The sequence below is a fragment of the Cobetia sp. MM1IDA2H-1 genome (genome assembly GCF_002916775.2).
Classification (GTDB): domain Bacteria; phylum Pseudomonadota; class Gammaproteobacteria; order Pseudomonadales; family Halomonadaceae; genus Cobetia; species Cobetia marina.
In genome coordinates, this window is record NZ_CM133225.1 from 745,151 (window position 1) to 1,206,523 (window position 461,373).

The window sequence follows — 461,373 nt, forward strand, 5'->3', positions numbered from 1 at the left end:
GCGACCCAGGCGCCCTTGGCGAAGTCGCCTTCGCTCATGCGCTCGCCGCCGACCAGCAGACGTGCGCCGTCCTGCTTGGCGATCTCCAGGTAGGAGACGACCTTTTCCAGGTGCTCGAAGCTGACCAGCGGACCGAAGGTGGTGGCGTGATCCTGCGGGTCACCGGCCTTGATACGTGCGACGCGCTCGACGATCTTGGCCTCGAAGGCGTCCTTGACGCTGGCTTCGACGAAGACGCGGGTGCCGTTGGTGCACACCTGACCGGAGCTGTAGAAGTTGGCCATCATGGCGCCGTCGGCAGCACGGTCGAGGTCGGAATCCGCGAACACCAGCAGCGGGGACTTGCCGCCCAGCTCCATGGTGACTTCCTTGAGGCTGGAAGAGGCGGACGCGGACATGACCTTCTTGCCGGTGCCGGCTTCGCCGGTGAAGGAGATCTTGGCGATATCCGGGTGCTCGGTGAGCATCACGCCGACGCGGGCATCGCCCTGCACGACGTTGAACACGCCGTCCGGCAGGCCGGCTTCGGTGAAGATCTCGGCAAGCTTCAGTGCGCTCAGCGGCGTGACTTCGCTGGGCTTGAAGACCATGGCGTTGCCGGCGGCGAGTGCCGGGGCAGACTTCCAGCAGGCGATCTGGATCGGGTAGTTCCAGGCACCGATGGCACCGATGACACCCAGCGGTTCCTTGCGGGTGTAGACGAAGGCTTCCTGGCGCAGCGGCACCTGGGTGCCTTCGATGGCCGGCGCGAGGCCTGCATAGTATTCCAGTGCATCGGCACCGGTGACGATGTCGACCACTTCGGTCTCGGACAGCGGCTTGCCGGTGTCCAATGTCTCGAGCAGTGCCAGCTCGTCATTGCGCTCGCGCAGCAGGTCGACGGCGCGACGCAGGATGCGCGAACGCTCCATGCCGCTCATCGCGGCCCACACCTTCTGGCCCTGCAGGGCGCTTTCGACGGCGGCATCCACGTCCGCGCCACTGGCCTGCTGTACCTGGGCGATGACGTCGCCGGTGGCCGGGTTGACGGTCTCGAAGGTTTCGCCAGAGGTCGCGTCAACGCGACGACCATTGATGTACAGGGTCTGGGTCGGGAAGCTTGCGTTGCTGTTGGCCATGCTTGCGCTCCTGTTCAGGGATCAGAAAAGGTGGAGAGTCGTAGAGTACCGGTGGGTTCAAGCGTCCGAGCGGGGGAGGCTGTTGCGCTCAGGCATGCTCGGCAGGCACCGGGTGCGTCATGTCAGACGCTTGTGCATCTGCTGCTGGCGTGGAGACGTCAGCGGCGTGTTGCGCCAGCTGGTATTCCACATATTCATAGGCCAGACGCCGGGCTCGCTCGACGTCCAGTCCCTCGGGGTCCAGCGCGCCACGCAACCACAGGCCGTCGATCAAGGCGGCGAGCCCTGCCGCCGCATCGCGTGCCTCCACCAGCGGCATCACGCGACGGAAGATGGCCGACAGATTGGAGACCAGACGACGGTCATTGACCTTCTGCAGGCGCTCCAGCGGTGTGCGGTGCATGCTGGAGGCCCAGAAGGCCAACCAGGTCTTGGAGACGCTCTGACTGACCTGGCTGCGATCGAAGTTGCCATCGATCACGGCGTGCAGGTGACTGCGGACGTCGTTCGAGGCGATCTCGGCGCGTCGCTCACTGACGGCTCTGCGCAGGTCGGTGAGGATCTGGCGCATCGTGGCCTCCATCAGGCCATCCTTGCCGCCGAAGTAGTGACTGATGATGCCGGCGGAGACGCCCGCATGCCGTGCGATCCGTGCAACGGTGGCGTCGGCCAGTCCTGCCTCATCGATGGCTTGCATGGTGGCCAGAATCAATTGGCGGCGACGAATGGGCTCCATTCCCACTTTCGGCATCAGCTTGCTCTCCCGTCAGGTGGCGTATCGGTGAAACTCGCGTAATCTTGGTACTGGTAGACGCCAAGGATACGCGGTTGTCACCGCATTGCTGAATCCGGCGTTCAATCGGGATTCGGCTCGATCTTGTCGTGACTCGAGTTTTATTGAACGTTCAATTAATAAAAAGTGTAGAGACAGAAAGGTGATGCGTCAAGTTGCATAATTCGTGGTTATTGAAAGCCAGGCTTGGTAGAACTATAGAGAACGCCAGAGGGCACAAGGCGTCCTAGCAAGGGCTGTGAAGGTGCTCACGAGGTGCCTCGTACGTCTGGCCCGGCAGCTCGTCAGAGACAGGCAGCTTCTCAACGACAGCATGGGAGCTTGTCGTGATGAGAGCGTGTCATGAGTGGCGCCTCCCGCGGGCTGTCACTTGTCGCCGGGCCGGGTGGGGATCAATGACACGTGTGATTGACGGACATGTACTGCTCATATAACAAAGAGAAGGGACAAGCATGAAATCATCATCAGGTTTTGCCGCATTGCCGCTGGGACTGGCCATGGGGATGCTGCTGGCACCCCAGGCGCACGCCGAGGTATCAGAGGAGTGCAGTACGGTGCGCTTCGCTGAGGTGGGGTGGACGGACATCACTGCCACCACGGCGCTGACGCGCAGTGTCCTGGAAGGTTTGGGGTACGAGACGACCTCCGACACGATCTCCGTGCCGATCGCCTATGCCGGCATGAAGAACGATGACTTCGATGTCTTCCTGGGGAACTGGATGCCGTCGATGGCTTCCATCAGTGACCCCTATATCGACAAGGGGCAGGTAGAGCGACCGCGTGCGAATCTGCAAGGGGCCAAGTACACCCTGGCGGTGCCCCAGTACGTGCTGGATGCCGGCGTGACCTCGGTGGCGGATCTTGCCGACAACCTCGAGAAGTTCGATGGGCGCATCTACGGCATCGAGGCAGGCAATGATGGCAACATGATCATCGCCGACATGATCGATGACGATGCCTTCGGTCTGGGCGCCTTCGAGATGATCGATTCTTCCGAAGCCGGCATGCTGGCGGAAGTGAAGTCGAAGATCGCGGCCAAGGAGTGGGTCGTCTTCCTCGGCTGGGAGCCGCACCCCATGAACACTCGCTTCGAGATGGGATATCTGGAAGGCGCGGATGACTACTTCGGGCCGAACCTGGGCGGAGCGACGGTCTACACCAATACCCGCGCGGGATATAGTGAGGCGTGTTCCAATGTCGGTGCGCTGCTGGCCAATCTCGAGTTCAGCCTGGAGATGGAAAATCAGATCATGGGCGAGATCATGGATGAGGGTGCCGATCCGGATGAGGCAGCAGCAGACTGGCTCAAGCAGAACCCCAGCGTGCTGAAGGCATGGCTTGAAGGTGTCGAGACCACCCAGGGAGAACCTGGCCTGCCTGCCGTCAAGGCCTCGCTGGGCATCTGAGCATCCCGTTGACTCACTTTGATGGGCAATTGCAAAAAAGTGCTTGCAATTCAGCAGCCTGACCTGCAATATACGCCTCGTCGTGTGGCTACATAGCTCAGCTGGTTAGAGCACATCACTCATAATGATGGGGTCCCCTGTTCAAATCAGGGTGTAGCCACCAGTGATTCCAAGGCCTGCATCCGTGCGGGCCTTGTCACATCTGGATGTCGCCATGTGCGCTTTCGGAGGTGGATTCGGCAGAAGGAATCGAGCGAGTTCTGCGGTAGGTTGAATGCCCGAAGGTGGTTGACGCCATTGAGTATTTCCGTATAATTCGTCGCGTGTTCAAGGTTGTTCCTCGATAGCTCAGTTGGTAGAGCAAATGACTGTTAATCATTGGGTCACAGGTTCGAGTCCTGTTCGAGGAGCCAATAGCACACGCAGCATGCTTGAAATGTCAGTCTGACAGCATCCATGATGATGTCGCTGACAGATGGATTTCCGGTCGTTCCTCGATAGCTCAGTTGGTAGAGCAAATGACTGTTAATCATTGGGTCACAGGTTCGAGTCCTGTTCGAGGAGCCAATCCCAGGCTTCCTGCCAATGCCGGAAATGACGCTGGTAGATGAGAATCTCATCGTCAGCTTCGATATCGCCCTGATATCGATCGATATTTCGTTGTTCCTCGATAGCTCAGTTGGTAGAGCAAATGACTGTTAATCATTGGGTCACAGGTTCGAGTCCTGTTCGAGGAGCCAATATCACATCCCGTATCTCCCCCTCTTGCCAGCCGATCGTTCGAGATCCCGCCTGCCTCTCGTCAGAATGACGTGATTCTGCGCTGATGATGTCTCACTCCTGCAGTCTTCGCTGCCGCCTTTCTGTGTCTGCCTGCTTTCCTGTGTCTGCCCGCTTCCTTGCTGGTTGCTCTCTCTGCTATTCGTTTCAGCTTGCCCTCGCGTGCCGAGCGCCGGTGCGTCGACTCGCCGGTGCTGTCGATTCGCCGGTGCGTCGACTCGCCTGTTCGTTGCTCGTCTGTCTTTGCTGGCGCCTGTTTCTCCCGAGGGCCGTCTCGCCCGGGGCGTGGCGCATGGCGTTGAATATCGCCCGTGCGTGTCGGTGACGCCTGCACCAGGCATGAAAAAGCCCCTGCACTCGGATCTGACATGAGGGCAGGGGCCTTGCAACCGCGATGTGCCGGCGCGTCAGCGACGACGAGAGAGTTCAGCGATCGCCATTGAGATGGGCGTAATCGAGCAGGATCTCGGCGCTTTCCTGGAGCTGAGCCTGATCGATGGGATCCTCGGCTGGCTCGTCGGTGCTGTCCTGCGTCTCGATCTCCTGCTGCAGGTCACTTTCTGCCGATGCGATGTGATCGCTGGCGGCATCAAGTTCGGCGAAGCTCGATAGTGGCTCCATGCCCAGTGCTCGGCGGCGCTTGTTTTCCAGTGCCAGTTGCTCGGCTTCCTGGGCATCCATCTCGCGCTTGCGCTGCTCACGATTGAGGCTGATGCTGGTCTGCTGGGCACGCAGTGCCTTTGACAGCGCGACTTCGCTCTGCAGGTAGACGAAGTTGGGCTCCTGTTCGACACGGCTCTCGTGGCGGGCACGCAGGGCCGCCAGGTAGCGGGCCGGTTCCCCATAGCGACGATACTTCACCGGGCGAACCTGGTCCCATGGCAGGGCGTAGTCGAGGCTCGATTCGCCGATTTCCTTCGGGTCGATGATGCTGGGGAAGGCGATGTCCGGCTTGACGCCCTTGTTCTGGGTGGAGTCACCGGAGATGCGATAGAACTTGGCGCGGGTCAGCTTGATTTCACCTTGTGTCAGCGAGGAGATCGTCTGCACGGTGCCCTTGCCGAAGGTCTGGCTGCCGATGACCGGGCCGCGGCCATAATCCTGGATGGCGCCGGCAAAGATCTCGGAGGCCGAGGCCGAAAGGCGGTTGACCAGGACGGCCAGCGGACCATCGTAGTGGGTGCCGGCATCGGTATCGCCATACAGGCTGATGCGTCCGCGGGCATCACGTACCTGCACGGTGGGGCCGCGGTCGATGAACAGGCCGATCATCGAATTGGCCTCCTGCAGGGCGCCGCCGCCATTGTTGCGCAGATCCAGGATGATGCCTTCCACCTGCTTGGCCTTCAGCTCATCGATGAGGCGCGCCACGTCACGTGTGGTGCTGCGATAGTCATCTTCGCCGGCCTGCCAGGCATCGAAGTCGACATAGAAGGCAGGGACGTGAATCACGCCGATCCTGTGCACGCCATCATTGCGCTTGACGTCGACGACCTTGGCGTTGGCAGCCTGGTCTTCCAGCTTGACGGTGTCGCGGGTGATGTCCACTTCCCGTGTCTTGGTGACATCCAGGGACTGGGCCGGGATGACTTCAAGGCGCACGACGGAGCCCTTGGGGCCACGGATCAGGTCCACGACATCGTCAAGGCGCATGCCGACCACGTTGGTCCATTCGCCATCCCCCTGACCAACGGCCACGATGCGGTCCGCCGGCTTGAGCTCCCCGTCCTTCTCGGCCGGGCCGCCCGGTACCAGGCTTGAGACCTTGACGTACTCGCCTTCGGATTGAAGCAGGGCGCCGATGCCATCGAGTGACAGCTTCATCTGGATATCGAAGGATTCGCCCTGGCGTGGGGAGAAGTATTCGCTGTGCGGATCGATGCTGCCGGTGACGGCGTGCATGATCAGGGTCAGGATGTCTTCGTCGTTGGTCTGCTCGATGCGCTTGAGCTGGTTGGCATAGCGCTCGCTGAGCGTCTTGGCGATGTCCTCGTCGCTCTTGTCGGACAGCGACATCGACAGCCAGGCGTTCTTGAGTCGCTTGCGCCACAGCTCATCAAGCTCCTGCTCGCTGTCGGCCCAGGGGCTTTCCGCACGATCGAGTGCGAGTCGATCATCGCGGGTGAAATCGAAGCTCGGCTTGCCGTCCAGCGTCTTCACCAGCCATTCGAGGCGTGAGGTGAGGCGCTGCTGGTAGCGGGCATGCAGGGCGTAGAGGCGCTCGAGATCACCGTCGAGCATGGCGTCATCGAAGTCGTGGCGAAGATCACTGAACTCGGTGATATCCGAGTCCAGCAGATAGGCTTTCTGGGGGTCGAGTGTCTTGAGATATTGCGTGAATGCCTGGGTAGCCCATTGGTCATCCAGCGTGACATCTTCGTAATGCCCGTAACGCAATGATTCGGCAACTTCGCGAGCAGCCTGTGCATCGGCGTCAGTAGGGGTGACCGCGGCGCTGGCGGGGCCGGCCATGGCGAGACACAAGGCAAGGCATGCCGTGCGCCGGACGTTTGCAAACAGGCTCATCAATGAAGCACTCCCGATTCATGTACACTCTGCTCCCTGAGCGACCTCTCCGCGGAGAGGTCGAGCGGGCATTGTAGCAGCCTCCCGCGTCCGCGACAGTTGCCTGTCGTTGATCGGCGGGGCTTGCGGTATGGCGTGTCAGCGCTGCCTGGCGTGATCGGTCCTGCGGGACCTGCGCGGCTGACGAGAGCTGGCGGGTCGATCACCACCGCAAGGGAGGAGTCGTTTCGCTCTATCCATCATGTTTCTTCTTATACAGTGCCTTGCATTCATCTTCGAGGACTTGACGCTATCATGACTTACGCGATTGCGGATTCCCGCGTTCCAGCACTGCTTGAATTCCTGAATGTCTCTCCGACTCCCTGGCATGCCACGGCGACCATGGCGGCTCGCCTGGAGCGCGAAGGCTATCGCCGACTCGAGGAAACCGAAAGCTGGAAGTTGTCGCCCGGTGAACGGGCTTTCGTGACGCGCAATGATTCCTCGCTGATCGCCTTTCAGCTTCCTCGGGGTAATACGCAGCTCGAGGCAATACGGATGATCGGCGCGCACACGGATTCTCCTTGCCTGCGCCTGAAGCCCAATCCAGCCCAGCTCAGTCAGGGCTGGTTGACCCTGGGGATCGAAACCTACGGTGGCGTGCTGCTGAATACCTGGTTCGATCGCGATCTCGGGCTTGCAGGCCGTGTTCAGGTGCGTCACCAGGATGGCCGTCGCGAGAGTCTGCTGCTGACGGTGATGCGGCCGGTGGCCTGTGTTCCGAGCCTGGCGATTCACCTGGATCGTGACGTCAACAATGGGCGCGCCATCAATGCCCAGACGCAGATGTCCGCCGTGGTCATGCAGCTGGGCGAGGAGGCTGGCACCCCGGCTGAGGCCTTCCATGCGCTGTTGATCGAGCTGCTGGAAGAGCAGCACGGCGTGCGTGTCGCGGAGGTCATCGACTTCGAACTCGGGCTGCATGATCTGCAGCCGGCGGCCCAGGCCGGGCTCAAGGGCGAGCTGGTCGCCAGTGCACGCCTGGACAATCTGCTGTCCTGCTTCGTCGGCCTGGAAGCGTTGCTGGGGGCCGATGGCAGCCAGGGCGCGCTGTTCGTCGCCACGGATCACGAGGAAGTCGGCAGTGCCAGCGCCTGCGGTGCCCAGGGGCCTTTCCTGGCGGATGTGCTCAAGCGCATCAATCACTATGTGGGCTTGGACAACGAAGAAGGTTATCAGTGCCTCGTGCAGCGCTCCTTGATGATCTCCTGTGACAATGCGCATGCCGTCCACCCCAACTTCCCGGACAAGCATGATGCGGGTCATGGCCCGAAACTGAATGCGGGGCCGGTGATCAAGGTCAACGCCAATCAGCGTTATGCCACCAACAGCACCACGGCGGGTCTGTTCCGTGAGCTGTGCCGGGAGCAGGAGGTGCCGGTTCAGACGTTCGTCAGCCGTGCCGACATGGGTTGCGGCAGCACCATCGGGCCGATCACTGCCAGTGAAGTGGGGGTGCCGACCTTGGATGTCGGGCTGCCGCAGTGGGGCATGCACTCGATTCGTGAGACGTCCGGCAGTGCCGATGTGGCGATGCTGATCAAGGTGCTGGTGGCATTCTGCAATCGCGAGCGTCTGGACTGAGCAGAGCTGGACTGGCGAGCACAGTGAAACATTGAAAAATTGAAACATTGAAAGAGGCGGCCTGCGGGCTGCCTCTTTCGGTTCCGGTTCCGGTTTCGGCTCCGGTTTCGGTTCCGGTTCCGGTTCCGGTTCCGGTTCCGGTGTCGATTGTCGGCGGGAGTCACGAGCATGAGCGCAGGCGATGCGAGGGAATGTGAATCCGACGCAACGAAAAAGGCCTGACTGCAAGCAGTCAGGCCTTTCGAATCTTGGTTGGTGGCTACACCCTGATTTGAACAGGGGACCCCATCATTATGAGTGATGTGCTCTAACCAGCTGAGCTATGTAGCCGTCCAACGGAGGCGAATATTACGGATTATCCGTGATGTTGTCAACGCATCAGCCTGAAAAAGTGGCAGGGAATTCATCAGGCTAGCAGCCGAGCTGCTCTGCGAGGTGGTCGGGGAGGGTATCGAGGAGCGTGCCGGGACGGGTCTCGTGCGAGATGGCGCGTGCGATGAGGTCGCCACTGGCGCAGGCCAGCGTGAAGCCCAGGCTGCCATGTCCGACGTTCAGCCACAGGTTGTCCGGTCTGCCCGCTTGCTGGGGGCGGCCCAGGATCGGAGGGCCCTTCGGCGTGCTGGGGCGCAGCCCGGCCCACGGAGTGGCTTGCGAGAAATCGCCGGCGTCGGGGAAGGTCTCACTAGCCAGCTGACGCAGGGCGGCAATGCGCTTCTCGTCCAGCGCAGGATGGAAGCTGTCAGATTCGCGGTGGCCGATATCCACCATGGCCGCGACGCGCAGCTGGCGGGACTTGCGTGTATCCAGATCGGCGTAGACCACCTTGCGCGCGGCATCCGTCACGCTGATGCGCGGGGCCGCTGTCTTTGGGGTGTCAGCTGGCAGTGGCAGCGTGAGGCTGTAGCCCTTGAGCGGTTGCAGAGATAGGCGGATGCCCAGCGGGCGGACCAGTTCGGTGGCGTGATTGCCGGCCGCGATGATCAGCGTATCGACGGCGTGGCGTTCGCGGCGGCCATCGGCGCGGGTGAGTTCGAGGTGCGCGATGCGCCCGTCGTGCGCGCTCAATGGAGCGACGCGGGTGCTGGCGAGGCGTGTATAGCGACCAGAGGCCTGCAGCTTGCGCTCCAGCGCCTGACAGAAGGCATGGCAATCCGCCGTCTCGTCCGAGGCGCTGAAGATTCCGCCCGACAGATGAGCCTGCTGGTGGATAAGCGAGGGCTCCAGTGCGATGCATTGACGTGCATCGAGCACCTGTTGGTCCTGAGGTGCGACGCGTGCGGCGGCGGCCTTGTCGAGCGCTGCGGAGTCGCGATGGATCACCAGCTTGCCGCGTTGCTGCCAGGCGAACTCCTCGAGTGCATCCTGAACTCGCCACTGCGTCATGATCTGTTGGCTGTGCAGTGCCAGGGCGAGCATCTGCGCTGCGCTTGCTCGATGCGTGCGCTGATTGCAGGCGGCCAGAAACTGCGTCATCCAGCGCCATTGCGAGGGGGCAAGCCGCGGGCGCAGCCGCAGCGGTGCCTCATTGCCTGCCAGCAACCACTTGATGGCCTGGAGGGGCACGCCGCTATCGGCCAGTGGCGCCACATAGCGGTAGCTCAACTGGCCGCCATTGGCGTGGCTGGTCTCGCGGGCGACCTCGGCATGGGCATCGATCAGGGTCACGCAGTGTCCCGCTCGGACCAGTGCATGAGCGCTGCTCAGGCCGATCACGCCGCCTCCGATGATGGTCACATGACGTTGCATGGCAGGCTCCTGACGGTATGGGGGAGGCAGATGAGCATGCCTGTCCCGGGGCCGAGCGGCGAATGAAAGATCCTCGCCACGTCATAACCCTCGGTTATGGGGTAGGCTGTCGGCTGGACGTTGAGACAACACGACAGAATGTGGAGATCTTGCATGCGGCTCAGGGATCTGGAGGTCTTTCATGCGGTGTTGCAGGCCGGCAGCGTGACCGGCGCCGCTCGGCTGTTGCATGTTTCCCAGCCGGCCGCGAGCAAGGCGTTGCAGCAGGTGGAGCGGCAGTGGGGGATCGCGCTGTTCACCCGTAGCGCCGGACAGCTGGTGCCCACGGAGGAGGCGCGCAAGCTGGAGGCGGCAAGCCAGGGGATGCTGGGGCAGCTGGATGACGTCAAGCGGCTGGTAGAAGGCTTGCGTTCAGGTGAGGCGCAGTCTCTCAAGGTGGTGGCGACGCCGGCGATCGCCCAGCAGCTGTTGCCGCAGGCGCTGGGGCAATGGCGCCGGCGACATGCTCGAGTCAATTGCGAGCTGGCCACCCAGCACACCCGCGAGATCATCGATGCCCTGCTGCTGCATGAAGTCGATATCGCCTTCACCTTGAGTGCGCCGACGCATCCGGCACTGATGACTCGCGCACTGGCCCGCATGCCCCTGAAGGTATTGGCGCCAGCAGGGTACTGGGCACAGGAGTGTCAGCAGGCACCGATGACGGTGGCGGAGCTTGCCGGTCAGCGTCTGATCGCGCTGGGGGCGCATGATCCGCTGGCGCGACGTCTCGATGGCCTGCTGGCGAGCGAGATGCCGTCACCGTCTGAATCAGGTAACTCGAAAGCACCGTCATCTCCTCGCATCGTGACGCGCGTACAGACCTATCCGCTGGCAGCGGCACTGGTGCAGGCAGGGGAGGGGCTGGCCGTGGTCGATGCCTTGACGGCGCATACCGCCTGTCGGGAGCGTGGCCTGGACGCGCGGACATTGCCTCAGGCCGGCGAGCTGATGCTGAGTGCCGTGTGGCGTCGAGAGGCGGGGAGGGGGCGTCTGGCGCAGTCACTGGCGGACCAGTTGGCGACGCTGGCGGCACAATGGCTGCAGGGCTGTGCTCTTGATGATGGGGCATGACCCATGATGCAGAACGCCCCTGACCTCGTGGGAGATCAGGGGCGTTCCCTGCAGCATCAGGCGCTTTCAGGCTGGCTCACCAGGTACTGACTGCGCCCGAGGCCTCAGACATTGAAGCGGTAGTGCACCACGTCGCCATCCTTGAGGATGTAGTCCTTGCCTTCCAGGCGCCACTTGCCGGCATCCTTGGCGCCTTGCTCGCCCTTGTAGGCGATGAAGTCGTCATAGGAGATGACTTCGGCGCGGATGAAGCCTTTCTGGAAGTCGGTGTGGATGACGCCAGCGCCTTCCGGAGCGGTAGCGCCGATCTTGACGGTCCAGGCACGCACTTCCTTCACGCCAGCGGTGAAGTAGGTCTGCAGGCCCAGCAGTTCATAACCGGCGCGGATCACGCGATCCAGGCCTGGCTCTTCCATGCCCAGCTCGTCGAGGAACATCTCGCGTTCCTCTTCCTCCAGCTCGGCGATCTCGGCTTCGATCTTGTTGCACACCGGCACCACGCTGGCACCTTCATTGGCGGCGATGCCACGCACGATGTCGAGGTAGGGGTTGTTCTCGAAGCCTTCCTCGCTGACGTTGGCGATGTACATGGTCGGCTTGAGGGTCAGGAAGCCGAAGCCACGCAGGATCTTGAGGTCGTCATCGCTGAGACCGAAGCTGCGCAGCGGCTGGCCTTCGGCCAGGTGCGGCTGGATACGCTCCAGCACCGCCTTGGTGGCGATGGCTTCCTTGTCGCCGCCCTTGGCGACACGGGCCAGGCGCTGGATGCTGCGCTCGACGCTGTCGAGGTCGGCCAGGGCCAGCTCGATGTTGATGGTCTCGATATCGGCGGCCGGGTCAACGTGGTTGGCGACGTGGATGACGTTGTCATCCTCGAAGCAGCGCACCACGTGGGCAATGGCATCGGTCTCGCGGATGTTGGCCAGGAACTTGTTGCCCAGACCTTCGCCCTTGGAGGCGCCGGCGACCAGACCTGCGATGTCGACGAATTCCATGGTGGTCGGAATCACCTTCTCCGGCTTGACGATCTCGGCCAGCGCATTCAGGCGAGGGTCAGGCATCGGCACGATACCGGTGTTCGGCTCGATGGTGCAGAAGGGGAAGTTCTCGGCGTCAATGCCCGACTTGGTCAGTGCATTGAAGAGAGTGGACTTGCCGACGTTCGGCAGGCCGACGATGCCGCAATTGAAACCCATGGCGCTAGATCCTGGTGTGACGTGTCGAATGGGGCGTGGCACTGATGACCGTCTCGACCGGCAGGCCCGGAGTGCGAGGGCACGGGCCATGCGAGGAGACGAGGGGACAGGCACGGTGTGAAGTCAGGCGGGAAGTGTAAGGCCTCATGCCGCCGAGGTCATCCATTGGGCGCATGTCGCGCGACAAATGATGCCTTTTGCTGCTGATCGCGTGGCGAGACGCGCACACGCAAGCGAGGTGATGCGCTGAGCGAATCACCGAAATTCGGAGAGGAGTGATGCCGGGTGATGCAGAGGTTCAGTGCTTGAAGGAGTGCAGGCGATTCATGGCCCGTGCCCATTCGCCGCTGAGGGCATCCGGGAGGGTCATGACCACTTCGTCGATGGCGTCATCGATGGCCTGGCGTTCAGCCTTGCCGGGACGCCCGAGCACGAAGTTGGTCACCAGCTTGGCATTGCCGGGGTGGCCGATGCCGATGCGGGCACGATGGAACGACTTGTCGTTGCCCAGTGCGCTGATGATGTCGCGAAGCCCGTTGTGCCCCCCGTGGCCGCCACCCTGCTTGTAGCGGGCGGTGCCGGGGTCGATGTCCAGTTCGTCGTGGGCGACGAGCAGTTCATCCGGGGCGAGCTTGTAGAAGTTGCACAATGCGGCCACGGCCTGACCGCTGCGATTCATGAACGTCGATGGGAACAGCAGATGCAGATCCTGACCGGCGAAGATGATCTTCGCGTACTGGCCATGGAACTTGCGTTCCGGACGCAACGTGGTGTGACCGTGGCGCGCAAGAGCGTCAAGGAGCCAGACGCCGGCGTTGTGACGGGTGTCTTCGTATTCGCTCCCCGGATTACCGAGGCCGATGATCGCTTTCACTCGTGACATGCGTGTCTGGCTCCCTGATCAGAAGGCTGCGTTATTCTGCAGCGGCTTCTTCGCCTTCAGCAGTATCTTCTGCGTCAGCAGAGATGTTCGGACGAGTGACGTTGACCACAGCGGTGTCGTGATCGGCACCGTGAGACAGGGCAACGGACTCGGCGCCTTCCGGCAGAGCGATGTCGGACAGGTGCAGGGTGTGGCCAACTTCCAGCTTGGACACGTCCAGCTCCAGGTATTCCGGCAGGGCTTCCGGCAGGCAGCTGATTTCGACGTCAGTTGCCAGGATGTGCAGGACGCCGTCCTGATCCTTGACGCCGACACAGGCTTCCTGACCAGTGATGTGCAGCGGCACGTTCATGGTCAGTTTGTGGGTCGGGTCGATGCGCAGGAAGTCGATGTGAGTCAGCAGCGGCTTGAACGGGTGACGCTGCAGGTCACGGATGACGACTTTCTCGGCCTTGCCAGCAACATTCAGGGTGATGATGGAGGAGTAGAACGCCTCATCGTCAACCGCCTTGTACAGGCTCGGCTTGTCGACCATGACCGGAGTCGGGGCCTTGTCGGCGCCGTAGACGATTCCCGGCACGAAGTCGTTCGTACGACGCAGGCGGCGGCTCGCACCTTTCCCCAGGTCTTCACGAACTTCAGCATTCAGTTTGAACAGTTTCATTTTGCAGATACCTCAAGGGTCTAATGAGAATCCGGCAGCCCCCGCGACCAGAGCGCTACCGGATCCATGAGGCCGGCCCGGAGATTTCCGGGCCGGCCGCTTGTCGGCAGATGACGGATCATCTGCCGGTGTCAGTGCCTCTTCCCCGAGCAGCGGCGAGCAGGGCCCGCCGACAGGACTCAGTGGAACATGGCGCTGACGGATTCTTCATTGCTGACGCGACGGATCGCCTCGGCGATCAGGCCAGCGACTGTCAGCTGGCGGATCTTGCCGGAACGACGTGCGGTGTCGGACAGCGGGATGGTGTCGGCCACCACCACTTCGTCGAGGACGGAGTTGGTGATGTTGTCGACCGCCGGGCCGGACAGGATCGCGTGGGACGCATAGGCCACGACGCGGTTGGCGCCATGATCCTTGAGTGCCTCGCCCGCCTTGCACAGGGTGCCGGCGGTGTCGATCATGTCATCGACCAGCACGCAGGTGCGGTCCTTGATATCACCGATGATGTTCATCACCTGGGCCTGGTTGGCCTGGGGACGACGCTTGTCGATGATGGCCAGCTCGCAGTTGAGCTGCTTGGCGATGGCACGGGCACGCACCACGCCGCCCACATCCGGGGAGACGACGATCAGGTTGTCATAGTTCTGACGTTCGATGTCGTCGAGCAGGATCGGGGAGCCGTAGACGTTGTCCACCGGCACATCGAAGAAGCCCTGGATCTGGTCGGCATGCAGGTCCATGGTCATGACGCGATTCACGCCAGCCTTGACCATCATGTCCGCGACCACCTTTGCCGAGATCGGCACGCGAGCGGAGCGCACGCGGCGATCCTGACGGGCATAGCCGAAGTACGGCACGACCGCCGTGATGCGCGCCGCTGACGCACGACGCAACGCATCCACCATCAGGATCAGCTCCATCAGGTTGTCGTTGGTCGGTGCGCAGGTGGACTGCATGATGAAGACGTCCTTGCCGCGGACGTTTTCGTTGATTTCTACCGCAATCTCGCCATCGCTGAACTGACCGACGGTTGCGTGGCCCAGGCGGGTATCGAGGGCTTCAGCTACCTTGCGGGCGAGAGCGGGATTGGCATTCCCCGCGAATACCATCAGTTTTGACACGCGCAGCCACCTTTGGAGTCTTGTGGGATCTCGGGAGTGGAGAATTCCGGGTTGACCGGGAACGGCCAGGATTGGCTGGGGTACCAGGATTCGAACCTGGGAATGTCGGTACCAGAAACCGGTGCCTTACCACTTGGCGATACCCCAGCAACGTTCACTTCAACCAGTTGCTGTGCTCAGGCCGAAGCCAGAGCGGCATGAAGAGGGGAGAGATTGCAACCACGTGCCATGAAGGCGTGCCACGTCGGGCGCTCGGAGTCGAGTCGGCCCAGCACCTTGCTGGCCTGTCGTGCGTCATCGAACGCACAGAACACACAGGCGCCGGTGCCCGTCAGTCTGGCGGTGCCGAACTGGTCCAGCCAGTCCAGGGCGTCGGCGACTGCCGGGTACAAAGTGCGCACCACGACTTCGCAGTCGTTGCGGCCCCCCTGCAGTGCGCGCGCCATACTAATCGCGGGACTGGAACGTGTCAATTGCGGGTGGCCAAACACGGCGGGGGTCGCGACCTCGATGCCCGGGTGGATCACCACGAACCACGGGGTGTCCAGCGGGGCAGGTTCCAGTCGCTCACCGATGCCTTCGGCCCAGGCCGAAAAGCCGCGAACGAAGACCGGTACATCGGCCCCCAGAGCCAGTCCGAGCTCGGCCAGGGTGTCCAGGTCGAGCTCAAGTTTCCAGAGGTGGTCCAGCGCCAGCAGCGTGGTGGCCGCATCACTGCTGCCACCGCCCAGGCCACCGCCCATCGGCAGCACCTTCTTCAGCCGGATATCGACACCGGGCAAGTCATTCGAGCTCGCGACCTGGCCGCGTGCGACGGCCGCTTCTCTCAGCAGGCGAGCGGCACGCATGATCAGGTTGGACTCCGCGGGCACGCCTTCGATGGCCGGGGCGAGGTGAATGGCAGCGTCATCACGCAGCGTGAAGTCCAGTCGGTCACCGTGATCCAGAAACTGGAACAGTGTCTGCAGTTCATGATAGCCATCGGCGCGCTGACCGGTGATATGCAGCATGCGGTTGAGCTTGGCCGGTGCCGGCAGAGAAAGTGTCGCGGTCATCGTGTCCGTCATGGATGAGCTGGCCGGAATGCTGGCCGTGGAGAAAGAAGAGAGCGTCGGGGGCACGCTTAGAGTGCCTGCCACTGGTTGACGATCAGGGTGGCGGTCAGATCGCCGTAGTAGAGTTTCATCTTGCGCGGCAGCCACAGTCCTTCGGCGCGGGTCCAATCCTGATAGTCCACCTCCCAGCCATCCTGATAAAGGGTATCGGGGAAGCCGAGGGCGTCACTCTTCAGGTCGTGCTCGCCCTTGGCTGCCACTCCGCGGACCCAGTCATCCAGAGCCCCCAGCGGCAAGGACCAGCCCAGCTGCGAGAGCATCAGGCTTTCGGCGTCCGGTGCCTGGAAGTCGCCGTCGGACGAGGAGAGGCGCACGCCCTCGGCATCACGCACCAGGGTCGTGCGGCCAGCACCCAGTGGGCCGGTGATCAGCATGTGGTAGTCATCGCCCTCCTGCTGCCAGTCAAGATTGGCGCTGTGACCTTCCTCCGGCGTGCGAATGCCGACCTTGCCTGCCAGTTGCCAGTGCGTGAGCGAATCGATCCTGTCGCTCTGCTGCTGCCAGTCACCTTCATTGCGGGTCAGGTCACCGGCGTTGTCGCTGGCCATCTGACTGGCACAGCCGCTCAGGCCCAATGTCATGGCCAGCAGGACTGGCCCCACCAGACGGCGCAACATGGCGAGGGAAAGGTGGCGTGTCCGGGGAGAGGAGAATGATGATAGGGGGAAAGAAGAGGAGGTCATGACGCGAAAGCCTTCCGGATGGCGGAATGAGAGTCGATGGGCAACCGATGGCGCCATCGGCGAGTCAGGATAATGGACTCGCCGATGGACAGAAAGTGCCGGGCTGTCCTGTCAGGGCGCATCCACGACCGGTCGCAGAGCCGGGATGCGCTGGAACAGGGCTTCCAGCTCGCTGGCCTCCTCGAAACGCTCACTGAGCTCGATGGCCAGGCTGCGTGCTTCATCCTGCTGCTCGAGTGACCACAGCACCTCGATGAGGTGTGCGCCTATCTCGGCATCCTGTTGCTGTGCCCAGGCCGCTTCCAGCGGGGGCAATGCCTGGGCGGCATCCCCGGTGAGGAAATACCCCCAGCCGAGGCTGTCGAGGATGGCAGGGTCATTCGGCTTCAGCGCATGGGCGCGCTGAACCAGTTCGAGCGCTTCGGCGCGGCGGTCCGCATCCTCTACCAGCAGGGTGTAGCCCAGAGCGTTGTAGGCGCTGGCATTCTCGGGCTCCAGTGCAATGACCTGACGCAGGTCCTGCTCCATCTCCTCGAGACGCCCGTCATCGAGACGACGAATGCCGCGCAGGAACAGCAGGCTGGCCAGTTCGTTCTCCGTCACGGCAGCGCTTTCGCCGTCACCTTCGCTGCGTGCCCTGGTGAGTGTCTTCTGGCGAGCCTTGATGCTGCCGTCGAGCAGCTCGTCGGCGGCGGCGTAGTGTTCCTGGGCATCCAGCAGGTCGATCTCGAAGCTGAGCAATGTCATGGCGTGACGCGGATGACGCAGGCGCTCGACGGCAAGGAACTGGCGTGCCTCCTCGCTGCGATCATGCTCCACCAGCAGCTGCGCGGCGCGCGCGCGACTTGAGACGTAGCGCTCCCCATCCGGTACCTGTCGGTAATAGAGGATGGCGTTGTCGATCTCACCGCTGGCCTCTGCCGCCAGCCCGAGCAGGGCATAGGCGGCATCCGGGACCGGCGTGTCATCAAGCAACGGCAGCAGCAGACGACGAGCGTCCTCGGGAGAGTCGGCGTCCAGATAGAGGCTGGCCAGTGCCAGACGCAGGCGCGGTGCGTTGGCATGGCGGCTGACAAGGTCATCAATGCGCAGGCGCGCGGCCTCGATGTCACCACCGGCAAGTTCGGTCTGGGCGGCGCTCAGGATCAAGCGACTGTCATTCGGGGCGATGGCCAGGCCACGCTCGGCCGCCTGACGTGAGGCGCTCAGGCGGCCTGCGTCGCGCTCTATCTCGCTGCGAGCCAGCCACACTTCGGCCAGTTCGGGGAACTCGCCTTCCATCGCCATCAGGCGCCTGCGAGCGTCGGACTCATTTCCAAGCGCCGCTTCATAGAGCGCGGCGGCAATTCGCGGGCCCGGTTGCGCGGGATATTGCGCGACATGCTCCAGCAGCCGTGACAGCAGTGATTCCAGATCCGCGCCGGCATCGATGGACTGCTCCGCCAAGGTGGTCACGTTGCCGGTACCGCCGGCGGTCTCTACCGCGAGACGCTGCTCGAGCGCCGTCATCCAGTCGCCGCGCTCCACGGCCAGGCGGGCGCGGATGATGCCCGGCTCGGTCGCGGAATCGTCCAGTTGTTGCCAGCGCTGGGCGGCACGCTCCAGCAGGGCAGGATTGTCGGCGTAGCGAGCGGCCAGCACGGCGCGCCGGGCCAGTTCCGGGTCATCGAAGCGGCGGCTGGCGGCCAGATACCCATCGGCGGCGCTGGGGTAGTCGCCACGCTGGCCGGCAAGCTCCGCGCCCAGCAGCTGATTGAGACTGTTGGCATCCAGGCCGCTGGTGATGGGTGGGGCGGTATCCAGCGGGTCCGGCTGAGAGGCGAAGGGAGCCTGCGTGGCCGGCGACTGGCAGCCGGCCAGACCCAGCAGCACACTGGCCAGCAGGCAGCGTGTCCAGCGGCTGTCGGCCAGCCGTGCCGTGCCCGTCAGGCGCTCGGAAGGGCTCGCGTGGGCCGCCCCGCGAGGGGAGTGTTCAGCGGCAGTCGATACGTGCATGCAACCTCGCAGTCAGCGGTGGAAGGATCTCGGCCAGTCGGCACGTTCCGGCCGGAGTCGCGCCCACGCCGTCATGAAACCCGTAAAAGGTGGCCTGGCAGCGTGTGCCTGCTGGAAATTCCGGCCCGACCTGCGCTCGGCCTCAGCAGCACACCCTGGGGATATTGATCGCTCCAGCATAACGGCTGAAGGCGGACGGGGATAGCATCGGCGGTGCCTGTCATGGAGGCAAGGGCAGCGCCTGTCCGCTCGGCGTTTTCCTGAATCAACATGGCGGACGGGAGGTGATAGCATCAGACTGCCAAACCCATGGAAATTCCTCATCGCTGGCCGCGCCCTGCAGGCTCGCGTGATGTAGGCGCTGTGGTAGAATGAGCACGCTAATTTTACGATTTCAGCCGCTTTGACAAACGAGATCTGCAAGCAGGTGGCCAGGTGCCGGCCCCTTCATTGCGGAGGTTTTCCAAGCGACAGCCGCCTGTCCTCGATGCGAGCCCTGCCGGCCAGACCCTGACGACTGACTGACTCCATGACCCTTCTTGCCCTTGGCATCAATCATCGCACCGCCGCCGTCGATGTCCGCGAGCGCGTTGCCTTCACGCCGACACAGCTCGAGGCTGCGCTGGCCGAGCTGAAGCGTCTGCCGGAAGTTTCCGAGGCGGCGGTGCTCTCGACCTGCAATCGCACGGAACTCTACTGTGTGACAGAGGACGGTGCGCGCTCGGTTCTCGCATGGTTGAGCCGATACCATGGCCTGCCCGCAGAAGAGCTTGAGCGCTGCAGCTATCAACATCTCGGTGAGGAGGCGGTCCGCCACCTGATTCGCGTGGCGGTCGGCCTGGACTCCATGGTGCTGGGCGAGCCGCAGATTCTCGGTCAGCTCAAGGATGCCTATCAGTTCGCCCGCGGTACCGTCGGTCTCGGGGGGGAACTGGAGCAGCTCTTCCAGCATATCTTCCAGGTCGCCAAGCAGGTGCGTACCGAGACGGGAATCGGTGAGAACCCCGTCTCGGTGGCCTATGCCGCGGTCAGCATGGCGAGCCATATCTTCGATGACTTCTCGCGAGCCAATGCACTGCTCATCGGGGCGGGAGACACCATCGAGCTGGTGGCGCGCCACCTCAAGGAAGCGGGCATCGCCAACCTGTGCATCGCCAATCGTACCGTGTCGCGCGCCCAGTCGCTGGCCGATGAGCTGGGTGGCAGTGCCATCGGCTTGGAAGGCATTCCGCATGCCCTCGAGAATGCCGATATCGTGATAGCCTCCACCGCCGCTCAGCTGCCGATCCTCGGCAAGGGCATGGTGGAGCGTGCGCTCAAGAAACGCCGTTACAAGCCGGTCTTCATGGTCGATATCGCCGTGCCGCGCGATATCGAGCCGCAGGTCGGGGATCTCGATGATGTCTTCCTTTATACCGTGGATGATCTGCAGGAAGTCATCGAGGAAAACCGTCGTCATCGCCAGCTGGCGGCTGCCCAGGCCGAAGAGCTGATCCGGCAGGGTGTCAGTGCCTGGCAGCACCGCAAGCGTGTGCGCAGTGGCGGAGAAGTCATCAAGCGTTATCGTAGCCACGGCGAGCAACTGCGTGCAGAGTGCGAGGCACAGGCGCTGGCCGAGCTTGATCAGGGCCGTGACCCGCAGGAAGTCGTGGCGCAACTGGCCCGTCAGTTGGCCAACCGCTTCATGCATCACCCGACCCTGGCGCTGCGTCAGGCGTCAGGCGACGATCGACAGGATATTCTTCAGACGGCGCAGGAGCTGCTGCTCGCGCCGGTTGATTCATCACAGGACCCTTCATGAAAGACAGCCTCATCACCAAGCTCGACACCTTCCATGACCGCTTCGAGGAGATCTCCGCCTTGCTGTCGGAGCCTGAAGTGATCGGGGATCAGGCCCGCTTCCGTGACCTGTCGCGGGAGTATGCCGAGCTTGAGCCATTGATCGAGGCATGGCAGCGCCATCGCGCCTTGAAGGAAGATCGCGAGGCCGCCCTCGGCATGTGCGATGACAGCGACGCCGAGATGCGCGAGATGGCACGTGAGGAAGTCCGCGAGAGCGATGCGGCGCTTGACGTGCTGGAGGCAGAGATTACCCAGCTGTTGATCCCGCGGGACCCGGATGATGGGGCCAACGTCTTCCTCGAAGTGCGTGCCGGCACCGGCGGTGATGAGGCGGCGCTGTTCGCGGGGGACCTGTTCAAGATGTATTCCCGCTACGCCGAGCTCAAGGGCTGGAAGGTCGAGACCGTCAGCGCAAGCCACGGTGAGCATGGTGGCTTCAAGGAAGTCATCGCCCGCGTCAAGGGCGAGGGGGTCTACTCGCGCCTCAAGTTCGAATCCGGTGCGCACCGCGTGCAGCGCGTGCCTGCCACGGAATCCCAGGGCCGCATCCATACGTCCGCCTGTACCGTGGCGGTGATGCCTGAGGCCGATGAGGTCGGGGACATCGACATCAATCCGGCCGACCTGCGAGTGGATACCTACCGCAGTTCCGGGGCCGGGGGGCAGCACGTCAACACCACCGATTCGGCGATTCGCATCACCCACCTGCCCACCGGTGTGGTCGTGGAGTGCCAGGACGAGCGCAGTCAGCACAAGAACCGTGCGCGCGCCATGTCGTTGCTGGCAGCGCGACTCAAGCAGGCCGCGGTGGACAGCCAGGCACAGGCGACTTCCGATGCCCGTCGCAAGCTGGTGGGCTCCGGTGATCGCTCCGAGCGCATCCGCACCTACAACTTCCCCCAAGGACGTCTGACCGATCACCGTATCAATCTGACGCTCTACAAGCTCAATGAAGTGATCGCCGGTCAGCTGGACGAGGTGATCGAGCCGCTGGTCGTCGAATATCAGGCAGACCAGCTGACGGCACTGCAGGAGCAATGAGGTGAGAATCGATGTCACGTTGGCAGCCGCGGCTGCCCGTCTGAGTGAGTCGGGCAGCGAGTCTCCGCGTCTGGATGCCGAGCTGCTGCTGGGAGAGGTGATGGGGCGCGATCGCACCTGGTTCTATACCTGGGGGGATCGCGATCTCGAGTCGGAAGCGGGCGCCGAGGGCGTGGCTCGCTTCGAGGCGCTGCTGGCACGCCGAGCCGAAGGACACCCCGTCGCCCACCTGCTTGGCCGCCGTGAGTTCTATGGCCTGATGCTGCGCTGCTCTCCTGCCACCTTGATTCCGCGCCCGGATACCGAAGTGATGGTGGAGTGCGCGCTGGAGCTGGCCGAGGCGCCCGAAGGCACGCTGCTGGATCTCGGCACCGGCACCGGCGCCATCGCGCTGGCCTTCGCTCGTCATCGTCCGCAGTGGCAGGTGCTGGGGGTCGATCTCATCGAGGAGGCCGTGCAGCTTGCGCGTGACAATGCCGAGCATCTCGCGATTCCCAACGTCGAATTCCGGCGCAGTGACTGGTTCTCCGCCGTTCCCGAGACCGGCTTTGCGCTGGTGACCGCCAATCCGCCTTACCTGGCCGATGATGACCCGCACCTGGCACTGGGTGACGTGCGTTTTGAGCCGCGCTCGGCACTGGTGGCGCGCCAGCAGGGGCTGGCAGACTTCCTGCATCTGATCGAGGCCGCGCCCCGCCATCTGGCCGCGGGCGGTCATCTGATGCTCGAGCATGGCCTGGCCCAGGGCAAGGAAGTGCGCGAGGCGCTGCGCGCCGGTGGTTTTCTGGAAGTGGAAACGCTGGAAGACCTCGGTGGGCGAGAGCGCATCACGCTGGGGCGCATTGGCTGACGCCTCCCCGGCGGGCGGGAATGCAGGCCGGCCCGGACTTGCCAGAGGAAACCCCTGCTTTCAGTGGAGCCTGCGTGGAATCCTCGTCGCAGGCCTGCCTGTGCGGGCGTATCTCCTGTCGGGCGGGTATGGTAGTAATAAGCGATGCATGACTGGAAAGGTCGCCTGATTACCCCCGCGTTCTCGGGTTGCCTGACTGCACGAAAGACAGGAGTAAGGATGATCCTGCTGCAAGTCACCCTGCTGGGAAAACTATTATAATGAAAGCGAAATCACGTTCTCTGGACCGCATTGACCTCAAGATCCTGCGCTGCCTGCAAGAAAATGCGCGCATTTCCTATGTCGACCTCGCCTCCGAGGTGGGACTCTCCACCACTCCCTGTCTGGAGCGAGTCAAACGCCTCGAGCGTGCCGGCATCATCCGTGGCTACAAGGCCGTGCTGGACCCCAAGGCGCTCAAGGCCAATCTGCTGGTCTTCGTCGAGATCAGCCTCGAGACCCAGTCACCCTCCGTCTTCGATGAATTCCGCCGTGCCGTCTCCAAGCTGCCGCAGATCCAGGAGTGTCATCTGGTCTCGGGGCAGTTCGATTACATCCTCAAGTGCCGGATTCCGGAAATGTCCGCCTATCGGCAGTTGCTCGGGGATGTGGTGCTGACGCTGCCCGGGGTCAAGGAATCCAAGAGCTATGTGGTGATGGAAGAGGTCAAGGAGCAGTTCTCGCTGCATGTGCCGGACATCGAGGATCTCGACGCCAAGTGACGAGCCCCTGATGCCAGCGGCAGGGCTCAGGGTTTAGAGCTCAGGCCCAGGCCCGGCGGCCGGCCAAAGCATTCACTTCATTCACAGACAGACGGCTCACCTTCCATGCAAGATTCGCAACTGCTGCGCTATTCGCGTCAGATATTGCTCCCTCAGGTCGATATCGCGGGTCAGCAACGATTGCTGGCCGCGCGGGTGCTGGTGATCGGGGCTGGCGGTCTGGGGTGCCCGGCGGCGCTCTATCTGGCGGCAGCCGGTGTCGGCACGCTGGTGCTGGCCGATGATGACCATGTCGAGCTCTCCAATCTGCAACGTCAGATCGCCCACGGAGAGGCGGACATCGACCAGCCCAAGGCGCGCTCGCTCGCCAGCTCGGTGTCGGCGATCAATCCCGACACCGAGGTGATCGCCCTGTCCGAACGTCTTCAGGGCGAGGCGCTGGCCGAGCAGGTCGCCGCCGCGGACGTGGTGCTCGATTGTACTGACCGTTTCAGTTCGCGCTTCCCGATCAACGCCGCCTGCGTGGCGGCAGGCACGCCGCTGGTGTCGGGTGCCGCGATTCGTTTCTCCGGTCAGTTGGCGGTATTTGATCGCCGTGAGGCAGATGCGTCGTGTTACGGCTGCCTGTATTCGCCGGAAGAGCAGGGCGATGAAGAGCTGACCTGTGCCGAGAGCGGGGTCATCGCGCCGTTGGTCGGCATCATCGGGGCCTTCCAGGCGCTGGAAGCGCTCAAGCTGATCAGTGGTGCCGGGCGTGTGCATCGAGGGCTCGCCACCTTCGATGGCCTGACCGGTGAGTGGCGACGCATGGGGCTCAAGCGTGACCCCGCCTGTCCGGTATGTCGTCGCTCGACATGACATGAGTGGAGCACTCCCCGAGCCCCCTTCACGCCAATGCGTGGAGGGTCTGTCACCAAGCCCCGCAGCCTCTCAGGCTGCGGGGCTTTTGCTTTTCTGGTCTCAAAAGTCTGACGTTGATGACCTCAGGGGGGGGCGCCATTGTGGGGCGTCAAAAGGGGTGTAAAACAGTGCGTGTTGAAAATTTATACCTCGCGGGGCAATCAATATGCAGTATTTGCCGATGACGTGTGGTAAATAACGCAAATATTCCCCGGGTCGGTGAATAAACTCAACAGTGGCGGGTAAGGAGGGGCATGGTCGGCTGCAGATCAGGCGCGACAGACGAGCCGCGGCGAGACCGCCAGGAAGCGCAGCGTGGGCGTGATGACATCCGCTCCTACTACCAGGCCAGTCAGCGTGTGACGCTTGCGCCCTGTCCACCGTTGGCCGGTGAACGACGCGCTGATGTCTGCGTGATCGGCGGCGGTATCACCGGCTGCTCAGCGGCTCTGCATCTCGCTGAGCGTGGCTATTCGGTCATCCTGCTGGAGGCGCGCGGCATCGGCTTCGGGGCTTCGGGACGCAGTGGCGGCCAGATCCTGCCGGGACTTGGCACCGACATCGCCACGGTCGAGAAGGCTCTCGGCCGTGAGCAGGCGCATGCCATCTGGGAGATGAGTCGCGAGTCGGTTCGTCTCACCACCGCACTGATCGAGAAGCACCGGATCCCCTGTGATTATACCCGCGGCTATCTGCATGCTGCCGTCAAGCCGCGACATGTGCGCGAATTGCAGGAATTTCAGGCGCGCATGGCACGCGATCATGACTACCATGCATTGCAGTGGTTGCAGGGGGATGCCCTGCGAGCGCGAGTCGTTACCGATGCCTATCCCGGGGCGCTGCATGATGGAGAGGGTGGCCATCTGCATCCGCTGAATTACACCCTCGGGCTTGCGCGTGCTGCCCAGCGGGCAGGCGTTACGATCTGTGAACAGAGTCCTGTGCTCAAGCTCGAGCATGGCCGAAGTGGCAGTGGCATCGTCGCCAATGGCTCCGGTGGGCAGGCAGGGCGTGCGCGTGTGCATACCGCGCAGGGCAGCGTGAGTGCCGAGTTCGTGGTGGTGGCGACCAACGCCTATCTCGATGGCCTGGTCCCGCGGCTGGATGAGCGCATCATGCGCGTCGCCAATTATATCGTGGCCACCGAACCGCTCAGCGAAGCACAGGTCGCGCAGGTGTTGCCGGGCAATGATGCCCTTTCCGATGCCAACTTCGTGCTCGACTACTACCGTCTCTCTGCTGACAGGCGCCTGCTCTACGGGGGGGAGGTGAGCTATACCGGACGAGAGCCGCGCCACCTCAAGACGCGCATGGACGGCAAGATTCGCCGTCTGTTTCCGGCGCTTGACGGGGTGGGGATCGATTACCGCTGGGGGGGTGACGTGGCCATCACCATGAATCGGGCACCGGACTTCGGGCGTCTTGCCCCGAATGTCTATTACGCCCAGGGGTACTCGGGACATGGCATGTCGCTTGCAGGGCTGGCGGGCAAATTGATCGCCGAGACGATTGCCGGCCAGGCGGAACGTTTCGATGTCTTTGCCGCCATGCCCCACCGCGCCTTCCCGGGTGGACACTGGTTGCGAACTCCTCTGCTGGTCCTGGCGACCAGCTTCTACACGCTGCGTGATCGGCTCTAGGCCGAAGCCATGATGAAGGTGCTGCACATTTGACATCGTTGATCATCCCGACAGCCCATGAGCGGGACACGACTGGTGAGTAATCGCAAGGGAGGCGCGATGAGCGCAGTGGACAGCAACGAGGGTATGGCGCCTGAGCGAGACACGAGAGAGTCGTCGGAGGCTGGCCAGCCCCGGTTCCATTGCCGTGCCGCGTCATCCATTCAGCTCAAGGGGCTGCACAAGCGCTTCGGCAACGAGGTGGCGGCGCTTGATGGTGTGGATCTCGCCATTCAGCCCGGCGAGTTCTTCACGCTATTGGGGCCTTCCGGGTGTGGCAAGACGACGCTTCTGCGCATTCTGGCGGGGCTGGAGGCATTGGATGAGGGGCAGGTGGTGATCGGCGGGCGCGATGTCACCGATGTGCCGCCGCATCAGCGCAGCGTCAATACGGTCTTCCAGTCCTATGCGTTGTTCCCGCATCTCAGCGTGCGTGACAACCTCGCCTTCGGTCTGCGCATGCAGGGCATGCCGAGTGGCGAGCGCGAGGCAAAGGTCGCCGAGATGGCCGAGTTCATCAAGCTGGGGAGTCTGATCGATCGCCGGGTCGACCAGCTCTCAGGTGGTCAGCGCCAACGTATCGCGCTGGCGCGGGCGCTGGTCTGCGAGCCGGATGTGCTGCTGCTGGATGAACCGCTGTCGGCGCTGGATGCCGGGCTGCGCAGTCAGATCCAGATCGAGCTGCTGCGTCTGCAGAAGCGCCTTGGCATGACCTTCGTGTTCGTCACCCATGATCAGCAGGAAGCGATGGTGATGTCGGACCGCATCGCGGTGCTCGACAGCGGCAGCATCCAGCAGGTGGGGACGCCGCGCGAGATCTATGAATGCCCGGTCAATGCCTTCGTGGCGCGTTTCATGGGGCATGCCAATCTGTTCGAGATCACGGCTCGCGATGACAGCCGCGATGACGCCGTCCGGCTGACCACGCCGCTGGGCATGCTGACGGCGCAGGCACCGGGCAGCGGCGGGTTGCTGCTGCTGCGCCCCGAGACGCTGGAACTGCGCCGGCGTCCCGCCAGCGAATTCGAACGCTACGACGTGCTGGAAAATCATCTGCCGGGCCGAGTACAGGAGCGACTGTACCGCGGTAGCCATGCCGAATATCGCGTGGAGGTGGCGGGTGTCACCTTGCAGGTGGTGGTCAACAATCGGGGCGGCCAGTTGCCGGACGTGGGAGACCACGTCGATGTGGTGGTGGCCGCGCAAGACCTGATCACGCTGGAGGCATGACGATGGCCTATCACGGGAGCTTGCCCACGGCACGCAGTCGCGCGGTGGTGGCCGAGTCACGCCACCTGCTGTTGACGGTCGCCCCCGGCGCGCTGTGGATCATCATCTTCCTGGTGCTGCCCAGTCTCTATCTGATGAGCGTGGCCTTCATGAGCAATGGCCCCTATGGCTTGCCGGAGATGCCCTTGTCGCTGACCTCGTTTACGCAGCTGGCGGGTCAGGGCTTTCTCGGCTGGAGCCCGGGCAATCTCATGACGCTGGGGCGTTCGCTGTGGCAGACCGTGCTTTCCACCGTGCTGGTGGTGCTGGTGGCGTATCCGATCGCCTATCACATCTCGCAGGCAGACCAGCGCTGGCGGCCGATCATGCTGCTGGCGGTAGTCGTGCCGTCCTGGACCAATCAGGTCATCCGCACCTTTGGCTGGATGAACCTGCTGGCGCCGGGCACGCCGTTGGCGGAGCTGGCCGAGGCCATGGGCATGATCGCGCCCAACATGGGGCTCTATCCGTCCAATTTCGCGGTCACGCTGGGGCTGGTCTACAACTTCCTGCCCTTCATGGTACTGCCGCTGTATGCCGCTTTCGAGAAGCTCAATCTCTCGCTGGTGGAAGCGGCGCAGGATCTCTACGCCTCGCCGCTCAAGGCCTTCTGGCATGCGGTATTCCCCCAGACGTTGCCGGGGCTGCTGGCGGGGGTGGTGCTGGTGGCGATCCCGGCGTTCGGCATGTACGTGATTCCGGAACTGCTCGGCGGTGGCAAGGGCATGATGCTGGGCAATCTGGTCGCCAATCAGTTCTCCGGCAGTGCCAACTGGCCGCTGGGGGCGGCGGGGGCGATCCTGATGTTGATCGCGACCTTCATCGGACTCTATGCCATGCGTCGCATCGGCAGGCGCCTGGGTGGCGGTGAAGAGGTGGTGATATGACGCGCGGCGGACTTCACAAGGGATTGCGGGGCTTCTGGTGGCTGACGCTCGGTTTTCTGTATCTGCCGCTGATCGTGGTGATGCTTTTCTCCTTCAATGCCTCCAACAGTGCCGCAAGCTTCACCGGCGTGTCGCTGCGCTGGTATCGGCGTCTGCTGGGCAATGACGCGATTCTGTCGGCGCTGGGCAATTCGCTGCTGCTGGCAGTGGTGTCGTCATTGCTGGCGCTGATGATCGGCACGCTGATCGGGTATGGCATGTATCGCCACCGTCATCGCAAGCTGGGCTGGCTGATCGTGCTGATCTATCTGCCCATCGTGCTGCCGGACATCGTGTTCGGGATCTCGGAAATGACCTTCTTCGTCAAGATCAATGAGTTGACCGGTCTGCTGTCGCCGGGGCTGGGCACCATGATCATCGCGCATGTCACCTTCCAGATTCCCTTCGTGGCGCTGATCGTCTATTCACGCTTCGTCGGTCTGGATCCGACATTGTTCGAGGCGGCCAAGGACCTCTATGCCACGCCGCGCCAGCGCGTGCAGTTCTTCATGTTGCCGACCCTGAAGCCGGCGTTGATCTCGGGCTTCCTGCTGTCCTTCACGCTGTCGCTGGATGACTTCGTGATCAGCTTCTTTACCGCCGGACCGGAGAGCGCCACCTTGCCCATCTACATCTGGAGCGCGATACGCAAGGGCGTGACACCGGAGATCAATGCCATCGCCACCCTGATGATGGCGGTGGTCGCCCTGGCGGCGATCGTGAGTCTTGCGCTGTCACGCCGGCGCAGCGCTTCATGATTTCGCTGGAGGATCACTCGTCGTACCCCGCCCCTGACCAGGCAGGCATGCCGGTATCGGGGGCGGGCATTCACCACCTCTCTCATCGACTGAACGGAGCATCACAATGACAACTCACACGCTGCGTCTCGCGGTCGCCATCGGCAGTCTGCTGCTGGCAGGCGCCGCCCAGGCTGAAGACAGGAAGCTGTATCTCTTCAACTGGACCCAGTACATGGACCCGGAGATCATCACCGCCTTTGAAGAGGCCTTCGATGTCGAGGTGGTCGAGAATTATTACAACTCCCTGCCGGAAATGCTGGCCAAGCTGAATGCCGGCGGGGTGTCCCAATACGATATCATCGTGCCGTCCAATTACTACGTGCCGCGCCTGATCAACACCGGCCTGGTCCAGAAGATCGACAAGGCGAAAGTGCCCAACCTGGCCAATGTCGATGCGCAGTTCAAGGACCCGAGCTTTGACCCGGGAGCCAACTACACCGTCCCGTATCAGTGGGGAGTCACCGGGCTGGTCTACAACGCCAGCACGTTCAAGGATGCCCCCAAGAGCTGGTCACTGCTGTTTGATCCCGCCGTCAATGCCTCATATCCGTTCAGCCTGATGGGCGATGGCCAGGTCAGCATGGGGGCGGCCTGTGCCTATCTCGGTCATGGCTATGACTGTACCGGCATGGATGCCTGGCGTGAGGCGGCCAGATTGCTGATCGAGACCAAGCATCGCGACAACTTCAGCGGCTTCTCCGATGGCACGCCGGCCCTGCAACAGCTGGCACGCAAGGTCACGCATGGTGCGCTGTCCTACAACGGCGACTATCTGTTCTATCTGGACGAGAATCCGGAGTCCTTCGCCGATATCAAGTACATGATTCCGGATGAAGGTGCCGAGAAGTGGGTCGATTCGATGATGATTCCCGCCAAGGCGCCGCATCCTGAGCTGGCACACGCCTTCATCAACTTCCTTCTGGACGCCAAGGTCGGCGCGCAGTTGTCCAACTACAACTACTACGCCAGCCCCAATGCCGCCGCCAGGCCGTATCTGGATGAGGTGCTGACCCAGCCACCGATCCAGCCCTCCGAGGATGACATGGCGCGTCTGCATTTCTCGCCGAGTCTCTCCGGTGAGCAGTTGCAGATCTTCCAGCAGTTATGGTCGGAAGTGCAGGCCCGTTGAGTCGGCGTCTCGTCGATCGCGGGCATCTCGTCATTGACCGCAGGCGCTGCCTGCGGTGTTCAAGGAAGGTGTTATGAGTGTCAATCACGTGGGTCACGAGCAGCCGGGTCATGAAGATGATGACGCGATCCTGCAGGAATGGTTCGCCGCTCACGGTATCACCGAGGTGGAATGTCTGGTCACGGATCTGACCGGCATTCTCAAGGGCAAGATCATGCCTGCGCGCAAGTACCTCAATGGCGGGCGGCCACGCCTGCCGGATTCGCTGTTCATCCAGACCGTCACGGGAGGCTATCCGGATGATGAAGACAGCCGCTTCTGGAACCCGGCCGAACAGGACATGCAGCTGATTCCGGACGTGAATGCGCTCTATCTGGTGCCGTGGGCGGAAGACCCCACCGCACAGGTCATCCACGATTGCTATTACCTGAATGGTGAGCCGGTCGAGCTGTCGCCACGCTATGTGCTCAAACGGATACTGGCATTGTATGCCGAACAGGGCTGGCAGCCGGTGGTGGCGCCGGAGGCCGAGTTCTATCTGGTCAAGACCAATACCGACTCCGATTATCCGCTGGAACCGCCCATCGGCCGCAGCGGTCGGCAGGAGAGCAGCCGTCAGTCCTTCTCCATCGATGCGGTCAATGAATTCGATCCACTGTTCGAGGAGATGTATGACTACTGCGAGGCGATGGGGCTGGATCTCGACACCCTGATCCATGAAGAGGGAGCGGGGCAGATGGAGGTCAATTTCGAGCATGGGGATGCTCTTTCTCTCGCCGACCAGGTGGTGATGTTCAAGCGCACCCTGCGGGAGACGGCGCTGCGACATGGCATGTACGGGACCTTCATGGCCAAGCCGATGGCCTATCAGCCGGGCAGTTCGATGCATATTCACCAGAGCCTGGTGGATGTCGAGTCAGGCAATAACCTGTTTGCCGATGCGTCGGGTCAGCCGAGCACGCTGTTCCGTCACTTCATCGGGGGCCTGCAGACCTATCTGCCCGCCGCGATGCCGTTCTTCGCCCCCAACGTCAATTCCTATCGGCGTCTGATGCGCAATGACACCAGTGGCTCCGCACCCATCAATGTCGAGTGGGGCCTGGACAACCGCACCGTGGGCCTGCGGGTGCCGGTGTCGGACGCGGCAGGTACGCGGGTCGAGAATCGTCTGGCGGGTGCCGATGCCAATCCCTATCTGGTGATGGCGGCTTCGCTGGCGTGTGGTTATCTGGGAATGATGGAGCGGATCGAGCCGCGCCCTCCGGTGGTCGGCTCGGCCTGGGAGGGCGGCAATACCCTGCCGGACGATATCGGCCCGGCACTCGATGCTCTGCATGCCTGTACGCCGTTGGCCAACATCCTCGGCGAGCGCTTCGTGAAGAGTTATCTGGCCGTCAAGCGTGCCGAGCATGGGGAATACTTCCAGGTCATCAGCTCCTGGGAGCGTGAGCACCTGCTGCTGCGTGTCTAGACCCCTGCGGTACGCCAACGGATACCGGGAGGCCACGACATCCGTCGTGGCCTCCCGAGGTTCAGGGGAAGAGGCGGGCGGAAGAAGGGTTGTCGTCAGTGAGAGGCATGACGCGTCAGTCCGGCGCTCATGGTGTGTATCTGCAAGATGTCTTGTTCGCAGGTTGATCTGGTCTACCACAAGGATGCTGTCATGAGTGCCACTACCCCCCTGGAGTCTGCCGCCTCCTGGTATGCCGCTTCCGCCAATGTCGCCCCCGAGCGCCCGCCGTTGTCCGGTGAGGTCAGCTGCGATGTCTGCGTGGTCGGCGCTGGCTTCACGGGAATCTCGGCGGCACTGCACCTGGCCGAGCAGGGGCTCAAGGTGATGGTGCTGGAGGCCGCCTGCGTGGGATATGGGGCCTCGGGTCGCAATGGCGGGCAGATCGTCAACAGTTACAGTCGCGACATGGACGTGATCGAGGCGCGCTTCGGCGCACGGACGGCGCAGGCATTGGGCGACATGGCCTTTGAGGGCAATCGCATCATTCGGGATCGCATCGCTGACTATGCCATCGACTGTGATCTGCGCGACGGCAATCTCTTTGCCGCCTGCAACGCGCGTCAGTTCAAGGGGCTCAAGGAGCACAAGGCCCTCTGGGAGCGCTATGGCAATACCAGTCTCGAATTGCTGGAAGGGGATGCCTACCAGCGTGAAGTGAGCGCCGAAGGGTATACGGGCGCCCTGGTCGACCACTCCGGCGGCCATCTCCATCCGCTCAATCTGGTGCTGGGCGAGGCCGCGGCCTTCGAGTCCCTCGGCGGGGTGATCTTCGAACATAGCCCGTTGGTGAGTCTCGAGCATGGCAGTCCGGTCGTGCTCAGGACGGCCGCTGGCGCCATCCGGGCCGAGCGTGTGGTGATGGCGGGCAATGCCTATCTTCACGGTGTGCTGCCGGAGCTCGAGGGCAAGTCGATGCCCTGCGGCACGCAGATCATCGCCACCGAGCCGTTGGCGGATGACGTGGCGCGCGGGCTGCTGCCCAATGGCATGGCGGTGGAGGACTGCAACTATCTGCTGGATTACTACCGCCTGACTCGCGACAACCGTCTTCTCTTCGGGGGCGGTGTCAACTACGGCGGTGAAGACCCCGCCGATATCGAGTCCCTGATTCGGCCCAAGCTGCTCAAGGTCTTCCCGCAGCTGGCCAGCGTCAGGATCGACTATGCCTGGAGCGGAACCTTCCTGATGACGCTCAATCGACTGCCGCAGTTCGGCGTGCTCAATGACAATGTCTATTACGCCCAGGGGTATTCCGGGCATGGCGTGACCTGCAGTCACCTCGCTGGGCGACTGATCAGCGAGGTGATGAGGGGGCGTGAGGGTCGCTTCGATGCCTTCGCGAACCTGCCGCATCTGCCGTTCCCCGGGGGACGACTGTTGCGAGTGCCGCTGTCTGCCGTGGGAGCCTGGTACTACCAGACACGCGACAGGCTCGGCCTCTGACGCACTCGAAGCGGGAGGTCAGGGCCAGTGGGCGCGCTCCGGCCGGAATGCCCACTGGGCAAGCGTGTCCGGGGTGAGGCGCCTCAGATGCTGCGCAGGTACCAGTCGTATTCCAGACGGCTGATGATCTGCATCGCGGCCTCGCGCTCCGCCCGGCGACCGGCAATGAAGACATTCAGGAAGCGCTCGCTGAAAGCGGCCGTGAGGGGAGCGCTTTCCTCCAGCAGCGTCAGGGCCTCGGGCCAGCTGTTGGTCAGGCTGGGCTCGAACTGATCATAGGCATTGCCGGTCACCGGCTCACCCGGGGAGATCCGATGGGTGATGCCATGGATGATGGAGGCCAGCAGCGTCGCCAGCAGCAGGTAGGGATTGACGTCAGCCCCGGCGACCCGATGCTCCAGCCGACGCGCCTCATTGGGGCCGGAGGGAATGCGGATGGCGACCGAGCGGTTGTCGAATCCCCAGGTGGGCGCCATCGGTACGTACAGGCCCTGCTGGAAACGGCGATAGGAATTCAGGTTGGGGGCAAACAGCGCCATGGAGGCGGGCATGAGTTCCAGCAGGCCGCCGATGGCGTGACGCAGGGTCTCGGTGCCCAGAGGATTCTCGCCGGGGTCTGCGAAGACATTGTGTCCATCGCGGTCCACCAGGCTCAGGTGCGCATGCATGCCATTGCCGGCTTCATCACCGTACGGCTTGGCCATGAAGGTCGCGTCGAAGCCATGACGCAGGGCGACACCCTTGATCAGGCGTTTGAGCAGGACGGCGCTGTCACAGGCCTTCATGACGTCGTCGAGATGAATCAGGTTGATCTCGAACTGACCCGGGGCGCACTCCTTGAGCGCGGTATCCAGCGGCAGCTGTTGGATGCGTGCGGCATCCTGGATCTCTTCCAGAAAGTCGGCATATTCATCCAGCTCTCCGATGGAGTAGAGCTGGCTTTCCGTGGCGCGCTCACCCGTGAGCGGAGAGCAGGGTGGCTGCACCATGCCCAGGTCATCGCGCTCACGATCCACGAGATAGAACTCCAGTTCCAGCGCGACGACGGCGGTCAGCCCCATCCCGGCCAGAATATCGACCTGTTTCTGCAGCTGATTGCGGGGGTCCGCGAAGAAGGGGCCGTCCCTGTCATCGCGCATGTTCATCAACAGCTGGCCTTGCTTGCCGCCGCGCAGCCAGGGGGCTGGCATCAAGGTGCCGGGGATCGGGCGGCAGACCTGATCCCCATCCCCGGTCTCCAGGCCCAGACCGGTCTCTTCGATGGTGTTGCCGGCGATATCGATCGCGAAGACGGAGCCTGGCAGGTTGATGCCCTGCTCGTAGGCCTTTTCCAGATTCTCGCGCGGGATACGCTTGCCGCGCTGGATGCCGCTGATATCACTGATCAGCAGGTCGATGCTCTCGATTTCCGGATGGCGGTCCAGAAACTCTCTGGCCTCATCGACGTGAAGGCTGTTCATTGGGGGGCCTGTGAGTGGGTGGTGGCACATCATATATCGCCACGCCATCCCGTGTTGTCAAATAATTCACAGCGCTTACCCGTTGCACCCTTGAGGCAGTATCATCGGCTGAGGCGCTTTCTTTCGATCTCTGTCCCGTGGTTTCCCCTTGCTTGAGATTGCCTTCGTGCCTGATTGGCAGGATGTCAGTTCAATCGATGTTGAATAAAACATACCAAATGACCGGGGTGCATGAGTGGCCCCTGAAGGAGAACCCATGACGTCTCGCCCTCTGGTGGGTGTGATCGCCTGCCGTCGCACGATTGAAGGCCATCCGGCGCACATGGTGACTGACAAGTACGTCAGTGCCCTGCGCGAATTCGGACTGGAGCCACTGGTGATCCCGGTATGGGAAGACGTCATGGCTGACTCGGCCAGAGCGCTGCTGGCGCGACTGGATGGGTTGCTGCTGACGGGCAGCTATTCCAACGTGCATCCGGCGCGGTATGGCGAGGCCATCGCGCCGGAGAATACCTATGAAGACACGGCACGAGATGCGTCAGCCATGGCCTGGGTACCGCTGGCGCTCGAGTTGCAACTGCCGTTGCTGGGTATCTGTCGCGGCTTTCAGGAGCTGAACGTCGCCTTCGGTGGCAGCTTGCATCAGGCGGTGCAGAACGTGCCCGGCTTGAGGGATCATCGTGAGCCCGAGGGCGATCTCGACGTGCAGTTCGCCCCCTCCCACGGCATCAGCATCCTGCCGGGCGGACGGCTGGCCGAGTTGTACGCCGCGCCTGAGGCGCGGGTCAATTCCGTGCATCAGCAGGGGATCGCGCGGCTGGGCGAAGGGCTGCGTGTCGAAGCGGTCGCTCCGGATGGTCTGGTGGAGGCGATCTCGATCATCGCAGCGGGAGCCTTCACGCTGGCGGTGCAATGGCATCCCGAATGGAAACCACGTCAGCATCCGCTGTATCAGGCGATTCTGGAAGGATTTGCCGCGGCCTGTCGGGACAGGTCCAGGCAAGCATCATCCGCTGAGGAGACACCTCGTCAGCCGTCGTGAAGATGACGACGAAGCCGTGTCCCGCGCGCCTGCAGACGCTGCAGGATGACACGGCGCTGGCTGCCTCTCCCGCGTTCTCGTGTGACCTGCCCCCTCTTACCTGACTTCGGAATCCTGATCATGAGTCGTCCCCGGACATTGACCGATTGGCAGGCGCTCGCCGCCCGTCTGACGCCGCAACTGCAAGGCAATGCCTTCATCAACGATGACTTCGTGCCGGCGGTCAGCGGCGAGACCTTCGAGTGCCTCAATCCGGCCACTGGGAAACGATTGGCGAAGGTGGCCAGCTGTGACGGCGCCGATGCCGAGATCGCCGTCCGGCATGCGCGCGCCGCCTTCAAGAGGGGGGGCTGGTCGCGCATGGCGCCTGTCGAGCGCAAGGGGGTGCTGCTCAGGCTGGCGGACCTGATGGAGAGACACCAGTATGAGCTGGCGCTGCTGGATACCCTCGACATGGGCAAGCCGATCACCAGCGCGCTGGATGATGTGGCGGGAGCGATCGGCTCGATCCGCCATCAGGCCGAGTCCATCGACAAGCTGTACGGCGAGGTCGCGCCGACCGGCGAGCAGGTGCTGGGGCTGGTGCTGCGCGAGCCGCTGGGGGTGGTGGCCTCCATCGTGCCGTGGAACTTCCCGCTGATGATGACGGCCTGGAAGGTCGCGCCGGCGCTGGCCGCGGGCAACAGTGTCATCCTCAAGCCGTCGGAGAAGTCACCACTGTCAGCGCTGCGTCTGGCGGCACTCGCACGTGAGGCAGGTCTCCCGAGTGGCGTCTTCCAGGTGTTGCCGGGCTTCGGGCATACCGTCGGGCGTGCGCTGGCCCTGTCGATGGACGTCGAGTGTCTGGCCTTCACCGGTTCCACCACCGTCGGCAAGCAGCTGATGCAGTATGCCGGACAGTCGAACCTGAAGCGTGTCTTCCTGGAGTGCGGTGGCAAGAGCCCCAACATCGTGTTCGCCGATTGCGCGGATCTGGATCGCGTGGCGGAGAGTGCCGCTGCCGCCATCTTCTACAACCAGGGGGAGGTCTGCATCGCCGGTTCTCGCCTGCTGGTGGAAAACTCGATCCGCGACGCCTTCGTCGCCAAGGTGGTGGCGGCTGCCGAGCGCATGCAGCCGGGCGACCCGCTGGACCCGACAAGCTTCATGGGGGCGATGGTCGACAGCACCCAGCATGAGCGCGTGATGGGCTACATCCGCAAGGGGATCGAGGAGGGGGCGGTGCTGCGTGCCGGCGGCGAAGACGTTGCCGGGCCGGGGCTGTTCATCCGTCCGGTGGTCTTCGATGGCGTCACGCCCGAGATGGTGATCGGCCGTGAGGAAATCTTCGGGCCGGTGCTGTCGGTCTTCGGTTTCGAGACCGAAGAGGAGGCGCTGGCGCTGGCCAATGACAGTGATTTCGGACTGGCGGCGGGGCTCTGGAGCCAGGACATCGGCCGCATCATGCGCATGACCCATCGTCTCGAATCCGGCCAGGTCTTCGTCAACAACTGGGCGGGGGGCGATCAGAGCATGCCCTTCGGCGGCGTGAAACAGTCCGGCAACGGCCGCGACAAGTCCCATCACTCGCTGGCGGAATATACCCAGCTCAAGAGTGTCTGGATCGCGCTGAGCTGAACTGAAACCGGGCCGAACCGGGCTGTCACGCGTTGGCGGAAACACCGTGCAGCACGAAAAGAGGCCACGCGATCGCGTGGCCTCTTTTCTGTTGTCATCTGCCGCAAGTGTTTGCCGCAAGGTCTAGAACATGCGTGCCGGCGTCGCACAGCTGACCAGACGGCACTCGACTTCGCCGATGTTGCGAAAGCGATGCGGCACATTGGTATCGAAGTAGTAGGCTTCACCGGCTTTCAATACCCGGGTGTCGCTGCCGATGGTGATCTCGATCTCGCCTTCGATGACCACCCCGGCTTCCTCTCCCTGATGGGTGATCATTTCGCGGCCGGTGTCACTGACAGGCGGGTAGGTCTCGATCATGAACGACAGATTGCGATCCTGACGCTTGGCCCCGACCAGTTTGAAGGCCACCTCTCCGCTGCCCACGTTCGTCAGCTCCTCTTCGCCATAGAACACCTTGGCGGTGTTCTCGAGTTCCATGGTGAAGAAATCACCGATGCTCATGGGAATGGCGGCGAGAATCTTGGACAGTGAGCTGACCGAGGGGCTGACCTTGCCCTGTTCGATCAGTGACAGGCTCGAATGGGTCACCCCACAGCGCTTGGCCAGCTCGCGTTGCGAGATGCCCCGCAGCGTACGCAGCGCCCGCAGGCGCGCACCGACATCATCTGCCATCAGAACTTCCTTCGCGAAGCGACGATTGACTGGAAATGCCTTGAGTCCTTGAGCGACAACGGCCAGCCTCGGGATGTCCGTGACTGGCCGTTGCATGCAGCGACAGGATGACTCAGAGGCGCAGGATCAGCTGAGGCTGTCCAGCTTTTCCTTGAGCACCTTGTTGACCTGTTGCGGGTTGGCGGTGCCGCGTGAGGCCTTCATCACCTGACCGACGAAGAAGCCGATCATCTTGCCACGCTTGTCCGGTTCGGCTTCCTGATACTGGGTCACCTGAGCCGGATTGTCGGCGATCACCTGGTCGACCACTGCCTCGATGGCACCGGTGTCCGTGACCTGCTTGAGGCCACGTGACTCGATGATCTCGTCGGCGCTCTCGCCTTCGCCATCCCACAGCGCGGCGAACACCTGCTTGGCGGCCTTGCCGTTGATGGTCTCATCGACGATACGCTTGATCAGGCCCCCCAGCTGGGCTGCCGAGACCGGGCTCACGGTGATGTCGAGATTTTCCTTGTTGAGACGCCCGGCCAGTTCGCCCTGCACCCAGTTGGCGGCTTGCTTGGCGTCGCCGCAGACATCCTTCACTTCCTCGAAGAAGTCGGCCATCTCACGGCTGGCGGACAGCACGCTGGCATCATAGGCGGACAGCCCCAGTTCGCCCTCGAAGCGTGCGCGCTTCTCGGCCGGCAGCTCCGGCAGAGTCTGGCGCAGGTGTTCGATGTAGGCGTCGTCGACTTCCACCGGCAGCAGGTCCGGGCACGGGAAGTAGCGGTAGTCGTTGGCTTCTTCCTTGGTGCGCATGCTGCGCGTCTCGTCGGCATCCGGATCATACAGGCGGGTTTCCTGCACGACCTTGCCGCCGTCCTCGATCAGCTCGATCTGACGCTCCACCTCGAAGTGGATGGCGCGCTCGATGAAGCGGAAGGAGTTGACGTTCTTGATCTCCGCGCGAGTGCCGAAGGCTTCCTGCCCCTTGGGGCGCACCGAGACGTTGACGTCGCAACGCAGGGAACCTTCGGCCATGTTGCCGTCGGAGATGCCGAGGTACGTCACGATGGCGTGGATCGCCTTCACGTAGGCCACCGCTTCCTTGGCGGAGCGCATGTCCGGCTCGGAGACGATTTCCAGCAGCGGTGTGCCGGCACGGTTCAGGTCGATGCCGGTCATGCCCTGGAAGTCTTCGTGCAGCGACTTGCCGGCGTCTTCCTCGAGGTGGGCATGGTGGATGCGGATCGACTTGCGCGTGCCATCCTCGAGCAGGATCTCGAGTTCACCCGGCCCGACGATGGGCTGATCCATCTGGCTGGTCTGGTAGCCTTTGGGCAGATCCGGGTAGAAGTAGTTCTTGCGCTCGAACACCGAACGGCCGGCCACGGCGGCATTGACGGCGAGGCCGAAGCGCACGGCCATGGCCACGGCCTGCTCGTTGAGCACCGGCAGGGTGCCCGGCAGGCCGAGATCGACGGCGCTGGCCTGGGTGTTGGGCTCGGCACCGTAGGTGGTGGACGAGCCGGAGAATATCTTTGACTGGGTGGCGAGCTGAGCGTGAACCTCAAGCCCGATTACGACTTCCCATTGCATCAGGCTTGCTCCTGTCCGAATTCCGGGCGCTGGCGGTGCCAGTCGGTGATTTGCTGGAACTGGTGCGCGACGCCCAGCAGGGTCTGCTCACCGAAGTGCGGGCCGAGAATCTGCAGACCCACCGGGCGCTTGCCAGCCAGACCGGCCGGCACGCTGATGCCCGGAATGCCCGCCAGGTTGATGGCGATGGTGTAGAGATCCTGCAGGTACATGGACAGCGGGTCCTTGTGCGCGCCGAGATCGAACGCCGGGGTCGGTGCCGCCGGCCCCATCAGCACATCGACCTGGTCGAAGGCATCGAGGAAGTCCTGACGGATCAGGCGACGCACCTTCTGGGCCTTGATGTAGTAGGCATCGAAGAAGCCTTCGGACAGGGTGTGCGTGCCGATCAGGATGCGGCGCTTCACCTCGTCGCCGAAGCCTTCTTCACGGGTGCGCTTGTAGAGGTCTTCCAGGTCCTGCGGGTCTGCGCAGCGGTGGCCGAAACGCACGCCGTCGTAACGCGACAGGTTGGAGGAGGCCTCGGCCGGTGCGATCACGTAGTAGGTCGGGATGGCCAGGTGGGTATGCGGCAGGGAGATTTCCTGCACGCTGGCACCGGCATCCTCGAAGACCTTGATCGCGGCACGCACGGAGGCTTCGACCTCCGCTGACAGGCCGTCGCCGAAGTATTCCTTCGGCAGGCCGATCTTCAGGCCCTTGAGGTCATAGTCCAGGCCTTCGACGTAGTCTGGCACGCCACGTACCACGCTGGTGGAGTCACGCGGGTCGGCGCCGGCGATCACGTTCATCAGGCGCGCGCAGTCCTCGGCGGAGCGTGCCATCGGGCCACCCTGATCGAGACTGGAGGCGTAGGCGATCATGCCGTAGCGGGAGACGCGGCCGTAGGTCGGCTTGAGGCCGGTGATGCCACAGAAGGCGGCCGGCTGGCGGATGGAGCCACCGGTATCGGTGCCCAGTGCCGCCGGGGCGAGGCCTGCGGCGACGGCAGCGGCGCTGCCGCCGGAGCTGCCACCCGGGACGGCGGACAGGTCCCACGGGTTCTTGACCGGACCGTAGTAACTGTTCTCGTTCGAGGAGCCCATCGCGAACTCATCGAGGTTGGTCTTGCCCAGCATCACCACGCCTTCCGCCTTGAGCTTCTCGATCACGGTGGCGTCGTAGGGGGAGATGAAGTTGTCGAGCATCTTCGAGCCGCAGCTGGTGCGCACACCCTCGGTGCAGAAGATGTCCTTGATGGCCATCGGCACGCCGGTCAGCGGTGCGGCATTGCCGGCGGCGCGCCTGGCGTCCGCGGCATCGGCCTCGCGCAGCGCCTCTTCACGGCACAGGGTGATGTAGCTGTTGAGCTCGCCGTCGAGGCGTTCGATACGGGCCAGGAAGGCTTCCGTCAGCTCGCGACTGGTGTACTCGCCGGCCTCGAGGCCTTGCGCCAGCTCACTGAGCGTCTTGTCATGTAGTGCAATGGACGATGACATGTTCGATTCCATCTGTGCACACGATGCAAAGGGCATCGCACGCGGAAATTCCGGGGGCGGACGGGGCGTGCCGCGTGGCGTGGTATCAGGTCTGGCGGTCTCTCACCTCACGTGAGGGATCGGCCAGGCGTGATCACTCGACGACGCGCGGTACCAGATACAGCCCCTGTTCTGTGGCCGGAGCCACCTGCTGAAAACGCTCGCGCTGATTTGACTCGGTGACTTCGTCGGCACGCAGGCGTTGCGTGGCTTCCAGCGGGTGCGCCAGGGGAGCGACGCCGTCGGTGTCGACCTGTTGCAGCTGGTCGACCATGGCGAGAATCCGATCAAGATCCGCGACATAGGCTTCGGCATCCTGCGAGGCAAGACCCAGGCGTGCGAGGTGAGCGGCACGCAGCACATCTGAATGTTCAAGGGCCATGGAAGTTTCCCTGTCTTGGCTTCGTGAGGCTTGAGGTAACGGCGAGTGCAGTCTGCTCGGTGACCTGGCGTTGGCCAGCGGTGAGGCAACTGCTCGCCCGTTGCGCTGTCACAGTGTGATTCGGCGTGAAATGTACCACATCTGCGGCGCGCTGGCAGGCGTGTCAGCTTGCCGCCATGGGGTGGCAATGGTACCGTTCGCGTCTGCACAGGGTTCCGGTCTGGACTAGGTGATCAACTTCCATGTTTAAACGTTTACGTGGGCTGTTCTCGAGCGATCTGTCGATCGATCTGGGTACCGCCAACACGCTCATTTATGTGCGCGGTCGCGGTATCGTGCTCGACGAGCCCTCCGTCGTTGCCATTCGCCAATCCGGGAATGCCCGCAGCGTCGCGGCTGTCGGTGCCGATGCCAAGCGCATGCTGGGGCGTACCCCCGGCAATATCACGGCCATCCGCCCGATGAAGGACGGCGTCATCGCCGACTTCACCGTCACCGAACAGATGCTCCAGCATTTCATCCGCAAGGTGCATCAGAGCACCTTCCTGACGCCCAGCCCTCGCGTTCTGGTGTGCGTGCCGTGCATGTCGACCCAGGTCGAACGCCGCGCCATCAAGGAATCGGCCGAAGGGGCCGGTGCGCGTGAGGTCTACCTGATCGAGGAGCCCATGGCGGCCGCGATCGGTGCTGGTCTTCCCGTCGAGGAAGCCATGGGCTCCATGGTGGTCGACATCGGTGGTGGTACCACCGAGATCGCCATCATCTCGCTCAACGGCGTGGTCTACTCCGAGTCGGTACGCATCGGCGGCGACCGCTTCGACGAAGCCATCACCTCCTACGTGCGTCGCCATTACGGCAGCCTGATCGGTGAAGCGACGGCCGAGCGCATCAAGGAAGAGATCGGCTGTGCCTACCCGGGCGGCGAGCTGCGCGAGATCGACGTGCGCGGTCGCAATCTGGCCGAAGGCATTCCACGCTCCTTCACGCTCAACTCCCACGAGATTCTCGATGCGCTGCAGGAGCCGCTGGCGGCCATCGTCTCGGTGGTCAAGAGCGCGCTCGAGCAGTCTCCACCGGAGCTGGCATCCGACATCGCCGAGCGCGGTCTGGTGTTGACCGGCGGTGGTGCGCTGCTGCGTGACATCGACAAGTTGATCGCGGAAGAGACGGGCCTGCCGGTGATCATCGCCGAAGACCCGCTGACCTGCGTGGCGCGTGGCGGTGGCAAGGCGCTGGAAATGATCGATCAGCACACCTTCGAGCTGCTGTCGAGCGATTGACCTCGTCCGGGGCCGGGTGTGCTGTACGGCTGGTCCCGGCCTGTCGGAGGAAGTGCTATCAAACCCCTGTTCACGCGTGGCCCCGTGCCCGGCTATCGCATGCTGTTGTGTGCGGTGCTGTCCTTCGCGCTGATGTTTGCCGAAGATCGCTTCAGCTGGATGGTCGACGTGCGTGCCAGCATGGCGACACTGGTTTCCCCTGTGCAATGGGTGGTCAGTCTGCCTACAGAGGGCCTCAGCTGGGGCGCACTGGTGTTTGCCGACCAGCAGAAGCTCGCCGATGAAAACCGGGCACTGCGTGAGCAGCTGCTCAATCTGTCCAGCCGTGTGCAACGCATGGCGAGCCTGTCTGCCGAGAATTCCCGTCTGCGCGAATTGCTCAATGCCGGTCAGCGCAGCGATATCCCCTACATCACGTCCCAGTTGCTGACGCTTGATGCTGATCCGTTCTCCCATCGCATGGTGGTGGATCGCGGTGAGCAGGATGGCGTGCGCATCGGCCTGCCGGTTCTGGATGCCTACGGGCTGGTCGGTCAGGTCATCTCCACGTCGGCCTACAACAGTCGCGTGCTGATGATCAGTGATGCCAGTCATGCCGTGCCGGTGGAGGTCAATCGCAATGGCCTGCGCTTCATTGCCCAGGGCAGCGGCAAGATCGATCAGGTGGATGTGCTGCACGTGCCGGACACCGCGGATATCCGTGTCGGGGACCTGCTGGTGACCTCGGGGCTCGCGCTGCGCTTTCCGCGTGGCCTGCCGGTGGCACGTGTCACCGAGGTCTATCATGACCCCGGCAAGCCCTTCGCTCGCGTCAGTGCCGAACCCATTGCCCAGCTTGAGCGTTCGCGCAACTTCCTGATCCAGATGCCACCCGCCGTCGACGTGGAGAGCCTCTACGTGGATGACAGTCTTGACGAGCTGCCCAAGGACAACCTCGCCGCGCCCGCTTCGGACGCGGGTGACGAGGACGCGGCGGATGCCGAGGCGCAGCAGAGCGCCAATGCGCCAGGGGAGAACAACTGATGGCCTTTCGTCCCCAGACCACCTTGCTGTGCTGGTTCTCGTTGCTGCTGGCCCTGTGTCTTCAGGTCATGCCCTTGCCGGATGTGTGGTTGATCTGGCGTCCACAGTGGCTCGGTCTGATGCTGGTCTACTGGTGCATCGTCTCGCCGCAGAGTGTCGGTGTCTTCCATGGCTTCCTGTTCGGCCTGGCGCTGGATGTCCTGCAGGGGGCACCGCTGGGGCACAATGCACTGGTGCTCTCGCTGACCGCCTTCATGGGCGTGTTGCTCTACCAGCGCATCCGCGCCTACTCACTGCTGCAGCAGGCCTTGCTGGTGATCGTGGTGCTGGGCATCGCGCAGCTGGTGGACCAGTGGTTGCGCAGCATCTTCGGTGCCGGGCCAGTGAGTCTGTCCTTCCTGCTGTCGGCGGTGATCGGGGGTGCGCTGTGGCCCTGGCTCTACACCCTGCTGCAGATGCTGCGTCGTCGACTGACGGCGTGAGCCTGCGGCATGTCGTACGCATGAGAGCCGCCCCTTCGGGCGGCTTTCTGCTGTCTCATGATCAAGAAACCTGCCCAGGAGGGAGACATGTCAGCGTCGTCGTCCAGTGTCGCAACCCCCGCAGCGCCCGAGATTCCCGGACGTTCGCCACGTCTTGTCCTGGCGTCCGGCTCGCCGCGTCGGCGTGAGCTGCTGGCCAGTATCGGTGTCAAGTGTGAGGTGGCCCCGGTCGACATCGATGAAACACCTCGTCCCGATGAGTCGCCGGAGCACTACGTCATGCGCATGGCGCGTGAGAAGGCACAGGCCGGATTCAGGCGATTGGACAAGGGGGAGGCTGAGACGGTGGTGCTCGGAGCCGATACCGCCCTGGCGCTGGATGGCCGGATTCTGGGCAAGCCTCGCGATGAAGCGGATGCCCGCGAGATGCTGATGGCGCTTTCCGGTCGTCGTCATCAGGTCCTGAGCGCGGTGACGCTCTGCCATCGTCAGCAGTCGTCCGCCTCGAACGAGCCGTCACCATCCCTGTGCTGCGAGAGCGAGCTGGTCGAGAGCCGCGTGACATTTCGCGCCATCCATCGTGAGGAGGCCGCGCGGTACTGGGCCACGGGAGAACCCGCGGACAAGGCCGGCGGCTACGCGATCCAGGGGCTGGGCGCCATCTTCGTCAGCCATCTTGAAGGCAGTTACAGCGCGGTGGTCGGGCTGCCATTGCACGAGACGTCCCGCTTGCTCATGGCCAGGGGCATTGCCTGCTGGCAGTCGTGACGGTGGGCGGGCGGGCAGGGGGCCGCCGAGGGGATTGTGGAAAATCAGCCGCCGGTGACATCGTTAGTCGATAGACCACAGCCGGGGGCTGCCTTGCTATGTCATAATCGCAAGCAACGACTTTACAAGGACTTGCGCTATGAGTGGCGAGGTATTGATCAACCTGACACCGATGGAGACCCGCGTTGCGGTCGTCGAGAACGGTGTTCTGCAGGAAGCGTTCATCGAACGCAGCGGTCGGCGCGGTATCGTCGGCAATATCTATCGCGGCAAGGTGGTGCGCGTGTTGCCCGGCATGCAGGCGGCATTCGTGGACATCGGTCTCGAACGTGCCGCCTTCATCCATGCGCAGGAGGTGATGCCCGCGCATACCCCGCATGATGAGCAGCTGTCGATCCGCGAGCTGCTCAGCGAAGGTCAGCCGCTGGTGGTGCAGGTCACCAAGGACCCCATCGGCACCAAGGGCGCGCGTCTGACCACGCATCTGTCGGTACCATCCCGCTATCTGGTCTACATGCCCGACTCTCCCCACACCGGGGTGTCGCAGCGTATCGAGAGCGATGTCGAGCGTGAGCGGCTCAAGGAGATGACCGAGCGCTGCCTGACCGAGCTTGACCCGGACGCTCCGGGGGGCTTCATCCTGCGCACGGCCGCCGAGGGCATCAGCGAGGCGGAGCTCAAGCAGGACATGCATTTCCTGCTGCGGCTGTGGCGCAAGGTCAGCGAGCGGCGTCTGACTGCCGCCGTGCCCAGCGTGATCTATGACGATCTGCCACTGTTCATGCGTACCCTGCGTGACGTGATGCGAGACGAGATCGAGCGTGTGCGCATCGATTCCCGCGAGAACTATCTGCGCTTGAAGGAGTTCTCCAGCGAATTCATGCCGGACATGGAAGGGCGCATCGAATATTACCCCGGCGAGCGGCCGATCTTCGATCTGTTCAGCGTCGAGGATGAGCTTCACAAGGCGATGGGGCGCAAGGTCCAGCTCAAGAGCGGCGGCTATCTGGTGATCGACCAGACCGAGGCGATGACCACCATCGACGTCAATACCGGTGGCTTCGTCGGGCATCGCAATCTTGAAGAGACCATCTTCAAGACCAATCTCGAGGCGGCCACGGCGATAGCCCGCCAGCTGCGTCTGCGCAATCTGGGTGGCATCATCATCATCGACTTCATCGACATGGAAGAGGCCGAGCATCAGCGTCAGGTGCTCAGAGTGCTCGAGAAGTCGCTGGAGCGGGACCACGCCAAGAACAAGATGACCGGCGTGACCGAACTGGGGCTGGTGCAGCTGACCCGCAAGCGCACCCGCGAGAGTCTGGAGCAGGTGCTGTGCGAAGCCTGTCCGACCTGCCAGGGGCGCGGCACTCTCAAGACGCCGGAGACAGTCTGCTACGAGATCTTCCGTGAGATCATGCGCGAAGAGCGTGCCTACAGTCCGGATACCTACATGGTGCTGGCCTCCCAGAATGTGGTGGACCGTCTGCTGGATGAAGAGTCGGCCTCGGTGGCGGACCTCGAGAGTTTCATCGGCAAGACCATCCGTTTCCAGGTCGAGGCGCATTATACTCAGGAGCAATATGACATCGTTCTCATGTAAGGTGCCCGCCATCTGTGTTCCCGCCGGTGGAGTCTCGCCATCGGTGCATTGATACACTCGTTCCCCCTGCTGGCACAGCAGGGCGATGCATGGCCCTCGAGGTCGGGTGCCTCCCTCCTGCGTAGGCGTGAGGTAGCGTGTCATCATGTTTGCTCGGAGATCCGCGTGTGACCTCTTCCTCGGATGAGCCGCAAGTGCCACCCGCTGAGTCAGACAGGCTGACAGCGGGGGATGGACCGACGGAGTCGGCCGCCACGGCCGGTGATGCTCCGTCATCTCATCAAGCCTCGTCTCCCGTCCCTTCGCCTTCACGGCGGCGGCGCTGGGGGCGAAGGCTCTTGATGGCGCTGGCGGTGCTGCTGGCGGTGCTGGCGATCGTGATCGGTGGCCTGCGCTGGTGGCTGACGACGCTGGAATCTCGCCGTGACGCGATCAGCGACTTCATCGCTACCCAGACCCATTCCAATGTCGGGATGTCATCGCTTGACGGGCGAATGGACTATCTCGACCCGGCCATCAAGCTCTCCGGCCTGAACCTCTTTCGGCCCGACGAGATGGAGGCGGCCCCGCTGTTGAGCGTGGAGCGTCTCGAGTCGCGGCTTGATGTGCTGTCCTCCCTGCGCCATCTGGCGCCCGTGTTTGACCGTGCGACCGCCACTGGCGTCATCGTTCACCTCTATCAGCATGACGATGGCAGCTGGGGCTGGCCGGGGCCGCCGCGCCCGCCTGAAGCCCTCGAGCCCAAGGGGCAGATGAGCCTGGAACAGCTCGAGCAGGGCCTGGCACTGCTGGCGCGTCAGCGCGTGAGGCTCGAGGATGTACGTCTCGTGCTGCATGGACGCAACGATACGCTCAATCTGAACGCGGCCGAGTTGTTGCTGGCCGGTGATGGTGAACGTGCTCATCTGGAGGGGCAGCTGCGCGTAGGGGAGTCGCCCCAGGCCGGCGTGAGTGCCGTGCTGGAGGTGCTGCCCGGCGATGCGGGGCTCGCCGATTATTCCGCGCAGCTGCAGGTGGAGCTGGATGCCGGTGCACTGGCCAGTGTCGGGCGCCTGATCGGTGAGCGCGACAGCCTGATGCTGCGTGACGCTGATGGCAACGCCACGCTGTGGGCGCGCTGGCGAGAGGCACGGCTGGAAGACGCTCGCCTGCGTCTCGATCTCAATCGTCTGACGCTGGATCACGATGGCGCCATGCTGGCCCTCAAGGACATCCATGCGCGGGGGCAGTGGCTGCGGGATCTGTCGGGCGGGGATCGCTGGCAGGCGTGGCTCAATCAGCTCTCGGTGGGGGCTTCGCAGCTCGATGACGCCGTCGTGAGTGACGGTGAGGCACAGGCGGCCCAGCGCTCGGATGCTCCATCGGATTCAGATTCCGCTTCACAGGAGCAGCCTGCTCGATTGCAGGCCGCGCTTGCCAGCCTCCCTGAGCGTATCTCCCTGTCGGGGGATCTCGCCGATGGCAGTGTCTCGCTTGTGACCGGTCGCTTCGATCTGGCGCGGGTGGCGCGCTGGCGCAATGTGCTGGAGCTGGGCGAGCTGGGCGAGATACTTGAGTCACTCGATCCGCGTGGCACCGCCACCGGACTGTCCCTGTCACTGGCCAATATCGGCCTTGAAGCCCCGCTGAGCATGACGCTGGCGCTTGGCCTGACGGATACCGAGGTGGAACCCTGGGAGGGCGCTCCGGGGCTCGGGCCGCTGGCGGCGTGGGTCACGGCGCGGAGTCGTGATGAAGGGGGCATGCAGGGCAGTGTCACCTTCCAGGGAGCCCCCGGCATGCGATTCCATTTCCCGGAAGTCTTCGGTGACAGCTGGTCACTGGAGTCCGCGCAGGGGGTGGTGGACTGGCAGGTGGATGATGCCGGCAGCCAGATCAGCGGGCGTGATCTGGATATCTCGCGTCATGGCGCCAGGGTGACGGGACGCTTCGGGTTGCAGATTCCCACGGATGATGCGGACCGCTTCCAGCTGGATCTGGACATGCAGGATGTGGATGCTCGCAGCATCCCGCTGGCGGACTGGTTGCCGCTCAAGGTACTGGACCCCTCCCTGCGTGAATGGCTGACGCGTGATGTGGCAGGTGTCGTGCCAGAGGGTTCTCTGCATCTGGAGCAGGTCTGGGATGAGGACAATGGCGAGAATGGCTACGGCCCCGGGGACGCGATGGATCTCGAGCTTGCCATCGAGAACGGGCGGCTCGGCTATGTCGAGGGCTGGCCCGCGCTTGACGGCGTGAAGGGCAATCTCGAACTGCATGACAATGATCTCACGGCCAGTGTCGAGTCGGCGTACTCACGGCCGGTCGCGCTGGGTAGCGCGCAGCGTCTGTCGGTGGATCAGGCCAAGGTCGACATGCACGATGACACCCTGGATATCCAGGGGGATGTCACGGGCAGTGTCGAGGCGCTGTTCGATCTGCTCTCGCATGCACCGCTCGAGGACACCGCGGAGCTTTTGGCCGAGTGGCAGGGCAAGGGCTCCGTGGCGGCGGCCATGAAGATTCGCGTACCGCTTGAAGATGCCGAGCAGGCGCGGGTGGAGGTGACGGGCAAGGTCGGTGAGAGGCAGGCGGCAAGCCTGGCCTTCCCCGGGCCGGGCATCGAGATCGCCGGCATTCGCGGCCCGCTGGCATTCGTGCATGACCCCACGCGTCCTGAAGGACAGCGCGAGCAATTGACCGGCGACCTGTCAGGGCAGCTGTTCGGTGGCGCGGTCAAGGCGGCACTCAATATCGGTCAGGCGGATTCGGCCAGCAAGGGGGCGGTGACCTTCAGTGGCCAGGCGCCGCTGGCACCGGTGCTGAGCTGGCTGGGGGCTCCCGAGACACTGCTCGGTGATGCGGCGCAGGATAGCCGTGCCGCACTGAATCAGGGAGATAGCCCGCGTGCGCTGGGCGGCACGTTCGATTATCAGGCGCGTCTGATGCTGCCCGAGGAGGGAGCCAGCCTGCAGCTGTCGAGTGATCTCAAGGGCGCGGCCATCAATCTGCCGGCTCCCTTCGGCAAGGCGCGTGACGAAGCCGCGGCATTGTCGGTGGAGGTCGGGCTCGCCGAGGGCGGTGGCGATGTCGTGCTCGCCAATCGTGCCCGCGCTCGCTGGCAAGGCGGCAATACGCGTGATGATGGCAGCAAGGTGCCGATGACCGGCCAGCTGTGGCTGGAACGTTGGCCGAGCGACCCGCAATGGCCGTCCCGTACGGGGTGGGATATCGCCTGGCGGACGCCGACGCTGGCACCTGAGCTCTGGTCATCATGGGGCGGGGCGCTATCCGGCGCGAGTGGCGATGATGGAGCCAGTGGCAGCGGTGGCGATGCACTCAGCGAGCTGTCACGGCTGCGCGTTGCCACCGATTGTCTGATGATCCAGGATCGGTGTACCGGCCCGATGACGCTTGAGGCAGCGCCTCGTCAGAGCTCTCAACAGCAAGCGCTGGGGCTGGCGGCCACTCTGGAGGGCAGGCTCGCCAGTGGGGAGCTCGTCTGGCAGTCCGGGGCCGCGCGGCCGTTGATTCTGGATCTCGATCATCTTGATCTCGACGCGCTGTGGCCGCCACAGACCCGGGAAACCCCCGAGCCTGCGCCAAGCAACTTCACCGAGGCCGTGGCCACCGGGGTCGAGCCGACTCCCTACCCAGCGGCGCTGGCCGAGCTGCCGGCAGGCAGCCTGCGCCTGGCACGTCTCATCTGGCGCGAGCAGCAGCTGGGACCCATCAGTGCAGAGTGGCAGTCGGATCAACAGCGGCTGGTGGTGTCCCCCCTCGCCATTACCGTGGGCGACATGACGGCCCAGGGCAACATCACCTGGGAGGATGCCGGTGCCAACAGTCTGACGCGCGCTCGCCTTTCCGCGGATGGCAGCGATCTGGGCGGGCTGCTGGAGCGGTTGTCCCAGCCACGCGGCATCGAGGCCGAGCGCGCACGCGCCGAGGCCAAGCTGGCCTGGCCAGGGGCGCCGCAGGACTTTGCGCTGTCGCGCTCCAACGGGCGGCTCGAGGTCAAGCTGGACGACGGACGTTTCCTGAATCTCGGCTCGGCGTCCGCGCGGCTATTGGGATTGGTCAACGTCGACAATCTGCTGCGTCGTCTGTCGCTGGATTTCTCGGATGTGACCGACAAGGGCACGGCCTTCGACAAGGTGCGGGGCGCCGCGACTCTCTTTGCGGGGCGTCTGGAAAGCGATGGCCCCTTGCGTATCGAGGCGCCGTCCACCACCGTGACGCTCAACGGGCAGGTTGACCTGCTTCGCGGTACCCTTGATCAACACATGGCCATCACGGTGCCGGTCAGTCAGAACCTGCCGTTGGCCGCCGTGCTGGCAGGCGCCCCCGCCGTGGGCGGTGCGCTGTTCGTGGCCGACAAGATCTTCGGTCGCTTCATCGACAAGGTGACGCAAATTCACTATCGGGTATCAGGCCCCTGGGGCGACCCGAACATTACTCTGGAAAGTGCCGAATGACGCAAAATGCGAGTTCCGGTCGCGTGCTCGACGATGCCGCGGCCCTGTTGCTGACCCCGGGCGGATTCAGCCTGGATGATCTGGATGCCGGCCTGGCACATGCCATGGGTCCGGGTACCGACTATGCCGACCTCTACTTCCAGCGTATCTGGCAGGAGAGCTGGGTGCTGGAAGATGGTGTCGTCAAGGACGCCAGCTACAACATCGATGGTGGCGTCGGCGTGCGCTCACTGGCGGGAGAGAAGACAGGCTTCGCCTATTCCAATCAGATCGATGCCGCCGCGCTTGCCGACACCGGTCGCACTGCCGCCGGCATCTCACGCAGTGGCAGCAATGGCACGGTCGCCCGTTCGATCATCACCGAGGCACCGTCCTTCTATTCCGGCATCGACCCGCTCAATGGCCTGAGTGCCGAGGACAAGGTCGCGTTGCTCAAGGAAGCGGACCGCATCGCCCGCAGCCTTGACCCGTCCATCAGTCAGGTCTCGGCCTCGCTGTCGGCGCTTTACGAGGTGGTGATGGTGCGTGCCAGTGATGGCACCCTGGCCGCGGACCTGCGTCCGCTGGTGCGCTTCAACATCAGCGTGATCGCGGTGCGCAATGGCCGTCGTGAGCGTGGCAGTGCCGGTGGCGGCGGACGCTTCCCGCTGACCCGTCTGCGTGACGACAACGTCGCCGAGCGCTACGCGCGGGAAGCCGTGCGTCAGGCACTGGTCAATCTCGAGGCCGTCGATGCGCCCGCCGGGCAGATGCCGGTGGTGCTGGGCAATGGCTGGCCGGGCGTGCTGCTGCACGAAGCGGTCGGTCATGGTCTGGAAGGGGATTTCAACCGCAAGGGCAGCTCCGCCTTCGCGGGGCGCATGGGCGAACAGGTCGCGGCGCGCGGCGTCACCGTGGTCGACGATGCGACGCTGGCGGACCGCCGTGGCTCGCTGTCGGTGGACGATGAAGGCACGCCGGGTCAGTACACGCCGCTGATCGAGGATGGCATCCTCACCGGTTACATGCAGGACAAGCTGAATGCCCGCCTGATGGGCATGGCGCCGACGGGCAATGCGCGTCGCGAGTCCTTTGCGCACCTGCCGATGCCCCGCATGACCAACACCTACATGCTGGGTGGCGATCGTGACCCGCAGGAGATCATCAAGAGCGTCAAGCGCGGCCTCTATGCGGTCAGCTTCGGCGGTGGCCAGGTGGACATCACCTCCGGGCGCTTCGTGTTCTCCGCAAGCGAAGCCTATCTGATCGAGGACGGCAAGGTGACCACACCGGTCAAGGGCGCGACCCTGATCGGCAACGGCCCGGAAGCCATGGGTCGCGTCTCGATGATCGGCAATGATCTCGAGCTGGATACCGGGGTCGGGGTCTGTGGCAAGGACGGTCAGTTGGTGCCGGTCGGGGTCGGCCAGCCGACGCTGAAGCTCGATGAGCTGACGGTCGGTGGCACCCAGTCATGAACCGGTGCGCTTGATCAGCAGAGAAGCGATATGACGACGCCGCCGTGGCAGGGCCGCGGCGGCGTCGATGAAGCGTGAGGTGTCAGAATTACAGATCGAGCTCGGCACGCAGCAGCCTGAAGAGCTTCTTGGCGCTGTTGGGCTGCTTGCCGGCATCACGCTCGGCGCGTGAATTGCGGATCAGCTGACGCAGTGCCTGGCGGTCCACCTCCGGGTAGTCCTCGACGAAGATCACGAAGGCTTCGTCGTCCTCGATCAGGCGATCGCGCCAGCGCTCCAGGCGCTGGAAGGAGGCATCCCGACGGATGCTCTGCTGCTCCATGCTCTGGAAGACGGCGTTGATGGCCTCGAGGTCTTCCTTGCGCATCAGCTTGCCGACGTACTGCATGTGACGGCGCAGGCCTTCATGACTGCGAATGCGTCCGCACTCATCGATGGCGGCCAGCATGTCATCGGAGAGCGGGAACTTGGCGCGCTGACCGGCCGGCATGTCGATGATCTTCTTGCCGAGGGCCTGAAGCTCGATCATTTCACGCTTCATCTGGGATTTGCTGGGACGCTCGACGAGCTCCTCAGGTCTTTCTTTACGCATGCCAATTCCAACGAGTCGGGGAAATTTGCGGCAGTATAGCACTGCCAGCGCCCCGTCTCCTCAGAAGGAGAACAACATGAGCCAGGCCTTTGATGCCGTTGCTCAGCAACAACTGCTGGAGCGCCGCGTCAGCGAAGCGCTCGAGCTGGCCCGCAGTCTGGGAGCCGATGCCTGTGAGGTGGGCGCCAGCGTCGATCAGGGCGTCAGCATCTCGGTGCGTGACGGAGAAGTCGAAACCGTCGAGCTGTCGCGTGATCAGGGGATCGGCGTGACCGTGTATCTGGGCAATCGCAAGGGCAGCGCGACCTCTTCCGACGCCGGTAGCGACTCGATTCGTGCCGCGGTCGAGAAAGCGGTCTCCATCGCTCATTACACCGGCGAGGACAGCTTTGCCGGATTGGCGCCGGCCGAACTGATGGCCACCGATTTCCCGGACCTTCAGGCGCATCACCCCTGGGCGATCAGCGTCGATGACGCGACGGATCTGGCGCTGGCGTGTGAGCGTGCCGGACTGGAAGTGGAAGGCATCGCGCAATCCGAAGGTGCCAGCTTCTCCAGTGGGGAAGGTGTGCAGGTCTACGGCAACAGCCACGGTTTCCTGGCCAGTCAGTGCGGCAGCCGACACTCGATGTCCTGCATGTTGATCGCCAGGGATGAACAGGGCATGCAGCGTGACTATGACTACACCAGCGTGCGCAACCCGGCCGACCTGCGCTCCCCGGAGGATGTGGGGCGTGAGGCTGCACGCCGCACGCTGGCACGCCTCAACGCGCGCAAGGTGGCGACGGGGCGTATGCCGGTCATGTTCGACCCGCAGATGTCGGCAGGCCTGGTAGGGCACTATCTGTCCGCCATCGCGGGTGGTTCGCTGTATCGTGAGTCCAGCTTCCTGTGCGACAGCCTGGGTCAGCCGCTGTTCCCTGACTGGTTCACCCTCGGCGAGAAGCCGCGTGAGGTGGGTGGCATGTCGAGTGCCGCCTTCGACAACGACGGTGTCGCCACGCGTGACAATGTCTACTTTGCCGACGGCAAGGTGCAGAGTTACATGCTGAGCGCCTACAGTGCTCGTCGTCTGGGCATGCAGACCACCGGCAACGCGGGCGGTGCGCGCAACGTGCGCATCACCGCGCCGCTGACCTCACGTGACGAGATGCTCAAGCAGATGGGCACCGGCGTGCTGGTGACCGAGTTGATGGGGCAGGGCGTCAACGGCGTGACCGGTGACTACTCGCGTGGCGCTTCGGGCTTCTGGGTCGAGAATGGCGAGATCCAGCACGCGGTCGAGGAGTTCACGATCGCCGGCAATCTGCGTGACATGGCCGCCAATCTGCTGGCGGTCGGTGATGATGTCGATACCCGGGGCAGCATCCACTCTGGCAGCTGGCTGATCGGTGGCATGACCGTCGCGGGCATGTCGGAAGGTGAGGAAGACGCGCTGGAAGATTGAGCTAGAGATCATCCTTCGTGAAAAGACAGACGGCCGCTCCTGGGGGAGCGGCCGTCTTCGTTTCTGCAGGCTGCCGGATGATGCGTGACTCTCCTGGCGTGATTACAGGTAGAGCCAGGTCGCCAGGCCCAGGAAGGCCATGAAGCCGATCACGTCGGTCACGGTGGTCAGGATCACGCTGCCGGAGAGGGCCGGGTCGATATTGAGCTTCTTGAGCAGTATCGGCAGCAATGTCCCGGTCACGGCCGCGATCAACAGATTGATCATGATGGCGGCACCGATGATGGCCCCCAGCTGGACATCACCGAACCAGACGATGGCGATCCCGGCGACCACCACCGCCCACAGCAGGCCATTGAGCCCCGCGACGATGATTTCGCGCTTGAGAAGCCAGCGCACGTTGCCACTCTTGACGTGTCCCAGTGCGATGCCGCGAATCAGTACCGTCAGTGCCTGTGAGCCGGCAATGCCGCCCATGCTGGCGACGATGGGCATCAGTACCGCCAGCGCGGTGATCTTCTGGATGGTGCCCTCGAACATCCCGATCACGGCGGACGCCATGAAGGCGGTCAGCAGGTTGATGCCAAGCCAGATGGCGCGACGCCAGGAGGTGCGCATCACCGGGGAGAAGGTATCTTCATCCTCGTCCATCCCCGCCATCGACATGACCTGGTGCTCGGCATCGCCGCGGATGACGTCGACCACGTCATCGATGGTGATGCGCCCGAGCAGATTGCCATCACCGCCGACGACAGGCGCCGAGATCAGGTCATGCTTCTCGAACAGCGAGGCGACCTCGCTCTCCGGCATCAATGCCGGAATCACCACGCTGTCGGTATCCATCACCTCGCGCACCGTGACACCGGGGTCAGAGACCAGCAGGCGGTTGATGGGCAGGGCGCCGATGAATTCATCGCGGCGCGAGACGACCAGCAGGGTGTCGGTGGAATCGGGAAGTCGCTCGTGACGGCGGATGTAACGCAACACGACATCCAAGGTGATGTCCGGACGGATGGTGATGGTGTCCGTGTTCATCAAGCCGCCGGCAGTGTCCTCGGGGTAGGACAGCACCGTCTCGACCCGCTGGCGTTCCTGCGCCTCCATGGAGTCGAGGACTTCGAGAATCACGGCATTCGGAAGCCGCTGGAGGATGTCGGCGACATCATCCGGTTCCAGATTCTCGGTGGCGGCCAGGACGTCCTCGGCATCCATGTCCTTGAGGAAGTCGCTCTGGATATCCTCGCCAAGGTATTGGAGCACATCGCCCTGAAGTTCGGCGTCGACCAGCTCCCAGAGCAGGTTGCGCTCCTTGGGGGGGGAGGATTCCAGCAAGTGGGCCACGTCCACCGGTGCCAGGCCGCGATTCAGCATGCGCCTTGCCTGATCCAGCTCGCCACTTTCCAGTGCCTGTGACAGGCGATCAAGTCTTGGCTTGAGTTTGCGTGACGTCTTGCTCATCTGTCGGCTTCCCCTGTCGACATGAAGGACAGCGTTGATTCTACCATTGGCGCAGGGGGGCGCGTCGACAAAAGAAAACACTGTTTCTTATCGGTAGGGCAATCATCGCGGAAAAAGTGGCAGAAAGCCGGCGGGCGGGGGATGTCAGACGGCGTGCGGCGGCGTCATTCTTCCTCTTCGAAGCGCGCCTCGAACAGGGACTCGATCGCAGACAGGGCCTCATCTGCCTGTTCGCCCTCGACATCGATGATCAGCGCCGTGCCACACGGGGCTGCCAGCATCAGCAGCGCCATGACGTTGGCCGCGTTGGCGCGTCGCTCACCGTGACTGACCATGACCGTGGCCTCGAAGGGCGCACAGCAGTTGACCAGCTTGGTGGCAGCGCGAGCATGCAGCCCGCGCTTGTTGGTCAGAACCAGTTCACGACTGGGCATCGTGTGACTCCTGACGGGTATCGCTGATCGCCAGGGCCGTATGGATCCCCAGTTCCCGGTGGCGTAGACGCACCTCAGGAAGCTGCTTGGCGAAATGTTCGGCCAGCTGCTCGCAGAGATAGACGCTGCGATGCTGGCCGCCGGTACAGCCCACCGAAACGGTCAGGTAACTGCGATTGCTGGCCTGATAGGCGGGCAGCCAGCGTTCCAGCCAGCCGGCGATGTCATCCTGCATCGCCTTGACGTCCGGGTAGCGCTGCAGGAATTCCGCCACGCTGTCATCACGACCGGTATCGCTGCGCAGATTGATGTCCCAGTAGGGGTTGGGCAGGCAGCGGGCATCGAACACCATGTCGGCATCGGTCGGCACGCCATGCTTGAAGCCGAAGGACTCGAAGGTGAGTGTCAGATGACGAGAGCTGTGCTGCGCGACCTGTTCGGTGATGCGCGAGCGCAGGTCATGCACGCTGAGGTTGGTCGAGTCGATGACCAGGTCCGCCTTCTGACGAATCGGGGCCAGTGTCTGCTGCTCGATCTCGATGGCCTCGGCCAGCGTGCGGTCATTGTCGCGGGTCAGCGGATGACGGCGGCGGGTCGCGGAATAGCGTTCGAGCAGGACACGGGAGTCCGTGGTCAGGTAGACGACCTGCACATCCATGCCGCTCTGACGAACGCTGTCGAGCAGTTCAGGGAAGCGACTCAGGGCATCGGGGAGGTTGCGCGCGTCAATGGAGACCGCGATGCGCCGGCGGGTGGGGCTGTCCTTTTCCAGCTGCTCGACCAATGGTGCCAGCAGCATGCCGGGCAGATTGTCGATGGCATAGTAGCCAATGTCTTCCAGCGCCTGGAGGGCAATCGATTTGCCGGAACCGGAGCGACCACTGATGATCACGATCTTCATGGAGTGCTCTCCCAGGGCGAGGTCAGCATGAGGTGAAAGCGGAGGGTGCCTGAGGCCAGTCAGCGACAAGCCCGGAGCGAGTCCGGGCTTGCAGGTTCAGCGCGCCGGCAATTCGGCGATGGCCGAGGTCAGGGCTTCGAACAATGCTCGCTGACTGTCTGCCTGGCGCAATGCTGCCCGGTTGGTGGGCGAGTTGAGCAGTTCCGCCACCTGGCCGAGCAGAGTGAGATGGGTGTCATCTGCCTCCTCGGGGACCAGCAGCACGAACAGCAGATCGATGGGTTCGCCATCGATGGCGTCAAAGTCGATGGGGTCACCGAGCTTCATGAACGCCGCGATGGGGGTCTTGCAGTGTGGACTGCGTGCATGTGGCACGGCCACGCCGTGGCCGATGCCCGTCGAACCCAGTCTCTCGCGCCCGATCAGGCGCGAGAAGACTTCCTGGCTGTCCAGGCTGGGAATGTTCTGAGCAATGAAGGTGCTGAAGAATTCCAGCACCCGCTTCTTGCTCCCCCCGGGGACGCCGTAGAGCGTGCGCTCGGGGGGAAGGATCTGATCAAGTGTCATGGCAGAAGGTCAACGGGTCCCGGTGCCCTGAGAGCGAGCCTGGGACTTTTCCTTGTGTTTGACCAGCTGGCGGTCCAGCTTGTCGGCGAGCGCGTCGATGGCAGCGTACATGTTGGGGTCTTCTGCCAGGGCATGGAGGTCGGCGCCAGCGGCGTGCAGGGTGCAGGCAGCCTGTTGGCGTTCCTTCTCGATCGACAGTGTCACCTGAACATTGGTGATGTTGTCGTAATGCCGTTCGAGGCGAGCGAGCTTCTCGTTGACATAATCGCGGAGAGGATCGGTGAGTTCCACATGATGCCCGGTGATATTCACTTGCATGGACACGCTCCTTTATCCAGCGGGTTGCCTTTGAATTGTAACCCTTTTTGACTGCGAGCAAACCCTGATTGAACGCGCGGCCACTTTCTGACTCCGGCCATGGTCTCGTGGCGATCATCTGCTGGCGAGAGCGGCGGTGCCGGTGTACCGAGCGTCTACCCCGACAATGCCCAAGCTTTGAACAAAGATCAACGCTGCGCTGCATCGTGGGGCAAGGCTTGTCTTCAACCCAGCGAGGGATATCAGCAGGTTCTTCATGAGCATCGCCTCGCATCACGGACGGAATGGGGCTCGAGAAACCGGCCGTTTGTGGCCAATGTCAGCATTTACGTCGACGTTCGTGTGGCAGGAGTCGGTGGCGACCCCTGGCTATCTGTCCGTGGGATGTGAGGGAAAAAGAAAGCACTCTGGAGAAAAGTGGCTGGAAAAATAGGCAATTGGGGGCGTGAAGTCACTCACGCAGTCGCAAGGACAGGCATTGCCAACCGGTATTCAGACGACCGATTGGCAGATGATGTCAGGATGGCAGGTGCAAGGGGGCGAGCTTCAGCGCTCCGACGTGTGGAGCCCGCTGGCTTGCGGGTATCCGTTGTCGAGACTCACGCCAAGCGCTTGCGCTCGCTGGAGGAGGGGATGCCCATGGCCTCGCGATACTTGGCGACCGTCCGGCGCGCTACCTCGATGCCATCACTGGCCAGCAGATCCACCAGGCGTGAGTCGGACAATGGCTTGCGCGCCGGTTCTTCCGAGATCAGCTTGCGAATGCGCGCACGGATCGCGGTGCTGGAGTGCGCGTCACCGTTGCCGCTGCCACCCACCTGACTCGAGAAGAAGAACTTGAGTTCGAACACGCCTCTCGGGGTGTGGATATATTTCTGGGTGGTCACCCGCGAGATGGTGGATTCGTGCATCTCGACCACTTCCGCGATGTTGGCGAGGATCAGCGGCTTCATGCCTTCTTCCCCCTGCTCGAGGAAGTCGATCTGGCGCGCCATGATCTCGCGGCCCACCTTGAGCAGGGTGTCATTGCGTGAGGACAGGCTCTTCATCAGCCAGCGGGCTTCCTGAAGATTGTCCTTGAGGAAGGTGTTGTCCGCGGACTTGTCGGCCCGCTTGATGAGGGCGGCATATTCCGGCTGGATACGCAGCTTGGGCAGCGCTTCCGGGTTGAGCTCGACCTGCCAGCCGTGACGCGTATGACGGACCAGCAGGTCCGGGATGACGTAATCACTGGCAGGCTCGCCCCAGGCGGACGCCGGGCGCGGGTCGAGCGCCCGTACCAGACGAATGACGTGATCCAGCTCATCATCATCCAGGCTCAGGCGACGCTTGAGCAGCTTGCGATCGTCATTGCCCAGTGCCTCGAGGAATTGCCGCACCAGACGGCGGGCCTGGGCCAGCAGCGGCAGATCGTCCGGCAGCAGGGCCAGCTGAAGCAGCAGGCATTCGCGCAGGTCTCGAGCGAACACACCGGTGGGATCGAACTGCTGAAGGCGCAGCAGGACCTGCTCGAGTTCCGACGCCTTGAGGCCGGGCAGTCCCTGACCTCGCAGGCCATCGACCAGTTCGTCCAGGCTCATGCTCAGGTAGCCGGCCCCATCCACCGCATCGATCAGACTCTCCGCCATCTGGCGTTCACGCGCATCGAGGTCCGTCATCGCCAGCTGCCAGCGCAGATGGTCCTGCAGGCTTTCGACACTGGTGTTGCGATCGAAGTCCGGCCCGTCCTCGCTCGAGCTTCCGCTGCCGGAACTGGTCAGGCTGCCTGCGTGGTCCTGGTAGAGGTCCGACCAGTCACTGTCGAGAGGGTATTCTTCAGGAATCTCGCTGTTGGTCTCGGAGGTGGAGATCTCGCTCTTGTCCTGTGTCTCCGCGACATCCAGCGACTCGTATTCCTCGTCAAGCTCCAGCATGGGGTTTGACTCGAGCGCCTGCTGTATCTCCTGACGCAGGTCCAGCGTCGACAACTGCAGCAGCTGGATCGCTTGCTGAAGTTGCGGGGTCATGGTCAGGGAAGTGCCGAGTCGAAGCTGCAAGGTGGGTTTCATGGGGTCTGTCATTCACGGCAAAGGAACGTGCATCTACGCTATACCGTGGGTCGGGGCACTGACAAGGGGCAGTCGAGAATATTCAAGCAACTTGCATGCCATGTTGCCACCAAGGTGGTATGGACGTCATGCATTCGAGTGAGGTGTGGCAGAGCAGGAGGGTTCACGGGGAGATCACGCAAGCGCATGTCGAGGCGCTTGCGTGAGGGGGCGGGGAACGAGGCCCCGACAATGAAGCAGGAAGTGGCGGGTGCTGGTGGGTGCTGGTGAGAGCAGAAGAGGTCGGACGGCTCTCGTCAGGCTGACGGCTCTCACCAGGCTGACGGCTCTCACCAGGCTGACGGCACTCTCGGGCTAGAGCTTGAACTCATGACCCAGGTAGACATCACGCACCTGCTGGTTGGCGAGGATGGTGTCGGCGTCGCCATGCGCGATGATCTGGCCATCGCCCACGATGTAGGCGGTATCGCAGATGTCGAGTGTCTCGCGCACGTTGTGATCGGTGATCAGCACCCCGATGCCGCGGTCACGCAGCTGGCGCACGATGCTCTTGATCTCGCCCACCGAGATGGGGTCCACGCCGGCAAACGGCTCATCGAGCAGCACGAAGTCCGGCTCGGTGGCCAGTGCGCGAGCGATCTCCACGCGGCGGCGCTCCCCGCCGGAAAGGCTCATGCCGGCACTGTCACGAATATGCGTGATGCTGAACTCGTTGAGCAGCTCCTCCAGGCGTGCCTTGCGTCCGTTGCGATCCAGGTCCTTGCGCGTCTCGAGGATCGCCATGATGTTGTCGGATACCGAGAGCTTGCGGAAGATCGAGGCTTCCTGGGGCAGATAGCCGATGCCGGCGCGAGCCCGCTGATGCATGGCGGCGCCGGACAGGTCGTGGTCATCGATGGTCACGCTACCGGCATCCGAGCGCACGAGGCCGACGATCATGTAGAACGAGGTCGTCTTGCCGGCCCCGTTGGGGCCCAGCAGGCCTACGATGTCACCCTGGCGGATTTCCAGCGAGATGTCCTTGACGACCTTGCGACCCTTGTAGGCCTTGGCCAGATGACGAGCGCTGAGGGTACGTGGGCTGGCAGCAGTCATGCTCATTGGTCCTTGCTGGCATTGGCGCCACGTGGCGTCAGGGTCATGTGGACGCGTGACCCCTCGGAGGATGAGGCATCGGTGCCATTGCTGGCATTGACCTGGCGCTTGTCCAGGAAGTATTCCACGTAGCCGCCTTCGAAGGTGTCGTCGCCTTTCTCCAGACGGGCATCGCCGACCAGTTCCACCCGGCGCTCCAGCGCGTGGTAGCGAATGGTATTCGCCCAGCCCTTGACCAGTCGCTCGTCGGTATCGGGTTTCTGCTCCATGTAGGCGCGCTGGCCGGTGGCCTTGACTAGGGAGATCTCGCCGCTGTCGGCGCGACTGATGTCAACGCGCGCGGCATCCAGCTTCATGCTGCCCTGGCGCATTTCCACGCGACCGGTATAGGTGGCCGTGCCGGCCTTGTCATCCAGTGACAGTGAGTCGGCGGCAATGTTGATCGGCTGGTTGGCATCGCTGTCCAGCGCCAGTGCGGTCGGGGAAAGCGTCGTCATGCCAAGTGCCAGGCCAAGGGCCATGACACCGGGTCTGAGTGTCTGGCGCCAGACCGTCAAGGGCGTGAGAGTCGTTGAAGTCATGGAGTGCTCCTTGGCAGAACTGGTAAGGCTTCACGATCACTCAGGCCATCGTGAAGCGGAAATCGGAGAGAGAGGATTCGGCGCATGCAGGGGTGCGCTCACTGATCCTTGGCCGGCGCGGCATCGAAGGTGCTGGAGACGCGGCCATCATCGTCACGGGTGGTGTCATTGCCGGTGTCGAGAGTCTCGGCTTCCCGGGCGGCATCGCTCTTGCCCTTGCCGGGTTGCAGGGTACTGCGGACGCGGCCTTCCAGCTGGGCGGAATCCTGAGAGAGGTCAGCGCTGAAGCGGTCACTCTCGACGCGTTGACCATTCTGGGTGATCACCACCGGCACGTCACTCCAGGCACGGTTCTGCTCACGACTGTAATGCAGCACGTCGGTGTCCAGTGTCCAGGCATCCGAAGGCTGGCGTAGTCTGGCATTGCCCTCGAGGGTGAAGGTGTCGCCGCCGGCGCTCAACACGCCACTGTCACCCGTGGCGTACCAGCGACGGTCTTCGCTGTCGTTGGTCCGGATCTTCGGTGCCTGCGCACGTGTCACGTCATCGCCTGGCGTGTGTTCGATGTGCGGGGAGGTCATCGACTGGATCGACACTCCCCGCGCATCGAAGCGCGTCATGTCAGCCCCGTCGAGATAGTAATCCGGCTCATCACTGCTGGCGTCGACATCCACTGTCGATTCCAGACTGTTGCGCTGCTCGATCAGGGCCATGACGCCGCCGACCAGCAGGAGCAGCAGCATCAGCCACAGGCGCGGAGAGGGACGGGGAAGACGTGGCATCAGGCGCGCGACTCCTGCAGATAGGTATCCAGCACCGAGGCCCAGTGGCCCTGTGCCTTGAGCAGCAGATCACAGATCTCGCGCACGGCACCATCACCGCCCTGACGAGTGGTCACCCAGTTGGCTTCACTCATCACATAGGGCATGGCGTTGGGAACGCTGACCCCCAGACCGACGCGACGGATGGCTTCGCGATCCGGCAGGTCATCTCCGCAGTAGGCCACGTCATCCAGCGCGATATCGTGCTCGCGACACAGGTTGGTCAGCGCGACCAGCTTGTCCTCGCGGCCCTGAATGACGTCCTGGATACCCAGCTCCTTGGCGCGACGTTCCACCATCGGCGAGCTGCGACCCGTGATCAAGGCGACCCGGATACCGCTGCGCAGGATCAGCTTGAGGCCGTGGCCATCCTGGACGTGGAAGCTCTTGGTTTCCACGCCATTGGCATCGTAGTGCAGCCGGTTGTCCGTCAGCACGCCGTCCACATCCAGCGCCAGCAGGCGCACGCGACGTGAGCGGTCGATGATGTCCTGGGGATAGTCCTCCGCCAGGGAAGTGATGTCATTCATGGTCTTTCTCCTCGCATTCCGTGCATGCGTGACGCATTCCTGTAGGCGACGACCGCCAACGGTTGCGTGCTGCCCTCGCCAGACTCACGGGACTGTCGTGCAGAGACAGCAATCCCGCGGGGGAGTTCAGATCACGCCGCTGGCCAGCAGGCCGTGCATGTGGATGGCGCCGATCGGGTGCTCATCCTCGTCACAGACTACCAGAACGCTGATGCGGTTTTCTTCCATGATGCGCACCGCCTCGGCGGCCAGCATGCTTGAGCGGATGGTCTTGCCACCGCGCGTCATGACGTCATCGACCTTGAGCGCACGCAGATCGCCGTGCTGGTCCAGGGTGCGGCGCAGATCCCCATCGGTATAGACGCCGACCAGATGCTCGTCCTCGTCGATCACGCAGGTGAAACCCATGCCCTGGCGGGTGATCTCGAGCAGCGCATCGCGCAGCGGGCTGCCCAGCGCCACGCGTGGCAGGGCATCGCCTTGATGCATGACGTCCTGGACGCGCAGCAGCAGTCGCCGCCCCAGACTGCCACCGGGATGAGAGAGTGCGAACTCCTCGGCGGTGAAGCCGCGGGCTTCCAGCAGTGCCACGGCCAGCGCATCCCCCATCACTAGTGCGGCGGTCGTGGAGGCCGTCGGTGCCAGGTTCAGCGGACAGGCCTCCTGGGCGACGCTGGTGTCCAGGTGTGCGTCTGCATCACGCGCGAGCGTCGAGCCGGGCTTGCCGGTCATCGAGACCAGCGGCGTCCCCATGCGCTTGAGCAGTGGCAGCAGTGCGGTGACTTCGGCGGTTTCACCGGAATTGGACAGTGCCAGCACCGTGTCCGACGAGGTGATCATGCCGAGATCCCCATGGCTGGCTTCGCCGGGATGCACGAAGAACGCCGGCGTGCCGGTGCTGGCCAGAGTCGCCGCGATCTTGCTGGCGATATGGCCGGATTTCCCCATGCCGGTGACGATCACCCGGCCCTTGGTCGCCATCATCAGCTGGCAGGCATGATCGAACTCTGCATCCAGTTGGTGCTCCAGTGCCGCGATGGCGGCGCCCTCGATCGCGAAGGTGCGTCGGGCGCTGGCGCGGAAATCCGCCTGCATGGCGGCGTGATCGCGGCCGCTGGAGGGCGAATCATCGGCAGTGGAAGACATGTCGGAGGTGGCGGGCTGGATTCTGGAGGACTTGGTCATGTTCAGATTGTTGCCTGTGTGTGGCCAGGACTCAAGGTGCGTGAGAGAGGCGTCACTCACGCGCTGCAACGCCTCGGGCGTGATGCTGACATGGGGCGGATGGCCTGATCGTTCCGGCCTGTCCGCCTACAGGCGTCAGCGAGTCAGGCTGATGGCAAGCCAGGCCGTGTAGCCGAGGTAGCAGGCCAGCAGCACCAGCCCCGGACCACGGCCGATGCGGCCGCGACGCTGCCAGATGAGCAGGGCGGCCAGCATCAGGGTCAGACCGAGCATCACCGGGTAGTCGCGACTGATGGCGCTGCCATCCACCGGTCCCGGTGCCAGCAGGCCCGGTACCGGCAGGACGGCCAGGATGTTGAAGAGGTTGGAGCCGATGACGTTGCCGATGGCGATGTCGTGATGGCGCTTGAGTGCGCTGGCCACGCTGGCCGCGAGCTCCGGCAGGCTGGTGCCGATGGCGATGACGGTCAGGCCGATGATCAGTTCGGGGACGCCGAGTGCCTGGGCGATATCGGTGGCGCCCCAGACCAGCGCGCGTGAGCTGGCGATCAACACCGCCAGTCCGAAGAGCAGCCAGAAGATGGCGCGTCCGGCGCTCATCTCGGGGACGTCATCCTGACTCCCGGCGTCACTCGGCGAGTCGACCTTGAACAGCCAGACAAGCGTGAACACCAGCAGTGCCAGCAGCAGGATGCCATCCAGACGCTCGAGCCCGCTGTTGGAGAGGGCATAGCCCCCCAGTGCCGTCGCGGCCAGCAGCAGCGGCAGTTCACGGCGCACCAGGCCGAAATGCACCGGGATGGGAGCGATGAGCGCCGTGACGCCCAGCACCAGACCGATGTTGGCGATGTTGGACCCCAGAGCATTGCCGGTGGCGATGTCGGGGGTGCCGTCAAGTGAGGCCATGATCGAGACCACGATCTCCGGCGCTGAAGTGCCGATGGAGACGATGGTCATCCCGATGAGCAGCTTGCTCATGCCAGCTCGCCATGCGGTAGCGGCGGCGCCTTCGACGAAGCGATCGGCGCTCCAGACAAGACCTATCAGGCCAAGGATGACAGCGAGGATGGGATATAGCATCGGAACTCTCGGGGCAGGAGGCAGGGCAGCGGCTTGTCGCCAGTGACCGCGCCATTAAACGCATCCCCCCAAGGCATTGCAAGGCAAGGGATCGCATCTGCGGGATGCGATGGACCCTGCAACGGACTGGTAGTGAGGGGGCGGGTTCGGATACGATGTTCGCTAACTAACTTGATTCCCGAATGACGTGATCCATGAACTCCAAGATTCGGACTCGCGGCACAGTGCCAGGCGACGGATTGCCCATGGCCAGTGTCGTGACTCCCTCACAGCGGATGCTTCTATGACTGAATTACCCGGTCAGGCTGCTACAGCGACCGCTGCGGCCGGCGCTGATGCATCGCCATCCTCTCGCCGTGGCTCCGCTGACATCGACCTCGACGACGCATTGATTCGTGTCGAAGGCCTGCGCTTCACCCGTGGAGAGCGCGAGATCTTCTCCGGGATAGACCTGAAGATTCCGCGTGGCAAGATCACCGCCATCATGGGGCCCTCCGGTACCGGCAAGACGACGCTGCTCAAGCTGATCGGGGGGCAGTTGACCCCGTCCGCCGGGCGTGTGGATATCGCCGGTCACCATGTGCATGCCCTGTCGCGGCGCGAGCTGTTCCGCATGCGGCGTCGCATGGGCATGCTGTTCCAGAGTGGTGCGCTGTTCTCGGATCTCAGCGTGTTCGAGAACGTGGCTTTCCCGTTGCGGGTCCATACCAATCTCCCCGAGGCGATGATCCGCGACATCGTGCTGATCAAGCTCGAGTCCGTCGGGCTGCGTGGGGCGCGTGAACTGATGCCCGCCGAGCTCTCCGGTGGCATGACGCGGCGTGTCGCGCTGGCACGCGCCATCGCACTGGATCCGGACCTGATCATGTACGACGAGCCCTTCGCCGGTCAGGACCCCATCTCGATGGGCGTGCTGGTCAATCTGATCCGCCGCCTCAACGATGCGCTGGGCATGACGGCGGTGGTGGTCTCTCACGATATCAAGGAGACGCTGACCATCGCCGATTACGTCTATGTGATCGCCGATGGCAAGGTCATGGCGCAGGGCACGCCACAAGCCCTGAACGCCGAGGCGGACCCGCGCGTGGCCCAGTTCATCCACGGCAAGCCGGATGGACCGGTGCCGTTCCACTATCCCGCGCCGGATTTCGCCGGCGACATTCTCGATGGCAGAGAAGCGGCCAGTGGCACTTCACAGAGAGGGCAATCAGCATGAGCGGTCTGAATCGTGGCCCGCTGGGGGCCATCACCTCGCTGGGGCGCAGCACCATCGAGGTGATCTCTGCCATCGGACGCGCCGGCATGCTGCTGGCGCAGGCGGGCGTCGGCCTGCCATCCCGTGAGGGGTTCTCCCTCTGGGTGCGTCAGATGCACTTCGTCGGCGTGCTGTCACTGGCGATCGTGCTGGTGTCGGGGTTGTTCATCGGCATGGTGCTGGCCCTGCAGGGCTATACCATTCTGGTCGGGTTCGGTGCTGAGGAGGCGCTTGGCCAGATGGTGTCGCTGTCGCTGCTGCGCGAGCTGGCCCCGGTCGTGGCGGCGCTGCTGTTCGCCGGGCGCGCCGGCTCTGCCCTGACGGCCGAGATCGGCCTGATGAAGGCGACCGAGCAGCTCACCAGCATGGAAATGATCGGCGTGGATCCCCTCAAGCGGATCGTCGCTCCGCGGCTGTGGGCCGGTTTCGTGTCCCTGCCGCTGTTGACCATCGGCTTCAGCGTCGTGGGGATTCTGGGTGGCAAGCTCGTGGGTGTCGATTGGCTCGGCATCTACGAAGGGGCCTACTGGAGCAGCATGCAATCGAATGTCGACTTCGTCGGGGATGTCATGAACGGCGTCGTCAAGTCACTGGTCTTCGGGCTGGTGGTGAGCTGGATCGCTGTCTTCCAGGGGTATGACCTGATCCCGACCTCGGAAGGCATTTCACGCGCGACCACACGTACTGTGGTTTATTCATCGCTGGCGGTGCTGGGACTCGATTTCGTCCTCACAGCCGTCATGTTTGGAGATATTGGATGAAACGTACCCGCATGGTCGAGTTCGGCGTGGGCCTGTTCGTACTTGCCGGTTTTCTGGGCATGGTGTTTCTCGGGCTGCGCGTCAGTGGCGTCACCTTCCAGCAGGCGGATGACACCTTCGTGCTCAATGCCAACTTTTCAGGGATAGGAAGCCTCAAGCCGCGGTCCAAGGTGACCATGGCGGGCGTGGCGATCGGCAGTGTCGAGAAGATCGAGCTGGATCCCAAGTGGTTTGACGCCCGTGTCACGATGAAGCTGGACAGCAGCCTCAAGGGCAAGTTGAGCAAGGACACCACGGCTGCCATCCTGACCTCCGGTCTGCTGGGCGAGCAATATGTCGGCCTGACCACCGGGGGGGATCCGGAAACGCTGGAGGATGGCGACACCATCCGGGATACCCAGTCGGCACTGGTACTGGAAGAGTTGATTCAGCAGTTCGTCTCCAATTTCTCGAAGAGCTGACGCAGGCCTGACTCGCCGTTGGCGCGATGCACATTTTCAAGGAGCAAATCCGATGACCCATATCCTCAAGCAGCTGATTCATCCACTGAGCGTATTGAGCCTGTCTGCCATGATGGCGATGAGCCCGCTGGCCTCTGCCGCTTCCCAGGAGCCGGACGTGCTGCTGCGTGATACCGTCGAAGGCCTGACCACCAAGATCGACAGCCGCGAAAGCTATTACAAGGATCACGTCGACGAGCTGGAAGCGCTGGTCGACAACTCCCTCGAGCCGGTCGTGGATTACCGCTACATCGCGGCAAGCGTGATGGGCAAGTACTTCAAGGGTGCCTCTCCGGAACAGCGTACCGAATTCTCCAAGGTCTTCCATGACACCTTGATCGGTACCTACGCGAAGGGCCTGGTGAGCTTTGACTACGCCAAGCTCGAAGTGAAGGACAGTGAAGGCGAGCGTCGTTATGAAGATCAGGACACCGTCTACATGGACGTGATCGACACCAAGGGCAAGGTGTACCCGGTGGCCTATTCCATGCGTCTGCGCAATGACGAGTGGAAAGTTGTCAACGTGATCGTCAATGGCGTTAATCTGGGCCTGACCTTCCGCAATCAGTTCGACCAGGCCATGCGTGACAATGGCCGTGATATCGATGCCGTCATCAAGGGCTGGCAGCCGGATGTCGACCTGGAAAAGGACAGCGGGGAGAGCGCGGGCGACAGCGACAGCTGAGCCTGACCACTGGCGATATGACCATGAAAACACTCTTCGATGATGATGACGTGACCCTGAGCGCCGGCGATGGCTGCCTGACGCTGAGCGGTCAGCCGGATTTCGATCACGCCTCCGAGCTCGCCGAAGTGGGCTGCAAGTGGCTCGGGCAGCATGCAGAGGGCATCGAGATCGATCTCTGTGGCGTCGGTGGCGCAAGCACCGCCACGTTGAGTGTCCTGCTGGAGTGGCAGCGTCATCTGGCGCGCCATTCGGGGCATGTCACGCATCTGCGTCTATCGCCTGCGCTCAAGCGTCTGGCCTCCGTCTCTGGCCTCGATGTCCTGTTGCCGGGACTGGAGGTCACGGATCAGGCGTCGGATTCGGCGCCTCGCCCTGAGGTCGATGCTGTCTGATCGTGCTCCGGCCGGGCTGCCCAGCCGCTCGATCACCACCACTGCGCGCGGGAACGTGGGAGGCAGGAGGCTGCCGCCAATCGCGTTCCCGCGCGCTTTTGATTACCATGTGCGGTCATATCTCCCAGGTCGAAGCGCAGCGTAATGTGCCTGGCCCGGACATGTACCGCGAAGGAGTCATCGCCCGTCATGCAACCGAATGATGTCAAGGCCCTGCTCGAGGCTCGAATCGAGAACGTCGATTTTCATATCCAGGGTGAAGGATGCAACTTCCAGGTCGTCGCCGTGGGCGAGGTCTTCGCTGACCTCAGTCGCGTCAAGGCCCAGCAGTTGGTCTACGCCGCACTCAATGACGAGATTCGCTCTGGCGCGCTTCACGCCATCAGCATTCGTACCTATACCCCGGCGCAGTACGATGCTGCCGTCGGCAACGCCCAGAGCTGATCGGAACATTTCATGGACAAGCTGATTATCACCGGCAACGGGCCGGTCAACGGGGAAGTCTGGGCCAGTGGTGCCAAGAATTCGGCCCTGCCCATCCTGGCAGCGACACTGCTGTCCGAAGGTCCCGTGACCATCAGCAATCTGCCGCACCTGCAAGACATCACCACCAGCCTGGAATTGCTCGGGCGCATGGGAGTCGAGCCGGTGATGGGCGACAACATGACCGTGCAGCTGGACGGCTCCAAGGTCGAGCACTGTCATGCGCCCTACGAGCTGGTCAAGAAGATGCGCGCCTCGATCCTGGTGCTGGGCCCGCTGCTGGCTCACTTCGGCAGTGCCGAAGTCTCGTTGCCGGGCGGTTGCGCCATCGGCTCGCGCCCGGTGGATCTGCACATCCGTGGCCTGGAAGCCATGGGCGCGGAGATCTCGGTCGAGAACGGTTACATCCGTGCCAAGGCGCCGGGTGGCCGCCTCAAGGGCGCTCGCATCGTCTTTGACGTGGTAACCGTCACGGGTACCGAGAATCTGCTGATGGCCGCGACCCTGGCCGATGGGCGTACCGTGCTGGAGAACGCGGCACGCGAGCCGGAAGTCGTCGATCTGGCCGAATGCCTGATCGCCATGGGCGCCAGGATCACCGGCCACGGCACCGATACCATCGTCATCGAAGGGGTCGAGAGACTGCACGGTTGCGAATACTCCGTGATGCCTGATCGCATCGAGACCGGCACCTTCCTGGTCGCGGCAGCGGCCTCGCGTGGCAAGGTGCGCGTCACCCGCACGCGCGCCGATACCCTCGATGCGGTGCTTGCCAAGCTGGAAGAAGCCGGTGCCACCATCACCACGGGGGATGACTGGATCGAGCTGGACATGCAGGGCAAGCGTCCGAAGGCGGTCAATATCCGTACGGCGCCTTATCCGGCATTCCCCACGGACATGCAGGCCCAGTTCGTGGCGCTGAATGCCGTGGCCGAAGGCACCGGTACCGTGATCGAGACCATCTTCGAGAACCGCTTCATGCACGTGCAGGAGCTCAACCGCATGGGCGCGCACATCGCCCTGGAAGGCAACACGGCGGTGGTGACCGGTACCGAGCGCCTGTCGGGCGCTCCGGTGATGGCCACGGACCTGCGTGCCTCGGCCTCGCTGGTGATCGCGGCCATCGTCGCCGATGGCGAAACCATGGTGGATCGCATCTACCACATCGATCGTGGTTATGAATGCATCGAGGAGAAGCTCTCCGGGCTGGGCGTGATCATCCGCCGCTCCGCCGGTTGAGCCGAGTCCTGCCTCCATGCGCTGCCGGCCATCGCAGGTCGGCAGCGTCTGCTGAATTCTTACGCACAAGCACGGGCGAATACCCCATGAGCAAGCAACTGGTCGTCGCCCTTTCCAAGGGGCGTATCCTCAAGGAAACCCTGCCGCTGCTGGCGGATGCCGGGATCGAACCGCTGGAAGATCTGGACAAGAGCCGCAAGCTGCTCTTCGATACCAATCTGCCTGACGTCAAGCTGGTCATCATTCGCGCCACCGATGTGCCGACCTATGTGCAGCTGGGAGCGGCTGATCTGGGCATCGCCGGCAAGGACGTGCTGCTCGAGCATGGCGCCGAAGGTCTCTATGAGCCTCTGGATCTGGAGATCGCGGCCTGTCGTCTGATGACGGCCGGGGTCGTCGGTCAGCAGCAGCAGGGCGCGCGACGTCGCGTCGCCACCAAGTTCGTCGATGTCGCGCGTCGCTACTACGCGGAACAGGGCATCCAAGCCGAAGTCATCAAGCTGTATGGCGCGATGGAGCTGGCCCCGTTGATGAATCTGGCCGATGAGATCGTCGATATCGTCGATACCGGCAATACCCTGCGTGCCAATGGCATGGAGCCGCGTGAGCTGATCACCGACATCAGCACGCGTCTGGTGGTCAACAAGGCTGCCATGACCATGAAGCATGATCGCCTCAAGCCGTTGATCGACCGCCTGCGTCAGGCGGTGGAAGCACGTCGCGACGCATGAATGACCAGGTCCCGGCCTCGTGTCACGCGGCGGGACTCGTCAGCAACGACATCACTCAAGATCGCAGAGACGATCTGGCAGCAGCGCCCGTCCGGCTCAGCCCTCACTGCCAATGACATGACAAGAGGTTCGCATGGATACCCTGATCAACCGGCTCGATAGCCGCGATACCGATTTCACTGCCCGCCTGGATGCATTGCTGGCCTGGGAGGGGGTGTCCGATGCCGAGGTACAGCATCGTGTCACCGACATCCTTTCGCGCGTCAAGCAGGAAGGCGATGCCGCGCTGGTGGAGTTTTCCAATCGCTTCGACCGTCTGAGTGTCTCCAGCATGTCGGAGCTGGTGATCGACGCCGAACGTCTGGCAAAAGCCTACGCCGATCTGCCGGCGGATCAGCGCGAGGCGCTGGCGGTCGCGGCGGAGCGTGTGCGCGTCTATCACGAGCATCAGAAGCCGGAAAGCTGGTCCTTCAAGGATGAGCATGGCAGCTTGCTGGGGCAGAAGGTCACGCCGCTGGATCGCGCTGGCATCTATGTCCCGGGAGGCAAGGCCGCCTATCCCTCTTCCGTGCTGATGAACGCGATCCCCGCGCATGTCGCCGGTGTGCGCGAGATCATCATGGTCGTGCCGACCCCCGATGGCGTGGTCAATGAACTGGTGCTGGCCGCGGCTCACCTGGCGGGTATCGATCGGGTCTTCACCATCGGCGGCGCCCAGGCCGTCGCGGCACTGGCCTATGGCACCGAGACGGTGCCGCGCGTCGACAAGATCGTCGGTCCCGGCAACATCTATGTGGCCACTGCCAAGCGGGCGGTGTTCGGTCAGGTCGGCATCGACATGATCGCCGGACCGTCCGAGATTCTGGTGGTCAGCGATGGCGTGACCGATCCGGACTGGCTGGCGATGGACCTGTTCTCGCAGGCCGAGCATGACGAGGATGCCCAGGCGATCCTGATCAGCTGGGATGATGAGCACCTCGCTGCGGTCGAGGCGTCAATCGAACGTCTCGCGCCGACCATGGAGCGTGCCGAGATCATCAAGACCTCGCTGCGCGAGCGTGGCGCCCTGATTCGCGTCAGCGGGCCCGAGCAGGCGCTGGAACTGACCAACCGTATCGCGCCGGAGCACCTGGAGCTGTCGGTGGCGGATCCGGAAGCATGGGTCGAAGGTGTCCGCCATGCGGGCGCCATCTTCATGGGCTCCCACACCTCCGAGGCACTGGGCGATTACTGTGCCGGCCCGAATCACGTGCTGCCGACGTCCGGTACCGCGCGCTTCTCCTCGCCGCTGGGGGTCTATGACTTCCAGAAGCGCTCCTCGCTGATCCAGTGCTCGGCCGAAGGTGCCTCCATACTCGGGCGTACCGCATCGGTGCTGGCGCGGGGTGAGTCGCTGACCGCTCACGCCCGTAGTGCCGAGAATCGCATCATCGAGTGAGCATGGTGTAGTTCATGAGCATGGTGTAGTTCATGAGCATGAAAAAGCCCGCCACGGTTTCCGTGGCGGGCTTTTCTGGCTCTGGTTCTGGTTCTGGTTCTGGCTCTGGTTCTTGCGTGAAAGCCGTTTGCCAGTCCGGCGGCCATTGTCAGCCGGGGGATGAGACGCCCGGAGCTGCGGCGGCAGGAGAGGGCGTGCTATCGGGAATCGGCCGTTCACCGACCTTGACGCTGACCTCCATGGGCTTGCCATCCCGCAACAGATTGAGTTGCAGGGTGTCGCCCGGCTTGACCGCAGCGATGTCGGCCATGGCAAGGCGCGCATCGATCAGGCGCTTGCCGGCGACTGCCGTCAGGATGTCACCGGGACGCAGGCCGGCCTGTGCCGCGGGGCCATCCCGCAGCACGGCGGCGACCACCACGCCTTGCGGAGCGCTCAAGCCGAAGGAGTGCGCCAGCGACGGCGTCAGCTCCTGGACTTCCAGGCCCAGCCAGCCGCGAATCACCCGGCCGTGATCGACCAGTGATTCGAGGATGTCACGTGCCAGGTTGGCGGGGATGGCGAAACCGATGCCCTGCGAGCCACCGGAGCGGGAGTAGATGGCAGTATTGATGCCGACCAGTGAGCCATCGGTATTGATCAACGCTCCACCGGAGTTGCCGGGATTGATCGCGGCATCGGTCTGGATGAAGTCCTCGTAGGCATTCAGGCCAAGATGGTTGCGTCCGGTGGCCGAGATGATGCCCATGGTGACGGTCTGACCGACTCCGAAGGGGTTGCCGATGGCCAGCGAGACATCCCCGACGTGGACCTGGGTCGAGTCGGCGATCGCCACCGTCGGCAGATCTTCAATATCGATCTTCAGCGCCGCGAGATCGGACTCGGGGTCGACCCCGACCACCTTGGCCAGTGTCTCGCGGCCATCACGCAGGGCGACCTGTATCTGATCCGCACCCTGAATGACATGGTTGTTGGTCAGGATATAGCCGTCGCTCGAGAGAATGACGCCGGAGCCCAGGCTCGACAGCATGCGCTGGCTGCGCAAGGCATTTTCCCCGTAGAACTGGTTGAAGAAGGGGTCGGACATCAGCGGGTGCTTGCTGTCGTCCTCGATCTTGCGCGAGGAGTAGATGTTGACGACGGCGGGGGCGGCGGCGTCCACGGCGGTCTGGTAGCTGGCCGGCCCGCTGTTGCGCTGCAGTGGCGGCGCTTCGCGCAGTACCGGATTGGCGGATTCCTCGCGCTGTTCGGCGGAGAGGGTCAAGGCGGGAGATGGCAGCACCTGCTGATCTCGAGAGACGATCGCGCCGCCCTGTTGGCCGCCCTGTTGGCCAACCTCGGGCGCCGGCTCGGAATGTCCAAGTTCAGGGAAGCGATCCAGCACCACGATGGCAAGCAATACCCCGGTGACCACTGGCCAGAGAAGGGGGAGCAATGAACTGCGAAGGGGGCGTCGCGTCTGAGGCATCAGGAGTCCTGGTGAATGATCCGTGGTCCTGCCGGGCCGTCAGCTTTCCTGAGGGCAACCGCCGTGGGGCGGTCGCCATCCGCAGGGTTGCTGCTGGCAGGCGGAGGGTGAAGAGGAAGATTGATGACGTGCTCAAGACGTGTCACCCATGTCTCGGTACCCGGCGAAGCTGCCATGCGCTTACATGGTGAGGCTGCGCCGTTACAATGGCAGCCAGTGTAACACTCGATGAATCTGACTGCTGGAGGCTCAATGGCTGATCGTGACGTGCTGGTCGAGGCGCTGGATGGCTGTCTGGAGGCGCAGGCCTTCAAGGATTACACCGTCAATGGACTTCAGGTCGAGGGGCGGCGCGAGGTCCGCAGAGTGTTGACGGGCGTTACCGCCAATCAGGCGCTGCTGGATGAAGCCGTGGCATGGCAGGCGGATATGGTGCTGGTGCATCACGGCTATTTCTGGAAGAACGAACCCGCTCGGATCACGGGCATGAAGCGCCGTCGCCTCAAGACACTGCTGGCGAACGACATCAATCTGGCGGCGTATCACCTGCCGCTGGATGCCCATCCGACGCTGGGCAACAATGCCCAGCTGGCCGAGCGCCTGGGGTTGGTCAGTGAAGGATGCCTGGATGGCGTCCCCGGGCGTGGACTGGTGCATGTCGGGCGTCTCGCAGATGAGCTTGCGGCAGGCGGTGAGCTGGACAGTGCCGCGTTGGGGGCCGAGTTCAGTCGTCGTCTGGGGCGAGAGGTGCTCGTGATCGCCGGGCATGATCGGCCGATCAAGCGCATTGCCTGGTGCACGGGAGGGGCGCAGGACTATATCGGTCTGGCCATCGAGGCGGGAGTCGATGCCTTCCTGTCCGGTGAGATCTCGGAGCGGACCACGCACAGTGCGCGCGAAGAGGGGGTGACCTACCTGGCGGCAGGGCATCATGCGACCGAGCGCGATGGGGTTCGGGCGCTGGGCGAGTGGCTGGCGGCCGAGCATGGCGTCGAGCATCGCTTCGTGGATATCGACAACCCTGCTTGAGTCAGCTCATGGTCGCCCTGTGACGGCCTGAGTGATCCTTGCCAACGACAACGGCCACCCCTGGAAGGTGGCCGTTGTCGTGTCCAATGGCCGTGAGGGAACTCACGGCAGAAGGAGGTTGCTCAGATGCGCGGCGGGTTGGCGCTCTGCGCTTCGCCTTCCGCGGGTTGTGGCTTGAGACCGAAATCCTCTGACAGCGTGCCGCGATTGTCGGCATAGTCACGTGGCAGGTCGACCTTCTCGCCCATGTCTTCTTCAAGCGTGGTGTCAGTATCCAGCAGGCGGCGCTTGAGCTGGCTGTCATCGCACAGTGAAGAGGCACCGCTGGCCAGGTGCTGGCGCAGCTCGTTGCCGGCACGTTGGATCTGATCCGTCAGATCACTGGCCTTGGAGAAATGATCATTCAGGGCGTCACGGAACTGGGTCAGTTCCAGCTCACGCTCCGCCAGCTTCTGGCGGGTCTTCTGATTGCGGGCCACGTTGGCATTCAGGAGGTGGTAGCACAAGGCGCCGATACCGATGCCAGCCAGAAAACAGGCGATGGCCAGGATCCAGTCAATATTGCTCTCGTTCACGTCGCTCTCCTTGTGTCACGACTGCGGTGATCTTCACCGCCGGGGCAGGCCATCACGATGATGTGCTGCCAATGTCCAGACTCTTGCAGTGTGTCCAGCGACGCTGGCCATGAGGCAAAGAGTGCCTGTATTTCAAAAGCGTACGCACTCCATTATATCGATGGGTTGGCGCGTCACGTCAATTCGTCATGAGAGAGACCTTGGTCGCCCCGAAGCAAGGGCGCCATTCGCCATCGAGGCGCGTCATGGCACTGTAGGGCCTGGGAAGCAGGACTTCCCGTCGGGTGTGGTGGGTAAAGTTGCACTCAGGGCGTATAATGCCGCGCAATTTCGTTCTTGCCTGATTGTCAGCCATGCTGGCGCAGGCGTGACCTCGTTTCACTTCGCGCCAGATGCAGCCCAGTGCTGAATCTGGCCTGCACCGGGTTTCTCCATGCCAGCACCTACGCCCCTCGAGAAGTACCAGGCAGACCTCAAGCGTGATGACTTTGCCTACGATGCCGCCCAGGAAGATGCCGTTCGTCACCTTCAGCGCCTTTATGACGATCTGGTGCGTACTCCGCGCCAGACGCCTGACAAGGTCGAAGATGTCACGGGCAATGGCGGGCTTGGCTCCAAGGTGCGTCGATTGTTCGGCAAGCCGTCGCGGCCGGCCGCCGTCGACAGGACCCCGGACATCATGGGGCTGTATTTCTGGGGTGGCGTGGGGCGCGGCAAGACCTATCTCGTCGATACCTTCTACGAGAGTCTGCCCTTCGCGGACAAGATGCGGACGCACTTCCACCGCTTCATGCAGCGCGTCCACAACGAGCTTGGCCATTACAAGGGCGAGAAGAACCCGCTGACGCTGGTGGCGGCCAAGTTTGCCGTGGAAGCGCGCGTGATCTGCTTTGACGAATTCTTCGTCAAGGACATCACCGATGCCATGATTCTCGCCACCCTGTTCGAGGAGCTGTTCAAGCAGGGCGTGGTACTGGTCGCGACCTCGAACATCGTGCCGGATGATCTCTACAAGGATGGCCTGCAGCGTGCGCGCTTCCTGCCGGCTATCGACCTGGTCAAGCGCCATTGCACCGTGGTCAATGTGGATTCGGGTATCGATTATCGCCTGCGCGCTCTGGAGCATGCCGAGCTGTTCCACAGTCCGCTGGGTGACGAGAGCGGTGCCAGACTGGCGCGTGAGTTCCGCTCCATTGCCGGAGCCGAAGGTCATGCCGATGAAGGCTTGAGCATCAATCACCGCGTGCTGCATGCCTTGCGTCGCCACGAGGATGTGGTGTGGTTCCATTTCGATGAGCTGTGCGATGGCCCGCGCAGCCAGAATGACTACATCGAGCTTGCGCGCGAGTTCCACACCGTGCTGGTGTCGGAGGTGCCGCAGATGGGGCGTGACAGCGATGATCAGGTGCGCCGCTTCATCAATATGGTCGATGAGTTCTATGACCGTGGCGTCAAGCTGCTGATGAGTGCCGAGACACCGGTCGAGCAGCTCTACACCGGCGGCAACCTCGACTTCGAATTCGAGCGCACCCTGTCACGCCTGCAGGAAATGCAGTCGCGTGAATACCTTGCGCTGCCTCACAAGCCATGAGGCGATGTCGGAAGACGAAATAGCCTTTGTGGTGCGGGCGTCTGGCATGTACAATGCGCGCTCGCTCGAATTGTTGTCCGGTCCACGAGTCGTCCTGGGTCAATCACCCTTGATGGGCGTGGGCAGTCTGGAGTCGAGTCGGCGGTGACCGCGCAAGCGGCCTGCCACTGACTGCCAGGCGTCGGACAACCAAGAAAAATAGGGATTGGTCGCGCACTCAAGTGCAAGACCCGACTATAGGTGATTCATCCATGAAGACGTTTACTGCCAAGCCGCAGTCCGTCCAGCGTGACTGGTTCGTCGTCGACGCAGCCGGCAAGACGCTGGGCCGTATGGCTACCGAAATTGCTCGTCGCCTGCGCGGCAAGCATAAAGCCGAGTACACTCCGCACGTTGACACTGGCGACTACATCGTCGTCATCAACGCCGAGAAAGTCGCTGTGACTGGTCGCAAGGCAGAAGCCAAGACCTACTACCGTCACACCGGTTACCCGGGCGGCCTGCGCTCCATGAACTTCAACCAGATGATCGAGCACAAGCCTGAGCGCGTGATCGAGCTGGCGGTGAAGGGCATGCTGCCGAAGGGCCCGCTGGGTCGTGCCATGCAGTCCAAGCTGAAAGTCTATGCTGGCGCCGAGCATCCGCACGCTGCGCAGCAGCCGCAAGAACTGAACATCTGAGGGAAGCATCGCCATGACACAGCAGCACTACGGTACCGGGCGCCGCAAGACTTCTACCGCGCGCGTCTTCCTGAAGCCGGGCACCGGCAAAATCACCGTCAACCAGCGTGACCTGAACGACTACTTCGGTCGTGTGACAGGTCGCATGGTTGTTCGCCAGCCGCTCGAGCTGACCGAAACTACCGAACAGTTCGACGTCTACGTCACTGTCGCCGGTGGTGGTGGTTCCGCTCAAGCTGGCGCCATCCGTCACGGCATCACTCGTGCCCTGATGGCTTACAACGAGGACTTCCGTCCGGCACTGCGTGCCGCCGGCTACGTCACTCGTGATGCTCGTGAAGTCGAGCGTAAGAAAGTCGGCCTGCGCAAGGCCCGTCGTCGTCCGCAGTTCTCCAAGCGTTAAGAGAACAGGCGTCGACCACAAGAACGTCCAGTACCCGAAAGGGTGCTGGGCGTTTTTTTTGCGATCTTGATAGGGGCGTCAAGCGCATGGTGCGAGCGCAATTGAAGAAAGCCGCTTCTGGTAAAGTGATTTTCTTGAGTTGTGAGCGGTGGGTTCTTGCCCTTTAATACAGTCAAGCGTCAAGTGCCCGGCAAGGGAATGGTCTGGCAGCATGCGGTGGTGTTCGGGAGACAATAACAATATGGCTAATCGAGGTGTGAATCGAGGGCGGCGCCGCTTCCTCGTCAGTGCGACCAGTGTCGTGGGGGCGATAGGCGCCGTTGGCATCGCGACGCCCTTTCTGGCTTCCTGGCAGCCGAGCGCACGGGCAAGAGCGGCAGGTGCACCTGTCACGGCGGATATCTCGCGCCTGGCACCGGGTCAGCAGATGACCATCGAGTGGCGCGGCAAGCCGGTATGGGTGGTGCGTCGCACCCCCGAGATGATTGATGACATCCGGGCCATCCCGCACGCCGAGTTGCAGGACCCCGAATCACGCCGTCCCCAGCAGCCAGCCTATGTGGATGCTGTCCTGCGCTCCATCAAGCCTGAGTACGTGGTACTGGTGGGAATCTGCACCCATCTGGGCTGCTCGCCGGGTTATCGACCCGAGATGGGGGCCGCGGATCTTGGCGCTGACTGGCCGGGTGGCTATCTGTGTGCCTGTCATGGCTCGAAATTCGATCTCGCGGGTCGCGTGTTCACCGGAGTGCCGGCGCCCTCGAATCTCGAGGTGCCGCCACATCATTATGAAAGCGAGCAGGTGCTGGTGATCGGCGTCGATGAGGAGGCTGTGTGATGGGGAATCCAGAACGTGCCAAGGCGTCGCGAGGCATCATGCGCTGGATCGATGATCGCTTTCCGGCCACCCAGATGCTGCAGGACCATCTGACAGGCTACTACGCGCCCAGAAACTTCAATTTCTTCTATTTCTTCGGCTCGCTGGCGCTGCTGGTGCTGGTCAATCAGATCATTACCGGTATCTGGTTGACCATGAGCTATACCCCGACCGCCGAAGGGGCCTTTGCCTCGATCGAATACATCATGCGCGATGTGGAATATGGCTGGCTGATCCGTTACATGCATTCCACGGGGGCGTCCGCATTCTTCGTCGTCATCTATCTGCACATGTTCCGGGGGCTTATCTACGGCTCCTACCGAGCGCCGCGTGAGCTGGTGTGGATCTTCGGCATGTGCATCTATCTGGCGTTGATGGCCGAGGCCTTCATGGGGTATCTGCTGCCCTGGGGGCAGATGTCCTACTGGGGGGCGCAGGTGATCATCTCGCTGTTCACGGCGATCCCGGTCATCGGAGCGGATCTGGCGCAGATGATCCGTGGCGACTACCTGGTGTCCGGCATTACCTTGAATCGCTTCTTTGCCCTGCATGTCATCGCCTTGCCACTGGTCATCGTCGGGCTGGTGGTGCTGCATCTGGTGGCGCTGCATGAGGTGGGGTCGAACAATCCGGATGGCATCGAGATCAAGGACAGGAAGGATGAGGCGGGTCAGCCGTTGGATGGCATTCCGTTCCATCCCTACTACACGGTGAAGGATCTGGTGGGTGTCGGTGTGTTCCTGTTCGTGTTCTGTGCCGTGATCTTCTACTTCCCGGAAGGGGGCGGCTACTTCCTCGAAACGCCCAATTTCGAACCGGCCAACTCGTTGAAGACACCTGAGCATATTGCCCCTGTCTGGTACTTTACGCCGTTCTACGCGATGTTGCGGGCCGTGAACTATCCCTTGTTCGGGGTCGATGCCAAGTTCTGGGGCGTGGTGGTGATGGGGTTGGCGATCGCCATCCTGTTCGTGTTGCCATGGCTTGATCGTTCTCCTGTGCGCTCCATCCGTTACAAGGGCTGGCTATCGCGTATCGCGATACTCGTGTTCGTGGTCAGCTTCGTGACCTTGGGGGTGCTTGGCGTGATGCCGCCGACGTTCGAGCGCACGATCATCGCGCAGATCGCGACGGTGGCGTACTTCGCCTTCTTCATACTGATGCCGCTGTATACGCGATTCGAGAAGACGCGAGCGGTGCCGGACAGGGTGACGGGCCGATGAGCGGGCAAAAGGGTGGGTCAAGGGACTGGCTGAAGCATGTACTGGCTGCAGGCGTGGTGGTGGCCGGCCTGCTGGGGGCGGGAGCTGTCAGCGCGGCAGGGGGCGAGGCAGTGCGTGAGTCTATGCAGCCGGATCTGCATGACAAGCCCTCGTTGCAGCGCGGCATGCAGCTCTACACCAATTATTGCCTCGGCTGTCACAGCCTGCAGTATCAGCGCTATTCGCGTGCCGCAGAGGACCTGGAGATGCCCGAGGATCTGGTCGAGCGATATCTGATTTTCTCGCCAGAACTCAAGATCAATGACACCATGCGCATCGGGATGAAGGCTGAGGACGCCGCGAGCTGGTTCGGTACGCCGCCACCGGATCTGTCTCTCGAGGCGCGTCTGCGCGGGACGGACTGGATCTACTCCTACCTGAAGAGCTTCTATCGCGATCCCGAGCGCCCCTGGGGTGTCAACAATACTGTCTATCCGCTGGTGGCGATGCCCAATGTGCTGGAGACATTGCAGGGCGTTCAGGAAAAGGTCTGTGCCCAGAGTGACCTGGTGCCTCCGGGAGCGGAGTTGAACCCGGCAACGGGGCACTATGACTCCTGCGACGTGCTGGAGATCACCTCGCCGGGCAGCATGACAGCAGAGGAATTCGACCAGGCCGTGTGGGATCTGACCAACTTTCTGGCCTATGTGGGCGAACCATCGCGACTCAAGGCTGAGAGCATGGCCCCCAAGGTGTTAATATTCATCCTGATCTTTACTCTGCTGGCATATCTTCTCAAGAAGGAATACTGGCGCGACATTCATTGATGGCTCCCGGAGTGGCGCTCATTGATAATGGCGTGCAGGCAGTGACGGGCGCACGGCTGATCGGTCGTGCGCCCGCTTGCGTCGCTTGCGGGTGACGCAAGGTTGACCCTCTGGGCGCGTCACACAGTTGATGAGGCGCCCAGAGGAAACTTATTCCCGTTCGTCAGGCCAAAAGCTGACGCGGGCATGGCTCGAACAGATGCGAGGACAGTTTCATGGGTGTTGTGGCCAAGCGTTCATCGATGACCTTCTACTCCGGTGGTGACGACCACTTCAGCCACCGTGTACGGATCGTGCTGGCCGAGAAGGGTGTAGCAGTCGATGTCATTGATGTAGATGATGACAACCGTCCGGCCGAGCTGGCTGATCTGAACCCGTACAACAGTGTGCCGACGTTGCTGGACCGTGACCTGGTCCTCTACGAGTCCAAGGTGATGATGGAGTACCTGGACGAGCGCTTCCCGCATCCGCCGCTGTTGCCGGTGTATCCGGTGGCGCGCGCCCAGAGCCGTCTGTGGATGCACCGCATCGAGCGCGAGTGGGTGCCGATGATGGAAACCATCCAGAATGGCACCAAGAAGGAAGCCGACAAGGCACGCAAGGAATTGCGCGAGAGCCTGATCGGAATCGCGCCGATCTTCGATGACATGCCGTTCTTCATGAGCGACGAGTTCTCTCTGGTCGACACGTGCATCGCCCCGATTCTGTGGCGTCTGCCGACATTGAACATCGAGCTGCCGGAGAAGCAGGTCAAACCGCTGCTGAACTACATGGAGCGTCTGTTCGATCGTGATGCCTTCAAGGCGTCTCTCTCCGAGGCAGAGCGCGAGATGCGTATCTGATTCGCTTGAGCAATCCCGAAAGGGGTGCTTGAGTCACTGGAACCCACCCCGGGGTGGGTTCCGGGCTCGGATCATGAGGCGGGGAGGGGCCGAGGTCAGGTGTCTCGACCGTCACGTGGTGTCAGTGCCCGCAAGCTGTAGCTCGGCGTCGCAGGACGTCGGTCATCGTGACATCCATTGCAGTTCAAGAGGTTCTCTCATGCTTTCCAGTCGCCCTTATCTGGCACGTGCGCTCTACGAGTGGCTGCTGGATAACGACAATACGCCGTACATCGTGGTGGATGCCGAGCAGGATGGCGTTCAGGTGCCGCGTCAACACGTGCAAAATGGCCAGATCGTGCTGAACATCGCGCCGGGTGCCGTGCGTGATCTGCTCATCGCCAATGAGGGTGTCAGCTTCAATGCTCGTTTCGGTGGTCAGCCGATGCACGTCAGCGTGCCGACACCGGCGCTGGTGGCGCTGTACTCTCGCGAGAATGGCGTTGGCATGGTGTTCGGGCATGAGCCTGTCATGCCGGGTGCGGATGACCTGGCCTTCGGTGAGGCAGCCTCGGATGAGGCGACCTCCGGTGAGGAGGCTCAGGCGCCTTCACGTCCGACTCTGGCCAGTGTCGGTGGTGCCAGCAGCGCTGCTGATGATGAGCAGGGTGAGGAGGCGTCACGGGGTGATGCGGCGGCCGATGAGGTCGCGAGTGCCGAGGAGCAGGAGGGCGGCAGCATCTCCTCTTCCGATGAGGATGGCGGCGATGATCAGCCGAAGCCTCCCCGCAAGGGGCGTCCGTCGCTGCGAGTCATCAAGTAAGTGGACACTCCTCTTCAGTCCTCTTGGGCTGGTAACGACGACGCCCCACAGGCCAGGCCTGTGGGGCGTCGTCGTTTTCACCCATACGTCATGGAGTGCGGACGACGTCAATCAAGATACTCGAAGACCTTGGCGATACGCTGGATGCCACCGACTTCCGAGACCTTGCTGACGATCTGGTCGGCCTCCGAGCGGGTCACGATGCCCATCAGGTAGACGCTGGCATTCTCGGTCAGCACCATGATGCGCCCGGAATCGATGTTGGCATCGGCTGCGAGAGTCGCCTTGACGCGGGTGGTCAGCCAGGTGTCCTGGACGCGCTGGCTGGTAGGCGCATTGGCACTGACTTCCAGGGCGTTGTGTACCTGGCGTACGCGACGGACATCCTTGGCGACTTCCGCGGCGCGTTGCTTGAGCTCATCGCTGGGCACTTGCCCGGTCAGCAGGACCATGCCGTTGTAGGCATTCACGTTGACATGGGCGTCATTGAAGCGCGCATCGATCTTGCCGAGATTGACTTCGATCTTGGTCTCGATGCTCTCGTCTTCCACTTGAGCGCCCAGAGTGCGATCACCGTAGTCCTCGTCAATGGGACCACTGTGAGTCAGGTCGGCCACGGTGGTACAGCCCGCAAGGGATAGAAAGCCGGCGGTGGCCATGAGGGAAAGCAGGTACTTTGGCGTCATGCCGTAATCTCCTGGTGAGCGCCGTGTGTCGCAAGGCGTTATTCGTTGCTGCCGAACAGCTGGTGATCGATCAGATCACACAGGCAATGAATGGCCAGCAGATGGACTTCTTGAATGCGCGCGGTGGAGGTCGCCGGTACGCGGATCTCGCAATCTTCGCTGCCCAGCAGGGAAGCCATGTCGCCACCGTCACGACCGGTCAGTGCCACCACGCGCATGTCGCGGTCATGGGCCGCCTGGATGGCCTGTACCACGTTGGCGGAGTTGCCGCTGGTGGAAATGGCCAGCAGGATGTCGCCGGGCTGGCCCAGGGCGCGAATCTGCTTGGAGAACACCTCGTTGTAGCTGTAATCGTTGGCGATGGACGTCAACGTCGAGGTATCGGTGGTCAGGGCGATGGCCGGCAGGCTCGGGCGTTCACGCTCGAAGCGATTGAGCAGCTCTGACGAGAAGTGCTGGCTGTCACCGGCGCTGCCGCCGTTGCCGCAGGCCAGAATCTTGCCGTCATTGACCAGGCTCTGGACCATCATCTGACTCGCCGCTTCGATGAAGGGCGGCAGCACTTCACTGGCGTATGTCTTGGTGTCGATGCTGGCGTTGAAGTGGCCGAGAATACGAGATTGGAAATCCATGATGGCTCTTGGTCGTTGGCTTCAGAACGCTTCGAATGCGTGGCGTATCCAGTGAATGGCGAGAGGGGGAGGACCCTCCACGCCGACCACGTCGAAGCGGCAGGAACATGATAGCCCGTGATGGGCCAGATAAAAACGCGCGGCCTTGATCAGCCGGCGTTGCTTGGTGGCGGTCACGCTTTCCAGTGCGCTGCCGAACCGGGAGCTGGCGCGGTAACGCACTTCGATGAACACCAGGGTGTCACCATCACGCATGATCAAGTCGATCTCGCCGCCCTTGGCATGCGAATTGCGCGTGACAGGCACGAGACCTCTGGCTGACAGCCATTTCTCGACCTCGGCTTCGATCACGGCGCCGCGCGCTCTCGCGCGACGCTGTGGTGGCTCCTGCCCGGTCGTTCCAGGGCGCGCCATGTCAGGGCGTGTAGGCTTCGACGGTGCGGCTGCTGGCGCCTTTCAGCGGCGGGCGTGGTACGCCGCCTCTGAACTCCGCCCACGGCAGCGTGCGTTCGATGCGTCCATCATGACGCGGGAATAGACTGCCGGTCGCTCCGAAGAGTTCCCCGCCGGCACCGGCCAGCATCAGCGGAACGCGCTGTGCCAGGCGATAGGCATCGACGCCCATGGCATTGAGCTTGAGCATGCGCGGAGAGGCATCCGACAGGGCGCGATAGGTATCGGCTTCCGGCAGAGTGGCCTTGCCGCCGGAGGAGGCCTGCGGCACTTCCCAGGGGATGTCGACGAAATTGACGCCATTGAGGTCGCCATCCTGAGCGGGCTGGGGGGAGCCTTCATAAAGGTGTGAGGTGCCGTAGATCGGCAGGTTGCCCGCGTAGTAGAAGTCCAGCATCGGCGGCACCTGACGAGCGTAGCTTGGCAGCGCCAGCAGGAAGATCATGTCGATGTTGCCGGAGTGGGCGCGGCCATACTTGCTGCCGGATTTCTTGGCGGATTTCATGCGCGCCTGATCCTGGCTGGAGACGGAAAGCAGATCCTTGACCGCTTCACTGACCGGGCCCTTGGGGTTGTAGCGCTCGATGGAAACGATGTCGCCACCTTCCTGCTCGAAGCGATCACGGAAGGCGCTGTAGACGCGCTGACCCCAGGCATTGTCGGGAATCATGGCCGCGGCACCACGATGACCGTCAAGTGAAGCGCGCAGTGCGACCTGGCGCGCTTCGTCTTCGGCGGACAGGCCGTACTGGAAGAGGTTGTCGGCCTGATTGCGCTCATGGGTGCCGTAATTGAGGGCCAGGGTCGGCAGCGGCAGGCTGCTCTGGGTCTCGAGCTGGCTGACCAGCTGCTTGTCCAGCGGGCCGAGCACGACCTGAGCTCCCTCCATGGTCGCGCGGGCATACAATGTCTTGAGATCGGCGCTTGAGGTATCGAAGAAGCTCAGCTGCGGCGTGGCTTCGGCATTGTCGATGGCGCTGCGATGGCGTGCCTCGATGCCCTCACGAATTGCCTGCGCGATACGCTTGAGTGGGCCGGACTGCGGAAGGAAGACCGCGATCTTGCGGACTTCCTGGCCGGAGAGCTCGCGCAGATCGAGGATGCCCTGCGGCATCTGGCGTGCGGCCGGATGCTGCGGATTGGCATCCGCCCAGTCGTTGATGGCGGAAAACATCTGGTCGATGTTGCCGCCGAAGCGCCGCTGCAGACGCAGCAGGTCCGTCCAGCCGCTGGCAATGGCGTTGGCGCTGGCCAGCTCGCCGAGCTGGCTGGGAGACAGGCGCGTGAGCTGTTCCCACAGGGTGTCATTGATGCTGAGGTCATCAGTGTCCGCCTGCAGGGCAATCAGCGTCTGGGCACTGGCCAGAGGTTCGCCGACCATGCCGAGCGCCAGGCCGCGACGCTTGCGCAGCGTGCGCTGATCGTCGCTGGACATCGTGATGTCGTCTTCCAGCACGGACGTGGCGAGTATCGTGTTCCAGCCATCCTGCTGCTCGAGGGCGATGCGCGACAGCAACAGGGCCCATTGCACGCGTTGCTGGGGTTCCAGACTCGCGGGGTCGATGTCCGAGGTGATGGTGATCGCCTGCGCGTTGTCGCCACTGCGTGCTAGGATATCGGCGGCCTGCAGTCGGGTGCCGGCGGCCTGTTGGCCCTGTTGTTGCTCCGCTTGAGCCAGCAGCGCGTCCGCCCCCGGTCCGCTGGGACGGGAGGACTGCCCGGCACACCCGGCCAGCAGCAGTGCCGCGATGGCCATGCCGGCCAGTCCGCGCAGGCTGGTGCGTGGGAGGCGCAAGCTCTTGTGCCGAATGGTTGACGCAGTGCGCAGCACGTTGTCAGGCGCACGATTCCATGTCTGGCCCATGTACGACGGTCCCTTGGCTGATGGGCGATGAGGCCGTGGCCCGCGTCGCCGCTGCTGTAATGACGGATGAATACTGCAATGACGAATGAGACGGGTCTCGGAGTGGCTGCTCGTGCGGGCATGTCTGCCGCAGGTGGTCAGGCCACTCGGCTGTCTCTGACGTCCATATCTACCACTGAGTTCAACGAGTCGAAGCATTGAATGTCTGAGTCTTCTGAAGGCGTATTGTACGTGGTCGCCACGCCGATTGGTAACCTCGATGACCTCAGCCCACGTGCCGCGCGGGTGCTAGGCGAAGTGGATCTGATCGCGGCTGAGGACACCCGCCACAGTGCCCGTCTGCTGCGCCATCTGGGGCTGGAAGTCCCCATGATGTCACTGCATGACCACAATGAGCGCGGGCGGGTCGATCAGCTGTGCCAGGCCCTGGAGGCGGGACGGCGTGTCGCGCTGGTCTCCGACGCCGGGACGCCGCTGATCTCCGATCCCGGCTTCATCGTGGTGCGGGCGCTGCGGGAGCGCGGCTTCAAGGTAGTCCCGCTTCCCGGCCCCTGCGCGTTGATTACCGCGCTCAGCGCTGCTGGCCTGCCGACGGATCGCTTCACCTTCGAGGGGTTTCTCGCTCACAAGGGTGGACCACGTCAGGCGCGTCTCACGGCACTGCGTGAGGATGGCGCGACGCATGTGCTTTATGAGTCGCCTCACCGTATCCAGGCGTTGTTGAAGGATATCCACGACGTTCTCGGGGCGCGCCGAGTCGTGTTGGCACGTGAGCTGACCAAGACCTTCGAGACCTTCCTGGACGGGACGGCTGCTGAGCTACTGGCGATGATGGAGGCGGATGGCGATCAGACGCGCGGTGAATTCGTGGTCATGATCGAAGGGGCTCCGGCACGTGAGGGCGACGAGGCTGCCAGCGTTGAGGGTGATGCGCTTCTCAAGGTGCTGTGGGAAGAGGGGGTCGGCGTCAAACAGATGGCGGCGATCGCCACTCGTCTGGTCGGCGGGCGCAAGAAGGCCTGGTATGCCAAGGCACAAGCCCTGAAGGATGCGGCGGAACCACGAGAAGCGTAAGCGAGAGGTGTTTTCCAAGTGCTTGGCATATCTGGCTTTTCGGCGTTCTTCCGGGCCAGGTGCACTGCAGCGCCAGCTTGTGGAAACGATGTGACACTGATAGTCTTGCGCGCTTGGGAGATGGCCAGACAGTCGCCGCCAGCGTGAGCTGGGGGAGGAAAGTCCGGGCTCCATAGGGCAAGGTGCCAGATAACGTCTGGGCGGCGTGAGCCGACGGCAAGTGCAGCAGAGAGAAGACCGCCTACGTCAGCTTCGGCTGACCGGTAAGGGTGAAAGGGTGCGGTAAGAGCGCACCGCGCGTCTGGTAACAGTTCGCGGCGAGGTAAACCCCACCTGGAGCAAGACCAAATAGGCCCCCTATGCTGCTGCCCGCAGTGGGGGCGGGTTGGTTGCTTGAGCCCTGAAGTGATTCAGGGCCTAGATGAATGACTGTCCACGACAAGACCCGGCTTATCGGCCGTCTCCCGCCTAATATTGAAGATGTCAGCCCTGTGATGCGAAACGCGCAGTTCAGAGCTGACATGTGACACCGCATGACCGGCGCCGTCCGCTCCGTGCTCCGTGGCTGGCCATTTGCAATGGCGGCGGACATGAAGTCGTGACCGGCGCCGGTTGTCGATTGTGCCATCGATAATCATGCGAATGTCTCTGCTTTCCTGCGGTCTACCGCCAGACGACTGGCGTCCGCCTTTACTGCCCGCAACGCGTGCCAAGGTCCCGAATTTCGTCATGTCCAAGCCCAGCGCTCCCTCCGTTCCCGAATCAGCCGCTGCCATGTCAGCCGCCGAATCCGAAGCTGCGGATCGCTTCGCGCATGTCAGTGTCATGCTCGATGGCGCGGTGGATGGGCTGATTCAGGACGTCTCCGGTGTCTATTTCGACGGTACTTTCGGGCGCGGCGGTCACTCACGCCTGATCCTGTCGCGTCTCGATGACGGTGGACGTCTGATCGCCTGTGATCGCGACCCCCAGGCATTGGCGGAAGCCGCCACCATCGAGGATTCCCGTTTTTCCATTCACGCCGGTGAATTTGCCCGCCTGGGCGAATATGCCGAGCGGGAAGGCGTGCATGGTCAGCTCGATGGCATTCTGCTGGATATCGGCGTGTCCTCGCCGCAGCTGGATGATGCCGAGCGTGGCTTCAGCTTCATGAATGATGGTCCGCTGGACATGCGCATGGACCCCACCAGTGGCGAGAGTGCCGCTGAGTGGTTGTCACGTGCCAGTGCCGAGGACATGGCGTGGGTCTTCAAGACCTACGGTGAGGAGCGCTATGCCAAGCGTCTCGCACGTGCGGTGGTCGAGCGCCGCGCCGAGCGTCCCATCACGCGGACCGGTGACTTCGCCAGCCTGATCAAGGACGCGCATCCCAACTGGGAGAAGCACAAGCACCCGGCGACGCGTGTCTTCCAGGCGATCCGCATCCATGTCAACGGCGAGCTGGATGAGCTGACCCGCGCGCTGGATGCGGGCCTGGAAGCCCTGAAGCCGGGGGGGAGGCTGGTGGTGATCAGCTTCCATTCGCTGGAAGACCGCATCGTCAAACGCTTCATGCGCGACAAGGCGCGTGGCGATCAGGCGCCGCGTGGCATGCCCATTCGCGAAGATCAGCTCAACAAGCGCCTCAAGCTGGTCGGCAAGGCTCAGAAGGCCTCCGAAAGCGAGGTGCAGGCGAACGTACGCTCACGCAGTGCCGTGATGCGCATCGCCGAGAAGCTGAAATAACGCCCGGTTCGTGGCGTGTATCGTGGTCATCCCAGCGCCTGCCTTTTGGCAGGCGCGCTCGCAAGGGGACGCAGCGTTGTGCGACATGTGTGTCGGTGCCTCGCAACGCTTAACGACCAACGCCACAAGCTGACATAATGCGCCGGTCGTCGCCTGATGGTACCGCTGGTCATCACGAGTGATGTGTGGCCGGCATGTTGCGGCGATGAACAGGACAAGCCGTCAGCCATCGGGTGTTGCATGCCTGACATGCATGGATTGACGGGTCGTCCCGCAGGGATAAATCGTGGTGCAGATCACCGCGTTCAGAGTGATAAGGGAGTCAGCATGGCGGGACGCAAGCAGCAGGGCAGCTGGAGAGGGAACTGGCCGATCAGGTTCCAGATGCGTTGGCGTCATCTGTGCTTCGTGGTGCTGATGATCTGCCTGCTGGGATCCGCCGCTGCTGTCGTCGTAAGCTCCCATCTCTCGCGCGGCCAATACGCGCAACTCCAGAAGCTCGAGGCGGCGCGTGATGATGCGCGTGCTCGCTGGGGGCGTCTGCTGCTTGAGGAAAGTGCCTGGTCCGCCCCTGCGCGTATCGAGAGCATCAGTACCGAGCGTCTCGAGATGCGCGTACCGGATGTCCACGATGTCGAGGTCATTCGCTGATGGCCACACGTCGACCTCCTTCCTCGGACCCCAAGGCCCCTCGCTCCCGCGGCGCACGCACTGCGCCACCCGGCGCGGCCAGTCGCGGCAAGACGGCTGGTTCTGCCGCCGCCGGGGCGCGCAAGAGTGCGCGTGGGCCCATGGGGTCCGCCCGCTATCGCATCATGCTGGGTATCGTGTTCGCAGGGCTCCTGGCCCTGGTGGGGCGTATCGGCTATCTGCAGCTCTTCGATCAGCAGTTCCTTCAGGATCAAGGGGATGCGCGCACTCTGCGCGTCGACAGCATCAACGCGCACCGTGGCATGATCACCGATCGCAGTGGCGAGCCGCTGGCCATCTCGACGCCGGTCATCACGCTGTGGGCGGACCCGCGTCTGGTGCCGGATGATCCAGTGCGCCTGTCACTGCTGGCACGCGCGCTCGGCCAGCAGCCTGACGACCTGATCCGCCGTGTGCGCCAATATCGTGATGCCGGCAAGGGCTTCATGTACATCAAGCGTCAGATGACCCCTCCTCAGGCACAACCCGCCATCGACCTGGATGTTCCGGGTGTCCACCACAAGCAGGAATACAAGCGTTACTACCCCTCGGGCGAGGTCTCCGCGCAGCTGGTCGGCGTGACCAATGTCGATGACAAGGGTCAGGAGGGGCTTGAGCTTGCCTACAATTCCTACCTCTCCGGTACGCCGGGCAAGCGTCGCGTGCTCAAGGACCGCAAGGGGCGCCTGGTGCGTGACCTGCACCTGATCAGCGAAGCCAAGCCTGGTGGTGATTTGACCCTCTCCATCGATCTGCGTCTTCAGTACATGGCCTACCGTGAGCTGAAGGCCGCCGTGGCCGAGCACCGTGCCGACGGTGGCACCCTGGTGATGATGGACGCTCGCACGGGAGAAGTGCTGGCGATGGTCAATCAGAAGTCCTACAACCCCAACAATCGTGCGGGGCTTGACCCTGCCGGTCTGCGCAACCGTGCGATCACCGATGCCTTCGAGCCGGGCTCGGTCATGAAGCCTCTGGCGATGAGTGCAGGTCTGGCCTCCGGCAAGTATCAGCCGGACTCGGTGATCGACACCACGCCGGGTTACATGCGGGTCGACCGCTTCACGATTCGCGATTTCCGCAATTACGGCAAGCTCGACATGGCCGGCATTCTCTATCACTCCTCCAACATCGGCATGAGCCGCATGGCGCTGAGCCTCGAGGATGACGCGGTATGGAATCGCTATTACGAGCTGGGTCTGGGGCAGGCGCCGGGTACCGGCTTCCCGGGCGAGACGACGGGCGTTCTGCCGGCCCCGACCAACTGGTCGCGCAGCAAGCGGGCCTCCATGTCCTACGGGTATGGGATCAGTGTCTCGGCCTTGCAGCTGGCCAGCGCCTATACCGCGCTGGCCAATGATGGTCGCCGGCTGGCACCGTCGCTGCTCAAGGTGAATACCCCGCCGGTGGGGGATCAGATCATCTCGCCCGAGAATTCCCATGCCCTGCTCGGGATGATGGAGAAGATCGTCCAGCCCAATGGTCCCGCCAAGCGTGCCGTGGTCGAGGGCTACCGTATCGCGGGCAAGACGGGTACGGTGCGTAAGGTGACCTCCGGTGGCTATCAGAAGACGGCCTATCGCTCCTTGTTCGCCGGCATTGCGCCGGTGTCCGACCCGCGCATCGTGACCGTGGTGATGATCGAGAATCCCAAGGGCGAGGAATACTACGGGGGCCTAGTCGCGGCGCCGGTGTTCGGTCGCGTGGTCGGCAAGGCGCTGCGTCTTCTGGATGTGCCACCTGACAGCGCCGTCGGTGAGTGAGCGGTGACATCTGCCGCCATGCATGCCGGAGACGGCGCGTGACATCCATTTCTTTCGTGTAGCGAATACGTCCCAGCTTCAGCAACAAGGAAGGTCTTCCAGCATGACTTCATCGCAAGATCTGGCCGAGCAGGCCTCGGCAGAGCCGCTGGGCGAATTTCTGGCACGGCCACTGGCGACAGCCAGCGAGCTGCTTGGCGCGCTCATGGCGCTGTGGCCCGGCGTGTTCAGCGATAGTCGCCTGACCGCACTCGTGATGGCGCAAGACGACTGGCATCTGACGATCGACAGTCGCCACGTGACGACGGGGTCGCTGTTCATCGCGGTACCCGGTATCGGCAGCGATGGTCGCGATTACATTGCCTCCGCCCTCGAGAAGGGCGCGGCGCTGGTAGTGGCACAGCAGTCTTCCGAGGGGGAAGCCCCGCCTGAGTCTCACGCAGACGAGCGTGTCGTCTGGCTCGAGGGGCTCGGCGCGCAGCTCGGCGAGCTGGGACGACAGGCCTTTGGTGTGCCGGAGTCACTGACGCTGGTCGGCGTGACCGGCACCAACGGCAAGTCCTCCGTGACCCATTACATTGCCGAGTTTGCCGAGGCGCTCGGCATCCCCTCCGGCATGATCGGCACGCTGGGGATCGGCCGCCCTGGCGCGCTGGTCGCCGGCGAGCGCACCACGCCGGATGCACTCGCCGTCCAGGCGGCGCTCAAGGGCCTGAGCATGGCCGGTGCGGAACTGGTCGCGATGGAAGTCTCTTCCCATGCGCTGGACCAGGACCGTGTCAACGGCTGCCGCTTCACGGTGGCGGGCTATACCAATCTGTCGCGTGATCACCTGGATTACCACGGCAGCATGGCGGCATATGCCGCGGCCAAGGCCAAGCTCTTCAAGCGACCGGAACTCAAGCTTGCGGTGCTCAATGCCGATGATGCGCTGGCGCGTCTGATGCTGGCCGGCATGCAGCGCGGTGTGCGCGTGTTGGCGATGGGGCGTGACGAGGTGGCCACCCTGCGCGTGCTGGACGTCTTCCCTGAGCCGCTGGGGCAGGTGGCCGTGATCGCGACGCCTGACGGTGAGCGTGAGCTCGGCCTCAATCTGATGGGGCGCTTCAACCTCGACAATGCCTTGCTGGCGATGCTGATCCTGCATGGTCTCGGCCATTCGCTGGCGGACCTGTTCGCGGCGGCACCGCGTCTGACGCCGGTGCCGGGACGCATGCAGCGCCTGACCCGCGAGGGCGCGCCCGTGGTGGTGGTGGACTATGCCCACACCCCGGAGGCGGTCGAGACCGCGCTGACGGCACTGCGTGCCCATCTGCCGGCGCGTGATGATGCGCGCCTGTGGTGCGTGCTCGGCTGTGGCGGTGATCGCGATACCGGCAAGCGCCCGCTGATGGCGACGGCCGCCGAGCAGGGCGCCGATCGCGTCGTCATTACCGATGACAACCCGCGCAGTGAAGAGGCCGCTGTCATTCGTCAGCAGATGATGGATGGCATCCAGGCCCGGGAGCGCGCCCGGGAAATCGCCGGGCGCGCCGAGGCCATTGCCCAGGTCATCCGTGATGCAGGCGAACATGACGTGATTCTCATCGCCGGCAAGGGCCACGAGGATTACCAGGAAGTGGCGGGCGAGCGTCTGCTGTTCTCGGATGTCGCACATGCGGTGGCGGCGCTCGAGCGTCGTGCGCTCTCCACTCAGGAAGGTCTGGAGAGCGACGCATGAGTGCGTCAGTGCAGTCTCCTGGGCTGGAGTGCTTCGATGAGGTGGCTCAGCTGCTCTCGGCTCGGCTGCCTTCGGCGCTGGTCGGCCGGTCATTGGGGGCCATCGAGACGGATACCCGCAAGCTGTCCAGCCAGCGGTCGCCGCTTTTCGTGGCGCTGAAGGGCGAGCGTTTCGATGCCCATGACTTCCTGGCTCAGGCTCGTGACAATGGCGCGATCGCGGCGCTGGTCGAGCATCCGGTGGATGACCCGTTGCCGCAGATCGTGGTGCCTGACACGCGGCTCGCCTTCGGTCTGCTGGCGGCGGCACGTCGGCGAGCCTGGGGGCGGCCGTTGATCGCCGTGACCGGCAACAGCGGCAAGACCAGCGTCAAGGGACTGGTGCATGCCATCCTGGTGCGTGATGCCGCGCGCTTCGACGCCGAGAGCCTTGCCACACAGGGCAACCTCAACAATGACTATGGTCTGCCGATGACGCTGCTGCGCCTGAACGATGCGCATCAGCATGGCGTCGTCGAGCTGGGCGCCAATCATCTCGGTGAGATCGCCTGGACCACCGCGCTGGCACGGCCACAGGTGGCGGTCATCACCAATGTCACCGGTGCTCACGTCGGGGAATTCGGTGGCATGGGGCAGATCGCCCAGGCCAAGGGCGAGATTCTTGCCGGACTCAGTCCGCTGGGGGGGCGCCGTCCGGTGGCGGTACTCAATCGTGATGATGTCTATTTCACGCTCTGGCAGGCGCTGGCAGCGACGGGGCAGGCGGTGGATATCATCGACTTCAGCGTCGCGGACCTGGCGGAGAGTTCGGCACGCCTGCAGGCACGCAAGCTAGGCGCGGATGAGCTCGGGCGTTATGCTTTCGAACTGACGTTTGACGGCCACTCGCTGGGGCGGGTCCAGCTTGCCCTGCTGGGACGGCACAATGTCGCCAATGCGTTGGCGGCAGCCGCTGCCTGTCTGGCGCTGGGCGTGGACAGCCAGCTGGTCATCGAGGGGCTCGAGAGCGCCGAGAGCGTTCCGGGTCGCCTGGGGGTCGTGGAAGGACAAAATGGGGCTCGTCTGCTCGATGACAGCTACAACGCCAACCCTGGGGCCATGCTGGCCGCGCTGGAGCTGTTGGCGAGCCTTCCTGCTCCGCGCTGGTGCCTGATGGGCGCCATGGGCGAGCTGGGCGAGGACGCCGAGCGGCTGCACGCCGAGGTGGGCGCCTACGCCCGCAAGCTCGGTATCGATTTCGTTGCCACCTGTGGTGAAAAGGCCAGAGCGACTGCCGAGGCCTTCGGCGCAGGTGGCATGCATTTCAAGGAGCGGGCGGAGCTTGAAGCTTACGCCCGTACCCATCTACCCACCGGGGCCAGTGTTCTGGTCAAGGGGTCTCGTAGCGCAGGCATGGAACATGTCGTTGCCGCGCTCAAGGTCGACGCATCAAGGTGAATGTGAGTCATGCTGCTGCTGCTTGCTGAGTTTCTGGCCCAATTCAATGGCGCCTTTACGGTTTTCAATTATCTGACCCTGCGTGTGGTGCTGGCCACGCTGACGGCCTTGTTGCTGTGCCTGTGGCTCGGCCCCTGGGTCATCCGCAAGCTGGTGGATGGCCAGATCGGCCAGGCCGTGCGTGATGATGGCCCTCAATCCCACCTGTCCAAGGCCGGTACGCCGACCATGGGCGGCGTGATGATCCTGCTGTCGATGGCCGTCTCGACCCTGCTGTGGGGCGACCTGACCAATCTGTATGTCTGGGTGGTGCTGGCGGTCACATTGGGCTTCGGTGCGGTCGGCTGGGTGGATGACTACCGCAAGGTGGTGGAGAAGAATCCCCGTGGCCTGCCGGCGCGCTGGAAGTATTTCTGGCAGTCGGTGGTGGGCATCGGGGCGGCCGTGGTGCTGTACCTGACGGCTTCCACGCCTGCCGAGACAGCACTGCTGGTGCCGTTCTTCAAGGATGTCGTCATCCCGCTGGGCATCTTCTACATGGTGCTGACCTATTTCGTGATCGTCGGCAGCTCCAATGCCGTCAATCTGACCGATGGCCTCGATGGGCTGGCGATCATGCCGACCGTGCTGGTGGCCATGGGGCTTGCGATCTTCGCCTACGCCTCGGGCAACCTGAAGTTCGCGGAGTATCTGCACATTCCGTTCATTGCCGGTTCCGGCGAGCTGGCGGTGTTCTGTGCCACCATCGCGGGCGCCGGCCTGGGCTTTCTGTGGTTCAACACCTATCCCGCCCAGGTCTTCATGGGCGATGTGGGCGCCTTGGCTCTCGGTGCGGCACTGGGCGTGGTCGCGGTCATCGTGCGTCAGGAAATCGTGCTGTTCATCATGGGGGGCGTCTTCGTGATGGAGACCGTCTCGGTCATCCTGCAGGTCGGCTCCTACAAGCTGACCGGACGACGCATCTTCCGCATGGCGCCGCTGCATCACCACTTCGAACTCAAGGGCTGGCCGGAGCCGCGCGTCATCGTGCGCTTCTGGATCATCACCGTCGTGCTGGTGCTGCTTGGCCTGGCCACACTCAAGGTTCGCTGAGGACGCTTTCGCGATGACCCTCTCTGTCACCTCCCACGCACCGGCCTCGCCGGTGCCTGCCGAAGGACCGACCCTGGTGGTCGGTCTTGGTGTCTCCGGACAGGCGATCGCTCGCCATCTGAGTGATCGTGGCATCGATTTTGCCGTCGCCGATACCCGCAGTGCACCGCCGGGGCTCGAGAATCTGCGCGAGCATGCACCGCAGGCCGAGGTTCATCTCGGGCCGCTGGAAGCGCTGGATCTGTCACGCTTTGGTGAGGTGGTGCTCAGTCCGGGCATCGACCCGCGTCAGGCCGTGTTTGACCCGGTACGCGAGCGCCTGGTCGGCGAGATCGCGCTGTTCGTGCGGGCACTCGATGAACGCCAGGCCCGGGATGCGCAGGGCAGGCGGCCGACGCTGGTCGCCATCACCGGTTCGAACGCCAAGTCCACCGTCACCACGCTGGTGGCGAGGATGGCCGAGCGGGCAGGCCGTGACGTGGCGGTCGGTGGCAATCTGGGCACCGCCGCGCTGACGCTGCTGCGTGAGCAGCCCGATGCCGAACTGTATGTGTTGGAACTGTCATCCTTTCAGCTCGAGACCACGCCCGAACTCAAGGCAGATGTCGCCTGCTTCCTGAACCTCTCCGAAGACCATCTCGATCGCCATGACGGCATGCGCGGCTATCAGGCCGCCAAGCGTGCCATCTTCCGCGGGGCGGGCCTGGCGGTCATCAATGCCGACGATGCCTGGAGCTGGCCGGCCGAGGAGGATGCAGTGGCGCGCGCAAGCTTCAGCGTACGCCTGAATGAGGGCGACTCTGGTGATGACGGCGAGGAGTTGAGTGAAGGGGCTGAATGGCGTCTGGCGGAGCAGGACGGCACGCTCATGCTGTGTCACGTGGCATCCGAAGGCCTGCATGGCGTGATGCCTGCCGCGCAGGTGCGTCTGGCCGGGCGTCACAATCAGGCCAACGCGCTGGCGGCGCTGGCGATGGGCACGGCGATCGGTCTCGCGCAGGAGGCCATGGTGGCCGAGCTCGAGCACTTCGCGGGGCTGCCGCATCGCGGCGAGCTGATCGCTGACGTGGCAGGCGTGCGCTGGATCAACGATTCCAAGGGCACCAACGTCGGCGCGACGCTGGCGGCGATCGCCGGTCTCGGTCCGACACTCGATGGCAAGCTGATTCTGCTGGCCGGTGGCCAGGGCAAGGGCGCGGACTTCACGCCGTTGGCCGCGCCGCTGGCGCGCTTCGCGCGTGAGGCGGTGCTTTTCGGACAGGATGCAGAACGCCTGTCGCTGGCGCTGGAGGATAGCCTTCGCGTCAGCCGGGTCGCGACGCTGGCGGAAGGCATGGCGCATGCTCAGCGAGTCGCTCGGCCGGGAGATTGCGTGCTGCTGTCACCTGCCTGCGCCAGTCTCGATCAGTTCCCCAATTACATGGTGCGCGGCGATGCGTTTCGAGACTGGGTGTCGGAGCATGTGATGGACGCGGGCAACGAGGGCGAAGCGGATGGGTGACAAGGCCAGTCGAGTGCGTCAGGCGATGAGTACCGAGCAGCAGCCAGTGGATGGCTGGCTGGTCTTCGCGGCATTGGCGATTCTGTGTATCGGCTGGGTGATGGTCACCTCGGCTTCCAGCGAGATCTCCAGCGAGCGCTTTGACGGCAACGCCTTCTACTACAGCATGCGTCACGGCATCTTCATTCTGATCGGGCTGGTGGCGGCCTATTGCACGCTGCGCATACCGATGTCGGCCTGGCAGCAACGCAGTTTCGCGATGCTGATGCTGGGGTTCGTGTTGCTGGTGGTCGTGCTGGTGGTCGGGCGTGAGATCAACGGCGCCAAGCGCTGGATTCCCTTGCCGGTGATCGGCGGGGTGCAGGCCTCCGAGGTCGCCAAGTTGTGCCTGATGATGTGGCTGGCGGGGTATCTGGATCGGCGTCTCGACAAGGTGCGCGCCAGTGTCGTCAATGGTCTCGTGCTGCCCTGCATGCCCTTGATGCTGATGATTCTCTTGCTGGCACTGGAGCCTGACTTCGGGTCCATCGTGGTGATGGGCGGTGCGGTGATGGGCATGCTGCTGCTGGCGGGGGTCGCCTGGTGGGGCTTCATCGTCCTGCTGGCAGCGGCCATCGGCGGCGGTTGGTCGCTGGCGATCGCCGAACCCTATCGCTGGGAGCGCCTGACCACCTATACCGACCCGTGGGCGAACATGTACGACAGCGGCTATCAGCTGACCCAGGCCCTGATCGCCTTCGGGCGAGGACACCTGAGCGGCATGGGACTGGGCAACAGCGTGCAGAAACTCTTCTATCTGCCCGAAGCGCATACCGATTTCGTGTTCGCGGTATTGGCCGAGGAACTGGGATTGATCGGTGCCACGGCGGTCGTCGGGCTGTTCGCGCTCCTGATCTATCGGGCCTTCAAGATCGCCCGACGTGCCGAGCTTGCCGGCTTGCCGTTCAGCGCCTACCTCGGCTACGGTATCGCCCTCGTGCTGGGGGCCCAGGCCTTCATCAACATCGGGGTCGCCAGTGGATTGCTGCCGACGAAGGGGCTGACGCTGCCGCTGATGAGCTATGGGGGCTCCAGCTTGATCGTCAGCTGCATACAGATCGCCATTCTGATGCGAATCGATACGGAAGTTCGTCTGCTGACGCGCGGCAAGAGTCCCGCGCGGCGCAAGACCGGCAAGTCGCCCGAGACCACGCAAGGAGCCAAGGCATGACGTCATCTTCTTCTGCAGTGCCTGCGGCTGATGCCTCGCGCCCCGAGACCTCTGACGCCCCTGCTGACACGCCCTCTGCCGGCATCGTGCTGATGATGGCAGGAGGGACGGGGGGGCATGTGATACCGGCGTTGTCGCTGGCGCGTGCTCTCGCCAGCCAGGGTCATGAAATCCACTGGCTGGGCAGTCCGCGTGGCATCGAGAACCGACTGGTTCCGGAGGCGGGGTATCCGCTGCATCGAGTGGAAGTGGCTGGGCTGCGTGGCAAGGGGCTTGCCGGCTATGCGGCGATCCCGTTTCGCCTGACCCGCGCCGTTCTGCAGGCGCGACGCATCATCCGTGAACTCAAGCCGGTGCTGGTCGTCGGGCTGGGAGGCTTTGCCAGCGGTCCTGGCGGACTGGCGGCACGCCTGGAGGGCATTCCGCTGGTGATCCATGAGCAGAATGCCATCGCCGGACTGACCAACAAGGTGTTGGCCCGGATGGCAACGCGGGTCTACGCCGCCTTTCCCGGCGCCTTCCCTGCCGCCATCGCTGCGCAGGTGGTGGGCAATCCGGTGCGCGACGAGATCGCCGCCGTCGGTCAGACGGCAGACACCGAGAGCGCTTCCCGGGAGCAGGCCATGCGCGCGCGACCGCTTCACCTGCTGGTGATGGGGGGCTCACTGGGTGCCCAGGCACTCAACGAGCAGCTGGCGCCGGCGCTGGCACTGTTGCCGGAGTCCTCGCGCCCCCTGGTGCGCCATCAGGCCGGGCGTGACAAAGAGGAGGCGACCGTTGCCGCCTATCAGGCCGCCAGTGTCACGGCCGAGGTCAGCGAGTTCATCACCGATATGGCCGAGGCCTATGCTTGGGCGGATCTGGTGGTGTGTCGCTCGGGTGCCTTGACGGTCGCTGAGCTTGCCGCCGCCGGACGACCCGCCATCTTCGTGCCGTTCCCGCATGCCGTGGATGATCACCAAACCGTCAATGCGGCGGTGATGGTCACGGCCGACGCGGCGCGTCTGATTCCCCAGAATACGCTGAATGCCCAGCGTCTCGCCGAGACGCTGGGGGAATTGCTGGATCCCAAGATACTCACTGGCATGGCCGCTCGCGCCCGCGAAAGTGCGGAACTCGACGCGGTAGCGACCATGCTGGCAGGCTGCATGGAGACTCGCCTTGAACGCTAGGAATTCTGATCGTGGTGTCGGCATGCGCCGCATCCGTCGCATCCACTTCGTCGGCATCGGCGGCGTGGGTATGTGTGGTATCGCTGAAGTACTGAGCAACATGGGGTATGAGGTCAGCGGCAGTGACCTCAAGGAGTCCACCGTGACGGCGCACCTGCGGGATTGTGGTGTGCGCGTGGCGATCGGTCATGCGGCTGTCAACGCGGAAGGCAGCGATGTGGTGGTGGTCTCGACGGCAGTGGATACCAGCAACCCGGAAGTGGCCTGGGCGCGTGACCATCGGGTGCCGGTGGTACGTCGTGCCGAGATGCTGGCGGAGCTGATGCGATTCCGTCAGGGGATCGCGATTGCCGGCACGCATGGCAAGACCACCACGACCAGCCTGACGGCCACGCTGCTCGCGGAGGGCGGCATGGACCCGACCTTCGTCATCGGTGGCAAGTTGACCAGCGCCGGCACGAATGCACGCCTGGGGGAAGGGGAATACCTCGTGGCCGAGGCGGATGAGTCCGACGCCTCCTTCCTGCACCTGCAGCCGCTGATCTCGGTGGTCACCAACATCGATGCCGACCACATGGCGACCTATGAGGGTGACTTCAATCGCCTCAAGGACACCTTCATCGAGTTCCTGCACAACCTGCCGTTCTACGGCCTGGCGGTGCTGTGTCTCGATGACGCCAATGTCCGCGAGCTGCTGCCGCGCGTGCAGCGCCAGTTCGTGACCTATGGCTTCAGCGAGGATGCCGATTATCGCATCAGCGACTTCCGCCAGGGCGGCGGTCAGCTGAGCTTCACTGCGCTGCGTCCGGAGGGGCATGCGCCACTGGAGATCACGCTGGCCATGCCGGGTGAGCACAACGCGCTCAACGCTCTGGCGGCCATCGCGATCGCCACCGATGTCGGCGTGAGCGATGACGCGATAGCGCGTGCGCTGGCCAGCTTCGCCGGTGTGGGTCGTCGCTTCCAGGTGCATGGTGAATTCGCGGCACCCAATGGCGAGCAGAGCGTGATGCTGGTCGATGACTATGGCCATCACCCGCGAGAAGTGGAAATGGTGATCCGTGCCGTGCGTGCCGGCTGGCCGGAGCGTCGGTTGGTGATGGCCTACCAGCCTCACCGTTACTCGCGCACCCATGATCTCTACGAGGATTTCGTACGAGTGCTGTCCCAGGTCGATACCCTGCTGCTGCTGGATGTCTACAGCGCAGGAGAGGCGATGATTCCGGGGGCTGACGGCCGCTCTCTGGCCGGCTCGATCCGTCAGCGTGGGCAGGTGGATCCGTTGTTCGTCGAGCACAAGCGTGCGTTGCCGAGTCTGCTCAACAATGTGCTGCGCCCGGGCGATATTCTGATCACCCAGGGGGCGGGTGATGTCGGTGGCATCGCCCTGTCACTGGCCGGTGCGGATCTCAAGCTTTCCGAGGTGGCGCTATGACCGCGGTGAAGCCGGAAATGGCGACACGCTATGGTCGCGTCGTGGTGCTGTTCGGTGGAGTGAGTGCCGAGCGTGAGGTATCGCTGAAGAGTGGTGCGGCGGTGCTCGCGGCCCTGGAAGGGGCCGGCCTCGATGTGCAGGGGTACGACATGGCCCATGGCCTGGCCGGTCTGGAGGCGCTGCGCGCAGACCGCGTCTTCATCGCCATGCATGGACGTGGTGGCGAGGATGGCACTCTGCAGGGGGCGCTTGAGCTTCTAGGCATTCCCTATACGGGGAGTGGCGTGCTGGCCTCCGCGCTGGGGATGGACAAGCTGCGCACCAAGAAGCTCTGGGATGTCGAAGGCTTGCCGACGCCACGCTCCTGTCGCCTGGCGGCGGACACTGACTGGCAGAATGTGCTCGAGACGCTCGGTACGCCGGTAGTGGTCAAGCCGGTGCACGAAGGCTCGACGCTGGGCATCCATATCGTCGAGGAGGCTGGCGCTCTCAAGGCCGCCTGGCAGGATGCCTGTCGTTTCGATGGTGTCGTCATGGCCGAGCAGTTCATCAAGGGGCCGGAATATACGGTCTCGGTGCTGGACGGCGAGGTGTTGCCGGCCATTCGCATCGAAGCGGACAGCGGTTTCTACGATTACGATGCCAAGTACCTGACCGATACCACTCGCTACCTGCTGCCCTGCGGTCTGGAGGCTGCGCGCGAAGCCGAACTGGCGACTCTCTCGCTCAAGGCATTCAACGTGCTGGGCTGCGAGGGCTGGGGTCGTGTCGATGTGATGGAAGATGCGGACGGCGCCTTCTGGCTGCTGGAAGTCAACACCTCGCCGGGCATGACCGATCACAGCCTCGTGCCACAGGCAGCCGCGCATGTGGGGCTGGATTTCACGGTGCTGGTACTGCGGATTCTCGACACGACGCTGACCGAGCGTCATGACGTCGCCGCGTCCGCCTGCCCACAGAGCGAACACTGACCCATGGCGGCGCGTAGCTCTGCAGGTGCACTGTTCGGCCTGGTGCTGGGAGCGGCACTGATGGTGGCGGGTGGCCAGGCATTGTGGACCTGGCTGGACCGCCCCATCGAGCGAGTCACCATCAAGGGTGACTTCGAACACGTGAGCGCCGCCTATCTCCAGCGCCATATCGCGCCGTTGATTCGCGGACAAAGCTGGCTCTCTGTCCCGCTGGGGGAAGTTCGGCGTCGCGCTCTGGCGATCGACTGGCTGAGTGAGGTGAGCATTTCGCGTCGCTGGCCGGATACACTCGAATTCGAGCTGTTCGAGCAGCAGCCGGTGGCCTACTGGAATGACGGTGAGTTGATCAACGTGAGAGGCGAGGCCTTCAAGGCAGCCCCTGTCACCCAGCTGGGAAATCTGCCGAATCTGGCAGGCCCCAAGGGTAGCGGTTCCGAGGTGCTGGCCGAGCTGGACGCGCTGCAAAGCCAGTTGGGCGGTCTGGGGCTCAATGTCTCCCAGTTGCGTCTCGAGCCACGTGGCGCCTGGCGTTTTCAGGTCAATGACAGCGTCTGGGTCATGCTGGGTCGCAATGACAGGGAGGCCCGTCTGGCTCGCTTCATGGCAGCCTGGCAGCGTCAATTGGGTGGTCAGGCGTCGCAGATTCGCTACATTGACCTCCGCTATCCCAACGGCGTAGCCGTGGCGTGGCATGGCGAGACGACAGCACTGGAAGAAAGCAACGGTTGAGGGAGAATCGGCGACACTTCAGAACGAAGGTCTTGAGGCGCTGATATTAGTGAAATGGAGTTATCTCCAGTTTCATTTCGGGACAATCCCGCCTATTCTAGCGGGGATTTGCGCCTCCTGGTATTTTCAGGCTGGTGTGCCGTTAGTGGTGACTTCTATACTATGAAGGCAAATTCATCTTCGGGTTAAACGGAGCGTTAACCTGACTGGGTGGTTTCTGGCATTCTCGCCGCCGCCGATCGCGCTATTTTTTTCATGACGAACCAGAATCAAGGAGCTGGCCCGACCTATGGCAGGACATTCCAAATCACAGGATATGGTGGTCGGGCTGGACATCGGAACCTCCAAGGTGGTCGCGATCGTGGGGCAACCGACCGACGATGGTGGCATCGAAATTGCGGGTATCGGCTCACATCCTTCACGCGGCATGAAGAAGGGTGTCGTCATCAATATCGAGTCGACCGTGCAATCGATCCAGCGCGCGGTGGAGGAAGCTGAATTGATGGCGGGCTGCGATATCCACTCGGTATACGTGGGGATTGCCGGCAGTCATATCAGCTCGATGAACTCCGATGGTGTGGTCGCGATCAAGGATCGTGAAGTGACACCGTCCGATATCGAACGAGTCATCGATTCGGCGCGTGCACGGGCAATCTCCGAGGGGCAGCGGATTCTTCATGTGCTGCCGCAGGAATATGCCATTGATCGTCAGGAAGGTATTCGTGAACCGCTCGGGATGTCCGGTGTGCGCCTTGAAGCGCGGGTGCATCTGGTCACGGCGGCGTTGAATGCCGTACAGAATATCGAGAAATGCGTTCGTCGTTGTGGTCTTGAAGTCGACGATATCATTCTCGAACAGCTCGCCTCGAGTCATGCGGTATTGACCGAGGATGAGCGCGAGCTGGGAGTCTGCATGGTGGATATCGGTGGCGGGACGACCGACATCGCGGTGTTCACCGAAGGTGCCATTCGTCATACGGCCGTGATTCCCATCGCGGGAGATCAGGTAACGAATGATATCGCGATGGCACTCCGTACGCCGACCCAGTACGCTGAAGAAATAAAGGTCAAGTATGCCTGTGCTCTGACACAGCTGGCGTCCAGCGACGAGACGATCAAGGTGCCCAGTGTCGGTGATCGACCGGCCCGTGATCTGTCCCGCCAGGCGTTGGCGGAAGTGGTCGAGCCCAGGTATGAGGAACTCTTCACCCTGGTCCGCGATGAGCTGCGTCGCAGTGGTTATGAAGATCTCGTGGCAGCGGGTGTGGTACTGACGGGCGGTACATCACGCATGGAAGGTGTGGTGGAACTGGCGGAGGAGATCTTCCACATGCCGGTTCGCATTGCCTGCCCGCAGAATGTGCGTGGACTGGCAGATGTGGTCCGTAATCCGATTTATTCCACGGGTGTGGGTTTGCTACATTACGGGATGAAACAGGAGCGGCATACGCCATCCTCGACTGCGGTCGCGGTGCGCAGGGAGGAATCTGCCGCACGACGCGTTCACGGCCATGAGCACGACACCTCCACGCTGGAGCGGATCAAGGGCTGGTTCAAGGGAAATTTCTGACAGGGATTACAGAAAGACTGTGATCCAGGAGACAGGGCATATGTTCGAACTGGTAGATAACGCACCCTCCAGCAGCGCGGTCATCAAGGTGATCGGTGTTGGTGGCGGCGGTGGTAACGCCGTCAATCACATGGTCGAGAGCAATATCGAAGGCGTCGAATTCATCTGCGCCAATACCGATGCTCAAGCGCTCAAGCGCGTGGCCGCCAAGACAGTCCTTCAGCTCGGCAGCGAGATCACCAAGGGTCTCGGCGCTGGCGCCAACCCGGAAGTGGGTCGTCAGGCGGCGATGGAAGATCGCGAGCGTATCGTCGAGCTGCTGCAAGGCGCCGACATGGTCTTCATCACCGCAGGCATGGGGGGTGGTACCGGTACCGGGGGCGCTCCTGTCGTGGCACAGGTAGCCAAGGAACTGGGCATCCTGACGGTCGCGGTCGTGACGCGTCCCTTCCCGTTCGAGGGGCCGCGTCGTCAGAAGGCGGCCGAGCAGGGCATGAAGGAGCTGTCCGAGCATGTCGATTCCCTGATCACCATCCCCAACGAGAAGCTGCTCTCGGTCCTCGGCAAGAGCGCCAGCCTGCTGAGTGCCTTCAGTGCGGCCAACGATGTACTGCTGGGCGCTGTCCAGGGCATCGCTGAGCTGATCACCAGCCCGGGCATCATCAACGTCGACTTTGCCGACGTGCGCACCGTCATGTCCGAGATGGGCATGGCCATGATGGGAACCGGTGATGCCGTCGGTGAGAACCGCGCTCGCGAGGCGGCCGAGAAGGCCATTCGCAGCCCGCTGCTTGAGGATATCGATCTTCACGGCGCGCGCGGCATCCTGGTCAACATCACGGCAGGCCCGGACCTCTCCATCGGTGAGTTCAACGATGTCGGTGCCACCGTGCAGGAGTTCGCTTCTCCGGACGCGACCATCGTGGTGGGTACCTCCATCGACATGGACATGAGCGACGAGCTGCGTGTCACCGTCGTGGCGGCGGGTCTCGATGGCCGTGTCGAGAAGCCGGCTGCGCGTGAAACCGCACCGGCCAAGCGCACGGTGGAGAAGCCGGCTGATTATCGCAGCCTCCAGACGCCGACGGTCACCCGTCAGGCCAAGGAAGAGCAGCAGCAGGCCGCAGCCAAGAAGCCAGAACCGCGCAAGAATCGTGACATGGATGACTATCTCGACATTCCTGCCTTCCTGCGCCGTCAGGCGGATTGAAAGGTAAGCGCACGTCGACAGGGTGTCCATGACATCTTCTGGTGACAGCGCGGTCAGATAGAGGCGCTTTGCCTTTCTTCACCCACCCGGGGCGACCCGGGTGGGTGAAGTCGTTCTGGGAGGCGCGAAAAGGCATTGCAGGCGATTCAGATGGATGGCATGACAGGCAGGCTGAAGAGGAAAGGCATGCATCCGCCACGGCGGTTGCCTGCGTAAGAGAGTGAGGAACCTGGCAGTTCTTGCACATTGATTATCGATTGATGTCGCTGAGAGTGAGAACTGTTTTGGGTTTGCGCGTTCATAGTCAACATGGCTCCAGTCAGCGTCTTGAAGGGTTGAATGGTGCCCCCGTGGCAATGTTGAATTTCCCTATCAGCGGTAGGTGACAATTTGTTGAATACCTGCTTTGCTGTTATCATGAACACTGTTTCCAAATTCAGGCTGACTGGCTATCTCCTATGATTCGACAAAAAACGCTTCAGAATACGATCCGCGCAACAGGCGTTGGTCTGCACTCCGGTGACAAGGTCTATCTGACCCTGCGCCCGGCTCCGGTCAACACGGGAATCGTCTTCGTGCGTACCGACCTCGAGCCGCATGCACACATCCGTGCCGATGCCACGGGGGTGCGTGACACCACCATGTGTACTGCCGTTTCCAACGGTCAGGACAAGGTGATGACTGTCGAGCACCTGATGTCCGCCTTCGCCGGTCTCGGGATCGACAACTGCTTCGTCGAGCTCTCCGCGCAGGAAGTGCCGATCATGGACGGCAGCGCCGGTCCGTTCGTCTTCCTTATCCAGTCCGCTGGTATCCAGGAGCAGTCCGCGCTCAAGAAGTTCATCCGCATCAAGCGCGAGATCGAAGTGCGTGATGGCGACAAGGTCGCGACCTTCCTGCCGCACAACGGCTTCAAGGTGTCCTTCACCATCGACTTCGATCACCCGGTGTTCGAGCAGCAGAAGCAGACCACCACGGTCGACTTTTCCACGACCTCCTTCGTCAAGGAAGTGTCTCGCGCTCGTACTTTCGGTTTCATGCGTGATCTTGAATTCCTGCGCTCCCAGAACCTCGCGCTGGGCGGCAGCCTCGACAACGCCATCGTGGTGGATGATTACCGCATCCTCAACGACGAAGGTCTGCGTTATGACGATGAGTTCGTCAAGCACAAGGTGCTGGATGCCATCGGCGACCTGTATCAGCTGGGCCACAGCCTGATCGGGGAATTCCGTGGCTACAAGTCAGGCCACGGCCTGAACAACCTGCTGTGCCGTGCCCTGCTCGAGAATGCAGACAGCTACGAGATCGTGACCTTCGACAATGCCGAAGCGATGCCGATTTCCTACGCCTCCCCGGCACTTGCCGTCTGATCACGAGATGGTGACAAGCACGACCTGAAGAAAGTTGACTGTGACCTAGCCCGTCCAGCCTGATGTCAGACTTCGGTCCTTGCCAGCCGAAGCATGGAAACGATCACAAGCGCGCCGCCCTCATGGGCGGCGCGCTTGTTTGTCTTCAGGAAATAGCGCCGGCGCGACGGTCGCCCGCAAGAGAGAGGGATGTCGCACCACCATCAATCGTCGCCAGACGGGGTGTCCTGCAGATCGTCAGCATGTGCTGCCAGACGCTCAAGCGAGCGGCGCAGGTGTTCATCCCGGGTGTGGGAGGCACAGTCCAACAGATGCTCCGCTGCCGCAGCAGGGAGATGCCTGGGCTGTTGAGCCGGTACGAAGACAGGACGAACGGGGCGGACCTTGAAGTTGAGGCGCGTGAGTGCGGCAAGCTCGGGGATCTCGCGCAGGACGCTGATCAGCCTGCGCTGCTCATAACGTAGCCAGGTCAGCCAGGAGGCACGATTGGTGATCAGTGTCAGGGTTCCTTCGTGATAGCCCCCGACGAAGACCTGCTCCTGCATGTCCGTGGGCAGGGCCTCACGCAGATGCCACTGGGCCTGCTCCAGCATTCGCGCCTGGCGCATGACGTTGCCAAGCTGGCCCTTGCCGTTCAAGAGGCGCGCCGCGGGCTGGGCGCGGAAACGCTTAGCCTTTATACTCATGGGCTTGCATGCCGGTTCAGTGGTTTCCGGCAATCTATCATGAGCAGGAGTCCGGCAACAGCATGAGCCATGACGTCGCCATAGCACGCTCGAGACCGTTGCCGGCTTCCGGTAGCGGCAGCGCGCGTCGCTGGTCGGTGCGCACGGCACCGCGCTGGCTGCTGGCCGGCCTGCTGATCAGCTGTCTGTTCCCCGCTGGCTTGAGCGCCGCGCAGGTCGAGCGCGTCAATCTGACCCTGGCCAGCATCCAATTGCTGGCGCCGGGCGTGATTCGCGCCGAGAGCCGCCGTCAGAGCCTGCGTTCACTGCGCCGACTCATCCGTCCCGGTGCTCAGAGAAGTCCCAATCTTTCGCGTCAACGACGCTTTGTCTCCTGTGCTCGCGTACTGCTGCGCGGATTGGCGAATGCCATGTCCCCGCGCGCACCACCTCTGGTGTCCTGAGAGAATCTGTCCGTCACCTGGCCCTCGGCGCCGGTGATGGTGATGTCGTTTCCTTTTCGCGTGTGCCGTTTGCCAGTTGCCATCTGCGGGATGCTTCTGGCGCGTGAAGCGCACGCGTATATCTCAAGATTCTAGAAGGCGTGCCCACCGGGCACGGACAGGGATAGATGATGCTGGGTAAATTTCTGACCAAGGTAGTGGGCTCCAAGAACGACCGTGAGGTGAAGCGACTGCGCAAGCGGGTCAATGCCGTCAATGCCCTCGAGGAAAGTCTCGAATCACTGTCGGATGAGGCGCTGACGGGCAAGACGGCTGAATTCCGTGAGCGCCTTGCGCAAGGCGAGAACCTCGACAAGCTGTTGCCGGAGGCCTTCGCCACCGTGCGTGAGGCCAGCAAGCGCATCATGGGCATGCGTCACTTCGATACCCAGATGGTAGGCGGCATCGCGCTGCATGAAGGGCGCATCGCCGAGATGAAGACAGGCGAAGGCAAGACGCTGGTGGGGACACTCGCCGTTTACCTGAATGCCCTGGCTGGTGAAGGCGTTCACGTGGTGACGGTCAATGATTACCTGGCCACGCGTGATGCCAACTGGATGCGTCCGCTGTATGAATTCCTCGGGCTGAGCGTGGGCGTCATCTTCTCCGGCCAGAACAACGAGGACAAGCGTGCCGCCTACCAGGCCGACATCACCTACGGCACCAACAATGAATACGGTTTCGATTACCTGCGCGACAACATGGCATTCGCGCTGGAAGACAAGGTCCAGCGCAAGCTGCACTACGCCATCATCGATGAGGTCGACTCCATCCTGATCGATGAGGCGCGCACGCCGCTGATCATTTCCGGTCCGGTGGAGGAGAATACCGACCTCTACAAGATCATCGATCGCATGGCGCGTGAGCTCGTGCAATGCACCGACGAAGAAGACCCGGAGAGTGGCGATTTCACTCTCGATGAGAAGCAGAAGCAGGTCGAGCTGACCGAGCAGGGCCATCAGAAGGTCGAGTCACTGCTGCGTGCCCAGGAATTGCTCGGCGAGGAAGACTCTCTTTACGCCGCCCAGAACCTGAGTCTGCTGCATCATGTGCACTCCGCGCTGCGTGCCCAGAATCTGTTCGTGCGGGACGTCGACTACATCGTCCACAACGGCGAGGTGGTGATCGTCGACGAGCATACCGGCCGCACCATGGTAGGTCGTCGTTGGTCCGAGGGTCTGCATCAGGCCGTCGAGGCCAAGGAAGGAGTGGCGATCCAGAAGGAAAGCCAGACGCTGGCCTCGACCACCTTCCAGAACTACTTCCGTCTCTACGAGAAGCTGGCCGGCATGACCGGTACCGCCGATACCGAGGCCTTCGAATTCCGTCAGATCTACAACCTCGACGTGATGGTGATCCCCACCAACAAGCCCATCGCGCGCAAGGACATGAATGATCTGGTCTATCTGACCGCGGAAGAGAAGTTCAACGCCATCATCGAGGATGCCCGCGAGAAGGTCGCCGAAGGCCGTCCGGTGCTGGTCGGTACGGCGTCAGTCGAGACCTCCGAACTGCTGTCCCAGATGATGCACAAGGCTGGCGTGAAGCATCACGTCCTGAATGCCAAGCAACACGTCAGTGAGGCTGCCATCATCGCCCAGGCGGGTCGTCCGGGCGCGGTGACCATCGCGACCAACATGGCCGGTCGTGGTACCGACATCATGCTGGGCGGCAACTGGGAAGCCGAGCTTGCCGAGCTGGAAGCGCCGACCGAAGAGCAGATCAACGAGATCAAGCATGGCTGGCAGGAGCGTCACGAAGCCGTGCTGGCGGCGGGCGGTCTGCACGTGATCGGCTCCGAGCGTCACGAATCCCGTCGTATCGACAACCAGCTGCGCGGTCGTGCCGGTCGCCAGGGTGACCCGGGCTCCACGCGCTTCTTCCTGTCGCTGGAAGACAGCCTGATGCGCCTGTTCGGCTCCGATCGCGTTCAGCGCCTCATGGGCGCGCTGGGGCTCGAGAAGGGCGAAGCGATCGAGCACAAGATGGTCTCCAATGCCGTCGAGCGCGCGCAGAAGAAGGTTGAGGGTCGAAACTTCGACGTGCGCAAGCAGCTGCTTGAGTACGATGATGTCGCCAACGATCAGCGCAGCGTGATCTACGAGCAGCGCAACGACATTCTGGAAGCCGACGAGATCGCCGAGAACATCGCCGGCATCCGCCGTGAAATGCTGGACGATGCCATCTCCATGCGCGTGCCGCCGCAGAGCCTGCCGGAGCAGTGGGATCTTCCGGGGCTCGAGAATGACCTCAAGACGGACTTCAACCTCGACCTGCCGCTCGTGCAATGGGCGGAAGAGGATGAGCACTTCCATGAAGAGACTCTGCGCGAACGACTGCAGACGGCACACGAGGAACTCTATGCCGGCAAGGTAGAGGCTGTCGGTCCCGAGCTGATGCGCCGCTTCGAGAAGCAGGTCATGCTGCAGGTGCTCGATACGCGTTGGAAAGAGCATCTGCAGGCGATGGACAACCTGCGGCGCGGTATCCACCTGCGTGGCTACGCTCAGAAGAATCCCAAGCAGGAATACAAGCGCGAGGCGTTCGAACAGTTCCAGTCATTGCTGGTCAACATCAAGGCTGACGTGGTGCGCATTCTGAGTCACGTCCAGGTACGTCGTCAGGAAGAGATCGACACGCTGGAAGAGGAGCGGCGTGCCAATCTCGAGCGCGAGCAGGCCAGTGCCGAGACGCGTCGCGTGGAAGATGACACCGTCAGCGATGAGAGCGTTCAGGCTGCCGAGGAGATCGTCGAGGCACAGTACGGTGCGGCACCGCAGGCGCAGGGCGACAATGAGCCGATGCGCCGTGATGTCCCCAAGGTTGGCCGCAATGATCCGTGCCCCTGCGGTTCCGGCAAGAAGTACAAGCAGTGCCATGGCAAGCTGAGCTGAGATTTTCAGCGTTGAGCATAGCTTTTCAGTACTGAGTATCGAATGCATCGCGGAGCAGCACCGTCTGTCCCGCGATGCCGTGTAGTGACAGGACAACGCGACTGGAGACGTGAACGATGGCGGTAGGGCCTTCCACTTTCCCCGCAGACATGCCGGAAATTTCCGGCCTGCAGATCGGGGTTGCTGAAGCCGGTATCAAGAAGCCGGGGCGACGTGATCTGGTGATCATGGCGCTCGATGCAGGATCGCGTCTCGCGGGAACCTTCACGCGCAATGCCTTCTGTGCGGCACCGGTGCATGTCGCGCGTCGACATCTCAAGGCCGAGATCGATGGGCCGCGCTATCTGGTGATCAACACCGGCAACGCCAACGCGGGGACAGGTGAGCAGGGCATGACAGACGCGCTTGCTACCTGTGAGTTCCTGGCCGATGTCGCGGGTTGTGATGCACAGGCCGTTCTGCCGTTCTCCACCGGCGTGATCGGTGAGCCCTTGCCGATGGATCGTCTGACCGGCGCACTGCCGACGGCCTTTGCGGCATTGGGCAAGGGAGATTGGTCCGACGCGGCACACGGCATCATGACCACCGATACCCGGCCCAAGGGCAGCTGGCGTAGCGTGACGCTGGCCAATGGCGAGTGTGTCACCATTGCCGGGGTTTCCAAGGGCTCTGGCATGATCTGCCCCAACATGGCGACCATGCTGGGCTTCGTGGCCACTGACGCGGATCTCGCCATCGATCAGTCTGCGCTGGATGAGATGCTGCGCCGGGTCGTGGTCAGAAGCTTCAACAGCATCACGGTGGATTCCGATACCTCGACCAATGATGCATGCATGCTGGCTGTCACGGCCAGGGCGGCTCGGGTCGAGGGTGAGGATCTGGTCGCCTTCGAGGCTGCGCTGGCCGACGTCATGCTGGAGCTGGCGCAGGCCATCATCCGTGATGGTGAAGGAGCGACCAAGTTCGTCACCCTCGAGGTGGAGGAAGCGCGCTCCGTGGAAGAGGCGCGTGCGGTCGGCTTCACCGTGGCTCACTCGCCACTGGTCAAGACGGCTCTCTACGCCAGTGATGCCAACTGGGGACGAATTCTGGCGGCCGTCGGACGGGCGCCGTTGGAGAATCTTGAGGTTGACGGCGTTGCGATCACGCTCAACGGCGTGAGCATCGTCGAGCAGGGCGGACGAGCCGCCAGCTATACCGAGGCTGCCGGCAGTGCTGCCATGGCCGAGGAAGAGCTGGTGATCGGTATCCGCCTGGGGCGTGGCCAACAGAAGGCGCGTATCTGGACATCGGATCTGTCCCACGATTACGTCTCGATCAATGCCGATTATCGTAGCTGATGCCTGAGGGCAGAGGCTTACGCTGAAACGGTAATGCAACATCTCCCGCAGGCTTCGCCTCATCAGGGTGGAGTCGGATGTACAACGCGAGTCAAAGGTACAGGCATCATGCCGAAGCGAAGGGTTCACGTGGCGGCTGCCGCCATCTTAAACGAACAGGGCCAGGTCCTGATTGCACGCCGTCCCTCGACGGTGGATCAGGGCGGCTTATGGGAGTTTCCGGGTGGCAAGCTGGCGCCCTACGAAACCGGTCTGGAAGCACTCAAGCGTGAGCTGTGCGAAGAGCTGGGTGTCGAGATCACGCGTGCTCAGCCGCTGATCCGCATTCATCACGAATACCCGGACAAGCATATCCTGCTGGATGTGTGGGAAACGCGTCAGTTCAATGGCGAGCCCTTTGGCCGCGAAGGGCAGGCAGTGCGTTGGGTCGAGATCGAGGACCTTTACAAATATGCCTTCCCGGCTGCGAATCTGCCGATTCTGCGCGCGGTCTCGCTGCCACGCGAGTATCTGATCACGCCGGAAGAGGCTGATGAGGGAATCTTCGAGACACGCTTGATCCGTGCATTGGATGAAGATGGCGTGCGCCTGGTACAGCTGCGTGCCAAGGAACTCGATGAGGCGGCGTACATTGCCCGGGCCGAGAAGGCGCTGGCGATCTGTCATGCACGTGGTGCGCGTCTGTTGCTCAATGCCGAGCCTTCCATGCTCGACAAGGTCGATGCGGACGGTATCCACCTGACCAGCGTGCGTCTGGCGGAGCTGGCAGAGAAGGGCGAGCGTCCGATCGCGGCCAACAAGTGGTTGTCCGCCTCGACGCATGACCAGGCACAGCTGGATCAGGCGGGACGGGTGACCTGTGATTTCGTCAGCCTTTCACCGCTGCGTGTCACGCCTTCCCATCCTGAGCGTGCACCACTGGGGTGGCATGACTTCCAGGAGCTGGTCGAGCAGGCCTGCATGCCGGTCTATGCCCTTGGGGGCATGTCGCGCTACGACAGTGACCATGCGCGCGCCGTCGGCGCACAGGGGATTGCGTCGATTCGTGACTTCTGGAAGTGATGATCGCGCGTTGATGGCAGTTGCCTGAACGAAAAAGACCCTCGAGGCCAGCCCCGAGGGTCTTTTTTTGGCGAGCATCTTGAGCGTCGAGCTTGAGCCAGTCTGAACCAGCAGAGCTCTTTCGAGCGCTACTGCTGATTCATGTCGCGCTCCATGCGTGCCACCATCTCATCGATGCTGGTCTCATCCATGGCGGGCTCGCCGGCGATGCTGTGGGACTCATCAGCCCAGGCGCCGAGGTCCAGTAGCTGGCAGCGCTTGCTGCAGAAGGGGCGGAATTCGCTGGCGGCGCTCCATGCCACGGGGGTTCGACATTGCGGGCAGGTAACGGACAAGGGCGCCTTGTGGGGCTGTGAGGACGCGGAGTCAGACATCGGGAAGCTCCTGAAATGATGCATTGGAGGCGGCCAGCGAACGATAGCGGACATCCATGGCCGCGACCTGCTCACGCAAGCTCGCCTGATTGCCGTTATTGTCGATGACATCGTCGGCCTTGGCCAGTCGTGTCTCGCGTGACAGCTGTGCCGCGAGGATGGCGCGTACCTGCGCTTCGCTGACGCCATCGCGGCTCAGCGTGCGCGCCAGCTGAACATCCTGGCTGACATCCACCACCAGGGTGCGTGAGACGAGGCTGTCCTGGCCGGACTCGAACAGCAGGGGAGAGACCAGCAGGCGGTAGGGGCTGGTCATGGCCGCCAGGTGTTGCACGATGCGCTCCCGGATACGCGGATGGGTGCAGCGCTCCAGCCATTGACGCTCCTCGGGGGCAGCAAAGATCCGCTCGCGCAGCGCGGCGCGATCAAGCTCGCCCTGCGCCGTGACGATCGACTCGCCGAAGTGGGCGATGATCTCGGCCAGTGCGGTTTCGCCGGGACGCACGATCTCGCGCGCGACATCATCGGCATCCACCCACTGGATGCCGAGCTCTCCGAACATCCGTGCCACACTGGATTTTCCGCTTCCGATACCGCCCGTCACCCCGATGATGGGGCCATGATTGAGCGAAGTCGTCATCAGGCACCTATCACGCTGAGGTAGAGGCTCATCAGCGGGGTGCCGAACAGCAGTGCGATCCAGCCTGCCACGGCCAGATAAGGGCCGAATGGCATGGGGGCTCCCCGCAGGCGCGGTACCAGCAGTTGCAACAGGATGCCGAGTACTGCGCCGAGTCCCGCAGAGAGGATCAACAGCAGTGGCAACCACTGCCAGCCAAGCCAGGCGCCCAGTGCCGCCAACAGCTTGAAATCGCCATAGCCCATGCCTTCCTTGCCAGTCACCAGCTTGAATAGCCAGTAGAAGCTCCACAGCACCAGATAGCCGGCCATGGCACCAATCACGGCACTGGGCAGCATCAATGGCTGGAAAAGCAGTTGGTAGGCGAGACCGGCCCACAGCAACGGTAGCGTGATGGCATCAGGCAACAGCTGGGTGCGAAAATCGATCACTGACAACACCAGCAGTGTCAGACAGGCGCCGAAGATCCACAGGCTCTGTGCTTCCAGGCCGTAGATCAACGCGATGGAAGCGCCGAGCGCGCCACCGGCGAGCTCCACCAGTGGATACTGTGCACTGATACGGGTATTGCAGCTCGCGCAGCGGCCGCGGCGTTTCAGCCAGCCGATGACAGGGAGATTGTCATGCCATTTGATTGGGGTGTCGCAGCCAGGGCAGCGTGAGGCAGGCACCAACAGATTGAAGCGTGGCGACGCTTCCGGCTCCAGTTCCAGCGCTTCACGTGCTTCTGCACGCCACTGACGCATCATCATCACCGGCAGGCGTGTGATCACTACATTCAGAAAACTGCCGATCAACAGGCCGAAAATCCCCGAGAGGCAGGCCTGAAGAGCGGGGGAGAGGGAGGCGAGAGAATCCACGGAACATCCTTGTCAGAAGAGCTGGACTGGAAATGAGGCGGCCGCGCCCCTTCGGGTGTCGCGGCCGCCTGTCATGATGAAGCAACTGGCCGTGCAGTATCAGATAGCGTTGCCCATCTCAAATATTGGCAGATACATAGAAATTACTAGTCCGCCGACCAAGGTGCCCAGCACCACGATGATCAAGGGTTCTAGCAATGAAGTAAGGGCATCGACCTTGTTGTCGACGTCCTCTTCATAGAAGTCGGCCACCTTGTTGAGCATGGCATCCAAGGCACCTGACTCTTCCCCGATAGCCACCATCTGCACCGCCAGTGTGGGAAACAGTTGCGTGTTACGCATGGCGAAGTTGAGCTGCTGACCCGTGGAGACATCCTCCTTGATCTGAGCGATGGCGCGCTCATAGACCTTGCTGCCCGTCGCGCCGGCAGCAGTATCAAGAGATTCTATCAAGGGTACGCCAGCCTGAAAGGTGGTGGCGAGAGTGCGTGAGTAGCGTGCCACCGCCGACTTATCAAGGATGTCGCCTAGCACCGGTACTTTCAGCATGAAGCGATGCATACCGTAAGCAAACCTATCTGAGCGCTTCATGCCTTGTGATATGAATATGGCGATTGCAATAAATGCACCCAAAATCACATACCAATAAGATTGCACAAATTCTGAAAGTGTGAGGGTTAATTGTGTGAATGCTGGTAGTTCTGCTCCAAACCCTTTGAAAAGTGTCTCGAACTGGGGCACGACCTTGATCAACAATATAGCTGTGACGCCAAAGCCGACACAAATAACAGCTGCAGGATAATAGAGTGCTTTTTTTACTCGAGCTATCAGTGAATCGATCTTCTCTTTATAGGTCGCGACGCGATCAAGCATCTTGTCGAGGGCACCGGCCTGCTCACCTGCGGCGACCAGGTTGGTAAATAGATTATCGAAATGTTGTGGGTGCTTGCGCAGCGCTTCCGAGAAGCTGGCGCCCGCGCCGACCTGATTCATCAGATCTTCCACCAGGTGTCGCATGCCCGGGCTTTTCATGCTCTCGGCGACAATACCGAAGGCTTGCAGGACGGGGACGCCGGCGCGAATCATCGTCGCCATCTGTCGAGCAAACATGGTGACGTCCTTGCTGCTGACTCTCTTGCTGCCACCGAACAGGGCGGATTTCTTGCGCAAACGCTTGACGACGATGCCCTGGCTAGCCAGCGTATTCTTCACCTGATCGACATTGGCGGACATCAATTCGCCCTTGACCTTTTCACCACGCGAATTCTTGCCTGTCCATTGCCAGGTTTCTATGCCTGCCTTTTTCTTGTCTTTCTTGGCAGTTTTGATCGTCGCCATGTCGGTTGTCATTCCCTGATGAATGAGAGTCCCCGTCTTGACTCGCGAGACTCATGTTGCTTGTGAGCATGCCAGTGGCTGCTCCTTCCCTTTGCCGCGATTTACACTGTTGTCAGCAGTGCATGAGTGACCTGCTCATCGCGGTGGGAGGTAATCCATATTCAATGTGCCTGATGACTGAGCAAAAGTCAGCGCTGGTGAAGATTGTTCACATCGGTGCTGTCAACGCTCCAGCGTATTGTCATCAATCCTTGGTGATACGGTTGACTTCTTCCAGCGAGGTCATGCCCGCCATGACCTTGCGCAGGCCGCTGCGGCGCAGATCCGACAACCCTTCCTTGCGCGCCTGGTCTGCCAGTTCTATTGCGGTGCCTTCCCGCATGATCAAGCGGCTCATCTCATCAGAGATGGGCATCACTTCATAGATGCCGACGCGTCCCTTGTACCCTAACGTGCATTGGCTGCAACCCGTCGGACGATAGATGGTGGCATTTTCCAGATCTTCCTCACTGAAGCCATTTTCTGCGCTGAAGCCCATCGAGGCCATGGCTTCCTGGGGGATCTCGGCAGGTTGACGACAGTGGGGACACAGACGCCGCGCCAGACGTTGCGCGATGATCAAGGAAACCGAGCTTGCGATGTTGAAGGGCGCGATCCCCATGTTGCTGAGGCGCGTCAACGTTTCAGGGGCAGAATTGGTATGTAGGGTCGAGAGCACCAGGTGGCCTGTCTGCGCGGCCTTGACGGCAATTTCCGCGGTTTCCTTGTCCCGAATCTCCCCGACCATTACCACGTCGGGATCCTGGCGCAGGAAGGCACGCAATGCCGAAGCGAAGTCGAGTCCAATCTTGGGCAATACGTTGACCTGATTGACACCCTCCACCTTGAGCTCGACCGGGTCTTCCGCGGTCGAGATATTGCGCTCAGGCGTGTTGAGGATGTTCAAGCCGGTATACAGGGTAACGGTCTTGCCGCTACCGGTAGGGCCGGTGACCAGAATCATGCCTTGAGGCTCGCCAAGTGTCTTCTCGAACATGGCACGCTGTTCGGGCTCGAACCCCAGCGCCTCGATGCCCATCTTGGCGGAGCTGGGGTCCAAGATACGCAGTACCAACTTCTCCCCGTAAACGGTTGGCAAGGTGTTGACACGAAAATCGATGGAGCGTGACTTGGACAGGCGCAGTTTGATGGCGCCATCCTGAGGCAGACGCCGCTCGGAGATATCCATGCGTGACATCACCTTCAAACGCGCTGAGATACGGTTGCGCATGTTGAAGGGCGGGCGAGTATTCTCGATCAGCATGCCATCGATACGAAAACGAATGCGATAGGTGGATTCGTAGGGTTCGAAGTGGATATCCGAGGCGCCACGCTTGATGGCATCCAGCAGTACCTTGTGAACGAAGCGCACCACTGGCGCATCGTCACTGCTGGCTGTGATAGCCAGATCGTTGTTGTTATCCTCCTCTCCCTCGAACTCCAAGCCATCGAGGGCTTCACCTTCGCCCCCAAGCATATCCATGGCGCTCTCTTCGCCGGCTTCCAGATATTGCTCCAATGCTGGCGTCAGCTGGTCGGCAGCGACCAGGACACTCTCGATCGACAAGCCCGTGGCAAATTGCAGTTCATCAAGATGCGTGAGCGTCGAGGGGGAGGGTACGCCGACGGTCAGGCGATGCTCACGGCGATAGAGTGGCAATACCCCTAGCTTACGAAGGACCTTCTCAGGCAGTTCATCAATGGCGGGCAGTGAGTCGATACGAAGGGCATCGAGATCCACATACGGCAGGCCATATTCCCAGGCCGCTGCCAATGTCGCGTCACGTGCCGGTACCAGGCCGTGTGCGATGATATGCAGCAACAGGCTTTCCCCGGCCTCATTGGCTTCCTGCTCAGCCAGCTGCGCTGCCTGTGGTTCGAGCAGGCCAGAGTCGACCAGTCGTGCAGCAAATCCTTTTAGCGTGTGTTCTGACTGGGGCATGACACTCTTCCTGTTGCAGTTGCCTATAGGCCTACTTTCGCTGCTTCACACGTGAAACAGGTGCTGATGCGCTATGCGTGAACTGTGGTGCGGCAAGCCATCGTATTACAAACATCGTCTAGCAGAAGAGTGTAGCTGGATTGCCCTGTGCTAGGAATGGCGCATCGTGACATGAGAAGGGGATAGAGTTTGTGGAGGGAGGTAGCCAAATGCTGATGGGGCGGGAGAAACGTTGAAGAGCGCCTGAATCTCGATCGTGAAGTTTTTGTGTTCGTTGCTTGCAATGTCACTGAGTGTAATCTATTGTAACAACCAAGCAGCCGTCAGCGCCGCCAAGAAAGCATCTTGCGACATGGCAATGGCACCTGAACTGTGGCTGTGGTATCACTCGTCCCGTCCGGTCGACACCCCGTGATATCAAGATGTTATGCTGATGAAGATGTTGTTGGGAATATTGGAATCAAGCGCCCATACTAACATTCTTCTGTAACATCCTGCTGGTCAGGGAAGGTAACCGGGGTTTCAGGACGTACGACCTGATCTCACTACGCAAATGCAAGGGAGTCATACCATGACACGTAAGCAACAAGCAGGTTTTACACTGATCGAGCTGATGATCGTTGTGGCGATTATCGGTATTCTGGCGGCCATCGCGATTCCGCGCTACCAAGACTACGTAGCTCGCTCTGAGGCAGCATCTGGTCTGGCGACTCTTCGTGGAGCACAAACAGCGGCAGAAGATGTGATTCTTCGGGGGGGAACTATCACTACTGCTGCTACTGATGCTAATGATGACGCGAATGCAGGTTATATTGGTATAAATGCAGACTCTGCTGGTGATCTCGGCGAAGTTACTGTGAGCCAACAGGGTTCAGGTGCTGCTTACTTGCAGTTCGAGTTTGACAATGCTAATCCTAAAATTCAAGGCAAGAAAATTCAGTTGCAACGTAGTGCAGAGGGTGGTTGGGAGTGCGCTACTGATGTTGAAGCAGCCTATGCTCCGAAGGGTTGCCCTAACGGCGGCACATTGCAATAAATAAATTATAAAAAAACCGCCTTTTGGGGCGGTTTTTTTATTGTGATCAATAAAGAGCTTCTTCTTCCTCAACGACATCTTTCAGCAGCTCTAGGAACAACTTGTCCGCATCGGAGTGCTCTGCCGGATCTTCCGGGATATGAATGCTGGTAGTGTCAGAAATCTCGTTGGCGATGATGGCCAGCACCGCTTGCTCGCTTTTTCCTTGTTCTGCCCCTTCCTTGAGGCGCGCTCGCGCCACCACCAGTGACTGCTCGAGAATCTTCGGGTCTTGCAGCAGCTTGCGAATGAAACCTTTCAGCTCATTGATGATACGTGTCTTGTGCATTTCGCCGGATGCGTTGCTCATGGCGTGCTCCTTGGGTGTTTGTGTGATCACTGAAGATGGGCAAGGTGACGAACATCATCGTCACCAGTGGATTCGTTGAGGCACTGTACCGCCGAGCAGACTGCTGTGTATCGCAAAGTGTAACTCACGTTTCGGCGTCTTGGGCACGCGAAATGATGCTGAGTCTTACCGTTCCCAGCCAGCGGATGTCTTTTGCCAGGCGTTGCAGTTCATCGACTGTCGTGTTGCGTGAGGCAGGTGCCAGGTTACATTCGCTGAACGAAGTGAATGCCTGTTCGGCAACCTCCAATTGGACATCGACATGCGGAGCACCCGAGGGAGCAGAGGGGGGTGTGGTGACATGATTGACATAGTGAAGCATCAGCCCGCTGCGTTCTTGCCATACAGGATGTGACTGCCAGCAGACATCAAGTGCAGTGATGATCTCGCTGCGCAGCGGCAGTGGCTGCATGAGCGTGGGATGTGTCGTGCCCGCCTGGCCGAGATGCGAGTCATCTTCGGGGTCAATGTGGTAGAGCACATCGCTGAGCTGGGGGAATTCTGACTTTAGGCGTGCCACGGCGTGGTGGCCGATGGCATGACCTTCGGAGACGCTGATGCGTGGCGCGACCAGCAGGTGGACTTCCAGCACGATACGGCCGGCGAGCGTTCGACTGCGAAGATCATGTGCGCCACGCACTTCCGACAATGACAGCAGGCATTCACTCATGGCGCGCTGTTGTTCGCGTGGCAGAGCGGTGTCGATCAATTCCCGTGAGGCTTCCCACGCCAGCGATACGCCGATCTTGCCGACCATCACCGCGACGATGATGGCAGCTATTCCATCCATCCAGCCTGCCCCGAGCTGAGTGCCGATCAAGCCCACCAGCACGGCGACGGTCGAGAGCGCATCGCTGCGTGAGTGCCAGGCATTGGCTTCCAGCAGTCTGGACTTCTGTTTGCGAGCCACCTTGAGCGTTGCACGAAAGATGGCTTCCTTGGCGATCAAGGAAATCACTGCGACGCCGATGCCCAGAGCCCCTGGCAGCGGAATGCTCAGGGTGCCGAATATCAGTTCCCAGCTGCGCAGCACGCCTTCCCAGCCGATTGCACCCGCCACGGCGATGAGCAAGCTGCCAAGCACCAGCGTGCCCAGCGTCTCGATGCGTTCATGCCCCCAGGGGTGCGAGCGATCCGGTGCCTGACGGCCGAAGTGAGTGGCCACCAATACGAAGGCATCCGTCACCAGGTCTGACAGTGAATGGATGCCATCGGCGATCAAGGCTTGAGAGCCGACCAGCTTGCCGACGATCAGCTTGGCGATGCCCACCACCCCATCCAGCGCCGCGCCGATCAGGGTGATGCGCTGCGCCTCACGTCTGGCCTGTGCGGCAGAATCTGTCTTCATCTGAGCGGATGTCGTCATGGGAAGCTCGCGGCAGGCCGGGTGTGAGGGAAGTGACTGCTTGCACATGAATCGAATGCAGGTCAGCAAGGAGTGAGGTCAGCGAACGCAGCTGTCTTCGGCGATTTCATGCGTCGGACGCAGACGGCGCGCGACGCTGTCCACGACGATATTGAGTATTGCGGTCAGCAGCAGCAATGCAAAGGCCTGGTCGAACATCAGATACTCGAAGCTCGAATCGATATGGAAGCCCAGCGTTGCCACGCCGAGCATGCCGAGAATCGCCGTCTCGCGAATGATGGTCTCGGCGCGATAGAAGAGTAGTGCGAACATGCCGGGCGCGACTCTCGGGTTGATCTCATACAGCCAGCTTTCCAGTCGTCCGCGGGGCTTGCCGGGCGGCAGCTGGATCTGGTTGGCATGTCGTGCACACAGAAAGGCGATGATGGCGCCATTGTGCAGGGACAGTGCCAGCCAGGCAGGCAGGAGCGAGGGGCCCAGCAGCAGCAGCAGAATGAAGGCCAGCATCAGCTCAGGGGTGGTGCGCAGGAAGATCATCAGCCCCTGAGTGGTCTGTCGGGAGACACGATTGCCCACATGTCGGCTGGCCAATGGCCACAGCAGCATGGCGATCAACAGGCTGCCTGCGGTGCCCAGCAGACCGAGCAGCAGGGTGTTGCCCAGCGCGGACAGCAGGTGGGGCAGATAGCTCGCCCAATCCAGTAGATCAGCAAGTAGCTGGCCGGAGATCAGTGAATCGACGCTGGCATTGACCAGCGGCGCTGGCCATATGTCGTGGCTGAGGAAGCGCCACAGCAGTGTCGGATTCACGTCCGGCCATGGCCCCAGCCACCAGAGACTGGCGACTCCCAGAAGGGGCAGCAGGCGACGATGCCCCCACCATGGCAGCGTGGCGATCAGCAGGTAGAAGATCCACAGCAGAGCGCCGGCTTCATGGTAGCGCCCTTCGCGAAAAGCACTTTCCAGATAGAAGCCCAACGTCGGCAAGCCGACGAAGCCCAGCAGGACGCTGGCGCGTAGCGCGCACTCGAAACGGTAACGGGTGTAGCTCGCCAATCGCGACCATGCCAGTGGGAGTTCTGCATACACGAAGCACATCAGGCGTGATGTGGCGGCAGGCAGAGCGCGGCGCGGTGCCTGGGGAACCTGTTCCAGTATCTCGGCGTAGACCTTGGCGAAGGTTGCCGCGTAGGGGATGGTGATCGCGGCCAGCGCCGTGATGGCGGACAGGCCGAATACCTGCAGAAGCAGCAGTGCCCAGAACAGCTCATGCACGGCCCGCAGGCCGGCGCAGACAGCGCGCAATGCTCGTGAGCGGGAGTAGAGCAGCGCAAGGGGCAGTCCCAGCAGCGCCCCCAGCAGCGTCCCCCACAGGGCGAACGCCACCGTCAGGATCAAGGCATGCACTGGTGATTCCAGTGCACTGGGGGCCGGCATCACCAGGCCATTCAGCATGCGGCCAAGCTCCTGCCATGGCTCCCGTGAGGTAATGGAGAGATCACCGAAGGGTGCCAGTATCAGCATGGCAGCCAGCAGGCCGATACCGAGCCGAAGCAAGTGTGAGCCTTCACTGCGCGCCTGCCACCAGCGTGGCGGCTTGCGCAGTCTGGAGAGCGCGAGGCCGGGATCAGTCGACATCAAGTGGCTCACTGCTGGCGGCAGGGTAGAGGCAGTCGAGGTCCTGCGGCTTCAGGTCGTCGGTATTGGCGTCGAGCAGCACCTTGCCGTTGCCGTTCTCATCCTTGCCCAGACCGATGACACGAGTGAAGTGAGTGAGTGCCAACTCCTTCTGGTGAAGCGCTACCACGCTGGTGGCATGGCGAGAGTGAATCCAGTGGATCAATTGACTGGCCTGATGCGGGTCCACGCTCGCCACAGGCTCGTCCCCGAGAAACAGATCATGTCCCTGATAAAGTGCCCTGGCGATGGCCACCCGCTGACGCTGTCCACCGGATAACGCCTCGACCGAGCGCTCCATCAGGCCGGCGATGCCCAGAGGTTCACATACGGCGGCGACTGCCTGCCAATGAGCGGGCCTGGGGCGCAGCAGATTGAGCAGGTTGGTCAGTGACGATTGCTGATCCAGCCTGCCCATGAAGATGTTGTGATACACGGAGAGCTGAGGCACCAGTCCTTGACGCTGAGGGCACCAGGCTGCAGGCGTACCCTGCTCGTGCAGGGCGCTGCGCAAGGCTTCCAGCAGCGTGGACTTGCCCGCACCGCTGGCGCCAAGCAGAGCGACGCGCTCGCCATGCTCGAGTTGAACGTCCAGATCGCGCAACACCACCTCGGCGCCATGGCCGAGGTGGTGTCGTGACAGGTGCAGCAGAGGAGAGGGTGTTGCCTGGGTCATGACTCAGCGCAGCAGACCGAGTTGCTCGCCAACCGTCTTGATCGGGGCGTAGTCATCATTGCTGGCCGGGATGAAGCCGGAGCGCGGGAAGCTTTCCAGCAGGTCCGGATCCTTCATGTCCAGCAGCGCCTGAGTGAGGTACTGCGTGAAGTCCGCACCGTAGTGGCTGTCGGCATCGCCGCGCACTGTCCACTGATAGTCGGGGTAGGCCGGAGTTTCCCACAGTACCTGGACCTTGGCGGGATCGACCTTGCCATCCTTGACGGCGGCTTCCCACACGGCGTAGTTCACGGCGCCCACGTCGTAGGTGCCGGCGGCAACCAGCGCGATGGTGCGTGAGTGATCACCGGAGAAGCCGACGCGCGAGAAGACCTTCTCGGGGGCGTCATCGAACTGTTCGCGCAGATAGTATTCCGGCATCAGGCGGCCGGAAGTGGAGGTCTTGGCACCGAAGGTGAAGGAGTGGCCTTCCACGGATTCGGGCAGCGTCTCCAGCGGCGTCTGTGCATCGCCGGCCAGCTTGAGATCACGTCGTGCGATGAAATAGCTGCGGAAGGCGGCATCTTCCACACCCTGGGCGATCGCCTGGGAGCCCGGCACCAGCTGGCGGGCCTGGACACCGGTGAGGCCGCCGAACCATGCCATCTGGATCTGATCATTGCGGAAGGCACTGACCGCGGCGCTGTAGGACTTGACCGGCACGTACTCGACATCCACCCCGAGCTTCTCTTCCAGGTAGTCGGCGACCTTGTCGAAGCGCTCCACCAGACGCGACTCATCTTCATCGGGAATGGCAGTGAACTTGAAGGTCTCGGCTTGCGCCAGGCTGATGCTGAAAGGCAGGGCAGAGAACAGGGTCAGAGCAGCAGTGGCCAACCAGCGCATGGGGGCTTCCTCAGCATTCACGACATGGGAGATCATGCAGCCAGCGGCCGCATGCAGGTTCATGGCGCGTATTGTTGTGCCTTGGCGGCATCGGTGCAAGTCCACCGCTGCTTGAACCGTCAGGATTCCGGCGGAAAACGGGTGTCCTTGAGGCTATCCTTGATCTTCTTGAGGTGATGCTGGAAGTCCACGCCACGCCTGAGCGTCACGCCGGTCGCCAGCACATCGATCAGAGCCAGATGGATCATGCGCGAAGTCATCGGCATGTAGATGTCGGTGTCCTCCGGTGCCATGACTTCCAGCACCTCGGTACACTCGCGCGCCAGCGGAGAGTCCGGCGCGGTGATGCCGAGCACGGCGGCACCGTTGCCGCGCGCCAGCCTGGCGATATCGACCAGTTCCCGCGTGCGGCCGGTATAGGAGATGATCACGATCACGTCACCGGTATGGCAGGCGGCCGCGACCATGCGCTGCATCAGCACGTCTTCATAGGCCATCACGGGCAGATTGAAACGGAAGAACTTGTGCTGGGCATCTGCCGCCACCGGCCCGGAAGCCCCCAGACCGAAGAAGCAGATCTGCTTGGCCTGGCTCAGATAATCCACCGCACGTTCGATGCGCTTGGCATCAAGGGCGCGGCGCGCATCATCGAGAGCGGCAACCGTGGCGCCAAGTATCTTGTCGCCATAGGATTCGGCGTCATCATTCTGCTCGACGCTGCGCGAGACATAGGGCGTGCCGCCGGCCAGACTCTGGGCCAGCTTGATCTTGAAATCCGGGAAGCCCTTGGCGTCGAAATTGCGACAGAAACGGTTGACGGTCGGCTCGCTGACCAGCGAGGCCTGAGCGAGTGCCGCGATGCTCATTCCCGTGGCGGCCGACGGATCTGTCAGAATGACGTCAGCGACCTTGCGCTCTGAACGATTGAGGTCGTCGAGACGTTCGCGGATGCGGTTGATGAGGTCGTGTACTGCCATTCGCCGATTACCTTGCCATTGTGTAGTGAAATAACTACGTAATCTGGGCATCCTAGCCTCACTCGTCTGGCAGGCCAAGCATCCCTTTGCCTCGGACGATGCTCCAAGCTCAGTGAAACGTCCGCCGGCTACCACTTTTAGGTAAGTTTACCTACTTGTTGGGCGATTTGTCTTGAGAGAGCGCGACGTTATCGCTACATTTGTTGTTAATATAACCAGCCATGTATCGCCACAGCCGTCCCGGTGTCCCACATGCCTCTTGAAATCCTGCGTGCTGCGCCCCTCGCGTCGCGCCATCGGAGATTCAGGGAGGGCACCACCGTATCGGCCAGCCAGGCATGCAGGGCAGTTTCGACGGGAGAAATCGGCTGCATGAGTTCCGACACCATTCCGGGCGTGGATATTGCCCTGTTCGGCGCCTTGGGCGACCTCGCCAAGCGCAAGCTGTATCCAGCCCTCTATCACCTTGATCGCGATGGTCTGCTCGACAAGGCAACTCGCCTGATCGGCCTGGCGCGTCAGGACGTCAGCCTCGAATCCTTCAAGGAAACCGTGCAGGCCTCGCTCAAGGAGCGCGTCAAGCCGGAGCATTTCGAGAAGGCTGCCATCGAGCGCTTCCTCGCCCGTATCAGCTACGCCGCGCTGGATTTCAGCACGGTGGAAGGTTACTCGGCCATCGCCGACTGGCGGGTTGACGCCAAGGGCAAGCCTTCGCCGCGCCCGCTGATGATCTACCTCTCCGTGCCGTCACGCATCTATGGTGACATCAGCAACAACCTGCAGGCCGCCGGTTGTCTGGATGAGAACTCGCGTGTCGTGGTCGAGAAGCCGATCGGCTCCGACCTGGAAAGCTCCGGTGTCATCAACGATGCTATCGGCGCGGTATTCCACGAGTCGCAGATCTATCGCATCGATCACTATCTGGGCAAGGAAACCGTTCAGAACCTGATCGCACTGCGCTTCGCCAACCCGATGTTCGGCAATCAGTGGAACCAGAACCACATCTCCCACGTCGAGATCACCGTGGCCGAGAAGGTCGGTATCGAGGGACGCTGGGGCTACTTCGATCAGGCGGGTCAGCTGCGTGACATGGTGCAGAATCACCTGCTGCAGCTACTGTGCCTGATCGCGATGGACCCGCCGTCCAATCTGGACGCCGATGCCATTCGCGATGAAAAGGTCAAGGTGCTCAAGGCCTTGCGCCCGATCACCGGTGAGCGTCTGAACACTGATCTGGTACGTGGTCAGTACATCGCGGGTGCCGTCGATGGTCAGCACGTGCCGGGGTATCTGGAAGAAGAGGGCGCCAATACCGAGTCTTCCACCGAGACCTTCGTGGCTTTCAAGACCGAAGTGTCCAACTGGCGCTGGGCAGGCGTGCCGTTCTACCTGCGTACCGGCAAGCGCATGCCCGAGAAGCTGTCACAGATCGTGATCCACTTCCGTCAGCAGCCGCACTACATCTTCGATCCGGACCAGCGCTCGCTGGCGGCCAACAAGCTGATCATTCGTCTCCAGCCCTCCGAAGGCATCTCGCTGCAGGTGCTGACCAAGGACTCCGGTCTCGACAAGGGCATGCGCCTGCGTCCGGGTCCGCTGGATCTCGACTTCAACAGCGCCTTCCCCAAGCGCCGGATTCCGGAAGCTTACGAACGTCTGCTGCTCGAGGTCATCAAGGGCCAACAGTATCTGTTCGTGCGTCGTGACGAGATCGAACACGCCTGGCGCTGGGTCGATACCCTCATCGATGGCTGGGAATCGCGCGCTGCCACGCCGCGTCGTTACCCGGCGGGCTCCTGGGGCCCGGTCTCCTCCATCGCGATGATCACGCGTGATGGTCGCAGCTGGTATGAGGAGTATTGAGATGGCTGTCGACATGACACAGAACGCCACCCAGGACCCGCGCCAGCAGACTGCCGAGTCGCTGGCCGAGTATCTCGCGGCAGCACTGACCGCTGACCTGGCAGCGTCGCCTGAGGCTCGCGCACTGCTGGTGGTCTCCGGGGGCTCGACGCCCAAGCCGTTGTTCGCCGCATTGCGTGACAAGCCGCTGGACTGGTCGCGCGTTGACATCACCCTCGCGGATGAGCGTTGGGTAAGTGAAGACGCCGACGACAGCAATGCCCGCTTCGTGCGTGAGCATCTGTTGAAGGGCGCAGCCGCTGCCGCGACCTTCCATCCGCTGACCAACGCCGAAGCAGAGCCAGAGGCGGGTTGCGGCGAAGTGAGTGCTCGCGTCGCGGCACTCTCCTGGCCGGCCTCCGCGGTGATTCTCGGCATGGGGGGCGATGGTCACACGGCTTCGCTGTTCCCGGATGGGGATCGCCTGCAGGAAGCGCTGACCAGCCGTGATTGCTGTGTGCCGATGCGTGCCCCCAGCGTCCCGCAGGCGCGCATCACCCTGAGCCTCGAGCGTTTGCGCCAGACGCGCCGTACCGTGCTGCATCTGACGGGCACCGACAAGCAGGCCGTGCTGTCACGTGCACTGGGCGATGTCGAGGCCGTCAGCGAGTTGCCGATCCGCGCCTTCCTGTCCGCGCCCTTGGCGCTGTACTGGGCCCCCTGATCCTATCGGCCACGGCGCTATCAACCACATCAGCGCCGTGGCGTACTAGACAACATCAGCGCTGCGGCGCAAGGAGAACGCCATGAGCTTCGAAAAACAACTTCCCTCGACGCGCACGACCGAGATCGACAGCATCTGCCAGAAGGCCTCCGTGCTGCCGGTGATCGCCGTCGAGCGCATCGAGGACGCCGTGCCGCTGGGCAAGGCGCTCTATGAAGGCGGCTTGACCGTTCTCGAGGTCACCCTGCGGACTGACTGCGCTCTCGAGGCGATTCGCCGCATGCGTGAAGCGCTGCCCAATGCCAGCATCGGTGCCGGCACCGTGCTCACGCCGGAACAGTATCGCAAGGTGGAAGAGCTGGGCGTCGATTTCGTCGTCACGCCGGGTACCACCGAAGCGCTCTATCAGTATGGCGTGACCAGTAGCGTGCCGATGCTGCCGGGCGTCGCGACCGTGTCCGAATTGATGACCGGCTGGCAGTACGGCTACCGCCGCTTCAAGTTCTTCCCGGCCGAGGCCGCGGGTGGCGTGAATGCCATCAAGTCCTTCGGTGGCCCGATCAGCGAAGCACGCTTCTGCCCGACCGGCGGCATCACGCTCAACAATGCCGGTGACTATCTGGCACTCAAGAACGTGATGTGTGTCGGTGGTAGCTGGGTGGCGCCGCAGAAATTGATCGATGCAGGCGACTGGGATGGCATTCGTGAGCTGGCGCGCGAAGCGTCCGAGCGTTTCCACCACTGATTTTCGCCAGGTCAGCGGGTTGCCATACGGCAATCGGTGGCCTGACGCGCAAGACCGAACATTGCTGCTCTCTCTCGACAGCTTGGCTGTTGCTTGTGACCCGTCTCTCGCGAGGCGGGTCTTTTTTTGGCCGAATGCCAGAGAATGACGTCGAGGCGGGCCAGCAGTCACAGGTCTGAGGCTATGGCTAAGGAGGGGGCGGGGATCCAGCGCTAAGCGCTCAGGGCTGTTGACTGCTCAGGTGAGTGTGGAGTTGCTCGAGCAAAGGCAGGTCATCGGTCAGTGACAGCCCGTGACGGAGGGCAGCGTGTCGCAACGGGCCAAGGATGGCCTCCACTTCCGTGGTGCGACCTGCCAGCACATCCTGAAGCATCGAGGCACGGTTGTTCGCCGTGGCACGGATGACCTGGTCGACCAGGGCCTGCCAGCCATTCGTTGGCGGGGCGATACCCTCGGCTTCCAGCACCCGAGTGATCTCGTCGACGGCCTGGCGCACCATCAGGGAAAAGGGACGATCACGCAGCTGTCCATTGCGAATCCGAAAGCGTGCCACGAGTGGATTGATGGCGGCATTGACCGCCAGCTTGTGCCATAGGCGAGTGCCGATGTCGGCACTGAGGTCACACTCACGGCCAGCCGCCTGCAGCCAGGCAACCTGCCTTTCTGCGGCCGCCATGGCAGAGGAGGAGGATGTCGGGTCGGCCTGCGATGACCAGGTGCCCAGCCAGGTCTGGCCATGGCCGGCGTGTTGCACGGTCAGGCGTTCGGGGAGGGTGTGCGTGGCAGGTGTGGTCGATTCCGGAATCCAGGCACCCTCGGTCGTACTGGCGCACAGCAGTTGGGGATGTTGCTCCGCCAGCCAGGGTTGTGCGCTCAGTCCGTTTTGCCAACAGGTAACTGGTGTCCGTGAGTCTATCAGCGGCGCGACGTGTGCCCAGGCGGACTCGATGGCATGTGACTTGGTGGCCAGCCAGATCGCGGCAGGTGGCGGATATGGCAAGGTTGTCAGCTGGTCAATCGAGATGTAAGTTATCTCTGAGCTAACGGATTGGCCTTCTGGTGAGGTCATCTCGATCGTCACCATCTCGCTGACGGATGCCCGGCGACCCACCAACAGAAGGTTTGGCAATGTGCTCCTTCCCTGCGTTGCCATTTCGCGCTGGCGGGCGTGAGCGAGCGTGGCCGCCAGCAATCGACCGATGGCCCCGGGGCCGACGATCCACAGCCAATCGCCTGCAACGGCAGGACGCTGGGAAAGTGAATCGAAAGCCGTCGAGAGTGTGTGATTGTCGTCAGCCGGCGTGGAAGTCGTCATGAGTGATTTCTCATCATGGGTGAGCGGGCACAGAGGCGAAGTGGCTCATTGGCTGGGGGATTTGCGGCGGGAGCCGGCCGGCTTGCGAGTGCCGCTCGAGCGTCGGGTGCTGCCGGAGCCGGCTTCCTTGCTTGTGCCGGTCTTGCTCGTACTGGTCTTGCTCGTGCCGGTCTTGCTGCGTCGAGAGGTTCCGCTCTTGCGCCGCGCACCATTGCCCTTGCGCGCCCCGGAATTCTTGCGCGGTGTCGCGCCACCCACACTGGCCAGCGCAGCGCTTAGGCGGCTGGCCGAGCTGTCAGCCAGCAGGGCACGCAGGTCATCGACCAGCTCGCTCAGAAAAGGCGCTGCCGGATCGCCCTGCTCGTGAATCATGCTCAGGCGCTGCTCCCACAGGGCGGTACGTTCGGGGCGGGAGACGGCGTCCGGCAGCGCATGGATCAGGGCGCGACCGATACGCGTGGAGCGCATGGCCTGGCCATCGCGCACCAGGTAGCCGCGATTGATTAGTGTCTCCAGCATGCCCGCACGTGTCGCCTCGGTGCCCAGGCCATCCACATCACGTAACGTCCGGCGTACCGCGTCATCTTCCACGTAGCGGGCGATGTTCATCATCGCCTGTATGAGACTGGCATCATTGAAGGGCTCCGGCGGGCGGGTCTCCTTCTCCTCGATACCGCAGTCGAGCACGCAGGCCGGCTCGCCTTCCTGCAAGGCGGGCAGAGGAAGCGGGGTCTTGTCGTCTGCCGGGGCCTTGTCGTCGGATGCCTGTGCCGCGCGCTGGAACAGCACCTTCCAGCCTTCGTCGATGACGCTGCGGCCACTGGCACGGAAGGGCTCCTTGGCGAAACGCAGCTCGACCTTGACCTCACGATAGCGGTAGGCCGGATAGAACTGGGCCAGCACGTTGCGGGTGATCATGCGGTAGAGGTTGGCTTCGTCACGCGACAGGCGTGCGTAGTCCGGCTCGCGCCCTGTCGGTGCCAGGGCATGGTGGGCGCTGACCTTGGCGTCATTGAAGGCCCGTGAGCGCAGGCTGAAATCCGCGCCGCCACTGAAACGCTCAAGCTCATCATCGCCACTGCAGGCACTGATCATCAGATTGGCCATGCCGGCATGATGCTCGCGCGGCAGGTAGCGGCAATCGGAGCGCGGGTAGGTGATCAGCTGATGTCGCTCGTAGAGGGCCTGACAGGTGTCGAGCACCTTCTGGGCCGGCAGGCGATAGCGGCGAGCGGCATCGACCTGAAGCGCCGAGAGCGAGTAGGGCAGCGGCGCGGGCTGGGACTTGTCGCTGGCCTCGACGCTCTCGACGTGACCATCGCCCGGGGTCTTCAGTGTTGCCAGATGGCGGGCGAGGCGCTCGGCGGGGCGGCTGTCCAGCAGGCGGCCCTTGTCATCCAGTGGCAGTTGAGTGCCCTTGGCCGCGAGTCGTTGCAGCCACGGGGAGCTGGGGGCATGCCACCAGGCCTTGAAGCTGCCGGTCGCCACGCCGGCCTCGATCCACAACGGGAAGAAGGCACGCGGCTCGAAGGCCTCGATCTCCTCGTCGCGACGCACCACCAGCCCCAGCAGCGGTGTCTGCACGCGCCCCACCGACAACACGCCATCATGGCCGGCCTGACGGCCCGTCAATGTCCAGGCGCGTGTCAGATTCATGCCATACAGCCAGTCGGCGCGCTGGCGAGCCAGCGCGGCTTCGTACAGGGGTTGCCAGCGTTGATTGTCATCCAGCTTGTTGAGGGCACGCGTGACGGCGGAGCGGTTCATGTCGCTGATCAACAGGCGTTTGACCGGCCCACGCCAGCGCATGTGCTCGAGCACTTCCTGCACCAGCAACTGGCCTTCGCGATCCGGGTCGCCGGCATGTATCACCTCGTCAGCCAGCTTGAGCTGTTCTCGAATGGTCTTGAGCTGGCCGCGTGCCTGACTGCGTGGCTTGAGTTTCCACTGTGCTGGAATGATCGGCAGGTGATCCAGTGACCAGCGCTTGAAGCGCTCGTCATAGTCGTCCGGCGGCGCCTGTTCGAGCAGGTGGCCGATACACCAGGTGACGCGAGCGTCTCCGGCATCGATATAGCCGTCGCGCTTGCTGCTGCGCCCGGGCAGGGCCTCGGCGATGGCGCGGGCGAGGCTGGGCTTTTCGGCGATGATCAGGCGCATCGGTCATCCTGGCGGTCAGTGGCACGTTGCATGGTGATCCATACAGTATGCCGCTGGCACGGCGCGGGGATCAATCGTCGTCGAGGGCACGGCGTGCCTGAACGAGCGCACGATACCAGTCGCGGTTGGCGGTCTGGATCAGCGGCGGGCGGTTGGAGAGGTAGCTGATCGGGTGGTGATCCGCCGGCTGGTAGTTGCTGAGCATGTTGAGCGTCGCTTCTCGCGCCCCGAAGGTGTCGCGCAGGAAGTCGATCGCCAGCGGTTCCAGTTCGACGCGATAGTGACGCACCAGCGCGATGGCCAGCGATTCGGCGGTACGTGACAGGTCGTCGTCGATCTCGCGCACCATGGCACTGCCGAGGGCCGCCTTGGCGGCGGCGGACTGGTTGGGCTCCAGCTGGCCGAAGTAGGCGGCATTCGAGCCATTGATGGCGCGCTGGACGGCCGGGCGTGAGAGGTGGATGTGCGGTTCGAGCGCCAGGGCGATCTCGATCGCCATGGCCTTTGCCTTGTCGACGCCGACGCGCAGGATCGTCTCGCGGGCCTGAGAGGCGATCTCGCTGTCGACGCGCTTGATATGACTCTTGCTGAGGTGATCCGCCAGGTGCTTGCAGACCTCCGCCTTGGCCTCGTCATCCAGCGCGATGGTCTTTTCCTGGATGCGCAGACCGCGCCGCCCCGGCCCGACACGCAGGCGGGTGGCATCGTCGGACATCTGCGAGGAGATATTCTCCCAGCGCTTGGACATCTTGAGGAAGACGGCGTGGCTGCGACCGACCTGCTCATAGGCACTGGTGACCGTCTTGTAGAGGCGAATGGCGTTGGTGAGGATGTCGGCGCGCGTCCGCAGGGCGCTGCGATGTTCACGGTCACCCTCGTTGACGGCGATCGCCAGGTGCGTCACCTGCTCGGCGAGCGCGTCCATGGCCTGGGTGGAGCGCTCCAGCAGTACCTCGGCCCTGAGCCCGGAGGCGGCATCTTCCACCAGAGTGCCGGACTGCTCCGCCAGATAGACCGTCAGGGCCTTGAGGCGTGACAGCCCCGTCGCCTGGCGGATGCGGTAACGGGAACGGGCGTGCTCGAGATTGTCCAGCGTGCGAGCCAGCTTCCAGCGTCCACGATATTCGAAGGTCAACAGCGGGATCTTGCGTCCGCTGATCAACTCGAAGGCCAGGATCAGCATCTCCTCCACGTCCTGCATCGTCATCAGCAGGTCGTTGTCCTGCTCGATGGCGGCCAGCACACGCTCGATGAAGTTCTCGTCACGAGGCACGCCCTTGTGCAGATCCGGGGCTCGGCCCTCGAAGCGCTCACGCAGCAGGCCGATGGCCTCGGGCGCCAGCTCCGCCAGCTCATTGAACTGGGGCTCGAGCCATTCGCGGTTCAGGGTGTTCATGTCGCGGATACGGGCGTGCAGACCGATGCGACGATAGACGTCGATCTGACTGATGATGCGGGCGGCGTCACGATCATCCAGCAGCTCCAGCGCCGCCAGTTCCACGCCTTCCGGTGCGAGATCCTGCTTGCGCAGCAGCATGGCAGCGGCTTCGCGGCGACGGGCATCGCCTTCCAGGCTCTCGACGATCAGGTTGCGCGTGGCGAGGATCAGCTCAGGCACGGTATCGATGACGCGCTCGATCTTGGCCTCGGTGCGGTCATAGCGGCGAGAACTGGTCAGGTTGTGGGCGATGTTGGCCACGATCCCCGCGACACCGGTGATGACGGTGTAGGAGATGAAGAAGATGTAGTTCTCGAAGGTGGGTTCCTTGCCATACCCGAGCAGATAGCCCCCCCAGGCACCGATCAGCGTCACCGGGCCGGCCGTCCACAGGATCTGCATCAGGCTCACTGACCATGGCACGCGCTCGACGGCCTGGGTGATGCGGCGAATCTCGTCCCGGCCTTCACGCTCAAGACGCACCTGGGGTGCATCATTGGCAGGGTTGGCGCGGGGACGAAAGAGACTCGGCAGCAACAAGACAGACTTCCTTCAATCAATGGGGCACGTCCGCGAGACGCGGCATGGGCTTGCGGGGCAGGCAGGGGCAGCGCAAGGGATCGCTGGCGAAAGGCGCTGCTAACAGTAGCACTGGCGACCCATTTCGCTCCAGTGAGCGGCACGCCGTCACGCGCCTGACCATGCTAGAATTTCGCCGCGGCTGACAGCCAGGCATAGGCCGCCAGTTCATCAGTTCAGATGCTGCAGAGACATCGAATCGCTCAGGAGGTCGTGTGGAACAAGTCGCAGTAACGGGGGCGCCAGCAGGGGAAGGGGCGCGCGCCGGGGATGTCGTGCTGCTGGACGGCGGCATGGGGCAGGAGCTGGTGCGTCGCAGCGGTCGTGAGCCGACACCGCTGTGGTCCTCCCAGGTCATGCTGGATCAGCCCGAGCTGGTGCGTGATCTGCATCTGGATTTCATTCGTGCCGGCTCCCGGGTCATCACGCTCAATACCTATACGGCCACGCCCCAACGCCTGACGCTGGCGGGAGTCGGCGAGACCATTGGCGCCGTGCATGCGGCCGCTGGCAAGGCGGCGCGGGATGCCATCGCCCTGAGTGGCGAGACGGATATCCGCGTGGCCGGTTGTCTGCCACCACTGGTCGCGACCTATCGGCCCGATGTCGCACCGGATCAGGAAGAATCGCTGGCCAGTTATCGCACCTTGGTGGCGCTGCAGGCGCCCTTGGTCGATGTGCTGCTCTGCGAAGCGCTGTCCTCGCATGACGAGGCACAGGCCGCCGCCACTGCAGCGCTGGAAAGTGGCCTGCCGGTGTGGGTCTCGTTGACCGTGAAGGACGATCTGAATGCGACCCTGCGCAGCGGTGAGCCGCTGGCGGACACCGTCGCCATGTTGGAAGCGCTCGGCGTGGATGCCATTCTGATCAACTGCAGTGCGCCGGAGGCCATACAGGGCAGCCTTGACACGCTGCTTGGCAGTTCGCTGCCGGCGGGCGCCTATGCCAACGGCTTCACGTCGATCGCGGCGCTCAAGCCCGGCGGTACCGTCAAGGACCTCAAGGCGCGCGAGGATCTCGGGCCCGAGCAGTATGCGGCCCATGCGCTGGGCTGGGTGCAGCGGGGACTGCGTATCGTCGGCGGCTGCTGCGAGGTCGGCCCGGCGCACATCGCGTGCCTGTCCGAGCAGCTCAAGGCGGCCGGTCATCGCTGTGTCTCCCGACTGGGGGAGTGAACGATGAGGCGTGAGGCATCATCGTGATAGACTCCGCCTCCTGCTTCGCAGGCCCCGTCGGGCGCCATGTCCGCGGGGCCGTGAAACGTTTTTTCTAGGGAGATGCCATGCTTGCCGAGTGGGTCGAACGGCTCTTGAGTTACGCCAGTGGGGCACTTGATGCCATCCGCTCTGATGAATCCTTTCCTGCCTTCATGCAGTGGGCGCATTCGGAGGGGGTGAATTACAGCGGTGGTGATGAGGCGCTGGCGGTAGCACTGGCACCGGTGCTGTGGAGCCAGACGCCGCTGGTACGCCTCGATTTCGCCTGCGAGCCGCTGGCACCGCCCGGTCGCAACGAGCCCTGCTGGTGCGATTCCGGCCGCAAGTACAAGCAGTGCTGTGACAAGGTCCAGTTGCCGCCGATACCGGAGCACCTGATGTGGATGCTGTCGCTGCGCGAGTTCAAGGGCGAGCAGCTCAAGGCCGCATTGGCTTCGCGGCTCGCGCCGGCTCAGGCGCTGCTGGAGGCGGGACTGATCAGTGCCGAGGCCGGTAGCCGCGGGCGTGCCCAGCAGATCATGGAAGCGTTGTTTGACACCAGTGACTGGTCGCGCCTTCCGGAGCAGGCCGAGCCTGGCTTCGAGCTGCTGCTGGATCTCTATCAGGAGCGCGGCTTCACCCGCAAGAAGGCCCTGTTGCTGGATGAGGTTCTGGAGCGTGGTCCCGCCTTCCTGCGCGGTGTGGCACTGGAGCATCAGTGCCTGCTGCATCTGGATAGTGATGACCTCGGCTCGGCGCGAGCCGCCTTCGTCCGCGCGCAGCAGACCCTGCCGGACTCGCCGACGCTGGCCTATATCGAAGCCATGCTGCTGCTGCATGAAGGGCAGCCGGAAGAGGCGCAGGAACGTGCGCGCTTCTGGTGGCGGCGTCTCTCCAAGCAGAAGGATATCGAACCGGGGCAGCTGGAGTTCCTGGCTGATCTGGCCGAGAACCCGCGTGCGACGCTCGCCGAGCAGATGGTCAATTCCGACGAGTCACTCTCGGATTCACTGGCCTCGCTGCAGGCGCTGTTCGAGGTGATCGAGCACCCGTCGCGTCTGGCGCTGGAGACTCAGGACGACGGCAGTCTGCTGTTTCGTCAGAATGCCGAGCAGGCGGTGACACTGGGGCTCTGGGAAGCGGTATTCCCGGCGCGGATCGAGGAAGAGGCAGCGCTGGCGCTGGATGTCGACCCGTGGGAGACCCAGGACCCCAACGAGTGGCTGCAACAGCTGTGTGCCAGTCCCGAATGGCTGGATGTTCCTGCGGTCTGTCAGGGATTGATCCTGGCGCTGGCCAGTCGTTTCGGCAGTCTGCCGTGGATGTCGGACACCTTCTTCGTGCCGTTGGCGCGTCGTTTCGAGCGCTGGCTCGACCAGATCGAACAGGCCGGCGGCCTGCTGCGCTGGGAGGATGGTGACAACGCCCAGTTGCTGCGTTGTGGGCTGGGACTGGTGATCGGCATGGAGCGTGGTGAGCGCGAGCGCTCACGTCAGCTGGCGGAGCGCCTGCTCAAGCTGGACGAGGAAGACAGTCTCGGTCTGCGCGAGCTGGTGCTGGATCAGCTGCTGCGCGAAGGCCGCGATGATGAGGCTGTCACCCTGGCGGAGCACGATATCTCACGCCGTGCTCTCGAGGATGAAATGCCGTTGCTGGGCATTCTGATGGGGCATGTGCTGGCACTCTATCGTCTGGGACGTCAGGCGGATGCCGAAGAGGCACTGGTGATCGTGCGCGAAGCCAACTCCCATCTGATCAGTCTGCTGGTGGCGGAGCACCCGCGGCCGGTGAGTCTGGCGGTGGAAGCGCCGGAGCCCGGCACGCGAGGCGAGGCCTGGCAGTATCGCACCCTGATGCGCGATCAGTGGAAGCGCAGCGAAGGCGCGCTTGCCTGGTTGGCCAAGCACCGCTGAGCCGGTGTCAAGGGTCGCTCATGCTGCCTGACGAGTGATCGCAAGCGCTCACATGACAAGGCCTCGTGTGCCAAGGCCCCGTATGACGAGGCCCGAAGGAAAAACCCCCGCAGTGCTTAGGCACTGCGGGGGTTTTTTGTGCCTCGCCTCGTATCGTGAGGCGGGCTCAGGGGGATGCGTGTAGGGGGGCGATCACTGCTGCTTGCCTTGCTGGCGCAGCCGCCAGGCTTCCCGCAAGGCTGCGCGCAGGCCCGGGGTCTGCCCGACCTGAATGGCCTCCAGCGTCGCGGCGAAGGCGTCCGGCGTGGCACGCCAGTCAGGAGGCTGGAGAGCCCCGGCGCTGCTGACGCCGACTCGGTCCAGTGGGGGCGGGGCATGTTCCGGCAGTATGCCCAGCAAGCGCATGTGACCGTTCTGTACCTGGCGCAGACGATGCACGAGCGCCTTGTGGCGCGCTCCCAGAGGTCGGACCGCCACGCTGATCAAGCCGGCCAGGAGACGTTCCTGCCATTGAGGGCGTGCCGGGTTGCGATAGGCCACGCCACGCTGAGAGGCTGCTCCCGCCTGGCGTCGGTCCTTGAACCAGTGGGGGGCGCGCTCATCGAGTGCCTCCCCTTCAAACAGGATGCCGGCGGTCATCTGTTGACCACCATGCACACGGGTGAAGGGCAGGATGACGCAGTCCTCGAGCATGGCGCCTTCTTCCACATAGCTGCCTTGCCTCTCTCTTCTTCCGGCTCAGCCTGTCGACGGCCGAGACAGTTCAGGGAGATGGTCTCTCAATCTCCCGACATCGCTGGCGCCTTGTGGGGCGTTGCCAGCATTGCCCCCCAATGACGGAAGCGCAGCAGCAGCAACAGCCCCGGGATGGCGGCCAGGGTGCAGATCCAGAAGAAGCTGTCCCAGCCGGCGGCATCGGCAAGATAGCCCGAGGGGGCGGCGATCACCACACGTGGCAAGCCCATGATCGAGGAGAGCATGGCATATTGGCCGGCGGTGAAACGCTTGTCGGTCAGTGCGCCCATGAAGGCGATGAAGGCGGCGCTGCCCATGCCGGCCGCCAGGTTCTCGAATGCCACCACTCCGGCAAGCCAGGCCAGCGAGTCACCGACGTGATGCAGCCAGATGAAGCCGGCTGTGGACACCATCTGCAGGATGCCGAACCACCACAGTGCACGGTAGATGCCGATTCGCATGATCATCAGGCCGCCGAAGAAGGTGCCTGCCAGCAATGGCCACAGGCCAAACAGCTTCACGGTCGCGCCGATCTGTGAGTTGCTGAAGCCGATCTCCTTGTAGAAAGGCGTCGTCAGATTGCCCGCCACGGAATCGCCCAGCTTGTAGAGCAGGATGAACAGCAGCAGCCAGATGGCTCCATCACGTTTCATGAAATGGCGGATGGGGTCCCACAGGATCTCGTGCAGGTGATGGGCACGCGGCGCTGCCTGTGCCTCGGGTTCCGGCGCCAGCAGGGTCACCAGCATGCAGGCTCCCAAGGTCGCGGCCATGATCAGGTAGGTCATGCGGAAACCGATCATGTCCGCCAGCACCAGGCCACCGGCCGAGGCCATCAGCATGCCGATGCGATAGCCATAGACATAGAAGCTGGAGCCCAGCCCCAGTTCGTTGTCCGGCAGATGCTCACGTCGGTAGGCATCGATCACGATGTCCTGGGTGGCACTGAAGAAGCTGACGGAAAGCGCGATGGCCCCCATGGTCAGCGGCGACATGTGCGGGTCCTGCAGGGCCAGCAGCGCGATCAGCGCGGTCAGGGCCAGCTGCGCGATCATCAGCCAGCCGCGTCGCCGCCCCAGTGCGGGCGGCATGATGCGATCCAGCAAGGGGGCCCACAGGAACTTGAGGGTATAGGGCAGGCCGACCAGTGCCAGAAGGCCCACGGCGTCCAGTGATACGCCGGCATCCGTCATCCAGGCCTGCAGGACACTCCCGGTGAGCAGCAGCGGCAGGCCTGAGGCGAATCCCATCAGGAACGTGATACCATGACGGCCAACGAGTAAGCGTAAATCCTTTGAAGTCAAAGCCTTGCCTGTCCTTGCAGAGAGTGTATCCGCGCGGGAGTCGCGCGTGACCCATGGCCATGCGCCACATGCATCGTCAATGGCGGGATTGTCGCACTGCCTGAGCGCAAGGGCCATGCATTGTCCTGAGGTGCCGCTGACCATCAGCTGGCTGGCGTGGTGAAGGGCTTGCGTCGGGCCCCTGTGGGCAGGTAGGCAATGAGAGGTCATCATGAGTGAAGTCCGAGACGCTGCCAAGGCGCACTGGTATCTGATCCAGTGCAAAGGTGGAGAGTCCTTCCGTGCGGCGGAGAACCTCACCAATCAGGGATTTCACGTCTTCCACCCCCTGCTGGAAGTGGAAAGAAAGCGCGGCAGCAAGCTGCGCTGGGTGGAAGAGCCCCTTTTCCCCTACTACCTGTTCATCCGTCTGGATCAGGTGGACGACAACTGGCGCCCGATTCGCTCGACACGTGGCGTGCTCAAGCTGGTCAGCTTCGGCACAACGCCGACACCGGTCCCCACCTCGCTGGTGGAGGCGCTGATCGCCAATGGTGAGCAACGCCAGGAGCAGCCAGCCGAGAACCTCTACTTCCGTGCCGGCGAGCAGGTCGAGATCATCGATGGGCCGCTGAGTTCGCTCAGTGGTGTCTTCGAGAGTGCCAAGGGCGACGAGCGCGTCATCGTGCTGCTCAATCTGATCAATCAGCAGCAGCGCGTCGAGCTGTCCAGTCGTCAGCTGCGTCGTCGCGAATCCTGAGTCTCGGTGCCTGCGCCCTCCGGGGAGGGCGTGAGCTCACCGCACTTGTCATTTCTGGAGTTGTTTCATGTCGATTACCGTTCAGCAGGTGGTCAGCCTGCACTACACGCTGCGTACCGCAGATGGCACCGTCCTGGACACTTCTCGTGATCGGGAACCGATGGATTACCTGCACGGCCATGACAATATACTTGCCGCTCTGGAATCCGCGCTTGAAGGTTGCAGCGTCGGCGACAGCAAGGTCGTCAACCTGACGCCGGCGGAAGGCTTCGGTGAGCGGGATGAGGGGCTGGTCCAGTACTTCGGGCGTGATGCCTTCGGCCCGGGGGAGCTTGCACCGGGCATGCGCTTCCAGGCGCGAACTCCCGAAGGGCAGCGCTCGGTGACCGTACTGGAAGTCGGTGATCAGCAGGTCAAGGTCGATGCCAATCATCCCCTGGCCGGTCAGGCCCTCAGCTGGGATGTCGAGGTGCTGGAAGTGCGCGATGCCACTCGGGCCGAGTTGGCAGCAGGCCATCCGCTGGGGCTTGAGGTGAGCCATACCGAAGTGGAAGACAAGAAGGTGCGTCGCTGAAGTCGCGCTGATGCCGCATGCCGCATGTCGCTTCAGGGGTCTCCCTGTCGCTGATCAGGAAGGCGCTTTCGATGATGATCGAAGGCGCCTTCTTCGTTTCGGGTCTGCTTCGTTTCGGGTCTGCTGCGTGTCATTCCGGGACGGATTCATGGGAGCGAAGTGCCCATGAATTGACGTGGATCATGAAGGCAGCGGCGTGATGCCACCCAGGCTCTCGAAATTGACGCATGTCATCTTCGCCTGCCGATGATCGCGATAGAGTGCTCATGTCGAGACGGGCGGCGTACGAGGATGCCGCATGGGGCATCATGCTTCGGGGGAGATACTCTTCGAGGTATCGGAAAGCGGCGCAGGCCACCGTCTGGTCAGGGAGAAGTTGCAGGGCGTCGGTTGCCGGCAGAGGCAGGCGCTTGAGGAAGCCCCTTGGGGAAGGGGAAAGCCAGGGATGGCTTCACTGCCAGAATCGGGCATGCAGGTGCCCGATTCACCGTCAGGGGAGGGGGAAACCCCGCTGGCCGGCCTTCGGGTCGGCTTTTTTTCGTGGCAGGAAAGCAACGCCTCATGTAAGCCGTGCTTCTCGGGCACCGTCGTGTTGACCCCGACGATGAAGCAGCGCCGCAGGAAGTCTGCGGCGCTGCTTTTGTCGGAACTCCCCTGCCGCTGGCCAGGCTGGTCTTTCGCCGGTGGATTCTCACCACCTGCAGGGTGGCGGGAGTCGAGACCTTACCTCGGCCGTCTTGGTCAGCTCTGGTTGCTGGTGATCTCCCTGGGCGTCGCCTCACCGGGTGTCTTGACCTTCGGCGCGGCCTTGTCGCTGACCGGCTGACCCGTCGTTATGGCGCTGTTGCCGGTCTTGTCGAGCGTCAGTGTCGTCTCCATGCGTTCGAGCGTGTTGGCACTGATGCCCTTGACCTCAGCCAGCTGATCGACGCTGGTGAAGGGGCCATTGGCCTTGCGCCAGGCGACGATGGCCTGTGCCTTCTTGTCACCGATGCCCTTGAGCTGAGTCAGTTGCTCAGGGGTGGCGGTGTTGATGTTCATCTCGGCAGCCTGCGTCAGAGGGGTGAAAGCCATCAGGCCTGCGACGACGAGTGATCCCATCAGAGTTTTCATGAGCTTTTCCTTGTTTCATGATGATTGTCGGGGCGTCTGGTCGGGCCGTGATGCCCTGTGCCCAGCACGTGAATCACTGTGGCTGAAGGATGGGTTTTGTAGTCATTAAGAATTAAACGATTCCTCATCCCTGGGGCCGCTTCAGCGCTCAACGCGCGAAAGTGCTAGCGCGAATAGCGAGCTGATTCGATTCGGCTTTCTCTGAGCTTACAGGTGCGTTGGTGGGCGCTATAATGTTGCCCCGAGCCCATGACCCCCTGTCATCGCGCCTAGTCTCATTGCCCGGAGCCCGGATGCCTGCCACGACTTCCCCCCTGATCATCGCCCTCGATTACCCGGATATGGCCGCCGCACTGGCCATGGCGGACCAGCTGGATCCGACGCGCTGCCGCGTCAAGGTGGGCAAGGAGCTGTTCACGCGAGTAGGGCCGGACATCCTCAAGGCGCTGCATCAGCGCGGCTTCGAGGTCTTTCTGGATCTCAAGTTCCACGATATTCCCAATACCACCGCGCAGGCCGTGCTGGCGGCTGCCGAGCACGGTGTCTGGATGACCAACGTGCACGCCGGTGGTGGCGCGCGCATGATGGAAGCCGCCGTCAGTGCACTGGCCACGCGCCAGCTCGAGACGCGCCTGATTGCCGTGACCGTGCTGACCAGCATGGAGCAGAGTGATCTTGCGGGTATCGGCCTGGATGTCACGCCACTGGCCCAGGTCGAGCGTCTGGCGAGCCTTGCCCAGCAAAGCGGCATGCACGGTGTGGTGTGCTCGGCGCGCGAGACACCCAGTCTCAAGGCGCTGTGTGGGCCGGACTTCCTCAAGGTGACGCCCGGTATCCGCCCGAGCTTTGCCCAGGCCGGTGATCAGCGACGCACCATGACGCCGGGCGAGGCAATGGCGGCTGGTAGCACCCACCTGGTGATCGGGCGTCCGGTCACTCAGGCCGAGAATCCCATGGCAGCGCTTGCCGCCATCGAGACGGAGCTTGGTGGCCGGGCGTAAGTCAGCGCCCGAGGGGGTGTGAATCGCGGGGTGTCACTCTCGAGATAGGCCGAGCTTCCGTCACGCGTGGACGCCAGCGGCTCTGGACAAGCGGCTGGCGTCTTGAGAGTGGCGTTCGGGGTGTCGACGCTCAGTCGGCTGATGTCAGTCCCCAGCTGACCTGCACATCACTTTCCAGTGACAGCTCGCCGGGACGATACTCGTTGCCACCACTCTTGGCTTCTGCCATGTCGGCGCGCATGGCCATCATCGGCGGGCGAGGGCTCTGGGAAGATTCATTGATCGACTGCACATCACCCAGTGTCGCTCCCAGCGTCTCGGCCATCAGTTCGGCCTTGTGGCGTGCCTTGGTCAGGGCTTGCTGCAGTACCTTGTCCTCGAGTGCTGCACGATCACTGAGCTGATATTGCACTCCCGCCAGCTGATTCACCCCCGCTCCCAACAGCAGGTCGATCACCTCCGGCACCTGGTCCAGATTCTTCAGCGAAATGCTGATCGGGCGCTCGAGATGGGTACGCTGCCATTGCTGCGGGTTCTGATCATTGGCCGTGCGCTCGTAGTAGCGCTCCGGTCGCAGGGTCAGGCTGCCCGCCTTGATCAGGCGACTCTCGATACCGGCGCTTTCCAGTGCCTGGATCAGCGTGCTCATGCGGCCTTCCAGTGTCTGGCGGGCTTGGCGCGCGGCTTCTCCCTGCTTCTGACTGTCCGGTGCCTTGTCGTCCACCTTGCTGGCCGGTGTCTTCTCCCAGAGACGCGCCTCGATGCTGGCCTTGTCCGGCGCGGCTTCGATGCTGGCACTGGCACTGACATGGACAAGCGCCGGTGCAGGTGTCTGGTCAGCCTGTGCCGTACTCACGGCGCTGACGGCACTCAGTGCCAGCACCAGCCCTAGACGCAGGAAGGAATGCTGGACGCCTGAGCTCGCGTCGGCAGTTTCGGATGGCAGGATGCGGGGCATGGAAACTCCTTTTTGGCACATGGCTATATTGTCATATGGTGATATTTTCATATGTCGATATTGACACAGAATGATGGCGTGAACGTCCGACATCGCGTGGATCACGATAGCACTTCGCACGAGAGGCGCTGAAGCGATCGTGTGCCTCGATCAGGCATCTCATGGCGTCAGGGACGTCGCGGTCATACAGGAGCGATACCATCAATACCGTCACGCTATCTCAGGGGCGACGCGCGCTCCTCGGGGGACTGTCAGCGTTGCTGCTCACCGCAATGCCGTCGCTCGCCTGGGCGGCGAGTCTTTCCGTCGTGGATGATGGTGGCGAGACGGTGACGCTTTCCCGGCCCGCTCATCGTGTGGTCACCCTGGCGCCCCATGCCGCGGAGCTGGTCGCGGCGGCGGGAGGGCTTGCACATCTGGTCGCCGTCAGCCAAGGCAGTGATTACCCGCCACAGGTCAAGACGCTGCCGCGTGTCGCGAGCTATCAAGGGCCGAATCTGGAGGCGGTGCTGGCGGCCAGACCCGCGCTGATCGTGGCGTGGGGCAGCGGGCTGTCCGCGGAAATGCAGGCGCGCCTGGCGGCGCTGGGGCTGACGACCTTCCTCAGCGAGCCCAGGACATTGGCGCAGGTACTCTCCAATATCGAGCGCCTGGGGGGGTTGATGGGCACCCGGCCCGAGGCAGAGGCCTACGTGGCGCGTCTCGAGAAGCGCATCAGTCACCTGGAGGCACGCGATGGCATGGAGGGCGACGCGCCCTTGCCGGTCTTCTTCCAGCTGGGCGAGAGCCCGATGACGACTCTGGCAGGAGGGCATCTGGTCAATGAATTGATTCGCCGCTGCGGGGGAGAGCCGTTGTTGTCTGACGCCCCCACCGTGGTGCCTCAGATACGCCGTGAAGCGCTGTGGCTGGCAGGGCCTCGGCTGATTCTGCATCCGGTGGCCGCAGGCGCCCCCCGTGAGCGTTGGAAGGCAGCCTGGCGAGCCAGGGGTGGCCCGCTGGCCTCGGTGGCGCTTGTCGGACTGGATCCGGACCCGGTCAGCCGTCCGGGGCCGCGCAGCGTCGAGGCGATGGCGCAGATCTGCCATGCCATCTCGGTGCAGCGCGCAGCGCGGTGACGTGGGTCGAGCTGATCAGAAGTCGATGCCGCGGCGCGCCTTGAGGCCATGATTGAAGCCGTGACGTATCTCGGTCATCTCGGTGACGGTATCGGCACAGGCAACGATCTCGCGGTTGGCATTGCGTCCGGTGATGATGACGGTCTGCTCCTCGGGGCGACCTTCCAGCGCCGTCATCACCTCTTCCAATGGCAGGTAGCCGAACTTGACCATGTAGGTCAGTTCATCAAGCACGACCAGATAGACGCTTTCATCGCGCATCAGGCGCTTCGCTTCCTGCCACACCGCCTGACAGGCCGCGGTATCGGCGTCACGATTCTGGGTGTCCCAGGTGAAGCCGGTGGTCATGGCGTGGACTTCCAGATTGGCATCCTCTGCAAGGCGCTCACGCTCCCCGCACTCCCACAGTCCCTTGATGAACTGGATGACACCGACCTTGTAGCCATAGCCGAGTGCCCGGGTGATGGTGCCCCATGCAGCGGTCGTCTTGCCCTTGCCGTTGCCGGTGAAGACCAGCAGCTGGCCGCGCTCCTCATTGGCCTGTGCCACCTTGTCGTCGACATGTGACTTGAGCTTTTCCATTGCCGTCTTGTGGCGGGTATTGCGGTCCGTCATGCGTGTGCTCCGTCAGTCATTGTCACTGCGCCGCTCTCGGGGCGGCGCAGTGAGGAGTGTGGCCCGTCGTCAGTAAGAGGTGCTCAGAAATAGAAGGTCACGCCGCCTTCGACGTAACGCCCCTGGGTGTTGTAGCCGTTGACCAGCTGATAATCACGATCGAAGACGTTCTCCAGCTTGGCGCTCAGCTTGACGTTCTGCATCACCTGCCAGCTGGTGCGCAGGTCGAAGACGCCATAGCCGGCGGTGCGAGTGTCCGTGTAGGTATCGGCATCGGTATCGCTGCGGCTGGCACTGCCACGCAGCGTTGCTCCGAAGCTCCAGTCGGCGAGGGCGTAATCGGCATCCAGGCGCGCAAAGCGCTTGGCCCGACGTTTCAGCTGCTCTCCTGTCTCGCGGTCTTCCGGGTCCTGCCAGGTCATGGCGAGATTCACGCTGAGCGCGTCACCTTTCCAGCCACTACTCAGCTCGATGCCACGGATGCGTGAGCGGTCGATATTGATCGGCGTGAAGTCGGCGCCTTCGTAGCTGATCAGATTGTCGATATCCGTCTGGAAGGCATTGACGCCCACATGCCACCGCTGCTCCTGCAGACGCCAGAAGAGTTCGGCCGTGGTGGAGGTCTCGGCATCCAGATCCGGGTTGCCTGAGCCGTAAGGGCTGTAGAGATCGATCAGGTTGGGGGCCTTGAAGGCGCTCGAGTAGCTGGCGCCGAGCTGCTGTGCCTGAGTCAGGTCATAGGCATAGCTGGAGCCACCGGTCATCTGATGACCATAACGATTGTCATCGTCATACCGCAGGCTGGTGGTGACGTGATGGCGTTGTTGCTGGAGCTGCCAGCTGCCATAGACCCCCGTGGTATAGCGGCTGTCCACTTCATAGCCGTCGGCGGTGAAGTAGGGGCCATCGGCGTCCAGACTTTCCTCGCGGTGATCCACCCCCAGGCTGAGCGTGCCGAGGTCGGTGTAGAAGTCGTGGCGCAGGCCGATCTCGTTGCGGGCACTGGCGACACGCCCGGCATCGCTGCCGGCTTCAGTGTTCTCGTACTCGTCGCGCGTACGCGCCACGCTGACCGTCATGTCCCAGTTCGGGTTCAGGTGGGTCAGCAGGCTGGCATCCAGTACCAGCTGGCTACCTTCTCCGCTGCAGTCTTCAGAGGCACTGAAGCTGCTGTCGTAGCAATCGTCGTAATCGTAGTCTGTGTCGGTCTTGGCGACGCCGAGAGACAGCGTGGCTCGCTGGCCGAAGTCGTGCCCAAGGCGCAGTTCGGCGCCCGTGGCCTCGTAGCCATCATCTTCACTGCCGGTATCGCGGGCGGAGAAACCATCGCTTTCATCATGATGGAGATTGGCGGAGAGACGAGTGTCATCTTCCACCGAGCTGAACTGGGCGTTCTGGCGGAAGGTGCCGTCGCTGCCGGCGCGCAGCGTGACTTCCGCGTGCTGGCCGACTTCGCTGCCGCCACGCGTGATCAGGTTGATCACGCCGCCGATGGCATCGGCGCCGTAGACGCTGGCGCGCGGCCCCCGCACGATCTCGACACGTTCGATGGCAGACAGCGGCAGAAATTCGAAGTGCGCCAGGCCATCGGCGCTGTTGGCGATGCGCTGGCCGTTGACCAGGATCAAGGTGTGATCGGACTCGGTGCCGCGCATGAACAGGCTGGTCTGGCTCCCCATCGGACCGCTGCGCGCGACTTCGATGCCATTGCGCGACTGCAGAAGGTCCACCAGCGAGCTGGCCTGCAGGCGTTCGATCTCGTCACGCGTGATGACGTCGGTGCTGGCCAGCACATCATTCTGCAGCTGGGGGATGCGATTGGCGGTGACCTGAACGGTCTCCAGGCTATCCGATGAAGGGGCGGTGGTCTCCTGTGCCGCCAGGGCAGGAGGTGTCAGCAGCAGTAGACTGCCCACGAGGGTGTACTTGGCCTGCGCGTGCGCGCGACCACGGGTCTTGTAAGTATTCATGAATGATCCTCAAGCGTCAGACGCAATGAGGAGGACAGGCGTGACAGGGTGCGTGGATGCACATCGTCGCGGCGTGCCCCTTTGAAAAAGGACATCCCGACGAATTTGCCACTGGTGAGGCCCTCCGCATCAACCAGTGTGGAAGCGAGGGCCGGTCTCCGGACTGACGCCTGGCGGACGTCCTGTTGGAACGTCTCACCCCCTCATGCGCCTTCCCACCTCCTTCCCTTGAGGGTCGTCACGAGGACGTCCCGGAGGCAGTGGCTGGTCATCTCGACCGGCATGAGCGTTGCGATCACCGTTGCGGGGGCAGTACGGGGCTTTCACCCGATTCCCGAGCACCCAGGCTTCTACCCGAGCTATTGTCTGGGGAGGGCGACAGGGAGTCAATCGGCAGGCCCCGTCGTCTGCCGGTCTGGCGTTCGCTGGCTCGTGACGCGGGCTGGATACGACAACGCCCGCACTGGGCGGGCGTTGTCGAGAGGTCACCTGACGGCGTGTCTCACTCGCATGCGAGGCTTGCGATGAGCGTCACAGCGACAGGAACAGTCCGGCAAGACTGGCTGACATCAGGTTGGAGAGCGTGCCGGCGAGAATCGCCTTCATGCCCATCTGCGCGATGTCACTGCGGCGGTTCGGTGCCATCAGTCCCAGGCCGCCCATCAGGATGGCCACGGAGGACAGATTGGCGAAGCCACACAGCGCGAAGATGATGATCGCTTCGGAATGCTCGGACAGTTTGATCTGATGGCTGGCGAGGTCGGCGAAGGCGACGAACTCGTTGAGCACCAGCTTCTGACCGATGAAGCTGCCGGCCTGGATGGCTTCATGCCACGGCACGCCGATGACCCAGGCGACCGGCGCGAAGGCGTAGCCCAGCAGCAGCTGCAGCGTGATGTCCTGATAGCCGAACAATCCACTGACCCAGCCGATGATGATGTTGCCCAGCGCGATCAAGGCGATGAAGGCCAGCAGCATGCCGCCGACATTGATGGCCAGCTGCACGCCGGATGCTGCGCCGGACGCGGCAGCATCGATGACGTTGGTCGGGCGATCGATGTCCTTGCCCAGGGCTTCCTCGACACTCTGGGTCTTGGATTCGGTCTCCGGGATCAGCATCTTGGCCATCAGCAGGCCACCCGGGGCTGCCATGAAGGACGCTGCCAGCAGGTACTTGAGGTCAATGCCCAGCGAGGCATAGCCCACCAGCACGGAACCGGCCACGGAGGCCAGGCCACCGGTCATCACCGCGAACAGTTCCGAGCGGGTCATGCCGGCGATGAACGGACGCACGACCAGCGGTGCTTCGGTCTGGCCGACGAAGATGTTGGCCGCGGCGGACAGCGATTCGGGACGACTGGTGCCGAGAATCTTCGAAAGCCCACCACCCAGCACACTGATCACGACGTTCATCACGCGCAGGTGGTAGAGCACCGCGATCAATGACGAGAAGAACACGATGATCGGCAGTACGCGCAGAGCGAACACGAAACCACCGCCACCGAAGACTTCGAACATCTTGTCGCTGACCAGGCCACCGAACAGGAAGTCCATGCCCACGTTGGCGCTGGACATGACGGCCTGAACCCCTTCGCTGAGACCGAGCAGCATGCTCTTGCCGGCGGGAACGTAGAGTACGAATGCCCCCAGCAATGCCTGGATGGCAAAGGCCCCCAGTACGGTGCGCAAGCTGATGGCGCGTCGGTTTTCAGATAATAGGAAGGCGATCCCCAGGAGGGCTAAGACGCCCACCAGGCCCATGACGATCTGCATCAAGCAGCTCCTGAATGCGTAGGTGTTACGTTGAGGACAAGGCAATAGCGCTGGCTGCCGGACAGGGCTGCCAAAACTGGCGCGTACTCTACCAGCATTTTGGGCGGCTGTCGGAGTCTGCCACTAACGTTTTAGGCATTTTTTGTGAATCCCGCTTCGCGGCTGTGCGCCATTCGCCACGAGGCCCGCAGGAAGCGGGCCTCGTGGTCAGGGGGTTGGCATCATCTCCGGGCGCCGTGCCGTCTGCGCGCATGCCGTTTTCGGGATGCATTCAAGCCGTCATCAGGCTCGGCCACCGGGGAGACGGCTGGCGGGCAGGGGTCCGGAGCCCGTGGCGGTGCCGGGATTCGCGGTGGAGCGGGTGGAGGAACTCGCGTCAGAGCCTGCCCCTTCTGCGGCCTGGGATGACTTGCTCGATTCGGCCTTGTCCGCCTTGGATTGTGCCGGTCGGGTCAGCTCAGGCGAGTCGGCATAGATCAGGCTGATCAGCGTCTCACCGGCCTTGGGTTCCAATGCGACGGCGGAATTGGCGATGCGAATCCGGCCCTGGCTGCTGATGCAGAACAGGGTCAGCAGGCGGTCATCATGAATCCGGCGATAGTCCTCGAGACTGAAGTTCTCGCTGATGCGGGCACGCCGGAACTCCGCCCCCTGTGACAGCAGGCTAGCCAGCTTGGCGTAGGTGACCTGGCCATCGAACAACAGCGGCAGGTGGCCGAGCGCCTGGTCCTGCTGGCGCTTGGCATTCTTGCCATTGTCCTCGGCGAGCCGGAAGACTCGGCCGTGGCCGAGGATGTGCTCGAAATGCAGCGCCGCGAGGCTGTTGAGCTCGCGATAGGGCGACAGGGGCATGAGATGGCCGATGCCCGTCAACTCGAGATGCTGTGAGGCATGCTCGGACAGCGGGTTGCCGTAATAGACCGGCAGGCCTGCCATGCGGGCTTCCTGTACCGCGTCCCAGTTGGTATCGGTCAGGCGTACCGAGAAGCCGGCATCCACCAGCTCGCGGGCGACCAGGCGCGACACCGAGTTGGCCCCGAGAATCAGGAAGCCCGAGGGCGGTGGCTCACCGACACCCAGCACCTTGACGATGGGGCGCGACAGCAAGCTCTGGATCACCACCGTGCCGATGATGACCAGGAAGGTCATCGGGACCAGCATCTCGGCGCCTTCGATGCCCTGGGATTCGAGCTTGAGCGCGAACAGCGAGGCCACGGCGGCCGCGACGATACCGCGAGGAGACAGCCAGGCCAGCAGCGCCTTCTCGCGCAGCGTCAATTCGCTGCCCAGGGTGCACAGCCAGACAGTCAGCGGGCGCGCGACCCACATCAACACGGCCAGGAAGACCCACGCCGGCCAGGACAGCAGCGAAAGCTGCTCGACGGTCAGGCGCCCCGCCAGCAGTAGAAACAGCCCGGAGATCAACAGGACGGTGAGCGTCTCCTTGAACTCGATGATCTGCTGGGTAGGCACGCCGCGCATGTTGGCCAGCCATACCCCCATGACGGTCACGGTCAGGAGTCCGGATTCGTGGAACAGGGTATTGGAGATGGCGAAGAGTCCCAGCATCACCATCAGGGTGCCGAAGTTGTGCAGCTTCTGGGGCAGCCAGAAGTGGCGCAGCACCAGCCCCCAGCACCAGCCGCCCAGCGCGCCCATGCCAAGGCCGAGGCCCACCGTCTGGGCGAACAGCACCAGGGTATGTGACACCGCATTGCCGGTCATGCCCAGTGCGACGTACTCATAGACAAGTACCGCCAGCAGCGCGCCCACCGGGTCGATCATGATGCCTTCCCAGCGCAGGATCTGGGTCAGGTTGCCGCGCGCGCGCAGGGTCTGCAGCAATGGCATCACCACGGTCGGGCCTGTCACCACCAGCAGTGCCCCGAGCACGGCGGCCATCTCCCAGCGCATGTCGAGCAGATAATGCGCCGCCACGGTGCCGATCACGCCGGTGATCACCACCCCGGTGGTCACCAGTCGTCTGACGATGTGCCCGTGTCCCCGCAGGTCCTTGAAGTCCAGCGTCAGACTGCCCTCGAACAGGATCACCGCCACTGCCAGCGAGACCAGCGGGAACAGCAGGTCTCCCAGCAGCTCATCCGGCTTGAGCCAGCCCGTGACGGGGCCGGCAAGGATGCCAACGATCAGCAGCGGCAGGATGGCGGGCAGACGCATGCGCCAGGCCAGCCATTGACAGCCGAGAGCCATCAGACCGATCAGGGTCAGGGCCAGTGCGGGTTCCGTCATCGGGAAGCTTCCTTGGAGTCAGCGAAAATGAGCGGTGCCACTGACGCGGTCACCGCTCATCGAATCGTCTTGTCTCGGCCAGGTGCCAACATCACGGCTGGCCGGAAGGGCGCAGACTAGCGATTGATTCCGTGGTATGCAACGTCGCGTTGCCTTATCGCGCTCCCCTCATGTCATTCCTCCTGCACGGCCACTGGGCCCCCTGGCTGTCACTGCGCGCGACGCACCAGTGGCAGCAGCGCCTGGAGGGGATGCGGCAGCTGACGTTCGGAGAAGCGTTTGCTCTGGCTGCGACAGGAATAACCACTGGCGACCAGCTTGCCCTGATTGGCCTCGTCCTCGACCACCGCCTTCCACGACAGCTCATAGATGGCACGTGAGGTCTCGAGATTGCGCGCTTCGTGACCATAGGTGCCGGACATGCCGCAGCAGCCGGTGGAGAGTGTCTCGAGGCTGAGACCAAAGGCGGCATACACCTGCTGCCAGGCCTTGGCGGACCCCGGCGCATTGGTGCTCTCGGTACAGTGGCTCAGGAGTGTCAGGCCCGGGTCCATCTTGCCCAGCACCGTCTTCGTGACACCCACCGGCAGCAGCTTGCGCAGGCTGATCAGCCACTCCTGAAGCAGCAGGACATCCGGCACGGCGTCCGGGCCGAGGGTCTTCACATACTCCTGACGATAGGTCAGGGTCATCGCCGGGTCGATGCCGACCAGCGGCACGCCGAAATCGGCGATCGCCTTGAGACGCTTGGCCTGGGCGCGCGCGGTGCGCTGGAAGGCGCCGGTGAAGCCCTGTACCTGCAGCGGCTTGCCATTGGGGGCGAAGGGCGCGACGAACACCCGAATGTCGAGTCGTGACAGCAGCTCGATGATGTCCATCACCAGCTGGGCCTCGAAGTGGCTGGTGAAGGCGTCCTGCACCAGGATCACGCTTCTGGCCTTCTGGGACTCGGTCAGGCGGCCGAGCTGGGTCGGGGTCGCCTCCGAGACGCCCCAGCTCTTGAGCTGTCTGCGCAGACTGGCGCGCGACAGGCGTGGGGCATCGACCATGCCGATCGGGCCTTCCAGCAGACGACTGACCAGGCGATTGGACAGCAGGCCGTTGTAGAGCGGCGTGACGCGCTCGGCCCACGGCAGCACGAACTCGAGGCTGCCGATCAGGTAATCGCGCAGCGGACGCTGATAGCGATGGTGATAGACCTCGAGGAAGCGGCTGCGGAAGTCCGGCACGTTGACCTTGATCGGACACTGGCCCGCGCAGGACTTGCACGCCAGACAGCCGGCCATCGCCTGATAGACCTGCTGATCGAAGCCGACCTCCTGAGCGCCAGTCTGCATCTGTCCACCACGACGCGCCTTCAGCGAAGCGCTGATACGCGCCGGCAGACGTGCCAGCCACAGGCCGGCCCCCTTGAGGCCCGGCGTCCGGGCGGCCTGCGCCTCGGCGATCACGTCCCGTCCGGCATTGCCTTCCAGACGCAGCCATTCACGCATCAGGCTGGCGCGCCCCTTGGGCGAATGGATGCGCTGACGCGTCGCCTTCCAGGACGGGCACATGGCGTCGTTGGGGTCGTAGTTGTAGCAGGCACCGTTGCCGTTGCAGTAGACGGCGCTGGCGTATTCCTGCCACACGCGTTCATCGATCTGGCGATCGAGATCGCCGCGCATGGTCACGTCATCGATGCGCATCAGGTGGGGGTCGAAGGCCTCGACGGCGCTGTCAGCGTGATCACGCTTGTCGCTCTCGCTCTCGCTCTCGCTCTCGCTCCCACCTTCGCTGGCGCCAGCGTCATCGACCAGCGTCACTGACAGGCGGGGCGAGGTGATCTTGCCCGGGTTGAGCTGATTGCGCGGGTCGAAGGCCGCCTTCACGTCCTGCAGCGCACCATAGAGGCTGCCGAAGAAGCGGGGGGCATATTCCGAGCGCACGCCCTTGCCGTGTTCGCCCCACAGCAGGCCACCGTACTTGTGGGTGAGGGCGGCGACCTCGTCGGAGATCTCGCGAATCATCGCCTGCTGGGCGGGGTCCTTCATGTCGAGTGCCGGGCGTACGTGCAGCACGCCGGCATCGACATGCCCGAACATGCCATAACGCAGGCCGCGGGCATCGAGAGCGGCGCGGAATTCGGCGATGTAGTCCGCCAGATGCTCCGGCGGAACGGCCGTGTCCTCGACGAAGGGCAGCGGACGGGCTTCTCCCTCGACATTGCCCAGCAAGCCGACCGAGCGCTTGCGCATGCCATAGACGCGACTGATCTGCGCACGCCCACGCGCCTCGGTGAAGCCGAGGCGCTCGACGCTGGTGTCACTGGCCAGATGCTCGCTGAAGGCGGCCACCTTGGCGTCCAGTGCCGCTTCGCTGTCGGCATTGAATTCAATCAGGTTGATGCCGCCGATGGCCGGGGAGCCCTCGGCACTGGCCGGGAAGAATTCCTCGACGCTGTCCCACACGAAATCCTGCATGGCCAGGTTGAGCACGGTGTCATCCACCGTCTCGATGGAAGTCGGACGGTTGCCCTCGACCGCCATCAGCGTCTTGGCGTCGCGCAGCGCGTCCATGAAGCTCGCGTAGCGCAGGTTGATCAGCGTCGAGCAGGGCGCGATGGGCAGGGCATTCAACTCGGCCTCGACCACGAAGCCCAGCGTGCCCTCGGCGCCGCACAGCAGACTGTTGAGGTTGAAGCGCCCATCGGCCTCGCGCAGGTGGGCGAGGTCGTAGCCGGTCAGGCAGCGATTGAGCGGTGGGAAGATGTCGGCGATTTCCTCGGCACGCTCATCGGCGATGGCGCGCGCGGTGCGGTAGATCTCACCGACGCGATCCTCACGTGCGCACAGTGCCTCGAGCTCGGCATCGTCGATGGCATGGCTCGCCAGTCGCGTGCCATCCAGCAGCACGCTGTCGAGCGTGATCACGTGGTCACGAGTCTTGCCGTATTCACAGCTCCCCTGGCCGGACGCATCGGTATTGATCATGCCGCCGATGGTGGCACGATTGGAGGTCGAGAGTTCCGGGGCGAAGAACAGACCATGCGGCTTGAGCGCGGCATTGAGCTGATCCTTCACCACCCCGGCCTCGACCCGTACGCGACGCTTCTCGACATCGATCTCGAGAATGCGGTTCATGTGGCGCGACACATCCACCAGCACACCATCATTGAGTGACTGGCCATTGGTGCCGGTACCGCCGCCACGTGGCGCCAGGGTGACCGCCGCGAAGCGGGGGGCGTTGGACAGCCGCGCGATGCACTGGATGTCCTCGGCATGACGTGGATAGACCACGGCCTGAGGCAGTACCTGATACAGTGAGTTGTCAGTCGACAACACGGTACGGTTGGCGTAGTCCGGACTGATGTCACCGGCAAAGCCTGCATCGCGCAGGGCGGCCAGGAAGTCCAGGTAGAGGGCATCGACGGGGGCAGGCGTATCCAGCAGGCGTTCGGTCATGATCTCGCTCGGGCAGTGAGTCGCGTCAGGCAGGCCACGTGGGCCGATGTGCCTAAGCTTACCTGAGCTGAAGGCGTGGCCCCAGCCTCAAGGGGCATCCTGCGCTGTCCTGTCAGGATAATCCGGTCATCCGAGTCAGGACTGACTACGCTTGAAAGGGGCTAGATTGCCGGGAAGTTCCCGCCACGCCTCGTTGTGGCACGCCCCTTCATGCGGGAGCTTCTCGAGGCAATCCCTCTTGCCGCATCCTCTGCCGTGAAGAAGCTACCGATGCAGGATATCGGCAGAGGCACCATCGACCGACACCCTTGTGGTTTGCTCGTTTCCTTTCTCTCAGCAGGAGCCGTTCCATGGCATCGTCATCCTATCCCTCGACCTCCACCTGCCATCGCGAATCCCGTCAGCCTCCTACGCGATTGGGGGTGCTGGGCGTGGGAGAACTGGCGGAGTCTCTTCTGGTCGCGCTGGCGCGAGGCTGCCTGCGCGATGGGCGCTCGCGGCATGATCTGGAGTTCCACCTCTCGCCGCGCAATGATGTTCGCAGCCACCGCCTGGGCTGGCGTTTCGGTGCCGTCCGCCACGCCAGCAACGTCGCGGTGTGCGAAGCCAGCCTCTGCGTGCTGGTCGGGGTCCGACCGCAGCAGCTGGAAGCGCTGGCCATGGAACTGCGTGAAAGCCGCGCTCTGAGCAAGGACCATCATCTGATGGTGATGGCGGCCGGTGTCTCACTCGCCAACCTGCAGCGCTGGTTCGCGCCGGCCAGGGTGGTGCGCGTGATGACGGGGCTGGCGGTATCCGAGGGGCAGAGCGCGCTCACGCTCTATCCGGAAGACCCCCTCACGCGGGACCTGCTCAGTCCGGCAGTCCGGCAGGTGATTGCCTTCGAGGAAGAGGCCGCCTTCGAGGCCAGCATGCTGGCAGTCTGCGTGAATGCCTGGCAGCTAGCCCAGCAGCAGGCGCTGCTTGACTGGTTCCAGACTGTCCCCGGCATCACCGGGCCGCAGGCCCGCCAGTTGTTGATGACCCAGATGCGTGATGCCCTTGCCCTGATGGAAGCCCACCCCGATACCCCGCCGGGCGAGCTTGCCTCGCGCATCGGCACGCCCGGCACCTGGACGGCACGCGGGCTTGAGCAACTGGGCGGCAAGGACGGTGCCCACCATCGGTGGCAGCAAGTGCTGGATGGGCTGAGAAGCGAGCTGAACTGATTCCATGTCCGTCGGTCATCACGGGCGGCGAGTCATGCTTTGCTGAACCCGTCTTTCCCGTGACCCGAGTTCCCCGCGTCCCGCGATTTTCTTACACTGGCAGTCAATGACATGCCTCAGGTGCGGCTGCGTACCTGAGGCATGGTCTTGTATTTCGACAGCTGGACGAGCCGCTGGCGGCTCATGACATGAGGCAGATGCGAGACATGGGAACCTGGTTGGCAGTAGCAGCGGGCGGCGCCATCGGCGCTCTTGGACGTTATCTGGTCAGTGGCTGGATCACGGGAACGGCGGGTCGAGGGTTCCCCTGGGGGACGCTCGGGGTCAATCTCCTCGGCAGCTGCCTGATGGGCTTCCTGTTCATCTGGGTCACCCAGGAGCTCAAGCTTGCGCCTGTCTGGCAGGCGATCATGGTGGCCGGCTTCACCGGCGCCTTCACCACCTTTTCCACCTTCGCCCTCGAAGCGCTCAATCTGATGATGAGCGGGCGCATGCTGGCAGGGCTGATCTACGTCGCGGTGAGCGTGGTGGCCTGTCTGGGCATGGTGGCGCTCGGCATGAAGCTCGCCCGCGCCCTGCTGTGAGCGACGGCCTGCCCCCGGGTGGCTGCCTCGGCATTGCGGCGGCTGCGAAGCGGGGCGTGGCTGAGGTAGACTAGTGCGCATGACCTTACCGTGCCGCGATGCGGCCTGAGTGAACTGACGAGAGAGCCTTCCCACATGCTGGACCCGAAACTTCTGCGCGCCGATCTTGACGCGACCGCCGAGCGCCTCGCACGTCGTGGCTATCAGCTGGATACCGAGGCCTTCGCCGCCCTGGAAGCGCGTCGCCGTGATCTGCAGATCGAGACCGAATCGCTGCAGAACGAGCGTAACACTCGCTCCAAGTCCATCGGCAATGCCAAGGCTCGCGGTGAAGACATCGCACCGCTGCTGGCGGAAGTCAGTGATCTGGGCGAGCGCCTCGACGCCGCCAAGAAAGAGCTCTCCGAGCTGCAGAGCAAGGCGGAGGCCATGGCCGCCAGCATCCCGAACCTGCCCAACGCCGACGTGCCGGAAGGCGCCGACGAGAATGACAATGTCGAGCTGCATCGCTGGGGCACCCCGCGTGAGTTCGATTTCGAGGTGCGTGATCACGTTGACCTCGGGGAACTCAAGGGGCAGCTCAACTTCGAGCTCGCCGCCAAGATCACCGGTTCACGCTTTGCCATCATGCACGGCTCCATCGCACGCCTGCATCGTGCGCTGGTGCAGTTCATGCTCGACAAGCAGACCCTCGAGCACGGTTACGAAGAGTTCTACGTGCCCTACATCGTCAACCGTGATTCCTTGATGGGCACCAGCCAGCTGCCCAAGTTCGAGGAAGACCTGTTCAAGCTCAATGACGATCGCGAATTCTTCCTGATCCCGACCGCCGAAGTGCCGCTGACCAACATGGTGCGCGACGAGATTCTCGACGCCAGCGATCTGCCGCTCAAGTTCACCGCGCATACGCCGTGCTTCCGCAGCGAGGCGGGTGCCTATGGTCGCGATACCCGCGGCATGATTCGCCAGCACCAGTTCGACAAGGTCGAGATGGTGCAGGTGGTCGAGGCGGACAAGAGCTATGACGCGCTGGAAGAGATGCGCGGCCATGCCGAGGCCATCCTGCAGGCGCTGGAGCTGCCGTACCGTGCCGTGACGCTGTGCACCGGCGACATGGGCTTCGCGGCGGCCAAGACCTATGACCTGGAAGTCTGGCTGCCGAGCCAGAATACCTATCGCGAGATTTCCTCCATCTCCAACTGCGAAGACTTCCAGGCACGTCGCATGCAGGCACGCGCCCGTGTCGAAGGACAGAAGAAGCCGCAGCTGGTACACACACTGAATGGCTCCGGCCTGGCGGTGGGACGTTGTCTGGTCGCGGTGCTCGAGAACCATCAGAATGCGGATGGTTCCATCAGCGTGCCGCAGGCGCTGCGCAGCTACATGGGCGGTGTGGACACCCTCAACGTCTGAGGCCCGCCGCGCAGCTCCGCTCGCGCCCCGAACCCCCGCTTCCTGCCGGAAGCGGGGGTTTTTCGTCTGCGGCTCTGCTACAACGTGCCTTCGGGGTCGTTATGCTTATTGGTTATTTTAGAGAGTGTTTCTTATGCTCTAAAATGCCGTTCATCGAAGGCTGCTACCCAGCCTCGCCCCGTTTGTGGATATGCCCATGGAATTTCTCAATCTCTCTTGTGATCCTTCACGACTCCAGCTGTGCCTGATCGGCGGTGGCCAGGAGGCGCTGGCGCTGGCCGAGCGCTTTGCCGGCCTGGGGGCGGATCTGTGTGTCTACGGCGATGCCCGAATGCCGGCGCTGGAGAGACTGTGCGGTCAAGAGGGCTGGGAAGTGGCCGATACGCTGTTGCCGGTGCCTGCACCCGGCCAGCTGTGGCTGGTCGTCACGGGTAGCGAGGGCCGGGACCGCGGTATCCTGCGCCACGCGCGTGAGCAGCACGTCATGGTGTTTGCGCCGCGTCATCCGGCGGACTCCAGCGTGCGTCTTCCGCCCCGGTTGGTCGCGGGCGAGGCGGTGTTGCCGGTGAAGGAGGAGGATCGCTTCACCGGCACGCATGGTCAGGTGGCGCTGGTCAGCGCCGGCCCCGGCGACCCGGAGCTTCTGACCCTCAAGGCATTGCGTCATCTGCAGCAGGCCGACGTGATCATCCATGATCGGCTGGTGAGTCACGAGATTCTGGCGCTGGCCAGGCCTGAAGCCCGCCGGCTGTATGTCGGCAAGGCGCGCAGTGACCACAGCGTGCCCCAGGAAGGCATCAATCAGGCACTGGTGGACTATGCGCGCGCTGGCCATCGCGTCGTGCGCCTCAAGGGCGGCGATGCCTTCATCTTCGGGCGTGGTGGTGAGGAACTCGAGACGCTGGCGGATGCCGGGATCAGTTTCGAGGTGGTGCCAGGTATCACCGCGGCCTCCGGTTGCGCCGCCTACGCCGGGATTCCGCTGACCCACCGCGATCATGCCCAGTCGGTGCGTTTCGTCACCGGGCACCTCAAGGATGGCAGCTGTGACCTTGACTGGGAGGCGCTGGCACGCCCCGCCCAGACCCTGGTGTTCTACATGGGGCTGGGCAGTCTGGCGCTGATCTGCGAGCAGTTGATCCACCATGGTCTGGCGGCCAGCACGCCGATCGCGCTGGTGGAGCAGGGCACTACCGCGCGTCAGCGCGTGCATGTGGCGACTCTGGCGGAGATGCCGGCACAGGTGGCGGGGCAGGGGCTCAAGCCGCCGACGTTGATCATCGTCGGGGATGTCGTCAGCCTGCATGATTCCCTCAAGTGGTTCTCGCCGACGGCCGACAGCAGCCTTGGCTGGGAAGATGGCAAGCACCCGACGCCGCTGGCCCAGGTGAACACTGCCTGAGAGAGGTGAGGCTTCGAGCATTCAAGTAATCAAGACGCCGCCCCGGTTCCTGCCGGGGCGGCGTCTTGCGTCATGAGGTCTCGTGGCGCGCAGCGAGCGTCGCGCGGTACGCCTTGGGCCAAGGTCGAGATGACGCAGACAGCGATTGCGCCTATTGTTTCAAGCAATCGTTTGAATCGCGGGTCGGACCCTGTCAGCGCTCCAGCGGCGCAGTGTCACGGTATTGCAGTGTCACGACGGAAGGCTCGCGGCCGACAGCACGCCATCACGAACCACGCCGTTGCAAGACGTCGTCGGAAGAGACCTGCAAGGAGAGTCACATGGCCAAGTATCAGGCACCGCTCAAGGATGCACGTTTCGTGCTCAACGAGGTATTCGCGGCCGAGCAGGAATGGGCGACCATGGAGGCCACTTCCGAGGTGAATGCGGAACTGGCCGAGGCGATACTCGAGGAAGGCGCGCGCGTGACCCAGGCAGAGCTGCTGCCGCTGAACCTGAGTGGTGATGCCGAGGGCGCGCGCTTCGAAGAGGGGCGTGTCACCACGCCCAAGGGCTTCAAGGAAGCCTATCGGGTGCTCGCCGAGGGTGGCTGGATGGGGTTGGGTGGCAACCCTGAATACGGCGGTCAGGGCATGCCAAAGATGCTCACCGTGGCCTTCGAGGAAATGCTCTACGCCACCAATACCAGCTTCGCGCTCTACCCGGCACTGAATGCCGGGGCCTGTCTGGCGATGGACAGTCATGCCCCTGAATCCGTCAAGCGGGTCTTTCTGCCGCGCATGTACGCCGGCGACTGGCTGGGCACCATGTGTCTGACCGAGCCTCACTGCGGGACGGACCTGGGCATGATCCGCACTCGTGCCGAGCCCCTCGAGGGTGATGACCCACTGCTGGGGCTGCCACGTTATCGCATTACCGGCACCAAGATCTGGATCACCGGTGGCGAGCACGACATGGTCGACAACATCGTGCATCTGGTGCTGGCCAAGCTGCCGGATGCGCCTTCCGGCACCCGCGGCATCTCGCTGTTTCTGGTCTCCAGGCAACTGCTCGATGCCGAGGGACAGCCCGCGACATCGAATGCGGTCAGCTGTGGGTCCATCGAGCACAAGATGGGCATCAAGGGCAGCGCGACCTGCGTGATGAACTTCGATGGTGCCGAAGGGGTGTTGATCGGCGAGCCGCACCAGGGGCTGGCGGCGATGTTCACCATGATGAACTACGAGCGCCTCTCCATCGGCCTGCAAGGGCTGGGGCTGGGGGAAGTGGCCTATCAGAGTGCGATGGATTTCGCTGCTGAACGTCTGCAGAGCCGCGCACCGACGGGCGCACAGGCACCAGACAAGCCGGCTGATCCGATTCTGGTTCACCCTGATGTTCGCCGCATGGCGCTGGAAACCCGTGTCTGGAACGAGTCCGGACGGGCCTTTGCCGTCTTCGTCGGTCAGCAGCTGGATCGCGTCAAGTATCACGCCGATGAAGCGGTGAAGGCTGATGCGGATGCACTGGTGCAATTCCTGACGCCGATCGCCAAGGCGCTGCTGACGGATCGTGGCTTCGATGCCACTGTCATGGCGCAACAGCTCTATGGCGGTAATGGTTATTGCGTGGAGTGGGGTGCCGAGCAGTACGTGCGCGATGCCCGCATCGCGATGATCTACGAAGGCACCAATGGGATCCAGGCGATGGATCTGGTCGGACGCAAGCTCTACCGCAATCGCGGGGGGTACGTGGCACGCTTTGCCGAGCAGGTCAGGGCCGAGCTTGAGGGACAGGATGACGACGAGCGGACCCGGCCGTTCGCCGAGGCCTGCCAGCAGGAACTGGCGCGTCTGGAGCGTGTCGCCGAGCAGTTGCTGGCCCGCGCGGATGACAATCCCGAGGAATTGGGGGCAGCGGCCTGCGATTTCCTCGACCTGGCCGGGCTGTGTGTCTACAGCTATCTGTGGTTGCGCATGGCGCGCGCCGCGGTACAGGGATTGGCGACATCGGGAGCCAGCGGGGAGGATTTCTACCGTCGCAAGCTGGCCATGGGCAACTACTTCGTCCAGCGGGTCTTGCCGCGCGCCGTCGCGCTGGAAGCCCAGATCGCGGCAGGTGCTGCACCGCTGATGGCCTTCCGTCTCGAGGATTTCGATCCGGCGCAGTGAGCCGTGCCGGTACGGCGAGCCATGCGATGATTCGGGCAACGGCTCATTCGTGACACTCTGAAACGCAAACGCCCAGCGATCCTTCCGGATCGCTGGGCGTTTGCGTTTCAGGCCTTTGCATTGCAGATCTTTGCAGGGCAGAGGGCGGACTCAGGCGTCGTCAGAGGAGGATTTGGATGCGAGAAGCCAGTCGCGCAGGTCGGGAAACAGTTCGACAAGTACGAACAGCGGACCGATGAGAAGCTGGCGCAGGTCATCGAGAAATGCGGGTTTTCGCCCCTCGAGCCGATGGCCGATGATCTGACCGACCCAGGCAAGCAGGAAGATTGCCACCATCAACGGGACCACTGGCCAGCGTAGGCCAAGCATCGCGAACATCGCGGCAAGACTGATCAGGCTCCAGACCAGCATCACCAGCGATGCGCGCCACGAGAGTCGGGCATAGAACCCGAGCGCAGCGAGGGTCAGCAGGCCGCCGGGCAGCATCCACAGTCCCGCGCCGGGTTCGCTGGACATCCCCTGGCCCCCCAGCAGCCGCCAGACAAGGATCAGCGTCGCGGTGAAGATGAGCGGTACACAGATGAGATGCAGACGAATATTGTCGGGGTGCCGATGGCTGGCCGAGTAGTGGGCCAGCGATTCCTTGAGGCGCGCCTGAGCGCCAAGACCCATGTGCGAGTGCGATGAGATGCCCATGTGAAGATCTCCTGACAGACATGATGAGTGCCCGGCTGGCGCGTGCGCAGCGGGATAGGTGGCGTGGGGAGGTCAGAGAGCATTGGCGTGATGCAGCAAGGTCCGGCAACCCTGCTGACTTTCATCATAGCGTATCGTGTCGGCCGGCAGGGTACAGGGCGGCTGTCAGCCTGGCCGGTCTGGGGTCTGTTGCGCCAGCGCGGGCGAGAAGGCGACAGCGCTGGCGGCGAATTCAGAGGTGGAACTGACCACAGGCCTCAGGCTGATGCAGGATGGCATCGACACGGATGATGTCGCTCAGGCCATCCTCGCAGGGCAGGGTGATCTGCTCGCCGACTGCCAGTCCCAGCAGGGCGATTCCCAGGGGGGACATGATGCACAGCGGGGCTATGGCCGGCTGAAGGGAAGGCGCGGTGGAGCCGAAGGCGAACGGAATGCATTCCTCGCTTGCGGGGTCTGGATAACGCAGCATCAGTTCATGATGGCCAGAGCGAGAGCCGGTGAGGCGCAGATGACTGCGCATGCTGACGTGATTGTTCGGAAAGTCATCCGGTGGCACGATCTCCGCCTGAATCAGGCGGCTTTCTAGGCGGGTTGCCAGCTCGTCATCATGCTGCTGGCTATCGATCAGGCGCTGAATGCGATCCGCGTCCAGACGGTTGATGATCAGACGTGGCCGAGTCATCTGCAGGTTCCTTGTCATCACGTCGCGTCGCGCTATGCTGCGCCGCAAGACGTCGCCAATCCTGGCATTGTTTTCGTGGGAAGCGGTTGGCGTCCGGGTGGCCCCGAGGTTCCTGTCAGCCGCAGGTCAATCCTATTCGCTTTTTCTCGTACAGGGGAGTCGTCTGATCACGACAGGTGATGAGGCGCTGTCATCTTTCCCTGCAAGGATATCGTCATGGCAATCGTATGGATCTATCCCTTGGCGGCACTGGCGGAAATTGCCGGCTGTTTCGCCTTCTGGGCGTGGTGGAAACTGGATCGCAGCCCTTTGTGGCTGATCCCGGGCATGATGAGCCTCGGTGCGTTTGCCTGGTTGCTGTCGCTGGTGGATGTCGATCAGGCGGGGCGAGCCTTTGCCATCTATGGTGGGGTATATATCGTCACCTCGCTGCTCTGGCTCTGGCTGGTGGAGCAACAGGTGCCGGGTCGCTGGGATCTGCTCGGCTCGCTGGTCTGCCTGCTGGGCAGTGCGCTGATTCTGTGGGGAGGGCGGGCGCAGTGAGTCCGCGGGCGGGCTCGCTGAGCCGGTCCCTGAACGCCTGGCGCTGATGGCGTGATCGTCCGCTGCAGCAGGCCGATCTTGTGGGACGAAGGTCTCATGACGGATGTCGGGAATGGAGGATTCCGTCAAGGCGCTACACTCCGTGCGCACCAGCGCGTTAGTATCAGAAGGACTCATGCTTTATTACCAGGATGCTGGATCACTGATGGATGCACCGAGACACCAACATGACAAGTGAACTGCTGTGGGGCCTTGGTGGGATAGTGCTTGGCGGCCTCGTCGGATTCTTGCTTGCACGCCATCTACCGCGTCGTCACGAGTGGAATGCTGCCGTGAGGCCACTGCTTGCGACACTTCGCGAGGCTGAGCCCGAGGTCATCGCCGGCAGACCTCTTGAGGTGCCCGGAGATCAGCTCGAGGCATTCCGTGCCGTGGCCTCGCACAAGGCGTTCTATCGCTTCACCAGCGGTGTCGAGTATCTGAATCTGCAACTGGCAGCGGCCGGTGAGGCGCATCATGATCGTCATGAGCAACAGGCACTTCTGGACGATGCGCGCCTGACGCTGGCGACGCTGCAGGACAGGCTGAGGCCTCGTTGAGCCAGACAAGAACAGAGAGGATGTCGTTTCCTCGATGCAAGCGGTTGGACGCTGAAAGGGGGCGCTGAAAGGGGGCGCTGAATCCGACAGGGAAACGACTGGAGTGTGACGACAGAGGGAGAAGCCAGGGGGAAACGGCTAGCGAGAACGGCAAGGGGAAATGACGGAGTACACAAGCCCGACGCCATGGGAATGCAGCGTGCGGCAAGCCACGACGAGAGATCGCGATACGCGTGAGAAGCACATGGAAAGTCGTATCCCATGAAAGGTCGCATCACACAGCAAGTTGCATCATGTGGACAGCGGACTGATGGAGCAGGGGATAGATCAGTAAAGACAGAGAGGATGCTTCGAGAGGGCATCAGCAGAATGTGCTGATGGTGCGGAAGGGGGGACTCGAACCCCCACACCTTGCGGCACCAGAACCTAAATCTGGCGTGTCTACCAATTCCACCACTTCCGCGAGAAGCTGGCGTGCATTTTACCTGCGATGCCTTTCAAGTCAATCGCTTGTGGCCAATTATCCCTTGAGGGAGGCCACAGCGACGGCTTGTCAGTCATGGTGGCCATGTTGGCTGCGTGACTCGAGTCCGCAGGGCAATTGCAGATAGCTCGCGGCGCGTTCTGCCGCATGGCGGCTGTCAGTGAGGTCATCATCACGCACCCAAGGCACCACGCCGAGACAGGGCGCTTTCAGCGTGCGCGACAACGTCGCCATGTTGTCTTCACTGACTTCCATGTCGGCTTCCAGATGGTTGATGACATAGCCTGCCACCTCAAGCCCATCGCGCTCGATGGCTTCCAGGGTCAAACGTGCATGATTGATGCACCCGAGTCTCAGGCCTACCACCAGGATCACCGGTAGCCCCAAGGCGATGGCCAGATCCGAGAAATCTTCCTCGTCATTGAGCGGAACGCGCCAGCCGCCTGCTCCCTCGATCAAGGTCAGGTCACGCGGGGCCGTCTCGCGCTGGTGACGAATGTGTCGAGAGATCCTGGCCACTTCGAGACTCACGCCTGCCTGGCGTGCGGCGATGTGTGGCGCGATGGCCGGAGCGAATCGCCAGGGATTGATGCTCTCGTAATCCGCGGGCGGCTCGCACTGTGCCTGCAGCGACAGGGCATCGGCATTGACCAGCCCGTCGTGACTCTCGAAACAATCTGACGCCACGGGCTTGAGTCCGAGAGTGCTCAGGCCCCGCATGCGGGCACGAGCCAGCAAGGCGCTTGCGATGAAGGTCTTGCCGATTTCCGTGTCGGTGCCGGTCACGAAGGCCGCGATGCCGTGGGGGATGGCATGGGAGGCGGAAGGCTGGCTGGTATTGCTCAAGTGCGCTGATGGCATTTCGTTATCTTTCTGCAAAGTGTTCGCGTTGATGTCTATCAGTCTGTGACTGATTTTTCGATGACAAGTTCAATGACTTGATAGCTTACAGGCAATCCTTGCGATGTGCGAAGCGCCTCGTGTCGGGCGGTCGCCTGGGCCAGATCCGCACGTGTCAGGCGATACCCGCTCGCTGTCTGGGCGCCTATTCCCTTGATGGAGCGCATGACGGCCGAGACGTCAGGATAATGGAAGACATGACGATGTGTCTGGCAATGCACCTTGAGGCCAGTGCGCCGTGCCCAGTCGATCAGCTGCTCTCGGGAGGGAAAGTGTCGGACCGAGCCATCCTGTCGCTGCCAGGCATGGCGGATCTCTGCCAATGTGCCTGGTCCGAGCGTATTGATGTGCGCCCTGCCACCCGGCTTCAGTGCACGCGCAAGCTCCCCCAGCCAGTGGCGGGGGGTGGGGCACCATTGCACTGCCAGGCTCGAGAACACCAGGTCCAGACTGTTGTCGGCCACTGGCAGGCGCTCGGCATCGCCGCGCAACCAGTGGATAGGAGGTTGCACGTTGCCTGGTGTCATGTGCCGAGGCGGCGTGTCGGGGGATCTCGAGGCCTCTCTGAGCATGGCCATCGACAGATCCAGCCCTAGGCAACGTGCGGTGGGGTAGTGGCACGCCAGCTCGCGTGTCCACTGGCCGGGGCCGCACCCCAGATCCAGTACCACCGCAGCATCCGGAAGCGTAGTCGGCAAGGTCTCGAACAATCGGCTGGCCATGACATGCTGGGCGCGTGCCAGGGTGAGGTATTCGCTCGCGCCGCGATCGAAGGCCTGAGCGATACGCTGGCGCGACGTCGCGTGGGGCAGGGTCACCATCTGCATCTCAGCCTTCTTCCCTTGCAACGACGACATGGCCCATGCGAGTCAGCAGGGCATCGGCCAGGTCATCATGGCGACTCAGTGGCAGACAATGTCCGCCGCAATATTCCACCACCTGATGGCCGTGATCACGCAGTGCCTCGGCAAGTCCCGGTGCCAGCAATGGATCATCCCGGCCCAGCCAGAACTCGAGATTCTGACCTGCTCGTGTCAGTGACATTCGCCGCGTGGCCAGCTCCTCGAGCCCTGCCGAGAGTGCATCGACAGAGCTTTCAGGGCGAGTGCCGATCAATTCACGCAACTGCCGCAGGCAGTCGCGCGGGTCAGGCTCGCCACTGGCCTGCCAGCGCAGGAAATGCTGCCAGCTGGCGAGCGGAGAGCGGGCAAAGGCTGTCTGGAAGGTGGTGAGCGTGATGCTGGGCAGTGCCGGAAGGGGCGCCGGGGGCCTGCGATGAGCAAGAGTCGTCTCGGGAGTCGCGTGATCCGGCGTGATGAACGCCGGCCCCATGGCCAACGCGATGAGTGCCGCGGGCCGTTGGTCCATCGGCAGCGCAGTCGCGAGTGCCTCGGCGCGTAGCGCACCCAATGACCAGCCCAACCACAGCGTGTCCGCTCCGCCGAGGTGCGAAGGAGCTGCTTCGGGATCGTCAGGCGCCGCAAGGGGCCAGTCTGCCGTCACGATCTCGATCGGGCGTGTCGCAGGTCCGGCAGTCCGCTCTCGTTCGGCAGCTTGCTGTCGCTCGGTCAGTCGCGTCTTCAAGGGTTGCCAGATGCGGGCATCGATACCCCAGCCGTTGAACAGTACCAGACGTGTCAATCGCGTCATGTCTCGGCCCCCGTGGTGGGTCTGGTAGTGCTCGATTCCAGCACCTCCCTGAGGGCGACCAGCAGAGTCTCGACATCGTTCTCGCTGTGCGCGGCACTGAAGGTGAAGCGCAGGCGTGAACTGCCGGCTGGGACCGTCGGGGGACGAATGGCAGATACCAGAATGCCGCGCTCGCGCAGTGCCGCGCTCCAGGCAAGGGCACGAGTTTCGCTACCGAGTATCAGTGGCTGGATCGGTGTCATCGGGTCAGTGAGGGGTGAGGGGGCGCCTGCCGTCACCGGGGGCAGGCCGAGCGCCAGACCACTGCCTGCCAGCAAAGCTGCACACCCCTCGCGAAACTGTCGTACGCGCGCTGCCAGGTGCTCGCGTCGCTGTGGTTCCTGCTCGACGATATCCAGCGCTGCCAGGGTGGCGGCAGCGACGTGCGGGGGTTGCGCCGTGGTGTAGATATACGGGCGGGCCAGCTGGATCAGGCTTTCGATCAATGCCTCGCTGCCGGCGACGAAGGCGCCAGCGCTGCCCAGGGCCTTGCCCAGCGTGCCCACCAATACCGGCACTTCGGCCAGCGGAGTGTCCCGTCCGACCAGTCCTTCGCCGTGCTCGCCCAGCACGCCCACCCCATGCGCATCGTCGATCATCAGCCAGGCGCCATGGCGAGCACATGCCCGAGCGAGGCCCGTGATATCGGCACAGTCGCCATCCATGCTGAACACGCCATCGCTGATCACCAGCCTGTCGTCGGCCTGTGAGCGTGCCAGCTGGCGCTCGAGATCCTCGAGGTCGCGATGATGGAAGCGGCGCGAGCGCACGGCTGAGTTGCCGGAGGATGCCAGCCGCGCGCCATCGAGGAGGCTGGCGTGGTTGAGACGGTCATGAAAGATCTCGAGAGTGCGCCCGGCCTCGCGCGAGGCGCTCGCGAGCGCATCGATCACGCCGAGATTGGCCATGAAGCCGGTGGAGAACAGCAGCGCACGCGGGCGTCCGGTCAATTTGGCCAGACGGGCTTCCAGTCGGTGATGAAGCGCCTGGTGACCATTGACCAGATGGGCACTGCCGCTGCCGACACCGAATTCCCGGGCTGCACGACAACCGGCCTCGATCAGCGTGGGGTGATTGGCCAGTCCTAGATAATCATTGGCGGTGAAGTTGAGCAGCGGACGTGCCTCTTCACCTGCTGCCTGCCCGGCGAGGCTGACGTGGGGCCCCTGTGGGGAGTCCAGTGTCAGGCGCCGGCGATAGCGCCCGACCTGCTCGCGTCTGGCGAGCAGGTCGTCCAGGTGGGCGAAGCTTGCGCCGCCACTGGAGCGCGTGCGTGAGCGTGAGCGGGTAGGCGTGTCGGTGGCCACGTGAGATCAGACCACCAGACCGCAGGGCTTGCGTTCACGGACGTGGCCTTCATCGCTGGCGGGCGTCGCCTCGCGGGTGGCATCGTAGAACAGGCTGCCTTCGACGTTGGCGCGCGCCTGTTCTTCCATGGCCGCCTTGAGCGCCGCTTCCCGCACATCGTCACTGGCGACTTCCTGGCGGGTTTCCGGGTGCAGGCCAAGGCGCTCGAACAGCTCGCGGTCACGGTTGGCCTGCGGATTGCCGGTGGTCAGCAGACGCTCGCCATAGAAGATGGAGTTCGCACCGGCGAGGAAGGCCAGCGCCTGGGTGGAATCGTCCATCTGCTCGCGACCGGCGGACAGGCGCACGTGGCTCTTCGGCATCATGATGCGCGCCACGGCGATGGCGCGGATGAACTCGATGGGGTCGAGATCCTCGACATTTTCCAGCGGCGTGCCCGCCACCTTGACCAGCATGTTGATCGGCACCGATTCCGGCTGTGGTTGCAGATTGGCCAGCTGGCGCAGCAGGCCGGCACGATCCGTGGTGGTTTCCCCCATGCCGAGAATGCCGCCGGAGCATACCTTCATGCCGGCTTCGCGCACGCTGGCCAGGGTGTCCAGGCGCTCGCTGTAGCTGCGCGTGGTGATGATCTCGCCGTAGTACTCCGGTGAGGTGTCCAGATTGTGGTTGTAGTAGTCGAGGCCGGCATCCGCGAGCTTTCTGGCCTGATCGGTATCGACCATTCCCAGCGTCATGCAGGTTTCCAGTCCGAGTGATTTCACCTGACGCACCATCTCGGTGACCACCTCGAGATCGCGCTCCCGCGGGCTCTTCCAGGCGGCGCCCATGCAGAAACGGCTGGCACCGGCATCCTTGGCGGCGCGGGCCTGCTCGACCACCTTCTGGATCTCCATCAGCTTTTCCTTACCCAGGCCAGTGTTGTAGTGGCCTGACTGCGGGCAGTACTTGCAGTCCTCCGGGCAGGCGCCGGTCTTGATCGACAGCAGGGTCGAGACCTGGACGGCATTCGGATCGAAGTGCTGGCGGTGGATCTGCTGGGCCCGGAACAGCAGGTCATTGAAGGGCAGGGCGAACAACGCTTCGATTTCCTCGACGCGCCAGTCGTGACGTACCTCGCCATCTGCGTTGGTCCGTTCGTCGTGCGAGGTTTGCGTGGTCACGCTCGGGGCTTCTACGGTCATGGGAGTGAGATCCTTCTTCAGGCAGGCAGTGAGACGCGTCAGGTGGCAGTCAGCGCCGGACGATCGCCAGTGTCTTCGGGTCAGGCGCACGCCGCCATCCAGTCCCGCGAGCGACGGCTGTCGGTCAGTCAACGCGATTCATGAATGAGGGTTGACTGAAATGATAGAGTTTTCGCGAGTGCTGTCAACGCTGGAAGGTCTGCTGGTTGACAGGAGGCGTGTGTCACGCCCCTGTGCCTTCTGCCTGCAGCAGCAACGAGGGCATGCGCATGGCAGGCGCCCGAGGGGACGCCATGGCGACTGGTGCGAGGCCTGTGAAGAGCGGATCGTGCGCAATCGTCATGCCTGCCCGTGCTGTGCCGAGCCGGTGGCCTCCGAGGCATTGAGTCAGGTGGCCTGTGCACGGTGTCTGCGGACGCCACCGGCCTATCAGCACGTGTACGCTCCATTGCGCTATGAGGGGCTGATCGCGGGTCTCTTCCAGCGTTACAAGGACCAGCATCAGAGGCGTGCCGGGCTCCTGCTGCGCCAATTGATGACGCGAGAGCTGGCCCCGTTCTGTCGGGAGTGGCTGGCAGCACGTCCCGAGGCATGGGTCATCCTGGTGCCGGGGGATTCGCGACGGCGACGAACGCGGGGGCATGAGGTGCTGGTGGAGCTGACGCGTGGTCTGCGGGTGCGTGAACGACAACGCGGTGACGTGGTGCGGATTCGCTCGGGACATGCGGCCGATGAGGATCAGCGTCTGCGGGGGCGGCGCGGACGTCTGAAGGCGCAACGCGGACGTTATGACATCAGCGCTCCTCTGCCGGAAAGCGTGCTGTTGATCGATGATGTCATGACCAGTGGCGCGACCCTCGACAGCCTGGCGCAGGCCTGTCAGCGGGCGGGGGCTCGAGAGGTCGTCGCCTGTGTGCTGGCGCGTACGCCGCCTGGTTCGCCATGATGCTATTGGTCTATGGCCTGCGGGACTGGCGGTGTGAGGGTCTAATCTCATAGCATGCAAGGTCCGGCAGCCGTTTGCTGGTCCATGCCCGAGGAATTGCCATGCCTATTGATCCTGTTACACCTGCTGATTCGCAATCATCCGGCACCTCGCGCGAGCTTGATGAGCGCGCCAACGGCAACACCTGGGAGGCTGCGTCATCCCGGGAAGGCGAACTGGACAAGCGTTCACATCCCTTTGATGCGCTTGCGCCGGATCGTGTCGTGGCCGCCGTCGAGTCGCTTGGTTTCTGGTTGCCCGGCGAGCCCTTCGCGCTCAACAGTTATGAGAATCGGGTCTATCACCTGGCCGATGATGACCGGCGGCGCTGGGTCGCCAAGTTCTATCGTCCGGATCGCTGGAGCCGCGCCCAGATCCTCGAGGAACACGCCTTTCTGGCCGAGCTGGAAGCCGAGGGCGTTCCCGGTGCGCCGGCCTGGGCGGATGCCAGGGGGGAGACCCTGCATCATCACGAAGGCTTCGACTTCGCGCTGTTTCCCCATGTGGTCGGGCGGGCTCCCGAACTCGAATCTCCCGAGCACCTCTACCATCTGGGAGAGCTGATCGGTCGCGTGCACGCCGTCGGACGTCAAGGCCTCTTCCAGGAGCGTGAAACGCTCACGCCACTGCGCATCCTCGACGAGAGTCGTGACAGCGTGCTGGCCTCCGACTGGCTGAGTGAGCGTCAGAGTGAAAGCTATCAGCGTGTCATCGAGGCGTTGCGCCCCCTGGTGGCGGAGCAGAGCTGGCCGCAGAGTGGCTTGCTGCGTGCGCATGGTGACTGCCATATCGGCAACATGCTGGGGCGGGATGACAGCTTCGCGCTGGTGGATTTCGATGATTGTCTCAATGCGCCTGCCATTCAGGATCTGTGGATGCTGTTGACGGGAGAGAGTGACCCCGAGCTCCACATGCAGTTGTCCGAGGTGCTGGAAGGATATGAGCAGCACTGCGACTTCAATCGCGGGGAGCTGAAGTGGATCGAGACACTGCGTACGCTGCGCATGGTGCGTCACAGTGCCTGGGTGGTACGGCGCTGGACGGATCCCGCCTTCCCGCAGGCCTTCTCGCATGTCGCGAGCCTGGGGTACTGGGATGACCACATCCGCAGTCTTGAGCAGCAGCGAGTCGTGCTTGATGCTCCTCGCTGGCTGGCGTGAGCCGCCCGCGCCGGAGACCGGTGGGCCATTCTTGAGTCCCATGACCCGACGCCCTCGACGCCTTGCGTTGAGGGCGTCGTCGTTGCGGCCTTGCGGGAAAGACGTGATCAGGCCTGCGTTGGAGGCAGGCCTGAGGTAGAATCTGCGCTGACATTGAACACTAACTTTTACAAGATCAATTCAACGTTAAGATATTGTATAAGTTATGTGCTTTACCCCTGCTATGCGTGCGCTCATGCGCGCCCCTGACCGATACCATAGGCAGACGGATGACCGAAGAGATTGCCAACCATTACCGCCAGATCATCACTGCATTGGGTGAGGATCCGCAGCGCGAGGGCCTGCAGGACACGCCCATGCGTGCTGCCAAGGCCATGCAGTTCCTGACCCATGGCTATCATCAGTCGCTGGAGGAGATCGTCAACGGCGCCGTCTTCACCTCGGACACCGACGAGATGGTACTGGTCAAGGACATCGAGCTTTACTCGATGTGCGAGCATCACATGCTGCCGTTCATCGGCAAGTGCCATATCGCCTATCTGCCGGCGGGCAAGGTGCTGGGGCTGTCCAAGTTCGCGCGCATCACCGACATGTACTCGCGCCGCATGCAGATCCAGGAAAACCTCACCAAGCAGATCGCTGAGGCGGTCCAGCAGGTGACCGGCGCACGGGGTGTGGCGGTGGTGGTCGAGGCGCGCCACATGTGCATGATGATGCGTGGCGTGGAAAAGCAGAATTCCAGCATGAAGACCTCCGTGATGCTGGGGGCCTTCCGCGAGAATCAGCCGACCCGTCAGGAATTCCTGACCCTGATCAGCTGATCCGATAGCCACGACGCCGCCTCTCGAGGCGGCGTCGTCGTCTGTGAGTCGTTTGTCTGACATCTCTTGTTCAGGAGTCCCCGTCGATGCCGATGCATGCCTTGCACGATGAACATCTCGATCATGATCTTGCCACCATTCGCATCAAGAACCTGCGTCTGCGCACCTATATCGGGATCAACGATGACGAGATCCAGAATCGTCAGGATGTCGTGATCAATGTGGTGATCCGCTACCGCGCCGCGCGTGCGGTTCAGTTCAACCACATCAGCGAAGCCCTCAACTATCGCACCATCACCAAGCAGCTGATCGCGCATGTCGAGGATGGGCGTTTCGCATTGCTCGAGCGCATGACGCGGGAAGTGCTGGATATCGTGATGCAGCATGAGCAGGTGCTGACGGCTCAGGTCGAGATCGACAAGCCGCATGCGCTGCGCTTCTCCGATTCGGTGTCCATCACCCTGTCGGACAGCCGGGAAGACCATATCCAGACGGCAAGTGTCGGACGCTAGACAGTCAGGAGAGACGGGATGTCAGGAGGGGCAGCATGATCGGAGAGATCACTCGGTTCGATGATGCCACCCAGGAGGGTGTCATCACGGATGACAAGGGCGCCGAGTACGTGTTCGATCTTGTCGGTTGGCGCGGTCGCGGTCTCCCGGGGCCGGGACTGGCGGTGGATTTCGAGGTGCGTGACGGGCGTGCGAGTCAGGTGTTCAATGCGCGGGTCAAGCAGCAGAAGGCGCGGCGTGTCGTGTCGATGCCGCCGGAGCGCGAGCTCGGTGAGGTACCGCCGTCGTCTGTCGGGGCCGGCAAGCAGCCATCCGGCCGACGCGAGTGGCCCATGGGGCGTGTGATCACGGGGCTGGCCATGGCAGGGCTGGTGCTGGCAGGGTTGTGGTTCTGGCACTGAACCCGCATCTAGGTTCTATTAGGCTAGTCTTGAATAGTCTCGGCTAGCGCTCAATGCCGCCTCGATCCACCTGCATGCCTCTGGAGTCTTCATGGAACATCTCAACGATACCAGTCTCTTTCGCCCCTTTGCCTATATCGATGGTGGTTGGGTCGCCGCGGATTCCGGTGAGCAGATAGAGGTCGACAATCCGGCCACCGGCGAGATCATCGGCCGAGTGCCTCGCCTGGGCTATGCGGAAACCGAGCGTGCCATCGAGGCGGCCCAGAATGCCTTCGCTGACTGGAAGGAAACCCCCGCGCTGGAACGTGCCGACATCTTGATGAAGTGGTACGCCCTGATGCAGGAGCACAAGGATGACCTGGCGCAGATCATGACCCTGGAGCAGGGCAAGCCACTCGCCGAATCCGCCGGTGAGATCCAGTATGCCGCCAGCTTCCTGCGTTGGTTTGCCGAGGAAGGACAGCGAGTCTACGGTGATACCATTCCGGCAGCCAAGCGTGATCAGCGCATCATGGTGCTCAAGCAACCCGTGGGTGTCGTGGGGGCGATCACGCCGTGGAACTTCCCGTCATCGATGATCACCCGCAAGGCGGGTGCCGCATTGGCGGCGGGCTGCCCCATCGTGGTCAAGCCTGCCAGTCAGACTCCCTTCTCGGCGCTGGCGCTGGCGGTGCTGGCGGAGCGCGCTGGCGTGCCGCGTGGTGTCTTCAACGTGGTGCCGGGCTCTGCCAGGGATATCGCCAAGGCGATGACCGATTCGTGTCTCGTGCGCAAGGTCACCTTCACCGGCTCCACCGAAGTTGGCCGCGGACTGATGGCCAATGCCTCACAGCATATCCAGAAGATCTCGCTCGAGCTTGGCGGCAATGCGCCTTTCCTGGTGTTCGAAGACGCCGATCTCGATGCGGCGGTGGAAGGCGCGATGGCAGCCAAGTTCCGCAACGCCGGCCAGACCTGCGTCTGCACCAATCGTTTCCTGGTGCAGTCCAGCGTGGTCAATGCCTTCAGCGAGAAGCTGGCAGCGGCGATGAATGCCGAGTTGACCGTGGGCAACGGCATGGAAGAGGGCGTCAAGGTCGGCCCACTGATTGATGGTGACGCCGTCGAGAAGGTCACGGATCACGTGCAGGATGCGCTCGACAAGGGGGCCGAGCTGCTGCTGGGCGGCCATCCGCATCCGCTGGGTGGCAGTTTCTTCACCCCGACGTTGATCTCGCAGGTGACGCCGGAGATGAAGGTGGCCCGTGAGGAAACCTTCGGGCCGCTGGCAGCCATCTTCCCCTTCGAGAGCGAGGAAGAGGCCATCGAGATGGCCAACGATACCGAGTTCGGGCTGGCCAGCTATTTCTACAGCACGGATCTCAAGCGTGTCTGGCGCGTGTCGGAAGGTCTGGATTACGGCATGGTCGGTATCAACACCGGACTGATCTCCAACGCCGCCGCGCCCTTCGGCGGCACCAAGGCATCGGGGCTGGGCCGTGAGGGCTCCAAGTATGGCCTCGAGGAGTACATGGAAACCAAGTATCTGTGTCTCTCACTTGGCTGAGCCGTTCGTCATCGGGTCTGCGCCGTCGATCCTTGCTTGAGCCTGCATCCTTGAACGTGGCATCGTCGATGGATGGCCAGCGCTCAAGGCAATGACCGGACACGACATCAGTTGTAAAAAGCCCGCCCGGGACACCGGGCGGGCTTTTTCATGTCATTCAGTCATCCGGTCTGTTGCCGCCAAGCGTGTCTGCAATCTATGGAATTTTCGCTGCTGCTGAGAGAGCGGCATGCGCGAGAGGGGGCAATCTCGCGACAAGAGGCCCATGCGTCATTGGTCGTAGAGGTGAGGTGTCTCGGGCATTGATCGCGCTGCGTGTGTCAGACCAAAGCGGTATGCCGCTGTCTTTTACCGCAGATCAGGGACAAAGACAGGTGTGCTTTGTCGGCATTCTCTTACTTGTGGATATGCTTATTTACGCTACAGTCAAAGAGCGGGACCTGTGGTGATAGTCTTCAAGGATTGAAGACAGGGCGAGTGGCGTGGCGGACGCGACTTGCCCTTTTTTATGGCCGCTTCCCAGCTCAGTATTGTCAGCCCGCACTTCTCAGCCCAGCGGTGACAGCCCCATTCCCGCCACCAATCCTTCCAATGCATGCCGGCCGGCAATCGAGTTGCCATAGCCGTCCAGGCGCGGCGACCACACACAGATGCTCATCTGTCCCGGCAGGATGGCGATGATGCCGCCGCCGACCCCACTCTTGCCCGGCAGGCCCACGCGCCAGGCGAAGTCTCCCGCCGCGTCATAGAGCCCACAGGTCAGCAATAGCGCATTGAGCTGGCGTGTCTCCAAGGGCGAGACCACTTCCTTGCCATCCAGCGGATTGACGCCGCGATTGGCCAGGAAGGCGAAGCTGCGGGCCAGCTCCACGCAGTTCATCGATACCGAACAGCTGTGGAAGTAGGTGTCCAGCAGGTCATCCACATCGGAGTGCACGTTGCCATAGGCCTGCATCAGGTAGGCGAGCGAGGCATTGCGTGCCTTGTGGTCCATCTCGGAGCGCGCCACCTTCTCGTCGAAGCCGATGTCGGGGCTGCCGGACAGGCGTCTGAGCTGTTCACGCAGGGTGTTTTGGATCGAGACGATGCGCGAGACCAGCAGGTCCGTGATCAGCAGTGCCCCGGCATTGATGAACGGGTTGCGTGGAATGCCGTTCTCGACCTCCAGCTGCATGATCGAATTGAACGCCTGGCCAGAGGGTTCACGTCCCACGCGTGACCAGATCTCGTCGCTTTCCAGACGCTGCATCGCCAGTACCAGTGCGTGGACCTTGGAGATCGACTGGATCGAGAAGCGCGTGTGTGCATCCCCGGCATACTGGACGCGGCCATCGACATGACAGACGGCAATCCCGAACTGATCCGGGTCCACCTGCGCCAGGGCCGGGATGTAATCCGCGACCTTGCCCTCGTTGAAGCAGCGGCTGGCATCATTGGACAGGCGTTCAAGCAGCGTCTGGAGGGCATCAGAGTCGAGTGGCGGCGTCATGGCGACCTTGAGGAGACAGAGTGGATGGGAATGCAATCGCATGGTACGGCTGCGCATTCTACCCAATCCTGTGGGCTGTGGCGCGTGGTGATCCGAGCGCTTGATAGCCAGCCCTTATCAGCGGGGTAGGGCAAAGTGATTTCAAGTTGCAGATGAGACTCACTATCATTCATTACATCGAGGCAACAACAGGTTGCCCACCAAGAGACACGCGACGCGCTGGGGTTCAGCGTCTCGCTGAGCACAGACCGCCCGGAGGGCAGCCAACATGATCAAGACATTGACCTTTGCCAGCATGCACTTCTCCATCGCCTTCGGTGTCACCTACCTGCTGACCGGTGACATCGTGGTCGGCGGTCTGGTCGCCATCGTCGAGCCTGCGGTCAACACCGTCGCCTTCTTCTTCCACGAGAAGGTCTGGAATCGTGTGACTGCCCGTCGTCAGCAGGCAGCTGAACAACAGGCCAGCCGCCCCTCCGGCATGAATGGTGCGGTATTGGCGAGCTGAGGACACTTGCGTCGGCAAGGGTGGGCACCGCAGAATCGAGCGATCTTTCCTCGGAGCCACCCATGCTGAAGCTTGCCTCTCGCCCCGTCCGTTTCTCTCGCCTGTCCTGTCTGCGCCAGCGTCCTCTCCTCCAGGGGGCGCTGGCGTTGCTGTTGGGGCTTGCCGGCAGCATGGCTGTCGCCGAGCCCGTGGCTGCCGATGAGACACGCGATTATCACTACAGCGACGCCCACCTGCACTTCGTCGACTTCTTCCAGCAGGGCGATGGCCTGGGGGCCTTGCTGGATGCCATGGATGAGGCGCAGGTGGATCATGCCCTGATCACGGGCATCGGTGTCGCCAAGAAATGGCAGCAGGACGCGCCCAAGAAGCCGCGTTACTACATGGGTGATGATGGGCCGGTCTACTGGTACTCCGGTACCGATTACATTCTGGCCGAGGCGTTGACTCGCGCTCCCGAGCCGGTCCAGGCGCGTTTCTCGCCGTTCATCACCGGCTTCAACCCCACTGATCTGAATGCTGCCGATGAGATTCGCCAGTTGATGGCGATCTATCCCGGCTTCTGGAAAGGCATCGGCGAGGTCTTCACGCGTCATGATGACCTGACGCGCCTGACCGAGGGCGAGACGCCACGAGCCAATCATCCCGCCTTGAGAAAGGTCTATGCGCTGGCGGCGGAGAAGGGCCTGCCGGTGATGGTGCATTCCAATGTCACCAGCAAGCGTGAGGGGCATGAGGGGCTGTATCTCGAGGAATTCGAGAGTGCGGTGCGCGACAATCCGGACACGACCTTCATCTGGGCACACGCGGGTACCAGTGCCGAGCTCAATCGTCGCCTGGGGCGCATGACATGGCTGCACGGCGAGATCGAGCGCATGCTGGAAACCTATCCCAACCTGAATATCGACCTGTCCTGGTCAGTGCTGGAGCCGTATCTGCTGGATGACAAGGGCCAGCCGCGCCCGCGCTGGGTCAAGCTGGTCGAGCGCTTCCCACAGCGCTTCGTGCTCGGCAGTGACGTGGTCGGGCGCTTCGGTTCGGTGGGCGATATCCTGGCAAGTTACACGCCATTCCTCGATGCCCTGTCGCCACAGATGGCGCACAATGTCGCCCGTGACAACTTCCTGCGCCTGGTCAGACTGCCTGTCGAATAGGGGCAGGCGTTGATGCCCCGGCATACGAAAAAGCCCCCGTCAGCGATTCGCTGGCGGGGGCTTTTTCGTGAGCGTCAGAGAGGCTCACACATCATGTGTCAGAGCCGTCGATCAGTGACGGAAGTGACGCATGCCGGTGAAGACCATGGCGATGCCGGCTTCGTTGGCCGCATCGATGACTTCCTGATCACGCATGGAGCCACCCGGCTGGATGACGGCCGTGATACCGGCCGCCGCCGCGGCGTCGATGCCGTCACGGAACGGGAAGAAGGCATCGGAGGCCATCACGGAGCCCGGCACTTTGAGCCCTTCATCGGCGGCCTTGATGCCGGCGATCTTGGCCGAATAGACGCGGCTCATCTGACCGGCGCCCACACCGATGGTCTGGCCATCCTTGATGTAGACGATGGCGTTGGACTTGACGAACTTGGCCACTTTCCAGGCGAAGGTCAGGTCGTTGAGTTCCTGCTCGCTCGGCGCGCGCTCGGTGACGACCTTGAGTTCATCACGGCCGACCATGCCCTGATCGCGGTCCTGCACCAGCAGACCGCCGGTGACGCGCTTGAAGTCGTGACCGCCGGTACGCTCGGCCGCCCAGGCATCCGCGACGTCGAGCAGACGCACGTTGGCCTTGGTGGCGACGATGGCAGCGGCTTCGTCGCTGATTCCCGGGGCGATGATCACCTCGACGAACTGGCGCGAGACGATGGCCTGCGCGGTCTCGGCGTCCAGCGGCACGTTGAAGGCGATGATGCCGCCGAAGGCGCTGGTCGGGTCGGTCTGATAGGCGCGCTCGTAGGCGGCCAGGGCAGACTCGCCGATGGCGACGCCACACGGGTTGGCGTGCTTGACGATGACACAGGCGGTCTCGTCGAAGGCCTTGACGCACTCGAAGGCGGCATCGGTATCGGCGACGTTGTTGTAGGACAACGCCTTGCCCTGGACCTGCACGGCCGTGGCGACGCTGGCCTCGGTGGCACCGTCCTCGACGTAGAAGGCCGCTTGCTGATGCGGGTTCTCGCCGTAACGCATGTCCTGCTTCTTGCTCAGGCTGACGTTGTACTGACGCGGCAGACCTTCACTGCCACCCTCGACCCGCTGACCCAGCCAGTTGGCGATGGCGCCGTCGTAGGCGGCGGTGTGCTCGAAGGCTGCCACGGCCAGGTCGAAGCGCGCTTCGTCGCTGACGGCGTTGTCATTGGCATCCATCTCGGCGATCACGCGGTCGTAGTCGGCCGCGTTGACGACGATGGTGGTGTGCGCGTGGTTCTTGGCGCAGGAACGCACCATGGTCGGGCCGCCGATATCGATGTTCTCGATGGCGTCTTCCAGCGAGCAATCCGGGTTGGCCACGGTGGCGGCGAACGGATACAGGTTGACGATGACCATGTCGATGGGGTCGATGCCGTGCTCGGCCATCACCGCATCATCCTGACCGCGTCGACCGAGAATACCGCCGTGGATCTTGGGATGCAGGGTCTTGACCCGGCCATCCATCATTTCCGGGAAGCCGGTGTGCTCGGAGACTTCGGTCACGGCCAGGCCGTTGTCCTTGAGCAGACGGAAGGTGCCGCCGGTAGACAGCAGGGCGACGCCACGGGCGTCGAGGGCACGGGCGAATTCGACGATGCCGGTCTTGTCGGAAACGCTCAGGAGGGCGCGACGGATGGCTTGGGGCTTGGCTTGCATGATGCTCCACTCGTGGATCAACAAAAAGACGCCGGGGCACCTGTGAGGATGCCCCGGCGGGGTCAGATCAGATCAAACTGCTTGAGCTTCTTGCGCAGCGTGCCTCGATTGAGGCCCAGCATATCGGCGGCGCGGGTCTGGTTGCCCTGGGCGTGGGCCATCACCGCTTCCAGCAGCGGCGCCTCGACCTCGGCCATCACCATGGCATGCAGGTCGGTGACCTGCTCGCCATCCAGGTGGGCGAAGTAGCGCGCCATGGAATGCTCGACGGCTTCGCGCAGGGTCTGATGGTGCCGAACGGGCGTCATCAGCGTGGCCTGGCTTGCGTCGTCAGGGGATAGAGGGTGCCTGCTGGTCATGCTGCGTGACTTCCTTGCGTCTCGGTGCGGGCGATGCCTTCCGGCTCGCCGAACAGGCGTGTCAGGAACTGGCGCTGTTCATCGGGCTCCTCGAGAGGATTGAAGCTGCGCTTCAACTCACTGCCATCCTCGCGGGTCGCCAGGTACCAGCCCACATGCTTGCGCGCGATGCGCACGCCCATGTAGTCACCGTAGAATTCATACAGGGCCTCGAGATGGGTGCGCATCACCTGGGCACGCTCCGCATCGCTCGGGCCGGAAGCTACCTGGCCAGTGGCCAGATAGTGATTGATCTCGCGGAAGATCCAGGGGTTGCCCTGGGCCGCACGGCCGACCATCACGGCATCGGCGCCCGTATAGTCAAGCACATGTCGCGCTTTCTCGCCGCTGTCGATATCGCCATTGGCGAAGACCGGGATCGAGACTGCCGCCTTCACCGCAGCGATGGTGTCGTATTCGGCCTCACCGGTATATTTCTGCTGACGGGTGCGACCATGCACGGAGAGCGCCTGGATGCCGGCACTCTCGGCCATGCGCGCGATGGTGATGGCGTTGCGTGTTTCCTCGCACCAGCCGGTGCGCATCTTCAGCGTGACCGGCACCTTCACGGCACGCACCACGGCCTCGAGAATCTCGCCGACCAGACGCTCATCGCGCATCAGGGCAGACCCGGCGGCCTTGTTGCAGACCTTCTTGGCCGGGCAGCCCATGTTGATGTCGATGATCTCGGCGCCCATCTCGGCATTCAGCGCGGCGGCCTCGGCCAGCATCGCGGCATCGCCCCCGGCGATCTGCACGGCACGCGGGCCGGGTTCACCGGCATGATTCATGCGCGTGCGCGACTTGACGGTGTTCCACAGGCGCTTGTCACTGGTCACCATCTCCGAGACCACGAGCCCCGCGCCCAGCTCACGACATTGCTGTCGGAACGGGCGATCGGTGACGCCGGCCATCGGGGCCAGAATCACGCGATTGGGCAACTGGTGCACACCGATGCGCGGGAGCTCGGCGTGAAGGGATGTCTCGGTCATGGGGCTCGTGTCATGCAGTGGGGTGGCGCGCGATGCAGGCATCACGGGGGCGTCATGATACCTAGAGCGCCGCAGGGTTTGAAGGGCTATTTCATCCGTGGCGCGTTCCGGAGGTCTTCCTTTGCGCCGTGGATTCCCTGCGCTGCGGCACTCATGGTATCGCGTGGCTCAGCCCTCGAGCGGGCGCTGGCCGTTGAGGCGCACCCAGCCATCGCGCTCGGTGGGCTCTTCCATGATCAGGCCGGCCTCACGATAGGCCTCGAGCACGTCTCCCGCCTGGGGCGCGAGAATGCCGGAAAGCGCCAGGAGGCCACCCGGGGCCACACTGCCCGCGATCTGCGGGGCCAGCTCGACCAGCGGGCCGGCCAGGATGTTGGCGACCACGATCTGATAGCCCGCGTCCGGCAGGCGGTCCGGGTAGCACAGTGTCAGCCTGTCGCTGACCTCGTTGCGCTGGGCGTTGTCGCGGGAGGCCTGCAGGGCCTGGGGATCGATATCGGTGCCCATGGCATCCACCGCGCCGAGCTTGAGTGCGGCGATGGCCAGGATGCCGGAGCCGCAGCCGAAGTCCAGCACGCTGTGCCGGGCGAGCTTGCCCTCCACGGCCAGGCCATCGAGCCATTCCAGGCACAGGGCGGTGGTCGGGTGAGTGCCGGTGCCGAAGGCCAGGCCCGGGTCGAGCATCAGGTTGACGGCGTCCTGTTCCGGCGCGTCATGCCAGCTGGGCACGATCCACAGCCGCTGGCCCATCTTGAGCGGCTCGAAGCCGTCCATCCACTCACGTGTCCAGTCGCGGTCCTCGAGAATCTCGACCTCGATCTCCGGGCAGGGCTCATCGGGAATCAGTGCCGCCCAGCCGGCCTTGACCCGCTCGCGCATGGTCTCGATGCCTTCGGTGCCATCCCACAGGCCGGTAAGCACTGTCTCGCTCCACAGCGGCGTGCTGCCGAGATCCGGCTCGAACAGTGGCTGATCCTCGGCGTCCTGCAGGGTGATGGCGCAGGCACCTTCTTCCATCAGCAGATGCTCGAGAATCTCGGCGTGGTCGGGGGCGATACGCGCCTTGAGTTGCAGCCAGGACATGGTGGCTCCTGTCGAATAGGTAGGGAGTGAAGAGAATAGACGAAGCGGCAGTGGGGGCAGGGGCGCTCGGATGCCGGCATGACCCTGAGCGCACTCAAGGGCCCCTGCGCAAACGACAGAAGGGCGGCCGAGGCCACCCTTCTGTCATGTGTCGACCGATGCTGCCAGTCTCAAGCAGGGCAGATTACAGGCCCAGCTTCTTCTCCAGATAATGGATGTTGACGCCACCTTCCTGGAAGCCGGCATCACGCACCAGATCCTTCTGCAGGTCAGTGTTGGTCTTGATGCCTTCCACCAGCAGCTCATCGAGGGCATTGCGCATGCGCGTCAATGCGATCTCGCGGCTCTCGCCCCAGGTGATCAGCTTGCCGATCAGGGAGTCGTAGTGCGGCGGCACGGTGTAGCCGGAGTACAGGTGCGAGTCCATGCGCACGCCCAGACCGCCCGGCGCGTGATAGAGCTCGACCTTGCCCGGAGACGGCATGAAGGTGCGCGAGTCTTCGGCATTGATGCGGCATTCGAAGGCGTGGCCACGCAGCTTGACGTCTTCCTGCTTGATGGAGAGCGGCAGTCCGGAGGCGATGCGCAGCTGCTCCTTGACGATGTCGACGCCCGTGACCATCTCGGTCACCGGGTGCTCGACCTGAACGCGGGTGTTCATCTCGATGAAGTAGAACCCGCCGTTCTCGTACAGGAATTCGAAGGTGCCGGCGCCACGATAGCCGATCTCGATGCAGGCATCGGTGCACGACTTGAGGACCTTGGCACGGGCTTCCTCATCCAGCTGCGGTGCCGGCGCTTCTTCCAGCACCTTCTGGTGACGACGCTGCAGGGAGCAGTCCCGGTCATACAGGTGAATGGCGTTGCCCTGGCCATCGGCCAGCACCTGGACTTCGACGTGACGCGGGTTCTGGAGGAATTTCTCCATGTACACCGTGCCGTCGCCGAAGGCCGCGGCGGCTTCACCCTGGGTGATGCTCACCGAGGACAGCAGGCTGGCCTTGGAGTGCACCACGCGCATGCCGCGACCACCACCGCCAGCGGCGGCCTTGATGATCACGGGGTAGCCGATGCGCTCGGCGATGGCGAACATCTCGTCTTCATCCTGTGGCACCGGACCATCGGAGCCCGGTACGGTCGGGACGCCGGCCAGCTTCATCGCTTCGATGGCCGCGACCTTGTCACCCATCATGCGGATGGTGTCAGCGCGCGGGCCGATGAAGGCGAAGCCTGAGCGTTCGACCTGCTCGGCGAAGTTGGCGTTTTCCGACAGGAAGCCGTAGCCCGGATGGATGGCGTCGGCATCCGTCACCTCGGCGGCTGCGATCAGCGCCGGGATGTGCAGATAGGATTTGGCAGAGGAGGCCGGGCCGATGCAGACAGCTTCGTCGGCCAGGCGGACGTGCATCAGATCGCGGTCGGCCTTGGAGTGCACCGCTACCGTCTTGATGCCCAGTTCCTTGCAGGCGCGAAGGATGCGAAGTGCAATCTCGCCGCGGTTGGCAATCAGTACCTTGTCGAGCATGGTGACGTGTCCGTTGGGATCAGGAAATGACGATCATGGGCTGGTCGAATTCAACCGGCTCGCCGTCTTCGATCAGAATGGCTTCCACCACACCATCCTTGTCGGCTTCGATCTGGTTCATCATCTTCATGGCTTCGACGATGCAGACGGTATCACCTTTCTTGACGCTCTGGCCGACTTCGATGAAGGCCTTGGAGCCCGGTGCCGGAGAGCGATAGAAGGAGCCGACCATCGGCGAATTGATGGTGTGGCCCTGCGGCGCTGCCGGAGCGGCGGCTGCCGGTGCCTCGACGCTGCCGGCTGCCGGTGCGGCCTGCTGCTGCATCGGTTGCTGCTGCATCATCATCGGGGCCTGCATCATCGGCTGCTGGGCGAAGCCCTGCGGATGGCGGCTGATGCGAACGGACTCTTCGCCTTCCTGGATCTCGATTTCGCTGATGTTGGACTCTTCGAGCAGCTCGATCAGCTTCTTGACCTTGCGGATATCCATGAAATTCATCCCGATATAAAGGTGGCTGGAAATGGGGTGTGCAACCGAGACGTCACTGGTTGCGGGTGACAGCGATATTGGCTGTCCCGACCGATGGGCCGGTCAATCCTTGTCTCAGGCAGCTATGAGGCCTGCCGTGCCTGAAGGCCGCGCCGGGACGTTCCTGCTAGGCAAGATCGGCCAGGGCGGCATCAAGCGCCATGTCGTAACTTCGAGCGCCAAACCCCATGATCACGCCGCGTGCCACATCGGAAAGATAGGAATGATGGCGGAACGCCTCGCGGGCATGGGTATTGGACAGGTGCAGCTCGATGAAGGGCAGTGCGACCCCCAGCAGGGCATCGCGCAGCGCTACGCTGGTATGGGTAAAGGCCGCGGGATTGATCAGGATGATGGCGGTGCCATCCTCACGGGCCGCATGCACGCGATCTACCAGCACATGCTCGGCATTCGATTGCAGCCAGTCCAGCTGGTGGCCAGCCTGGCTGGCCCGTGTCTCCAGACGTGAGCGGATATCTTCCAGGGTGGTCGTGCCGTACACCTCGGGCTCGCGGGTGCCCAGCAGATTGAGGTTGGGGCCGTTGAGTACCAGGATGCGTGCCATGAAAGTCCTCTTGTCAGCGGAAGCAAGTGCGTGACTCGCTGAGCTGTTAACCCTGGGTGAAAATGCAAAGATACCGTCACTATCCGCGACGTTTACCTATTGAGCCTAGACTGTTGTCGCAGTGACGCGGATTCTGCCGAAATTCTCGAACGCTGTCCAGTTTGGCACCGAACCGGATTTCCTGCCGCTTTTATCCTGATTGCCACGCCGACTCTCCCGCGCTGCCATCCCGTCAACATCGCGACGTCATCTGCCGGTGTCCGGCATGGCTGACTCCCGACAGATCATGCACCCGCGGCAGTGCGATGGTGACGCAGCACCTCGTCGAGATGCTCGCCCAGCTGCTCGGCATCGACCTCTCCCTGAATCCGCGCTTCGGTCATTTCCTGTTGTCCTGCGAAGAACAGCAGGCTGGGCGGTCCGAAGAGGCCGAACGATGACAGCAGCTCACGGGTGGTGGCATCCGTCTGGGTGACATCGGCGCGAATCAGATGAAACTGTCGCAGCTGGCTCGCGACGCGCGGAAAGACCTCGCGCTCCATCACCTTGCAGGAGATGCACCAGTCGGCGTAGTAATCGACGAAGACCGGCTGCCCGCGACGGTCAGCCAGTGCCAGCTCGCGCTTGAGGGCAGCCATGTCAGTGACGGTGGTGAAGTCCAGCGTCTGCTCGGTTGCCTGTCCCGAGGCAGTTCCGCCTCCGGTGAAGGGGGCCAATGGGCGTAGCGGATCGCTTGCGCCGCCGGCCACGCCCAGCAGGCTGATCATCCCCCAGCCGAGTGCCAGCAGCCCCAGTGCCTGACGGGCGCGGGCCCAGCCGTGGCTTGAGGAGCTGATCGCGCCGAGCGCCACCCCGGTGCCGATGGCCAATGTCGCCCAGCCCAGCACCGTCAGCGAGGCCGGCAGCAAGCGCTCTACCAGCCACAGCGCAACGCCCAGCAGCAGAATGCCGAAGGCCTGCTTGATGCCTTCCATCCAGCCGCCGGCCCTGGGCAGGAGACTGGCGCCGAAGGTGCCGACCAGTATCAGCGGCACCCCCATGCCGAGCCCGAGCGCGAACAGCGCCAACCCGCCACTGGTGGCATCGCCACTGGCGGAGAGATAGACCAGCGCACCGGCCAGAGGTGCCGAGACGCAGGGCGATACCACGAGTACCGATAACGCGCCTGCCAGCGCCAATCCCCCCGGGCCGGCATTCATCAGGCGCCCCTGCAGCGTGTCGAGGCGCGAATGCAGGCGGCCGGGCAGGCGCAGATTGAAGGCGCCGAACATGGCCAGCGCGAACAGCACGAACAGGGCGGCAAAGGGAATCAGCACGACGGGAGATTGCAGTTGGGCCTGCAGGTTGAGGCCGGCGCCGAACAGACCCATCAGCGTGCCGGCCGCGGCGTAGGTGAGCGCCATGCCCAGGGCGTAGCTTGAGGACAGCAGCAAGGCGCGCGGGCGGCTGGGGCGCTGGCCGACGATGATCGAGCTGAGAATCGGGATCATCGGCAGCACGCAGGGCGTGAAGGTCAGCCCGAGGCCTGCCAGGAAGAACAGCCCGAGCAAGGTGACGAGGCCGGCATCCGTGAACAATGCTCGAAAGCTGCCATCCGTCCCCGGGATGGCAGTGGGCTCGCCGGCACGATGTGCGCCAGTGTCGTCGGCAGCGCCGCTCTCCAGGGTGGCGGCATCAGGCATCAGGTGGGCAAAGGCGTCGGGCGCACTCTGCTCACCGGCCTCGAGCGTGACGGTCTCGGGGGGATAGCAGAGGCCGGCGTCGGCACACCCTTGGAAGGTGATGGATATCGGTACCGGACCACTGATCGATGACGCCTCGTCCGGGGCATTCTGACGGTCTATGGCTGTCAGAGGCAGGCGAATGACCAGTGGGTCATGGAAGACGTGCACGTCGCCCAGATAGGGGTCCTGCTTGAATTCGCCGGGGGGCAGGTCCGCGGCACCGAGCCGGAGATCGTCACGGGAGGTCGCGAAGTCGAATTGATGGCGATAGAGGTAATAGCCCTCGGCACTGGTGAAGCCGACATAGAGGGTGTCGCCTTCACGCCATGCGCGGGGCGTGAAGGCCTCTTTGACCGGCAGGAAGTCGCTGCTGGATGCCTGACTCGTGAACAGTCCGGTAGACGATTCGCTGCTGGAGGAGGTGGCCGGACTGCTGCCGAACAGCCCGGCATGGGCTGGCAGGGCGAAAGTGGTCAGGCTGAGGAGCAGCACAATGACCAGCAGCACCCCGGGGCGCATCGGTCGGGCGAGGGCGAGACTGGCGCGAATCTGGCGGGAGATCGCGTCATTTGCGGGAAACGGACGAAGCACGAAGGCATCCTTTTGCAGTGCCGGGAGAAGAAGCCGATCTTGCGAGTGCCTGTGCCCTCTGCGCGATCAGCTCGCTTGAGGTGTTCGTCACGGAAAGAGGGCCGGCAATGATGCCCACGATGATCACGGGTCGCGACTTGCACCAGGATGAATGCGCCACCATGTAGCGATGATCTCCCCCGGTTCTGACGTCGCGATGAGCGCGACTGGCACACGCAGGGACGCATGATAGGATAGGACGTACGTCATGAGTACCGGCGCTGGAGGCAACGCGGGTATCGACACCGGTTCACGGTCTTCTGACTCGTCTTTTTTCACACGGCTTTTTACAAGGCTTCATACAAGGAAGAACGCATGGCCCTATTCGGTAAAGGCAGCAAGCGTGGCGCGGGTCGCGACGTGCTGGAAACACCTCAGTATGGCTGGATCTGGAAACCACTGGTCGGGCTGTTCGTCATTTACCTGCTGGTCTGCGTTGGCCTTGGGATCTACTGGAGCAGCGAGCCGGACGAATTCAATGTCGACCAGGCCACGCGCACCGAACTGGCCCGCGTACATGGGCTGGCGGCACCCGTTGCCAGTGTCGATGGCGAGCAGCCGGCACCGGCCTTCGAGGTGCTGCCGACGGGCACGGCGACTGTCGCGACCCTGATGAAACTCAACGATACCCTGCTGCACAAGCCCGGCGGCTATCTGAAGAATGACGTGGCACCCCCGGGGCTGTGGCTGGACAACATGCCCAACTGGGAATATGGCGTGCTGGTGCAGGTGCGCGACATGACGCGCGAGCTGCGCAAGGAATTCAGTCGTTCACAGTCTCAGTCCAGTGATGACAAGGCGCTGGGCAAGGCGGAATCGCTGCTGTTCATCGACGCCAATGCCTGGATGCTGCCGGAAGCCGAGCATGAATATGCCGATGCCAACCGCCAGTTGGGGGACTACCTCAAGCGTCTGAGCGATGACACCCAGAACAATGGCCAGTTCTATGCGCGCGCCGACAATCTGGTGGCCTGGCTGTCGGATGTCGAGAATCGTCTCGGTTCCCTGTCACAGCGACTGTCCGCGAGCGTCGGCAAGTCTCAGCTCAATCTGAGTCTGGCCGGTGACAAGAACGCGACCTCGGCCAAGAGCACCCAGACGGAAGAAGAGATCAAGACGCCGTGGCTCGAGATCGACGATGTCTTCTATCAGGCGCGCGGCACCTCCTGGGCGTTGATCCATCTGCTCAAGGCGGTGCGTCATGACTTCCAGGGCGTTCTGGAAGACAAGAATGCCCTGACCTCCATCGACCAGATCATCCGTGAGCTGGAGTCGACCCAGACCGATATCGGCAGCCCGGTGATCCTCAACGGTTCCGGCTTCGGTTTCTTCGCCAATCACTCGCTGGTCATGGCCAACTACATCGCACGCGCCAATTCCGCGATCAGTGACCTGCGCAGCCTGCTCGAGAAGGGCTGAAGTCTGACGCGAGGCTGGCGGACCCTGACGGAGGTCATGTCCCGCCAGCCTCGTCAGCCTGAACTGGATCGGGCTGAGCCCAGAAAACGAAAAGCCCCCGTCAATGACGGGGGCTTTTTCATGAGCGGTCAGCAAATGAGGGTCAGTTGGCGACCGTCACGGGAAGGATCAGTCCTTCTGGTAGGCAGCTGCTGCCTTCTCGATCGCGGCACGCGCGGCATCAGCGCCGTCCCAGGAATCGATCTTGACCCACTTGCCCTTCTCGAGATCCTTGTAGTTCTCGAAGAAGTGCGCGATCTGCTGACGCAGCAGTTCCGGCAGATCAGTGACTTCCTGGACGTCGTCGTACAGGGAGGTCAGCTTCTGGTGCGGTACGCAGACCAGCTTGGCGTCTTCGCCAGCTTCGTCGCTCATGTTGAGCACGCCGACCGGACGCGCACGGATGACACTGCCCGGCGCGACCGGATACGGAGTCACGACCAGCGCGTCGAGGGCATCGCCATCGTCAGCCAGGGTGTTCGGGATGTAACCGTAGTTGGCCGGGTAGAACATCGGAGTGGCCATGAAACGATCCACCATGAGTGCATCGATGTCCTTGTCGATCTCGTACTTGATCGGCGCGTGATTGGCCGGAATCTCGATCGCTACGTAGACGTCGTTCGGCAATTCCTTGCCAGCGGGGATCTTGTCGAAACTCATTGTCGAGTCCTTGGGTTTGCGGGTTGAAGGCCTGCGGGTCAAAATTCCGCTGAATTATACGAACTGGCAGACCGTTTTGCCATTATGCCACGCTCGATCGCCTTGCGTTGCACCAACGAGTGGTGGCACTGCAGGCTGACTCGGGTAACACTTGGCAGCGCGCGAGTCCATGTGGAGGCCATCCATCGACACTCTGGCCGATGGTGTGCCCGTTGTTCAAGGATCGCCGCGCGACTCGCGGTGCCGTGCAGACACTGTAACGAGGCCTGTCGTGGCCGGCATGCACCAGCAGGGTCGTCACCGCAGGACAGACATGCAAGGAGACCGCCTTGGCGGATGCAGAGCTTTCACTCAGTTATGGTCAGGCCTTCGTGGCACCGGACCGCAAGCGCCACCGCAGCTCGATGTCGCTGGAAATTCCTGTCGAGCGTGGCCCGCTGGCGACCAAGGGCGGCTGTGCGTTGATCGCGGATACCACCAGCAAGAACGCCATCGCCAAGCAGGCGGGCGATCTGGCCGTGCGTGGCTTTCTGGCCGACTACTTCGCCACGCCCGACAACTGGAGCGTCAAATATTCCGCGACTCGTGTGCTGCGAGCGCTGAACAGCTGGTGCTACAGCCAGAGTCGCTTCGTGCGTGGCGGCAGTTACGTCACCTCGATTTCCGCGGTCATCTTCCGTGGTCAGTCGGCGCATCTGTTCCATGCCGGCGATACCGTGGTGTTCCGTCTGCGTGGTGGCGAGTTCGAACAGATCTCGCGTGATCATGTCACGGACCTGGGCGGTTATCGCTATCCCTCACGGGCTCTGGGCATGGATGTCAGTCTCGACATCGATTACATCGAATTGCCGCTCAAGCAGGGCGACATCTTCCTGCTGACCACCCAGGCGGTGCGCGGCACCTTGCTGCCCTCGGACTTCGTGTCACTGATTCGTGACGATGTCTCGGATCTGGACGCCGCCAGCGAGCGTCTCGCGCATGCCGCGGCGGACCGTGCCGACGAACGTGGTTATACCGCGGATCAGTTCTGCTTCCAGCTGGTGCGTATCGATCGCCTGGCCAGTGCCAGCGAGGACACGCCGGGGCGCATCTATGGGGATCTGCCGGTGCCGCGCGAGCTGGAGCCGGGGGATCGCATCGATGGGCTGGAAGTGCTGGAGGTGATGTCACGCAGTGCGCGGGTGCGCGTCTACAAGGTCCGGGATCTCAAGAGCCGGCGCGTGATGGTGATGAAGGCGCCGAGTCCGGAGCTCTCGCTCAAGAACGCCTATCTCGAGCACTTCCTGCTCCAGCAGTGGGTGGTGGATCGCGTCAACTCGCCCTTCGTCGTCAAGGTGGTGGAACCCTCGCGCCCGCGGGATCACCTCTACTATCTGCTCGAGCATCTGGAGGCGCAGACGCTGACCGACTGGGCGCGCCAGCATCCCCAGGCCAATCTCGAGCAGCGCCTGGATATCGCCCGCCAGCTGGGCAAGGCGGTCCACGCACTCAATCGGCGTGAAGTGCTGCATCAGTTGATCCACCCCGACAACGTGATGATCGACCGTCACGGCAAGGTAGTGCTGGTGGACTTCGGGGCCTGTCATCTGCGCGAAGGGGATGGGCACGAGAGTGCCGGTCCCCTGGTGCGCCAGGTCGGGCTGACCGAGCACAGTGCGCCGGAATATGCGCTGGGGGCCGAGGTCAGTCGCCGCAGCGATCAGTACGGGCTGGCGTCGGTGATCTACTGGCTGCTGACCGGCATGCAGCCCTACGCTCAGTCGATGGATCAGCTGCGCACCCAGACGGACCTCGAGCTGCTGGAGTATCAGCCGGCACGCATGCGCAACCCGCAGGTTCCCCAGATGCTGGACGATGCCCTGAGGCGTGCGCTGGACCCTCAGCGCACCTTGCGCTTCCGACGTCTGTCGGAGCTGCTCTATGCACTGCGCCTGCCACAGCAGGACCCCGGCAAGGCCATCACGCCATCCGAGGCCATGCGCGAACCAGCCAATTTCTGGCAGGGCGTCGCCGGCATCCTGCTGTTGCTGCTGGTGCTGTCCTGGTTGCTCAAATAGCCCTGCGTGTGTCGGTGGCGTGCGGTTGTCGAGAGCAGCCTCGCGTCATGAACGAGAAAGCCCCGCACAGTGATCTGTGCGGGGCTTTCTCATGGGTGCCGCAACGGCGTTGGCACAGCGCTGCCCGGGAAAACGGTAGCGCGATCGATCAGATCGAGAACGGCGTGAGCTTCTTCTCGACCTTGGCCAGCGTGAGGCGGGCGACGGCCGGCAGACCATTGACGAAGGGCGGGAAGTCCTCGCCCTGGATCAGCGGTGACAGGTACTGGCGGCAGGCGTCAGTGATGTAGAAGCCGTCTTCGCTGATGAACTCCAGCGGCATGAACTTCTCATGGTTGGCGATCTGCTCCAGCGGTGCCTCGATGATGTCCCAGGCGTAGTCAGCGCCATCGCCGAGGCGACGGATCGCCGGCATCACGGCGTTCTTGCCGGCCAGGGCCATTTCCACGGCAGCACGACCCGTGGCGTACGCCTGCTCGACGTCGGTCTTCGAGGCGATGTGGCGTGCCGCGCGCTGCAGATAATCGGCCACGGCCCAGTGATACTTGTAGCCGAGATCCTGCTTGACCATGCCGGCCAGCGTCGGCGCCACGCCGCCCAGCTGACGGTGGCCGAAGGCATCGGTGTTGCCGGCATCGGCCAGGAAGGTGCCGTCTTCGTAGCGGGCACCCTCGGAGACCACCACCACGCAGTAGCCGTGGTCCTTGACGCACTGGTCGACACGCGCCATGAAGTCCTTGCGGTGGAAGGCGACTTCCGGGAAGACCACGATGTGCGGCGGCTGAGTGGCATCTTCGCCAGCCAGGGCACCGGCGGCGGCGATCCAGCCAGCGTGACGTCCCATGACCTCAAGGATGAACACCTTGGTGGAAGTGGCGCACATGGAGGCGATGTCGAGGCCGGCCTCGCGGGTGGAGGTGGCGATGTACTTGGCCACGCTGCCGAAGCCCGGCGAGTTGTCGGTGATCGGCAGGTCGTTGTCCACGGTCTTGGGTACGTGGATGGCCTGGATCGGGTAGCCCATGGTCTCGGCCAGCTGGGAGACCTTCAGGCAGGTATCGGCGCTGTCGCCGCCACCGTTGTAGAAGAAGTAGCGGATATCGTGGGCCTTGAACACCTCGATCAGACGCTCGTACTGGGTACGGTGATCCTCGATGCTCTTGAGCTTGTAACGGCAGGAGCCGAAGGCACCGCCCGGGGTGTGGCGCAAGGCGGCGATGTTCTCGTCGCTTTCCTGGCTGACATCGATCAGATCTTCGGTCAGGGCGCCGATGATGCCGTTGTGACCGGCGTAGAGCTTGCCGATCTGGTCGCCGTGTTCACGCACGGCTTCGATCACGCCACAGGCGCTGGCATTGATGACGGCGGTAACGCCACCGGACTGGGCGTAGAAGGCATTGTGCTGGGGCATGGGCTTCTCGTCTCTGCTTCCTTGTCATGATCTTGAACGGGCTGGCGCTTACCCGCCGCATCATATCCGAAAGACATGACCCCTGCACGACGCCCGGATGCCACGTGTCTGTCGTTCTGCCCCGACACGCCCGTGCTACTCGCCGCCTGGCGGGCATGCTAGGCTGCTCGGGCTTCCGGATTGGAGAAACAGATGCACCTTCACGTCATCGGTATTTGCGGTACCTTCATGGGCTCTCTGGCACTGCTTGCGCGTGCGCGCGGCCATCGCGTCACCGGCAGCGATGCCAATGTCTATCCGCCCATGAGCACACAGCTGGCCGAGGCCGGTATCACCCTGATGGAAGGGTATGCCGCCGACAATCTCGAGCCCGCGCCAGAGCTCACGGTGGTCGGCAATGCCGTCTCGCGCGGCAATCCTGAAGTCGAGGCGCTGCTCGAGCGCGGCCTGGCCTACACCTCCGGCCCGCAATGGCTGTGTGACGAGGTGCTGACGGGACGACCGGTGATCGCCATTGCCGGCACCCACGGCAAGACCACCACCGCGACCATGACCGCCTGGATTCTCGAATGCGTGGGCCTCACGCCGGGCTATCTGATCGGGGGCGTGCCGCCGCAGCTGGGCGATTCCGCGCGTATCGGCGACCCGCAGGCACCCTTCGTGGTCGAGGCCGATGAGTACGACACGGCCTTCTTCGACAAGCGCTCCAAGTTCGTGCATTACCGTCCGCGCATCGCCGTGCTCAACAATCTCGAATTCGACCACGCCGACATCTTCCCGGATCTCGCGGCCATTGAACGGCAGTTCCATCACCTGGTGCGTACCGTGCCGGCTGGCGGCAAGCTGGTGGTCGCAGCGGACGCCGTCGCCGGTGCCGAGGCGCTGGAACGCGTGCTGGATCAAGGCTGCTGGACGCCGGTAACACGCTTCGGCGATGAAGGTGGTATCGAGAACGCCGGTGGCGACTGGCGCTATCGTCTGATCAGTGCCGATGGCAGCCACTTCGCGCTGGCGGCGCCGGCCACCGTGTCCGGCGAGGCGGACTGCTTCGTCGAGTGTCAGTGGGCGATGCGCGGACGCCACAACGTGGCCAACGCCTGTGCCGCGGTGGCCGCTGCCGTCGAGTGCGGCGTGAGTGTCGAGGCGGCGCTGCAGGCGCTCGCGCGCTTCGCGCCGCCTAGGCGCCGTCAGGAGCTGCGCGGTGAGGTGGCCGGCGTCAAGGTCATCGATGACTTCGCGCACCACCCGACCGCCATCGCCACCACGCTTGAGGGCCTGGCGCCGGGCGTGGCAGCCGAAGGGCAGGGTGGTCGTCTGTGGGCGGTGATCGAGCCGCGTTCCAACACCATGAAGCTTGGCACCATGAAGGCGCGCCTGCCGGCAGCGGTCACCGCAGCGGATCGGGTCAGCTGGTTCGCGGGCCCGACACTGGGCTGGTCACTGGACGAGACGGTCTGCGAGTGTCGTGCCCTTGGCGTTGAAGCCGATGTCGAGCAGGATCTCGATGCCCTGATCGCCAAGATCGCCAATGACTCCCGCGCCGGCGACTGGGTGGTGGTGATGTCCAATGGCGGCTTCGGCGGTATCCACGAACGTCTGTTGAGTGCACTGGCAGCACGGGAAGGTGAGGCATGAGCCAGCAAGCGAAAGCCCCCGAAGGGGAGTTCAAGTCGGCGGTCACCGTCGCGCTGACCGGGGCCTCGGGTGCCCAGTACGGCCTGCGGCTGATCGAATGCCTGGTCGCGGCGGGTCATGAGGTGATGGTGATGGTCTCCAAGGCCGCCCACATGGTGATCGCCACCGAGACCGATGAAGAACTGCCGGCGCGCCCGGCTCGCCTCACCGAGGTGCTCACCCAGCGCTACGCCGCCAGGCCCGGTCAGATTCGCTGCTTCGGCCGCGAGGACTGGATGGCGCCCGTGGCGTCCGGCTCCGGCGCGCCGAGTGCCATGGTGGTATGTCCATGTTCCACCGGCTCGCTCTCGTCCATCGCGACCGGCGCCAGCAACAATCTGATCGAACGCGCCGCCGACGTCGCCCTCAAGGAGCGTCGCACGCTGATTCTGGTGCCGCGCGAGACGCCGTTCTCGGCGATCCATCTCGAACACATGCTGAGCCTGACGCGCATGGGGGCCGTCATCCTGCCCGCCGCCCCCGGCTTCTATCACCGCCCGCAGACACTCGATGACATGATCGACTTCATCGTCGCGCGCATTCTCAATCAGCTGGGAATCGCGCATGCGCTGATGCCGCGCTGGGGCGAAGGGCATGTCAGTGGTGACTAGTGTCGCCATCTTGATCATCGGATTGTGCAGGGAGAGCAGGGAATGCTGAATTGGTCATTGTTGTCGGTGTTCGTGCCGACCTTCTTTCTGGTGTCGCTGACACCGGGCATGTGCATGACGCTGGCCATGACCCTGGGGATGACGCAAGGGGTGCGCCGCACCCTGTGGATGATGGTGGGCGAGCTGCTGGGGGTCGGGCTGGTGGCGGTCTCGGCCGTGATCGGGGTCGCGACCATCATGCTGCGCTATCCGCTGGTGTTCTCGGCCTTCAAGCTGGCCGGGGGCGCCTATCTGGTGTGGCTCGGCATCCAGATGTGGCGCTCGCGGGGGCGCCTGGCGCTGGGGGCCGTGGGCGAGGCCAGTGCTGCACCACGCGCCTCGCGGCGGACATTGGCGGCACAGGGCTTCGTCACCGCCATCGCCAATCCCAAGGGCTGGGCGTTCTTCATCGCGCTGCTGCCACCGTTTCTGGACGCGAGCCTGCCGATGACGCCACAGCTGGTGGCGCTGGTGGGCATCATTCTCACGCTCGAATTCAGCTGTCTGATGCTGTATGCCGGTGGCGGCAGTGGACTGGCGCGCTGGCTCGGTCGTGGTTCGCGCGTGCGGCTCATGAACCGGGTCGCGGGGACCCTGATGGTCGGCGTAGGCATCTGGCTCGCCACCGGCTGACCTCGGCATGCCAAGGCGCTGACCGACACACCCCGAACACACGAAGGCCCGCCAATGGCGGGCCTTCGTGTGTTCGCCGGCTGGAGCAACCGCGACGACGGGGACTATCGGGGCGGCTGGCGCAACGCCGGCAGCTGTCTCAACGGTGGTGTGCGAGTCAATTGCGTCGCAGGGTCTCCAGTGCCGCCGCCGCCACGATGAAACTGCCGCCCACCATCGTCATCCAGGTGGGGGCCTCGCCGAGAATCAACCAGGCAAGCAGCACCCCATACACCGGCTGCAGACAGCCGATCATGCCGACGGTCTTGGCCCTGAGGCCGCCCAGGGCGAAGGTCATCAGGGCATGGGGGGTGGCCGTGAACACGACGGCCAGTACCAGCATGGCGATGCCTGTTCCCGGGCTTGCGTCCATGATCTCGCCGGAGGCGAACGGCAATGTCAGCACCACCACGCCCAGCGCCTGCAGGCTCATCGACAGCACCGGGTTGAGGTGGCTGAGACGATAGCGCACCAGCAGATTGCGCGCCGCGAACAGCAGGCCCGAGAACACGCCCCACAACACTCCCGCCAGGCTATCGCCCTGCGCGCTGCTGTCGCCGCCGGGAACCAGCAGCCAGACGCCGATGCACACCAGCCCTGCCGCCGCCAGATCCCCGGCTTTCAGGCGCGTGCCCTCCACCCAGGGTTCCAGCAGCACGATGAAGATGGGGTAGGTGAACAGTGCCAGCATGCCGGTGGCCACGGACGAGACCTGCATCGCGTGGAAGTAGCTGACCCAGTGAGCGGCCATCAACGCCGCGGCCACGCCCACCAGCGCCCAGTCGCGGCCGCTCAGGCGCAGCGAGACCTGCCACTTCAGCCGTGCGATCCACAGAAGGAACAGGCCGGCCAGCAGGCTGCGCCAGGTGGTGATGTCGAGCGCCGAGAGTGGCAGGCCCTTCGAGAACAGCGCCGTGCCGCCGAGCAGCGCGATGCCGAGATGAATCGACATGAGCGCCTGGGGCTGGTTGGCAGGGGGAGCGGCAGGACCGGGCATGGGTATCCTCTTGGGCAGAAAGCGAAGGTGGTGGTGATGACGTGCAGCGATCACCTTGAGGGTCGATCGTGAATGACGGGCTAGAGCGGCAGCCACAGCAGGCGCGCCGTCAGCAGACCCAGACTCGCCAGGCTCAACCACACCACGGGGGCGGTCGGCGAGGGGCAGGGTTGCTGGACGAAGGCAGGGTAGCTGATGCGCACCAGAGCACACGACAGCAGTCCCAGGCAGGCGCCGCCCAGGATATCGCTCAGATAGTGCACGCCGAGGAAGATGCGAGACAGCCCGATCACGCTACAGGCGATGATGGCGCTCCAGTAGATCCAGCGTCGGCGTGGAGAGGGTTGCCGTTCGGCGATGAAGGCGGCTGCCAGGCCGAATACCGCGACGGCACCGGCCGTGTGGGCACTGGGGAACGACATCGAGCCCTCGAGGAAGGCGGGAGTGTCCGGACGGGGGCGCTGGATCAGATACTTGAGCACGGTATTGGCGCAGGCGATGCCGACCCAGGCGGCGCTCAGATGGATCCATATCGCATGGCGGCGCGTGAGTGCCAGCCACACGAGCCAGGGCGCCACGAGTGCCGCGAGCCCCATGCCATCGCCGAGCTGCGACAGCCACAGGCTGGCCTGGTGCAGAAGGTTCTCGGGCAGCAGGGTGTGGAGTCTGTCGGCGAGCGAGGCCGCGACGACGTCGATCTGCCAGGGCCCGGGGTGAGCGAGTGCCGCCAGACTCATCGCGGGCACGCTGATGACGGCAAAGACCAGCAGTGCCATCGAGGCCAGCGGGAACTCGCCTTCCGGGTCGGGGTGGCGCAGCTGCCACCACAGGCGACGGCCGGATGCCGAGCGACGCATGCGGCGCGCCAGCCAGTGATAGAGGCGGCCTTCGCGGCCCAGCTGGCGGCGCAGAAAGGAGAAGGCAAAGGCGCAGGCGATCAGGCCGCTGGCCAGGCCGATCAGCAGGCCGTTGGCGCCCGGTGGCAGCGTGAACAGTGATTGCCAGGTCTGGCCCAGCAGGTAGCCCGGCAACAGATAGGCGGGTGACCACGCCAGTGCCGAGAGACCATTGACCATGAAGAAGCGCGAGGCCGGCATGTCCAGCATGCCCGCGACCAGCGGGATGATCGGGCGTACCGGGCCGACGAAACGCCCGAAGGCGATCGACCAGCTGCCATGGCGATGGAAGAAGCGCTGACCGTGTTCGATCCATTCGGGGTGGCGCGAGAAGGGCCAGCGCTGCGGTAACTGATCCCGATGATGGACGCCGAGCCAGAAGCTCACGCCATCGCCGATCACGGCCCCCAGCGCACCGGAAAGCAGCACCAGTGGCAGGGAAAGCTCAAGATGCCCCGCCAGCGAGGCGCCGGCCGTCAGCATGACCACACCGGGGACCAGCAGGCCGACGATGGCGAGGGATTCGAGCAGGGAGATGAAGCCGATGATGACAATCAGCGCCACGGGGTGCTCGCTCAGCGTGGCCATCAGGGAAGTGGGGTCCAGCCAGTGAGTCAGTGTGGCAAGGGTGTTGCTCATTCATTGAGGTCCATCAGGGTGAGTTGGGCGGCCAGCAGGCGTTGTTCGAGTTTCTGTACCGTGTCGCCCGCCTTGTAGTTGACGAGACGAGCGTGAGCGATGATCGAGCCGGTCTCGGGCTGTGTCGTCGCCGCCAGGGCGGCTGTCAGGCGTTCACGCATGATCAGGGCGCCGGCCTCGCCGGTATTGGGGAGCATCAGCCAGAACGTGGCCTTGTCACTGCGACACAGCAGATCGCCCTGACGCGAGATGCCCTGCATGACATCGCAGGCCGAGGAGAGACACTCGATGCGGCGGTCTTCCCCGAATTGCTCACCGAGCATCTCCAGCTGCGGCAGGTAGATGACCAGGATGCTCAACGGCTGCTCCAGCGCACTGGCGCGTGCGGCCTCGCTGGTCAGCCGCTGCTGGCCGGTGCGCGCATTGTAGGCATTGCACTCGACTTCCTCGCTGGCGGTCATGCGCATGACACCTGACTGCAGGTTGTTGATCACGAAGGGCTGGCTGGCGACCAGCAGCAGGCAGACATAGCGCAGTACCTCGCCGAAGTTGTCATCCGGCTGACCCAGCAGCCATAGCCACAGCGGGGCCAGTACCACGTTCAAGAGCATCGCCGGCGCCAATGGCAGCAGCAGCAGTGTCAGGATGCTCGGCAATCCCAGCCACAGCGACATTCCGATGTGCGCGCTGGGGGCCTCCAGCGCCAGCATCAGATAACCGCCAATCAGCGCCAGATAGGCGGGAAGTGGCTGCTCTTCATCCAGGAGGTGCAGAGCGGTCGCGATCCCCATCAGCAAGGTGGCCAGCACCGGTGTCAGGATGTGGGAGTAGTCCCCGACCAGATAACGCCAGAGCGCGTAGGTGGCCAGCACCAGGGTCGCCAGCAGCATGATCAGGGTCTTGCGATTGGCCAGCCGGCGGCGCTCTCTGGCGCGCGTGGCCGTCGTTGACGAGGACATCAGTCTTCAGCCTCCGCCTGGTGGGTGTCGGCGAGTGCCGCCTTTCGGGAGGGGAGCGCGGGCAGGTGAGTGATCGGCTCGCGCTCCTCGCTGAGGTTGGCGCTCGCCGCCTGCAGGTCGAGATGGTCGGCCTCGGTATCGTTCAGCGGCTGGACCCGCGCCCGCACTGGCATGGCGAGATGCTCCATGAGCTGACGCCGCCGCAGGTTGGCGGCGTGTTCGCTGCGTGCCACCAACAGCAACGCTAGGCAGCCGTCGTCAAGCTGATAGCGTGTCTCATGGGGCAGCGCCGCGCTGTCCAGCGTATTCAGCAGACGGCGACGCGTGAGGCAGGTGGGCGTGGCTGGCTCCAGCAGGATCAGCTCGATGTGGATGCCTTCACGATCTGCCCGGGAAATTTCGCGCGGCAGATCCCGGAGCAGCTGGTATTGTGACCAGATGGCACGATTCGCGTCACGGCGACCGCGCCGTTCCAGCTGACGCCAGACCTCCTGCTGACGCTGCCCGGCGATGGCGCCCAGCGCCATCAAGGTGGCCGTGATGCCGATGCCAAGGCTCAGCCAGTCACTGCCCAGCGGCGTGAGTGCCAGCCAGGTGGTGATCAGCCCGATGATGGCGCAGGCCGGCGCCAGCCACGCGGGGCGCGGATAGAGCAGCAGCACGGCAAACCCCCATAGCCACATCATGTGCTGCTCGGGTGCCAGCAGCACCAGCAGCGCCATGATCACCGCCACGCTGAGCATGGCCGTGGTCCGGAACCAGCCCAGCGTGAAGAGTTCGTGCGCCAGGGAGACCACCAGCAGCAAGGTGCCGCCGATGGCCAGCAGCAGTCCGGTGATGGTCAGGGCGAGGCTGATCTGGCGCGCCGCTTCCAGCAGCAACAGCACAGAGCCGAGCAGACAGATGAACTGACTGACCCGGACTTTGAACTTGATCTCCATGGTGACTTATATTGGCACCTTTCCCGTGGATGACATGAATCCGACCAGACTCCCCGGTCGAATGGGGCGCAGCGCATTGAGCCATGCCATGACAGGATGTGCGAGCGTGATGCCGCCTGCCTGTCCCGGCTCTGCCAGGCGCTGATACGGGCCAGCATACCCCAAACCATGATTTTCCGAAGTGTCGAGGTGATCCGGCGCTTTCGCTTCGCCCCTCCCTCGGCTGATCCACAGGCGCCAGAGCGGGCGGAAGGCACTTTCCTACATCTTTCTACGAATGAGACAAGGCACATGAGCGAGCTGGGCAAGCACGACACCACGGACGTCGTGGCTTACATGAACGGTCTGGGCGGCGATGCCCGCGCAGCGAGCGTGGTGATGCGTCGTGTCGACAGCGGCCTCAAGAACCGGGCGCTGCAGATCATGGCGCGACTGATCGACGAGCGCCGCGAGTCACTGACCGCCGCCAACGCCGATGACCTGACGCGAGCGCGTGACAATGGCCTGTCGGAGGCGATGGTCGACCGCCTCGCCCTCACGCCGGCGCGTATCGACGCCATGATCGAGGGGCTCGAGCAGGTCGCGGCCCTGCCGGACCCGGTCGGTGAGATCGATGGCCTGAAATACCGCCCCAGCGGCATCCAGGTCGGTCACATGCGTGTGCCGCTGGGCGTGATCGGCATCATCTTCGAATCACGGCCCAACGTCACCATCGAAGCCGCCAGCCTGTGCCTCAAGTCCGGCAATGCCTGCATCCTGCGTGGTGGTTCCGAAGCGGCGTCCAGCAACCGTGCGCTGGGTGAGATCATCCGCGAGGCGCTGGTGGCGGCCGGGCTGCCGGCGACGGCGGTGCAGGTGGTGGCCACCACGGACCGTGCCGCGGTGGGCCGTCTGATCGCGATGCCCGAGTACGTCGATGTCATCATCCCGCGTGGGGGCAAGAGTCTGGTCGAGCGCATCACCAATGAGGCGCGTGTGCCGGTCATCAAGCATCTCGACGGTATCTGCCACGTCTATATCGACGCCACGGCAGATCTCGACATGGCGGTGAGCATCGCCGAGAACGCCAAGACGCACCGTTACGGTACCTGCAACACCATGGAGACCCTGCTGGTGGATGTGGCTGTCGCGGCCGAGGTGCTGCCGCGCATCGCCGAGCGTCTGGCGGTCCATGAGGTCGAGATTCGTGGCTGTGAACGCACCTGTGACATCCTGTCCGAGGCCGTGGCCGCCACGGATCAGGACTGGGATACCGAGTATCTGGCACCGATTCTGGCGATTCGGGTCGTCGAGGGCGTGGAAGCGGCGATGGCGCATATCGAGCGTCACAGCTCCGGGCATACCGAAGCCATCATCACCGACAACTATGCGCTGGCGCGTCGGTTCATGGCCGAAGTGGATTCCAGCTCCGTGATGGTCAATGCCTCCACCCGCTTTGCCGATGGCTTCGAATACGGATTGGGTGCCGAGATCGGCATTTCCACCGACAAGCTGCACGCTCGCGGGCCCGTGGGGCTGGAAGGGCTCACCACACGCAAGTATGTCGTGTTCGGCGATGGGCAGATTCGTCAGTGAGATCTCCAGACCCTTCCTCGGTCAGCGCATCGCCACGGGCGCTGGACGATAGCCAGCGCCCGCTGAATGTCGACGGCGACGCCGCGCAGCGCGAACCCGCCGCACAGCCGGGTGGGGAGGCCTGCGACACTCTGCCTGACGAGAAGCCACAGCCCGGCTTCGAGGGCTGTCTCAGGCCGGTCCCCCGGGTGGCGATGCTCGGGGGCACCTTCGACCCGGTACACCACGGGCACCTTCGCAGCGCCATCGAACTGCGTGAGGCGCTGGGCCTGGATCATGTGTTGATGATTCCCTGCCATCAGCCGCCACATCGTGCCGCACCCGGAGTGAGCAGCGAGGAGCGTCTGGCCATGCTGGAGGCCGCGATTGCCGGTGAGCCGGGGCTCAAGGCGGACGCCCGCGAGCTTTTCCGGGATGGGCCGTCCTACAGTGCCGACACCCTGGCGAGCCTGCGCGGCGAATATGGCCCTCAGGCGCGGCTGGTGATGGCCATCGGCCATGATGCCTTTCTCAAGCTTGGCGAATGGCATGCCGCCGAGCGATTGTTCGATGATGCCCATGTCGTGGTGATCGAGCGCCCTGATCATGATGCTCCTCTGCCAGAGGCGTTGAAGGCCTTGATCGAGGGGCGGGAAGTGCAGACGGTGGCCGAGCTGATGGCGCGTCCCGGCGGCCTGTTGCTGCGGTTGTCATTGCCGACCCGCATGGCGATCAGCGCGACCTTCGTACGCGAGCGGCTTGCGCTGGGGGATAGCGTGCGCTACCTGCTGCCCGAGACGGTCATCCGCCATATCGAGGCCCGGTCGCTTTACTGCCCGCCCTGTGAGTGAGGGTTCGTGACGCGTAGATTGACGATGCCCATAGGCGAGCGCATCACCAACGGGTAGAATGCGCCCCCTGCCGAACAAACTTCCGAGGAATCATGCAGACCGAAGCTCTTAAAAACCTGGTGATCGACGCCCTTGACGACCTCAAGGCCCAGGAAATCAGCGAGATCGATGTCTCCAAGCTGACCAGCGTCACCGATGTCATGGTGATCGCGACGGGGACTTCCAGCCGTCATATCGCCGCTCTGGCCAACAATGTGCAGGTCACGGTGAAAGAAGCCGGCGTCAAGCCGCTGGGTTGCGAAGGCGACAACGGTTCCGACTGGGTGTTGCTGGATCTGGGCGATGTCGTCGTCCACGTCATGCTGGCCGAAACCCGTGCCCTGTATGACCTCGAGCGCCTGTGGAGCGATCTGCCCCGCGAGACGAGCGAAGAGTTCGAACAGCGCAGCTGATTCCGCTCTTGCCTGCCTCAAGAGGCGGAGTGATGCGGCACGGCGGTGCCACCGGCGCCGGTTGCGGGCAGCATGCTGGCAGGGCGGGCCCGTGGTGGTTGGACGGAAGGAGAGGGTCAGCGGGCATGCCCGTTGGCCACTGACGACACGGGACAGGACATGAAGATCCGAGTACTGGCGGTCGGGCAGAAGATGCCTGACTGGGTGGAGAAGGGTAGCCGGGAATATCTCAAGCGCATGCCAAGAGACTTTTCCCTCGAATTCATCGAACTGGCGCCCGGAAACCGTGGCAAGAACGCGGACATTGCCCGTGCCATGGCCAGTGAAGGTGATCGGATGCTGGAAAAACTCAAGGGAAATGAACATGTTGTCGCCCTTGATGTCCTAGGTAAGTCGTGGAGCACGGAGCAGCTGGCTCAGCACGCCGATGACTGGCGCCTGGGCGGTCGCGATGTGGCCATCCTGATCGGCGGTCCTGACGGGCTCGATCCACGCCTGCTGGCCCGCGCGGATCAGCGCTGGTCGCTCTCCGCGCTGACCCTGCCGCACCCGCTGGTGCGCATCGTATTGGCGGAGCAGCTCTACCGCGCCTGGACACTGCTGGTCGGGCATCCTTATCACCGTTAAGCGCCTGCCGCTTGCGACAAGACACGAGTTGCGAGACCCGCCATGCGCCAACGCCGGGCGACGATCAAGAATCCCCAACAGGAAGTGCGGATCTTTCGCCTTCGCAGTATCGTGGCCGCCGGCCTGGTGCTGGTGCTGGCCGGTTGCCTGCTGGCACGGCTGGTCTTTCTTCAGGTCGTGGAACACGATATCTATACCACGCGCTCGGACAAGAACCGTGTGCGTGTCGAACCCCTGCCGCCGACGCGCGGCCTGATCTATGACCGCAACGGTCGTCTGCTTGCCGAGAATCGCCCCAATTACAACCTGACCATCGTGCGCGAACGCGCCGGTGATCTGGAGACGACGCTTGAGCGTCTGGTCGAGATTCTCGATCTCCCCCCTGATGAAATCGAAGACTTCAAGGAACGCTCGCGTCAGCGACAGCGCCCCTATCAGCCAGCCCTGTTGATGAGTGAACTGAGCCAGGAGCAGATCGCGCGTCTGGCGGTCAATCGCTATCGCCTGCCGGGTGTCGAGGTCGAGGCCCAGCTGCTGCGTTACTACCCGGATGCCAAGCCGCTCTCGCACACGCTGGGCTATGTCGGGCGCATCAACCAGGCGGAGCTCAAGACCCTCGACAAGGGCAACTATTCGGGAACGCACTTCATCGGCAAGACCGGGATCGAGCGCTTCTATGAAGAGGCGCTGCATGGTCAGGCCGGGCTGCGCAAGGTGGAAACCAATGCGCGCGGCCGCGTGCTGCGTGAGCTGTCGCGTATCGACCCGCAGCCCGGCAAGGACTTGACGCTGACCATCGACCGTGGCCTGCAGGATCTGGCCTATCGACTGCTCAAGGGGCGCCGTGGGGCGATCGTGGCCATCGAGCCGGAAAGCGGCGAGATCCTCGCCATGGCCTCGGTGCCGGGCTTTGATTCCAACGAGTTCGTCACCGGCATCAGCGTCAAGAGTTACCGTGCGTTGCAGTCCGACATCGACCTGCCGCTGTTCAATCGGGCGATACGTGGACAGTATCCGCCTGCCTCGACGGTCAAGCCCTTCATGTCGCTGGCGGGGCTGGACAATGGCGTCATCACGCCGCAGACCACCTTCTTCGACCCGGGGTATTTCCAGCTGCCCAATGACAGCCACAAGTATCGCAACTGGCTGCGCTGGGGGCATGGACGGGTCAACATGCGGCGCGGTATCGCCGTCTCCAATGACACCTACTTCTACAATGTCGCCTATCGACTGGGCATCGATCGCATCAGCGAGTACATGCACAAGTTCGGGTTCGGTGAGCAGACCGCGCTGGACGTGCAGGGTGCCTTGCCGGGGTTGATGCCGTCCAAGGAATGGAAGCGCAATCGCTACGACAAGCCCTGGTATCCCGGCGAGACCATCTCCATCGGGATCGGCCAGGGCTACTGGTTGACGACGCCCCTGCAGCTCGCCTCCGCCGAGGCGGTGCTGGCCAATCGTGGCCGGCATGTGACGCCTCATCTGGCCAAGCGCATCGGCGATGAGACGGTGCTGTTGCCGCGCAGCGAAGAGAAGCCTGACGTGGTGGTGGAGAATCCTGCCTGGTGGGACGAGGTCATCGGCGCGCTTGAGGACGTGGTCAATGGCCGCGAGGGCACGGCGCGCAAGTACGTCGGTCCCGGGCTCAAATATCGCATGGCCGGCAAGTCCGGTACAGCGCAGGTCTTCACCCTGGGGCAGGACCAGAAGTACAACGGTCACGAGCTGGCGGAGCGTCTGCGCGACCATGCCCTGTTTGCGGCGTTCGCGCCGGTCGAGAATCCCGAGATCGCCGTGTCCGTGGTGGTGGAGAACGGTCAGGGCGGAAGCTCGGTGGCCGGCCCCATGGCACGTGCCATCACGGATTACTGGTTGTTGCCGCGCATTGATCCTGTCGCCCGTGATGCCGCCCTGACGCTGGCGGCGGCCCTGGAAGAGACGGCGGCGCAGTCCGAGCAGAGCGCAACCCCTGCAGGAGTCAATGATGCCGACTGATTATCAGCGCTCGATGCGCAGCGTGGGAGGCGAGCTCAATCGCCGGCGTCGCACCAGTCTGTGGGAGCGGATCCATCTGGACCCCTGGCTGCTGCTGTTGCTGCTGATCGTGCTGGGGTGCGGTCTGATCGTGCTCTACAGCGCCAGCGGTCAGGATATCGATTTCACGCTGCGCCAGGCGTCACGTCAGGCGTTGGCGCTGGGGGTCATGATCGGCCTGGCGCAGCTCTCTCCGAGCACGCTGTACCGCTGGGCACCTGTCGCCTACGGCGGCGGTTTCCTGATGCTGGTGGCGGTGGAGGTACTGGGGGATGTCGGGATGGGGGCCCAGCGCTGGCTGGTGATTCCCGGCGTCGTGCGCTTCCAGCCGTCGGAGCTCATGAAGCTGGCGATGCCGATGATGGTCGCCTGCTGGCTGGGGCAGCGGCCGCTGCCGCCACGCTGGCGCGATCTGGTCATCTGTGGGGTGATCATCGTCACGCCGGTGCTGCTGATCGCCCGGCAGCCGGATCTGGGAACCTCGCTGCTGGTCGCGGCGGCCGGGGTCTTCGTCATCCTGCTGGCGGGACTCTCCTGGAAACTGATCGCCTTCTTCGGGGCGTTGATCGCCTCGGCGCTGCCGCTTCTGTGGATGGTGATGCATGACTATCAACGCCGGCGTGTGCTGACCTTCCTGAATCCGGAGTCCGACCCGCTGGGAGCCGGCTGGAACATCATCCAGTCCAAGACCGCCATCGGCTCCGGAGGCTTGCTGGGCAAGGGCTATACCCTGGGGACCCAATCGCAGCTTGAATTTCTGCCTGAGCGGCATACCGACTTCATCGTCGCGGTGATCGGGGAGGAGCTCGGGCTTCTGGGCATGAGTTTCTTCCTCGCCCTCTACGTGTTGATCGTGCTGCGCGGGCTGGTGATGGCCAACCATGGTCAGGACAGCTTCGCGCGCCTGACAGGGGGAGCCATCATCCTGACCTTCTTCGTCTATGTATTCGTCAACATCGGCATGGTGTCAGGCATTCTCCCGGTGGTGGGCGTTCCGCTGCCGCTGGTCAGTTATGGTGGGACCTCCAGCGTGACCTTGCTGGCGGGCTTCGGTATTCTCATGAGCATTCATACCCACCGGCGCCTGCTGTCGCGTTGACGCGGCCTTTGCAGCTACCGGATGGCAAGGACATTCGCGGGCCGACGCCCGCAGACAGGCAAGGAGAGAGTCGATGACGGTGATTAACGCACGTGGGCGGCGTCTGAAGCACTGGGGCGCAGCCCTGATGATCGCGCCGTTGCTGGGCATGTCAGGGGCGGCCATGGCGGCGCCGGATGGCTTTGCTCCCGCAACTCACCCGGAGACGGCCAAGCTGGTGGATGAGCTGGTGGCCAAGGGGCTGGATCGCGCTCGCGTGACCGAGCTGATGAATCAGGCCGATTACAGCCAGAAAGTGCTGGATGCCATGTCGCGCCCGGCGGAAGGGCACCTGCGCTGGGACCAGTACCGCGCCATCTTCATGAAGGAATCTCGCATCGAGGCCGGCGTGAAGTTCATCGCCGAGCATCGCGAGACCTTCGATCGCGCCCAGGCCGAATATGGCGTGCCGCCGGAAGTCATCGCCGCCATCATTGGCGTCGAGACCTTCTTCGGCAAGCACACCGGCACCCACCGCGTGATCGACTCACTCTCCACGCTGGCCTTCGATCATCCGCGTCGTGGCAAGTTCTTCCGTGGTGAGCTGTCCGCCTTCCTGCAGCTGACGTTGGAGCAGGGCATCGACCCGCTCTCCATCAAGGGATCCTATGCCGGTGCGATGGGCTACCCACAGTTCATCCCTACCAGCTATCAGGCCTATGCCGTCGATTTCGATGGCGATGGCGTGCGGGACCTGTGGCACAACCCCGTCGATGCCATCGGCAGTGTCGGCAACTATTTCGCCCGTCACGGCTGGAAGGCCGGTGCACCGGTCGTCAGCGCAGCCGATGGCCCCGGTACTCCGCCGTCTTCCGTCACCTTCAACAAGACCAAGAAGCCCTACATGAGCGTCTCGGCACTTGAGGCGGCAGGGGTCGAGGTCGCGGGTGGCGTGGCAGGCAATACCCAGATCATCCCGCTGGCGCTGGACCTCAAGCAGGGGTATCGCTACGCCGTGGGCTATGACAACTTCTACGTCATCACTCGCTACAACCACAGCCATCTGTATGCGATGGCCGTGAATGAGCTGTCCCAGGCGATCAAGCGCCGTCTCGAGGATGGGGGTGCCGGATGAGCTGGTCACGCGCGCTGCCGTTGACGTTGGCGCTTGCCCTGCTGGCCGGTTGTGCCAGCAGTGGTGGCACCACGGTCAGCGACGGTGCTTCGCCGAGCACGGGCAAGAAGGCGGGCAAGAATGGGCGTTACGAGATGGATTCGGATGCCTATCCCGACGACGCGCCGGACGTCTCCGCGGTGCCGGATGCCGTGCCGAAGCCCGAGCCCTATACGCGCAGCGGCAACCGCAGCGAGTATGAGGTGTGGGGCAAGACCTATCATGTGATGGATGACCCGCGCGGCTACGTGGCGGAAGGTACCGCCTCCTGGTATGGCAAGAAGTTCCATGGCTACGCCACCGCCAGCGGCGAGATCTATGACATGTACACCATGACGGCGGCCCACAAGTCGCTGCCGCTGCCGACCTACGCGCGAATCACCAATCTGGACAACGGCAAGCAGGTCATCGTCAAGGTCAACGATCGTGGGCCCTTCCATGATGATCGCCTGATTGACCTGTCCTACAGTGCGGCGTGGCGTCTCGACATGCTTGGCCATGGTACCGGTCATGTGCGCGTCGAGACGCTGGATGCCAGCACCTGGCGGCCGGGGCCGAGCCCGACCCATGGCACGGCCGAGTCCGAGCGCCTGCTGGCCCGCAGTCAGGCGGTGCGTCGCGAGCAGGGCATCGCAGGGCTTGAGGAAATGGGCGCAACCGGCGATTCCGTGGCGGCGAAGACGTCCAGCACGAGCGTTGCCGCCAAGCCCGTGGTAGCCTCTGCGGCGCGCGCGACCGACACCACGGCCAGCGGCGCTGATGCCAGCTTCCTGCAGGTGGCGGCGGTCAGTGACCTGCAAACGGCAGACCGCATCAGCAAGCGCGTCAGCGCGGCGCTTGATCGCCCGGTCCGAGTACTGGGCAGTGGCAATCTTTACAAGGTGCAGGTTGGCCCGCTTGAAGAAAGCGTGCGTATCGAGTCGCTCAAGTCCGCGATCGCCGATGCCGGCTTCTCCGGCGCCTTCAGCGTACAGGCACCGCGCTAGCGGCGGTGATCTGGCGCATCCATCATGCATCCCACGAGGGTGCAACATGGCCGGGGCTTGTGCCCCGGCTAACGCATGAGTGTCAAAGAGATTTCAACATGTCCCTGAAAGCCAGACTTCTTCCATTGCGGCGCCGTCTTGCCGGGCTGATGGCGGCCAGCGGTATCGCGCTGCTGACCAGCGTCACCTCCACGCCGGCCCAGGCCATCGAGGCCGACACCCTGATTCCGGCGGCGCCGCAACTGGCCGCGTCCTCCTGGATTCTGATGGATGCCAATTCCGGTCGCATCCTGGTCGAGCACAATGCCGACAAGCGTCTGCCGCCGGCAAGTCTGACCAAGATGATGACGGCCTATCTGGTCGAGAATGAAATCGATGACGGCAAGCTGACGCCGGACGAGAACGTGCGTATCAGCGTCAACGCCTGGAAGACCGGCGGCTCGCGCATGTTCATCCGCGAGGGCACCAGTGTCTCGGTCGATGATCTGCTGCATGGCGTGATCATCCAGTCAGGCAATGACGCCAGCGTCGCGCTTGCCGAGCACATCGGCGGCAGCGAGGGCTCCTTCGCCGACCTGATGAACCAGCACGCCAAGCGTCTGGGCATGAACAATACCCATTACATGAACGCCACCGGTCTGCCGCACGCGGAGCACTACTCCACGGCACATGATCTCGCGATTCTGGCGCGCCACATCATCCGCGACTATCCGGATCACTATCAGATCTATTCCCAGAAGTACTTCACCTGGAATGGCATCAAGCAGCCCAATCGCAACAAGCTGCTGTGGCGTGACAAGGACGTCGACGGCCTGAAGACCGGTCATACCGATGAAGCGGGTTACTGCCTGGTGGCGTCTGCCAAGAAGGAAGACACACGTCTGATCAGCGTGGTGATGGGCACCAGCTCCGAAGAGGCGCGTGCCCAGGAATCCCAGAAGCTCCTGACCTACGGCTTCCGCTACTTCGAGAGCAAGAAGCTCTATGACAAGGGTGCCGTGCTCAATCAGGCCCGTGTCTGGGGCGGCGAGAAGGATCAGGTGCGTCTTGGCATGGCCAAGGAAGTCTATCTGACCCTGCCGAGTGGCCAGGCCGACAAGCTGACTGCCCGTCTTGATCTGAAGGACACCATCAAGGCACCGGTGCAGGTCGGCGAGCAGTACGGCACCCTGCAGATCAAGCTTGAGGACAAGGTACTGGCGGAAGAGCCGCTGGTTGCCCTGGAATCAGTCGAGCAGGGCGGTCTCTTCAAGCGTCTGTGGGACGCCCTGATGCTGTTCTTCCACGGCCTGTTCAACTGAGGCTGGTGCCGTCCGCCCTGGCCAGCGAGCAAGGTGATGCGACGGTGCCCGCCACGCGCCCCTGAAACCCGGGGATGCGTCTTTCACGAAGGGCGATCCGGCTGACGGATCGCCCTTTGTTGAGTAGAATGGTCGGAAATAGAATCACTGGAAGGGCTTTCCCATGGCCAACACGCCAAAAGCGGGTGAGAAGACACCCCCCAAGATCGAATTCCCCTGCGATTTCTCCCTCAAGATCGTCGGCAATGCCGCCGAAGATCTCGTCGAAGTGGTCTGCAATGTCCTGGAAGTGCATGCGCCCGGCTTCGACGCCACGGCCATCACCTGGCAGGACAGCAAGAACGGCAACTATCGCAGCATCCGCGTGGTGATCCGAGCCACCGGAACCGACCAGCTGGATGCCTTGCACCGTGACCTCAAGGCCACCGGTCGCATCCACATGGTATTGTGACGTTCGCGTGAGACGAGCGACTTCACTGGCTTGCGCCATGAGCACAGGAGCGCATGCATGAACACGATTCACGTCCACCACCTCGGCGTGCTGCCGTATGAGGAAGTGTGGTCGGCGATGCGTGACTTCACCGATACCCGCTCGCCGGAGTCCCCGGATGAGCTGTGGGTAGTGGAGCACGCCCCCGTCTTTACCCAGGGACAGGCTGGCAAGCCGGAACATCTGCTGATGCCGGGTGATATCCCGGTGGTGCAGACCGACCGGGGTGGCCAGGTGACCTATCACGGCCCCGGCCAGCTGGTGCTCTACCCGTTGCTCAACGTCAAGCGTGGCGGCATCGGTGTTCGCCAGCTGGTGACTGCGCTGGAAGAGACGGTGGTGGCGGCGTTGGCCGAGCACGGCATCGAGGCGTATCCACGCCCCGATGCCCCGGGGGTCTACGTGAAGAAATCGGCGCAGCGCATGGATGATCCGCGCCGCTCGATGGAAGAGGCCAAGATTGCCTCGCTGGGGTTGCGCATCCGACGTGGATGCAGTTTCCATGGCGTGGCGATCAATCTGGACATGGACCTTGCGCCTTTCGGGCGCATCAATCCCTGCGGCTATGCCGGCATGGCGATGACCCAGCTACGCGACCTGACGCGCGAGCCGGTGGATCTTGCCGCTGAGCGTGACCGCCTGGTGCGTTGTCTGGGCGCAAGCCTGGGGGACGTGACCCTGACTCCGGTGAGCGGGCTGCCCGCGGCACTGGCTGACATTTCTCGAACAGCAGGACAGAACTGATGACCGAGACCACCGCTACCCCGAAGCCCGCTCCCTCCGCTGCTCCTGCTCGCAAGGAGCGTGGCGTGAAGCTGCGTGGCGCCGAGAAGGTCGCTCGCATTCCGGTCAAGGTGATTCCCACCGAGACCTTACCGAAGAAGCCGGACTGGCTGCGCGTGCGCATGCCTGCCTCCCCTGAGGTGAGCCGCATCAAGCAGACTCTGCGCAAGCACGGCCTGCACACGGTGTGTGAAGAAGCCTCCTGCCCGAACCTGGGCGAGTGCTTCAGCGGCGGCACCGCGACCTTCATGATCATGGGCGATATCTGTACCCGTCGCTGCCCGTTCTGTGACGTGGCCCACGGTCGTCCCAATGCGCTGAATGCCGACGAGCCGCGCGAGCTGGCCGAAGCCATCGCCGAGATGCGCCTGAATTACGTCGTCGTGACCTCCGTTGACCGTGATGACCTGCGTGACGGTGGCTCCAACCACATCGCCGAGTGCATCCGCGAGATCCGCGAGAAGTGTGAAGGTACCGAGATCGAAGTGCTGGTACCGGACTTCCGTGGCCGCATGCAGGTCGCGCTGGACGTGCTCGAGCAGACACCGCCGGATGTCTTCAACCACAATCTGGAGACCGTGCCGAGCCTGTACCGCCGCGTGCGTCCGGGCGCCGACTATCAGTGGTCGCTGGATCTGCTCAAGGGCTACAAGGAGCGCCGCCCGGAAGTGAAGACCAAATCCGGTCTGATGCTGGGGGTGGGCGAGACTGACGAGCAGGTGCTCGAGGTCATGCAGGACCTGCGCAATCACGGCGTCGACATGCTGACCCTCGGGCAGTACATGCAGCCGTCACGCAGCCACCTGCCGATCGATCGTTGGGTCCACCCGGATACCTTCGACTGGCTCGGTCAGAAGGCGCGCGAGATGGGCTTCTCGCATGTCGCCTCCGGTCCGCTGGTGCGCTCTTCCTATCACGCCGACAAGCAGGCGCATGGTGTGGAAGTGAAATAAGCCGGACTGGCCCGACAAAAACCGCCGCGGAGATCATCTCCGCGGCGGTTTTTTTGGTTCATGAGCACAGGGGCGTGTGGTGGAGCGTCATTGCTCCGTGGCCAGCGGCAGGCAGGCGACGCTGTGCCCGGGAATCGGCTCCATCGGCGCGCTGAAGTGTGCGTTGAGCTCCGGCAGCAGCTCGCGCACGAAACGCAGGAACAGCTCGGTGACCGGCGTGGGGTAGCGATCCTTGGGATAGACCGTGCACCAGGAGCGTCTGAGCGGGAATCCCGGCAGGGACGGCGAGGCCAGCAGGCCGGAGGCCAGCTCCAGCTGGACGGCCAGCCGCGGCAGGATCGCCACGCCCAGATGCGCCATCACGCCCTGCTTGATGGCCTCGTTGGAGCCCAGCTCCAGCGTATGGCGCAGCGAGACGCGCTCGCGGGCGGCGAATTCCTCGAAGGCGGTACGCGTGCCGGAGCCGGGCTCGCGCATCAGCATGTAGTACTGGGCGAGATCCTCCAGCGTGACGCCCTTGACGTCCAGCAGCGGGTGGCCGGGCCAGACGATGGGGATCAGCTCGTTGTCCAGGATCGGCATGAAGGCCAGGTTGGCGTCATCGGGCACCATGCCCATGATCACCAGGTCATCGCGTCGCTCGGCGAGGCGTTCCAGTGCCTGGCCGCGATTGCAGACGCGCAGGCGCACCGAGACTTCCGGGTAGCGGGCACGAAAGCGCGCCAGAATGTGGGGCACCACATACTGGGCCGTGGACACGGCCGCCAGATTCAGCTCGCCACGGATGGTGCCGGCGATTTCCGACAGCTCCATCTGCAGGCTCGAGACTTCCCCGAAGATCGACTGTACCGAGCTTGCCAGCGCATCCGCCGCCGGCAGGATATGCAGCGTCTTGCCGGCATATTTGAACAGCGATTGCTCGAGCGCCTGCTCCAATTGGCGAATCTGGGCACTGACGGCGGGCTGTGTCAGTCCGAGTTGCTCAGCCGCACGCGAGTAGGACTGCTGGCGATGGACAGCCTGAAATACCTGTAACTGTCTGAAAGTTAATCGGTTTAGCAGATTTGGACGCGACATGACACACCCAGTCATAAGGTTTTACTTATAGATTGGCAAAAAAATATCAACTTTTCTATTGGTCTCTCGCTGGGTAGCGTGGAAAGCCTGAGAACATGACTGCCCTCGCAAGCCTCCAGGGTTGCAGGAGAGTCAGACGCAAGCCGTCAACAACAAGATCACCGCGTTCCGTCAGGGAGAGTCACCATGTTCCGCAAGTTGCTGATTGCCAACCGAGGGGAAATCGCAGTGCGCATTGTACGCGCCTGTGCCGAGATGGACATCCGCTCTGTCGCGGTCTACACCGAAGCCGATCGTTTCTCGCTTCACGTCAAGCGTGCCGATGAAGCGCATTTCATCGGCGAAGACCCGCTGGCCGGCTACCTGGACCCCCGTCGCCTGGTGGATCTGGCCCGCGAGACAGGCTGTGATGCCATTCATCCGGGCTATGGTTTCCTTTCCGAGAATGCTGAGTTCGCGAGAATCTGTGAAGCGGCGGGCATTGCCTTCGTGGGCCCGTCCAGTGATGTCATCGCGCGCATGGGAGACAAGACCGAAGCCCGCGCCGCCATGAAGGCGGCTGGCGTGCCGGTCACGCCGGGCTCGAAGGGCAATCTGGCCGATGTCGAGGAAGCCTTGAGCGTGGCGGAGCAGGTGGGGTATCCGGTGATGCTCAAGGCTACCTCAGGTGGTGGGGGGCGGGGTATCCGGCGTTGTGATGATGCCCAGCAGCTCAAGCAGGCCTGGGGTCGCGTGATCTCGGAGGCTACCAAGGCCTTCGGCAGTGCGGATGTCTTCCTGGAGCGCTGCGTGGTCGACCCGCATCACATCGAGGTCCAGATTCTGGCCGACAGTCACGACAACGTGATCCATCTGTTCGAGCGTGACTGCTCCATCCAGCGCCGCAACCAGAAGCTGATCGAGATTGCCCCCAGCCCTCAGCTGACGCCGGAGCAGCGCTCCTACGTCGGAGAGATGGCGGTGCGCGCCGCGCGGGCCGTGGGCTATCGCAATGCCGGTACCGTGGAGTTCCTGGTCAAGGGCAACGAGATCTACTTCATGGAGATGAACACCCGCGTCCAGGTGGAGCACACCATCAGCGAGGCGATCACCGGCGTGGACATCGTGCGCGAGCAGATCCGCATCGCCTGGGGCCACAAGCTGGCCTTCCGTCAGGAAGACATCCGCCATCACGGCTATGCCATCCAGTTCCGCATCAATGCCGAGGACCCCAAGAACGACTTCCTGCCCAGCTTCGGGCGCATCACGCGTTACTACGCCCCCGGCGGGCCTGGCGTGCGAACCGATACCGCGATCTATACCGGCTACACCATCCCGCCGTATTTCGATTCCATGTGCCTGAAGCTCATCGTGTGGGGGCTGACATGGGAAGAGGTCATCAATCGCGGGTCACGCGCCCTTAATGACATGCGCCTGCAGGGGGTCAAGACCACCGCGCCTTACTATCAGGAAATCCTCAAGCATCCGGACTTCCGCAACGCGCGCTTCGATACCGGTTTCGTGGCGGCGCATCCGGAGCTGACCCAGTACTCGGTCAAGCGCCTGCCGGAACAGACGGCACTGGCGATCGCGGCGGCGATCGCGGCGCACGCCGGTCTCTGAGTCCACCCCTGACATGCCGTTCGAGTCCTTCCCCCGACTCCTCAACCAACAATGACAAGGACACCTGACATGACTGCTGCTACCTCCACTCCCCATGCCGCGAGCGACTCTGCGGCTGATGCCGTCAAGGTCACCGAAGTCGTCCTGCGTGATGGCCACCAGTCATTGATCGCCACGCGCATGCGCACCGAGGACATGCTGCCCATCGCGGCACGTCTCGATCAGGCCGGCTTCTACAGCCTCGAGGTCTGGGGCGGTGCGACCTTCGATGCCTGTGTGCGCTTTCTGAAGGAAGACCCCTGGGCGCGTCTGAAGTCGCTCAAGGAAGCCATGCCCAACACGCCGCTGCAGATGCTGCTGCGCGGCCAGAACCTGCTCGGCTATCGTCATTATGCCGATGACGTGGTGGAGGCCTTCGTCGAGCGTGCCGCGGCCGGCGGCATCGATATCTTCCGCGTGTTCGATGCCCTGAATGACCTGCGCAACATGGAAACCGCCATGCGCGCAGTCAAGAAGGCCGGCAAGCACGCCCAGGGCACCATCTGCTACACCGTGAGCCCGGTGCATACGCTGGAGATGTATGTCGAGCAGGCGCGCAAGCTGGTCGAGATGGGCGCCGATTCCATCGCGATCAAGGACATGGCCGGGCTGCTGACCCCGTATGCCACCTTCGACCTGGTGAGTGCGCTGGTCGAGGCTGTCGAAGTGCCGATCCACCTGCACAGCCATGCCACGGCAGGCCTGGCACCGCAGTGTCAGATCAAGGCCGTCGAGGCGGGCTGCCGCCACATCGATACCTGCATCTCGGCCTTCGCCGGTGGCACCAGCCACCCGGCCACCGAATCCTTCGTCGCCTCGCTGCGTGACACTCGCTGGGACACCGGACTGGAACTGGAGTCGCTGCGTGAGATCGGCGACTACTTCAGTGAGGTGCGCCGCAAGTATTCGGCCTTCGAGAGTGAATTCACCCGTGAGGATGTCTCGGTCCAGATCAGCCAGATCCCCGGCGGCATGATGTCCAACCTGGCCAGTCAGTTGAAGGAGCAGAATGCGCTGGAGCGCATTCGTGAGGTGTTCGCCGAGATTCCGCGTGTGCGTGCCGATCTGGGCTATCCGCCGCTGGTCACCCCGACCTCACAGATCGTCGGTACCCAGGCGGTGCTCAACGTGCTGACCGGCGAGCGCTACAAGAGCATCACCAATGAAGTGAAGCGCTATCTGCAGGGCGGCTATGGCCAGGCGCCGGCACCGGTCAACGAAGAGGTTCGCTCGCGTGCCATCGGCAACGCACCGGTGGAGGTCGGGCGTCCGGCAGACCTGCTGAGCCCGGAAATGGCGCGTCTCACCGAGGAGCTGGGCGAGCTGGCCGAGTCCCCTGAGGATGTCTTGACCTTTGCCATGTTCCCGGAGCTGGGACGTGACTTTCTCAGCGAGCGCCGCGCCGGCACGCTCACGCCGGAAATCATCCCCCAGGGCGAGGCGGAGCGTCCGGTGTCTTCCGGCGTGCCGACCGAATTCGTCATCGATGTCCACGGCGAGTCCTATGCGGTGCAGATCACCGGCGTCGGCGGTGCCAAGGGCAGCAAGCGTCACGTCTATCTGACTCTGGATGGCATGCCGGAAGAGGTGGTATTCGAAGCCAAGGACGATTACGTGGCAGGTGGCCAGAGCGGCGGGCGCGCGAGTGCGTCTGCGCCGGGGCACGTCACCACGGCGATGCCGGGCAATATCGTCGAGGTGCTGGTGGCGGTGGGTGACAGCGTCACGGCAGGCCAGTCGGTGCTGATCAGCGAGGCGATGAAGATGGAGACCGAGATCACGGCGCGCGTCGACGGTACCGTCAAGGCCATCCACGTGGCTCGCGGCGATCGCGTCACGCCGGGGGAAGTACTGATCGAAATCGAGTGATGCCGCGGCCGGCGAGGTTGCAAAACCCGCTCGCCGTCTCCATCTGACAGCTATTCGATCACCAGGGACGGCCGGGCATCGTGGATGTCCTGCCGTCCTTTCCTGTGGAAGGACCATCATGGCAACACATTTCGAGCAGGTTCCCGGCCTGAGTGAGCAGATTGATCCGGCTACCCGAGGCTATGTCTTCAACCAGACCATGCTGCGCATCAAGGATCCGACGCGTAGTCTGGACTTCTATACCCGTGTGCTCGGCATGCGCCTGGTGCGCAAGCTCGACTTCCCGGAAATGCAGTTCAGCCTCTATTTCCTCGCCTATCTGGACGACGACCAGGCCAGCGACGTGCCGAGTGATGATCTCAAGCGCACCACCTACACCTTCGGGCGTGAGGCGATGCTGGAGCTGACGCACAACTGGGGGACCGAGGACGACCCGGACTTCGCCTATCATGACGGCAACGCCCAGCCTCAGGGCTTCGGCCACATCGGGGTCAGCGTGCCGGACGTCTACGCCGCCAGCGAGCGCTTCGAATCGCTGGGTGTCGAGTTCGTCAAGCGCCCCGATGATGGCAAGATGAAGGGTCTGGCCTTCGTCAAGGATCCCGACGGCTACTGGATCGAGATCCTGCGTGCCGATACCTTCGAGCGTCAGGCCAACGGCCAAGCCTGAGGCAGGCCTCCGATGTAAAAGAACCGCCACCACCGGCATGCCCGGGGTGGCGGTTCTTTCGTTGATACGAAACCCCGCGTTGCAGGGGTGTCAGTGGCATCCGGTTGCTGCAATGATGAGGTCTGACTGAGACGCTCAAGGTTCGAGATTGAGGGACCTTGAGATTGAGGGACCTTGAGATTGAGGGTCCTTGAAATCGATGGCCCATGACGAAAGGGGAGACAGCCATGTCGGAGAATGCACAGCAGTTGAGCGACAAGGTGGCGGTGGTGACCGGAGCCTCGCGCGGCATCGGCGCAGGCATCGCTCAGCGTCTGGCGGCGGACGGCGCCCGGGTGGTGGTCAATTACCGCAGTGATGTCGATGGGGCGAATCAGGTGGTGGCCGAGATAGTGGCAGCTGGCGGGCAGGCGCTTGCCGTCCAGGGCGATGTCGGCGACAGCAAGATGGCCAGTCAGCTGTTCACGTTGGCCACTGAGCACTATGGCGGAGTGGATATTCTGGTCAACAATGCCGGGATGAGCCTCTACAAGCCGCTGGCCGAGTTCACGGATGAGGACTTTTCCAGTCTGATGCAGGCCAACCTCACCGGCAGCTTCAACATGATGCGCGAAGCCTCGCGCAAGCTGCGTGATGGGGGCCGCGTGATCAATATCTCCACCTCCGTGACGCGCCAGATGTTCGCCACCTATGGTCCCTATGCGGCGTCCAAGGCCGCGGTGGACCAGCTCACTCGCGTGCTGGCCAAGGAGGTCGGCGCACGCGGGATTACCGTCAATGCCGTGGCGCCGGGCCCGACGGATACCGGGCTGTTCCGGCATGGCAAGAGCGAGGAGACCATCGAGCGCCTCAAGGGCATGGCAGCGCTGGGGCGTATCGCGGATGCCACGGATATCGCGGCCGTCGTGGCCTGGTTGGCTGGTGAGGAATCCGCCTGGGTCACCGGGCAGGTCATCGGCGCCAATGGTGGTTTCGCCTGAGTGCGCCATTTACGGCTATGCTGATGGCAAGTCGGATGTTCATCAGTCGTTGTCATGAGGGGCAGGGATGAAGGTGACGGTAAGCGAAGCTCAGGAAAATGCATCGACAACGCGCGCATCGGCTCATGTGCTGCGGATCGGTTACCCGGGACGGCTCGGGGGGTACTCACGCGAATGCGCCGCCAAGATGTATGCCTCGAATGCCACCTTGAGTGCCTATGCGGGCATCGACGAGGTGGTCAACGCTCTGGTGAGAGGAGAGGTGGAGGCTGCCGTCGTCCCCTGGTCAAGAGGGCATCAGCGACCGGTGACGGCCACCCACGAGGCGTTGGCATGCTGGCCGGGCATTCGGGTGGAGCGTCGGCTTTTCCGTGCCATCAGCCTCAGCCTGCTGGGGCCACCGGACCTCTGTCCCTCGAAGGTCCAGCGCATCGTGGCGCGCGAGGCTCTGTTCGAGGAGTGCAGTGAGTGGCTTGAGCACAATCTCCCCGGTGTCGCACGCATCGAATGCCTGCACATGGCGGATGCGCTGGACATGGCCGAGGGGCGCCACGATACCCTGGCGATCGCGCCACCGTCTCTCGCACGCAGGCCGGGTCTGGTGTGCCTTGCCGAGCGGATCGAGGACGACCCCGGGCGTGTCGCCCAGTTTGCGGTGTTGAAGCGCGATACCAGCAGCGTGCGTGGCCAGGGATATCTGGACGACGCGCCCTCAGCTTCGCCAGATTGTGTGGCAGGCGAGTCTGATCCGGGCTGAGTATCCTTGGACATGGCAGCCATCGCCCGTGCGTCGCTGCCATGTCCGGTGACCTGCTGATACTCTGAAGGCTTTCCTTGCCTCGGGTACGACACGATGCCTCACTCCATTGCTTCCTCAGAGACTGACACGAGAGCGTCAAAGGCCGATGCTACCTCGGCCAGCAGCCCCGACAGCTCGCCGTTGTCGTTTCCTGCATCCCCCGCGCCTCTCGACTCCCCCCTTGCGCTGGATGCGCGCCTGCCGGTACGGCCTGCCCCTTACGAATGTTCGCTGCCGAGTGCCGGACTGATTCTGGTCGATGAGATCAACGGCTTCTGTCAGGTGCAAGGAGGCGCTCTGGCCCCGCAGGCCGACAATGCCCAGGTAACCCGCATGGTGGCGCTCAGTGACGACGTGGCGCGCTGTTTCTCGGCGCACGGCCGCCCACTGCTGGCTTTCATTGACTCCCACTCACCCGGCGTCCCGGAGCCGCCCTATCCCGCTCACTGTGAGCAGGGCAGTGGCGAGGATGAGCTGGTGGCCGAGCTTGCGTGGCTGGAGAGCGATCCGCATGCCACTCTGGTACGCAAGGATTGCATCAATGGATATATTGGCGCGATCGACCCGGCAAGCGGTGTCAATGCGCTGCAGGATTGGGTTGGCCGGCAGCGACTGAAGACGCTGGTAGTGGCGGGAATCTGCACGGACATCTGCGTGATGGACCTGGTGCTGACGCTTCTCTCTGCACGCAATCATGGTCTGCTGGGCGAGGTGAGCGACATCGTGGTGCTGGAGCCTGCCTGCGCCACCTATGATCTGAGTTCGGAAAGCGTGGCTGCCCTCGGATTGCCTGCGCCCGCCATCCACCCGCAGCGAGACGCCCATCACATCGGGCTCTATTGCATGGCCTCACGCGGGGCGATCATCGCCAGCCAGCTCAGGATTCAGGCGTGAGGCATCAGACGCCTGGAGGAAGGGGCATGTTGCCGTCAGCCAGCTAGCCAGTCAGGTAAAGGTCCGAAATGTAGTTTGATTACGACATTTTCGCGGATATTCGCTGTCCTGCATGAAGCCAATAACGGTGTGGATCACGCTGACATGGGTCCATACGTAAACGCCCGCCCACTCAAATGAGGGGCGGGCGTTTACGTGTATCGGCAATGTGCCAGTGTCAGGCGCGGGTGCTGACCCAGTCATTGGCATCGGGGACCGCGATCTCGACCGACTCCGACATCAGTGATGAGTGGAACATGAAGTCGGCACTCGCGACATTGTTGGCCACCGGCACGTTCCACAGTGTCGCCAGGCGCAGCAGCGCCTTGACGTCAGGGTCGTGCGGCATCGGAGCGAACGGGTCCCACAGGAAGATGAGCAGGTCGAGATTGCCTTCGGCGATGCGCGCACCGATCTGCTGATCACCGCCCAGCGGCCCGCTCATCAGGCCTTCGACCTCAAGTCCGAGCTCCTTGCTGATGCGTCGGGCCGTGGTGCCGGTGCCCAGCAGCTGGTGGCGTGACAGCTCATCGCGCCAGCGCATGGCCCAGGCCAGCATCTCATCCTTCTTGCCATCGTGAGCCACCAGCGCAATCCGCTTGCGTTCTGCCAGGGTGCGTCGTGCCTGGCGCTTGGGTCGTTGCTCGCTCATGCCGCTTGATCTCCTGAAGGCGGGGTGTCAGCCCCGCCAGTGATAACGCTGCCGGTGTCGATCCGTCGATGCCGGTCGCTCAGTCGATGGTGCCACCGACAGTGACGATCTTCATGGTGTTGGTGCCACCGTGGGCATTCATCTGATCGCCGCGGGTCAGAATCACCAGATCACCACGGTTGGCGATGCCGCGCGCTTCCAGCTCGGCGATGGCGCGACGGTTGATCTCCTGCGCCGGCAGCTCGCTGGAGTCGAAGGGCAGTGACACCACGCCACGATAGAGAGCCATGCGGCGCTGGGTCTTCTGGTCCTGGGCGAGACCGACGATCGGCAGACCCGAGCGGATGCGCGAGGCGATCAGCGGGGTGTAGCCGGATTCGGTCATGCAGACGATGGCCACGACACCCGTCAGGTGGTTGGCCGCGTACATGGCAGACAGTGCGATGGTCTCGTCTGTCTTGCTGAAGCCTTCGTGGATGCGGTGCTGGGATTCCTGGGCGGCACGTTCACGCTCGGCACCCAGGCAGACACGATCCATGGTCTCGATGGTCTCGACCGGGAAATCGCCTGCCGCGGTCTCGGCCGACAGCATCACGGCGTCGGTGCCGTCGAGCACGGCATTGGCGACGTCGAAGACTTCGGCGCGGGTCGGCAGCGGGGCGCTGATCATCGACTCCATCATCTGGGTCGCGGTGATGACCACGCGGTTGAGGCTGCGGGCACGGCGGATCATGCGCTTCTGCACGCCGATCAGCTGTGCGTCGCCGATCTCCACGCCCAGATCGCCACGCGCCACCATCACGCCTTCACTGGCGAGGATGATGCCGTCGAGCACGGCGTCATCGGCGACGGCTTCGGCGCGCTCGACCTTGGCGATCAGGCCGATGTCACGACCTTCCTCGCCCAGCAGCTCACGTGCCAGCTGCATGTCGGCGCCACTGCGCGGGAAGGAGACGGCCAGATAGTCCACGCCGATGTCGATGGCGGTCTTGAGGTCTGCCTTGTCCTTCTCGGTCAGCGCCTCGGCGGACAGGCCACCGCCTTGCTTGTTGATGCCCTTGTTGTTGGACAGCTTGCCACCCACCTTGACGGTGGTGTGGATCTCGTTGCCCTTGAGTTCGTTGACCTCGAGCACCACGCGACCGTCATCAAGCAGCAGAACGTCGCCGGCGACCACGTCATCGGCCAGTTGCTGATAGTCGCAGCCGACACGCTCGACGGTACCTTCATCGCGGCCCAGGCCGATGTCCAGGATGAACGGTTGGCCTTCCTGAAGCTGGACAGCGGTGTCCTTGAAGCGGGCGATGCGGATCTTCGGACCCTGCAGATCACCCAGCACGGCGACGCTGCGGCCCTGGGCGGCGGCGGCGGCACGGACGGCCTCGGCACGCATGCGGTGGTCTTCGGGGCTGCCGTGAGAGAAGTTGAGGCGAACCACATCCACTCCGGCACGGATCATCGCGTCGAGGACGCCCGGCTTGTCACTGGCCGGACCGAGTGTGGCGACAATCTTGGTGCGGCGGATCGGGCCGTTGAACGCGTGCGGCATGAGAACATACTCCTTGAACACTTGCGTGAGGGGTCAGGCGGTTTGTGTTGTCATTTTACTACATTGACGACGTAAAGGGAGCCTGTCGAGTGTCGTGGTTGATTGGTGTGGTAGCGCGTGAGTGATTCGGCTGCCATGGCGGCGATGGTAGCGACATGACTTGCGTCTTCACAAGCGCTGGCGTCAGGCTGGTGGTCAGCCAGACACGTCGTGATCCGAGAGGCCCAGGCTGTGAGGATGGCATCTACGTTGACCCGCAGGCCTGCCACTGCCTGTGTCAGTAATGCCACACTGATGTGACGAATCGTGAAAAGGCCACTTATATATAGTCATGGCTTGCCTGTCGTCATGGCGACACATGCACCTGGCGGGTCTGGCAGGTCCGGGTGCCGGTCGATGACCGCGTCATGCCTCGGGCGTCGATTCTCGAGATTCGGGGTGGTGTGTGATGTCCGCTGCCACCACCCACATGTCGTGGTGCTGGCAACATTGCTGGTCAGCGCTGAAATGCTGGGGTAGGGTAGGCGCATTTTTAGGCTGGGATAAAACCCAGCGCTACGAGTCATTCGCCGGTGCAGTCAGCGCCGGCCAGGAGATGCGAGCAACCATGGGCAAGTCACTGGTGATCGTCGAGTCGCCTGCCAAGGCCAAGACCATCAACAAGTATCTCGGCAACGACTTCGTGGTGAAGTCGAGTGTTGGGCATATCCGCGATCTGCCGACCAGCGGTAGCGGCAAGCAGGCCACCGATCCCAAGGAGCGTGCCCGTCAGGCAGCCGAGACGCGCAAGATGTCGCCGGAAGCCAAGGCGGCTCACAAGGAAAAGAAGGCCAAGACGCAGCTTATCCGTCGCATGGGGGTAGACCCGGAGAACGGCTGGGAGGCGCATTACGAGATCCTGCCCGGCAAGGAAAAGGTCGTCTCCGAGCTGACGCGCCTGGCCGAGAAGGCCGACACCATCTATCTCGCGACGGATCTGGACCGCGAAGGTGAGGCGATTGCCTGGCACCTGCGCGAGACCATCGGTGGCGACGATACCCGCTACAAGCGCGTGGTGTTCAACGAGATCACCAAGAAGGCGATCACGGCGGCCTTCGATGAGCCGGGCGATCTGAAGATGGACCGCGTGCATGCTCAGCAGGCGCGTCGCTATCTGGATCGTGTCGTCGGTTTCATGGTCTCGCCGCTGCTGTGGGCCAAGGTGGCTCGTGGGCTGTCGGCCGGGCGAGTGCAGTCGGTTGCCGTGCGCTTGATCGTCGAGCGTGAGCGTGAGATCCGTGCCTTCATTCCGGAAGAATTCTGGGATGTGCACGCAGAGCTTGCCGCGACCAGCGGCGAGGCGATCCGTTTCGAGCTGGCGCGTCAGGATGGCAAGGCCTTCCGTCCGACCAGCGAGAAGGAAACGCTGGATCGCATCGCGGCGCTGCGTACCGCTCGGCTCGCGATTTCCAATCGCGAAGACAAGCCGACCCGCTCCAAGCCGAATGCCCCCTTCATCACCTCGACCCTGCAGCAGGCGGCCAGCAGTCGTCTCGGCTTCTCGGTCAAGAAGACCATGATGATGGCGCAGCGCCTCTACGAGGCCGGTTACATCACTTACATGCGTACCGACTCGACCAATCTGTCGGCGGACGCGGTGGCCACCGCGCGGGACTTCATCGCTGAGGAATTCGGCGACAACTATCTGCCGCAGGCCGCCAACGTCTACTCCAGCAAGGAAGGCGCTCAGGAAGCTCACGAAGCGATCCGTCCCTCCGAGGTGGCGCGTCGCGCGACGGACCTCACCGGCATGGAGCGTGACGCGGAGCGTCTGTATGAGCTGATCTGGCGTCAGTTCGTCGCCTGCCAGATGGTGCCGGCAGAGTATCTGTCCTCGACCCTGACCATCGAGGTCGATGGCTACGAGCTGCGCGCCAAGGGCCGGGTGCTCAAGTTTGACGGTTATACCCGCGTGATGAAGCCGGCGGGCAAGAAGGAAGAGGACCAGTCACTGCCGGACCTGGCCATCGGCGAGGTGCTGGAGCTGGTCGAGCTGGACCCGCAGCAGCACTTCACCAAGCCGACGGCGCGTTACACCGAAGCCAGTCTGGTCAAGGAGCTGGAGAAGCGCGGCATCGGCCGTCCTTCGACCTATGCGGCCATCATCTCGACCATTCAGGATCGTGGTTACGTGGCGCTGGAAAATCGGCGTTTCTACGCCGAGAAGCTGGGTGACATCGTCACTGATCGTCTCAGTGAATCCTTCAAGGACCTGATGGACTTCGGCTTCACCGCGCGCATGGAAGACTACCTCGATGAGGTGGCCAATGGTCAGCGCAACTGGCGCGAGCTGCTGGATGCCTTCTACGCCGAGTTCAAGGCCGAGCTGGATCACGCCCAGTCAGAAGAGGGCATGCGCCCGAATCAGCCGGTGCCGACCGATATCGCCTGCCCGACCTGTGGTCGCGAGATGCAGATCCGTACCGCCTCCACCGGCGTCTTCCTGGGGTGCTCCGGTTACAACCTTCCGCCCAAGGAGCGCTGCAAGACCACCATCGACCTGTTGCCGGGGGATGAGGCGGTCGCCGCTGACGCGGATGAGAATGCCGAGACCGATGCACTGCGTGCCAAGCGCCGTTGCCCGATCTGCGCCACGGCCATGGACAGCTATCTGATCGACGAGCAGCGCAAGCTGCACGTCTGCGGCAACAGCCCGGACTGCGTGGGACATGAAGTCGAGCAGGGTCAGTTCCGCATCAAGGGCTACGATGGGCCGGTCATCGAGTGCGACAAGTGCGGTGCCGACATGCAGCTCAAGACCGGGCGTTTCGGCAAGTACTTCGGCTGCACCAACGAGGATTGCAAGAACACCCGCAAGCTGCTCAAGTCCGGGGAGGTCGCGCCGCCGAAGATGGACCCGATCCCCATGCCGGAACTTGCCTGCGTGAAGGTCGAGGATCACTACGTGCTGCGTGATGGCGCCAGTGGCCTGTTCCTTGCCGCCAGTCAGTTCCCCAAGAATCGCGAGACGCGTCCGCCGCTGGTCAGCGAGCTCAAGGCGCATGCCGACGAGCTGCCGGAGAAGTATCACTTCATCCTCAAGGCGCCGGAGAAAGACCCCGATGGCCGCCCGACGCAGATTCGTTTCTCGCGCAAGGCCAAGGAGCAGTTCGTGATGACGGACGAAGATGGCAAGGCGACGGGGTGGAAGGCGACCTTCGACAACGGCCGTTGGGTCGTCGAGGACAAGCGCAAGGGAGCCAAGAGCTGATGAGCCAGCGTGGCCGCACCAATCAACTGCTGTATCAGGCCGAGTTGCTGCTGGAGCAGGCGGCCGTCGCGACGCGTGATGAGCATGCCGTCGCACGGCGCATGGCCGGTGAGGAAGGGGCGCTGGCGTTGATGGAGCTGGCATTGGCCTCGTTGATCGAGGAGTGCGCCGCGTCGGCACGCTGGCCTGAGGGCAGCTGGCGCGAGCGGCTGGCCACACCGCCGACTCCCGTGGCGGAAATCGAGCAGTTGCGAAGCCTGCAGGCGCAGCCGGACAGTTGGTTGAGCCAGCTGGTGGCCGATATCACGCGTCTGCATGAAGAGGGCGGTGCTGCCCGGCGTGAGGAAGGCCAGGCGCGTGGCGATGGTCTCATCATCGCCGCGGCGGCCAATGCGCCTCTGGCAGAGCGTCTCGCCACGGCAGTCAGCGCCATGAAGGCGTTGCTGTCACACCTTCGCGAGTCGAATGTGGAGTGGTAGCGTCGCGCCTTGCCTGACCCGAAGGCGCTGGCATGTCACGCACCTGTCATTCAGGTGACGCCCTGGCATGACGGGTGCTAGACTGGCGGCATTGTGGCAAGCCCTGCATTCTCCGGTACGACCATGGCTCTGGCTGTGGTCGTACTTTTTTCTGCATTGTCGCCAGTGACTGCAAGTCGCAGGGCCTGCCCGCCGTCAAGCTGACGATCACAACGACGCCGGTATCCTCAGGATGCCGTGCAGGAGGAATGACGTGTCCGATCCCGCCGTACTTGAAATCGTGCAAATGGAAGATGGGGAAGTGATCCTGCGTGCCGCCGAGAGTGAAGGTGAGCCACTTCTCAGTATCCGCATCTCCGATGAAGCTGCCGATCTGCTGCGTGACAATCGCTTCGAGGTCGCGCGTGAGATGATCGACCACGCCATCACCCGCACCCGCCTGTGGGATGGCGAGGATGATGAAGACGAGCAGTCGGAAGGCATGGTGCACTGAGCACTTCCCGCATGTCTGCCATCCACAAAAAAACCCGCCAATCGGCGGGTTTTTTTGTGGATGCCCTGATGGCGACAATCGTCATCTGCGCGTCAGCGCTGTGAGGACAGACTGCCTGCGAGCCTTAAGATCAGTGCAGGCCGCCATCGCGGATCACGCCCACGCCGAGGCCCTCGATTTCCAGGCTGTCCGTGCGCAGATCCACCTTGATGGGCGCGAAGTCCTCGTTCTCGGCTTCCAGCCATACGTAATGGCCATCGCGACGGAAGCGCTTCACCGTCACTTCATCCCCCAGACGCGCCACCACGATCTGTCCGTCACGCACGCTGCTCGTGCGGTGCACGGCCAGCAGGTCACCTTCCAGAATGCCGACATCCTTCATCGAGACCCCGCGCACGCGCAGCAGATAGTCGGCGGCAGGCGAGAAGTAGTCACTGGGCAGTGGGCAATGGCGATCGATATGCTGGCTGGCCAGGATAGGGCTGCCAGCGGCCACTTCCCCGATGACCGGCAGGCCCTGCTCGCTATCCTCTTCCGCCTCGGCCAGAGACGGCACGCGGATGCCCCGCGAGGTGCCCGGCACCATCTCGATGGCTCCCTTGCGCTTCAGGGCACGCAGATGCTCTTCCGCGGCATTCGGTGAGCGAAAGCCCAGTGCCTGGGCGATTTCGGCACGCGTTGGCGGATAGCCTGAGGACTTGATGGTCTTGATGATGAAGTCGAAGACATCCTGCTGGCGCGGAGTAAGCGGCTGAGTCATGGGCATTGCCTTTGGCCTGGGCGGCATCTGAGCTGACGGCACGGGGTGTGCATCCATACAACTGTCATTGTATCCAGTCATGGCGGTCATGCAAGGCATCGTGGGTGCTTTGGCAGCAACGTTGCCGGCATCTTCGTCGACATCGACATGCTGACGCGAGACAGCGGGTGTCCGGGACGCCCCATGACCATCCCGTCCCCGAATGTCCCGCGTGAATGCGCGTCCTGCCGGTCTTGGCTGTCGAGTGTTTGAAACAACCAGCAATTGCCAGTCATGGCATGGACAGCTAGAATTATCTTGTTTCAAACGAATGTTCGTCGGGCGCATCCCGCTACCGGTACACAGGCCCTGTGTGTCCTGTGCTCGGGACACGGCTCGTGGCAGCCTCCGCCTCGGAGTCGCTGCCTGACACGCGGTGCGTGAAGACCGACATGTCGTTTGATTGACCTGCATGAGAAGAGTCGCCCCCCGGGCCACGGCCTTGCCGTTGTCCGGGGGGACAAGAACTCCCGTGCCCCCTCGTGACTGATCACCTGACAAGGCATCCGCCCATGGCCCAGACCGATACCGTTACCCGTATCCTCGATACCGCCGAGGTCCTGTTCGCCGAGCGAGGCTTCGCCGAAACCTCGCTGCGCAATATCACCAGCAAGGCCAAGGTCAACCTGGCGGCGGTCAATTATCACTTCGGCTCAAAGAAGTCATTGATCCAGGCAGTGTTCGCCCGCTATCTCGACCCCTTCAGCGAGCGTTTCCATGCGGCACTCGACAGTGTCGAGCAGCAGCATGCCGGTCGTCAGGTGCCGCTGGAAACGCTGCTGGAAGTGATGGCGCGCACGGTGCTGGAGGTGCCGGCCGAGCGCAACAGCCTGCGTACCTTCATGCGCCTGCTCGGGCTTGCCTATACCCAGGGGCAGGGCCACATGCGTCGCTACATCCGCGAGCATTACGGCACGGTCTTCAGCCGCTTCGCCGAGCTCCTGAAGCTTGCGACGCCGGACCTGCCAGACAACGAGCGCTTCTGGCGTCTGCACTTCATGCTCGGCAGCGTGATCTTCACCTTCTCGGGACTGGACGCACTGCGCGATATCGAAGAGGCCGAATACGGCCATCACACCAGTGTGCGCGAGCTGATCCAGCACATGCGTCCGGTGGTGGTGGCGGCGATGGCGGCTCCGCTGCCGGCCTCGCTCGGAGATGGTGAAGCGGTCACCCAGGCGGCCAGCTGATGGCTTGCTGGGTGGCGGTGGATCTCACCCGCCAGCGTCTTGAGATACGCAATGACGCGCCCAGTGGCAGTCGTGATGCGCCGCCCCCCGCGGCTGACCCTGACACGCTGGTGCATGCCTGTGCGATCTCCAGCGGCCTCAACGGTATCGGCGAGCTCGATGGCAGCGGTTGCACGCCGACCGGCTGGCATGTGGTTCGCGCCGCGATCGGGGAGGGCAATCCGCGTGGTGCCGTCTATCGTGGGCGGCGCTTCACGGGAGAGGTGTTCACGCCTCGACTGGCCGCCGAGCACCCCGAACGCGACTGGATCCTGACGCGTATCCTGTGGCTCAGCGGTCGCGAGCCCGGTATCAACCGTGGCCGCAACGCGGCGGGACAGCGCGTCGACAGCCTGCGGCGCTACATCTACTTCCATGGCACGCCGACCAGCGAGCCGATGGGCACCCCGGCCTCCCATGGGTGCATTCGTCTGCGCGATGAGGATCTGCTGTGCCTTTACCGGCATGCGCCGGCCGGAACGCCAGTGCTGTTGCACGCCTGACGCTGCGTTGCCTGGCGGCTGGTGCTCGCGACTGTTCGAGTCGCGCTCAGTCGGCTAGAATTGCGCCTTTCCTCGCGCCGGCCGCCTGTCCTGAGGCTTGTCTTCCAGGCTGCCGAGCCCCGTAACGACATGAAACCCTGCCGTGCGTGCCATGCCTTGCAGCGCATGACACGGCCAGCAGGCCATGGACAGGAAGGATGTCATGACACAGCCATTGGGCTCCGTAATGCTCGACGTCGAGGGGCATACCCTCACGTCTGACGAACGTGAACTACTGGCACGCCCCGCCGTTGGCGGCGTCATCCTGTTTGCGCGCAACTGTGTTTCTCCCGAGCAGGTGCTGGCGCTGTGCGGTGAGATCCGCCGCGTCAATCCACATCTGTTGATCGCCATCGATCAGGAAGGCGGACGGGTGCAACGGCTGCGCGAAGGCGTGACCCGCCTGCCGCCGATGCGCGCCCTGGCACATTGCTGCCTGGGACGTGACTGTGACGGCTGCGGTGATGATGCCCAGTCGTCAGGGCTCGGGTTTGCCCGTGACGCCGGCTGGTTGCTGGGCATGGAGATGGCCGCCATTGGCTGCGACATCACCTTCGCGCCGGTATTGGATATCGATGTCGCGGGTTCCACCATCATCGGCGACCGCAGTTTCGGGACGACTCCCGAGGACGTGATTGCCGTCGGTACCGCCTTCATCGAGGGCCTGCGCGAAGCTGGCATGGCAGCGGTCGGCAAGCATTATCCCGGTCACGGTGGCATCGCGGCGGATACCCACCGCGAGCGCGTGATCGACCCCCGCTCCTTCCGCGAGCTGCGCGAGCATGATCTCAAGCCCTTCGCGGCGCTGGCGGATCGCCTGGGTGGCGTGATGCCGGCTCATGTCATCTACCCCGATTTCGATGCGCGCCCCGCCGGCTTCTCGCCAAGCTGGCTGGGACTGCTGCGTGAGGAGTTCGGTTTCAAGGGTGCCATCTTCTCCGATGACCTGGGCATGGCGGCTGCCGTGGCCGAGGGCGAGCCGGAAGTGCGCGCTCGTCTGGCACTGGATGCCGGCTGCGACATGGCGCTGGTGTGCAATGATCCCGCCGCCGCACGTGCCGTGCTCGACAGCCTCGATGGGGATGAGCAGCGCAATGCCGGCAAGCGTCAGGCGCGTCTGCGCTACGGGCGCGCCCGCCCCACGCTCGAGGGCCTTGCGGGGCTGTCTCGCTGGCGGCGTACCCATGCACGTCTCGAGGCGCTGGCGGCCAGTCAGCCGCTCGAGCAGGTGGCCATGCCATCGGGCTTGGCTGAATGAGCCAGCCTTGAGGGGCTTTTCCTCCAGACGTCACCCAAGGACTCCACATGGCTGAGAAATCCGCCACCGAGGCGGCTGCCGACAAGCTGGCGGCGCCTGCCGAAGAGATGATCAATCACTGGGTCGAGCCGCTGCGCAACTGGGTGGAGCAGACCTTCGGTCTGCCACTCTGGGGGATCAACCTCGCCCTGGTGCTGGTGGCCGTGGTCGTGCTGCATCTGAGCGAGCGCATTCTGCTCAGTCGCCTGGCCGTGCATGCCGAGAAGAGTCGCAACCTGTGGGATGACGCGCTGCTGCACGGGCTGCGCCATCCGCTGTCTCTGTGGCTCTACAGCATGGGGTCGCTGGTCGCGCTGGACATTCTTGCCCATCAGTTCGCGCCCGGCAGCCTGGAGGCCTACCTGGGCACGGTGCGCCAGATCATCACCCTGCTGGCGCTGGCCTGGGCGTTGATTCGCATGATCAAGCGCTTCGAGTCGCTGCGTACCACGCCACCGCCCGGCACCAACGTCAACGCGATGGATGCCACCACGGCCTCGGCGATCAGCAAGCTGCTGCGTGCCGTCGTGATCGTGCTGGTGGGTCTGGCCATCCTGCAGAATCTCGGTGTGTCACTGTCCGGCGTGATGGCCTTCGGTGGCGTCGGCGGTATCGCCGTGGGCTTCGCCGCGCGTGATCTGCTGGCCAACTTCTTCGGTGCCCTGATGATCCATCTCGACCGCCCGTTCAAGGTCGGTGACTGGATTCGCTCGCCGGACCGCGAGATCGAGGGCACCGTCGAGGACATCGGCTGGCGGCTGACGCGCATCCGCACCTTCGACATGCGTCCGCTCTACATCCCCAACGCCATCTTCACCAGCATCGCGGTGGAGAATCCGTCACGGATGTACAACCGGCGCATCTTCGAGACCATTGGCTTGCGTTACGAAGATGCCACCCGGGTCGGTGACATCATCACCGCGGTCCGCGAGATGGTGGAAGGGCATGACGAGATCGACCAGACGCGGACCCAGATCGTGAACTTCAACAGCTACGGTGAACACTCTCTGGACTTCTTCGTGTACGTCTTCACGCGCACCACCGACTGGGTGAAGTATCACGCCATCAAGCAGGATGTGCTGCTGCGCATCCATGACATCATCCGTGAGCACGATGCACGCGTGGCCCTGCCGGGGCAGCGCCTGCACTTCGCTGACGTGCTGTCCCTCGAGGGCGCTGCTCCTCAAGGCGACACGAATGCTGATCGCGAGTCGTCCTCGCGCCGACCGCAAGACGAACAGGACGGCAAGGCCGCTGAAGCCTCGCCGTCACACGCTGCGCAGAGCGGGTCCCGCCGTTCTGCTTCATCCTCCGCTGCTACATCCTCTGCCACGTCCGCCCGACGTGGAGATGAGGCCAGTGATACCCAGGAAACTCCCGATGCTGACTCCGACGCCTGACTCCCTGAGCGCCCTGCATGCCGAAATGCGAGACGTGATGGACAACGCCGACTGCCTGATTCCCCAGGCAGAGCTGGAGGTCGCACTCGATCGCATGGCCGGGGAGTTGACCCGCAGCCTTGGTGATCGCATGCCGATCTTCTACTGCGTGATGAATGGCGGCCTGATTACCGCAGGTCAGCTGTTGACCCGACTCAAGTTCCCGCTGGAAGTCGATTATCTGCACGCGACGCGTTACCGCGGTGCCATGCGCGGCGGCGAGCTGTTCTGGCGCGTCAATCCGGAACTGCCGATGGCCGGTCGTGACGTGGTCATCGTCGATGACATCCTCGATGAGGGTGGCACCCTGGCGGCCATCATCGAGTACTGCCGTGAAGCGGGTGCGCGCAGCGTGTCCAGCTGTGTGCTGGTGGACAAGAAGCACGATCGCAAGGCCTATCCGGGCTTCAAGGCCGACTTCTGTGGTCTGGATGTCGAAGACCGCTTCCTGTTCGGTTTCGGCATGGATTACAAGGGCTACTGGCGCAACGCGCCGGGCATCTACGCGCCCAAGGGGCTGTAACGTTCCTGAAGACGAGGCGGTTTCGTCGCGCTGCCGTCCTGTCTCACCATCGCAGCCACGCCGGCATGTGATCACCACCCGCCCGGGCCACCGCGGCGGGTGGTGTCGTTTTCGGGGCCTTTTCTCGTCTCTTGGCGCAGAGCGTGACGATTGTGCTTGTCGTTATCGGTTGGCTCGGAGTAGCGTTCGCTCAGGGGCGAAGCGTTCGGCCCTTGAGAGATTCCTGCACATGGGTGGCGAGGAGACAGGAGATGCTGGCAGTCATCGGGGGGACCGGGTTCGGCCATTGGCCGGGGCTGGAGGTGCTCAAGCGGGGTGGTCAGGAAACTCCCTTGGGGGCGGCGTCCTGCGGGGTGGTGCAAGGGCGGCTCGGCGGCAGGTCGATCCTGTTTCTGGCGCGGCACGGTCAACCCCACAAGATGCCGCCGCACCGAATCAATTATCGCGCCAACCTGTGGGCGCTCAAGCAGGCCGGGGCGACTCACGTCGTTGGCGTCAACTGCGTGTCAGGTATCGACCCGACGCTGGCGCCGGGCACGCTGGTGGTCCCGGATCAGTTGATCGATTACACGACGGGGCGCGAGGGCTCGTTCTTCGATGGCCGTTTCAAGCCGTTCCAGCATGTGGCATTCGCCTGGCCGTATCACCGTGTCTGGCGCGAGGAGCTGCATTCGGCGGCCTCTGACGCGGGACTGGTGATCCAGGCAGGCGGAGTGCTGGGCGTGGTGCAGGGGCCGAGACTGGAAACCGCGGCCGAGATTCGTCTGATGGCGCGCGATGGCAATACGTTGGTGGGCATGACGGGGATGCCCGAGGCCGTGCTGGCCCGGGAACTCGAGATGGAGTACGCCAGCCTGTGCCTGGTGATCAGTCACGCGGCCGGGGTCGGGGAGGAGGAGCCGACGAGGGCCGGAACGGAGTCGGTGATCGAGGCAGGCATGCCGCAGGTGCAGCGCTTGCTGGCGGCGCTGCTGGCACGCCATGCGTGAGGCGCTTGTCCCTGGGAGGTGAGGCGGTCTGACTGCCAGAAAAACGGCCTGCATCAGCGATGCAGGCCGTTTTCATGTTCTGCGCATTTTCACGTGCACAGAGGTGAGTGGGGGCGTCAGGCCGCCTGGGTCTTGGCGTTGAGCAGCTCAAGCAGGGATTCGCAGAAGCTGAAGCGCGCCTCGGCGTCTTCCATCTCGGTGGTGAAGCGCAGCGTGTCGGCACCTTCCAGCCTGTAGACATCGGGCTGGCGCTGGATGAGTGTCACCAGCGTCAAGGGATCGACAGGCGTCTGGGCGCCGAAGATGATGCGGCCGCGTGCGGCACCGGCTTCCAGCTTGACGATGCCCAGTGCCTGGGCGCGCTGGCGCAGCCGGGTCTGGCGGAACAGCGTCTTGACCGGCTCCGGCAATAGGCCGAAGCGGTCGATCATCTCGACCTGCAGTTCCCGGAGATCGCTGGCGTTCTCGGCGTTGCTGATGCGCTTGTACATCATCAGGCGCTGCTGGACATCGTGGAGGTAGTCACCCGGAATCAGCGCCGGCAGATTGAGTCCGACTTCCACGCCCTCATCCAGCGGCGATTCGATGTTGGGCGTCTTGCCGGCCTTGATGGCCTTCACGGCGCGATCCAGCATCTCCATGTACAGCGAGTAGCCGATGGTTTCCATCTGGCCGGACTGCTCATCACCCAACAGCTCGCCCGCGCCACGGATCTCCATGTCATGGGAGGCCAGGGTGAAGCCTGCCCCCAGGTCATGCGATTCGCTGATTGCCTCCAGACGCTTGACCGCATCGCGGGTCATGGCCTTGGGGTGCGGGGTCAGCAGGTAGGCGTAGGCCTGGTGATGCGAGCGCCCGACGCGCCCACGCAGCTGGTGCAGCTGCGCGAGGCCGAACTTGTCGGCGCGTTCGATGATGATGGTGTTGGCGCTCGGGACGTCGATGCCGGTCTCGATGATGGTCGAGCAGACCAGCACGTTGAAGCGCTTGTGGTAGAAGTCCGACATGCGCCGCTCCAGGCTACGCTCCGGCAGCTGCCCGTGGGCGACACCGACGATGGCTTCCGGCACCAGTTCCGCGATGCGTGCCGCGCTTTCCTCGATGGTCTTGACCTCGTTGTGCAGCACGTAGACCTGTCCGCCGCGCAGCAGCTCACGCAGGATGGCTTCCTTGATCACGCCGTCGTTGCGCTGCTGGACGAAGGTCTTCACCGACAGGCGGCGCGCCGGTGGCGTGGCGATGATGGACAGGTCGCGAATGCCGCTCATCGCCATGTTGAGCGTGCGCGGAATCGGCGTGGCGGTCAGGGTCAGGATGTCCACTTCGGCACGCAGGCTCTTGAGTCGCTCCTTCTGGGAGACCCCGAAGCGGTGCTCCTCATCGATGACCAGCAGTCCCATGTTGGGCAATTCCAGCGACTTGGAGAGCAGCTTGTGGGTGCCGATCACGATATCCGCCTGCCCCTTGCGGATGCGCTCCAGTGACGCTTCCTGGCCCTTGCCGCTGGTGAAGCGCGACAGCAGGGCGATCTCCACCGCGGTGTCGGCGAAGCGATCGCGGAAGTTGTCATAATGCTGCTGGGCCAGCAGGGTGGTGGGCACCAGCACCACCACCTGACGGCCGGAGTTGACGGCCAGGAAGGCGGCGCGCATCGCGACCTCGGTCTTGCCGAAGCCGACATCGCCGCACACTACGCGATCCATCGGCTGAGGAGAGCACATGTCCTGGATCACCGCACCGATGGTCTGCGCCTGATCCGGTGTCTCCTCGAAGGGGAAGCTGGCCGCGAAACGGGCGTAGTCCTCGGCGGGGAAGTCGCAGGCATGGCCGACACGCGCTTCGCGCCGTGCATAGACATCCAGCAGCTCGGCGGCGGTGTCGCGAATCTTCTCGGCCGCCTTGCGCTTGGCCTTCTCCCACTGCTCGGACCCCAGCTTGTGCAGCGGTGCCAGTTCATCGCTGGCGCCGGAATAGCGTGAGATCAGATGCAGGCTGTCCACCGGCACATAGAGCTTGGCGCCGTCGGCGTATTCAAGGGCGAGGAACTCGGCTTCCTGGCCGCCGGCATCGATGGTCTCGAGTCCCAGGTAGCGACCGACCCCGTGGGTGTGGTGTACCACCGGTGCGCCTTCGCGCAGCTCCGAGAGATGACGCACGGCCAGTTCGTTGTCATCGGTGGCACGCGCCTGACGACGGCTCTGGCGGACTACCTCGCCATAGAGCTCGGTCTCGGTGACGATGACCAGCCCCTTGGCGGCGTCTGCGCGCTCGGGGGAGGGCGCCTGGGAGGCCTGCTCACCCGCTACCCAGGCACCACGCGTCAGGCCGCCGACGGTCAGGCCGACCGCGGCGGGACTGTCGACGAAGTGCTGGAAGCTCGCGAAGTCCTCCAGGCTGCGTAGCCCGAAGCTGCGCAGCAGCGGAGCGAGCTGCTCCTCGACGACTTCCCGGCGACCCTGGGTCTCGGCGACGAACAGGATGCGCTGTGCGCTCTGGCCGTTGAGTCGCTGCTTGAGGAAGCTCGCCAGCGCCTGGGTGGGGTCGGCGCTGCGTGCATCGATGGCGAGGCTGGGCAGCGCCTGCTGGCCGAATTCGATGGTGTGCGCATTGGGCTCGCGCAGCAGTTCGATGCGCTCGTGCTGCTTGATCAACGCGAACAGTTCGTTGACCGGCACGAAGGCGCGATGCGGCGGCAGCAGCGGGCGCGTGGGGTCCACGCCGAGATTGGCGTAGCGCGTGGTGATGGCGTCCCAATGATGTTCGGCCGCTTCGCGAGCTCCCGGCAGCATGGCGATCCGCAGGTTGTCGCCCATGTGATCGAACAGCGTCGCGGTCTCCTCGAAGAACAGCGGCAGATACTGCTCGAGCCCCGGTGAGGGAATGCCCTTGATGGCATCGTTGTAGAGGATGCACTGGCGGGGGTCGACATCGAACAGTGTCTCGAAGCCCTCGCGGAAACAGGCGATGGCGCTGCGCGTCAGAGGATATTCGTGGGCGGGCAGGATCTCGATCGCCTCGACCTTGTCGCCGCTGCGCTGGGTGTCGGGGTCGAAGGCGCGCAGGGTGTCGATCTCGTCATCGAACAGATCGATTCGCAGCGGTTGCTCACTGCCCATCGGGAACAGGTCGATCAGCGCGCCGCGCAACGCATACTCTCCGGGCTCGTAGACGGTCTCCACCGCACGGTATCCGGCACGTGAGAGGCGTGAGCGGAAATTCTCGCGGTCGAGAGTGTCTCCCCTGGCGAGACTGAAGACCTGGCCGGCGATGTAATCCGCCGGCGCCAGGCGCTGCATCAGGGTGTTGACCGGCACCGGCACGATGGCGCGGCGGCTGGCCTGCAGGGTGCGCAGCGTGCGCAGGCGCTCCGAGACGATGTCCTGGTGGGGCGAGAAACTGTCGTAGGGCAGTGTCTCCCAGTCAGGGAATGGCAGCAGGCGCTCCGGGTGGCGGGTATAGAAGTGCAGGTCCGCCTCCAGACGCTGGGCGCTGGCGGTGTCCGGCGTGATCACCATCAGTGGCGCTTCATCGGCGTCCGCCAGGCGCGCCAGCGCCAGGGCGGCAGCGCTGCCATCCTGCAGCGTCCAGTAGGTGGTCTCACGGGGAGAGCGTGGCAACGGGGGCGTCAGCGGAGTCTCGAACATGGGCTCTGGTGTCTTGTGTCCTGGGCTTGGGCGCACGGGAAGATTCACCGGCGGGAGGGGTGCTCCTCGCCAGTCACGCCAAACGGTGAAAGCCCGCGGCGGCGCGAGCGATGGTGATGAAGGCGCAATGGTCGGCGCAGGGCGCTCCTCGTGGCAGCCAGCATGGAGGGGGCGTTCTGACGGCCCGCTCTGATGGTCGCAGACCCAACCCCTTGCCGTGACGGGGCTGCCGAGGCGGTGTCGTCAATGCCCTGCGCCTGATGATAGCAAGTCATTCCCTGTCATGGGGGCGAGGCGTGGCCTTTTCATCGGTGGCGAGGCCAGGAATCTCGCAAGAGCTTGTCCGGCGATCCTCCACGGGATGCGGACGGTGCTTCAGGAAGGGCTCTTGTAGTCAAATCGTTGATTCTGTAGCACTACTACCCTCCGTGCGACCATCCTTTCATTGTGACCCCGCCCCCCGTTACGCATACTCAGCTGGCCTTGTCCGACGCTGCAAGCTCGCTTGCCGCGTTCGCCTATCGTTCGCCAGTCAGAGGAATTCCTCCGTGAGCAAAGAGAATCTCGAAGCCTGTTTCAAGCAGTGGCAAGACAATGAAGCCCTCGCCGAACAGATGATCCCGCTGCTGGGTGACCTCTATCGTCGCTTCAATGTCGTGCCCTCCATCTATGGGCGTTCGCTGATCAACCGCTCCATGGTGCGTATCCTCAAGAACCACCGTTGGGTGCGCAAGGCGGAAGGGGTGGAGCTGTCCGTCGAGGACACCTTCCCGCTGGTGCGTGCCATGATCGAGCTGAATCTCGGGCCGGCCCACGTCGACATCGGCAAGCTGGCAGTGGCCTTCAAGCGCTCCGACGAGACGGACATCACTGCCTTCCTCAAACGCGAGCTTGCCGAGATCGTCGGTGGCTACGTCGAAGGCGGCATGGGCGGCGACCCGAAGGATGTCGTCCTGTATGGCTTCGGGCGTATCGGCCGCCTGCTGGCGCGCATCATGATCGAGAAGGCCGGTGGCGGTAATCTGCTGCGTCTGCGCGCCATCGTGGTGCGTGGCAGCAAGGAGGATCTGGAAAAGCGAGCCAGCCTCCTGCGTCGTGATTCCGTGCATGGTCCCTTCGAGGGCAGCATCACGGTCGATCAGGAGAATTCGGCGCTGATCGTCAATGGCAACTACATCAAGATCATCTACGCGAACTCGCCGTCCGAGATCGATTACACCGCGCACGGCATCGACAATGCCATCGTGGTCGACAATACCGGCAAGTGGCGCGACGAGGCTGGCCTGGGGCAGCATCTCGAGTGCAAGGGCGTGGCCAAGGTGCTGCTCACCGCTCCGGGCAAGGGCGATCTGAAGAACATCGTCTATGGCGTCAACCACACCGACATCCGTGACGATGATCGCATCATCTCCGCGGCGTCCTGCACCACCAACGCCATCGTGCCGGTGCTGAAGGTGCTGCACGACGAATACGGCGTCAGTCAGGGGCATGTGGAGACGGTCCACTCCTATACCAACGACCAGAACCTGATCGACAACTTCCACAGCGGGGACCGTCGCGGTCGCGCGGCGGCACTCAACATGGTGCTGACCGAGACCGGTGCTGCCAAGGCCGTCGCCAAGGCGCTGCCGGAGCTTTCCGGCAAGCTGACCGGCAACGCGATCCGTGTGCCGACGCCCAACGTCTCGATGGCGATTCTCAATCTGACGCTGGACACCGCAAGCGACGCCGAGCGCATGAATGACTTCCTGCGCACGGCCTCTCTGCACTCTTCACTGCAGAAGCAGATCGACTACGTCGATTCCTGTGAAGTGGTCTCTTCCGACTTCGTCGGCAACCGTCATTCCGGCATCGTCGACGGTCAGGCGACCATCGTCACCGACAAGCAGGCCGTCGTGTATGTGTGGTATGACAACGAGTTCGGTTACAGCTGCCAGGTCGTGCGTATCCTGCAGCACATGTCCAACGTGCGTTTCAGCTATTTCCCCACTCGCTGAGGCAATGGGTCGCGCCATGGCGTGATTCACGCATGGTGAGGAAAAAATGCCTGTCAATACAACGCCCCTGCCATCCTCGATGGCAGGGGCGTTGGCGTGTTGAATGCCCTCACCACTTTAGTGTCGTATGGTCTTTCGGGGCTCGCATCTTTATAATGAGGCGGATTTTTTTGGGCCGGTCCAATCTCTGGGCTACACCTCCAACCGTCTGATAAGAAAAGCATTCACATCAACTGAAACGCGAATCTCGCGAGGTTGCCTGGCCGTATGTCGGCCTCGAGGCGTGTCATTGATGCGTGATCTTTCCTGAACAACATCAGATCCGACAATTGGGCGAGTCTATGATCGAAGTCAAACGTGGCCTGGATCTCCCCATCGCCGGGGCGCCGGAGCAGCGTATCGAGGATGCGCAGCCCGTTCGTCGCGTAGCGATCCTGGGTGTTGACTACGTCGGCATGAAGCCGACGATGGAAGTCCGTGAAGGGGACAAGGTGAAACTGGGGCAACTCCTGTTCACCGACAAGAAGACCCCGGGCGTCCGTTACACCGCGCCTGCTGCCGGGACCGTGGTCGAGATCAACCGTGGCGAGAAGCGCAAGCTTCTGTCCGTGGTCATCGAGACCGATGCGCAGGGCGATGCGGTGGAATTCACCGCGCATGGCGAGGCGGCGCTGGCCGGTCTCGAGCGTCAGGTCGTGGTCGACCAGCTGGTCGACTCCGGTCTGTGGACGGCATTCCGTACCCGCCCGTTCTCGCGTGTGCCGGCACTGGATGCCACCCCGGCAGCCATCTTCGTCACCGCCATCGATACCCACCCGCTGGCCGCAGATCCGGCCGTGGTGCTCAAGGGGCAGGAAGTTGCGTTCCGTCAGGGTCTCGTCGCATTGACGCGTCTGACCGAAGGCAAGGTGTTCCTGTGCCAGGCACCGGGCGCGGATATCCCGGGCGGCGATGTGGCCGGCGTGGTCAGCGAGTCCTTCAAGGGCCCGCACCCGGCAGGTCTGCCGGGTACGCACATCCATCATCTCGCACCGGTCAGCCTGAAACGTCATGTCTGGCATGTCGGTTATCAGGATGTCGTCGCCATCGGTACCCTGCTGGCGGAAGGGCGTCTGGACACCACGCGTGTCATCGCCGTCGGTGGCCCGCGTGCCACCAAGCCCCGCCTGCTGCGTACCCGTCTGGGCGCGAGCACTGAAGAACTGCTCAAGGGGGAAGTCGAGCAGCCGGAAGATACCCGTGTGATCTCCGGTTCCGTGTTCTCCGGTCTGACCTGTGAAGGGGCGCTGCGTTTCGTCAGCCGCTATCACACTCAGGTGAGTCTGCTGGAAGAAGGCAACAAGCGTGCCTTCATGGGCTGGCTGTCCACTGGTGCCAATCGTCACTCGGTGCTGGGTATCTACCTGTCGAAGCTGACCGGTCTGCGTGACTATCGTCCCAACACCTCCACCAATGGCTCCGAGCGTGCCATGGTGCCGGTGGGAGCGTACGAGAAGGTCATGCCGCTGGACATTCTGCCGACGCAGCTGCTGCGCTCGCTGATCGTGGGTGATATCGAGACCGGCATGCAGCTTGGCTGCCTGGAGCTTGATGAAGAGGACCTCGCACTGTGCACCTATGTGTGCCCGGGCAAGTACGAGTACGGTCCCATCCTGCGTGACAACCTCACCACGATCGAGAAAGAGGTCTGATGATGGGTATTCGACAGACTCTGGATAACCTGGAGCCGCACTTCCACAAGGGTGGCAAGTACGAGAAGTTCTACGCGCTCTACGAAGCCGTGGACACGATTTTCTATGCGCCGGCGAGTGTCACGCGTACCACCGCGCACGTGCGTGATGGTATCGACCTGAAGCGCATCATGATCACGGTCTGGATGTGTACCTTCCCGGCCATGTTCTTCGGCATGTACAACGCCGGTCTGCAGGCCAACGAGGCCATCGCTGGCGGTTACAGTGCATTGGGCGGCTGGCGTGAAGCCATCGTCATGATGCTGGCGGGCAGCCATGATGCGGGCAGCGTGTGGGCCAACTTCATCCTGGGGGCCACCTACTTCCTGCCCATCTATCTGGTGACCTTCGCGGTCGGCGGCTTCTGGGAAGTGCTGTTCGCGATGCGTCGCGGTCACGAGGTCAACGAAGGCTTCTTCGTCACCTCCGTGCTGTTCGCGCTGACGCTGCCGGCCACCATCCCGCTGTGGCAGGTCGCGCTCGGCATCACCTTCGGTGTGGTGATCGGCAAGGAAGTCTTCGGCGGTACCGGCAAGAACTTCCTCAACCCGGCGCTGTCCGGTCGTGCCTTCCTGTACTTCGCCTATCCGGCCAGCATTTCCGGTGACGCGGTGTGGGTGCCGGCTGACGGCTATACCGGTGCGACCGCACTGTCCACCGCGGCACAGGACGGCATGAGCGCCCTGATGCAGCAGATGAGCTGGACCGATGCCTTCCTGGGCTTCATTCCGGGCTCGTTGGGTGAGGTATCGACGCTGGCCATCTTCCTCGGCGCGGCGGTACTGCTGTGGACGCGCATCGCCTCCTGGCGAATCATGCTGGGCGTGTTGCTGGGCATGGTCGCGACCTCGGCGCTGTTCAACGCCATCGGCAGTGACACCAATGCCATGTTCGCGATGCCGTGGTACTGGCATCTGGTCATCGGCGGCTTCGCCTTCGGCATGGTCTTCATGGCCACCGATCCGGTCTCGGCTTCCATGACCGACAAGGGCAAGCTGATCTTCGGTGCACTGATCGGCGTGATGACCGTGTTGATCCGTGTCGCCAACCCGGCCTTCCCGGAGGGCATCATGCTGGCGATCCTGTTCGCCAACCTGTTCGCCCCGCTGATCGACCACTTCGTCGTGCAGGCCAACATCAAGCGCCGCGTCAAGCGCGAGGCTGCCGGCATCGCGAACGAGGAGACCGCCTGACATGGCCAGCAACAATTCCATCAAGAAGACCCTCGGCGTCGCGCTCGGGCTGTGCATCGTCTGCTCGGTGGTGGTATCCACCGCAGCGGTCGTGCTGCGTCCGATGCAGATGACCAATGCCGAGCTGGACCGCAAGAGCAACATCCTCGCGGTCGCCGAGCTGCTGCAGCCGGGCGAGGATGTCGGCCAGCAGTTCCGTGACAAGGTCACCGCCAAGGTCGTCGACCTGAACAGCGGTGAGTACGTCGACGACATCGATCCGGAAAAGTACGACCAGGCCAAGATGTCCAAGGACCCGGCCACCTCACGTACCCTGTCCGGTGACGAGGATCTGCCGGGCATCAAGCGTCGTGAGCAGTACTCGGTGGTCTATCTGGTCGGTGATGTCGAGCAGCCGGACGAGATCATCGTCCCGGTGCGTGGCAACGGCCTGTGGTCGATGATGTACGGCTACCTGGCACTCAAGGGTGACGGCAACACCGTGGTGGGTCTGTCCTTCTATCAGCAGGGGGAAACTCCGGGGCTGGGCGGCGAAGTCGATAACCCGAAGTGGAAGGCCCAGTGGGATGGCAAGAAGATCTATCCCGAAGACAGCATGGACCCGGAAGTGCACCTGAAGAAGGGCGGTGTCAATCCGTCATCTCCGGATGCCAAGTACCAGGTTGATGCCCTGTCAGGTGCTACCCTCACCAGCAACGGCGTGACCAACCTGCTGCAGTTCTGGATGGGTGAGAATGGCTTCGCCAAGTACCTGACCCAGTTCCGCGACGTCAAAGGAGCGTAATGATGGCAGCCGAAACTCCTAAAGGTGTCCTGACGACGCCGATCTTCAAGAACAACCCCATCGCGCTGCAGATCCTCGGTATCTGCTCCGCGCTGGCGGTGACCAACTCGATGAACACCGCCCTGATCATGGGGATCGCGGTGTCACTGGTGACGGCGTTCTCCAGTCTGTTCATCTCGTTGATCCGCAATCACATCCCGTCGTCCATCCGCATCATCGTGCAGATGACGATCATCGCCTCGCTGGTCATCGTGGTCGATCAGTCGCTCAAGGCCTTCGCCTTCGAGACCTCCAAGCAGCTGTCGGTCTTCGTCGGTCTGATCATCACCAACTGCATCGTGATGGGCCGCGCGGAAGCCTACGCCATGCAGAATGGCCCGGCGATGAGCTTCATCGACGGTATCGGCAACGGTCTCGGCTACACCGTGATCCTGCTGGTGGTCGGCTTCGTGCGTGAGCTGTTCGGTTCCGGCTCCCTGTTCGGCGTGACCATCCTGCAGACCGTCAATGACGGTGGCTGGTACATCCCGAATGGTCTGATGCTGCTGCCGCCGTCCGCGTTCTTCGTCATCGGTCTGTTCATCTGGGTGCTGCGCAGCGTCTATCCGGAGCAGGTCGAGAAGGCGGAGTACAAGATTACCGCCAACACCAAGATCAAGGAGGCCGTGTAACATGTTCGAACACTACCTGAGCCTGTTCATCAAGGCCGTGTTCGTCGAGAACATGGCGCTGGCCTTCTTCCTGGGCATGTGCACCTTCCTGGCGGTGTCCAAGAAGATCCAGTCCGCGATCGGTCTGGGCGTGGCCGTCATCGTCGTGCTGGCGGTGACCGTCCCGGTCAACAACCTGATCCTGAACTACCTGCTGCGTGAAGGCGCGCTGACCTGGACCGGTCTGGAAGGTGCGGAAAGCATCGACCTGTCCTTCCTGGGTTACCTGTCCTACATCGGCGTCATCGCGGCGATCGTCCAGATCCTCGAGATGTTCCTCGACAAGTTCGTGCCGGCGCTCTACAACGCGCTGGGCGTGTTCTTGCCGCTGATCACGGTCAACTGCGCGATTCTCGGTGCGGCCCTGTTCATGGTGCAGCGTGACTACAGCTTCGGCGAGTCCGTGATCTATGGCGTGGGTGCCGGCTTCGGCTGGGCCCTGGCGATCGCCGCACTGGCCGGTATCCGCGAGAAGCTCAAGTACTCTGACGTGCCGGCTGGCCTGCAGGGTCTCGGCATTACCTTCATTACCGTTGGCCTGATGTCGCTGGGCTTCATGTCCTTCTCCGGCGTCCAGCTGTAACGCAACCGAGCATAAGGAAATCGAAATGGTAGATACCTCCATCATCGTGCTCGGCGTCGTCATGTTCACCGTGGTCGTGATCGGCCTGGTGCTCGTGATTCTCGCGGCACGCAGCAAGCTGGTCTCGAGCGGTGACGTCCAGATCGAGATCAATGGCGACCCCGCCAACACCCTGACCACCCAGGCCGGCGGCAAGCTGCTGCAGACCCTGGCGGCCAATGGCATCTTCCTGTCCTCCGCCTGTGGTGGCGGGGGTTCCTGTGCCCAGTGCAAGTGTCGGATCGAGGAGGGCGGCGGCTCCATCCTGCCCACCGAGGAATCCCACTTCACCATGGGTGAGAAGAAGGAAGGCTGGCGCCTGTCATGCCAGGTCCCGGTCAAGCAGGACATGAAGATCGAAGTGCCGGAAGAGATCTTCGGTGTGAAGAAGTGGGAAACCACCGTGACCGCCAACCCGAACGTCGCGACCTTCATCAAGGAGCTGAACCTGCAGCTGCCGGAAGGCGAGGAAGTCAACTTCCGCGCCGGCGGTTACGTGCAGCTGGAAGCGCCGGCCTACGACATCAAGTTCTCCGACTTCGACATTGAAGAAGAGTATCGTGGTGACTGGGAGAAGTTCGGTCTGTTCAACGTTCAGCACAAGAACGAAGAGCCGGTCATCCGCGCCTACTCCATGGCGAACTATCCGGAAGAGTACGGCATCCTGAAGTTCAACATCCGTATCGCCACTCCGCCGCCGAATTCCCAGCATCCGCCGGGGCTGATGTCCACCTATGTCTTCTCGCTGAAGCCGGGTGACAAGGTGACCGTGATGGGGCCGTTCGGTGAGTTCTTCGCCAAGGATACCGACGCCGAGATGGTCTTCATCGGTGGCGGTGCCGGCATGGCGCCGATGCGCAGCCATATCTTCGATCAGCTCAAGCGTCTGAATTCCAAGCGCAAGATGTCGTTCTGGTACGGTGCGCGCTCCATGCGCGAGTCGTTCTACAACGAGGAATACGACCAGCTGGCCGAAGAGAACGAGAACTTCGAGTGGCACCTGGCGCTGTCTGATCCGCAGCCTGAGGACAACTGGGAAGGCCCGACGGGCTTCATCCACAACGTCCTGTACGAAAACTACCTCAAGGACCACCCGGCCCCTGAGGACTGCGAGTACTACATGTGCGGGCCGCCCATGATGAACGCCGCCGTCGTCAAGATGCTGACCGACATGGGTGTGGAGCCGGAGAACATCCTGCTCGATGACTTCGGTGGTTGATCGATGATGTCACGCGTCGCAAGACGACTGGCAGGGCCGGCCCTCATGGGGCTGGCCCTGCTGGTTGCAGGCTGTGAAAATTCCAGCAACCCTGAGTTGCATCGCTTTGCCGGTCCCATCTTCGGCACCGGATTCCATGTCACGGTGGCAGGGGATCTGGATGTCGATGAGGTGGCGTCACTCAAGCAGGCGAGCGTCGAGGCGCTGGACAAGGTCGACTGGCAGATGTCGACCTACAAGGACACCTCGGAGCTCTCGAAGCTCAATCAGGCACCGCTGGATACGCCGATCACGCTGTCGGATGGCCTGGCGCAGGTGCTGGCCGAATCGCAGGATATCGGCAGGCGCTCCGAGGGTGCCTTTGACATCACCGTCGGCCCGGCCGTCAATCTGTGGGGCTTTGGCCCGGATGAGCGTCTCGACAAGGCACCGAGTGATGCACAGATCGCGCAGGCGCTCGAGAAGGTCGATCATCTGGCGCTGGAGCTCGATGGCAATACGGTGATCAAGCGCAAGCCGGTGTATGCCGACCTGTCGGGGATCGCCAAGGGCTATGGGGTGGATCAAGTCGCCGATGTGCTCGAGGCCAATGGCATCGAGAACTATCTGGTCGAGGTCGGTGGTGAGATCCGCGTCAAGGGTGAGAAGCCCGGCCACAGGCCGTGGCGTATCGCCATCGAAGCGCCGAAGTCCTTCGAGCGTTCCGTGCAGCGGATCATCGACCCCGGCAATGCTGCCGTGGCGACTTCCGGTGACTACCGCAACTATTTCGAGCAGGACGGCGTACGTTACTCACACACGATCGATCCGCGTACCGGTCGTCCCATTCAGCACTCCCTGGCATCGGTGACGGTCATCACGCCAGATTGTGCGAGTGCGGACGCCTGGGCCACGGCACTCAACGTGCTTGGCGCCGAGAAGGCAATGGCCATCGCAAGACGCGAGAACATTGCCGCCTATTTCATTGTCAAAACGGATGATGGCTTCAAGCAGTCCTGGAGTCCGGCATTCGCGCCCTATCTGAAGGACGCGCCGGCGACAGGCGACACGAAGCCCGCAGGGGAATCCAGCGTCTGAGCCTGTCTGCCGTCAGGCAGACGGGGAGGACGTGATCCGCTGCCACCTGTCGTGACACGCCCCTGACCGGGCCTGCCACTCACGATGCATCGGCACCCTCCCGTCAGGGCGGGTACCGATGTGGCGGTCGAGTCGGGTCGGTCACAGTGGGCCAACATGGGGCCATGCCCCGGGAGAAATGACATGACTATCTGGTTACTGGTGTTCGCCGCCATGCTGCTGTTGATCGGCGCGATGGCTGTCGGGGTGTTGATGGGGCGCAAGCCGATCGCCGGCTCCTGCGGCGGCCTCAACAACCTCGGGCTCAAGGATGGCTGTGATATCTGTGGCGGCAAGGATGACGAGTGCGAGAAGGAGCAGGAGCGCCAGCGTCTGATGGCCGAGAGCGGCGGCAAGCCGGCCAGTGATCTGGCCTACGAAGCCCCGCGTCGCTGATTTCTGCTCTGATGACTCAGAGCCCGCCGGCCGCAAGGCCAGCCGCCGGCCCTGGCATGCCATTCTCTCCCTGAGCAGAGTGTGGCGTGTCAGGGCCGGCCTACGAACAACCAAGGAGCAAAGCGAGTCTCATGGCAGTCTACAACTACGATGTGGTCGTGATCGGTACCGGTCCGGCAGGGGAGAGCGCGGCGGTCAATGCGGCCAAGCATGGCAAGCGAGTGGCCGTGATCGAGGCCCAGTCCTCCGTGGGCGGCAACTGCACCCACAAGGGCACCATCCCCTCCAAGGCCCTGCGTCACGCGGTCAAGCAGATCATCGAGTTCAACACCAATCGCATGTTCCGCGACATCGGTGAGCCGCGCTGGTTCTCCTTCCCCAAGGTGCTGGAACGTTCGCGTCGTACCATCGAGCAGCAGGTCGAGATGCGCACGCGCTTCTATGCTCGCAATCGCATCGACGTGTTCTTCGGTACCGCGCGCTTCAAGGACGAGCACACCGTGCTGGTGCGTGATGCCCATGAAGGGACCGAGGAGCTGCACGCGGAGAAGGTCGTGATCGCCACCGGGTCGCGCCCCTACCGCCCGGCAGACGTCAATTTCCGCCACCCGCGTATCTATTGCTCCGATACCATCCTGGGTCTGTCGCACACGCCGCGCACGTTGATCATCTACGGTGCCGGTGTCATCGGGTCCGAGTACGCCTCCATCTTCTCGGGGCTGGGCGTCAAGGTGGACCTGATCGATACCCGTGATCGTCTGTTGTCATTCCTGGACAACGAGATTTCCGACGCGCTGTCCTACCACCTGCGCAACAACGGCGTGCTGGTGCGCCACAATGAGGAATACGAGCGCATCGAGGGCGATGAGTCCGGTGTGGTCGTGCACCTCAAGTCCGGCAAGAAGCTGCGTGCGGACGCCTTCCTGTGGGCCAACGGGCGCACCGGCAACACCGACAGCCTCGGCCTCGAGAACATCGGTCTGCAGGCCAATGGCCGTGGTCAGCTGACGGTCGATGATCAGTACCGCACCGAGCTGGACCACGTCTATGCCGTGGGCGATGTCATCGGCTGGCCGAGCCTGGCCTCTGCTGCCTATGATCAGGGCCGCTTCGCCTCGGCCAATCTGCTGGGCGAGGAGTTCAAGTTCGTCAATGAGGTGCCGACCGGCATCTACACCATCCCCGAGATCAGCTCGGTGGGGCGTGGCGAGAGCGAACTGACCGAAGCGCGCATTCCCTACGAAGTGGGGCAGGCGTTCTTCAAGGACACCGCACGCGCCCAGATCACCGGCGACACCGTTGGCATGCTCAAGATCCTGTTCCATCGCGACACGCTGGAAATCCTCGGCATCCACTGCTTCGGTGATCAGGCATCCGAGATCGTGCACATCGGTCAGGCCATCATGCAGCAGCAAGGTGAGGCGAATACGCTCAAGTACTTCGTCAACACCACCTTCAACTACCCGACCATGGCGGAAGCCTATCGGGTCGCTGCCATGAATGGACTCAACCGTCTGTTCTGAGCCCTGAGCCCTGAATCATGAGCCCTGAGCTCGCTGTGCCAACACGGCCACGCACAAGGCCCCGACATCCTGGATGTCGGGGCCTTGTGCTTTGTGCCCACTGACACGAGATATTCACAGATGACCCAGTCTTTTACCCAAGGAGCCTTCGATGAGTCGACAGCCACACCCCGAGTCGCAATCCTCTCGCCAGCAGGATGTCACGAGTGACCTGACCTTGCGTCTCGGCCGCGAAGAGCTGGTCATCCACCGCCGTTACGAGCTGGCCAGCATCATCAACGAGCTGGTGCTGGGCCTGTTGTTCACCATCGGCAGCGTGTGCTTCTTCTGGGATGAGTGGATGACGCTGGGGATCTGGCTGTTCGTGATCGGCTCGCTGCAGCTGACGCTCAAGCCGTTGATCCGCCTGGCGCGCCGCATGCACCTCAAGCGCCTGCCGGAATCAGGGCTGGATCTCTAGCAGGCGACTTCACAGTCTCACTGGCTCTCCGGCTCTAGAGATCAGCGATAGCGATGCACGCGCAGGCTCTTGAGAAAGGGCGTGTCATCGATGCGCACATCTCCGCGTCTGGCGCGTGTGCGCTGTGCGGGCGGGGTCGGTGAGGGTTGGTTGAGCGCCGGCAGGCGCAGGTCATCGTGGGGCAGGAACAGCGGTAGCGAGACGTTCATCGCGCGGCGAGTGCGCAGCTCGCCATCCTCGCGCAAGACCGGCTCACGATAGAAGAGATTGGCGCGCATCAGCGGCGCCTGAGGCTGGATGCGTGCCAGTATCTCGTCAGAGGGCAGGCCCGCCAGCAGTCTGAGCTGCAGGCGCACGTGATCGGCCTCGGTATCCAGTTTCATCAGCATCGCCTCGCACTCCGGCACACTGACGCGCTGAATGGAGCGTCCGGAGCTGTACCAGGCGAAACGCACTCGCGCCACCGCTGCTTCCGCGACCGGTACGCGCCGCCAGCATTGCTTCAGATGCAGACGAGCGAGGCCATCGCCCTTCAGGTGCTGGTTGAGGCCAGGGTGGCGGAAGGGCAGGATGGCCTTGAGCTCCGCGAGTTGATCGGGATACGCCTCACGCAGTTCGGCAAACAGTCCCGCCAGATGCTCCTTGGCCAGATTGAGGGCGCAGACCGCCTGGATCACCTGCGGGCCTGCCGCCACCACGCCCAGATAGGGGCGGGTGACACGCCCATCCTGCCCATCCTGATACCACACATCCTGCAGCGCGAGCCGTAGCCAATCGAGATCGGCATGGCCGCCATCCAGCCGCCACAGCGGCGAATTCTCCTCCGCGACGGCAGTGATGACCTGTTCGGCTGCGCTGATCTGTTCATCGAAGGCCGCCTCTATTCTGGCCATCAGCTGATATTCGGGCATGGTCCGCGTCCTGGTTGGCGCTTGAGGGATACACTCTTTTTATCGCGTTATCCTGTTTAGCGCAGCCTGGCGGGAAAGACAAGCGTGCGGATACGACACGAGGCGCCCCGCAGGGCGCCTCGTGGCATGGCTGGCATCTCCCGGGCGGGAAGCGTCGTCAAGAAACACGCGGCTTCCTCAGGAGCTGATCGCGACCTTGCGTCTAGCGATCGCGATAGCGTTCGGTGAGATCCCCATAGGCATCGATGCGGCGGTCACGCAGATAGGGCCAGATGCGGCGCACGTCCTCGCCACGCGCCAGATCCACCTCGACCAGCAACTCCTCGGGCTCGGTGCCGCCATGCGCCAGCAGCTCGCCCTGGGGTCCGCACACGAAGCTGCCCCCCCAGAACTGGATGCCTTCGCTGGCTGGCGTCGGGTCCGCTTCATGGCCGACTCGATTGGCGACGATCACCGGCACGCCATTGGCGACGCCGTGGCTGCGCTGGATCAGCGTCCAGGCATCCTTCTGGCGCGTCTGCTCGGCCTCATCATCGCGCGGGTCCCAGCCGATGGCAGTGGGATAGAGCAGCATCTCGGCACCGGCCAGTGCCATCAGCCGCGCGCCTTCCGGGTACCACTGATCCCAGCAGACCTGCACACCCAGGCGGCCCACCGAGGTATCGATGGGCTCGAAACCGCGGCGCGGCGACTGTGCGCTGGGCGCATCACCCGGCGTGAAGTAGAACTTCTCGTAGAAGCCGGGATCATCCGGGATGTGCATCTTGCGGAAGGTGCCGACCAGGCCATCGGCCTTGTCGAGCACCACGGCGGTATTGTGATATACGCCCGCGGCGCGGCGCTCGAAGATGGAGCCGACGATGACCAGACCGAGTTCAGCGGCCAGACTGGCCAGGCGCTGGGTGGTCGGGCCTTCGAGGGGTTCGGCGAGATCGAAGATCGCGGTGTCTTCCGTCTGGCAGAAATAGTGGCTGGCATGCAGCTCCTGCAGCATCACCAGCTCAGCACCGCCGGCTGCCAGGCGGCGGATGGCCGCCTCGCTGGCCGCCAGGCTCGTATCCTTGTCGGGCCAGCCCTGCTGCTGGACGACACCGACCTTGAGTGTACGGCGGGAAGTGGTCATCACAGTGCTCCTTGATAGGTGTTCGAGGTGGCCAGGGTGCCCTTGGGCAGTTGCATGGTCATGCAGTGCAGACTGCCATGCTGGCGAATCACGGCGCGGCAGTCGACCGGGATGATGTCACGTCCCGGGAAGGCGCCCGCCAGGGCCTTGAGCGCGATCATGTCGTGACGATCGGCATAGGTCGGCACCAGCACCGCGCCGTTGATGATCAGGAAGTTGGCATAGGTCGCCGGCAGGCGATGGCCGTCTTCGGGATCGAAGCAGGCATCCGGCCATGGCAGCGGTACCAGGAAGTACGGATCGCCATTGGCATCCAGCATGTCTTCCAGCTCGGCTTCCATCGCCTTGAGCGCCGGGTAGTGCGGGTCGTCGCGATCATCGCAACGCACGTAGGCGATGGTACGCGGGTCGCAGAAGCGCGCCAGGGTGTCGACATGACTGTCGGTGTCATCGCCTTCCAGATGGCCATTGGCCAGCCACAGGATGCGTGAGACACCGAAATCGGCCGTGAGCTGTGCCTCGACCTGCTCGCGGCTCAGCCCGGCATTGCGATTGTCGTTGAGCAGGCAGGCCTCGGTGGTCAACAGTGTCCCCAGGCCATCCGTCTCGATACCGCCGCCTTCCAGAATGAAATCGCGACTTTCCACCGGGCTTGCATAGACCCCTTGAGCGGCCAGCGCTCGGGTCAGGGCGTTGTCACGGGCGGCTTCGAACTTTCCGCCCCAGCCGGTGAAGGTGTAGTCGAGCAGTACCGGCTGGCCATCACGTTCGACGGTGATGGGGCCGTGGTCACGCGTCCAGGTGTCATCCAGCGGCGCCACATGCAGATGCAGACGCTCGGCCGGCACGCCGAAACCGGCGAAGCGTGACGTGAGGCGCTCGCGGGTGGCCTCGTCACTGACGCTGATCAGCACGTGCTGATACCGGCTGATGGCGATCACCATGGCCTCGCAGGTGGCTTCGATGCTCTCGAGCATCTCGTTCCAGTCGCTGTGGGGGCTGGGCCAGCTGAGCTGGATGGCATCCTGCGGGTGCCATTCGGCAAGCAGACGGGTGGCCATGGGCATCTCCCTGATGAAGAAGTGACGGTAATGCCGCGATACCGCGGACTCGGCGCGCGATGATAGCAGAGCCATGCGTCGACGCTAGCCCCTGCGTGCGTCATATGGCCAGACACTCGAGACTGGCGGTTCATGCTGTTCTCATGCGAGGGCTGGCAAACTGGGCGCGATTGTGGCCCCATGCGCCGAGCCTGCGGAATGCGTATCATGGCCCGCGACCCTGACCCAAGGAATCGACTTCGATGCTGCTGGATCGCCTACCCTTTCTGATCGGCCTGCGCTATACCCGCGCCAAGCGCCGTAACCATTTCATTTCCTTCATTTCCCTGACCTCGATGCTCGGCCTGTCGTTGGGCGTGGCCGTGCTGATTCTGGTGCTGTCCGTCATGAACGGCTTCGACCACGAATTGCGTACCCGCGTACTGGGCATGGTGCCGCATGTGCGGGTCGAGGCGCGCGACAGCGTCACCGACTGGGAGACGCTCGCCGGCATGTTGCGCGAGAAGCCGCATGTCGTCGGTGCCGCTCCCTACATCGAGCAGCAGGGCATGTTCACCACCAATGGTCGCAACAAGGGCGCGCTGGTCACCGGTATCGATCCGTCCGCGGAGGACCAGGTCTCGATCATCAGTGAGCACATGGTGCAAGGAAGTCTGGCAGACCTCACGCCGGGCAGCTGGGGCATCGTGATGGGGGAGCTGCTGGCACGCAATCTCGGGGTCGGCGTCGGGGATCGCGTCACGCTGCTGGTGCCCGAGGCCTCCATCACGCCCGGGGGCATCTTCCCGCGCCTCAAGCGCTTCACGGTGACCGGCATCTTCAAGGTCGGCGCGGACGTGGATGCCAGTCTCGCCTACACCGACATCTCGGACATGGCCAAGCTGGCACGCTTCAAGGAAGGCGAGGTGCAGGGCGTACGCCTGAAACTCGATGACCTGTTCAGTGCCGATGCCGTCACCCGTGACATCATCAGCCAGCTGGGGCCGCAGTATCGCGGCATGGACTGGAAGCGTACCCACGGCAACCTGTTCGCCGCCATCCAGATGGAGAAGAACATGATCGGCCTGCTACTGATGGTGATCGTCGCCGTGGCAGCCTTCAACATCGTCTCGACGCTGGTGATGATGGTGACCGACAAGCACGCCGACATCGCCATCCTGCGCACCCTCGGGGCCAAGCCCGGCAGCATCATGGGCATCTTCATCGTCCAGGGGCTGACCATCGGCGTGATGGGGATCATCATCGGCGCCATCGCCGGGGTGGCATTGGCATTGAGCGTCTCCGACATCATCGCCTGGGTGCAGTCGACCTTCGGTATCCAGTTCCTGGATCCCAACGTCTACTTCATCAGCTATCTGCCGTCTCGTCTCGAGCTGTCCGACATGGGCGTCATCATCGGCTCCGCGCTGGTGCTGAGCTTCCTGTCGACACTCTATCCGGCCTGGCGCGCTTCCCGCATCCAGCCGGCCGAGGTGCTGCGCTATGAATGATCTACCGACATCGACCGATGCATCATCCCGCTCTGCTGCTGGAGACTCCGCCATGCCGACCCCGGCTTCTGACACCCGTGCGACTGACCTGGCTCACGGCAAGCCGATGTTGATCTGTGAGCGCCTGAGTCGCAGCTACGACGAAGGCCCGCAGAAGGTGCAGGTTCTGGACGAACTGGAGCTGCGTGTGCACGCCGGCGAACGGGTCGCCGTCGTCGGCAGCTCCGGCTCCGGCAAGACCACGCTGCTCAATCTGCTCGGCGGGCTGGATCATCCCAGTCAGGGCATCGTGAAGGTGGCCGGCCAGCGCCTGTCCGAGCTCAGTGAGTCGGCGCTTGGCAGCTTCCGCAATCAGCACATCGGCTTCGTCTATCAGTTCCATCATCTGCTGGCGGAATTCAGCGCCGAAGAGAATGTGGCGATGCCGTTGATCATCCGGGGCCACAAGCGTGCCGAGGCCGCCGTCAAGGCGCGCAAGCTGCTGGAGCGTGTCGGCATGGCGCCGCGCGCCGATCACAAGCCGGGCGAGCTGTCCGGGGGAGAACGTCAGCGCGTCGCCATCGCGCGTGCGCTGGTGACGGACCCGAGCCTGGTGCTGATGGATGAACCGACCGGCAACCTGGATCAGACCACGGCGGCGCGCATTCTGGAGCTGATGGATGACATCGCTCGGGAAGCGCAGGCCGCCTTCATCATCGTGACCCACGACAATGGGCTGGCCGCGCACCAGCACCGTGTGCTGCGCCTGGATGGCGGCAAGCTGCACGAGGACTGAGCTCCACCGCTGAGTGGCGGATGTCTGCCTCACGCCATGCCAGAAAGCCAAAAGCCCCGCCATCGAGAGATGGCGGGGCTTTTTCATGGGCGGCGTCGTCAGCCTTCAGGACTTGTCGGTATCCGGGGCAGCGTTCTGGTCGGACCGCTGCGCCTTGGTGCAACGCCTGGCGGCCAGACGCGCCTTGCGGCGACTGCGCCAGCTGCGCACGACCTGATAACGCCACAGCAGCCGGACCAGCACGTTGGCGAGCAGGGCGACCACCACCGCACTGACCAGCGAGCCCAGTGCAAGTGCCGGCAGGATATCTTCCAGCTGGTTGGCGAACCAGGCCGCGGAGACCTGGTCCGGCATCACCCGGGCAGGCGTATCGAGCATCCAGGCGCCCACGCGATAGGTCGCGTAGTAGACCACGGGCATGGTCAACGGGTTGGTGATCCACACCAGACCTACCGAGAGCGCAAGGTTGCAGCGCAACGCCCAGGCACCGAAGGCGGCCACCACCATCTGGAAGGGGATCGGCAGCAAGGCACAGAAGAAGCCCACCATGCACGCATTGGCAACGGTTCGACGCGACAACGCCCACAACGCGGGGTCGGCGATCAGGTGATGCATGAAGCGCAGGGATTTCTTGCGCCTGAGGGCATCCGGTTCCGGCATGAACCGCTTGAGTAGACGACGAGGCATGGCTTGGCCATTTGGCATTCAACGCCGGCCATTATCCATACATGTCCCCGGGACTGCCATGCTGTGAGCTCAGTTAAGCGGCCCGCATCGTGCAATCCTGTGTGCTTGAAATGATGCTGAACGCAGGCCAGCCCCCGTCATGCCTGATGAAGAGCGATATCTGCCTCCTTGAACGATTCGTCTGAAAAGCTGCCCGTGGGCGCGAGCGACGCCACGCGGTTTCGCGGGTCCTGGCTGACACCGGGGGCTCTGATCCAGTGGCTCGCCGGTCTGGTGGCCGGGGTGTGGCTGTCGCGACAGGGGGAGTGGGCGGCCGATTGGCAGGGACGCATGCCGGATGGCGCACCCGAAAGCGCAGGGGATGTCTTGAGCGGGATGGCAGACAGCCTGTTGCTGCCATCCCTGATGCTCGGCCTGCTGGTGATGCTCGCCTTCGCGCGACGCCCGGCAGTCCTGCGGCTGGGGATTGCTCTGTGGGGCGGGCTGCTGCTCGGGCTGGTGAATCAGCCACTCATGCTTGCCGAAGCACTGGCGCGCGAGGATATCTGGCTGGAGGGGCGCATCGAGCAGGCCAGCCGTTCGCTCCCGGCCCCGGGGGAGTCGGTGCGTCTGGTCTTCAGGGTGGAAGCCTGCCGAGCCTCGGGCGCTGATGGCGAAGCAGGCGGTGAGCAGGGCGAGGCGCTCAAGCCCCCCAGGATGAACGCATCCGGCATGACGAGCGCCGGGCGTGAGCTGGCCTGTCGCCGTCTCGAGGGCCAGCGGGTGCAATTGCGGCGCTACTGGCCGCGGCGTGCCGCCTCTGAATCATCAGCTTCGCCTCTTCTCGTTCCCTGGCAAGCAGGGGAGCGGTGGCGGCTGATCGCCAGACTGGTGCCGCCGCATGCTGCCAGCAACCCGGACGCGCTGCAGAGTTTTGATCGGGTCAGCTGGTGGTGGCGCGAGGGGATCGTGGCGACGGGGTACGTGCGAGACCCCGCCCGGGCGCAGCGACTGGCACCACCCCGCGGGGTGGCAGCGTTGCGCCTGGCGGCCGAGCAGCGGCTTTGGCAGGGCTGTGGAGGGCGGGGCGATGACGTCCAATGGGCGCATTCGCCCTGCCGCTGGCTGGCGGCGCTGACGCTGGGGCGTGCCTCGGCGCTGACTCGCGATGACTGGGAGTCCTTGAATGCCACCGGGTTGACGCACCTCGCCGTGGTGTCAGGGCTGCATGTCGGGCTGATGGCAAGCCTGGTGCTGGTGGTGAGCTTTGGCGTCCTGCGCCGTCTTCGTCCTGCCGACTGGCGTTTCAGCGTCGCTCCCTGGTGGCTGGCGTGTCTGGCGGCCTGGAGTTTCGCGATACTGGCGGGGCTGGCACCGCCGGCGCTGCGAGCGGCGCTGATGACAAGTGTTGGGTTGTGGATGGCCAGCGGGCGCAGCGGCCTGGGCGTCTGGCAGATATGGATGCTGGCGTTGTCGCTGGTGATCGGCCTTGATCCGCTGGCCTTGTGGCGACCCGGCACCTGGTATTCGTTTCTTGCCGTGGCAGCGCTGCTGCTGGCCTGGCAGGGGTGTGAGCGCCCCCGCGGCGCGCTGGGCTGGTGTCGCGCCACGCTGCGCAGTCAATGGGTGTTGACGCTGGTGATGGGGGTCGCTCTGCTGGTCGGGCGTGGTCAGCTGTCATGGCTTGCCATGCCGATGAACCTCGTCATTGCTCCGCTCGCGACCCTCCTGGTCGTGCCGTTGGGGATGCTGGGCTGGGGGCTGGCTGGCATCGATTCCCTGCTGGACGCGATGGGCTTGCGGCTGTCGGAAGGGGCGGGAATGAGCGGGGCGCTGTGGCAGTGGCTCGCCGAGCGAGTGGATCATGGCATGGCGTGGCTCGGGGCCGTCACGCAGCGTCATGGCCTCTGGCCCGTACGGACAGCGACGGACACCCTGTCCGCTGACATGGCAGCAGCGATGGCGATGATGGTACTGGGCGGCCTGTGGCTGGCAAGTGGAGTGCCGGGATTGGAGCGCCGTGTCAGAGGGCTGTGCACCGCCCTGGCGATGCTGTGGGGGACGGGGCTTGCCTTGCTGCTGTGGCCGCCTGCGCCATGGCCGTCCAGCGCCCACGCCGGCGAAGGACGCACAGGGCGCGACAGCGCGTGGCTTGCCGATTCGCGAGCGGCCCCGTTGGTCGTGACCGTCCATGACGTCGGACAGGGGCTGGCGATATCGCTCAGGGTAGCGGGGCGCGTGCTGTCGCCTGAGACGATGGAGGATCTTCCTCGTCATTGGCTCTATGATCTCGGCCCCGGTGCTGCCTTCGGGCCGCCGCGCATGGGGGAGCTGCTGAAGGCTGCCGAGGCGCCCTGGGGCGTCATCATCAGTCATGGTGATGGCGATCATGCAGGCGGGCTGGCGGCGCTGCGAGCGGAGCAGGTCGCGCAGTTGTGGGTGCCTGAGGGACAGAGAAACCGTCTTGACCGTCAGGTCGGCTGGCTGAAGGACGTGCCGACCGCGTCCTGTGAGGCAGGGCGGCGCATCACGCTCGGCCATCTCGCCGACCGCCCCGTGAAACTGGAGATGCTGTGGCCGCCGCCCGGGTGGAAGGTGCGGCGTGACAATGCCCACTCCTGTGTGGTTCTGATCACGTGGGGTGAGCGTCCGCTGGCGTTGCTGAGTGGCGATATCGGGGTGCAGGAGGAGCGCCAGCTGGTGGAGCTGCTCTCGCGTCGGCTGGCGGGAAGCCCGCTGCCATTGCTGGTCGTCGCGCACCATGGCAGTCGCAGCAGCAGTGGGGAATCCTGGCTCGCGCGTCTGGCACCGCGCCACGCGATCATCAGTGCCGGACGCTACAACCCGCATGGTCATCCGCATGACGAGGTGGTCGAACGCCTGATGCGGCATGCGCAATGTGTCTGGCACAGTGGCCTGGAGGGAGCGCTGCGCTGGGAGTGGTCCCCTGACGCGGAGCGCCTCATTCCCGCGCGGGGTGCTGCCGGTATCGATACGCAGTGCCTTGGGGTAAAATCCGTTGATTGATCAGGGGCATGGCGAATGTCTGCCTGTCAGCGTGCCAGGGACGCGGTCGCGCAGGCCTGATGACGACAACAATGATCGGCGCCGTTGACGGTGCACCATCAAGACCAAGGGAGAGGTCACATGTTGGAAGCCTTGTACGCAGGGGGGCTGCTGATGCTCCCGATCCTGGGATGTTCGGTCGTGGCACTGGCCATCATCCTCGAACGTCTGTGGACGTTGCGCACGCGCCGTATCGCGCCGCGCGGTCTGGGACAGCAGGTGTGTGAACTGATCAGTCAGGGACAGGTCAATGTCTACTGGTTGGAGAGTCATTCGCCCCTTGGGGGGGTGCTGGCGGCAGGGCTTCGCAATGCGCGCCTGGGCAATGAACAGGTGCGTGCGCGCATTCAGGAATCGGCCGTTGCGGTGATCCACGACATGGAGCGCTTCCTGAGCCCCCTGGGGACCATCGCGGCCATCACCCCGCTGCTGGGCCTTCTGGGCACGGTGGTCGGCATGATCGATGTCTTCGCCGTGATCGTGGACGCCGGGTCCGCCGAGCGTGCCCAGGAGCTGGCCGGCGGGATTTCCCAGGCGCTTGTCACCACGGCGGCGGGTCTGACGGTCGCGATTCCGGCGCTGATGTTCCATCGCTATTTCCAGCGTCGCGTGGAAGACATCACCGTGACCATGGAAGAGCAGGCGGGGCAGGTGGTGGAATACATCTCGCACCATCAGGGGGAGCTGGGGCTGGCCGAGAGTCATGACGGCTTCGATCGTCGCGCGGGCCAGCGCAACGGGCCAGCGCCGAGGGAGAGTCTGCCGGAAGACCTGCCGGCCTACATGCGTCGGGACGAGGATGATCCGCTCTCGGGCTCCGATACGCTCGCCGATCGAGGCGTGGGGCCCGGGAGGCCGTCATGAGGTTTCCTCGCCGCCAGCGTGAATCGGTCGAGGTCAATCTCACGCCGCTGATCGACGTGGTCTTTCTGCTGCTGATCTTCTTCATGGTCTCGACCACGTTTGACAGTCGACGCGCCCTGGACCTGATTCTGCCGCAATCCAGTCAGGCCAGCGCCGTGGAGCAGGCGCCGCTGATCATGACCATCGGCGCCAAGGGAGATTTCACGCTCGGTGACACCTCGCTCACCGAGTCAGCATTGGGGGCTGCGCTTGCACGACACAAGGACCAGGCTGATCGCTTCGGGTTGATCCTCGAAGCCGATGGCCGTACGCCACATGCGAAGGTGGTGAAAGCGTTGGACGCTGCCGCCGAAGTGGGCATTACCCGAGTGCGCATCAGTACGCGCACCGGGACCGATACATCACCACCGGATGCCCCATGAGGGCGCCGCTCAAGTCTATGGAGACCCCGTGAGTCGCGACTCCACCTGGATTCATTACCGCCGCCTGCTCGGCTATGTCCGTCCGTACTGGAAGATGTTCCTGGCTGCCGTGCTGGGTTACGTCATCTATGGTGCCTCGAGCACGGCGCTGGCCGAGATGATGAAGCGCCTGATCGATGGCATTCAGAATCCTGACGCCCAGTTCAGATTGTTCCTGCCGTTGTTCGTGATCGGCATGTTCGCGATACGCGGTGTGGGGACCTTCCTGGGGACCTACTGCATGAGCGACGTGGCACGCAATGTGGTGCATACCCTGCGTACCACCGTGTTCAACCACATGCTGCATCTGCCGGGACGTTACTTCGACGAGAACTCCACCGGTCACCTGATCACCCGCGTGACCTATCACGTGGAGCAGATCACCGGCGCCGCCACCAAGGCATTGACCATCATCATGCGCGAAGGCTTCTTCGTGCTGGGCCTGCTGAGCTATCTGTTCTGGACCAACTGGAAACTCACGCTGGTATTCATCGCGGTCACGCCGCTGATCGGCTGGGTGGTCAGCTATGCCAGCAAGCGCTTCCGCAAGCTCTCCAAGCGTATCCAGGGCTCGATGGGGGAGGTCACCCATGTGGCATCCGAGGCGCTGTCCGGGCATCGCGTGGTCCGCACCCACGGTGCGGAAGATTACGAGAAGGCGCGCTTCGCTGCGGTCAGTGAGTACAACCGCGAGCAGAAGATGAAGGAGGCGTTGACCAAGGCCACCGCCACGCCGGTGATCCAGCTGTTGATCGCCGTGGCACTGGCGACCCTGGTGTGGCTGGCGATGGCGCCGGAATTGATGGCTGGCATGTCGGCGGGTGAATTCGTCGGCTTCATCACCGCGGCCTCGATGATGGCCAAGCCGGTGCGTCAGCTGACCGAGGTCAACGGCGAAATCCAGAAGGGCATGGCGGCGTCCGAGGAGCTGTTCGGGCTGCTCGACATGCCCGCGGAGCCCGACAACGGCAACGTGGTCCCGGACGGTCGCCTGGCGGGCCGGGTGCGCTTCGACAACGTCCACTTCCGTTACGCCGACAACCAGCCGGATGTGCTCAAGGGCATCGATCTGGAAGTGGAGGCCGGGCAGATGGTGGCCATCGTCGGGCGCTCCGGTTCCGGCAAGTCGACGCTGATGAGCCTGCTGCCACGGTTCTACTCGCCTACCACGGGCCGCATCCTGATCGACGACGTGGCCATCGAGGACTACAAGCTGCGCCCGATGCGCCAGCAGATCGCGCTGGTCTCCCAGAACGTGACGCTGTTCAATGCCAACCTCACCGCCAATATCGCCTACGGCACCGGGGAAGCGGATGTCCAGCGGGTCGAGGAGGCGGCGCGCGCCGCCTATGCCCACGAGTTCATCGAACGCATGAGTCAGGGCTATGACACCATCGTCGGTGACAACGGCATCATGCTCTCGGGAGGGCAGCGTCAGCGCATCGCCATTGCGCGTGCCATCTACAAGGATTCGCCGATTCTGGTGCTGGACGAGGCCACCTCGGCGCTGGACACCGAGTCGGAACGCTACATCCAGCGGGCGCTGGAGGAAGTCTGTCAGGGCCGTACCACCTTCGTCATCGCGCACCGCCTGTCCACCATCGAGAAGGCGGATCGCATCCTGGTGATGGATGACGGCGAGATCATCGAAGACGGTACGCATGAAGCGTTGATCGCTCAGGAAGGGGCCTACGCCGCCCTGCATCGCATCCAGTTCCGGGAGACGGCTGACGCATGAGTGAACGACTGGTAGACGCCTGGTATCGGGGCGCCGCCTGGCTCCATCTGTTACGTCCGCTGGAGCATGTCTATAAAGGGGTGGTGGCACGCCGACGTGAGGCCTATCTCACTGGCAAGCGTGAGGTCTGGAAGGCGCCGGTGCCGGTGATCGTGATCGGCAACATCACCGTCGGTGGAACCGGCAAGTCGCCGCTGGTGGCCTGGCTCGGCCGTTGGTTGAGCGAGCAGGGCTGGCGCCCGGGCATCATCTCACGGGGCTATGGTGGCCACGCGCCGCGTTACCCGCTGTATGTCCAGGCCGATACGGACCCGCAGCACGCCGGTGATGAGCCGGTGATGCTGGCTCAGCAGACCGGCCTGCCGGTGGCGGTGGACCCGGACCGTCCCAGTGCCGCGCGTCGTCTGATCGCGGCGGGGTGCGACATCCTGCTCTCCGATGACGGCTTGCAGCACCATGCGCTGGGGCGCGACATCGAGCTGGTGGTGGTGGATGGCGAGCGCGCCTTCGGCAATCAGCGGTGCCTGCCGGCGGGTCCCCTGCGGGAGCCGCTGTCACGGCTGGCGAGTGTCGATGCCGTGATCTCCAATGGGGTGATCGACTGCACCCGCCTGCCGGTGGAATCACATTGCATGACGCTGACGCCGGTCCATTGGCGCCATCTGATCGATGATGTGCGTTATCCCGCCACTCATCAGCCATTCAGTGGCTCGGTGCATGCACTGGCCGGTATCGGCAATCCCCAGCGTTTCTTCCGTACCTTGACCAATCTGGGGGTGGAGCATCAGCCCCATCCCCTGGCGGACCATCATCGCTTCACGCCGACGGACCTGCGCTTTTCCGACAACCTGCCGGTGGTGATGACGGCCAAGGATGCCGTGAAGTGTCGCCGCTTCGCCAACGAGCGTTGCTGGGCACTGGATGTCGAGGCGCGTCCGGATCAGGCGCTGGTGGATTGGCTCGCCAACCGCCTCGAGGCGCTGTGAGCGACTGACCGATTGTTTCTTTCTTATTAGCTGTTATCCCGGAGATGTCTCGATGGACAAGGAATTGCTCGCGCTGCTGGTCTGCCCGCTTTGTCAGGCCAAGCTGACCTACGATGCGGCGAATGCCGAGCTCAAGTGCTTCTATGATGGGCTGGCCTATCCCGTGCGTGACGGCATCCCCGTCATGCTGGAAGAAGAAGCGCGCGTGATGGATGCCGACGAGAAGCTCAAGGGGAGTCGCGGCTGATGAGCGATGTGGCGCACAGCAGTGATGTGACAGGTCGTGGCGCCGTGGTGGTGATTCCGGCGCGCTTCAACTCCTCGCGCCTGCCCGGCAAGCCGTTGGCGGACATCCATGGTCGGCCGATGATCGAGCATGTCTGGCGCAATGCCTGTGCCAGTCAGGCAAGCCGTGTGGTGATCGCCACGGACGACGAGCGTATCCGCACCGTCTGTGAGGGCTTCGGTGCCGAGGTCGTGATGACTCGTGCCGATCACCCCAGTGGCACCGATCGTCTCGCGGAAGTGGTCGAGCGGCTGGCACTGGCTCCCGAGACGCTGGTCGTCAACGTGCAGGGAGATGAGCCGCTGTTGCCTGCCGCGCTGATCGATCAGGTCACCTTGCGTCTCGAGGAAGACGAGGGGGCTTCCATCGCGACCCTGGCCGAGCCCATCACCAGTGTCGATAGCCTGTTCAATCCCAATGTGGTCAAGGTGGTGCGTGATCTGCGTGGTCGCGCGCTGTACTTCTCGCGCGCACCGCTGCCGTGGGATCGGGAGCACTTCACCACGCCGCCGACCGTGCTGGCCACCGACTCCTGGTTGCGCCATATCGGTCTCTACGCCTATCGCGCCAGCTTTCTGAGTGAATATGTCGATTGGCTGCCGGCGCCGCTGGAGCAGCTCGAGCAGCTCGAGCAATTGCGCGCACTGCATCATGGTCATGCGATTCAGGTCGCCATCGCCTGCACCTCCCATCCTGCCGGTGTGGATACCCAGGAAGATCTCGAGCGCGTGCGTGACTGGCTGACGCAAGAGGCCGGTGATGAGTGAGTTGCTTGAGCGGATAGCGGCGCGCAGACCGCCGGTCAGACGAATTCTGATGGTCTGTCTGGGCAATATCTGTCGCTCCCCCAGCGCGGAAGGCGTACTGCGTGCCGCGCTGGCACGCCATGGGCTGGATGAGCTCATCGAGGTCGACAGCTGTGGTACCAGTGACTGGCATGTGGGTGCTCCGCCGGATTCACGTGCCATCGCGCATGCGGCTGAGCGTGGGTACGACATCAGTGGCCTGCGCGCTCGCCAGCTGTGCGTGCAGGACTTTTATGACGTCGATCTGATCCTGGTGATGGATGATGCCAACCTGAGTGACGCGCGGCGTCTGGCACCCCAGGACAGTCCGGCACTGCTTGGCCGTCTGCTGGACCTGCTGCCGACGTCGCTGCCGGCTCTGGCGCGAGGCAGTCGCGAAGTGCCGGACCCCTATACCGGGGGGCCTGCGGCCTTCGAGCAGGTGCTGGACCTGATCGACATCGCCTGTGAGGCATTGATCGATGCCCTGCCGCCTGTCACGCGGACCCCTTCATGATGGCGTCCGACAAGACATCGACGAGAGCATCACTGACGGCCTGCAATACCCTGGGCTTTGCCGCCACCGCACGTGCCTTCAGTGAGCCACGCAGCGTGGCCGAGGCGCGTCGCCAGATTCTGGACTCGCGTGCGGCCGATGAGCGTCTGGTGGTGATCGGTGGGGGCAGCAATCTGGTGTTGCTGCCCTGGTTGGATGCCCATGTGATGCGCCCGGCCTTCGAGGCCATGACGATTACGCCGGCAGCGGATGGTAGAACCGCCACCGTGAGTGTCGAGGCGGGCAAGCGCTGGCACGCCCTGGTGATGGAGCTGGCGACAGCTGGCTGGTGGGGCTATGAGAATCTGGCCTTGATTCCCGGCTGCTGTGGCGCAGCCCCGATCCAGAACATCGGTGCCTATGGTGTCGAGCTGGCCGACCATCTGCTGCGACTGGAAGTCATGTCGCTGGAGGATGGCAGCACGCGCTGGCTGAGTCGCGAGGAGTGCGCCTTCGGCTACCGTGACAGTCTCTTCAAGGGGTCGCTTGAGCATCGCGTCCTGATCACTCGCCTGGAGTTCGTGGTGACGCGTGAAGCGACACCGCAACTCGCCTATGGGGACCTTGCTCAGCGCGTCAGTGCCGCCACACCGCAAGGGGAGGCAATCACGCCATTGAGCGTGGCGAATGCCGTGATTGCCACGCGCAGTGAAAAGCTGCCGGACCCTGCGGTGCTCGGCAATGCGGGAAGCTTCTTCAAGAACCCCCAGCTTGCCGCCGACGAGGCGCGCGAGCTGTTGGCGCATCATCCGACCTTGCCGCACTACCCGCAGGCCGATGGCAGCGTGAAACTGGCGGCCGGCTGGCTGATCGACCAATGTGGCCTCAAGGGGGCACGTCGGGGTCATGTCGGCGTGCATGATCGCCAGGCGCTGGTGCTGGTTCACTTTGGGGGCGGGCAGGTCTCGGAGCTGCTGGCGCTGGCACAGGAGGTGCGTGAGAGCGTTCATGCCCGCTTCGGGGTCTGGCTGGAGCAGGAACCGCGCGTACTGGGAGAGATGGCCGCGACGCCTTCCTGACGGTTGGTCGGTTTGTCGAAGGCATTCCGCCACGAAAAAGCCCCGCAGAGTGATCTGCGGGGCTTTTTCGTGGCGGGTCAATCCCCTGCCTGCACCGATGAAGCCGGTGAGGCAGGGGGCAGGGCTCAACGTGTCGTGCTGTCGTCGTTGTCCTGCGAGCTGACTTCTGCCTGACCCTCTGTCGCCTGAGCATCGGCGGCCGCTTTCTCGGCGGCCTCACGCTCACGACGACGAACTTCGCGCGGGTCATTGTAGGCGCGAGCACCACGGCGGCGACGTGAAGCGTTGGCGGTCCCGGCTGCCTCATCTTGCTTGTCATCGCTCGCAGGTGCCTGAGCGTCTGCCGCGGCGACGTCGTCATCCTGTGCTGGCGTTTCCGTCTGCACGGAGGCGGTCGCCTCGACATCTTCCAGAGCGGGCTCTGCTGGCGCAGCCTCTGCCTGAGACGCATCAGGCTGTGCATCGGCCTGAGTCGACGCCAGCGGGGTCGCGGCAGATTCCGTCTGTGGCTGCTGCGCTTCCGGCTTGGCGGCTTCAGACTGTCCTGCATCTTGCTTGGTAGGAGCAGTCTCAGGAGTCGCTTCTACCTGAGCTGTCGCCTCTGGCTGCGTCGCTGCTTCGCTGTCGTCTTCTGCTGTCGCAGTCGGCGCAGCGTCGCTGGCGTGCTCAGTGCGATGGGGGGTGTCTGCTTCCACGCAAGCTTCGGTCTCGGCCACGGACGCCGTCTCCTGCGGCATCACGCTGTCCTTCAGCGCCTGGCTGTCGACGGCCGCTTCCGGTGCGGTCTCCACCGCGACCTGCGCCTGTACCGCGCTGTCATCCGCCTTGACGTCCGTTGCTGTCACATCGGCCTCGGCATCGGACACGGTTTCAGAGGTGTCGGCATCGGTCTTGGTCGTTGCGCTCAGCGTCTCGGCCTGCGCTTGATGAGCGCTGGCCTGCTGCGGTGCATGCTGCTCAGTACGCTGGGTGGCGTGCTGTTCAGTGCGCTGAGCCTGATGGGGCGTGGCAGGCGCGGTGCTGGAGTCGTTGACCTCGGCAGAGTCATGCCGTGTCATCACGTCCTGTTGCAGGGCTTGCGTGCTGGGCGCACTGATTTCCGGCGCCTCTGGCGTCTCGGCGACCGACGGCTGCTCATCAGGCGTGGCGTCGTCAGCGGCCACTGCCACGGCCGGCGCCACGTCCGTCTCCACCTTGGCGCTGACGTCGGCACTGGTGTCGGCAGGCGCTGCCTTGTCGCCGTCGCTGTCAGCGACGACAGCTTGCGCTTGCGGTTCACTGCTCTCGACCGTCTCAGGCGCGACCTTCACGCCTTCGGCACCTTCCTCGGCAACGGCGGGAACCGGTTGCTGCGGTGCTGCGGTCGAGGCGACGTCATCGAGCACGGCGTCGGCTGGCTGAGCGCTCTGCGCCTGCGGGCCGGCCAGTGCCATGGCCTTCAGGGACTGCTGCTGAGCGACGGCATCGGGATTGAGTGCATGGCTGCGGCTACGAGCGCGCGGATTGTTGCGCGTCGGCTGCTGGACATCGTCTGCCTGCTGCTCGCTCTGCTGGGCCTGTTCTGCCGCCTTGATGGACTCGCGAGCATGATGGCTGTTGACCTGCTCTGCCTTGTCCGCCTTGGAAGGCTTCTCACGGCGCGCCGGCTTGTCATCACGCTTGGCAGCATTGTCCTGCTTGGCAGCATCGTTCTGCTTGGCATCGTTCTGCTTGGCATCATTGCCGGACGGCGCCTTGGCAGGCGTCTGTGCGTCGGGTGTCTTCTCCGTCGCTTCTGCCTGCGGCTTGCTGTCGTTGGTCACGATGTCCTGAGCGTTGTCCTGACGCGACTCGCTGGACTTGCGACGATTGCCACGGTCATTGCGCTGACGACGCTTGTTGTTGCTGCGACCCTCGGAGCGGTTGTCGCTCTGGCTGTCGTTGCGACTGTCGTTGCGACCATCGTTGTCGTTGCCGCGCGTGTCCTGCTGACGAGAGTCCTGCTGACGCGAGTCCTGCTGGCGTGAATCGCCCTCGGCGTTGCGGCGACGATTGTCGTTGCGTGCGTTGCCGCGGTTGGCATTGCGGCCATCCTTGCGTGCATTGCCGTCGGTTGAGGCTTCGCTGACGCTTTCGCGACGCTCGCGTGCCTTTTCCAGTGCCTTGCGGGCTTCGCTGGACTTGGCCGGCGTCGCGCTGGCGCTGTCGTCGCTGCCCAGCAGGCGGCTGAAGCCCTTGGCCAGACGTGCCAGCAGACCGCCGCCGGAAGGGGCTGCTGCCGGTGCCTGGGTGGCCGGGGTCGCTGTGGTCTCGGATTTGCTCACCGCATTGCGCCCGTCATTGCGAGAGGTCTGACGGTTGTCGTTGCGATTGGCATTGCGGCCGTCGTTACGAGTGTCGCTGCGCGATCCCTGACGACTGTCGTTGCGAGTCTCGCTCTGGCTGTCGTTGCGATTGTCGTTGCGGCTGCGGTTATTGCTGCCATTGCCATTGCGACGACGGTTGCCGTTCTTGGCATTGTCGTTGCCGTTGCCGTTGCCGTTGCCGTTGCCGTTGCTGGAAGCGGAGGTGTTCTCGTCAGTCTCGGCGGGCTCGGCAGGCTTGCTGACTTCCGGTGCGGAGGCGGGGGCGGGTGTCGTGTGGGACACGCTCTTGACCGCCGCTTCGGTGCGTGCCGGTGGCTTGTCGAAATTCGGATCCGGCTCCTTGCCGACTTCGGTCTCGACGGACAGCTCGAAGCTGGACTTGTCGGCACCGTCTTCATCGACATGGTCATCACGCAGACGCACGACTTCGTAGTGCGGCGTGTCGAGTTCCGGGTTCGGCAGCAGCACGACATTGACGCCCTGACGACGCTCGATGTCGAATAGCGTGGCGCGCTTCTCGTTGAGCAGGTAGGTCGCGACCGGCACCGGCAGGATGGCGCGGATCTGCGAGCTGCGCTCCTTCATGGCCTCTTCCTCGATCAGACGCATGATCGAGAGCGCCATGGAGCGCACGTCGCGGATGGTGCCCTGGCCGTCACAGCGCGGGCAGACCACGCCGCTGGTCTCGCCCAGTGACGGACGCAGGCGCTGACGCGACATTTCCATCAGGCCGAAGCGTGAGATGCGACCGATCTGCACGCGAGCGCGGTCGATCTTGAGCGCGTCTCGCACGCGATTCTCGACTTCACGCTGATTGCGCGCCGGGGTCATGTCGATGAAATCGATCACCACCAGGCCGCCGATGTCACGCAGACGCAGCTGGCGCGCGATCTCGTCCGCCGCTTCCAGGTTGGTCTGCAGCGCGGTTTCCTCGATATCGCTGCCACGCGTGGCACGCGCGGAGTTGATGTCGATGGAGACGAGAGCTTCGGTGTGGTCGATGACGATGGCGCCACCGGAAGGCAGCTTCACTTCGCGCTGATAGGCGGTCTCGATCTGGGATTCGATCTGGAAGCGCGAGAACAGCGGGACGTCGTCTTCGTAGAGCTTGATCTTCTGCTGATAGCTCGGCATGACCTGACGGACGAAGGACAGCGCTTCTTCCTGGACGTCACCGGAATCGATCAGCACCTCACCGATGTCATTGCGCAGATAGTCGCGCATGGCACGGATGATGACATTGGATTCACGATAGATCAGGAAGGGGGCAGGGCGGCTGGCGGCAGCCTTGGTGACGGCATCCCAGACCTGAGCCAGATAGTCGAGGTCCCATTGGAGCTCTTCTGCGCTCTTGCCGATACCGGCGGTGCGTACGATGACGCCCATCTTGTCCGGCAGGGTGAGGCTGTTCATCGCCTCTTTCAGCTGGGCGCGCTCTTCCCCCTCGATGCGGCGGGAGATGCCACCGGCACGCGGGTTGTTGGGCATCAGCACGAGGAAGCGGCCGGCCAGACTGATGAAGGTGGTCAGGGCGGCGCCCTTGTTGCCACGCTCTTCCTTGTCGACCTGGACGATGACTTCCTGGCCTTCCTTGAGCACTTCCTTGATGTTGGGGCGGCCTTGGCCCGGGTCCTTGCTGAAGTACTCGCGGGAGATTTCCTTGAGCGGCAGGAAGCCGTGGCGATCGGCGCCGAAATCGACGAAGCAGGCTTCCAGGCTGGGCTCGATGCGGGTGATCTTGCCGCGGTAGATGTTGGCTTTCTTCTGCTCGCGGGCACCAGACTCGATGTCGAGATCGTAAAGGCGTTGTCCGTCGACCAGTGCGACGCGCAGCTCTTCCGGCTGGGTCGCGTTGATGAGCATCCGTTTCATGTCGTCTCGCTAGACTGGGCGTGCCGAAGGGCAGCCGCATTTGCGTCGGCGACGAGGAACCGTTTTCAGCTTCGTGTTGTGCTCAGCGCATGTCGTGGGATGCGTCTTTCGCATGCAGGCACGTCTCGTGACGTGCCACATGCGGCATGATCATGTTGAGTACTGGAAAGAGGCAGGACGTGTTGCGGGGAACGTTGACTCCTCCGGCCCTGCGGTCTCTTCCCTAACACCTGGCATTCGCCGATTCATCGACGCCGGCCTTCGGCACGGATATCGAATGATTGCCCGGGCATCATGCCCGGGCGGTAGTGTGTCATTGGCCCACCAGAAGGCTGGGCATTGCATCGTGTTGCTGCGCTCGAGGGCAGTGACGTGTCTCGCGGGGAGGTGGCGTCACGGCCGGTCGCGCTGCGGCGCGCGGGGTAACACGTCCCGCGCCCGCTGATAGCGTTGCCTCGCCATCTCTGGCGCGGACGTTATCGATGTCTTTCGTCATGATGCTGGCCAGCCAGCGGCATTGGACGACTGTCCGTGAGGCGGCATTCGTGATCTGCAATCGGCAGACCCGTTGCGCAGGACAGCACGCGGCCGACAGTCCAGGTGACAACAGGGTGCGTGAAGACTCTGCACGGTGCTGACGTCGGTGCGCATTGTTTCGTCGTGGGCCGGCTGGCCCTGTTCACGTGGTCTGCATGGGGTTTCACGCCGCATGCAGAACCGTCTACCTCGCCGTCTCGGCGGGGTCGTGACGCGGGTGATCAGGCATATAGAGAAGGCCCATCTCACTGGGCCCGAATATACCAGTAAAGGTATGGGCCAGCAATTCGGCAGGCATATCAAATGCTTCGCCCGAAAGCCCGCCATTCGTCCCGGGTTTCGCGGCCTTGAGCGGCGCAGCCAGAGCCCTCCGATGGCGGGATGATTCCCCATTGGTCGCATGACACCGTAGAATGGCCAGTCTGAGTGCGCCCCGGCGTACGGCAACATGATGAACAGGCCGCGCGAAGGCGAGGCCGGAAAGGAGCGAGACATGGCCGAGGGCCAATCAGTCCAGTGGATCGAGGTTGCCCCGGAACTGGCCGGGCAGCGCATCGACAATTTCCTGCGTACACGTCTCAAGGGGGCACCCAAGGCCTTGATCTATCGCATCGTGCGCAAGGGTGAGGTTCGGGTGAACAAGAAGCGCATCAAGGTCGACTATCGCCTGCAGGCGGGAGACCTGGTGCGTGTACCGCCACTGCGCCTGTCGCCGGAAGCCGCGGTGCAGGAAGTCAGTGGCAATCTGCGTGAGGTGCTGGCGGGCTGCATCGTGCGCGAGACCGATGATTTCATGGTCATCAACAAGCCGTCCGGTCTCGCCGTGCACGGCGGGAGCGGCGTCAAGATCGGGCTGATCGAGGCCATGCGTCAGATTCGTGATGAACTGCCGTTTCTGGAGCTGGTCCATCGTCTGGATCGTGATACCTCCGGCTGCATCCTGCTGGCCAAGACGCGTGCGGCGTTGCTGCAGCTCAATGCGGACCTCAAGGCCCACAAGATGACCAAGCTGTATCTGGCGCTGGTGGAAGGGCGCTGGGACTCGCGGCGTGATTACGTCAATGCACCGCTTGAGCGTTACGACGGCGGCAACGGGGAGCGTCGCGTGCGCGTCGACGAGGCCGGCAAGACGGCCAGTACCCGTTATGCGGTGCGCGAAGCCTATCCCAGCATGACGTTGGTCGAGGCCGAGCCGATCACCGGGCGTACCCACCAGATTCGTGTGCACTCCGTGCATGCCGGTCACCCGCTGCTCGGCGATACCAAGTACGGGACCGAACGCGGCAATGCGCTGGCGAAGAAGGTCGGGCTGGAGCGCCTGTTCCTGCATGCCGCTCAGCTCAGCTTCCCGGACCCCACCGACGGGCGGACCGTGACGGTCCGTGCGCCGCTGGACAAGCGCATGAAGCGCGTCCTTGCCAATGCTCGAGAATTGGGAGCCCGTCATGACTGACGCCTCTGCGGTACTGCCTTCACCTCGCTATCGTCTGGTCATCTTCGATTGGGACGGTACCTTGATGGACTCCGAGGCACGCATCGTCGATTGCCTGCAGGCGGCCTCGCTGGCGGTCGGCATGGGAGAGCTTCCGGCGCATGCCGCGCGCGACATCATCGGTCTCGGATTGCCGGAGGCCATGGCGCGGCTGTTCCCCGCAGCTTCGGCTGCCCAGTGCGAGGCACTGGTCGAGGCCTACAAGCAGCATTTCGTGGCAGTCGATACCACGCCGCTGGATTTCTTTCCGGGCGTGGAAAATGGCATCGAGCGTCTGCGAGCTCACCCGGAGCAGCTGCTGGCCGTCGCGACGGGCAAGAGTCGTCGCGGGCTTGATCGGATGTTCCAGGCCCATGACTGCGGTGACTGGTTCCACGCCTCGCGTACCGCGGACATGACGCTGTCCAAGCCGCATCCACTGATGCTCGAAGAGCTGCTGGCCGAGCTGAACGTTGAGGCGCATGAGGCGCTGATGGTCGGCGATACCGAATATGATCTCGAGATGGCGCGTGCGCTGGGCATGCACAGTGTCGGTGTCACCTATGGCGTGCACAGCGTGCCGCGACTCGAGGCCTGTGCCCCACAGCGCATCGTCTCGCACTTCGATGAATTGATGGAGTGGCTTGGCGCGGTCAGATGATGACGGTGTCCTGCCCATGACAGGAGCAGCAAGCGATGAGTGACAGGCCGCAGGATCCCTGGCGTGAAGGGCCAGGTGGCAAGGACGAGGGGGGAGCGGGCGCGAGCGGACAGGGCGCTGACAGCGCTGCCACCTCCAGCAGCGAGGTGGACTGGCAGGCGCGTGAGCGTACCGTGCAGCTCGAGATGATGGACCGCTGGGTGCAGGGCGTGGTCACCGAGCAACGGCGCTCCAGGCGCTGGAAGCTGTTCTTTCGCTTCCTGTTCGCGTTGTTGTTCATTGCCTCGATCGCGACATCCGTGACCCTCTTCACGCTCGGCAGCCAGCCGGCAGCCTTGCCCGGTGAACGGCACCTCGGTGTCGTGCGCGTCAAGGGCGTGATCGAGGCGGATGGCGAAGCCAATGCCGAGCGCATCATCAAGGGTCTGCGAGCGGCCAATGAGTCGCCGGCCTCCGTGGCGGTGGTGCTGGATATCAATTCCCCCGGCGGTAGTCCCGTGCAGTCCCAGCGCGTCTATGACGAGTTGATGCGCATGCGGGAGCAGGGTGGCAAGCCGGTGATCGCCGTGATCGAGGATCTCGGGGCGAGTGGCGCCTATTACATGGCAGCCGGCGCCGGCGAGATTCTCGCGGCACCGTCGAGTCTGGTCGGGTCCATCGGGGTGATCTCCTCGAGCTTCGGGCTGAAGGGGCCGATGGAAGAGCTGGGGATCGAGCGACGTGTGTTCACGGCAGGTGACAACAAGGCGTTTCTCGATCCCTTCTCCGAGATCTCGCCTGAGCAGCGCGACTTCTGGCAGAACGTGCTGGCCACGACTCACCAGCAGTTCATCGCGGCGGTCAAGGCCGGGCGCGGTGAGCGGCTCAAGGACGATCCGGCGCTGTTCTCCGGACTGATCTGGACCGGCGAGCAGGCTCGCGCGCTCGGGCTTGTGGATCGCACCGCAACGCTTGAGGAGCTGGCCGCCGAGCTGGCGCCGCAGGGTGGCGTGCATGATTACACGCCGCGTCAGGATCCCTTCGAGCGCTTCACGCGGCGCTTTGCCGGTGTGATGGCCAGCGCGTTGGGGCTTGACGCCAATGTCTCGCCGGTCAGCTATCGCCTGCCCTAGCCCTCCAGCAGTGGATCCAGTCCTGCCTCACGCAACAGTTCGCACAGGCGAATCAGCGGCAGGCCTATCAGGGTGTTGGGATCACGTCCCTCGAGACGCTCGAAGAGCGTGATGCCCAACCCCTCCATGCGAAAGCTGCCGGCCGAGTCCAGCGGGCATTCGCGCTCGACGTAACGCGTGATCTCCTGCTCGCTCAGCGTGCGAAACACCACGTCGTAGCTTTCATGGCAGACCCAGTGTCGCGCGCTGTGTGTGTCCATCAGCGCCAGGCCGGTGACGAAGCGGACTCGGCGTCCCGAGAAGCGTGTCAGCTGAGCGCGGGCGGCGGCCAGGTCCTGTGGCTTGCCGAGGATCTCGCCCTCGAAGACGGCCACCTGGTCGCTGCCGATGATCAAGTGGTGTGAATAGGCCTCCGCCAGGGCGTTGGCCTTGCCCAGGGACAGGCGATGGACCAGTGCCTCGGGAGATTCCGTGGGACGAGGGGTTTCATCGATGTCAGGCGCCCCCCATGTGTAGGGGAGTCCGAGTCGATCAAGCAAGGCTCGGCGCCAGCGGGAGCTGGAAGCCAGTACCAGTCGTGTCATGGCGTTGTTCTCTTTTTGGGCTCTCGATTCGTGCATGCGTTCGGGACGCGAAGGGGGGCGGAGCATGAGAGGGGTCGAAGGTCGAGAGGGGCCGGCGCGCGCGTGATTCTCCGTGTGATGCATCGCCGCCATGCTTTCTCACGACAACTCGTTGATATGCTTGAGATTGGAGGATGCCGCAAATCCTCTCGGCATTGAAGCGACACAGGCGTACAATCGCGCGCTGAAGGATCCGCCTGACCTCATCTGCGCTCATGCTCGGGTCGGGTGGCGCGGAAAGGCCGCCATGCCGTGGGCTGGCAGAATGAACAAGTTGCTCATGCATTTTGACACCGGGAGGGGGAATCCCTATTATGGCGCGCCTATGTTGACCACAAGACTGCCGACCAAGGTCGAGCCCTACCGGCTGGCGTCAGCGGGAAAACGCCTTGAAGGCGTGATTCCTCTGGCGGACATGCCCCGTGTAGTTGAAGCGATCGGTGCACAGGAGGGTGACGTGAGCATCACGTTGGCCTTTGACATCGATACTCAGCGTCGCAGCTTCATCGAGGGCAGCATCGCCTTCGAGGCAAGTCTGCTGTGCCAGCGCTGCCTGGGACCTACCGAGCCGGAACCGCTTTCCAGCGAATTCCTGTTGGGACTGGTCACCAATGACGCACTGGCATCGCAGCTGCCCGGTGAGTACGAGCCGGTAGTGGTGGAAAACGAACAGCTGGATCTCCTGTCAGTGATCGAGGATGAAGTGCTCCTTGTCCTGCCGCAGGTGGTCTACCACGAGGAGGCCGATTGTGCCGTCTCTCGCGACCAGCTGGCCAGCGGTGTGGAACCCGAGGCCTCGGACGCACCCGCTGTGAATCCATTCAGTGTGCTTGGCACCCTGAAGGACAAGCACTGAACTCAATTTGTCGACAAGATTGGAGTAATTCCCATGGCAGTTCAGCAGAACCGCAAAACCCGTTCCAAGCGTGGCATGCGTCGCAGCCACGACGCCCTGACTGCACCGACCCTGTCCCAGGACAAGGAAACCGGTACAGTTCACCTGCGTCACCACGTGTCTGCCGACGGTTTCTACCGTGGCCGTAAAGTCGTCGATGCCTAAAGCATTGATGCAGCGCACGGCGTAACGCCGTGCGTATCGCCATCGATACGATGGGCGGGGACTTCGGTCCCCGCGCTACGTTACGGGGCACTGCCAGTGCACTGTTGCGTGACCCACGACTCAGCGCCACGCTGGTGGGTCCAGGGCATCTTCTGGATGCCGAGCTTGATTCCCTCCCTGCTTCACTCTCCCGTGTTCGTGATCGCCTTCAGACACTCGCTGTCGACGGCATTGTCGCGTCTGATGCTCGCCCCTCGCGTGTCGTGCGCAGTCGCGAGCCCAGCAGCATGTCCCGTGCGCTCGACCTGGTGGCGAGCGGGCAGGCCGACGCCTGCGTCAGTGCGGGCAATACCGGCGCCTTGATGGCGTTGGCCATGCGGGACGTGGGTACGGTCGAGGGAGTGGAGCGGCCAGCCATCTGTGCGGCGGTACCCACGCAGGGAGAGCGGTCCTGCAGTCTGCTGGATCTTGGCGCCAATGTGGCGGTCGCGCCGCAGCATCTGCTGGCATTTGCTCGCATGGGTGCCGTGCGGTGCCAGCTGGTGGAAGGTGTCACCAACCCGCGCGTGGGGCTGCTCAATGTCGGTGTCGAGTCCGGCAAGGGGACGGCGCAGGTGCAGGAAGCGCATGCCTTGCTGGCTGGCAGCGGTGCGAATTTCGATTACCTCGGCTTCGTTGAAGGGGGCGACCTCTTCGCAGGTGAGGTAGACGTCGTGGTCTGCGACGGTTTCGTCGGCAATGTCGTGCTCAAGAGCAGTGAAGGGCTGGCCCAGATGCTGTCGGCACAGCTGGGGGCGACATTGGCGGCGGATTGGCGTACGCGCCTCATGGCCTGGTTGGCACGTCCGGCATTGACGCGCCTGTCTCGTCAGCTGGATCCGGTGCGCTACAACGGTGCCAGTCTGCTGGGCGTGGCCGGCGTGGTCGTCAAGAGTCATGGCGGGGCGGCCGCGGAGGGATTCGCCTATGCTGTCTCGCGCGCGGCGAGTGAGGCGCGCCGAGGCTTGCCGGAGCGTCTTGCGCATGCTCTCAAGGGCAGCCTGCCGGGTTAATTGCGTAAATTGGTCGGATTCTTGGTCGGCGGGGGTCGAGCTTGGTCTCACTCGGTGCGACAATGCCTGCGCCCGACCGATGTGGCATCGGGTCTGACGCGAAGGCGCCGCCTGATGTCCGGGATGTCCGGCAAGTGTGAAGGCCTGTTCTCGCGAGGGATGGCGAGTAAGAGGGTGGCAGCAGGCGCAAGTGTGTCGCTGGCGAGTACAATGCAGTGAAGGGAGAAGCAGGCTTTCCCCTGGCAGGAGTGTGTGGCGTTGGTGAATGGCTCCGGGTGGGAGCGACACGGCGCAGCGCACTGGCGGGCCAGCGGAAATCGGGTTTCCTTACCCGTGTCAGTCCCACCTGAACAGATGGAAATGGTGACAGCAATGACAGATTCCCTGGCCCTCATCTTCCCGGGACAGGGCTCCCAGCAGGTCGGCATGCTGCGGGAGCTGGCGGAGCGCTACAGCGTCGTCCGCACTACCTTCGAAGAAGCCTCTGACGCGCTGGGGCGCGATCTCTGGCATCTGACGCAGGAAGGCCCGGCTGAGGAGCTCAATCGTACCGAGTTGACCCAGCCTGCGCTTCTGACGGCCAGCGTTGCCATCTGGCGCGTCTGGCAGGAGCTGGAAGGTCCGCGTCCGGCGCGCATGGCCGGTCACTCCCTGGGCGAATACAGCGCGATGGTCTGCGCCGGCGTGATCGGCTTTGCCGAAGGCGTCAAGCTGGTCAATCTGCGCGGCGAAGCCATGCAGACTGCCGTGCCTCAGGGGCAGGGCGCGATGGCGGCCATTCTCGGTCTCGAGAATGCTCAGGTCGAAGCTGCCTGTGCCAGTGCGGCGCAGGGTGAAGTGGTCGCGGCAGTCAACTACAATGCGCCGGGTCAGGTGGTCATCGCGGGCGGCACGGCTGCCGTCGAGCGTGCCATCGCGGCGTGTCAGGAGGCGGGTGCCAAGCGTGCCATGCCGCTGCCGGTCTCCGTGCCTTCGCATTGTGATCTGATGCGTCCGGCGGCTGACAAGCTGGCCGAAGCGATGAACGACATCGACTTCCGTGCGCCGCGCTACACCGTCATCCAGAATGTCGATGCCAAGGCCCATGAGGATGTCGAGACACTGCGTCAGCGTCTGATCGAGCAGCTCTATCAGCCGGTGCGCTGGACGGATTGCGTCAATGCCATGTTCGACAGCGGCGCGCGGACCTTCATCGAATGCGGTCCGGGCAAGGTGTTGACCGGTCTCGGCAAGCGTATCCAGCGTCAGGCCCGTGGCCTGGCCGTGAACGACCCGGACAGCCTGGAAGCGGCGCTGGAACTTGCCCGTGAGACCGCTGCCGAACAGAATCAGTAAGCTCGTGATTGGCCCGCGCGGCCAGTCATGTGACTTGGATCAGCCAACTCAGGACTCAAGATGACGAGCGAACGCAGAATCGCACTGGTAACCGGTGCCAGTCGTGGCATCGGCCAAGCCATCTCCCGTGAACTCGGCCGTCAGGGCCGTATCGTGATCGGCACGGCCACAAGCGAAAAAGGGGCGGCCGCCATCGGCGCTGACCTCGAGGCGCACGGTATCGAAGGCGCGGGCATGCTGCTCAACGTCACCGACCAGGCCAGCGTCGACGCCGTGCTCAAGGAAATCGGCGAGCGCTTCGGCGCACCGACCATCCTGGTCAACAACGCCGGCATCACCCGTGACAACCTGCTGATGCGCCTCAAGGAAGACGATTGGGATGCGGTGCTCGACACCAACCTCAAGTCGGTCTTCCGTGTCAGCAAGAGCTGCCTGCGCGGCATGACCAAGGCGCGCTTCGGTCGCATCGTCAACATCTCGTCCGTGGTCGCGACCATGGGCAACCTCGGTCAGGTCAACTATGCTGCCGCCAAGGCAGGCATGGAAGGCTTTGCCCGCTCGCTGGCGCGTGAAGTCGCGTCGCGCAACATTACCGTCAATTCAGTGGCGCCGGGCTTCATCGCCACTGACATGACCGAAGCATTGCCGGAAGCGCAGCACGAAGCGCTGCTCGGCAACATCCCGCTGGCGCGCCTTGGCCAGCCGGAAGAGATTGCTGCGGCAGTCGGCTTCCTGACCAGTGATGCAGCAGGCTACATTACCGGTGAGACGTTGCAGGTAAACGGCGGCATGAACATGCGCTAAGCCCCGCGCGGGGACGTGGTTGCGTCCTTTTGGGGTGGCCTATAAACTACGCCCAGCTTTTTCGAGCTGCGGATTCCGTACCACTAGGAGTGATTGTTAAATGAGCACCATTGAAGAACGCGTCAAGAAGGTTGTGGCCGAGCGCCTGAACGCCAAAGAAGAAGACATCCAGAACTCTTCCTCTTTCACTGAAGACCTGGGCGCCGACTCCCTGGACACCGTTGAGCTGGTGATGGCTCTGGAAGAGGAATTCGATACTGAAATTCCTGACGAAGAAGCAGAGAAGATCACCACCGTGCAGGAAGCTATCGATTACATCGTCAACCACCAGTAAGGTGGATTGAAGCGACCAGCGGGCCCTTCGTGGCTCAGGGTCGTGATGCAATCGTCTGTACGTTCAAGAGCCGCACTGTCTTCAGTGCGGCTCTTGTCGTTTCTGCCTTTCGTCACTCTTGAGCGCTGGTCGGCCGTGCCTTTCTCGGCAGAGCGGCCAGCAAGGACGGCAGACTTCTCTGCCGGCGGGAGATGCGAGAGTTTGGCGGTGCCAGGGGCGGGCGACGTCCGAGGCAGGGGCGAGGTCTGCGCAGGTGCGTGAGCCTGTCCCGGGATGTCTCGCGCGACATTCCTGTGCCAGAGCCCTGTCTTTGTGGGCGAAAAGAGGCGGGAGCAGGGCGTGTGGTCGGCAGTGTTGATCGCAGGTGACATGGCGGTGTCACTCCCGTTGCCTGTGCGCAGGACAGCGTCTGGAAAACCGCAGGAAAACCGACTGCCCATCACTGGCAAGGTTTCTGTATAATGCGCTCAATTACCGCCCAGGTGCAGCTGGCCCAGGCGTGCCAAGTCGATAGTTTTGGAGGAGACACGATGCCTCGCAGAAGGGTAGTGGTGACAGGTCTAGGCCTGGTGACCCCGGTAGGGAATACCGTCGAGGAAAGCTGGAGCAACATCAAGGCGGGCAAGAGTGGCATCGCACCCATCGAGCATTTCGATGTCAGCGGTTTCAATACCCGTTTTGGCGGTTCCATCAAGAATTTCGATGTGGGTCAGTATCTGAACCCGAAAGAGGCCCGCAAGATGGACCTCTTCATCCAGTACGGTATCGCGGCGGCCCATCAGGCCATCACCGATTCCGGTATCGAGTGCACGGAAGACAATGCCGATCGCATCGGTGTTGCCATCGGTTCCGGTATCGGTGGTCTGCCGATGATCGAGCACAATCACAAGGCGCTGGAGAAAGGCGGTGCGCGTCGCATCTCGCCGTTCTTCGTGCCGGGCTCCATCATCAACATGATCTCCGGCAACCTGGCGATCCAGTTCGGTTATCGCGGCCCCAACATCGCGATCACCACCGCCTGTACCACCGGAACGCACAACATCGGTTACAGCGCTCGTACCATCGCCTACGGCGATGCTGACGTGATGGTGGCCGGTGGTGCCGAGATGGCGACCACACCGCTGGGTCTGGGCGGCTTCTCCGCGGCGCGCGCGCTCTCGACCCGCAACGACGACCCTCAGGCGGCCAGCCGCCCATGGGACCGTGATCGTGATGGCTTCGTGCTGTCCGACGGTGCCGGTGTCGTGGTGCTGGAAGAGTATGAGCACGCCAAGGCACGTGGTGCGACCATCTACGCCGAGGTGCTCGGTTTCGGCATGTCCGATGATGCGCATCACATGACGGCGCCGCCTGAAGACGGCCGTGGCGCGGCCGCCTCGATGCGCAACGCCATTCGGGATGCCAAGCTGGACCCGAGCGAGATCGATTACATCAATGCTCACGGCACGTCCACCAATGCCGGCGACAAGGCCGAGAGCCTGGCCGTCGAATCCGTGCTGGGCGACGCGGCGCGCAATGTGGCCGTCAGTTCCACCAAGTCGATGATCGGTCACCTGCTGGGTGCCGCCGGTGCCGTCGAGGCCGTGTTCTGCGTGCTGGCGATGCGTGATCAGGTCGCCCCGCCGACCATCAACCTCGACAATCCGGCCGAGGGCTGCAATCTCGACTACGTTCCCAATGTCGCACGCGACATGAAGATCGAGTACACCCTGTCCAACTCCTTCGGCTTCGGTGGCACCAACGGCTCGTTGGTGTTCGGCAAGCTCAAGGACTGAGGTCGCACGCTGTCGTGATCTCCCCTCTGACGCGCTCCCATCCGGGGGCGCGTCTGTCTGTGGGGCGTTGCCAGGCGGTGATGACCGGATCACGATGTCTTGCTGACACCTTGTGTGCCATGCATGTCGCGAAGGAGTGTTGCATCGATGACGGCTGACCATACCGGTACCACGCAGGAGATGCTTCACGACTCGCTTGCGGCGGACCTGCCCATGGAGGATCGCGGCCTTGCCTATGGTGAGGGCGTGTTCGAGACGATTCTGGTGCGCGATGGCCAGCCGCAGCTATGGTCACGGCACCTGGCGCGACTGACCCGTGGTTGCCGGCGACTTGGCTTGCCCGTGCCCTCGTCGCAGGCGCTCGATGCGTGTCTGAATGTCTGTCGGGGCGAGGGGCTCGAGGTACTCAAGCTGGTCGTCACCGGCGGGTCCGGTGGTCGTGGCTACAAGGCACCCGAGTCACCCGAACCTCGTCTGCGGGCACGCGCAATGCCCTTTGTGGTCAATCGTGAGGCCCGTCAGGGCATCACGGCGCGCGTGTGCGAATTGCGCGTGGCGGAGCAGCCGGCGCTGGCGGGACTCAAGCATCTCAACCGGCTCGAGAATGTGCTGGCACGCCGTGAGTGGACAGACCCCGCCATCCGGGAGGGGCTGTTGCTGACGGCAAGCGATGAGCTCGTCGAGGCCACCAGCATGAACCTCGCCTGGTATCGCGACGGGCAATGGTTCACGCCATGCCTGGATCGCGCCGGTGTCGAGGGCACCTTGCTGGTGGCGCTAGAGGCCGAGCTCCCCGTCATGCGAGTGCGCGAAGGACTGGCATCACTGAGGGCGGCCGAGGTGGCGGTGGTGATGAATTCCGTGCAGGGCGTCTGGCCGCTGCGCACCTTGCTGGCGGCGTCGGGAGCGCCTCTGGCCCAATGGAGTGATGAGGGGCATCCGGCGCTTGCGCCACTGAACGACATTGTCGCGCGCTTGCTGGGCGAGCCCGCGTATTGATGGAAGGCGTCCAGGCTGCGGGGGCGTTCCCGAGCAGACACCTTCTTCGCCATGAAGACTGGAAATCCGATTATGCGTGTATTCAAGATCCTTCTGATGCTGGTCGTCGTGGCCGTGGCTGCGGGTATGGTGGGCTTTCGTTACTGGCAGGCACAGTTGCTGTCACCGCTGGCGATCGAGCAGGAACAGCTGTTCGAGGTCCCGCGCGGTGCCAGTCTCTCCAAGGTGGTGAGCGAGCTGGAATCCCGAGGCATCATCGAGGCCAGCTGGCCGTACAAGATATGGGCACGTCTGGAGCCTGATGCCGTCAATGGTCTGCGCGCCGGTGAATTCCGTCTCACGCCGGGCCTGAACGGGCGTGAGCTGGTGGCACTGCTGTCCAGCGATGACGTCGTCAGCTATACCCTGACCGTGCCGGAAGGCTGGACCTTCGCCCAGATGCGTACCGCCATGGACGCCTCACCCAAGCTTGAGCACACGACTCGCGACATGAGCGATGAGGAGCTGATGGCGGCCGTAGGGGCAGAAGGCGAGAAGCCGGAAGGGCGCTTCTTCCCGGACACCTACCGCTATCACAAGGGCGTGAGCGATCTGTCGCTCTACAAGCAGGCCTACGCGCGCATGAGCAAGACGCTGGAGGACGTGTGGGCCGGGCGTGACGACGACCTGCCGATCACCACCGCGTACGAGGCCCTGATTCTGGCCTCGCTGATCGAGCGCGAGACCGGTGCCCCGGAAGAACGTGGCGAGATCGCCGGCGTGTTCAAGCGTCGCATGGAGCGTGGCATGCGACTGCAGACCGACCCGACCGTGATCTACGGGCTGGGGGAGGATTATGATGGCTCGCTGTCGCGTGCCGATCTGCGCAAGCCGACCCCCTGGAATACCTACGTGATCACCGGCCTGCCGCCGACACCGATCGCGATGCCGGGGCGTGCCGCCCTGGAAGCCGCGGTACACCCCAAGCCAGGCGACACCTACTACTTCGTCGCCAAGGGCGAGGGCAAGCACCACTTCTCGCGCACTCTGCGAGAGCACAACAACGCCGTGCGCCGCTATATTCTCAAGCGGTAATACGCCGTGAATGAGGCGAAATCTCCGCGTGGTCCGGTGATCATCGCCATGCCGCGTGGGCCTTCGTCGCGAGTCATCTGCCGTCTGAATCAGGAAACCTCATGTCTTCACGTCCGAGCGCCGCAAGCACGACGTCTTCTCGCCACATCCCCCCCCTCGAGGTGAGCCCATCGACGGGGCGTTTCATCACCCTGGAAGGAGGAGAAGGTGTCGGCAAGAGCACCAATGTCGCCTTCGTGGTCGCCGAGCTCGAGGCGCACGGCATCGAGGTGGTGCGTACGCGGGAACCCGGAGGCAGTGAGCGGGCGGAAGCCATTCGCCGGTTGTTGCTGGACCCGGCCCCCGCGGAGGCCTTGAGCGATGATGCCGAGCTGCTGCTGATGTTCGCCGCGCGTGCCCAGCACCTGGCCGCGACCATTCGCCCGGCGCTGGAACGTGGTGCCTGGGTGGTGTGTGATCGCTTCACCGATGCCACCTTCGCCTATCAGGGCGGCGGACGTGGCTTGCCGCTGGCCGACATCACCACACTGGAAGCCTTGGTGCAGAAAGGGCTGCAGCCGGATCTGACGTTGCTGTTGGACATGCCGGTCGAGGCCGCACGAGGGCGTCTGGCCGCACGGCGCGCCGAGACCGGCGAAGGCGCGGATCGCATCGAGCAGGAAGCCGAGCAGTTCTTCGAAGCGGTGCGAGTCGGCTATCACCAGCGGCGCGATTCAGACCCCGAGCGCTTTGCCACCATCAATGCCGATCAGTCGCTGGCAGAGGTACAGGCCGAGATCGCCGGCGTGCTGTCGGCCCGCATCGCCGCCTGGCAGGCAGGAGAGACCGCATGAGTGCAACGCGATCCAGTGATGACGGCGTGACACTCTCGAGTTTCTCGCCGCTGCCGTGGCAGCACTCGCTGTGGCAGCACTTCACCGCCGTGCATGACAGCGGTCGCCTGCCGCACGCGGTGATGCTCAGCGGGCCTTCGGGGCTTGGCAAGCAGGAACTCGCGGATGCGATGATCGCCCGTGTGCTGTGCCGCACCGCACAGGGCAAACCCGGCGCTGCCGCCTGCGGTGACTGCCATGGTTGCCACATGCTGGCGGCAGGGCACCATCCTGACCTGATGGCGGTGTCACCTCAGGACGTCGGCAAGATGATCCGTATCGACCCGATCCGCGACGTCAACCGGTTCGTCGCTCAGACGGCCCAGCAGGGCGGCTATCGTGTCATTCGCCTGCAGCCGGCGGAATCGATGAACATCGCCTCGGCCAACGCGCTGCTCAAGAGTCTCGAGGAGCCCGGCGCCAACACCCTGTTCATCCTGCTCAGTGACATGCCATCGCGCGTGCTGCCGACCATTCGCTCCCGCTGCCAGCAGTGGCCCCTGGTGATTCCGTCGGCTGAAGACAGTCTGCCGTGGTTGAGCGAGCAGCTGGGCGAAGATGCCCAATCGTTGCTGCGCATGGCAGGAGGCCTGCCGCAGCTGGCGGTGCGTCTGGGCGAGGCGGACCAGCGCCAGCTCAGGCAGGCATTGCGTGAACTGTTCGACGCGCTGGTGCGCGGGGGAGAGCCGGTGGCGGAAGCCTGGCGTCTGGAGCGCCAACCGCTGTCGCAGGTGCTGTGGTACGGTATTGCCTGGCTGGAAGATCTGATACGCATGGGCTTGTCTGGCAATACCGCGCAGCTGCGTGACCCGAGTCTTGAGCCCTTGCTGCGTCAGGCGGTCAAGAATGGCCGCACCCGTGACTGGTTCAAGCTGCTGGACTTTGCCCGTGAGCAGCGCCGTCTGCTGGCGGCGGGGGGCAACCCCAACCCGCAGCTGGTGCTGGAGTCCTGGCTGGTGCGTTGGGCAGCGCTGCTGCGTTCGTGATGCCCGTGAGCAGGAGGCAGCGCTCAACGTGCCCCGCGGGCTAGACTGACAGCAGGCGCCGCGCGAACCGCAGGACAGGCGCCATGAGATTCACGCTGCTCGGCGTCGTCGTGAGAAGAGCAGACGCCGAGCCACGAGACTGAATTCGCCGGATCACCGGCCGGAGGTGAAGGATGCACACCGCTCCACAGCAAGGCCAGAAGGCACTGTCGCTGACGATTCGCGACCAGAAGACATTGCTGGCCGCCTACATGTCGACTCTCGTGCGAGGCGGTATCTTCGTGCCGACCACCGAGCGCTACACCATGGGGCAGGAGGTCTACCTGCTGCTGACATTGCCGGAAGAATCCGAGCGCATTCCGGTCACCGGTCGCGTGGTCTGGATCTCCCCCTCGGGTGTCGGCGGTCGCCGTACCGCAGGCATCGGCATCCACTTCAGTGAAGAGGACCGCCAGGTGCGTGACCATATCGAGAACCATCTGGCCGGCATGCTGGGCAAGGGCCACGCCACCTATACGCTATGAGCTGACCCCGCTCTGCCTGTCACCCCGACCGGCGCCGCCATGCTGGCGTGTCGGTCGTTCATGTTTTCGCCATGCCTCGCGTGGCCCCCAGTCTGAGAGTTTCCGGATGTTTGTCGATTCGCATTGCCACCTTGATCGCCTCAAGCTTGAAGAACATGGCGGCAGCCTTGACGTCGTGCTGGACGCCGCACGCGCCCGTCACGTGCACCAATTTCTCGCCATCGCGGTCACGCTGGACGATGTGCCCGAGATCTCGGCCATCGCCCGGCAGCATGACGATGTGGTGATTTCCGCCGGTGTGCATCCGCTGCATCAGGTGGACCCGGAGCCCTCGGTCGAGGACATCAAGAAGTGTGCCGAGCGCTTCGGTGCGGTGGCCATCGGCGAGACCGGTCTCGATTATCACTACGAGAGCGTCAGCCGTGAACTGCAATACGAGCGCTTCACGCGTCATCTGATTGCCGCGCGCGAGCTGGAGCTGCCGGTCATCATCCACACCCGTGAAGCCCGCGAGGACACCCTGGCGCTGATCAAGGAGCATACCGATCCCGCCGTGGGTGGCGTGCTGCACTGCTTCACGGAAGATCTGGACATGGCACGTGTCGCGGTGGGCCACGGTTTCATGGTGTCCATCTCCGGGATCGTCACCTTCCGCAATGCCGAGCATGTCCGCGAGCTGGCGCGCGCCATCCCGCTGGATCGCCTGTTGATCGAGACCGACAGCCCCTACCTGGCGCCGGTGCCGTACCGCGGCACCTCCAACGTGCCGGGCAACGTGGTCGAGGTCGCCGAATGCATCGCCGCCGAGCGCGGCATCACCGTCGATGAGCTGGCGATGCAGACCACCGCCAACTTCTATCGTCTGTTCCGCGCCGCCGCGCCGGAAGCCCCGGACAACGTTCGCGAAGCGCTGGCCAGCAGCGGCATGCTCATCGACGGATGAGCGCCCACGGGCAGCGTGACACGCCAGGCAGGGAGGAAATGTCATGAATCCAGCCGCCATTCTCACTCGATTGGGCGACAGGGCCGGCAAGGATGGGCCACTGCCACCGGTGGAGACCTGGCACCCGGAGCACTGCGGCGAGATGGATCTCGTCATCCGCGCCGATGGTCGCTGGGTGCATGAAGGCACGCCGATCGGTCGTGCACGGCTGGTGCACATGCTGTCGCGGGTCATGCGGCGCGAACCCGATGGCAGCTACTGCCTGGTCACGCCGGCGGAGAAGGTCACCATCCAGGTCGAGGATCGCCCCTTCCTGGCGGTGGATTGCACCCGTGTCGAGTCTGAACCTGGTCAGACACAGTCTGGTCAGACACAGCCTGGACAGGCAGCACTCGGAGAGGCTGAGCCTCAGCCTCAGCCGGACATCTGGCAGCTGGTCACCGACCAGGGTGATATCGTGCGACTGGAAGGGGATACCCGTCTGACGCTCAGCGAGACACCGGATGGCCTGTGGTTGCCGGAAGCGCCGGTGCGCTTCGGACTCGCCGCGCGTCTGCATCGCAATCTCTACTATCGTCTGCTGGAAGAGGCCGAGATGCGCGAGCTGGACAATGGCGATCAGGCACTGGGCTTCATGAGCGACGGCCACTGGCAGATGCTCGGCGTACTGAGTGCCCGTGACCTCGACACCTGAGCCACCCGGTATCGCCCGCGGCAGCGCCGCCTGAACCGTATTCATCAACGACGCATGGCATCCTTGCCGTCCCTCGTCAGCCATTGCAGGTCTTCATGTCTTCTACTCTCCCGCCAGTCGCGCCTGATACCCCTGTCGAGGCCATCGGCGTCACGCCAGATGATGTCGCCACCGACGGTGCGGAACCGGTCTCGCCGCTCGCGCACGCCGTCGGCCAGCTGACGCAACGGCTGACGGATCAGCAGCGTGCCGTGGTGGCACATCGCGGACGACACGCACGGGTCGCGGCGGTGGCAGGCTCCGGCAAGACAACCACGCTGGTGGCGCGAGTGCTGAGTCTGCTGGCGGAAGGCATTCCGGCGCAGCGGATTCTGGTGCTGATGTTCAACCGCTCGGCGCGCGAGGACTTCGTCGCCAAGCTGGCGCAGTCGGCGCCACCGGGCACGCGGCTGCCGGATGTCCGCACCTTCCACTCCATCGGTCATCGCCTGACCACTACCCTGGTGCGCTGGGGGAGTCTGGCGCCGCGCGAGCTGATCCAGCAGGACTGGGCGTTGGAGCGGCTGCTCAAGCAGGCCGCCCAGCGTGCCCTGGGCGATGCCGACCGCGCCGATCGTGAGGCGGCACTGGAAGGTGAGCGTCTCGAAGCGCTTGCCCAGTTCTGTGATCTGGTCAAGGCCGAGATGTGCGAACCGACGCTGCTGTACGAGCGCATGAACCTTGGTGAGCACACCGGTCACTTCGTCGAGTCCTTCGCCCAGCTTGAGCAGCTGCTCGAGCAGCATGGCCAGATGACCTATGCCGATCTGCTCTACCGGCCGCTGCGTCAGCTGGAGAAGGAGCCGGAGATCCGTGCGCGTATCCAGGGGCATCTGCAGCACGTCATCATCGATGAGTATCAGGACATCAATGAGGCGCAGCAGCGCATGCTGGCGCTGCTGGCCGGTGCGCCGTCCACTGAGGCTTCCTCGCCGGCAGTCACCGGCGAATCATCCAGCTCCGTGGCAGAAGTCATGGCGGTCGGTGACGCCAACCAGTGCATCTATGAGTGGCGTGGCGCCCGCCCTGATTACATGCTGACGCGTTTCGCCGAGAGCTTCCCGTCCCCGCTGGACTTCCCGCTCAGCTACACCTTCCGCCACGGTCATCGTCTGGCGCTGGCGGCCAATCACGCCATCGCCGCCAATGCGCGCCGACCGGATCAGCTGTGTCTGGCTGCACCCGGCACACCGCCGACGCGGTTGTTCGAAGGGCAGGGGGCCGCCAGTCTGGTCGCGGCGCTGACCGCCTGGCGTGAGTCGGGGCGCAGCGGTGCCGAGGCTGCCGTGCTGGTGCGCAGCTGGGCGCTGTCGGTGCCGGTGCAGCTGCAGTTGCTCAAGGCCGGGATTCCCTTCCGTCTCGGGCAGGGCGATCGCTTCGTGTTCCGCCTGCCACTGGTGCAGGCGCTGGCAGGCTATCTGGAGCTTGCGCGTGATGCCACGCGGCTGCGTGACCCGACGCATCTGATGTTGCTGTTTACCCAGCCCACCGCCTTCGTCGCGCGCGAGCGCCTCGAGCGTCTGTGTCAGCAACTGGCCGACAGCCAGCGCTGGCCGCGCAAGGAAGACCCGATGCTCGAAGGGCTCAAGCCGCTGCAGCGCCGCAACCTGCACAAGCGCTGGAAGCTGTTGTGTGATCTCCCTTCGCTGGGCGACTGGGCTCCCGCGCGGCTGCTGCGGCACGTGGTCGATGAGCTGGAAGCCGACAAGGTGCTGAGACGGGCCGCGGCCCGACGGGACAAGGGCGAGGAGGACGTGCGTCTGCTGGACGTGCTGATCGAGCAGGCGGGGGAGCTTGCCAACGACCCCGAGGCCTTCGTCAACCTGCTGCGCAATCCGGTCGAGGATGCCGCCGATGGTGTGCTGATCACCACGGTCCATGGTGCCAAGGGGCTGGAATGGCCGCTGGTAGGCCTCTGGGGCATGAACGAAGAGGACTTCCCGGCCTACTCGCGCGACAACCCGCTGTCACCGGAGCGCCTCGAGGAAGAGCGACGTCTGTGCTATGTCGGCGTGACCCGTGCTCGTGAACAGCTGCATCTGTGGCGGGATGGCGGGACCCATGCGCCGAGTCGCTTCCTGGCGGAACTGTGCGTGGAGGACTGCTCCCGCCTCGGTGACTGGATTCACGGTGCGGGCAAGCGTGCCAAGCTCGCTCGCCAGCAGGCCGGTGAGGGTGACGCATCCAGTCGCGAGGCGCCCTCTGAAAGTACCGAGACCCTGCGCGTGAGCGCGCCAGCCCTTGGCGAGGCCTATCTGGCGCGCCTGCCGTTGGTACGTCATGGCATCACGCCGCCGACGCTTGAGGCCTCGCCCAGGCCCAGGGCCGAGCAACAGAGCAAGCCCGGTGGCGTAGGCAAGACCGCTGACGCCGCATCCAGCCGGCGTCAGCCTCGTTCCGGGGGCCGTCATTCCCGCACGTCATCCTCGCCTCGCAGCGAGGTGTCTGGCGTGCTGCAAAGCGTCGGTGGCTGGAAGGTGGGGCAGCGTGTCGCTCATGACACCTTTGGCGAGGGCGTGATCGAAGAGGTGTCCGGCAATGACACCAATCCGCTGGTCGAAGTGCGCTTTGCCGATGGCAGCAAGCGACGCCTGATCGCCTCGCGTGCGCCACTGTCCGCTCTGTAAGACCAGACGCCCAGGGTGGCAAGGTGCGCGATTGCCAATCATCGACGTGAGGGCCATCATGCCCTCATGGCGTCACCGTCCGCTGGAAAGGAGTTCCCATGGCCCAGTATCCCGATCCTGCCGCACTGGCGGCAGCCTCCGTCTCCACCTCATCGTTGCTGGCCCCGGACCAGCGGCAGGCACCCTTGATCGACGCCAGTCAGCTGGTGACCCAGCTGGCGATGGCAGGGCTCAAGTCCCCCGTGGTACTGGATTGCCGCGCTCGCCTCGAGGATGGCGAGGCGGGCGAGCGGATGTGGCGTGAAGGGCACCTGCCGGGGGCCATCCATGTCGATATGGAACGTGATCTTTCCGCGCCCGTGCGCGAGGACGGCGTGGGCGGTCGTCATCCACTGCCGTCGCACCAGGCGACAGCCGAGCTGTTTCGCCGTCTCGGCATCACGCCCGAGCAGCAGGTGGTGGTCTATGACGACATGGGCGGCCAGATGGCGGCGGCGCGCCTGTGGTGGATGCTGACCTGGGCCGGGCATCCGGATGTGCGTGTGCTGGATGGCGGCATCCAGGCCTGGAATCAGGTCATGGGCGAGCTCAAGCGCGCTCCCTTCCAGCCAGTGACCTCCGAGCCCAGTGACTGGCAGCCGAGCTTTGACGACAGCCTGCTGGTCACTGCCGAGGAGGTGGTGGGCAGTCAGGCGGTGCTGCTGGATGCCCGGGGTGAAGCGCGCTTTCGCGGTGAGCAGGAGCCGGTCGACCCGGTGGCCGGCCATATCCCCGGCGCCCTGTGTCGCCCGACCCCCGGCAATCTCGAGGCCAATGGTCGCTTCAAGGACCGCATGAGCCTGATGCGCGAGCTGCGCCGGACATTGCCGGATGACAGCGCCGTGATCGCCTATTGCGGTTCCGGCATCAGCGCCTGTCAGAATATCCTGGCCTTCGCGATCGCGGGACTGCCGCTGCCGCGTCTGTACGCCGGCTCCTGGAGTGACTGGATCAGTGACGCCGAACGCCCGGTCGCCACCGGCGAGGCCAGCGAAGGGTAGCATTCAGGCAAGCCCGACACGGATATTGCCGAAACGACAACGCCCGCCAGAGAAACCTCTGGCGGGCGTTGTCGTTTGTGGGGCGCGCTTTCCGTGCGCGCTCAGGCTGGCGTCTTGGGCTCCGCGGCAGGCTTGCGCGACTCGAAGCGCTCCAGCAGGGCAGCGTTGGCGCAGTTGCCCATCACGTTGAGGGCGGTGCGCAGGCCGTCGGTGAAGCGGTCGACGCCGGCGACCACGGCCACGCCCTCCAGCGGCAGGCCCGCCGCGCCCAGCACGGTGGTCATCGCGACCAGCCCGGCACCCGGCACGCCCGCCGTGGAAAAGCTGACCAGCAGACCGGTGGTGAAAACGGTGATCACCAGTGACGTCGTGACGTCGATACCGAACAGCTGCGCCACGAATAGCGCATTGAAGCCCTGCAGCACGGCGGCGCCATCACGCTTGAGCGCGGTACCGAAGGGCAGCGCGAAACTGGCCAGAGATTCCTGCATGCCGTAGTCGCGCGCATTGCCCAGCGCCAGCGGCAGGGTGGCACCGGAACTGGCGGTACCGAAGGCGAAGCCCAGGCTCTGGCCGAAGTGGCGCATGAAGGCCAGCGGGCGGGCACCGGTCACGGCCAGCAGCACCAGATAGAGCAGTGCCATCAAGGCCAGCGCGATGATCAGACCGATCACGTACATGCCCAGCCGTATCAGCAGATCCAGCCCCTGGGTGGCGATTACCGAGGTGATCAGCGCGAAGACACCAAGCGGGGCCAGCTTGAGCACGAAGGACAGTACCTTGAGGCTGACGGTGTAGCCGCTTTCGATCACGCGATGCAGCGGCGCGCTTTCTTCCGGCAGGGCACGCATCGCCAGCCCGATCAGGGCGGCTGCGAAGATGACCTGCAGCAGGCCGCCGCCACCCAGCGCCGTGAAGGGGTTGTTGGGCACCAGCCCCACCAGCCATTGGGCGATGCTGTCGGCATTGCGCCCTTCAGGCGCAGAATCCACCAGGCTCTCGGCACCGCTGCCCGGGCTGAGCCAATGAGCGACCAGCATGCCCAGCGTCAGCGCCACGGCGCTGGTGACCACGTAGCTGCCCAGTAGACGCCCGGCATGGCGGCCCACGTCGGCACCGCCTTCGCGACTGGTCAGGCTGAGGATGAGGGCACCGAAGACCATCGGTACCACCACGAACTGCAGCAGACGCAGGAAGATCTGGCCTACCGGCGTCAGCAGGTTGGCGTCGAGCCAGGCGACACTGCCCTCGGGCAAGGCACCTGCTCCGGCGTTCAGGGCAAGGCCGCTGAGGATACCCAGCCCCAGGGCGAGCAGTATCTGACGAGTGACGGACATGGTGGCTCCGAAGCAAGGGAAGTCAGGAAGAGGCGAGTCAACGCTCGGGTGCTGCGCCGTCTGACCCCGTTGGAGTGAGTGAAATCAAGGATGGCTAATGTGCTATCCATGGAAAGTTATATCAATGAAGTATTTGAGACTGTTTTGGAATAACACAAGAAGCGCCCTCGTGAGAGCGCGACATCTCCCTGCTGAAGCGGACCGCGCAGCGGTCCACGGAGCAGCTCCGTACGGGAGGCCAGAAACGACAACGCCGCCGCGGCAGGGCCACGGCGGCGTTGTCAGCTGGCGGGCAGCGATGGGTCACATGTTCGGATAGTTGGGGCCACCGCCACCTTCCGGGGCGACCCAGGTGATGTTCTGCGCCGGGTCCTTGATGTCACAGGTCTTGCAGTGCACGCAGTTCTGGAAGTTGATCTGGAACTGCGGCTCACCGGCTTCCTCGATGATCTCGTAGACCCCGGCGGGGCAGTAGCGCTGGGCCGGCTCAGCGAAGCGCGGCAGGTTGTCACGCACCGGTAGCGCCGGGTCTGCCAGACGCAGGTGACACGGCTGGTCTTCCTCGTGATTGGTGTTGGAGAGAAACACCGAGGACAGCTTGTCGAAGGACAGCTTGCCGTCCGGCTTGGGATACTCGATCTTCGTGCATTCATCCGCCGGGCGCATGCGCACGTAGTCCGGGGTGGTGTCATGCAGGGTCGGCAGTCGGCCGCCCATCAGCTGGTCGAGGAAGTTGTAGGCGCCACCGAGGAAGGTGCCGTACTTGTGCATCGCCGGGCCGAAGCTGCGCGAGGCATCCAGCTCCTCATGGGCCCAGCTGTCCTGGAAGCGCTTGCCGAAGTCGACGAGGTCCTCGCCACCTTCATCGCCGCTCTTGATGGCGGCGAACACGCTCTCCGCCGCCAGCATGCCGGACTTCATCGCGGTATGCAGGCCCTTGATCTTGGCGAAGTTGAGCGTACCGGCGTCACAGCCGATCAGCAGGCCACCCGGGAAGCTCATCTTCGGCAGGCAGTTGAGGCCACCCTTGGCGATGGCGCGTGCACCGTAGGAGACCCGCTTGCCGCCTTCGAGGTGCCGAGCCAGGGTCGGGTGCTGCTTCATGCGCTGGAATTCATCGAAGGGTGACAGCCAGGGATTGTCGTAGGCGAGATCGACGATCAGCCCGACCACCACCTGCTGGTCATCGGTGTGATAGAGGAAGAAGCCGCCTTCGGCGTTGCCCTTGAGCGGCCAGCCACTGCCGTGGACTACCAGCCCAGGCTGATGCTGCTCGGCCGGGACATCCCACAGCTCCTTGAGGCCGATGCCGTAGTGCTGGGCATCGGCGTCCTTGTCGAGAGAGAAGCGCGAGATCAGCTGCTTGCCCAGATGCCCGCGGCAGCCCTCGGCGAACAGGGTGTACTTGCCGCGCAGTTCCATGCCCGGCATGTGGCCATCCTTTTCACTGCCATCGGCGGCCACGCCCATGTCGCCGACCACGATGCCGCGCACCGTGCCATCTTCTCCGTGCAGTACTTCCTGAGCGGCGAAGCCCGGGAAGATCTCGACGCCCAGTTCCTCGGCCTGCTCCCCCAGCCAGCGGGTCAGGTTGCCGGCACTGATGATGTAGTTGCCATCGTTGTGCATGGTCTTGGGAACCAGCGCATTGGGGATGACCTGTGCCTTCTGGTCATCCTTGAGCAGCACGACTTCATCACGGGTCACGGCGGTATTGAGCGGCGCGCCGCGCTCGGCCCAGTCGGGGAAGAGTTCGGTGAGTGCGCGTGGCTCCAGCACTGCGCCTGACAGGATATGGGCGCCGACTTCAGAGCCTTTCTCGACCACGCAGACCGTCAGTTCGTGCTCCGCCTCATTGGCCTGCTGCATCAGTCGACAGGCCGCCGACAGGCCGGAAGGCCCGGCACCGACGATGACGACGTCGAAATCCATGAATTCGCGTTCCATGACCCGTCTCCTCAATCTTGATGCCCTGTATCAGGCCCCGCGGATCCGGCGGGGTGGGCGTATCACGATCAGTCGTTGCTGATCGCAGGGCTATTGATCTTCGGCGGCGCGCGTCAGGGCGGTGGCTCGCCAAAGCAAAAAACGATGCTGTGCTCGTCGTGTCGACAGTGAAGGATATGGTCCCCATCCCGTCGTGGCGAGCTGTCATGCGCAAGGCAGCCGCATAGCATGCCGCAACAGTAGCATTTAAAACGACCGTTTGTTTATTATGCTTGGGTCTGACGTAATAGCCACACGGCGTGTTGCAGGATATCGCCTGACGGGTTTCATGTCCGGGCACCCGGATGGTGGCTTTCCGGTTTGACCCCGACCCCCAATTCTGCGCAAGATGCCCCCATGAGAATGATGATCCGTTGCCATCAGGGCCGGTTGTCAACGGCCGGCGAGCAGCGTTCGCCAGCAGCAGGCAGCATGCCTTCGGGTCGTGGGATGGGGTGCCGTGACGCGGTGCTTGTCAGCACGACCTATTTTGGATGATATTCACCTATCAAACGCTTGCGTGAATCGAGCGGGGGCGCCTCGAGCAGCCTCTCGCTCCATGAGAGATCAGCGAGGACACCATGAAAGTACTCGTCGCGGTGAAACGCGTCATCGATTACAACGTCAAGATTCGCGTCAAGGCGGATCAGTCTGACGTGGATCTGACCAACGTCAAGATGGCCATGAACCCCTTCTGCGAGATTGCCGTGGAAGAAGCGGTACGCCTGAAGGAAAAAGGTGTGGCGACCGAGGTCGTGGCCGTGACCATCGGGCCGAAGGCCGCCCAGGAACAGCTGCGTACCGCGCTGGCGCTGGGGGCAGATCGTGCCGTGCAGGTGATGACCGATGATGCCGTCGACTCTCTGGCAGTGGCCAAGCTGCTGGCCAAGGTGGTCGAGGAAGAGCAGCCTGGCCTGGTGATTCTCGGCAAGCAGTCCATCGATGCCGACAACAACCAGACCGGCCAGATGCTGGCGGCGCTCACCGGCATGGGGCAGGGCACCTTCGCCTCCGAGGTGGTGGTCGATGGCGAGAGCGTCAACGTCACTCGTGAGATCGACGGGGGTCTGCAAACCGTCAAGCTCAGCCTGCCGGCGGTGGTCACCACGGACCTGCGCCTCAACGAGCCGCGCTACGCCAAGCTTCCGGACATCATGAAGGCCAAGAAGAAGCCGCTGGACGTCAAGACGCCGGAAGAGCTGGGTGTCTCCACGGCCTCGAAGGTCACGCTGGTCAAGGTGACGCCGCCGGCCGAGCGCCAGGGTGGCGTCAAGGTCGGCTCCGTCGATGAGCTGGTGGACAAACTCAAGAATGAAGCAAAGGTGATCTCATGAGCATTCTCGTCATTGCCGATCATCACGATGGCCAGCTGACAGGTACCACTGCCAGTGTGGTAGCGGCTGCCAGCGCCATCGGTGGCGATATCGATGTTCTCGTCGCGGGGGAAGGTGTCGGGAGCGTTGCCGAGCAGGCCGCGAAGCTTGCCGGCGTCAAGCGTGTGCGCGTGGCGGACAACGCGGTCTACGCCCATCAGCTGGCGGAGAATGTCTCGGCACTGGTCGTGGCGCTGGCGGACGACTACAGCCATGTGCTGTCCGGTGCTTCCACCACAGCCAAGAATTTCATGCCGCGCGTGGCAGCGCTGAAGGACGTCGCACAGATTTCCGAGATCATCGCGGTCGAGAGTGCCGATACCTTCCTGCGTCCGATCTATGCCGGCAACGCCATCGCGACCGTCAAGAGTGACGACGTCCTGAAGGTGATCACCGTGCGTGCCACCGGCTTCGACCCGGTGTCGGCTGACGGCCAGGCGGCCATCGAGGCGGTGGATGTCGTCGAGGATGCCGGTGTCTCCAGCTTCGTCAACGAGACGCTGGCCGAGAGCGAGCGTCCGGAGCTGGGTGCTGCCAAGGTGGTGATCTCCGGTGGCCGCGGCATGGGCAACGGTGAGAACTTCGCTCTGCTCGACGGCATCGCCGACAAGCTGGGCGCCGCCATCGGTGCCTCACGTGCCGCCGTGGATGCCGGTTTCGTGCCCAACGACATGCAGGTCGGCCAGACCGGCAAGATCGTTGCCCCGGACCTGTACATTGCCGTCGGCATCTCGGGTGCGATCCAGCACCTGGCGGGCATGAAGGACTCCAAGGTCATCGTCGCGATCAACAAGGATGATGAGGCGCCGATCTTCCAGGTCGCGGACTACGGTCTGGTCGGTGACCTGTTCGAGGTGCTGCCGGAGCTGGAAGGCAAGCTGTAAGGCAGTGCGCTGACCTCTCATCCGGCACCGGACACCCGGACCGGACATGAGCAGAAAACGCGACCCGCTTCGGCGGGTCGCGTTTTTTTTGTGCCCGGATCAGACATCCTCACGTCATGGCGTCTGCCTGGATGGCATCCCGAGGGCATGACATCTGACAGGCTCTGCGTGAGCGTCGGCACGCGAGGGGAAAGCCTGCAACGCGGCATTGCAGAGATGGAGGCGAGTGCGGATCGAGATCAATTGATAATTGTTCTTGTTTGTAATACCGTCCCTGCCAGTGATTTGCATTTCCACTCGCGACTCTCTGGCAGCATGGCCAGTGACCGAGGATGCAACCCAGTCTTGTTCTTCAGGAGATGTCCGTGCGGCGTTCCACTTCTTTCTCTTTCCCGAGGGCGCGCGCGTTTGGCGGCATGCTGCCCGCGCTGGCGCTGATGGTGCCTCTGTGTGCCACGAGTCTGCCGGTTCATGCACAGACGCTGCGTGACAGTGCGGCGAGTCATCAGCAGACCCAGGGGGAGTTGCAGTCGCGCATCGACGCGGCTGACGACGAGACCCGCGAATTGCTGGTGAGGCTGCGCGAGGCGCGTCAGGAAGCGGCGCGTCTGGAAAGCTATACCGCGGAACTGACCCCGCTCAATGCCGACCGTACCGCGCGAATCGAGCGTCAGCGCACGGCGCTCGAGAATCTTGAGGCCACCCGCGAGTCCTTGCCGGGCCTGCTGCGTGAGCAGGTCAATGAGCTGGAAGCGTTCATCGAGCAGGACCTGCCCTTCCTGAAGGAAGAGCGTCTGGCGCGTGTCGCACGGCTGCGCGACAACCTGTCCAACGCCAGTCTCACCAATGACGAGCGCCTCGATCAGCTGCTCAATGCCTGGCAGCAGGAGCTGAGCTACGGCCAGGGCCTGGATACCTGGCGTGCGGGGCTGATCGGTGCGGAGGACACCGAGGTGCAATATCTGCGTGTCGGCCGCGTGGGGCTTTATTACCTGACGCTGGATGGCCAGCACGGCGGGGCATGGAAGACGCAGAATGACAGCTGGCAGGTACTGGATGACAGTGCGCTGAGCGAGTTGCGCCAGGGAATCAGCATGGCGCGTGACCAGCAGGCCCCGTCACTGCTCACCTTGCCGCTGTCCGTCCCGGTGGAAAACGTGGAGCTCGACGCCTCTCGTCAGGCTGTCTCCAATGCCGCTTCGTCTACCCCGTCCGCGCAGGAGTCCAGCTGATGTCCATGATGCACAAGACATTCCCGCGACTGTCGATGTCTGGCGCGCTCAAGCGCGGGTGGCTCGGCGTGAGTCTGCTGGGCGTGCTCGGCATGAGCGCGCTGCCGGCACATGCCGTGACCGGCTCCGCGGCACAGGCACTGAGCGTCGAGCAGTTCGAACAGGCGGCCAGTCAGGCGGAAGGTCGCGATCAGACACGCCTGGAGACGTTGCTGTCGGACAGTGAAGCGCTCAAGGCGGCCGTGGCCAAGGCCGAGGCGCAACGTGACAGCCTGCGCGAGAAGCGCGAGACCCTTGAAGCCGAAGCGAAGCAGCAGCAGGCGACCCTCAGCGGCCTGGATGACGAGCGCCAGGCGCAGCAGGGTGATCTCGGCCAGGTCTTCACGGTGGCGCGCAAGCATGCGCGGGAAGTCCGTGAAGGGGTGGCCGGCAACTGGTTGCTGGCCGGTGGGCAGGCCCGACTGCCGGACCTTGGTCCGCGGGATGAAGTGCCCGGTCGTGAGCGACTCGCGGCCCTGACGGCCGACATCAGTAGCATCGCCCGCGAAAGTGGCCGTGCGCTGCGTTTCAAGGCACCGCTGGCCGGTGCCGATGGCAGCATCAAGCCACGCGAGATCGTGCGTGTCGGCGAGCAGATGGCCTTCAGTGGCGATCTGCTGCTCTCACCGTTGTCCGATGACAAGGCCGTGGATGGTGCAAGCGCACTGGAAAGTCTCGGCCTTGCCGGCAAGACGCCAGCGACCATGCGTGATCAGCTGGCGGCGTTCAATGCCGGCGATACCGATCGACTCGATTTCGATCCCACCGGGGGTGATGTCACCCGCGCCCTGTCACGTGCGCCGGGACTGACCGAGCGACTCAAGCAGGGCGGGGCGGTCGGTTACGTGATCGTCGGGCTTGGCGTGCTGGGGCTGATCATCGCGCTGATCCAGCTGGTGCGCCTGACGGCCACGCGGCGCGCGGTCAAGCGTCAGGAAGCGGATCTGACCCAGCTCAAGGATGACAACCCGCTGGGCCGCGTGCTGACCCGCTTTGAAGGCATGCGTCATGATCATGAGCCGGAAGCGCTGGAAGCGCGTCTCGATGAGGCGCTGCTCGCCGAGCAACCGAAGCTGGAACGTGGTCAGGCACTGGTCAAGCTGCTGGCGGCCATCGCGCCACTGCTGGGTCTGCTGGGCACCGTGACCGGCATGATCGGCACCTTCCAGTCGATCACCGTCTTCGGTACCGGCGATCCGAAATTGATGGCCGGCGGCATCTCCCAGGCATTGGTGACCACCGTGCTGGGTCTGATCACCGCCGTGCCGCTGCTGTTCGCGCAGACCGGTCTGTCGAGCCTGTCGAAGGGGCTGATGGGACGCCTGGAAGGGCGTGCCAGTGCGCGTCTGGCGGATCACCTCGAGCGTCGTGCGCCCGCCGCCGCGGCGACGGCCAATGCCCGCACGCGGGAAACCGAGCATGCCTGAGTCGCTGGCCTCTTCTTCCCTGTTGCCCGGTGCGCTGGCACCGGTCATGCGGCTGGTGGATAGCGGCGGGCCTCTGATCGTGGTGATCTGCCTGATCGCCATGCTGCTGTTCGGTCTGGCGCTGGAGCGCGGCCTTTACTGGCGGCTGGTGCATCGGCCGGCACGCCGCCAGTTGATCCACGACTGGGTGGCGCGCAGCGAGCACCACAGCTGGTCGGCGCTCACTCACCGCGAGGTACTGACCCGTGAGCTGCTGTCACGCCTGCGCGCGCCGTTGCCGTGGCTCAAGCTGCTGGTGATGATCTGCCCGCTGGCGGGCCTTTTGGGCACCGTGACCGGCATGATTCACGTCTTCGATTCCCTGGCGATCGCCGGTACCGGCCAGGCGCGAGCGATGGCCGATGGCGTGGCGCGTGCCACCTTGCCGACCTTGGCCGGCATGGCGGTGGCGGTGGTGGGACTGTTGTTCGTGACCCGTTTCGAGCGTGTCGTGCGTCGTGAGGACCAACGCCTGCACGACCGCCTGGCGCGCGCCGTGGATGATGCCCGCAAGGGCAAGGTACCTGGCGGCATGTCCATCGCGCCTGACTCCGATTCCTCTGATACAAGCGAGACACCGCATGCGTAGACGTCGCATGGAAGCCGCGGAAGACAGCGGCGAGATCAACCTGACGCCAATGCTGGACGTCGTCTTCATCATGCTGATCTTCTTCATCGTCACCACCAGCTTCGTCAAGGAGTCGGGGGTCGAGATCCAGCGCCCCGAGGCCTCGCATGCCACGGCGCGTCCGGATGCGGCCGTGATGGTGGCGATCACCGCCGAGGGCGCGGTGTGGGTCGATGGCAAGCCGGTGGATGCCCACCGTGTCGGGGACGCGGTGGCGGAGCTGGCCGATGGCCAACCGGTGGTGATCCAGGCGGACCGTCAATCGCGGACCGGGCTGCTGGTGGAGACGATGGATGCGCTGCGCAGTGCGGGAGTGCAGGACATCGCGGTCGCGGCATCGAAAGGCGAATGACATGACGCGACGTCTGTATGCCAATCGACTGATCGGATTGCTGGGCGGAGCCCTGCTGGCGCTGGCCCTGTTCTATGCCCTGGCACTGCTGGTGGCGCCGCCGGTGAACGATGCGCCGGCGCCTGAGCCGCTGTCGGTCTCGACCGTTCAGGCGCCTGAAGAGGCACCCGCCCCTGAAGCGGCGCCGGCAGAGGCCTTGCCGACACCACCGGCCGAGCCACCGCCGCCGCCTAAAGCGGCACCGATGCCGTCACCAGAGGTGACAAGCTCGGTGGCGATCCCTGAGGTCAAGACACCACTGCCGCCAACGCCGGAGCTGACGCTGGATGACAGCCTGCCGCCACTGGAGGTGAAGCGTCCGCCGACACCGGAGCCGAAACCGGAGCCGAAACCGGATCCGAAACCCAAGCCAACGCCGAAGCCGGCCCCGGCACCCGCCTCCCAGGCGTCAGCCCAGTCCAGTGCCCAGGCCACCGCCAGTGCTTCTCGATCGGAGGCCAGGTCGACCCCGGCACCCGCGGCGCAAGGGGGCTCGCCCCGCCCGACGCTGCGCACGGCGCCTGAGTACCCCAGTCGTGCACGCCGGCGTGGCATCGAGGGCTTCGTCGAGGTGGCCTTCGTGATTCGTCCGGATGGCAATGTCGATGGCAGTTCGCTGAGGGTGGTGCGTGCAGAGCCTTCCGGTGTCTTTGATCGCGCCGCGATGAAGGCCATCGCGCGCTGGGAGTTCCCGGCGGCCCAGACAGCGCGTCAGGCGCGTCAACGGCTTGAGTTCCAGTTGCGTTGAGGCAACCCGGGCGCATGCAAAGCGGTACCTGTCATTCATGTCTTCGCCGCGAATCTGGTGTAGAAGAGAGCTGGTGTTGCAAGCAGATGGCAGGCATGACGCCTGAGGCGTATCTGAGACGTACTTGAGTCGTGGAGCAAAGGATATCCGTACGATGTCGAACCAAGACAAGCATTCCGCCAAGCGCTCACCGCGCGGGCAGTCCACGCGACAGGCGCCTGCCGAGTCAGCGACGCCTGAAGGTCTCGGCGCTCGTCTGATGACGGCGATTCGTCGCGGCGGGCGTCGCCTGACGCGCGTGACCCTGGTCTCCACCTGTCTGATGCTGATGATGGAGGTCGGGGGCGTCGCCACCGCGAATGGGGCAATGCGCGTGTCGGCGGAGGTCGCGGGGCAGCTGCGCACGCTCCAGTCACGGTTGGAAGAGGGGGATTACGACGAGGTCGGCGAGCGTGCCGAGCGGGAAGCCCGTCAGCAACGTGGCGAGGTACGTGCGCTGTATCTGTCGTTGGCCGCCAGCGCGCGGGCAAGACAAGGGGATCAGGCCCAGGCGGCGCGTCTCTATAGCGAAGCGCGCCGGTTGCCGGGCGTCGATGCCAGTCAGGCGCGCAAGTGGCTGCGGCGCGAAGCCATGCTGAGATTGCGGGCGGGAGAGCAGGAAGCCGGTACCGCACGTCTGGCGGAGTACCTGCATGGCGGCTCGGCGAGTGCCGATGATCTGTGGCTGGCCGTCAGCCTGGAAGCCAACCGTGGCCAGTGGTCGCGGGCCGAGGACTGGCTGGAGCGCGCCAGCAGAGCGAGTGCGCCTGAAGGCGATCGCCTGAAACTTGCCGTCAGCGTCTATCAGCAGACGGGACGCCATGCTGCGGCGGTGGCACTGGTCGAGCAGGGACTTGGCGAATCGCGGGATGCGCAGGACTGGCAGCGCGCCGTGGCGCTCTATCAGCGTCTCAATCAGCAGCGGCGTGCGGCGAGTACCTGGGAAGCCGCCTGGGCGGCGGGAATCGTCAGTGGTCGCGAGGCCTATCAGCAGCGCATCGATCTGCAACTGGCCGCCGGCGCGCCGGCGCGAGCCGCGGAGTTGATCGAGGCGGGACTTTCAACGTCGGCAACCCCCGAGGGGCAGCCGTTGCTGGTAGACACGCCGGTACTGCGTCGTCAGCTGGCAGAGGCCTGGACCTCGGCGCGCGACATCGAGCACTCGCTGACGGCGTGGGCGACGGTTTCCGAGCAGAGTGGCCGTGTCGAGGATGCTCGGCAGCTGGCGGAACTGGCCTATGACTGGGGGCGCTGGGATATCGCGAGCGGTGCCCTGGCCAGTGCCGGTGAGCGCGGGGATGATTCCGCGCGTCACTGGTTGCTCAGCGGTGTGGTCGCCCGTCAGCTTGACCAGCTGGACCCCGCGCGTGAGGCCTTCAAGAAGGCGCAGGCACGCGGCGCCGAAGGGGCCGATGACTGGCTGAAGTCACTCGCGCAGCGCTGAGGCGCCCACCCCCGCGATTCCTGGCTGTCTGACCGTCAGTGCAACGCAAACGCCGCCTTTCCTGGTCGTCCTGAGACGGGGGGAAGGCGGCGTTTGCGTATCTGGCGATCGTGTTCGCGCTAGCGTTGCTCAGCGTATCAGCCGATATCGGTCCAGACGGGCGCGTGGTCCGATGGCTTTTCCATGCCACGCAGCACGTAATCGACACCGGAATCCTTGATCAGCGGGGTCAGCCCCGGGCTGGTCATGATCAGGTCGATGCGCAGGCCGCGTCTGGGCTCGCGCTCGAAGCCACGCGAGCGATAGTCGAACCAGCTGAACTGGTCATCGACTTCCGGGTGCACGTGGCGGAAGCTGTCGGTCAGGCCCCAGGCGTAGAGACGCTCCATCCACTCGCGCTCGATGGGCTGGAAGCTGGTCTTGCCTTCGCGCAGCCAGCGCTTGCGATTGGGCTCGCCGATGCCGATGTCGCGGTCAGTCGCCGAGATGTTGTAATCGCCCATCACCACCACGTGCTGATCGGGGGTGTGGTCCTCTTCCAGCAGGCGGAACAGCTGCTGATAGAAGCGCGTCTTGTAGGGAAACTTCACCGGGTGCTCGACATTCTCGCCCTGGGGGAAGTAGCCGTTGTAGACGATCAGCGGTTCGCCGTTCGGGCCGTCGATCTCGACGCCGATCATGCGCTTCTGGGCATCTTCGCTGTCATCGGGCATGCCGTAATGCACCTTCTTCGGCACCTGGCGGGTCAGCATCGCGACGCCGTAGTGGCCCTTCTGGCCGTGCCAGACCACGTGATATCCCAGTGCCTCGATGTGCGCGTGGGGGAATTCACTGTCCTGCACCTTGGTTTCCTGCAGGCCGATGACGTCCGGCTGATGCGCCTCGATCAGCGCTTCCAGCTGATGCGGACGCGCACGGATGCCATTGATGTTGAAGGACACCAGTCGCATCACGCCTTGCCTCCCTCATCATTTCCGCCCTTGTCGTCCTGCTCGGCAGGGGCGTCCGGATGCAGCGGCAGCAGCGGGGCGGCGTTCATGCGTTCCAGCTTGGCGGCTGCCTGGCTCTTGCGCTGATCCTTCTTCTTGGCCACATAGCGAGGTCCGGAATGTACCTGATCCGGATTCTCGGCGCGCCACTTCTTGAAGTCCTTGCGGCGGCCGGTGCGAATCTGCACCTTGTCGGCGATGGAGCGGCTCTTCTTTCTGCGTGTCATCTTCGGGCTTTCCTGTTCGGTGTCAGCAGTCGCCAGCCTCGGGCACACGCGCAAGTCAGGGCGTGGCGTGCGGGCAATCGCATCAGTTGGCGGGCATTCTACCAGCCTGCACGGGGCAGGTGCCATGCGCCATGTCACACGCCGCTCCCCTGATGTCTGCAGGACGCAGATGGTGATGGGAGGTTTCCCCATGCCCGGGCGGGGTCATCACGATGCCACGCAGGGGCGCGAAGATGGTCACGTGCTGGTACAATGATCCGGCATCATCGTTGTTACCCGCAGGCGCGACTCGCGACTGGCCGCAGGATCCGAAGCCTCACCCTCCACACGCATGTCTCAAGTACCCTGCCTTCGCGGCACGTTGCTTGAATGCCGTGCCGGGGGAACGGCTCTCAGGACCCGCCAGCCTCGTTGACCTGGCCTGCAACGTACCGCCCGGTCGCTCCGGCAGGAAGCGTTCAGCGTGTCCTCGCCGGGCCCAAAGAAGATGACAGAAGACAACCATTCCACCGACACGCAGTACTGGCCGCCCTTGTGGCGACCCATGAGCCTGTCGGTTCCCTGTGCGCGGCGATGACATGACCGATGCCAGGTGAGCTGACCCTCATGGCCGACGTCCGCTCCAGCCCCTGCCGAACATTCGGGCAGGGGAGATCCGGATGCGTGAATCCGTTCAGAACAGGTGAGAGCATTCGTGCATGTCTGCACCCGGGGCCTGCGTGGCCCTGGAGACGCATACCCCCGAAGGGGAGCAGACAGGCACGGGATGACTCCCAATCCGGCAAAGGCGCATGCAGCCCGAGACGACCGCTTGTCACAAGCGGGTCAGGCGAACCAGGTGAGACCACTGGGCATGACGAACCATCCGGGTGTGGCCTGTCGTGGCGAGATTCCGAGAGCGGCCCGCGCCTGTCGCATATGAACCCTTGAAAAGAACGGATTACATGAGCGAGACGGATCAGACCCAGCCAGCCGCTGAGCAGACTCAGCAAGAGCCGCAGGACCCGAACCAGAAGCCCAGAAAGCCCAAGCGTCGTCGCCGCAAGCCGCGTCGCTCCCAGTCCAAGTGGAACCTTGATCAGTTCCAGGTCGCGCCGGTCGCCGGTCAGTGGCGCTTCCACGATTTCGATCTGCCGCTGCCGTTGATGCGTGCCATCCAGAAGGCCGGTTTCGAATACTGCACCCCGATCCAGACCCAGACCTTCGAGAAGGCGCTGCTGGGCGGTGACGTGGTCGGGCGCGCCCAGACCGGCAGCGGCAAGACGGCTGCCTTCCTGATCGCCACGCTCGCCTACTTCCTGGAAGAGAAGGCGCCGGAAGGTCAGAAGCCGGGTGCCCCGCGTGCCGTGATCATCGCGCCGACCCGTGAGCTGGCGCTGCAGATCGAGAAGGATGCCAAGGCATTCTCCGAATTCGCGCGCATCTCCGTGGCCTGCGTGGTCGGCGGGATGGACTACCAGAAGCAGCGTGAGCGTCTCGAGCGCAAGGTCGACCTGCTGGTCGCCACGCCGGGCCGCCTGCTGGACTTCCATACCAAGCGCGATGTCGATCTCTCCGAGACCGAAGTGCTGGTGGTCGACGAGGCCGACCGCATGCTGTCGATGGGCTTCATCCCGGACGTCAAGCGCATCATCCGCGCCACGCCGCGTGCCGAGGAGCGCCAGACACTGCTGTTCTCCGCCGAGCTGTCCTCCGACGTGCTGGGCCTGGCAGAGCAGTGGACGCATGAGGCCGCTCAGGTGGCGGTGGAGCATGAAGCCGCGGCTGCCATCCCGGCAGACAACGCGGGCGTGCAGGCCTATACCGTCAGCGACGACGACAAGCTGCGTCTGCTGGTCAAGCTTGTCGAGCAGGACGCGCTGGAGCGCGTGGTGGTATTCGGCAATACCCGTGCGCTGGTGCGTCGCATCGATGCCGCTCTGCGCGAGGCAGGCATCGAGGTGGCGCTGATGTCGGGTGCCGAGACCCAGACGGCACGTCTCGAGGCGCAGGACGCCTTCCGCAACGGCAAGCTCAAGGTGCTGGTGGTCAGTGACGTGGCCGGGCGGGGACTGCCGCTGGAAGATGCCACCCATGCCATCAACTTCACGCTGCCGGAGGTGCCGGAAGATTACGTGCATCGTGCCAGCTTCAGTGACGTGAGCCTGATCAGCTTCATCGGCGAGGAGGATGTGTTCTCCCTGCCGGAGATCGAGGAGTACATCCAGGAAACGCTGCCCCGCGAGCAACCGCCACAGGGCATGCTGTGACGCGAGGGTGATACCCCGCTCATGCTGGCTGTCTGGCCTGGATGACCGATGCCACTCATCAGGGCATGGCTCGGCAGCGCAGTCAGAAGACAGCAAGTGATGGACGGCGAACAGCTCAGGCTGTTCGCCGTCTTGCGCTAGGGCACCGCACGGCGGTCAGCTCGGCACAAGGAGAGACACGCAATGCTGGAAGACAGTCTCAAGGGCGAGATCCAGACCGCCTATCGCAAGCTGCTTGAGGGGCTTGAGCTGACGCCGCGCTATGGGCAGCGGCTGATGATCGCCGAGATTGCACGCACCCTGGGCAACATCGAGCAGAATCCGGAAGGGTATCGCCTCGGCAACGAGCACGTCTGCGTGCTGGAGGCCGGTACCGGTACCGGCAAGACGCTCGCCTACCTGCTCTCCGCGCTGCCGGTGGCCAAGGCACGCGACAAGCGGCTGGTGGTCTCCACCGCCACCATCGCGTTGCAGGAGCAGGTCATGCATCAGGACCTGCCGGCGCTCAAGAAGCATTCGGGGCTGACCTTCGACTATGCGCTGGCCAAGGGGCGGCGGCGCTATCTGTGCGTACAGAAGCTGGATCAGGCGCTGGAAGGCGTCGAGGACAACCCGACCATGGCGCTGTTCGAGCGCGACATGATCGCCAGCGATGGTGGCAGCTTCGTGGAGCTGGCCGGCAAGATGGCCGAGGACTATGCCAGCGGCGAGTGGGCCGGGGACCGCGACAGCTGGCCGCTGCAGGTCGAGGATCGCGACTGGGCGCGGCTGACCACGGACCACCGCCAGTGCACCAATCGCCGCTGCAGCCACTTCTCGGCGTGCGCCTTCTTCCGTGCCCGCCGTCAGCTGGAGCAGGCCGACATCATCGTCGCCAACCATGATCTGGTGCTGGCGGATCTCTCGCTGGGCGGCGGGCTGGTGCTGCCCTCACCCAGTGACTGCATCTACGTCTTCGATGAGGCGCATCACCTGCCGGACAAGGCGCTGGACCACTTCCACCACCGCACGCCGATCAATCAGACGCTGCGCTGGTTGGGCAATCTCAAGAAGTCGCTCACCGAGCTGAACGCGGCGCTGGGCAGTCAGCCGACCATCGGGCGCCTGCTGGCGCGCATGCCGGAGTTGCTGGCCGACATCGAGCCGCGGTTGGGCGAGGTGTTCGGGTTGGGCCACCAGCTGGCTGACCTGCCGGAGGGGGCGGGCGATGATGCCACCAATCATCGTTTCGAGCGCGGCCAGGCACCGGAGGCGCTCAAGGAGTTGGGGCACAATCTGCTCAAGGGCTTCGCGGAGCTGTCACGGGCGCTGGAGCAGATCGCCGATATCCTGCGCGAGAGTCTGGACCCGGAGAAGGCGACAGGCCTGCCCAAGGAGAATGCCGAGGACTGGTTGCCGCTGGTGGCCCTGTTGCATGGACGTGCGCTGGAAGCCCATGCGCTGTGGGAGGCCATCGGCCTGAGCGACCCCGCGGATGGCCCGCCGCATGCGCGCTGGCTGACCTTCGAGCGCTTCAATGGCGAACCGGAGATGACCGTCTCGGCCAGCCCCGTCTCGGCGGCGGAGACCCTGGCGCGCCACCTGTGGGGGGCCTGTTTCGGCGCGGTACTGACGTCCGCGACCCTGACGGCGCTCAACCGCTTCGAACGCCTGCAGGAGCGCGCTGGTCTGGCCAATCGCTATCGCTATCAGCGACTGCCCAGCCCGTTCGATTATGGCAAGGCGGTGCTGGCCATCCCGCGCGAGGCGGTAGAACCGTCGCCGCCCGGCCCGCATGAGCAGGCGATCGTCGATTTCGTCAATGCGCTGGATGTGCGCGAGGCGGTGCTGGTGCTGTTCAGTTCGCGCAAGCAGCTGGCGGCGGTCAACAAGGCGCTGGACAACGAGACCCGCAAGCGGGTGCTGGCCCAGAGTCGCCTGCCCAAGCACGAGCTGCTCAGTCAGCACCGCAAGGCGGTGGATGGTGGTCGCGGCAGCATCATCTTCGGCCTGGCGAGCTTCGCCGAGGGGATCGATCTGCCCGGCAAGTACCTGACCCATGTGGTGATCACGCGGCTGCCGTTCGCGGTGCCGGATGACCCGGTCGGTGCGACGCTTGCAGAGTGGATCGAGTCGCGAGGCGGCAATCCGTTCATGCGCATCGCGGTGCCCGATGTGTCCATCAAGCTGGTGCAGGCCTGCGGACGCCTGATCCGCAAGGAGGCCGATGAAGGGCGCATCACGATTCTGGATCGGCGCATCCTGACCAAGCGTTACGGTCAGCAGCTGATCGAGGCATTGCCGCCCTTCGTGCGCGAGATTGACGGCGTACGTCAGAACTGATCCGCAAGCCCTGATCTGCAAGTGCTGATTCGCAAGTACTGATTCGCAAGTACTGATTCGCAGGTACTGAGTGGCCACAAAAAAGCCCCGCCGATCGGCGGGGCTTTTTCTGTCTGCCTGTCCGGTGCGTATCAGGCTTCGGCGGACTGCTCGAGACGGGCGCGCAGGGCGTCCTTGAGCTTGGTGTCCATGGTCTTGAAGGTCTCTTCGGTGGTCGCCCAGTCGATGCAGGCATCGGTGATGGAAACGCCATATTCCATCTTGCTGCGGTCGGCATTGATCTTCTGGGCGCCCCAGTTGATGTGCGATTCGACCATCAGGCCCATGATGGAGCGGTTGCCCTCGAGAATCTGCTGAGTGACGTTTTCCAGCACCAGCGGCTGCAGGCCCGGGTCCTTGTTGGAGTTGGCGTGGGAGCAGTCGACCATCAGGTTGGCGGTGACGCCGGCCTTGGCCAGTTCCTGCTCGGCCAGGGCGACACTGACGCTGTCATAGTTCGGCTTGCCGTTGCCGCCCCGCAGCACGACGTGGCCGTAGGCGTTGCCGCGGGTGCGGATGATCGCGACCTGACCGGCCTGATTGATGCCCAGGAAGTTGTGGCCGTGGGAGACGGACTGCAGGGCGTTGACGGCGACATCCAGCGAGCCGTCGGTGCCGTTCTTGAAGCCGACCGGGCATGAGAGGCCAGACGCCATCTCGCGGTGAGTCTGGGATTCGGTGGTGCGCGCGCCGATGGCGGACCAGCTGATGCAGTCCTGCAGGTACTGCGGGGAGATCGGGTCCAGCGCTTCGGTGGCCAGCGGCAGGCCCATCTCGGCCAGTTCGACCAGCAGGCCGCGGGCGATGTGCAGGCCTTCCTCGATCTCGAAGGAATCGTTGAGGTGCGGGTCGTTGATCAATCCCTTCCAGCCGACCGTGGTGCGCGGCTTCTCGAAGTAGACGCGCATCACGATGTAGAGGCTGTCCTTGACCTCTTCCGCGAGCACCTTCAGGCGGCGAGCATAGTCGCGGGCGGCGTCCAGGTCATGGATGGAGCAGGGGCCGACCACCACCAGCAGGCGCGGATCTTCGCCGTCCAGAATGCGCTGGATGGTGCGACGGCCTTCGATGACGGTCTGCTCGGCCTTGTCGGTCAGCGGGATGTCCTGCTTGAGCGCCTGCGGAGTGATCAGTACATCCTGGGACAGGACGTTGAGGTTGTTGACGTGCTGTTCTGACATGACGGTGTCCTGAGCGTTGTTCGGTCCGCAATCGTGAGCGCAGATCCTGGCAGAGGCTGTCCCCCTGCCGTGAGTGGAGTCGTGAATGGCTCCATGGTATCTGCTGCTTTGACGCTTGTCAGCGGCTTTGGCGCAATATAAATCACCTGTCAAGGTAAATGGAGGGTTCAGGAGCGAGTGTCATGCCTGGTCATGAGTCAGTCGTAAAGTAATCGTTACACTTGAGCGAGTCAGCGTCGCCAAACACGGTCATCTCAGGCGTGGGCATGGAAAACCTGTGGCTTTGGCCACCACGTGTCTTGCCGTGCAAATGATAAACAGGAACACTGTGCGTTGATTTTGGTCGCCCGAACGGGTGCAAGGTAGCCAGTGTGCTGTTCGAATTGCGCGACGCATCCATGAGCATGAATGTCAAAGGGGCCGGATTCCATATGCGCGAGTCGCGATTTCCATCAGGTACTGATGCCCCGGGGACGTCTTTGCGAGTCGTCTCTAGCGGTGCCTCCACTCCCGCGGAGGGAGCGAGTGAATGAGTGTCAATGAGACAGATCAGCAGCTGGTCGAGCGCGCCCAGAAAGGGGATAACCGCGCCTTCGATCTGCTGGTCAACAAGTATCAACACAAGATTCTCGGCCTGATCAGCCGTTATGTGCATGATCATGCCGAAGTCCAGGATGTCGCCCAGGAAGCTTTCATCAAGGCCTATCGCGCCTTGCCCAATTTCCGGGCGGAGAGCGCCTTCTATACCTGGATGTATCGCATCGCCATCAATACCGCCAAGAATCATCTGGTCTCGCGGGGGCGGCGTCCCCCGGGGACGGATCTGGACATCGGGGATGCCGAGGTGCTGGATCAGTCCGGACGTCTGGCGGATGTCGAGACACCGGAAGCGGCCATGGCGCGTGACGAGCTGGAGAAGGTGGTGTTCGATGCCATCGAGAAATTGCCGGAAGACCTGCGCACCGCCATCACGCTGCGCGAGTTCGACGGTCTGTCCTATGAGGATATCGCCGAGGTGATGCAGTGCCCGGTGGGGACCGTTCGCTCACGCATCTTCCGTGCTCGCGAATCGGTGGACAAGGCCATCCAGGGGCTGCTCAGTCCTGCTGCAGCTGGGGCGGTAGCTGACTGAGAGGGGCACTGTTGAGGACGGCGTCTGGCGGTCGAGCAGGACCGACAGGCAGGTATCTGTCTCCGATGGTCTACATCCTTGTCTGTCGAGAAAACTCATAAAAAACAATGGCTTGTTCAGATAGTGCATGAAAAGTGAATGTTTTCTGAATGAATCGCGGAACGAACTGGCGCGCGCGTGATCATAGTGTGCAGATTGCCGGTTCGTTCAGTCGGGCCGCCAAGAGTCATGCAGCGAGCCAGTCGTGTCATGACGCCATTCGTTGTCTGAAATGCAGGTTGTGCCCCGTGATGGCCTGTCGAGTGTGAGGGTATTTACGCATGAATCTTAAGACCACCGAATCCGTGAAGGAGTCGCTGTCCGCGCTGATGGATGCGGAGGGTGACGAGCTGGATCTGCGACGTGTCCTCAAGGGGCTCGACGAATCGCCTGAGGCGGCAGACACCTGGCGTCGCTATCATCTTGCGCGCAGCGTCATGCACCGCGAGCGCGAGAGCAGCTTCACCATGGATATCTCGGCGGCCGTGAGTGCCGAGGTCGAGATGATCTCCCGTGAAGCGCCGGTTGCCGAACCCGTGGCCGAGCGCCGCAGCCTCTTCTCCTTCGCAGGCTCTGCCGCGATCGCGGCGGGTGTCGCGGTGATGGTGATCACCGGTGTGCAGGTCTTCAATGGCACTGACACCGGCGTGCCGAGCCTCAACGGCTCAGGCGCGGAGCTGGCCAGCGGGGCTTCAGGTCTGCAGGGTGGCGCGGTGCATCAGGTCAGCCAGCCGTCCGTGAATGCCGAAGCTTCCCAGTGGGCACAACCGAGTGCTGCAGGCGGCTTGATGCAGGTCGGCGTGACGGCTTCTCCGTCGCGTCCCATGTTCATGGCCCCGCAGAATGGCGGTTATGACTCCGGCATGTCGTCCAGCAACGTCGCGGCGGCGGATCTTGCCCAGCGTCGACTTCTTGAAGCGTACCTGAGCAAGTCGTCCGAGCGTGGCCCCGTGCCGGAGCGCAGCGAATGGATCAGCCTGCAGGATGTCGCCCAGTAACCTTCGCGGGATGACTGGCCTGCGATGGCGTCGTTGCCAGGGTAGGTGAAAGCAGCAAGTGGCGACAGGAAAAGAGGGGCAGCCAATGGCTGCCCCTCTTTTTGCGTCTGCATATCCTGGTTGCGCCCGCATATCCTGGTCGCGTCCGGCCAGCGCCGTCACCTGGCGGTGTGGCCACTCTCCGCCTCAGTCATGTAGATAGCGATCTGCCGTCTGGATGTAGAGCGCCTCGACCTTGGCGCGTGCCCAGGGCGTGCGTCGCAGGAACTTGAGGCTGGAGTTGATGCTGGGGTCACTCAGGAAGCAATTGATGGGGATCAGTTCGCCCAGCGTCTCGAATCCGTAATGGTCGACCAGCCAGGTCAGCAACGCCTTGAGGGTGACCCCATGCAGGGGGTCGAGACGCGAGGTGGAGGGTGGCGGTACTTCGCTCATGAGAGTTCCTGTGCGGACATGGGTGTCATCCCGGTCGCCCGGGATGATGGGCAATGACGGCGGGGTGAGGTGAAGCGTCCCCCTGAAAGGCGTTATTCTACCCGTATGTGCTGCCGGCAGGTGGCGAGATTTCAGGAGTCGGCAAGATGATGCAGGAAGAAGGGCAGGTCACCGGTCATGGCAGGGAAGGGGTGTGGGTCGAGACCCAGCGCCGCTCCACCTGCGGAGCCTGCAAGGCTCGCAGCAGTTGCGGGAGCGGGCTGTTGAGCCAGTTCTCGCGCCGCAAGGCACACCGCGTGCTGATTCATGTGCCGCTTGGCGAGGCGTGGCCGATGGTCGGCGAACGGGTCGTGATCGGTATCGACGAATCCGCCTTCCTGCGCAGTGCCGGACTGCTGTATGGCCTGCCGCTGATGAGTGGCATGCTCGGCGGTATCGTGGCCGAGCAGCTGGCAGGCGCAGGGGCTCTGGTGGTGCCGCTGGGCTTTGCGCTCTCGCTGGCGGCGGGGCTGGGCGTGGTGCGCTGGCATGCCGCGCGTCCTGAGCAGCAGGCGCTGTATCGTCCCCGCCTGCTGCGTCGCCTGGGGGTGGACTCGCTGGCCATCAAGGCCGTCTGACATGCAGGTCGCCTTGTGTCTGACCGCCCGTCTGGCGGCTCTTGCGCTCGGCTGACAGCTGCTCGCGCGCGTGAGCGGCGGTGGTCGACCCTCGCCCGTCCCCGAGAATGCCTGCTGCATGTCGTCTGTCGCTTTCATGCGACCTGATGTTGCGTCGAGCGCGGTATCATTCGCTGAACTTCAACGCCGTCTTGGCGTCAATGAATGGGACGTCGCCTGCGACGTCAGCATGCTGGATGGCAAGTGACAGCGTGCCTCATAACAAGTGACAGGACGTACCAGGAGTCGCATCGATGAAATCGCTTTCTCGCCTGATGGCGCCCGCGTTGGCCATGGCTGCCCTGATGGGTGCCCAGATGGCCCAGGCGCGTGAACTTCCCGATTTTACCCAGCTGGTCAAGGATTCGGCGCCTGCCGTGGTCAACATCGCGACCACCACCGAGATCAAACGTACCTCGGGCCCGGTGTTCCGTGGCCCGGATGGCCAGGAGATGCCGGAGTTCTTCAAGCACTTCTTCGGTGATCAGTTCCCCGGTCAGGGGCGTGGGGGGATCGAGAAGCGCTCCAGTCTCGGTTCCGGCTTCATCATCTCCGACGATGGCTACATCATGACCAACGCCCACGTCGTGGATGGTGCCGACGAGGTGATGGTGCGCCTGAATGACCGTCGGGAGCTGAAGGCTCAGGTGGTCGGCGAGGACAAGAAGACCGATATCGCGCTGCTCAAGGTCAAGGCGGATGATCTGCCCACTCTGCCGATGGGCGACAGTGACGCCCTGGAAGTCGGTCAGTGGGTGGCGGCCATCGGCTCGCCGTTCGGCTTCGATCACTCCGTCACGGCGGGGATCGTCAGTGCCATCGATCGCACGCTGCCCTCGGATGCCTATGTGCCCTTCATCCAGACGGATGTCGCGATCAACCCGGGCAACTCCGGGGGGCCGCTGTTTGATCTCGAGGGAGACGTGGTCGGAATCAACTCCCAGATCTACACCCGCTCCGGTGGCTTCATGGGGGTGAGCTTCGCGATTCCCATCAATGTGGCGATGGATGTGGCCGACAAGCTCAAGACCGATGGTCGCGTCGATCGTGGCTGGCTGGGGGTCGTCATCCAGCCGGTGTCCAAGGATCTGGCCGAATCCTTCGGGCTGGACCGGGCGCGTGGCGCGCTGATCGCCGATCTTGACCCGGATGGCCCGGCCGCAGCGTCCGGCCTCAAGGCGGGCGACATCATCATGGCGGTCGATGGCGATGAGGTGGAAACCTCCGCCAACCTGCCGCGCATGGTCGGTGCCAGCTCGCCGGGGGATTCGCTCAAGCTTTCCATCCTGCGAGATGGCAAGCATCAGACCCTGCAGGCCAAGGTAGGTCACTGGCCGGGCAGCGATCAGGACAAGATTGCCGCTGCCAGCAATGACAAGCAAGGCCTGGGCATTGCCGTGACCGAGCTTGGCAAGGCGGCGCTGGCAGACATGAACCTCGACAATGGCGTCAAGGTGCTGGAGGTCGACCCACAGGGCGTGGCGGCAGAGGCGGGCATCACTGCCGGCGATGTGCTGGTCGAGCTCAATCAGCAGCCGTTGACCAGCGTGCAGTCGCTGCGTGACGTGGTGGCCAAGCTGCCGGCGGATCGCCCGGTCTCGCTGCGCCTGGTGCGCAACGGTCGCCCGCTGTACATCGCTCTGCGCATGCGCGATGAATGACGCGGACGCCAGCAAGGGAGGCGAGTGACGACGGGGCGCACGGGCGACTGTGCGCCCCGTCTGCATTCAGGGGCGAGCCCCTTCTCGCGGGGCTCGCAAGCATGAGGATTGCCCTGTGGCTGCCGTTCGAACGGCTGGGTGAGAGAGGTGCAAAAGGTAACGCCTTCTATCATCGCCTCAAGTCGGACTGTACAATGCGTGCAATTCGATTTCCGTCGTCTCCCGTGTTGGCCGTGTGATTTCACGGAGACGGGCACAAATACAGAGCAGTGATCCATGACCGAACGCGTAACGCCGCCGTCCTTGAAGCATATCCGCAACTTCTCAATCATCGCCCACATCGACCACGGCAAGTCCACACTGGCTGACCGCATCATTCAGCTGTGCGAAGGCTTGAGTGACCGTGAGCTCAAGGAGCAGGTGCTTGACTCGATGGACATCGAGCGTGAGCGCGGCATCACCATCAAGGCCCAGTCGGTGACCCTCGACTACCACGCCGATGATGGCAATACCTATCAGCTGAACTTCATCGATACCCCGGGCCACGTCGACTTCTCCTATGAAGTCTCGCGCTCGCTGTATGCCTGTGAAGGGGCGCTGCTGGTGGTGGATGCCGGTCAGGGCGTCGAAGCCCAGTCGGTGGCCAATTGCTACACCGCCATCGAGCAGGGCCTCGAGGTGCTGCCGGTCCTCAACAAGATGGATCTGCCGCAGGCGGACCCGGAGAAGGTCTCCCAGGAGATCGAGGAGATCATCGGTCTGGACGCGACGGATGCCTGTCAGGTGTCGGCCAAGTCCGGCATGGGCATGGAAGCGCTGCTCGAGCGTCTGGTGCGTGACATTCCGCCGCCCAAGGGCGATCCGGAAGCGCCGCTGCAGGCGTTGATCATCGACTCCTGGTTCGACAACTACCTCGGCGTCGTCTCGCTGGTACGTATCTTCGACGGCACCCTGAAGAAGGGTGAGAAGATCCGCCTGAAGTCCACCGGCCGCGACTGGGAAACCGGCGCGATCGGTATCTTCACGCCCAAGCGCAAGGAAACCGGTGTGCTGCGTGCCGGCGAGGTGGGCTTCATCGTCGCCGGCATCAAGGACATCATGGGCGCGCCGGTGGGTGACACCATCGTGCACACCAAGACGGCCGACAAGGTCGAGCGTCTGCCGGGCTTCCAGAAGGTCAAGCCGCAGGTCTACGCCGGCATGTTCCCGATCAGCTCCGATGACTACGAGGACTTCCGTGACGCGCTGCAGAAACTGGCGCTCAACGATGCCTCGCTGGATTACGAGCCGGAGAACTCCGACGCACTGGGCTTCGGCTTCCGCGTCGGCTTCCTGGGCACCCTGCACATGGAGATCATCCAGGAGCGTCTGGAGCGCGAGTACAATCTCGACCTGCTGACGACTGCGCCGACGGTGATCTACGAGGTGCTGATGGACAACGGCGACGTGCTGCCGGTGTCCAACCCCTCGAAGCTTCCGGACATGGCCAACGTCGATGAACTGCGTGAGCCGATCTGCCGCGCCACCATCCTCGTGCCACAGGAATACGTCGGCAACGTCATCACCGAGTGCGTCAATCGTCGCGGCGTCCAGCTCGACATGCAGTTCCTGGGCAGCCAGATCCAGCTGGTCTACGAGCTGCCGATGGCCGAGGTCGTGATGGACTTCTTCGATCGCCTCAAGTCCATCTCCAAGGGCTATGCCTCTCTGGATTACAGCTTCGAGCGTTTCGAGGCGGCCAAGCTGGTACGTCTGGACGTGCTGATCAATGGCGATCGCGTCGATGCGCTGGCGGCCATCATCCACCGCGACCATGCTCACGGCCGTGGCCGACTGCTGGTCGAGAAGATGAAGGAACTGATTCCGCGTCAGATGTTCGACGTGGCGATCCAGGCGGCCGTCGGTGGCCAGGTCGTGGCACGCTCCACCGTGAAGGCGCTGCGCAAGAACGTGACCGCCAAGTGCTACGGCGGCGACGTCAGCCGCAAGAAGAAGCTGCTCGAGAAGCAGAAAGCGGGCAAGAAGCGCATGAAGCAGGTCGGCCGGGTGGAAATTCCCCAGGACGCCTTCCTTGCCGTGCTCAAGATGAACGACTGATGCAGGCCGCCGGCTGGCGGCCTGCCCCAAGACCCAGGGCAGACAGGGATGACGATGGATTTCTCGCTAGTATTGGTGATTGCCGTAGCGGTAGCCGGCGTGGTGTGGCTGATAGACCTGATTGCCCTGCGCGGTGCGCGCAAGGCGCGTCTGGCCAAGGCCGAGGCATCCGTCGAAGGGGAGCTGGACAGTGGTACGCGTGAGAAGCTGACGCGGGACCCGTGGCTGGTGGACTATGCCAAGTCGTTCTTTCCGGTACTGTTGCTGGTGCTGGTAGTGCGCTCATTCGCCTATGAGCCGTTCCAGATTCCCTCCGGCTCGATGCTGCCGACGCTCAAGATCGGCGACTTCATCCTGGTCAACAAGTATGACTATGGCCTGCGCCTGCCGGTGGTCGACACCAAGGTGCTGGAGGTCGGCGAGCCTGAGCGTGGTGACGTGATGGTGTTCCGTTTCCCGGAGGACCCGTCCACCAACTTCATCAAGCGCGTCGTCGGTCTGCCCGGTGACACCATTCGCTATGAGGGCAAGCAGCTCTACGTGAATGGTCAGGCGGTCAGCAAGACGCTCAATGCGCGCAACGTCAGTGAGCAGCCCGGCGAGAGTCTGCTGGATGAGACACTGGGGAAACACGCCCATCAAATCTACAATAACCCTCAGGACCCCGGCCCGCAGATGCGCGAGATCCGGGTGCCTGAAGGGCAGTACTTCGTGATGGGTGACAACCGCGACCATTCCAACGACAGCCGCTACTGGGGCTTCGTGCCGGAAGAGAACATCGTCGGCAAGGCGGTCGCGGTGTGGATGCACTGGAAGGACGGATTCCCGGACTTTTCCTCGGTACGCCTGATTCATTGATCAGTGCATTGACCGGGCCGCCGAGAGGCGGCCCGGTCGTGTCTGGCAGCGCCGCCCGGCGGCGTGCCAGTACCGCAAGGACGGATCTTTCGACATGGGACGATGCGTCGTGCCTGCCATGTCAACCTGCTGTTCATCATGTCGGACCCGAGGCCACGAGCCTGCGGGCAGCGCGGCTGACGAATATCGGATTGGGATGGTGGCGATCGGCAACTCCTCAAGCCGTGTAGGCTTCGGGCATCGCGAAGCATGTCGATGACGACAGGCATCAGCCGTCAAGACTGATGCACCATTCGACAGGACGCCTGCGGGCGTCAGCGACAAAAAGAGAGTAGGGAGACCTGTGAGTAGCCCGCTGAATGCCTTTGTAAAGCGTATCGGCCACACCTTCGAGGATGCCAGTCTGTTGGAACTGGCATTGACCCATCGAAGCTATGGTGGCCAGAACAATGAGCGGCTCGAGTTTCTTGGCGATTCCATCGTCAACTTCGTGATCGCCGAAGCGCTGTTCCTGCGCTTCCCCCAGGCCCGTGAGGGCCAGCTGTCACGCCTGCGTGCGCGTCTGGTCAAGGGCCAGACCCTGGCGGAGCTTGCCCGTGAGTTCAAGCTGGGCGAGAACCTGCGCCTGGGCTCCGGCGAGATGAAGAGCGGCGGTCATCGTCGCGAATCCATCCTGGCCGATGCCGTGGAAGCCGTGATCGGTGCCATCTATCTGGATGCTGGCATGCAGGTCGTGCGTGAACACGTGCTGCGCTGGTACGACAGCCGTCTTGAGGCGTTGAACCTTCAGGACACCCAGAAAGATCCCAAGACACGTCTGCAGGAATTCCTGCAATCGCGTCAGGCGGCCCTGCCGCGCTATGAGGTGACCAGCGTCGAAGGCGAAGCGCATTCGCAGACCTTCAGCGTCGATTGCCACGTCGAGATGATCGACACCAAGACCACAGGCGTCGGCTCCAGCCGTCGCCATGCTGAACAGCAGGCGGCCGAGTTCGCGCTGCAACTGCTCGAACCTGCCCGCGGAGGCCGCTCATGAGCCATACCCCAGAAGACAACGTCACCCCGAGCGGCGACGCCCCTGATGCCTCTACCGAGACGCACACCGGCAACGCCGATGCCCTCGAGGGCATGCTGGCGGCCGCCGGTGTCAGCGATCAGCCGCTGCCGGATACCCGCTGTGGCTTCGTCGCCATCGTCGGGCGCCCCAATGTCGGCAAGTCGACGCTGATGAACCACATCCTGGGACAGAAGGTCTCGATCACCTCGCGTCGTCCGCAAACCACACGTCACCAGGTGATGGGCATCCACACCGAGGACGGCACCCAGTGCGTCTTCGTCGATACCCCGGGGATCCACATCATGCAGCGCGATCGCAACAAGGCGATCAACCGCTTCATGAACCAGACCGCCACCCAGGCGCTGCGCGATGTGGACGCCGTGGTGTTCATCGTCGACCGCACCCGCTGGATGGAAGAAGACCAGATCGTGCTCGAGAAGCTGGCCCACGTGAAGGCGCCGGTGATTCTCGTCGTCAACAAGATCGACTGGCTGAAGGACAAGACCACTCTGGCTCCCTGGCTCCAGAGTCTGCAGGAGCGTCGTGACTTCGCGGCCATCATCCCGATGTCGGCCAAGAATGGCACCAACATCGACCTGCTGCTCGAGAACGTGATGGGGCGTCTGCCGCACGGCGAGCACATGTTCGCGGATGATCAGATCACCAACAAGAGCTCACGTTTCCTGGCCTCCGAGCTGGTGCGCGAGAAGGTGATGCGTCAGCTGGGTGACGAACTGCCGTACCAGATGACCGTCGAGATCGAGGAATTCAAGACCGATCAGCGCGGCACGCTGCACATCAGCGCGCTGATGATGGTCGAGCGTCAGGGCCAGAAGAAGATCCTGATCGGCGAGAACGGCGAGCGCATCAAGAACATCGGTCGCGAAGCGCGTCTCGAGATGGAGCGTGCCTTCGATGCCAAGGTGATGCTCAACCTGTGGGTCAAGGTCAAGCGTGGCTGGTCGGATGACGAGCGCGCCCTGAAAAGCCTGGGTTACACCCACGACAAGGACTGATGCTCCCCGCCCCCGTGGCGCGGCAGGCAAGACGACTGCCGCGCCACGGGTGGCCTCATCAGCCGAGCATCGCCTGATGCTCGGCGTTCGCCTCTGCCGGATGCCATCTTCCCTGTCCGCAAGCCCTCTCTGTCGTGAGCCTGTCCGATGACGCCGCAACCGGCCTTCCTGCTGCATCGCAAGCCGTATCGTGAAACCAGTGCCATCATCGAGTTGTTGACCCTCGAGCATGGTCGGGTGCGCGCGGTGGCACGCGGTGTCCAGCGTCCGGGCAGCAAGTCGCGGGCGCGACTGCAGCCGTTCACTCCCCTGCACGTCACCTGGCGCGGGGAAAGCGATCTCAAGACGCTCAACCTGATGGAGACCGGCGGCAGCGCCAGTCTGCTGGCGGGGGAAGGGCTTCTGTGTGGCTTCTATGCCAATGAGCTATTGACGCGCACCTTGCCGGTGGAAATGCCGGTACCGGAGCTGTTCGCCCTCTATTCGCTGACCCTGGATGACGTGGCGCTGCCTGCTCGTCGCGCCCCGGCACTCAGGCGACTGGAATACACCCTGCTGGAAGCCCTTGAGCAATTGCCGCAGTTTCGTACGTTGGAGGATGCCCCTCTGATGCCCGACGTGCGCTACGACTATGTCGCCAGCGAGCGGCGTTTTCGCGCCCAACCCGAGGGGGCGGCAGGTATCGAGGGGCGTGCCTTGAAGCTGCTGGCCAGTGAGGACTGGGGGCACGCCGGCCTGTCGCGCGAGAGTCTATGGCTGGCGCGGCGCGCCCTGGCGCCATTGCTGGGAGAGCGTCCGCTGCGCTCGCGTGAACTGATGCGTCAGCTGACCGCCCGGCGACGTGAAAGTCGTCAGACAGGATGATGCGGGCCTTGCCTGCAGGTCGTATCCTGTCGTCATGCAAGCTGTCTTCGTCATGGCACCTGTTGCCATGCCTATTTTCCATCTCCATCGCTAGGAGCTGATCATGCACCCGCTGCGTATCCTGCTCGGGGTCAATATTGACCACATCGCCACTCTGCGCCAGGCGCGTGGCACCCGTTATCCGGACCCGGTCCAGGCCGCGCTGGTCGCGGAGGAAGCCGGCGCCGATGGCATCACCGTGCACCTGCGTGAAGACCGTCGCCATATCCAGGAGCGCGACGTGCGTCTTCTGGCCGAGGTGCTCAATACGCGCATGAATCTCGAGATGGCCGTCAGTGACGAGATGCTGGCGCTGGCCGAGGAAGTGCGTCCGGCCAATGTCTGCCTGGTGCCGGAGAAGCGCGAGGAACTGACCACCGAGGGTGGTCTGGATGTCGCCGGGGATCTGGAACGCATCCGCGCGGCCTGTGAGCGTCTCGCGGCGGCGGGCTGTGAAGTCTCGCTGTTCATCGACCCGGAGCCTGAGCAGATTCGGGCCGCCTTCGAGGCCGGGGCGCCAGTCGTCGAGCTTCACACCGGTGCCTACGCGGATGCCAGCGGTGAAGCGGCGCGTGTCGAATTCGAGCGCATCGCGGCCGCAGCCGAGCTCGCCAACGAGCTGGGCCTGATCGTCAATGCCGGGCATGGTCTCAACTATCACAACGTCGAGGCCATCGCGGGCATCTCGGGGCTGAACGAGTTGAACATCGGCCATGCGATCATCGCGCGCGCCATGTTCGTTGGCCTCAAGGAGGCCGTCATCGAGATGAAGCGTCTGTGCATCGCAGGCCAGGAAGCGGGCCTGATGGCAGCGCTGGATGCACACGACCATGACCATGAGCACGATGAGGATCATGAGCACGTGCAAGGGTCAGGCTGCTGCGGATGATCGTCGGGATAGGCACGGACATCGCGCGAATCGAGCGTTTCGAGGCCGGCATGGCACGCCACGGAGAGCGCTTCGCTCGGCGTCTGCTCGGAGCGCAGGAGCTGGCACGCTTCGCGGATCACCCCCAGCCGGCGGCTTTTCTGGCCAAGCGTTTCGCGGCCAAGGAAGCCTTCGTCAAGGCGCTGGGGACCGGGCTGCGTCAGGGCATGCGTTTCACCCAGATCCAGGTGGTGAACGATGCGTTGGGCAAGCCGTCCTTCGTGCTGTCAGATGAGGCGGAAGCGCTGACGGCACGTGCCGGGATTCGTCATCTGCATCTGTCGATCAGTGATGAGCGTGATCAGGCCATCGCCTTCGTGGTGCTGGAGCGCTGAGCATCCGCTGACCGCTGACAAGTGCTGGACATGACAACGCCACCCTCGCCTCGCGGCCAGGGTGGCGTTGTCGTTGTCGTTGTCGGCAGTGGGATGGTGAGGAGGGGGCGGAAAAGGCAAGAGAAAAAGGGGTGGCGAAGAGCGGGTGCCGTCATCAGTGCTCTCGACCAGCGCTCTCGCTCAGCGCTCGCGGTCCGAGGCGTCGGGGCGCGATTCTGCCAGGAGCAAGGTGGCTTCCTCGCTCTGTGCCCACTGGGCAAGGCTTGCGATGGCATCGAACAGCGCGGCGACGTCGTCCTCCAGCTGATCCAGGCCACTGACGCGCAGGCGTGTCTCCAGCGCCTCGACCAGCAGTGCCAGGCGCGGCACGCCACAGTAGCGGCAGGCGCCATTCAGATAGTGCACTCCATCGAGCATGGCCTCGCCATCCTGTACCGCCCAGGCCCTGCGGATGGTGACCTCACTCTCCGGCAGGCTCTTGATCAGCAGTCCTAGCATCTCCAGGGCCAGCGCCTTGCGCCCGCCGGCCATCTCGATGCCCAGTGCCATGTCGACGATGGGCAGTTCGCCATCCTGCTCGCTCAGTCCCTCGAACGCGGCGGGCATGGGAGGTGCACCCTCGGGGCGCTTGCCACGCTCGATACTGCCCGCGTCAGTGGCACTGGAGAAAGGGGAGAAGGCGGGGGCCGTGTCGTGTGGCGGGGTCTTCGGCACGCTGAGCGTGATGCCAAGGTGACGGCTCAGCATGTTGGCCAGCAGGTGCTCGTCGACCGGCTTGATGAGGTAGTCATCCATGCCCTCGGCCAGCAGCTCCCGGCGCTCGTGTGCCAGGGCGTGCGCGGTCAACGCGATGACGGGAAGGTGCTCATGGCGCATGCGCTGTTGATGGCGCAGAGCCTTGGTGGCTTCCAGGCCGTTCATGCCCGGCATCTGGATATCCATCAGTACCGCATCCACCGGCTGCTGCTGTGCCAGGGCCAACGCTTCCTCGCCACTCTGGGCGGCCAGGGTATCCAGCCCCATGTCGGTGAGCAGTTCCTCGGCCAGCAGGCGATTGGAGGGGTTGTCATCGACGACCATCACGCACTTGCGCGTCATGTTCGGCGTCTCCGCAGGCGTGGCAGCCTGAGGCAGCCCGTCAGGCATGGGGGAGGCAGGCGGCGCCTCGGGGGCCCGCGGCGATGCCGGCGAGCGCTCCGGGAGCGGAGCGGAAAGATCAGGCGTCAGCCGCCCGGCCGTGGTGCCATCCTCCAGCGGCGTGAAGGCCGGCAGCTCCTGGAGGCGTGGTGTGTCACGCCGCGGTGAATGCAGCAGGTTGGCCAGCTTGTGGCGCATCTGCAGGCGTGTGACCGGCTTGCTGAGCAGTTCGTCGATCCCGTATTGCTGCAGGTCCTCGATATTGGCCGGCAGTGGTGCATTCAGCAGACACAGCACGCGACACGGCAGATGCTTGAGGCGCTGACTCCATTCCTCCAGCCGCTTCAGGTCACGGCTTTCCAGGGCGACTACCACGAGATCAGGCTGCTCCTCGATGCCGACGAGGTCCAGCGACCAGCGCGAGAGCAGGTAGCTCAGGGCGCGGCGCGTGGCCGGGTGTGGCTCGATGAGACAGATGCGCTGATGATCGAAGACGATCTCGCGCGGGCGCTCCTCGATGCTGCTGACGGCCACCGGCACGCTGAACAGGAAGGTGGAGCCATGTCCGGGCAGGCTTTCGACCTGGATCTCGCCACCCATCTGTTCCACCAGGCGTTTCGAGATCATCAGGCCCAGACCGGTGCCGCCGAACTGGCGGGCGCGGGACGGGTCACCCTGGGAGAAGGCCTGGAACAGGCGGTTGCGTTGCGCACTGTCCATGCCGATGCCGGTATCGGCCACGGCAATCTTCAGGCGGGTACTGCTGCCGGAAAGATCATCCACCATCACGCGGACGATGACTTCGCCCTGCTCGGTGAACTTGACCGCATTGGCCACCAGATTGGTGACCACCTGCTTGATGCGCAGCGGGTCACCCTCGAAGCGTTGTGGCACGTCATCGTAGACCAGCCCCAGCAGGTGCAGATGCTTGCGATGCGCCTCCGGGGCGTGCATCGCCAGCACTTCCTCGATGAGCGGCTCGATGTCCATCTGGACCTTCTCGAGCTCGAGCTTGCCGGCCTCGATCTTGGAGAAGTCCAGGATGTCATTGATCAATGACATCAGCGAGGAGGAGGCGTTCTGCATGTGGCCCAGCCAGTCGCGCTGGCGGTTGTCCAGGTCACTGCGCCCCAGCAGGTTGCTGAAGCCGATGATGCCATTGAGCGGCGTGCGGATCTCATGGCTCATGTTGGCGAGGAATTCCGACTTGATGCGGTTGGCTTCCAGCGCCTTGCGGCGTGCCATGTCCAGTTCGATGTTCTTGATCTCGACGGTTTCCATCGACTCGTGCAGGTCACGCGTCGTCTGGTCGATCTGGTCCTGCATGTCTTCCCGCGCGCGCTTGAGCTGCTCGACGCTGAGATTGTAGTGCTCGGCCAGCTCGCTCATGTCGTCATTCCCCTGCACCGGCAGACGCTGGTGAGTCTCGCCGCGCGCGAGGCGGGTCATGGCTTCGCCAAGGTCATGGAAGGGCTGCAGCATGCGACGTGAGGCATGGTAGGCGAACAGCAGCAGTGCCAGTCCGAAGACCAGATTGGCCAGCCCATAGCCGACCAGCAGCTGATAGCGGTGCAGCACGATACGGGTATCGGAGGCCTCGAGAATCAGCCAGGAGATGCGGTCTCCGCGTCGTGCCTCCCGCCATGGGTCGATCACCGGTGTCACCAGCACCAGCGCGTCGGGGGCTTGCGGGTAGGCGTCGCTTTCCAGCAGCGAGCTTGTCTGTGGACGTTGGCTCGGCCCCATGTGAAGCAGGGTGCCACCCTCGGGGGTGCGCAGCGTCAACCCTCGCACGTCGCGTTGATCGATGAGCATCTGTGCCAGTTCATGCAGACGCTGGTCGTCGGCTTCCAGGGCGGCATTGGCAAGCCCGGGCATGATCGCCTGCACACTGGCCTGCAGACGCTGCATCATGGCGGTGCGTTCACGACTGATCTCACGATCCACCACATAGAGGCTGAACAGCAGGCTCGTGGCAAGCGGCAGCAGAAGCAACGCGAGCTGAAAGCGGGTTCTAAGCAGCATGGCAGTCCATCGCGACGGGGCAGCGAGCCAGAGACTCGGATGCCGCAGGAAGAGGAAAACAGGGTTGCAGCGCCGCACCTTCCGGAGGTGACGTGTCCGAGGGCCTGCGTGCAAGGCCCGCACAGCCGCTAGCGGCGAGCGGCGTGCGAAAGCCAGGCTCAAGCATACCTTCCAGACTGCAGTGATGCGATGGTTCGCGCCCTGACAGGGAGGTGGCGGGAGCGATATACTGCGCACATCTTCTACACCCCCGACGTGGCCCCGATTGTCTCAGGTCTCGATGCTGCCTCCTGACGGTCAGCATCGGAGTATCCGGGCGCGTCCTTGGAGTCTGCCCCTCATGTCTCATGTCAGTGACCCCGCGGATCTTGCCGCGACTGAATTCCCCAGTCTTGCCGATGTCGTCGGCAATACGCCGTTGGTACGCCTGACGCGTATCACCGCCGGTCGCAACAACGTCTTGCTGGCCAAGCTGGAAGGCCACAATCCCGCGGGTTCCGTGAAGGATCGTCCGGCGCTTTCGATGTTCAATGAAGCCGAGGCTCGCGGCGAGATCCAGCCCGGTGACACCCTGGTGGAAGCCACCTCCGGCAACACCGGCATCGCGCTGGCGATGGTCGCGGCCATCAAGGGCTACCGCATGGTGCTGGTGATGCCCTCCACTGCCTCCAGCGAGCGCAAGCAGGCCATGGGCGCGTATGGCGCGACGCTGATCGAGGCAGACAACATGGAGCACGCGCGGGACATCGCCGATGGGATGATCGCGCGTGGCGAGGGCAAGGCCCTTGATCAGTTCGCCAATCAGGACAATCCCCTGGCGCACTACCGCACCACCGGACCGGAACTCTGGCAACAGACTCAGGGACGCATCACGCATTTCGTCTCCTCCATGGGCACGACCGGCACCATCATGGGTACCTCGCGCTATCTCAAGGAGCAGAATCCCGCCATCGAGATCGTGGGACTGCAACCGGCGGACGGCGCCAGCATCGCCGGCATCCGTCGTTGGCCCGAGGCCTATCTGCCGCGCATCTTCGATGCCTCGCGCATCGACCGCACCCTGGATATCGCTCAGCGGGACGCCGAAGTCTGCATGCGCCGTCTGGCGCGTGAGGAAGGCATCCTGGCGGGCGTATCCTCCGGCGGCGCCCTGGCAGGGGCGCTCACGGTGGCGGAGCAGGTCGAGAACGCGGTGATCGTGTTCATCGTCTGTGACCGTGGCGACCGCTATCTGTCGACCGGCCTCTACACCCACGGAGATGACCTCTGATGGCACTGCTCGGACAGAAACGCCCAGCGCGCAAACCGACGCGTCGTGAGAAGGAAGTGGCCAGTCGCGAGACGCGCAACGTCAGTGATGCCGACAGCCAATGGCTGACGGTGGAACGTCTGGCGCATGATGGGCGAGGCGTCGCGCATGACGAGAACGGCAAGACCCAGTTCATCGACCAGGCCTTGCCCGGTGAGCGGGTCACGCTGGCCATCCACCGTACCCACAAGCGCTTCAACGAGGCGCATGTGCGCTCGCGGGACAATGCTGCCGAGAGTCGCGTGACGCCGCCGTGTGCACACTTCGGCACCTGTGGTGGTTGTGATCTCCAGCACATGGCATTGCCGGCCCAGCGCACCCACAAGGTGCAGGTGCTCAGTGAGCATGCACAGCGCAATGGCGTGGCGCTGGCGGATATCCAGCCACTGGGCGAGGACGAGCATCGTTATCGTCGGCGTGCACGCCTCGGGGTGCGCGTCACGGACAGCGGCGAGATCCAGCTGGGCTTCCGCGGCCGTGGCAGCAATCAGCTGGTGGATATCCAGAGCTGCAGCGTGCTGGTGCCGGCGCTGGATCGACTGATCACGCCGCTGCGCGAGCTGATCAATACGCTGGAAGCGCCCAAGCGTCTGGGGCATCTGGAGCTGACGGCCGCGGATGACCAGGTCATCCTGGTGATTCGACAGCTCAAGGCCGTGCCGCGTGATGCCGAGCGCTGGCAGGCCTTTGCCGAACAGCATGGGCTGGTGGTCGGCTGGCGAGTCGGGCGTGATCCGGTGGTGCTGGGATGGCTGGCCGGCACGCCGGACGCCGCCTACTCCGTGCGCGTCGGCGAGCGGACACTGCGTCTCGCCTTCTCGCCGGGTGACTTCGTGCAGGTCAATGCCGCGCTCAATCAGCGCCTGGTGGATACGGCGCTGGACTGGCTGGGCGACGTCAGTGGCCTTGCGGTCATGGACCTCTACGCCGGAGTCGGCAATCTCACGCTGGCCGTGGCGGCAGCGGGGGCCGCGAAGGTAACCGGCATCGAAGGCAGCCAGGGCATGGTGGATCAGCTGATCGCCAATGCCGAGCACAACGCGCTGCCCCAGGTGAGCGCTCGACGCGCCGACCTCAGTCGTGCGCTGCCATCACTCGAGGGTATCGACCTTCTGGTACTGGACCCGCCGCGCGATGGCGCTCAGCCTCTATGCGATGAGCTGGCACGTCACCTGCATGCCGGGAAGGTCTCCCATGCACCCGCACGGGTGCTGTACATCGCCTGTGACCCGACCACGTTGATGCGTGACGTGAAGATGCTCACCGACGCCGGCTATCGTGTCACGCGTGCGCTGATGGCGGACATGTTCGTTCACACGGCACATCTGGAATCGATGCTGCTGCTGGAGCGGATGGAAGACTGAGACGGCGCCCCCGGGCGCTGTCATCAAGATGGCAAGATATTCAAGGACATAGGGTCATGGTCAAGGTGCGCGAAGATCAGCCGCTGACCGATAGCGGTGGTGTGGACATCCCGGTGTGGGTCGCGCGACTGCGCGAGGAAGTCCCGTCGGTGAATGCCGAGGTCATGGTGCGAGCCTGTGAAGTCGCATTGAAGGTGGCGCGTGAGGCGGATGCGCGTGGCGACAAGCCCTGGCGTGAGCCGCTGGTCAGTTTCCGCTTCAGTCTCGAGATGGCGGATATCCTCTCGGAGCTGAAACTCGACCAGCCTGCGCTGGTGGCGGCAGTGCTCTATCGCGCGGTGCGTGAGGGGCACCTGGGGCTTGAGGCCATCGACAAGCACTTCGGTGCCGAGGTGGCACGCCTGATCGAGGGCGTGCTCAACATGGCCGCCATCAGTCAGTTGCAGGCGCCCAGTCATGGCATGGCGCAGCACGATCAACAGGACAACCTGCGCAAGATGCTGGTGTCGATGATCGATGACGTGCGCATCGCGCTGATCAAGATCGCCGAGCGCACCGTCGCCCTGCGTCACGTCAAGGATGCGCCGCGTGAGAAGCGCATGCGGGTCGCCAATGAGGTCTTCGACATCTATGGCCCGCTGGCTCACCGTCTTGGCATCGGTCAGCTCAAGTGGGAGCTGGAGGATCTGTCCTTCCGCTACCGCGAGGAGACCGAGTACAAGAACATCGCCAAGCAGCTGGCCGAGAAGCGTCTGGAGCGTGAGCATTACATCGCCGATCTGCTGGTCGAGATGCGCAGTCTGATGCGCGATCAGGGCATCAAGCACTTCGATGTCGCCGGCCGCGCCAAGCACATCTACTCCATCTGGCGGAAGATGAAGATCAAGCGCATCGCCTTCTCGCAGGTGTATGACGTGCGTGCGGTGCGGATTCTCGTCGGCACCGTCAGTGACTGCTATACGGCATTGGGCATCGTCCACTCGCGCTGGCACCACGTGCCTCACGAGTTCGATGACTACATCGCCAATCCGAAGAAGAATGGCTATCAGTCGCTGCACACCGCAGTGGTCGGGCCCAGCAACAAGGTCATCGAGATCCAGATCCGCACCTTCGACATGCACGAGGAGGCGGAGCTGGGCGTGTGTGCCCACTGGCGTTACAAGGGCCACGACGTCGGCCACAAGAGTCGCAGCTACGAGGACAAGATCGCCTGGTTGCGTCAGGTGCTCGAATGGCAGGACGAGGTCGGCGAGAGCGGGGGACAGGAGTCCATCCGTCAGGGCCTGAGTTCCGACGTGGCGCCTGATCGCATCTATGTCTTCACGCCGGAAGGGCACGTCATCGACCTGCCCAAGATCGCCACGCCCATCGACTTCGCCTATCGCGTGCACACCGAGGTGGGGCATCGCTGTCGTGGTGCGAAGGTTGACGGCCGTATCGTGCCGCTGACCTACAAGCTCAAGACCGGCCAGCAGGTCGAGATCCTGACGGCCACCAAGGGCGGGCCGAGTCGTGACTGGCTCAACCCCAACCTGGGCTATGTGCGCACCTCGCGCGCTCGCGCCAAGATCCAGACCTGGTTCAAGCTCCAGGCGCGGGATCAGAACGTCGACGAGGGCAAGGCGCTGCTCGAGAAGGAATTCTCGCGTCTGGCGCTGGAGAACCTTGATCGCGACAAGCTGGCCAACGCCGTCAACTATCCGACGCGTGATGACATGTACGCCGCCATCGGCGCGGGGGACCTGCGGGTCGGCCAGGTGCTGCATCAGGCGCAGCAGCTGTTCGGCGACACCGATGATCAGGAGCAGCTCGAGCGCCTGCTGCGTCAGCGCAAGCCGCAGGGCAAGGAGAAGCCGGACGCCGTCATGGTGCTGGGGGTCGGCAACCTGAAGACCACCATGGCCAACTGCTGCCATCCGGTGCCGGGGGATCAGATCGCCGGCTTCATCACCCAGGGGCGTGGCGTGACGGTGCATCGTCAGGACTGCCCTAACCTGATCCAGCTGCGCTCGGACGAGCCGCGGCGCATCGTCGATGTCGACTGGGGCCAGCGGTCACGCAGCCAGTATCCGGTGGATATCGAGATCCAGGCCTGGGACCGCTCGGGGCTCCTGCGCGATGTCACCAATGTGCTCAGTGGCGACAAGGTCAATGTGCTGTCGGTCAATACGCGCACCGACCAGCTCGACAACATCGCCACGCTCAGGATCACGCTGGAGGTCGAGAACCTCGATGTGCTGGGACGCGTGTTCGCACGTATCCAGCAGCTGCCCAACATCATCGACGTCAAGCGCCTGCGGGTCGGTGGCAACAAGTCATGAGTGCCGCAACTCCCCCCGGACGCCATGGCCTTGAGGACCTGCTGACTCTGATGGCCGTGCTGCGTGACCCGCAGTACGGCTGTCCGTGGGATCTGAAGCAGGACTACGCGAGCCTGGTGCCGCACACCCTGGAGGAGGCCTATGAAGTCGCCGACGTGATCGAGCGGGCCGCGGCAGATGCCGAGGTACTCGACGAGCTGCCGGCGGAGCTGGGCGACCTGCTCTTCCAGGGCGTGTTCTACGCCCAGATCGCCAGCGAGCAGCAGCGTTTCGACTTCCATGACGTCATTCATGTGCTCACCGAGAAGATGCTGCGCCGCCATCCGCATGTCTTCCCGGATGGCACCCTGGCTTCGCGCCGTGAGGGCATCGCCACGCATGAGGTGGACGCAGGGTCGCTGAATGCCCAGTGGGAGACCCTCAAGCAGCAGGAGTCCGGCGAGCCATCTGCCAGCCAGGCCGCTGACGTCAGCGTGCTGGATGGCGTGCCGCTGGGCCTGCCGGCGCTGACGCGGGCGGCCAAGCTCTCGAAGAAGGCCTCACGTTCGGGCTTTGACTGGCCGGACACTGCCGGTGTGCTGGACAAGATCCGCGAGGAACTCGGCGAGGTCGAGGAAGCGCTGGCCGAGGGCGATGAGGCCCATGCGCGTGAGGAGGTGGGGGATCTGCTGTTCGCGGTGGTCAATCTGGCGCGGACGCTCAAGGCGGACCCGGAGCAGCAGCTGCGGGCGACCAATGCCCGTTTCGCGTCCCGGTTCCGTCATGTGGAAGCCGCGATTGCGGCAGAGGGGCGTTCGCTGAAGGAGGCCAGTCTCGCCGAGATGGATGCGCACTGGGATGAGGCCAAGCGCCGGGAGCGGGCGGCCAGTCAGTCCGAGAGCCTCGAGGATGGCTCGTCGAACGCGCGTGCGGTGACTCCGCTTGTCAGGTGATGTGATGCCGTCGTCAGGCGGCAGAAAGAAAATGTAGTAAGTTTACGCGATAGTCGGATTGTGGAGCCAAGGCCCGCGGTCGTATGCTGATGGTAAGCGATCAGGGCAAGTGCCTTGTCCTGCTTTCCGGTCTGCTGCGCCGCGGGCCTTTCGTTTGGGGCATGCGTCAGATCTCTGTGCCAGTCTCCGTGTCAGATGGCGCACGGCTTGCGACGGGCCGCGAGCCCGTCATGGATCTGTCAATTGAATGCCCCTGATGACAGGGGATGATTCCCGCGGCGGCACCGTCACTCCCAAGGAGGGTTGCATGAGTCACGACCTGCATGAATCGTTGCGCGACAATGTGCGCATTCTCGGGGACAACCTCGGCCAGACCATCGCGGCCGATCTCGGCGATGACTTCGTCGAGCGTATCGAACGCATCCGCGCCCTGGCCAAGAAAGGCCAGCAAGGCGACCTCGCGGCCCGTCGCGAGTTGATCGATTACCTGCGCGACCTTCCCGACAGCGATCTGCTGCCGGTCACCCGCGCCTTCAATCAGTTTCTGAATCTTTCCAACATCGCCGAGCAGCACTACCGCGGCCGCTTCAAGCGTGTCGAGGATTATCGTCCCGGCAGTCAGCCGGATCTGGGCGAGCTGATCACGCGTATCCGTGAGCGTGGCTTCAGTGCCCAGAAGATCGTCGAGGAGCTGTCGGCGATGCGCGTCGAGCTGGTGCTGACGGCCCACCCGACGGAAGTCATCCGCCGTACCCTGATCCAGAAGTACGATGCCATCGAAGGCTGCCTGACCCAGATGGAAGGTGCCTGTGATCGCCCGGAACAGGCGACGCTCGCGCGTGCACGCCTCTCTGAGCTGATCAGCCAGGCCTGGCATACCGACGAGATCCGTCACGAGCGCCCGACCCCGGTGGACGAGGCCAAGTGGGGCTTTGCCACCATCGAGAATTCGCTGTGGCAGGCGGTGCCTGACTTCCATCGTCAGCTGGACGAGATGACGCTGGAGGCGGCCGGCGAGCGTCTGCCGCTGGACGCCGCGCCCCTGCGCTTCGCCTCCTGGATGGGGGGCGACCGCGATGGCAACCCGAATGTCACCGCGCGGGTCACCCGCACCGTGCTGCTGCTGGGTCGCTGGATGGCGGCGGATCTCTACCTGCGGGATCTCGAGCAGCTCAAGTCCGAGCTCTCCATGTGGAAGTGCTCCGCGGCGCTGCGTGCCGAGGCCGGCGATGTGGCGGAACCTTACCGCGAGATCCTGCGGCGTCTGATCCTGCGCATGGAAAGCACCCGTGACTGGGCCAAGGCTGGCCTGGACGGCAAGCGTCACGAGGGGCTCGACATCATCGAGACGCGTGAGCAGCTCTATGCACCGCTGCTGGCCTGCTACCGCTCGCTGTGTGACGTGGGACTGGACACCATCGCCAATGGCGCCTTGCTCGACACGCTGCGCCGCGTGGCCTGTTTCGGCGTGACTCTCACCAAGCTCGACATCCGTCAGGAAAGTACGCGCCACGCCCAGGTGCTCGACGAGCTGACCCAGTCGCTGGGCATGGGCAGCTACTTCGAGTGGGATGAGCAGAAGCGCTGTGAATTCCTCGCCAGGGAGCTGGGCGGTCAGCGCCCCTTGATCCCGCGTCATTGGGAATGCTCCACCGATACCCGCGAAGTGCTGGATACCTTCAAGGTCATCGCGCGTGAACACCGTGAGGCGCTGGGCACCTACATCATCTCGATGGCGGGCCAGGCCTCCGATGTACTGGCGGTGGCGCTGCTGATGAAGGAGGTGGGCGGTGATGTGCGCCTGCCCATCGCGCCGCTGTTCGAGACCCTGGACGACCTGGATCGCTCCGGCCCGGTCATCGACACGCTGCTGGGCATGCCGATCTATCGCAAGCACGCCGGCAATCGTCAGGAAGTGATGATCGGCTATTCCGACTCCGCCAAGGATGCCGGCCAGCTGGCGGCGGCCTGGGCACAGTATCGTGCCCAGGAGACGCTGGTGGATGTCACCAAGCGGCACGGCGTCGAACTGACACTGTTCCATGGTCGTGGCGGCACGGTGGGTCGCGGGGGCGGTCCGGCACATGCGGCGATCCTCTCGCAGCCGCCGGGCTCGGTGACCGGTTCCCTGCGCGTGACCGAGCAGGGCGAGATGATCCGCTTCAAGTTCGGCCTGCCGGACATCGCCAGCCGCTCGATGGAGATCTATGTCTGTGCGGTGCTCGAGGCCAGCCTGCTGCCGCCGCCCGCCCCGCGTCAGGAATGGCGCGACGAGATGAATCGTCTCGCGGACGTCGCGCACAAGGCCTATGTCGGAGTGGTGCGCGAGGACCCGAACTTCGTGCCTTACTTCCGCTCGGTCACGCCGGAGACGGCACTGGCGCGCCTGCCGCTGGGGTCACGCCCGGCCAAGCGTCGTCAGGACGGAGGCGTCGAGACGCTGCGGGCGATCCCGTGGATCTTCGCCTGGACCCAGATTCGTCTGATGCTGCCGGCGTGGCTTGGCAGTGGCGAAGCCTTCGCCAATCGGCTCGAGGAAGAGGGTGGGCTGGAAATCCTGCGCGAGATGATGAACGACTGGCCGTTCTTCTCCACCTATGTCGACATGCTGGAGATGCTGCTGTCCAAGGCGGATCTCTCGACGGCGGCCTACTACGAGCAACGTCTGGTGGATGAGCCGGCGCTCAAGGAGCTGGGGCAGTCGCTGCGTGATCGTCTCGAGCGTCTGGAGAAGGTGGTGCTGGAGATCCGCGATCAACAGACGCTGCTGGAGCACATGCCGTTGATCCGTCAGGCCATCGATGTGCGCAACCCCTACATCGACCCGCTGCATGGCCTGCAGGCCGAGCTTCTGCAGCGCAACCGGGACGCCGATGGCGCCATCTCCGCCGAGCTGTCGCGCGCCCTGATGGTGACCATGGCCGGTATCTCGGCCGGTCTGCGCAACACCGGCTGAGGCGGCGGCTGACGATATCGCGTCGGCCAGTCTTGAGTCACTGCATGAAAAAGCCCCGACAGGCATGCCTGTCGGGGCTTTTCGTTGTCATGAAGCTAACGGCGGTATCTGATTACAGCAGGCCGCTGGCGCGCTCTCCTACCCATGGCATCAGGAAGCGTTCCCGCTGCCAGTCCTCATCCTGATTGAGCGCGACCAGATGCAGCAGCTTGGTGAAGGCGGCCTCCAGCGTCATGTCATCACCGGACAGTACCCCGATGGTGGCAAGGCCCGCGCCTGCCGCATAGTGGCCGATGCTGACCGGGCCATGCGGACACTGGCTGATGCCGGCCAGCAGCTTGCCTTCGCCGCGCGCATCGGCCAGCACGCCCAGAAGCTCGGCATCCGCCGGCAGATTGCCGCTGCCCCACAGTTCCAGCACCGCGCCCTTCACTTCGCTGCGCAGCAACTGCACTCGTACGCTCTCGGCGCTGATGCCGGGGTAAAGCGGCAGGCGGATGATGGCATCCTGGCCGAGGCAGGCGTAATCCGGCAATTCGAAGGCCGGCCCCTGGTCATCCATCAGACGACCCGGATAGACCACCACACGGTCATCGACCCACTCGCCCAGCAGGGGCGCATTGGGAGTGGTGAAGCCGCGGTGATCCTGGGTATACCACTTGCGGGTGCACACGCCGCGCAGCAGCTGACCGCCGAAGGCGACCACCACCTCATTGAGGGTCGGTTGGGCGGCGGCGGTGAGGGCCAGTTCGACATTGGCAAGAGCATCGCTGCCGTCGGCCTCCAGTGGCAGCTGGGCACCACTGACGATCACCGGGCGGGCGGTGCCCTTGAGCTGGAAGGCGAGGCTTGACGCCGTCCAGGCGAGGGTGTCGGTGCCCTGCAGCACCACGAAGCCATCGAAACTGTCATAGGCATCGGCGATCTCGCCCGCGATCTGCTGCCAGTCAGCGGGCGTCGCCGAGGAGGAGTCGATCAGTTGCGGGAATTCGCGCAGGGTGAAGGCGGGCAGACGGCCACGACGGCTGGGCGGCAGATCCTCCAGCGCTGCTCGCAGACGCGCATCGAAGTCTCCGGCCGGCACCAGGCCCTGCTCGCTTTCGACCATGCCCAGCGTACCGCCGGTATACAGCACCAGGATGTGTGTCTCGGGAGTCATCGTATCCACCTGCCAGAAATGGGAAAGCCGGCATTGTAACGCATGCCGGCTGGCGGGTGAGACGTGCTGCCAAGGGGATGACCAGGTCAGCAGCGAGTGCGGTGGCGGCGGAAGGGCTAGCTGATGTTGCCACCGCCGATGCGCACATCCTGCTGATGGGTCATGGCGCTGATGCAGAGGACGCGCACGCCTTCCAGCAGGCTCTCCAGGCTCATGGTCGGCAGTCGGCCATCGAGGCTCTGCTCGGGGAGCGCCGGAATATGCACGAAGCCGGAGCGGATCGGACTGTCCGCCAGATGGCGTTGCACGCCGTAGAACAGGTGGTTGCAGACGAAGGTGCCGGCGGTATAGGAGACGCTGGCCGGCAGACCCGCTGCCTGAAGATCATTGACCATCGCCTTGATGGGCAGGGTGGTGAAGCAGGCATCGGGCCCTGCGACCTCGATGGGTTCATCCACCGGCTGGTGTCCGCCATTGTCCTTGATGCGGTAGTCATCCAGATTGATGGCGACGCGCTCCGGCGTGATGGCGCTGCGACCACTCGCCTGGCCCAGCATGATCACGGTATCGGGGGCGTGACGCTCGATGGCCTCCACCACGCTCTCGATCGCGGCGTAGCGCGTCACCGGCACGCGGCAGGTGCGTATCTCGACACTGTCCGATGAGCCATTCGGCAGGGCCAGGGTCTGACCCTCCAGCTGCTCGATGATCTTGAGTGCCGGATTGACGCTGTCGTGGCCGAAGGGCTCGAAACCACAGAGAAGCAGACGGGACATGGGAGACTCCTTGACTGGCATCGATCACCGCAGGCCACTGCTGGCGGTGATCGATGCGCGGGTAAGCATGAGAACGAATCAGAATGCCAGCAGCAGCATCAGGCTGATGTTGGCCATCAGCATCACCAGCGCCGGAATGATCTGGGCGCGGATGATGTGATAGCGATCATCCAGCTCCAGCAGCGCCGCCGGCACGATGTTGAAATTGGCGGCCATGGGCGTCATCAGCGTGCCGCAATAGCCCGACAGCATCCCCAGCACGCCGACGATGGCGGGATTGCCACCATGCAGGGCGATGACCAGCGGATAGCCGATCCCGGAGGTGATGACGGCGAAGGCGGCGAAGCCGTTGCCCATCAGCATGGTGAACACGGCCATGCCGACACAGTAGGCGATCACGCAGGCGATGAGACTGGTATCGGGAACCACGCTTGAGACCAGCCCCGCGATGGTCTGGCCGACACCGGCCTGATCGAACAGCAGACCGAGCGCGGCCAGGAACTGCGGCAGGATGGCGGCCCAGCCGATGGCATCCGCCAGGCGACGACCTTCCTGCATGCCGGTGCCGGGGCGCTCACGCAGCAGCAGCAGGGCAACGGCAAACGCCAGCACGGTCGCAAGCCCCAGCCCGACCAGTGCGCTCTGCCCGGTGGTGAGGGTGTAGAGGAAGGTGCCGATGGGAATCACCAGTGCCGGAATGAACAGCCGAGACCCCAGACGTTGGCGGCGCTGCTGGCGGGCTTCATCGCTGAGCTGTCCGTAATTGCCGAAGCCGAGCTGACCGGTGGCGGCCAGCAGCGCCATGGCGAGCATGGCGAGGCCGACCACGACATTGGGCAGCCACTGGCCGAAGGCCAGGCTGATCCCGAAGATCATCCAGAAGGCGCTGGTGCCGAGGCGACGCGGATGGTCGCGGTCGGTCAGGGTCAGAAGGGCAAACACCATGACGGCGAAGCCGGTGATCAGGTAAAGGGCATCGATACCGCTCATGAGTGGCTCTCCGTCACGGGAGTGGTGTAGCTGTCAGGGGCTGACGCGGGGGTTGCCTGCAAAGGGGAGGCGGGATACTCCTCGCGCAGCAGTCGATGCTCCTGCTGGATGCGCTTGTCCAGCCGGCGACACAGGATGAAGACCACGACCAGCGAGACGAGTGCGGTAGGAATGGCATAGAGCGCCATGTCCGCGAGACTGACGCTGGTGCCGCTCTTGTCCAGCACGCTCTTGATCAGCAGCAGGCCGCCCGAGGCGACAAAGATCAGCTGACTGAAGAAGTTGCCGAAGTTCTCGCTGACGGCATTGAGTACCCGGATGCGCTGGCTCAGGGTCTTGAAGCGGGGGGAGGCCACGGCTTCCTCGGAGAGGTCGCGCTCGGCGGCACCGACCGACATCGGCGCGACCAGCGGACGGATCATCGCCGGGTGCCCACCCAGCTGCAGCCCGAAGGCGTTGGTCACCTTGCGCAGCAGCAGGTAGCTCAGGGTGATGCGGCCGGCACTGGCGGCACGCAGCTTCTGCACGAGATGCTCGGCCTGGTCACGCAGGCCATTGCGCTCCAGCAGGCCAATGACCGGCAGGGTGATGATGAAAAGTGACACGGCGCGGTTGTCGGTAAAGGCCTGGCCGAGGGCGCCGAGGATCTCGGTGGGCGTCATGCCGGCCACGAGTCCCGAGGCAAAGCCTGCCACCAGGACCACCAGCAGAGCGTTCAAGCGCAGTGCCAGACCGACCACGATGATGGCGACGCCGATCAATGACAACATGTGATATCTCCCGAGCCTGAGGAGGACAGTCTGTTGCGGGGGCAGGACATGGGCTTTCACCTCTGAGTGTGAGCTTGTTGTTGTGAAGTACGTGCCGCGAAGTAGGTACCGTGAAGTACGTTGTTTTACTACGCGAGTTCAGAGGGTAGGGTCAGGCAGGAATAATCCAAATGAGACATTCGGAATATATAAATTAATCGTAATTGTTGAATCGATAGAATCTATCACTTGGAGGTGCATGACAGGTCTGGTCGATATCAGGCAGGCTGACATCAGCACGTCAGCGTGTGAATGCCGGAGCGGGACGCTCGCGTCAACAGGCCTCGCCGGGCGCACGCTCGAACATCACGTCAGCGCGTGCAACCGCTTGGGCAAAAGGGCGGGGCAGGGAAGAGATGAAGAATGCGCAGCAGAGGACTCAGCCGTCGATGACCTCGGGGCTGCCATCATCGCGCAGACAGATGCGCTGACGTCTCCCGACCTTGAGACCCAGCGCTGCGGCGGCGATGAGAATCAGCGCGAACAGCGAGGCGATCACGTCAAGGTCATTGGTGAATTCAAGCAGTATGCCCACCGCCAGCGGGCCGAGCGCCGCCAGCATGTAGCCGGTGCCTTGCGCCATTCCCGACAGCGCCCCGGCCAGGCGAGCGTCGTTGCTGCGCAGTACCAGCAAGGTCAGCGCCATCGAGAAGCTGCCTCCTTGACCAAAGCCCAGCAGTACGGCGAACAGCCAGCGCAGTGACAGCGGGCCGACCATCAGGCCGAGCAAGCCGACCGCCGAACAGGCAAGCAGCAGCAGGATGGCGGGACGCTGATCCCGTCCCATGCGCCCGATCACCGGCGCCAGCAGGGCAGTGAGTACCTGGGCCATCACCGAGGCGGCCATCAGCCAGCCGGCCTCGACATCGCTCAAGCCACGTTGTTGCAACAGAAACGGAAGCCAGCCGAAGACGATATACGCCAGTGATGACTGGCAGCCCATGAAGAAGGTGATCTGTCGTGCCAGTGGCAGGTGCCACAGGCGTGGCGCGTCATGTTGACCGGCCGGCAGGCGCCGAGGCCAGGGGTGCGGCATGCTCAGACGCCAGACCGGTAGGGCGATCACCACCAGCAATGCCCAGCAGCTCAAAGAGGCCTGCCAGCTGTCCAGCCAGTTGGCCAGCGGCACACTGAGCCCTGCGGCAAGGGCGGCGCCAAGGCATAGCGCCATGGTGTAGACACCGGTGAACAGGTCAGCGCGCTCGGGATGTTCGCGCTTGACGATGGCGGGCAACAGGGTGCCCGCGATACCGATACTGCCACCGCACAGCAAGGTCCCCAGATAGAGAAGGAGGGTCAGGTCGCTGGCGCGCAGCCACAAGGCGATTCCCAGGATGACAAGCGCCAGACTCAAGGTACGCTCCGCCCCCAGTCGCCCCGCCAGGCGGGGTGCCAGTGGCGCGAACAGTCCCAGGCATATCACCGGCAGAGTCGTCAGCAGGCCGGCGGCCAGTGTGCTCAGGCCAAGATCCTGCGTGATGCGATCCAGCAGGGGGGCCAGCGAGGACAGCGCCGGTCGTAGATTGAGGGCGACCAGTATCAGGATGAGCAGAAACAGCGGGACGGACATTCGGCGCATGAGGCAGGCCTATCCTGAAGTGAAGGAGAGTCATGAAACGCGGGCGGACAGGGGCAGTGAACCTCCTGAACGCTTGGACAGTTCTGCGAGAATACCGTCATCCTCCCGCACTGTCTTGCGGGTTCCGACCAATATGCAATACCCATGATGCAAGGCACGCCGTGCAATGAACGACCTGCCATTCACGATCTGGCATCCACAACGCAAGACGCCCAGCAGAGGCTGGGCGTCTTGTGAGATAAGGCGGGTTGCAGAGAGGGGCTCAGTATTTCGGCTCGAGCTCCAGCTCGCGAGCCCCGGGGTAGAGCTCAAGCGGAGTCTTGCGTGGCGTGGTGCCAGTTCCCTGCCCTTGCTGCCCGGTACGTGACCTGGTGTCACCGTTGCGCCATGAGGAAAGCGACGACGTGCGATCAGGCGAGACGCTGCTGGTCGACGAGGCAGCGGGACGACGCAGCGCCTTGGCACGAATCAGGGACATGTCCTCGGTACTCAGCAGCAGGCCCTGCTGGGTACGCTCGATCTTCAACAGGCCCTTGAAGTGCCAGCAACGCATCGGGGTATGGGCGACGCGGTAGCGGTGGCCCTCCACCTCCAGCGATACGGCTTCCCTGGGACGGCAGCCCCGGGGGTGAAGCTGTACCTCTTCCAGCAACACCAGACGATTGAAGTCCTGGGGTTGAAGGACCTGGTTGCCTTCATGCATGCGCACCGGGAAGGCGTGGTTGTCGCGGGACAGTTCACGTCGCTTGTGGTTGACGCTGCCAGACCCTTCCAGGACACCCACGCCACAGACGTGCAACAGTTCGCCGTCGATCTGCTTGATGACAAGCACCTCGACGTGGCGTTGCTTGAACAGTTGATTACGCAATGAGCTCAAGGGCATGGCGGGAATCCTCTCTGGCAGCTTCTGGCCTCTTTTCAGTGGCGGGTCGCCAGACGGGTTGGATGGCGTTGAAGCGATATCTGTCGACTATATCATACGCCGTCCTGTCGAGGATTTCCTGAATCCAGCGCCTTGGCGCAGTGATCTATGCAACCTGTCGCTGGATTCATGGGCGTCTTTGATGACAAGGGCTGAGGCGTCTGGTGCCAAGTGCTCATGTCACTCGTACTTGCCAAGTACCGCCCGGCAGATGTCGGCAAAGCTGCGGGCTTCCGGGGGATGCTCAAGGTGGAGTCCGAGGGCCTGCCCGACACGAGATGCCGCGATCAAACCACGGATGCAGGGGTGGCCATCGCTGTCCTCTTCCGTGACCAGCAGGTGGGATTCTCCGCTCTGACGCAGGGTCTCGACCAGATCGCCCACCCTGGCGCGCTTGAGCACTGACAGGGCAATGCCGTGCAGCTCGGCGCGTGGCACCTGCACCATGTCGACGGTGACTTCATCACGCTGCACATCGAAGCGTGTCATGGCCCGCATCACCACGCGCCCGCCTTGTAGCTCGCGGGAGGTGACGACGCCGGTGAAGGTGCCGTCGTGATCATGCACCAGCAGAAGACGCACGCCTGCCTGTTTCATGGTCGCCAGCGCCTGACCGATGGAGGCGCTCCCCTGGATGCTGCGACCCGCGGTCACCGAGAAATCGGTCAGCAGTTCGCTGGCGGGGCTGTCCATGTTGATGTCGCCCAGAGGCTGGAGAGGCAGGCGTGAGGTGGTGACCTGTTCAAGCGGTTTCACTTCGAGGGTGTGATAGGCAGATGGGGCGATGGCATTCATGGAATGACTCCGATACTTGATGAACGATGAGCGTCTGCAAGATGAGAGTCACGCTGATCAAGGGAGTTTCCTGCACCGGGAGTAACGACTTGTTGCTGTTGTCGCAACCACTGATGCAAGGCCCCGATCGAGAGGCGGGCGTGTGACTGGCGCGCGGAAAGACGCCTGTCTGGCAGCAGGCGGGCAGGATGGGACAGAGGCGAAGTGACTGGCAAGAAAGCCGGATGGGGCGGGGGGGTGAAAGATCCTGCGCTGAATGATGGCGGGATGTGACAAGGCACGGCGTCCTCCCGGATCAGGAATCACGTCGTGCCTTGTTCATGCAGGGGGCAGTGAGCTCATCACCGCATCAGCAGGCCCAGCTGTTGTTCCGGATTGGCAACAATGCGCCGCCGGCTCCGTTTCAGAGCCCTCATGTCGAAGTCCTCATGTCGAAGCCCTTATGCCAGGGCTCTTATGCCAGGGCCCTTATGCCAAGCCCTCATGTCAGAGCCCTGATGCCAGCATGCTCACGGCATCACAGCCACTCTTTCAGGTCGCCGCGCACCGAGTCCAGGAAGGTGATGAAGTCCGTCTGACCCTCGCCATCGCAGCGATCGACCTTGCAGGCGAGCTTCATGCGAGTCCCGGCCACGATCTCGTCATAGACCTCCAGCGTCAGCTTCTCCACCTCGGCATCGGCAGGCTCCCGCTCGCCATCTGCCAGACTGAAGGTGGTGATCAGCGTGCCACGCAGACGGGTAGTGCCGCCTTCGGCGACGATCCGGCGGACTTTCAGCCAACCTTCGCGCACCAGGACATCCCCCTGGGCATCCTTGTGCTTGTAGATCGTGCGGTAGCAGGCGTTTTCCGAGGCACCCTTGGCCGCCATGCTCTGGTAGGCCTGAATCATGCGGGTCGCCATGGTGCCGGCTTCGGCAATCTTGCGACGGGCAGCACGGTGTTCGCGCTCGAGACGATCCTGCTTGGAGAAACGCTGCCACAGGTGGAAATCGCGCGTCAGAGTGGTCGCGTCCATTGAATACTCTCTTGTTGCATGAAGGCCGTTGCCCCCTGGCGGGGGAAACGGGCAAGGATGGTGGCGGGAGGCAGAACCTTGTGGTCGTGCTGCTCCGGCCCGGCAGTCAGGCGTATCACTGATGGCCCTCATCATCCCTAATCCGAAGGGCGCTGCCAAGGCAAGCGTCGCCGCGCATGAGCGTCGAGCATTGCGCGGCCCCGTGGCATCCACCGTGGTTGATGCGCCATGCAGCCTCACCGGATAATGGGCCGCATTCAATGCGCGGCCAGGTCATGTCGAGGGGGATGGACATCGTGCGGAAGGGGGATGGACATCGTGCGGAAGAGGGATGGCATTTGAGGTGGGCGGCATCGGATTGCGGCGCCTGTCGGCGAGACGTGATCAGGCTGGCTGTCATGCAGGAGTATCAGGCTGCCATTTGCAGGTGATGGCACCTCACTCACACTCTTGCCTGAAATCTTCTACGAGATGTGGCCCCTGGCGCAAACGCCAACAACGAAGACTTGGCACGTCCATATGCCTTTCCCGCGTCAAACGGCGACGTTATGTCACGTTATGCCCCCTTTCCTGCATGCCTTGAATGACGCGCATGGACTGTCGCCATCACGTTTCACTCTCGAACGTGAGGTAGACTGGGAGCATTCAGACGGTATGAGATTCTCACACGGGACACATGGAAGGTGTCAGTTCAAAGAGGAAGGAATCATGGCGAAACCTGATCGCCGTCGGGCCGGGGAGAGGACCGGTCTGGCTGGGGTGAAGTGGCGTTGGCCGGCTCCAGGAGGGCTGGCTGAGCGGCATGCCGGGCTCTATCAATTGTTCATGTGGTGCTACATCAGTGCGCTGGGTTGCCACATCGGCTATTTCGCCCTGCTCAGCATGCAGCCCTACCCGCAGCCCGTCGTCGCCCAGGTGGTCGGGACCTTGCTCACCGTGGCTTCCATCATCCTGCATCGCAGGGGACATCTGCAGACCGCGTTGCTGCTGCTGGTCGTGCCGGTATCGCTCAAGGCGTCATGGTGGGAGCACCAGTTCGGCGTGGGTGCGGGATTCGAGTACTACCACATCCTGTCGATCTTCTTCATCTGCATCGCGCCGATGGCGCGGATCACGCGTCTCTTGACCAGTGGCGGCCTGCTGATCTTCTATCTGATCGCCCAATCCCTGCCGGGGCCTGTCTACATCGGCTCCTATGAGTTCATGGCCGCGGCCAGCATCGTCAATCTCGTGATCTGTGTCACCTTCATCGGCCTGGTGGCCATCGAGATGGGGTGGGAATCCGAGCGGCGCGAGAAGCGCTATCTGCGGGAGTTGCGCCATGATCAGCTGACGGGGGCCCTCTCGCGGCTTGCGCTCAGGGAGGAGGGCGCACGCATGCTTCAGGAGGACGGGCTGGGGGTGTTGATGATCGACGTGGATCACTTCAAGACGATCAATGACACGCATGGGCACGCCAGCGGTGACGATGTGCTGGTGGAGCTGACACGCCGTCTGAGTCATCACCTGCGCGGCAGTGATCTGCTCTGTCGCCAGGGGGGCGAGGAGTTCGTGGCATTGTGCCCCAGCAATGATCGCCAGGGGTTGCGACACGCGGCCGACCGGCTGCTGCAGTCCATCAACGGACGCGCCTTCGTATTGAACAATGGCAAGCTGCTGCGGGTCACGGTCAGTATCGGCGTGGCCCAGGGAGGGCCGGCCACGGCAGCCGAGTCCTTGCTGCCGGAGCTGATCCGTCGTGCGGACCAGGCGATGTATCGCGCCAAGCGTACCGGTCGCAATCGGGTGGTGACGGCCTGGGACATGCTGGATGAACCCCGCAGCCAGACCGACGCGGCCGATATCCCGGCGACAGCACAAGCCACCGCCCCGATGCCGAGTCCTGCGTCATCCTCGTCAGAGATGCGTCTCTGTGTGGAGGGCTCCCAGCGCGAGACGCGACAGCAGGACACTCACGGCGAAGGTAGCTCCCATGTCGCCGGGACTGGATGCTATGGCTACAAACGTCCTTGAATCGCACCGCTCCCGATGACGGTCGCGCCACTTCCATGGCCGTACCCGGGCAGCCCGGTGGCAAGACCCTTTCTGCGTATTCCGGAGATTGAGATTGATGATCGATACGAGTGGTGGACGCGCGGGGCGTCTCTGGCAGTGCCTGTTCATGACCGCAGCCTTGTTGACGGCAGAGATGACACTGGCGGCTCCTGCAACGACGCAGGACGGTGATGTGAAGGCCGGCCAGGCCAGTGCCGCCGCGCCAGCTGTGGCGCCGGCCCTGCCAACGGCTGCCAAGGCCGGCAACAGCATCTATCGCTGCATGCTCGACGGTGTCCCCACCTGGCAGCAGCAGCCCTGTCATCAAGGGGATGCGCCGGTGGCGCTGGATGACTCCCTGACGGTGGTACCCGCTGCGCAACGCGGGCCGGCAGATCTGGAGGAAGACGCCACCGCGGAGCGTCTCGAGCGCGAAAAGCAGCGGACTCTGGCGGCCCGTCAGGAGAGCCAGCGCCAATACCGGATTCGCTCGGCCATCGATGATGGCTATCTGGTGGAAGGCATGAGTGAGTCTCAGGCGGTGTCCCTGCTGGGCAAGCCCAGTGATGTCAGCGAGACCATCGCCGACAACCAGTCATGCCGCCTGCTCAGCTGGTGGGGAGATGTTCGTGTCCAGTTCTGCAATGACGAGGCTGTCTCCATCACCGCGACGCAGCGGGACTGACGACCTGAACCCCTGCTGGAAGGGGGCCGAGCATGCCTGGCTGCTTGAGTCTTTCGAATCGAGGCCCGGATATTCAAATGTTTAGAATATTTGCATAATAGCGGCATCTTCTAGCGTCGATATGCCATTATCGGGCTGGTTGTTGCTTTCTTGAGACAGCCGGGTGGTGAAGTTGCCACATTACCGAGTTTATCGAACAGTGTTAGATTACTCTCCTAACGCAGCGGCACGCCCCTCAAGTGTTATCCAGGGGCATGGCTGACTGGCCGACGAGCCAGGCTGCAACACTATTCGGTGAGGAGAACACGCATGAACAAGTCCATCCTGATTGGCGCGATCGTTGCTGCACTGGGCATTGGTGGTGGAGTGGCGATCGGCAGCTATACGGCCAGCAACTCAGGCCCTGAATACGCCGATATCGTGGCGGTGGATGCGGTGACGGAAACCGTGACCACCCCGCGTCAGGTATGCCACAACGAGACCGTGACCCATCAGGCGCCCAGCAAGGATACCCACAATGTCGTCGGCACTGCCGTCGGTGCGATCGTCGGAGGCGTGGTGGGCAATCAATTCGGCGGTGGCAACGGCAAGAAGGTATTGACCGCCGCGGGTGCCGTGGGTGGCGGCTATGCCGGCAATCAGATCCAGGGACAGATGAAGAAGGGCGATACCTACACCACGACCGAGCAGCGCTGCGAGACAGTGCAGGATGCCAGCGACAAGGTGGTGGGTTATGACGTCAAGGTCGACATGGGCGACGAGACTCGCACCGTGCATCTTGAAGACAAGCCGGATGTGAAGCGCTTCGAGATTCGTGACGGTGAGCTGGTACTGCCACAGCAGGGCTGAGGCCAGATAGCCGAGCGGTCAGGCGGAGACGAAGAGCGTCGACAGGCGCGGCTCGATGAGTTCTCTCAAACGTTTCCCTCGATCGCTCTGCGCAATAGTCGCCAGACCAGAAGACCCCCGACGGAATCCGTCGGGGGTCTTCTGGTTTCTGGACATCCAGCTCTCTGGGCATCCAGCCGTACCCTGTTTAGTCAGTCTGTCAGACAGTCAGGTTCTCTGGTCGTCAGCTGGCATCCGCTGTGGAGGGCAATGCCTTGGCGATCTCACGTGCCAACTGCTCGCCGGTCACACGCCAGCCTTCGCCCAGGCTGTTGACCAGTGCCGGATAGCCGTCATCCGTCAGTGGAGTCAGCGTCTGGATGTCGCCTTCCTCCAGCACGCTGCCATCCACGCCGCGCAGGCGCCAGCGACCGGTGATGACGGACTGGCCATCATGGCGACCGATGAAGCGATCCAGGCTGACGCTCAGGCGGGCACCCTTCAATCCGCTCAGGCTGGTATCCGCGATACGGTACTGGCTCAGCGGCTGGGCGGGGCTGGCTTTCAGCTGGTTCAGCAGCTGGCGGGTCAGCATGTCCTGCAGGTCATCGGCCCACAGGTTCTGGCTGGCCTGTACCAGGGTGATGTCGTCCGTCTGATAGACCAGACTGCCGCCTTCCAGATAGCTGGCCAGTTGCACCGGCATCACTTCCAGCAGGGGTGCATCGGCGGCAACGCTGCGCTGGGCAGCGGTCTGTGTCGTCTGTGGCAGCAGGTAAGCGCCACCAGTGGCGGCGGTCGTGCAACCCGCCAGTGTGCCGAGCATCAGCAAACCTGCCATCAGGCCGCCGAAGCGGCCCTTGCGCGACGTTGAAGTGCGCGGTGAGGCAGACGCGCTGCACGCTTGCGGCATGGCTGCCGTGCGGGTCGAGAGACTCATGGCTGTTGTCATCATTGGGCCCTCGGAATCGGATCACGGGTCGTCGGTTTGTCGAAGATCAGGCTTGAGGGATTCTTCTCCAGCGTGTCGAGCAGCGGCTCGGCCTTCTTGAGCACGCGGTCCAGGCGCTCGAGGTCTCCCTCCAGCTTGCGATAGGCAGAAGACTCCGGTGTCAGGCCATCCAGGGTGCGATTGAGGTTGTCGAGGCTGGTGCTGATGTCGCTCGGCAGCTTCTGTACCTCATCGGAACCCAACAGGGCATCGACATGGCCGGCGGTCTTGTCGAGACGCTTCACCAGGCTCTCGGAGGCCGACAGGGTCTTGTTGAGATTGCCCAGCACCGGCTCGATGTCCAGGCCATTGAGCTTGTCGAGCAGCGCATTGAGCTTGGCTTCCATCTGCGCGAGGCCGCCTGACACGCTGGGCATGACCTCGATGTCATCGAAGGTATCGGTCTTGTACGGCGGTGGATTGTCATAGAAGTCCAGGTCGACGAACAAGGCGCCGGTCAGCAGGTTGCCGGACTTGAGCGTCGCGCGCAGACCACGCTTGAACAGTCGCTCCAGTCGCTTCTCCCACTGCTTGACGCCTTCATCATCGACCTGCCCCTCGAGGCGTTCTGGTTCGATGCGAATCAGCACGGGAATCTCGAAGCTGGAGAGCGTGCGTACCCGCTGATGGGTCAGGCGGTAGGGCACGCTGACCACCGTGCCCAGTCGCACGCCGCGGAATTCCACCGGTGCGCCACGCGACAGGCCGCGCACGGTGTCGTCGACCATGATCACGTAGTCGATGGCCTGATGGAAGCTGCCTTCACGGGCCTCTTCCTGATCGGAATACAGGGTGAAGGAGGTGTTCTCCACCACCGGACGCCCACGTGGCAGGTCTTCGGGGATGCCGAAGGCGACGCCACCGCTCAGTACGCTTTCCAGTGATCCGACATCGACCTGCAAGCCCTGGGAGTCCAGGCGCAGGCTGACCCCGCTGGTGGACCAGAAGCGCGTGGTCGAGGTCACCAGCTCGTTGTAGGGCGAGTCGATGTACAGGGTGTAATGCATTTCCTTCTCGCTGGGGCGGAACTCGCTGGATTCCACGCGCCCCACGACGAAGCCCTCGTAGGTCACGGGGTCGCCATCGGACAGCACGCTGCCATCATTGCTGGTCAGGTCGATGCGCAGCCCCTTGGCGTCCTGGGTCGTGACCGGAGGTTGCTCCAGCGCCACGAAGTGGTCGGCTTCCTCGCGACTGTCGCCGGGCTGCAGCTGGATGTAGGCGCCTGACAGCACGGTATTCAGACCACTGATGCCTTCGCGTCCGATACGCGGCTTGACCACCCACAGACGCGTGTCCTCATTGAGCATGCGCTCGCTGTCCTTGGACATGCGTGCCGTGACGATGGTCTTGTCGAGGTTGTCCGACAGGCGTACGGTTTCGACCTTGCCGACCTCGACGTTACGGGTCTTGATCAAGGTCTTGCCGGCCTCGATACCTTCTGCCGTCTCCATCTCGATGGTGATCTGCGGGCCACGGCTGGCGATGTTGTGCCACACCATCCAGGCACCGATCAGCAATGCCACGATCGGGACGATCCAGATCGGCGAAAGACGGCGTCGGCTTTCACGACGCGCACGAGAGTCATCACTCATAGGTCATCCTGTGACGGTGAATCGATAGGGGAGGAAGCGGGGGAGACCTCACGTTCCTTGCTTGCCTGGAGAAGGCCGCTGGTCGCGACTCGCGCCTCCTGTGGCGTATCCCAGACAAGACGTGGATCAAAGCTCTGGGCGGACAGCATCGTGAGCACCACCACGCTGGCAAAGGACAGCGCTGCCGGCCCCGGGTGCACGGACATCAGGGCGCCCAGCTGGATCAATGCCGCCAGCAGCGCCACCACGAAGACGTCGACCATCGACCAGCGGCCGATGTACTCGGTGATGCGATAGAGCGTGACGCGCGCGCGGGCATGCTGGACCTGCGGGCGTTGCGCACTGAGACACAGCCAGGCGATGGCGATCATCTTGGAGGCCGGCACCAGGATGCTGGCAATGAAGATGACCATCGCGATGGGCCAGTCTCCGTGGGACCACAGCACCACGATACCGCCGGCGATGGTCTGCGGGTCGCTCTCGCCCAGACTCACGGTACTCATGATCGGGAAGAGGTTGGCCGGCAGATACAGTATCAGCGCCGCGATCAACCACGCCCAGGTGCGTTGCAGACTATGTGTCTTGCGCTGATGGACCGGGTCGCCGCAGCGCCGGCAGTTGACGTGCTGGTCCTGCGTGCATTCATTGATCAACCCGCAGCTGTGACAGCTGCCGAGCCCCTGCAGCGCGGCCCCCAGCCCCGGTCTGGCTGTCTCCGGGGCCGGCGGCTCGCCCGCCAGGGCGAACCACATGCGATCACCGTCGATGCTGGCCAGGGTCTTGGTCATCAGCAGGGCGAAGGCACAGAAGGCCCAGAACGACGGGCCGAAGCTGATATCGGCCATGCCGGCGATCTTGACCAGACTCACCATCACGCCCACAAGGAAGACATCGGCCATCATCCAGGGGCGCAGATGGCTGAGCGTTCTGGCAATGCCGCGAATGCCGGGCAACGCCACCTTCAAGCCGATGGCCGTGTGGGTGTAGATCACCCCGATCAGGTAGAGCGCCGGCAGCAGCACGATGGTCAGAATCAGCAGCACCGCCAGCGACGGATACGACTCTGCCGTCAGCGCCGCTGGCGTGTCCACCAGACTGAGGCTGGCGGAGATGCCGCGGGTGGCAAAGGCGATGAACTCGAAGGGCAGCGTCAGCCCCAGCATCAACAGGCACGCCGTAGCCAGTGCCAGGGTGCGCTGGACGGAATGGGCGTGGCGTTGGGCGAAGAGATGATCACAGCGTGGGCAACGCGCCCGCTCGCCGGTCTTGAGCGCCGGAAGGGCCACGACCAGGTCACAGCATTCGCATGCGCGAAGTCGCCGCCGTGAGACGCTGCGCGTGACAGGCGCGAACAGTGTCGGCGGGTCACGTCTTTCCAGGGTATGGCGCGCAAGACGACGCAAGGCAGCTAGAGGACGAGGCATGTCTCTCCTGAATGAAGGGGCGCGTTGGCGCCATGCCGGATGAAGGCGAGTGGCGAGAATGACGAGGGCGAAGTCCGGGTGACTGGCGCCTGCCCCGGCGGCAGGCAAACACTGTTCGATACCTGCATGATGCCGCAAAACTCGCCTCGCACTCAATGCCCGCCAATGCGAAGCATCGCTCACGAGACATCACGGGCACCCGTGCCGTCATCGATCCACCAGACGCATGAACCGACACGCCGCCCGGAGAGGGCGGCGTGCAGGGCCATCACGCGAGGTGACGGCAATGAGGAAGCGTGCGATCAATGCTCAGACAAGATCGTCTTCCTGGCTTGCGGCTTCATGGGCCCGCTTGAGCTCTTTCGGCTCCCCGAACACGCGGCGAACCACCACATAGCAGACCGGCACCAGGAAGATCGCCAGTACCGTGGCCGAGATCATCCCGCCGATCACGCCGTTGCCGATGGCATGACGGCTGGCCGCACCGGCACCGGTCGAGATGGCCAGTGGCACGGCCCCCAGGGTGAAGGCCATGGAGGTCATCAGGATCGGGCGCAGACGCATGCGTACCGCTTCCATGGTGGCGTCGATCAGTGAGCGGCCCTGGACCTCGAGGTCCTTGGCGAATTCGACGATCAGGATCGCATTCTTCGCCGAGAGCCCGATGGTGGTCACCAGGCCGACCTGGAAGTAGACGTCATTGTCCAGGCCACGCAGCCAGGTGGCGAGCAGGGCGCCGAGCACCCCCAGCGGGACGACCAGCATGACGGAGAACGGAATGCTCCAGCTCTCGTAGAGCGCGGCCAGACACAGGAAGACGAAGACCAGCGAGATGGCATACAGGTAAGGTGCCATGCCACTGCTCTGGGATTCCTGCAGCGAGATGCCGGTCCACTCCAGCGCCACGCCACCGCCCAGCTCATCGACCATGCTCTGCATCGCTGCCATGGCTTCCCCGGTGGAGTAACCTTCCGCTGCGGTGCCCAGCAGTTCCATCGCGGAGACCCCGTTGTAACGTTGCAGCTGGGGTGAGCCGAAGGTCCAGCTACCGGTGGCGATGCTCGACAGCGGGATCATCTCGCCCGCGCTGTTATTGACGTACCATTTGTTCAGGTCATCGGGTTGCATGCGGGCCTCTGCCTGCCCCTGCACGTAGACCTTCTTGGTGCGGCCATTGTCTAGGTAGTCATTGACGTAGCTGGAGCCCCAGGCCGTGGAGAGCGTGGTGTAGACATCGGAAAGATCAATGCCCATGGCGGTGGCCTTGAGTTCATTGATCTTGACGTTGTACTGGGGTCTGTCTTCCAGTCCATTGGGGCGCAGGCCGGTGACGGCCGGGTTCTGAGCGGCCATGCCCATCAACTTGTTGCGCGCCTGTGTCAGTGCCTCATGTCCGATGCCGCCTCGGTCCACCAGCATCATGTCAAAGCCGGTGGCATTCCCCAGCTCGCGAATGGAGGGCGGGTTGACGGCGAAGGCGAGAGCGCCTTTCAAGGTATTGAAATAGGCCTGAGCCTTGCCCACGACATCGAATGCCGAGCGCTCGCGCTCATCCCAGGGCTTCATGTTGACGAAGGCCAGACCCATGTTCTGGCCGCTGCCGGCGAAACTGAAGCCTGCCACGCTGAAGACCTGGATGACGGCATCGGACTGGTCGACCAGGAAGTGATGCTCAAGCTTCTTCATCACCTCGACGGTTTCCTGCTGGGTCGAACCGGCCGGCAGCACCACCTGGTTGAAAATGTTGCCTTGGTCTTCATCCGGCAGGAAGCCGGAGGAAATCTGGGTAAAGAGTGCGCCGCAGCCGAAGACGACCAGCACATAGACGATCATCGAGCGCCCGGTGCGCTTGAGCATCCCTTGGACACCCTTCTGATAGCGCGCGTTGGAGCGGTCAAAGGCACGGTTGAACAAGCCGAAGAAACCGGTGGTCTTCTCCTTGGTCGGCCTGAGCAGCGTGGCGCACAGGGCCGGTGTCAAGATCAACGCGACCAGCACGGACAGCACCATCGCGGCCACGATGGTCACCGAGAACTGTCGATAGATCGCACCCGTGGTACCGGGGAAGAAGGCCATCGGGATGAACACGGAAGACAGCACGAGCCCGATACCGACCAGGGCGCCGGTGATCTGCCCCATGGACTTGCGTGTCGCCTCGAGCGGCGAGAGCTTTTCCTCATGCATCACGCGCTCGACGTTCTCTACCACCACGATGGCGTCATCTACCAGTAGCCCGATCGCCAACACCATGGCGAACATCGTCAGGGTGTTGATGGAATAGCCGAACAGCTCAAGGATGCCGAAGGTGCCAAGCAGCACGACGGGTACGGCGATGGTGGGGATGAGGGTGGCCCGGAAGTTCTGCAGGAACAGCAGCATCACCAGGAAGACGAGGCCGATGGCCTCCAGCAGCGTCATCACCACTTCTTCGATGGACAGCTTGATGAAGGGGGAGGTGTCATAGGGCACCTTGTAGGAGACCCCTTCCGGGAAATAGGGCGCCAGTTCGTCAAGACGCTGCTTCACTGCTTCCACGGTATCCAGCGCATTGGCCCCTGAAGACAGCATGACCCCCATGCCGGCGGCAGGCTTGCCGTTGTAACGTGTGATGACACTGTAGCTTTCCGCGCCCTTTTCCACGCGTGCGACGTCTTTCAGGTAAACCTGTGAGCCGTCTGCCTGTGTCTTGAGCAGAATGTTGCCGAACTCCTCCGGTGTCTGCAGCAGAGTTCGTGCCACGATGGTGGCGTTGAGCTGTTGTCCTGCCTCTGCCGGCAGGTTGCCGAGCTGACCGGATGTGGTCTGGCTGTTCTGTGTGTCGATGGCTGCCGTGATGTCACTGGGCGTCAGGGAATAGTTGTTGAGCTTGGCCGGATCAAGCCAGATGCGCATGGCACCGGGGGCTCCCAGCAGGCGGGTCTCACCGACCCCATTGACACGCGCAATCTCGTCCTGGACGTTGGATGATACGTAATCGGCAAGCTCCTGGTTGGTCATGCTGTCGTCGTCCGAGACGAAGGCCATGGCCATCAGGAAGCTCGAGGAGGATTTGGTGACTTCGATACCTGCCGTCTGCACGCTGGTGGGCAGTCTCGCCTCAGCCAGTGACAGCTTGTTCTGCACCTGCACCTGGGCGATGTCGGAGTCCGTCCCGCTGGCGAAGGTCAGCGTGATGGCGGCACTGCCCGTGGAGTCCGAGGTCGAGGACATGTAAAGCAGGTTGTCGATCCCGGTCATCTGCTGCTCGATGACCTGGGTGACGGTGTTCTGAACCGTCTCGGCAGAGGCACCGGTGTAGGTGGCCTGAATCTTGATGCTGGGCGGGGCCAGTGACGGATACTGCTCGATAGGCAGCTTCAGAATGCTCAGCGTACCGCCTAGCATCACGATGATGGCGAGCACCCAGGCAAAGATGGGGCGATCGATGAAGAATCTGACCATGACGTTTGGGGCTCCTGAAACGTCGTTCGGGACATGCGACAGGTCCTGACCTTGCGGTCAGCATCATCAAGATGACCTGTCGCCCTGGTGTGCGACGAGGATCAGGCGGCCGGACTTTCGTTGCCGCCGTTCGAGCCCGTTGTCTCATCTTCCGCCACCGTGACGGTGGCACCTTCCTGGATCTTCTGCAGGCCACTGGTGATGACCCTGTCTCCCGTCTTCAGGCCTTGGAGGACGATCCACTGGTGATCGATGGCCTGGCCGGTCACCAGTTCACGGCTTTCCACCTTGTTCTCATCGTTGATCACCAGCGCTGTGGCCTTGCCGTCACTGTCGCGGCTGACCGCCTTCTGCGGTACCAGGATGGCATTTCTGGCCACTGACTCGACCAGACGTGCCTTCACGAACATACCGGGCAGCAGGAGTTCATCCGGATTCGGGAACAGTGCCCGCAATGTCACCATGCCGGTGCTTTGATCGACGCTGACATCGGTGAACTGGAGCTTGCCCTGATGCTCGTAGCGGCTGCCATCGTCGAAGATCAGTTCCACCATGGCCATGTCGGGAGCGGACGCGGCCTTGCCGTTGCTGGCCAGCTCACGCTTGATTCTGAGGATGTCATTGGCCGATTGGGTCACGTCGACATAGATCGGGTCCAGTTGCTGAATCGTCGCCAGAGCGGTGTCCTGGCTGGCAGTGACCAAGGCCCCCTTGGTGACGCTGGATTTGCCGATTCGCCCACTGATGGCGGCTTTCACGGTGGTGTAGTCGAGGTTGATCTGGGCACTCTTGAGAGCTGCCTTGGCGGAGGTGACATCCGCCGTGTCTTCACCGACGGTGGCGATGGCGTCATCGTAATCCTGCTGACTGACCATCTTGCGTGCCACCAGCGTCTTGTAGCGTTTCGCCTGCAGCTGCGAGGTATGCAGCGTAGCCTGGGCACGCTCAAGACTGGCCTTGGCACTATCCACGTCCGCCTGATAGGTGCGCGGATCGATGTGATAGAGCACCTGACCTTCCTCGACCACGCTGCCTTCAGTGAAATCACGCGACTGGATGACACCACCGACCTGTGGGCGAACCTCGGAGGACTGGTAGGCGCTGGTGCGGCCTGCCAGTTCATTGGTGATCGGGATGTCCTGAGCAGTGACCGTGAGAGCTTCGACTTCCGTGGCACGTGGGGCGCTCTGGACCTGAGCGGAGGACGGGTCAGCATCCCCGCTCTCATTGCAGCCCGTCAGCAAGGCGCCCATCAACAGCAGGCCTGCAGACCACAAGGCCGGGCGGCGCTGAATGCGGAGTTTCGGCAAGCGCCTCGATGGGCGGAGGTGACTCGGAGAAGTCGAGACCATGGAGAATCCTCAATGATGTTCTGCTGCACGAATACGTGACCACCGCCCTGAAGGCCAGTTGCCGACAGTGGGAGGCGAAGCGAATAAAGTGTTTAGCCAGCTATTCTATCGGAAGGGCATGACATATGTATGCACTTATTGTGCAACCCTCGGGGCGTGTCCTGTCAGGCAGGCTGAAAACGGCTTGCGGAGCTGGCACCGGCAGGTTCTCTGGTCAGCTGCGGGCCGTGATGGGGACGGTCCAGCCCTGAGGGTGAGCAGAGGCGGAGATGATTCACCTCTGGTGCTGCGGGCGATGTGCCGAAGTGCACGTCGTGGGATGGGGAGACCTGGCTTGACAGCATGAGCTGGCGTGGCGCCACGGGCGGAACGTCGAGAGTGCCGTGATCAGGGGGGCGAGGCTCCTCCTGTCTTCCGGCAGGCGTGACTGACGTGACAGGCGCAGGCAGGGGCGATCAACGAAGGCGTCCTCCAATCTGGCCGCCCAGTGTTGCTGCTGTTCTCTCCAGCTCGCGACCCAGTCAGCCTGTGCTTCCCCGGAGGAGGGCGAGCTTGCGCCCAACACCTCTGACGAGGCGTCCGGCAGGCACTGATTGATGATCAGGCCGCCGACGGCCAGACCATGTGCTTCCAGCGCGTCTCGTGTTCGAGTTGTCTCCAGGCACGGCAGCTTCTCTGGCGTACTGACCAGAATGACGCGCGCCCGGCTGGCATCCGTCAGGCACCGACGCAGCGCTTTGTAGCGGGTACGACGTTGCTCCAGCGCTTCGCTGATCGGGTCTTCGGGGGCAGAGGATCCGGTCTCGCTGGCGGTGGCTGTCTGCTGGCTGTCCAGCCACAGGCTGCGCTCCGCGACGGCTCGCCGGCGCTGGCCCAGCATGCCTTCCAGCCAGCCGCCCAGCACCTCCGGCAAGCTCAGCAGTCGGATGGTGTGCCCGCTGGGAGCCGTATCGAACAGGATGTGTCGATACGATGAGCTGTCCGGTGCCAGTGGGGCCGGCGGGGTAAGGATGATCTCGACCAGCGCATCGAAGAGCGCCGCTTCACTGGTGCCCGGCGCATGGCGTGCGAGTGCCAGCTGGCGCATCACCGTGGCGCTGCGCTCCCCGCTGACCAGTGGCGCGATGCGTTGGCGTACCTCCTCGAGATAGCGCTCGCACTCCTGTTCGGGGTCCAGCTCCATCACATCCAGGCACGCCGCGATGGCGCGCGGTCTGCCTCCCAGATCCCCGAACAGATCGCCCAGATTGTGCGCCGGGTCCGTCGACACCAGCAGTGTCGGCTCGCCTTTCTCTGCCAGCGCCAATGCCTGCGCCGCCGCGCAGCTGGTCTTGCCGACACCGCCCTTGCCGCCGAAGAACCAGATCTCGGGGCGGGGGATGGCGCCTTCCTCTTGGGTCTCACGCACCCTGCCGAGGTCGGAGCGGCCTTCGGCTGCATGCGTGCGTCGAGTCCCATCCTGTCGGCGACGCCGCCTGAGCCAGTTCAGCAGCATTTGATCCCTTCCAGCGGTGAATGCTCAAGTCCCTGGCGCAGGTGCCAGTCGTGCATGCGCTCCAGCATCAGCGGCAGCATCTCCAGTGAGACGGCGGGTGCCGGATTGGGGATGCCCATCAGCTCGGCGAAGCTCATCATCATGAAGATGTCTTCCTCCTCGCGGGCGAGCTGCGCCAGGTCACGCTGCTGATTGACGCGCAGCATGGCCTCCCAGCCATCCCGCAGCCCTGCGGCACCTGTCAGCAGGCGCCTCGTCAGTCCGGGGTGTCGTGGCGAGCGCGTCACGCGGGAGTCGTCATCAGCTCTCATGGGCGCTCACCTGAGCGGGTGCCTTCAGGCTGCGGCTGGCCTCCAGCAGAATCCACAGCGCGAACACCATGATCAGGCTGCCGAAGGTGAACAGCAGCCATTGCGGGTCGTTGCTGCCCATGCCGGACCAGTCCAGGACTACCTGCTGCACCATCGCCCACAGGGTCATGATCATCAGGAAGACCATCGGAGCCAGGGTGTAGATCACCGGGCGTCCCTGACGCTTGAGCCAGACCGAGATCAGCATCAGCGAGATCCCTGCCAGCAGCTGGTTGCTGGTCCCGAACAGCGGCCACAGCAGATAGCCGCCGGAACCGAAGCCCTTGGGCCCCTGCGGCAGGATGACCAGCGCGGCGCTGGAGATGACCGCGATGCTGGTCGCGACGTGCTTGTGGCTGAGTGCCGGCATGCCGTACTCGCTGCCCAGCTCCGCGATGATGTAGCGCATCAGACGTACCGCGGAATCCAGTGTGGTGGCCGCGAAACTCACCACGATGACCGCCACCAGGGTACTGCCGATGCTGGCCGGCAGGCCAAGGTGCGAGATCAGCTGTCCTGCACCCTCCACGAAGCTGGAGAGCCCGTTGGCACCGGCGGCGGCGAAGCTTGAATAGGTGGCGGTGAAATCGGCCTGGGTCCCGAAGAGGGTCGCTACCGCGATGATGGAAATCAGCGCCAGCATGCCTTCGCCCAGTGCGCCGGTGTAGCCGATCATGCGTGCATCCGGCTCATGGGCAAGCTGCTTGGAGGTGGTCCCCGAGGCGACCAGTCCATGGAAGCCCGAGATCGCGCCGCAGGCGATGGTGATGAACAGCAGCGGATAGAAGGACATCTCGGCTTCGGTGTTGTAGGCCGGCGCCGTGAGATGTGGGCCGCCCACGGCGAGCCCCAGATACAGCAGCACCAGCCCGACCACCAGCTGATGGGAATTGATGGTGTCGCGCGGTTGCAGCAGCTTCCACACCGGCAGCACCGAGGCGATGTAGACATAGGCCATCAGCACGACGATCCACACCAGGAAGGCACTGGAGATCGGTGAGAGGCCGAACAGCAAGGTGCCATCCTCGCCGCCTGCCATGGCGGTGAAGGTGCCGGCAAGATCAATCTGCAAGAATTCGTACTGGCCGGCCAGCAGGGCAGCGGCATACATCACCAGCAGCGCCAGTATCGAGGGCAACAGCATCTTGCCGCCACGCCGATAGACACGATGGCCGATCCAGACCGCCAGCGGAATCTGGATGAGCACCGACAGCACGCTGGCCGGGAAGTTGATGAACAGGTTGGCGATCACCCAGGCGAACACCGCGTTCAGCATCAGCACCAGAATCAGGATGATGAACAGGAACAACAGCTTGGCGCGCTTGCCGATCAGCTTGTCCGCCAGCGTGCCGATGGACTGGCCACGATGACGCGCCGAGAGCGTCAAGGTACCGAAGTCATGGACTCCCGCGGCAAACAGGCTGCCCAGCACGACCCACAGCACCGCCGGCAGCCAGCCCCAGTAGACGGCGATCGCCGGCCCGACGATGGGCGCTGCACCGGCGACCGAGGTGAAGTGGTGGCCCCAGAGTATCCAGCGATTGGTCGGCAGGTAGTCGGTGTCATCGCGCAGCGCATGGGCGGGAGTCACGTAATCGGGGTCGAGACGGAAGATGCGTTCCGCCAGAAAGCGCGAGTAGAAGCGATAACCGATGGCAAAGGCGAGACAGCCGAACAGGGCGAGCCAGATGGCGTTCATGGGGCGTTCCAGTAGGCGTGTGAGTGGGGCGACGGCAGTGCATGGCGTGTCATCGGCGTGACGCTAACATCTATATTTGCGCATATAACTTCGCCATTGGTCGCCCCGGGCTGACCCGACGTGGACCCTGTCTGCAAGCGCAGGCAAGCAGTTGGAATACACGCGGTGCGTGGAGACATCGCGGAAGTCGCCCGGGGCCCTGCCGGCGCTTGTCTGGTGGAACCGCGTAGCCGCTGTTGCACTTCCTCGCCTTGCGACCAAGGAGTATCAGTGGGTTGATCCACGCGACCTTGTGTTCCGCCCAGCTCTTCTATACTTCAAGCAAGTCGGAGCACAGGGAGTCGCTCATTGCCGTCATCCGGATGAGGCTCTCGATAACAATGACAAGGAGGCGCCGATGTCGTGGATCGCGGAATGCCTTTCCCGTGTCACCGCACTCCGGTGGCGGCGATCGTGGCGCCCGTTGGCGGCGGTGTCACTGATGGGGCTCGTTCCCGCGGCATGGGGAGTCGAATACAACATGCCGGTCGGCGTCACGGCCGTCAGTCGCGAGATCCACTCCCTGCACATGATCATCTTCTGGATCTGTGTGGTCATCGGGATCGTGGTGTTCGGTGTGATGGGGTACGCGATGGTCAAGCATCGCAAGTCGCGTGGTGCGGTCGCGGCCAGCTTCCACGAGAACACCCGCATCGAGATTCTATGGACCGCCATCCCGTTGCTGATCCTGGTGGTGATGGCAGTTCCCGCCACCGCCACCCTCAAGGACATGTACGACGCCTCCGAATCGGCGCTTGACGTGAAGATCACCGGGCACCAATGGCGCTGGCAATATGAGTATCTGGGCGAGGATGTCGCCTTCACCTCAAGTCTCGCGACCCCGCGCGAGCAGATCAACAACACCGCCGCCAAGGGCGAGCATTACCTGCTGGAAGTCGACAATCCGCTGGTGCTGCCCATCAATCGCAAGGTGCGCTTCCTGACGACGTCCTCCGATGTCATCCACTCCTGGTGGGTGCCGGACTTCGGCGTCAAGAAGGACGCCATCCCCGGCTTCATCAACGAGGCCTGGACCCGCATCGAGACACCCGGCACCTATCGCGGCCAATGCACCGAGCTGTGCGGCAAGGACCACGGTTTCATGCCGGTGGTGGTCGAGGCGCTGCCGGAGGCCGAATTCGATGAGTGGCTGATCGCACGCAAGGCCGAGGCCGAAGCGTCACGCAATGATGCCGGACGCGACTGGAGTCTCGAGGAGTTGATGGAGAAGGGCGAGAAGACCTACGCCACCATCTGCTCCGCCTGTCACCAGCCGGACGGCCAGGGCATGCCCCCGGCATTCCCCTCATTGGTGGGGAGTGCCATCGTCACGCAGGACATGCAGGCGCACATCGATATCGTGGTGAACGGCAAGGCAGGCACGCCCATGGCGGCCTTCGCCGATGTGCTCAGTCCGGTCGAGCTTGCGGCTGTCATCACCTATGAGCGCAATGCCTGGGGTAACGATACCGGCGAGCTGGTACAGCCAGCCGTCATCAAGGAACAGCTGTCTCAATAGCGTGCAAGCGACGCATTCAGGAGGCGTGTCATGGCCAGTGAACAGCCACGCAAGGCGGTACTTCAGGCCAGCGAGAGCGAGGGGACAGCCGGCGGCTATTCCGCAGGCGGCTCCCGTGCGGGAGGAGGCCATGGCACCGCGCCGCGCGGCATGCTGCGCTGGCTATTGACCACCAATCACAAGGATATCGGCACGCTCTATCTGATCTTCTCGCTGAGCATGCTGTTCATCGGCGGCATCATGGCACTGGTGATCCGTACCGAGCTCTTTCAGCCCGGCCTGCAGATGGTGCAGCCGGAGTTCTTCAACCAGATGACCACCATGCATGGGCTGATCATGGTGTTCGGCGCCATCATGCCGGCCTTCACGGGACTGGCCAACTGGATGATTCCGCTGCAGATCGGCGCCCCTGACATGGCGCTGCCGCGTCTCAACAACTTCAGCTTCTGGCTGTTGCCGGTCGCCTTCCTGCTGCTGCTTTCCACCCTGTTGATGGAGGGCGGGGGCCCCAACTTCGGCTGGACCTTCTACGCACCGCTTTCCACCACCTATGCGCCGCCCTCGACCAGCTTCTTCATCTTCTCGCTGCACATCGCCGGCATCAGCTCGATTCTCGGCGCCATCAACATCATCGCCACCATCCTCAATCTGCGTGCGCCGGGCATGCGCCTGATGGACATGCCGCTGTTCGTCTGGACCTGGCTGATCACCGCTTTCCTGCTGATCGCGGTGATGCCGGTGCTGGCGGGTGCCATCACCATGATGCTGTTCGACATCAACTTCGGCACCAGCTACTTCAATGCCGCAGGCGGGGGAGACCCGGTGCTGTTCCAGCATCTGTTCTGGTTCTTCGGCCATCCCGAGGTCTACATCATGATCCTGCCGGCCTTCGGGATCGTGTCCGCCATCGTGCCGACCTTCTCGCGCAAGCGATTGTTCGGCTACGCCTCGATGGTCTACGCCACCGGCTCCATCGCCATCATGTCCTTCCTTGTCTGGGCGCATCACATGTTCGCCGTCGGCCTGCCATTGGTGGCGGAACTGTTCTTCATGTACACGACGATGCTGATCGCGGTGCCGACCGGCGTGAAGGTCTTCAACTGGATCGCCACCATGTTCCGTGGCTCCTTGAGCTTCGAGCCCCCGATGCTGTTTGCCATCGCCTTCATCGTCCAGTTCACCATCGGCGGCTTCTCGGGGTTGATGCTGGCCATCGCGCCAGCGGATTTCCAGTATCACGACACCTATTTCGTGGTGGCCCATTTCCATTACGTGCTGGTGCCCGGCGCGTTGTTCGCGATTCTCGCCGGGGCCTATTACTGGCTACCCAAGTGGACCGGCTTCTATCCCCACGAGGGGCTCTCGAAATGGCATTTCTGGATGTCGGTCATCGGCGTCAATCTCACCTTCTTCCCGATGCACTTCTCGGGGCTGGCCGGCATGCCACGGCGCATTCCGGATTACGCGCTGCAATTCGCCGACTTCAACATGCTGTCCAGTATCGGGGCCTTCCTGTTCGGTATCTCGCAGCTGCTGTTCCTGGTCGTGATCATCAAGTGCGCGCGCGGCGGTGTCAGGGCGCCAGCCAAGGCCTGGGAAGGGGCGGTGGATCTTGAGTGGAGCGTGCCAAGCCCGGCACCGCTGCATACCTTCGAGATACCGCCGCAGACCCGCGATGGTCAGATCATCCGCTGAGCGATAGCCAGCGGCCAGGAGAGTGACATGTCCTCACGCGATCACGCAGCACAGCAACAGGCGGTGGCACGTACCGTGCGGCGCACGCTGCTGGCGCTGGTCGGGATGCTGGGCTTCGCCTTCGCGCTGGTGCCGCTCTATGACGTCTTCTGCAATCTCACGGGCCTCAATGGCAAGGCCGCCAGTCAGGCCAGGGCTGCGGTGGCCATGGAGATCGACGAAAGCCGTTGGGTCTCGGTGCGCTTCATCACCCAGCAGGGACAGGGTCTGCCCTGGACACTCGAGGCGCTGGATGAGCAGTTCCGCATTCATCCCGGCGGCCAGTACCGCGCGCGCTTCGTGTTCACCAATCACGCTGATCATCCGGTGCGTGGTCGTGCGGTCCCCAGCGTCAGTCCTGCCGAGGGCTCGCTGCATCTGCGCAAGATCATGTGTTTCTGCTTTCAGGAACAGACGCTGGCGGCGGGAGAGCGGCGCGAGTTGCCGCTGGTCTTCCAGGTGGACCCGGATCTCCCCGAGGGCATTCGCGATCTGACGCTGGCCTATACCCTTTACCCGGTCACGATGCCGTCGATGCCGGCGGGCGACCTGGCAGAGAACTCTGCAGGAGGTGAACGATGAGCGGTGGCAGCTATTACGTTCCGGCACATAGTGCCTGGCCCATCCTCGGTGTGCTGGCCGTGGGTGGGATGATGATCGGCACGGGAATCTGGATGGTGCATGGCAGCGCCGCCTGGTTGTCAGGCATCGGCATGCTGGCCGTGGTGCTGGTGATGGCAGGATGGTTTCGCGATGTCGTTCGCGAGTCGATGGGCGGCCTTTACGACGATCAGATGGACCGCTCGTTTCGTTGGGGCATGGCGTGGTTCATCTTCTCTGAACTGATGTTCTTCGCAGCCTTCTTCGGCGCGTTGTTCTACGTACGTACTTTCGCGTTGCCATGGCTGGATGGCGAGGGTGCCAAGGGCGTGACGGCCCTGTTGTGGCCTGATTTCACGGCCAGCTGGCCCTTGATGAATCCGCCGGATGCCAGCATTGCCGGACCGAAGGAAGTGCTGTCCCCCTGGCAGTTGCCGCTGGCCAATACGCTGCTGCTGGTCAGCTCCAGTGTCACCCTGACGGTGGCCCATGAGGCGCTGAAGATGGGATATCGCCGCACGGCGCGCAACTGGCTGGCGGGTACCGTGACGCTTGGGGTGTGCTTCCTGCTGTTGCAGGGGCTCGAATATTACGAGGCCTGGCATCACCTGGGGCTGACGCTTCAAGCCGGTGTCTATGGCGGTACCTTCTTCCTGCTGACCGGCTTTCATGGCCTGCATGTCACCATCGGCACCGTGATCCTGATCGTGATGCTGGTTCGGGTGATTCGCGGTCATTTTTCCCGCGAGCGCCATTTCGCCTTCGAGGCGGCTGCCTGGTATTGGCACTTCGTCGATGCGGTGTGGATCGGCCTGTTTCTGTTCGTCTACGTGTTCTGAGGCAGGCCGAAGAGCGTCGAGCGCGAGTCAGTTCAGCATTCCGGTGGAGAAGCCCATGACCAGCAGAATCACCAGACAGACCGCCAGGCCCACTCGCCACTTGAGAGACGTCAGCAGGCGTCGACTGCGGCTGCCGTCGTGTAACAGAAAGCCGGCTCCGGCGATGAGACTTGCCAGCATGCCGACGAAGACCAGCGCGATCAGCGATTTGAGCAGCATGTCACCTCCCGGGGCGCAGACGTTGTCAGGCGAGGGCAAGGCTCTCGCTCGCCCCGTATCTGACAGTCGAGCCCATCCGACGGACAAGCGCAAGTCGGCGATGACAGCGCTGGCGTCACCGGAGGCGCCGCAGGAGCGATGTATCGGGCGAGGCTGGTGGCTGTTCTGGGGATGTCTGATCGTGCTGGGCCTGTGTCTGTGCAGTTGGCAGGTGATGCGTGGCCAGGCGCGAGCCCAGCATCTGGAAGATACGGCCAGTGCGCCGGAACTGGTGATGCCGACGGCACCGCCAGCGAGTGCCAGCCTGATCGAGCTGCAGGGCGAGTGGCTCGCGGAGCACAGCCTGTTGCTGGATAACCGGACGTTGGACAAGCGCCATGGCGTGGCGGTGCTCACGCCTTTCAGGTCCCGGGATGGCCGCTGGTGGCTGGTGGAGCGGGGCTTCGTGGCATCGCCAGCGCCACGTGCGGACCCGGAGTTCACCACCCCTGAAGGCTCTCTGGTGATCAGGGGTCGCTGGCAGTGGTTGAACGGCCAGGGGACCAGCGGTGGGCCACTGTTCGGCCCCAACCGGGAGGGGCAGCGGTTGCAGCAGGTGGATCTGAGTGCCTGGAAGGCGCTTGGTGCTCCGGCGTTTGCCGGCATCGTGCATCAGACCGGCGGTGCGGGAAGGTTCTTGCCCTGGTGGCAGCCGAGCAACATGACGCCTGAGCGCCATTACGCCTACGCCCTGCAGTGGCTGGGGCTCAGTCTCGGTGCGGCGGTGGTGATGATCGTGGGCGCGCGCCGCCAACGACAGGCCGCGCTGCGTCAGCGCCAGGTCTAGCGAGTCAAGGGACGTCTTGCTCTGGAGGAGGTGGTATGACACACGTGATGCGACAGCGTCTGAAACTCGTGGCATTGCTGGGGCTGCTGTCTGCCCCGTTGCCATTGGCGTGGGCCATGCTGAGTGTGCAGGTGGGGATACCCGAAGGGCGGGTGGCGAACGGCGCCTTGCTGCCGGACGTGATGCCGCTGCAGGACTGGTCACTGGAGTATCTCGTGAGTGCATCAGCCCCGCGACAGCCCGAGGATGACAGTGGCATGCCGCCCAGAGCTGCTCGGGGCGCGGATGAGCAGCGTTTCTGGCTCAGCTGGCCGGAGCCGAGTCGGTCGGAGCTGGCCACGGCGCAGGCCGAACGTTGGTGGCGTCTGCACCGCGCCCTTGGCAAGGAGGCGCCGCGGCTGGGGCGTCTGGTGGTGGCCGAGCAGTCCTTTCAGCATCCCCAAGTACCGGGGGAGCAGCGTGCGCTGGGCCATTGGCCCTCGGCGAATGGCCCAGCGGCCTCGCCACAGCCGTTGCGCTTGATCGACCCACAGGGGCGAGTCGTGGTGGCATACGGCCCCGAGATCACACCGCAGGCCGTGATGAAGGATGTGCGCCGATTGCTCAAGCGCAATCCGGCTGCGCCGCGCTGAGCTGAGCGTGTGATGCGTCGATCACTCGCTCGCCCCTAGCTCTCCAGCAGGGAGATACGCCATGTCTCGCCTTGTCTCGCACCCGCGCTACCCTCTGCGTCCCCGTGTCAGCGCGCGCGCCCGTCAGCGCGGTGCCGCGCTGATACCCCCGCCGCCGTTCCTGCGTCACGCAACCTCTGCCACTTCGCTGACAGGGCATCCTTTGCCTGGGAGTGTGCCGGGAATCACACCGCTGACCGCTGCTGATGATTCGATGGCCCGGCAGGCAGTCAGTCAGGCAGACATCCTGCGTGTGTGGCGGATGGCTCGGCATCTGGTCGCCGGCATGCTGGGACTGGTCATTCTCGTGATCGGCCTCGGGGCCTGGACGCGCCTGGTGGATGCCGGCCTGGGATGCCCCGATTGGCCTGGCTGTTATGGCGCCCTGGTGGTGCCGGATGCGCACACGGCAAGCTTGCATAGTCCTCACCACCCGCTGGAGGGCTACAAGGCATGGGCAGAGATGATTCACCGCTATGCGGCGAGCCTGCTCGGCCTGGCGTCACTGGCATTGCTCGTGCTGGGCTGGCGTGTCCGGCGGCGTGAGCGCCGCCTGCGGCTTACCCGGTCGGCGGCAGGCATGCGTCATCGGGCGCTGGACGTGGCTACCTGTTTCCCACTGGCAGGGTGTTGGCTGTTGCTGGCGGCATTGCTGATACAAGGTGCCTTCGGCGCCTTTACCGTCACGCTGAAGCTCTGGCCACAGGTGGTGACGTTGCATCTGTTGGGCGGCCTGGGCGTGGCGAGTCTGCTGCTGTTGCTGTGGTTGTCACTGACGCGACGACTGGCGGCGCGTGACGCGAGAGCAACGCTGCCCAAGGCGGCGGACGATCACGGGCATCGTGTCTTGCGTCAGTCGTGGCTGGCCACGCTGGCAGCGGCACTGTTGCTTGGACAGCTGGCATTGGGAGGCTGGACCTCGAGCAATTATGCCGGACTCGCCTGCGAGGGTTTCCCCACCTGCAATGGCTCGCTATGGCCGGCGATGGATTGGGGAGAGGGCTTCCATCTGTCTCAGGATGTCGGCCCGAGCTATCTGCATGGACAGCTGCATGGGGAGGCGCGTACCGCCATCCATCTGGCGCATCGCGGTGGAGCGGTGTTGCTGGGCGCAGTGCTGCTGATGCTCTACTGGCGCCAGCGGCGTCATGTGCAATCCGGGCATCCCGAGGCCGTCCTTCCATCGCGACCTTCCTCTTCACTGGCACGCCCGCTGGCGAGGCTGGCGGGCAATAGGCGCTTCATGTCCACGGGGACGCTCAATCCCTGGGGCTGGGCGCTGGCAGCCTGGGGGCTGCAGGCTGGGCTGGGGATCGCCAATGTGCTGTGGTGGCTGCCACTGGATCTGGCGCTGGCGCACACCCTGGGGGCCGTCATGCTGACATTGGCGATGGTGTGGGCGATGGATCAGATGCGCCAGGCGGCTCGCCACAAGCGGGCATCCGTCTCGCAGGCGCTGGCCTGATGAGAGGCAGAATGTGGGCAAGACGGTAAGCAGAAGAGAGACACCCAAGCGCGCGTGATCGCGCTCACCAGACCGCAAGAGGCCGCTCATGAGAGCGGCCTCTTGCGGTCTGCGTCGTATCAGCCTTTGTATTGTCAGGCCGCGCTACCGAAGCGCTCCTGCAGGTAGGCATTGATGGTGTCGGATTCGTACATCCACTCTTCGCGACCATCGTCATGGGTGATCAGCAGGCACGGCACCTTGACGCGACCGCCACCCTGTTCGAGGGCCTGGCGGTGAGTGGCGTTGTGCTGAGTGTCGCGCTGCTCGATGTTCAGGTTCAGCTGATGCATGCGTTTGCGCACCTTGATGCAGAACGGGCAGGTCGAGAATTGATACAGCGCCAGCCTGGCGGTCTCGGCATCGACTTCAGCCTGCTGGGCAGGACTGCGCTCCAGTGCACTGCCACGGGTCAGCTTTTCGCTGATCAGCATGAAGGGGGCCAGTACCAGTCGCAGAGTGCGGAAGAACAGGCGGATGATGGGGCGCATGGAAATACCTCGTGTACAGGCGGATGGTGATATGAGGTGAGTGCTTGTGCGTCGGGCCAAGCCCTCGGTCAGCGCTCGCAAAAGCGGTGGGTTGCAGAGTGTGCGGCCATTCTAGTGTTCGTCGGCGGCTGCGTCTGCCCCATGGGCGTTGCGAATGTGGGTCATCAGCGATTGACGCAGCCAGCGATGGCCCGGGTCCTGCTCGTGGCTGGCATGCCAGATGAGGCGATAACTCAGGGCCGGCAGTTTCAGCGGCAGTTCGCGAATGACCAGTCCGTGTTGCTGGCGGCTGGCCTGGGCGAAGCTTCTGGGCGCGCAGAAGATGAGCTCACTGTGCGCGACGATGCTCAAGGCATCCCGGAAGTCCGGCACCAGTACCTTGATGCGACGCGGAGCACCATGCCGTTCGAGCCGCTCATCCAGCGACCAGCGAGAGCGGCCCTCGCAGGTGGCCTGGACATGATCGAGCGTGGCGAACTCCTCGAGAGTCAGCGGCACCGAACGCTCGAGCAGTGGATGGCCGTCGCGCAGCAACATCACGTGATCATCGCGCCACAGGGTGTGCGAGTGGAAGCCTCTCGGTAGCGCCGGGGGCTCGCTCGGCGTGTCGGTCGGATGGTCGTGTGCCCCGAGGCCGATATCCAGCAGGCCTCTTTCCATCAGATTGAGACAGTCGGCCTGCCAGCGACTGATCTCGAGACTGCCGAGCGGGAGGGCCTGGGTGAGGGCGCGGGTACAGGAGGGCATCAGCGTCGCCCAGGCGCTCTCCAGCACGGCCAGCTGGAAGCGTCGGCGACTGGTGGCGGGCGTGAAGGTCGGCGGTGCGCTGAGATGCTCGAGACGCGAGAGCAGCTCGGCAAGCTCACCCCTGAGCCCGAACGCACGTGGCGTGGGTCGCAGGCCATGACGCTCTCGAATGAATAGGGGGTCATCGAACATCGCTCTCAGGCGAGCCAGGCTCTTGCTGACGGCCGACTGGGAAAGGTGCAGACGGCCCGCGGCCCGCGTGACGCTGCATTCTTCCAGAAGCACCTGCAATACCTGCAGGAGATTGAGGTCCAGGCGCGGATTGAGGAGGCCGGGTGACCGGATGCCAGCATTGGAGGGAGCATGGCGGGAAGTCGAGGTCATGAATTTCGCCAGTGGAATATCAGGGCTGAAATAATATCATTTTGCAGCATAAGTCACAGGCGCTAGTCTCTGCAGCTTCCGACTCGCTCGCCACTCGCCGCTGAGCTGCCTTCCGACACCATGAGAGACTCCATGTCCGCGTCTTCCTCCGCTACCGCACGGCCCCTGCCGAGTGCCCGACAACTGCTGCTGCTATTGGTCGGCTGCGTGATGTTCTCGCCGCTGGCGATCGATATCTATCTCCCATCGCTGCCGGCGATGGCGCGCGAGTTTGCGCAGCCCACCGACGTGATGCAGATGACGGTGACCCTGTTTCTCGGTGCGGTGGGGGTCGGCCAGATTCTGGTCGGGCCGCTGACGGACCTCTATGGCCGTCGTCCCGCCTTGCTGGGCGGCGCGCTGGTCTATCTGGCAGGTGCCGTGGTCGCGACGCTGGCCCAGGACATCGGCATGTTGTATGTCGGGCGCATCCTGCAGGGGTTGGGGGCCTGTGCCACCGTCACGGTGGCCTTCGCGGCGGTGCGTGACTGCTATACGCCGGAGCAGGGTGCCAGGATGTACAGCTACCTCAACGGCGCGTTGTGCATCATTCCGGCGTTGGCGCCGGTTCTGGGCGGCCTGCTGGCGGTGCAGTTCGGGTGGCGATCCAACTTCCTGTTCATGGGGTTCTTCGCGCTGTGCGTCGGGTCAGCCGCCTGGCGGTTGTTCGCCGAGACGCGCCCCGCCAACACGGTGGTGGAGCGTCCGCTCTACAATTGGGCGCGGTATCGCCCGGTGCTGACCAGCTGGCGCTTCCTGTATCAGGCGCTGGTGGCCATGTCGGCGATGAGTGCGATCCTGCTGTATGTCTCCTCCTCTTCCGAGTTGCTGGTGGAAACGCTGGGCCATTCCGAGCTTGCCTTCAGCGCGATGTTTGGGGGCAACGCCGTGATCAATATCCTGACGTTCTTCTTCGCACCGCGCGTGATTACCCGGCTGGGACGCCAGCCGACGGTTCGGCTGGGACTGGCGATCATCCTGGTCTCCGGGCTGATGCAAGGGGCTGCCATGGCCTGGCTGCCGTTGTCGGCGGCAGCCTTCATGGTGCCGGTGGGAGTGCTGTCAGTCGGTTTCTCGCTGGCCCTGGGCGCCGCTTCCAGTCTGGCGCTGGAAGCCTTCGGTGAGCGTGCCGGTACGGCGGCGGCGCTGTTGGGCAGCATTCAGCTGGGGGGCTCGGCCGTCGTGGCCACCGCGCTGCTCAGTACCCCGCTGGCGCCGCAACAGGGATTGCTCCTGATCAGCGTGGTGATGATTCTTCCCTTGCTGTTGCTGGGCGCGCGCCGTCAGCCGGGGCTTGGCGTCGATGAGACACCTCAGGGCAGCTAACCGATGTGGGTTCGCGTGGGTGGTTCATTCCTGAGGCCTGACGGGAGTATGCTTGTCGCTCGATCCGCATGTCGCCAAGGAGACACCACATGGAATCAGCGGCGCGTGTGCGCGTGATACTCAACGGTGAGAAGGCACAGCAGCCTGAGCTGCGTGATGCCTTGTTCGCCCAGCGTGAGCGCACCCAGGGGTTGGAGATACGTCTGACCTTCGAAGCACAGGATGTCGCGAGGTTGGTGGATGAAGCGATCGCGGAAGGCGTCACACGCCTGATTGCCGGGGGCGGGGATGGCACGCTCAACCTGCTGGCCAATGCGCTGATGACGCATCCACGGGCTCAACGTCCGGAACTGGCCATTCTTCCGCTGGGGACGGCCAATGACCTGGCGACCTCGCTCGGGATACCGCCCGGTATCTCCGAGGCTCTGGCACTGGCCTGTGAAGGGCAATCACGAGCGGTGGATCTGGTGCAGCTCGATGATGCCTACTTCCTCAATGTCGCCTCGGCCGGTTTCGGAGCGGAGGTGACCCGCTCGACCCCGGCCGGACTCAAGAAGCTGTTCGGGGGTGGGGCCTATTCGCTGATGGGCGTGCTCAAGGCGTGGGATTTCCGTCCCTATCGAGGACGTCTCACGCTCGATGGGGTCGAGGAAGAGCTTGCGCTGTTCGTGCTGGCCATCGGCAATGGTCGGCAGGCCGGTGGCGGGCAGGAGCTGGCGCCACGGGCCTTGCTCGATGATGCCGGTTTCGATGTGCTGGTGATTCGTGATTTCCCCATCGCGCGCATCGGTGAGGTGGTGGAAGAGTTGGAATCCCTGCCTGAGAACGGTCATTTCGTGCGTTATGTGCGTACCGATACGCTGCGCTATCGAGGGGAGCCGCTGCCGGTCAATCTGGACGGCGAGAGTCATCTGATCGAGGACAGCGAGTTCAGTATCGCGCCACAGGCTTTGCAACTGGTGGTGCCGGCGGATACCGAGCTGTTGCAGGCGAAGCGCTAGCGCTCCTCTCATCATCGATGCCAGTCTGGTACACGAGCGCAGTCTGAGGTTTACTCGGGCTGCGCTCGTGGCATTTTCAGCACGAGATTTCTTCAGTCTCTTGGCCGCAATGGACGAGAGAAACGCTTGGGAGAACGATGGCATGACAGGTGTGGCAGCGTGGCATCTCTGGGTCATTCTCGGGTTGATTCTGGCGGGGCTTGAGTTGTTGGGGGCGCAATTCGTGCTGCTGGCGTTGGGGGTCAGTGCGCTGAGTGGCGCTCTGGCATCCGTTCTCGGGGCGGGGCTCAACGTCCAGCTGATCAGCGTGGCGATCACGGCGCTGGTGGTCGTGCCGTTGTTCGTCCGCAAGATCCATCCCTATCTGTTGCCCAAGACGCCCTACGGTACCCTGGGCAGTGGCGCGGAGACCGGGCAGCTGGCCAAGGTGATCATCGGCAACGGCGGCAAACTTGCCGTGCGCGTGTCAGGCAATGAGTATCCGCTACGCTGGGAGGGGGAGACGAAGCCGGCAGCGGGGGACACGGTCAGGATCCTCAGCGTCGAAGGCATCACGCTCTGCGTGGAGCGCGTCGAGTAATCTGTCTCAAGGTCCGCCTCGCCGTCCTGGCGGTCGGGCAAGTGGTGATATCACCATTCATTCGGGCGGCAGGAAGCTGCCCAGTTCAAGGGAGTTGAGCAACATGATCATCAGTCCGGGTCTCATCATCATTCTCTTCATCGTGGCGCTTGTCGTCATTCTGCTGGCCAAGGGATTGATGATCGTCCAGCAGTCCGAAGCCGTCGTGATAGAACGGCTCGGCAGCTACAGCCGTACTCTGGAATCCGGTATCAATCTGGTCGTGCCTTTCATCGACAAGCCGCGCTCGATTACCATTCGCCGCTATCGCCAGATCAAGGGCGACAACCTGCCGCTGGTGGTCGAGGAGACGCGCATCGACCGTCGTGAGACGGTGATGGACTTTCCGGGGCAGAGCGTGGTGACGACGGACAACGTGACGGTGACCGTCAATGGCGCTCTCTATTTCCAGATCGTCGACCCCAAGCGCGCGGTCTATGAAGTGGAGAACTTCACCCAGGCCATCGAGGTGCTCGCCAAGACCAGCCTGCGTTCCGAGATCGGACGAATGGAGCTCGACAAGCTGTTCGAGAGTCGCAAGGAAGTGAATGATGCCTTGCAGGTCACCATGGATGAGGTCGGTGACAAGTGGGGCGTCAAGGTCACCCGAGTCGAGATCCAGGACATCAGCATGCCCGATGAAGTCGAGGATGCGATGCGTCTGCAGATGGCGGCCGAGCGCCGGCGTCGTGCCACCGTCACCGAGGCCAATGGTCAGCGCGAGGCGGCCATCGCCACGGCGGAAGGTGAGAAACAGTCCGCGGTGTTGCGCGCCGAGGGCGACAAGCAGGCCTCCATCCTGCGTGCCGAAGGTGAGCGCCAGGCCATCTACCAGCTGCGTGATGCCATCGGGGCGGAAGATCCGCAGCTGGTGGTGGGCTACATGCTGGGACAGAAATACCTGCAGATGCTGCCGGACATGGCCCGTGACGGTGATCGAGTCTTCATCCCCTATGAAGCCTCGGCGCTGCTCGGTGCGATGGGCAGCTTCCGCGAGCTTGCCAATGAAGTCGGTGAGCCTACCAATGCCGGCAATGAAGGGCTGAGACGAGCCCGTCAGATGATGACAGGGGAAGCGGGACTCGGGTGATGCTCGTCGTTCACGCCAGGTTCGCTCACAGGGGCGTGCCTGCAGGGTGGCCTCCCCATGTCGTCATCGCCGATGTTTCATGACTGAACCCCCTTACTGAATATTCAGGAGCAAGACCATGTCAGCGCAGACTCAGGATCACGAAGGTTTCCTGCAAGCGGCCATCGAGGAGGCCGAGAAAGGCCATGCCGCAGGTGGCGTACCGATCGGCTCGGTACTGGTCCACGATGGCAAGATCATCGGGCGTGGCCACAACCAGCGTCAGCAGAAGGGCAGCACGGTACTGCACGGTGAGATGGATGCGCTGGAGAATGCCGGACGTCTGCCGGCGAAGGTCTATCGCGAGTGCGTGCTCTACACTACCTTGTCACCGTGCCCGATGTGCAGTGGCGCCATCCAGCTCTACGGGATTCCCCATGTCGTCGTGGGGGAGAACAGGACCTTCATGGGTGCGGAAGACCATCTGCGCGCTCAAGGCGTCAAGGTGGATGTCGTGGACAATGCGCGTTGTCGGGAGCTGATGGAGACATTCATCCGTGAACAGCCGGAAGTATGGAACGAAGATATCGGAGAGTGATCAGAGAGTCGTCAGAGAAAAGAAATGGTGTTCGTTAACATTTTCATGCTACTGAAAGGGCGATTTGCTTGAAAAGCTGCCAAGCGAGCACCATGTTGAAGTCATCCAAGCGTTTGAACACGCTTTCGCTTGCATGAATACTCGACCTTTGTTGCAATGCTTTGCGCAGGAAACAAGGGGCTGATGACTCCCCACCTATCAAGGAGAAGACGATGAAGCTCAAGCAATGGATGATTCCCGCACTGGCCGCTGGCCTGTCCCTGGCCATCGCCGGCTGTGACAATGGCGATACCGACAAGGCCGCCCAGCAAGCCGAGACGTCTGCAGAGCAAAGCGCAGAGCAGGCTGAGCAGAGTGCCGATCAGGCTGCTGAAGCCGCTGCTGCCGAGATGGACCAGGCTGCAGATGAAGCTGCTGCTGAAATGGACGACGCGGCTGACAAGGCTGACAACATGGCCGATGACGCAGCGCAGTCCGCTGACGCCATGGGTGACGAAGCTGCCGCCGAGAGCGATGATGCCCTCGATGCGACCAAGAACGCCGCCAGCGAGACTTACGAGTCCGCCAAGCAGGGTGTGAACGATGCCGCTGACGCCACCGCCGATGCTGCCAAGAACGCCTACGACTCCACCAAGGAGCAGGCTGCTGAACTGACCAACTCCGCTGAACAGCAGGGTGATGACGCTGCGGCAGAAGCCAACGCCGAGATCAATGAAGCTCAGAAGGCGGCCAACGAATCCGTTGATGACGCTCAGCAGTGATCGTTTGAGGCAATGCCATCACTCATGTGAGTGAATGTCCTGCCTGCAACGCCGCGGCCCCGTGCTGCGGCGTTGTGCGTCTTGCTCTCATGCCGTCCTGAAGCGATGTAGTGCCATCGCTCTGGCGGAGGCAGCGGACACAGAAACGCCCGCCAATAGGCGGGCGTTTCTGTGTCTTGCCATCATCAGGCCACCGGTGAGGGTGGACTGACCGGAGTGATCAGGTGATCAGACCGGCTTGATGTTTGCGGCCTGAAGGCCTTTCTTGCCCTGGGTGACGTCGAAGGAAACCTTCTGGCCGTCCTGCAGGGACTTGAAGCCTTCTGCCTGAATTTCAGAGAAGTGCGCGAACAGGTCGTCGCCGCCGTCGTCCGGAGAAATGAAGCCGAAACCTTTGGTGTCGTTAAACCACTTGACTGTGCCAGTTGCCATGATTCTTTCCTTGCTTACGTGATGATGTTGGTGGTCTGCCCATCAGACCGGATTGCGTTGGTGCGGCTAGGGGGAATTCCACCAGAGAGACGCGTTACGTCCTGCGACGACATCCTTTCCTGCTTGACCTACGCCTGCAGTAGAAACTGCACATGTTCGCATCTTGACCGAATAGTCAGTCGTCGTATTGGCGACGTCTGCCTGCTCAAGTAGGATGCGTACACAGAGCCAACATAGATGGAAATGCCATGAAGGTCCAGAACGTAGATTACCGCTCGGCCGATGCTGCCGAAAAATTTGTCGAATCCCTGCGCACGACAGGCTTCGGCGTGATTCGCAATCATCCGATTTCTCATGAATTGGTCGAGAAGATCTACGCTGAATGGGCGGAATTCTTCGCGAGTGCCGACAAGCTGGAGTGGCGCTACGACCCGAAGACCCAGGATGGTCTCTTCCCGGCGGATGTCTCCGAGACCGCCAAGGGGCATACGGCGCGGGACCTCAAGGAGTACTACCACATCTATCCGTGGGGAAAGATTCCGGACAGCCTGCGCGAGAATGCCATGGAGTACTACCGTCAGGCAGAAGCCTTCGCCGCGGAGCTCCTGAGCTGGGTGGAAGCGCATTCGCCCGCTGAAGTGGCCGAGCTCTATCGTGAGCCGCTCTCCAACATGATCAAGGACAGTGGGCAGACGCTCTTGCGCGTCCTGCACTATCCGCCGATGACCGGTTCGGAAGAGCCGGGTGCCGTGCGTGCCGCTGCCCATGAGGACATCAACCTGCTGACCGTGCTGCCTGCCGCCAATGAGCCGGGGCTGCAGGTGATGGATGTCGATGGTGAATGGATGGACGTGCCCTGTGATCCGGGTCAGCTGGTCATCAATGTCGGCGACATGCTCCAGGAAGCCAGTGGCGGCTATTTCCCGTCCACCACGCATCGCGTGATCAATCCGACCGGGGAAGGGTGCAGTCAGTCGCGTCTGTCCCTGCCGCTGTTCCTGCATCCGCGTCCACAAGTGGTGCTGTCTGACAAGCACACCGCGGATTCCTATCTCAAGGAACGTCTGCGCGAACTGGGCGTGATCTAGGCTTCGGTGACGACACGACAGGCTTCAACGCCACCCGCGCGGCTGCGTGGGTGGCGTTGTCGCGTCTGGACGAGGCTTGCGGGCACGAGAGGCTTGATTCCCGCCCGCCAAGACCGCATTGACTGTATTCGCAATCATGATCTGCCGTTTCACGGCTAAGGCTTTACAGATGACCGCATCGCCCGTCGTACAGGACACGCACTCCAAGACCATGGGCTACCTGCTGTGGATCTTCGGTTTCCTCGGCGCCCATCGTTTCTACTATGGCAAACCGGTCACCGGCACCATCTGGCTGTTCACCTTCGGCCTGCTGGGGATCGGCTGGCTGATCGACCTGTTCCTGATTCCCGCCATGGACCGCGAGGCGGATTTCCGCTTTCGTGAAGGGCCAATCAACTATTCGCTGAGCTGGATTCTGCTCACCTTCCTGGGCGTATTCGGCGTCCATCGCATGTACATGGGCAAGTGGCTGACCGGGCTGATCTATCTGTGTACCGGTGGGCTGTTCTTCATCGGCGTGCTCTATGATTTCTGGACGCTCAACGAGCAGATCTCCCAGGAACAGGCCCGCTGATCCACCTTCGGCAAGCGTCAGTGCCGCATCGGTCCCGGGAGGTAGCTCCGGGACTGTCCGGACGCCGCCGACCTTCAGTGCAGGCGGCCTCAATCACAAGGATGTTCACATGATCTGGCTCAAGGCTTTCGTGGCGGCTTTTCTGGCGACCCTGATCTTCCATCAGGGGCTGTTCGGGCTCTTCTATCTGGCCGATATCCTGCCCAAGGCGCCCTACAACATGACCCCTGCCGGGCCGCTGGGCGTTCCGTCAGTGCTCTCGCTGGCCTTCTGGGGCGGGCTATGGGGACTGCCGCTATGGGCGCTGGTACGCCGCAGCACCGGCATGAGCCACTGGCTGATCAGTCTGGCATTCGGTGCCGTCGGTCCGACGGCAGTGGCCATGCTGGTCGTCTTCCCGCTCAAGGGCATCGCCGTGGTGCCGATGATGATCATCGGCGGGCTGATTCTCAATGGTGCCTGGGGGCTCGGTACCAGCCTGCTGATGCGCGTGCTGGGTGAACGTCCGGCCCCTGGTGGCCGCCCGGCAGCATGATGGCAGACCTCCCCTGGGAAATGTTGGCAATGGCCTGGGCGGCCGGGTTGTGCATCCCGCTGGGTGGGGTGATCGCGCAACTGGAGCGTAGCCACGAAACCCACGTCAAGCGCAGCTGGTTGGCTGGCATCACGGCGCTGGGGGGAGGCATCCTGCTGGCAGCGGTCGCGTTGGTGCTGGTGCCTCGCGCCATGGAATCCCTGTCCGTCCTGCCTCTGCTCGGGCTGTTTCTGCTCGGGGCGCTCGTCTTCATGCAGCTGGATCGCTGGCTGGCCCGCAGCGGCGACGCCAGGGGACAGCTGCTGGCGATGTTGATGGACTTCATCCCCGAGGCGATCGCTCTCGGGGCCCTGGCATCCGCCTCACCTGCGGCGGCCATGCTGATGGCGCTGTTCATCGCCGTGCAGAACCTGCCAGAAGGTTTCAATGCCTATCGGGAGCTGGAAGGCGCTGGCCTCACCGCGCGACAGGGACTGGGCGCCTTCCTGCTGCTGTCATTGCTCGGTCCGCTGGCGGCCTTCTCCGGCCATCTGTGGTTGGCGGATGCCCCCCGGCTGCTGGGCGGGCTGATGGCCTTCGCGGCGGGAGGCATCCTGTATCTGATCTTTCAGGACATCGCCCCCCAGGCGCGAGTGGTGCATCACTGGTCTCCACCGCTGGGGGCCACGCTGGGATTCATGATCGGCATGCTCGGTGAACGTCTGGTCGGCTGATGGCAGGCGATCCGCTTGCCGACAGCAGGACTGACCGACATCGGTATTGCCATGTGTCTGCTCTTTCTTCCCTGTCACGTCTCACCACGGATATCTCATGAGCGAACACGCCAAGGACAGCGGTCTCACCGCATTGCTGGAAGAGCTGGACCGCGAGATAGAAGGCGACATCTCGCTGGGTGCCATACTGGAACATTTCAATTCACGCGGCTTCGGCCCCTTGCTGGTGTTGCCGGCGCTGCTGGTTCTGCTGCCGACCGGGGCCATTCCGGGCGTGCCGACCACCTGTGCGCTGTTCATCGGGCTGATCGCCTTCCAGCTGTTGCTGGGCCATCGCACTCCCTGGTTGCCCAGACGGCTGGCCAGCTTCAGTTTCGAGCATGAGCGCCTCACCCATGGCGTGCAGCGAGCGCGTACCTGGACACGGCGCATCGACCGATTGCTCAAGCCGCGGCTCGGTTTCATGACACGTGGCATCGCCTATCGTCTGATCGCTGCACTGGCCATTCTGCTGGCGGCCACCATGGTGCCGCTGGAGCTGGTGCCGTTTGCCTCGGCACTGCCCGCCGCGACGCTGTTGCTGCTCGGGCTGGGGCTGATCGGTGAGGATGGCGTCGTCATTCTGCTGGCATTGGCGGTGCTGCTTGCCGATGTGGTGGCGGGATTGTGGCTGGTCGGTTGAAGGCGCTGCCCCTGGGGCGCCTCGGCGCCCGGGGCGGCTCCCTCGAAGGCATGAGTGAGTCTCAGTGGAAGGGATCACGCCGAAGAGGGGGCGAGGGCGGCAGTTGAGCGACGAGGATGGGCTGGCGGTCTGAAGGTTGTCAGCGATGACTTTTCAGGCTCGCATCCCTCGCTTAGACTGGACATCCGTTCATGCCGCAGGGCGTGGAGAAGTCCGTCACAAGGATATGCGGCATGTTTGACTTCATTCAGTTCGATACCGCGTTCTGGTCATTCGTGGTGGCCATCACGCTGCTCACCGTGACCCCCGGAGTGGACACCCTGCTGGTGATTCGCAACACCCTGCGTGGCGGCCTGCGCGACGGGGTGCTCACCAGTGTTGCCATCTGTGCTGGACTCTTCGTGCATGCCCTGGTGTCGTCGGCGGGGATCTCGCTGATTCTTCTGCAATCCGCCTGGGCCTTCTCGGCACTCAAGCTGGTCGGTGCTGCCTATCTCGTATGGCTGGGGATCAAGAGTCTGCTCAGTGCGCGCCGCACTCGCGGGCTGGATATCCAGGCCGATGTCGCGCGTCAGCGAGTCTCTCTCTGGCAACCGTTGCGCGAAGGCTTCCTCTCCAACGTGCTCAACCCCAAGACCGTCGTCTTCTACATGGCGTTCCTGCCGCAGTTCATCGCACCGACCGACCCGGCCATTCTCAAGTCGCTGTGGCTGGCAGGTGTCCACTTCGTGATCGCCAACCTGTGGCAGATCGGTGTGGCGGTGATGGTGGGCGGTGCCGGGCGCTGGCTGGCTCGACCCCGTGTCGCCAGCTGGATGGAAGGCATCACCGGCACCGTGATGGTGGCACTCGGCGCGCGCCTGGCCCTGAGCCGCTGACGGCGGCGTCTGACATCTGCACGCGGCCCTTTGCGGGCACGAGAGCACTCACTGCGACGGAGAAGCCGGGGATGAACGCCTTATCCCTCACGCCACATGGATCCTGCTACGCTGACCCTTGCCTCCTTCCTCAAGATCGTGACCCATCTTGAGTCTCGTGATATCAGCGATGTCTATGATTCGCGTGTCCAGCAGGTACAGGTGCTCTATCACGGCTACACCGTCGACTTCCGTCATCAGTTGTGGCGTATCCAGGAGGAGTCGGTGTGTGCTCGGCTGAGCAAGACCGGCAGCGCGGCGGAGCAACGTGATTGCTCACGCATGGCCAGCCGTCTGTTCGTCGAGACCTGTCACGCCCTGCAGCAGAGGGGGCGTGCTGCCCATCTCGACACTCGCACCATGTATTGCAAGGCGGCCGCCACCTACAAGCCCCTGCGCGACCCCTATGCCGGGATGACACCTGCCCAGCGTGAGGCGCGCAAGGCGCTGGAAGCTGCCCAGAAACGTGCGGAACGCGCCTGCAATCGTTATGTGCTGGATGCGCTGTCGAGCAACTCACTTGAGGTGCTGCGTCTGCGTCAGCGCTACTGCCGTGAAAGTGAGCGTCTGTCCTCGCGACTCAAGGGCCCTTGAGTCCGGACGCTCACCGCAGTCGCGTGGCCGGCCAAGTGTGGAAAGGCCGCGTGAGTGGATGAGGTATGCTGTCGTGAAGATCACGATGGTTCGTGTCGTCATTACATCAAGACCGGCCGCACGTCAGGCTGGCAGAAGCAGGGAATGCTAACCAATGAGTCCTTCCTACACCTTGCGTCGCCGGCTGGCCGGGGCGGGTATCGTCGTCTTGCTGCTCGTGGGGCTGGCGGCCTGGCTGTTTGCCTTCGAAGAGGGGCGCTGGGTGGGCCGTGTCACGTCCCGGCCTGAGACCTTGAACCTGGAAGCCGTCGAACAGGGCAATCTTCCGGTCAATCAGTTCGTGTCGCTACGCGATCACTGGGCCGTCTATCGCGAACATGCCGAGACCTTTCGTCTGGATGCGGCTGCCGAAGGTGGGCAGCGAATCGAGACGCTCTATTACCCGGTGATCTCGGACATGAACCCCTATCTGCTGGAGCTGGCAGGATTGTCACGCGCCTTCGGTGGCATCGATGGCATTCCCTCGGACGAGTGGCCGCGCATCGAGCGCATGGGCGTGCTGGTGCGTACCGATTCCGTCCAGAGCCTGAAGAACGTCCCGCCGCTCATCGAGTTCCCGGATGGCCTGTTCGGTACCGTGCTGCATGCCGAGACCGACCTCCCCGGAGACGAGCGCGCCCTGTTGAGTGAACGCTGGCCGGACATCGACCTGTCGCGGGTGATCATCATCAATGCGGGCCATCGTCCCGGCAATGTCTGGAGCATGATCGCCTACGGGCTGCTGGGGAGCGTCAGCTGGGCAGGGGGGCTGATACTGGCCTGGCGCCTGTGGCGCCGCCCTCGCGTCAGCCATTCGGCTCGTCACTCGGATGGGGCTCGCCAGACACCCCATGAGACCCCGTCCTCGACATATCCCGCGAATCCCTCTCTCGCCCGCAAGGACGAGAACCGGAAGGGCAGTCAGCGCGACAGCGGTGATGGGCGTCCGCTGAGCTATGCCGAGGCGCTGAATCGCTACGCTCCCCAGCATGAGGAAGCTCCCCGACAGGGTGACGGCCAGACGCCACCGCTATCGGGAATCCATGCCCGACGCGATGATTGAGCCGTAGCGGAGACGCACGACGACAACGCCAGCCCTGAGGCTGGCGTTGTCGTGTGTGACGTCACGAGTGGTCTGTCAGCGCGTGCGCTGGACGTTCGGCATGATTCTCTTCAGCGGCGGTCCACCAGCGCGGTGGTGTAGGGCTGATTGACCTCGCGCTCACTGACCACTCTGACGCCGTCGCTCGTGCCCTTGGCCAGCGACTCGAAGATGACGCGATACGCCAGTACTGCCTTGACGTACTCACGGGTTTCCTTGAAGGGAATGCGCTCGACGAAGCGGTCATATTCGCGCGGGGTATCGGCCAGCCAGCGATCCACGCGGCCCGGGCCTGCGTTGTAGGCCGCCGCTGCCGCAAGGCGATTGCCGGAGTAGCGGTCCAGCATCTCGCGGATATAGGTGCTGCCGAGGCGGATGTTGGTGTCCGGGTCACCGAGCGCGGCATGGCTGGGCGTGGCAAGCCCCAGGTCACGACTGACCTTGGCCGCCGTGCCCGGCATCAGCTGCATCAGCCCACGGGCACCCACGGGCGAGGTGGCGGTAGGATTGAAGGCGCTCTCGCGACGCGCCAGTGCCATCAGCATCCAGGGGTCCACGCCGGCGTTGGCCCCATAGCGCTGGAAGTCCTGCTGCCAGGCGGGCGGGAAGCGCCAGGACAGGCCATCCCACAGCTTGCCGCGAATGGTCGCGAACACGGTCAGGTCATACCACTGCTGCTTGAGGGCGTAAGCCGCCAGGCGACGCGCGCCGGCGTCATCGGCCTGACTCACGGCATTGAACCATTCCGAACGCGCCAGACCGATCTCATCGATCTCCATCAGCGCCCTGACACGCCTGACGGCCGGGGTGCGGGCAATCTCTGCCAGTTGCGCATCATCGAAGGTCTGGTCATCGCGATTGAGCGAATAGGCCTTGCCGATCCGGTCCGAGGCGAGGAAACCATAGAAGTTGCGTTCGCCACTGGCGCGTGCCCAGGCGGCGCGTGCCTCATCCCGGCGTCCCAGGCTGTCATCCGCACGGCCCAGCCAGTACTGATAACGGGCTTCGCCACTGAAGCGTTCCGGCATCTTGAGGACCCATTCGCGTACCTCGCCCCAGGCGCCATCGCGAATGGCATTGCGCATGCGCAGGTCGAACAGCTCCTCATCATCGAGCATGGCCAGGCGCTCATCCACCCAGCCCTGGTTGTTGGGAATGTCACGCACCAGGGAATACCAGGCCAGATCACGCTCGACCTCATGACGCTGCTCATCGCTCAGCGGCATGTGCGGGCTGACCTTGCGCCAGGCCTCCAGGGCTGCCTCGGTATCCGCGCGCACGAAGCCATGCATGGCAGCGACACTGAGCGCGGCAAAGGCATGCCCACCGTGACCCAGATCGGTCGGAATCCGGGTAATGGCGGCAAAGTTGCCGTCCAGCTGCTCACGTGCGGCGATGGCCTGCTGCCAGTTGCCCGACAGCTGGCGTTCCAGGTAGCTGACCATGCTGCCCTGACCGGCGGCCCAGGCGAGCATCATGCGTTCCCAGACGGCCTGATCATCGATCACGCCACGTTCGCGCAGCGTCGAGAACAGCGGGTCACAGGCGGAATCCTGCGAGCCCGAGACATGCCAGAGTTTCAGGCCGCCTTGCGAGGCGCTGGCGAAATCATTGTTCAGCTGTGCCGTGTAGTAATGGCACTGACGGCTAGCGCCGGCCGGCACGCCATCGCTGACCTCGAGCAAAGCATCATGGCGTCCGGTGCGCCCGTAGGCCGAGATGGCCTGGCCGCGCATCCACTCCGCCAGGGGGGAATCGGCGTGACGCTCCATGAAGGACAGGACTTCCGCCGGCGTTGCGTAGGGCAGGCGTGCCTTGAGCTGGTGATATTCGATATAGCCTTCCAGCACATGGCCGTTGACGGCGACCTGCTGGATATCCTGGAAGCGCTTGGCTCGGGCATCCTCCAGCGCAGCGCGGAAGCTCTGATCACTGGGGGTGGCCGCTTGCAGCGGCAGGCTGAGGCCCAGCAGCAGACCCAGGCTTGTCAAATGGCGCAACGATGTGAGGCGGCGCATGGCGCGGGCGCCGCGGCCCGGTGGGGATACGAACTTGCCTAGTGTCACCTGGAGACTCCTGCGATGAACGAGGTGAAGAGGGCTGAGGCGTCGCCCGCATCTTGCGTAGACGCCCCAGTGCCCCGATGTCGTGTATCAGGGGTTGCAGAGATAGCACCCATTGAGGGCTATCGTGGCAGCCGATGACGAGGAATGACAGTGTCGATGGATGCTGACAGTCACAATACATGCAATACCTGCGATACAGGCAATGTACGAGGAGTGTTCCCATGGGCAAGGCAATGTGGTTGACCCGCCTGTTTGGTCGCCGACACGTATTGGGCAAGGCCGGCGCGGCATTGCGTACACTCGTTCCGCTGTGCCGTGACGTGATCAGTGGACGTTATCGTCCGGTGCCGTGGAAGGCGCTGGGACTGGCCGCAGGTGCGTTGCTCTATCTGGTCTCGCCGCTGGACCTGATCCCCGACATGCTGGTGGGGCTGGGGATTCTGGATGATCTGGTGATCGTGACCTGGTTGCTCGGCAAGCTCGATGATGCGCTGGCCGACTATCGCCTGTGGCGCGGCGAGGTCCCTGACCCCGAGCCTTCCGATCCCTCGGCACCCTGACGGCGCTGGCGGATCATGCGGTGGCAGGGCACTGCCCATTGGCCGCATGGCGGCGATGGGGATCACCTGTCATGCTCGTGAGGGATCATCAAACACCAGTTTGAACCGCGTCGTGCCGGTGACATGCACACGCGCCCTGGCGGACGATGCCTTTCATGACGAGTCTCGAGGAAATCCTGCATGCTGATCTATGCCTGTCTGCTGTTCGCGGCGCTGATGCTGGTGCTGACCAAGGCGCCCGTCGCCTGGGCCCAGCAACGTACCGGACGCTATGACAACCATGACCCCCGCGCGCAGCAGCGCGAACTCACGGGCTTCGGGGCGCGTGCGCTCGCCGCGCATCAGAACAGCAACGAGGCATTCCCGCTGTTTGCCGCCGGGGTGCTGGTGAGTGTCATCGTCGCACCCGGCGCGCCGATCGCCACCACTCTGGCGGTGATCTTCGTGCTGGCGCGTCTGGGGTACTGGGGCTGCTATCTGGCGAATATCGCGCTCTTGCGCTCCCTGCTGTGGGGCGTCGGCTATCTGGTCTCCCTCGCGCTGATCGCGATGCCGCTATGGATGTGACGGCGTCGGAGGCGACGGAAGACGGGCCGCACAGTCTGCTGGGGCTGGCCGTCAATCGCGCTGACGTGCCGGCGGCGGGAGGAGGGCTGGATGACGCCAGCTGGGTGAGGGCGCTGACGGGGTTCGTGAGCTTCATTCCGCATACCGCGAGATTGCAGGTCAGTGTCGATGAGGTCGCCGCGCCAGCCGTGCGCATGACGTTACCCTGGCAGGCGGCACTGGTGGGGGACCCGCATCGCCACCTGGTGCACGGCGGCGTGCTGACGATGTTCGCCGACACCCTGTGCGGCAGTGCCGTCCTGACGGGCCTTGAGCGTCCGGAAGTCTGCCCGACGCTGGATCTGCGCCTCGATCATTATCGTCCCGGGGTGGAAGGCATGGCGTTGATCGGCGAGGCACGCGTCCTGCGTGTCACCGAGTCGATGGTCTTCACCGAAGCGCAGATCTGGCAGCAACCGGGCAAGCTTCTGTGTCGCGCCATCGGCAACTTCGTTCGCCTGGGGGCGCGCAATACGCCTCCGGGATTTGGCGAGGCGCTGATGGCCGCCGCGCAGGGTCGCCCATCGACGGGGGCGGCCGGCTCTGTCATCGATGACCCGCAGAAGACCGCTGACGACGAGGCGCTCCCTGCTGTGTCGCAGCCGTTCGTCAGCCGTCCGGGGAACGGGCTGCAGCATGCCCGGCGTTTCGTCGAAGGCCAGCGCACCCGAGGGGATCTTGCCGACCTGCTGGCAAGCCTGCCCTACGCCAGAGCCATCGGGCTGGGCCTGTGCTCCCTGGCGCCCTCCTCGTTGGCAGAGGATGACCCGCTGCCGACCACCCCGCTTCGCTATGCGATGGCCGCCATGCCCGAGAACGTCGGCAACCCCATGTTGCCCGCCGTGCATGGAGGCGTGCTGGCGGCCGCGATGGAGACGGCCGCCACGCTCGAGGTGCTGCGCTTGAATGGCCGTGGAGGGCGTCAGGCGCGTCTGCCCAAGTTGATCGATTTCTCCATCGATTATCTGGCCACGGCGCGGGGTGACAGTGTCACGCGCATCGATTGTGAGGTGCTGCGCGAGGGACGGCGCATGGCCAACGTGCGCGTCAGTGCCTGGCAGCACTCCAGTCAACGGCCGGTCGCCAGTGCGCGCATGCATTTCGTGCTGGAACCTCTGGCAAGAGATGAAGAGGTCTGATCCTCAACCACCTTCGTCAGCGACACCTCAGGGCACCCCGCGCGGGTGCCCTGTCGTCTCACGCCTGGCCTGACGGAACCTGCTGGCAGAACCTGCTGAAGGAATCAGCGTGACGCCAAGCGCAATATGCTGCCTCTAGTGCCTTGAAATCGTTCATCCTTGCCCCATATCTGGTCCACGAGAGCGTGACTCGACCCGTCCCCGAGAATGACGGGCGAGCCTTCGCCACCACCTTGCAGCGGTGACGCAGGTTGCCGCCGGTTTCCACATCAGGCACAGACATAGAGGGGTCCTTCACGATGACCACCGCCACCCACACCGAAACGCATGGCTTCCAGACAGAAGTGAAGCAGCTGCTTCACCTCATGATCCACTCGCTGTACTCCAATCGCGAGATCTTCCTGCGCGAGCTGGTCTCCAACGCCGCGGATGCCTGCGACAAGCTGCGCTACCAGGCGCTGGACAACGATGCCCTCTACGGCAACGACAGCGAGCTGCGCATCGAGATCGAGCACGATGCCGACGCGAAGACCATTACCCTGCGTGACAATGGCATCGGCATGAGCCGCGATGACGTGGTGGCCAATCTGGGCACCATCGCGCGCTCCGGCACCGCCGAGTTCATGAAGAACCTGTCAGGTGACCAGCAGAAGGATTCGCGTCTGATCGGCCAGTTCGGTGTCGGCTTCTATTCCGGCTTCATCGTCGCCGACGAGATCACCGTGCGCACCCGTCGCGCCGACCTCGATGCCGACCAGGGTGTCGAGTGGAAGTCCCGTGGCGAGGGCGAGTTCAGCGTGGCGGACATCGCGCGCGCCGAGCGCGGTACCGAGATCGTGCTGCACCTCAAGGACGATGCCCTCGAGTTCGCCGATGAACATCGCCTGCGCAACCTGGTCACCAAGTACTCCGATCACATCGAACTGCCGGTGCGCATGCAGCGTGTCGAGAAGGACGAGGAAGGCAACGAGCAGATCCACTGGGAAACCGCCAACTCCGCCACTGCGCTGTGGGTGCGCTCCAAGTCCGAGGTCAGCGACGAGGAGTACAAGAACTTCTACAAGCACGTCTCTCACGACTTCTCCGACCCGCTCAGCTGGAGCCACAACAAGGTCGAGGGCAAGCTCGAGTACACCAGCCTGCTGTTCGTGCCGGGTCGTGCGCCGTTCGACCTCTACCAGCGTGATGCCGCGCGTGGCCTGAAACTCTACGTGCAGCGCGTCTTCATCATGGACGACGCCGAACAGTTCCTGCCGCTGTACCTGCGCTTCATCAAGGGCGTGCTGGACACCAATGACCTGTCCTTGAACGTCTCGCGTGAGCTGCTGCAGCAGGACCCGCAGGTCGACAAGCTCAAGTCCGCGCTGACCAAGCGTGGCCTGGACATGCTCAAGAAGCTGGCCAAGGACCCCGAGCAGTACCAGACCTTCTGGAACCAGTTCGGCTCCGTGCTCAAGGAAGGCCCGGCGGAAGACTACGCCAACCGCGAGAAGATCGCCGAGCTGCTGCGCTTCTCCACCACGCATACCGACAGTGCCACTCAGGATCAGTCGCTGGCCCAGTACGTCGAGCGCATGAAGGAAGGTCAGAGCAAGATCTACTATCTTGTCGCCGACAGCTTCAACGCCGCCAAGTCCAGCCCGCATCTCGAGATCTTCCGCAAGAAGGGCATCGAGGTTCTGCTGCTGACCGACCGTATCGATGAGTGGCTGATGAGCCACCTCACCGAGTTCGACGGCAAGTCCTTCGCCGACGTCGCCAAGGGCGATCTCGATCTCGGCGATGTCGAGAACGAGGAAGAGAAGAAGGCCCAGGAAGAGACTGCCAAGGCCAAGGAAGATCTGGTCAAGCGTGTCAAGGAAGCGCTGTCTGATAGCGTTCAGGAAGTACGTATCACGCACCGCCTGACCGATTCCCCGGCCTGCGTGGTGCTGCCGGAGCACGAGATGGGCTACCAGATGCGCAAGATGATGGAAGCCGCCGGCCAGCCGCTGCCGGAAGTGAAGCCGATTCTCGAGCTGAACCCGGAGCACGCCCTGGTCTCGCGTCTGGAAGGCGGCGACGGCGACTACTTCACCGACCTCGCTCACGTGCTGCTCGATCAGGCCATCATCGCCGAAGGTGGCGCGCTGGAAGACCCGGCCGCCTACGTGCGTCGCCTGAACGGCATGCTCAGCGCCTGAGACGACTGACCGAACACGTCACGTGGAGGCTCGAGTGCCCGTCGTGACAGGTCGTTCGTGACCGGCCATGCTTGACGTGATGCCCCCGCAGCCCCGGCTGCGGGGGCATCGTGCGTTTCAGGCATCGTGTATTTCAGCAACCGTGCCTGTCAGCCTGTCAGTCTTTCGTGTCGCTGGCGATGAGATGGGCTTCTCCAGACGGCATTTTTGGGGTTTCATGCAGCCTCATGAGATACGCTGCCAGTGATTATGCGTCTTGGATGTGTCCATTCTCATCACATGTCTCATCACATGAGCGCCGCGCATGACCTACCTGCTTTCCTGTCGACTCCCGAACCGCCGTCAGTCCCTGCAGCCTCTCGCGATGGCTCGTGGCCTGCTGGCCGCCGGCGAGCGACTCCTGCGCCGTTTTGCCAGGTCACGCATGCAACGTCGATCCGGCCTCTGCCTTTTGATGGTGGTGATGGCCGTGTGCTCGGTCGCCGAGGCGGCACGCCTGGATGACGAGCTGCTGGTCAGGGACACCACCCATCAGATGCCGGACCTGCGTGTCCTTGCTGCCGGCAATCCACGCAAGGTCGCCTTCTTCGAGCTGATGATCCCGCTGGTGGTGGCCCAGAATCAGCGTCTTTCGGAGCAGCGTGACTGGCTGCAGGCGATGCGTCGGCGAGCAGGCGAGGCCGGCAGAGACTACAGCGAGCGTGAGCAGGAGCGATTGAATGCCCTGTGCGAGCAGGCGCAGCAGCGCTGCAGCGTCAGCGCCGCGGACATCGGCATTCCCTGGGACGACCTGCTGGCGAGCATCGATACCCTGCCACTGGACATGGTGATGGTACAGGCCATCGAGGAGTCCGGCTGGGGGACGTCCGGTCACGCCCGCAACGCCAACAATCTGTTCGGCATGCGCTGCTTCACCTCCGGCTGCGGTACCGGCCGGGCAGGGCGTGAATATCAGCGCTTCGAGAGTCTGGAGGCGGGGCTGGCGGCCTATTACCAGAACCTCAATGCCAACCCGCGTTATGCCAGGATGCGCCAGCTGCGGGCCCGCCTGCGCAATGCCGGCGAGCGGGTGCGCGCCGAGGATCTCATCCCGATGCTGGGCGCCTATTCGACCCGGGGCGAGGCCTACTTCGCGACGCTCAATGAGCTGTTGCGCTGGAATCGCGGCCTGATCCGTACCGTGCGTGAGCGCCTGGCGGCCAATGGTGTCTTGTCGTGAGCCCTGGTGCTGGATATCGTCCTGCGTGAATCGCTTGTCCCACGGTCTGACAGAAGGGATCATGCCCCGATGCATCTGAGCAATGATCAACGGCGGATTCTCGCCCACCCCTTTCCCTCGCGACTGCGCGATCGCACGCCGGCCACCAGTGCCGAGAACAGCGATTGCGTGGTGGTGCGAGCCTGTGCCGGCAGCGGCAAGACCGTCCTGATGGTGGAGCTGGCGCGGACCTATGCCGATGAGATCCTCATCTATACCTCACTCAACCCGGCGGTCGCGGGACGTACGGCCAGCCAGCTGCCGGCCAATGTCCAGTCCCTGTCGTTGCACCAGCTGGCGCGTCAGGCGCTGCAGGAAGAGTACGGCGACAAGCTCAAGCGGCAGCCGGACATCACGCGCCGACTGTCGCCCCAGAGCCTCAACTGGCTGGGCAGCCTGTCCAGTCAGTCGCGCAGCCTGATCGCCCAGGGACTCAATACCTTCTTCACGCTGAGTGATGCCGTGCCCATGCCGGAGCATCTGCCGGAGGGCTGCGCCGACCGCTTGAGCGCCAATGAGCTGCGCCAGCTGGTCGAGAGCATGCGACTGGTGTGGGAGTGCCTGCTGGACCCGGCGGACCATCAGCAGGCGCTGTCCTTCAATGCCTTGCTCAAGCTGTGGTCCCAGCATGGTCAGTCGCTCGATGCCGATCTGGTCATGCTGGATGAGGCCCAGGACGCCACGCCGGCGCTGCTGGCCATGCTGAGACGCCAGCGCTGTGATCTGCTGCTGATCGGCGACCCACACCAGAGTCTGGCACGCCAGGCCGAGGGACTGAGCTCGCTGGATTCGCCGCTGCTTGGCGATGCCACCGTCTATTCCCTGCCGGGGGCCTGGCGATTCGGGCCGTCACTGGCCGCGCTGGGAACGCGTCTGGCGGCCTGTTCCCCGACCTCGCGTGAGCAGGCCATGAGCGGTCTCGGGCCTGCCACGCGTCTGGCGGCACCGGGTGTGCGTGAGGCCTTGCTGACCGCCGGCGCGCGACATGCCGTGATCAGTGCCGGGCCCATCGCGGCGCTGGGTGAAGCGCTGGCACTGCATCAGCGTGGCATCGCGGTGGCATGGCTGGACGGCATCGAAGGCTATCCACTGGCGGGTCTGCTGGACCACTGGCGCCTGTGGCGCTGCCACCAGCTGGCGGAGCAGGGCGACAGGCACGAGCAGCAGCAATGGTGGCGTCAGTTGCCGCCAGCACTGACGCGGCTTGGCCAGACCCCGGCACAGGTGCTGGGGGCTCTCGCGCGCCTCGATGATCATCAGGCGCGCAGCCTGCACGAGCTGGCCTCCTGGTACGCGCAGGCGCCGCTGGACCAATGGATCGGTGAGCTGCGCAGGCAGGATGGTGATCTGCAGGCCGCCATCCTGGCCGACCAGACCGTCACGCTGCCTTGCGTCATGCTCGGGACCGTCTTCCGCGCCAAGGGCCTGGAGTTCGATTGCGTCGTGCTGGCGGATGACCTGATGTTGCCCGGTGAACGACAGCAGCTTGCCAATCAGGTGCTGGTCACCAATCTGACCTACACCGCTGCCACGCGGGCACGACAGCTGCTGGTGCTCAACGAACGGCTGAGCCACTGGTGGCAGGCGCAGGCCGAGAGTGAGCGCTTCCCTCTGATCCAGGAGTTGCCCGCCGAGATGCTGGCGATGTGGCGTCCGGCCGCGGGGGGGCAGGCGGCGGGGGCTGCCCATGGCAGCCGTGCCCCTCACCCCTGGTGGGGGCGCGCGCGGCTGGCCGAACTCGCCCTGACGCCCCGCAAGCGTCTGATGCTCAAGCGGACTCATCAGGCCGTCGACGAACCAGTGCGACCGACTCGGGCCGCCGCCGAGCACCGACAGACCGGTGCCGAGCTGGCCCCCGACGTGCAGACCCGGCCTCGTCACGACGACGGCCTCCAGGCGCTGGAGCGTCAGGCGCACAGGGACAGCACGGCGCGCAAGCTGTATGACATGGCCAGCCAGTTGCCGCCGGGGCGTCCGCCAGGGGGGCTGCGTAGCCTGTTGACCCCTGAAGCGCCTCCCGCGACAGCCCCTGGGATTGGCAGTGACGAGGAGCGTAGCTCCCGTGAATCCCCGGATGGTGCCGTCACGCCACCGCGTCCGCGCGACCCGCTTTCCGATGAATGAACCCAGCGAAGACAGCCCGGCTGTCGGAGATAACGTGCCTGATCTGATGTCATTGAGCTTCAACAACCGCTACGCCCGTCTGCCGGAGCACTTCTTCAGTCGTGTTGCGCCGCAGCCACGTCAAGGCACTCGCCTGGCCGATGTGAGTCCTGACTGCGCCCGCCTGCTGGGCCTGGACTCGCTGGTGGCGGAAATGGCGTCAAGCCGGGAGGATCGCGAGTCACTTCGCCTGCTGATGGCAGGGGAGCGCCTGCTGCCGGGCATGGACGCGCTGGCCCAGAAGTACACCGGGCACCAGTTCGGTCATTACAACCCGCAGCTGGGCGATGGGCGCGGCATGCTGCTCGGTGAGCTTCAGACCGAGAACGGCAGCGTCTTCGACCTGCATCTCAAGGGAGCCGGGCGTACGCCATATTCCCGCTTCGGTGATGGGCAGGCGGTGGTGCGCTCCAGCGTGCGCGAGTATCTGGCCAGTGAGTACATGGCGGCGCTGGGCATCCCGACCAGTCGCGCGCTGGCATTGGCGGTGAATGCCGAGCAGGTCCAGCGCGAGACGCTCGAGCCCGGTGCCACCGTGCTGCGGGTCTGCGAGAGTCATCTGCGCTTCGGACATTTCGAGTGGCTGGCGCACTCCGGCCGTCACGCCGACCTCAAGACGTTGATCGACCACGCCCTGCGGGAGCACTTCCCGGAGTGTCTGCCCGACACGGAGAAAGGGGCATCGCGCGCAGGTGAAGCGCCCAGCGCGCCGCTGGCGGATGAGACGCGCATCGCCGCCGCGCTTTTGATGTTCGAGACAGTGATCACTCGCACCGCGAAACTGATCGCGGCCTGGCAGGCGTATGGCTTCGTGCATGCCGTGATGAACACCGACAACATGTCGCTGTTGGGGCTGACCTTCGATTATGGCCCCTATGCCTTCCTCGATGGCTACGAAGAGAATCTGATCCCCAACCATACCGACCAGGCCGGGCGCTATGGGTTTGCCCAGCAGCCGGGCATCGGGCTCTGGAACCTGGAGCGCCTCGGGATTGCGCTGTCGCCGCTGATCGATGTGGAAGCGCTCTCCGCCGCGCTGGGCGCCTATGAAGGCGAGTTGCAGCGCGAATATGCTCGCCTGATGCGCGCGCGTCTCGGGCTGCCGGATTCCCGGGATGAGGACATGACACTGGTGCAGCAATGGCGTGAGCTGCTGGCGGCCGGCAAGGTGGATCACACCCACGCCTATCGTCTGCTCAGCCATTGGGATGTCACGCAGGCCGCGCCGGAAGCGCTGGTCGTGCGCCTGGCGGGCGAGCGTGGGCCGCACGGCAACTCGGCAGAGGCGCGCGATGAAGCCTCGGCCTGGCTTGCACGCTATCAGACACGTGTCATGGCCATCGGGCTCTCCGCCGATGATGAGCGCCAGCGGCGCCTCGCCATGCTGGGTATGAACCCGCTCTACGTGCCGCGCACGCATCTGTTGCTGGAAGTGATCGCGCGGGTCGAGCAGGGCGATGACACGACGCTCGAAGCGTTCCGTGAGCGCCTGGGTGCCCCGTTCCATCGTCCTGAAGAGGGCAGTCTCGAGGCGGCGCAGGTACTCGGTCAGGCGCAGGGTGTCGAGGCGGAACTCGTCGATGACTGGACACGCCCGCCGGCGGCGAATGCCGCGCCGATCTGCATGAGCTGCTCTTCCTGAGCCGCGCCTGGCGAGAGGGCTGGACCGCTTTCTGACAGTGCAAGCGCTGGCCGAGCATCCGCTGGGCGCAATGCCGGGATCATGCACTGGTACTCACGTCGGCACCATCACGAGGGGAGGCTGCTTCGGTGGCATCCCGTTTCCCGTGGCAATGGCGGCAACAGCCATAAGCTCGAGATTATGCGATGCATAACACAAAGCTGAGCTATTCTTGGAAGGGCCTGATTCACAAACTCATTGGAAATCAGTCGCTTGGCGAGATGTGGAGTGTCGTTCAGGCATAAGCTCACTGTTATGTCGCGCATAACGTTAGCTTTATGATTGATTTTATTGCCTTTTTTGCAATGCAGCGCTTGACCCTGATACACCGACGAGAAAAGACTGATACTGGACACTCATCGTGTCACAGGGGATGTCAGGCCTCTTGGCCGTGCGTGACCCGCGGCTTGCGATTCCGGCACGCCTCACCTGTGACAGACAATAATGTCGCTGAAAGCGCATCGGGCAGGCAGGGATGACGCGAATCAGCGCTCAACAGGAACGACGCCATGAACCTTTCAAGGCTGGCAGCCTCTGGCATGAACATGGATGTGAAACGAGGTGCGCGATGCTGAATATTCTTGTCGTGCGTGAAATGCGTGCGCCCGATACTGTCTCGCAGGCCGCAGACGGACAGCAGGGCAGCGCAGACCCCACCCTGGCGCGCGGAGAATGTCGTGTCGCGCTGGACCCGGTGACGGCCGGCAAGCTGGCGCGTCATCTGGACAGCGCCATCGCTGACTCCGGCGACGCCATCGTGCACGTGGAGAGCGGCGCCGGGCGCCATGCGCACTTCGATGATGCCGCCTATGCCGAGCAGGCCGGAGTCGCCATCGTCGCCGAGCAGGACATCCCGGCGGCACGTGCCGCGGCGGACCTCATCCTCTGCGTGCGTACGCCCAGCGAGTCCCAGATCAACGACTTCCGTGAGGGCGCGGTCATCGTGGCCCTGATGACGCCGTATCAGAATCCGCAATTGATCCAGACGCTTGCCCAGCGCGGGTTGACCAGCCTGTGCATGGAGTTCGTGCCGCGCATCTCGCGTGCCCAGAGCATGGATGCCCTGTCCTCCCAGGCCGCCGTGGCCGGCTATCATGCCGCACTGCTGGCGGCCAACGAGTCCTCGGTATTCTTCCCGATGCTGACCACCGCTGCCGGCACCGTGCGTCCGGCACGTGTCGTGGTGGTCGGGGCCGGTGTCGCGGGGCTGCAGGCCATCGCCACCGCCAAGCGTCTCGGCGCGCAGGTCTGGGCCTATGACATTCGCGCAGCCGCCCGTGAGCAGGTCGAGTCGCTGGGGGCCAAGATGATCGATACCGGTGTTGATGCCTCCGGTGAGGGCGGTTACGCCCGTGAGCTGACCGATGAGGAGCGCGCCCAGCAGGCCGAGGCACTGGCGCGTCACATGGGCGATGCCCATGTGGTGATCTCCACCGCGGCGATTCCGGGGCGTCCGTCGCCGCGCATCATCAGCCGCGAGATGGTCGAGGGCATGAAGCCCGGCGCCGTGCTGGTGGATCTGGCGGCGGAAGGGGGCGGCAACTGTGAGCTGACCCAGCCCGGTGCCCGGGTCGAACATGGCGGCGTCACGGTGCTCGGCCCGCTGGACATGGCCTCCAGCCTGTCGGTCAATGCCAGCGAGATGTACGCCAAGAATCTCTTCAACCTGCTGACACCCTTCATGAAGGATGGCGAACTGTCGCTGGACTTCGAGGATGCGGTACTCGGCCCGATGCGCCTGACCGAAGCGGGTCGCATCACCCACGATGACGTACGCGCTCGCGCGGAGGACGCCGCATGATCGAAGGACTCTCAGCCATATACATCCTGATGCTGGCGGCCTTCGTCGGCTACGAGGTCATCTCCCGGGTACCGGTGATCCTGCATACGCCGCTGATGTCCGGTTCCAACTTCATCCATGGCATCGTGCTGGTCGGGGCGATGATCGCCCTCGGCCAGGCCGAGACCGGCATGCAGCAGTTCATCGGCTTCATCGCCGTGCTGCTGGGTGCGGGGAATGCGGTGGGCGGCTACGTCGTCACCGAGCGCATGCTGGAAATGTTCAAGGCCAGTGATCGCAGCAAGGGCGCTGACGCGGCCAACGCCATCAACGACAAGGAGGCTCGCTGATGAACTGGCTGGTCGAAACAGGATATTTCGCCGCGGCGGTGGTCTTCATTCTGGGCCTCAAGCGCATGTCGCACCCCACCACGGCGCGCAGCGGCATCCACTGGGCCGGGATCGCGATGGTCGTGGCCACGCTGCTCACCTTCCTGCACCCGCAGATTGACGGGCGCTACGGGCTGATGCTGCTGGCCATCGTGATCGGTGGCGGCATTGCCTGGTACTCGGGCAAGAAGGTCGCGATGACCGACATGCCGCAGATGATCGCCATCTACAACGGCATGGGCGGCGGCGCGGCGGCGGCGATCGCCGCGGTCGAGCTGATGCGCATGAGCGACAACCCGGGGCTGATCGAGCAGCACGGCTCGCTGGCCCTGTGGCTGGGCGTGCTCGGTGCCTTGATCGGTGCGGTGGCCTTCTCCGGTTCCATCATCGCCTGGGCCAAGCTGGACGGGCGCATCAAGAAGGCTGTCCATTTCCAGAATCAGCAGCTGATCAACATGATCGTGCTGGGCCTGGCGATCTATCTCGGGGTGGTGATCGCGGCGGTGGAGCCGTCAAGCTCGCTGGTGATCGTGTTCTTCGTGCTGGCACTGCTGTTCGGCGCCATGCTGGCACTGCCCATCGGTGGCGCGGACATGCCGGTGATCATCTCGCTGTTCAATGCGCTGACGGGCCTTGCGGTGGCAATGGAAGGTTTCGTGCTGGGCAATGCCGCGATGATCATCGCCGGTACCGTGGTCGGGGCGGCGGGTACGCTGCTGACCCAGCTGATGGCCAAGGCGATGAACCGACCGATCCGCAACGTGCTGTTCAAGCAGTTCGGTGGCGCAAGCGGCGCGGAGCAGGGCGAGATCGAAGGCAGCATGAAGGCTTCTGATCCGATGGACGCTGCCGTGCAGCTGGCCTTCGCCGAGCGCGTCATCATCGTGCCGGGCTATGGTCTGGCGGTGGCCCAGGCGCAGCACAAGGTCTGGGAGATGGTCGAGCTGCTGGGCGAGCGTGGGGTGGAAGTGCGCTTCGCGATCCACCCGGTCGCCGGTCGCATGCCGGGCCACATGAACGTGCTGCTGGCGGAAGCCGGGGTGCCCTACGACATGATCGCGGACCTGGACGAGATCAACAACGACTTCGAGAACACCGACGTGACGCTGGTCATCGGCGCCAATGACGTGGTCAATCCGGTCGCCAAGAACGATCCCTCGAGCCCGCTGTACGGCATGCCGATCCTCAATGCCGATCAGTCACGCAACGTGCTGGTGATCAAGCGTGGCCAGGGAGCAGGCTTCTCGGGTGTCGAGAATCACCTGTTCTATCTGGACCACACGCGCATGGTCTATGGCGATGGTCAGAAGGTGGTGGGCGACATGATCACGGCGCTCAAGACTCTCTGAACTGACTGCCGGGCGGTGATCGCTGCCTGATGCAAGACGCGATGGCCATCGGCCTTCGTGACGACGCCGGCAACTTCCGGGGCTCCTGCCTTGAGAGTTGTCGGCGTTTTCGTGTTCGCCATCCCTCATCAAGGAGAGTTGAATATGACGTCATCGCCACCACTGTCAGGATGTCATCGCCCACGCAGGCTTTGGCTTGCGTGGGCAGCCCGACAGGTGCCGACGACAGGCACTGACTAGAGGTACAATGCGCGACAGTTGCCGAATCCGCGTTTCTTTCTCCTTCTTACGCCACTACCAGGAGTCTTCATGTCTGCCTCTTCACCCGCTCCTCGTCGCGCCATCCGTGATCGCGAGCTTTCGGAAAGTGCACCGCAGGCAGCCGGCTTGAATGTCTGTGTGCTGGGCGGCGGCAGCTTCGGCACCGCGATCGCCTCGATCGCCGCCGACAATGGTGCCAATGTCACCCAGTGGATGCGTGATGCAAGCCAGGCCGAAGAGGTCAACACCGAGCACCGCAATTCGGGCTATCTGCCGGATTTCGTCATCAACTCGGCCGTGCGGGCCACCACCGACATGGCAGAGGCCCTCAAGGAGGCGGAACTGGTGTGCGTGGCGATTCCCTCCAAGGCGTTTCGCAGTGTGGTGCGTCAAGCGCGCCCGCATCTGCGCGAGGAGCAGATTCTGGTCGCGACCACCAAGGGGATCGAGAGCGAAGGCTTCACCCTGATGAGCGAGGTGCTGGAAGAGGAAACCGGCTTCTCCCACATCGGCGTGCTCTCCGGCCCCAATCTGGCCAGTGAGATCGCTCAGCGTCAGCTGACCGCGACGGTGATCGCCTCGGATGACCCCTTCACCCGCGCACGCGTGCAGACGGCCTTCGGCTGTGATTACTTCCGGGTCTATGCCAGCAATGATCGCTACGGGGTGGAGCTGGGCGGGGCGCTGAAGAATATCTACGCCATCGCCGCGGGCATGGCGGCGGCCCTGGGCATGGGGGAGAACACCCGCGCCATGCTGATGACGCGGGCGCTGGCCGAGATGAGCCGTTTCGCCGTGGCCAAGGGTGCCAATCCGATGACCTTCCTCGGCCTGGCCGGCGTGGGGGATCTCATCGTCACCTGCTCGTCGCCATTGTCGCGCAACTACCGGGTCGGCTACGCCCTCGGGGAGGGGCGTACTCTGGATCAGGCCGTGGAGGTGCTGGGGCAGGTCGCGGAAGGTGTCAATACGGTGCGACTGGTGCAGGATGAGTCAGAGCGTCTGGAGATCTACATGCCGCTGGTGAATGGCATGGCCAAGGTGCTCTTCGAGGATGTCGATCCTCACCACATGGCCCGCGCCCTGATGGGCGGTGAGCAATCCACGGATGTGGAGTTCGTGCTGTCGCGCGAGTCCGTCAAGCAGGCGCGTCAATTGGAACCTGATGGCTCCTGAAGACTCTCAATTCCATGGGGTGGCATCGGCTGAGTGGTGCCATCCCGTTCCTCGCTCGGCGCTCCGGCCGTGCGAGCACTGTCATCGACCGCCGAGGGCGGATCTTCGTCCCGCGCGGTAGTCACTCTTCAGGAGAAAGCCATGAGTGTATTGATCATGCGTCACGGGGAGGCAAGCTCCGGCTCGCCGGACGCCAGCAGGGAATTGAGCGCCCGAGGGCGTGAAGAAGCCCGCCGCATGGGGCAATGGCTGGCGCATCAGTTGCCCGCGGAACGCCGTGCCCGTCTGACCCTCGTCGTCAGCCCCTTCACCCGTGCCCAGCAGACGGCGCAGGAAGTCTCCTCGGCGCTCAAGCTTGCCGGTGAGCAACAGACGACTCTGGAAATCATCACCCCGGATGACCCGCTCACGCCGGTGCTTGATTGGCTGCAGACCCACGTCCCGCCCTGCAGCGAGGCGCGTGAGCCGCGTGACTGGCTGATCATCAGCCACAACCCGCTGGTGTCGAGCCTGGCCAGTGCGCTGGTGGATGGCCCCGGCAGCACTCAGCTGGCCTTTGCCACCGCGAGTCTGGCGTGGCTGGATGCCGATATCTGGGCGGCAGGTCTGGCGGACCTGCACCACTTCGTCAGCCCGGCGGAGCTTGACTGAACACGCGCAGGCGCGTGCCCGGGACCGGGACCGGGACCGGGACATGAGCTTCAGACGCAAGCGCCCCCGTCAGCCATTCGCTGTCGGGGGCGCTTGCGTTGCGTCATCCGAAAGGTGCTAGACCAATCCGCTCAGCTTGAGGAGGAAGATGCCCAGGGTGATGGTGAGCGCGGCCATCAGGGTACTGATGGCGATGATGTTGGCGGCGAGGCGATCATTGCCGCCCATGGCCCGCACCATCACGAAGCTTGCCGCCGCCGTCGGTGAGGCGAAGAACAGGAACAGCACACCGAGTTCCGTGCCGCGAAAGCCCAGCAGCACGGCGAAGGCCGTGGCCACCAGTGGCACGCTGATCATCTTCATCAGGCTGGCACTCAGCGCCAGCTGGCGGCCTTCACGCAGTGAGCGCATCGAGAGGGTGCCGCCGATGCAGATCAGCGCCAGCGGCAACGTCATGCGCGCGAAGTAGTCGCCGGAGGTTTCCAGCCACTGGGGCAGCTGCCAGCTGAACGCCGCGAAGGGCAGCGCCGCCAGGACACCGAGAATCAGCGGGTTGGTGATGATGCCGCGCGCGATGGCACTCCAGCTGGTGCGGCCATCGCCCAGATAACTCGATAGCACCACCACTGACAGCATGTTGTAGGACAGGATGACGACGCCCATCAGGATGCCGCCCATCGACAGGCCGAGATCGCCATAGAGGTTGGCTGCCAGTGCCAGCCCGACGATGGCACAGTTGCCACGAAACGCCCCCTGGACGATCTCGCCGCGCTCCTTCAGCGGAATGCGCCAGATGGCCCAGCCCCACAGCAGCAGGAAGGTCCCAAGCGTGGCGCAGGCGAAGTAGAGCAGCATGCCGGGGCGCAGGGCGTGATCGAGGTCCGCTCGCACGATGGACAGAAACACCAGTGCGGGCATGGTGCCCTTGAAGACCAGGGAAGAGGCGGTGCCGATGAAGGTGTCATCGATCCAGCCGAGACGCTTGAGACCCAGTCCCAGAAATACCATCGCGAAGACCGGCACGGTGATGTTGAGTGTCGCGACGAACAGCGCCAGCATGTCGTTCATTCCAGTCTCTCGCTCATGTCAGTCTCTCGCTCATGTCAGTCCGCCCTCAGATCAGCCAGAAGCCGGTGATCAATGCTGCCGCCAGCAGTGCCCAGAACAGGCGATTGCGCAGGCGTGTGTCACGCTGCGGGCGCCTGGTCGAGCGCTCGTCCGTGGAAGACTCCAGGTCCTCGGGTGTCGGTGAGGCGTTCGAACGGGAGCCGGAAGAGGGCGAGTTGACGTGCGGATCGGGCATGGGAACTCCTGGAAGGGTGAGCGCGTGGTCCCGGCGCCTCACGGATGTCCGGCGCCTCGCCTTGCGGCAGAATAGCGCCAGCATATCAGGATTTTGCAGCGCAGCAGACTGGAAGGCGCGCGCCCGGCTTGGCGAGCGCAGGCTGTCCGCTTACCCTGTGCTGCAATCTTTCGGGCGCAGGCCCCACATCATCACAAGGAGCGGGTAACTTGCAGGACCCATACGCGACCTCTGCCGCATCGTCTTCCGTGCCCTTGCCCCATCAGCCTGCGCCTGTGCCACTGCTGGCAAGCCGGGGGCTGGGGCGTCAATTCGGCCTTCACCAGGCCGTGTCCGGACTTTCCTTCAAGGCCTTTCGCGGCGAAGTGATCGGTCTGCTGGGGCCCAATGGCGCCGGCAAGACCACCAGTCTGCGTATGCTGGCAGGCACCCTGGCGGCAACCGATGGCGAACTGACGCTCGAGGGAGAGGCCTTCGATGGGCGAGCCGGTCAGCGTCAGCTCAATCGCCTGAAGCGACGGATCGGCTATCTGCCGGAAGGGGCACCACTGTGGCCGCAGCTTACCGTGCGCGAGACGCTCGAGTGCGTCGCGGGTCTGCATGGTCTGTCGCGCAGGACTCGCAAGGAGCGCCTGCCTGCCTTGATGGATCGCCTCGACATCACGCCGTTCGCCAATCAATTGTGCGCCGTGTTATCCAAAGGCTATCGCCGGCGCGTGGCACTGGCGATGGCGCTGACCCATGACCCGGACATCCTGCTGCTGGATGAGCCCACCGATGGGTTGGACCCGCTGCAGAAGGACAGCGTGCGCGCCTTCATACGTGAGCTGGGGCGCGAGCGTCTGATCATCGTCTCCACTCATCTGCTGGAAGAGGTGCCGCGGATCTGTGATCGCGTGCTGGTCATGGCCAACGGCCAGCTGGGCTTCGATGACACGCCGGCGGCGCTGGCGGCCCTGTCCGTCAGCGAGGCGGTGCCCAGTGCCTATCGTGAGCGACTCGGTGCTGCTCATGGCAGCACGTCGCCCCTGCCTGTGTGGCGGGTGATCCTGAGCCGTGAACTCAGCGAGCTGGAACTGGCCAGCGTCTCGCGGCTGCCCGGTGTCGCGGCCATCACCGCCGTGTCGCCCGAGGGCGCCGAGCGAGTGTCCCGCTCAGGGCGACGCCTGATGGCGGACCCGGCCTATCGACTGGTGGGCAGGCCCGGGCAGGACCCGCGCTCCGCGCTGGCGCGGTGGTGCAGCTACATGCAGATACGGCTCGACGAGTGTGTGCATGAGCGGGGGGACATCGAGGTGGCATTCCGTCAGCTGGTGGCGCGCATGGCCGAGCAGCCCGCGCCATTGCCGCGCGTGAAGCGCCCCCTGGATGCGGATCAGGAGGTGTCGTCATGAGGGCGATGATGGCGCTGGTGCAGCGTGACCTGCATCAGGCAATGACCCAGGGGGCCAGCTGGTCTCTGCTGGTGGTGATGGCGGTGCTGGCCCCGCTGGGGGCCTTCGAGGTCGGTGATCTTCTGGCACGTGATCGTGCGGACCTGGGAGCGCTGTGGCAGGTATTGCCATGGCTGCTGGTGCTATGGACACCGTTGCTGGCCCTGCGTGGCTGGCCGGAAGAGCGCGCCAATGGCCTGCTTGAATGGCTGTCAGGGCTCGGGCTTGGTCCATGGCGGCTGGCGGGCGCCCGCCTGGCAAGCGCCTGTATGCTGGGCTGGCTGGGCCTGGCGATGACGGCACCATTGCTGGTGCTGATCCACTGGCTGGGCGATCCCGATCTCGGCCTTGTGCTCAGCGGGTATCTTGGCATGGCGCTGTTGGTGATGGCACTGGCAAGTCTCGGTCAGGCGCTGGCGGTCCGTGCGCCCTCGGCGCTCTCGGCCTGGCTGGGGGCGCTGGTGCTGGGGCTGGCGTTGATGCTGCCGGGCACGCCGGCAGTGACCGCACAGCTGGCGCGTCATCTGGCGCCACACTGGGTGCAGCTGCTGGACCTGATCAGTCTGCCGGCCCATCTCACGCCCTTCAGCGAAGGGCGCCCCGCGCTGCTGGATGTCGGCTACTTCCTGTCGTTGACCCTGGCCGGTCTGGTGCTGCAGGTGCGTGGCCTCAAGCAGGAGCGCAACACGCGTCGGCAGGCGCCCCAGTGGCTGGTCGCCCTGGCCGTGGCATCAAGTGTCACGGCCGTGCTGCTGGCCGCCCAGCGTCTGCCCGCCATGGTATCCCCGAACGCGTCCAATCCGCTGATCACGGCGCATGACCTCACCGATACCCGCCAGCACAGCCTGAGCCCTGCCAGCCGGGAGCTGCTGTCGCGGCTGACATCGCCCGTGACGCTGACCTTCGCCTACAGCGAGCGCTTTGCCGCGGACCTCCCGCAGCTGCGGGAGCTGGCGACACGAATCGAGACGCGTCTGGGCGCCTTCGCGCGTGAGCCTCAGGTGCGCCTGAAGCGGGTGGACCCGCAGCCGGACAGTGCCGATTTCACGGATCTCGAGGCCCAGGGGCTCACGGCGCTCTCGCTGCCTGGCGGTGAAAGAATGCTGTTCGGTCTGATCATCGATGGTCCCTATTCCGAGCGCCGTGCGATCCCGATGCTCAAGGCCTCCGATCTCGGCGGACTGGAAGCGCAGGTCGCGCGTCAGATCCAGGAAGTCTCGCGCACCCAGCCACCCCGTCTGGGCGTGATCTCCAGCCTGCCGGTGATGGGTCAGCCGAGCATGGAGCAGGGCCGGGCACTGGGCAGCTGGGGGCTGATGGAACGTCTCAATGCCCGCCTGCGCATCGACTGGCTGTCCGGCGGGGATGACCCGGCGCGCCCGATCGCCGATCAGGATGCGCTGCTGGTGATCGCCCCGCGCCTGTTGCCGACTGAGACGCTGACGGCGATCCGTGACTATCTGGATCGTGGTGGGCGAGTGCTGATGATGCTGGACCCGCTCCCCGAGATGCTCGATCAGCCAGCCCCGGCCTCCGAGGCTCTGAGCGCCTTGCTGGCCCATGCAGGACTTGAGTCACGTTCGGGCGAGGTGGTGGCGGACACCCGACTTGCCTTGCCGATCGGTCTGCTGGACGGCACGCGCGCCCTGAGTCCGACGCTGCTTGGCATCGGCCCGGACCGTCTGTCGGATGCCTTGCTGAACCAGAATGTCGATCAGCTGGTGATGTCCAGCGCCGGTTGGCTGGCCCCGCGTGAGGAGATGGCGGAGACACCGTCAGCGACCTCGCGGCAGTGGCTGATCCGAGGAGCTGACACCACGCGCCTGCTGCCGGCCGACAAGGTGTACGCCAACCGCATGGACCCGCGGCCGTTGTCCGGCCTGTCCGGCCAGGGCGTCGAGGAGGGGGGGCTGGCGGTGCTGACCCACTGGCCGGCGCCAGTGGGTCAGGGAGCGCGTGACGACGGGCATGAAGACGGGCGTGAGGGCCAGCTGCTGGTGGTCAGCGATGTCGACATGGCCAGTGATCGCCTGTGGCGGCGCAGTGCGGCGGACGGCAGTGAGCGCGAGCTGAATGCCAATGCCCGTTGGCTGGAAAACGCGGTGGATGTGCTGGCGGGCAGTCCGGAGCTGGTGGCGCTGCGTGCCGGTGCCCATCAGGTGCGCGAGCTGACGCGACTGCATCAGCTGGCGGATCGCCAGGCGGCCGAGGAAACCCGTCTGCGCAATGACTGGCAGTCGCGCCTGAGTGCACTGGGGGCTGCCCCGGTGGCCGACAAGGCGGAGGCGGCACACCAGCGAACGGCACTGGATGACATGCAACAGGCGTTCGAGAGCGCACTCGCGCGCCAGCAGCGCGCGGCGAATGCCGAGCGTGATGACCTGCGTCGCAGGCTTCGTCTCTGGACCTTGCTGGCGCTGCCGGTGTTGCTGGGCCTGTTGGGTGAGCTGATCTGCTGGCGGCGCTATCACGCGAGCCGTCGAGCGGGCTATCGCCCTGCCGGGCGACTGTCCGGCCATCGTCAGCCCGGTCGTCATCGCCTCGGTGGCGGGGGACTGTCCGCGTCCACCAGCGCCGAGACGGCGTCGGCATCCGACAGGCCGGCCTCATCCAGCACGTCTGACCGAGCCGCTGAGGATCATCGCGGCGAGCGCCGCAGGGGAGATGACGCATGAGTCGCTTCAATCGCGCCGGATGGGCGCTGACAGCACTGGCCTCGTTGCTGGCGATCGGGGCTCTGACGCTCGGCCCGCGTGAGTCGGGCTCGTTTCCGGATGCCGGGCCAGGCGCTCCGCTTCAGGAGGGCGAGGCCTCAAGCGCCATCCTGACACCGCTGCCGGCGTTGTCGCATGTCGCCGCGACGGCGCAGAGAATCGGCATTCGTCGCCATCCCGATGAGGCGCAGGACTGGCTGAGTCTGACGCGAGACCCGAAGGGGGATTGGCAGCTGGCATCACTGGGCAACTGGCCGGCGCGTCAGGACAAGGTGACCGGGCTGCTGCACCAGCTGAACGAGGCACGCCTGCGCACGCGCAAGCCCGCGACTGACCAGGCGCTTCAGGCGCTGGGGCTGGCGGGGCAGTCTCCGGTAGTGAATGTCACCGGCAGTGATGGTGAGGTGAGTCTGCAACTGGGCGGCACGCCGTCGGCTGCCCGCAGTGGTGCTGATGCCTTGCCGGGGCGTTACGTGCGCTGGCTTTCGCTGCCGGATTCGCCGGTGCTGGAACTGTCTCGCGACATCGGCTTGCCGGACTGGCGCGGCGGCCTGGCGGCAAGCGAGGTGCTGGATCTGTCCGCATTGCTGCACGAGATGCAGGGGCCGCCCGCGCTGAGTCGTGTGGAGGTGCGTCTGGCGCCTCATCCGCAGGCATCCCATACCCCGCACACGCGGGGGCTTGCCCCCGACAGCGCGGCGGCCGAGGCCCTCATGGCGGCGCTCTCGCCCCTGAACCAGAACGATCTGCGCCTGCGTGTCGCGCAGGCGGACTGGCAGCCGGCGGTCACGCTGACCCTGAACTGGTCCCACGCCGCGCGGCAGTATCGCCAGCCGCCATCGCGGGATGATCACCTGCAGCTGACGCTGTCCATCGCTTCCGGCAGCAAGCCCTGGGCGCGTCTGACCCTGGAGGGTACGCGCTGGCCGGCGGCTCTGGTACGGCGTCTCGCGGCGGTGGAGATCCAGGTCAACGGTGCGCTGCGCGAGCGCTTGATCGGTCTGGGCAAGGTCATCGAGACCCATACCGGCCCTCATCCTGGCGTGTCCGCTGGCTCGGCAGAGGCGGGCGGTGGCCTCGAGGCGGGCAGACTGTCGCCAAAGGCGATTCAGGCCGCTCTGCAGGCGGCTTCCCACGCGAACGAAGAGGTGGCTTCGACGGCGGATGCCAGGCCTGCCGCGCAAGGTGAGACATTAGGCGAGTAGCGTGGTGGCGGTGGGGCTAGCATGCTGGGAGACTGGGTCAAACGACCGTTTGCTCTGCGGCATCCGGCGACACCGCCACGCAAGGTGAGGAGACTTCATGATGACAGTGCCATCCCGCAATGCCTCATCAGCATCCGCTGGGCAAGCTGCCGTGGCGGGGGCCGTAGAGGTCACGCCGCAAGCGGAGCCTCGGGAGGTGTCCGAGCCGCCAGAGTCACGTCCGCTGCTGGCGTTTGCCCATGCCAATGGCTTCACCGGCGCCTGTTACAACAGCCTGCTGGCCCCGTTGGCCGAGTCGTTCGATCTACTGCCGGTGGACAGGCTGGCGCATGATCCCGCCTATCCGGTGGGGCGCAATCTGATCGCGTTGCGGGACGAATGGCTGGCCTGTCTGGACACGGCGCTGGGGCCGGTGGGCACGCCGGACAGTCGCAAGGTCATCGGGGTAGGGCATTCGCTGGGAGGCGTGGTCAACTACATGGCCGCGCTCAAGCAGCCGGCGCGTTTCCACTGCGTCATCCTGCTTGACCCGCCCTTGATGCTGGGACGTGATGCCATCGGCCTCAAGATCGCCAAGCGCTTCGGTTTCATCGACCGTGTCACGCCGGCAGGGCGCACGCGTGGCCGGCGTGCCCGCTGGGATTCGCCTCAGGCGATGCATGATTACCTGCGTCGCCGCTCGCTGTTCGCCAACTTCACGCCCCGCGCACTTGCGGACTACATCGAGCATGCCACGCATCGCCACGGCGATGGCAGCCTGTCGCTGAGCTTCGATACGCGTCATGAGGTGGAGATCTTCCGCCATCTGAGTGATCACCTCACGGGCTCCGTGGCCAGGCTCAAGGTACCGGTGAAGATACTGGCAGGTGAGCAGTCGGACCTCTTGACGCCACCGCGCATCGCCAGGCTCCAACGGGCCGGGCTTGAGGTCGCCACGGTGCCGGGCGGACACATGTATCCCTTTGAGCATCCTGATCTGACGCGTGAGGCGCTGCTGGCGACCCTCACGCAATTGGCACCGGAGTTGATGGCATGAATTCCACGACGGGCACATCACGCCCATCCCCTCGTCCCTTGACGTTCACGCGTCGCTGCGGCGGCGAGATAGCGGCGCTGGAGTGGCGCTCCGAGCAGGCCAGCGCTGACGCCCCGGTATGGCTGGCGCTGCACGGCTGGCTTGACAATGCCGCCAGCTTCACGCGCCTGGCACCTCTGCTGTGTGAGCGACTTGGCATCCGGATCGTGGCCATCGACCTGGTCGGGCATGGTCGCTCGAGTCCCCAGGGGCCGGATGGCGACTATGCGGTGTGGGATTATTGTCACGATGTCATCGAAGCGCTGGAAGGGTTGCGAGGCGAGGGCATGTCGGAGGCACCGGTCACCTTGCTGGCGCACTCGCTTGGCGCTGCCGTCGCCGGACAAGTCGCAGCGGCCCTGCCGGAGCATGTCGCCCGACTGGTGCTGATCGACGGTATCGGGGCGCTGGCGACACCGGCTGACGAGGTGGTGGGGCAGTTGCGCCGTGGCCTGCTGGCGCGTCATGCGCGTCCGCTCTCACGAGAGGCCTCAGGGAGCCAGCCGTCGCGTGGTGCGCACTATCGTGGCATCGAGGAGGCGGTGGCGGCGCGTGTGGCCGGTGGCGTCACGCCCGTGGATGCCGAGACGATATGCCCGGTGGTCGAGCGCAACCTCGAACCCCTCGAAGAGGGCTGGCGGCTGTGCAGTGACCGTCGTCTGCTCAGACCCTCGGTGATGCGCTATACCCCGGAGCAGGTACTGGCGCTGCTGGCCGCCGTCAATCAGCCGGTGCTGCTGATCGAGGGGGAGCAGGGTATCCTGAGGGAGCGGCCCGAAGCGCAGCTGGCGCGAGCGGCCGTGCGCGGGCTGGAGCGTTGCGTCCTGCCCGGCGGCCATCACCTGCATCTGGAGCCGGGACATGTCGCGGCGGTCGCGGCACGGATCATCGACTGGACCGTCGCGGGCGAGTAGTCCGTCGCGCCAAGGTCATCCTTCATCATCGTCATCGGGAGACATGCCATGGCCAAGCGCAAGACCATCGCCCTGGCACTGGGGAGTGGCGGGGCACGCGGTTATGCCCATATCGGTGTCATCGAGGAAGTGCTGGCGCGGGGCTACGACATTCGCGCCATCTCCGGCTGTTCCATGGGCGCGCTGGTGGGCGGCATCTATGCCGCCGGTCAGCTCGACGCCTATCGGGACTGGGTGTGCAAGCTGGATTATTTCGATGTGCTGCGACTGGTGGACGTGACCTGGAGCCCGATGGGCGCCATTCGCGCCCGTCGCATCATGGAAGAGCTGGAGGCCCTGATCGGGGATACGCGCATCGAGGACCTGCCGATACCGCTCACCACCGTTGCCACGGACCTGATCGCCCAAAAGGAGGTCTGGTTCCAGAGCGGCAATCTGCTCGAGGCGATCCGGGCCTCCATCGCCGTGCCGGGGGTGATCACGCCGGTGCAGCGCGATCGCAAGATGCTGGTGGATGGTGGCTTGATGAATCCGTTGCCCATCACGCCGCTGGTGGCCGCGCATGTGGATCTGGTGCTGGCGGTGAATGCCACCGCGCACTCGCCGCGCAACCAGACGCTGGAGCAGATGCTGCCCCCGGCGGAGGCGGCCGAAGAGGAAGCACGCGAGGCCGCGCTGCAGGCGCAGGAGGGCGGATTCGGTGACTGGCTGCGTGGCGTGCGCCGCAGTGCCGAGCGCATGTTCTCGGCCGAACGTGAGACGACGCAGCCTGCTGAGCTCGCCGAGCCACCGCCATCCTCCACCTCGGCGGTGAGCCCCCTGGGCGGCGTGCCGCTGCCGCCGGGAGGCAGTCTCGCCCCGCCCTTCACGGCCTTGTCGGAGGCGCCGGAGACGGAGCCCGCCACCAGCACGGGCGCGACCCTGAACGATGTGCTGAATCAGGCCGTGAAGGAGGGCCGGGACGACGCTGATCCGCGCGAGGCGCAGGGGCGTCAGAGCGAGAATCGGGAGTCGCGGCGCCTCGCGGAGATCGAGGAGGGAGTCGACGACGACAATTCGCCGGAGCAGGCCTGGGGCAAGCTCGACATGATGATGCGCTCCTTCGATATCACCCAGGCGACACTGGCCAAGTACAAGATCGCCGGGTATCCGCCGGACATTCTGGTCGAGATCCCCAAGACGGTGTGTGGCGCCTACGAATTCCATCGGGCCGAAGGCCTGATCAAGCTGGGCCGTCACCTGGCCGCCGAGGCGCTGGATCGTTACGAGAAGGGGCTGGATGGCTAGGAGGTCGATGAGCACGCGGCAATGACGCAAGCCCCCGCCAAAGGAGATTGGCGGGGGCTTTTGGTATGTGGCTCAGGCTGACGCTGAGGCGCTGGTTCAGCCCTTGATCCATTTCTCGAAGATGGCGGCCTGCTCGCCGGTGCCCTGCATCTGGGTCAGCCACTGGTCAACGTAGGCCTTCCAGATATTGTCACCCAGCGGCAGCAGATAGCCCTTCTGGGAGAAGGTGAATGGCGCATCAGGATGCACGCTGCACAGCGCCGGATGACGGCTGGCCTGCAGCTGGGTCTCGATGGCATCCGTCACCATCACGTCGGCACGGTCTTCGATGATGTTGTTGAAGATGGTGCGGTTGTCGTTATGCGCGACGCGCGTGGCATCGCTCAGGAATTCATTGGCGAAGCGCTCGTTGGTGCCGCCCGGATTGACGGTGATGCGCACGCTCGGCTGATTGATCTGGGCGACGGTCTGGTACTTGTCGACATCTTCACAGCGCACGATGGGCGTCTTGCCGCCGGTCTGGTAGGGCAGGCTGAAGTAGGCCTGTGCCTGACGATCCAGCTTGATCGAGATACCGGACATGGCGATGTCGCACTTGCCTGAGGTGAAGTCTTCCATCAGCGTCGGCCAGCTGGTCGGAACCGTCTCGACGCTTGCGTCCAGGCTTGCGGCCAGCGAGGCGGCCATGTCGAGATCGATGCCCTCGAACTCGCCGTCGTCTTCACGATGGCTGAAGGGGGCATAGTCACCGGTGGTGCAGACCTTCAGCACCTGAGTCTCCTTCACGCGGGAAAGCGTGCTGTCGGCCAGGGAATCGCTGGCGGCAGCGGGCATGGCAAGCGTCAGTGACAGGGTGGCTGCGGTCACGCCGCTGAAGATGGCGGTGGAGCGCGCGCGGCGTGAGGGCTGGCGTGTGGTGTGTTCAGCGTTGGGTGTCATCGGGGTGTTCCCTTGTCGTTATGGTGGCAGGCTCGGCGTGAGGCCTGCTTTAGATGTTCCGTTGCTCAGGTGTTCAGATGCTCAGATGTCCTGTGTCGCTACTCCGTGGCGTGGCGATGGAGGGGCTCGCTCAGTCCATCAGCGGATCACGGCCCTTGCTGCGCAACAATACATAAACTGCGCCGCTGCCGCCGTCCAGCTCCAGCGCCGAGGTGAAGGCCAGCACGTCCGGCCACTGGCGCAGCCAGGCGTTGACGTGGCTCTTGATGATCGGGTGATCCGCCATGCCGGTCCACGCCTTGCCATGCACGACCAGCACACAGCGTGAGCGCCGCGCGATGGCGTCATCGATGAAGGATTCCAGCTCGTTGCGCGCCTGCTCCAGTGTGTAGCCGTGCAGATCGAGACCGGCTTCCCAGGCGATCTCGCCGCGCTTGAGGCGCTGGCGCTGGCGGTAGGGGAGGTCCGGTACCGCGAAGTCGAGCAGCTGGCTGGGCGTGACCGGTTCGACCTGGCCGTCCGTGGTGCGCGATGGCGTGCCGAGAGAGTCGGTCGAGGCTTCGCTGGCGGCAGCGCGACGCGCGGCCAGTCGGGCCTGCTCGTCACGGCTGAGCGGCTTGCGGCCGGGGTCTGCCCGGTTGCTGGTGATCTTGCGCACGCCGGCCTGTTTGAGGGCGGCGCGGAAGGCGTTGAAATCGTCGCCGTCATCCGAGCTGTCGTCGTGTCGGGGGGGCATGGCTGGGGGCTCCGCAAGCGGTGAATGGCAAGGGGCGCAGTATAGCGTGGCTGTCGGTGCTGTGAAGCACCGCGCCGTGCCGTGCAAGGTCAGTGGCGTCCCATGATGTCGCGCACGTCACGCGCGGTGACCATGGCGCGTGCAAGGGTCGCCGCCACGCCTCGTGAACGCTACAATGCCTGCGCGAGACGCCACCGACGCATCATGACTGGCGGCGCTCGTTGTCCATCTGTCCGCTTACAGGAATCACCGTGTCCACTACTTCCGCGTCCGACCTGCGCCATCCTTCCAGTCTCAGTGAGCCGGACTCCCGTCTCGTCGAGGAGCTGGTGACCCTGCGCGACCTGATCCGCTGGGCGACCAGCGAGTTCCACGCGCATCGCCTGCACTTCGCCCACGGCACCGATTCTGCCTGGGATGAAGCGGTGGCGCTGGTGCTGGGTGCGCTGCATCTGCCGTGGGACACGGACCCCGCCGTGATCGACGCGCGCCTTCTGACCATGGAGCGAGCGCGCATCGTGGCGCTGGTGCGTGAGCGCATCACCACCCGCAAGCCGCTGCCGTATCTGCTCGGTGAAGCCTTCTTCACCGGCGTGCCCTTCGATGTCGATGAGCGCGTGCTGATTCCGCGCTCGCCGATCGCCGAGCTGATCGAGAGCGGCTTCTCGGCCTGGTTCCCGGAACTGCCGCCGACTCGCGTGCTCGACATGTGCACCGGTTCCGGCTGCATCGGTATCGCCACGGCGCTGGTGATGCCGACCGCCGAGGTCGACCTGGTCGATATCAGCAGCGAGGCCCTGGAAGTCGCGCGACGCAACATCGAACGCCACGACGTGGCAGGGCGTGTCATCGCGGTGCAGTCGGACCTGTTCGCGGGTGTGGCGGGCAAGCGCTATGACCTGATCGTCTCCAATCCGCCCTACGTGGATACCTTCGATCTCTCCCACATGCCGCAGGAATTCGGCCATGAGCCGGCGCTGGCGCTGGGCGCCGGTGACGATGGCCTGGATATCGTGCGTCGTATCCTGCGCGAGGCGCGTGACTACCTGACCGACGACGGCGTCTTGATCGTCGAGGTCGGCAACTCCGAGCGCCACCTGATGGACGCGTTCCCGGACGTGCCCTTCATGTGGCTGGAGTTCGAGCGCGGCGGCAACGGCGTCTTCGCCATCGATGCCCAGACACTGGACGTCTGCGCCCCCGAATTCGCCTGAAGACAGGCTCGTCTGGTGCCTTCGCTTCAGCCCCAGACCTGAAAAGCTCACGACAACTATTATCAGAACGCCGTCGGCCATGACCGGCGGCATCGCCTGAGGACCCCCTGAATGTCCGGAAATACCTTCGGCAAGCTGTTCACTGTCACCACCTTCGGCGAAAGCCATGGCCCGGCGCTGGGCGCCATCATCGATGGTTGCCCGCCGGGCATCGAGATCAGCGAAGCGGATCTGCAGATCGATCTGGACCGCCGCCGTCCCGGCACCTCGCGCCACACCACCCAGCGGCGCGAGCCGGACCAGGTGCGCATTCTCTCGGGCGTGTTCGAGGGCCGCACCACCGGCACGGCCATCGGCCTGATGATCGAGAACACCGATCAGCGCTCAAAGGACTACGGCAAGATCAAGGACCAGTTCCGTCCGGCCCACGCCGACTACACCTATCACCACAAGTATGGTGAGCGTGACTACCGTGGCGGTGGCCGCAGCTCCGCGCGCGAGACGGCCATGCGCGTCGCCGCCGGTGCCATCGCCAAGAAGTATCTGGCGAGCCACGGCGTGCAGGTGCGCGGCTATCTGTCCCAGCTCGGTCCCATCGAGCTTGAGGTCAAGGACTGGTCGCTGGTCGACACCAATCCGTTCTTCTGTGGCGATGCGGACCGCCTCGAGGAGCTGGAGCAGTACATGGACGCCCTGCGCAAGGAAGGCGATTCCGTGGGCGCCAAGGTCACCGTCGAGGCGACTGGCGTACCGGTGGGTCTCGGTGAGCCGATCTTCGATCGCATCGATGCCGAGCTGGCCCATGGCCTGATGAGCATCAACGCCGTCAAGGGCGTCGAGATCGGGGACGGGTTCGCCGTGGTCAGCCAGAAGGGTACCGAGCACCGTGACGAGATGACGCCGGAAGGTTTCCTCTCCAATCATGCCGGCGGCATCCTGGGCGGTATCACCAGCGGCCAGACCCTGCGTGCCAGCATCGCGCTCAAGCCGACCTCCAGCCTGCGACTGCCGGGTCGCAGCATCGACGTCAACGGCGAGGCGGTCGAGGTGATCACCACTGGCCGTCATGATCCGTGTGTCGGCATCCGTGCCACGCCGATCGCCGAGGCGATGGTCGCGCTGACGCTGATGGACCACCTGCTGCGCCATCGTGGCCAGAATGCCGACGTCAAGGTCGACACACCGGTGCTGCGCGAGGTGTAAGCCGCTTGCGGCGCGGCTGAACTGCTGGCGCTGCCCAGCTGTTGAACTTGTAACGCTGCCAAGCTGCTGAACTTTTAGTGAGAAAGAGACGCCCCATCCGTGGAGTGATGCCCTGCATCCTTCGTGGCTGGGGCGTCTTGCGTGGTGGGTTGGCTTGCACAAAGTAAATAAGAAAAGGCGTAAGTAGCAGGCTGCCCCCGTGTCATTCTCGCTGCTAGACTCGAATGGCAAGCATGCCAGCGGACTCGCGCACCACGCCGTGCGCGGGCAGACAACACAAGGACACTGCCATGAAGATCAATGTCGAATTCGACCTGACGCCTCAGGAGTTTCGCCAGGCGATGGGCCTGCCGGATGTGGAAGCCTTTCAACAGGAATTGATGGAGCGCTTTCGTCGTCAGATGGAAGCGGGCGTCGAGGGCTATGATCCGATGAGCCTGCTCAAGCCGCTGATGACACCGGGGGCGGGCACGCCGTTTGCCAGGTTCATGCCGCCGGGGATGGCGGAAGGCATGGCGGGGATGGGCGGCGCGCCAGCGGCCGATTCCCCGGGGGCCTCATCCAACGAGATGGGCGACAGCATGGCCAAGGGCATGGCGGCTTTCCAGCAGTACCAGAAGATGATGCTGGATACCTTGCAGCAGTTCGGTCAGCAGGGCGCGGGCAACGCCAGTGGTGGGGCCAGTGGTGGCGACAGTGAGCCCGCTGGGAATGACCCGCATGCGGGAGCTGCGCAGAAGGCGACCGCCGAGGACAGACCCAAGGCCGCCAGCGCGCGCTCACGCAGTCAGCGTGATTGATGGATGACGAGGGAAGCTGAAGGCATTGCGGTGCAGGATTATCGTCATGGGATTGCAACCGCTTCGGGAGCAGACTAGTCTTTGTGCAGTGCAGCATAATGCTGCGCTCCAAAGATGGCGCAGAGTCTTCTGCGCGCTCTTCCGGTACGGAATCCATGGGAGGAACCGTCATGCAACAGGATCAGATGTTCAACGCCTTTGCCGAGCAGGCCCGCAGCTTCTATCAGCCGATGCGCAAGCTCAACAGCCTGGTGCTCGACCACATGAGCAAGGTGGCCGAGTTCCAGATGGATGCCGCCAAGCGCTATGCCGATACCGGTTTCGAGCGTGCCCGCGCCGCGACGGAAGTGAAGAGTGTCGAGCAGCTCAGCGAATTCGGCAATCGTCAGCTGGAAGTGGCCACCGAGCTGTCCCAGCAGATGATGGACGATTCCCTGAAACTGGCGGAAATGGGCAACGAGATGCGCAGCCAGATGGAACAGGCCTATTCCGATGCGGGCAAGGAAGCCACGGACAAGGCATCTTCCGCTGCCAGCAAGGCGTCTTCCGCCACGGCGGATGCCGCGAAAGACAGCACCAGCAAGCCGGCAAGTGCCACCAGCCGCGCCAAGCAGAGCTGAAGAATCATCGAGAGGGCTGGCGCACGCGCCAGCCCTTTTTTTGGCGAGGTCAGGCATTGCCCCCATCACGGCCCGGGTGCATGCTGAGAGTCGCCCCTCCCGAGGCGGCAAGACGACAGATGAGAGGTCTCAGCCGGCTTTCCGTCGTATTCGCGCCTCTGGCATGAATGCGACGGAAAGCGGACTGCAAGGCTCTGGCCTGCCAGAGTGACGCCAGAGTGAAGAGAGTCGGTGCAAGGTGCCAGTGACGGCGCCGCGAACGCCTTTCGAGGGCATTGCACTGCAGAGGTACGGAAGGATTCGGTTCGATGAAATCGTGCATGTCGGCGTTCGTTCGACAGCCATGCTTCGATAGCCAATGACAAGGAGGACGGGCGATATGGTTTCAGCCCAGCAGCAGGCACTTTCTCAGGCATTCTCTCAGGCCTTTTCCCATCTGTTCCCCGATGGCGTCGACGGCGGCGAATGGGCCGGCGTGGTACAGGAAGCCAGCACCCAGTATCAGGCTCTGATGAGTGACATGCTGGAGCGCCTGTGGCCAAGTGCTGCTGCCTCCACCATCTACGACGAGATGGGACGTTGCTTCCAGGCAGGCGCGGAGGCACTGGCACGTGACCCCCAGTTGCTGATTTCCACGCAGACCCGCCTCTTCCAGGACCAGATGGCCCTGATGCAGGGCACGCTGCGCGAGATGAGCGGTGAGAGTGTCGAGCCCGTGATCAGCCCCGCACGCTCTGATCGTCGCTTCCGCGATGAGGCCTGGCAGAGCGAACCGTATTATCACTTCCTCGTGCAGCAATACCTGCTGTTCTCGCGCGCCGTGGATGAGATGCTGGCGGGCATCAAGGGATTGCCAGAGAGCCAGAAGCGCAATCTCGAGTTCTACGCGCGCCAGTACGTCAGTGCCTTCTCGCCCTCCAACTTCGCCTCCACCAACCCGGAAGTGCAGCGGGTGACCCGTGAAACCGGCGGCCAGAATCTGCTCGACGGCTTGAAGCGTCTGCGGGAAGACCTTGCCAACTCCGCCGAAGGCATCAATGTCGCGATGACCGACACCGAAGCCTTCCGTCTCGGCGACAACATCGCCGTCACGCCGGGGGATGTGGTGTTCGAGAATGAGTTGATCCAGCTGATCCAGTATCGCCCGGCGACGGAAAAGGCCTTCAGTACGCCGTTGCTGGTCGTGCCGCCGTGGATCAACAAGTACTACATTCTCGATCTGCGTCAGGACAATTCGATGATGCGCTGGCTGGTGGAGCAGGGGCACACCGTGTTCCTGATCTCCTGGCGCAATCCCGGGCCGGAGCAGAGCGATCTCACCTGGGCCGATTACATGCAGATGGGGCCGCTTGCCGCGATGGATGCCATCGAACAGGCCACCGGCGAGAAGCAGGTCAACATCCTGTCCTACTGCATCGGCGGCACGTTGACGGCCAGCACCATGGCCTATCTCACGGCCAGGAAACAGGCGGATCGCGTGCGCTCGGTCAGTTACATGGCGACGTTGCAGGACTTCTCCGATCCCGGCGAGATCGGCGTCTTCCTCAACGAGCCGGTACTGCAGGGCCTTGAGAAGCAGATGGCGCAGGACGGCTACCTGGATGGCCGCGTGATGGCGTTCTCCTTCAACCTGCTGCGCGAGAATGACCTCTTCTGGTCGTTCTACGTCTCCAACTATCTCAAGGGCGAAGCGCCGACCGCGTTCGACCTGCTGTACTGGAATACCGACGGCACCAACCTGCCGGCCGGTACCCATGCCTGGTATCTGCGTCACATGTATCTGGAGAACCGCCTTGTGCAGCCCGGCGGTATCGAGCTGGACGGTGTCCCGATCGACCTCTCGCAGATCGAGATTCCCAGCTATTGGGTCTCCGCCCGCGAGGATCACATCGCCAAGTGGCAGACCACCTACAACGGCACCCAGCTGCCCAAGGCTTCCATCAAGCGCTTCGTGCTGGGTGGCTCAGGCCATATCGCGGGTATCGTCAATCCGCCGCACAAGAACAAGTACGGCTACGTCACCAATGACGAGCTGCCGGCGACACCGGATGCCTGGCTTGAGGGCACCGAGGCGCATGAAGGCTCCTGGTGGAATGACTGGCAGGCATGGATGTCCGGCAATGGTTTCGTCGAGCCGGAACCGGAAGTCTCTGCGCGCACGCCGGGTGAGGGCAAGCTCGACGTGATCGAAGCGGCGCCGGGGCGTTATGCGCGCCAGACCATCCCCGAAGTACTCGGCCAGACTGTGCCGGAAGAGATCACCTCAGCCGCACAGGCGCAGCTCAAGACCGTGCGTGATGTGCAGGAGACGGTCGAGAAGCGCATGAATGACGCGCTCAAGCAGGTCACGCTGCCACTGGAAGAGATGGTGTCGGCAATGACAGGGAGCGCGGCGGGCAAGGCGAGCAATGATGCCAGCGATGCGAAGGGCAGCAGCTCGTCCGGTGCCTCCAGGGCGCAAGGCGCCAGCACCGGGCCTGCCGCTTCCAAGGCGGCATCAGCGGCTACTGAGTCAGCAGCGCCGGCAAGCAAGCCCGCCGCGCGCAAACGTGCTGCACCCAAGAGCACAGCTTCCAAAAGCCCTGCTACCAAGAGCACTGCTGCCAAGAGCGCAACGACCACCAGCAGCACGGCCAGCGACAGCACTGCAAAACCGAGTACTGCAAAACAGAGCACTGTAAAACCGAGCACTGCGAGCACGGCTGCCAGCAGTACAGGTAGCTCAGCGGCGAAGACCTCCACGCCGCGCAAGACAGCTGCCAGCAAGACGACTGCGAGCAAGTCAGCCTCTGACAGCAAGCCGTCTGCGGCCGGCACCTCAACCGGCGGCGCTGCTTCCACTGCCTCGGGCTCCAGCAGCACGGCGACATCGCCCGCTGCCAAGCAGCCTGCGACACAGAGCAAGGCGGCGGCCAGTGCTCCCAAGAGCACCGCGGCAAGCAAGCCGGCGGCCTCCAGCAAGACGACAGCCAGCACCACCAAGCGCGCCGCGGCCAGCAAGCCAGCCTCCAGCAAGACGACAGCCAGCACCACCAAGCGCGCCGCGGCCAGCAAGCCAGCCTCCAGCTCGACGGGGAGTGCGAGCACTGGAAGCACTGCCAAGACCGCCAGCAGCACAGGTGCTGGAAGCACAGCCAAGGCTGCTGGATCTGCCGCCAAGAGGGACACTGGCAGTGCGGCGGGTGCAGATGCCAAGAGTGATACCGGCAGCGCAGCGCCCAAGCCGCGCCGTGGCCGTCCCTCCAACGCCAGCAAGGCCGCCGCCGCCAAGGCAGCGGAAGAGGCCAAGAAGGACGAGGCCAAGCCTGCGGCCAGCAAGACGGATGGCTCAGCGGGCAATGACAAGGACACTGGCAAGCGCTGATCAGCGGCACCACCAGCAGGACGTTCTACAGCAACGCCAGCCCTCAGGGCTGGCGTTGTGCTTTCGAAATTCGTCAGCGGTGTCTCGAGGCCGCATCCCTTGCCCCTTCCAGCAGCTCGATCATGGCGCTGGCGGCATTCGAGAGGGTGCGGTTGTTGTGATAGAGGTAGCCGAGCTGGCGCTCGATGGGGCGGTGGTCGATGGGCAGGATCTCGATCTCGTCGTCGATCATGCTTTCCGGCAGCACGCTCCAGCCCAGGCCGATGGCGACCATCATCTTGAGGGTCTCGAGGTAGTTGGTGGACATCGAGACTTCCACCGAGAGGCCGTCACGCGCGAAGGTGTCGATGACGATGCCACGCGTGAAGGTCAGGTGGCCCGGCAGCACGGCGTCGTGCTGTGAAAGGGCGGCCAGCGGCAACGCCTTGTGTCCCGCCAGCGGGTGGTCTCGTCCGCACACGAAGCGCATCTCGTCCAGCCACACCGGCACCACCGTCAGATTGGGATCGCGATGCGGTGCCAGAGTGACGACGGCCAGTTCCAGCTCCCCATCCAGTACGCCCTGATAGGCCTGTTCCGAATCCAGGAAGCGCATGTCCATGCGTACCTCGGGATGGGACATGGTAAAGGCCTTGAGCAGTGGCGGCAGACGGTGCAGGCCCACATGGTGGCTGGTCGCCATCGTCAGGCTGCCTTTTACCTCGCCGGACAGATTGCGCAGCGCGCGCCGCGTGTCATCGTGCATCACCAGAATGGCACGGGCTCGCGGCAGCAGGATATTGCCGGCCTCCGTCAGGGTGACGCGCCGCCCGATGCGATCAAACAGCCGCGCGCCGTGGAGCTGTTCCAGCTGCGCGATGCGTTTGGAGACAGCGGGTTGTGTCAGGTGCAGCTGTTCGGCCGCCAGCGAGAAGGAGGCGGTTTCCGCGACGGCAACGAAGGCCTGAAGAGAGGGAGTGTCCATGTGAGGCAGCTATCCTGTCATGAGGGCGTTCAGAAGAATGATCTTCCGTGCGATCAGGGGGAATGTCGGCTGAGACAATGGTATTCCTTCTGGGAATCCAAAGCATGAAAAACATGAATTGCTTTTATTAATCGCCGCCGAGTACTCTTGATGACACAGGACGCGGCGGCGATGCTCGAGCCTCTGGTGGCAAGCCACCTGCGACATGGCTCGCACGACCGCCCCGCCATCAACACTGGACGACACACCTCATCAAGGGGCCGCCACGAGCCCCGAGGCAGCAAGCGCTCTTACCGTAGGGCGCCACGAGGAGACACGACATGGCCAGCCAGACCCTTTATGACAAGTTGTGGGACCAGCATCTGGTCAAGCAACGTGAAGACGGTACTGCACTCATCTACATCGACCGTCACCTGCTGCACGAAGTGACGTCGCCGCAGGCCTTCGAAGGGCTGCGTCTGGCCGGTCGCAAGCCGTGGCGTCTGGATGCCAACCTGGCAACGCCGGACCACAACGTGCCGACCTCTCTCAAGGAGCGCACTGCCGGTATCGCGGGGATCGAGGATGAAACCTCTCGCATCCAGGTGCAGACCCTCGACGACAACTGCAACAGCTTCAACATCGAGCAGTTCACCATCAATGATGCGCGTCAGGGCATCGTGCACGTGGTCGGGCCGGAGCAGGGCGCGACCCTGCCGGGCATGACCGTGGTGTGTGGCGATTCCCACACCGCGACCCACGGTGCCTTCGCGGCACTCGCTCACGGTATCGGCACCTCCGAGGTCGAGCACGTGCTCGCCACCCAGTGTCTGATCCAGCGCAAGATGAAGAACATGCTGGTGCGCGTCGATGGTCGTCTCGGCACTGGCGTCACTGCCAAGGATGTCGTGCTCGCCATCATCGGTGAGATCGGCACCGCCGGCGGTACCGGCTATGCCATCGAATTCGGCGGCTCCGCCATCCAGGACATCTCCATGGAAGGCCGCATGACCATCTGCAACATGGCCATCGAAGCCGGTGCACGGGTCGGTCTGGTCGGGGTCGATGACATCACCATCGATTACCTGCGCGACCGTCCCTATGCGCCGAACGCCCAGCAGTGGGAAGCGGCCGTGGCCGACTGGCGCAATCTGGTCTCCGATGCAGACGCCGAATTCGACAAGGTCGTCGTGCTCAAGGCGGAAGACATCGCCCCGCAGGTTACCTGGGGCACCAGCCCGGAGCAGGTCACCAGCGTCAATGGCGTGGTGCCGGACCCGGCAGCCGCCAACGATGACACCGAAGCGCGTGGCATCACCCGTGCGCTCGAGTACATGGGCCTCAGCGCTCAGCAGAAGATCACCGACATCAAGCTGGACCGCGTGTTCATCGGCTCCTGCACCAACTCGCGTATCGAGGACTTGCGTGAAGCGGCGCGCGTGGCCGAAGGCCGTACGGTCGCCAAGAGCCTCAAGCAGGCGATGGTCGTGCCGGGCTCTGGCCTGGTGAAGGCACAGGCGGAAGCCGAAGGACTGCACGAGATCTTCCTCGCCGCGGGCTTTGAATGGCGCGAGCCGGGCTGCTCCATGTGTCTGGCGATGAACGCCGACAAGTTGGGCGCCGGCGAGCATTGTGCTTCCACCTCCAACCGCAACTTCGAAGGCCGTCAGGGCTTCGGTGGGCGTACGCACCTCGTCAGCCCGGCCATGGCCGCCGCTGCCGCGATTGCGGGTCACTTCGTTGATGTTCGTGACTTTGCCCCCATTCCTACTTCCGATACCCGCGCAGCCTGAGGAGGCCCGACATGGAAAAGTTCATTCGCCAGCAGGGCCTCGTGGCACCGCTCGATCGCGCCAACGTCGATACCGACCTGATCATCCCGAAGCAGTTTCTGAAATCGATCAAGCGTACCGGCTTCGGCCCGAATCTCTTCGATGAGCTGCGTTATCTCGATGAGGGCTATATCGGACAGGACATCAGCAAGCGTCCGCTGAATCCGGACTTCGTGCTCAACCAGCCGCGTTATTCAGGCGCAAGCGTGCTGCTGGCACGTCGCAACTTCGGCTGTGGTTCCTCGCGCGAACACGCGCCCTGGGCACTGACCGACTTCGGCTTCCGCGTGGTCATCGCGCCGAGCTTCGCCGATATCTTCTACAACAACTCGTTCAAGAACGGCCTGTTGTTGATCACCCTCGACGAGGGCACGGTGGATCGCCTGTTCAAGGAAGCCGAGGCGGTGGAAGGGTATCGTCTGGATATCGATCTCGAGGCACAGGCCGTCATCACGCCGTCCGGTGAGTCGATCCCCTTCGAGGTGGACAGCTTCCGCAAGCATTGCCTCATGGAAGGCCTGGATGACATCGGTCTGACCCTCAAGGATCAGGACGCCATCGACAGCTTCGAGACGCGTCATCGCGCCGAGCGTCCTTGGCTGTTCCGCGATGGCAAGACGGCCTGATCTGTCCAGCGTCACGCCAGTCAGCGCCGCAGTCGCAACACATTCGTCATGGCTCGCCGTCCAGAGTGGCAGCGAGCCCAGTCTCAGCACCGGCGGTGAACCGTCGGTCTTGCCGGATGTTCTCCGGCCCAAGGAGTTCCAGATGAGCCGCAATATCCTGATTCTGCCCGGTGATGGCATTGGCCCGGAAATCACGGCCGAAGCCGTGAAGATCCTTGAAGCCGCACGCAGCGAAGGGCTGGACATCACGCTGAGCGAAGGCAAGGTCGGTGGTGCAGGGTATGACGCGGCGGGCCATCCGCTGCCGAAGGACACGCTGGACGCCGCCAAGGCGGCAGACGCCATCCTGCTCGGCGCGGTCGGTGGCCCGCAGTGGGACAAGCTGGAAGATATCTCCCTGCGTCCGGAACGCGGCCTGCTGGGGCTGCGCAAGGAGCTTGAACTCTTCGCCAACCTGCGCCCGGCAATTCTCTACCCGCAGCTGGCCGAGGCCTCCAGCCTCAAGCCGGAAGTGGTGTCCGGTCTGGACATCATGATCGTGCGTGAGCTGACCGGTGGCATCTACTTCGGCCAGCCACGTGGCATCGAGACGCGCGACGGACAGCAGGTCGGCTACAACACCTACGTCTATTCCGAGTCCGAGATCGAGCGTATCGGCCGTACCGCCTTCGAGATGGCCCAGAAGCGCAACAAGAAGCTGTGCAGCGTCGACAAGGCCAACGTGCTGGAAGTCACCATGCTGTGGCGTGACGTGATGGAGCGCATCTCCGTCGACTATCCGGATGTCGAGCTGTCGCACATGTACGTCGACAACGCCGCCATGCAGCTGGTGCGCGCACCGAAGCAGTTCGACGTGATGGTCACCGGCAACATGTTCGGCGACATTCTGTCGGATGAGGCCGCGATGTTGACCGGTTCCATCGGCATGCTGCCGTCCGCCTCGCTGAATGCCAGCGGCCAGGGCATGTATGAGCCGTGCCACGGCAGCGCGCCGGACATCGCGGGTCAGGGCATCGCCAACCCGCTGGCCACCATCCTGTCGGTGGCGATGATGCTGCGCTACTCGCTGAATGAAGCGGCGTGGGCCGAGCGTATCGAGAAGGCCGTCGGTGTGGTGCTGGATGAAGGGCTGCGTACCGCCGATATCGCCTACGCCGGCACTCGCAAGGTCTCCACCTCTGAGATGGGCGATGCCGTGCTGGCCGCCTTCAAGGCCCAGGCGTAAGGCAAGACCCGCGTGAACGCCGCTCGTGAGTGGCGTTCACGCGAGATGATCATGAGGAAGCCTGGCGTGCGTCGCTGGGCTTTCGTGTCAGGACCTGCGGCTGGAGCGTTGGGCAAGGCTCGCCTCGTGTGAGTTGCCTGTGCTCGCTGCGGGTCATTCCTGTGCCGGGAGCTTCGGTGTCTTCCGTGTTCCCGGCCGTGCATGAACAAGGAGAACAAGCATGTTGAAAGTCGGATTTGTCGGTTGGCGTGGCATGGTCGGTTCCGTGCTGATGCAACGCATGCGTGATGACAACGATTTCGCCGGTATCGAGCCGGTATTCTTCTCCACCTCCCAGGTCGGTCAGGCCGGCCCGGACGTGGGTACGCCGGTGCCGGCGCTCAAGGATGCCAATGACATCAATGAGCTGAAGGCGCTGGACGTCATCGTCACCTGTCAGGGCGGCGACTACACCAAGCAGGTGTTCGGCCCGCTGCGTGAAGCCGGCTGGAAGGGCGACTGGATCGATGCGGCCTCCACCCTGCGCATGGAAAAGGATGCCGTGCTGGTGCTGGACCCGGTCAACCGTCACGTGATTGATGAGAAGATCGGCGCCGGCGCCAACACCTTCGTCGGCGGCAACTGCACCGTCAGCCTGATGCTGATGGGCCTGGGTGGCCTGTTCGAGGCCGGCATGGTCGAGTGGATGACCTCCATGAGCTACCAGGCGGCTTCCGGCAGCGGTGCGCGCCACATGCGTGAGCTGCTGACCCAGATGGGCCAGCTCAATGGCAGCGTGGCCTCGGAGCTTGCCGACCCGGCCAGCGCGATTCTGGATATCGACCGCAAGGTGACCGCCACCATGCGCGGCAATGATTTCGCGACCCAGCAGTTCGGTGCGCCGCTGGCCGGCTCGCTGCTGCCGTGGATCGATTCCCCGATGGAATCCGGTCAGACCCGCGAGGAGTGGAAGGCCGGTGTCGAGGCCAACAAGATTCTCGACAGCCAAGGCAACCCGATCATGATCGATGGGCTGTGCGTGCGGATCGGTGCGATGCGCTCCCACTCCCAGGCCTTCACCGTCAAGCTCAAGCAGGACGTGCCACTGGACGAGATCGAAGACCGCCTGGCCAAGCACAACGACTGGGTCAAGGTCGTCGCCAACACCAAGGAAGACAGCCTCAAGCACCTGACGCCGGCTGCCGCGACTGGCACCCTGACCGTTCCGGTCGGCCGTCTGCGCAAGCTGGCGATGGGTGGTGAATACCTGTCTGCCTTCAGCGTGGGTGACCAGCTGCTGTGGGGGGCCGCGGAGCCGCTCAAGCGCATGCTGACCATTCTGCGGGAACATCGCGCTGCCTGATCATCACGATGGCTGGCCCTCGCGGTTGAGTGCCATGGCGTGATGCAAGACGTCGCCCCCGACTCCTCGGAGCCGGGGGCGACTTTTTTGCGCTCGAAAATTCTGCAATCGAAAATCCTGCAATCGAATATCCATGCACTCGAACGTCCCTGGCGAATGTCCTGGCGGACCATGTCCGGGTTCCCGGTCATGTCCCGAATGCCCAATGAAGGGTGATTGCGATGGTCGGTCGTGCCGATGATCGGCAGTGCCATGGGCATCAGATGACCGGCATGTCATTCCAATGACTGACCGGCTTCATTCCGGCTTGCGCATTTTTTGCGAATTTGGCTGGCGATGTTGATGCATGATGGCATCTCGTATGCATATTTGAGTATCGTGTCAGCCGGATGAGGTGGAGCTGGTCACTCCTGTCATCCGGGGAGCAGGTGGGCTATCAGAGGGGACGACGCCCGCTAGCGTTGAAATTTTTCTGGCTGAGTCGCGCCTTGCCTGAATCATGAGGCGGACTCTCTGGTATCTTATATGTAAGAATACGTAACATAATGCGCCGGCCGGACACTGAATCGGTCGCATACGAAGGGACACTCAATGGGACGCAAGCTTCCTCTCGCACTGGCGATCTCTTTCGCCATCTATAGTGCTCAGGCCTTGGCGGTCGGCATGGAATCGCCGCGATTGCGCTCGAATCTGAATCAACCGCTGGATGCCCGCATCGGCCTGACAGATACCTCCGGGCTTGATAGCAGCCTGATCAAGGCGAACGTCTCCGATGCCGCCGCCTTTGCGCGTGCCGGTGTGGACCGCAGCTATGTCAGTGATGACGTCAAGGTGGCCATCAAGCAGCAGGGCAGCCGCTATTATCTTCAGCTGACCACCAACGGGGCGGTACGTGAGCCCTATGTGGATCTGCTGCTGGACGTCGAGTGGCCCAATGGCAAGCTGCAGCGTCAGGTCACGCTGCTGTTCGATCCGGCGGGCTATTCCAGTCAGCCGGCACTGGTGACGCCTTCTGGTGCGCGCTCACGTCCGTTGGCCGACACGGGGTCGACACCCTCGCGTTCCGTGGTCTTCCGTGACAGTGGTCAGTCGTCCTCGGCAAGCGCTGCGCCCGCGGCGGGCGAAACGCCGTCAAGCATCAAGGTACGCAGTGGCGATTCCCTGTGGACCATCGCACGACGCGTGCGTCCGGATGCCGGGGTCAGCATCCGTCAGGCCATGCTGGCGATTCAGGAAGCCAATCCCAGTGCCTTCCCGGGCGGCAACATCAACAAGCTGAGGGCGGGGGTGGTCCTGAGCGTTCCCGATCGCGCCACCATGCTGGGCCGCTCGCGCACGGCGGCCGATCGCGAAGTGCGTGAGCAATATCAGCAGTGGGTCGCGGGGGCGCAAGGCAAGACCATTCCTGCTCCGGCCAGCAAGAAGACGACGTCCGCGTCTCCGAAGGATACCGCCACGGCCAGTGAGACGCTCGCTGCAGCGCCCGCTCCCAGCGGCCCCGCCAGTGCGGGTGCTGACGGCAAGCCGCGCCTGACGCTGATCGATGAAGAGGCCACGCCGGCGAGCAAGGCGGCCGCCAGTACGCAGATTTCCGCGGGTAGCCAGCAGGCCATCGATGAGCTGTCGGATCGCCTCGAATCGCTGGAAGACCAGTTGCTGACCAACCAGCAGCGTCTGGATCAACTGGAGCAGGAGCGTGACGACCTGCGCAGTGAAGTCGCTTCATTGCGCAGTGAAGTCGGTGAACTGCGTGCTTCCCTGGCCGAGCGTACCGAGCAGCTGGAAACGGCCAAGGTATTGCTGGCCAAGCAGAACCGTCTGCTGGTCAACAGCGGCATCACTCCCTTGACGCTACCCGAGAGTCTGGTCGCTGCCGGGGTGGATCTGGGCCAGCCGCGTGATGGTGAAGGCAATCTCGTGTTGCCCAGCCAGCCCTGGCCGCAGGCGACGTGGAAGTGGGTACAGGACAATCTGATGATGGTGGGCGGCGCGGCGGGAGCATTGCTGCTGTTGCTGTTGCTGTTGCTGCGTCGTCGCTCGGGGCCGAAGGATGACTCCAGCATGAGCTTCGCGGATGCCGTGCGTCACAACGACCAGGACCTGCAGGACCCGTCACGGGGTGCCTTTGGTGCTGCAGCGGGTACCGCTGACAGACAGGTCCCGGAAGAGGCGTCTGCAGTGGCAAGTCGTGGCTCTCACACTCTTGAGCCTCTGGCCCAGCCTGAGGCCGCTGCCATCAGCGAGGCGGATATCTTCATCGCCTATGGACGCTTCGATCAGGCGCAAGCCCTGCTGGAAGCCGGTCTTGCAGACGATGAGAGTCGTCAGGACCTGCGTCTCAAGCTGATGGGTGTGCATGGAGAGCTTGGCAATCTCGAGGCGCTGAATCACGAAAGCGAGAAGGTATTGGCGGCGGGCAATGCAGAAGAGCGTGAAGAGGCTCAGGCGCTGCTCAACCGTTATGCCGGAATGGGTAGCCCCATGCGTGCCGCCATGGGTGGCGCGGTGGCCGCAAGCAACGTGACGCATCTCTCCGGTGTCGTCAGTCAATATGCCCAGTCCCTACGTGTGCCATCCTCGGCCAGCGCAGCCTCTGAAAGGCTGGCGGCAGGTGGCGCGAACCTGCAGGACGATGAGCGCGAGCCGGAAGGTGACGTGTCTGACTCTTCAGGCGAAGGGCAGGACAGTGGCTCGTTCGAGGATGACTTGCACGCTGATGCCGCCGTCACGAATGACACTCCGGCAGACGTGGGAGTCGCATTCGAGCCCGGCCTCAAGGGCAAGAGTCCCGAGCACGGAAAGGCGGCACCCGATACCAGTTTCTTCAGTGACAACGTGATCGATTACCAGGCGCCGGAACTGACGCTTGATGACGGTGTGGAGCCTGCGGCAGTGGCAAGTGCCGAGAAGGCGGACGAGGCGCTCAAGGGTGAGGCGGTCGAATTTACCTCCGCCTCCATCGATGAGGAAGGCGAGTCTGCGAAATCCAGTGCACCTTCAGGCGACGAGGTGGCGCCTGCAAGCGCCTTTGCAGCAGCCGACGAGTTGCCGTCGCTGGATAGCATGACGCTGGAAGAGGTGGATGTCCCTCGTCGTGATATCTCGCAATTCGAGGTGGAGGAAGTGGCGTTCGAGTCCGGGGATCAGGATAATGCCTATCCCTCTGTCGGCATGGCAGGGGCAGGGGCTGGCGCCCAGGACAGCGTGGCTTTCCAGCAGCTCGAGGAAGCCCGCCAGTTGCTGGTGGATGGTGAGGATGATCAAGCGGCAGCGCTGCTTGAGCCGCTCGCCTCCGCCAGTGACGGGATGATCCGTGAAGAGGCGCTGGCGTTGATGGAGCGCTTTGGTCTGACCTGATGCCCTTTTTTACACCGCTTGATGATAATGAAAGACGCCCGGGGCGCATCGCTCTGGGCGTCGAGTATGATGGCAGCCGCTATTGCGGTTGGCAGCGCCTCAGCCACGCACCTTCCGTGCAGGAAACGCTTGAAAAGGCGCTTTCCAAGGTGGCTTCCACTCCCATCACCGTCCACTGCAGCGGGCGCACCGATTCAGGTGTGCACGCCGTGCGTCAGGTCGTGCACTTCGATACCCCCGTGGGCCGCAGCCGCAAGGCATGGCGCATGGGCGGCAACGTCAATCTTCCCCCGGATATCGGTATCCATTGGGCGGTCCCCGTTCCCGATGACTTCCATGCCCGATTCAGCGCCATCGCGCGTCGTTATCGCTACATGATCATCAATCAGCCTTTTCGGCCGGTGATGGAGCGTCACAACGCCACCTGGTGTCGTGAACCCCTGAATGTCGCCGACATGCAGGCGGCGGCCGCCCATCTGGTAGGGGAGCTGGACTTCTCGGCCTTCCGTGCGGCAGGTTGTCAGTCGCGCTCGCCACGACGCCACGTGCATTTCATCGAGGTGAGTCGTCACGGCCAGCTGGTCATGATCGACATCCAGGCGAATGCCTTCCTGCACCACATGGTGCGCAATATCGCCGGTACCTTGATGGCCATCGGGCGTGGCGAGAAGCCTGTCGAGTGGATCGTCGAGCTGATGCGCGGGGGAGATCGCACGCGCTCGAGTGCCACGGCAGCAGCCACGGGACTTCACTTCGTCGACGTCATCTATCCGCCGCGCTATGAGCTGCCCAGGGAGCCGCTCGGGCCTGGTCTGGTGGCCCATCTCGGGGAGTGGACGGGAGAGCGCCCCTTGCCGGATTGCCCGATGGTACGCTCACGCCTGGCCCGTGCCGAAGCCGAGGGTGCCGAAGAGGCTCGGGCGGCAGGCAAGCTCAGTGAAAAGGAAGCCATTCGGCTGGCAAGCGTTGCCCGTGAGGCCGAGCGTCTCAGTCGGGAACATGAACAAGCGATTCCTGCCGCAGGATCGCCTGTCGCACAGAATGATTCCTCACGTTGAACGGAGTGATCCCATGACCGAGATGAGCGCTCGAGCGAGCCAGCGTACCCGAATCAAGATCTGCGGATTGACACGTGAACAGGATATCGCCGGCGCCGTGGCGGCAGGTGCCGATGCGCTGGGATTCGTGCTGTGGGCGGGCAGCAAGCGGGCGGTGGACGTTGCTCGCCTGGCGGAGCTTTCGCGCCTGGTGCCGGCATTCGTGATGCGTGTCGGATTGTTCGTCGATGCCAGTGAGGCCGAAGTGGCCGCCGCTGCCCCGCATCTCGATCTGCTGCAATTCCATGGCAACGAAACGCCCGAGCAGTGCCGCGCCGCTGGCCGCCCCTATATCAAGGCGTTGCGCATGCGTGACGGGATCGACCTGGCGGCAGAGGCAGAACGCTTCCATGACGCACGCGGTCTGCTGCTGGATGCCTATCGTCCCGGTGTCCCCGGTGGCACGGGCGAGACCTTTGACTGGTCGCGCATCCCTCGAGAATTGCCCCTGCCGGTGATCCTGGCGGGTGGGCTCGAGGCCGGCAACGTGACGGAGGCGGTCAGGCAGGTAGCGCCCCACGCGGTCGATGTCTCGGGAGGGGTAGAGTCTGCCCCTGGCGAGAAGTCATGGGAGCGCCTCCAGGCGTTCTGTCAGGCAGTACGAGCCGCCGACTGACTCCACTGATGCCCTGCGCGGCATGCCGCAAGGCCTGCGCGGGACAGGCGCAACACTGGACTCCACAAGGCAATTGGCATCTCGCACTACCCGCAAGGGGGGCGAAGCCGCTACAATGTTTGCCAGAATCTGGAAAAGGGGCCGTACGACCAATGGGTTGCACGGTCTTTTCCTTTGGCGCCACTGACTTCCTCCAGCGTCCCGAGACAAGGGGGCGAAGAGGGTGTCAGTCGTTGCCCGCCACGTCCTTGCCTCCTGGAGAGGTGGGCGTGTGCCAACTCGCATGGCCGCCGACAGTCGTCGAGCGGTGCCCAGAACAGCAGCAAAACGGAAGCCTCCCCACCATGAGCTGGCTTGACAAGATTGTGCCGTCAATGAGCCGTATCCAACGCAAGGATCGGCGCACCTCCATTCCTGATGGCCTGTGGCGTAAATGCCCCAAGTGCGAAGCAGTCCTGTACCTTCCGGAGCTGACCAAGCACGACAACGTCTGCCCGAAGTGTGACCACCATCTGCGTCTCACTGCGCGTGCCCGTCTGTCCTGGTTCCTCGACAGCGAGGGTCGCGAGGAGATCGCGGCAGATCTGGAGCCGGTCGATCGCCTCAAGTTCCGCGATTCCAAGAAGTACAAGGATCGCCTGAGCGCCGCCCAGAAGCAGACGTCCGAGAAGGATGCGCTGGTCGCCATGCGCGGCACGCTTTCCGGACAGCCTGTCGTGGCCGTTGCCTTCGAATTCAGCTTCATGGGCGGCTCCATGGGGGCCATCGTCGGTGAGAAGTTCGTGCGTGCCGCCGAACTCGCGCTGGCGGAAGAAGTGCCGCTGGTATGCTTCGCGGCCTCCGGTGGCGCGCGCATGCAGGAAGCACTGTTCTCTCTGATGCAGATGGCCAAGACCTCCGCTGCGCTCGAGAAGCTCAAGCAGGCAGGCGTACCGTACATCAGCGTGCTGACGGATCCGGTCTTCGGTGGCGTATCGGCATCGCTTGCCATGCTGGGCGACCTGAACGTTGCCGAGCCGAATGCCCTGATCGGCTTCGCTGGCCCGCGTGTCATCGAGCAGACCGTGCGCGAGAAGCTGCCGGAAGGCTTCCAGCGTTCAGAGTTCCTGCTCGAGCATGGCGCGGTCGACATGATCATCCATCGTCGCGACATGCGTGAGCGTCTGTCCAGCATCCTGCTCAAGCTGCAGGGTCTGCCGGTCAAGGCTGACGTGCAGGCACCGGTGGTAGATGCCACGGAAGTCGTTGTCGAAGGTGAGGCTGTCGAGGCTGCACCGAGCGAGCCGCAGCCTGCAGAGCCGCGCTCCGCGGTTGACAGCGTGCTTGACGAGACATTCTCCGCCGACAAGCCGCAAGGCGATCGTCGCGATGGCTGAGCAGGCCAATGCGCCGGGCCACTGCAGCACCCGAGAGGTGCTGCAGTCCCGTGAGCGGCCTCCGCTGAGCGTTGCTGCCCTGCATGAGGCCGTGCCACGCGAGCTGTCACTGCAAGACTGGCTTTCGCGTCTGGAGCGCCAGCATCCCGTCAGCATCGACATGGGGCTCGCCCGCGTGCAATGCATGGCTGAGCGTCTGGGGCTTGTCGGCCCCGGGGCTCGTCGCATTGGCGAGCGGGTCATCACCGTGGCCGGTACCAACGGCAAGGGCTCCACGGTCGCCATGCTCGAGGCGCTCGGGCGTGCGCATGGTCTGACGACCGCGACTTACACCTCTCCGCACCTGCTGCATTACAACGAGCGCGTGACCCTCGATGGGCAGCACGCCAGTGATGCCGAGCTGATCACTGCCTTCGAGCAGGTGGATTCGGCGCGTCATTCGGATGTGGGAGATGGGCAGGGCGTGATCAGCCTGACCTACTTCGAGGCCGGCACGCTCGCTGGCCTGTGGTTGATCGCTCAGCGACAGCCACGGTTGGCGATTCTGGAGGTCGGTCTCGGCGGGCGTCTGGATGCCGTCAACATCATCGACTGCGATGTGGCGATGATCACCACCGTGGCACAGGATCATGCTGCCTTCCTGGGCACGGACCTCGAGAACATCGGCTTCGAGAAGGCGGGTATCCTGCGTGCAGGGCGCCCGGCCATCTTCGGCTCCGATCACTTGCCGAGCAGCTGTGCCGAGCACGCCCGCTCGCTGGGTGTGACGCCTCAGGTGCTGTGGCAGGACTTTGTCTGGCAGGACGCCTGCGAGCAGGACCTCGCCTCCCCGGCAAGGTCGTCAGCGGATGGGCTCTGGCACTGGCAGCGATTGAGCGACCCCGTCATGACCCTCGAGGCACTTCCGGACCCCGGTCTGCCACGCGACAACGCGGCCAGTGCGCTGAATGCGCTCGTCGCAGCCGGTGTGGCGCTTGAGGTGTCATGCGTGCGCCATGCCATGGCCAATGTCCAGCTCAAGGGGCGCATGCAATGGGTCCAGCGTCATGGGCGTGACTGGTGTCTGGATGTGGGGCACAACCCGCATGCGGCAGGTTATCTGGCCAGTCGTCTGGCGGCGCGTGAGCGTTCCGCTCGACCGCGTCTGGTGCTGCTGGCCATGCTGGGAGACAAGGACGCGCGAGGCGTGATCGAGGCGCTGTCGCCCGTGGTGGATGGCTTCGTCGTGGCGACACTGGGCGGCGAGCGTGCTCGCCAGGCCAGTGAGCTGGCTGCCGTGGTGCGTGCCTGCCAGGGGACCGTGCTGGCGGAATGCGATTCGGTCGCTGAGGCGGCGAATTGGCTGGTGGAGCATGCCACCGCGGGGGAGGTGCTGGTCTGCGGCTCCTTCTTCACGGTCGGCGAAGCGCTGGCATGGCTTGACGACGAGGATGCCTGAGGTGAAGCAGGACCGCGGTCATTGGAATCCGGGTGCAAGGGAGATGGCACGATGAAATATGGCAAGCGAGAACGGATCAGCGGCGCAGTCATCCTGTTGGCCCTGGGCGTGATCTTCATCCCGATGTTGTTTGATGAGCCGCCGGCCCGTGATGAGCGTCCCAGTCCGGTGATGACATTGGGCAAACCGGTGGATATCGACCGTTCGACGGTGGATGCACCGCAGCCCCCCAGCGAGCTGAAGATTGGTACCGATGTCCCCATCACCTTCGTGGATGGCAATGGCAAGGTGCGTGACAGTGATCCCGGACCCGGCATCGAAAACGCCTCCGAGTCGCGAGCTCGCGTGGCGGAGGCGCAGCAGCTGTCGCCGACCAGATCCGTGTCCAGCAGCGAGCCGAAGGCTGCGCCGACACCGCAGCCCAAGCCGGCCCCGACGCCCAAGCCAGAGCCCAAACCGGCGCCTGAGCCCAAGCCTGCCGTTACCGCCAGCGCGCCATCTTCTTCCGCCGGTGGCTGGGCGGTGCAGGTCGGCAGCTTCGGCAAGCCGGCCAACGCCGAGCGACTCCAGAAGGACCTGCAGAGCAAGGGATTCGCGGCCTATCGCGTCGCGCGGGATGGCAATCTGACCGTGGTATTCGTCGGTCCCTACAAATCTTCCGAGATTGGTGAGTCCGCGCGCTCTCGCCTTCAGGAGCAGGTCAATATCAAGGGCCTTCTGGTACGCCGGAAGGAGGGTGAGTGAACGCGCTGGTCTGGATCGATTGGTTGTGTCTGGGGCTGCTGATCATCTCCGTGTTGCTGGGGTTGATGCGTGGTCTGCTCAGCGAGGCGCTGGGACTGGCAGGCTGGCTGGTGGCCTTGGTGGCGGCACGCCAGTTCGGGGCGGAAGCCGGGGCCCTGCTCGACGAGGTGATCCTGTCTCCGGGCATTCGCACCGCGGTCGGCTTCGTGCTGGTGGTACTGGGCACGGTGCTGGTCTGGGGATTGATGCTGCGTCTGCTCGAACGCCTGGTCCAGGCGGTCGGCATGGGGGGCTTCAATCGCCTGCTGGGGGGTGTCTTCGGCGCGCTTCGGGCGGCGGTGATCCTGGTACTGGTGACGGCTGTCGTCGGCCTGACACCTCTGCGTGACAGTGCGGACTGGCAGGCGGCGCAGCTGCGCCCGACGCTGGAGCAGCTGCGCGACTGGTCGCTGGCACGCTACCGTGAGTGGGACACGGGAGGGGATTGGCAGTTGCCGCAGGACGGGACGGCTCCATCCTCACAGACTGCCGGTTTCCAGCAGCAGGCGAGTGGCATGCTCGAGCGTGCCCGCCACGAAGGACGCACGCTGAGTGAAGGCGTCAGTCAGCAGGTCGCCGAGCAGTTCATGCGTCAGCAGCATCAGCAGCGTGATGGTGACACCGCAGCACCTTGAGACGACAAAAGCGCCGGGCATTCTTGCTCGGCGCTTTTGTTTTGTCTGCTCGACCCTCCGAGCAGGTCAGCGCGTCGAGGTGCAGCAAGCATCGTGGTATCGATTGACCCATCGGTCAGGTGTTGCCTGTGGTGTGGGCAGGCCTGACAATTGCGGCATGTGAGCACTCATATTGCCATGTGGAGGCGCGCTGATGATGGCTGGCGCCTCCCTCTCCTAGTGTGTATCAGTGAGGTAATGACGGGATGTGCGGGATTGTAGGTTTGATGGCCAACGCCTCGGTAAACCAGGCGCTGTATGACGCGCTGACCGTATTGCAGCATCGTGGGCAGGATGCCGCGGGGATGATGACCTGGCACGAGGGTCGTTTCCTGCTGCGCAAGAGCAATGGCCTGGTGCGTGATGTCTTCCGCACTCGTCACATGCAGCGACTCAAGGGCAACATGGGCATCGGCCATGTTCGCTATCCGACCGCTGGCTCTTCCAGCGAGGCGGAATCGCAGCCGTTCTACGTCAATTCGCCCTACGGCATCACCCTGGCGCACAACGGCAACCTGACCAACTCCGAGCAGCTCAAGCAGGAGCTCTTCTCCTCCGACCTGCGTCACATCAACACCAGCTCCGATTCCGAAGTGCTGCTCAATGTCTTCGCTCACGAGCTGGGCAAGCAGGGCATGCGTCTGGGCGCGGGTGATGTCTTTGATGCGGTACGTCGTGTGCACCGTCGCTGCAAGGGTGGCTATGCCGCCGTATCGATCATCAACGGCACCGGCCTGGTCGCCTTCCGTGATCCGCACGGGATTCGTCCGGCGTGCTTCGGCAAGCGCGAGGCTGCTGAAGGTACCGAGTACATGATCGCTTCCGAATCCGTGGCGCTGGACGTCGCCGGTTTCGAGCTGATCCGTGACCTGGCACCGGGGGAAGCCGTCTTCATCGACATGGAGCGTCAGCTTCATACCCTGCAGTGCGCTGATGACCCGGTACTCAAGCCGTGCATCTTCGAGCACGTCTATCTGGCGCGTCCGGACTCCCTGCTGGACGGTGCCTATGTCTACGGTACCCGCATGCGCATGGGGGAGAAGCTGGCCGACAAGATCGTGCGGGAATGGCCGGAGCAGGACATCGATGTCGTCATCCCGATTCCGGATACCTCGCGCACGTCCGCTCTCGAGCTGGCTCAGCATCTGGGAGTGACTTACCGCGAAGGCTTCATGAAGAACCGTTACATCGGCCGTACCTTCATCATGCCGGGGCAGACGCTGCGCAAGAAGTCCGTGCGTCAGAAGCTCAACGCCATCGATATCGAGTTTGCCGGCAAGAACGTGCTGCTGGTGGATGATTCCATCGTGCGTGGCACCACCTGCAACGAGATCATCCAGATGGCCCGTGAGGCGGGCGCGAAGAATGTCTACTTCGCCTCGGCGGCGCCAGCGGTTCGCTATCCCAATGTGTACGGTATCGACATGCCGGCCGCGGAAGAGCTGATCGCCCATGGTCGTACCGAGAGGGAAATCGCGGATCTGATCGGCGCGGATCGTCTGTTCTATCAGGATCTCGATGACCTGAAGGACGCCTGTCGCGAGGTCAATCCTGCCCTCGACGAGTTCGACTGCTCCGTGTTCGATGGAATCTACGTGACCGGCGATATCGATGAGGCCTACCTCAACGACCTGCAGGCTTCACGCAACGATGGAGCCAAGAACGCAGGCGAGACCCACGCGGTCGTGGATCTGCACAACGATTCCGAAGACATCGACTGACCCCTTGGCCTGTCTCGCGTGACAGGTCATGGCAGGGTGAGTGATTCGCAACGGGCTCCGGAGAAATCCGGGGCCCGTTGCGCGTTCAAAACCGGTAACATTAACCGACAGCTTTCTGCTCTGTTTCCCGGCTCATGAAAGAAGCGCCCGCGGCGCGTAACCTGACAATCCCGTGAGCCACGTCATCCGGGACAGAGATCAGCGGATTCCATCAGTAGAGGTACTGGACACCATGCACGACGACAATCTTTCCCGCGCCGACCTTTCCCGCGATGAGCTGGGACTGGAGACGCTCGCCATCCGCGCCGGTCACTTGCGTGGCGGTGAGCAGGAGCACGGCGAGCCCATCTACACCACGTCCAGCTTCGTCTATGGCAGTGCGGCCGAGGCGGCAGCCAAGTTCGGTGGTGACGAAGCCGGCAACATCTACTCGCGCTTCACCAACCCGACGGTGCGCTTCTTCGAGGAGCGACTGGCGGCAATGGAGGGCGGTGAGCGCTGCGTGGCCACCAGCTCCGGCATGGCCGCGATCATGTCCACCGTGCTGGCCCTGCTGGAAGCCGGGGATGAGATCGTCGCCTCGCGTTCCATCTTCGGCTCCAGTGTGAGCCTGTTCACCAAGTACTTCGGCAAGCTGGGCATCACCACGCGCTTCGTCGAACTGGGGGATCTCGAGGCCTGGCGCGCGGCCATCACACCGTCCACCAAGCTGCTGTTCGCCGAGACGCCGTCCAACCCGTTGTCCGAGATCGGTGACATCAAGGCGCTGGCAGCGCTGGCACATGAACATGATGCATGGCTTGCCATCGACAACTGCTTCTGTACCCCGGCATTGCAGCGTCCGCTGACCCTGGGCGCGGATATCGTCATTCACTCCGCCACCAAGTATCTGGATGGGCAGGGGCGGACTCTGGGCGGGGCAGTGGTCGGCAGCAGCGCGTTGATGGAAGAGGTCTTCGGCGTGGTGCGGACGTGCGGGCCCTGCCTGAGTCCCTTCAATGCCTGGGTCTTCCTCAAGGGACTGGAGACGCTCAACATTCGCATGGAGGCCCACTGTGCACGTGCGCTGGAGCTGGCGCACTGGCTGGAAGCGCATCCTGCGGTCGAGCGCGTCCACTATTCAGGCCTCGAGAGTCATCCGCAGCATGCGCTCGCCAAGGCTCAGCAGAAGGCCTTCGGTGCCGTGCTGGGGGTGGTCATCAAGGGAGGTCGTGAAGGGGCCTGGTCGGTCATCGATGCCACGCGCATCCTGTCGATCACCGGCAACCTCGGTGATGTGAAGACCACTATCACGCATCCTGCCACCACCACGCATGGTCGCTTGAGCGATGAGCAGAAAGCGGCCGCCGGTATCGTGGACGGCATGGTGCGCATCGCGGTGGGTCTGGAAGATCTCGATGACATCAAGCGTGATCTGGCGCTTGGGTTGGATCGCCTGGCGTCTGCATGAGTCGACCAGCACTGTCGTGAGAGAACGCCCGGCCATGCCGGGCGTTTCTGCATCTGCTCGGCCATGACGGTGGCCGGTGTCTCGGGAAGAGAGCGCTCAGCGCCGGCATGGCTGGCGCGGCATGATGAGAAAGGGGTGGGACTATCGCTTGGCGCGTGGCAGGCCAGTGGGTAAGCTGGCAGCCATGGGAAGGCATCATCACGATACGGTGTCGTATCGCGGTTGAGAGCGTCGATCACGGCAGGTGGGCTCACGCTCGGCGCGTTGGATGACAGGACAGGGAGACAAGCATGTGGCGCAATAGTCGTCGGGGGTGGGGCTGGCCCGTCATCGTGATGCACTGGCTGTCGGCGCTGGCCATCATCGGGCTCTTCGCCCTCGGGTGGTGGATGACATCACTCGGCTATTATGATCGCTGGTATCAGCTGGGTCCCTGGTGGCATCGCTCCGTGGGCGTGGTGCTGTTCGTGATCACGTTGCTGCGCCTTGTCTGGCGAGCCATGCAGCCGACGCCACAGGCGCATGGCTCCCGCATCGAGCAGCGGGCGGCGCGCATCGGGCATGCCTTGCTGTATGCATTGCTGTTGCTGGTGATGATCTCGGGGTATCTGATCTCGACGGCGGATGGACGAGCCATCAGCGTATTCGGGCTGTTTGACGTGCCTGCCTTGCTCAGCGGGATGAAGGATCAGGCGACGTTGGCAGGAGACGTTCACTGGTACGCGGCCTGGGCGCTTGTCATCCTGTCGCTTGGTCACGCCGCTGCCGCCTTCAAGCATCATCTGATGGAGGGCCAGGACACGTTGCGACGTATGCTCTGGCCGCTGCGCTGAAAGGAATTGCCGGCCACCACGGCGGCACCATGCATGACGAATCCTCAAGGAGCTAGGACATGAACGACACATCCCTGACACCCAAGGCCTTCTCGCTGGGCAAGACGTTCGCTGGCGGCCTTCTGGCAGCGGCACTCCCCTTGATGGCGGGCCAGGCTCAGGCCTCGGACTATGTCATTGACACCAAGGGCCAGCACGCCTTCATCCAGTTCAAGATCAGCCATCTCGGCTACTCCTACGTCCTAGGTGAGTTCAAGGACTTCACGGGGACCTTCCGCTATGACGAGGGTCAGCCCGAGGCGTCAAGCGTCAAGGTCGAAGTCGATGTCGACAGCCTGGACAGCGCCCACGCCGAGCGCGACAAGCACATCAAGTCTGCTGATTTCCTGGATGCTTCCGAGTACCCGACGGCGTCTTTCGTCTCCACCGGGTTCACCTCTTCCGGTGATGGTGCCGGCAAGCTGACGGGGGATCTGACACTGCATGGCGAGACGCAGCCGATCACCATCGATGTCGATCACATCGGCGGTGGCGAAGACCCCTGGGGCGGCTATCGTCAGGGCTTCGAGGGCACCACCACGCTCAAGCTCGCCGACTATGGCATCGACACCTCCAAGCTTGGGCCAGCGGCCGCGACGGTCGACATGTACCTGGTGGTGGAAGGTATCCGTCAGTAACGGTGCCATCCGTTGCATGACCTGAGCGAATTGCCTCAGTGATCGAAGAGAACGCCCCTGTCATGTGATTGACAGGGGCGTTCTCGTATCGGCGGCCAGACTGGCGCAGGAGGCCGGTGCTCAACCACGCAGTGCGAGGTAGCTGCCGGCACCGATCATCAGGCTTGCAGCGCTGCGGTTGAGGCGTCTGACGGCTCGCGTCGAGCGCAGATGGCGACGAATGCGGCCTGCGGCGTAACCGACAGGGACGACCCCGATCAGCAAGGCACTGAGATTGAGAGCGGCCGCGATCACGATATCGCCACCACTCAGGCGGGTGATGTCCATGAAGGTCGGCAGAAAGGCGATGTAGAACAGGATGACCTTGGGGTTGGAGGCCGAGATCAGGAAGCCTTGCAGGAAGCCACGCCACCAGCTTCCGCGCATGTCGGGAATTTCCGTGTCTTCCAGGCTGGGTCGGCAGGTCCAGAGCTTGTACCCCAGGTAGATCAGATAGGCGGCCCCCAGCAGGCGGATGACCAGAAAGAGCTCGCTCCAATGGGTCGCCAGTGCCGAGAGACCGAAGACGGCCGCCAGCATGTAGCAGACGTCACTGAGGCTCATGCCGACGGCCATCGGGACACAGGCATTGCCTCCCTGGCTCATGCCACGCGCCATCAGGGCGAGGATTCCGGGGCCGGGAGTGATCCCGAAGAGGAAGATGGCAAGGAAGAAGGTCAGTCCTGATTCAAGCGTCATGAGGATTTCCTGTCGTGGAAGGCGCATCGTGGGCAACGCCTCTGTCATGAGTCGAGTATATCGCCTGTACATGGCGCGCGGACAATGAAACCGATGCGCTTGGCATGCAGGCGGAAGCCGTTGGCGGGGCTGTTGCAGGAGGGGGTCGGTCGCGATCAGGCTGAGGCCTTCGGGCCAGTCAGGAGTGGCACGCCAGGCCAGCCGGTTGCCCGGCTGGTTCCTCGTGTCGTGCTCAGGTAGCGTGCTGCGACGCTTGAGTGCAGGTCAGGTGGGGAGGCCTCGGAAGCTACCGATCCCCCAGGATGAGATGAGGAAAGCTGTCGTCGAGGCAGTTGTGCGGGCGATGCCCGGACACCGGGTTGCCAGTCTGCTCAGTGAATTCGAATGGCTTCACTCGCAGTCGTTCAGGACTGCCCCCGGGAAGTGACGACGCAGCATGCGGTTCTGGAACTCATCGATGAATGAGCAGTTGATGATGATGATGAAGCGCTCGAAGTGCTGGCCCGCGTTATCCTGAGTGATGGAGCTGACGCTGTGGAACAGCTGGTCATCATGGATGTGCAGAACCTCTCCCGGTGCAAGCTCGGTGGTCGCCAGCAACTCGCTGCCGGCCTTGTCGCGGTAGAGGGTATTGATGGCACCACTGACGTTCTCGCGATTGAGTACCAGAATGCTTAAGTACTTGCAGCCATCGGCGTGAATGCCTTGTCCCTGGAGAGGGTCGATGGTGCCGTCGCCGCGGACACCCGTGATCTGCATCAGGATCGGCTCACGCGGCCCGATGCCCCACATGTCGGCCCAGGCCTTGACGAAGGCGCGCACGTCGTCGCGCTCGGTGAACGCCGCTTCCAGCGGATCGTAGTATCTCAGGCGGTCCGCCATGCTGGCAGCGTCATTGAAGCGTCCACCCTGTGCCATCGGGCACTCGCCAAGGGTTTCGACTTCCATCTGGTCATTCAGGTGCAGCCAGGACATGCGCTTCCAGCGTGTGTTGACGTAAGGGTCACGGGGAAGGTTGTCCAAGAAACCCTGCCAGGCGTTCAAGTCAATGTGTGGAGTGATCGTTGCCTTGCTCCAGTGCTGACGAGCCAGCTCCTCATGCACGCTTGTCGGCCAGTACTCAGAGATCCTGGGCAGCGAGAGAGCGCTATCCTCTGATGACGTTGCCGGGTAGCGATCGTTGAGAGCGCTCTGGTCCAGAGTGAGTTTACGGGAAGCATCGGCCAGCTGACGTACACCACGGTTTACGATGTTCATGCAAGAATTCCTCGATGTTTCGGCATTTAGCGCCTGTTGGAAGGTGTTGCGTTCGCAACGTCGAGGAGAATGGGAAGATGCATGAGAGAGAGTCAAACCAAGCGCGCGGCTTAGAGCGTTAATCTTGCGTAAGTATCATCAATATGGGCGTCTGGGCGATGGAGGGGTATTAGAGGTCTGATCTCCTGGCATCATGTCAGTCATGAGCGGTATTCTTTGTCGCCTTTCGGCGAAAAACGGCATGGGCAATGCGTGACGCAGGTGCTGGTAGCGTTGAGAGGAGGCGTGTGTCACGGCGGGTTTGGCACTGTGTTTATGCGAGGCAGACACTTAGACTGCTATTGGCTCCAGTGATGTATATCGCGATAACTCAGCTGATTCAGGCAACGTGCGTGTCCCCGCCGAGCACCGGTCGGTAGACAAGATGGTAGGGGAGGTATCCTGGATCATGGCAGATGGGTCTCGTCAGACCGGAAGAGCGACTGGAATTGCGCTCTTTGGAACAGTGGTCGCTGCCATCGCGATCGGCCTGCTGGTGGGGGTCGTGGCAGTGCAGGACATCATCGGCCGCTGGCCTTCAGCGCTGCTGATGGTGATTATTGGCGCAACTGCGGGCATCATGCTGATTCGTCATCGTCAGATGGCATATCAACAGCACACGCAGGAGGCGGTCATGCAGACTAGTGTTGTTGGCCCCTCGGCCAGCATGGGACTCCCCGCCAGTGACCAGCGCTTTCGCGAATTGCTGGAAAGCCTGCCACGTGTGGCAGTGCAGGGGTACGACAGCCAGCGCCGAGTGATCTATTGGAATGAGGCCAGCGAGCGACTGTATGGTTTCAGCGAGCAGGAAGCTCGAGGGCGTTGTCTTGAAGCCTTGCTGATACCGGATGAAATGGCGGACATCGTGGTGGATGCCCACCACGCGTGGGTCAATCACGGCACCCAGATCCCGGCGAGCGAGCTTGAGCTGAAGCACAAGTCAGGCGCACCGGTGCCGGTGTTCTCTCACCACGTCATGTTGGGTGAGCGGTCGGACAATCCATTGATGTTCTGCATCGACATCGATCTGGCGGGCGAGCGCAAGGTGCAGCGTGAGCTGGACTACATGACGCGATTCGATCCGTTGACCGAACTGCCCAATCGGCAGACGTTCGAGACTGAGCTCGAGAACATGCTCGGGGAGTGTCAGCGTCACGGCGATACCTTGATGGTGCTGTTCCTGGATATCGACCACTTCACCGAGATCAACGATACCCAGGGCTATGAGATGGGGGACCTCGTGATTCGCAGCGTCGCGTCGCGCTTGCAGGGGTTCCAGCGGAGTCAGGATCTACTGTCACGCTTCGGCGGCGATGAATTCGTCATGGCGATGCCGCGCCTGGATTATGAAAGTGATGCCTTGTCGGTCGTGCAGCGGATCCGCGAAGATTTCCAGCGCCCCTTCCAGATAGAAGGGCGTGAGTTGTTGCTGCGTCTGAGCATCGGCGTCAGCCTCTATCCCGAGAATGGCAATGATGCGCCGGAACTGGTGCGCAATGCGGACGTCGCCAAGCACCGAGCGAAGCAGGCCGGGCGTGATGGATATCAGTTCTTCAACCAGGAAGTGCGCGATGCCATGCTGCATCAGCATCATCTGGCGGGGCGCCTTCAGACGCTGCTGAGCGAGGATGGGGGTGGCGAGCTGTTCCTCCACTTCCAGCCTCAGGTCGCGGCGCGCAGTGAGCGTATCGAGTCGGTAGAGGCGCTGATGCGCTGGCATGCGCCCGAAGGGCCCATTCCCCCGACTGACTTCATCAAGGTGGCAGAGCGCACCAATCTGATCGAGCGCCTGGGTGACTGGGTGATTCGCCAGGCATGTCGCCAGCAGGCTGAGTGGCATGCCATGGGGATCAAGGGCTATCGGATCGATATCAATATCTCCGGGCGTCAGGCGATCAACAGCGACGTCTTCCAGCGTCTTGAGGCATGCGTGGCGGAATATGGCCTGACGCCACGGGACATCGGCATCGAACTGACCGAGAACGTGTTGATCGATGCTGACGTCAAGGTGCGCGATAGCCTGCGTGCCCTGCACGACAGAGGCTACAAGATCGCGATCGATGATTTCGGGACCGGCTACTCCTCGATGAGCTACCTCAAGATGCTGCCGGTGACGGCGCTCAAGATCGATCGCTCCTTCGTGATCGAATGTGCTCAGGAACCCAAGGATCGCGCCATCATGGAAGCGACGGTCTTCCTCGGGCATCGACTGGGGCTGGAGGTGGTGGCCGAGGGGGTGGAGAATATCCAGCAACTCGAGCTGTTGCGCGAAATGCGCTGTGATCTCATTCAGGGATACTACTTCTACAAGCCCATGGCGGCGGCGGACATCCAGCGGCTGCTGTCCGGGGGCAACAACCCGCCTCATCCTGGCGCCCATCGCCCGTCCAGTGATCCAACCAGTGCATCCAACGGTTGCCATTGAGTCAGCGTTGATCCGGTGCCGTTGTGGCATGGGACTGTTGCTGTGGATCGGCTTTTTAGTTTGCGGGCTAAAAGATATGATGCTGACAGTTGAAGCGGATGGACTGTCATCATCATCGATGAATCTGGGCATTCCTTCCTGACACCTGCGGGTCGAGCATCTCATGCTCCCCGCAGGCGTTTGCCGAGAGTGGCTGCGTCGTTCAATGCGCAGAGCTGTTCGCCCACTCTCGCTTCCTGCCTGCATTGCAGGTTGCGATGGTTCCTTGAGCGGGTTTCACGACCCTTCCGGCGATACCCTTGGGGTATCGATGACCGGACAAGCCAGTCCTTGTGACTGGCTTTTTTTATGCCTGTCATCCGTCCGTCAAGGTTGCCAGTCAAGCGCGGCACCCTCTCAGAACAGCCCCAGCTGTTGCGTCTCTTCGTGGGCCTTGAGTCGGACACCGACTCCCAGCAGGCGCACCGGTCGATGGCCACGTTGCCAGGCTTGCTCCATCAGCAGTGCGAAACTCCTGGCGTCCGGCAATGAGAGGGTGGAGGCGGGGAGGAGGCTTTCCAGCGTGGTGCTGGTGAAGTCGTTGAAGCGTACCTTGACGAACTGCTTGGCCAGCACCGGCTGTTCCTGGCGTGCGTGACGCTCCCCGAGGCGCTCCATCAGCATGGGAAGCTTGGCGAGGCAGGCGGAGAGATCCGGAAGATCCTGATCGAAAGTGCGTTCGACACTGATGGACTTCCGCTCTCTCTCGACCTTGACGGGGCGGTCATCAATGCCGTGAGAGAGTTCATGCAGGCGATGTCCGAATTTGCCGAAGTGTTCGACCAGTGTGGTCAGTGGTGTCGTGCGGATGTCATCGCAGGTGGTAATCTCCAGCCGATTGAGGCGGGCCAGCGTGGCCGGGCCGACGCCATGCAGCTTGCCGACGGGCAGCTTACGAATGAAGGCGTCGCTGGACTCTGGCGTGATCACCGTCAGGCCATCGGGTTTCTCCCAATCACTCGCGATCTTGGCCAGGAACTTGTTGGCGGCCACGCCGATCGACAGCGTGATCCCGGTGCGCTTCAGGGCTTCTTCCTTCAGCCAGCGCGCCATCCAGGTCGCGCTTCCCTGAAATTCCTCGATGTCGCTGACGTCCAGGTAGGCTTCGTCCAGCGATAGAGGTTCCACCAGTGGTGTCAGTTCGTGAAACAGTGCCTGGATCTCCTGCGAGACGGCACGGTAGCGCTCGAAGTCGGGGGGGGCGAGTATCAGTTGCGGACACAGGCGCAGGGCGCGCGCTGTGGACATCGCAGAGCGGACGCCGAAGGCGCGAGCCGGATAATTGCAGGTGGCGATCACGCCACGTTGCTCGGTGCGGCCACCGATGGCGATGGGCACCTCGCGCCACTCTGGGTGACGAAGCATCTCGACGGCGGCGTAGAAACAATCGCAGTCAGCATGAAGGATCTTGCGCATTCGCGCATCATCCTAAAAGACTGGATGGCTGTCCAGTGTCAGGCGGCGTGTCGCCTCATTCTTCGCCCAGAGACGACAGCGCCCGGCAGACGTGATGCCTGCCGGGCGTTGTCGTATCTTCTGTTGCCGTTGCCGTTGCCAGGCTACCCTGGCCGGCGGATTACAGCGTCATCGCCGCCACCCAGCCGAAGACGATCAACGGGATGTTGTAGTGGATGAAGGTCGGCACCACGCTGTCCCAGATATGATCATGCTGTTGATCGACATTCAGGCCTGCCGTCGGGCCGAGCGTGGAGTCAGAGGCGGGGGAGCCAGCATCGCCCAGTGCGGCCGCGGTGCCGATCAAGGCGACGGTCGCCAGGGGGGAAAAGCCGAACTGCAAAGCCAGCGGGACATAGATCGCCGCGATGATCGGGATGGTGGAAAAGCTGGAGCCGATGCCCAGCGTGATGAACAGCCCGACCATCAGCATGACGAGCGCGGCCAACGGCTTGTTGTCTCCGATGATGTGGAAGGAGGCATCCACCAGGGTCTGGATATCACCCGTGGCTTTCATGACGGAGGCGAAGCCGGCTGCCGAGATCATGATGAAGCCGATCAGTGCCATCATGCGCATGCCGGAGGTGAACAGGTCGTCGGCTTCGTTCCACTTGAACAGGCCACCCAGGGAAAGAATGGCGAAGCCGACCAGGCCGCCCAGGATCATCGAGCCGGAATAGAGCTGGATGCCCAGGGCGGCGATGATGGCGACCCCAGCCATGATCAGGCCGCTGCGGGATGGTGCATGCACTGGAGTATGGTGCGGGACGTTGGTCGACTTGATCTCGCGATTGGCGTAGTCACGCGGCTTGCGATAGGAGACGAAGACCGCAGTCAGCAGTCCCAGGAACATGCCGCCTACCGGAATGGCCATCGCCATCGGCACCATGCCGCGGGTGACTTCCAGCCCCATTGCCTGGCCCGCTTCATTGATGTTGGCCAGCAGGATGTCATTGAGGAAGATGGAACCGAAGCCCACCGGCAGCAGCATGTAGGGAGCCGTCAGACCAAAGGTCAGGGCACAGGCGACGGCGCGGCGATCCAGGCGCAGGCGGTTCATGGCCACCAGCAGTGGCGGAATCAGGATCGGAATGAAGGCGATGTGGACAGGGATCAGGTTCTGGGACGAGATCGCCACCAATGTCACGCTGCCCAGCAAGCCGTACTTGATGGCGGTCTGACGGCGAGGGGTGCTCTCCCCATTGAGCATGCCGATCAGGCGTGCGGCAAGAAGATCCGGCAGGCCGGAGCGAGACAGGGCCACGGCAAAGGCACCGAGCGTGGCATAGGCCAGGGCGACCTTGGCACCACCGCCGACGCCGTCGTTGAAGGCGCCGAGAGTGTCAGTCAGAGACAGGCCACTGAACAGGCCGCCGACCAAGGCGCCGGCCACCAGAGCGAAGACGACCGAGACTCGGGCCAGTGACAGGCCGACCATGACCAGAACGGCCAGTATTACCGCATTCATGCGAGTACCTCATTAAGGGAGATGTGCCAATGGAGCGGGGGGTTGCAGGTGTGCGCGGCCACCCGATCCCGGGCAATACCTCGCAAGTCGTGCTGATCGCTTACGTCAGGCGGTTTCGTCCTGAAACTGCCAGAAAACGGCGCGTTATCATACCAGAGCGAGGTCCCAAGCTGAATGGCCGATGAATGACCTCATGGAACGCGGCCGCCGGCGGCACGGTTGGCGCAAGGGAAGGGCTTTTTGTAGAATGCCACGCTGCCCGGCGGCTGCAGTCGCAGGCGTTATTCAACAGGAGAGCGCATGCTGGAGCTTGAAAATGCCCGTGTCATCGGCATGGGCAATGATCGCCGTGTTTATCAGGACCCCCGTGATCCTCGGCGCTGCATCAAGGTACCGCGCTATCCCGACAAAGGGAGCCGCCAGAATCAGCGCGAGCAACGCTACTTCGAAGGGCTCGTGAGGCGAGGTGTGCACGACTGGTCCTACGTGCCTGCCTATCATGGCAGCGTGGCGACCCGAGAGGGCCTCGGGCTGGTCTTCGACCTGATACTCGACGATGACGGCACGACCTCGCGCCGTCTGCGAGAGGTCTGTCATGAAACTCCCGAGCGGGTGGGGGAGGAGGCATTGATGGATGAGCTGGCCAATCTCTATCGCTATCTCGACAAGCGTTGGCTGATACCGTCCGACCTCAATGATCGCAACATCGTGGTCCAGTTTCGCGAGCATCAATCCCCGCGCCTGTGGTTGATCGATGGTATCTCCAATCCGGACTTCATCCCCCTCGCCACCGGTATCGCCTGGTTGGCGCGCCGCAAGATCGCCCGCCGCTATCGTCATTTTCTCAAGAAACTGATGAAGGGCGGGATGCTGACGGCAGATGCACATGCGCGCCTCGAGCGGCGTCTCTGGGGAGATTGAGCGCTTCCGACCGTATTTCCCTGTCGGGAGATGGGCCTCGAATCTCGGCGTTGAGAGAAGAGAGAAGGAAGAAGGAAGAAAGAAGGAAGAAGAGGGGAGTGATGAGGGCGATCGTCACTCTCAGTCACTCCCCGTCAGCCGACAGGCAGCCGAGCAGATCCCTGTCCTGACGTCTTGCCTCAGAGATTGTCGGTAAAGTGGCTTTTCATGGCATGCGTGATCTTGCGCAAGTCGTCGTGTGAGGTGATATAAGCCGGCATGGTATAGAGCCAGCGGCCGAACGGTCGCAACCAGACCCCTTGCTGACGAGCGTGAGCCTGAGCCCCTTCAAGACTTGCTGCATCGTGAACTTCTATCACGGCAGTGGCTCCCAATACGCGTATGTCGCCAATGGCGGGATGTGAGAAATCCGCGAGTTCCTCTCGTAGTACCTGATTGAGGCTGGCGATCTTGCCGAGATAATCGTCTTCCTCGAAAACCTTGAGGCTTTCCAGTGCCACTCGGCAAGCCAATGGGTTGCCCATGAACGTCGGGCCATGCATGAAGGCAGTATTGGCATCCTTGCCATCGAAGGCATGAAAGATATGGCTCTGGGCGAGGGTGGCAGCATGTCCCAGATACCCTCCCGTCAGTCCTTTTGACAGCACCATGATATCGGGCGTCACATCTGCATGCTCACAGGCAAACAGTTTTCCAGTACGTCCGAATCCTGTCGCGACCTCATCGAAGATCAACACCACGCCGAACTCGTCACATAAATCACGTGCCGCTTTCAGGTAGTGAGGCGAGTACATGTTGAGGCCGCCGGCTGCCTGGAGCAGCGGCTCCATCAGCAGAGCGGCGATGTCATCATGCGTCTCGAGCTCTCTGCGCAGCGCTGCGATGTCACCGAGGACCTCTTCATATGGCGCCGTGAATCCCGCCGTCGGTGCCGGCGCGAAATGATGTCTGGGCAGGAAGTCGGCAAACAGTGAGTGCATGCCCTCTTCCGGGTCGCAGACCGCCATGCAGCCTGCCGTGTCCCCGTGGTAGGCCTTCATCAACGACAGCATTCGCGTCCGCCCGCGAGTGTCATCACGATCCTGACGCTGTTGCTGGTATTGCACTGCCATCTTCATGGCGACTTCCATGCCGACGGAGCCACTGTCCGAGAAGAACACGTGGTTCAGCCCCTCCGGGGTGATGCGCACCAGTGCCTCGGCCAGCGCCACCGACGGTTGATGCCGAATGCCCCCGAGCATCACATGACACAATTGAGCCGCTTGCTGCTGAATCGCGGAGACGAGTCGAGGATGGCCATAGCCATGGATCATGCACCACCAGGAGCAGGTTGCGTCCAGCAGGGTCTCGCCGTCACTCAGTGTCATGCGCGGCCCGACTCCGCCCACGACCTCAAGCGGGGCAGGCATCGCGTGCATCTGCGTATACGGATGCCAAAGCGCTTGCGGCTGATCGGCATGTGAGGCGGTCTGGGGGTAGGACATGATGTTCTCCATCGACGCTGACGGCAATTGAGCCTCTTTGTTAACCTTGACCACTTTATCAGGTTGACATGATTTGTGAAGTGTCACTTTCTGGAGGGGGTGATGTCTCTAATATTGCCGGCGGAAATAGTGCTGGGGGATTGGTGGAGCCGAAGCGAAGGTTTACTTTCCTCTGTGTCTGCATGCTTTTGAGGATACGCTCAAGAACAAGAGGGACTCGGAGTGATGATGTGTGATGAAAGAGCTACTGAAAAAGTCACAATATGAATACTTCATGAAAGCTGCGGCTTGCCAGCGAGAGAATTTACCTGCCTGTGATGTCGATGTGATTCTACAATACCGCCTGACGGCCGCTGACGCCCGCCATATAGGGACTCCAGGCTCATGTCGATTCTAATTAACGATATTTGCAGGCAGAGACTATTTTGAATTCACATATCTTTTCGAGTGCCAGCTATTGCATTCCAGAGAGCGCTTGATTAACTTGTCGTTAGTTGATTAGTGCTTCACGGCGTGGACATGCTTGGTCTATAATCCCTTCAGCTTCTGTAGGGTCTTACTGTCCCAAGTCCCTGCGTGAGCCAAATCCAGGAAGCAGCTGTTATTTGTTGATCGGCGAATTCTTTCGCAGCACCTGTTTCCGGAAGTGAATTTCTGACTGTCCCGATACCCTTGGAGAACCCCATGTCCCTGTTGACCGATTTCATGCAGAAAGAACAAGAGCTCAAGAAACTCCAAGAGCAACTGGAAAGCCTGCGCAACGATGATCGCCTGAAGAATGAGCTGGAATTCAAGGACAAGCTTGATTCCCTGATGAGTGAATACGGCAAGTCCACTCGCGACGTGATTGGCCTGCTGGATCCGAAAGCCAGCCAGACGCCGGCAGCTGCCGCGAGCGCGGAAACCAAGGCTGGCGGCGTTCGTCGCAAGCGCAAGCTGAAGGTCTACAAGAACCCGAATACCGGTGAAGTGATCGAGACCCGTGGTGGCAATCACAAGCAGCTGAAAGAGTGGAAGGAAGAGCACGGTGCCGAAACCGTCGAATCCTGGCTCGAGCGTACCGAGAGCTGAGTTGACACTTTCCTTGAGCATCTGCTGAAGAGACGGTTGACCAGACACGAAGAAGCCCCGCCATGGCGGGGCTTCTTCGTGTCTGGCGTTCGTGTCTGGCGTTCGTGTCTGGCGCTGATGTTGCCATTGCGCTGACCTTGCTCCCCATGGCCTGGGGGCCTCCGAGAGCATGGCGCCTCCCGCCTTGCACGGCGAGCCTCTGATGAGAAGGCATGCCGTGGCAGGGCGGGCGAGCCTGGGCAGAGAGCGCTCCCGTCAGCTGTCGATCTGTCCCAGGTTGACCAGGCGGCCGATGGCCAGCACCTTGCCGGTCGGTTTGCCGGTCGGCGAACCACCGTTGGGCTCCAGTGTCATCTCGAGCAACTGGCCCGGACTCATGCGGCCGATCTGCTCGGCGCTCAACTCGATACCTGCCACCGGGTCCACCAGACCCAGCGAACGCGGGCCCTCCGCTGGATCGGTCAGGGTCCAGAGTTCGATGGCGCGATCCGTCGGACGCTCGATAGTGACCTTGGGTGTCAGCTGAAGTCCGCCACCGGCCGTGACACTGGCGACCCAGGTCGGCGTGGCAGGGTCCTCGAGAGTCTGCAGTACCGCGACCATGCGCTGCGCGGATGACTCGGGCACCTCGTTCGCTACTGGCGGGGTGCCATCTTGTGGTGATTGAGGCGCGAAGGGCCCCACCTGCATCGCCAGAGCAAGGGCGAGTCCGGCGCCCAGCCCCAGACCCAGCCCGCCTCCCAGCCAGCGCCACAGCCAGGGGGCTTGCGGAGCAGGAGCGCCACCCGTGTCATTGGCTGGCGTCGTAGTCTGCTTGAGGCGCGTCAGGCTGGCATCGATGCGTTTCCACAGCGAATCGGAGGCCGGTTCCGGCGGCAGGCGATCACTGACGCTCAGCCAGTGCTGCTGCCAGCGAAGTGCCATGCGGGCGGCCTCATCGTCGCGCTCTATCCAGGCGCGCACCTCGGCTTCACGTTCGGGGTCCAGCAGGCCCAGGGTGTGTTCACCCAGCAACAGATTCTGCTCTTGTGGAGATTCGGGGATCGGAGAATGGTTCATCGTGACAGGCACTCCTGCAGTCGCTTGAGTCCGGCACGGATGCGACCCTTGATGGTGCCGAGCGGGGCGCTGAGTTTTTCGGCGATCTGCTCGTGGGTCAGGCCCTTGAAGAATGCCAGCAGAATGGGTTCGCGTCGTGGGGCTTCCAGCTCACCCAGACAATCGCTCAGCTGATGGGCTGTCTGACTGTCGTGTGCTGCCGCTTCCGGGTTGGCGAGCAAGTCGGCGAGGCTGTCGAGCGCCTCGCTGTCACCGCGGGGCGTCCGTCCCTGGGCCCGCAGCTGATCCAATGCACGATAGCGCAGGATGGTGAACAGCCAGGCGCGGCCATTGCCGAGTTCACGGCGATATTGGCCGGCATTGGACCACAGCTTGATGAAGGCATCGTGGACGGCGTCCTCGGCCTGATCCCGGCTGCCGAGCAGGCGCATGGCAAGTGCCAGCATGCGGCCGGACTCAAGGTCATAGAGGCGACGAAAGGCGGTTTCATCACCGAGCGCACAGGCCTCTATGGCACTGGCGTGGTCAAAGTCGTCCGGGTCTTGCGAACTGACGGGTGTCGTGTGTGCTGGCATCGGGGGCCCGACTCCATTGGCTGGGAATCCATCGTTCAGCTGACGGTAGTCGCCCCATGAGAGGTTGGCAAGTGACATGGAGAGAGCTCCAGAGTCGTGTGAACCCCTCGGCTGTGACATTGATGGTGCACGTCGAGGAGGCATGAAGGTGATTTGATGGCGAGACATGCAGAGCATGGCGTGCTGGTCCGGTCCCGTTGAGTCGCTGTCTGTCACACGCGGGCGTGGACCGGGACAATGTCTTGCGATATGCCTGAACTAACGCGCCATTCAGGCAATTGGATGTGCTGATATCGCCAAGGGTGGGTAGTGGCTTGATGCAGCAACGGAAAATGCAGGTGCATTGCCGCTGGTCAAGGGAGTCCGCATAATGTTCTGCATGACAGCCCGGGAGGCGTGATGAAGCAGCAATTCAATACGATCGGCGTGATTGGTCGACTGGGCAGTGCTCAGGTAGTGGACACGCTCAAGCGCTTGATTCGCTTTCTTGAGGCTCGCCAGCTGGCGATGATCATCGAGGAGCGCACGGCGACGCTGTTGCTTGACCATGGCCTTGAGGTGGCGAGCCGTCGTCAGATGGGCGAGCGCTGTGATCTGGTGATCGTGGTGGGCGGTGATGGAAGCCTGCTGGGCGCGGCGCGTGCATTGTGTCGCAGTGGCACGCCGGTACTGGGCGTCAATCGCGGCCGGCTGGGCTTTCTCACCGACATCCGTCCAGATGAGCTGGAGGAAAAGGTCGCCGAGGTGCTCGAGGGTGACTACCTCAGTGAGCAGCGGTTCCTGCTGGAGGCGGAAGTCTTTCGGGATGGCGAGAAGATAGGCGCGGCGGACGGCCTCAACGATGTCGTGCTGCATCCTGGCAAGGCGGCGCGGATGATCGAGTTCGAGCTGTTCATCGATGGCCAGTTCGTCTATTCCCAGCGCTCCGATGGCTTGATCGTGGCCACTCCGACCGGCTCGACCGCCTATGCGCTCTCTGGCGGCGGGCCGATCGTCCACCCGCGCCTGGAGGCCATCACGCTGGTGCCGATGTTCCCGCATACGCTGTCCAGTCGTCCGATCGTGATCGACGCGGCCAGCGAGATACTCCTGCACATCAGCGCCAGCAACACGACCTATCCCCACATCAGCTGCGATGGCCAGACTCAGGTCGTGGCCAAGCCCGGCGATGTGCTCAAGATTCGTCGCAAGCGCGAACGTCTGACGCTGATCCATCCGCTGGAGCACAACTATTTCGAGATCTGTCGCACCAAGCTCGGCTGGAGCAACCGCCTCGGCGAATGACATCAAGGCAAGCAGCATGAACGCATTCGTGGCGCCACGGGATGGCTATGATCTGATCGGTGATGTGCACGGCTGTGGCGCCACGCTGGCGGCGCTGCTGGAGAAGCTCGGCTATCACCTGAAGGATGGCGTGTATCGTCATGCCACGCGCAAGGTGATCTTTCTTGGTGACATCATCGATCGTGGGCCTCGTATCCGACTGGCCGTCCAGTTGGCCAGCCGGATGGTGGAAGCCGGTGAGGCGTTGATCGTGATGGGCAACCATGAATACAACGCGCTGGCCTATTGTCGGCGTGCACGCCTGCGGGAGAGTGGCGATCACCGTGATTTTCTGCGCCCGCATACCTCGCGGCACAATCGCATCATTCGCGAGACGCTCGATCAGTATCAGCATCATCCCGATGAGTGGGATGACGCATTGAGCTGGTTTATGCGCATGCCACTGTGTCTTGAACTGCCGTCGCTGGGAGAGGGCAAGAGTGGTCTGCGCGTGGTCCACGCCTGTTGGGATGAAGCGCTGGTGCGTCCGTTTCTGGCGCGCTTTCCGGATGGCTGCATCGATGAAGCCTTCCTGCAGGACTCCGTCGACCCCTCGAGCTTTGCCTATCGGGTGCTGGATCGCCTGACTCGGGGGACCAGTCTGCGCTTGCCGGAGGGCGTCGAGATTCACTCGGGAGATGGCTTCACGCGCCGCAGTTTCCGGGCGCATTTCTGGGCGCGCGAGCCTCGCACCTATGGCGATGTGGTGTTCCAGCCCGACAATCTGCCGGGAGAGCTGGAGTCGCGCTGGTTGAGCGAGGGCGAGCTCGAGAAATTGCCGTATTACGGACCAGAGCAATTGCCATTGTTCCTGGGACATTACTGGTGTGAGGGGGTGCCTGCGCTCCCGGCGACCAATATCGCCTGTCTCGATTACAGCGCCGTCAAGTGCGGTCGCCTGGTCGCCTATCGCTTCAGTGGCGAAGCGACGCTGGATGCCGCCAATTTCGTCTGGGTGCCGGTGCCGCGCGAACCCTCGAGTCGTCCACTGCCGGAAGAGTTGCCGGCCGAGGAGTTGTCGGGGCGCGGTGAGATGAGGGGATAGCGTGCGGGGTCATAGTCATACCTGCCGGCCTTTTCTCATCGCCATTGTTTTTTTCAATAAGCAGCCAGTGAACCAAAGCGCCATCCCGGACTCAGAGTAAGTGTTCCCTTGAATGATCCCTTGCTCAGTCCGGTGCCCCCCACCGGACTTTTTTTATGCCTGTCAGTTTGTCATCGCCGCCATCGCGGCTCTCCAGACAAGTCCCCATCCAGAGTGGCATCAGCTGGATCTGCCACCGACCGTCCATCGGCGCTCTCGACGTCGGGCTATTGTCGAGAGATGCCATCACGCTGACTTGTCACTGCAAGGACACTGCATGTTCCAGGTTCTGACCTTAGACGACTCCTTCGATACGCTCGCACTGCGTCAGGCGCTGTGGGCGGAGAAGATCGGCCACCAGATCACCTCCGAGCGCGTCTCGACCCCTGACGGGGAAGCGGTGCGTCAGATGCTGTGGCTGGCGGACCCCGAGCAGCTCCCCCGCGTGATCGCGATGCTGGAGCGCCACTCACGCGGAGAGCCGCTGCGCGATGAGGCTGCGGAGGCGTCGGGTTTCTCAAGCGGCGCATCGGGCGGTCTCTGGCAGCTCGTCAGACAGACCCCGCTGACATGGCTGGTCGGGCTCGCCTGTTGCCTCACCGTACTGTGTCAGTACGTGCTGGGTCAGGCGGCGGTGTTCGAATGGCTGGCCATCGTGCCCTTTGAGCTGGTGGGCAGTCAGCACATTGCACCGGCGCCGTTGTCCACGACACTGGCGGGGGAGTGGTGGCGGCTGTGGTCACCCTCCTTGATGCATTTCGGCATTCTGCATCTGGTCTTCAATCTGCTGTGGCTATGGGTGTTCGGGCGCCAGATCGAGGCCATCGATGGCGCCTGGCGCTTCGCGCTGGTGGTGCTGGTGAGCGGGGTGGCTGCCAACCTGGCGCAGTACGCCACCGGCAGTGTGCTGTTCGGCGGGCTTTCGGGAATCGATTTCGCCGTGATCGGCTATGTCTTCATCGCGGCTCGTCGACGGCCGATGCTGGGCTATCAGATGCAGCGCTCGCTGATGATCTTCATGTTGATCTATCTGGTGCTGTGCATGACACCGTTATCGAGTGCCATCGGCCTTGGGGCCATCGCCAATGAGGCGCATCTCGGTGGGCTGCTGGCAGGGCTGGTGCTGGGATTCGTGCTGCCGCGCCGCGCGCCGGGCGCCACGTCATGACAGCCAGGCGGATGACAATGATAGAATGGGCGCATTTTGCACGGCGTGGCGTCACGTTGCCCGCGTGGCGCTGCCCCCGCGCCGTGCTCCAGCATCAGGAGAACCCCCATGAGTGACATGACTTTCGACGGGATGGTCGAACAGATGACCCCGGCCATCTACGAGAGCCTCAAGCAGTCCATGCAGCTGCGCAAATGGCCGGACGGCCGGGTGCTGACCTCGGAGCAGGTCGAGCTGTGCATGGAAGCCGTCATCAAGTACGAGGTCCACAACAACGTGCCTGTCGAATCACGTGTCGGCTTCATCGACAACGGTACCTGCGGTCCACGTGACGGTGACGACACTGCTTCACGCGATGAGCCGGAGCAGATCAAGTGGGTCAACTGACACTGGATGATGCACTGGACGTCGATGGCGCACCTCAGCCCGCCGTGGAGTCGGTGACCCTGAGAGGAGACATCCGCAAGATGTCCATCGTGCCTGCCGGTGAGGCGCTTGCGATCGATACCTCGGCGGATGCGCAGTCAGTCTCGCGTGAGCCGCTGGCGGCCAGCTATGGCCTGCGACTGGGCGAGATCACCCAGCCGCTGAACGCCTATATTGGCCATAAGGTACGCCTGGACTTCACCGGTCAGATCCACTGCAGCCATTGCGGGCGCAAGACCAAGAAGAGCTTCGCGCAGGGGCACTGCTATCCCTGCTTTCGCAAGCTGCCACAGTGTGATGGCTGCATCATGAAGCCGGAGACCTGCCACTTCGCGGAAGGAACCTGTCGTGATCCTCAGTGGGGTGAGGAGCATTGCTTCCAGCCGCACATCGTCTACCTGGCCAACTCCTCCGGCCTCAAGGTCGGTATCACCCGCAAGACCCAGATGCCGACGCGCTGGTTCGATCAGGGTGCCATCCAGGCCTTGCCCATCGTCGAGGTCTCCAATCGTCTGCAGTCAGGGCTGGTCGAGGTGCTGTTCAAGCAGGCACTCAATGACCGCACCAACTGGCGCGCGATGCTCAAGGGCGATGTGGCCGAGCTGGATCTGGAAGCCGAGCGTGATGCACTGCTCGAGCAGATGGCCGAGGGTCTGGCGGCGCTGCAGGCGCATTGCGGGGAAGACGCCATCCGGGTACTGGATACCACGGCATTGGCCTTCGAGTTTCCGGTGCGTACCGCGCCGACCAAGGTCACCTCGTTCAACTTCGACAAGACACCCGTGGTGGAAGGCGTTCTCGAAGGGCTCAAGGGTCAGTATCTGATCCTCGACAGCGGGGTGATCAATCTGCGCAAGTTCACGGGGTATGAGGTCGATGTCCAGCTCGGCGAATGACGTCGTCCCGTGTTGAAGAATAAGCTCAAGGCTAATGAGGATGACAGCGCCCGCGCTCCCTTCCACGAGTGCGGGCGTTGTCGTATGGCCTGGGGATATCGAAGAAAGATGCCGGCCCGACTGGTTCAGCCAGCGGATTCAGCCGGGGGATTCAGCCGAGCACGGGCTGGCGGCGCGCCTGCATGCGCTCCAGGAAGACCTGCATCACTCGGTGGTAGAGCTCGCGTCCCAGCACGACATCCTCGACCCCCGCATCCAGATTGGGGTTGTCATTGACCTCGATGACCACCACGCGATCCTCGAGCTGTTTGAGGTCAACTCCATAGAGCCCATCACCGATCAGACGTGTCGCCTTGAGAGCCGCCTTGATCACGGCGGGGGGCACGTCACTCGGGTCAACGGTGGCAAAGCCGCCGGAGCGGGTGCGGGCGCCGCTGTGGTCATAGATCTGCCAATGGCCACGCGCCATGTAGTAACGGCTGGCGAACAGCATCTTGCCGTCGAGCACGCCGATACGCCAATCAAACTCGGTAGGCAGCCATTCCTGCAGCAGCAGCAGAGCGGAGTCATGGAACAGTCGCTCGGCTTCACGCACCAGTGTCTCCGGCCCGTCAATCTTGACGATGCCGCGCGAGAAGGCACCATCTGGCACCTTCATCACCAGCGGATAGCGCATGTGCTGTCCGCGTTCGGCCAGCTGGCGCAGTTCGCCGCGATGAATCAGGCGTCCCTGTGGGGCGCTGAGGCCGCGAGCCTTCAGGAGCTCATGCAGGAAGACCTTGTTGGTACAGCGCAGAATCGACTGACTATCGTCGATCACCACCAGCCCTTCGTGTTCGGCTCGCTTGGCCATGCGGTAGGTATGGTGGTCCAGGCTTGTGGTCTCGCGGATGAACAGCCCATCGAATTCGGCCAGACGTCCCTCGTCACGCTTGGTGATCAGACTGACATCGATGCCCAGGCGGCGTCCCTCGCGGATGAAGTGCTTGAGCGCCGTACGATTGGACGGTGGCAGTGCCTCATTCGGGTCCACCAGCATCGCCAGGTCAAAACGGTAGTGGCGGCGAGCCTTCGGGGTGCGCCAGACCTTGCGTGAATGGCGGTTGAGCGCCTGGGCAAAGCGATCCTCGTCCGTTTCCGCCAGATGGTTCAAGGATTGCGGGCGCACTCGCCTGAGGGTCCAGCGCTCGCCACGCGCCTCGAGTCGTACCTCGAGCAACGGGCAGGGCAGTCGCTCGAACAGCTTGCGACCGAGACGTGCCAGTGCGGGGTCATCGCTCTCACCGAAGGTCAGCAGCAGGTCGAGATGCGCATGCTTGCCGGTCTCGTGGGGGACTGTCTGCGGGGCGGGCAGGGCGCTCTTGCGCGTCAGCTCCTCAAGCAGCACACGGATGCTGCCCAGTTCCATGTCGATCAGTGACTTGCGCGACAGCTGGTTGAGCGTTTCCACCGACGGCAGGGCTTTCTGTCCGCGCGCCTGTGCCAGCAGCGAGACGTAATAGCCGATCCCGAGGTAATCGAGCCCGCCGCAGAGATTGATGACGTGGGTCGCGGGCTGCGGAGCGTCCTGGTCTGCCCGGGCCGTGGGCACGGAGCTGTCGTGGGAGAGCTCGGACAGAAAGTCGTGGGCGCTGATGACATCATCACTGGGATAGAAGGCGCGCCAGTCACTGACACGGTCAACCACGATACGCAGGCGGGACATTGAGTAGCCTCGAAGGGCGGGCACCGAAGCGGTGCCGAATGCAGCGCATCATGAAAAACAATCTCCGTCATCGCAATAGGCAACAAGATGAAATAATTTCATGCAAATAGGTCGAGACAAGACGTGCCTGCATGCCCAGAATGCAGCGGATTGCTACCGCCCCACGACACCTTGATTTCAGGGCTGCCTCAGGGCGCTGACAGGCGGGAGAGCCTGCATCATGACCCCCATTCTGCGTCCGGCGATCCGGGCCGATCTCGATGCTCTGGTAGAGCTCGAGGAAGTCAGTTTCGATAGCGACTGGTTCAGTCGTCGTCAGCTGTCCCATCTGATTCTGCGTGCCAATGCACGTACTCTCGTCATCATCCAGCCAGAAGGCGATGGCTCGGACGCCCTGCCGGCGGCAGGCAATGCGATGGCCGCACTGTGGCCGGTGGGCAGCGTGGCGCAGGATGACGCCACCCCGCTGCGCAGCGTGCTGGGCTATGGCACCGTGCTGTTCCGACGCAATTCACGCCGGGCACGACTCTATTCCTTCTGTCTGCATCCCGAGGCGCGCGGACGCGGTCTCGCCCAGCGTCTGCTCATCGCGCTCGAGCAGCTGGCCGTCGAGCAGGGCTGTGAGCAGTTCGATCTGGAAGTGCATACCGGCAACGGTGCAGCGATCACCCTCTATGAGCGCCACGGCTTTGCCAGGAATGGTCGCCTGCGCGATTACTACGCCGACGGCGCGGCGGCCTGGAAGATGCGCAAGTCACTGGTGATTCCCTCATCAAACCCGCCCGCCAGCAGCAGCGACGTCAGGGCTGAGGGGATCTCGACGTGGGGAGATGCGGGCGCTGCCTGACGGCCGGGCATGGCGCGCGTCGCCCCCATGGGCTAGGATGCGCTGTTTATTCTTCATGGCTTCAAAGGAATCGCTCCCATGCCGTCATTCGATATTGTCTCCGAACTCGACAAGCACGAAGTTCAGAACGCCGTCGATCAGGCCAATCGCGAACTTGCGACACGCTTTGATTTCAAGGGCGTGACTGCCGGCTTCGAACTCGAGAAGGAAGAGACCGTCAATCTGGAAGCCGACGCCGATTTCCAGCTGCGTCAGATGATCGAGCTGCTCAAGGGTCGCCTGATCGCGCGTGGCATCGACGTGCGTTGCCTGGAAGAGAAGGACGCCGACACCGGCGGTGTGCGTGCCCGCCAGCAGCTGGTGCTGCGTCAGGGGCTGGACCAGCCGACCGCCAAGAAGATCGTCAAGGCGCTCAAGGATGCCAAGCTCAAGGTCCAGGCCCAGATCCAGGGTGAGAAGGTGCGCGTCACCGGCAAGAAGCGTGATGATCTCCAGGGGGCCATGGCCTTGCTGAAAGGTGACGAGAGCATCGAGCTGCCGCTGCAGTTCAACAACTTCCGCGACTGATCTTCCTCGCGCGCCTGGCGCTCATGTCACGGCTGACCGCTGTCAGCGGCAAATGTCGTCGACAAGTGTCAGGGGCGCCACTCTCAGCACCGTTCGCTCTCGGCGAGCGGTGCTGTGTTCGTTTGAATCGCTTTGAAAGCGTCACGTACCCGTTTCAGGCGCTGCGCTCTCAAAGCGTTTCACCATCTTCGTTCGTCATATTCGCGTGACGCTCGCCCCGGGTGGGTCGGGCTGCGCAAAGAGAGGTTACATGTCTGCTCCGCTCGCTATCGGCCAGCGCAATACCCTGACCATCACCAAGCGGGTCGGCTTCGGCGTCTTCCTCGACGGCGGTGACCGCGGTGAAATCCTGCTGCCGACTCCCTTCATTCCTGCCGGTGCCGATATCGGTGACGCGGTGGAAGTCTTCGTGAGTCTTGATGATGAAGACCGCCTGCTGGCCACCACGCGCTATCCGCGCGCCATGGTCGGTGAGTTCGCCGCCCTCAAGGTGGTCGAGGTCAATGACATCGGCACCTTCCTCGACAATGGCCTGGGCAAGGACCTGCTGCTGCCCTACGGCGAGCGCAAGCGTGAGCTCAAGGCGGGCCAGTTCGCCATGGTGCACGTGGGGCTCGACAAGCACAGCGATCGCATGGTCGCGTCGATGCGCCTGGATCGCTGGCTGGACAAGACACCGGCCGAGTACACCGTCGGTCAGGAAATCTCCGGCCTGGTGGCGGCGAAGACCGAATTGGGCATGAAGATCATCATCGACAATGCCCATTGGGGGCTGGTGCACCACGATCGCATCTTCACCCGCCTGCATATCGGCAATCGTCTGCGTCTGTGGGTGCTCAAGAATGATGGCAATGGCAACATCGACCTGACCCCGCAGGCACCGGGCCCTGCAGGCCATCAACAGCTGGCGGACCGCATCCTTGCACGTCTGGAAGCCAACGCCGGGGTGCTGCCGCTGGGTGACAAGAGCGACCCCCAGGCCATCAGCGACGCCTTCGGCGCCAGCAAGGCCAACTTCAAGCGTGCCATCGGCCACCTGAAGCGCGAGGGCAAGGTGACACTGGCCCCCACCGAGACGCGCCTGGTCAAGTGAGGCGCCGGTGATGCGTCGCGCATCGCCCGAGCGGCTTCTGCCGCGCCAGCATCACAAGCTTTCCGTCGCAATTTCGCTGCCACTCGTCGGTTCTCCGGCGGGTGGCAGTTGCGTTTGTGGGCAGCGCATGGCACCAATGAGCGTCAGGACCCTGCGTGTCCATGACGCGCCGTGCGTGCCGTGGCGTCATCCAGCGCATGCCTGATCACGCAGGAGCACCTGAGATCATCCCCACCATTGACAACAAGGATCGTCAGCCCATGTCTCCCGTTTCCACTTCCTCCTCTCGTTCGGCGTTGCGTATCCTGCTGGCCCCTGACAGCTACAAGGAAGCGCTGCCTGCGCTGGAGGCTGCCGAGGCAATGGCGAGCGGCATCCGGCGCGTAATGCCCGAGGCCGAGCTCGACCTGTGCCCGTTGGGAGATGGCGGAGAGGGCACCCTGGCGGCACTGTTGGCCGCTGCAAGCGAGGCAGATCCCATCGAGGCGCGCAGCGCTCAGGTACGTGATCCGCTGGGGCGTGAGGTCACTGCGCAATGGGGCTGGCAAGCGGGTAGCCGCACGGCCATCGTCGAGCTCGCCGAGGCCAGTGGTCTGCACCTGCTCAGCCCCGATGAGCGTGATGCGCGCATCGCCAGTACCTACGGCGTCGGACAGCTGGTGCTTGCCGCGCTGGAGGCCGGTGCCGAGCGCCTGATCGTCACGCTGGGCGGCAGCGCGACCAACGATGGCGGCAGCGGCATGTTGCGTGCACTCGGTCTGCGCCTGCTGGATGAGGCGGGTGACGAACTGCCGGACGGAGGCGCGGCGCTGGCACGACTGGCGCGGCTGGATGCCAGTGGTCTGGACCCGCGGCTGGCGACTCTCAAGGTGTCCGCGGCGGTGGACGTCGACAACCCGCTGTGTGGCCCGCGTGGCGCGACGGCCGTGTTCGGGCCGCAGAAGGGCGCGGATGAGGCGGTGGTCGAGGAGCTGGACGTCGCGCTGGGACGTTTCGCGCGGATGAGTGCCGAGGTGCTGGGGGAGGACCATCAGCAGCTGCCGGGCACTGGTGCTGCAGGTGGCATGGGCTACGCAGTGGCGGCCTGGCTCACGGGGGAGCTGCGCCCGGGCATCGAGCTTGTGATGGAACGACTGAATGTGGCGCAGCGCCTGGAAGGGTGTGACCTGCTGATCACCGGCGAGGGCGGGCTGGATGGGCAGAGCCTGGGGGGCAAGACGCCCATCGGCGCGGCGCGTGCCGCCCGAGCGGCCGGAGTGCCGGCCATCGTGCTGGCAGGGCGTCTCGCGGATGGCTGGCAGGCTGCGCATGACGAAGGCGTCAGCGCCGTCTTCACCCTGTGTGACGCTGCCATGCCGCTGGAGCAGGCCCTGACGCGCACCGCTGAACTGCTGGCGGACCGCTGTGAAGCCATCATGCGCCTCTGGCAGGTGGCGCACAGCGACTGAATGTCGCCTGCACCGCAACCCCGTTCGCCTTTCGTGTCACGGGCAAGCCCGTTACCATGCACGCAGCAGCTATGGGAAAGATAGCCAGAATGCACTTCCCTCGGGAGGCATCTGGCGCTTGACTGGTAGCAGGTGGCACGCGGTGTGCGCCCGATGGTTGAGGGGACCTTGAGATGATGATTTTTCGGCGCATGAAGCGGATCTGCTGGCTGGGGCTGGCCTGGCTGTTCTTCGCGATCGGGTTTGCCGGCATGTTCCTGCCCCTGTTGCCGACGACCGTCTTCATGCTGCTGGCGCTGGCCTGCGCCAGTCGCGGCTCCCCTCGCTTCGCGCGCTACATTCGCGAACACCCCCAGATCGGGCCTCCCCTGATCTCCTGGGAGCGCGAGCGTGCCATCCCGCTGCGTGCACGCATCCTGGCGGTCGGCATGCTGGTGGTCTCGATGCTGATCATTCTCTTCACCGTTTCCGTGATGGCGGTCAAGGTCTCGTTGCTGATCTTCCTTTCCCTGTTGGCCATCTGGCTGGGCACGCGCCCCGAGCCGCGCGGGGGATACGAGGAACTCGCGCCTGCGCCTTCCCCGGCCGAGCCCTTCGATGAGCCCTCCCGACCCGTCAGCGGCGAACGCCTGCAGAACGACTAGTCATTCGCGTGTCCTGGCCCTCCCGTGAGGGGCCATTCATCGCGGGCGCGGTGGCAGGCTGCCATCGCTGCCCGATGTTTTCCTGCCGTGTGGCATCGTCCGCGCGGCGTTGATCGTGGAGTCCTTCATGTCACAACCTGCCGCCATTCATCTTGATGATTATCAAGCGCCGGCCTGGCGCATTCTCAGCACTCGGTTGACGTTCGATCTGGCGCCGTCCGCGACCCGCGTGACGGCCGTGCTGACCCTCGAGGCCAATCCCGATGCCGCCGTGGGCAGTGACGCGACGCCGCCGCTGGTGCTCAATGGCGAGCACCTGACGCTGGAATCCGTGCGTGTCGATGGGCGAGCGCTCGCCAGTGATGAATACAAGGTCGACGAGACGCATCTCACCCTCGCGGCGCTGCCGGCCAGCTGTGAGCTCGAGACGGTCGTGCTGATCGACCCGGCGGCCAACACGGCACTGGAAGGGCTCTATGTGTCCTCCGGCATGTTCTGCACCCAGTGCGAGGCCGAGGGCTTCCGCCGTATCACCTATTACCCGGATCGTCCGGACGTGATGTCGGTATTCACGACGACCGTCATCGCGGACAAGGCGAACTACCCGATCCTGCTCTCCAACGGCAACCCCGTCGAGCGTGGCGAGCTGGACGGCGGCCGTCACTTCGTCACCTGGCAGGACCCGCACCTCAAGCCGTGCTACCTGTTCGCGCTGGTGGCGGGGGATCTGGTCAAGCATGCCGACAGCTTCACCACCATGAGCGGGCGTGATGTCGCCCTGGAGATCTGGGTCGAGCCGGAGAATCTCGACAAGACCCAGCACGCCATGAACTCTCTCAAGGCCTCCATGAAGTGGGATGAGGAGGTCTATGGGCGCGAGTATGACCTCGATATCTTCATGATCGTTGCGGTCAATGACTTCAACATGGGCGCGATGGAGAACAAGGGTCTCAACATCTTCAACAGCGCCTGTGTGCTGGCCAATCCCGACACCACCACCGACGCTGCCTTCCAGCGCGTCGAAGGGGTGGTGGCACACGAGTACTTCCACAACTGGTCCGGCAATCGCGTCACCTGCCGTGACTGGTTCCAGCTGTCCCTGAAGGAAGGCTTCACCGTCTATCGTGACCAGACCTTCTCCGCCGACATGAATTCGGCGCCGGTCAAGCGCATCGAAGACGTCGCCATGCTGCGCACCGCGCAGTTCGCGGAAGATGCCGGTCCCACCGCGCATCCGGTGCGCCCGGCGTCCTATATCGAGATTTCCAACTTCTACACCCTGACCATCTACGAGAAGGGGTCCGAAGTGGTGCGCATGGTCGCCAACCTGCTGGGCGAAGAGGCCTTCCGCCGCGGCAGTGACCTCTACTTCGCGCGCAACGATGGCAGCGCCGCCACCATCGAGGATTTCATCAGTGCGATGAGCGAAGCCTCCGGGCGTGACTTCACCCAGTTCATGCGCTGGTACTCTCAGGCGGGGACGCCGGAAATCAGCGCCCGTGGCAACTTCGATGCCGAGACGGGCCGCTATTCCCTGACGCTGCAGCAGTCCACCCCGGGGACACCGGGGCAGGCTGAGAAGCTGCCGCTGGTGATCCCGGTGCGCATGGGCCTGGTGGGTGCGGATGGCAGTGATCTGGCGCTCACGCTGGATGGCGAGGCGCTGGGCACGGAAACGGTGCTGGAGCTGACCGAGGCCGAGCAGACCTTCGTCTTCACTGGCCTCGAGGCCGGTGCCGACCCCGTGCCGTCGCTGCTGCGCGGCTTCTCGGCGCCGGTCAAGCTGTCCTTCGCCTACAGCCGTGAGCAGCTGGCCTTCATGATGCAGCATGACAGCGATGGCTTCAACCGCTGGGATGCCGGTCAGCGTCTGGCGCTGGCAGCGCTCGAGGATCTGATGGCTGCCTGGCAGCAGGGCGACACCCAGGCATCACTCGATGCGCGTCTGCTGGCCGCCTATCGCTTCCTGCTCCAGAGCGAGCCGTCCGATCGTGCCGTGCTGGCCGAGATGCTGACCCTGCCGTCGGAGGCCTATATCGCCGAGCAGCAGACTGTCGTCGATGTCGATGCCATCCACTGGGCGCGCAAGACCGCCAAGGCGCAACTGGCCACGGCACTGCGCGATGATTTCGTCGCGCTCTATCACGCCAATGAGCAGCAGGGCGACTACGCGCCGACCTTCGAGCAGATGGCGCGCCGCAGCCTCAAGAATGCCGCGCTCAGCTATCTGATGAGCATCGAGGACGAGGAGGGCGTGCGTCTGGCCCAGGCTCAGCTGGCCGCGGCGCACAACATGACCGACGTACGCGCGGCATTGACGTTGCTGGTGCACTCCTCGCGCACCGAGTTGGGCGATCCGGCCCTCAAGGCCTTCGCCGAGCGCTGGTCGCATGATCCGCTGGTGATGGATCAGTGGTTCTCGATCCAGGTCACGCGTCCGCAGGCTGACGTGCTGGATCGCGTGCGCTTCTTGATGGAGCACCCGGCATTCTCGCTGACCAACCCCAACAAGGTGCGCGCCTTGATCGGTGCCTTCGCCGGCCAGAACCGTGTCAATTTCCATCGCCTCGATGGCGAAGGCTATCGCCTGCTGGCGGATGTGGTCATCGAACTCAATCGCCTGAATCCGGAAATCGCGGCGCGCATCATC

Annotated in this window: 394 protein-coding genes, 7 tRNA genes, 1 other RNA gene, 2 pseudogenes and 1 riboswitch (2 of these 405 only partly in view); of the genes and pseudogenes, 268 read left to right on the plus strand and 136 right to left on the minus strand. The window is 63.4% G+C overall.

What is annotated here, in order from left to right; all coding sequences use genetic code 11:
* Together betB and betI are read right to left on the minus strand one after the other, a co-directional pair.
* Positions 1-1,118: the 5' portion of a betaine-aldehyde dehydrogenase gene (gene betB, locus BOH68_RS03155; protein ID WP_077371457.1), read on the minus strand. 364 nt of this gene lie to the left of the window's left edge; the window shows 1,118 of its 1,482 coding nt (coding positions 1-1,118); the start codon lies at positions 1,116-1,118; its stop codon lies off the left edge, out of view.
* Between the two features lie 88 nt (positions 1,119-1,206).
* Positions 1,207-1,869 (minus strand): transcriptional regulator BetI, encoded by a 663-nt coding sequence (gene betI, locus BOH68_RS03160; RefSeq protein ID WP_077371460.1) that lies wholly within the window; start codon positions 1,867-1,869, stop codon positions 1,207-1,209.
* Between the two features lie 494 nt (positions 1,870-2,363).
* On the opposite strand from betI, the gene BOH68_RS03165 reads away from it, so the two are divergent.
* The 5 genes from BOH68_RS03165 to BOH68_RS03185 all read left to right on the plus strand — a co-directional run bounded on the left by BOH68_RS03165 (position 2,364) and on the right by BOH68_RS03185 (position 4,057).
* Positions 2,364-3,317, plus strand: coding sequence for a choline ABC transporter substrate-binding protein (locus BOH68_RS03165; protein WP_077371462.1), 954 nt, complete (start codon positions 2,364-2,366; stop codon positions 3,315-3,317).
* Positions 3,318-3,403: 86 nt separating this feature from the next.
* A tRNA-Met gene (locus BOH68_RS03170) sits at positions 3,404-3,480 on the plus strand.
* 174 nt (positions 3,481-3,654) lie between these two features.
* Positions 3,655-3,730: transfer RNA gene (locus BOH68_RS03175), tRNA-Asn, on the plus strand.
* A gap of 78 nt (positions 3,731-3,808) precedes the next feature.
* Positions 3,809-3,884, plus strand: a tRNA-Asn gene (locus BOH68_RS03180).
* A 97-nt stretch (positions 3,885-3,981) separates the two neighbouring features.
* Positions 3,982-4,057, plus strand: a tRNA-Asn gene (locus tag BOH68_RS03185).
* Between the two features lie 466 nt (positions 4,058-4,523).
* On the opposite strand, the gene BOH68_RS03190 is transcribed toward BOH68_RS03185, so the two are convergent.
* The gene (locus BOH68_RS03190) at positions 4,524-6,623 is read right to left on the minus strand and encodes a carboxy terminal-processing peptidase (protein ID WP_077371465.1); all 2,100 of its coding nucleotides are present in this window, start codon (positions 6,621-6,623) and stop codon (positions 4,524-4,526) included.
* 294 nt (positions 6,624-6,917) lie between these two features.
* Between BOH68_RS03190 and BOH68_RS03195 the strand changes: the two genes are divergently transcribed.
* Positions 6,918-8,246 carry a M18 family aminopeptidase gene (locus BOH68_RS03195; RefSeq protein WP_077371469.1) on the plus strand — a complete coding sequence of 443 codons (1,329 nt, stop codon included), beginning with the start codon at positions 6,918-6,920 and terminating at the stop codon, positions 8,244-8,246.
* Between the two features lie 253 nt (positions 8,247-8,499).
* On the opposite strand, the gene BOH68_RS03200 is transcribed toward BOH68_RS03195, so the two are convergent.
* Positions 8,500-8,576 (minus strand) — tRNA-Met (locus BOH68_RS03200).
* Between the two features lie 81 nt (positions 8,577-8,657).
* Positions 8,658-9,992 carry a D-amino acid dehydrogenase gene (locus BOH68_RS03205; RefSeq protein WP_077371472.1) on the minus strand — a complete coding sequence of 445 codons (1,335 nt, stop codon included), beginning with the start codon at positions 9,990-9,992 and terminating at the stop codon, positions 8,658-8,660.
* A gap of 153 nt (positions 9,993-10,145) precedes the next feature.
* On the opposite strand from BOH68_RS03205, the gene BOH68_RS03210 reads away from it, so the two are divergent.
* Positions 10,146-11,105 (plus strand): LysR family transcriptional regulator, encoded by a 960-nt coding sequence (locus BOH68_RS03210; RefSeq protein ID WP_170877339.1) that lies wholly within the window; start codon positions 10,146-10,148, stop codon positions 11,103-11,105.
* A 104-nt stretch (positions 11,106-11,209) separates the two neighbouring features.
* Here the strand turns inward: BOH68_RS03210 and ychF are convergent, their stop codons facing one another.
* From ychF to BOH68_RS03250, 8 genes are all read right to left on the minus strand, one after another.
* Positions 11,210-12,301: a redox-regulated ATPase YchF gene (gene ychF / locus BOH68_RS03215; RefSeq protein WP_077371478.1), complete on the minus strand. Its 1,092-nt coding sequence runs from the start codon at positions 12,299-12,301 to the stop codon at positions 11,210-11,212.
* A 298-nt stretch (positions 12,302-12,599) separates the two neighbouring features.
* Positions 12,600-13,184: an aminoacyl-tRNA hydrolase gene (pth, locus tag BOH68_RS03220; protein WP_077371481.1), complete on the minus strand. Its 585-nt coding sequence runs from the start codon at positions 13,182-13,184 to the stop codon at positions 12,600-12,602.
* A 31-nt stretch (positions 13,185-13,215) separates the two neighbouring features.
* Positions 13,216-13,848 carry a 50S ribosomal protein L25/general stress protein Ctc gene (locus BOH68_RS03225; protein WP_077371484.1) on the minus strand — a complete coding sequence of 211 codons (633 nt, stop codon included), beginning with the start codon at positions 13,846-13,848 and terminating at the stop codon, positions 13,216-13,218.
* Between the two features lie 179 nt (positions 13,849-14,027).
* Positions 14,028-14,957 (minus strand): ribose-phosphate pyrophosphokinase, encoded by a 930-nt coding sequence (locus BOH68_RS03230; protein ID WP_077371487.1) that lies wholly within the window; start codon positions 14,955-14,957, stop codon positions 14,028-14,030.
* 84 nt (positions 14,958-15,041) lie between these two features.
* Positions 15,042-15,116 (minus strand) — tRNA-Gln (locus BOH68_RS03235).
* Between the two features lie 29 nt (positions 15,117-15,145).
* On the minus strand, positions 15,146-16,024 hold the full coding sequence (gene ispE, locus BOH68_RS03240; protein WP_103751362.1) for a 4-(cytidine 5'-diphospho)-2-C-methyl-D-erythritol kinase: 879 nt from the start codon (positions 16,022-16,024) through the stop codon (positions 15,146-15,148).
* A gap of 68 nt (positions 16,025-16,092) precedes the next feature.
* Positions 16,093-16,767, minus strand: a complete 675-nt coding sequence (gene lolB, locus BOH68_RS03245) for a lipoprotein insertase outer membrane protein LolB (protein ID WP_077371490.1) — start codon at positions 16,765-16,767, stop codon at positions 16,093-16,095.
* Between the two features lie 111 nt (positions 16,768-16,878).
* Positions 16,879-18,762, minus strand: coding sequence for a tetratricopeptide repeat protein (locus BOH68_RS03250; RefSeq protein WP_077371493.1), 1,884 nt, complete (start codon positions 18,760-18,762; stop codon positions 16,879-16,881).
* Positions 18,763-19,291: 529 nt separating this feature from the next.
* On the opposite strand from BOH68_RS03250, the gene hemA reads away from it, so the two are divergent.
* The 12 genes from hemA to BOH68_RS03310 all read left to right on the plus strand — a co-directional run bounded on the left by hemA (position 19,292) and on the right by BOH68_RS03310 (position 32,915).
* Positions 19,292-20,563, plus strand: a complete 1,272-nt coding sequence (hemA, locus tag BOH68_RS03255; protein WP_077371496.1) for a glutamyl-tRNA reductase — start codon at positions 19,292-19,294, stop codon at positions 20,561-20,563.
* Positions 20,560-21,645 (plus strand): peptide chain release factor 1, encoded by a 1,086-nt coding sequence (gene prfA / locus BOH68_RS03260; protein WP_077371499.1) that lies wholly within the window; start codon positions 20,560-20,562, stop codon positions 21,643-21,645. Before hemA ends, prfA begins: the two co-directional genes overlap by 4 nt.
* 1 nt (position 21,646) lies before the next feature.
* On the plus strand, positions 21,647-22,495 hold the full coding sequence (gene prmC / locus BOH68_RS03265) for a peptide chain release factor N(5)-glutamine methyltransferase (protein WP_077371502.1): 849 nt from the start codon (positions 21,647-21,649) through the stop codon (positions 22,493-22,495).
* Between the two features lie 260 nt (positions 22,496-22,755).
* Positions 22,756-23,256 (plus strand): Lrp/AsnC ligand binding domain-containing protein, encoded by a 501-nt coding sequence (locus tag BOH68_RS03270; protein WP_077371505.1) that lies wholly within the window; start codon positions 22,756-22,758, stop codon positions 23,254-23,256.
* 105 nt (positions 23,257-23,361) lie between these two features.
* The gene (locus BOH68_RS03275) at positions 23,362-24,114 is read left to right on the plus strand and encodes a HesA/MoeB/ThiF family protein (RefSeq protein WP_077371508.1); all 753 of its coding nucleotides are present in this window, start codon (positions 23,362-23,364) and stop codon (positions 24,112-24,114) included.
* 296 nt (positions 24,115-24,410) lie between these two features.
* Positions 24,411-25,796, plus strand: a complete 1,386-nt coding sequence (locus BOH68_RS03280) for an NAD(P)/FAD-dependent oxidoreductase (RefSeq protein ID WP_077371511.1) — start codon at positions 24,411-24,413, stop codon at positions 25,794-25,796.
* 99 nt (positions 25,797-25,895) lie between these two features.
* Positions 25,896-27,065 (plus strand): ABC transporter ATP-binding protein, encoded by a 1,170-nt coding sequence (locus BOH68_RS03285; protein ID WP_077371514.1) that lies wholly within the window; start codon positions 25,896-25,898, stop codon positions 27,063-27,065.
* 2 nt (positions 27,066-27,067) lie between these two features.
* A complete protein-coding gene (locus BOH68_RS03290; protein WP_077371517.1) occupies positions 27,068-27,991 on the plus strand; it encodes an ABC transporter permease in 924 nt (307 codons plus the stop codon).
* On the plus strand, positions 27,988-28,788 hold the full coding sequence (locus tag BOH68_RS03295; protein WP_077371520.1) for an ABC transporter permease: 801 nt from the start codon (positions 27,988-27,990) through the stop codon (positions 28,786-28,788). Before BOH68_RS03290 ends, BOH68_RS03295 begins: the two co-directional genes overlap by 4 nt.
* 106 nt (positions 28,789-28,894) lie before the next feature.
* Entirely contained in the window at positions 28,895-29,959 is a 1,065-nt protein-coding gene (locus BOH68_RS03300) for an ABC transporter substrate-binding protein (protein ID WP_077371523.1), read from the plus strand.
* A gap of 73 nt (positions 29,960-30,032) precedes the next feature.
* Positions 30,033-31,430: a glutamine synthetase family protein gene (locus BOH68_RS03305; RefSeq protein ID WP_077371526.1), complete on the plus strand. Its 1,398-nt coding sequence runs from the start codon at positions 30,033-30,035 to the stop codon at positions 31,428-31,430.
* Between the two features lie 192 nt (positions 31,431-31,622).
* On the plus strand, positions 31,623-32,915 hold the full coding sequence (locus BOH68_RS03310) for an NAD(P)/FAD-dependent oxidoreductase (RefSeq protein ID WP_077371529.1): 1,293 nt from the start codon (positions 31,623-31,625) through the stop codon (positions 32,913-32,915).
* An 83-nt stretch (positions 32,916-32,998) separates the two neighbouring features.
* Here BOH68_RS03310 and BOH68_RS03315 read toward each other — a convergent pair whose 3' ends face one another.
* Complete coding sequence (locus BOH68_RS03315) at positions 32,999-34,375, minus strand: glutamine synthetase family protein (protein WP_077371532.1); 1,377 nt, start codon at positions 34,373-34,375, stop codon at positions 32,999-33,001.
* 256 nt (positions 34,376-34,631) lie between these two features.
* Between BOH68_RS03315 and BOH68_RS03320 the strand changes: the two genes are divergently transcribed.
* Both BOH68_RS03320 and BOH68_RS03325 read left to right on the plus strand, forming a co-directional pair.
* On the plus strand, positions 34,632-35,417 hold the full coding sequence (locus BOH68_RS03320) for a gamma-glutamyl-gamma-aminobutyrate hydrolase family protein (protein ID WP_077371535.1): 786 nt from the start codon (positions 34,632-34,634) through the stop codon (positions 35,415-35,417).
* Between the two features lie 120 nt (positions 35,418-35,537).
* A complete protein-coding gene (locus tag BOH68_RS03325) occupies positions 35,538-37,034 on the plus strand; it encodes an aldehyde dehydrogenase (protein WP_077371538.1) in 1,497 nt (498 codons plus the stop codon).
* A gap of 123 nt (positions 37,035-37,157) precedes the next feature.
* On the opposite strand, the gene BOH68_RS03330 is transcribed toward BOH68_RS03325, so the two are convergent.
* From BOH68_RS03330 to gatC, 4 genes are all read right to left on the minus strand, one after another.
* Positions 37,158-37,709: a cupin domain-containing protein gene (locus tag BOH68_RS03330; protein ID WP_077371541.1), complete on the minus strand. Its 552-nt coding sequence runs from the start codon at positions 37,707-37,709 to the stop codon at positions 37,158-37,160.
* Between the two features lie 126 nt (positions 37,710-37,835).
* Positions 37,836-39,290 (minus strand): Asp-tRNA(Asn)/Glu-tRNA(Gln) amidotransferase subunit GatB, encoded by a 1,455-nt coding sequence (gene gatB, locus BOH68_RS03335; RefSeq protein ID WP_077371544.1) that lies wholly within the window; start codon positions 39,288-39,290, stop codon positions 37,836-37,838.
* Entirely contained in the window at positions 39,290-40,768 is a 1,479-nt protein-coding gene (gene gatA, locus BOH68_RS03340) for an Asp-tRNA(Asn)/Glu-tRNA(Gln) amidotransferase subunit GatA (protein ID WP_077371547.1), read from the minus strand. Before gatA ends, gatB begins: the two co-directional genes overlap by 1 nt.
* Before the next feature lie 133 nt (positions 40,769-40,901).
* On the minus strand, positions 40,902-41,189 hold the full coding sequence (gene gatC, locus BOH68_RS03345; RefSeq protein WP_077371550.1) for an Asp-tRNA(Asn)/Glu-tRNA(Gln) amidotransferase subunit GatC: 288 nt from the start codon (positions 41,187-41,189) through the stop codon (positions 40,902-40,904).
* 242 nt (positions 41,190-41,431) lie between these two features.
* On the opposite strand from gatC, the gene BOH68_RS03350 reads away from it, so the two are divergent.
* From BOH68_RS03350 to tldD, 7 genes are all read left to right on the plus strand, one after another.
* Positions 41,432-42,469: a rod shape-determining protein gene (locus tag BOH68_RS03350; protein ID WP_043332576.1), complete on the plus strand. Its 1,038-nt coding sequence runs from the start codon at positions 41,432-41,434 to the stop codon at positions 42,467-42,469.
* A gap of 57 nt (positions 42,470-42,526) precedes the next feature.
* A complete protein-coding gene (gene mreC / locus BOH68_RS03355) occupies positions 42,527-43,492 on the plus strand; it encodes a rod shape-determining protein MreC (protein WP_255304420.1) in 966 nt (321 codons plus the stop codon).
* The gene (gene mreD, locus BOH68_RS03360) at positions 43,492-43,974 is read left to right on the plus strand and encodes a rod shape-determining protein MreD (protein WP_077371553.1); all 483 of its coding nucleotides are present in this window, start codon (positions 43,492-43,494) and stop codon (positions 43,972-43,974) included. The genes mreC and mreD overlap by 1 nt, the downstream gene beginning before the upstream one ends.
* Positions 43,975-44,061: 87 nt before the next feature.
* A complete protein-coding gene (locus BOH68_RS03365) occupies positions 44,062-44,742 on the plus strand; it encodes a Maf family protein (protein WP_077371556.1) in 681 nt (226 codons plus the stop codon).
* A gap of 139 nt (positions 44,743-44,881) precedes the next feature.
* Positions 44,882-46,345, plus strand: coding sequence for a ribonuclease G (gene rng, locus BOH68_RS03370; protein ID WP_077371558.1), 1,464 nt, complete (start codon positions 44,882-44,884; stop codon positions 46,343-46,345).
* Positions 46,346-46,686: 341 nt separating this feature from the next.
* Positions 46,687-50,802: a YhdP family phospholipid transporter gene (locus tag BOH68_RS03375; protein WP_077371561.1), complete on the plus strand. Its 4,116-nt coding sequence runs from the start codon at positions 46,687-46,689 to the stop codon at positions 50,800-50,802.
* Positions 50,799-52,259, plus strand: coding sequence for a metalloprotease TldD (gene tldD, locus BOH68_RS03380; protein WP_077371564.1), 1,461 nt, complete (start codon positions 50,799-50,801; stop codon positions 52,257-52,259). Before BOH68_RS03375 ends, tldD begins: the two co-directional genes overlap by 4 nt.
* An 88-nt stretch (positions 52,260-52,347) precedes the next feature.
* Here the strand turns inward: tldD and yjgA are convergent, their stop codons facing one another.
* Positions 52,348-52,851, minus strand: a complete 504-nt coding sequence (gene yjgA / locus BOH68_RS03385) for a ribosome biogenesis factor YjgA (protein WP_077371567.1) — start codon at positions 52,849-52,851, stop codon at positions 52,348-52,350.
* Between the two features lie 76 nt (positions 52,852-52,927).
* Between yjgA and pmbA the strand changes: the two genes are divergently transcribed.
* Complete coding sequence (gene pmbA, locus BOH68_RS03390; RefSeq protein WP_077371570.1) at positions 52,928-54,298, plus strand: metalloprotease PmbA; 1,371 nt, start codon at positions 52,928-52,930, stop codon at positions 54,296-54,298.
* Between the two features lie 102 nt (positions 54,299-54,400).
* Here pmbA and mgtE read toward each other — a convergent pair whose 3' ends face one another.
* The 12 genes from mgtE to BOH68_RS03450 form a co-directional block, all read right to left on the minus strand.
* Complete coding sequence (gene mgtE / locus BOH68_RS03395) at positions 54,401-55,756, minus strand: magnesium transporter (RefSeq protein WP_077371573.1); 1,356 nt, start codon at positions 55,754-55,756, stop codon at positions 54,401-54,403.
* Between the two features lie 164 nt (positions 55,757-55,920).
* On the minus strand, positions 55,921-56,190 hold the full coding sequence (locus BOH68_RS03400) for an HPr family phosphocarrier protein (protein ID WP_077371575.1): 270 nt from the start codon (positions 56,188-56,190) through the stop codon (positions 55,921-55,923).
* Positions 56,177-57,091 (minus strand): RNase adapter RapZ, encoded by a 915-nt coding sequence (gene rapZ / locus BOH68_RS03405; RefSeq protein WP_077371578.1) that lies wholly within the window; start codon positions 57,089-57,091, stop codon positions 56,177-56,179. The genes BOH68_RS03400 and rapZ overlap by 14 nt, the downstream gene beginning before the upstream one ends.
* A 96-nt stretch (positions 57,092-57,187) precedes the next feature.
* Positions 57,188-57,658 (minus strand): PTS sugar transporter subunit IIA, encoded by a 471-nt coding sequence (locus tag BOH68_RS03410; RefSeq protein WP_077371581.1) that lies wholly within the window; start codon positions 57,656-57,658, stop codon positions 57,188-57,190.
* A gap of 9 nt (positions 57,659-57,667) precedes the next feature.
* The gene (gene hpf, locus BOH68_RS03415; protein WP_043332555.1) at positions 57,668-57,976 is read right to left on the minus strand and encodes a ribosome hibernation-promoting factor, HPF/YfiA family; all 309 of its coding nucleotides are present in this window, start codon (positions 57,974-57,976) and stop codon (positions 57,668-57,670) included.
* A gap of 599 nt (positions 57,977-58,575) precedes the next feature.
* Positions 58,576-60,024 (minus strand): RNA polymerase factor sigma-54, encoded by a 1,449-nt coding sequence (locus BOH68_RS03420; RefSeq protein WP_077371583.1) that lies wholly within the window; start codon positions 60,022-60,024, stop codon positions 58,576-58,578.
* Between the two features lie 354 nt (positions 60,025-60,378).
* The gene (gene lptB / locus BOH68_RS03425; RefSeq protein ID WP_103751363.1) at positions 60,379-61,119 is read right to left on the minus strand and encodes an LPS export ABC transporter ATP-binding protein; all 741 of its coding nucleotides are present in this window, start codon (positions 61,117-61,119) and stop codon (positions 60,379-60,381) included.
* A gap of 2 nt (positions 61,120-61,121) precedes the next feature.
* On the minus strand, positions 61,122-61,700 hold the full coding sequence (gene lptA / locus BOH68_RS03430) for a lipopolysaccharide transport periplasmic protein LptA (RefSeq protein ID WP_240499585.1): 579 nt from the start codon (positions 61,698-61,700) through the stop codon (positions 61,122-61,124).
* 98 nt (positions 61,701-61,798) lie between these two features.
* Positions 61,799-62,482 (minus strand): LPS export ABC transporter periplasmic protein LptC, encoded by a 684-nt coding sequence (lptC, locus tag BOH68_RS03435; RefSeq protein ID WP_077371588.1) that lies wholly within the window; start codon positions 62,480-62,482, stop codon positions 61,799-61,801.
* Entirely contained in the window at positions 62,482-63,051 is a 570-nt protein-coding gene (locus BOH68_RS03440; RefSeq protein ID WP_077371591.1) for a KdsC family phosphatase, read from the minus strand. The genes lptC and BOH68_RS03440 overlap by 1 nt, the downstream gene beginning before the upstream one ends.
* 126 nt (positions 63,052-63,177) lie before the next feature.
* A complete protein-coding gene (locus BOH68_RS03445) occupies positions 63,178-64,146 on the minus strand; it encodes a KpsF/GutQ family sugar-phosphate isomerase (protein WP_077373096.1) in 969 nt (322 codons plus the stop codon).
* Between the two features lie 225 nt (positions 64,147-64,371).
* Positions 64,372-65,316 carry a calcium/sodium antiporter gene (locus tag BOH68_RS03450; RefSeq protein ID WP_077371594.1) on the minus strand — a complete coding sequence of 315 codons (945 nt, stop codon included), beginning with the start codon at positions 65,314-65,316 and terminating at the stop codon, positions 64,372-64,374.
* Positions 65,317-65,599: 283 nt separating this feature from the next.
* On the opposite strand from BOH68_RS03450, the gene BOH68_RS03455 reads away from it, so the two are divergent.
* From BOH68_RS03455 to hisD, 9 genes are all read left to right on the plus strand, one after another.
* Entirely contained in the window at positions 65,600-66,532 is a 933-nt protein-coding gene (locus tag BOH68_RS03455) for an ABC transporter ATP-binding protein (RefSeq protein WP_077371597.1), read from the plus strand.
* Complete coding sequence (gene mlaE, locus BOH68_RS03460) at positions 66,529-67,332, plus strand: lipid asymmetry maintenance ABC transporter permease subunit MlaE (protein WP_077371600.1); 804 nt, start codon at positions 66,529-66,531, stop codon at positions 67,330-67,332. Before BOH68_RS03455 ends, mlaE begins: the two co-directional genes overlap by 4 nt.
* A complete protein-coding gene (gene mlaD / locus BOH68_RS03465; RefSeq protein WP_077371603.1) occupies positions 67,329-67,793 on the plus strand; it encodes an outer membrane lipid asymmetry maintenance protein MlaD in 465 nt (154 codons plus the stop codon). The genes mlaE and mlaD overlap by 4 nt, the downstream gene beginning before the upstream one ends.
* 52 nt (positions 67,794-67,845) lie before the next feature.
* Complete coding sequence (locus tag BOH68_RS03470) at positions 67,846-68,517, plus strand: MlaC/ttg2D family ABC transporter substrate-binding protein (protein WP_077371606.1); 672 nt, start codon at positions 67,846-67,848, stop codon at positions 68,515-68,517.
* Positions 68,518-68,540: 23 nt separating this feature from the next.
* Positions 68,541-68,912: an STAS domain-containing protein gene (locus BOH68_RS03475; RefSeq protein WP_065392617.1), complete on the plus strand. Its 372-nt coding sequence runs from the start codon at positions 68,541-68,543 to the stop codon at positions 68,910-68,912.
* A 189-nt stretch (positions 68,913-69,101) separates the two neighbouring features.
* Complete coding sequence (locus tag BOH68_RS03480) at positions 69,102-69,356, plus strand: BolA family protein (RefSeq protein ID WP_077371613.1); 255 nt, start codon at positions 69,102-69,104, stop codon at positions 69,354-69,356.
* A 12-nt stretch (positions 69,357-69,368) separates the two neighbouring features.
* The gene (gene murA, locus BOH68_RS03485; protein ID WP_077371616.1) at positions 69,369-70,634 is read left to right on the plus strand and encodes a UDP-N-acetylglucosamine 1-carboxyvinyltransferase; all 1,266 of its coding nucleotides are present in this window, start codon (positions 69,369-69,371) and stop codon (positions 70,632-70,634) included.
* An 86-nt stretch (positions 70,635-70,720) separates the two neighbouring features.
* Entirely contained in the window at positions 70,721-71,365 is a 645-nt protein-coding gene (gene hisG / locus BOH68_RS03490) for an ATP phosphoribosyltransferase (RefSeq protein WP_077371619.1), read from the plus strand.
* A 133-nt stretch (positions 71,366-71,498) separates the two neighbouring features.
* On the plus strand, positions 71,499-72,803 hold the full coding sequence (hisD, locus tag BOH68_RS03495; RefSeq protein WP_077371622.1) for a histidinol dehydrogenase: 1,305 nt from the start codon (positions 71,499-71,501) through the stop codon (positions 72,801-72,803).
* Positions 72,804-72,951: 148 nt separating this feature from the next.
* Here the strand turns inward: hisD and BOH68_RS03500 are convergent, their stop codons facing one another.
* Positions 72,952-74,271 (minus strand): S1C family serine protease, encoded by a 1,320-nt coding sequence (locus tag BOH68_RS03500; protein WP_077371625.1) that lies wholly within the window; start codon positions 74,269-74,271, stop codon positions 72,952-72,954.
* A gap of 252 nt (positions 74,272-74,523) precedes the next feature.
* On the opposite strand from BOH68_RS03500, the gene BOH68_RS03505 reads away from it, so the two are divergent.
* Positions 74,524-75,300, plus strand: a complete 777-nt coding sequence (locus BOH68_RS03505; protein ID WP_077371628.1) for a Nif3-like dinuclear metal center hexameric protein — start codon at positions 74,524-74,526, stop codon at positions 75,298-75,300.
* 122 nt (positions 75,301-75,422) lie between these two features.
* Here BOH68_RS03505 and BOH68_RS03510 read toward each other — a convergent pair whose 3' ends face one another.
* Positions 75,423-75,875: a YhcB family protein gene (locus BOH68_RS03510; protein ID WP_077371632.1), complete on the minus strand. Its 453-nt coding sequence runs from the start codon at positions 75,873-75,875 to the stop codon at positions 75,423-75,425.
* A 433-nt stretch (positions 75,876-76,308) separates the two neighbouring features.
* Between BOH68_RS03510 and zapE the strand changes: the two genes are divergently transcribed.
* From zapE to BOH68_RS03550, 8 genes are all read left to right on the plus strand, one after another.
* Positions 76,309-77,466, plus strand: coding sequence for a cell division protein ZapE (zapE, locus tag BOH68_RS03515; protein WP_077371635.1), 1,158 nt, complete (start codon positions 76,309-76,311; stop codon positions 77,464-77,466).
* 251 nt (positions 77,467-77,717) lie between these two features.
* Positions 77,718-78,146: a 50S ribosomal protein L13 gene (gene rplM, locus BOH68_RS03520; RefSeq protein WP_065392477.1), complete on the plus strand. Its 429-nt coding sequence runs from the start codon at positions 77,718-77,720 to the stop codon at positions 78,144-78,146.
* Between the two features lie 13 nt (positions 78,147-78,159).
* Entirely contained in the window at positions 78,160-78,549 is a 390-nt protein-coding gene (rpsI, locus tag BOH68_RS03525) for a 30S ribosomal protein S9 (RefSeq protein WP_043332522.1), read from the plus strand.
* 241 nt (positions 78,550-78,790) lie between these two features.
* Complete coding sequence (gene petA / locus BOH68_RS03530) at positions 78,791-79,387, plus strand: ubiquinol-cytochrome c reductase iron-sulfur subunit (protein ID WP_077371638.1); 597 nt, start codon at positions 78,791-78,793, stop codon at positions 79,385-79,387.
* The gene (locus BOH68_RS03535; protein WP_077371641.1) at positions 79,387-80,649 is read left to right on the plus strand and encodes a cytochrome b; all 1,263 of its coding nucleotides are present in this window, start codon (positions 79,387-79,389) and stop codon (positions 80,647-80,649) included. The genes petA and BOH68_RS03535 overlap by 1 nt, the downstream gene beginning before the upstream one ends.
* Positions 80,646-81,455 carry a cytochrome c1 gene (locus tag BOH68_RS03540; protein ID WP_077371644.1) on the plus strand — a complete coding sequence of 270 codons (810 nt, stop codon included), beginning with the start codon at positions 80,646-80,648 and terminating at the stop codon, positions 81,453-81,455. The genes BOH68_RS03535 and BOH68_RS03540 overlap by 4 nt, the downstream gene beginning before the upstream one ends.
* A 215-nt stretch (positions 81,456-81,670) precedes the next feature.
* Positions 81,671-82,297, plus strand: coding sequence for a stringent starvation protein SspA (gene sspA, locus BOH68_RS03545; RefSeq protein ID WP_077371647.1), 627 nt, complete (start codon positions 81,671-81,673; stop codon positions 82,295-82,297).
* 199 nt (positions 82,298-82,496) lie between these two features.
* Positions 82,497-83,099 (plus strand): ClpXP protease specificity-enhancing factor, encoded by a 603-nt coding sequence (locus BOH68_RS03550; protein ID WP_077371650.1) that lies wholly within the window; start codon positions 82,497-82,499, stop codon positions 83,097-83,099.
* Between the two features lie 107 nt (positions 83,100-83,206).
* Here BOH68_RS03550 and BOH68_RS03555 read toward each other — a convergent pair whose 3' ends face one another.
* The 4 genes from BOH68_RS03555 to BOH68_RS03570 are packed head-to-tail and all read right to left on the minus strand — an operon-like array spanning position 83,207 to position 86,734.
* Positions 83,207-83,785: a BON domain-containing protein gene (locus tag BOH68_RS03555; RefSeq protein ID WP_077371653.1), complete on the minus strand. Its 579-nt coding sequence runs from the start codon at positions 83,783-83,785 to the stop codon at positions 83,207-83,209.
* A 38-nt stretch (positions 83,786-83,823) separates the two neighbouring features.
* Positions 83,824-84,417, minus strand: coding sequence for a phosphoheptose isomerase (locus BOH68_RS03560; RefSeq protein ID WP_043332512.1), 594 nt, complete (start codon positions 84,415-84,417; stop codon positions 83,824-83,826).
* Positions 84,418-84,438: 21 nt separating this feature from the next.
* Positions 84,439-84,831 (minus strand): YraN family protein, encoded by a 393-nt coding sequence (locus BOH68_RS03565; protein ID WP_077371656.1) that lies wholly within the window; start codon positions 84,829-84,831, stop codon positions 84,439-84,441.
* Between the two features lies 1 nt (position 84,832).
* On the minus strand, positions 84,833-86,734 hold the full coding sequence (locus tag BOH68_RS03570) for a penicillin-binding protein activator (protein ID WP_077371659.1): 1,902 nt from the start codon (positions 86,732-86,734) through the stop codon (positions 84,833-84,835).
* A gap of 201 nt (positions 86,735-86,935) precedes the next feature.
* Between BOH68_RS03570 and rsmI the strand changes: the two genes are divergently transcribed.
* The 17 genes from rsmI to lpxC all read left to right on the plus strand — a co-directional run bounded on the left by rsmI (position 86,936) and on the right by lpxC (position 107,402).
* Positions 86,936-87,808 (plus strand): 16S rRNA (cytidine(1402)-2'-O)-methyltransferase, encoded by an 873-nt coding sequence (gene rsmI, locus BOH68_RS03575; RefSeq protein WP_077371662.1) that lies wholly within the window; start codon positions 86,936-86,938, stop codon positions 87,806-87,808.
* Positions 87,809-87,924: 116 nt separating this feature from the next.
* Positions 87,925-88,277, plus strand: an RNA gene (gene rnpB, locus BOH68_RS03580) — RNase P RNA component class A.
* Positions 88,278-88,582: 305 nt separating this feature from the next.
* Complete coding sequence (rsmH, locus tag BOH68_RS03585) at positions 88,583-89,533, plus strand: 16S rRNA (cytosine(1402)-N(4))-methyltransferase RsmH (protein ID WP_077371665.1); 951 nt, start codon at positions 88,583-88,585, stop codon at positions 89,531-89,533.
* A 327-nt stretch (positions 89,534-89,860) separates the two neighbouring features.
* A complete protein-coding gene (gene ftsL / locus BOH68_RS03590; protein WP_077371668.1) occupies positions 89,861-90,184 on the plus strand; it encodes a cell division protein FtsL in 324 nt (107 codons plus the stop codon).
* A 140-nt stretch (positions 90,185-90,324) separates the two neighbouring features.
* Positions 90,325-91,986, plus strand: a complete 1,662-nt coding sequence (locus tag BOH68_RS03595; RefSeq protein ID WP_077371671.1) for a peptidoglycan D,D-transpeptidase FtsI family protein — start codon at positions 90,325-90,327, stop codon at positions 91,984-91,986.
* Between the two features lie 205 nt (positions 91,987-92,191).
* Positions 92,192-93,706, plus strand: a complete 1,515-nt coding sequence (locus BOH68_RS03600; protein ID WP_103751375.1) for a UDP-N-acetylmuramoyl-L-alanyl-D-glutamate--2,6-diaminopimelate ligase — start codon at positions 92,192-92,194, stop codon at positions 93,704-93,706.
* A complete protein-coding gene (locus tag BOH68_RS03605; protein WP_077371677.1) occupies positions 93,703-95,142 on the plus strand; it encodes a UDP-N-acetylmuramoyl-tripeptide--D-alanyl-D-alanine ligase in 1,440 nt (479 codons plus the stop codon). The genes BOH68_RS03600 and BOH68_RS03605 overlap by 4 nt, the downstream gene beginning before the upstream one ends.
* A 9-nt stretch (positions 95,143-95,151) precedes the next feature.
* A complete protein-coding gene (gene mraY, locus BOH68_RS03610) occupies positions 95,152-96,234 on the plus strand; it encodes a phospho-N-acetylmuramoyl-pentapeptide-transferase (protein ID WP_077371680.1) in 1,083 nt (360 codons plus the stop codon).
* A gap of 13 nt (positions 96,235-96,247) precedes the next feature.
* A complete protein-coding gene (gene murD, locus BOH68_RS03615) occupies positions 96,248-97,735 on the plus strand; it encodes a UDP-N-acetylmuramoyl-L-alanine--D-glutamate ligase (RefSeq protein WP_077371682.1) in 1,488 nt (495 codons plus the stop codon).
* Positions 97,728-98,945, plus strand: coding sequence for a putative lipid II flippase FtsW (ftsW, locus tag BOH68_RS03620; RefSeq protein WP_077371685.1), 1,218 nt, complete (start codon positions 97,728-97,730; stop codon positions 98,943-98,945). The genes murD and ftsW overlap by 8 nt, the downstream gene beginning before the upstream one ends.
* 95 nt (positions 98,946-99,040) lie before the next feature.
* Positions 99,041-100,117: an undecaprenyldiphospho-muramoylpentapeptide beta-N-acetylglucosaminyltransferase gene (gene murG, locus BOH68_RS03625; protein ID WP_077373099.1), complete on the plus strand. Its 1,077-nt coding sequence runs from the start codon at positions 99,041-99,043 to the stop codon at positions 100,115-100,117.
* 22 nt (positions 100,118-100,139) lie between these two features.
* Positions 100,140-101,552, plus strand: coding sequence for a UDP-N-acetylmuramate--L-alanine ligase (gene murC, locus BOH68_RS03630; RefSeq protein WP_077371688.1), 1,413 nt, complete (start codon positions 100,140-100,142; stop codon positions 101,550-101,552).
* The gene (locus BOH68_RS03635) at positions 101,549-102,523 is read left to right on the plus strand and encodes a D-alanine--D-alanine ligase (protein WP_258038146.1); all 975 of its coding nucleotides are present in this window, start codon (positions 101,549-101,551) and stop codon (positions 102,521-102,523) included. Before murC ends, BOH68_RS03635 begins: the two co-directional genes overlap by 4 nt.
* A gap of 3 nt (positions 102,524-102,526) precedes the next feature.
* Positions 102,527-103,252 carry a cell division protein FtsQ/DivIB gene (locus BOH68_RS03640; protein WP_077371691.1) on the plus strand — a complete coding sequence of 242 codons (726 nt, stop codon included), beginning with the start codon at positions 102,527-102,529 and terminating at the stop codon, positions 103,250-103,252.
* A gap of 289 nt (positions 103,253-103,541) precedes the next feature.
* Positions 103,542-104,822, plus strand: coding sequence for a cell division protein FtsA (gene ftsA / locus BOH68_RS03645; protein WP_077371694.1), 1,281 nt, complete (start codon positions 103,542-103,544; stop codon positions 104,820-104,822).
* Between the two features lie 40 nt (positions 104,823-104,862).
* Positions 104,863-106,032, plus strand: a complete 1,170-nt coding sequence (ftsZ, locus tag BOH68_RS03650) for a cell division protein FtsZ (RefSeq protein ID WP_077371697.1) — start codon at positions 104,863-104,865, stop codon at positions 106,030-106,032.
* Between the two features lie 458 nt (positions 106,033-106,490).
* On the plus strand, positions 106,491-107,402 hold the full coding sequence (gene lpxC / locus BOH68_RS03655) for a UDP-3-O-acyl-N-acetylglucosamine deacetylase (RefSeq protein ID WP_065392615.1): 912 nt from the start codon (positions 106,491-106,493) through the stop codon (positions 107,400-107,402).
* 203 nt (positions 107,403-107,605) lie between these two features.
* On the opposite strand, the gene BOH68_RS03660 is transcribed toward lpxC, so the two are convergent.
* Positions 107,606-108,088 carry a DUF721 domain-containing protein gene (locus tag BOH68_RS03660; protein ID WP_077371700.1) on the minus strand — a complete coding sequence of 161 codons (483 nt, stop codon included), beginning with the start codon at positions 108,086-108,088 and terminating at the stop codon, positions 107,606-107,608.
* Positions 108,089-108,150: 62 nt separating this feature from the next.
* On the opposite strand from BOH68_RS03660, the gene BOH68_RS03665 reads away from it, so the two are divergent.
* From BOH68_RS03665 to BOH68_RS03680, 4 genes are all read left to right on the plus strand, one after another.
* On the plus strand, positions 108,151-108,531 hold the full coding sequence (locus BOH68_RS03665; RefSeq protein WP_139345413.1) for a hypothetical protein: 381 nt from the start codon (positions 108,151-108,153) through the stop codon (positions 108,529-108,531).
* Between the two features lie 170 nt (positions 108,532-108,701).
* Complete coding sequence (gene secA, locus BOH68_RS03670) at positions 108,702-111,464, plus strand: preprotein translocase subunit SecA (RefSeq protein ID WP_077373104.1); 2,763 nt, start codon at positions 108,702-108,704, stop codon at positions 111,462-111,464.
* A gap of 116 nt (positions 111,465-111,580) precedes the next feature.
* Positions 111,581-112,804 (plus strand): bifunctional glutamate N-acetyltransferase/amino-acid acetyltransferase ArgJ, encoded by a 1,224-nt coding sequence (argJ, locus tag BOH68_RS03675; protein WP_077371705.1) that lies wholly within the window; start codon positions 111,581-111,583, stop codon positions 112,802-112,804.
* 108 nt (positions 112,805-112,912) lie between these two features.
* A complete protein-coding gene (locus BOH68_RS03680) occupies positions 112,913-113,866 on the plus strand; it encodes a Nudix family hydrolase (RefSeq protein WP_077371708.1) in 954 nt (317 codons plus the stop codon).
* A gap of 128 nt (positions 113,867-113,994) precedes the next feature.
* On the opposite strand, the gene yacG is transcribed toward BOH68_RS03680, so the two are convergent.
* From yacG to pilB, 5 genes are all read right to left on the minus strand, one after another.
* Positions 113,995-114,240: a DNA gyrase inhibitor YacG gene (gene yacG / locus BOH68_RS03685; protein ID WP_077371711.1), complete on the minus strand. Its 246-nt coding sequence runs from the start codon at positions 114,238-114,240 to the stop codon at positions 113,995-113,997.
* Complete coding sequence (gene coaE / locus BOH68_RS03690; RefSeq protein ID WP_077371713.1) at positions 114,233-114,880, minus strand: dephospho-CoA kinase; 648 nt, start codon at positions 114,878-114,880, stop codon at positions 114,233-114,235. The genes yacG and coaE overlap by 8 nt, the downstream gene beginning before the upstream one ends.
* Positions 114,880-115,740 (minus strand): prepilin peptidase, encoded by an 861-nt coding sequence (locus tag BOH68_RS03695; RefSeq protein WP_077371717.1) that lies wholly within the window; start codon positions 115,738-115,740, stop codon positions 114,880-114,882. The genes coaE and BOH68_RS03695 overlap by 1 nt, the downstream gene beginning before the upstream one ends.
* A gap of 99 nt (positions 115,741-115,839) precedes the next feature.
* Positions 115,840-117,078: a type II secretion system F family protein gene (locus tag BOH68_RS03700; RefSeq protein ID WP_077371720.1), complete on the minus strand. Its 1,239-nt coding sequence runs from the start codon at positions 117,076-117,078 to the stop codon at positions 115,840-115,842.
* Between the two features lie 244 nt (positions 117,079-117,322).
* Complete coding sequence (gene pilB, locus BOH68_RS03705; RefSeq protein WP_077371723.1) at positions 117,323-119,059, minus strand: type IV-A pilus assembly ATPase PilB; 1,737 nt, start codon at positions 119,057-119,059, stop codon at positions 117,323-117,325.
* A 571-nt stretch (positions 119,060-119,630) separates the two neighbouring features.
* On the opposite strand from pilB, the gene BOH68_RS03710 reads away from it, so the two are divergent.
* Complete coding sequence (locus tag BOH68_RS03710; RefSeq protein ID WP_065392635.1) at positions 119,631-120,095, plus strand: pilin; 465 nt, start codon at positions 119,631-119,633, stop codon at positions 120,093-120,095.
* Positions 120,096-120,141: 46 nt separating this feature from the next.
* Here BOH68_RS03710 and BOH68_RS03715 read toward each other — a convergent pair whose 3' ends face one another.
* The 6 genes from BOH68_RS03715 to BOH68_RS03740 form a co-directional block, all read right to left on the minus strand.
* Positions 120,142-120,444: a hypothetical protein gene (locus BOH68_RS03715; protein ID WP_077371726.1), complete on the minus strand. Its 303-nt coding sequence runs from the start codon at positions 120,442-120,444 to the stop codon at positions 120,142-120,144.
* A 124-nt stretch (positions 120,445-120,568) separates the two neighbouring features.
* Complete coding sequence (locus tag BOH68_RS03720; protein WP_077371728.1) at positions 120,569-121,849, minus strand: cation diffusion facilitator family transporter; 1,281 nt, start codon at positions 121,847-121,849, stop codon at positions 120,569-120,571.
* A gap of 78 nt (positions 121,850-121,927) precedes the next feature.
* Positions 121,928-123,487 carry a PhnE/PtxC family ABC transporter permease gene (locus BOH68_RS03725; protein WP_077371731.1) on the minus strand — a complete coding sequence of 520 codons (1,560 nt, stop codon included), beginning with the start codon at positions 123,485-123,487 and terminating at the stop codon, positions 121,928-121,930.
* Entirely contained in the window at positions 123,477-124,202 is a 726-nt protein-coding gene (locus tag BOH68_RS03730) for an ATP-binding cassette domain-containing protein (RefSeq protein WP_077371734.1), read from the minus strand. The genes BOH68_RS03725 and BOH68_RS03730 overlap by 11 nt, the downstream gene beginning before the upstream one ends.
* Before the next feature lie 3 nt (positions 124,203-124,205).
* A complete protein-coding gene (locus BOH68_RS03735; protein WP_077373107.1) occupies positions 124,206-125,087 on the minus strand; it encodes a putative selenate ABC transporter substrate-binding protein in 882 nt (293 codons plus the stop codon).
* Positions 125,088-125,206: 119 nt separating this feature from the next.
* A complete protein-coding gene (locus BOH68_RS03740; protein ID WP_077371737.1) occupies positions 125,207-126,064 on the minus strand; it encodes a MurR/RpiR family transcriptional regulator in 858 nt (285 codons plus the stop codon).
* 372 nt (positions 126,065-126,436) lie between these two features.
* Between BOH68_RS03740 and zwf the strand changes: the two genes are divergently transcribed.
* The 3 genes from zwf to BOH68_RS03755 all read left to right on the plus strand — a co-directional run bounded on the left by zwf (position 126,437) and on the right by BOH68_RS03755 (position 129,375).
* Positions 126,437-127,927, plus strand: coding sequence for a glucose-6-phosphate dehydrogenase (zwf, locus tag BOH68_RS03745; protein WP_077371740.1), 1,491 nt, complete (start codon positions 126,437-126,439; stop codon positions 127,925-127,927).
* Position 127,928: 1 nt separating this feature from the next.
* Positions 127,929-128,630 (plus strand): 6-phosphogluconolactonase, encoded by a 702-nt coding sequence (gene pgl, locus BOH68_RS03750; protein ID WP_258038147.1) that lies wholly within the window; start codon positions 127,929-127,931, stop codon positions 128,628-128,630.
* An 82-nt stretch (positions 128,631-128,712) separates the two neighbouring features.
* Positions 128,713-129,375, plus strand: coding sequence for a bifunctional 4-hydroxy-2-oxoglutarate aldolase/2-dehydro-3-deoxy-phosphogluconate aldolase (locus BOH68_RS03755; protein WP_077371743.1), 663 nt, complete (start codon positions 128,713-128,715; stop codon positions 129,373-129,375).
* Between the two features lie 220 nt (positions 129,376-129,595).
* Here BOH68_RS03755 and BOH68_RS03760 read toward each other — a convergent pair whose 3' ends face one another.
* The 3 genes from BOH68_RS03760 to BOH68_RS03770 all read right to left on the minus strand — a co-directional run bounded on the left by BOH68_RS03760 (position 129,596) and on the right by BOH68_RS03770 (position 134,828).
* Positions 129,596-130,690 (minus strand): ketopantoate reductase family protein, encoded by a 1,095-nt coding sequence (locus BOH68_RS03760; protein WP_077371746.1) that lies wholly within the window; start codon positions 130,688-130,690, stop codon positions 129,596-129,598.
* Between the two features lie 45 nt (positions 130,691-130,735).
* Positions 130,736-132,850 (minus strand): DNA topoisomerase III, encoded by a 2,115-nt coding sequence (locus BOH68_RS03765; RefSeq protein WP_077371749.1) that lies wholly within the window; start codon positions 132,848-132,850, stop codon positions 130,736-130,738.
* Positions 132,851-132,920: 70 nt separating this feature from the next.
* The gene (locus tag BOH68_RS03770) at positions 132,921-134,828 is read right to left on the minus strand and encodes a hypothetical protein (RefSeq protein WP_077371752.1); all 1,908 of its coding nucleotides are present in this window, start codon (positions 134,826-134,828) and stop codon (positions 132,921-132,923) included.
* A 254-nt stretch (positions 134,829-135,082) separates the two neighbouring features.
* On the opposite strand from BOH68_RS03770, the gene BOH68_RS03775 reads away from it, so the two are divergent.
* Positions 135,083-136,042, plus strand: coding sequence for a homocysteine S-methyltransferase family protein (locus tag BOH68_RS03775; RefSeq protein WP_240499581.1), 960 nt, complete (start codon positions 135,083-135,085; stop codon positions 136,040-136,042).
* A 107-nt stretch (positions 136,043-136,149) separates the two neighbouring features.
* Positions 136,150-137,976 (plus strand): SEC-C domain-containing protein, encoded by a 1,827-nt coding sequence (locus BOH68_RS03780; protein ID WP_077371759.1) that lies wholly within the window; start codon positions 136,150-136,152, stop codon positions 137,974-137,976.
* Between the two features lie 192 nt (positions 137,977-138,168).
* On the opposite strand, the gene BOH68_RS03785 is transcribed toward BOH68_RS03780, so the two are convergent.
* Together BOH68_RS03785 and BOH68_RS03790 are read right to left on the minus strand one after the other, a co-directional pair.
* The gene (locus tag BOH68_RS03785) at positions 138,169-138,669 is read right to left on the minus strand and encodes a hypothetical protein (RefSeq protein ID WP_139345414.1); all 501 of its coding nucleotides are present in this window, start codon (positions 138,667-138,669) and stop codon (positions 138,169-138,171) included.
* Between the two features lie 86 nt (positions 138,670-138,755).
* Positions 138,756-139,961 carry an AmpG family muropeptide MFS transporter gene (locus tag BOH68_RS03790; protein ID WP_103751364.1) on the minus strand — a complete coding sequence of 402 codons (1,206 nt, stop codon included), beginning with the start codon at positions 139,959-139,961 and terminating at the stop codon, positions 138,756-138,758.
* Positions 139,962-140,226: 265 nt separating this feature from the next.
* Between BOH68_RS03790 and rfaH the strand changes: the two genes are divergently transcribed.
* Positions 140,227-140,754, plus strand: a complete 528-nt coding sequence (gene rfaH, locus BOH68_RS03795; RefSeq protein WP_077371768.1) for a transcription/translation regulatory transformer protein RfaH — start codon at positions 140,227-140,229, stop codon at positions 140,752-140,754.
* A 67-nt stretch (positions 140,755-140,821) separates the two neighbouring features.
* Entirely contained in the window at positions 140,822-141,328 is a 507-nt protein-coding gene (locus BOH68_RS03800; RefSeq protein ID WP_077371771.1) for an FKBP-type peptidyl-prolyl cis-trans isomerase, read from the plus strand.
* A 741-nt stretch (positions 141,329-142,069) separates the two neighbouring features.
* Here the strand turns inward: BOH68_RS03800 and BOH68_RS03805 are convergent.
* A complete protein-coding gene (locus BOH68_RS03805; protein ID WP_077371777.1) occupies positions 142,070-142,441 on the minus strand; it encodes a ComEA family DNA-binding protein in 372 nt (123 codons plus the stop codon).
* 293 nt (positions 142,442-142,734) lie between these two features.
* Here BOH68_RS03805 and pyrF point away from each other — a divergent pair, with 293 nt between their 5' ends.
* On the plus strand, positions 142,735-143,442 hold the full coding sequence (gene pyrF, locus BOH68_RS03810) for an orotidine-5'-phosphate decarboxylase (RefSeq protein WP_077371780.1): 708 nt from the start codon (positions 142,735-142,737) through the stop codon (positions 143,440-143,442).
* Between the two features lie 130 nt (positions 143,443-143,572).
* Here the strand turns inward: pyrF and BOH68_RS03815 are convergent, their stop codons facing one another.
* A complete protein-coding gene (locus tag BOH68_RS03815) occupies positions 143,573-144,400 on the minus strand; it encodes an SIMPL domain-containing protein (protein ID WP_170877340.1) in 828 nt (275 codons plus the stop codon).
* 257 nt (positions 144,401-144,657) lie between these two features.
* Between BOH68_RS03815 and BOH68_RS03820 the strand changes: the two genes are divergently transcribed.
* Positions 144,658-145,518 carry an ABC transporter substrate-binding protein gene (locus BOH68_RS03820; protein WP_170877341.1) on the plus strand — a complete coding sequence of 287 codons (861 nt, stop codon included), beginning with the start codon at positions 144,658-144,660 and terminating at the stop codon, positions 145,516-145,518.
* A gap of 15 nt (positions 145,519-145,533) precedes the next feature.
* On the opposite strand, the gene cobO is transcribed toward BOH68_RS03820, so the two are convergent.
* The 5 genes from cobO to BOH68_RS03845 all read right to left on the minus strand — a co-directional run bounded on the left by cobO (position 145,534) and on the right by BOH68_RS03845 (position 155,569).
* Complete coding sequence (gene cobO / locus BOH68_RS03825) at positions 145,534-146,133, minus strand: cob(I)yrinic acid a,c-diamide adenosyltransferase (RefSeq protein ID WP_077371790.1); 600 nt, start codon at positions 146,131-146,133, stop codon at positions 145,534-145,536.
* 83 nt (positions 146,134-146,216) lie between these two features.
* Positions 146,217-148,103 carry a TonB-dependent receptor domain-containing protein gene (locus tag BOH68_RS03830; protein ID WP_077371793.1) on the minus strand — a complete coding sequence of 629 codons (1,887 nt, stop codon included), beginning with the start codon at positions 148,101-148,103 and terminating at the stop codon, positions 146,217-146,219.
* Positions 148,104-148,235: 132 nt separating this feature from the next.
* Positions 148,236-148,464: riboswitch (cobalamin riboswitch) on the minus strand.
* Positions 148,465-148,634: 170 nt separating this feature from the next.
* Positions 148,635-149,876 (minus strand): NupC/NupG family nucleoside CNT transporter, encoded by a 1,242-nt coding sequence (locus BOH68_RS03835; RefSeq protein ID WP_077371796.1) that lies wholly within the window; start codon positions 149,874-149,876, stop codon positions 148,635-148,637.
* A 282-nt stretch (positions 149,877-150,158) separates the two neighbouring features.
* Positions 150,159-152,126: a cation:proton antiporter gene (locus tag BOH68_RS03840; protein ID WP_077371798.1), complete on the minus strand. Its 1,968-nt coding sequence runs from the start codon at positions 152,124-152,126 to the stop codon at positions 150,159-150,161.
* Between the two features lie 209 nt (positions 152,127-152,335).
* Positions 152,336-155,569 (minus strand): FAD-binding and (Fe-S)-binding domain-containing protein, encoded by a 3,234-nt coding sequence (locus BOH68_RS03845; protein ID WP_077371801.1) that lies wholly within the window; start codon positions 155,567-155,569, stop codon positions 152,336-152,338.
* Between the two features lie 350 nt (positions 155,570-155,919).
* Here BOH68_RS03845 and BOH68_RS03850 point away from each other — a divergent pair, with 350 nt between their 5' ends.
* The 5 genes from BOH68_RS03850 to BOH68_RS03870 all read left to right on the plus strand — a co-directional run bounded on the left by BOH68_RS03850 (position 155,920) and on the right by BOH68_RS03870 (position 162,326).
* Complete coding sequence (locus tag BOH68_RS03850; RefSeq protein ID WP_077371804.1) at positions 155,920-156,777, plus strand: pyrroline-5-carboxylate reductase family protein; 858 nt, start codon at positions 155,920-155,922, stop codon at positions 156,775-156,777.
* A 197-nt stretch (positions 156,778-156,974) separates the two neighbouring features.
* Complete coding sequence (gene crcB, locus BOH68_RS03855; RefSeq protein WP_205700462.1) at positions 156,975-157,361, plus strand: fluoride efflux transporter CrcB; 387 nt, start codon at positions 156,975-156,977, stop codon at positions 157,359-157,361.
* Positions 157,362-157,496: 135 nt separating this feature from the next.
* The gene (gene serS, locus BOH68_RS03860) at positions 157,497-158,774 is read left to right on the plus strand and encodes a serine--tRNA ligase (RefSeq protein WP_077371807.1); all 1,278 of its coding nucleotides are present in this window, start codon (positions 157,497-157,499) and stop codon (positions 158,772-158,774) included.
* A 604-nt stretch (positions 158,775-159,378) separates the two neighbouring features.
* Positions 159,379-160,176 carry a uroporphyrinogen-III C-methyltransferase gene (gene cobA / locus BOH68_RS03865; protein ID WP_255304421.1) on the plus strand — a complete coding sequence of 266 codons (798 nt, stop codon included), beginning with the start codon at positions 159,379-159,381 and terminating at the stop codon, positions 160,174-160,176.
* A 320-nt stretch (positions 160,177-160,496) separates the two neighbouring features.
* The gene (locus tag BOH68_RS03870; protein ID WP_077371813.1) at positions 160,497-162,326 is read left to right on the plus strand and encodes an acyl-CoA dehydrogenase C-terminal domain-containing protein; all 1,830 of its coding nucleotides are present in this window, start codon (positions 160,497-160,499) and stop codon (positions 162,324-162,326) included.
* A gap of 150 nt (positions 162,327-162,476) precedes the next feature.
* Here the strand turns inward: BOH68_RS03870 and BOH68_RS03875 are convergent, their stop codons facing one another.
* Together BOH68_RS03875 and BOH68_RS03880 are read right to left on the minus strand one after the other, a co-directional pair.
* Positions 162,477-163,022, minus strand: coding sequence for an Mpo1 family 2-hydroxy fatty acid dioxygenase (locus tag BOH68_RS03875; RefSeq protein WP_205632710.1), 546 nt, complete (start codon positions 163,020-163,022; stop codon positions 162,477-162,479).
* 232 nt (positions 163,023-163,254) lie between these two features.
* Entirely contained in the window at positions 163,255-163,707 is a 453-nt protein-coding gene (locus BOH68_RS03880) for a hypothetical protein (RefSeq protein ID WP_077371816.1), read from the minus strand.
* Between the two features lie 216 nt (positions 163,708-163,923).
* On the opposite strand from BOH68_RS03880, the gene BOH68_RS03885 reads away from it, so the two are divergent.
* Together BOH68_RS03885 and BOH68_RS03890 are read left to right on the plus strand one after the other, a co-directional pair.
* Complete coding sequence (locus BOH68_RS03885; RefSeq protein ID WP_077371819.1) at positions 163,924-164,250, plus strand: YnfA family protein; 327 nt, start codon at positions 163,924-163,926, stop codon at positions 164,248-164,250.
* Between the two features lie 332 nt (positions 164,251-164,582).
* The gene (locus BOH68_RS03890) at positions 164,583-164,849 is read left to right on the plus strand and encodes a hypothetical protein (protein ID WP_136938304.1); all 267 of its coding nucleotides are present in this window, start codon (positions 164,583-164,585) and stop codon (positions 164,847-164,849) included.
* Between the two features lie 378 nt (positions 164,850-165,227).
* Here BOH68_RS03890 and BOH68_RS03895 read toward each other — a convergent pair.
* The 6 genes from BOH68_RS03895 to bioB form a co-directional block, all read right to left on the minus strand.
* Positions 165,228-165,312, minus strand: a tRNA-Leu gene (locus BOH68_RS03895).
* A gap of 90 nt (positions 165,313-165,402) precedes the next feature.
* Positions 165,403-166,194, minus strand: coding sequence for a dethiobiotin synthase (bioD, locus tag BOH68_RS03900; protein WP_077371825.1), 792 nt, complete (start codon positions 166,192-166,194; stop codon positions 165,403-165,405).
* Between the two features lie 38 nt (positions 166,195-166,232).
* Positions 166,233-167,060 (minus strand): methyltransferase domain-containing protein, encoded by an 828-nt coding sequence (locus BOH68_RS03905; RefSeq protein WP_077371828.1) that lies wholly within the window; start codon positions 167,058-167,060, stop codon positions 166,233-166,235.
* 1 nt (position 167,061) lies between these two features.
* The gene (locus tag BOH68_RS03910; protein ID WP_077371831.1) at positions 167,062-167,883 is read right to left on the minus strand and encodes an alpha/beta fold hydrolase; all 822 of its coding nucleotides are present in this window, start codon (positions 167,881-167,883) and stop codon (positions 167,062-167,064) included.
* Positions 167,880-169,229, minus strand: a complete 1,350-nt coding sequence (locus BOH68_RS03915; protein ID WP_374700387.1) for an aminotransferase class I/II-fold pyridoxal phosphate-dependent enzyme — start codon at positions 169,227-169,229, stop codon at positions 167,880-167,882. The genes BOH68_RS03910 and BOH68_RS03915 overlap by 4 nt, the downstream gene beginning before the upstream one ends.
* Before the next feature lie 6 nt (positions 169,230-169,235).
* On the minus strand, positions 169,236-170,414 hold the full coding sequence (gene bioB / locus BOH68_RS03920; protein ID WP_077371834.1) for a biotin synthase BioB: 1,179 nt from the start codon (positions 170,412-170,414) through the stop codon (positions 169,236-169,238).
* Between the two features lie 328 nt (positions 170,415-170,742).
* On the opposite strand from bioB, the gene BOH68_RS03925 reads away from it, so the two are divergent.
* From BOH68_RS03925 to BOH68_RS03950, 6 genes are all read left to right on the plus strand, one after another.
* A complete protein-coding gene (locus BOH68_RS03925; RefSeq protein WP_139345415.1) occupies positions 170,743-171,360 on the plus strand; it encodes a ComF family protein in 618 nt (205 codons plus the stop codon).
* A gap of 215 nt (positions 171,361-171,575) precedes the next feature.
* Positions 171,576-172,559, plus strand: a complete 984-nt coding sequence (locus tag BOH68_RS03930; protein WP_373996117.1) for a serine/threonine protein kinase — start codon at positions 171,576-171,578, stop codon at positions 172,557-172,559.
* A 269-nt stretch (positions 172,560-172,828) separates the two neighbouring features.
* Entirely contained in the window at positions 172,829-173,380 is a 552-nt protein-coding gene (folE, locus tag BOH68_RS03935; RefSeq protein ID WP_077371842.1) for a GTP cyclohydrolase I FolE, read from the plus strand.
* Between the two features lie 86 nt (positions 173,381-173,466).
* Positions 173,467-173,892 carry a dihydroneopterin triphosphate 2'-epimerase gene (gene folX, locus BOH68_RS03940; protein ID WP_077371844.1) on the plus strand — a complete coding sequence of 142 codons (426 nt, stop codon included), beginning with the start codon at positions 173,467-173,469 and terminating at the stop codon, positions 173,890-173,892.
* A 35-nt stretch (positions 173,893-173,927) separates the two neighbouring features.
* Positions 173,928-174,293, plus strand: a complete 366-nt coding sequence (locus tag BOH68_RS03945; protein WP_077371847.1) for a hypothetical protein — start codon at positions 173,928-173,930, stop codon at positions 174,291-174,293.
* Between the two features lie 91 nt (positions 174,294-174,384).
* Positions 174,385-175,842: an NAD-dependent succinate-semialdehyde dehydrogenase gene (locus tag BOH68_RS03950; protein ID WP_077371850.1), complete on the plus strand. Its 1,458-nt coding sequence runs from the start codon at positions 174,385-174,387 to the stop codon at positions 175,840-175,842.
* A 547-nt stretch (positions 175,843-176,389) separates the two neighbouring features.
* On the opposite strand, the gene glsB is transcribed toward BOH68_RS03950, so the two are convergent.
* Complete coding sequence (gene glsB / locus BOH68_RS03955) at positions 176,390-177,388, minus strand: glutaminase B (protein ID WP_254696424.1); 999 nt, start codon at positions 177,386-177,388, stop codon at positions 176,390-176,392.
* A 211-nt stretch (positions 177,389-177,599) separates the two neighbouring features.
* Between glsB and BOH68_RS03960 the strand changes: the two genes are divergently transcribed.
* Positions 177,600-177,839 carry a DUF2061 domain-containing protein gene (locus BOH68_RS03960; RefSeq protein WP_077371853.1) on the plus strand — a complete coding sequence of 80 codons (240 nt, stop codon included), beginning with the start codon at positions 177,600-177,602 and terminating at the stop codon, positions 177,837-177,839.
* A 62-nt stretch (positions 177,840-177,901) separates the two neighbouring features.
* Positions 177,902-178,993, plus strand: a complete 1,092-nt coding sequence (locus BOH68_RS03965; protein ID WP_077371856.1) for an amidohydrolase family protein — start codon at positions 177,902-177,904, stop codon at positions 178,991-178,993.
* A gap of 111 nt (positions 178,994-179,104) precedes the next feature.
* On the opposite strand, the gene purH is transcribed toward BOH68_RS03965, so the two are convergent.
* The 8 genes from purH to dsbD form a co-directional block, all read right to left on the minus strand.
* A complete protein-coding gene (purH, locus tag BOH68_RS03970; protein ID WP_077371859.1) occupies positions 179,105-180,682 on the minus strand; it encodes a bifunctional phosphoribosylaminoimidazolecarboxamide formyltransferase/IMP cyclohydrolase in 1,578 nt (525 codons plus the stop codon).
* Positions 180,683-180,744: 62 nt separating this feature from the next.
* Complete coding sequence (fis, locus tag BOH68_RS03975) at positions 180,745-181,041, minus strand: DNA-binding transcriptional regulator Fis (protein WP_043331993.1); 297 nt, start codon at positions 181,039-181,041, stop codon at positions 180,745-180,747.
* The gene (gene dusB, locus BOH68_RS03980) at positions 181,038-182,072 is read right to left on the minus strand and encodes a tRNA dihydrouridine synthase DusB (protein WP_077373125.1); all 1,035 of its coding nucleotides are present in this window, start codon (positions 182,070-182,072) and stop codon (positions 181,038-181,040) included. The genes fis and dusB overlap by 4 nt, the downstream gene beginning before the upstream one ends.
* 168 nt (positions 182,073-182,240) lie before the next feature.
* Positions 182,241-183,155 (minus strand): 50S ribosomal protein L11 methyltransferase, encoded by a 915-nt coding sequence (gene prmA, locus BOH68_RS03985; RefSeq protein WP_077371862.1) that lies wholly within the window; start codon positions 183,153-183,155, stop codon positions 182,241-182,243.
* Positions 183,156-183,339: 184 nt separating this feature from the next.
* Positions 183,340-184,680: an acetyl-CoA carboxylase biotin carboxylase subunit gene (accC, locus tag BOH68_RS03990; protein ID WP_077371866.1), complete on the minus strand. Its 1,341-nt coding sequence runs from the start codon at positions 184,678-184,680 to the stop codon at positions 183,340-183,342.
* Positions 184,681-184,699: 19 nt separating this feature from the next.
* Positions 184,700-185,170, minus strand: coding sequence for an acetyl-CoA carboxylase biotin carboxyl carrier protein (gene accB, locus BOH68_RS03995; protein WP_077371869.1), 471 nt, complete (start codon positions 185,168-185,170; stop codon positions 184,700-184,702).
* Between the two features lie 166 nt (positions 185,171-185,336).
* Positions 185,337-185,774: a type II 3-dehydroquinate dehydratase gene (aroQ, locus tag BOH68_RS04000; RefSeq protein ID WP_077371872.1), complete on the minus strand. Its 438-nt coding sequence runs from the start codon at positions 185,772-185,774 to the stop codon at positions 185,337-185,339.
* A 284-nt stretch (positions 185,775-186,058) separates the two neighbouring features.
* Positions 186,059-188,089: a protein-disulfide reductase DsbD gene (gene dsbD / locus BOH68_RS04005; protein ID WP_258038150.1), complete on the minus strand. Its 2,031-nt coding sequence runs from the start codon at positions 188,087-188,089 to the stop codon at positions 186,059-186,061.
* A 354-nt stretch (positions 188,090-188,443) separates the two neighbouring features.
* Here dsbD and BOH68_RS04010 point away from each other — a divergent pair, with 354 nt between their 5' ends.
* Complete coding sequence (locus tag BOH68_RS04010; protein WP_077371875.1) at positions 188,444-189,547, plus strand: DUF2333 family protein; 1,104 nt, start codon at positions 188,444-188,446, stop codon at positions 189,545-189,547.
* A gap of 168 nt (positions 189,548-189,715) precedes the next feature.
* Here BOH68_RS04010 and ppa read toward each other — a convergent pair whose 3' ends face one another.
* Positions 189,716-190,246 (minus strand): inorganic diphosphatase, encoded by a 531-nt coding sequence (gene ppa, locus BOH68_RS04015; RefSeq protein ID WP_043331979.1) that lies wholly within the window; start codon positions 190,244-190,246, stop codon positions 189,716-189,718.
* Between the two features lie 329 nt (positions 190,247-190,575).
* On the opposite strand from ppa, the gene BOH68_RS04020 reads away from it, so the two are divergent.
* Entirely contained in the window at positions 190,576-192,303 is a 1,728-nt protein-coding gene (locus BOH68_RS04020; protein ID WP_077371878.1) for a bifunctional protein-serine/threonine kinase/phosphatase, read from the plus strand.
* A gap of 148 nt (positions 192,304-192,451) precedes the next feature.
* On the opposite strand, the gene BOH68_RS04025 is transcribed toward BOH68_RS04020, so the two are convergent.
* Positions 192,452-193,714 carry a 6-phosphofructokinase gene (locus tag BOH68_RS04025; protein ID WP_077371881.1) on the minus strand — a complete coding sequence of 421 codons (1,263 nt, stop codon included), beginning with the start codon at positions 193,712-193,714 and terminating at the stop codon, positions 192,452-192,454.
* Between the two features lie 192 nt (positions 193,715-193,906).
* Here BOH68_RS04025 and mpl point away from each other — a divergent pair, with 192 nt between their 5' ends.
* The 3 genes from mpl to BOH68_RS04040 are packed head-to-tail and all read left to right on the plus strand — an operon-like array spanning position 193,907 to position 196,671.
* Complete coding sequence (mpl, locus tag BOH68_RS04030) at positions 193,907-195,349, plus strand: UDP-N-acetylmuramate:L-alanyl-gamma-D-glutamyl-meso-diaminopimelate ligase (protein ID WP_077371884.1); 1,443 nt, start codon at positions 193,907-193,909, stop codon at positions 195,347-195,349.
* Positions 195,346-195,999 (plus strand): flavin prenyltransferase UbiX, encoded by a 654-nt coding sequence (locus tag BOH68_RS04035; RefSeq protein WP_077371887.1) that lies wholly within the window; start codon positions 195,346-195,348, stop codon positions 195,997-195,999. Before mpl ends, BOH68_RS04035 begins: the two co-directional genes overlap by 4 nt.
* 42 nt (positions 196,000-196,041) lie before the next feature.
* Complete coding sequence (locus tag BOH68_RS04040) at positions 196,042-196,671, plus strand: LysE family translocator (RefSeq protein ID WP_077371890.1); 630 nt, start codon at positions 196,042-196,044, stop codon at positions 196,669-196,671.
* A 157-nt stretch (positions 196,672-196,828) separates the two neighbouring features.
* Here BOH68_RS04040 and BOH68_RS04045 read toward each other — a convergent pair whose 3' ends face one another.
* The 4 genes from BOH68_RS04045 to BOH68_RS04060 form a co-directional block, all read right to left on the minus strand.
* Positions 196,829-197,707 carry a DMT family transporter gene (locus tag BOH68_RS04045; protein ID WP_077371893.1) on the minus strand — a complete coding sequence of 293 codons (879 nt, stop codon included), beginning with the start codon at positions 197,705-197,707 and terminating at the stop codon, positions 196,829-196,831.
* A gap of 80 nt (positions 197,708-197,787) precedes the next feature.
* Complete coding sequence (locus tag BOH68_RS04050) at positions 197,788-199,242, minus strand: bifunctional DedA family/phosphatase PAP2 family protein (protein ID WP_258038151.1); 1,455 nt, start codon at positions 199,240-199,242, stop codon at positions 197,788-197,790.
* Positions 199,239-200,201, minus strand: coding sequence for a diguanylate cyclase domain-containing protein (locus tag BOH68_RS04055; protein WP_077371896.1), 963 nt, complete (start codon positions 200,199-200,201; stop codon positions 199,239-199,241). Before BOH68_RS04055 ends, BOH68_RS04050 begins: the two co-directional genes overlap by 4 nt.
* Positions 200,201-201,142, minus strand: a complete 942-nt coding sequence (locus BOH68_RS04060) for a hypothetical protein (RefSeq protein ID WP_077371899.1) — start codon at positions 201,140-201,142, stop codon at positions 200,201-200,203. The genes BOH68_RS04055 and BOH68_RS04060 overlap by 1 nt, the downstream gene beginning before the upstream one ends.
* Before the next feature lie 291 nt (positions 201,143-201,433).
* On the opposite strand from BOH68_RS04060, the gene BOH68_RS04065 reads away from it, so the two are divergent.
* The 12 genes from BOH68_RS04065 (at position 201,434) to lipA (ending at position 213,425) form a co-directional block, all read left to right on the plus strand.
* Positions 201,434-202,717: a glutamate-5-semialdehyde dehydrogenase gene (locus BOH68_RS04065; RefSeq protein ID WP_077371902.1), complete on the plus strand. Its 1,284-nt coding sequence runs from the start codon at positions 201,434-201,436 to the stop codon at positions 202,715-202,717.
* 194 nt (positions 202,718-202,911) lie between these two features.
* A complete protein-coding gene (nadD, locus tag BOH68_RS04070; protein WP_077371905.1) occupies positions 202,912-203,547 on the plus strand; it encodes a nicotinate-nucleotide adenylyltransferase in 636 nt (211 codons plus the stop codon).
* 92 nt (positions 203,548-203,639) lie between these two features.
* Positions 203,640-203,999 (plus strand): ribosome silencing factor, encoded by a 360-nt coding sequence (rsfS, locus tag BOH68_RS04075; RefSeq protein WP_077371908.1) that lies wholly within the window; start codon positions 203,640-203,642, stop codon positions 203,997-203,999.
* A gap of 159 nt (positions 204,000-204,158) precedes the next feature.
* Positions 204,159-204,626, plus strand: coding sequence for a 23S rRNA (pseudouridine(1915)-N(3))-methyltransferase RlmH (gene rlmH, locus BOH68_RS04080; protein WP_077371912.1), 468 nt, complete (start codon positions 204,159-204,161; stop codon positions 204,624-204,626).
* 42 nt (positions 204,627-204,668) lie between these two features.
* Positions 204,669-206,621, plus strand: a complete 1,953-nt coding sequence (gene mrdA, locus BOH68_RS04085; protein ID WP_077371915.1) for a penicillin-binding protein 2 — start codon at positions 204,669-204,671, stop codon at positions 206,619-206,621.
* The gene (rodA, locus tag BOH68_RS04090; protein ID WP_371861119.1) at positions 206,608-207,759 is read left to right on the plus strand and encodes a rod shape-determining protein RodA; all 1,152 of its coding nucleotides are present in this window, start codon (positions 206,608-206,610) and stop codon (positions 207,757-207,759) included. The genes mrdA and rodA overlap by 14 nt, the downstream gene beginning before the upstream one ends.
* A 73-nt stretch (positions 207,760-207,832) precedes the next feature.
* Positions 207,833-208,873 carry a lytic murein transglycosylase B gene (mltB, locus tag BOH68_RS04095; RefSeq protein ID WP_077371920.1) on the plus strand — a complete coding sequence of 347 codons (1,041 nt, stop codon included), beginning with the start codon at positions 207,833-207,835 and terminating at the stop codon, positions 208,871-208,873.
* Positions 208,870-209,898, plus strand: coding sequence for a septal ring lytic transglycosylase RlpA family protein (locus tag BOH68_RS04100; RefSeq protein WP_077371923.1), 1,029 nt, complete (start codon positions 208,870-208,872; stop codon positions 209,896-209,898). The genes mltB and BOH68_RS04100 overlap by 4 nt, the downstream gene beginning before the upstream one ends.
* A gap of 98 nt (positions 209,899-209,996) precedes the next feature.
* Positions 209,997-211,199 (plus strand): D-alanyl-D-alanine carboxypeptidase family protein, encoded by a 1,203-nt coding sequence (locus BOH68_RS04105; protein ID WP_077371926.1) that lies wholly within the window; start codon positions 209,997-209,999, stop codon positions 211,197-211,199.
* 163 nt (positions 211,200-211,362) lie between these two features.
* Positions 211,363-211,650, plus strand: a complete 288-nt coding sequence (locus BOH68_RS04110) for an HP0495 family protein (RefSeq protein ID WP_077371930.1) — start codon at positions 211,363-211,365, stop codon at positions 211,648-211,650.
* 57 nt (positions 211,651-211,707) lie between these two features.
* Positions 211,708-212,433: a lipoyl(octanoyl) transferase LipB gene (lipB, locus tag BOH68_RS04115; protein ID WP_077371933.1), complete on the plus strand. Its 726-nt coding sequence runs from the start codon at positions 211,708-211,710 to the stop codon at positions 212,431-212,433.
* Entirely contained in the window at positions 212,433-213,425 is a 993-nt protein-coding gene (gene lipA, locus BOH68_RS04120) for a lipoyl synthase (protein ID WP_077371936.1), read from the plus strand. Before lipB ends, lipA begins: the two co-directional genes overlap by 1 nt.
* Positions 213,426-213,512: 87 nt before the next feature.
* On the opposite strand, the gene BOH68_RS04125 is transcribed toward lipA, so the two are convergent.
* A complete protein-coding gene (locus BOH68_RS04125) occupies positions 213,513-214,502 on the minus strand; it encodes a LysR family transcriptional regulator (protein WP_077371939.1) in 990 nt (329 codons plus the stop codon).
* A gap of 186 nt (positions 214,503-214,688) precedes the next feature.
* Here BOH68_RS04125 and BOH68_RS04130 point away from each other — a divergent pair, with 186 nt between their 5' ends.
* The 6 genes from BOH68_RS04130 to BOH68_RS04155 all read left to right on the plus strand — a co-directional run bounded on the left by BOH68_RS04130 (position 214,689) and on the right by BOH68_RS04155 (position 221,355).
* The gene (locus tag BOH68_RS04130) at positions 214,689-216,104 is read left to right on the plus strand and encodes an acetyl-CoA carboxylase biotin carboxylase subunit (RefSeq protein ID WP_077371943.1); all 1,416 of its coding nucleotides are present in this window, start codon (positions 214,689-214,691) and stop codon (positions 216,102-216,104) included.
* Positions 216,105-216,173: 69 nt separating this feature from the next.
* Complete coding sequence (oadA, locus tag BOH68_RS04135; RefSeq protein WP_077371946.1) at positions 216,174-218,012, plus strand: sodium-extruding oxaloacetate decarboxylase subunit alpha; 1,839 nt, start codon at positions 216,174-216,176, stop codon at positions 218,010-218,012.
* A gap of 118 nt (positions 218,013-218,130) precedes the next feature.
* Positions 218,131-218,682: a lactoylglutathione lyase gene (gene gloA / locus BOH68_RS04140; protein WP_077371949.1), complete on the plus strand. Its 552-nt coding sequence runs from the start codon at positions 218,131-218,133 to the stop codon at positions 218,680-218,682.
* 227 nt (positions 218,683-218,909) lie between these two features.
* Positions 218,910-219,662, plus strand: a complete 753-nt coding sequence (locus tag BOH68_RS04145; RefSeq protein ID WP_077371951.1) for an SDR family oxidoreductase — start codon at positions 218,910-218,912, stop codon at positions 219,660-219,662.
* Positions 219,663-219,729: 67 nt separating this feature from the next.
* Positions 219,730-220,419 carry a prephenate dehydratase domain-containing protein gene (locus BOH68_RS04150; protein ID WP_077371954.1) on the plus strand — a complete coding sequence of 230 codons (690 nt, stop codon included), beginning with the start codon at positions 219,730-219,732 and terminating at the stop codon, positions 220,417-220,419.
* Between the two features lie 183 nt (positions 220,420-220,602).
* Positions 220,603-221,355: an isochorismatase family protein gene (locus BOH68_RS04155; protein ID WP_219815737.1), complete on the plus strand. Its 753-nt coding sequence runs from the start codon at positions 220,603-220,605 to the stop codon at positions 221,353-221,355.
* Between the two features lie 217 nt (positions 221,356-221,572).
* Here the strand turns inward: BOH68_RS04155 and BOH68_RS04160 are convergent, their stop codons facing one another.
* Positions 221,573-222,046: a methylglyoxal synthase gene (locus tag BOH68_RS04160; protein ID WP_077371960.1), complete on the minus strand. Its 474-nt coding sequence runs from the start codon at positions 222,044-222,046 to the stop codon at positions 221,573-221,575.
* 79 nt (positions 222,047-222,125) lie between these two features.
* Positions 222,126-223,595 (minus strand): pyruvate kinase, encoded by a 1,470-nt coding sequence (gene pyk / locus BOH68_RS04165; RefSeq protein WP_077371963.1) that lies wholly within the window; start codon positions 223,593-223,595, stop codon positions 222,126-222,128.
* 607 nt (positions 223,596-224,202) lie between these two features.
* Between pyk and topA the strand changes: the two genes are divergently transcribed.
* The 3 genes from topA to BOH68_RS04180 all read left to right on the plus strand — a co-directional run bounded on the left by topA (position 224,203) and on the right by BOH68_RS04180 (position 227,817).
* Entirely contained in the window at positions 224,203-226,845 is a 2,643-nt protein-coding gene (gene topA, locus BOH68_RS04170) for a type I DNA topoisomerase (protein ID WP_077371966.1), read from the plus strand.
* Complete coding sequence (locus tag BOH68_RS04175) at positions 226,845-227,324, plus strand: DUF6586 family protein (protein WP_077371969.1); 480 nt, start codon at positions 226,845-226,847, stop codon at positions 227,322-227,324. The genes topA and BOH68_RS04175 overlap by 1 nt, the downstream gene beginning before the upstream one ends.
* 253 nt (positions 227,325-227,577) lie before the next feature.
* Positions 227,578-227,817 carry a hypothetical protein gene (locus tag BOH68_RS04180; RefSeq protein ID WP_103751365.1) on the plus strand — a complete coding sequence of 80 codons (240 nt, stop codon included), beginning with the start codon at positions 227,578-227,580 and terminating at the stop codon, positions 227,815-227,817.
* 130 nt (positions 227,818-227,947) lie between these two features.
* Here the strand turns inward: BOH68_RS04180 and lexA are convergent, their stop codons facing one another.
* The gene (lexA, locus tag BOH68_RS04185) at positions 227,948-228,577 is read right to left on the minus strand and encodes a transcriptional repressor LexA (RefSeq protein WP_077371975.1); all 630 of its coding nucleotides are present in this window, start codon (positions 228,575-228,577) and stop codon (positions 227,948-227,950) included.
* 551 nt (positions 228,578-229,128) lie between these two features.
* Between lexA and BOH68_RS04190 the strand changes: the two genes are divergently transcribed.
* The 6 genes from BOH68_RS04190 (at position 229,129) to BOH68_RS04215 (ending at position 234,635) form a co-directional block, all read left to right on the plus strand.
* Complete coding sequence (locus BOH68_RS04190; protein WP_077371978.1) at positions 229,129-229,806, plus strand: TetR/AcrR family transcriptional regulator; 678 nt, start codon at positions 229,129-229,131, stop codon at positions 229,804-229,806.
* Complete coding sequence (locus BOH68_RS04195; RefSeq protein WP_077371981.1) at positions 229,806-230,348, plus strand: L,D-transpeptidase; 543 nt, start codon at positions 229,806-229,808, stop codon at positions 230,346-230,348. The genes BOH68_RS04190 and BOH68_RS04195 overlap by 1 nt, the downstream gene beginning before the upstream one ends.
* A gap of 202 nt (positions 230,349-230,550) precedes the next feature.
* Positions 230,551-231,645 carry a beta-N-acetylhexosaminidase gene (gene nagZ / locus BOH68_RS04200; RefSeq protein WP_077371984.1) on the plus strand — a complete coding sequence of 365 codons (1,095 nt, stop codon included), beginning with the start codon at positions 230,551-230,553 and terminating at the stop codon, positions 231,643-231,645.
* Between the two features lie 47 nt (positions 231,646-231,692).
* Entirely contained in the window at positions 231,693-233,084 is a 1,392-nt protein-coding gene (locus BOH68_RS04205; protein WP_240499577.1) for a mechanosensitive ion channel family protein, read from the plus strand.
* Entirely contained in the window at positions 233,065-233,646 is a 582-nt protein-coding gene (locus BOH68_RS04210) for a hypoxanthine-guanine phosphoribosyltransferase (protein ID WP_077371987.1), read from the plus strand. The genes BOH68_RS04205 and BOH68_RS04210 overlap by 20 nt, the downstream gene beginning before the upstream one ends.
* A gap of 251 nt (positions 233,647-233,897) precedes the next feature.
* Positions 233,898-234,635, plus strand: a complete 738-nt coding sequence (locus tag BOH68_RS04215) for an S-methyl-5'-thioinosine phosphorylase (RefSeq protein WP_077371990.1) — start codon at positions 233,898-233,900, stop codon at positions 234,633-234,635.
* A gap of 116 nt (positions 234,636-234,751) precedes the next feature.
* Here the strand turns inward: BOH68_RS04215 and mfd are convergent, their stop codons facing one another.
* Positions 234,752-238,279 (minus strand): transcription-repair coupling factor, encoded by a 3,528-nt coding sequence (gene mfd, locus BOH68_RS04220; protein WP_077371993.1) that lies wholly within the window; start codon positions 238,277-238,279, stop codon positions 234,752-234,754.
* 548 nt (positions 238,280-238,827) lie between these two features.
* Between mfd and BOH68_RS04225 the strand changes: the two genes are divergently transcribed.
* The 11 genes from BOH68_RS04225 (at position 238,828) to BOH68_RS04275 (ending at position 250,029) form a co-directional block, all read left to right on the plus strand.
* Positions 238,828-240,276 carry a glyceraldehyde-3-phosphate dehydrogenase gene (locus BOH68_RS04225; protein WP_077371996.1) on the plus strand — a complete coding sequence of 483 codons (1,449 nt, stop codon included), beginning with the start codon at positions 238,828-238,830 and terminating at the stop codon, positions 240,274-240,276.
* A gap of 341 nt (positions 240,277-240,617) precedes the next feature.
* Entirely contained in the window at positions 240,618-241,967 is a 1,350-nt protein-coding gene (locus BOH68_RS04230; RefSeq protein ID WP_077371999.1) for a Na(+)-translocating NADH-quinone reductase subunit A, read from the plus strand.
* Positions 241,967-243,199, plus strand: a complete 1,233-nt coding sequence (locus BOH68_RS04235; protein WP_077372002.1) for an NADH:ubiquinone reductase (Na(+)-transporting) subunit B — start codon at positions 241,967-241,969, stop codon at positions 243,197-243,199. The genes BOH68_RS04230 and BOH68_RS04235 overlap by 1 nt, the downstream gene beginning before the upstream one ends.
* Before the next feature lies 1 nt (position 243,200).
* Positions 243,201-243,983 carry a Na(+)-translocating NADH-quinone reductase subunit C gene (locus tag BOH68_RS04240; RefSeq protein WP_077372005.1) on the plus strand — a complete coding sequence of 261 codons (783 nt, stop codon included), beginning with the start codon at positions 243,201-243,203 and terminating at the stop codon, positions 243,981-243,983.
* Between the two features lie 2 nt (positions 243,984-243,985).
* Positions 243,986-244,654: an NADH:ubiquinone reductase (Na(+)-transporting) subunit D gene (locus tag BOH68_RS04245; RefSeq protein ID WP_077372008.1), complete on the plus strand. Its 669-nt coding sequence runs from the start codon at positions 243,986-243,988 to the stop codon at positions 244,652-244,654.
* A 1-nt stretch (position 244,655) separates the two neighbouring features.
* Entirely contained in the window at positions 244,656-245,276 is a 621-nt protein-coding gene (gene nqrE, locus BOH68_RS04250; protein WP_077372011.1) for an NADH:ubiquinone reductase (Na(+)-transporting) subunit E, read from the plus strand.
* Positions 245,277-245,301: 25 nt separating this feature from the next.
* Positions 245,302-246,534, plus strand: coding sequence for an NADH:ubiquinone reductase (Na(+)-transporting) subunit F (gene nqrF, locus BOH68_RS04255; RefSeq protein ID WP_077372013.1), 1,233 nt, complete (start codon positions 245,302-245,304; stop codon positions 246,532-246,534).
* 3 nt (positions 246,535-246,537) lie between these two features.
* A complete protein-coding gene (locus tag BOH68_RS04260) occupies positions 246,538-247,611 on the plus strand; it encodes an FAD:protein FMN transferase (RefSeq protein WP_258954881.1) in 1,074 nt (357 codons plus the stop codon).
* 183 nt (positions 247,612-247,794) lie between these two features.
* Positions 247,795-248,046, plus strand: coding sequence for a (Na+)-NQR maturation NqrM (gene nqrM / locus BOH68_RS04265; RefSeq protein ID WP_077372016.1), 252 nt, complete (start codon positions 247,795-247,797; stop codon positions 248,044-248,046).
* A 131-nt stretch (positions 248,047-248,177) separates the two neighbouring features.
* Positions 248,178-249,569 carry a Si-specific NAD(P)(+) transhydrogenase gene (gene sthA / locus BOH68_RS04270; RefSeq protein ID WP_077372019.1) on the plus strand — a complete coding sequence of 464 codons (1,392 nt, stop codon included), beginning with the start codon at positions 248,178-248,180 and terminating at the stop codon, positions 249,567-249,569.
* A 151-nt stretch (positions 249,570-249,720) separates the two neighbouring features.
* Positions 249,721-250,029, plus strand: a complete 309-nt coding sequence (locus tag BOH68_RS04275) for a YrhK family protein (RefSeq protein ID WP_077372022.1) — start codon at positions 249,721-249,723, stop codon at positions 250,027-250,029.
* Between the two features lie 41 nt (positions 250,030-250,070).
* On the opposite strand, the gene BOH68_RS04280 is transcribed toward BOH68_RS04275, so the two are convergent.
* The 3 genes from BOH68_RS04280 to BOH68_RS04290 all read right to left on the minus strand — a co-directional run bounded on the left by BOH68_RS04280 (position 250,071) and on the right by BOH68_RS04290 (position 253,124).
* Positions 250,071-250,940 (minus strand): DNA replication terminus site-binding protein, encoded by an 870-nt coding sequence (locus tag BOH68_RS04280; protein ID WP_077372025.1) that lies wholly within the window; start codon positions 250,938-250,940, stop codon positions 250,071-250,073.
* A gap of 202 nt (positions 250,941-251,142) precedes the next feature.
* Positions 251,143-252,063 (minus strand): carbon-nitrogen hydrolase, encoded by a 921-nt coding sequence (locus BOH68_RS04285; RefSeq protein WP_077372028.1) that lies wholly within the window; start codon positions 252,061-252,063, stop codon positions 251,143-251,145.
* Positions 252,063-253,124, minus strand: coding sequence for an agmatine deiminase family protein (locus BOH68_RS04290; protein ID WP_077372031.1), 1,062 nt, complete (start codon positions 253,122-253,124; stop codon positions 252,063-252,065). Before BOH68_RS04290 ends, BOH68_RS04285 begins: the two co-directional genes overlap by 1 nt.
* Positions 253,125-253,369: 245 nt before the next feature.
* Between BOH68_RS04290 and BOH68_RS04295 the strand changes: the two genes are divergently transcribed.
* Both BOH68_RS04295 and BOH68_RS04300 read left to right on the plus strand, forming a co-directional pair.
* Positions 253,370-254,614 (plus strand): lipoprotein-releasing ABC transporter permease subunit, encoded by a 1,245-nt coding sequence (locus BOH68_RS04295; protein ID WP_077373141.1) that lies wholly within the window; start codon positions 253,370-253,372, stop codon positions 254,612-254,614.
* A gap of 52 nt (positions 254,615-254,666) precedes the next feature.
* Positions 254,667-255,389 carry an ABC transporter ATP-binding protein gene (locus BOH68_RS04300; RefSeq protein ID WP_077372034.1) on the plus strand — a complete coding sequence of 241 codons (723 nt, stop codon included), beginning with the start codon at positions 254,667-254,669 and terminating at the stop codon, positions 255,387-255,389.
* Positions 255,390-255,494: 105 nt separating this feature from the next.
* Here the strand turns inward: BOH68_RS04300 and BOH68_RS04305 are convergent, their stop codons facing one another.
* Positions 255,495-256,076, minus strand: a complete 582-nt coding sequence (locus BOH68_RS04305) for a DUF2062 domain-containing protein (RefSeq protein ID WP_077372037.1) — start codon at positions 256,074-256,076, stop codon at positions 255,495-255,497.
* A gap of 168 nt (positions 256,077-256,244) precedes the next feature.
* On the opposite strand from BOH68_RS04305, the gene BOH68_RS04310 reads away from it, so the two are divergent.
* The 9 genes and pseudogenes from BOH68_RS04310 to murB all read left to right on the plus strand — a co-directional run bounded on the left by BOH68_RS04310 (position 256,245) and on the right by murB (position 265,816).
* Positions 256,245-259,082 carry a ComEC/Rec2 family competence protein gene (locus tag BOH68_RS04310; protein WP_077372041.1) on the plus strand — a complete coding sequence of 946 codons (2,838 nt, stop codon included), beginning with the start codon at positions 256,245-256,247 and terminating at the stop codon, positions 259,080-259,082.
* A 120-nt stretch (positions 259,083-259,202) separates the two neighbouring features.
* A pseudogene (locus tag BOH68_RS04315) lies at positions 259,203-259,787 on the plus strand (MotA/TolQ/ExbB proton channel family protein); the annotation flags it as partial.
* Positions 259,788-259,981: 194 nt separating this feature from the next.
* Positions 259,982-260,407, plus strand: a complete 426-nt coding sequence (locus tag BOH68_RS04320) for an ExbD/TolR family protein (protein ID WP_077372047.1) — start codon at positions 259,982-259,984, stop codon at positions 260,405-260,407.
* A 28-nt stretch (positions 260,408-260,435) separates the two neighbouring features.
* The gene (msbA, locus tag BOH68_RS04325; RefSeq protein WP_254696427.1) at positions 260,436-262,184 is read left to right on the plus strand and encodes a lipid A export permease/ATP-binding protein MsbA; all 1,749 of its coding nucleotides are present in this window, start codon (positions 260,436-260,438) and stop codon (positions 262,182-262,184) included.
* Entirely contained in the window at positions 262,181-263,170 is a 990-nt protein-coding gene (gene lpxK / locus BOH68_RS04330; protein WP_077372052.1) for a tetraacyldisaccharide 4'-kinase, read from the plus strand. The genes msbA and lpxK overlap by 4 nt, the downstream gene beginning before the upstream one ends.
* A gap of 52 nt (positions 263,171-263,222) precedes the next feature.
* Positions 263,223-263,417, plus strand: coding sequence for a Trm112 family protein (locus BOH68_RS04335; RefSeq protein ID WP_077372055.1), 195 nt, complete (start codon positions 263,223-263,225; stop codon positions 263,415-263,417).
* Positions 263,417-264,223, plus strand: a complete 807-nt coding sequence (gene kdsB, locus BOH68_RS04340) for a 3-deoxy-manno-octulosonate cytidylyltransferase (RefSeq protein ID WP_077372058.1) — start codon at positions 263,417-263,419, stop codon at positions 264,221-264,223. Before BOH68_RS04335 ends, kdsB begins: the two co-directional genes overlap by 1 nt.
* Positions 264,216-264,758 carry a low molecular weight protein-tyrosine-phosphatase gene (locus BOH68_RS04345; protein ID WP_077372061.1) on the plus strand — a complete coding sequence of 181 codons (543 nt, stop codon included), beginning with the start codon at positions 264,216-264,218 and terminating at the stop codon, positions 264,756-264,758. The genes kdsB and BOH68_RS04345 overlap by 8 nt, the downstream gene beginning before the upstream one ends.
* Positions 264,755-265,816, plus strand: coding sequence for a UDP-N-acetylmuramate dehydrogenase (gene murB / locus BOH68_RS04350; protein ID WP_103751366.1), 1,062 nt, complete (start codon positions 264,755-264,757; stop codon positions 265,814-265,816). The genes BOH68_RS04345 and murB overlap by 4 nt, the downstream gene beginning before the upstream one ends.
* A gap of 125 nt (positions 265,817-265,941) precedes the next feature.
* Here the strand turns inward: murB and rne are convergent, their stop codons facing one another.
* On the minus strand, positions 265,942-270,033 hold the full coding sequence (rne, locus tag BOH68_RS04355; RefSeq protein WP_077372064.1) for a ribonuclease E: 4,092 nt from the start codon (positions 270,031-270,033) through the stop codon (positions 265,942-265,944).
* A gap of 1,030 nt (positions 270,034-271,063) precedes the next feature.
* Between rne and rluC the strand changes: the two genes are divergently transcribed.
* The 3 genes from rluC to sppA are packed head-to-tail and all read left to right on the plus strand — an operon-like array spanning position 271,064 to position 273,814.
* The gene (gene rluC / locus BOH68_RS04360) at positions 271,064-272,023 is read left to right on the plus strand and encodes a 23S rRNA pseudouridine(955/2504/2580) synthase RluC (protein ID WP_077372067.1); all 960 of its coding nucleotides are present in this window, start codon (positions 271,064-271,066) and stop codon (positions 272,021-272,023) included.
* Positions 272,016-272,702, plus strand: coding sequence for an HAD-IA family hydrolase (locus tag BOH68_RS04365; protein WP_077373148.1), 687 nt, complete (start codon positions 272,016-272,018; stop codon positions 272,700-272,702). Before rluC ends, BOH68_RS04365 begins: the two co-directional genes overlap by 8 nt.
* 35 nt (positions 272,703-272,737) lie before the next feature.
* Positions 272,738-273,814 carry a signal peptide peptidase SppA gene (gene sppA, locus BOH68_RS04370; protein WP_077372070.1) on the plus strand — a complete coding sequence of 359 codons (1,077 nt, stop codon included), beginning with the start codon at positions 272,738-272,740 and terminating at the stop codon, positions 273,812-273,814.
* Here the strand turns inward: sppA and BOH68_RS04375 are convergent.
* Positions 273,811-274,398, minus strand: coding sequence for a Maf family protein (locus BOH68_RS04375; protein WP_077372073.1), 588 nt, complete (start codon positions 274,396-274,398; stop codon positions 273,811-273,813). The two genes, sppA and BOH68_RS04375, sit on opposite strands and share 4 nt — an antisense overlap.
* Before the next feature lie 496 nt (positions 274,399-274,894).
* On the opposite strand from BOH68_RS04375, the gene BOH68_RS04380 reads away from it, so the two are divergent.
* The 16 genes from BOH68_RS04380 to BOH68_RS04455 all read left to right on the plus strand — a co-directional run bounded on the left by BOH68_RS04380 (position 274,895) and on the right by BOH68_RS04455 (position 290,595).
* On the plus strand, positions 274,895-275,293 hold the full coding sequence (locus BOH68_RS04380; protein ID WP_308457318.1) for a YceD family protein: 399 nt from the start codon (positions 274,895-274,897) through the stop codon (positions 275,291-275,293).
* 33 nt (positions 275,294-275,326) lie between these two features.
* A complete protein-coding gene (gene rpmF, locus BOH68_RS04385) occupies positions 275,327-275,497 on the plus strand; it encodes a 50S ribosomal protein L32 (protein WP_065392644.1) in 171 nt (56 codons plus the stop codon).
* Between the two features lie 29 nt (positions 275,498-275,526).
* Positions 275,527-276,549, plus strand: a complete 1,023-nt coding sequence (plsX, locus tag BOH68_RS04390; protein ID WP_077372079.1) for a phosphate acyltransferase PlsX — start codon at positions 275,527-275,529, stop codon at positions 276,547-276,549.
* Between the two features lie 372 nt (positions 276,550-276,921).
* Positions 276,922-277,884, plus strand: coding sequence for an ACP S-malonyltransferase (gene fabD / locus BOH68_RS04395; protein ID WP_077372081.1), 963 nt, complete (start codon positions 276,922-276,924; stop codon positions 277,882-277,884).
* 60 nt (positions 277,885-277,944) lie between these two features.
* Positions 277,945-278,688, plus strand: a complete 744-nt coding sequence (gene fabG / locus BOH68_RS04400) for a 3-oxoacyl-ACP reductase FabG (RefSeq protein ID WP_043331893.1) — start codon at positions 277,945-277,947, stop codon at positions 278,686-278,688.
* Between the two features lie 100 nt (positions 278,689-278,788).
* Positions 278,789-279,022, plus strand: coding sequence for an acyl carrier protein (acpP, locus tag BOH68_RS04405; protein WP_065392587.1), 234 nt, complete (start codon positions 278,789-278,791; stop codon positions 279,020-279,022).
* A gap of 530 nt (positions 279,023-279,552) precedes the next feature.
* Positions 279,553-280,797 carry a beta-ketoacyl-ACP synthase II gene (gene fabF, locus BOH68_RS04410; protein ID WP_077372085.1) on the plus strand — a complete coding sequence of 415 codons (1,245 nt, stop codon included), beginning with the start codon at positions 279,553-279,555 and terminating at the stop codon, positions 280,795-280,797.
* Positions 280,798-280,944: 147 nt separating this feature from the next.
* Complete coding sequence (pabC, locus tag BOH68_RS04415; protein ID WP_258038153.1) at positions 280,945-281,796, plus strand: aminodeoxychorismate lyase; 852 nt, start codon at positions 280,945-280,947, stop codon at positions 281,794-281,796.
* A gap of 72 nt (positions 281,797-281,868) precedes the next feature.
* Positions 281,869-282,870: an endolytic transglycosylase MltG gene (gene mltG / locus BOH68_RS04420; RefSeq protein ID WP_077372088.1), complete on the plus strand. Its 1,002-nt coding sequence runs from the start codon at positions 281,869-281,871 to the stop codon at positions 282,868-282,870.
* Positions 282,871-282,971: 101 nt separating this feature from the next.
* On the plus strand, positions 282,972-283,703 hold the full coding sequence (gene tmk / locus BOH68_RS04425; RefSeq protein WP_077372091.1) for a dTMP kinase: 732 nt from the start codon (positions 282,972-282,974) through the stop codon (positions 283,701-283,703).
* Positions 283,700-284,728, plus strand: coding sequence for a DNA polymerase III subunit delta' (locus BOH68_RS04430; RefSeq protein WP_077372094.1), 1,029 nt, complete (start codon positions 283,700-283,702; stop codon positions 284,726-284,728). Before tmk ends, BOH68_RS04430 begins: the two co-directional genes overlap by 4 nt.
* Before the next feature lie 173 nt (positions 284,729-284,901).
* The gene (locus BOH68_RS04435; RefSeq protein ID WP_077372097.1) at positions 284,902-285,252 is read left to right on the plus strand and encodes a PilZ domain-containing protein; all 351 of its coding nucleotides are present in this window, start codon (positions 284,902-284,904) and stop codon (positions 285,250-285,252) included.
* A 106-nt stretch (positions 285,253-285,358) separates the two neighbouring features.
* Entirely contained in the window at positions 285,359-286,195 is an 837-nt protein-coding gene (locus BOH68_RS04440; protein WP_077372100.1) for a TatD family hydrolase, read from the plus strand.
* Between the two features lie 43 nt (positions 286,196-286,238).
* Positions 286,239-286,889: a DUF1285 domain-containing protein gene (locus BOH68_RS04445; protein ID WP_077372103.1), complete on the plus strand. Its 651-nt coding sequence runs from the start codon at positions 286,239-286,241 to the stop codon at positions 286,887-286,889.
* A gap of 95 nt (positions 286,890-286,984) precedes the next feature.
* The gene (locus BOH68_RS04450) at positions 286,985-289,555 is read left to right on the plus strand and encodes an ATP-dependent helicase (protein ID WP_077373154.1); all 2,571 of its coding nucleotides are present in this window, start codon (positions 286,985-286,987) and stop codon (positions 289,553-289,555) included.
* Between the two features lie 98 nt (positions 289,556-289,653).
* The gene (locus BOH68_RS04455; RefSeq protein ID WP_077372106.1) at positions 289,654-290,595 is read left to right on the plus strand and encodes a sulfurtransferase; all 942 of its coding nucleotides are present in this window, start codon (positions 289,654-289,656) and stop codon (positions 290,593-290,595) included.
* 101 nt (positions 290,596-290,696) lie between these two features.
* On the opposite strand, the gene BOH68_RS04460 is transcribed toward BOH68_RS04455, so the two are convergent.
* Together BOH68_RS04460 and BOH68_RS04465 are read right to left on the minus strand one after the other, a co-directional pair.
* Positions 290,697-291,932: a dicarboxylate/amino acid:cation symporter gene (locus tag BOH68_RS04460; protein WP_077372109.1), complete on the minus strand. Its 1,236-nt coding sequence runs from the start codon at positions 291,930-291,932 to the stop codon at positions 290,697-290,699.
* A gap of 303 nt (positions 291,933-292,235) precedes the next feature.
* Complete coding sequence (locus BOH68_RS04465) at positions 292,236-293,879, minus strand: electron transfer flavoprotein-ubiquinone oxidoreductase (RefSeq protein WP_077372112.1); 1,644 nt, start codon at positions 293,877-293,879, stop codon at positions 292,236-292,238.
* A gap of 620 nt (positions 293,880-294,499) precedes the next feature.
* Between BOH68_RS04465 and BOH68_RS04470 the strand changes: the two genes are divergently transcribed.
* From BOH68_RS04470 to BOH68_RS04505, 8 genes are all read left to right on the plus strand, one after another.
* Entirely contained in the window at positions 294,500-295,252 is a 753-nt protein-coding gene (locus tag BOH68_RS04470) for an electron transfer flavoprotein subunit beta/FixA family protein (RefSeq protein ID WP_077372115.1), read from the plus strand.
* Positions 295,249-296,175: an electron transfer flavoprotein subunit alpha/FixB family protein gene (locus BOH68_RS04475; RefSeq protein WP_077372117.1), complete on the plus strand. Its 927-nt coding sequence runs from the start codon at positions 295,249-295,251 to the stop codon at positions 296,173-296,175. Before BOH68_RS04470 ends, BOH68_RS04475 begins: the two co-directional genes overlap by 4 nt.
* A 365-nt stretch (positions 296,176-296,540) precedes the next feature.
* Positions 296,541-297,407, plus strand: a complete 867-nt coding sequence (locus BOH68_RS04480) for a DUF3450 domain-containing protein (RefSeq protein ID WP_170877342.1) — start codon at positions 296,541-296,543, stop codon at positions 297,405-297,407.
* Positions 297,407-298,873 (plus strand): MotA/TolQ/ExbB proton channel family protein, encoded by a 1,467-nt coding sequence (locus BOH68_RS04485; protein WP_258038154.1) that lies wholly within the window; start codon positions 297,407-297,409, stop codon positions 298,871-298,873. The genes BOH68_RS04480 and BOH68_RS04485 overlap by 1 nt, the downstream gene beginning before the upstream one ends.
* Positions 298,866-299,501: a MotA/TolQ/ExbB proton channel family protein gene (locus BOH68_RS04490; protein WP_077372123.1), complete on the plus strand. Its 636-nt coding sequence runs from the start codon at positions 298,866-298,868 to the stop codon at positions 299,499-299,501. Before BOH68_RS04485 ends, BOH68_RS04490 begins: the two co-directional genes overlap by 8 nt.
* Positions 299,494-299,892 (plus strand): ExbD/TolR family protein, encoded by a 399-nt coding sequence (locus BOH68_RS04495; RefSeq protein WP_077372126.1) that lies wholly within the window; start codon positions 299,494-299,496, stop codon positions 299,890-299,892. The genes BOH68_RS04490 and BOH68_RS04495 overlap by 8 nt, the downstream gene beginning before the upstream one ends.
* A 1-nt stretch (position 299,893) precedes the next feature.
* Positions 299,894-300,679 (plus strand): energy transducer TonB, encoded by a 786-nt coding sequence (locus BOH68_RS04500; protein ID WP_077372129.1) that lies wholly within the window; start codon positions 299,894-299,896, stop codon positions 300,677-300,679.
* Positions 300,680-300,833: 154 nt separating this feature from the next.
* A complete protein-coding gene (locus BOH68_RS04505; RefSeq protein WP_077372133.1) occupies positions 300,834-302,162 on the plus strand; it encodes a hypothetical protein in 1,329 nt (442 codons plus the stop codon).
* A 137-nt stretch (positions 302,163-302,299) separates the two neighbouring features.
* On the opposite strand, the gene xthA is transcribed toward BOH68_RS04505, so the two are convergent.
* Together xthA and BOH68_RS04515 are read right to left on the minus strand one after the other, a co-directional pair.
* Entirely contained in the window at positions 302,300-303,112 is an 813-nt protein-coding gene (xthA, locus tag BOH68_RS04510; protein ID WP_077372136.1) for an exodeoxyribonuclease III, read from the minus strand.
* Positions 303,112-303,378, minus strand: a complete 267-nt coding sequence (locus BOH68_RS04515; RefSeq protein WP_077372139.1) for a hypothetical protein — start codon at positions 303,376-303,378, stop codon at positions 303,112-303,114. The genes xthA and BOH68_RS04515 overlap by 1 nt, the downstream gene beginning before the upstream one ends.
* 944 nt (positions 303,379-304,322) lie before the next feature.
* Between BOH68_RS04515 and BOH68_RS04520 the strand changes: the two genes are divergently transcribed.
* Together BOH68_RS04520 and dinG are read left to right on the plus strand one after the other, a co-directional pair.
* Positions 304,323-305,627, plus strand: coding sequence for a DEAD/DEAH box helicase (locus tag BOH68_RS04520; RefSeq protein WP_077372143.1), 1,305 nt, complete (start codon positions 304,323-304,325; stop codon positions 305,625-305,627).
* Between the two features lie 183 nt (positions 305,628-305,810).
* Complete coding sequence (gene dinG / locus BOH68_RS04525; RefSeq protein ID WP_077372146.1) at positions 305,811-307,949, plus strand: ATP-dependent DNA helicase DinG; 2,139 nt, start codon at positions 305,811-305,813, stop codon at positions 307,947-307,949.
* 131 nt (positions 307,950-308,080) lie between these two features.
* Here the strand turns inward: dinG and BOH68_RS04530 are convergent, their stop codons facing one another.
* Positions 308,081-309,169 carry a 3-deoxy-7-phosphoheptulonate synthase gene (locus BOH68_RS04530; RefSeq protein ID WP_077372149.1) on the minus strand — a complete coding sequence of 363 codons (1,089 nt, stop codon included), beginning with the start codon at positions 309,167-309,169 and terminating at the stop codon, positions 308,081-308,083.
* A gap of 529 nt (positions 309,170-309,698) precedes the next feature.
* Here BOH68_RS04530 and rpoE point away from each other — a divergent pair.
* The gene (rpoE, locus tag BOH68_RS04535) at positions 309,699-310,301 is read left to right on the plus strand and encodes an RNA polymerase sigma factor RpoE (protein ID WP_077372152.1); all 603 of its coding nucleotides are present in this window, start codon (positions 309,699-309,701) and stop codon (positions 310,299-310,301) included.
* A 320-nt stretch (positions 310,302-310,621) separates the two neighbouring features.
* Positions 310,622-311,338 carry a sigma-E factor negative regulatory protein gene (locus tag BOH68_RS04540; protein WP_077372155.1) on the plus strand — a complete coding sequence of 239 codons (717 nt, stop codon included), beginning with the start codon at positions 310,622-310,624 and terminating at the stop codon, positions 311,336-311,338.
* Positions 311,339-311,524: 186 nt separating this feature from the next.
* Here the strand turns inward: BOH68_RS04540 and BOH68_RS04545 are convergent, their stop codons facing one another.
* Positions 311,525-311,773, minus strand: coding sequence for a VF530 family protein (locus BOH68_RS04545; protein ID WP_077372158.1), 249 nt, complete (start codon positions 311,771-311,773; stop codon positions 311,525-311,527).
* 146 nt (positions 311,774-311,919) lie between these two features.
* On the opposite strand from BOH68_RS04545, the gene BOH68_RS04550 reads away from it, so the two are divergent.
* The 9 genes from BOH68_RS04550 (at position 311,920) to acpS (ending at position 321,284) form a co-directional block, all read left to right on the plus strand.
* On the plus strand, positions 311,920-312,390 hold the full coding sequence (locus tag BOH68_RS04550) for a SoxR reducing system RseC family protein (RefSeq protein WP_077372161.1): 471 nt from the start codon (positions 311,920-311,922) through the stop codon (positions 312,388-312,390).
* Between the two features lie 293 nt (positions 312,391-312,683).
* Positions 312,684-314,090, plus strand: a complete 1,407-nt coding sequence (locus BOH68_RS04555; RefSeq protein ID WP_065392616.1) for a DegQ family serine endoprotease — start codon at positions 312,684-312,686, stop codon at positions 314,088-314,090.
* Between the two features lie 276 nt (positions 314,091-314,366).
* Complete coding sequence (gene lepA, locus BOH68_RS04560) at positions 314,367-316,187, plus strand: translation elongation factor 4 (protein WP_077372164.1); 1,821 nt, start codon at positions 314,367-314,369, stop codon at positions 316,185-316,187.
* Positions 316,188-316,241: 54 nt separating this feature from the next.
* The gene (gene lepB / locus BOH68_RS04565) at positions 316,242-317,045 is read left to right on the plus strand and encodes a signal peptidase I (protein WP_077372167.1); all 804 of its coding nucleotides are present in this window, start codon (positions 316,242-316,244) and stop codon (positions 317,043-317,045) included.
* A gap of 343 nt (positions 317,046-317,388) precedes the next feature.
* Positions 317,389-318,081 carry a ribonuclease III gene (gene rnc / locus BOH68_RS04570; RefSeq protein ID WP_077372170.1) on the plus strand — a complete coding sequence of 231 codons (693 nt, stop codon included), beginning with the start codon at positions 317,389-317,391 and terminating at the stop codon, positions 318,079-318,081.
* Between the two features lie 92 nt (positions 318,082-318,173).
* Positions 318,174-319,118 carry a GTPase Era gene (era, locus tag BOH68_RS04575; RefSeq protein ID WP_077373161.1) on the plus strand — a complete coding sequence of 315 codons (945 nt, stop codon included), beginning with the start codon at positions 318,174-318,176 and terminating at the stop codon, positions 319,116-319,118.
* Between the two features lie 147 nt (positions 319,119-319,265).
* On the plus strand, positions 319,266-319,982 hold the full coding sequence (gene recO, locus BOH68_RS04580; protein ID WP_077372173.1) for a DNA repair protein RecO: 717 nt from the start codon (positions 319,266-319,268) through the stop codon (positions 319,980-319,982).
* A gap of 103 nt (positions 319,983-320,085) precedes the next feature.
* Positions 320,086-320,910, plus strand: a complete 825-nt coding sequence (gene pdxJ / locus BOH68_RS04585) for a pyridoxine 5'-phosphate synthase (RefSeq protein WP_077372176.1) — start codon at positions 320,086-320,088, stop codon at positions 320,908-320,910.
* On the plus strand, positions 320,907-321,284 hold the full coding sequence (gene acpS / locus BOH68_RS04590) for a holo-ACP synthase (RefSeq protein WP_077372179.1): 378 nt from the start codon (positions 320,907-320,909) through the stop codon (positions 321,282-321,284). Before pdxJ ends, acpS begins: the two co-directional genes overlap by 4 nt.
* A gap of 180 nt (positions 321,285-321,464) precedes the next feature.
* Here acpS and BOH68_RS04595 read toward each other — a convergent pair whose 3' ends face one another.
* Positions 321,465-324,446: a response regulator gene (locus tag BOH68_RS04595; RefSeq protein ID WP_077372182.1), complete on the minus strand. Its 2,982-nt coding sequence runs from the start codon at positions 324,444-324,446 to the stop codon at positions 321,465-321,467.
* Positions 324,447-324,786: 340 nt separating this feature from the next.
* Here BOH68_RS04595 and cysM point away from each other — a divergent pair, with 340 nt between their 5' ends.
* The 5 genes from cysM to ppc all read left to right on the plus strand — a co-directional run bounded on the left by cysM (position 324,787) and on the right by ppc (position 333,328).
* Positions 324,787-325,716: a cysteine synthase CysM gene (gene cysM, locus BOH68_RS04600; protein ID WP_077372185.1), complete on the plus strand. Its 930-nt coding sequence runs from the start codon at positions 324,787-324,789 to the stop codon at positions 325,714-325,716.
* On the plus strand, positions 325,716-327,119 hold the full coding sequence (gene rlmD / locus BOH68_RS04605) for a 23S rRNA (uracil(1939)-C(5))-methyltransferase RlmD (RefSeq protein WP_077372188.1): 1,404 nt from the start codon (positions 325,716-325,718) through the stop codon (positions 327,117-327,119). Before cysM ends, rlmD begins: the two co-directional genes overlap by 1 nt.
* Positions 327,120-327,175: 56 nt before the next feature.
* A complete protein-coding gene (relA, locus tag BOH68_RS04610) occupies positions 327,176-329,440 on the plus strand; it encodes a GTP diphosphokinase (protein WP_077372191.1) in 2,265 nt (754 codons plus the stop codon).
* Positions 329,437-330,372, plus strand: coding sequence for a nucleoside triphosphate pyrophosphohydrolase (mazG, locus tag BOH68_RS04615; protein WP_077372194.1), 936 nt, complete (start codon positions 329,437-329,439; stop codon positions 330,370-330,372). Before relA ends, mazG begins: the two co-directional genes overlap by 4 nt.
* A 307-nt stretch (positions 330,373-330,679) precedes the next feature.
* Positions 330,680-333,328 carry a phosphoenolpyruvate carboxylase gene (ppc, locus tag BOH68_RS04620; protein WP_077372197.1) on the plus strand — a complete coding sequence of 883 codons (2,649 nt, stop codon included), beginning with the start codon at positions 330,680-330,682 and terminating at the stop codon, positions 333,326-333,328.
* Positions 333,329-333,440: 112 nt separating this feature from the next.
* Here the strand turns inward: ppc and BOH68_RS04625 are convergent, their stop codons facing one another.
* The 8 genes from BOH68_RS04625 to BOH68_RS04660 all read right to left on the minus strand — a co-directional run bounded on the left by BOH68_RS04625 (position 333,441) and on the right by BOH68_RS04660 (position 341,376).
* Positions 333,441-334,487: an asparaginase gene (locus tag BOH68_RS04625; RefSeq protein WP_077372200.1), complete on the minus strand. Its 1,047-nt coding sequence runs from the start codon at positions 334,485-334,487 to the stop codon at positions 333,441-333,443.
* A gap of 116 nt (positions 334,488-334,603) precedes the next feature.
* On the minus strand, positions 334,604-335,263 hold the full coding sequence (gene pcp, locus BOH68_RS04630; protein ID WP_077372204.1) for a pyroglutamyl-peptidase I: 660 nt from the start codon (positions 335,261-335,263) through the stop codon (positions 334,604-334,606).
* Between the two features lie 78 nt (positions 335,264-335,341).
* Positions 335,342-336,253, minus strand: coding sequence for a DUF979 domain-containing protein (locus BOH68_RS04635; RefSeq protein WP_077372207.1), 912 nt, complete (start codon positions 336,251-336,253; stop codon positions 335,342-335,344).
* A complete protein-coding gene (locus BOH68_RS04640; RefSeq protein WP_077372210.1) occupies positions 336,250-337,023 on the minus strand; it encodes a DUF969 domain-containing protein in 774 nt (257 codons plus the stop codon). The genes BOH68_RS04635 and BOH68_RS04640 overlap by 4 nt, the downstream gene beginning before the upstream one ends.
* A gap of 418 nt (positions 337,024-337,441) precedes the next feature.
* The gene (locus tag BOH68_RS04645) at positions 337,442-338,641 is read right to left on the minus strand and encodes an MFS transporter (RefSeq protein WP_077372213.1); all 1,200 of its coding nucleotides are present in this window, start codon (positions 338,639-338,641) and stop codon (positions 337,442-337,444) included.
* A gap of 262 nt (positions 338,642-338,903) precedes the next feature.
* Positions 338,904-339,524: a hypothetical protein gene (locus BOH68_RS04650; RefSeq protein WP_077372217.1), complete on the minus strand. Its 621-nt coding sequence runs from the start codon at positions 339,522-339,524 to the stop codon at positions 338,904-338,906.
* A 219-nt stretch (positions 339,525-339,743) separates the two neighbouring features.
* Entirely contained in the window at positions 339,744-340,358 is a 615-nt protein-coding gene (locus BOH68_RS04655; RefSeq protein WP_065392490.1) for a CBS domain-containing protein, read from the minus strand.
* Positions 340,359-340,875: 517 nt separating this feature from the next.
* Complete coding sequence (locus tag BOH68_RS04660) at positions 340,876-341,376, minus strand: hypothetical protein (RefSeq protein ID WP_077372220.1); 501 nt, start codon at positions 341,374-341,376, stop codon at positions 340,876-340,878.
* Positions 341,377-342,084: 708 nt separating this feature from the next.
* Here BOH68_RS04660 and BOH68_RS04665 point away from each other — a divergent pair.
* The 3 genes from BOH68_RS04665 to BOH68_RS04675 all read left to right on the plus strand — a co-directional run bounded on the left by BOH68_RS04665 (position 342,085) and on the right by BOH68_RS04675 (position 344,944).
* Positions 342,085-343,389 (plus strand): GGDEF domain-containing protein, encoded by a 1,305-nt coding sequence (locus BOH68_RS04665; RefSeq protein ID WP_170877343.1) that lies wholly within the window; start codon positions 342,085-342,087, stop codon positions 343,387-343,389.
* A gap of 97 nt (positions 343,390-343,486) precedes the next feature.
* The gene (locus BOH68_RS04670) at positions 343,487-344,095 is read left to right on the plus strand and encodes a hypothetical protein (protein WP_077372226.1); all 609 of its coding nucleotides are present in this window, start codon (positions 343,487-343,489) and stop codon (positions 344,093-344,095) included.
* A 309-nt stretch (positions 344,096-344,404) separates the two neighbouring features.
* Complete coding sequence (locus BOH68_RS04675; protein ID WP_077372229.1) at positions 344,405-344,944, plus strand: glycine zipper 2TM domain-containing protein; 540 nt, start codon at positions 344,405-344,407, stop codon at positions 344,942-344,944.
* 223 nt (positions 344,945-345,167) lie between these two features.
* On the opposite strand, the gene BOH68_RS04680 is transcribed toward BOH68_RS04675, so the two are convergent.
* The 8 genes from BOH68_RS04680 to BOH68_RS04715 form a co-directional block, all read right to left on the minus strand.
* Positions 345,168-345,863, minus strand: a complete 696-nt coding sequence (locus tag BOH68_RS04680) for a PqiC family protein (protein ID WP_170877344.1) — start codon at positions 345,861-345,863, stop codon at positions 345,168-345,170.
* 11 nt (positions 345,864-345,874) lie between these two features.
* Positions 345,875-347,509 (minus strand): intermembrane transport protein PqiB, encoded by a 1,635-nt coding sequence (gene pqiB, locus BOH68_RS04685; RefSeq protein ID WP_077372235.1) that lies wholly within the window; start codon positions 347,507-347,509, stop codon positions 345,875-345,877.
* Positions 347,506-348,933 (minus strand): paraquat-inducible protein A, encoded by a 1,428-nt coding sequence (locus tag BOH68_RS04690; RefSeq protein WP_077372238.1) that lies wholly within the window; start codon positions 348,931-348,933, stop codon positions 347,506-347,508. Before BOH68_RS04690 ends, pqiB begins: the two co-directional genes overlap by 4 nt.
* Before the next feature lie 309 nt (positions 348,934-349,242).
* Entirely contained in the window at positions 349,243-352,374 is a 3,132-nt protein-coding gene (locus BOH68_RS04695) for an efflux RND transporter permease subunit (RefSeq protein WP_077372241.1), read from the minus strand.
* Positions 352,375-352,475: 101 nt separating this feature from the next.
* A complete protein-coding gene (locus BOH68_RS04700; protein WP_308457319.1) occupies positions 352,476-353,684 on the minus strand; it encodes an efflux RND transporter periplasmic adaptor subunit in 1,209 nt (402 codons plus the stop codon).
* Between the two features lie 316 nt (positions 353,685-354,000).
* Entirely contained in the window at positions 354,001-355,221 is a 1,221-nt protein-coding gene (locus tag BOH68_RS04705) for an ArsA family ATPase (protein ID WP_077372247.1), read from the minus strand.
* Positions 355,212-355,532, minus strand: coding sequence for a cory-CC-star protein (locus BOH68_RS04710; RefSeq protein WP_205632707.1), 321 nt, complete (start codon positions 355,530-355,532; stop codon positions 355,212-355,214). The genes BOH68_RS04705 and BOH68_RS04710 overlap by 10 nt, the downstream gene beginning before the upstream one ends.
* Complete coding sequence (locus BOH68_RS04715; protein WP_077372250.1) at positions 355,522-357,270, minus strand: carbon starvation CstA family protein; 1,749 nt, start codon at positions 357,268-357,270, stop codon at positions 355,522-355,524. The genes BOH68_RS04710 and BOH68_RS04715 overlap by 11 nt, the downstream gene beginning before the upstream one ends.
* Before the next feature lie 481 nt (positions 357,271-357,751).
* On the opposite strand from BOH68_RS04715, the gene coxB reads away from it, so the two are divergent.
* From coxB to BOH68_RS04735, 4 genes are read left to right on the plus strand one after another with little or no spacing between them, the layout of a single operon-like run.
* The gene (gene coxB / locus BOH68_RS04720) at positions 357,752-358,828 is read left to right on the plus strand and encodes a cytochrome c oxidase subunit II (protein WP_240665568.1); all 1,077 of its coding nucleotides are present in this window, start codon (positions 357,752-357,754) and stop codon (positions 358,826-358,828) included.
* Positions 358,829-358,858: 30 nt separating this feature from the next.
* Positions 358,859-360,523, plus strand: coding sequence for a cytochrome c oxidase subunit I (ctaD, locus tag BOH68_RS04725; RefSeq protein WP_077372253.1), 1,665 nt, complete (start codon positions 358,859-358,861; stop codon positions 360,521-360,523).
* Positions 360,524-360,550: 27 nt separating this feature from the next.
* Positions 360,551-361,144: a cytochrome c oxidase assembly protein gene (locus BOH68_RS04730; protein ID WP_077372256.1), complete on the plus strand. Its 594-nt coding sequence runs from the start codon at positions 360,551-360,553 to the stop codon at positions 361,142-361,144.
* Positions 361,141-362,001 (plus strand): cytochrome c oxidase subunit 3, encoded by an 861-nt coding sequence (locus BOH68_RS04735; RefSeq protein ID WP_077372259.1) that lies wholly within the window; start codon positions 361,141-361,143, stop codon positions 361,999-362,001. Before BOH68_RS04730 ends, BOH68_RS04735 begins: the two co-directional genes overlap by 4 nt.
* A 27-nt stretch (positions 362,002-362,028) precedes the next feature.
* Here the strand turns inward: BOH68_RS04735 and BOH68_RS04740 are convergent, their stop codons facing one another.
* Entirely contained in the window at positions 362,029-362,220 is a 192-nt protein-coding gene (locus BOH68_RS04740; protein WP_077372262.1) for a DUF2909 domain-containing protein, read from the minus strand.
* On the opposite strand from BOH68_RS04740, the gene BOH68_RS04745 reads away from it, so the two are divergent.
* The 3 genes from BOH68_RS04745 (at position 362,219) to BOH68_RS04755 (ending at position 365,182) form a co-directional block, all read left to right on the plus strand.
* A complete protein-coding gene (locus tag BOH68_RS04745; protein WP_258038156.1) occupies positions 362,219-363,046 on the plus strand; it encodes an SURF1 family protein in 828 nt (275 codons plus the stop codon). The two genes, BOH68_RS04740 and BOH68_RS04745, sit on opposite strands and share 2 nt — an antisense overlap.
* 35 nt (positions 363,047-363,081) lie before the next feature.
* Entirely contained in the window at positions 363,082-363,678 is a 597-nt protein-coding gene (locus BOH68_RS04750) for a hypothetical protein (protein ID WP_077372268.1), read from the plus strand.
* Between the two features lie 301 nt (positions 363,679-363,979).
* Positions 363,980-365,182 (plus strand): COX15/CtaA family protein, encoded by a 1,203-nt coding sequence (locus BOH68_RS04755; RefSeq protein WP_103751381.1) that lies wholly within the window; start codon positions 363,980-363,982, stop codon positions 365,180-365,182.
* A gap of 134 nt (positions 365,183-365,316) precedes the next feature.
* On the opposite strand, the gene BOH68_RS04760 is transcribed toward BOH68_RS04755, so the two are convergent.
* Positions 365,317-365,712, minus strand: coding sequence for a glutaredoxin family protein (locus BOH68_RS04760; protein ID WP_077372271.1), 396 nt, complete (start codon positions 365,710-365,712; stop codon positions 365,317-365,319).
* Positions 365,713-365,823: 111 nt separating this feature from the next.
* Positions 365,824-366,843 (minus strand): LysR family transcriptional regulator, encoded by a 1,020-nt coding sequence (locus tag BOH68_RS04765; protein ID WP_077372274.1) that lies wholly within the window; start codon positions 366,841-366,843, stop codon positions 365,824-365,826.
* Positions 366,844-366,975: 132 nt separating this feature from the next.
* On the opposite strand from BOH68_RS04765, the gene BOH68_RS04770 reads away from it, so the two are divergent.
* From BOH68_RS04770 to BOH68_RS04795, 6 genes are all read left to right on the plus strand, one after another.
* Positions 366,976-368,208 (plus strand): multidrug effflux MFS transporter, encoded by a 1,233-nt coding sequence (locus tag BOH68_RS04770; protein ID WP_077372277.1) that lies wholly within the window; start codon positions 366,976-366,978, stop codon positions 368,206-368,208.
* A gap of 89 nt (positions 368,209-368,297) precedes the next feature.
* Positions 368,298-369,209: a lipid kinase YegS gene (gene yegS, locus BOH68_RS04775; RefSeq protein WP_077372280.1), complete on the plus strand. Its 912-nt coding sequence runs from the start codon at positions 368,298-368,300 to the stop codon at positions 369,207-369,209.
* Between the two features lie 142 nt (positions 369,210-369,351).
* A complete protein-coding gene (locus BOH68_RS04780; protein WP_141392150.1) occupies positions 369,352-369,789 on the plus strand; it encodes an NfeD family protein in 438 nt (145 codons plus the stop codon).
* 103 nt (positions 369,790-369,892) lie between these two features.
* Complete coding sequence (locus tag BOH68_RS04785) at positions 369,893-370,918, plus strand: SPFH domain-containing protein (protein WP_077372286.1); 1,026 nt, start codon at positions 369,893-369,895, stop codon at positions 370,916-370,918.
* A gap of 118 nt (positions 370,919-371,036) precedes the next feature.
* A complete protein-coding gene (locus BOH68_RS04790) occupies positions 371,037-371,495 on the plus strand; it encodes a nucleoside deaminase (RefSeq protein WP_077372290.1) in 459 nt (152 codons plus the stop codon).
* Positions 371,496-371,707: 212 nt separating this feature from the next.
* Positions 371,708-372,256, plus strand: a complete 549-nt coding sequence (locus tag BOH68_RS04795; protein ID WP_065392582.1) for a hypothetical protein — start codon at positions 371,708-371,710, stop codon at positions 372,254-372,256.
* Between the two features lie 228 nt (positions 372,257-372,484).
* Here the strand turns inward: BOH68_RS04795 and BOH68_RS04800 are convergent, their stop codons facing one another.
* On the minus strand, positions 372,485-372,688 hold the full coding sequence (locus tag BOH68_RS04800; RefSeq protein WP_043335501.1) for a cold-shock protein: 204 nt from the start codon (positions 372,686-372,688) through the stop codon (positions 372,485-372,487).
* 248 nt (positions 372,689-372,936) lie between these two features.
* On the opposite strand from BOH68_RS04800, the gene BOH68_RS04805 reads away from it, so the two are divergent.
* The 8 genes from BOH68_RS04805 (at position 372,937) to BOH68_RS04840 (ending at position 378,893) form a co-directional block, all read left to right on the plus strand.
* Positions 372,937-373,776 (plus strand): isopenicillin N synthase family dioxygenase, encoded by an 840-nt coding sequence (locus BOH68_RS04805; protein WP_077372292.1) that lies wholly within the window; start codon positions 372,937-372,939, stop codon positions 373,774-373,776.
* A 169-nt stretch (positions 373,777-373,945) separates the two neighbouring features.
* Positions 373,946-374,350, plus strand: a complete 405-nt coding sequence (locus BOH68_RS04810) for an NINE protein (RefSeq protein WP_077372295.1) — start codon at positions 373,946-373,948, stop codon at positions 374,348-374,350.
* 109 nt (positions 374,351-374,459) lie between these two features.
* Positions 374,460-374,885, plus strand: coding sequence for a hypothetical protein (locus BOH68_RS04815; RefSeq protein WP_077372298.1), 426 nt, complete (start codon positions 374,460-374,462; stop codon positions 374,883-374,885).
* The gene (locus BOH68_RS04820) at positions 374,885-375,598 is read left to right on the plus strand and encodes a ZIP family metal transporter (RefSeq protein WP_077373170.1); all 714 of its coding nucleotides are present in this window, start codon (positions 374,885-374,887) and stop codon (positions 375,596-375,598) included. The genes BOH68_RS04815 and BOH68_RS04820 overlap by 1 nt, the downstream gene beginning before the upstream one ends.
* Positions 375,599-375,695: 97 nt before the next feature.
* Positions 375,696-376,280: an exopolysaccharide biosynthesis protein gene (locus BOH68_RS04825; RefSeq protein WP_077372301.1), complete on the plus strand. Its 585-nt coding sequence runs from the start codon at positions 375,696-375,698 to the stop codon at positions 376,278-376,280.
* A gap of 233 nt (positions 376,281-376,513) precedes the next feature.
* Positions 376,514-377,158, plus strand: coding sequence for a LysE family translocator (locus tag BOH68_RS04830; protein WP_077372304.1), 645 nt, complete (start codon positions 376,514-376,516; stop codon positions 377,156-377,158).
* Positions 377,159-377,254: 96 nt separating this feature from the next.
* Positions 377,255-377,791 carry a hypothetical protein gene (locus BOH68_RS04835; RefSeq protein WP_077372307.1) on the plus strand — a complete coding sequence of 179 codons (537 nt, stop codon included), beginning with the start codon at positions 377,255-377,257 and terminating at the stop codon, positions 377,789-377,791.
* 154 nt (positions 377,792-377,945) lie between these two features.
* Positions 377,946-378,893 (plus strand): hypothetical protein, encoded by a 948-nt coding sequence (locus BOH68_RS04840; protein WP_077372310.1) that lies wholly within the window; start codon positions 377,946-377,948, stop codon positions 378,891-378,893.
* A gap of 110 nt (positions 378,894-379,003) precedes the next feature.
* Here the strand turns inward: BOH68_RS04840 and BOH68_RS04845 are convergent, their stop codons facing one another.
* Complete coding sequence (locus BOH68_RS04845; RefSeq protein WP_258038158.1) at positions 379,004-380,998, minus strand: transglycosylase SLT domain-containing protein; 1,995 nt, start codon at positions 380,996-380,998, stop codon at positions 379,004-379,006.
* A 221-nt stretch (positions 380,999-381,219) separates the two neighbouring features.
* Between BOH68_RS04845 and BOH68_RS04850 the strand changes: the two genes are divergently transcribed.
* From BOH68_RS04850 to sixA, 12 genes are all read left to right on the plus strand, one after another.
* Positions 381,220-381,558: a YkvA family protein gene (locus BOH68_RS04850; RefSeq protein WP_077372313.1), complete on the plus strand. Its 339-nt coding sequence runs from the start codon at positions 381,220-381,222 to the stop codon at positions 381,556-381,558.
* Between the two features lie 180 nt (positions 381,559-381,738).
* Positions 381,739-382,125 (plus strand): MAPEG family protein, encoded by a 387-nt coding sequence (locus BOH68_RS04855; RefSeq protein ID WP_077372316.1) that lies wholly within the window; start codon positions 381,739-381,741, stop codon positions 382,123-382,125.
* Positions 382,116-383,303, plus strand: a complete 1,188-nt coding sequence (locus BOH68_RS04860) for a PaaI family thioesterase (protein WP_258038159.1) — start codon at positions 382,116-382,118, stop codon at positions 383,301-383,303. The genes BOH68_RS04855 and BOH68_RS04860 overlap by 10 nt, the downstream gene beginning before the upstream one ends.
* A 299-nt stretch (positions 383,304-383,602) precedes the next feature.
* Complete coding sequence (htpG, locus tag BOH68_RS04865) at positions 383,603-385,486, plus strand: molecular chaperone HtpG (protein ID WP_077372318.1); 1,884 nt, start codon at positions 383,603-383,605, stop codon at positions 385,484-385,486.
* Positions 385,487-385,790: 304 nt separating this feature from the next.
* Positions 385,791-386,705, plus strand: a complete 915-nt coding sequence (locus BOH68_RS04870) for a glucosaminidase domain-containing protein (protein ID WP_077372321.1) — start codon at positions 385,791-385,793, stop codon at positions 386,703-386,705.
* A gap of 69 nt (positions 386,706-386,774) precedes the next feature.
* On the plus strand, positions 386,775-388,868 hold the full coding sequence (locus BOH68_RS04875; protein ID WP_077372324.1) for an AAA family ATPase: 2,094 nt from the start codon (positions 386,775-386,777) through the stop codon (positions 388,866-388,868).
* Positions 388,869-388,902: 34 nt separating this feature from the next.
* On the plus strand, positions 388,903-390,549 hold the full coding sequence (locus tag BOH68_RS04880; protein WP_170877345.1) for a protein adenylyltransferase SelO: 1,647 nt from the start codon (positions 388,903-388,905) through the stop codon (positions 390,547-390,549).
* Positions 390,550-391,156: 607 nt separating this feature from the next.
* Positions 391,157-392,389 (plus strand): NAD(P) transhydrogenase subunit alpha, encoded by a 1,233-nt coding sequence (locus BOH68_RS04885; RefSeq protein ID WP_205632706.1) that lies wholly within the window; start codon positions 391,157-391,159, stop codon positions 392,387-392,389.
* Entirely contained in the window at positions 392,386-392,718 is a 333-nt protein-coding gene (locus BOH68_RS04890; protein WP_077372330.1) for an NAD(P) transhydrogenase subunit alpha, read from the plus strand. Before BOH68_RS04885 ends, BOH68_RS04890 begins: the two co-directional genes overlap by 4 nt.
* Complete coding sequence (locus BOH68_RS04895) at positions 392,718-394,106, plus strand: NAD(P)(+) transhydrogenase (Re/Si-specific) subunit beta (RefSeq protein WP_077372333.1); 1,389 nt, start codon at positions 392,718-392,720, stop codon at positions 394,104-394,106. Before BOH68_RS04890 ends, BOH68_RS04895 begins: the two co-directional genes overlap by 1 nt.
* Before the next feature lie 309 nt (positions 394,107-394,415).
* Positions 394,416-395,543, plus strand: a complete 1,128-nt coding sequence (locus tag BOH68_RS04900; protein ID WP_077372336.1) for an NAD(P)H-dependent glycerol-3-phosphate dehydrogenase — start codon at positions 394,416-394,418, stop codon at positions 395,541-395,543.
* Between the two features lie 141 nt (positions 395,544-395,684).
* Positions 395,685-396,194 carry a phosphohistidine phosphatase SixA gene (sixA, locus tag BOH68_RS04905; protein WP_077372339.1) on the plus strand — a complete coding sequence of 170 codons (510 nt, stop codon included), beginning with the start codon at positions 395,685-395,687 and terminating at the stop codon, positions 396,192-396,194.
* A 117-nt stretch (positions 396,195-396,311) separates the two neighbouring features.
* Here the strand turns inward: sixA and BOH68_RS04910 are convergent, their stop codons facing one another.
* Both BOH68_RS04910 and BOH68_RS04915 read right to left on the minus strand, forming a co-directional pair.
* Complete coding sequence (locus BOH68_RS04910; RefSeq protein ID WP_077372342.1) at positions 396,312-397,262, minus strand: AEC family transporter; 951 nt, start codon at positions 397,260-397,262, stop codon at positions 396,312-396,314.
* 46 nt (positions 397,263-397,308) lie between these two features.
* Complete coding sequence (locus tag BOH68_RS04915; protein WP_077372345.1) at positions 397,309-397,497, minus strand: hypothetical protein; 189 nt, start codon at positions 397,495-397,497, stop codon at positions 397,309-397,311.
* A 209-nt stretch (positions 397,498-397,706) separates the two neighbouring features.
* Here BOH68_RS04915 and BOH68_RS04920 point away from each other — a divergent pair, with 209 nt between their 5' ends.
* From BOH68_RS04920 to BOH68_RS04945, 6 genes are all read left to right on the plus strand, one after another.
* The gene (locus tag BOH68_RS04920) at positions 397,707-398,891 is read left to right on the plus strand and encodes an ABC transporter ATP-binding protein (RefSeq protein ID WP_170877346.1); all 1,185 of its coding nucleotides are present in this window, start codon (positions 397,707-397,709) and stop codon (positions 398,889-398,891) included.
* Positions 398,888-401,605: a GldG family protein gene (locus BOH68_RS04925; protein WP_077372351.1), complete on the plus strand. Its 2,718-nt coding sequence runs from the start codon at positions 398,888-398,890 to the stop codon at positions 401,603-401,605. The genes BOH68_RS04920 and BOH68_RS04925 overlap by 4 nt, the downstream gene beginning before the upstream one ends.
* Entirely contained in the window at positions 401,602-402,849 is a 1,248-nt protein-coding gene (locus BOH68_RS04930; protein ID WP_077372354.1) for a DUF4340 domain-containing protein, read from the plus strand. Before BOH68_RS04925 ends, BOH68_RS04930 begins: the two co-directional genes overlap by 4 nt.
* A gap of 100 nt (positions 402,850-402,949) precedes the next feature.
* Positions 402,950-403,885 carry an alpha/beta fold hydrolase gene (locus BOH68_RS04935; protein ID WP_077373182.1) on the plus strand — a complete coding sequence of 312 codons (936 nt, stop codon included), beginning with the start codon at positions 402,950-402,952 and terminating at the stop codon, positions 403,883-403,885.
* Positions 403,882-404,838: an alpha/beta fold hydrolase gene (locus BOH68_RS04940; RefSeq protein ID WP_077372357.1), complete on the plus strand. Its 957-nt coding sequence runs from the start codon at positions 403,882-403,884 to the stop codon at positions 404,836-404,838. The genes BOH68_RS04935 and BOH68_RS04940 overlap by 4 nt, the downstream gene beginning before the upstream one ends.
* 48 nt (positions 404,839-404,886) lie before the next feature.
* Positions 404,887-406,125 carry a patatin-like phospholipase family protein gene (locus BOH68_RS04945; RefSeq protein WP_077372360.1) on the plus strand — a complete coding sequence of 413 codons (1,239 nt, stop codon included), beginning with the start codon at positions 404,887-404,889 and terminating at the stop codon, positions 406,123-406,125.
* A 96-nt stretch (positions 406,126-406,221) separates the two neighbouring features.
* Here the strand turns inward: BOH68_RS04945 and BOH68_RS04950 are convergent, their stop codons facing one another.
* Together BOH68_RS04950 and BOH68_RS04955 are read right to left on the minus strand one after the other, a co-directional pair.
* Entirely contained in the window at positions 406,222-407,064 is an 843-nt protein-coding gene (locus BOH68_RS04950; RefSeq protein ID WP_077372363.1) for a transporter substrate-binding domain-containing protein, read from the minus strand.
* A 130-nt stretch (positions 407,065-407,194) separates the two neighbouring features.
* On the minus strand, positions 407,195-407,800 hold the full coding sequence (locus tag BOH68_RS04955; protein ID WP_077372366.1) for a Smr/MutS family protein: 606 nt from the start codon (positions 407,798-407,800) through the stop codon (positions 407,195-407,197).
* A 251-nt stretch (positions 407,801-408,051) separates the two neighbouring features.
* On the opposite strand from BOH68_RS04955, the gene prmB reads away from it, so the two are divergent.
* The 5 genes and pseudogenes from prmB to phaC form a co-directional block, all read left to right on the plus strand.
* Entirely contained in the window at positions 408,052-409,014 is a 963-nt protein-coding gene (prmB, locus tag BOH68_RS04960; protein WP_077372369.1) for a 50S ribosomal protein L3 N(5)-glutamine methyltransferase, read from the plus strand.
* Positions 409,015-409,125: 111 nt separating this feature from the next.
* Positions 409,126-410,217 (plus strand): chorismate synthase, encoded by a 1,092-nt coding sequence (gene aroC / locus BOH68_RS04965; RefSeq protein ID WP_054554938.1) that lies wholly within the window; start codon positions 409,126-409,128, stop codon positions 410,215-410,217.
* A 290-nt stretch (positions 410,218-410,507) separates the two neighbouring features.
* On the plus strand, positions 410,508-411,017 hold the full coding sequence (locus tag BOH68_RS04970) for a DUF6489 family protein (protein WP_077372372.1): 510 nt from the start codon (positions 410,508-410,510) through the stop codon (positions 411,015-411,017).
* A gap of 170 nt (positions 411,018-411,187) precedes the next feature.
* Positions 411,188-411,637: a phasin family protein gene (locus tag BOH68_RS04975; RefSeq protein WP_167593039.1), complete on the plus strand. Its 450-nt coding sequence runs from the start codon at positions 411,188-411,190 to the stop codon at positions 411,635-411,637.
* 511 nt (positions 411,638-412,148) lie between these two features.
* Positions 412,149-413,879 (plus strand): annotated as a pseudogene (gene phaC, locus BOH68_RS04980) (class I poly(R)-hydroxyalkanoic acid synthase); the annotation flags it as partial.
* Positions 413,880-415,074: 1,195 nt separating this feature from the next.
* Here the strand turns inward: phaC and BOH68_RS04985 are convergent.
* Positions 415,075-415,965, minus strand: coding sequence for a LysR family transcriptional regulator (locus BOH68_RS04985; RefSeq protein ID WP_077372378.1), 891 nt, complete (start codon positions 415,963-415,965; stop codon positions 415,075-415,077).
* 320 nt (positions 415,966-416,285) lie between these two features.
* On the opposite strand from BOH68_RS04985, the gene leuC reads away from it, so the two are divergent.
* The 15 genes from leuC to BOH68_RS05060 all read left to right on the plus strand — a co-directional run bounded on the left by leuC (position 416,286) and on the right by BOH68_RS05060 (position 434,991).
* The gene (leuC, locus tag BOH68_RS04990) at positions 416,286-417,737 is read left to right on the plus strand and encodes a 3-isopropylmalate dehydratase large subunit (protein ID WP_077372381.1); all 1,452 of its coding nucleotides are present in this window, start codon (positions 416,286-416,288) and stop codon (positions 417,735-417,737) included.
* Between the two features lie 11 nt (positions 417,738-417,748).
* On the plus strand, positions 417,749-418,402 hold the full coding sequence (gene leuD / locus BOH68_RS04995) for a 3-isopropylmalate dehydratase small subunit (protein ID WP_077372384.1): 654 nt from the start codon (positions 417,749-417,751) through the stop codon (positions 418,400-418,402).
* A 142-nt stretch (positions 418,403-418,544) separates the two neighbouring features.
* On the plus strand, positions 418,545-419,627 hold the full coding sequence (leuB, locus tag BOH68_RS05000) for a 3-isopropylmalate dehydrogenase (protein WP_077372387.1): 1,083 nt from the start codon (positions 418,545-418,547) through the stop codon (positions 419,625-419,627).
* Positions 419,628-419,847: 220 nt separating this feature from the next.
* Entirely contained in the window at positions 419,848-420,969 is a 1,122-nt protein-coding gene (gene asd / locus BOH68_RS05005; protein ID WP_077372390.1) for an aspartate-semialdehyde dehydrogenase, read from the plus strand.
* A gap of 591 nt (positions 420,970-421,560) precedes the next feature.
* A complete protein-coding gene (locus BOH68_RS05010; protein WP_077372392.1) occupies positions 421,561-424,326 on the plus strand; it encodes a type IV pilus assembly protein FimV in 2,766 nt (921 codons plus the stop codon).
* Positions 424,326-425,384, plus strand: a complete 1,059-nt coding sequence (truA, locus tag BOH68_RS05015; RefSeq protein ID WP_077372395.1) for a tRNA pseudouridine(38-40) synthase TruA — start codon at positions 424,326-424,328, stop codon at positions 425,382-425,384. Before BOH68_RS05010 ends, truA begins: the two co-directional genes overlap by 1 nt.
* Positions 425,385-425,406: 22 nt before the next feature.
* Positions 425,407-426,039, plus strand: coding sequence for a phosphoribosylanthranilate isomerase (locus BOH68_RS05020; RefSeq protein ID WP_103751383.1), 633 nt, complete (start codon positions 425,407-425,409; stop codon positions 426,037-426,039).
* 344 nt (positions 426,040-426,383) lie between these two features.
* Positions 426,384-427,415, plus strand: coding sequence for an acetyl-CoA carboxylase, carboxyltransferase subunit beta (gene accD, locus BOH68_RS05025; RefSeq protein ID WP_077372401.1), 1,032 nt, complete (start codon positions 426,384-426,386; stop codon positions 427,413-427,415).
* Complete coding sequence (locus BOH68_RS05030) at positions 427,408-428,853, plus strand: bifunctional folylpolyglutamate synthase/dihydrofolate synthase (protein ID WP_077372404.1); 1,446 nt, start codon at positions 427,408-427,410, stop codon at positions 428,851-428,853. The genes accD and BOH68_RS05030 overlap by 8 nt, the downstream gene beginning before the upstream one ends.
* 51 nt (positions 428,854-428,904) lie before the next feature.
* A complete protein-coding gene (locus tag BOH68_RS05035; protein WP_077372407.1) occupies positions 428,905-429,597 on the plus strand; it encodes an SPOR domain-containing protein in 693 nt (230 codons plus the stop codon).
* On the plus strand, positions 429,594-430,271 hold the full coding sequence (locus tag BOH68_RS05040; protein WP_077372410.1) for a CvpA family protein: 678 nt from the start codon (positions 429,594-429,596) through the stop codon (positions 430,269-430,271). Before BOH68_RS05035 ends, BOH68_RS05040 begins: the two co-directional genes overlap by 4 nt.
* A gap of 245 nt (positions 430,272-430,516) precedes the next feature.
* Positions 430,517-432,031, plus strand: a complete 1,515-nt coding sequence (gene purF / locus BOH68_RS05045; RefSeq protein ID WP_077372413.1) for an amidophosphoribosyltransferase — start codon at positions 430,517-430,519, stop codon at positions 432,029-432,031.
* 232 nt (positions 432,032-432,263) lie between these two features.
* Positions 432,264-433,481: an O-succinylhomoserine sulfhydrylase gene (locus BOH68_RS05050; protein ID WP_077372415.1), complete on the plus strand. Its 1,218-nt coding sequence runs from the start codon at positions 432,264-432,266 to the stop codon at positions 433,479-433,481.
* A gap of 290 nt (positions 433,482-433,771) precedes the next feature.
* A complete protein-coding gene (locus BOH68_RS05055; protein ID WP_077372418.1) occupies positions 433,772-434,314 on the plus strand; it encodes a cytochrome b in 543 nt (180 codons plus the stop codon).
* Between the two features lie 59 nt (positions 434,315-434,373).
* Complete coding sequence (locus tag BOH68_RS05060; protein WP_077372421.1) at positions 434,374-434,991, plus strand: YceI family protein; 618 nt, start codon at positions 434,374-434,376, stop codon at positions 434,989-434,991.
* Between the two features lie 120 nt (positions 434,992-435,111).
* Here the strand turns inward: BOH68_RS05060 and BOH68_RS05065 are convergent, their stop codons facing one another.
* Together BOH68_RS05065 and BOH68_RS05070 are read right to left on the minus strand one after the other, a co-directional pair.
* Complete coding sequence (locus BOH68_RS05065) at positions 435,112-435,729, minus strand: LysE family translocator (protein WP_077372424.1); 618 nt, start codon at positions 435,727-435,729, stop codon at positions 435,112-435,114.
* A gap of 390 nt (positions 435,730-436,119) precedes the next feature.
* Positions 436,120-436,986, minus strand: coding sequence for a 2OG-Fe dioxygenase family protein (locus tag BOH68_RS05070; RefSeq protein WP_077372427.1), 867 nt, complete (start codon positions 436,984-436,986; stop codon positions 436,120-436,122).
* Between the two features lie 673 nt (positions 436,987-437,659).
* On the opposite strand from BOH68_RS05070, the gene BOH68_RS05075 reads away from it, so the two are divergent.
* Entirely contained in the window at positions 437,660-439,450 is a 1,791-nt protein-coding gene (locus BOH68_RS05075) for a putative bifunctional diguanylate cyclase/phosphodiesterase (RefSeq protein WP_254696435.1), read from the plus strand.
* 396 nt (positions 439,451-439,846) lie between these two features.
* Here BOH68_RS05075 and dinB read toward each other — a convergent pair whose 3' ends face one another.
* Together dinB and BOH68_RS05085 are read right to left on the minus strand one after the other, a co-directional pair.
* Positions 439,847-440,905 (minus strand): DNA polymerase IV, encoded by a 1,059-nt coding sequence (gene dinB / locus BOH68_RS05080; RefSeq protein WP_077372429.1) that lies wholly within the window; start codon positions 440,903-440,905, stop codon positions 439,847-439,849.
* Positions 440,906-441,065: 160 nt separating this feature from the next.
* Positions 441,066-442,412: a Na+/H+ antiporter family protein gene (locus BOH68_RS05085; RefSeq protein WP_077372432.1), complete on the minus strand. Its 1,347-nt coding sequence runs from the start codon at positions 442,410-442,412 to the stop codon at positions 441,066-441,068.
* A 300-nt stretch (positions 442,413-442,712) separates the two neighbouring features.
* On the opposite strand from BOH68_RS05085, the gene BOH68_RS05090 reads away from it, so the two are divergent.
* Positions 442,713-443,333 (plus strand): YrbL family protein, encoded by a 621-nt coding sequence (locus BOH68_RS05090; RefSeq protein ID WP_077372434.1) that lies wholly within the window; start codon positions 442,713-442,715, stop codon positions 443,331-443,333.
* A gap of 179 nt (positions 443,334-443,512) precedes the next feature.
* Here the strand turns inward: BOH68_RS05090 and bioA are convergent, their stop codons facing one another.
* Entirely contained in the window at positions 443,513-444,817 is a 1,305-nt protein-coding gene (bioA, locus tag BOH68_RS05095; protein ID WP_077373187.1) for an adenosylmethionine--8-amino-7-oxononanoate transaminase, read from the minus strand.
* A gap of 684 nt (positions 444,818-445,501) precedes the next feature.
* Here bioA and BOH68_RS05100 point away from each other — a divergent pair.
* Complete coding sequence (locus tag BOH68_RS05100; protein ID WP_077372437.1) at positions 445,502-445,888, plus strand: histone-like nucleoid-structuring protein, MvaT/MvaU family; 387 nt, start codon at positions 445,502-445,504, stop codon at positions 445,886-445,888.
* Positions 445,889-446,143: 255 nt separating this feature from the next.
* Here the strand turns inward: BOH68_RS05100 and BOH68_RS05105 are convergent, their stop codons facing one another.
* A complete protein-coding gene (locus BOH68_RS05105) occupies positions 446,144-446,947 on the minus strand; it encodes an anti-sigma factor (protein WP_077372440.1) in 804 nt (267 codons plus the stop codon).
* A complete protein-coding gene (locus BOH68_RS05110; protein WP_205700458.1) occupies positions 446,944-447,600 on the minus strand; it encodes an RNA polymerase sigma factor in 657 nt (218 codons plus the stop codon). Before BOH68_RS05110 ends, BOH68_RS05105 begins: the two co-directional genes overlap by 4 nt.
* Positions 447,601-447,921: 321 nt before the next feature.
* Between BOH68_RS05110 and BOH68_RS05115 the strand changes: the two genes are divergently transcribed.
* From BOH68_RS05115 to BOH68_RS05135, 5 genes are all read left to right on the plus strand, one after another.
* Positions 447,922-448,806 carry an NAD(+) kinase gene (locus tag BOH68_RS05115; protein ID WP_077372443.1) on the plus strand — a complete coding sequence of 295 codons (885 nt, stop codon included), beginning with the start codon at positions 447,922-447,924 and terminating at the stop codon, positions 448,804-448,806.
* A gap of 16 nt (positions 448,807-448,822) precedes the next feature.
* A complete protein-coding gene (locus tag BOH68_RS05120) occupies positions 448,823-449,890 on the plus strand; it encodes a metallophosphoesterase (RefSeq protein WP_077372446.1) in 1,068 nt (355 codons plus the stop codon).
* 316 nt (positions 449,891-450,206) lie between these two features.
* On the plus strand, positions 450,207-451,097 hold the full coding sequence (locus tag BOH68_RS05125) for a rhomboid family intramembrane serine protease (RefSeq protein ID WP_170877347.1): 891 nt from the start codon (positions 450,207-450,209) through the stop codon (positions 451,095-451,097).
* 108 nt (positions 451,098-451,205) lie between these two features.
* A complete protein-coding gene (locus tag BOH68_RS05130; protein ID WP_077372452.1) occupies positions 451,206-451,484 on the plus strand; it encodes a YeaC family protein in 279 nt (92 codons plus the stop codon).
* The gene (locus BOH68_RS05135; RefSeq protein ID WP_258038160.1) at positions 451,472-452,419 is read left to right on the plus strand and encodes a DUF2797 domain-containing protein; all 948 of its coding nucleotides are present in this window, start codon (positions 451,472-451,474) and stop codon (positions 452,417-452,419) included. Before BOH68_RS05130 ends, BOH68_RS05135 begins: the two co-directional genes overlap by 13 nt.
* Before the next feature lie 151 nt (positions 452,420-452,570).
* On the opposite strand, the gene BOH68_RS05140 is transcribed toward BOH68_RS05135, so the two are convergent.
* Entirely contained in the window at positions 452,571-454,124 is a 1,554-nt protein-coding gene (locus BOH68_RS05140) for a RimK family protein (protein WP_077372455.1), read from the minus strand.
* Positions 454,125-454,344: 220 nt separating this feature from the next.
* Between BOH68_RS05140 and BOH68_RS05145 the strand changes: the two genes are divergently transcribed.
* The 6 genes from BOH68_RS05145 to pepN form a co-directional block, all read left to right on the plus strand.
* Positions 454,345-454,971 (plus strand): GNAT family N-acetyltransferase, encoded by a 627-nt coding sequence (locus BOH68_RS05145; protein ID WP_077372458.1) that lies wholly within the window; start codon positions 454,345-454,347, stop codon positions 454,969-454,971.
* A 78-nt stretch (positions 454,972-455,049) separates the two neighbouring features.
* Positions 455,050-455,538 (plus strand): YajQ family cyclic di-GMP-binding protein, encoded by a 489-nt coding sequence (locus tag BOH68_RS05150; RefSeq protein WP_077372461.1) that lies wholly within the window; start codon positions 455,050-455,052, stop codon positions 455,536-455,538.
* Positions 455,539-455,788: 250 nt separating this feature from the next.
* A complete protein-coding gene (locus BOH68_RS05155; RefSeq protein WP_077372464.1) occupies positions 455,789-456,631 on the plus strand; it encodes a CvfB family protein in 843 nt (280 codons plus the stop codon).
* 296 nt (positions 456,632-456,927) lie between these two features.
* Entirely contained in the window at positions 456,928-458,079 is a 1,152-nt protein-coding gene (locus BOH68_RS05160) for a glycerate kinase (protein ID WP_077373195.1), read from the plus strand.
* A gap of 173 nt (positions 458,080-458,252) precedes the next feature.
* Positions 458,253-458,723, plus strand: coding sequence for a YbaN family protein (locus tag BOH68_RS05165; RefSeq protein WP_240704164.1), 471 nt, complete (start codon positions 458,253-458,255; stop codon positions 458,721-458,723).
* Positions 458,724-458,850: 127 nt separating this feature from the next.
* Positions 458,851-461,373: the 5' portion of an aminopeptidase N gene (pepN, locus tag BOH68_RS05170; RefSeq protein ID WP_077372471.1), read on the plus strand. The gene runs 129 nt beyond the window's last position; the window shows 2,523 of its 2,652 coding nt (coding positions 1-2,523); the start codon lies at positions 458,851-458,853; its stop codon lies off the right edge, out of view.

Excerpts from the sequence above, each read along its gene's own strand:
- rapZ (WP_077371578.1), bottom strand. The coding sequence starts at position 57,091 with ATGAAGATCGTGATCATCAGTGGTCGCTCCGGTTCCGGCAAATCGATT.
- BOH68_RS04505 (WP_077372133.1), top strand. The coding sequence starts at position 300,834 with ATGTCGAACCAAGACAAGCATTCCGCCAAGCGCTCACCGCGCGGGCAG.
- hisD (WP_077371622.1), top strand. The coding sequence starts at position 71,499 with ATGGATACCCTGATCAACCGGCTCGATAGCCGCGATACCGATTTCACT.
- leuC (WP_077372381.1), top strand. The coding sequence starts at position 416,286 with ATGGCCAGCCAGACCCTTTATGACAAGTTGTGGGACCAGCATCTGGTC.
- BOH68_RS03680 (WP_077371708.1), top strand. The coding sequence starts at position 112,913 with ATGCCGAAGCGAAGGGTTCACGTGGCGGCTGCCGCCATCTTAAACGAA.
- BOH68_RS04650 (WP_077372217.1), bottom strand. The coding sequence starts at position 339,524 with ATGCCCTTGAGCTCATTGCGTAATCAACTGTTCAAGCAACGCCACGTC.
- hpf (WP_043332555.1), bottom strand. The coding sequence starts at position 57,976 with ATGCAAGTGAATATCACCGGGCATCATGTGGAACTCACCGATCCTCTC.
- BOH68_RS03640 (WP_077371691.1), top strand. The coding sequence starts at position 102,527 with ATGGCGGCGCGTAGCTCTGCAGGTGCACTGTTCGGCCTGGTGCTGGGA.
- xthA (WP_077372136.1), bottom strand. The coding sequence starts at position 303,112 with ATGCGACTGGTGTCCTTCAACATCAATGGCATCCGTGCGCGTCCGCAT.
- BOH68_RS04660 (WP_077372220.1), bottom strand. The coding sequence starts at position 341,376 with ATGGACGCGACCACTCTGACGCGCGATTTCCACCTGTGGCAGCGTTTC.
- BOH68_RS03320 (WP_077371535.1), top strand. The coding sequence starts at position 34,632 with ATGACGTCTCGCCCTCTGGTGGGTGTGATCGCCTGCCGTCGCACGATT.
- serS (WP_077371807.1), top strand. The coding sequence starts at position 157,497 with ATGCTGGACCCGAAACTTCTGCGCGCCGATCTTGACGCGACCGCCGAG.
- sspA (WP_077371647.1), top strand. The coding sequence starts at position 81,671 with ATGGGTGTTGTGGCCAAGCGTTCATCGATGACCTTCTACTCCGGTGGT.
- BOH68_RS04215 (WP_077371990.1), top strand. The coding sequence starts at position 233,898 with ATGCTGGCAGTCATCGGGGGGACCGGGTTCGGCCATTGGCCGGGGCTG.
- BOH68_RS04065 (WP_077371902.1), top strand. The coding sequence starts at position 201,434 with ATGAGCGAGCTGGGCAAGCACGACACCACGGACGTCGTGGCTTACATG.
- BOH68_RS04055 (WP_077371896.1), bottom strand. The coding sequence starts at position 200,201 with ATGTCCTCGTCAACGACGGCCACGCGCGCCAGAGAGCGCCGCCGGCTG.
- asd (WP_077372390.1), top strand. The coding sequence starts at position 419,848 with ATGTTGAAAGTCGGATTTGTCGGTTGGCGTGGCATGGTCGGTTCCGTG.
- BOH68_RS03800 (WP_077371771.1), top strand. The coding sequence starts at position 140,822 with ATGTCGATTACCGTTCAGCAGGTGGTCAGCCTGCACTACACGCTGCGT.
- BOH68_RS04230 (WP_077371999.1), top strand. The coding sequence starts at position 240,618 with ATGATCGAAGTCAAACGTGGCCTGGATCTCCCCATCGCCGGGGCGCCG.
- BOH68_RS04125 (WP_077371939.1), bottom strand. The coding sequence starts at position 214,502 with ATGTCGCGTCCAAATCTGCTAAACCGATTAACTTTCAGACAGTTACAG.
- mpl (WP_077371884.1), top strand. The coding sequence starts at position 193,907 with ATGCACCTTCACGTCATCGGTATTTGCGGTACCTTCATGGGCTCTCTG.
- fabF (WP_077372085.1), top strand. The coding sequence starts at position 279,553 with ATGCCTCGCAGAAGGGTAGTGGTGACAGGTCTAGGCCTGGTGACCCCG.
- BOH68_RS05125 (WP_170877347.1), top strand. The coding sequence starts at position 450,207 with ATGTTCCAGGTTCTGACCTTAGACGACTCCTTCGATACGCTCGCACTG.
- BOH68_RS04945 (WP_077372360.1), top strand. The coding sequence starts at position 404,887 with ATGGCCAAGCGCAAGACCATCGCCCTGGCACTGGGGAGTGGCGGGGCA.
- BOH68_RS03445 (WP_077373096.1), bottom strand. The coding sequence starts at position 64,146 with ATGCAGGCGGATTTCCGCGCCAGCGCCCGACGCACCTTCGCGATCGAG.
- BOH68_RS04795 (WP_065392582.1), top strand. The coding sequence starts at position 371,708 with ATGAAGCTCAAGCAATGGATGATTCCCGCACTGGCCGCTGGCCTGTCC.
- BOH68_RS04640 (WP_077372210.1), bottom strand. The coding sequence starts at position 337,023 with ATGTTGTCATTGATCGGCGTCGCCATCATCGTGGTCGGTCTGGCACTG.
- murA (WP_077371616.1), top strand. The coding sequence starts at position 69,369 with ATGGACAAGCTGATTATCACCGGCAACGGGCCGGTCAACGGGGAAGTC.
- gloA (WP_077371949.1), top strand. The coding sequence starts at position 218,131 with ATGGCAACACATTTCGAGCAGGTTCCCGGCCTGAGTGAGCAGATTGAT.
- mltB (WP_077371920.1), top strand. The coding sequence starts at position 207,833 with ATGACGGTGATTAACGCACGTGGGCGGCGTCTGAAGCACTGGGGCGCA.
- BOH68_RS03815 (WP_170877340.1), bottom strand. The coding sequence starts at position 144,400 with ATGCCCCGCATCCTGCCATCCGAAACTGCCGACGCGAGCTCAGGCGTC.
- lolB (WP_077371490.1), bottom strand. The coding sequence starts at position 16,767 with ATGACCTCCTCTTCTTTCCCCCTATCATCATTCTCCTCTCCCCGGACA.
- BOH68_RS04730 (WP_077372256.1), top strand. The coding sequence starts at position 360,551 with ATGTCCTCACGCGATCACGCAGCACAGCAACAGGCGGTGGCACGTACC.
- BOH68_RS03910 (WP_077371831.1), bottom strand. The coding sequence starts at position 167,883 with ATGACGCGATTGACACGTCTGGTACTGTTCAACGGCTGGGGTATCGAT.
- gatA (WP_077371547.1), bottom strand. The coding sequence starts at position 40,768 with ATGTCATCGTCCATTGCACTACATGACAAGACGCTCAGTGAGCTGGCG.
- lipA (WP_077371936.1), top strand. The coding sequence starts at position 212,433 with ATGACCGAGACCACCGCTACCCCGAAGCCCGCTCCCTCCGCTGCTCCT.
- tldD (WP_077371564.1), top strand. The coding sequence starts at position 50,799 with ATGACGCAAAATGCGAGTTCCGGTCGCGTGCTCGACGATGCCGCGGCC.
- BOH68_RS03840 (WP_077371798.1), bottom strand. The coding sequence starts at position 152,126 with ATGACGGAACCCGCACTGGCCCTGACCCTGATCGGTCTGATGGCTCTC.
- BOH68_RS03375 (WP_077371561.1), top strand. The coding sequence starts at position 46,687 with ATGGCGCTGGCGGTGCTGCTGGCGGTGCTGGCGATCGTGATCGGTGGC.
- relA (WP_077372191.1), top strand. The coding sequence starts at position 327,176 with ATGGTCAAGGTGCGCGAAGATCAGCCGCTGACCGATAGCGGTGGTGTG.
- rsmH (WP_077371665.1), top strand. The coding sequence starts at position 88,583 with ATGTCAGCCGCCGAATCCGAAGCTGCGGATCGCTTCGCGCATGTCAGT.
- nagZ (WP_077371984.1), top strand. The coding sequence starts at position 230,551 with ATGACACAGCCATTGGGCTCCGTAATGCTCGACGTCGAGGGGCATACC.
- BOH68_RS04895 (WP_077372333.1), top strand. The coding sequence starts at position 392,718 with ATGAACTGGCTGGTCGAAACAGGATATTTCGCCGCGGCGGTGGTCTTC.
- BOH68_RS03845 (WP_077371801.1), bottom strand. The coding sequence starts at position 155,569 with ATGACCGAACGCCTGCTGGATACGCCTGCCCCCGTCGATGCCCTCTAC.
- truA (WP_077372395.1), top strand. The coding sequence starts at position 424,326 with ATGCCCTTTTTTACACCGCTTGATGATAATGAAAGACGCCCGGGGCGC.
- BOH68_RS03660 (WP_077371700.1), bottom strand. The coding sequence starts at position 108,088 with ATGAGTATAAAGGCTAAGCGTTTCCGCGCCCAGCCCGCGGCGCGCCTC.
- mazG (WP_077372194.1), top strand. The coding sequence starts at position 329,437 with ATGAGTGCCGCAACTCCCCCCGGACGCCATGGCCTTGAGGACCTGCTG.
- BOH68_RS05145 (WP_077372458.1), top strand. The coding sequence starts at position 454,345 with ATGACCCCCATTCTGCGTCCGGCGATCCGGGCCGATCTCGATGCTCTG.
- BOH68_RS04455 (WP_077372106.1), top strand. The coding sequence starts at position 289,654 with ATGGCCCAGTATCCCGATCCTGCCGCACTGGCGGCAGCCTCCGTCTCC.
- BOH68_RS03505 (WP_077371628.1), top strand. The coding sequence starts at position 74,524 with ATGGCTGATCGTGACGTGCTGGTCGAGGCGCTGGATGGCTGTCTGGAG.
- BOH68_RS03555 (WP_077371653.1), bottom strand. The coding sequence starts at position 83,785 with ATGACGCCAAAGTACCTGCTTTCCCTCATGGCCACCGCCGGCTTTCTA.
- BOH68_RS03805 (WP_077371777.1), bottom strand. The coding sequence starts at position 142,441 with ATGAAAACTCTGATGGGATCACTCGTCGTCGCAGGCCTGATGGCTTTC.
- nqrM (WP_077372016.1), top strand. The coding sequence starts at position 247,795 with ATGACTATCTGGTTACTGGTGTTCGCCGCCATGCTGCTGTTGATCGGC.
- lexA (WP_077371975.1), bottom strand. The coding sequence starts at position 228,577 with ATGACTCAGCCGCTTACTCCGCGCCAGCAGGATGTCTTCGACTTCATC.
- rplM (WP_065392477.1), top strand. The coding sequence starts at position 77,718 with ATGAAGACGTTTACTGCCAAGCCGCAGTCCGTCCAGCGTGACTGGTTC.
- oadA (WP_077371946.1), top strand. The coding sequence starts at position 216,174 with ATGACTGCTGCTACCTCCACTCCCCATGCCGCGAGCGACTCTGCGGCT.
- lipB (WP_077371933.1), top strand. The coding sequence starts at position 211,708 with ATGAACACGATTCACGTCCACCACCTCGGCGTGCTGCCGTATGAGGAA.
- lpxC (WP_065392615.1), top strand. The coding sequence starts at position 106,491 with ATGATTCGACAAAAAACGCTTCAGAATACGATCCGCGCAACAGGCGTT.
- BOH68_RS03565 (WP_077371656.1), bottom strand. The coding sequence starts at position 84,831 with ATGGCGCGCCCTGGAACGACCGGGCAGGAGCCACCACAGCGTCGCGCG.
- BOH68_RS04625 (WP_077372200.1), bottom strand. The coding sequence starts at position 334,487 with ATGACTCCCGAGACACACATCCTGGTGCTGTATACCGGCGGTACGCTG.
- BOH68_RS04785 (WP_077372286.1), top strand. The coding sequence starts at position 369,893 with ATGATCATCAGTCCGGGTCTCATCATCATTCTCTTCATCGTGGCGCTT.
- BOH68_RS03190 (WP_077371465.1), bottom strand. The coding sequence starts at position 6,623 with ATGAGCCTGTTTGCAAACGTCCGGCGCACGGCATGCCTTGCCTTGTGT.
- BOH68_RS04305 (WP_077372037.1), bottom strand. The coding sequence starts at position 256,076 with ATGCCTCGTCGTCTACTCAAGCGGTTCATGCCGGAACCGGATGCCCTC.
- rpmF (WP_065392644.1), top strand. The coding sequence starts at position 275,327 with ATGGCAGTTCAGCAGAACCGCAAAACCCGTTCCAAGCGTGGCATGCGT.
- BOH68_RS05110 (WP_205700458.1), bottom strand. The coding sequence starts at position 447,600 with ATGTCACTTGCCAACCTCTCATGGGGCGACTACCGTCAGCTGAACGAT.
- BOH68_RS04290 (WP_077372031.1), bottom strand. The coding sequence starts at position 253,124 with ATGGCCACCCGTCTGCTTGCCGAATGGCACCCGCAGGATGCCATCCAG.
- BOH68_RS04450 (WP_077373154.1), top strand. The coding sequence starts at position 286,985 with ATGTCTTCTACTCTCCCGCCAGTCGCGCCTGATACCCCTGTCGAGGCC.
- BOH68_RS04930 (WP_077372354.1), top strand. The coding sequence starts at position 401,602 with ATGAGTCGCTTCAATCGCGCCGGATGGGCGCTGACAGCACTGGCCTCG.
- tmk (WP_077372091.1), top strand. The coding sequence starts at position 282,972 with ATGTCTTCACGTCCGAGCGCCGCAAGCACGACGTCTTCTCGCCACATC.
- BOH68_RS03835 (WP_077371796.1), bottom strand. The coding sequence starts at position 149,876 with ATGCAGATCGTCATGGGCCTGGTGGGCGTCTTAGCCCTCCTGGGGATC.
- ftsZ (WP_077371697.1), top strand. The coding sequence starts at position 104,863 with ATGTTCGAACTGGTAGATAACGCACCCTCCAGCAGCGCGGTCATCAAG.
- BOH68_RS03605 (WP_077371677.1), top strand. The coding sequence starts at position 93,703 with ATGAGTGCGTCAGTGCAGTCTCCTGGGCTGGAGTGCTTCGATGAGGTG.
- BOH68_RS04240 (WP_077372005.1), top strand. The coding sequence starts at position 243,201 with ATGGCCAGCAACAATTCCATCAAGAAGACCCTCGGCGTCGCGCTCGGG.
- BOH68_RS03295 (WP_077371520.1), top strand. The coding sequence starts at position 27,988 with ATGACGCGCGGCGGACTTCACAAGGGATTGCGGGGCTTCTGGTGGCTG.
- BOH68_RS04900 (WP_077372336.1), top strand. The coding sequence starts at position 394,416 with ATGTCTGCCTCTTCACCCGCTCCTCGTCGCGCCATCCGTGATCGCGAG.
- coaE (WP_077371713.1), bottom strand. The coding sequence starts at position 114,880 with ATGACGACTTCGCTCAATCATGGCCCCATCATCGGGGTGACGGGCGGT.
- betI (WP_077371460.1), bottom strand. The coding sequence starts at position 1,869 with ATGCCGAAAGTGGGAATGGAGCCCATTCGTCGCCGCCAATTGATTCTG.
- rfaH (WP_077371768.1), top strand. The coding sequence starts at position 140,227 with ATGAGTGAAGTCCGAGACGCTGCCAAGGCGCACTGGTATCTGATCCAG.
- BOH68_RS04850 (WP_077372313.1), top strand. The coding sequence starts at position 381,220 with ATGGGCAAGGCAATGTGGTTGACCCGCCTGTTTGGTCGCCGACACGTA.
- BOH68_RS03595 (WP_077371671.1), top strand. The coding sequence starts at position 90,325 with ATGGGGTCCGCCCGCTATCGCATCATGCTGGGTATCGTGTTCGCAGGG.
- coxB (WP_240665568.1), top strand. The coding sequence starts at position 357,752 with ATGGGGCTCGTTCCCGCGGCATGGGGAGTCGAATACAACATGCCGGTC.
- BOH68_RS05120 (WP_077372446.1), top strand. The coding sequence starts at position 448,823 with ATGAACGCATTCGTGGCGCCACGGGATGGCTATGATCTGATCGGTGAT.
- BOH68_RS03765 (WP_077371749.1), bottom strand. The coding sequence starts at position 132,850 with ATGCGCCTGATCATCGCCGAAAAGCCCAGCCTCGCCCGCGCCATCGCC.
- BOH68_RS04935 (WP_077373182.1), top strand. The coding sequence starts at position 402,950 with ATGACAGTGCCATCCCGCAATGCCTCATCAGCATCCGCTGGGCAAGCT.
- BOH68_RS05090 (WP_077372434.1), top strand. The coding sequence starts at position 442,713 with ATGCTGGAGCTTGAAAATGCCCGTGTCATCGGCATGGGCAATGATCGC.
- pmbA (WP_077371570.1), top strand. The coding sequence starts at position 52,928 with ATGAGCCAGGCCTTTGATGCCGTTGCTCAGCAACAACTGCTGGAGCGC.
- BOH68_RS03480 (WP_077371613.1), top strand. The coding sequence starts at position 69,102 with ATGCAACCGAATGATGTCAAGGCCCTGCTCGAGGCTCGAATCGAGAAC.
- kdsB (WP_077372058.1), top strand. The coding sequence starts at position 263,417 with ATGAGCGATGTGGCGCACAGCAGTGATGTGACAGGTCGTGGCGCCGTG.
- mgtE (WP_077371573.1), bottom strand. The coding sequence starts at position 55,756 with ATGAGCAAGACGTCACGCAAACTCAAGCCAAGACTTGATCGCCTGTCA.
- yjgA (WP_077371567.1), bottom strand. The coding sequence starts at position 52,851 with ATGCGTAAAGAAAGACCTGAGGAGCTCGTCGAGCGTCCCAGCAAATCC.
- prfA (WP_077371499.1), top strand. The coding sequence starts at position 20,560 with ATGAAAGACAGCCTCATCACCAAGCTCGACACCTTCCATGACCGCTTC.
- BOH68_RS03905 (WP_077371828.1), bottom strand. The coding sequence starts at position 167,060 with ATGCAGATGGTGACCCTGCCCCACGCGACGTCGCGCCAGCGTATCGCT.
- BOH68_RS05140 (WP_077372455.1), bottom strand. The coding sequence starts at position 454,124 with ATGTCCCGCCTGCGTATCGTGGTTGACCGTGTCAGTGACTGGCGCGCC.
- BOH68_RS03500 (WP_077371625.1), bottom strand. The coding sequence starts at position 74,271 with ATGCCTCAGACGCGACGCCCCCTTCGCAGTTCATTGCTCCCCCTTCTC.
- bioA (WP_077373187.1), bottom strand. The coding sequence starts at position 444,817 with ATGTCCTACCCCCAGACCGCCTCACATGCCGATCAGCCGCAAGCGCTT.
- BOH68_RS03945 (WP_077371847.1), top strand. The coding sequence starts at position 173,928 with ATGATCGGAGAGATCACTCGGTTCGATGATGCCACCCAGGAGGGTGTC.
- purH (WP_077371859.1), bottom strand. The coding sequence starts at position 180,682 with ATGCAAGCCAAGCCCCAAGCCATCCGTCGCGCCCTCCTGAGCGTTTCC.
- BOH68_RS03310 (WP_077371529.1), top strand. The coding sequence starts at position 31,623 with ATGAGTGCCACTACCCCCCTGGAGTCTGCCGCCTCCTGGTATGCCGCT.
- BOH68_RS04690 (WP_077372238.1), bottom strand. The coding sequence starts at position 348,933 with ATGCCTCGTCCTCTAGCTGCCTTGCGTCGTCTTGCGCGCCATACCCTG.
- BOH68_RS03830 (WP_077371793.1), bottom strand. The coding sequence starts at position 148,103 with ATGAATACTTACAAGACCCGTGGTCGCGCGCACGCGCAGGCCAAGTAC.
- BOH68_RS04320 (WP_077372047.1), top strand. The coding sequence starts at position 259,982 with ATGAGGTTTCCTCGCCGCCAGCGTGAATCGGTCGAGGTCAATCTCACG.
- BOH68_RS04800 (WP_043335501.1), bottom strand. The coding sequence starts at position 372,688 with ATGGCAACTGGCACAGTCAAGTGGTTTAACGACACCAAAGGTTTCGGC.
- BOH68_RS04955 (WP_077372366.1), bottom strand. The coding sequence starts at position 407,800 with ATGCCCCCCCGACACGACGACAGCTCGGATGACGGCGACGATTTCAAC.
- BOH68_RS03410 (WP_077371581.1), bottom strand. The coding sequence starts at position 57,658 with ATGACACTTGATCAGATCCTTCCCCCCGAGCGCACGCTCTACGGCGTC.
- lptA (WP_240499585.1), bottom strand. The coding sequence starts at position 61,700 with ATGACTTCAACGACTCTCACGCCCTTGACGGTCTGGCGCCAGACACTC.
- BOH68_RS04160 (WP_077371960.1), bottom strand. The coding sequence starts at position 222,046 with ATGAGCGAGCAACGACCCAAGCGCCAGGCACGACGCACCCTGGCAGAA.
- BOH68_RS04260 (WP_258954881.1), top strand. The coding sequence starts at position 246,538 with ATGATGTCACGCGTCGCAAGACGACTGGCAGGGCCGGCCCTCATGGGG.
- BOH68_RS03960 (WP_077371853.1), top strand. The coding sequence starts at position 177,600 with ATGATCAAGACATTGACCTTTGCCAGCATGCACTTCTCCATCGCCTTC.
- crcB (WP_205700462.1), top strand. The coding sequence starts at position 156,975 with ATGCGAGACATGGGAACCTGGTTGGCAGTAGCAGCGGGCGGCGCCATC.
- BOH68_RS03420 (WP_077371583.1), bottom strand. The coding sequence starts at position 60,024 with ATGAAACCCACCTTGCAGCTTCGACTCGGCACTTCCCTGACCATGACC.
- BOH68_RS03365 (WP_077371556.1), top strand. The coding sequence starts at position 44,062 with ATGTCAGCGTCGTCGTCCAGTGTCGCAACCCCCGCAGCGCCCGAGATT.
- BOH68_RS04035 (WP_077371887.1), top strand. The coding sequence starts at position 195,346 with ATGAGCCAGCAAGCGAAAGCCCCCGAAGGGGAGTTCAAGTCGGCGGTC.
- ppc (WP_077372197.1), top strand. The coding sequence starts at position 330,680 with ATGAGTCACGACCTGCATGAATCGTTGCGCGACAATGTGCGCATTCTC.
- petA (WP_077371638.1), top strand. The coding sequence starts at position 78,791 with ATGGCTAATCGAGGTGTGAATCGAGGGCGGCGCCGCTTCCTCGTCAGT.
- ftsW (WP_077371685.1), top strand. The coding sequence starts at position 97,728 with ATGGGTGACAAGGCCAGTCGAGTGCGTCAGGCGATGAGTACCGAGCAG.
- htpG (WP_077372318.1), top strand. The coding sequence starts at position 383,603 with ATGACCACCGCCACCCACACCGAAACGCATGGCTTCCAGACAGAAGTG.
- ppa (WP_043331979.1), bottom strand. The coding sequence starts at position 190,246 with ATGAGTTTCGACAAGATCCCCGCTGGCAAGGAATTGCCGAACGACGTC.
- lptB (WP_103751363.1), bottom strand. The coding sequence starts at position 61,119 with ATGACTGCTGCCAGCCCACGTACCCTCAGCGCTCGTCATCTGGCCAAG.
- murC (WP_077371688.1), top strand. The coding sequence starts at position 100,140 with ATGCGCCGCATCCGTCGCATCCACTTCGTCGGCATCGGCGGCGTGGGT.
- BOH68_RS03635 (WP_258038146.1), top strand. The coding sequence starts at position 101,549 with ATGACCGCGGTGAAGCCGGAAATGGCGACACGCTATGGTCGCGTCGTG.
- BOH68_RS04655 (WP_065392490.1), bottom strand. The coding sequence starts at position 340,358 with ATGAATGCCATCGCCCCATCTGCCTATCACACCCTCGAAGTGAAACCG.
- cysM (WP_077372185.1), top strand. The coding sequence starts at position 324,787 with ATGTCTCATGTCAGTGACCCCGCGGATCTTGCCGCGACTGAATTCCCC.
- lepB (WP_077372167.1), top strand. The coding sequence starts at position 316,242 with ATGGATTTCTCGCTAGTATTGGTGATTGCCGTAGCGGTAGCCGGCGTG.
- rpsI (WP_043332522.1), top strand. The coding sequence starts at position 78,160 with ATGACACAGCAGCACTACGGTACCGGGCGCCGCAAGACTTCTACCGCG.
- BOH68_RS03195 (WP_077371469.1), top strand. The coding sequence starts at position 6,918 with ATGACTTACGCGATTGCGGATTCCCGCGTTCCAGCACTGCTTGAATTC.
- BOH68_RS03755 (WP_077371743.1), top strand. The coding sequence starts at position 128,713 with ATGAGCTTCGAAAAACAACTTCCCTCGACGCGCACGACCGAGATCGAC.
- secA (WP_077373104.1), top strand. The coding sequence starts at position 108,702 with ATGCTGGGTAAATTTCTGACCAAGGTAGTGGGCTCCAAGAACGACCGT.
- BOH68_RS04595 (WP_077372182.1), bottom strand. The coding sequence starts at position 324,446 with ATGCTGCTTAGAACCCGCTTTCAGCTCGCGTTGCTTCTGCTGCCGCTT.
- BOH68_RS04300 (WP_077372034.1), top strand. The coding sequence starts at position 254,667 with ATGCCGACCCCGGCTTCTGACACCCGTGCGACTGACCTGGCTCACGGC.
- BOH68_RS03740 (WP_077371737.1), bottom strand. The coding sequence starts at position 126,064 with ATGGCAGTACACGACCTCATCAACCGCATCCGCGAACGTCTCGACGAC.
- BOH68_RS04365 (WP_077373148.1), top strand. The coding sequence starts at position 272,016 with ATGACTGACGCCTCTGCGGTACTGCCTTCACCTCGCTATCGTCTGGTC.
- BOH68_RS04765 (WP_077372274.1), bottom strand. The coding sequence starts at position 366,843 with ATGACCTCGACTTCCCGCCATGCTCCCTCCAATGCTGGCATCCGGTCA.
- BOH68_RS03450 (WP_077371594.1), bottom strand. The coding sequence starts at position 65,316 with ATGCTATATCCCATCCTCGCTGTCATCCTTGGCCTGATAGGTCTTGTC.
- cobO (WP_077371790.1), bottom strand. The coding sequence starts at position 146,133 with ATGACGGACCGCAATACCCGCCACAAGACGGCAATGGAAAAGCTCAAG.
- BOH68_RS04705 (WP_077372247.1), bottom strand. The coding sequence starts at position 355,221 with ATGCTGCTGAACTGGCTCAGGCGGCGTCGCCGACAGGATGGGACTCGA.
- BOH68_RS03560 (WP_043332512.1), bottom strand. The coding sequence starts at position 84,417 with ATGGATTTCCAATCTCGTATTCTCGGCCACTTCAACGCCAGCATCGAC.
- BOH68_RS04520 (WP_077372143.1), top strand. The coding sequence starts at position 304,323 with ATGAGCGAGACGGATCAGACCCAGCCAGCCGCTGAGCAGACTCAGCAA.
- mraY (WP_077371680.1), top strand. The coding sequence starts at position 95,152 with ATGCTGCTGCTGCTTGCTGAGTTTCTGGCCCAATTCAATGGCGCCTTT.
- ispE (WP_103751362.1), bottom strand. The coding sequence starts at position 16,024 with ATGACCGCGACACTTTCTCTGCCGGCACCGGCCAAGCTCAACCGCATG.
- BOH68_RS04495 (WP_077372126.1), top strand. The coding sequence starts at position 299,494 with ATGCGTAGACGTCGCATGGAAGCCGCGGAAGACAGCGGCGAGATCAAC.
- BOH68_RS03285 (WP_077371514.1), top strand. The coding sequence starts at position 25,896 with ATGAGCGCAGTGGACAGCAACGAGGGTATGGCGCCTGAGCGAGACACG.
- BOH68_RS04760 (WP_077372271.1), bottom strand. The coding sequence starts at position 365,712 with ATGCGCCCCATCATCCGCCTGTTCTTCCGCACTCTGCGACTGGTACTG.
- era (WP_077373161.1), top strand. The coding sequence starts at position 318,174 with ATGCTGGCGGCCGCCGGTGTCAGCGATCAGCCGCTGCCGGATACCCGC.
- purF (WP_077372413.1), top strand. The coding sequence starts at position 430,517 with ATGTGCGGGATTGTAGGTTTGATGGCCAACGCCTCGGTAAACCAGGCG.
- BOH68_RS04430 (WP_077372094.1), top strand. The coding sequence starts at position 283,700 with ATGAGTGCAACGCGATCCAGTGATGACGGCGTGACACTCTCGAGTTTC.
- BOH68_RS03325 (WP_077371538.1), top strand. The coding sequence starts at position 35,538 with ATGAGTCGTCCCCGGACATTGACCGATTGGCAGGCGCTCGCCGCCCGT.
- BOH68_RS04515 (WP_077372139.1), bottom strand. The coding sequence starts at position 303,378 with ATGACACGCAGAAAGAAGAGCCGCTCCATCGCCGACAAGGTGCAGATT.
- yegS (WP_077372280.1), top strand. The coding sequence starts at position 368,298 with ATGGAATCAGCGGCGCGTGTGCGCGTGATACTCAACGGTGAGAAGGCA.
- BOH68_RS03475 (WP_065392617.1), top strand. The coding sequence starts at position 68,541 with ATGAAAACACTCTTCGATGATGATGACGTGACCCTGAGCGCCGGCGAT.
- nqrE (WP_077372011.1), top strand. The coding sequence starts at position 244,656 with ATGTTCGAACACTACCTGAGCCTGTTCATCAAGGCCGTGTTCGTCGAG.
- BOH68_RS04435 (WP_077372097.1), top strand. The coding sequence starts at position 284,902 with ATGCACACCGCTCCACAGCAAGGCCAGAAGGCACTGTCGCTGACGATT.
- murD (WP_077371682.1), top strand. The coding sequence starts at position 96,248 with ATGACCCTCTCTGTCACCTCCCACGCACCGGCCTCGCCGGTGCCTGCC.
- BOH68_RS04815 (WP_077372298.1), top strand. The coding sequence starts at position 374,460 with ATGATCTGGCTCAAGGCTTTCGTGGCGGCTTTTCTGGCGACCCTGATC.
- BOH68_RS03290 (WP_077371517.1), top strand. The coding sequence starts at position 27,068 with ATGGCCTATCACGGGAGCTTGCCCACGGCACGCAGTCGCGCGGTGGTG.
- BOH68_RS03730 (WP_077371734.1), bottom strand. The coding sequence starts at position 124,202 with ATGACCCAGGCAACACCCTCTCCTCTGCTGCACCTGTCACGACACCAC.
- BOH68_RS03700 (WP_077371720.1), bottom strand. The coding sequence starts at position 117,078 with ATGGCGACGATCAAAACTGCCAAGAAAGACAAGAAAAAGGCAGGCATA.
- BOH68_RS04840 (WP_077372310.1), top strand. The coding sequence starts at position 377,946 with ATGAGTCCTTCCTACACCTTGCGTCGCCGGCTGGCCGGGGCGGGTATC.
- bioD (WP_077371825.1), bottom strand. The coding sequence starts at position 166,194 with ATGCCATCAGCGCACTTGAGCAATACCAGCCAGCCTTCCGCCTCCCAT.
- BOH68_RS04285 (WP_077372028.1), bottom strand. The coding sequence starts at position 252,063 with ATGACCACTTCCCGCCGTACACTCAAGGTCGGTGTCGTCCAGCAGCAG.
- aroQ (WP_077371872.1), bottom strand. The coding sequence starts at position 185,774 with ATGGCACGCATCCTGGTACTCAACGGCCCCAACCTCAATCTGCTGGGC.
- BOH68_RS03205 (WP_077371472.1), bottom strand. The coding sequence starts at position 9,992 with ATGCAACGTCATGTGACCATCATCGGAGGCGGCGTGATCGGCCTGAGC.
- BOH68_RS04440 (WP_077372100.1), top strand. The coding sequence starts at position 285,359 with ATGTTTGTCGATTCGCATTGCCACCTTGATCGCCTCAAGCTTGAAGAA.
- BOH68_RS04875 (WP_077372324.1), top strand. The coding sequence starts at position 386,775 with ATGCATCTGAGCAATGATCAACGGCGGATTCTCGCCCACCCCTTTCCC.
- ftsL (WP_077371668.1), top strand. The coding sequence starts at position 89,861 with ATGGCGGGACGCAAGCAGCAGGGCAGCTGGAGAGGGAACTGGCCGATC.
- BOH68_RS03250 (WP_077371493.1), bottom strand. The coding sequence starts at position 18,762 with ATGCACGTATCGACTGCCGCTGAACACTCCCCTCGCGGGGCGGCCCAC.
- fabG (WP_043331893.1), top strand. The coding sequence starts at position 277,945 with ATGACGAGCGAACGCAGAATCGCACTGGTAACCGGTGCCAGTCGTGGC.
- mlaD (WP_077371603.1), top strand. The coding sequence starts at position 67,329 with ATGAAACGTACCCGCATGGTCGAGTTCGGCGTGGGCCTGTTCGTACTT.
- BOH68_RS03790 (WP_103751364.1), bottom strand. The coding sequence starts at position 139,961 with ATGGGATTCGCCTCAGGCCTGCCGCTGCTGCTCACCGGGAGTGTCCTG.
- BOH68_RS04105 (WP_077371926.1), top strand. The coding sequence starts at position 209,997 with ATGTCCCTGAAAGCCAGACTTCTTCCATTGCGGCGCCGTCTTGCCGGG.
- pabC (WP_258038153.1), top strand. The coding sequence starts at position 280,945 with ATGACGGCTGACCATACCGGTACCACGCAGGAGATGCTTCACGACTCG.
- BOH68_RS04940 (WP_077372357.1), top strand. The coding sequence starts at position 403,882 with ATGAATTCCACGACGGGCACATCACGCCCATCCCCTCGTCCCTTGACG.
- BOH68_RS05065 (WP_077372424.1), bottom strand. The coding sequence starts at position 435,729 with ATGACGCTTGAATCAGGACTGACCTTCTTCCTTGCCATCTTCCTCTTC.
- rne (WP_077372064.1), bottom strand. The coding sequence starts at position 270,033 with ATGAAACGGATGCTCATCAACGCGACCCAGCCGGAAGAGCTGCGCGTC.
- pilB (WP_077371723.1), bottom strand. The coding sequence starts at position 119,059 with ATGCCCCAGTCAGAACACACGCTAAAAGGATTTGCTGCACGACTGGTC.
- BOH68_RS03760 (WP_077371746.1), bottom strand. The coding sequence starts at position 130,690 with ATGACGACTTCCACGCCGGCTGACGACAATCACACACTCTCGACGGCT.
- lptC (WP_077371588.1), bottom strand. The coding sequence starts at position 62,482 with ATGCCACGTCTTCCCCGTCCCTCTCCGCGCCTGTGGCTGATGCTGCTG.
- BOH68_RS03570 (WP_077371659.1), bottom strand. The coding sequence starts at position 86,734 with ATGGGCCAGACATGGAATCGTGCGCCTGACAACGTGCTGCGCACTGCG.
- BOH68_RS05055 (WP_077372418.1), top strand. The coding sequence starts at position 433,772 with ATGTGGCGCAATAGTCGTCGGGGGTGGGGCTGGCCCGTCATCGTGATG.
- BOH68_RS04190 (WP_077371978.1), top strand. The coding sequence starts at position 229,129 with ATGGCCCAGACCGATACCGTTACCCGTATCCTCGATACCGCCGAGGTC.
- BOH68_RS04050 (WP_258038151.1), bottom strand. The coding sequence starts at position 199,242 with ATGAGCAACACCCTTGCCACACTGACTCACTGGCTGGACCCCACTTCC.
- pth (WP_077371481.1), bottom strand. The coding sequence starts at position 13,184 with ATGTCACGAGTGAAAGCGATCATCGGCCTCGGTAATCCGGGGAGCGAA.
- BOH68_RS04710 (WP_205632707.1), bottom strand. The coding sequence starts at position 355,532 with ATGAGAGCTGATGACGACTCCCGCGTGACGCGCTCGCCACGACACCCC.
- BOH68_RS03540 (WP_077371644.1), top strand. The coding sequence starts at position 80,646 with ATGAGCGGGCAAAAGGGTGGGTCAAGGGACTGGCTGAAGCATGTACTG.
- BOH68_RS04755 (WP_103751381.1), top strand. The coding sequence starts at position 363,980 with ATGGCTCGGCATCTGGTCGCCGGCATGCTGGGACTGGTCATTCTCGTG.
- rluC (WP_077372067.1), top strand. The coding sequence starts at position 271,064 with ATGGCCGAGGGCCAATCAGTCCAGTGGATCGAGGTTGCCCCGGAACTG.
- gatB (WP_077371544.1), bottom strand. The coding sequence starts at position 39,290 with ATGCAATGGGAAGTCGTAATCGGGCTTGAGGTTCACGCTCAGCTCGCC.
- BOH68_RS03165 (WP_077371462.1), top strand. The coding sequence starts at position 2,364 with ATGAAATCATCATCAGGTTTTGCCGCATTGCCGCTGGGACTGGCCATG.
- BOH68_RS03870 (WP_077371813.1), top strand. The coding sequence starts at position 160,497 with ATGGCCAAGTATCAGGCACCGCTCAAGGATGCACGTTTCGTGCTCAAC.
- murG (WP_077373099.1), top strand. The coding sequence starts at position 99,041 with ATGGCAGGAGGGACGGGGGGGCATGTGATACCGGCGTTGTCGCTGGCG.
- BOH68_RS03885 (WP_077371819.1), top strand. The coding sequence starts at position 163,924 with ATGGCAATCGTATGGATCTATCCCTTGGCGGCACTGGCGGAAATTGCC.
- lpxK (WP_077372052.1), top strand. The coding sequence starts at position 262,181 with ATGAGTGAACGACTGGTAGACGCCTGGTATCGGGGCGCCGCCTGGCTC.
- BOH68_RS04130 (WP_077371943.1), top strand. The coding sequence starts at position 214,689 with ATGTTCCGCAAGTTGCTGATTGCCAACCGAGGGGAAATCGCAGTGCGC.
- BOH68_RS04060 (WP_077371899.1), bottom strand. The coding sequence starts at position 201,142 with ATGGAGATCAAGTTCAAAGTCCGGGTCAGTCAGTTCATCTGTCTGCTC.
- BOH68_RS04970 (WP_077372372.1), top strand. The coding sequence starts at position 410,508 with ATGAAGATCAATGTCGAATTCGACCTGACGCCTCAGGAGTTTCGCCAG.
- BOH68_RS04635 (WP_077372207.1), bottom strand. The coding sequence starts at position 336,253 with ATGAGCGGTATCGATGCCCTTTACCTGATCACCGGCTTCGCCGTCATG.
- BOH68_RS03725 (WP_077371731.1), bottom strand. The coding sequence starts at position 123,487 with ATGTCGACTGATCCCGGCCTCGCGCTCTCCAGACTGCGCAAGCCGCCA.
- BOH68_RS03535 (WP_077371641.1), top strand. The coding sequence starts at position 79,387 with ATGGGGAATCCAGAACGTGCCAAGGCGTCGCGAGGCATCATGCGCTGG.
- BOH68_RS03875 (WP_205632710.1), bottom strand. The coding sequence starts at position 163,022 with ATGGGCATCTCATCGCACTCGCACATGGGTCTTGGCGCTCAGGCGCGC.
- dinB (WP_077372429.1), bottom strand. The coding sequence starts at position 440,905 with ATGCGCAAGATCCTTCATGCTGACTGCGATTGTTTCTACGCCGCCGTC.
- mrdA (WP_077371915.1), top strand. The coding sequence starts at position 204,669 with ATGCGCCAACGCCGGGCGACGATCAAGAATCCCCAACAGGAAGTGCGG.
- pdxJ (WP_077372176.1), top strand. The coding sequence starts at position 320,086 with ATGCACCCGCTGCGTATCCTGCTCGGGGTCAATATTGACCACATCGCC.
- BOH68_RS04780 (WP_141392150.1), top strand. The coding sequence starts at position 369,352 with ATGACAGGTGTGGCAGCGTGGCATCTCTGGGTCATTCTCGGGTTGATT.
- zapE (WP_077371635.1), top strand. The coding sequence starts at position 76,309 with ATGCCAGCACCTACGCCCCTCGAGAAGTACCAGGCAGACCTCAAGCGT.
- BOH68_RS03965 (WP_077371856.1), top strand. The coding sequence starts at position 177,902 with ATGCTGAAGCTTGCCTCTCGCCCCGTCCGTTTCTCTCGCCTGTCCTGT.
- BOH68_RS05050 (WP_077372415.1), top strand. The coding sequence starts at position 432,264 with ATGCACGACGACAATCTTTCCCGCGCCGACCTTTCCCGCGATGAGCTG.
- BOH68_RS04485 (WP_258038154.1), top strand. The coding sequence starts at position 297,407 with ATGTCCATGATGCACAAGACATTCCCGCGACTGTCGATGTCTGGCGCG.
- folX (WP_077371844.1), top strand. The coding sequence starts at position 173,467 with ATGCCGATGCATGCCTTGCACGATGAACATCTCGATCATGATCTTGCC.
- BOH68_RS04145 (WP_077371951.1), top strand. The coding sequence starts at position 218,910 with ATGTCGGAGAATGCACAGCAGTTGAGCGACAAGGTGGCGGTGGTGACC.
- lepA (WP_077372164.1), top strand. The coding sequence starts at position 314,367 with ATGACCGAACGCGTAACGCCGCCGTCCTTGAAGCATATCCGCAACTTC.
- BOH68_RS04910 (WP_077372342.1), bottom strand. The coding sequence starts at position 397,262 with ATGAACGACATGCTGGCGCTGTTCGTCGCGACACTCAACATCACCGTG.
- BOH68_RS04210 (WP_077371987.1), top strand. The coding sequence starts at position 233,065 with ATGCTGACTCCGACGCCTGACTCCCTGAGCGCCCTGCATGCCGAAATG.
- rsfS (WP_077371908.1), top strand. The coding sequence starts at position 203,640 with ATGCAGACCGAAGCTCTTAAAAACCTGGTGATCGACGCCCTTGACGAC.
- topA (WP_077371966.1), top strand. The coding sequence starts at position 224,203 with ATGGGCAAGTCACTGGTGATCGTCGAGTCGCCTGCCAAGGCCAAGACC.
- nadD (WP_077371905.1), top strand. The coding sequence starts at position 202,912 with ATGCTCGGGGGCACCTTCGACCCGGTACACCACGGGCACCTTCGCAGC.
- BOH68_RS04735 (WP_077372259.1), top strand. The coding sequence starts at position 361,141 with ATGAGCGGTGGCAGCTATTACGTTCCGGCACATAGTGCCTGGCCCATC.
- ftsA (WP_077371694.1), top strand. The coding sequence starts at position 103,542 with ATGGCAGGACATTCCAAATCACAGGATATGGTGGTCGGGCTGGACATC.
- BOH68_RS04810 (WP_077372295.1), top strand. The coding sequence starts at position 373,946 with ATGACCGCATCGCCCGTCGTACAGGACACGCACTCCAAGACCATGGGC.
- BOH68_RS04950 (WP_077372363.1), bottom strand. The coding sequence starts at position 407,064 with ATGACACCCAACGCTGAACACACCACACGCCAGCCCTCACGCCGCGCG.
- BOH68_RS04235 (WP_077372002.1), top strand. The coding sequence starts at position 241,967 with ATGATGGGTATTCGACAGACTCTGGATAACCTGGAGCCGCACTTCCAC.
- BOH68_RS05085 (WP_077372432.1), bottom strand. The coding sequence starts at position 442,412 with ATGAATGCGGTAATACTGGCCGTTCTGGTCATGGTCGGCCTGTCACTG.
- BOH68_RS04540 (WP_077372155.1), top strand. The coding sequence starts at position 310,622 with ATGAATCTTAAGACCACCGAATCCGTGAAGGAGTCGCTGTCCGCGCTG.
- fis (WP_043331993.1), bottom strand. The coding sequence starts at position 181,041 with ATGACCAGCAGGCACCCTCTATCCCCTGACGACGCAAGCCAGGCCACG.
- BOH68_RS04045 (WP_077371893.1), bottom strand. The coding sequence starts at position 197,707 with ATGCCCGGTCCTGCCGCTCCCCCTGCCAACCAGCCCCAGGCGCTCATG.
- BOH68_RS05035 (WP_077372407.1), top strand. The coding sequence starts at position 428,905 with ATGAAATATGGCAAGCGAGAACGGATCAGCGGCGCAGTCATCCTGTTG.
- BOH68_RS03950 (WP_077371850.1), top strand. The coding sequence starts at position 174,385 with ATGGAACATCTCAACGATACCAGTCTCTTTCGCCCCTTTGCCTATATC.
- BOH68_RS04805 (WP_077372292.1), top strand. The coding sequence starts at position 372,937 with ATGAAGGTCCAGAACGTAGATTACCGCTCGGCCGATGCTGCCGAAAAA.
- pqiB (WP_077372235.1), bottom strand. The coding sequence starts at position 347,509 with ATGAGTGATGACTCTCGTGCGCGTCGTGAAAGCCGACGCCGTCTTTCG.
- glsB (WP_254696424.1), bottom strand. The coding sequence starts at position 177,388 with ATGCGCAGCCGTACCATGCGATTGCATTCCCATCCACTCTGTCTCCTC.
- dusB (WP_077373125.1), bottom strand. The coding sequence starts at position 182,072 with ATGACCGAGACATCCCTTCACGCCGAGCTCCCGCGCATCGGTGTGCAC.
- accC (WP_077371866.1), bottom strand. The coding sequence starts at position 184,680 with ATGCTCGACAAGGTACTGATTGCCAACCGCGGCGAGATTGCACTTCGC.
- BOH68_RS03305 (WP_077371526.1), top strand. The coding sequence starts at position 30,033 with ATGAGTGTCAATCACGTGGGTCACGAGCAGCCGGGTCATGAAGATGAT.
- accB (WP_077371869.1), bottom strand. The coding sequence starts at position 185,170 with ATGGATATCCGCAAGGTCAAGAAGCTGATCGAGCTGCTCGAAGAGTCC.
- BOH68_RS05165 (WP_240704164.1), top strand. The coding sequence starts at position 458,253 with ATGATGATTTTTCGGCGCATGAAGCGGATCTGCTGGCTGGGGCTGGCC.
- BOH68_RS04975 (WP_167593039.1), top strand. The coding sequence starts at position 411,188 with ATGCAACAGGATCAGATGTTCAACGCCTTTGCCGAGCAGGCCCGCAGC.
- BOH68_RS03230 (WP_077371487.1), bottom strand. The coding sequence starts at position 14,957 with ATGGTATTCGCGGGGAATGCCAATCCCGCTCTCGCCCGCAAGGTAGCT.
- BOH68_RS03850 (WP_077371804.1), top strand. The coding sequence starts at position 155,920 with ATGGCATCGTCATCCTATCCCTCGACCTCCACCTGCCATCGCGAATCC.
- BOH68_RS04750 (WP_077372268.1), top strand. The coding sequence starts at position 363,082 with ATGACACACGTGATGCGACAGCGTCTGAAACTCGTGGCATTGCTGGGG.
- BOH68_RS04345 (WP_077372061.1), top strand. The coding sequence starts at position 264,216 with ATGAGTGAGTTGCTTGAGCGGATAGCGGCGCGCAGACCGCCGGTCAGA.
- BOH68_RS04820 (WP_077373170.1), top strand. The coding sequence starts at position 374,885 with ATGGCAGACCTCCCCTGGGAAATGTTGGCAATGGCCTGGGCGGCCGGG.
- BOH68_RS04470 (WP_077372115.1), top strand. The coding sequence starts at position 294,500 with ATGAAAGTACTCGTCGCGGTGAAACGCGTCATCGATTACAACGTCAAG.
- BOH68_RS05105 (WP_077372440.1), bottom strand. The coding sequence starts at position 446,947 with ATGAACCATTCTCCGATCCCCGAATCTCCACAAGAGCAGAATCTGTTG.
- BOH68_RS04205 (WP_240499577.1), top strand. The coding sequence starts at position 231,693 with ATGGCTGAGAAATCCGCCACCGAGGCGGCTGCCGACAAGCTGGCGGCG.
- BOH68_RS03225 (WP_077371484.1), bottom strand. The coding sequence starts at position 13,848 with ATGAAACTGTTCAAACTGAATGCTGAAGTTCGTGAAGACCTGGGGAAA.
- BOH68_RS04490 (WP_077372123.1), top strand. The coding sequence starts at position 298,866 with ATGCCTGAGTCGCTGGCCTCTTCTTCCCTGTTGCCCGGTGCGCTGGCA.
- acpP (WP_065392587.1), top strand. The coding sequence starts at position 278,789 with ATGAGCACCATTGAAGAACGCGTCAAGAAGGTTGTGGCCGAGCGCCTG.
- leuB (WP_077372387.1), top strand. The coding sequence starts at position 418,545 with ATGAGCCGCAATATCCTGATTCTGCCCGGTGATGGCATTGGCCCGGAA.
- BOH68_RS04245 (WP_077372008.1), top strand. The coding sequence starts at position 243,986 with ATGGCAGCCGAAACTCCTAAAGGTGTCCTGACGACGCCGATCTTCAAG.
- yacG (WP_077371711.1), bottom strand. The coding sequence starts at position 114,240 with ATGTCTGACTCCGCGTCCTCACAGCCCCACAAGGCGCCCTTGTCCGTT.
- BOH68_RS04680 (WP_170877344.1), bottom strand. The coding sequence starts at position 345,863 with ATGAGTCTCTCGACCCGCACGGCAGCCATGCCGCAAGCGTGCAGCGCG.
- BOH68_RS04790 (WP_077372290.1), top strand. The coding sequence starts at position 371,037 with ATGTCAGCGCAGACTCAGGATCACGAAGGTTTCCTGCAAGCGGCCATC.
- BOH68_RS04665 (WP_170877343.1), top strand. The coding sequence starts at position 342,085 with ATGGCGAAACCTGATCGCCGTCGGGCCGGGGAGAGGACCGGTCTGGCT.
- prmA (WP_077371862.1), bottom strand. The coding sequence starts at position 183,155 with ATGTCCTGGCTGCAACTCAAGGCGCGTATCGCCCCCGACCACGCCGAG.
- ctaD (WP_077372253.1), top strand. The coding sequence starts at position 358,859 with ATGGCCAGTGAACAGCCACGCAAGGCGGTACTTCAGGCCAGCGAGAGC.
- rsmI (WP_077371662.1), top strand. The coding sequence starts at position 86,936 with ATGTCTGAGTCTTCTGAAGGCGTATTGTACGTGGTCGCCACGCCGATT.
- rlmD (WP_077372188.1), top strand. The coding sequence starts at position 325,716 with ATGGCACTGCTCGGACAGAAACGCCCAGCGCGCAAACCGACGCGTCGT.
- zwf (WP_077371740.1), top strand. The coding sequence starts at position 126,437 with ATGAGTTCCGACACCATTCCGGGCGTGGATATTGCCCTGTTCGGCGCC.
- BOH68_RS03715 (WP_077371726.1), bottom strand. The coding sequence starts at position 120,444 with ATGAGCAACGCATCCGGCGAAATGCACAAGACACGTATCATCAATGAG.
- folE (WP_077371842.1), top strand. The coding sequence starts at position 172,829 with ATGACCGAAGAGATTGCCAACCATTACCGCCAGATCATCACTGCATTG.
- BOH68_RS04175 (WP_077371969.1), top strand. The coding sequence starts at position 226,845 with ATGAGCCAGCGTGGCCGCACCAATCAACTGCTGTATCAGGCCGAGTTG.
- ychF (WP_077371478.1), bottom strand. The coding sequence starts at position 12,301 with ATGGGTTTCAATTGCGGCATCGTCGGCCTGCCGAACGTCGGCAAGTCC.
- BOH68_RS03665 (WP_139345413.1), top strand. The coding sequence starts at position 108,151 with ATGAGCCATGACGTCGCCATAGCACGCTCGAGACCGTTGCCGGCTTCC.
- BOH68_RS03785 (WP_139345414.1), bottom strand. The coding sequence starts at position 138,669 with ATGCTCGAGGACTGCGTCATCCTGCCCTTCACCCGTGTGCATGGTGGT.
- argJ (WP_077371705.1), top strand. The coding sequence starts at position 111,581 with ATGGCGGTAGGGCCTTCCACTTTCCCCGCAGACATGCCGGAAATTTCC.
- BOH68_RS05075 (WP_254696435.1), top strand. The coding sequence starts at position 437,660 with ATGCAGACTAGTGTTGTTGGCCCCTCGGCCAGCATGGGACTCCCCGCC.
- BOH68_RS04195 (WP_077371981.1), top strand. The coding sequence starts at position 229,806 with ATGGCTTGCTGGGTGGCGGTGGATCTCACCCGCCAGCGTCTTGAGATA.
- BOH68_RS05010 (WP_077372392.1), top strand. The coding sequence starts at position 421,561 with ATGGGACGCAAGCTTCCTCTCGCACTGGCGATCTCTTTCGCCATCTAT.
- bioB (WP_077371834.1), bottom strand. The coding sequence starts at position 170,414 with ATGACCGTAGAAGCCCCGAGCGTGACCACGCAAACCTCGCACGACGAA.
- BOH68_RS04100 (WP_077371923.1), top strand. The coding sequence starts at position 208,870 with ATGAGCTGGTCACGCGCGCTGCCGTTGACGTTGGCGCTTGCCCTGCTG.
- mltG (WP_077372088.1), top strand. The coding sequence starts at position 281,869 with ATGCGTGTATTCAAGATCCTTCTGATGCTGGTCGTCGTGGCCGTGGCT.
- BOH68_RS04830 (WP_077372304.1), top strand. The coding sequence starts at position 376,514 with ATGTTTGACTTCATTCAGTTCGATACCGCGTTCTGGTCATTCGTGGTG.
- sthA (WP_077372019.1), top strand. The coding sequence starts at position 248,178 with ATGGCAGTCTACAACTACGATGTGGTCGTGATCGGTACCGGTCCGGCA.
- BOH68_RS03315 (WP_077371532.1), bottom strand. The coding sequence starts at position 34,375 with ATGAACAGCCTTCACGTCGATGAGGCCAGAGAGTTTCTGGACCGCCAT.
- nqrF (WP_077372013.1), top strand. The coding sequence starts at position 245,302 with ATGGTAGATACCTCCATCATCGTGCTCGGCGTCGTCATGTTCACCGTG.
- BOH68_RS03270 (WP_077371505.1), top strand. The coding sequence starts at position 22,756 with ATGAAAGCGAAATCACGTTCTCTGGACCGCATTGACCTCAAGATCCTG.
- recO (WP_077372173.1), top strand. The coding sequence starts at position 319,266 with ATGACGCCGCAACCGGCCTTCCTGCTGCATCGCAAGCCGTATCGTGAA.
- BOH68_RS04010 (WP_077371875.1), top strand. The coding sequence starts at position 188,444 with ATGGCCCTATTCGGTAAAGGCAGCAAGCGTGGCGCGGGTCGCGACGTG.
- BOH68_RS03350 (WP_043332576.1), top strand. The coding sequence starts at position 41,432 with ATGTTTAAACGTTTACGTGGGCTGTTCTCGAGCGATCTGTCGATCGAT.
- dinG (WP_077372146.1), top strand. The coding sequence starts at position 305,811 with ATGCTGGAAGACAGTCTCAAGGGCGAGATCCAGACCGCCTATCGCAAG.
- BOH68_RS04915 (WP_077372345.1), bottom strand. The coding sequence starts at position 397,497 with ATGCCCGATCCGCACGTCAACTCGCCCTCTTCCGGCTCCCGTTCGAAC.
- BOH68_RS04040 (WP_077371890.1), top strand. The coding sequence starts at position 196,042 with ATGCTGAATTGGTCATTGTTGTCGGTGTTCGTGCCGACCTTCTTTCTG.
- BOH68_RS05130 (WP_077372452.1), top strand. The coding sequence starts at position 451,206 with ATGAGTGACATGACTTTCGACGGGATGGTCGAACAGATGACCCCGGCC.
- BOH68_RS03600 (WP_103751375.1), top strand. The coding sequence starts at position 92,192 with ATGGCGCTGTGGCCCGGCGTGTTCAGCGATAGTCGCCTGACCGCACTC.
- accD (WP_077372401.1), top strand. The coding sequence starts at position 426,384 with ATGAGCTGGCTTGACAAGATTGTGCCGTCAATGAGCCGTATCCAACGC.
- BOH68_RS04110 (WP_077371930.1), top strand. The coding sequence starts at position 211,363 with ATGGCCAACACGCCAAAAGCGGGTGAGAAGACACCCCCCAAGATCGAA.
- rlmH (WP_077371912.1), top strand. The coding sequence starts at position 204,159 with ATGAAGATCCGAGTACTGGCGGTCGGGCAGAAGATGCCTGACTGGGTG.
- mlaE (WP_077371600.1), top strand. The coding sequence starts at position 66,529 with ATGAGCGGTCTGAATCGTGGCCCGCTGGGGGCCATCACCTCGCTGGGG.
- BOH68_RS04860 (WP_258038159.1), top strand. The coding sequence starts at position 382,116 with ATGGATGTGACGGCGTCGGAGGCGACGGAAGACGGGCCGCACAGTCTG.
- BOH68_RS03780 (WP_077371759.1), top strand. The coding sequence starts at position 136,150 with ATGCTTGCCGAGTGGGTCGAACGGCTCTTGAGTTACGCCAGTGGGGCA.
- BOH68_RS03440 (WP_077371591.1), bottom strand. The coding sequence starts at position 63,051 with ATGAATGACATCACTTCCCTGGCGGAGGACTATCCCCAGGACATCATC.
- hemA (WP_077371496.1), top strand. The coding sequence starts at position 19,292 with ATGACCCTTCTTGCCCTTGGCATCAATCATCGCACCGCCGCCGTCGAT.
- BOH68_RS04335 (WP_077372055.1), top strand. The coding sequence starts at position 263,223 with ATGGACAAGGAATTGCTCGCGCTGCTGGTCTGCCCGCTTTGTCAGGCC.
- BOH68_RS03275 (WP_077371508.1), top strand. The coding sequence starts at position 23,362 with ATGCAAGATTCGCAACTGCTGCGCTATTCGCGTCAGATATTGCTCCCT.
- BOH68_RS03400 (WP_077371575.1), bottom strand. The coding sequence starts at position 56,190 with ATGCCCAGTCGTGAACTGGTTCTGACCAACAAGCGCGGGCTGCATGCT.
- BOH68_RS05070 (WP_077372427.1), bottom strand. The coding sequence starts at position 436,986 with ATGAACATCGTAAACCGTGGTGTACGTCAGCTGGCCGATGCTTCCCGT.
- BOH68_RS04545 (WP_077372158.1), bottom strand. The coding sequence starts at position 311,773 with ATGAGCGAAGTACCGCCACCCTCCACCTCGCGTCTCGACCCCCTGCAT.
- pgl (WP_258038147.1), top strand. The coding sequence starts at position 127,929 with ATGGCTGTCGACATGACACAGAACGCCACCCAGGACCCGCGCCAGCAG.
- BOH68_RS05060 (WP_077372421.1), top strand. The coding sequence starts at position 434,374 with ATGAACGACACATCCCTGACACCCAAGGCCTTCTCGCTGGGCAAGACG.
- pyrF (WP_077371780.1), top strand. The coding sequence starts at position 142,735 with ATGCCTGCCACGACTTCCCCCCTGATCATCGCCCTCGATTACCCGGAT.
- BOH68_RS03280 (WP_077371511.1), top strand. The coding sequence starts at position 24,411 with ATGGTCGGCTGCAGATCAGGCGCGACAGACGAGCCGCGGCGAGACCGC.
- BOH68_RS04675 (WP_077372229.1), top strand. The coding sequence starts at position 344,405 with ATGAACAAGTCCATCCTGATTGGCGCGATCGTTGCTGCACTGGGCATT.
- BOH68_RS04475 (WP_077372117.1), top strand. The coding sequence starts at position 295,249 with ATGAGCATTCTCGTCATTGCCGATCATCACGATGGCCAGCTGACAGGT.
- gatC (WP_077371550.1), bottom strand. The coding sequence starts at position 41,189 with ATGGCCCTTGAACATTCAGATGTGCTGCGTGCCGCTCACCTCGCACGC.
- BOH68_RS04150 (WP_077371954.1), top strand. The coding sequence starts at position 219,730 with ATGAAGGTGACGGTAAGCGAAGCTCAGGAAAATGCATCGACAACGCGC.
- BOH68_RS03710 (WP_065392635.1), top strand. The coding sequence starts at position 119,631 with ATGACACGTAAGCAACAAGCAGGTTTTACACTGATCGAGCTGATGATC.
- leuD (WP_077372384.1), top strand. The coding sequence starts at position 417,749 with ATGGAAAAGTTCATTCGCCAGCAGGGCCTCGTGGCACCGCTCGATCGC.
- fabD (WP_077372081.1), top strand. The coding sequence starts at position 276,922 with ATGACAGATTCCCTGGCCCTCATCTTCCCGGGACAGGGCTCCCAGCAG.
- sppA (WP_077372070.1), top strand. The coding sequence starts at position 272,738 with ATGAGTGACAGGCCGCAGGATCCCTGGCGTGAAGGGCCAGGTGGCAAG.
- BOH68_RS04500 (WP_077372129.1), top strand. The coding sequence starts at position 299,894 with ATGACGCGACGTCTGTATGCCAATCGACTGATCGGATTGCTGGGCGGA.
- BOH68_RS04280 (WP_077372025.1), bottom strand. The coding sequence starts at position 250,940 with ATGCCCGAATATCAGCTGATGGCCAGAATAGAGGCGGCCTTCGATGAA.
- BOH68_RS04985 (WP_077372378.1), bottom strand. The coding sequence starts at position 415,965 with ATGGACACTCCCTCTCTTCAGGCCTTCGTTGCCGTCGCGGAAACCGCC.
- BOH68_RS04275 (WP_077372022.1), top strand. The coding sequence starts at position 249,721 with ATGAGTCGACAGCCACACCCCGAGTCGCAATCCTCTCGCCAGCAGGAT.
- BOH68_RS04465 (WP_077372112.1), bottom strand. The coding sequence starts at position 293,879 with ATGGAACGCGAATTCATGGATTTCGACGTCGTCATCGTCGGTGCCGGG.
- BOH68_RS04770 (WP_077372277.1), top strand. The coding sequence starts at position 366,976 with ATGTCCGCGTCTTCCTCCGCTACCGCACGGCCCCTGCCGAGTGCCCGA.
- mreD (WP_077371553.1), top strand. The coding sequence starts at position 43,492 with ATGGCCTTTCGTCCCCAGACCACCTTGCTGTGCTGGTTCTCGTTGCTG.
- BOH68_RS05100 (WP_077372437.1), top strand. The coding sequence starts at position 445,502 with ATGTCCCTGTTGACCGATTTCATGCAGAAAGAACAAGAGCTCAAGAAA.
- pcp (WP_077372204.1), bottom strand. The coding sequence starts at position 335,263 with ATGTCCCGTCTGCTTCTCTGTGGTTTCGAGCCCTTCGGCCACGACAGC.
- BOH68_RS03300 (WP_077371523.1), top strand. The coding sequence starts at position 28,895 with ATGACAACTCACACGCTGCGTCTCGCGGTCGCCATCGGCAGTCTGCTG.
- BOH68_RS04855 (WP_077372316.1), top strand. The coding sequence starts at position 381,739 with ATGCTGATCTATGCCTGTCTGCTGTTCGCGGCGCTGATGCTGGTGCTG.
- BOH68_RS04025 (WP_077371881.1), bottom strand. The coding sequence starts at position 193,714 with ATGCCCCAGCACAATGCCTTCTACGCCCAGTCCGGTGGCGTTACCGCC.
- BOH68_RS05030 (WP_077372404.1), top strand. The coding sequence starts at position 427,408 with ATGGCTGAGCAGGCCAATGCGCCGGGCCACTGCAGCACCCGAGAGGTG.
- rng (WP_077371558.1), top strand. The coding sequence starts at position 44,882 with ATGAGTGGCGAGGTATTGATCAACCTGACACCGATGGAGACCCGCGTT.
- BOH68_RS03550 (WP_077371650.1), top strand. The coding sequence starts at position 82,497 with ATGCTTTCCAGTCGCCCTTATCTGGCACGTGCGCTCTACGAGTGGCTG.
- BOH68_RS04740 (WP_077372262.1), bottom strand. The coding sequence starts at position 362,220 with ATGCTGCTCAAATCGCTGATCGCGCTGGTCTTCGTCGGCATGCTGGCA.
- BOH68_RS03880 (WP_077371816.1), bottom strand. The coding sequence starts at position 163,707 with ATGACTCGGCCACGTCTGATCATCAACCGTCTGGACGCGGATCGCATT.
- BOH68_RS04555 (WP_065392616.1), top strand. The coding sequence starts at position 312,684 with ATGAAATCGCTTTCTCGCCTGATGGCGCCCGCGTTGGCCATGGCTGCC.
- BOH68_RS04890 (WP_077372330.1), top strand. The coding sequence starts at position 392,386 with ATGATCGAAGGACTCTCAGCCATATACATCCTGATGCTGGCGGCCTTC.
- BOH68_RS05115 (WP_077372443.1), top strand. The coding sequence starts at position 447,922 with ATGAAGCAGCAATTCAATACGATCGGCGTGATTGGTCGACTGGGCAGT.
- BOH68_RS04670 (WP_077372226.1), top strand. The coding sequence starts at position 343,487 with ATGATCGATACGAGTGGTGGACGCGCGGGGCGTCTCTGGCAGTGCCTG.
- BOH68_RS03210 (WP_170877339.1), top strand. The coding sequence starts at position 10,146 with ATGCGGCTCAGGGATCTGGAGGTCTTTCATGCGGTGTTGCAGGCCGGC.
- BOH68_RS03470 (WP_077371606.1), top strand. The coding sequence starts at position 67,846 with ATGACCCATATCCTCAAGCAGCTGATTCATCCACTGAGCGTATTGAGC.
- BOH68_RS04885 (WP_205632706.1), top strand. The coding sequence starts at position 391,157 with ATGCTGAATATTCTTGTCGTGCGTGAAATGCGTGCGCCCGATACTGTC.
- BOH68_RS04530 (WP_077372149.1), bottom strand. The coding sequence starts at position 309,169 with ATGTCAGAACAGCACGTCAACAACCTCAACGTCCTGTCCCAGGATGTA.
- BOH68_RS05150 (WP_077372461.1), top strand. The coding sequence starts at position 455,050 with ATGCCGTCATTCGATATTGTCTCCGAACTCGACAAGCACGAAGTTCAG.
- BOH68_RS04695 (WP_077372241.1), bottom strand. The coding sequence starts at position 352,374 with ATGGTCAGATTCTTCATCGATCGCCCCATCTTTGCCTGGGTGCTCGCC.
- BOH68_RS05020 (WP_103751383.1), top strand. The coding sequence starts at position 425,407 with ATGAGCGCTCGAGCGAGCCAGCGTACCCGAATCAAGATCTGCGGATTG.
- BOH68_RS04825 (WP_077372301.1), top strand. The coding sequence starts at position 375,696 with ATGAGCGAACACGCCAAGGACAGCGGTCTCACCGCATTGCTGGAAGAG.
- BOH68_RS03455 (WP_077371597.1), top strand. The coding sequence starts at position 65,600 with ATGACTGAATTACCCGGTCAGGCTGCTACAGCGACCGCTGCGGCCGGC.
- BOH68_RS04445 (WP_077372103.1), top strand. The coding sequence starts at position 286,239 with ATGAATCCAGCCGCCATTCTCACTCGATTGGGCGACAGGGCCGGCAAG.
- hisG (WP_077371619.1), top strand. The coding sequence starts at position 70,721 with ATGAGCAAGCAACTGGTCGTCGCCCTTTCCAAGGGGCGTATCCTCAAG.
- BOH68_RS03720 (WP_077371728.1), bottom strand. The coding sequence starts at position 121,849 with ATGACGACATCCGCTCAGATGAAGACAGATTCTGCCGCACAGGCCAGA.
- BOH68_RS03330 (WP_077371541.1), bottom strand. The coding sequence starts at position 37,709 with ATGGCAGATGATGTCGGTGCGCGCCTGCGGGCGCTGCGTACGCTGCGG.
- BOH68_RS04460 (WP_077372109.1), bottom strand. The coding sequence starts at position 291,932 with ATGTCCGTCACTCGTCAGATACTGCTCGCCCTGGGGCTGGGTATCCTC.
- BOH68_RS05155 (WP_077372464.1), top strand. The coding sequence starts at position 455,789 with ATGTCTGCTCCGCTCGCTATCGGCCAGCGCAATACCCTGACCATCACC.
- pyk (WP_077371963.1), bottom strand. The coding sequence starts at position 223,595 with ATGCCGCACGCGTTCAACGGCCCGATCCGCCGCACCAAGATTGTCGCC.
- BOH68_RS04375 (WP_077372073.1), bottom strand. The coding sequence starts at position 274,398 with ATGACACGACTGGTACTGGCTTCCAGCTCCCGCTGGCGCCGAGCCTTG.
- BOH68_RS04925 (WP_077372351.1), top strand. The coding sequence starts at position 398,888 with ATGAGGGCGATGATGGCGCTGGTGCAGCGTGACCTGCATCAGGCAATG.
- sixA (WP_077372339.1), top strand. The coding sequence starts at position 395,685 with ATGAGTGTATTGATCATGCGTCACGGGGAGGCAAGCTCCGGCTCGCCG.
- acpS (WP_077372179.1), top strand. The coding sequence starts at position 320,907 with ATGATCGTCGGGATAGGCACGGACATCGCGCGAATCGAGCGTTTCGAG.
- BOH68_RS04870 (WP_077372321.1), top strand. The coding sequence starts at position 385,791 with ATGACCTACCTGCTTTCCTGTCGACTCCCGAACCGCCGTCAGTCCCTG.
- rodA (WP_371861119.1), top strand. The coding sequence starts at position 206,608 with ATGATGCCGACTGATTATCAGCGCTCGATGCGCAGCGTGGGAGGCGAG.
- murB (WP_103751366.1), top strand. The coding sequence starts at position 264,755 with ATGATGGCGTCCGACAAGACATCGACGAGAGCATCACTGACGGCCTGC.
- mfd (WP_077371993.1), bottom strand. The coding sequence starts at position 238,279 with ATGTTCGAGACTCCGCTGACGCCCCCGTTGCCACGCTCTCCCCGTGAG.
- BOH68_RS04645 (WP_077372213.1), bottom strand. The coding sequence starts at position 338,641 with ATGCGCCGAATGTCCGTCCCGCTGTTTCTGCTCATCCTGATACTGGTC.
- BOH68_RS03735 (WP_077373107.1), bottom strand. The coding sequence starts at position 125,087 with ATGCGCTGGTTGGCCACTGCTGCTCTGACCCTGTTCTCTGCCCTGCCT.
- BOH68_RS04550 (WP_077372161.1), top strand. The coding sequence starts at position 311,920 with ATGATGCAGGAAGAAGGGCAGGTCACCGGTCATGGCAGGGAAGGGGTG.
- BOH68_RS04835 (WP_077372307.1), top strand. The coding sequence starts at position 377,255 with ATGGATCCTGCTACGCTGACCCTTGCCTCCTTCCTCAAGATCGTGACC.
- rpoE (WP_077372152.1), top strand. The coding sequence starts at position 309,699 with ATGAGTGTCAATGAGACAGATCAGCAGCTGGTCGAGCGCGCCCAGAAA.
- BOH68_RS04715 (WP_077372250.1), bottom strand. The coding sequence starts at position 357,270 with ATGAACGCCATCTGGCTCGCCCTGTTCGGCTGTCTCGCCTTTGCCATC.
- aroC (WP_054554938.1), top strand. The coding sequence starts at position 409,126 with ATGTCCGGAAATACCTTCGGCAAGCTGTTCACTGTCACCACCTTCGGC.
- BOH68_RS04745 (WP_258038156.1), top strand. The coding sequence starts at position 362,219 with ATGTCACCTCCCGGGGCGCAGACGTTGTCAGGCGAGGGCAAGGCTCTC.